Source organism: Pseudoalteromonas sp. Xi13 (assembly GCF_003952205.1).
Lineage (GTDB): Bacteria > Pseudomonadota > Gammaproteobacteria > Enterobacterales > Alteromonadaceae > Pseudoalteromonas > Pseudoalteromonas atlantica.
The window spans coordinates 2,042,053-2,503,425 of sequence record NZ_CP034439.1 but is presented as its reverse complement, the minus strand read 5'-3'; the positions used below and the strand labels follow the sequence as shown (position 1 = coordinate 2,503,425).

General features: G+C 41.0%; 378 protein-coding genes, 31 tRNA genes, 1 other RNA gene, 6 pseudogenes and 2 riboswitches (2 of these 418 cut by a window edge). Of the genes and pseudogenes, 242 read left to right on the top strand and 174 right to left on the bottom strand.

Annotation, left to right across the window (positions count from 1 at the left end; all coding sequences use genetic code 11):
* From EJ103_RS11295 to EJ103_RS11280, 4 genes are all read left to right on the top strand, one after another.
* Window positions 1-266, top strand: the 3' portion of a protein-coding gene (locus EJ103_RS11295; RefSeq protein ID WP_126007703.1) for a TIGR01620 family protein. The gene continues 763 nt to the left of window position 1, outside the view; the window shows 266 of its 1,029 coding nt (coding positions 764-1,029); its start codon lies beyond the left edge, outside the window; the stop codon is at window positions 264-266.
* A gap of 145 nt (window positions 267-411) precedes the next feature.
* Complete coding sequence (megL, locus tag EJ103_RS11290; protein ID WP_126007701.1) at window positions 412-1,593, top strand: methionine gamma-lyase; 1,182 nt, start codon at window positions 412-414, stop codon at window positions 1,591-1,593.
* Window positions 1,594-1,830: 237 nt separating this feature from the next.
* Window positions 1,831-2,628, top strand: coding sequence for a phenylalanine 4-monooxygenase (gene phhA, locus EJ103_RS11285; RefSeq protein ID WP_126007699.1), 798 nt, complete (start codon window positions 1,831-1,833; stop codon window positions 2,626-2,628).
* Between the two features lie 38 nt (window positions 2,629-2,666).
* The gene (locus tag EJ103_RS11280) at window positions 2,667-3,011 is read left to right on the top strand and encodes a 4a-hydroxytetrahydrobiopterin dehydratase (RefSeq protein ID WP_004586913.1); all 345 of its coding nucleotides are present in this window, start codon (window positions 2,667-2,669) and stop codon (window positions 3,009-3,011) included.
* Between the two features lie 87 nt (window positions 3,012-3,098).
* Here EJ103_RS11280 and EJ103_RS11275 read toward each other — a convergent pair whose 3' ends face one another.
* The 4 genes from EJ103_RS11275 to map all read right to left on the bottom strand — a co-directional run bounded on the left by EJ103_RS11275 (window position 3,099) and on the right by map (window position 9,998).
* Entirely contained in the window at window positions 3,099-5,129 is a 2,031-nt protein-coding gene (locus tag EJ103_RS11275) for a BCCT family transporter (protein ID WP_126007697.1), read from the bottom strand.
* Window positions 5,130-5,457: 328 nt separating this feature from the next.
* Window positions 5,458-6,285 (bottom strand): 2,3,4,5-tetrahydropyridine-2,6-dicarboxylate N-succinyltransferase, encoded by an 828-nt coding sequence (dapD, locus tag EJ103_RS11270; RefSeq protein WP_126007695.1) that lies wholly within the window; start codon window positions 6,283-6,285, stop codon window positions 5,458-5,460.
* 9 nt (window positions 6,286-6,294) lie between these two features.
* Window positions 6,295-8,913 (bottom strand): [protein-PII] uridylyltransferase, encoded by a 2,619-nt coding sequence (gene glnD / locus EJ103_RS11265; protein ID WP_126007693.1) that lies wholly within the window; start codon window positions 8,911-8,913, stop codon window positions 6,295-6,297.
* A 266-nt stretch (window positions 8,914-9,179) separates the two neighbouring features.
* Window positions 9,180-9,998, bottom strand: coding sequence for a type I methionyl aminopeptidase (gene map, locus EJ103_RS11260; protein WP_223230592.1), 819 nt, complete (start codon window positions 9,996-9,998; stop codon window positions 9,180-9,182).
* 238 nt (window positions 9,999-10,236) lie between these two features.
* Between map and rpsB the strand changes: the two genes are divergently transcribed.
* From rpsB to EJ103_RS11190, 14 genes are all read left to right on the top strand, one after another.
* Window positions 10,237-10,965, top strand: a complete 729-nt coding sequence (gene rpsB / locus EJ103_RS11255) for a 30S ribosomal protein S2 (protein ID WP_004586918.1) — start codon at window positions 10,237-10,239, stop codon at window positions 10,963-10,965.
* A 105-nt stretch (window positions 10,966-11,070) separates the two neighbouring features.
* Window positions 11,071-11,922 carry a translation elongation factor Ts gene (gene tsf / locus EJ103_RS11250; RefSeq protein ID WP_126007691.1) on the top strand — a complete coding sequence of 284 codons (852 nt, stop codon included), beginning with the start codon at window positions 11,071-11,073 and terminating at the stop codon, window positions 11,920-11,922.
* Between the two features lie 159 nt (window positions 11,923-12,081).
* A complete protein-coding gene (gene pyrH, locus EJ103_RS11245) occupies window positions 12,082-12,831 on the top strand; it encodes a UMP kinase (RefSeq protein ID WP_039972186.1) in 750 nt (249 codons plus the stop codon).
* Window positions 12,832-12,844: 13 nt separating this feature from the next.
* A complete protein-coding gene (gene frr / locus EJ103_RS11240; RefSeq protein ID WP_004586921.1) occupies window positions 12,845-13,402 on the top strand; it encodes a ribosome recycling factor in 558 nt (185 codons plus the stop codon).
* A gap of 81 nt (window positions 13,403-13,483) precedes the next feature.
* The gene (locus EJ103_RS11235) at window positions 13,484-14,263 is read left to right on the top strand and encodes an isoprenyl transferase (RefSeq protein WP_004586922.1); all 780 of its coding nucleotides are present in this window, start codon (window positions 13,484-13,486) and stop codon (window positions 14,261-14,263) included.
* Window positions 14,264-14,284: 21 nt separating this feature from the next.
* On the top strand, window positions 14,285-15,151 hold the full coding sequence (locus EJ103_RS11230; protein WP_126007689.1) for a phosphatidate cytidylyltransferase: 867 nt from the start codon (window positions 14,285-14,287) through the stop codon (window positions 15,149-15,151).
* Window positions 15,148-16,353, top strand: a complete 1,206-nt coding sequence (gene ispC / locus EJ103_RS11225) for a 1-deoxy-D-xylulose-5-phosphate reductoisomerase (protein WP_126008767.1) — start codon at window positions 15,148-15,150, stop codon at window positions 16,351-16,353. The genes EJ103_RS11230 and ispC overlap by 4 nt, the downstream gene beginning before the upstream one ends.
* A gap of 1 nt (window position 16,354) precedes the next feature.
* Window positions 16,355-17,707 carry a sigma E protease regulator RseP gene (gene rseP, locus EJ103_RS11220; protein ID WP_004586925.1) on the top strand — a complete coding sequence of 451 codons (1,353 nt, stop codon included), beginning with the start codon at window positions 16,355-16,357 and terminating at the stop codon, window positions 17,705-17,707.
* 102 nt (window positions 17,708-17,809) lie between these two features.
* On the top strand, window positions 17,810-20,281 hold the full coding sequence (gene bamA, locus EJ103_RS11215; protein ID WP_024033814.1) for an outer membrane protein assembly factor BamA: 2,472 nt from the start codon (window positions 17,810-17,812) through the stop codon (window positions 20,279-20,281).
* Window positions 20,282-20,292: 11 nt separating this feature from the next.
* Complete coding sequence (locus tag EJ103_RS11210; protein ID WP_024033815.1) at window positions 20,293-20,811, top strand: OmpH family outer membrane protein; 519 nt, start codon at window positions 20,293-20,295, stop codon at window positions 20,809-20,811.
* A 7-nt stretch (window positions 20,812-20,818) separates the two neighbouring features.
* Complete coding sequence (gene lpxD, locus EJ103_RS11205; protein ID WP_024033816.1) at window positions 20,819-21,841, top strand: UDP-3-O-(3-hydroxymyristoyl)glucosamine N-acyltransferase; 1,023 nt, start codon at window positions 20,819-20,821, stop codon at window positions 21,839-21,841.
* A 26-nt stretch (window positions 21,842-21,867) separates the two neighbouring features.
* Window positions 21,868-22,320: a 3-hydroxyacyl-ACP dehydratase FabZ gene (gene fabZ / locus EJ103_RS11200; protein ID WP_055253107.1), complete on the top strand. Its 453-nt coding sequence runs from the start codon at window positions 21,868-21,870 to the stop codon at window positions 22,318-22,320.
* Window positions 22,321-22,322: 2 nt separating this feature from the next.
* On the top strand, window positions 22,323-23,093 hold the full coding sequence (gene lpxA / locus EJ103_RS11195) for an acyl-ACP--UDP-N-acetylglucosamine O-acyltransferase (protein WP_029773689.1): 771 nt from the start codon (window positions 22,323-22,325) through the stop codon (window positions 23,091-23,093).
* A gap of 138 nt (window positions 23,094-23,231) precedes the next feature.
* Window positions 23,232-23,618 carry a septal ring lytic transglycosylase RlpA family protein gene (locus tag EJ103_RS11190; protein WP_126007687.1) on the top strand — a complete coding sequence of 129 codons (387 nt, stop codon included), beginning with the start codon at window positions 23,232-23,234 and terminating at the stop codon, window positions 23,616-23,618.
* A gap of 196 nt (window positions 23,619-23,814) precedes the next feature.
* Here the strand turns inward: EJ103_RS11190 and cydC are convergent, their stop codons facing one another.
* Genes cydC through EJ103_RS11165 form a run of 5 tightly spaced genes read right to left on the bottom strand, consistent with a single transcriptional unit; the run spans window position 23,815 to window position 30,208 of the window.
* On the bottom strand, window positions 23,815-25,557 hold the full coding sequence (cydC, locus tag EJ103_RS11185) for a thiol reductant ABC exporter subunit CydC (RefSeq protein WP_126007685.1): 1,743 nt from the start codon (window positions 25,555-25,557) through the stop codon (window positions 23,815-23,817).
* Window positions 25,550-27,322, bottom strand: coding sequence for a thiol reductant ABC exporter subunit CydD (gene cydD / locus EJ103_RS11180; RefSeq protein ID WP_126007683.1), 1,773 nt, complete (start codon window positions 27,320-27,322; stop codon window positions 25,550-25,552). Before cydD ends, cydC begins: the two co-directional genes overlap by 8 nt.
* Window positions 27,312-27,476, bottom strand: coding sequence for a cytochrome bd-I oxidase subunit CydX (gene cydX / locus EJ103_RS11175; RefSeq protein ID WP_004586934.1), 165 nt, complete (start codon window positions 27,474-27,476; stop codon window positions 27,312-27,314). Before cydX ends, cydD begins: the two co-directional genes overlap by 11 nt.
* A gap of 12 nt (window positions 27,477-27,488) precedes the next feature.
* Window positions 27,489-28,628, bottom strand: a complete 1,140-nt coding sequence (cydB, locus tag EJ103_RS11170; RefSeq protein WP_024033821.1) for a cytochrome d ubiquinol oxidase subunit II — start codon at window positions 28,626-28,628, stop codon at window positions 27,489-27,491.
* Complete coding sequence (locus EJ103_RS11165) at window positions 28,625-30,208, bottom strand: cytochrome ubiquinol oxidase subunit I (protein ID WP_126007681.1); 1,584 nt, start codon at window positions 30,206-30,208, stop codon at window positions 28,625-28,627. Before EJ103_RS11165 ends, cydB begins: the two co-directional genes overlap by 4 nt.
* Before the next feature lie 291 nt (window positions 30,209-30,499).
* On the opposite strand from EJ103_RS11165, the gene lpxB reads away from it, so the two are divergent.
* The 6 genes from lpxB (at window position 30,500) to EJ103_RS11135 (ending at window position 38,452) form a co-directional block, all read left to right on the top strand.
* Window positions 30,500-31,657, top strand: coding sequence for a lipid-A-disaccharide synthase (gene lpxB / locus EJ103_RS11160; protein ID WP_054983468.1), 1,158 nt, complete (start codon window positions 30,500-30,502; stop codon window positions 31,655-31,657).
* Complete coding sequence (rnhB, locus tag EJ103_RS11155; RefSeq protein WP_126007679.1) at window positions 31,647-32,249, top strand: ribonuclease HII; 603 nt, start codon at window positions 31,647-31,649, stop codon at window positions 32,247-32,249. The genes lpxB and rnhB overlap by 11 nt, the downstream gene beginning before the upstream one ends.
* A gap of 3 nt (window positions 32,250-32,252) precedes the next feature.
* Window positions 32,253-35,744, top strand: a complete 3,492-nt coding sequence (gene dnaE / locus EJ103_RS11150) for a DNA polymerase III subunit alpha (RefSeq protein ID WP_054983466.1) — start codon at window positions 32,253-32,255, stop codon at window positions 35,742-35,744.
* Between the two features lie 16 nt (window positions 35,745-35,760).
* Window positions 35,761-36,717, top strand: coding sequence for an acetyl-CoA carboxylase carboxyl transferase subunit alpha (gene accA, locus EJ103_RS11145; protein WP_004586940.1), 957 nt, complete (start codon window positions 35,761-35,763; stop codon window positions 36,715-36,717).
* A 91-nt stretch (window positions 36,718-36,808) separates the two neighbouring features.
* Window positions 36,809-38,113, top strand: coding sequence for a tRNA lysidine(34) synthetase TilS (tilS, locus tag EJ103_RS11140; protein ID WP_126007677.1), 1,305 nt, complete (start codon window positions 36,809-36,811; stop codon window positions 38,111-38,113).
* On the top strand, window positions 38,114-38,452 hold the full coding sequence (locus tag EJ103_RS11135) for a hypothetical protein (protein WP_004586942.1): 339 nt from the start codon (window positions 38,114-38,116) through the stop codon (window positions 38,450-38,452).
* A gap of 67 nt (window positions 38,453-38,519) precedes the next feature.
* Here the strand turns inward: EJ103_RS11135 and EJ103_RS11130 are convergent, their stop codons facing one another.
* The gene (locus EJ103_RS11130; RefSeq protein ID WP_054983464.1) at window positions 38,520-39,416 is read right to left on the bottom strand and encodes a GGDEF domain-containing protein; all 897 of its coding nucleotides are present in this window, start codon (window positions 39,414-39,416) and stop codon (window positions 38,520-38,522) included.
* A gap of 133 nt (window positions 39,417-39,549) precedes the next feature.
* Between EJ103_RS11130 and EJ103_RS11125 the strand changes: the two genes are divergently transcribed.
* Window positions 39,550-41,523, top strand: coding sequence for a monovalent cation:proton antiporter-2 (CPA2) family protein (locus EJ103_RS11125; RefSeq protein ID WP_126007675.1), 1,974 nt, complete (start codon window positions 39,550-39,552; stop codon window positions 41,521-41,523).
* A gap of 128 nt (window positions 41,524-41,651) precedes the next feature.
* Here EJ103_RS11125 and EJ103_RS11120 read toward each other — a convergent pair whose 3' ends face one another.
* The gene (locus EJ103_RS11120) at window positions 41,652-42,797 is read right to left on the bottom strand and encodes a patatin-like phospholipase family protein (RefSeq protein ID WP_126007673.1); all 1,146 of its coding nucleotides are present in this window, start codon (window positions 42,795-42,797) and stop codon (window positions 41,652-41,654) included.
* A 222-nt stretch (window positions 42,798-43,019) separates the two neighbouring features.
* Here EJ103_RS11120 and EJ103_RS11115 point away from each other — a divergent pair, with 222 nt between their 5' ends.
* The 3 genes from EJ103_RS11115 to EJ103_RS11105 all read left to right on the top strand — a co-directional run bounded on the left by EJ103_RS11115 (window position 43,020) and on the right by EJ103_RS11105 (window position 47,450).
* Window positions 43,020-43,895 carry a DUF3014 domain-containing protein gene (locus tag EJ103_RS11115; protein ID WP_126007671.1) on the top strand — a complete coding sequence of 292 codons (876 nt, stop codon included), beginning with the start codon at window positions 43,020-43,022 and terminating at the stop codon, window positions 43,893-43,895.
* Between the two features lie 138 nt (window positions 43,896-44,033).
* Window positions 44,034-44,130, top strand: an RNA gene (ffs, locus tag EJ103_RS11110) — signal recognition particle sRNA small type.
* Window positions 44,131-44,690: 560 nt separating this feature from the next.
* Window positions 44,691-47,450, top strand: a complete 2,760-nt coding sequence (locus tag EJ103_RS11105) for a response regulator (RefSeq protein ID WP_126007669.1) — start codon at window positions 44,691-44,693, stop codon at window positions 47,448-47,450.
* A gap of 26 nt (window positions 47,451-47,476) precedes the next feature.
* On the opposite strand, the gene EJ103_RS11100 is transcribed toward EJ103_RS11105, so the two are convergent.
* Entirely contained in the window at window positions 47,477-48,166 is a 690-nt protein-coding gene (locus tag EJ103_RS11100; RefSeq protein WP_126007667.1) for a DUF1826 domain-containing protein, read from the bottom strand.
* On the bottom strand, window positions 48,166-49,365 hold the full coding sequence (gene zigA / locus EJ103_RS11095) for a zinc metallochaperone GTPase ZigA (RefSeq protein WP_126007665.1): 1,200 nt from the start codon (window positions 49,363-49,365) through the stop codon (window positions 48,166-48,168). The genes EJ103_RS11100 and zigA overlap by 1 nt, the downstream gene beginning before the upstream one ends.
* 216 nt (window positions 49,366-49,581) lie before the next feature.
* Between zigA and EJ103_RS11090 the strand changes: the two genes are divergently transcribed.
* The 7 genes and pseudogenes from EJ103_RS11090 (at window position 49,582) to EJ103_RS11060 (ending at window position 54,411) form a co-directional block, all read left to right on the top strand.
* Window positions 49,582-50,667, top strand: coding sequence for an alkene reductase (locus EJ103_RS11090; protein ID WP_126007663.1), 1,086 nt, complete (start codon window positions 49,582-49,584; stop codon window positions 50,665-50,667).
* A gap of 186 nt (window positions 50,668-50,853) precedes the next feature.
* Window positions 50,854-51,936, top strand: a pseudogene (locus EJ103_RS11085) (RDD family protein).
* Window positions 51,937-52,019: 83 nt separating this feature from the next.
* Window positions 52,020-52,271 (top strand): type II toxin-antitoxin system Phd/YefM family antitoxin, encoded by a 252-nt coding sequence (locus EJ103_RS11080; RefSeq protein ID WP_004586953.1) that lies wholly within the window; start codon window positions 52,020-52,022, stop codon window positions 52,269-52,271.
* Complete coding sequence (locus EJ103_RS11075) at window positions 52,261-52,551, top strand: type II toxin-antitoxin system RelE/ParE family toxin (protein ID WP_029772622.1); 291 nt, start codon at window positions 52,261-52,263, stop codon at window positions 52,549-52,551. Before EJ103_RS11080 ends, EJ103_RS11075 begins: the two co-directional genes overlap by 11 nt.
* Before the next feature lie 82 nt (window positions 52,552-52,633).
* A complete protein-coding gene (locus tag EJ103_RS11070; protein WP_126007661.1) occupies window positions 52,634-53,485 on the top strand; it encodes an alpha/beta hydrolase-fold protein in 852 nt (283 codons plus the stop codon).
* Between the two features lie 196 nt (window positions 53,486-53,681).
* On the top strand, window positions 53,682-54,023 hold the full coding sequence (locus tag EJ103_RS11065) for an ATPase (RefSeq protein WP_241232270.1): 342 nt from the start codon (window positions 53,682-53,684) through the stop codon (window positions 54,021-54,023).
* A gap of 43 nt (window positions 54,024-54,066) precedes the next feature.
* Window positions 54,067-54,411 (top strand): 2OG-Fe(II) oxygenase, encoded by a 345-nt coding sequence (locus EJ103_RS11060; RefSeq protein WP_126007659.1) that lies wholly within the window; start codon window positions 54,067-54,069, stop codon window positions 54,409-54,411.
* 89 nt (window positions 54,412-54,500) lie between these two features.
* Here the strand turns inward: EJ103_RS11060 and lnt are convergent, their stop codons facing one another.
* Genes lnt through miaB form a run of 5 tightly spaced genes read right to left on the bottom strand, consistent with a single transcriptional unit; the run spans window position 54,501 to window position 59,966 of the window.
* Window positions 54,501-56,051 (bottom strand): apolipoprotein N-acyltransferase, encoded by a 1,551-nt coding sequence (gene lnt, locus EJ103_RS11055; RefSeq protein WP_206435482.1) that lies wholly within the window; start codon window positions 56,049-56,051, stop codon window positions 54,501-54,503.
* Entirely contained in the window at window positions 56,032-56,916 is an 885-nt protein-coding gene (gene corC, locus EJ103_RS11050; RefSeq protein WP_004589463.1) for a CNNM family magnesium/cobalt transport protein CorC, read from the bottom strand. The genes lnt and corC overlap by 20 nt, the downstream gene beginning before the upstream one ends.
* Before the next feature lie 22 nt (window positions 56,917-56,938).
* Window positions 56,939-57,397, bottom strand: coding sequence for an rRNA maturation RNase YbeY (ybeY, locus tag EJ103_RS11045; protein ID WP_024033864.1), 459 nt, complete (start codon window positions 57,395-57,397; stop codon window positions 56,939-56,941).
* A 4-nt stretch (window positions 57,398-57,401) separates the two neighbouring features.
* Window positions 57,402-58,460 (bottom strand): PhoH family protein, encoded by a 1,059-nt coding sequence (locus tag EJ103_RS11040; protein WP_004589461.1) that lies wholly within the window; start codon window positions 58,458-58,460, stop codon window positions 57,402-57,404.
* Between the two features lie 57 nt (window positions 58,461-58,517).
* Window positions 58,518-59,966, bottom strand: coding sequence for a tRNA (N6-isopentenyl adenosine(37)-C2)-methylthiotransferase MiaB (gene miaB, locus EJ103_RS11035; protein WP_029774570.1), 1,449 nt, complete (start codon window positions 59,964-59,966; stop codon window positions 58,518-58,520).
* A gap of 244 nt (window positions 59,967-60,210) precedes the next feature.
* On the opposite strand from miaB, the gene EJ103_RS11030 reads away from it, so the two are divergent.
* A complete protein-coding gene (locus EJ103_RS11030) occupies window positions 60,211-61,392 on the top strand; it encodes an FAD-dependent monooxygenase (protein WP_206435499.1) in 1,182 nt (393 codons plus the stop codon).
* Between the two features lie 155 nt (window positions 61,393-61,547).
* Complete coding sequence (locus EJ103_RS11025; protein ID WP_126007652.1) at window positions 61,548-63,137, top strand: bifunctional diguanylate cyclase/phosphodiesterase; 1,590 nt, start codon at window positions 61,548-61,550, stop codon at window positions 63,135-63,137.
* A 4-nt stretch (window positions 63,138-63,141) separates the two neighbouring features.
* Here EJ103_RS11025 and EJ103_RS11020 read toward each other — a convergent pair.
* The 16 genes from EJ103_RS11020 to lolB all read right to left on the bottom strand — a co-directional run bounded on the left by EJ103_RS11020 (window position 63,142) and on the right by lolB (window position 70,225).
* Window positions 63,142-63,216, bottom strand: a tRNA-Gln gene (locus tag EJ103_RS11020).
* Window positions 63,217-63,255: 39 nt separating this feature from the next.
* A tRNA-Leu gene (locus tag EJ103_RS11015) sits at window positions 63,256-63,340 on the bottom strand.
* A 123-nt stretch (window positions 63,341-63,463) separates the two neighbouring features.
* Window positions 63,464-63,538, bottom strand: a tRNA-Gln gene (locus EJ103_RS11010).
* A gap of 40 nt (window positions 63,539-63,578) precedes the next feature.
* Window positions 63,579-63,663: transfer RNA gene (locus EJ103_RS11005), tRNA-Leu, on the bottom strand.
* Window positions 63,664-63,786: 123 nt separating this feature from the next.
* Window positions 63,787-63,861: transfer RNA gene (locus EJ103_RS11000), tRNA-Gln, on the bottom strand.
* Between the two features lie 40 nt (window positions 63,862-63,901).
* Window positions 63,902-63,986, bottom strand: a tRNA-Leu gene (locus tag EJ103_RS10995).
* A 93-nt stretch (window positions 63,987-64,079) separates the two neighbouring features.
* A tRNA-Met gene (locus EJ103_RS10990) sits at window positions 64,080-64,156 on the bottom strand.
* 5 nt (window positions 64,157-64,161) lie between these two features.
* Window positions 64,162-64,236 (bottom strand) — tRNA-Gln (locus EJ103_RS10985).
* A gap of 37 nt (window positions 64,237-64,273) precedes the next feature.
* A tRNA-Leu gene (locus EJ103_RS10980) sits at window positions 64,274-64,358 on the bottom strand.
* Window positions 64,359-64,425: 67 nt separating this feature from the next.
* Window positions 64,426-64,502 (bottom strand) — tRNA-Met (locus tag EJ103_RS10975).
* Window positions 64,503-65,245: 743 nt separating this feature from the next.
* A complete protein-coding gene (ychF, locus tag EJ103_RS10970; protein WP_004588829.1) occupies window positions 65,246-66,337 on the bottom strand; it encodes a redox-regulated ATPase YchF in 1,092 nt (363 codons plus the stop codon).
* A 33-nt stretch (window positions 66,338-66,370) separates the two neighbouring features.
* The gene (pth, locus tag EJ103_RS10965) at window positions 66,371-66,955 is read right to left on the bottom strand and encodes an aminoacyl-tRNA hydrolase (RefSeq protein WP_024033868.1); all 585 of its coding nucleotides are present in this window, start codon (window positions 66,953-66,955) and stop codon (window positions 66,371-66,373) included.
* 18 nt (window positions 66,956-66,973) lie between these two features.
* Window positions 66,974-67,588, bottom strand: coding sequence for a 50S ribosomal protein L25/general stress protein Ctc (locus EJ103_RS10960; RefSeq protein ID WP_004588831.1), 615 nt, complete (start codon window positions 67,586-67,588; stop codon window positions 66,974-66,976).
* A 151-nt stretch (window positions 67,589-67,739) separates the two neighbouring features.
* On the bottom strand, window positions 67,740-68,687 hold the full coding sequence (locus EJ103_RS10955) for a ribose-phosphate pyrophosphokinase (protein ID WP_004588832.1): 948 nt from the start codon (window positions 68,685-68,687) through the stop codon (window positions 67,740-67,742).
* A gap of 90 nt (window positions 68,688-68,777) precedes the next feature.
* Window positions 68,778-69,635, bottom strand: coding sequence for a 4-(cytidine 5'-diphospho)-2-C-methyl-D-erythritol kinase (gene ispE / locus EJ103_RS10950; protein WP_004588833.1), 858 nt, complete (start codon window positions 69,633-69,635; stop codon window positions 68,778-68,780).
* 2 nt (window positions 69,636-69,637) lie between these two features.
* A complete protein-coding gene (lolB, locus tag EJ103_RS10945) occupies window positions 69,638-70,225 on the bottom strand; it encodes a lipoprotein insertase outer membrane protein LolB (protein WP_126007650.1) in 588 nt (195 codons plus the stop codon).
* 83 nt (window positions 70,226-70,308) lie between these two features.
* Between lolB and hemA the strand changes: the two genes are divergently transcribed.
* From hemA to EJ103_RS10875, 14 genes and pseudogenes are all read left to right on the top strand, one after another.
* Complete coding sequence (gene hemA / locus EJ103_RS10940) at window positions 70,309-71,565, top strand: glutamyl-tRNA reductase (protein ID WP_004588835.1); 1,257 nt, start codon at window positions 70,309-70,311, stop codon at window positions 71,563-71,565.
* Between the two features lie 7 nt (window positions 71,566-71,572).
* Complete coding sequence (prfA, locus tag EJ103_RS10935) at window positions 71,573-72,658, top strand: peptide chain release factor 1 (protein WP_004588836.1); 1,086 nt, start codon at window positions 71,573-71,575, stop codon at window positions 72,656-72,658.
* A 2-nt stretch (window positions 72,659-72,660) separates the two neighbouring features.
* Complete coding sequence (prmC, locus tag EJ103_RS10930) at window positions 72,661-73,500, top strand: peptide chain release factor N(5)-glutamine methyltransferase (RefSeq protein WP_126007648.1); 840 nt, start codon at window positions 72,661-72,663, stop codon at window positions 73,498-73,500.
* 57 nt (window positions 73,501-73,557) lie between these two features.
* Window positions 73,558-74,493 (top strand): annotated as a pseudogene (locus EJ103_RS10925) (DUF3369 domain-containing protein); the annotation flags it as partial.
* Window positions 74,494-74,811: 318 nt separating this feature from the next.
* Window positions 74,812-75,186, top strand: a complete 375-nt coding sequence (locus EJ103_RS10920) for a SirB2 family protein (RefSeq protein ID WP_064384853.1) — start codon at window positions 74,812-74,814, stop codon at window positions 75,184-75,186.
* 283 nt (window positions 75,187-75,469) lie between these two features.
* Window positions 75,470-76,297 (top strand): tetratricopeptide repeat protein, encoded by an 828-nt coding sequence (locus tag EJ103_RS10915; protein WP_126007646.1) that lies wholly within the window; start codon window positions 75,470-75,472, stop codon window positions 76,295-76,297.
* Between the two features lie 14 nt (window positions 76,298-76,311).
* Window positions 76,312-77,565 carry a DUF819 family protein gene (locus EJ103_RS10910; RefSeq protein WP_126007644.1) on the top strand — a complete coding sequence of 418 codons (1,254 nt, stop codon included), beginning with the start codon at window positions 76,312-76,314 and terminating at the stop codon, window positions 77,563-77,565.
* Window positions 77,566-77,574: 9 nt separating this feature from the next.
* On the top strand, window positions 77,575-78,429 hold the full coding sequence (kdsA, locus tag EJ103_RS10905; RefSeq protein ID WP_054983446.1) for a 3-deoxy-8-phosphooctulonate synthase: 855 nt from the start codon (window positions 77,575-77,577) through the stop codon (window positions 78,427-78,429).
* A gap of 128 nt (window positions 78,430-78,557) precedes the next feature.
* Window positions 78,558-79,454 carry a transcriptional regulator GcvA gene (locus EJ103_RS10900; protein ID WP_004588843.1) on the top strand — a complete coding sequence of 299 codons (897 nt, stop codon included), beginning with the start codon at window positions 78,558-78,560 and terminating at the stop codon, window positions 79,452-79,454.
* A gap of 2 nt (window positions 79,455-79,456) precedes the next feature.
* Window positions 79,457-80,092, top strand: coding sequence for an alpha/beta family hydrolase (locus EJ103_RS10895; RefSeq protein ID WP_126007642.1), 636 nt, complete (start codon window positions 79,457-79,459; stop codon window positions 80,090-80,092).
* The gene (locus EJ103_RS10890) at window positions 80,089-80,457 is read left to right on the top strand and encodes a DUF423 domain-containing protein (protein ID WP_024034182.1); all 369 of its coding nucleotides are present in this window, start codon (window positions 80,089-80,091) and stop codon (window positions 80,455-80,457) included. The genes EJ103_RS10895 and EJ103_RS10890 overlap by 4 nt, the downstream gene beginning before the upstream one ends.
* Before the next feature lie 17 nt (window positions 80,458-80,474).
* On the top strand, window positions 80,475-81,560 hold the full coding sequence (gene rlmM, locus EJ103_RS10885) for a 23S rRNA (cytidine(2498)-2'-O)-methyltransferase RlmM (protein ID WP_004588846.1): 1,086 nt from the start codon (window positions 80,475-80,477) through the stop codon (window positions 81,558-81,560).
* A 17-nt stretch (window positions 81,561-81,577) separates the two neighbouring features.
* A complete protein-coding gene (locus EJ103_RS10880; RefSeq protein WP_126007640.1) occupies window positions 81,578-84,892 on the top strand; it encodes an Ig-like domain-containing protein in 3,315 nt (1,104 codons plus the stop codon).
* The gene (locus tag EJ103_RS10875; protein ID WP_126007638.1) at window positions 84,893-85,432 is read left to right on the top strand and encodes a hypothetical protein; all 540 of its coding nucleotides are present in this window, start codon (window positions 84,893-84,895) and stop codon (window positions 85,430-85,432) included. It begins immediately after the preceding gene.
* Window positions 85,433-85,481: 49 nt separating this feature from the next.
* Here EJ103_RS10875 and cysZ read toward each other — a convergent pair whose 3' ends face one another.
* Complete coding sequence (gene cysZ / locus EJ103_RS10870) at window positions 85,482-86,213, bottom strand: sulfate transporter CysZ (RefSeq protein ID WP_024034179.1); 732 nt, start codon at window positions 86,211-86,213, stop codon at window positions 85,482-85,484.
* Window positions 86,214-86,581: 368 nt separating this feature from the next.
* On the opposite strand from cysZ, the gene EJ103_RS10865 reads away from it, so the two are divergent.
* The 4 genes from EJ103_RS10865 to EJ103_RS10850 all read left to right on the top strand — a co-directional run bounded on the left by EJ103_RS10865 (window position 86,582) and on the right by EJ103_RS10850 (window position 91,066).
* On the top strand, window positions 86,582-88,846 hold the full coding sequence (locus tag EJ103_RS10865) for an EAL domain-containing protein (RefSeq protein ID WP_126007636.1): 2,265 nt from the start codon (window positions 86,582-86,584) through the stop codon (window positions 88,844-88,846).
* 158 nt (window positions 88,847-89,004) lie between these two features.
* Window positions 89,005-89,475 carry a GNAT family N-acetyltransferase gene (locus EJ103_RS10860; protein WP_004588851.1) on the top strand — a complete coding sequence of 157 codons (471 nt, stop codon included), beginning with the start codon at window positions 89,005-89,007 and terminating at the stop codon, window positions 89,473-89,475.
* A gap of 268 nt (window positions 89,476-89,743) precedes the next feature.
* Complete coding sequence (locus EJ103_RS10855) at window positions 89,744-90,613, top strand: MYG1 family protein (protein ID WP_054983440.1); 870 nt, start codon at window positions 89,744-89,746, stop codon at window positions 90,611-90,613.
* A 120-nt stretch (window positions 90,614-90,733) separates the two neighbouring features.
* Window positions 90,734-91,066, top strand: a complete 333-nt coding sequence (locus EJ103_RS10850) for a YnfA family protein (protein ID WP_029772735.1) — start codon at window positions 90,734-90,736, stop codon at window positions 91,064-91,066.
* A gap of 44 nt (window positions 91,067-91,110) precedes the next feature.
* Here the strand turns inward: EJ103_RS10850 and EJ103_RS10845 are convergent, their stop codons facing one another.
* Both EJ103_RS10845 and EJ103_RS10840 read right to left on the bottom strand, forming a co-directional pair.
* Complete coding sequence (locus EJ103_RS10845; RefSeq protein ID WP_126007634.1) at window positions 91,111-91,716, bottom strand: TetR/AcrR family transcriptional regulator; 606 nt, start codon at window positions 91,714-91,716, stop codon at window positions 91,111-91,113.
* Between the two features lie 2 nt (window positions 91,717-91,718).
* A complete protein-coding gene (locus tag EJ103_RS10840) occupies window positions 91,719-92,582 on the bottom strand; it encodes an alpha/beta fold hydrolase (RefSeq protein ID WP_126007632.1) in 864 nt (287 codons plus the stop codon).
* 252 nt (window positions 92,583-92,834) lie between these two features.
* Between EJ103_RS10840 and speA the strand changes: the two genes are divergently transcribed.
* Entirely contained in the window at window positions 92,835-94,748 is a 1,914-nt protein-coding gene (speA, locus tag EJ103_RS10835) for a biosynthetic arginine decarboxylase (RefSeq protein WP_126007630.1), read from the top strand.
* A gap of 3 nt (window positions 94,749-94,751) precedes the next feature.
* A complete protein-coding gene (gene speB, locus EJ103_RS10830) occupies window positions 94,752-95,675 on the top strand; it encodes an agmatinase (protein WP_126007628.1) in 924 nt (307 codons plus the stop codon).
* A 53-nt stretch (window positions 95,676-95,728) separates the two neighbouring features.
* Here the strand turns inward: speB and EJ103_RS10825 are convergent, their stop codons facing one another.
* The 3 genes from EJ103_RS10825 to EJ103_RS10815 are packed head-to-tail and all read right to left on the bottom strand — an operon-like array spanning window position 95,729 to window position 98,255.
* Complete coding sequence (locus tag EJ103_RS10825) at window positions 95,729-96,127, bottom strand: DoxX-like family protein (protein ID WP_126007626.1); 399 nt, start codon at window positions 96,125-96,127, stop codon at window positions 95,729-95,731.
* Window positions 96,114-97,136 (bottom strand): M48 family metallopeptidase, encoded by a 1,023-nt coding sequence (locus EJ103_RS10820; protein WP_126007624.1) that lies wholly within the window; start codon window positions 97,134-97,136, stop codon window positions 96,114-96,116. Before EJ103_RS10820 ends, EJ103_RS10825 begins: the two co-directional genes overlap by 14 nt.
* Window positions 97,137-97,145: 9 nt before the next feature.
* Window positions 97,146-98,255 (bottom strand): YjgN family protein, encoded by a 1,110-nt coding sequence (locus EJ103_RS10815; RefSeq protein WP_126007622.1) that lies wholly within the window; start codon window positions 98,253-98,255, stop codon window positions 97,146-97,148.
* A 162-nt stretch (window positions 98,256-98,417) separates the two neighbouring features.
* Here EJ103_RS10815 and EJ103_RS10810 point away from each other — a divergent pair, with 162 nt between their 5' ends.
* The 7 genes from EJ103_RS10810 to msrB all read left to right on the top strand — a co-directional run bounded on the left by EJ103_RS10810 (window position 98,418) and on the right by msrB (window position 107,234).
* Window positions 98,418-99,149 (top strand): RNA methyltransferase, encoded by a 732-nt coding sequence (locus tag EJ103_RS10810; protein WP_126007620.1) that lies wholly within the window; start codon window positions 98,418-98,420, stop codon window positions 99,147-99,149.
* Between the two features lie 67 nt (window positions 99,150-99,216).
* Window positions 99,217-102,612: an AAA family ATPase gene (locus tag EJ103_RS10805; RefSeq protein ID WP_126007618.1), complete on the top strand. Its 3,396-nt coding sequence runs from the start codon at window positions 99,217-99,219 to the stop codon at window positions 102,610-102,612.
* A gap of 72 nt (window positions 102,613-102,684) precedes the next feature.
* Window positions 102,685-103,440 carry a cell division protein ZipA gene (zipA, locus tag EJ103_RS10800; RefSeq protein ID WP_126007616.1) on the top strand — a complete coding sequence of 252 codons (756 nt, stop codon included), beginning with the start codon at window positions 102,685-102,687 and terminating at the stop codon, window positions 103,438-103,440.
* A 72-nt stretch (window positions 103,441-103,512) separates the two neighbouring features.
* Window positions 103,513-105,531, top strand: a complete 2,019-nt coding sequence (gene ligA / locus EJ103_RS10795; protein ID WP_126007614.1) for an NAD-dependent DNA ligase LigA — start codon at window positions 103,513-103,515, stop codon at window positions 105,529-105,531.
* 9 nt (window positions 105,532-105,540) lie between these two features.
* On the top strand, window positions 105,541-106,047 hold the full coding sequence (locus EJ103_RS10790; RefSeq protein WP_004588866.1) for a DUF2919 domain-containing protein: 507 nt from the start codon (window positions 105,541-105,543) through the stop codon (window positions 106,045-106,047).
* 11 nt (window positions 106,048-106,058) lie between these two features.
* On the top strand, window positions 106,059-106,499 hold the full coding sequence (locus EJ103_RS10785) for a hypothetical protein (RefSeq protein WP_024034163.1): 441 nt from the start codon (window positions 106,059-106,061) through the stop codon (window positions 106,497-106,499).
* Between the two features lie 294 nt (window positions 106,500-106,793).
* Window positions 106,794-107,234: a peptide-methionine (R)-S-oxide reductase MsrB gene (gene msrB / locus EJ103_RS10780; protein WP_004588868.1), complete on the top strand. Its 441-nt coding sequence runs from the start codon at window positions 106,794-106,796 to the stop codon at window positions 107,232-107,234.
* Between the two features lie 55 nt (window positions 107,235-107,289).
* Here msrB and EJ103_RS10775 read toward each other — a convergent pair whose 3' ends face one another.
* The 8 genes from EJ103_RS10775 to EJ103_RS10740 all read right to left on the bottom strand — a co-directional run bounded on the left by EJ103_RS10775 (window position 107,290) and on the right by EJ103_RS10740 (window position 110,266).
* Window positions 107,290-108,930, bottom strand: coding sequence for a response regulator (locus tag EJ103_RS10775; protein WP_126007612.1), 1,641 nt, complete (start codon window positions 108,928-108,930; stop codon window positions 107,290-107,292).
* Window positions 108,931-109,263: 333 nt separating this feature from the next.
* A tRNA-Val gene (locus EJ103_RS10770) sits at window positions 109,264-109,339 on the bottom strand.
* 45 nt (window positions 109,340-109,384) lie between these two features.
* Window positions 109,385-109,460 (bottom strand) — tRNA-Val (locus EJ103_RS10765).
* A gap of 33 nt (window positions 109,461-109,493) precedes the next feature.
* Window positions 109,494-109,569 (bottom strand) — tRNA-Val (locus tag EJ103_RS10760).
* 49 nt (window positions 109,570-109,618) lie between these two features.
* Window positions 109,619-109,694: transfer RNA gene (locus EJ103_RS10755), tRNA-Val, on the bottom strand.
* Between the two features lie 149 nt (window positions 109,695-109,843).
* A tRNA-Val gene (locus EJ103_RS10750) sits at window positions 109,844-109,919 on the bottom strand.
* A 50-nt stretch (window positions 109,920-109,969) separates the two neighbouring features.
* Window positions 109,970-110,045: transfer RNA gene (locus tag EJ103_RS10745), tRNA-Val, on the bottom strand.
* Between the two features lie 145 nt (window positions 110,046-110,190).
* Window positions 110,191-110,266, bottom strand: a tRNA-Val gene (locus EJ103_RS10740).
* Window positions 110,267-111,218: 952 nt separating this feature from the next.
* Between EJ103_RS10740 and EJ103_RS10735 the strand changes: the two genes are divergently transcribed.
* The 9 genes from EJ103_RS10735 (at window position 111,219) to EJ103_RS10695 (ending at window position 113,376) form a co-directional block, all read left to right on the top strand.
* Window positions 111,219-111,294 (top strand) — tRNA-Ala (locus tag EJ103_RS10735).
* 36 nt (window positions 111,295-111,330) lie between these two features.
* Window positions 111,331-111,406: transfer RNA gene (locus EJ103_RS10730), tRNA-Glu, on the top strand.
* A gap of 141 nt (window positions 111,407-111,547) precedes the next feature.
* A tRNA-Glu gene (locus tag EJ103_RS10725) sits at window positions 111,548-111,623 on the top strand.
* Between the two features lie 85 nt (window positions 111,624-111,708).
* Window positions 111,709-111,784 (top strand) — tRNA-Glu (locus EJ103_RS10720).
* Between the two features lie 85 nt (window positions 111,785-111,869).
* A tRNA-Glu gene (locus EJ103_RS10715) sits at window positions 111,870-111,945 on the top strand.
* 174 nt (window positions 111,946-112,119) lie between these two features.
* Window positions 112,120-112,195: transfer RNA gene (locus EJ103_RS10710), tRNA-Glu, on the top strand.
* A gap of 85 nt (window positions 112,196-112,280) precedes the next feature.
* Window positions 112,281-112,356, top strand: a tRNA-Glu gene (locus EJ103_RS10705).
* A 173-nt stretch (window positions 112,357-112,529) separates the two neighbouring features.
* A tRNA-Glu gene (locus tag EJ103_RS10700) sits at window positions 112,530-112,605 on the top strand.
* Window positions 112,606-113,109: 504 nt separating this feature from the next.
* A complete protein-coding gene (locus EJ103_RS10695) occupies window positions 113,110-113,376 on the top strand; it encodes a DksA/TraR family C4-type zinc finger protein (RefSeq protein ID WP_024034161.1) in 267 nt (88 codons plus the stop codon).
* 37 nt (window positions 113,377-113,413) lie between these two features.
* On the opposite strand, the gene gloA is transcribed toward EJ103_RS10695, so the two are convergent.
* Window positions 113,414-113,812, bottom strand: coding sequence for a lactoylglutathione lyase (gene gloA / locus EJ103_RS10690; protein ID WP_126007610.1), 399 nt, complete (start codon window positions 113,810-113,812; stop codon window positions 113,414-113,416).
* Window positions 113,813-114,751: 939 nt separating this feature from the next.
* Here gloA and EJ103_RS10685 point away from each other — a divergent pair.
* The 12 genes from EJ103_RS10685 to EJ103_RS10630 all read left to right on the top strand — a co-directional run bounded on the left by EJ103_RS10685 (window position 114,752) and on the right by EJ103_RS10630 (window position 135,597).
* Window positions 114,752-115,630 (top strand): NAD(P)-dependent oxidoreductase, encoded by an 879-nt coding sequence (locus EJ103_RS10685; protein ID WP_024034160.1) that lies wholly within the window; start codon window positions 114,752-114,754, stop codon window positions 115,628-115,630.
* A gap of 146 nt (window positions 115,631-115,776) precedes the next feature.
* On the top strand, window positions 115,777-118,035 hold the full coding sequence (locus EJ103_RS10680; protein WP_126007608.1) for a chondroitinase-B domain-containing protein: 2,259 nt from the start codon (window positions 115,777-115,779) through the stop codon (window positions 118,033-118,035).
* Between the two features lie 5 nt (window positions 118,036-118,040).
* Window positions 118,041-120,257 (top strand): heparinase II/III family protein, encoded by a 2,217-nt coding sequence (locus EJ103_RS10675; RefSeq protein WP_126008765.1) that lies wholly within the window; start codon window positions 118,041-118,043, stop codon window positions 120,255-120,257.
* 5 nt (window positions 120,258-120,262) lie between these two features.
* Window positions 120,263-120,607: a cupin domain-containing protein gene (locus EJ103_RS10670; protein WP_004589273.1), complete on the top strand. Its 345-nt coding sequence runs from the start codon at window positions 120,263-120,265 to the stop codon at window positions 120,605-120,607.
* 3 nt (window positions 120,608-120,610) lie between these two features.
* Window positions 120,611-121,918, top strand: a complete 1,308-nt coding sequence (locus EJ103_RS10665; protein WP_126007606.1) for an MFS transporter — start codon at window positions 120,611-120,613, stop codon at window positions 121,916-121,918.
* Between the two features lie 58 nt (window positions 121,919-121,976).
* Window positions 121,977-122,909 carry a sugar kinase gene (locus EJ103_RS10660; RefSeq protein WP_126007604.1) on the top strand — a complete coding sequence of 311 codons (933 nt, stop codon included), beginning with the start codon at window positions 121,977-121,979 and terminating at the stop codon, window positions 122,907-122,909.
* Between the two features lie 65 nt (window positions 122,910-122,974).
* Window positions 122,975-123,592, top strand: a complete 618-nt coding sequence (eda, locus tag EJ103_RS10655; RefSeq protein ID WP_024034155.1) for a bifunctional 4-hydroxy-2-oxoglutarate aldolase/2-dehydro-3-deoxy-phosphogluconate aldolase — start codon at window positions 122,975-122,977, stop codon at window positions 123,590-123,592.
* 13 nt (window positions 123,593-123,605) lie between these two features.
* The gene (gene fbaA, locus EJ103_RS10650) at window positions 123,606-124,688 is read left to right on the top strand and encodes a class II fructose-bisphosphate aldolase (RefSeq protein WP_126007602.1); all 1,083 of its coding nucleotides are present in this window, start codon (window positions 123,606-123,608) and stop codon (window positions 124,686-124,688) included.
* The gene (locus EJ103_RS10645) at window positions 124,685-125,647 is read left to right on the top strand and encodes a class 1 fructose-bisphosphatase (protein ID WP_029772406.1); all 963 of its coding nucleotides are present in this window, start codon (window positions 124,685-124,687) and stop codon (window positions 125,645-125,647) included. Before fbaA ends, EJ103_RS10645 begins: the two co-directional genes overlap by 4 nt.
* Before the next feature lie 525 nt (window positions 125,648-126,172).
* Window positions 126,173-128,908, top strand: a complete 2,736-nt coding sequence (locus EJ103_RS10640; RefSeq protein ID WP_126008763.1) for a poly(beta-D-mannuronate) lyase — start codon at window positions 126,173-126,175, stop codon at window positions 128,906-128,908.
* A gap of 78 nt (window positions 128,909-128,986) precedes the next feature.
* On the top strand, window positions 128,987-132,034 hold the full coding sequence (locus tag EJ103_RS10635; protein ID WP_126007600.1) for a TonB-dependent receptor: 3,048 nt from the start codon (window positions 128,987-128,989) through the stop codon (window positions 132,032-132,034).
* Window positions 132,035-132,639: 605 nt separating this feature from the next.
* Window positions 132,640-135,597 carry a TonB-dependent receptor gene (locus EJ103_RS10630; RefSeq protein WP_126007599.1) on the top strand — a complete coding sequence of 986 codons (2,958 nt, stop codon included), beginning with the start codon at window positions 132,640-132,642 and terminating at the stop codon, window positions 135,595-135,597.
* A 537-nt stretch (window positions 135,598-136,134) separates the two neighbouring features.
* On the opposite strand, the gene EJ103_RS10625 is transcribed toward EJ103_RS10630, so the two are convergent.
* Both EJ103_RS10625 and EJ103_RS10620 read right to left on the bottom strand, forming a co-directional pair.
* Window positions 136,135-136,692: an alpha/beta fold hydrolase gene (locus EJ103_RS10625; protein ID WP_241232269.1), complete on the bottom strand. Its 558-nt coding sequence runs from the start codon at window positions 136,690-136,692 to the stop codon at window positions 136,135-136,137.
* A 103-nt stretch (window positions 136,693-136,795) separates the two neighbouring features.
* Window positions 136,796-137,743: an SDR family oxidoreductase gene (locus EJ103_RS10620; RefSeq protein WP_164521623.1), complete on the bottom strand. Its 948-nt coding sequence runs from the start codon at window positions 137,741-137,743 to the stop codon at window positions 136,796-136,798.
* Window positions 137,744-137,952: 209 nt separating this feature from the next.
* On the opposite strand from EJ103_RS10620, the gene EJ103_RS10615 reads away from it, so the two are divergent.
* The gene (locus tag EJ103_RS10615) at window positions 137,953-138,918 is read left to right on the top strand and encodes an AraC family transcriptional regulator (protein ID WP_126007595.1); all 966 of its coding nucleotides are present in this window, start codon (window positions 137,953-137,955) and stop codon (window positions 138,916-138,918) included.
* 2 nt (window positions 138,919-138,920) lie between these two features.
* A complete protein-coding gene (locus EJ103_RS10610) occupies window positions 138,921-139,286 on the top strand; it encodes a hypothetical protein (RefSeq protein ID WP_126007593.1) in 366 nt (121 codons plus the stop codon).
* 87 nt (window positions 139,287-139,373) lie between these two features.
* Here the strand turns inward: EJ103_RS10610 and EJ103_RS10605 are convergent, their stop codons facing one another.
* Window positions 139,374-139,877, bottom strand: a complete 504-nt coding sequence (locus EJ103_RS10605; RefSeq protein WP_126007591.1) for a hypothetical protein — start codon at window positions 139,875-139,877, stop codon at window positions 139,374-139,376.
* A 500-nt stretch (window positions 139,878-140,377) separates the two neighbouring features.
* Here EJ103_RS10605 and EJ103_RS10600 point away from each other — a divergent pair, with 500 nt between their 5' ends.
* Together EJ103_RS10600 and EJ103_RS10595 are read left to right on the top strand one after the other, a co-directional pair.
* Window positions 140,378-140,884, top strand: coding sequence for a sigma-70 family RNA polymerase sigma factor (locus EJ103_RS10600; RefSeq protein ID WP_126007588.1), 507 nt, complete (start codon window positions 140,378-140,380; stop codon window positions 140,882-140,884).
* Window position 140,885: 1 nt separating this feature from the next.
* Window positions 140,886-141,545 (top strand): hypothetical protein, encoded by a 660-nt coding sequence (locus EJ103_RS10595; protein WP_126007586.1) that lies wholly within the window; start codon window positions 140,886-140,888, stop codon window positions 141,543-141,545.
* 49 nt (window positions 141,546-141,594) lie between these two features.
* On the opposite strand, the gene nth is transcribed toward EJ103_RS10595, so the two are convergent.
* The 12 genes from nth to EJ103_RS10535 all read right to left on the bottom strand — a co-directional run bounded on the left by nth (window position 141,595) and on the right by EJ103_RS10535 (window position 150,866).
* A complete protein-coding gene (nth, locus tag EJ103_RS10590) occupies window positions 141,595-142,227 on the bottom strand; it encodes an endonuclease III (RefSeq protein ID WP_055255647.1) in 633 nt (210 codons plus the stop codon).
* A gap of 44 nt (window positions 142,228-142,271) precedes the next feature.
* On the bottom strand, window positions 142,272-142,970 hold the full coding sequence (locus tag EJ103_RS10585) for an electron transport complex subunit E (RefSeq protein ID WP_004589483.1): 699 nt from the start codon (window positions 142,968-142,970) through the stop codon (window positions 142,272-142,274).
* Window positions 142,967-143,605: an electron transport complex subunit RsxG gene (gene rsxG / locus EJ103_RS10580; RefSeq protein ID WP_004589482.1), complete on the bottom strand. Its 639-nt coding sequence runs from the start codon at window positions 143,603-143,605 to the stop codon at window positions 142,967-142,969. The genes EJ103_RS10585 and rsxG overlap by 4 nt, the downstream gene beginning before the upstream one ends.
* Window positions 143,602-144,660, bottom strand: a complete 1,059-nt coding sequence (gene rsxD, locus EJ103_RS10575) for an electron transport complex subunit RsxD (RefSeq protein WP_004589481.1) — start codon at window positions 144,658-144,660, stop codon at window positions 143,602-143,604. The genes rsxG and rsxD overlap by 4 nt, the downstream gene beginning before the upstream one ends.
* Window positions 144,657-147,038, bottom strand: a complete 2,382-nt coding sequence (gene rsxC / locus EJ103_RS10570) for an electron transport complex subunit RsxC (protein ID WP_126007584.1) — start codon at window positions 147,036-147,038, stop codon at window positions 144,657-144,659. The genes rsxD and rsxC overlap by 4 nt, the downstream gene beginning before the upstream one ends.
* 8 nt (window positions 147,039-147,046) lie before the next feature.
* Entirely contained in the window at window positions 147,047-147,601 is a 555-nt protein-coding gene (gene rsxB / locus EJ103_RS10565) for an electron transport complex subunit RsxB (protein WP_004589479.1), read from the bottom strand.
* A 1-nt stretch (window position 147,602) separates the two neighbouring features.
* Window positions 147,603-148,184: an electron transport complex subunit RsxA gene (gene rsxA, locus EJ103_RS10560; RefSeq protein ID WP_004589478.1), complete on the bottom strand. Its 582-nt coding sequence runs from the start codon at window positions 148,182-148,184 to the stop codon at window positions 147,603-147,605.
* 214 nt (window positions 148,185-148,398) lie between these two features.
* Window positions 148,399-150,342 (bottom strand): GGDEF domain-containing protein, encoded by a 1,944-nt coding sequence (locus EJ103_RS10555; protein WP_126007582.1) that lies wholly within the window; start codon window positions 150,340-150,342, stop codon window positions 148,399-148,401.
* Between the two features lie 148 nt (window positions 150,343-150,490).
* Window positions 150,491-150,567, bottom strand: a tRNA-Asn gene (locus EJ103_RS10550).
* Window positions 150,568-150,593: 26 nt separating this feature from the next.
* Window positions 150,594-150,670 (bottom strand) — tRNA-Asn (locus tag EJ103_RS10545).
* A 21-nt stretch (window positions 150,671-150,691) separates the two neighbouring features.
* A tRNA-Asn gene (locus tag EJ103_RS10540) sits at window positions 150,692-150,768 on the bottom strand.
* Between the two features lie 21 nt (window positions 150,769-150,789).
* Window positions 150,790-150,866: transfer RNA gene (locus EJ103_RS10535), tRNA-Asn, on the bottom strand.
* Window positions 150,867-151,928: 1,062 nt separating this feature from the next.
* Between EJ103_RS10535 and EJ103_RS10530 the strand changes: the two genes are divergently transcribed.
* The 5 genes from EJ103_RS10530 (at window position 151,929) to EJ103_RS10510 (ending at window position 158,211) form a co-directional block, all read left to right on the top strand.
* Window positions 151,929-153,299, top strand: a complete 1,371-nt coding sequence (locus EJ103_RS10530; RefSeq protein WP_126007580.1) for an MATE family efflux transporter — start codon at window positions 151,929-151,931, stop codon at window positions 153,297-153,299.
* Window positions 153,300-153,303: 4 nt separating this feature from the next.
* On the top strand, window positions 153,304-155,298 hold the full coding sequence (gene uvrB, locus EJ103_RS10525; RefSeq protein WP_126007578.1) for an excinuclease ABC subunit UvrB: 1,995 nt from the start codon (window positions 153,304-153,306) through the stop codon (window positions 155,296-155,298).
* Window positions 155,299-156,252, top strand: a complete 954-nt coding sequence (locus EJ103_RS10520) for a class I SAM-dependent methyltransferase (RefSeq protein WP_064386656.1) — start codon at window positions 155,299-155,301, stop codon at window positions 156,250-156,252.
* A gap of 148 nt (window positions 156,253-156,400) precedes the next feature.
* Complete coding sequence (locus EJ103_RS10515; RefSeq protein ID WP_126007576.1) at window positions 156,401-157,072, top strand: tRNA (adenine(22)-N(1))-methyltransferase TrmK; 672 nt, start codon at window positions 156,401-156,403, stop codon at window positions 157,070-157,072.
* A gap of 101 nt (window positions 157,073-157,173) precedes the next feature.
* Window positions 157,174-158,211 carry a hypothetical protein gene (locus EJ103_RS10510; RefSeq protein WP_126007574.1) on the top strand — a complete coding sequence of 346 codons (1,038 nt, stop codon included), beginning with the start codon at window positions 157,174-157,176 and terminating at the stop codon, window positions 158,209-158,211.
* Here EJ103_RS10510 and EJ103_RS10505 read toward each other — a convergent pair.
* Window positions 158,208-158,450: a hypothetical protein gene (locus EJ103_RS10505; protein WP_024034198.1), complete on the bottom strand. Its 243-nt coding sequence runs from the start codon at window positions 158,448-158,450 to the stop codon at window positions 158,208-158,210. The two genes, EJ103_RS10510 and EJ103_RS10505, sit on opposite strands and share 4 nt — an antisense overlap.
* A 344-nt stretch (window positions 158,451-158,794) precedes the next feature.
* On the opposite strand from EJ103_RS10505, the gene EJ103_RS10500 reads away from it, so the two are divergent.
* Window positions 158,795-159,244 (top strand): isoprenylcysteine carboxylmethyltransferase family protein, encoded by a 450-nt coding sequence (locus EJ103_RS10500; RefSeq protein ID WP_126007572.1) that lies wholly within the window; start codon window positions 158,795-158,797, stop codon window positions 159,242-159,244.
* A gap of 100 nt (window positions 159,245-159,344) precedes the next feature.
* Here EJ103_RS10500 and queC read toward each other — a convergent pair whose 3' ends face one another.
* Window positions 159,345-160,001, bottom strand: a complete 657-nt coding sequence (gene queC, locus EJ103_RS10495; RefSeq protein WP_126007570.1) for a 7-cyano-7-deazaguanine synthase QueC — start codon at window positions 159,999-160,001, stop codon at window positions 159,345-159,347.
* Window positions 160,002-160,146: 145 nt separating this feature from the next.
* Between queC and queE the strand changes: the two genes are divergently transcribed.
* The 4 genes and pseudogenes from queE to EJ103_RS10475 all read left to right on the top strand — a co-directional run bounded on the left by queE (window position 160,147) and on the right by EJ103_RS10475 (window position 163,114).
* Window positions 160,147-160,812 (top strand): 7-carboxy-7-deazaguanine synthase QueE, encoded by a 666-nt coding sequence (gene queE, locus EJ103_RS10490; protein WP_004589468.1) that lies wholly within the window; start codon window positions 160,147-160,149, stop codon window positions 160,810-160,812.
* A 969-nt stretch (window positions 160,813-161,781) separates the two neighbouring features.
* Window positions 161,782-162,315 carry a GNAT family N-acetyltransferase gene (locus EJ103_RS10480; protein WP_126007566.1) on the top strand — a complete coding sequence of 178 codons (534 nt, stop codon included), beginning with the start codon at window positions 161,782-161,784 and terminating at the stop codon, window positions 162,313-162,315.
* A 142-nt stretch (window positions 162,316-162,457) separates the two neighbouring features.
* Window positions 162,458-162,538: pseudogene (locus EJ103_RS20335) on the top strand (twin-arginine translocation signal domain-containing protein); the annotation flags it as partial.
* A gap of 78 nt (window positions 162,539-162,616) precedes the next feature.
* Window positions 162,617-163,114: a lactoylglutathione lyase family protein gene (locus tag EJ103_RS10475; protein ID WP_039972524.1), complete on the top strand. Its 498-nt coding sequence runs from the start codon at window positions 162,617-162,619 to the stop codon at window positions 163,112-163,114.
* Window positions 163,115-163,265: 151 nt separating this feature from the next.
* Here EJ103_RS10475 and bcp read toward each other — a convergent pair whose 3' ends face one another.
* Window positions 163,266-163,745 carry a thioredoxin-dependent thiol peroxidase gene (bcp, locus tag EJ103_RS10470; RefSeq protein WP_029774548.1) on the bottom strand — a complete coding sequence of 160 codons (480 nt, stop codon included), beginning with the start codon at window positions 163,743-163,745 and terminating at the stop codon, window positions 163,266-163,268.
* Window positions 163,746-163,755: 10 nt separating this feature from the next.
* Window positions 163,756-164,292, bottom strand: coding sequence for an ACT domain-containing protein (locus EJ103_RS10465; protein ID WP_029774547.1), 537 nt, complete (start codon window positions 164,290-164,292; stop codon window positions 163,756-163,758).
* Window positions 164,293-164,652: 360 nt separating this feature from the next.
* On the opposite strand from EJ103_RS10465, the gene bamC reads away from it, so the two are divergent.
* A complete protein-coding gene (bamC, locus tag EJ103_RS10460) occupies window positions 164,653-165,711 on the top strand; it encodes an outer membrane protein assembly factor BamC (protein ID WP_029772477.1) in 1,059 nt (352 codons plus the stop codon).
* Between the two features lie 70 nt (window positions 165,712-165,781).
* On the top strand, window positions 165,782-167,152 hold the full coding sequence (locus EJ103_RS10455; protein ID WP_126007562.1) for a YjiH family protein: 1,371 nt from the start codon (window positions 165,782-165,784) through the stop codon (window positions 167,150-167,152).
* Between the two features lie 120 nt (window positions 167,153-167,272).
* On the opposite strand, the gene EJ103_RS10450 is transcribed toward EJ103_RS10455, so the two are convergent.
* Window positions 167,273-167,809 (bottom strand): acyloxyacyl hydrolase, encoded by a 537-nt coding sequence (locus EJ103_RS10450; RefSeq protein ID WP_126007560.1) that lies wholly within the window; start codon window positions 167,807-167,809, stop codon window positions 167,273-167,275.
* Window positions 167,810-168,055: 246 nt separating this feature from the next.
* Between EJ103_RS10450 and EJ103_RS10445 the strand changes: the two genes are divergently transcribed.
* Together EJ103_RS10445 and EJ103_RS10440 are read left to right on the top strand one after the other, a co-directional pair.
* Window positions 168,056-168,649 (top strand): ABC transporter substrate-binding protein, encoded by a 594-nt coding sequence (locus tag EJ103_RS10445; RefSeq protein ID WP_004589167.1) that lies wholly within the window; start codon window positions 168,056-168,058, stop codon window positions 168,647-168,649.
* A 210-nt stretch (window positions 168,650-168,859) separates the two neighbouring features.
* Complete coding sequence (locus EJ103_RS10440; protein WP_004589168.1) at window positions 168,860-170,197, top strand: ankyrin repeat domain-containing protein; 1,338 nt, start codon at window positions 168,860-168,862, stop codon at window positions 170,195-170,197.
* 308 nt (window positions 170,198-170,505) lie between these two features.
* Here EJ103_RS10440 and EJ103_RS10430 read toward each other — a convergent pair whose 3' ends face one another.
* The 5 genes from EJ103_RS10430 to EJ103_RS10410 are packed head-to-tail and all read right to left on the bottom strand — an operon-like array spanning window position 170,506 to window position 174,026.
* Window positions 170,506-170,949, bottom strand: a complete 444-nt coding sequence (locus EJ103_RS10430; RefSeq protein WP_024034209.1) for a DUF2069 domain-containing protein — start codon at window positions 170,947-170,949, stop codon at window positions 170,506-170,508.
* A complete protein-coding gene (wrbA, locus tag EJ103_RS10425) occupies window positions 170,946-171,500 on the bottom strand; it encodes an NAD(P)H:quinone oxidoreductase (protein WP_004589170.1) in 555 nt (184 codons plus the stop codon). Before wrbA ends, EJ103_RS10430 begins: the two co-directional genes overlap by 4 nt.
* On the bottom strand, window positions 171,500-171,847 hold the full coding sequence (gene arsC, locus EJ103_RS10420; RefSeq protein ID WP_029772483.1) for an arsenate reductase (glutaredoxin): 348 nt from the start codon (window positions 171,845-171,847) through the stop codon (window positions 171,500-171,502). The genes wrbA and arsC overlap by 1 nt, the downstream gene beginning before the upstream one ends.
* Window positions 171,848-171,901: 54 nt before the next feature.
* On the bottom strand, window positions 171,902-173,359 hold the full coding sequence (locus EJ103_RS10415) for a M48 family metalloprotease (protein WP_024034211.1): 1,458 nt from the start codon (window positions 173,357-173,359) through the stop codon (window positions 171,902-171,904).
* 1 nt (window position 173,360) lies between these two features.
* Window positions 173,361-174,026: a hypothetical protein gene (locus tag EJ103_RS10410; protein WP_126007556.1), complete on the bottom strand. Its 666-nt coding sequence runs from the start codon at window positions 174,024-174,026 to the stop codon at window positions 173,361-173,363.
* A gap of 147 nt (window positions 174,027-174,173) precedes the next feature.
* On the opposite strand from EJ103_RS10410, the gene EJ103_RS20225 reads away from it, so the two are divergent.
* The 13 genes and pseudogenes from EJ103_RS20225 (at window position 174,174) to EJ103_RS10345 (ending at window position 190,119) form a co-directional block, all read left to right on the top strand.
* The gene (locus EJ103_RS20225; RefSeq protein WP_004589174.1) at window positions 174,174-174,392 is read left to right on the top strand and encodes a hypothetical protein; all 219 of its coding nucleotides are present in this window, start codon (window positions 174,174-174,176) and stop codon (window positions 174,390-174,392) included.
* A complete protein-coding gene (locus EJ103_RS10400; protein WP_096041482.1) occupies window positions 174,385-175,461 on the top strand; it encodes an AI-2E family transporter in 1,077 nt (358 codons plus the stop codon). The genes EJ103_RS20225 and EJ103_RS10400 overlap by 8 nt, the downstream gene beginning before the upstream one ends.
* 126 nt (window positions 175,462-175,587) lie before the next feature.
* Entirely contained in the window at window positions 175,588-177,813 is a 2,226-nt protein-coding gene (locus EJ103_RS10395) for an aminotransferase class V-fold PLP-dependent enzyme (RefSeq protein ID WP_126007554.1), read from the top strand.
* Between the two features lie 516 nt (window positions 177,814-178,329).
* The gene (gene pgi / locus EJ103_RS10390; protein ID WP_126007552.1) at window positions 178,330-179,976 is read left to right on the top strand and encodes a glucose-6-phosphate isomerase; all 1,647 of its coding nucleotides are present in this window, start codon (window positions 178,330-178,332) and stop codon (window positions 179,974-179,976) included.
* Between the two features lie 268 nt (window positions 179,977-180,244).
* Window positions 180,245-181,717 (top strand): glucose-6-phosphate dehydrogenase, encoded by a 1,473-nt coding sequence (zwf, locus tag EJ103_RS10385; RefSeq protein ID WP_126007550.1) that lies wholly within the window; start codon window positions 180,245-180,247, stop codon window positions 181,715-181,717.
* A 3-nt stretch (window positions 181,718-181,720) separates the two neighbouring features.
* Complete coding sequence (gene pgl / locus EJ103_RS10380; RefSeq protein ID WP_126007548.1) at window positions 181,721-182,431, top strand: 6-phosphogluconolactonase; 711 nt, start codon at window positions 181,721-181,723, stop codon at window positions 182,429-182,431.
* A 338-nt stretch (window positions 182,432-182,769) separates the two neighbouring features.
* Complete coding sequence (locus EJ103_RS10375; protein ID WP_004589180.1) at window positions 182,770-183,477, top strand: SapC family protein; 708 nt, start codon at window positions 182,770-182,772, stop codon at window positions 183,475-183,477.
* A gap of 241 nt (window positions 183,478-183,718) precedes the next feature.
* Window positions 183,719-184,399 (top strand): annotated as a pseudogene (locus EJ103_RS10370) (isoaspartyl peptidase/L-asparaginase); the annotation flags it as partial.
* 191 nt (window positions 184,400-184,590) lie between these two features.
* Window positions 184,591-184,893, top strand: coding sequence for a hypothetical protein (locus EJ103_RS10365; RefSeq protein ID WP_206435481.1), 303 nt, complete (start codon window positions 184,591-184,593; stop codon window positions 184,891-184,893).
* Window positions 184,894-185,018: 125 nt separating this feature from the next.
* A pseudogene (locus EJ103_RS10360) lies at window positions 185,019-185,375 on the top strand (isoaspartyl peptidase/L-asparaginase); the annotation flags it as partial.
* Between the two features lie 95 nt (window positions 185,376-185,470).
* A complete protein-coding gene (gene hrpA / locus EJ103_RS10355) occupies window positions 185,471-189,358 on the top strand; it encodes an ATP-dependent RNA helicase HrpA (RefSeq protein WP_126007546.1) in 3,888 nt (1,295 codons plus the stop codon).
* A gap of 74 nt (window positions 189,359-189,432) precedes the next feature.
* On the top strand, window positions 189,433-189,813 hold the full coding sequence (locus EJ103_RS10350; protein ID WP_126007544.1) for a response regulator: 381 nt from the start codon (window positions 189,433-189,435) through the stop codon (window positions 189,811-189,813).
* 9 nt (window positions 189,814-189,822) lie between these two features.
* Window positions 189,823-190,119, top strand: coding sequence for a PilZ domain-containing protein (locus EJ103_RS10345; protein WP_004589184.1), 297 nt, complete (start codon window positions 189,823-189,825; stop codon window positions 190,117-190,119).
* Window positions 190,120-190,215: 96 nt separating this feature from the next.
* Here the strand turns inward: EJ103_RS10345 and EJ103_RS10340 are convergent, their stop codons facing one another.
* Window positions 190,216-191,406, bottom strand: a complete 1,191-nt coding sequence (locus EJ103_RS10340; protein WP_126007542.1) for a class I SAM-dependent methyltransferase — start codon at window positions 191,404-191,406, stop codon at window positions 190,216-190,218.
* 140 nt (window positions 191,407-191,546) lie between these two features.
* On the opposite strand from EJ103_RS10340, the gene EJ103_RS10335 reads away from it, so the two are divergent.
* Complete coding sequence (locus tag EJ103_RS10335) at window positions 191,547-192,203, top strand: HD domain-containing protein (protein ID WP_126007540.1); 657 nt, start codon at window positions 191,547-191,549, stop codon at window positions 192,201-192,203.
* A 1-nt stretch (window position 192,204) separates the two neighbouring features.
* The gene (locus EJ103_RS10330) at window positions 192,205-192,633 is read left to right on the top strand and encodes a VOC family protein (RefSeq protein ID WP_126007538.1); all 429 of its coding nucleotides are present in this window, start codon (window positions 192,205-192,207) and stop codon (window positions 192,631-192,633) included.
* Here the strand turns inward: EJ103_RS10330 and EJ103_RS10325 are convergent.
* Window positions 192,630-193,625 (bottom strand): two-component system response regulator, encoded by a 996-nt coding sequence (locus EJ103_RS10325; RefSeq protein WP_126007537.1) that lies wholly within the window; start codon window positions 193,623-193,625, stop codon window positions 192,630-192,632. The two genes, EJ103_RS10330 and EJ103_RS10325, sit on opposite strands and share 4 nt — an antisense overlap.
* A 9-nt stretch (window positions 193,626-193,634) precedes the next feature.
* On the bottom strand, window positions 193,635-196,967 hold the full coding sequence (locus EJ103_RS10320) for an MHYT domain-containing protein (protein WP_126007535.1): 3,333 nt from the start codon (window positions 196,965-196,967) through the stop codon (window positions 193,635-193,637).
* Between the two features lie 309 nt (window positions 196,968-197,276).
* On the opposite strand from EJ103_RS10320, the gene EJ103_RS10315 reads away from it, so the two are divergent.
* The gene (locus EJ103_RS10315; RefSeq protein WP_126007533.1) at window positions 197,277-197,927 is read left to right on the top strand and encodes a SprT family zinc-dependent metalloprotease; all 651 of its coding nucleotides are present in this window, start codon (window positions 197,277-197,279) and stop codon (window positions 197,925-197,927) included.
* Between the two features lie 63 nt (window positions 197,928-197,990).
* Here the strand turns inward: EJ103_RS10315 and EJ103_RS10310 are convergent.
* Both EJ103_RS10310 and EJ103_RS10305 read right to left on the bottom strand, forming a co-directional pair.
* Window positions 197,991-198,075 (bottom strand) — tRNA-Tyr (locus tag EJ103_RS10310).
* Window positions 198,076-198,123: 48 nt separating this feature from the next.
* Window positions 198,124-198,208: transfer RNA gene (locus EJ103_RS10305), tRNA-Tyr, on the bottom strand.
* Window positions 198,209-198,320: 112 nt separating this feature from the next.
* Between EJ103_RS10305 and EJ103_RS10300 the strand changes: the two genes are divergently transcribed.
* Window positions 198,321-198,848, top strand: a complete 528-nt coding sequence (locus EJ103_RS10300) for a VC2046/SO_2500 family protein (RefSeq protein WP_064386673.1) — start codon at window positions 198,321-198,323, stop codon at window positions 198,846-198,848.
* 190 nt (window positions 198,849-199,038) lie between these two features.
* Complete coding sequence (locus tag EJ103_RS10295) at window positions 199,039-199,341, top strand: DUF6172 family protein (protein ID WP_004589192.1); 303 nt, start codon at window positions 199,039-199,041, stop codon at window positions 199,339-199,341.
* 129 nt (window positions 199,342-199,470) lie between these two features.
* On the opposite strand, the gene EJ103_RS10290 is transcribed toward EJ103_RS10295, so the two are convergent.
* From EJ103_RS10290 to EJ103_RS10280, 3 genes are all read right to left on the bottom strand, one after another.
* Window positions 199,471-199,950: a YchJ family metal-binding protein gene (locus EJ103_RS10290; protein ID WP_004589193.1), complete on the bottom strand. Its 480-nt coding sequence runs from the start codon at window positions 199,948-199,950 to the stop codon at window positions 199,471-199,473.
* Window positions 199,951-199,992: 42 nt separating this feature from the next.
* Window positions 199,993-200,427: a SulA-like leucine-rich domain-containing protein gene (locus tag EJ103_RS10285; RefSeq protein ID WP_121637664.1), complete on the bottom strand. Its 435-nt coding sequence runs from the start codon at window positions 200,425-200,427 to the stop codon at window positions 199,993-199,995.
* A 283-nt stretch (window positions 200,428-200,710) separates the two neighbouring features.
* Window positions 200,711-201,166 carry a sel1 repeat family protein gene (locus EJ103_RS10280; protein ID WP_024032355.1) on the bottom strand — a complete coding sequence of 152 codons (456 nt, stop codon included), beginning with the start codon at window positions 201,164-201,166 and terminating at the stop codon, window positions 200,711-200,713.
* A gap of 117 nt (window positions 201,167-201,283) precedes the next feature.
* Here EJ103_RS10280 and EJ103_RS10275 point away from each other — a divergent pair, with 117 nt between their 5' ends.
* Window positions 201,284-202,576, top strand: coding sequence for an NCS2 family permease (locus EJ103_RS10275; protein WP_004589400.1), 1,293 nt, complete (start codon window positions 201,284-201,286; stop codon window positions 202,574-202,576).
* A 253-nt stretch (window positions 202,577-202,829) separates the two neighbouring features.
* On the opposite strand, the gene EJ103_RS10270 is transcribed toward EJ103_RS10275, so the two are convergent.
* Window positions 202,830-203,588 (bottom strand): hypothetical protein, encoded by a 759-nt coding sequence (locus EJ103_RS10270; RefSeq protein ID WP_126007531.1) that lies wholly within the window; start codon window positions 203,586-203,588, stop codon window positions 202,830-202,832.
* A 293-nt stretch (window positions 203,589-203,881) separates the two neighbouring features.
* Here EJ103_RS10270 and cysB point away from each other — a divergent pair, with 293 nt between their 5' ends.
* Complete coding sequence (gene cysB, locus EJ103_RS10265; protein ID WP_024032357.1) at window positions 203,882-204,859, top strand: HTH-type transcriptional regulator CysB; 978 nt, start codon at window positions 203,882-203,884, stop codon at window positions 204,857-204,859.
* Window positions 204,860-204,930: 71 nt separating this feature from the next.
* On the opposite strand, the gene EJ103_RS10260 is transcribed toward cysB, so the two are convergent.
* From EJ103_RS10260 to pabB, 3 genes are all read right to left on the bottom strand, one after another.
* Entirely contained in the window at window positions 204,931-206,307 is a 1,377-nt protein-coding gene (locus EJ103_RS10260; RefSeq protein WP_004589403.1) for an L-serine ammonia-lyase, read from the bottom strand.
* A gap of 102 nt (window positions 206,308-206,409) precedes the next feature.
* A complete protein-coding gene (locus EJ103_RS10255; RefSeq protein WP_039972509.1) occupies window positions 206,410-206,985 on the bottom strand; it encodes a CoA pyrophosphatase in 576 nt (191 codons plus the stop codon).
* Window positions 206,986-206,991: 6 nt separating this feature from the next.
* On the bottom strand, window positions 206,992-208,338 hold the full coding sequence (gene pabB / locus EJ103_RS10250; RefSeq protein WP_126007529.1) for an aminodeoxychorismate synthase component I: 1,347 nt from the start codon (window positions 208,336-208,338) through the stop codon (window positions 206,992-206,994).
* A gap of 169 nt (window positions 208,339-208,507) precedes the next feature.
* Between pabB and EJ103_RS10245 the strand changes: the two genes are divergently transcribed.
* The 6 genes from EJ103_RS10245 to EJ103_RS10220 all read left to right on the top strand — a co-directional run bounded on the left by EJ103_RS10245 (window position 208,508) and on the right by EJ103_RS10220 (window position 219,719).
* Window positions 208,508-210,034, top strand: coding sequence for a fumarate hydratase (locus tag EJ103_RS10245; protein ID WP_004589406.1), 1,527 nt, complete (start codon window positions 208,508-208,510; stop codon window positions 210,032-210,034).
* A gap of 450 nt (window positions 210,035-210,484) precedes the next feature.
* Entirely contained in the window at window positions 210,485-211,525 is a 1,041-nt protein-coding gene (locus EJ103_RS10240; protein WP_004588149.1) for a Glu/Leu/Phe/Val dehydrogenase, read from the top strand.
* Between the two features lie 154 nt (window positions 211,526-211,679).
* On the top strand, window positions 211,680-212,318 hold the full coding sequence (locus tag EJ103_RS10235) for a CatA-like O-acetyltransferase (RefSeq protein WP_083901813.1): 639 nt from the start codon (window positions 211,680-211,682) through the stop codon (window positions 212,316-212,318).
* Window positions 212,319-212,673: 355 nt separating this feature from the next.
* A complete protein-coding gene (locus EJ103_RS10230; RefSeq protein WP_232423999.1) occupies window positions 212,674-215,562 on the top strand; it encodes a two-component regulator propeller domain-containing protein in 2,889 nt (962 codons plus the stop codon).
* Between the two features lie 58 nt (window positions 215,563-215,620).
* A complete protein-coding gene (locus tag EJ103_RS10225) occupies window positions 215,621-216,445 on the top strand; it encodes a M90 family metallopeptidase (protein ID WP_004588146.1) in 825 nt (274 codons plus the stop codon).
* Between the two features lie 97 nt (window positions 216,446-216,542).
* The gene (locus tag EJ103_RS10220) at window positions 216,543-219,719 is read left to right on the top strand and encodes an amidohydrolase family protein (protein ID WP_126007527.1); all 3,177 of its coding nucleotides are present in this window, start codon (window positions 216,543-216,545) and stop codon (window positions 219,717-219,719) included.
* A 140-nt stretch (window positions 219,720-219,859) separates the two neighbouring features.
* Here the strand turns inward: EJ103_RS10220 and EJ103_RS10215 are convergent, their stop codons facing one another.
* Complete coding sequence (locus EJ103_RS10215) at window positions 219,860-220,228, bottom strand: hypothetical protein (RefSeq protein ID WP_126007525.1); 369 nt, start codon at window positions 220,226-220,228, stop codon at window positions 219,860-219,862.
* A 150-nt stretch (window positions 220,229-220,378) separates the two neighbouring features.
* On the opposite strand from EJ103_RS10215, the gene EJ103_RS10210 reads away from it, so the two are divergent.
* Window positions 220,379-221,131: a Nif3-like dinuclear metal center hexameric protein gene (locus EJ103_RS10210; RefSeq protein WP_029772134.1), complete on the top strand. Its 753-nt coding sequence runs from the start codon at window positions 220,379-220,381 to the stop codon at window positions 221,129-221,131.
* Window positions 221,132-221,144: 13 nt separating this feature from the next.
* Here EJ103_RS10210 and EJ103_RS10205 read toward each other — a convergent pair whose 3' ends face one another.
* From EJ103_RS10205 to EJ103_RS10195, 3 genes are all read right to left on the bottom strand, one after another.
* Complete coding sequence (locus EJ103_RS10205; protein WP_241232268.1) at window positions 221,145-221,909, bottom strand: ElyC/SanA/YdcF family protein; 765 nt, start codon at window positions 221,907-221,909, stop codon at window positions 221,145-221,147.
* Between the two features lie 51 nt (window positions 221,910-221,960).
* Window positions 221,961-222,848, bottom strand: coding sequence for a LysR substrate-binding domain-containing protein (locus EJ103_RS10200; RefSeq protein WP_004588141.1), 888 nt, complete (start codon window positions 222,846-222,848; stop codon window positions 221,961-221,963).
* Window positions 222,849-223,303: 455 nt separating this feature from the next.
* Window positions 223,304-225,673, bottom strand: a complete 2,370-nt coding sequence (locus EJ103_RS10195; protein ID WP_126007521.1) for a GGDEF domain-containing protein — start codon at window positions 225,671-225,673, stop codon at window positions 223,304-223,306.
* A 214-nt stretch (window positions 225,674-225,887) separates the two neighbouring features.
* Here EJ103_RS10195 and pyrC point away from each other — a divergent pair, with 214 nt between their 5' ends.
* From pyrC to EJ103_RS10150, 9 genes are all read left to right on the top strand, one after another.
* On the top strand, window positions 225,888-226,937 hold the full coding sequence (gene pyrC / locus EJ103_RS10190; protein ID WP_126007519.1) for a dihydroorotase: 1,050 nt from the start codon (window positions 225,888-225,890) through the stop codon (window positions 226,935-226,937).
* Window positions 226,938-227,401: 464 nt separating this feature from the next.
* On the top strand, window positions 227,402-227,605 hold the full coding sequence (locus tag EJ103_RS10185; protein WP_004588138.1) for a cold-shock protein: 204 nt from the start codon (window positions 227,402-227,404) through the stop codon (window positions 227,603-227,605).
* A gap of 885 nt (window positions 227,606-228,490) precedes the next feature.
* Window positions 228,491-229,261, top strand: a complete 771-nt coding sequence (locus EJ103_RS10180; RefSeq protein ID WP_004588137.1) for a DUF3450 domain-containing protein — start codon at window positions 228,491-228,493, stop codon at window positions 229,259-229,261.
* Window positions 229,262-229,268: 7 nt separating this feature from the next.
* Window positions 229,269-230,633: a MotA/TolQ/ExbB proton channel family protein gene (locus EJ103_RS10175; RefSeq protein ID WP_004588136.1), complete on the top strand. Its 1,365-nt coding sequence runs from the start codon at window positions 229,269-229,271 to the stop codon at window positions 230,631-230,633.
* A complete protein-coding gene (locus EJ103_RS10170; protein WP_004588135.1) occupies window positions 230,633-231,157 on the top strand; it encodes a MotA/TolQ/ExbB proton channel family protein in 525 nt (174 codons plus the stop codon). Before EJ103_RS10175 ends, EJ103_RS10170 begins: the two co-directional genes overlap by 1 nt.
* Window positions 231,158-231,171: 14 nt before the next feature.
* The gene (locus tag EJ103_RS10165; protein WP_004588134.1) at window positions 231,172-231,576 is read left to right on the top strand and encodes a biopolymer transporter ExbD; all 405 of its coding nucleotides are present in this window, start codon (window positions 231,172-231,174) and stop codon (window positions 231,574-231,576) included.
* A complete protein-coding gene (locus EJ103_RS10160) occupies window positions 231,576-232,190 on the top strand; it encodes an energy transducer TonB (RefSeq protein ID WP_126007517.1) in 615 nt (204 codons plus the stop codon). The genes EJ103_RS10165 and EJ103_RS10160 overlap by 1 nt, the downstream gene beginning before the upstream one ends.
* An 11-nt stretch (window positions 232,191-232,201) precedes the next feature.
* Window positions 232,202-233,461, top strand: coding sequence for a hypothetical protein (locus EJ103_RS10155; RefSeq protein ID WP_004588132.1), 1,260 nt, complete (start codon window positions 232,202-232,204; stop codon window positions 233,459-233,461).
* Window positions 233,462-233,524: 63 nt separating this feature from the next.
* On the top strand, window positions 233,525-234,568 hold the full coding sequence (locus tag EJ103_RS10150) for a hypothetical protein (RefSeq protein WP_126007515.1): 1,044 nt from the start codon (window positions 233,525-233,527) through the stop codon (window positions 234,566-234,568).
* Between the two features lie 4 nt (window positions 234,569-234,572).
* Here the strand turns inward: EJ103_RS10150 and EJ103_RS10145 are convergent, their stop codons facing one another.
* Both EJ103_RS10145 and EJ103_RS10140 read right to left on the bottom strand, forming a co-directional pair.
* Window positions 234,573-234,905 (bottom strand): hypothetical protein, encoded by a 333-nt coding sequence (locus EJ103_RS10145; RefSeq protein WP_004588130.1) that lies wholly within the window; start codon window positions 234,903-234,905, stop codon window positions 234,573-234,575.
* Window positions 234,906-234,962: 57 nt separating this feature from the next.
* Window positions 234,963-235,943, bottom strand: coding sequence for a tRNA-dihydrouridine synthase (locus EJ103_RS10140; protein ID WP_054983096.1), 981 nt, complete (start codon window positions 235,941-235,943; stop codon window positions 234,963-234,965).
* 227 nt (window positions 235,944-236,170) lie between these two features.
* Here EJ103_RS10140 and EJ103_RS10135 point away from each other — a divergent pair, with 227 nt between their 5' ends.
* From EJ103_RS10135 to adk, 11 genes are all read left to right on the top strand, one after another.
* Window positions 236,171-236,605, top strand: a complete 435-nt coding sequence (locus EJ103_RS10135; protein WP_126007513.1) for a hypothetical protein — start codon at window positions 236,171-236,173, stop codon at window positions 236,603-236,605.
* Window positions 236,606-236,718: 113 nt separating this feature from the next.
* Window positions 236,719-237,546 (top strand): DUF692 domain-containing protein, encoded by an 828-nt coding sequence (locus EJ103_RS10130; RefSeq protein ID WP_095206655.1) that lies wholly within the window; start codon window positions 236,719-236,721, stop codon window positions 237,544-237,546.
* A 10-nt stretch (window positions 237,547-237,556) separates the two neighbouring features.
* Window positions 237,557-238,309, top strand: coding sequence for a putative DNA-binding domain-containing protein (locus EJ103_RS10125; protein ID WP_126007511.1), 753 nt, complete (start codon window positions 237,557-237,559; stop codon window positions 238,307-238,309).
* A 72-nt stretch (window positions 238,310-238,381) separates the two neighbouring features.
* Window positions 238,382-238,504 (top strand): hypothetical protein, encoded by a 123-nt coding sequence (locus EJ103_RS20330; protein ID WP_004588125.1) that lies wholly within the window; start codon window positions 238,382-238,384, stop codon window positions 238,502-238,504.
* Window positions 238,505-238,676: 172 nt separating this feature from the next.
* The gene (gene apt / locus EJ103_RS10120; RefSeq protein WP_004588124.1) at window positions 238,677-239,222 is read left to right on the top strand and encodes an adenine phosphoribosyltransferase; all 546 of its coding nucleotides are present in this window, start codon (window positions 238,677-238,679) and stop codon (window positions 239,220-239,222) included.
* A gap of 3 nt (window positions 239,223-239,225) precedes the next feature.
* A complete protein-coding gene (gene dnaX / locus EJ103_RS10115) occupies window positions 239,226-241,694 on the top strand; it encodes a DNA polymerase III subunit gamma/tau (RefSeq protein WP_126007509.1) in 2,469 nt (822 codons plus the stop codon).
* Window positions 241,695-241,753: 59 nt separating this feature from the next.
* Window positions 241,754-242,080, top strand: coding sequence for a YbaB/EbfC family nucleoid-associated protein (locus EJ103_RS10110; protein ID WP_004588122.1), 327 nt, complete (start codon window positions 241,754-241,756; stop codon window positions 242,078-242,080).
* Window positions 242,081-242,086: 6 nt separating this feature from the next.
* Complete coding sequence (recR, locus tag EJ103_RS10105; protein WP_126007507.1) at window positions 242,087-242,695, top strand: recombination mediator RecR; 609 nt, start codon at window positions 242,087-242,089, stop codon at window positions 242,693-242,695.
* Window positions 242,696-242,961: 266 nt separating this feature from the next.
* The gene (locus EJ103_RS10100; protein WP_126007505.1) at window positions 242,962-244,866 is read left to right on the top strand and encodes an MFS transporter; all 1,905 of its coding nucleotides are present in this window, start codon (window positions 242,962-242,964) and stop codon (window positions 244,864-244,866) included.
* 145 nt (window positions 244,867-245,011) lie between these two features.
* Window positions 245,012-246,925, top strand: coding sequence for a molecular chaperone HtpG (htpG, locus tag EJ103_RS10095; RefSeq protein ID WP_024033368.1), 1,914 nt, complete (start codon window positions 245,012-245,014; stop codon window positions 246,923-246,925).
* Between the two features lie 182 nt (window positions 246,926-247,107).
* Window positions 247,108-247,752: an adenylate kinase gene (adk, locus tag EJ103_RS10090; protein WP_004588118.1), complete on the top strand. Its 645-nt coding sequence runs from the start codon at window positions 247,108-247,110 to the stop codon at window positions 247,750-247,752.
* Window positions 247,753-247,865: 113 nt separating this feature from the next.
* Here adk and tpx read toward each other — a convergent pair whose 3' ends face one another.
* Window positions 247,866-248,453 (bottom strand): thiol peroxidase, encoded by a 588-nt coding sequence (tpx, locus tag EJ103_RS10085; protein ID WP_004588117.1) that lies wholly within the window; start codon window positions 248,451-248,453, stop codon window positions 247,866-247,868.
* A 216-nt stretch (window positions 248,454-248,669) separates the two neighbouring features.
* On the opposite strand from tpx, the gene EJ103_RS10080 reads away from it, so the two are divergent.
* Both EJ103_RS10080 and EJ103_RS10075 read left to right on the top strand, forming a co-directional pair.
* Entirely contained in the window at window positions 248,670-249,674 is a 1,005-nt protein-coding gene (locus EJ103_RS10080) for a response regulator (RefSeq protein WP_004588116.1), read from the top strand.
* A 3-nt stretch (window positions 249,675-249,677) separates the two neighbouring features.
* Complete coding sequence (locus EJ103_RS10075; RefSeq protein WP_126007503.1) at window positions 249,678-250,649, top strand: diguanylate cyclase; 972 nt, start codon at window positions 249,678-249,680, stop codon at window positions 250,647-250,649.
* A gap of 152 nt (window positions 250,650-250,801) precedes the next feature.
* Here EJ103_RS10075 and EJ103_RS10070 read toward each other — a convergent pair whose 3' ends face one another.
* The 4 genes from EJ103_RS10070 to EJ103_RS10055 form a co-directional block, all read right to left on the bottom strand.
* The gene (locus tag EJ103_RS10070; protein ID WP_126007501.1) at window positions 250,802-252,316 is read right to left on the bottom strand and encodes a SpoVR family protein; all 1,515 of its coding nucleotides are present in this window, start codon (window positions 252,314-252,316) and stop codon (window positions 250,802-250,804) included.
* Window positions 252,317-252,333: 17 nt separating this feature from the next.
* Window positions 252,334-253,617: a YeaH/YhbH family protein gene (locus EJ103_RS10065; protein WP_096041504.1), complete on the bottom strand. Its 1,284-nt coding sequence runs from the start codon at window positions 253,615-253,617 to the stop codon at window positions 252,334-252,336.
* Between the two features lie 26 nt (window positions 253,618-253,643).
* On the bottom strand, window positions 253,644-255,566 hold the full coding sequence (locus EJ103_RS10060; protein ID WP_004588112.1) for a PrkA family serine protein kinase: 1,923 nt from the start codon (window positions 255,564-255,566) through the stop codon (window positions 253,644-253,646).
* Window positions 255,567-255,775: 209 nt separating this feature from the next.
* The gene (locus EJ103_RS10055; RefSeq protein ID WP_004588111.1) at window positions 255,776-256,357 is read right to left on the bottom strand and encodes a Fe-Mn family superoxide dismutase; all 582 of its coding nucleotides are present in this window, start codon (window positions 256,355-256,357) and stop codon (window positions 255,776-255,778) included.
* Window positions 256,358-256,624: 267 nt separating this feature from the next.
* Here EJ103_RS10055 and EJ103_RS10050 point away from each other — a divergent pair, with 267 nt between their 5' ends.
* The 4 genes from EJ103_RS10050 (at window position 256,625) to EJ103_RS10035 (ending at window position 264,934) form a co-directional block, all read left to right on the top strand.
* Window positions 256,625-256,963 (top strand): Grx4 family monothiol glutaredoxin, encoded by a 339-nt coding sequence (locus EJ103_RS10050; protein WP_004588110.1) that lies wholly within the window; start codon window positions 256,625-256,627, stop codon window positions 256,961-256,963.
* A gap of 848 nt (window positions 256,964-257,811) precedes the next feature.
* Window positions 257,812-262,269 (top strand): glutamate synthase large subunit, encoded by a 4,458-nt coding sequence (gene gltB, locus EJ103_RS10045; protein WP_126007499.1) that lies wholly within the window; start codon window positions 257,812-257,814, stop codon window positions 262,267-262,269.
* A 9-nt stretch (window positions 262,270-262,278) separates the two neighbouring features.
* Window positions 262,279-263,694 carry an FAD-dependent oxidoreductase gene (locus EJ103_RS10040; RefSeq protein ID WP_126007497.1) on the top strand — a complete coding sequence of 472 codons (1,416 nt, stop codon included), beginning with the start codon at window positions 262,279-262,281 and terminating at the stop codon, window positions 263,692-263,694.
* 220 nt (window positions 263,695-263,914) lie between these two features.
* A complete protein-coding gene (locus EJ103_RS10035; protein ID WP_241232267.1) occupies window positions 263,915-264,934 on the top strand; it encodes a GGDEF domain-containing protein in 1,020 nt (339 codons plus the stop codon).
* A 12-nt stretch (window positions 264,935-264,946) separates the two neighbouring features.
* On the opposite strand, the gene EJ103_RS10030 is transcribed toward EJ103_RS10035, so the two are convergent.
* The 4 genes from EJ103_RS10030 to nadK all read right to left on the bottom strand — a co-directional run bounded on the left by EJ103_RS10030 (window position 264,947) and on the right by nadK (window position 268,571).
* A complete protein-coding gene (locus EJ103_RS10030) occupies window positions 264,947-265,258 on the bottom strand; it encodes a hypothetical protein (protein ID WP_004588106.1) in 312 nt (103 codons plus the stop codon).
* A gap of 37 nt (window positions 265,259-265,295) precedes the next feature.
* The gene (gene recN, locus EJ103_RS10025) at window positions 265,296-266,969 is read right to left on the bottom strand and encodes a DNA repair protein RecN (RefSeq protein WP_126007495.1); all 1,674 of its coding nucleotides are present in this window, start codon (window positions 266,967-266,969) and stop codon (window positions 265,296-265,298) included.
* A gap of 75 nt (window positions 266,970-267,044) precedes the next feature.
* Window positions 267,045-267,611: a hypothetical protein gene (locus EJ103_RS10020; protein WP_126007493.1), complete on the bottom strand. Its 567-nt coding sequence runs from the start codon at window positions 267,609-267,611 to the stop codon at window positions 267,045-267,047.
* A 75-nt stretch (window positions 267,612-267,686) separates the two neighbouring features.
* Complete coding sequence (gene nadK, locus EJ103_RS10015; protein ID WP_004588103.1) at window positions 267,687-268,571, bottom strand: NAD(+) kinase; 885 nt, start codon at window positions 268,569-268,571, stop codon at window positions 267,687-267,689.
* A gap of 284 nt (window positions 268,572-268,855) precedes the next feature.
* Here nadK and EJ103_RS10010 point away from each other — a divergent pair, with 284 nt between their 5' ends.
* Together EJ103_RS10010 and grpE are read left to right on the top strand one after the other, a co-directional pair.
* Window positions 268,856-269,821, top strand: a complete 966-nt coding sequence (locus EJ103_RS10010) for an HrcA family transcriptional regulator (protein ID WP_031289855.1) — start codon at window positions 268,856-268,858, stop codon at window positions 269,819-269,821.
* A 58-nt stretch (window positions 269,822-269,879) separates the two neighbouring features.
* Window positions 269,880-270,494 carry a nucleotide exchange factor GrpE gene (gene grpE, locus EJ103_RS10005; RefSeq protein ID WP_024033377.1) on the top strand — a complete coding sequence of 205 codons (615 nt, stop codon included), beginning with the start codon at window positions 269,880-269,882 and terminating at the stop codon, window positions 270,492-270,494.
* A gap of 28 nt (window positions 270,495-270,522) precedes the next feature.
* Here grpE and EJ103_RS10000 read toward each other — a convergent pair.
* Window positions 270,523-271,619 (bottom strand): annotated as a pseudogene (locus EJ103_RS10000) (Bcr/CflA family efflux MFS transporter).
* A 295-nt stretch (window positions 271,620-271,914) separates the two neighbouring features.
* Between EJ103_RS10000 and EJ103_RS09995 the strand changes: the two are divergent.
* The gene (locus EJ103_RS09995; RefSeq protein WP_004588099.1) at window positions 271,915-272,712 is read left to right on the top strand and encodes a M48 family metallopeptidase; all 798 of its coding nucleotides are present in this window, start codon (window positions 271,915-271,917) and stop codon (window positions 272,710-272,712) included.
* 71 nt (window positions 272,713-272,783) lie between these two features.
* Here EJ103_RS09995 and EJ103_RS09990 read toward each other — a convergent pair whose 3' ends face one another.
* The 3 genes from EJ103_RS09990 to EJ103_RS09980 form a co-directional block, all read right to left on the bottom strand.
* Window positions 272,784-273,797 (bottom strand): alpha/beta hydrolase, encoded by a 1,014-nt coding sequence (locus EJ103_RS09990; protein ID WP_126007491.1) that lies wholly within the window; start codon window positions 273,795-273,797, stop codon window positions 272,784-272,786.
* A 161-nt stretch (window positions 273,798-273,958) separates the two neighbouring features.
* Window positions 273,959-274,747: a nucleoside-binding protein gene (locus EJ103_RS09985; RefSeq protein WP_096739431.1), complete on the bottom strand. Its 789-nt coding sequence runs from the start codon at window positions 274,745-274,747 to the stop codon at window positions 273,959-273,961.
* A gap of 134 nt (window positions 274,748-274,881) precedes the next feature.
* The gene (locus EJ103_RS09980) at window positions 274,882-276,195 is read right to left on the bottom strand and encodes a Na+/H+ antiporter NhaC family protein (protein ID WP_004588096.1); all 1,314 of its coding nucleotides are present in this window, start codon (window positions 276,193-276,195) and stop codon (window positions 274,882-274,884) included.
* Between the two features lie 339 nt (window positions 276,196-276,534).
* On the opposite strand from EJ103_RS09980, the gene dapB reads away from it, so the two are divergent.
* The 10 genes from dapB (at window position 276,535) to EJ103_RS09930 (ending at window position 288,614) form a co-directional block, all read left to right on the top strand.
* Window positions 276,535-277,332: a 4-hydroxy-tetrahydrodipicolinate reductase gene (dapB, locus tag EJ103_RS09975; protein WP_126007489.1), complete on the top strand. Its 798-nt coding sequence runs from the start codon at window positions 276,535-276,537 to the stop codon at window positions 277,330-277,332.
* Window positions 277,333-277,696: 364 nt separating this feature from the next.
* Window positions 277,697-278,833, top strand: coding sequence for a glutamine-hydrolyzing carbamoyl-phosphate synthase small subunit (gene carA / locus EJ103_RS09970; protein ID WP_004588094.1), 1,137 nt, complete (start codon window positions 277,697-277,699; stop codon window positions 278,831-278,833).
* Window positions 278,834-278,849: 16 nt separating this feature from the next.
* Window positions 278,850-282,068 (top strand): carbamoyl-phosphate synthase large subunit, encoded by a 3,219-nt coding sequence (gene carB, locus EJ103_RS09965; RefSeq protein ID WP_024033384.1) that lies wholly within the window; start codon window positions 278,850-278,852, stop codon window positions 282,066-282,068.
* Between the two features lie 46 nt (window positions 282,069-282,114).
* Complete coding sequence (gene greA / locus EJ103_RS09960; RefSeq protein ID WP_126007487.1) at window positions 282,115-282,591, top strand: transcription elongation factor GreA; 477 nt, start codon at window positions 282,115-282,117, stop codon at window positions 282,589-282,591.
* A gap of 354 nt (window positions 282,592-282,945) precedes the next feature.
* Window positions 282,946-284,004: a S66 peptidase family protein gene (locus EJ103_RS09955; RefSeq protein ID WP_126007485.1), complete on the top strand. Its 1,059-nt coding sequence runs from the start codon at window positions 282,946-282,948 to the stop codon at window positions 284,002-284,004.
* Between the two features lie 67 nt (window positions 284,005-284,071).
* Window positions 284,072-284,253: riboswitch (FMN riboswitch) on the top strand.
* Window positions 284,254-284,477: 224 nt separating this feature from the next.
* Entirely contained in the window at window positions 284,478-285,131 is a 654-nt protein-coding gene (ribB, locus tag EJ103_RS09950) for a 3,4-dihydroxy-2-butanone-4-phosphate synthase (protein WP_126007483.1), read from the top strand.
* A gap of 189 nt (window positions 285,132-285,320) precedes the next feature.
* Window positions 285,321-285,812: a cupin domain-containing protein gene (locus EJ103_RS09945; protein WP_029774290.1), complete on the top strand. Its 492-nt coding sequence runs from the start codon at window positions 285,321-285,323 to the stop codon at window positions 285,810-285,812.
* Between the two features lie 8 nt (window positions 285,813-285,820).
* Window positions 285,821-286,954, top strand: coding sequence for an L-dopachrome tautomerase-related protein (locus EJ103_RS09940; RefSeq protein WP_126007481.1), 1,134 nt, complete (start codon window positions 285,821-285,823; stop codon window positions 286,952-286,954).
* Window positions 286,955-287,132: 178 nt separating this feature from the next.
* Window positions 287,133-287,765, top strand: a complete 633-nt coding sequence (grxB, locus tag EJ103_RS09935) for a glutaredoxin 2 (protein ID WP_126007479.1) — start codon at window positions 287,133-287,135, stop codon at window positions 287,763-287,765.
* Window positions 287,766-288,029: 264 nt separating this feature from the next.
* Entirely contained in the window at window positions 288,030-288,614 is a 585-nt protein-coding gene (locus EJ103_RS09930; RefSeq protein ID WP_126007477.1) for a class I SAM-dependent methyltransferase, read from the top strand.
* A gap of 52 nt (window positions 288,615-288,666) precedes the next feature.
* Here the strand turns inward: EJ103_RS09930 and EJ103_RS09925 are convergent, their stop codons facing one another.
* From EJ103_RS09925 to EJ103_RS09910, 4 genes are all read right to left on the bottom strand, one after another.
* The gene (locus tag EJ103_RS09925; RefSeq protein WP_054983121.1) at window positions 288,667-289,320 is read right to left on the bottom strand and encodes a nitroreductase family protein; all 654 of its coding nucleotides are present in this window, start codon (window positions 289,318-289,320) and stop codon (window positions 288,667-288,669) included.
* Window positions 289,321-289,395: 75 nt separating this feature from the next.
* Complete coding sequence (locus EJ103_RS09920) at window positions 289,396-290,187, bottom strand: glycine betaine ABC transporter substrate-binding protein (protein WP_126007475.1); 792 nt, start codon at window positions 290,185-290,187, stop codon at window positions 289,396-289,398.
* Entirely contained in the window at window positions 290,184-290,738 is a 555-nt protein-coding gene (locus EJ103_RS09915) for a thioredoxin family protein (RefSeq protein ID WP_126007473.1), read from the bottom strand. Before EJ103_RS09915 ends, EJ103_RS09920 begins: the two co-directional genes overlap by 4 nt.
* Before the next feature lie 52 nt (window positions 290,739-290,790).
* Entirely contained in the window at window positions 290,791-291,897 is a 1,107-nt protein-coding gene (locus EJ103_RS09910) for an L-dopachrome tautomerase-related protein (protein WP_126007471.1), read from the bottom strand.
* A 456-nt stretch (window positions 291,898-292,353) separates the two neighbouring features.
* On the opposite strand from EJ103_RS09910, the gene EJ103_RS09905 reads away from it, so the two are divergent.
* The gene (locus EJ103_RS09905) at window positions 292,354-293,289 is read left to right on the top strand and encodes a LysR family transcriptional regulator (RefSeq protein ID WP_054983125.1); all 936 of its coding nucleotides are present in this window, start codon (window positions 292,354-292,356) and stop codon (window positions 293,287-293,289) included.
* Between the two features lie 13 nt (window positions 293,290-293,302).
* Window positions 293,303-293,647 carry a lactoylglutathione lyase gene (locus tag EJ103_RS09900; RefSeq protein ID WP_126007469.1) on the top strand — a complete coding sequence of 115 codons (345 nt, stop codon included), beginning with the start codon at window positions 293,303-293,305 and terminating at the stop codon, window positions 293,645-293,647.
* A 46-nt stretch (window positions 293,648-293,693) separates the two neighbouring features.
* Here EJ103_RS09900 and EJ103_RS09895 read toward each other — a convergent pair whose 3' ends face one another.
* The 5 genes from EJ103_RS09895 to EJ103_RS09875 all read right to left on the bottom strand — a co-directional run bounded on the left by EJ103_RS09895 (window position 293,694) and on the right by EJ103_RS09875 (window position 302,438).
* Window positions 293,694-294,584 (bottom strand): dienelactone hydrolase family protein, encoded by an 891-nt coding sequence (locus EJ103_RS09895; RefSeq protein ID WP_126007467.1) that lies wholly within the window; start codon window positions 294,582-294,584, stop codon window positions 293,694-293,696.
* A 103-nt stretch (window positions 294,585-294,687) separates the two neighbouring features.
* Window positions 294,688-295,644: an alpha/beta hydrolase gene (locus tag EJ103_RS09890; RefSeq protein WP_126007465.1), complete on the bottom strand. Its 957-nt coding sequence runs from the start codon at window positions 295,642-295,644 to the stop codon at window positions 294,688-294,690.
* Window positions 295,645-295,983: 339 nt separating this feature from the next.
* Window positions 295,984-297,780 (bottom strand): SulP family inorganic anion transporter, encoded by a 1,797-nt coding sequence (locus tag EJ103_RS09885; RefSeq protein WP_054983127.1) that lies wholly within the window; start codon window positions 297,778-297,780, stop codon window positions 295,984-295,986.
* Between the two features lie 330 nt (window positions 297,781-298,110).
* Window positions 298,111-301,260 carry an efflux RND transporter permease subunit gene (locus tag EJ103_RS09880; RefSeq protein ID WP_126007463.1) on the bottom strand — a complete coding sequence of 1,050 codons (3,150 nt, stop codon included), beginning with the start codon at window positions 301,258-301,260 and terminating at the stop codon, window positions 298,111-298,113.
* On the bottom strand, window positions 301,257-302,438 hold the full coding sequence (locus tag EJ103_RS09875; RefSeq protein WP_126007461.1) for an efflux RND transporter periplasmic adaptor subunit: 1,182 nt from the start codon (window positions 302,436-302,438) through the stop codon (window positions 301,257-301,259). Before EJ103_RS09875 ends, EJ103_RS09880 begins: the two co-directional genes overlap by 4 nt.
* Before the next feature lie 169 nt (window positions 302,439-302,607).
* On the opposite strand from EJ103_RS09875, the gene EJ103_RS09870 reads away from it, so the two are divergent.
* Window positions 302,608-302,871 carry a YkgJ family cysteine cluster protein gene (locus tag EJ103_RS09870; RefSeq protein WP_126007459.1) on the top strand — a complete coding sequence of 88 codons (264 nt, stop codon included), beginning with the start codon at window positions 302,608-302,610 and terminating at the stop codon, window positions 302,869-302,871.
* Between the two features lie 1,033 nt (window positions 302,872-303,904).
* On the opposite strand, the gene EJ103_RS09865 is transcribed toward EJ103_RS09870, so the two are convergent.
* The gene (locus tag EJ103_RS09865) at window positions 303,905-305,758 is read right to left on the bottom strand and encodes a TonB-dependent receptor (RefSeq protein WP_126007457.1); all 1,854 of its coding nucleotides are present in this window, start codon (window positions 305,756-305,758) and stop codon (window positions 303,905-303,907) included.
* 176 nt (window positions 305,759-305,934) lie between these two features.
* On the opposite strand from EJ103_RS09865, the gene EJ103_RS09860 reads away from it, so the two are divergent.
* On the top strand, window positions 305,935-306,426 hold the full coding sequence (locus tag EJ103_RS09860; RefSeq protein WP_126007455.1) for a peptide-methionine (S)-S-oxide reductase: 492 nt from the start codon (window positions 305,935-305,937) through the stop codon (window positions 306,424-306,426).
* A 6-nt stretch (window positions 306,427-306,432) separates the two neighbouring features.
* On the opposite strand, the gene EJ103_RS09855 is transcribed toward EJ103_RS09860, so the two are convergent.
* The 5 genes from EJ103_RS09855 to EJ103_RS09830 all read right to left on the bottom strand — a co-directional run bounded on the left by EJ103_RS09855 (window position 306,433) and on the right by EJ103_RS09830 (window position 312,729).
* Window positions 306,433-306,798, bottom strand: coding sequence for a hypothetical protein (locus EJ103_RS09855; protein WP_126007453.1), 366 nt, complete (start codon window positions 306,796-306,798; stop codon window positions 306,433-306,435).
* Between the two features lie 673 nt (window positions 306,799-307,471).
* Complete coding sequence (locus EJ103_RS09845) at window positions 307,472-308,023, bottom strand: DUF4136 domain-containing protein (protein WP_126007449.1); 552 nt, start codon at window positions 308,021-308,023, stop codon at window positions 307,472-307,474.
* 108 nt (window positions 308,024-308,131) lie between these two features.
* Window positions 308,132-310,909: an ATPase gene (locus EJ103_RS09840; protein WP_126007447.1), complete on the bottom strand. Its 2,778-nt coding sequence runs from the start codon at window positions 310,907-310,909 to the stop codon at window positions 308,132-308,134.
* The gene (locus tag EJ103_RS09835; RefSeq protein ID WP_024033404.1) at window positions 310,906-311,454 is read right to left on the bottom strand and encodes a hypothetical protein; all 549 of its coding nucleotides are present in this window, start codon (window positions 311,452-311,454) and stop codon (window positions 310,906-310,908) included. The genes EJ103_RS09840 and EJ103_RS09835 overlap by 4 nt, the downstream gene beginning before the upstream one ends.
* A gap of 3 nt (window positions 311,455-311,457) precedes the next feature.
* Window positions 311,458-312,729 carry a hypothetical protein gene (locus EJ103_RS09830; protein ID WP_126007445.1) on the bottom strand — a complete coding sequence of 424 codons (1,272 nt, stop codon included), beginning with the start codon at window positions 312,727-312,729 and terminating at the stop codon, window positions 311,458-311,460.
* 290 nt (window positions 312,730-313,019) lie between these two features.
* Window positions 313,020-313,192, top strand: a riboswitch (Lysine riboswitch).
* A gap of 76 nt (window positions 313,193-313,268) precedes the next feature.
* On the opposite strand from EJ103_RS09830, the gene lysC reads away from it, so the two are divergent.
* Window positions 313,269-314,654, top strand: coding sequence for a lysine-sensitive aspartokinase 3 (lysC, locus tag EJ103_RS09825; RefSeq protein WP_126007443.1), 1,386 nt, complete (start codon window positions 313,269-313,271; stop codon window positions 314,652-314,654).
* Between the two features lie 18 nt (window positions 314,655-314,672).
* Here the strand turns inward: lysC and EJ103_RS09820 are convergent, their stop codons facing one another.
* Window positions 314,673-315,416, bottom strand: coding sequence for a 4'-phosphopantetheinyl transferase superfamily protein (locus EJ103_RS09820; protein ID WP_126007441.1), 744 nt, complete (start codon window positions 315,414-315,416; stop codon window positions 314,673-314,675).
* A gap of 138 nt (window positions 315,417-315,554) precedes the next feature.
* On the opposite strand from EJ103_RS09820, the gene EJ103_RS09815 reads away from it, so the two are divergent.
* A complete protein-coding gene (locus EJ103_RS09815; RefSeq protein ID WP_004587706.1) occupies window positions 315,555-316,877 on the top strand; it encodes a sodium-dependent transporter in 1,323 nt (440 codons plus the stop codon).
* A gap of 67 nt (window positions 316,878-316,944) precedes the next feature.
* Here the strand turns inward: EJ103_RS09815 and EJ103_RS09810 are convergent, their stop codons facing one another.
* Window positions 316,945-317,925 carry a 2-hydroxyacid dehydrogenase gene (locus tag EJ103_RS09810; protein ID WP_126007440.1) on the bottom strand — a complete coding sequence of 327 codons (981 nt, stop codon included), beginning with the start codon at window positions 317,923-317,925 and terminating at the stop codon, window positions 316,945-316,947.
* Between the two features lie 303 nt (window positions 317,926-318,228).
* A complete protein-coding gene (locus EJ103_RS09805; protein ID WP_004587708.1) occupies window positions 318,229-318,780 on the bottom strand; it encodes a glutathione peroxidase in 552 nt (183 codons plus the stop codon).
* A 116-nt stretch (window positions 318,781-318,896) separates the two neighbouring features.
* Between EJ103_RS09805 and EJ103_RS09800 the strand changes: the two genes are divergently transcribed.
* A complete protein-coding gene (locus EJ103_RS09800; RefSeq protein WP_126007438.1) occupies window positions 318,897-319,778 on the top strand; it encodes an NAD(P)-dependent oxidoreductase in 882 nt (293 codons plus the stop codon).
* A gap of 529 nt (window positions 319,779-320,307) precedes the next feature.
* Here EJ103_RS09800 and sbcB read toward each other — a convergent pair.
* The 6 genes from sbcB to EJ103_RS09770 all read right to left on the bottom strand — a co-directional run bounded on the left by sbcB (window position 320,308) and on the right by EJ103_RS09770 (window position 327,496).
* Complete coding sequence (gene sbcB, locus EJ103_RS09795; protein ID WP_126007436.1) at window positions 320,308-321,753, bottom strand: exodeoxyribonuclease I; 1,446 nt, start codon at window positions 321,751-321,753, stop codon at window positions 320,308-320,310.
* A gap of 592 nt (window positions 321,754-322,345) precedes the next feature.
* The gene (locus EJ103_RS09790) at window positions 322,346-323,299 is read right to left on the bottom strand and encodes an alcohol dehydrogenase catalytic domain-containing protein (protein WP_126007434.1); all 954 of its coding nucleotides are present in this window, start codon (window positions 323,297-323,299) and stop codon (window positions 322,346-322,348) included.
* A 1-nt stretch (window position 323,300) separates the two neighbouring features.
* Window positions 323,301-324,119: a 2,5-didehydrogluconate reductase DkgB gene (gene dkgB / locus EJ103_RS09785; protein WP_126007432.1), complete on the bottom strand. Its 819-nt coding sequence runs from the start codon at window positions 324,117-324,119 to the stop codon at window positions 323,301-323,303.
* A gap of 10 nt (window positions 324,120-324,129) precedes the next feature.
* Complete coding sequence (locus tag EJ103_RS09780) at window positions 324,130-325,044, bottom strand: TIGR03571 family LLM class oxidoreductase (RefSeq protein ID WP_126007430.1); 915 nt, start codon at window positions 325,042-325,044, stop codon at window positions 324,130-324,132.
* 37 nt (window positions 325,045-325,081) lie between these two features.
* Window positions 325,082-326,257 (bottom strand): MFS transporter, encoded by a 1,176-nt coding sequence (locus EJ103_RS09775; RefSeq protein WP_126007428.1) that lies wholly within the window; start codon window positions 326,255-326,257, stop codon window positions 325,082-325,084.
* A gap of 297 nt (window positions 326,258-326,554) precedes the next feature.
* The gene (locus EJ103_RS09770; RefSeq protein ID WP_016899548.1) at window positions 326,555-327,496 is read right to left on the bottom strand and encodes a cyclase family protein; all 942 of its coding nucleotides are present in this window, start codon (window positions 327,494-327,496) and stop codon (window positions 326,555-326,557) included.
* 342 nt (window positions 327,497-327,838) lie between these two features.
* On the opposite strand from EJ103_RS09770, the gene EJ103_RS09765 reads away from it, so the two are divergent.
* Together EJ103_RS09765 and EJ103_RS09760 are read left to right on the top strand one after the other, a co-directional pair.
* Entirely contained in the window at window positions 327,839-328,945 is a 1,107-nt protein-coding gene (locus EJ103_RS09765; RefSeq protein WP_126007427.1) for an L-dopachrome tautomerase-related protein, read from the top strand.
* Window positions 328,946-329,062: 117 nt separating this feature from the next.
* Window positions 329,063-330,232 carry a DcaP family trimeric outer membrane transporter gene (locus EJ103_RS09760; protein WP_126007425.1) on the top strand — a complete coding sequence of 390 codons (1,170 nt, stop codon included), beginning with the start codon at window positions 329,063-329,065 and terminating at the stop codon, window positions 330,230-330,232.
* 27 nt (window positions 330,233-330,259) lie between these two features.
* Here EJ103_RS09760 and EJ103_RS09755 read toward each other — a convergent pair whose 3' ends face one another.
* Complete coding sequence (locus EJ103_RS09755) at window positions 330,260-331,147, bottom strand: LysR family transcriptional regulator (RefSeq protein WP_126007423.1); 888 nt, start codon at window positions 331,145-331,147, stop codon at window positions 330,260-330,262.
* Between the two features lie 371 nt (window positions 331,148-331,518).
* Between EJ103_RS09755 and EJ103_RS09750 the strand changes: the two genes are divergently transcribed.
* From EJ103_RS09750 to EJ103_RS09725, 6 genes are all read left to right on the top strand, one after another.
* Complete coding sequence (locus EJ103_RS09750; RefSeq protein WP_126007421.1) at window positions 331,519-331,926, top strand: hypothetical protein; 408 nt, start codon at window positions 331,519-331,521, stop codon at window positions 331,924-331,926.
* Between the two features lie 152 nt (window positions 331,927-332,078).
* Window positions 332,079-333,335: a sodium:proton antiporter gene (locus EJ103_RS09745; RefSeq protein WP_126007419.1), complete on the top strand. Its 1,257-nt coding sequence runs from the start codon at window positions 332,079-332,081 to the stop codon at window positions 333,333-333,335.
* A 270-nt stretch (window positions 333,336-333,605) separates the two neighbouring features.
* Window positions 333,606-334,013, top strand: coding sequence for a hypothetical protein (locus tag EJ103_RS09740; protein ID WP_004587203.1), 408 nt, complete (start codon window positions 333,606-333,608; stop codon window positions 334,011-334,013).
* A 436-nt stretch (window positions 334,014-334,449) separates the two neighbouring features.
* The gene (locus EJ103_RS09735; protein ID WP_004587206.1) at window positions 334,450-334,719 is read left to right on the top strand and encodes a YrhK family protein; all 270 of its coding nucleotides are present in this window, start codon (window positions 334,450-334,452) and stop codon (window positions 334,717-334,719) included.
* Window positions 334,720-334,747: 28 nt separating this feature from the next.
* A complete protein-coding gene (locus EJ103_RS09730; RefSeq protein WP_241232266.1) occupies window positions 334,748-335,290 on the top strand; it encodes a M23 family metallopeptidase in 543 nt (180 codons plus the stop codon).
* A gap of 238 nt (window positions 335,291-335,528) precedes the next feature.
* A complete protein-coding gene (locus tag EJ103_RS09725; protein ID WP_004587208.1) occupies window positions 335,529-335,939 on the top strand; it encodes a hypothetical protein in 411 nt (136 codons plus the stop codon).
* Window positions 335,940-336,015: 76 nt separating this feature from the next.
* Here the strand turns inward: EJ103_RS09725 and EJ103_RS09720 are convergent, their stop codons facing one another.
* Window positions 336,016-337,329: a S41 family peptidase gene (locus EJ103_RS09720; RefSeq protein ID WP_164521621.1), complete on the bottom strand. Its 1,314-nt coding sequence runs from the start codon at window positions 337,327-337,329 to the stop codon at window positions 336,016-336,018.
* A 272-nt stretch (window positions 337,330-337,601) separates the two neighbouring features.
* Between EJ103_RS09720 and EJ103_RS09715 the strand changes: the two genes are divergently transcribed.
* The 8 genes from EJ103_RS09715 (at window position 337,602) to EJ103_RS09680 (ending at window position 346,113) form a co-directional block, all read left to right on the top strand.
* On the top strand, window positions 337,602-338,012 hold the full coding sequence (locus EJ103_RS09715; protein ID WP_004587208.1) for a hypothetical protein: 411 nt from the start codon (window positions 337,602-337,604) through the stop codon (window positions 338,010-338,012).
* A 475-nt stretch (window positions 338,013-338,487) separates the two neighbouring features.
* A complete protein-coding gene (locus tag EJ103_RS09710; RefSeq protein ID WP_126007413.1) occupies window positions 338,488-341,634 on the top strand; it encodes a PilC/PilY family type IV pilus protein in 3,147 nt (1,048 codons plus the stop codon).
* 519 nt (window positions 341,635-342,153) lie between these two features.
* Window positions 342,154-342,810, top strand: a complete 657-nt coding sequence (locus EJ103_RS09705; RefSeq protein ID WP_164521620.1) for a hypothetical protein — start codon at window positions 342,154-342,156, stop codon at window positions 342,808-342,810.
* Window positions 342,807-343,493 carry a Crp/Fnr family transcriptional regulator gene (locus tag EJ103_RS09700; RefSeq protein WP_024033419.1) on the top strand — a complete coding sequence of 229 codons (687 nt, stop codon included), beginning with the start codon at window positions 342,807-342,809 and terminating at the stop codon, window positions 343,491-343,493. The genes EJ103_RS09705 and EJ103_RS09700 overlap by 4 nt, the downstream gene beginning before the upstream one ends.
* Before the next feature lie 73 nt (window positions 343,494-343,566).
* On the top strand, window positions 343,567-344,070 hold the full coding sequence (locus EJ103_RS09695; RefSeq protein WP_126007411.1) for an Mpo1-like protein: 504 nt from the start codon (window positions 343,567-343,569) through the stop codon (window positions 344,068-344,070).
* A gap of 115 nt (window positions 344,071-344,185) precedes the next feature.
* Window positions 344,186-344,977, top strand: a complete 792-nt coding sequence (locus EJ103_RS09690) for an SDR family oxidoreductase (RefSeq protein ID WP_126007409.1) — start codon at window positions 344,186-344,188, stop codon at window positions 344,975-344,977.
* Between the two features lie 61 nt (window positions 344,978-345,038).
* Window positions 345,039-345,629 (top strand): DUF2238 domain-containing protein, encoded by a 591-nt coding sequence (locus EJ103_RS09685; RefSeq protein WP_029772243.1) that lies wholly within the window; start codon window positions 345,039-345,041, stop codon window positions 345,627-345,629.
* A 31-nt stretch (window positions 345,630-345,660) separates the two neighbouring features.
* Window positions 345,661-346,113, top strand: a complete 453-nt coding sequence (locus tag EJ103_RS09680) for a GNAT family N-acetyltransferase (RefSeq protein WP_126007407.1) — start codon at window positions 345,661-345,663, stop codon at window positions 346,111-346,113.
* A gap of 391 nt (window positions 346,114-346,504) precedes the next feature.
* Here the strand turns inward: EJ103_RS09680 and EJ103_RS09675 are convergent, their stop codons facing one another.
* The 4 genes from EJ103_RS09675 to EJ103_RS09660 all read right to left on the bottom strand — a co-directional run bounded on the left by EJ103_RS09675 (window position 346,505) and on the right by EJ103_RS09660 (window position 350,227).
* Window positions 346,505-347,062 carry a hypothetical protein gene (locus tag EJ103_RS09675; protein WP_004587216.1) on the bottom strand — a complete coding sequence of 186 codons (558 nt, stop codon included), beginning with the start codon at window positions 347,060-347,062 and terminating at the stop codon, window positions 346,505-346,507.
* A gap of 137 nt (window positions 347,063-347,199) precedes the next feature.
* The gene (locus EJ103_RS09670) at window positions 347,200-347,889 is read right to left on the bottom strand and encodes a hypothetical protein (protein ID WP_126007405.1); all 690 of its coding nucleotides are present in this window, start codon (window positions 347,887-347,889) and stop codon (window positions 347,200-347,202) included.
* A 586-nt stretch (window positions 347,890-348,475) separates the two neighbouring features.
* Window positions 348,476-348,673, bottom strand: coding sequence for a DUF6435 family protein (locus tag EJ103_RS09665; RefSeq protein ID WP_024033426.1), 198 nt, complete (start codon window positions 348,671-348,673; stop codon window positions 348,476-348,478).
* Window positions 348,674-349,126: 453 nt separating this feature from the next.
* Window positions 349,127-350,227: a PQQ-dependent sugar dehydrogenase gene (locus EJ103_RS09660; RefSeq protein ID WP_241232309.1), complete on the bottom strand. Its 1,101-nt coding sequence runs from the start codon at window positions 350,225-350,227 to the stop codon at window positions 349,127-349,129.
* A 400-nt stretch (window positions 350,228-350,627) separates the two neighbouring features.
* Between EJ103_RS09660 and EJ103_RS09655 the strand changes: the two genes are divergently transcribed.
* From EJ103_RS09655 to EJ103_RS09645, 3 genes are all read left to right on the top strand, one after another.
* Entirely contained in the window at window positions 350,628-351,671 is a 1,044-nt protein-coding gene (locus EJ103_RS09655) for an iron-sulfur cluster-binding domain-containing protein (RefSeq protein ID WP_126008755.1), read from the top strand.
* Window positions 351,668-352,720 (top strand): acyl-CoA desaturase, encoded by a 1,053-nt coding sequence (locus EJ103_RS09650; protein WP_126007401.1) that lies wholly within the window; start codon window positions 351,668-351,670, stop codon window positions 352,718-352,720. The genes EJ103_RS09655 and EJ103_RS09650 overlap by 4 nt, the downstream gene beginning before the upstream one ends.
* A gap of 150 nt (window positions 352,721-352,870) precedes the next feature.
* A complete protein-coding gene (locus EJ103_RS09645) occupies window positions 352,871-353,914 on the top strand; it encodes a branched-chain amino acid aminotransferase (protein ID WP_126007399.1) in 1,044 nt (347 codons plus the stop codon).
* Window positions 353,915-353,994: 80 nt separating this feature from the next.
* Here the strand turns inward: EJ103_RS09645 and EJ103_RS09640 are convergent, their stop codons facing one another.
* From EJ103_RS09640 to EJ103_RS09630, 3 genes are all read right to left on the bottom strand, one after another.
* Window positions 353,995-356,562 (bottom strand): TonB-dependent receptor, encoded by a 2,568-nt coding sequence (locus EJ103_RS09640; RefSeq protein ID WP_126007397.1) that lies wholly within the window; start codon window positions 356,560-356,562, stop codon window positions 353,995-353,997.
* Between the two features lie 446 nt (window positions 356,563-357,008).
* Window positions 357,009-357,320: a DUF962 domain-containing protein gene (locus EJ103_RS09635; RefSeq protein WP_126007395.1), complete on the bottom strand. Its 312-nt coding sequence runs from the start codon at window positions 357,318-357,320 to the stop codon at window positions 357,009-357,011.
* A gap of 216 nt (window positions 357,321-357,536) precedes the next feature.
* Window positions 357,537-358,829: an anti-phage deoxyguanosine triphosphatase gene (locus tag EJ103_RS09630; protein ID WP_126007393.1), complete on the bottom strand. Its 1,293-nt coding sequence runs from the start codon at window positions 358,827-358,829 to the stop codon at window positions 357,537-357,539.
* 265 nt (window positions 358,830-359,094) lie between these two features.
* On the opposite strand from EJ103_RS09630, the gene EJ103_RS09625 reads away from it, so the two are divergent.
* Window positions 359,095-359,904, top strand: a complete 810-nt coding sequence (locus tag EJ103_RS09625; protein WP_029772709.1) for a glucosaminidase domain-containing protein — start codon at window positions 359,095-359,097, stop codon at window positions 359,902-359,904.
* Window positions 359,897-360,562, top strand: a complete 666-nt coding sequence (locus tag EJ103_RS09620; protein WP_164521619.1) for a DUF2987 domain-containing protein — start codon at window positions 359,897-359,899, stop codon at window positions 360,560-360,562. Before EJ103_RS09625 ends, EJ103_RS09620 begins: the two co-directional genes overlap by 8 nt.
* Before the next feature lie 53 nt (window positions 360,563-360,615).
* Here EJ103_RS09620 and EJ103_RS09615 read toward each other — a convergent pair whose 3' ends face one another.
* The 3 genes from EJ103_RS09615 to EJ103_RS09605 form a co-directional block, all read right to left on the bottom strand.
* Window positions 360,616-361,620, bottom strand: a complete 1,005-nt coding sequence (locus EJ103_RS09615; RefSeq protein WP_126007391.1) for a LacI family DNA-binding transcriptional regulator — start codon at window positions 361,618-361,620, stop codon at window positions 360,616-360,618.
* Between the two features lie 63 nt (window positions 361,621-361,683).
* Complete coding sequence (locus EJ103_RS09610; protein WP_054982646.1) at window positions 361,684-363,012, bottom strand: MFS transporter; 1,329 nt, start codon at window positions 363,010-363,012, stop codon at window positions 361,684-361,686.
* Window positions 363,013-363,072: 60 nt separating this feature from the next.
* Complete coding sequence (locus tag EJ103_RS09605) at window positions 363,073-364,404, bottom strand: GH1 family beta-glucosidase (protein WP_126007389.1); 1,332 nt, start codon at window positions 364,402-364,404, stop codon at window positions 363,073-363,075.
* Window positions 364,405-364,662: 258 nt separating this feature from the next.
* On the opposite strand from EJ103_RS09605, the gene EJ103_RS09600 reads away from it, so the two are divergent.
* Window positions 364,663-365,937 (top strand): sugar MFS transporter, encoded by a 1,275-nt coding sequence (locus EJ103_RS09600; protein ID WP_126007387.1) that lies wholly within the window; start codon window positions 364,663-364,665, stop codon window positions 365,935-365,937.
* Entirely contained in the window at window positions 365,937-368,489 is a 2,553-nt protein-coding gene (locus EJ103_RS09595) for a glycoside hydrolase family 3 N-terminal domain-containing protein (protein ID WP_126007385.1), read from the top strand. The genes EJ103_RS09600 and EJ103_RS09595 overlap by 1 nt, the downstream gene beginning before the upstream one ends.
* A gap of 50 nt (window positions 368,490-368,539) precedes the next feature.
* Here the strand turns inward: EJ103_RS09595 and EJ103_RS09590 are convergent, their stop codons facing one another.
* Entirely contained in the window at window positions 368,540-369,715 is a 1,176-nt protein-coding gene (locus EJ103_RS09590; protein ID WP_126007383.1) for a GGDEF domain-containing protein, read from the bottom strand.
* Window positions 369,716-369,845: 130 nt separating this feature from the next.
* Window positions 369,846-370,739 carry a TIGR01777 family oxidoreductase gene (locus EJ103_RS09585; RefSeq protein WP_126007381.1) on the bottom strand — a complete coding sequence of 298 codons (894 nt, stop codon included), beginning with the start codon at window positions 370,737-370,739 and terminating at the stop codon, window positions 369,846-369,848.
* 170 nt (window positions 370,740-370,909) lie between these two features.
* Here EJ103_RS09585 and EJ103_RS09580 point away from each other — a divergent pair, with 170 nt between their 5' ends.
* Entirely contained in the window at window positions 370,910-371,944 is a 1,035-nt protein-coding gene (locus tag EJ103_RS09580; protein WP_024033443.1) for an AI-2E family transporter, read from the top strand.
* Window positions 371,945-372,054: 110 nt separating this feature from the next.
* Here the strand turns inward: EJ103_RS09580 and EJ103_RS09575 are convergent, their stop codons facing one another.
* The 5 genes from EJ103_RS09575 to EJ103_RS09555 all read right to left on the bottom strand — a co-directional run bounded on the left by EJ103_RS09575 (window position 372,055) and on the right by EJ103_RS09555 (window position 375,176).
* Complete coding sequence (locus EJ103_RS09575; RefSeq protein ID WP_126007379.1) at window positions 372,055-372,459, bottom strand: hypothetical protein; 405 nt, start codon at window positions 372,457-372,459, stop codon at window positions 372,055-372,057.
* Window positions 372,446-373,783, bottom strand: a complete 1,338-nt coding sequence (locus EJ103_RS09570) for an ATP-binding protein (RefSeq protein ID WP_004586805.1) — start codon at window positions 373,781-373,783, stop codon at window positions 372,446-372,448. The genes EJ103_RS09575 and EJ103_RS09570 overlap by 14 nt, the downstream gene beginning before the upstream one ends.
* Window positions 373,777-374,451 carry a response regulator transcription factor gene (locus EJ103_RS09565; protein ID WP_004586804.1) on the bottom strand — a complete coding sequence of 225 codons (675 nt, stop codon included), beginning with the start codon at window positions 374,449-374,451 and terminating at the stop codon, window positions 373,777-373,779. Before EJ103_RS09565 ends, EJ103_RS09570 begins: the two co-directional genes overlap by 7 nt.
* A gap of 3 nt (window positions 374,452-374,454) precedes the next feature.
* A complete protein-coding gene (locus tag EJ103_RS09560) occupies window positions 374,455-374,718 on the bottom strand; it encodes a PepSY domain-containing protein (protein WP_121637587.1) in 264 nt (87 codons plus the stop codon).
* Window positions 374,719-374,873: 155 nt separating this feature from the next.
* On the bottom strand, window positions 374,874-375,176 hold the full coding sequence (locus tag EJ103_RS09555) for a YciI family protein (RefSeq protein ID WP_126007377.1): 303 nt from the start codon (window positions 375,174-375,176) through the stop codon (window positions 374,874-374,876).
* Between the two features lie 186 nt (window positions 375,177-375,362).
* Here EJ103_RS09555 and EJ103_RS09550 point away from each other — a divergent pair, with 186 nt between their 5' ends.
* Window positions 375,363-376,787, top strand: coding sequence for a sodium-dependent transporter (locus EJ103_RS09550; RefSeq protein WP_126007375.1), 1,425 nt, complete (start codon window positions 375,363-375,365; stop codon window positions 376,785-376,787).
* Between the two features lie 70 nt (window positions 376,788-376,857).
* Here the strand turns inward: EJ103_RS09550 and EJ103_RS09545 are convergent, their stop codons facing one another.
* Complete coding sequence (locus EJ103_RS09545) at window positions 376,858-377,499, bottom strand: CPBP family intramembrane glutamic endopeptidase (RefSeq protein ID WP_024033448.1); 642 nt, start codon at window positions 377,497-377,499, stop codon at window positions 376,858-376,860.
* A 66-nt stretch (window positions 377,500-377,565) separates the two neighbouring features.
* Entirely contained in the window at window positions 377,566-378,141 is a 576-nt protein-coding gene (ispZ, locus tag EJ103_RS09540; RefSeq protein WP_126007373.1) for a septation protein IspZ, read from the bottom strand.
* Window positions 378,142-378,313: 172 nt separating this feature from the next.
* Between ispZ and EJ103_RS09535 the strand changes: the two genes are divergently transcribed.
* Both EJ103_RS09535 and EJ103_RS09530 read left to right on the top strand, forming a co-directional pair.
* The gene (locus EJ103_RS09535) at window positions 378,314-378,583 is read left to right on the top strand and encodes an HU family DNA-binding protein (RefSeq protein ID WP_004586798.1); all 270 of its coding nucleotides are present in this window, start codon (window positions 378,314-378,316) and stop codon (window positions 378,581-378,583) included.
* A 400-nt stretch (window positions 378,584-378,983) separates the two neighbouring features.
* Window positions 378,984-379,562 (top strand): type 1 glutamine amidotransferase domain-containing protein, encoded by a 579-nt coding sequence (locus tag EJ103_RS09530; protein ID WP_126007371.1) that lies wholly within the window; start codon window positions 378,984-378,986, stop codon window positions 379,560-379,562.
* A 63-nt stretch (window positions 379,563-379,625) separates the two neighbouring features.
* Here the strand turns inward: EJ103_RS09530 and trpA are convergent, their stop codons facing one another.
* The 6 genes from trpA to EJ103_RS09500 are packed head-to-tail and all read right to left on the bottom strand — an operon-like array spanning window position 379,626 to window position 386,214.
* Window positions 379,626-380,447 carry a tryptophan synthase subunit alpha gene (trpA, locus tag EJ103_RS09525; RefSeq protein ID WP_126007369.1) on the bottom strand — a complete coding sequence of 274 codons (822 nt, stop codon included), beginning with the start codon at window positions 380,445-380,447 and terminating at the stop codon, window positions 379,626-379,628.
* Complete coding sequence (gene trpB, locus EJ103_RS09520) at window positions 380,444-381,628, bottom strand: tryptophan synthase subunit beta (RefSeq protein WP_004586795.1); 1,185 nt, start codon at window positions 381,626-381,628, stop codon at window positions 380,444-380,446. Before trpB ends, trpA begins: the two co-directional genes overlap by 4 nt.
* Before the next feature lie 7 nt (window positions 381,629-381,635).
* Window positions 381,636-383,000: a bifunctional indole-3-glycerol-phosphate synthase TrpC/phosphoribosylanthranilate isomerase TrpF gene (trpCF, locus tag EJ103_RS09515; RefSeq protein WP_126007367.1), complete on the bottom strand. Its 1,365-nt coding sequence runs from the start codon at window positions 382,998-383,000 to the stop codon at window positions 381,636-381,638.
* Complete coding sequence (gene trpD / locus EJ103_RS09510; protein WP_126007365.1) at window positions 382,993-384,030, bottom strand: anthranilate phosphoribosyltransferase; 1,038 nt, start codon at window positions 384,028-384,030, stop codon at window positions 382,993-382,995. The genes trpCF and trpD overlap by 8 nt, the downstream gene beginning before the upstream one ends.
* An 11-nt stretch (window positions 384,031-384,041) precedes the next feature.
* Window positions 384,042-384,644 carry an aminodeoxychorismate/anthranilate synthase component II gene (locus tag EJ103_RS09505; RefSeq protein ID WP_004586792.1) on the bottom strand — a complete coding sequence of 201 codons (603 nt, stop codon included), beginning with the start codon at window positions 384,642-384,644 and terminating at the stop codon, window positions 384,042-384,044.
* A gap of 1 nt (window position 384,645) precedes the next feature.
* Window positions 384,646-386,214, bottom strand: coding sequence for an anthranilate synthase component 1 (locus EJ103_RS09500; RefSeq protein WP_004586791.1), 1,569 nt, complete (start codon window positions 386,212-386,214; stop codon window positions 384,646-384,648).
* A 449-nt stretch (window positions 386,215-386,663) separates the two neighbouring features.
* Between EJ103_RS09500 and EJ103_RS09495 the strand changes: the two genes are divergently transcribed.
* The 5 genes from EJ103_RS09495 to EJ103_RS09475 all read left to right on the top strand — a co-directional run bounded on the left by EJ103_RS09495 (window position 386,664) and on the right by EJ103_RS09475 (window position 390,226).
* Window positions 386,664-387,518 carry a PHP domain-containing protein gene (locus EJ103_RS09495; protein WP_004586790.1) on the top strand — a complete coding sequence of 285 codons (855 nt, stop codon included), beginning with the start codon at window positions 386,664-386,666 and terminating at the stop codon, window positions 387,516-387,518.
* Entirely contained in the window at window positions 387,515-388,135 is a 621-nt protein-coding gene (locus tag EJ103_RS09490) for an L-threonylcarbamoyladenylate synthase (RefSeq protein ID WP_126007363.1), read from the top strand. Before EJ103_RS09495 ends, EJ103_RS09490 begins: the two co-directional genes overlap by 4 nt.
* Window positions 388,136-388,140: 5 nt before the next feature.
* Entirely contained in the window at window positions 388,141-388,980 is an 840-nt protein-coding gene (locus EJ103_RS09485) for a ScpA family protein (protein ID WP_126007361.1), read from the top strand.
* 120 nt (window positions 388,981-389,100) lie between these two features.
* Window positions 389,101-389,649, top strand: coding sequence for a cytochrome b (locus tag EJ103_RS09480; protein ID WP_054982631.1), 549 nt, complete (start codon window positions 389,101-389,103; stop codon window positions 389,647-389,649).
* Between the two features lies 1 nt (window position 389,650).
* The gene (locus EJ103_RS09475; protein WP_126007359.1) at window positions 389,651-390,226 is read left to right on the top strand and encodes a YceI family protein; all 576 of its coding nucleotides are present in this window, start codon (window positions 389,651-389,653) and stop codon (window positions 390,224-390,226) included.
* Between the two features lie 29 nt (window positions 390,227-390,255).
* Here the strand turns inward: EJ103_RS09475 and EJ103_RS09470 are convergent, their stop codons facing one another.
* Together EJ103_RS09470 and EJ103_RS20150 are read right to left on the bottom strand one after the other, a co-directional pair.
* Complete coding sequence (locus EJ103_RS09470; protein WP_126007357.1) at window positions 390,256-391,116, bottom strand: transporter substrate-binding domain-containing protein; 861 nt, start codon at window positions 391,114-391,116, stop codon at window positions 390,256-390,258.
* Between the two features lie 131 nt (window positions 391,117-391,247).
* Window positions 391,248-391,415: a hypothetical protein gene (locus EJ103_RS20150; protein ID WP_024033460.1), complete on the bottom strand. Its 168-nt coding sequence runs from the start codon at window positions 391,413-391,415 to the stop codon at window positions 391,248-391,250.
* A gap of 368 nt (window positions 391,416-391,783) precedes the next feature.
* On the opposite strand from EJ103_RS20150, the gene EJ103_RS09465 reads away from it, so the two are divergent.
* Window positions 391,784-392,329 (top strand): dienelactone hydrolase family protein, encoded by a 546-nt coding sequence (locus EJ103_RS09465; RefSeq protein ID WP_126007355.1) that lies wholly within the window; start codon window positions 391,784-391,786, stop codon window positions 392,327-392,329.
* Here the strand turns inward: EJ103_RS09465 and EJ103_RS09460 are convergent.
* Window positions 392,326-393,129 carry a hypothetical protein gene (locus tag EJ103_RS09460; protein WP_126007353.1) on the bottom strand — a complete coding sequence of 268 codons (804 nt, stop codon included), beginning with the start codon at window positions 393,127-393,129 and terminating at the stop codon, window positions 392,326-392,328. The two genes, EJ103_RS09465 and EJ103_RS09460, sit on opposite strands and share 4 nt — an antisense overlap.
* Before the next feature lie 167 nt (window positions 393,130-393,296).
* Here EJ103_RS09460 and icd point away from each other — a divergent pair, with 167 nt between their 5' ends.
* Window positions 393,297-394,547 carry an NADP-dependent isocitrate dehydrogenase gene (gene icd, locus EJ103_RS09455; RefSeq protein ID WP_126007351.1) on the top strand — a complete coding sequence of 417 codons (1,251 nt, stop codon included), beginning with the start codon at window positions 393,297-393,299 and terminating at the stop codon, window positions 394,545-394,547.
* 12 nt (window positions 394,548-394,559) lie between these two features.
* On the opposite strand, the gene EJ103_RS09450 is transcribed toward icd, so the two are convergent.
* Complete coding sequence (locus tag EJ103_RS09450; protein ID WP_004586781.1) at window positions 394,560-394,991, bottom strand: hypothetical protein; 432 nt, start codon at window positions 394,989-394,991, stop codon at window positions 394,560-394,562.
* A 1,096-nt stretch (window positions 394,992-396,087) separates the two neighbouring features.
* The gene (locus EJ103_RS09440) at window positions 396,088-397,035 is read right to left on the bottom strand and encodes a LysR family transcriptional regulator (protein WP_064385020.1); all 948 of its coding nucleotides are present in this window, start codon (window positions 397,033-397,035) and stop codon (window positions 396,088-396,090) included.
* A 117-nt stretch (window positions 397,036-397,152) separates the two neighbouring features.
* Between EJ103_RS09440 and aceK the strand changes: the two genes are divergently transcribed.
* The 4 genes from aceK (at window position 397,153) to lepB (ending at window position 401,356) form a co-directional block, all read left to right on the top strand.
* The gene (gene aceK / locus EJ103_RS09435) at window positions 397,153-398,928 is read left to right on the top strand and encodes a bifunctional isocitrate dehydrogenase kinase/phosphatase (protein WP_126007347.1); all 1,776 of its coding nucleotides are present in this window, start codon (window positions 397,153-397,155) and stop codon (window positions 398,926-398,928) included.
* Between the two features lie 318 nt (window positions 398,929-399,246).
* Complete coding sequence (locus tag EJ103_RS09430; protein WP_126007345.1) at window positions 399,247-400,209, top strand: zinc-binding dehydrogenase; 963 nt, start codon at window positions 399,247-399,249, stop codon at window positions 400,207-400,209.
* A 103-nt stretch (window positions 400,210-400,312) separates the two neighbouring features.
* Window positions 400,313-400,567, top strand: coding sequence for a DUF2999 family protein (locus EJ103_RS09425; RefSeq protein WP_004586776.1), 255 nt, complete (start codon window positions 400,313-400,315; stop codon window positions 400,565-400,567).
* A 138-nt stretch (window positions 400,568-400,705) separates the two neighbouring features.
* Window positions 400,706-401,356, top strand: a complete 651-nt coding sequence (gene lepB / locus EJ103_RS09420; RefSeq protein WP_004586775.1) for a signal peptidase I — start codon at window positions 400,706-400,708, stop codon at window positions 401,354-401,356.
* Window positions 401,357-401,388: 32 nt separating this feature from the next.
* On the opposite strand, the gene EJ103_RS09415 is transcribed toward lepB, so the two are convergent.
* From EJ103_RS09415 to EJ103_RS09380, 7 genes are all read right to left on the bottom strand, one after another.
* Window positions 401,389-402,642 (bottom strand): nitrate regulatory protein, encoded by a 1,254-nt coding sequence (locus EJ103_RS09415; protein WP_029771678.1) that lies wholly within the window; start codon window positions 402,640-402,642, stop codon window positions 401,389-401,391.
* A 269-nt stretch (window positions 402,643-402,911) separates the two neighbouring features.
* Window positions 402,912-403,778 (bottom strand): uroporphyrinogen-III C-methyltransferase, encoded by an 867-nt coding sequence (gene cobA / locus EJ103_RS09405; protein ID WP_126007340.1) that lies wholly within the window; start codon window positions 403,776-403,778, stop codon window positions 402,912-402,914.
* An 11-nt stretch (window positions 403,779-403,789) separates the two neighbouring features.
* Window positions 403,790-404,143, bottom strand: a complete 354-nt coding sequence (gene nirD, locus EJ103_RS09400; protein WP_024033472.1) for a nitrite reductase small subunit NirD — start codon at window positions 404,141-404,143, stop codon at window positions 403,790-403,792.
* Window positions 404,130-406,706, bottom strand: coding sequence for a nitrite reductase large subunit NirB (gene nirB, locus EJ103_RS09395; RefSeq protein WP_126007338.1), 2,577 nt, complete (start codon window positions 406,704-406,706; stop codon window positions 404,130-404,132). Before nirB ends, nirD begins: the two co-directional genes overlap by 14 nt.
* Before the next feature lie 419 nt (window positions 406,707-407,125).
* Window positions 407,126-407,782 (bottom strand): carbonic anhydrase, encoded by a 657-nt coding sequence (locus tag EJ103_RS09390; RefSeq protein ID WP_055255729.1) that lies wholly within the window; start codon window positions 407,780-407,782, stop codon window positions 407,126-407,128.
* Window positions 407,783-408,029: 247 nt separating this feature from the next.
* Window positions 408,030-409,676 carry a diguanylate cyclase gene (locus EJ103_RS09385; protein WP_241232264.1) on the bottom strand — a complete coding sequence of 549 codons (1,647 nt, stop codon included), beginning with the start codon at window positions 409,674-409,676 and terminating at the stop codon, window positions 408,030-408,032.
* A gap of 461 nt (window positions 409,677-410,137) precedes the next feature.
* Window positions 410,138-413,308 carry an FG-GAP-like repeat-containing protein gene (locus EJ103_RS09380; protein ID WP_126007336.1) on the bottom strand — a complete coding sequence of 1,057 codons (3,171 nt, stop codon included), beginning with the start codon at window positions 413,306-413,308 and terminating at the stop codon, window positions 410,138-410,140.
* Between the two features lie 212 nt (window positions 413,309-413,520).
* Here EJ103_RS09380 and EJ103_RS09375 point away from each other — a divergent pair, with 212 nt between their 5' ends.
* The 10 genes from EJ103_RS09375 (at window position 413,521) to EJ103_RS09330 (ending at window position 425,887) form a co-directional block, all read left to right on the top strand.
* On the top strand, window positions 413,521-414,858 hold the full coding sequence (locus tag EJ103_RS09375) for an RICIN domain-containing protein (protein ID WP_126007335.1): 1,338 nt from the start codon (window positions 413,521-413,523) through the stop codon (window positions 414,856-414,858).
* Window positions 414,859-414,999: 141 nt separating this feature from the next.
* Window positions 415,000-417,321 (top strand): agarase, encoded by a 2,322-nt coding sequence (locus tag EJ103_RS09370; protein WP_126007333.1) that lies wholly within the window; start codon window positions 415,000-415,002, stop codon window positions 417,319-417,321.
* Window positions 417,308-418,297, top strand: coding sequence for an SMP-30/gluconolactonase/LRE family protein (locus EJ103_RS09365; RefSeq protein ID WP_126007331.1), 990 nt, complete (start codon window positions 417,308-417,310; stop codon window positions 418,295-418,297). The genes EJ103_RS09370 and EJ103_RS09365 overlap by 14 nt, the downstream gene beginning before the upstream one ends.
* 192 nt (window positions 418,298-418,489) lie before the next feature.
* Window positions 418,490-419,602: a mandelate racemase/muconate lactonizing enzyme family protein gene (locus EJ103_RS09360; protein WP_126007328.1), complete on the top strand. Its 1,113-nt coding sequence runs from the start codon at window positions 418,490-418,492 to the stop codon at window positions 419,600-419,602.
* A gap of 9 nt (window positions 419,603-419,611) precedes the next feature.
* A complete protein-coding gene (locus tag EJ103_RS09355; protein WP_126007327.1) occupies window positions 419,612-420,634 on the top strand; it encodes an alcohol dehydrogenase catalytic domain-containing protein in 1,023 nt (340 codons plus the stop codon).
* An 11-nt stretch (window positions 420,635-420,645) separates the two neighbouring features.
* Window positions 420,646-421,410: an SDR family oxidoreductase gene (locus EJ103_RS09350; protein WP_126007325.1), complete on the top strand. Its 765-nt coding sequence runs from the start codon at window positions 420,646-420,648 to the stop codon at window positions 421,408-421,410.
* 3 nt (window positions 421,411-421,413) lie between these two features.
* Window positions 421,414-422,862, top strand: a complete 1,449-nt coding sequence (aldA, locus tag EJ103_RS09345; RefSeq protein ID WP_126007323.1) for an aldehyde dehydrogenase — start codon at window positions 421,414-421,416, stop codon at window positions 422,860-422,862.
* A 199-nt stretch (window positions 422,863-423,061) separates the two neighbouring features.
* Window positions 423,062-424,234 carry a cytochrome P450 gene (locus EJ103_RS09340; protein ID WP_126007321.1) on the top strand — a complete coding sequence of 391 codons (1,173 nt, stop codon included), beginning with the start codon at window positions 423,062-423,064 and terminating at the stop codon, window positions 424,232-424,234.
* Between the two features lie 56 nt (window positions 424,235-424,290).
* A complete protein-coding gene (locus EJ103_RS09335; protein WP_126007319.1) occupies window positions 424,291-424,599 on the top strand; it encodes a 2Fe-2S iron-sulfur cluster-binding protein in 309 nt (102 codons plus the stop codon).
* 13 nt (window positions 424,600-424,612) lie between these two features.
* Window positions 424,613-425,887 (top strand): FAD-dependent oxidoreductase, encoded by a 1,275-nt coding sequence (locus EJ103_RS09330; protein ID WP_126007317.1) that lies wholly within the window; start codon window positions 424,613-424,615, stop codon window positions 425,885-425,887.
* Between the two features lie 9 nt (window positions 425,888-425,896).
* Here the strand turns inward: EJ103_RS09330 and EJ103_RS09325 are convergent, their stop codons facing one another.
* On the bottom strand, window positions 425,897-426,745 hold the full coding sequence (locus EJ103_RS09325; protein WP_241232263.1) for an AraC family transcriptional regulator: 849 nt from the start codon (window positions 426,743-426,745) through the stop codon (window positions 425,897-425,899).
* A 104-nt stretch (window positions 426,746-426,849) separates the two neighbouring features.
* On the opposite strand from EJ103_RS09325, the gene EJ103_RS09320 reads away from it, so the two are divergent.
* Window positions 426,850-427,668 (top strand): sugar phosphate isomerase/epimerase, encoded by an 819-nt coding sequence (locus EJ103_RS09320; RefSeq protein ID WP_126007315.1) that lies wholly within the window; start codon window positions 426,850-426,852, stop codon window positions 427,666-427,668.
* A gap of 58 nt (window positions 427,669-427,726) precedes the next feature.
* On the opposite strand, the gene EJ103_RS09315 is transcribed toward EJ103_RS09320, so the two are convergent.
* The 3 genes from EJ103_RS09315 to EJ103_RS09305 form a co-directional block, all read right to left on the bottom strand.
* Entirely contained in the window at window positions 427,727-430,081 is a 2,355-nt protein-coding gene (locus EJ103_RS09315; RefSeq protein WP_126007313.1) for an agarase, read from the bottom strand.
* A gap of 86 nt (window positions 430,082-430,167) precedes the next feature.
* Window positions 430,168-431,277, bottom strand: coding sequence for a 6-bladed beta-propeller (locus tag EJ103_RS09310; RefSeq protein ID WP_126007311.1), 1,110 nt, complete (start codon window positions 431,275-431,277; stop codon window positions 430,168-430,170).
* 76 nt (window positions 431,278-431,353) lie between these two features.
* A complete protein-coding gene (locus tag EJ103_RS09305) occupies window positions 431,354-432,115 on the bottom strand; it encodes a phytanoyl-CoA dioxygenase family protein (RefSeq protein ID WP_126007309.1) in 762 nt (253 codons plus the stop codon).
* A 235-nt stretch (window positions 432,116-432,350) separates the two neighbouring features.
* Here EJ103_RS09305 and EJ103_RS09300 point away from each other — a divergent pair, with 235 nt between their 5' ends.
* From EJ103_RS09300 to EJ103_RS09280, 5 genes are all read left to right on the top strand, one after another.
* The gene (locus EJ103_RS09300; protein WP_126007307.1) at window positions 432,351-433,115 is read left to right on the top strand and encodes a helix-turn-helix domain-containing protein; all 765 of its coding nucleotides are present in this window, start codon (window positions 432,351-432,353) and stop codon (window positions 433,113-433,115) included.
* Between the two features lie 429 nt (window positions 433,116-433,544).
* Window positions 433,545-436,316, top strand: coding sequence for a TonB-dependent receptor (locus tag EJ103_RS09295; RefSeq protein WP_126007305.1), 2,772 nt, complete (start codon window positions 433,545-433,547; stop codon window positions 436,314-436,316).
* Window positions 436,317-436,391: 75 nt separating this feature from the next.
* Complete coding sequence (locus EJ103_RS09290; protein ID WP_126007303.1) at window positions 436,392-437,960, top strand: tryptophan halogenase family protein; 1,569 nt, start codon at window positions 436,392-436,394, stop codon at window positions 437,958-437,960.
* Window positions 437,961-437,993: 33 nt separating this feature from the next.
* Window positions 437,994-438,713 carry a SapC family protein gene (locus EJ103_RS09285; RefSeq protein ID WP_126007301.1) on the top strand — a complete coding sequence of 240 codons (720 nt, stop codon included), beginning with the start codon at window positions 437,994-437,996 and terminating at the stop codon, window positions 438,711-438,713.
* Between the two features lie 102 nt (window positions 438,714-438,815).
* A complete protein-coding gene (locus tag EJ103_RS09280) occupies window positions 438,816-439,826 on the top strand; it encodes a Gfo/Idh/MocA family oxidoreductase (protein ID WP_126007299.1) in 1,011 nt (336 codons plus the stop codon).
* Window positions 439,827-440,062: 236 nt separating this feature from the next.
* On the opposite strand, the gene EJ103_RS09275 is transcribed toward EJ103_RS09280, so the two are convergent.
* Both EJ103_RS09275 and EJ103_RS09270 read right to left on the bottom strand, forming a co-directional pair.
* On the bottom strand, window positions 440,063-440,677 hold the full coding sequence (locus tag EJ103_RS09275; protein ID WP_096041592.1) for a GntR family transcriptional regulator: 615 nt from the start codon (window positions 440,675-440,677) through the stop codon (window positions 440,063-440,065).
* Window positions 440,678-440,782: 105 nt separating this feature from the next.
* Entirely contained in the window at window positions 440,783-443,119 is a 2,337-nt protein-coding gene (locus EJ103_RS09270) for a beta-galactosidase (protein WP_126007297.1), read from the bottom strand.
* A gap of 322 nt (window positions 443,120-443,441) precedes the next feature.
* Here EJ103_RS09270 and EJ103_RS09265 point away from each other — a divergent pair, with 322 nt between their 5' ends.
* The 12 genes from EJ103_RS09265 to EJ103_RS09210 form a co-directional block, all read left to right on the top strand.
* Window positions 443,442-445,037, top strand: a complete 1,596-nt coding sequence (locus tag EJ103_RS09265) for an MFS transporter (RefSeq protein ID WP_126007295.1) — start codon at window positions 443,442-443,444, stop codon at window positions 445,035-445,037.
* Window positions 445,034-445,972: a sugar kinase gene (locus EJ103_RS09260; RefSeq protein ID WP_126007293.1), complete on the top strand. Its 939-nt coding sequence runs from the start codon at window positions 445,034-445,036 to the stop codon at window positions 445,970-445,972. The genes EJ103_RS09265 and EJ103_RS09260 overlap by 4 nt, the downstream gene beginning before the upstream one ends.
* A gap of 9 nt (window positions 445,973-445,981) precedes the next feature.
* Window positions 445,982-447,070: a family 43 glycosylhydrolase gene (locus EJ103_RS09255; RefSeq protein ID WP_126007291.1), complete on the top strand. Its 1,089-nt coding sequence runs from the start codon at window positions 445,982-445,984 to the stop codon at window positions 447,068-447,070.
* 11 nt (window positions 447,071-447,081) lie between these two features.
* Window positions 447,082-448,137, top strand: coding sequence for a UDP-glucose--hexose-1-phosphate uridylyltransferase (locus EJ103_RS09250; RefSeq protein ID WP_126007289.1), 1,056 nt, complete (start codon window positions 447,082-447,084; stop codon window positions 448,135-448,137).
* Window positions 448,134-449,288, top strand: a complete 1,155-nt coding sequence (gene galK, locus EJ103_RS09245) for a galactokinase (RefSeq protein ID WP_126007287.1) — start codon at window positions 448,134-448,136, stop codon at window positions 449,286-449,288. Before EJ103_RS09250 ends, galK begins: the two co-directional genes overlap by 4 nt.
* A 10-nt stretch (window positions 449,289-449,298) precedes the next feature.
* The gene (galE, locus tag EJ103_RS09240) at window positions 449,299-450,327 is read left to right on the top strand and encodes a UDP-glucose 4-epimerase GalE (protein ID WP_126007285.1); all 1,029 of its coding nucleotides are present in this window, start codon (window positions 449,299-449,301) and stop codon (window positions 450,325-450,327) included.
* Between the two features lie 67 nt (window positions 450,328-450,394).
* The gene (locus EJ103_RS09235) at window positions 450,395-452,740 is read left to right on the top strand and encodes an alkaline phosphatase D family protein (protein ID WP_126007283.1); all 2,346 of its coding nucleotides are present in this window, start codon (window positions 450,395-450,397) and stop codon (window positions 452,738-452,740) included.
* A gap of 210 nt (window positions 452,741-452,950) precedes the next feature.
* A complete protein-coding gene (locus EJ103_RS09230) occupies window positions 452,951-456,415 on the top strand; it encodes a TonB-dependent receptor (protein WP_126007281.1) in 3,465 nt (1,154 codons plus the stop codon).
* A gap of 73 nt (window positions 456,416-456,488) precedes the next feature.
* A complete protein-coding gene (locus EJ103_RS09225) occupies window positions 456,489-458,369 on the top strand; it encodes a TonB-dependent receptor (RefSeq protein WP_126007279.1) in 1,881 nt (626 codons plus the stop codon).
* Window positions 458,370-458,392: 23 nt separating this feature from the next.
* Complete coding sequence (locus EJ103_RS09220; RefSeq protein WP_126007277.1) at window positions 458,393-459,721, top strand: cytochrome c; 1,329 nt, start codon at window positions 458,393-458,395, stop codon at window positions 459,719-459,721.
* A 7-nt stretch (window positions 459,722-459,728) separates the two neighbouring features.
* A complete protein-coding gene (locus EJ103_RS09215; RefSeq protein WP_126007275.1) occupies window positions 459,729-461,180 on the top strand; it encodes a hypothetical protein in 1,452 nt (483 codons plus the stop codon).
* 7 nt (window positions 461,181-461,187) lie between these two features.
* Window positions 461,188-461,373: the 5' portion of a ThuA domain-containing protein gene (locus EJ103_RS09210; RefSeq protein WP_126007273.1), read on the top strand. 720 nt of this gene lie beyond the right edge of the window; the window shows 186 of its 906 coding nt (coding positions 1-186); it begins with the start codon at window positions 461,188-461,190; its stop codon lies off the right edge, out of view.

Below are 461,373 nucleotides of genomic sequence, written 5' to 3'. Positions count from 1 at the left end.
TAAAACAAGTTATGTTTGTAGGCAGTGCTGAGCTTGTATCTGATTTAGCAGCCACAGCACTCAGTGCTGAGCTTTTAGGTAAGCTTTCGGGGCGTGCAGCGCAAGGTGTAAGCGCCGGTATTTTTACAGCACGTATTGGTTACAAAGCAATGGAGCTTAGCCGCCCATTACCACGGCTTGAAAACAAACGCAGCTTGTTAAAAGGCACAGTGCAAAGTATTGCCAGCAAAATCATGAGCCGTAAAAAGGCCGAGCCAACGTCCTAAAGTAGCAGTGGCAATATTTGTGTACAAAACCGCGCTGAGCGGTTTTTGCACAAATAGCCATCTGAGCATCCGGCATGCTTGTGATTTAAACTGCGGTGCGTTTTATTTATGTAATTGACACACATAATAAAAACGAGATCACACAATGAGCAAGCAGCATATTAATACCCAATGTATTCATGGCCCGCAAAAAGCAAACGATCCGCACGGCGCACTCACGTCGCCTTTGTATCAAACCTCTACCTTTCATTTTGAAAATGCAGCACAAGGTGCCGCGCGTTTTGCAGGCGATGAGCCCGGTTATATTTACACCCGCCTAGGTAACCCAACCACCACCGAACTTGAGCAAAAAGTAGCACAGTTAGAGGGCTGCGAAGCTGCAGCGGCTACCGCCACAGGTATGGGCGCTGTATCGGCGTCGGTATTAAGCTTTTTATCGCAGGGCGATCATTTAATTGCATCAAGTGCATTATATGGATGTACTTTTGCGTTTTTTGCTCACATGTTACCGCGCTGGGGAATAGAAGTTACTTTTGTTGATATGACCAACGAGGGCGAGCTTCGCGCTGCTATAAAACCTAATTCAAAAATGATATTTGTAGAAACGCCCCTCAACCCCACAATGGCAGTCATTGATTTAGCCTTAATTGGCGCGCTCGCTAAGCAACATAATTTAATTAGTGTGGTCGACAACACCTTTTTAACGCCACTGCTGCAATCACCTAAGCAGTACGGCATAGATATTATTGTGCACAGTGCCACTAAGTACTTAAACGGCCATGGCGATGTAGTAGCGGGGCTTGTGTGTGGAACGCATGAGCACATTACCTTAATAAAAATGACGGTACTTAAAGATATTGGTGCCACCATAAGCCCGCACGACGCATGGCTTATTAATCGCGGATTAAAAACTTTAGCTATACGCATGGAGCGCCATTGCCAAAGCGCGCAAACGGTTGCCGAATATTTAGAGGCGCACCCACAGGTTAATATTGTTTATTACCCTGGGCTTAAATCGCACCCTGGCAACAAATATATAGGCAAGCAAATGAAAGCCGCAGGCGGCGTTATTGCATTTGAAATTAAAGGCAGCCTTGCTCAAGGAGCGCAGTTTATAGATAGCATGAAGCTTTGCACACTTGCTGTAAGTTTAGGTGATGCCGAAACGCTTATTCAGCACCCCGCATCAATGACGCATTCTCCTTACACACCCGAGGAGCGAGCAGCCGCAGGCATAAGTGATGGCTTGATAAGACTCTCTGTAGGGCTTGAAGATGTTAACGATATTATTGACGACTTAAACCAAGCTTTTACATTAATTTGTTAGGCGTATTTATTTATGTACAGTTAAATTCACCTTAAACACCTTCTTTTTAGTGGTTGTATAATATTAATTCCGGTGGTGTAATTTTAACTATACACTTCAGGGGATCGTGCTAAATGTAGATATCCGCCTAACTATTAAACTTTTCTTCACTTTTGCATAGTATGGCTGCATTAGATATTCACTCATCTTGAGTATCACACTGACACACATTTAGGGCTTAACCCCAAGAAGGTTATTATGGCTAAAGCAAGTAAATACACCTCTAAAACACCTGATGAAAACGGTGTTATTCATTGGAGCGAAGAAGAAAACAAAATTTGGTCTGAGCTTGTTACGCGCCAACTTGCGTGCATAGAAGGCAAAGCTTGTGATGAGTACATGGAGGGCCTTAAAAAAATAAACCTACCACACGATCGTATTCCGCAGTTAAGCGAACTTAACGAAGTGCTTCTTGCCACCACCGGTTGGCAAGTAGCGCCTGTACCTGCGCTTATCGATTTTGATGAATTTTTTAGGTTATTGGCAAACAAACAATTTCCGGTAGCGACGTTTATTCGTAGTCGAGAAGAGTTTGACTACCTGCAAGAGCCTGACATTTTCCATGAAATATTTGGCCACTGCGCTATGCTAACAAACCCTGACTTTGCCGAATTCACACACAAATACGGCCAATTAGGGTATGCAGCGCAGAAAAAAGATCGTGTATACCTTGCACGTATGTATTGGTTTACGGTTGAATTTGGTTTAATGCAAACCGAAAACGGCCTGCGTATATACGGCGGTGGTATATTATCAAGCCCAGGTGAAACCCAGTACGTGTATTCAGATACACCAGAGATAACGCCTATGAGCGTAATTGATGTGCTGCGTACGCCGTACCGCATTGATATTATGCAACCACAGTACTACACCATAAATTCGATTCATGATCTGTTTGATATATCGCAAATGGATATTATGACTTTGGTTGAGCAAGCTAAAGCGCTTGGTTTGCACGACCCAAAATTTCCACCTAAAGAAAAATTAGCCGGTTAACTTTAATTTAAAAAGAAACGCTAAAGTAAGGATTTAAAATGTCTTCATTAAGTGAACAAAAATGCGAAGCCTGTCACGTAGATGCGCCAAAGGTATCTGAGGAAGAGCTTGCCCAACTTATTACCAAAATTCCAGACTGGGTACCAGAGGTACGCGACGGCATTATGCAACTTGAGCGTGTTTATAAGTTTAAAAACTTTAAGCAAGCTATGGCGTTTACCAATAAAGTAGGTGATATGGCAGAGGATGAAGGCCATCACCCAGGTTTATTAACCGAGTGGGGAAAAGTAACCGTAACGTGGTGGAGCCATTCAATTAAAGGCCTGCACAAAAACGATTTTATTTGCGCAGCTAAAACAGACGACGTATTTAACGCGCTGTAATTAAAAAATTAATTGAGCAGACTAAAAAGGCACTTTTCAGTGCCTTTTTTATTGCATCAAAATTGCGCTGTTAAATAAAGCGCTTATTTAAGGTTTGTCGCTATTTAACATGTCATCGTGTTCGGCCATATCCCACGGAAGTTCCCCGGGGCTGTTACCTAAAAAGTGCAAGTAATTCTCAAATTGATCAAGAATGTCCTTCACAATATCATCTTCACTGTAGCCATATACATCGTAAGATAACCCACCGCGGCGTAAGAAAACATCTGCCTTGTAATACATCTCGGAGTTATCAGCATCCGGTTTTAGCTCTGTATAGGCAAAGCTTGGCATTGGGTGCTCAGTAAGGCGAATATCATACACAAAATCAACATGTTCATGGCGTAGTACGGTTAAATGGGCGCGGCCTAAGTCAGTATCAAAATCTACCTCGGCATGCCACTGGCGCGCTTTTAATTCTGCTTGAACAGCTTGCATTGCTTTTACCACCACACTACTAATGAAGGTATGCACTTTTTCCTTATTGGGATAATTAACCATAGCGGCTAACCGGCGCTTCCAATGAGATAGGTTAACATTACGGCTATTGAGCGCATGTGCTTGTAAGCTCGTATCGCGATGGCCTTCAATGGTAAGTGCGCGCCAAAGTCCCGCGGTTGCAATAAGCATAATAACAGCAAAGGGTAGGGCACTAGCTATTGTCATAGTTTGTAGTGCACTTAGCCCACCTGCTACTAATAAAACAGCAGCCACAGCGCCTTCAAGCACAGCCCAAAACACCCGTTGCCATGCCGGCGTATCAATACTCCCGCCAGAGGCGAGGGAGTCAATAACTAACGAGCCCGAGTCAGATGAGGTTACAAAAAAGGTAATGATTAAAATAACCGTCAGTAGCGAAATAATAAACGATAACGGTAGCACTTCAAATAATTGAAATAGCGCAACGGCATGGTTTGCTTGAACATCGGTTATTAAAGTATTAAACCCTTCATTCATTATTAAATTTAGCGCGGTATCACCAAATACAGAAAACCATAAAAAGGTAAAAATAGTCGGAACTAGCATCACGCCCACAACAAATTGCCTAATGGTTCTGCCGCGGCTAATTTTAGCGATAAACATACCAACAAAGGGTGCCCACGCTATAGTCCAGCCAAATATAAATAGAGTCCAGTTACCAATCCAATCGCTACGGCTATAGGCTTGTAAATTAAAAGTACGCTCAACAATACCGCTAAGGTAGCTGCCTGTATTTTGTAAAAACGATTCAAGAATATGAATAGTCGGGCCAATAAAAAACACAAAGGCCATTAATGATACGGCGAGTGTCATGTTTATTATAGATAAACGCTTCACGCCTTTATCCATACCTGCCACCACAGAAAACGTTGCCGCTGCGGTAATAATAACAATAGCGGTAATTTGTACCGTGTTATTAATAGGGATGCTTGGCCATAAGTAGTGCAGCCCGGCATTAATTTGAGTAACCGAAAGCCCTAATGTTGTGGCAATACCAAATAGCGTGCCTAATATGGCAAACACATCAACAGTGTGCCCAATAGGGCCATATATTTTATCACCAATAAGTGGATACAAGGCTGAGCGAATAGACAGCGGAAGACCGTGGCGAAATGCAAAGTAAGCAAGCACTAAACCAACAATCCCATAAATTGCCCATATATGAAAACCCCAATGAAAAAATGCAATTTGCATAGCCTGCTTAGCGGCATTAACGGTTTCTGCGGCGCCTGCCGGCGGAGATGCATAATGGAGCACGGGTTCTGCTACACCAAAATAAAGTAATGCGACTCCGTAACCGGCCGAAAATAGCATGGCAAACCACTCGCCAAAGCTGTATTGCGGTTGCGCATGATCAGGCCCCAGCTTGATATTTCCCCAGCTGGAGGCGGCAACACAAACGATGAAAACTAAGAAGATGGCAACTGATAACATATAAAACCAGCCAAAGGTTTCTGTTATCCACTTGAGGGCGACACTGAATGCTTGCCCTGCCAGTTCAGGGTTGCTACTTGTACCAATGACCAAAAGCAGAATAATAAATACCGCGGGCAAAAATACCGGTAGCAAAATAGTTGAGCGTAAAGCAGTTTTTGTCATATTAATCCTTAATATTAATTGCTAACTTTCAAGTATGCTTTACTACCTTATTATATCTTGGGTGTGTTGGCTAATTCAGTCGTTTATTTGTATACGTATATTGCTTTGAATTAAGGTTGAGTTGAGCACAGAGAAACCCAACGGTTTAGCTATTTAAGAGATAAACTCTAATCTAAACAAAAAAGCTCTAAACCCAAAGGGCTTAGAGCTTTCTAAATTTAGCTAAAACACTAAGCTTTAATGTGTCGTTGGGTTTCGTTTCACTCAACCCAACCTACGTTTAACACCAATCAGCTTAGGGCTTACAGCTAAAAGCTTATCGCTTATTTTAATCATCAATTGAGCGTAGTAGGGCGTTGATGCCTACCTTTTCACGTGTTTGTTGATCAACTTTTTTCACGATAATTGCCGCGTACAGGCTGTGGGTGCCATCTTTTGATGGTAATGCGCCTGGCACAACTACAGCACCTGCTGGTACACGGCCGTAATGAATTTCGCCGGTTTCACGGTCATAAATACGAGTGCTTTGGCTAATGTAAACGCCCATTGAAATAACAGCGCCTTCCTCTACTACTACACCTTCAACAATTTCAGAGCGTGCGCCAACAAAGCAGTTGTCTTCAATGATGGTAGGGTTAGCTTGTAGTGGCTCTAAAACGCCGCCTATGCCCACGCCGCCCGATAAGTGTACGTTCTTACCAATTTGTGCACACGAGCCAACAGTTGCCCATGTATCAACCATGGTGCCTTCATCTACAAATGCCCCAATGTTCACATACGATGGCATAAGTACGACGTTTTTACCTACAAAGCTGCCTTTACGTGCTACAGCATTTGGTACTACGCGCATGCCACCTTGCTGAAATTGCTCCGGTGTGTAGTCGCTAAATTTAAGCGGTACTTTATCGTAAAACTGGTTTACGCCGTCGTTCATTGGTTGGTTATCGCGAATACGAAATGATAGTAAAACGGCTTTTTTAAGCCATTGGTGTACGACCCATTCGCCTGATATTTTTTCAGCAACACGGGCTGCACCGCTATCAAGAAGCTCTAGTGCGTCAATAATCGCTTGTTTTACATCGCTAGATACACTGCTTGGGCTAATGCTATCGCGGTTGTCCCAGGCGTTTTCTATCATGGTTTTTAAATCTGACATGGTGTGTCCTTATTCTGTTTCGGCGTTGAATTTTTTACGTAATGCCTGATGAATTTTGGCTTGCTCTTCATCAGTCAGCGCTTGGTATTCGTTATTTGATACGACAAAGAAATCCTCTGCACGTTCACCTACCGTTGTAATACGGGCTGCGTGAATGTGTAATAAATGCGCTTGGAAAACTTCGGCAATTTTAGTAAGTAAACCGGGTATATCAACAGCTTGAATTTCTATTAGGCTGCGATCTTTACGTGCATGAGGGCGCAGCACTATTTTGGGTTTAATATTAAAGTCTTTAAATCGTTGCGAGCGATTCTTTTTAAAGCGTATTTTTTTACGTGGTTCGCTAAGTGCTTGCTCAAGCCCACGTTTAATTGACTGAGCACGGCTACTTGCAATAGGGTCGCCGCTCACTTCAAGTATTACAAAGTTAAATAGGGCGTAGCCATCTTTGGTAGTAAGCACTTGAGCGTGTTGTATTTGCGCTTTTTTAGAGCCAATTACGCTAACTAAGCGAGCGAATAACGGCCCAGAATATGGGCTATAAGCAAACACTTGCGTGCCGCCATGCATTGCTTTATCAGAAACAATAACACTGGGTAGGCTTAAGTCTGCGCATTTTAATAGGTGCTCGGTTTGCCATGATATTTGCTGCTCGCTAAAGGCAGTAAAGTAATTGGCTTTAAAGCGGCTCCAAATTAAATCAATTTGGTTTTCTAGGTAGCCCAAATTAAGTAAGCGCTGTTTAGCTTGGTGTTTTTTATCGCGTATTTGGTCGCGTTGATCCATTGGGTTTTCAAGCCCTAGGCGTAATGCACGCTGAGTATGCAAGTATAATTCGCGTAGTAGGGTGTTTTTCCAATCATTCCATAAGTTGTCGTTGGTTGCGCGTATATCGGCAACGGTTAAACAATAGAGGTAATCGAGTTGGCGCTCTGTTTTTACGCGCGAAGCAAAGTCTTTAATAACACCTGGGTCATTTATGTCTTTACGCTGCGCAGTAACCGACATAAGTAAATGGTTACCAACTAGCCACGATATAAGCTTGCCATCAGATGATGGGAAGCCATGTAATTTAGAAAAAGCAATGGCATCAACCGAGCCTAGCTCTGAGTGATCGCCGCCACGCCCTTTAGCAATATCATGAAAAATACCTGCTAAATAAAGCAGCTCAGGCTTATCCATACGGGTTACTATTTCACTACAAATAGGAAACTCGCTCACTTTAGATTTATCAAAATATTGGTAAATATTATTGATTAATTTATGGGTGTGCTCATCTACTGTGTAGGCATGAAATAAGTCAAATTGCATCTGCCCAAATATATTACGCCATTGTGGTAAATACGCGGCCAGCATGCCGTGTTTGTGCATGAGCGTGAATGCGCGGCCCATGCCGTTAGGGTGTTTTACAATACGCATGAATGCCTCGCGACACGCTGCGTAATCTTGTAAGTCACCTAATAGACGCCTGCGTACTTGCCTAATGGTGCGAATAGTACTTGGGTAAATATGGGTAATTTCGGGGTTGTCGGCAATATGCTCAAACAAAACAAAAAGTTGATCGCGTCTAAAAAATACCGATGGGTTTTTAACCCTAATTTGGTGCCCAACGCGTTCAAAGTCTTTGTCTAACTCAATCACTGGCGCTTCGCTGCTCTCTGGCATAATACTGTCTTCAAAGTACGATAGCAGCATTTGGTTAAGCTCGCGTACGCGGCTCATAATTCTAAATAAGCGTTTCATCATGCGCTCAACCGAGGCTTTACCATCGCTACCAAAGCCAAGTATTTCAGCTGTGTGTGGTTGATGGTCAAACAACAAACGGTTTTCTGAGCGCCCAGCGGCTAAATGCAGTGCAAAGCGAATATTCCAAAGGTTCTCTAGACACTCCGAAAGCTCCTGAAACTCTTCATGCGTTAAGTAGCCGTGGCTAATTAGCTCTTGTAGGGTTTCGGCTCTAAAGTGCTTTTTAGCAACCCAAATAATGGTTTGTAAATCGCGAAGGCCACCGGGGTTTTCTTTTATGTTTGGCTCTAGGTTGTAAGCAGTACCGTGGCACTTTTTATGGCGTAGGTTTTGCTCTTGCACTTTGGCTACAAAAAACTCGCCTGAGCGCCAAACGGGGGTTTCTATAATATGCGTTTTGAGTTTTTCAAACTCAATGTGATTACCAAAAATGAGCCTGCTTTCGAGCAAGCTGGTGGCAAAGGTAACGTCTTCACGTTTTTGCTCAATGGCTTGCTCAATGGTACGCACACTGTGGCCTATCTCTAAATTGAGATCCCATAGCATGGTAACAAACTGGCCTATTTTTTCGCATATTTGCTCGCTAGGCGGCTGCGTAACAAGCAATAAAAAGTCAATATCGGAGTAGGGGTGTAGCTCGCCACGGCCGTACCCGCCCACGGCAATAAGGGCAAGATCAGGCTCGTGAGCTAAATCGTAAACATGAAACAGTTTAATTAGCAGGCGGTCTATAAACTCAGCCCGGGCATTAATTAAATTACCAACTGGTTGCTTAGAAAATTCGTTATGTAACCACTTATAAAAATAGCTAGAACAATCGCGATAATCGCTCAGTTGCTCAGCATCGCTAAGCAACTTTTTTACTTTGTTGGGTAATGCCACGTGGGCTGGCTCCTTATTGAACCGTAAGCATTGATAAATAACCTGAACGTTAAGTAATAAGTCTATCCCAAGCGGCTATTTTTAGTGTTAACAGTGTTGAATCCACTTGCAAATAGGCTCGCTATTTGGCGCGTCAATTCGATTTGTTTTCACTGAAAATCTCCGGTTTGGGAAAAATAAATCAAATATTACATATAATTCAGTATGTTATTAAGTATTAACCATGTTAGAGGTTAAATACTTTTTATCAAGCGGCTCGGTTTTTATTAGTGTTCGATAATCCTGTCGATAGTATCATCTGATCGCAGCGTTAAAATTTCAACACCATTTTCAGTCACTAATAGGGTGTGTTCCCACTGTGCAGACAAACTACGGTCGCGTGTAACTACAGTCCACTCATCTTTTAAAAGTTTACACTGGCGCTTACCTGCGTTAACCATTGGCTCTATTGTTAAACACATACCGGCTTTAAGTGTTTCGCCAGTACCTGCTTTACCGTAGTGCATTACTTGAGGCTCTTCATGAAATTCGCTACCAATACCGTGGCCGCAGTATTCACGTACAATTGAGTAGTTAAAGCTCTCTGCGTATTTTTGAATTGCTTCACCAATATCGCCTAAACGCACACCTGGTTTTACCATTTTAATGGCAAGGTATAAGCTTTCTTGCGTTACTTGTGCAAGGCGTTTACCTTGAATGTTAGGCGTACCTACATGAAACATCTTTGAGGTGTCGCCGTGGTAACCATCTTTAATTACAGTTACATCAATGTTGACGCTATCGCCATCTTTTAGCGGTTTGTCATTTGGAATACCGTGGCAAATTACATGATTTACAGAGGTACATACCGACTTAGGAAAACCGTGGTAATTTAGTGGCGCAGGGATAGCATCTTGCACATTTACAATATAATCATGACAAATTGTATTTAGCTCATCAGTAGTCACACCTGGCACTACATGTGGTTCAATCATTTCAAGTACGTCTGCCGCTAAACGCCCGGCTACACGCATTTTTTCAATTTCTTCAGGGGTCTTGATCACAGCGCTCATTGAGGCTCCAAAGTTGCGTTTTTTAACATTTATCGTCGCACAAATTTTGCACGCGACGTTGAGTATTTAATTTTAATATGGTATAAAGCGCGCCGTCTTTTTACAAATAAATTCTTAAATGATTTTTTGTATTTAAGGCAAACACAATTTTATTTTAACACACACACGTATCGTCACATACACTTGGGTGCATTTGAAGTTTAAATACTTCGGTGTTGGTGCTATGGGATATGTGGAGGCCTAACCCTAAACTACATAGAGGATTTACAAAATGGCAAACGTTTCAATGCGCGATATGCTTCAAGCTGGTGTTCACTTTGGTCACCAAGCACGTTACTGGAACCCTAAGATGAAGCCTTTCATCTTCGGCGCACGTAACCGTGTACATATCATCAACCTTGAGCAAACAGTACCAATGTTCAACGACGCACTTAAGTTTTTATCAAGTGCTGCTGCAAACAAAGGTAAAGTTCTTTTCGTTGGTACTAAGCGCGCAGCAAGCGAAGCAGTTAAAGAAGCTGCTTTACAAAGCGACCAGTTCTTCGTTAACCACCGCTGGTTAGGTGGTATGTTAACTAACTGGAAAACAGTTCGTCAGTCAATCAAGCGTCTTAAAGACCTTGAAGCTCAAAGCCAAGACGGTACTTTCGAGAAGTTAACTAAGAAAGAAGCGTTAATGCTTACTCGCGAAATGGAAAAGCTTGAAAAGAGCCTTGGCGGTATCAAAAACATGGGTGGCCTTCCAGACGCTATCTTCGTTATCGATGCTGATCACGAGCACATTGCTATCCGTGAAGCAAACAACCTAGGTATTCCAGTTGTTGCAATCGTTGATACTAACTCTAACCCAGACGGTGTTGATTACATCGTACCTGGTAACGATGATGCTATCCGTGCAATTAACCTTTACACTAGCTCTGTTGCAGCTGCTATCACTGAAGGTCGTGAGAACAACATCGTTGCTCAAGCTGAGAAAGACGACTTTGTAGAAGCTGAGTAATTAGCTGTCATCAAGTCTTCATCTTTTTAAGGTGAAGACTTGCTATTCTTGTAGAGCGGTTTACCCGCTTATCTAATACCTGATTTCAGATTTGAGGATTTACTAATGGCTGTAACTACTGCCCTAGTTAAAGAATTACGCGAGCGTACTGGCGCTGGCATGATGGATTGTAAAAAAGCGTTAACTGAAACTGATGGCGACATCGAGTTAGCGATTGAAAACATGCGTAAGAGCGGTGCTGCAAAGGCTGCTAAGAAAGCAGGTAACATTGCTGCTGAAGGTACTATCATCATCAAGCAAAACGATGGTGTTGCAGTACTAGTAGAAGTTAACTGTCAAACTGACTTCGTAGCAAAAGACGAAAGCTTCTTAGCGTTTGCTAACAAAGTTGCTGACGCTGCTATCGCTGAAACAATCACTATCGAAGACTTACAAGCTAAGTTTGAAGAAGACCGTGTTGAGCTAGTAACTAAAATTGGTGAAAACATCAACGTACGTCGTCTTCAGTACATCACTGGTGAAACACTTGTTGAATACCGTCACGGTGATCGTATTGGTGTTGTTGTTGCAGGTGTTGCTGATGAAGAAACACTTAAGCACATTGCAATGCACGTTGCTGCTTCAAACCCAGAGTACTTAACGCCTGAAGATGTACCTGCTGACGTTGTAGAAAAAGAAAAGCAAGTTCAAATCGACATCGCGATGAACGAAGGCAAGCCTGCTGAAATCGCTGAAAAAATGGTTGTTGGCCGCATGAAGAAATTTACTGGTGAGGTTTCTCTTACTGGTCAAGCTTTCATCATGGAGCCTAAAAAATCTGTTGGCGAAATTCTTAAAGAGAAAAACGCAACAGTTACTAGCTTCGCACGTGTAGAAGTTGGTGAAGGTATCGAGAAGAAAGAAGAAGATTTTGCTGCTGAAGTTGCTGCTCAAATTGCAGCTGCAAAAGGCGAGTAAGATTAACTATTTGTGATGCATAAGGAAATTAGATGCCATTAAAGTACTATTTGCTTTTGCGTCACGCTTAGAAATTCTTTAAAATAACCGCGCTTTTATGTTTATCATAAGCGCGGTTATTTTTTACCCATAATTTAATAAAAAGTTGGCCCCAATACTATGACTATCAATCGTAAACCTATTTTTAGACGTGTTCTTCTCAAATTAAGTGGTGAAGCTTTAATGGGAGACGAAGGCTTCGGCATCGACCCAAAAGTGCTAGATCGTATGGCCCAAGAAATTAAAGAGCTGGTAGAACTCGACGTAGAAGTGGGTTTGGTTATCGGCGGTGGTAACTTTTTACGTGGCGGATCACTAGCAGAAGCTGGCATGAACCGCGTAGTTGGTGACCACATGGGTATGCTTGCAACCGTAATGAACGGCCTTGCAATGCGTGATGCACTTCACCGTGCATTTGTTAATTGTCGTTTAATGTCGGCAATCCCTCTAAACGGTGTATGTGATGCATACAACTGGGCTGAGGCAATTAGCTTATTAAAATCTGGCCGCGTTGTTATTTTTGCAGCAGGTACGGGTAACCCGTTCTTCACTACCGATTCTGCTGCGTGTTTACGCGGTATTGAAATTGAAGCCGACACTGTAATTAAAGCGACTAAGGTTGATGGCGTATTTAGTGATGATCCGGTTAAAAACCCAGAAGCCACGCTTTACCGTCACTTAAGCTACAATGAGATTATTGATAAAGAACTAAAAGTAATGGATTTAGCGGCGTTTACACTCGCTCGCGATCATAATATGCCACTGAGCGTATTTAACATGAATAAATCAGGCGCCTTAAAACGCGTAATTATGGGTGAAGAAGAAGGCACACTTATCTCTTCACAAGCCTCAGATGAAGTAATCAAATAATTAGGATTAAACCGTGATTAACGATATTCAAAAAGATGCGCAAGAGCGCATGCAAAAAAGTGTAGCAGCACTAGGTAGTCAACTATCAAAAATTCGTACAGGTCGTGCTCACCCAGCAATTTTAGACGGCATTATGGTATCGTACTACGGTGCTGATACACCGCTTAACCAAGTGGCTAATGTAACGATTGAAGACTCTCGTACGCTGGCTATCGGCGTATTCGACAAGTCTTTAGCGCAAGCTGTAGAAAAAGCAATTATGGCGTCTGACTTAGGTTTAAACCCTATGTCTGCTGGTACCGTAATTCGCGTACCACTTCCTCCGCTTACAGAAGAGCGCCGTAAAGATTTAATTAAAATTGTACGTGGCGAAGTAGAAAGCGGCCGTGTGGCTGTGCGTAACATTCGTCGTGACGCTAATGGCGATGTAAAATCTTTATTAAAAGATAAAGAAATTTCTGAAGATGAAGCGCGTCAAGCAGAAGATACAATTCAAAAGCTTACAGATAAATTTATCAAAGAAATGGATGCACAACTAACAGCGAAAGAAGCTGAGTTGATGGAAATCTAAACAGCTAAATAACCTCAATGCAGGTTATGAAATATATTAGTTTTGAAACGCCGTCTAGGGTATACTAGGCGGCGTTTTTTTATGGAATACTCAATATTTATGGTTCTAGACGCTGATACAATTTCACAGCAATGTTTACCTAAACATGTTGCCATCATCATGGATGGTAACGGGCGTTGGGCGCAAGCTAGAAATAGACCTCGTGTGTTCGGGCATAAAAAAGGCGTGGACGCAGTTCGTCAATCTGTTCAGTTTTGTACTAAATTAGGGATACAATCGTTAACCTTATTTGCTTTTAGTAGTGAAAACTGGCGCCGCCCCGAAGACGAAGTAAACACTTTAATGGAGCTTTTTTTGTTTGTTTTAACAAAGGAAGTAAAAAAGCTTCATAAAAATAATGTAAAACTGACCATTATTGGAGATTTATCACGATTCTCTGAAAGTTTACGTAGCAAAGTAAACGCTGCGCATGAGCTAACAGCAGATAACACCGGTTTGCATTTAAACGTGGCCGCTAATTATGGCGGTAGATGGGATATGGCAAATGCAGCAAAGCAACTAGCACTACAAGTTGCAAACGGACAACTCAAGGCAGAGGATGTTACAGAAGAGCGCTTAGCACAGCATATGAGCATGGCAGACCAAGCGGAGCCGGATTTACTAATTCGCACGGGTGGTGATGTTCGTATTAGTAACTTTTTACTATGGCAAGCTGCTTATGCGGAACTTTACTTTACCGAAACTCTTTGGCCTGATTTTAATGAAGCAGCATTTGCTGAGGCCATTGCGTGTTACGTTGCCAGAGAGCGACGTTTTGGTTGTACGGGCGAACAAATAAAACAATTACTCGCTCAAACCTAAAATAGAATAAGGGTCACTATTTTGTTAAAACAACGAATTTTAACCTCGGTTGTATTAGCGCCGTTAGCGCTAGCCTTGGTTTTTTATACTCCACTAACATTGTTTAGTTATTTTGCCGGTATTATTGTTTTACTTGGCGCGTGGGAGTGGTCTGCTTTTATGGGCCTATGCACAAAATTAAAACGGGGTGCGTTTGTGGTGTTAATTGGCGCGTTATTGGCGCTACTAAATTTACATTGGCCGATTGAATCACTGTGGCAAAACGGCCAGCTGGTCGGGGATGCAAATTACTTATTTACGCTCTCGTTTGCTTGGTGGATTGTGGCCAGTTATTTAATTTGGCGCTACCCTGCCATGGCCAAAGCATGGAACGAAGGCTTGGTAATGCGCGGCATTGCCGGGTTGCTTACTTTAATCCCACTTTGGCTTGCACTCAATACCTTACGTAGCGCGCAATACGCTGAATCTACGCACTTTGGCTCGGTACTGATTTTAGTGGTATTTGGTATTGTGTGGAGCGCCGATGTAGGGGCTTACTTTACAGGCAAAAGTTTTGGTAAGCACAAGCTTATGCCAAAGGTGAGCCCTAACAAAACCATCGAAGGCCTAGCAGGCGGTGTGGTTGCATCAATTATATTTGTTTTAGCTTTTTGTCATTTTACCGGTGTGGATTTTGCTGTATGGCCTATTTATGCCGTAATGACCGCCTTTATAGCCTTGTTTTCGGCTGTTGGTGATTTACTCGAAAGCATGTTTAAACGTGAAGCCGGCCTAAAAGACAGTGGTCGCTGTTTACCCGGCCACGGCGGTATTTTAGATAGAATTGACAGCTTAACCGCAGCAGCCCCTATGTTTGTAATGTGCTATGCATGGACCTTGAGTTTATGAGCCAACAGCAACAACTTGTTATTTTAGGCGCTACAGGTTCAATTGGGTTAAGTACATTAGATGTTATAGCGCGAAATAAAGCGCTATTTAACGTGTTTGCCCTCACTGCAGGCCACAATGCAAAAAAAATGGCTGAGCTATGTATTGAGCACGAACCGTTATATGCGGTTATGGCCACACAAAGCGCTGCAGAGCAATTATCATCGTATTTAAATAATACGCCATGCCAAACCTTAGTAATGCATTCACAGCAGGCTATGAGCGATTTATGTGCGCATCCCGATGTCGATACCGTCATGTCAGCTATTGTTGGCGCTGCCGGCTTACTGCCCACACTAAGCGCCGTTGAAGCAGGTAAAAAAGTACTGCTTGCCAATAAAGAATCGTTGGTTATGTCAGGGCAGTTGTTTATTGATAAAGTAAAACAGCATAAAGCCACGTTGTTACCTATTGATAGCGAGCACAACGCTATTTTTCAGTGCTTACCGCATTCACTTCAAAACGCAAACGCTGATCAAAATTTACAAGAGCATGGCGTAAGTAAAATATTGCTTACCGGCTCTGGTGGACCATTTTTAACGCGCGATATAAATACCTTAAAAGAGGTAACGGTTAGTGAAGCCGTCGCTCACCCTAATTGGTCTATGGGGCAAAAAATATCGGTAGATTCAGCCACCATGATGAACAAAGGGCTTGAATTTATTGAAGCTAAATGGCTGTTTAATTGTGACACCAGCGATATTGATGTGGTGATCCACCCGCAAAGTATTATTCATTCTATGGTGCAATACCACGATGGCTCCATTTTAGCGCAAATGGGTAACCCCGATATGCGCACACCTATTGCACACGCACTCGCTTACCCAGATCGAATTAACGCGGGTGTAAAACCACTCAACTTTTCGGATATTTGTGATTTTTCGTTCACAAAACCTGATTTTGCGCGTTATCCAAATTTACAACTTGCTATTGATGCGTGCAGCGCAGGGCAAGGCGCAACCACAACGGTAAATGCAGCAAACGAAATAGCGGTTGCGGCATTTTTAAAAGGCCAAATTGGCTTTACTGACATTTATAAAATTAATTTACAAACGCTTGATGCGGCCACATTCACTAACGTACAAAGCCTAGATGAAATATTAGCGTGTGACCAACAAGCCCGCCAACGTGCAGCGGATTTAATAACAAAAGTGACTCATTAATATGTTAGATTTTTTTTGGAATCTTGGCTCGTTTATTTTAGCGCTGGGCATTTTAGTTGCTATTCATGAATATGGGCACTTTTGGGTGGCCCGTAAAATGGGTGTTAAAGTGCTGCGCTTTTCGATTGGTTTTGGTAAACCGCTTTTAAAGTGGCACGATAAATACAATACAGAATACGTAATTGCCGCTATTCCGCTGGGTGGCTACGTTAAAATGCTTGATGAACGCGTGGATGAAGTGCCAGAAAATGAGCGCCATTTGTCATTTAACGCTAAATCGGTTCAGGCCCGTATAGCCATAGTGGCAGCCGGCCCGCTGGCTAATTTTTTATTTGCTATTGTGGCGTTGGCGGCTATGTACATGGTGGGCGTGCAATCGGTAAAACCTGTGGTCGGGAGTATTACCGAAGGTAGCAGAGCTGAGCAGGCGGGCATTATGCCCTCTGAACAAATTATTAAAATTGGTGATGACACGATTGCCACCTGGCAAGATGCAACTTTTGCACTTATGTCGAGCTTAGGTGAGCAAAGCGTGCCCGTAGTAGTGCGTAACGAAAACTACCAAGAGCAAACAAAAATGCTTAACGTAGAGGGTTGGAAGCTCGATCAGCAAGACGTGCCGCCACTGAGTTCGTTGGGTATTGTACCGTTTAGACCCCAAGCCACATTAACCATTGCGGCTATTACTAAAAATTCAGCAGCCGAACTGGCTAATTTGCAGGTTAACGATACGATTATCGCTGTAAATGGTGAAACAATAAGCGATTGGCAGCAATTAGTTAATCTTATTACGCAATCGGCTAACAAATCTTTACAATTTAGTGTAAAAAGACAAGATAGTATAAATAGCGTAACAGTAACGCCTAAATCGCGCATTAATGAGCACGGTATTGAACAAGGGTTTTTAGGTGTTGCGCCGGTTGTTCAACCTTGGCCTGAGGGCTATGTTGAAACCCGAAGCTTTGGTCCGCTTGATAGTATTGCTCGTGGTACCCAAGAGACCTGGCGCCTTATAACGCTTAGCTTTGACATGATTGGTAATTTAATTACAGGTCAGGTTTCGGTTAAAAATTTAAGTGGCCCTGTGGGCATTGCAGTTGGTGCAGGAACTAGCGTAAGCTACGGGCTAGTCGCCTTTTTAAGCTTTTTAGCGCTAATAAGCGTTAACTTGGGTGTATTTAATTTATTACCTCTGCCAGTGCTTGATGGTGGACACTTAATGTATTACATAATTGAACTTTTCCGTAAAAAGCCGGTCTCTGAAAAGACACAAGAATTTGGTTTTAAAGTGGGCGCCTTGCTGCTCATATTTTTAACATGTTTCGCTTTGTTCAATGATGTATCGCGTTTGTAGTTACAGCGTGACAATTACTAATTAGAACACGATTGTAAGCATCACTAATTATTAGTTTTGATGTTAAGCGGTAATACAGTTGTAAAGGATAAAGATAATAAAATGGCTATAAAAAAACATTTGGCAGTTTCAAGTTTATTGGGTGCAAGTTTTGCAGCCCTGGGCCAAAACTCCTTTATTGTTGAAGATTTAAAAATTGAAGGTTTGCAACGTGTAGCACTTGGTGCAGCACTAACGCATGTTCCTATCAATGTGGGCGATAACGTTGATGACTATACGATTTCAAAAACAATAAAGTCACTTTATCGTTCAGGTCACTTTGACAACATCAAAGCGTTACGCGATGGTAATAACGTTATTTTTAAAGTGACTGAGCGTCCTACTATTAGCTTTATTGAGTTTGAAGGCAATAAAGATATAAAAGACGAGCAGCTTAACGAATCACTCGATCAGCAAGATATTCGCCAAGGTGAACCGCTTGATAAAACTGTTATCGATAATATCGAAAAAGGGTTGGTTGAGTTTTTCCACAGTATTGGTAAATACAATGCCACCGTTGATATTAGCGTAACTAAGCTGCCACGTAACCGTGTAAAGCTTAAGCTAGAATTTGACGAAGGCGAAGCCGCCTCTATTCGTCAAATCAACTTAGTTGGTAACGAATTATTCTCTAACGAAGAGCTTTTAAAGCTTGCTGAATCGCAACAAGATTTACCGTGGTGGCAGTTTATGGGTAGCGACCGTTACCAAAAACAAACCATTGAAGGCGATTTAGAAAAAATTCGCAGCTTTTACTTAGACCGCGGTTACTTACGTTTTAATATCGATTCTACGCAAGTATCAGTAAGTCCTGAGCGCGAATCTGTGTATGTAACTGCTAACTTAACAGAAGGTGTTAAGTACACAGTTAAAGGTTTTGACTTTATCGGTGATTTACTTGGCCGAGAAGAGCTAATCAAAAGCGTTATCCCACTTCGCGCCGGCGAGCTTTACAATGGCTCAGTGGTGACCTCATCTGAAGAATTTATCAAAAGCTACTTAGCGCGCTTTGGTTATGCCAATGCCGAAGTACGCACAATTCCAGAAATTGATGATGAAAAACAAGAAGTGCAACTTACGCTGTCGGTAAATCCGGGCAAGCGTGTGTACGTACGTCGTATCATCGTTGGTGGTAACCAAAATACTGCTGATGAAGTACTTCGCCGCGAAATGACACAACTTGAAGGTGCGTGGTTATCTAATCAAAATCTTGAGCGCTCAAAGCTGCAAATTCAACGTTTACCGTACATGGAAACTGTTGATTTTAACGTAGTACCAGTACCGGGTGTAGATGACCAAGTAGACGTAGACTTTACAGTAAAAGAGCAATCGGCCGGTAGCTTTAACGCGGGCTTAGCGTATGGCTCATACGCAGGGCTTCAGTTTAATATTGGTGTGACCGAATCTAACTTTTTAGGTACGGGTAATCAAATTGGATTAAACTTAAATACCTCTACTGGTTCTGAAAGCATTAGCTTGTCGTACACCGACCCTTACTTTACGCCAGATGGTGTATCGCAAGGCAGCAGTATTTTTTACAACAACTACGATGCCAGTAAATTTAGCTTAGTAGATTATAAATCAACAAGTTACGGTATTGGTACCAATATTGGTTTCCCAATTGATGCGGTAAACCGTGTTAACTTTGGCGTACGTTGGATTCAAGAAGAACTTTCAGAGATTGCCGAGTACGAACAAACACGTGTACTACGCGAAACCTTCTTAGATGAAGAAAACCCAGATGCTGGCTTTGACTTTACTAAATATGAGCTAAGCGTTGGTTGGTCGCGTATCACAGTTAACCGTGGTTTATTCCCAACAGCGGGTTCGCGCCAAACATTAAATTTAACAGCCACAACGCCTAACTCTGATCTTCAGTATTTTAAACTGAACTACGATTCGCGTTTTTACTGGCCAATATCTAATGACCACCGTTGGGTGTTCTCAACACGTGCAGCGCTTGGTTACGGTAATGGTTATGGGTCAACCAATGGTTATGAACAAACCCTGCCATTCCAAGAGTTCTTCCGTATAACGGAAATGGAGCTACGTGGCTTTGACCGTAATACTATACTGCCGCGTGCTGTATCACGTGTTCCTTTATCAATCCCTGGTACGCCAGGTGCTGATGGTACTACAACCGGTAGCATTGGTGGCTCTGATGAGTTTGATATTTTAGTACCACAAGGGCGTATTGGTGGTAATGCAAAAGCGGTTGCAGGTATGGAGCTCATTGTACCTACGCCGTTCTTAGATGAAGAAAACACCAGTTCTGTACGTACCAGTTTCTTTGTAGATGCTGCCAACGTATGGGATACTGAATTTAACGTTGACCGTTTCCAAAACTTAGCGCCAGATGAGCGTGCTAAGTTAGATGATTACTCTGATCCAATGCGCTTTAGGGTATCAACCGGTTTATCTTTACAATGGATCTCTCCAATGGGTCCAATGCTGATTAGTTTTGCGTATCCATTGCAAAAAGAAGAAGATGACGATACAAAGACCATCAGCTTTAATATTAGTAACACTTTCTAAAGGAGTTTTTTGTGAAAAAATTATTTAAATCAACAGCAGTAGCCGTGTTAGCAACATTGATGATGGGCACCTCTGCAAGTGCATTTGCCCACAAAGTAGGCATTGTTGATATGCAAGAGATCTACAAGCAAATTCCTCAAATGGCTAAAATTGAGCAGTCTTTACAAACTGAGTTTGCTGAGCGTCGTCAAGAGCTTGAAAAACTACAAGGCGACATTCGCTTTGAAGCAGAAAAATTTAAGCGTGAAAGCACTACAATGAGCCAAGCTCAAAAAGATGCACTACGTGATAAAATTCAAGGCATGCAACAAAACCTTGCTGAAAAAGGTCGTCCTTTAGAGCAAGAAATCAAAGCACGTCAAAACCAAGAGCTTGCTAAAGTTCAGGGTTTAATTGTTAAAACAATTGAAGAAATTGCTAAAGATGGCGACTTCGATGAAGTTAAAGTTAAAGACACTACTATTTACTTTAACCCTAAAGAAGTAACTGATCTTTCAAGCAAAGTTGTATCAGCAGTTAGTAAGAAATAATCACTCTATGCAAAATTATACGCTTTCGCACATTGCGGAACTTCTAGGCGCCGAACTTCAAGGTGATGGCGCTTTAGAAATTACAAAAATAGCTACACTTGCAAATGCCCGTTCTGGGCATATTGCATTTTTAGCGAACTCAAAATATCGTACGCAGCTTGAAACCACACAAGCCAGCGCAGTGATTCTTAGCGAAGCCGATGCACCGTATTTTAGTGGCGCAAAAATCATTGTTGGAAATCCGTATGTGAGCTACGCAAAGCTTGCACAATTTATGGATACAACCCCGCAAGCGGCGCAGCAAGGTATACACGCTAGTGCGACTATTCACCCAAGTGCAACAGTTAGCACAAGTGCTGCTATTGGCGCAAATGTAGTTATAGAAGCCGGTGCTGTAATTGGTGATAACGCACAAATTGGTCCGAACAGTTTCATCGGTGAACGTGTTAAAATAGGTTCTGGCACAAAGCTTTGGCCGAGTGTGACTATTTATCACGATGTTGAAATTGGCGCTGATTGTTTATTTCAAGCAAACAGTGTGGTTGGCAGTGACGGATTTGGCTATGCAAACGAGCGCGGGCAGTGGGTTAAAATTCCTCAGCTAGGCTCTGTGATTATCGGCGACAAGGTTGAAGTGGGCGCAAGCACTACAATTGACCGTGGCGCACTCGATAACACGATTATTCATAGTAATGTGATCATCGATAACCAATGTCAAATAGCACACAACGTTGAAGTTAACTCGGGTACTGCAATTGCAGGCTGTACTGTACTAGCAGGTAGTGTAACCATTGGTAAAAACTGCCAAATAGGTGGCATGACCGCAATTAATGGTCACATGTCAGTATGTGATGGTGTTATAATTACCGGCATGAGTATGGTGACTAAATCGATCACCGAGCCGGGTATTTACTCATCTGGTATGCCCCATACAACTAATAAAGAATGGCGTAAATCAATTGCCCACTTGCGTAATCTTTCAGACATGAAATCACGTCTTAAAGCGCTTGAAGCATTGGCTAAGTCATAACGTTGAACACTAATAAGGATGCTATTTTGGCAAACGAATTAAATAGCCTTGATATTCAAGAAATTTTAAGTTTATTACCACACCGATACCCGATGCTTTTAATTGATCGTGTAATTGACTTTACGCCTGGCGAGTCACTGCATGCAATTAAAAATGTATCGGTTAACGAGCCTATTTTTACTGGCCACTTTCCAAATCAGCCAATTTTCCCTGGTGTGCTAATATTAGAAGCCATGGCGCAAGCCACCGGTTTATTAGGATTTAAAACAGTAGAAAACCGTAGCGATAACGAGCTTTACTTATTTGCTGCAGTCGATAACGCACGTTTTAAACAGCCAGTTATACCGGGCGATACACTGCATTTGCATGTAGAGTTTTTAAAAGAGCGTCGCAATATATGGAAATTTGCCGCTGAAGCAAGAGTCGACGGCAAGGTTGTATGTAGTGCCGAAATTATGTGTGCGAGAAGAGAGTTTTAATAGTGATCCATTCTACAGCAATAATCGAACCTGGCGCTAAACTAGGCAACAATGTCTCAGTTGGTCCATATAGCTATATTGGCAATGATGTTGTGATCGGTGATGACTGTATTATTGAGTCTCACGTTGTTATTAAAGGGCCATCTACTATTGGCTCTGGCAATCATATTTTTCAATTTGCGTCAGTAGGCGAAGCCTGCCAAGACAAAAAATATAACAACGAACCAACCACCCTTATTATGGGCGATAACAACGTTATACGTGAGTGTGCAACCATTCACCGTGGTACTATTCAAGACCAAGGTGTTACTAAAATTGGTAGCAATAACTTATTTATGGCGTATACCCACGTTGCTCACGATGCCGTAATTGGTAATAACGTTATATTTGCTAATAACGCAAGTGTTGCAGGCCACGTGCATGTAGGCGATTGGGTTATTTTAGGTGGTAACTCAGGTGTGCATCAATTTTGTAAAATTGGTGATCACGCATTTATTGGCATGTACTCAGGCGTTAATAAAGACGTACCGCCATTTGTAACCACCATTGGTATGCCAGCAGGCCCTGCTGCGACCAATAAAGAAGGTATGAAGCGTCGTGGCTTTGAAAGCGACGAAATTATGGCTGTTCGCCGTGCTTATAAAGCGTTTTACCGTAAGAGCTTAAGTGTAGACGAAGCGATTGCCTCACTAAGTGAAGATGCTGCTAAGTATCCTGCAGTACAAACCATGATTGATTTTGTGAAAAGCTCTGAGCGCGGTATCGTAAGATAAGCGCTTTATGCTTTTAAAAAAAACCACCTAAGAGTAATCGACGGTGGTTTTTTATTGCCTATAAAATATTTTAATTCAGTACACACTCAGCCACGTAAGGTTAACCTTTGCGCGAATTTTTATAATTAAAGCGCATCTATGTCTTTTACTAAGTTAATTTTTACCCTCAGTTTTTTATCAATTTTAGCTGCGTGTAGCAGCCAACCTCTAGTTACCTCTGCTAATGGCGAGCGTACTCAGTTAGGTAAAGCCTCTTATTACGCTAATAAATACCATGGTCGCACAACTGCAAACGGCGAAACATTTAGCCAAAACGCATCCACTGCTGCGCATTTAGAATTACCCTTTGGTACAAAAGTGAAGGTTACAAACTTGGCAAATAACAAATCGGTGATCGTGAGAATAAACGATAGAGGCCCTTACGTTAGAGGGCGGGTTATTGATTTATCGTTAGGTATGTTTAAAAAAATTGCCGACCCTAAAGTCGGCGTTATAGATGTATCAATCAGCGTTTTAAATGATTAACTTGATCTCTGGATAATATATCTATCTCAAGCAGCTATTTTTAGCGCTAACTGAGTTGAATTTTCTTGCAATAGGCTAGCTATTGACGCGTAAATTCGCCTTGTTTCCACTTAAAATTTCTAGCTAGAGAAAAACAGAATTAAGTTTCATTAATATTCGGTTGGTTAGTAAATCTCTTAACCAGAGTTCAAGTTATTTAAAACCGAGTAGTTAAGGCAACATAATCGGAATATGTTTCACTAAGCTCTTTATGAGTGCCTTGTGCTACAAGGCTGCCATTTTCTAGCCAGATAATGTTATCCATTTGTGCTAAAAGAGCAGGGTCGTGGGTAATGGTAAGTACGCTTGCCTTACTCATTACCTGCATAATAGCGTTCATTACCGTTTGCTTAGATTGGTTATCAAGTCCTTCAGTAGGCTCATCAAGTACTAAAATAGCTGGGTTTTGTAATAAAGCTTGCGCAATAGCTATGCGCCTTGATTGGCCTTGAGAAACACTTCTCCCCCCTGTGCCTAAACGGGTTTTTAAACCATCTTGTAGCTCATTAAACCAAGGTTTTAGCTGTGCAAGGTTAATGGCTTCAAGCATTTCTTCTTTTGTGGCGCTTGGCTTTGCATAGCGTAAGTTTTCACTTAATGTGCCATCAAAAATATGATGCTGCTGCGCAAGTATATTAATAATGCTTGCGCGGGTGTGGCTGCTTAGTGCGTGGAGTTCTTCTGCGTTATTTTCATCGCTTAGCCTAATACTGCCTTGCTGCACAGGCCATAACCCGGTGAGTAAATTAACCAAGGTGCTTTTACCACTGCCGCTTCTGCCTACAATCGCTACTTTTTGCTGTGCTTCAAGGGTAAAGCTGATATTAGCTAAAGCACTGTGCCCTTGGTATTTATAGCCAATGTTATTAAGCGCCAAAGTTGTATTGTTTTTATCAAACTGCATCTCAATTAACTCTGCGCTATTAGCTTCTTGCGCTGTGACTTTATCTTCCAGTGTAAATAGTCGCTCAGCGGCTTTGAGTACAGTGGGCAGCTCTATAAATGCATTAGGCAACAGCAATACAGTTTCAAAGCTTGCTAATACAAATAGGCTTAACATAGCAAGCTCAACATTGACCATAGCACCGCTGTAAACCAAAGGTACAATAGTGACTATGGCGCCAAGCATAGCTAGCTGCACAACCAGCAAACTTAAACCGTCGCTATTTGCGAGTGCTTTATGGCGACTATAAAGTTGTTGGTTATATTGCTCGTTTAGTTCATTACATTTTGAAATTTGCCCAGCACGTGCCTGATAAATACTCAGCTCTCTAAGGCCGGTTAGGGTGTCAGAAAGTTCTGCTCTAAGTTGTGCACTGAGCTGTGTTTCTTTATGGCTATTTTTATTTAATTTAGCACTTAACAGCGCAGGTAAAACAACACCAATTAAAACAATGCCTATAAAGCAAATAAGCGCAACATTGGCGTTATAAGCCGCCATAAACACCATAATTATGGGCACACTCAACAGCGCTACCAGCATAGGTAGTAATATGTTTAAGTAAAACTTATCAAGCGCATCCACATCATTTTGTAAGCGGTTAACTAAATCGGCGCTGCGGCTCATTGCTAAATCTACATTGTTTAGCTTACTTAGCGTGGCAAACATATTAACGCGTATTTCACTAAGCAATAAAAACGTCGCGTTATGTGTTACTAAGCGCTCACCATAGCGTGATGCAGTTCGTACAATCGCTAAAAATCGAATGGTTCCTGCAGGTGTAAAGTAATTCATTTGTAAGCCTGCAATACCCGCTGCCGCCATTGAGGCTAAAAACCACCCCGATATAGCTAATAAGCCCACGTTTGCAAGTACTGTTAACGTGGCTAAAAAAGTACCCAGTAACATGGCTTTATAATGCGGTCGGCAAAGCTTTAATAGCCTAATAAAATTAGTCATTGTTTGCTCCTTGCGCTTGTGAATTAAGGAGTGATTTAAATGCGCCTTGCTGGTGCTCAAGTTGGCTGTAAGTACCTTGCTGTGCTATTTCGCCATTTTGCATAACCAGGATATTGCTTGCGTTTTTCACTGTATTTAGCCGGTGGGCAATGACCAACACTAAGTGGTTTTTAGCGTAATTATTTATAGCCTGCTGAATAAGCTGCTCGGTTTGGCTATCAAGGTGGGCTGTCGGTTCGTCAAGCACTAAAATAGGTGCTTGTTTTAAAAACGCCCGTGCAAGAGCTATACGCTGCTTTTGACCGCCAGAGAGCCCTTCACCTTGCTCACCTATCAGGGTGTCGAACCCATTCTCTAACGTGTTTATAAAATCTAAGGCGCCCGCTTGGTGCGCGGCTTGCTCAAGCTCTAGTTGCGTAGCGGCTGGCTTGGCTATTTTTATGTTATCGCTAATGCTTTGATAAAAAAGCGTTGGGGTTTGTGGGATCCACGCAATTGCGTTTTGTAATGTACTCATGCTTGTAGCATCAAGTGGTTTATTATTAATGCTTATTTGTTCAATCACCTGCGGGTGAAATCCTAATAAACAATCAAATAAAGTACTTTTACCTGAGCCACTAGCACCTACTACTGCCACTAGCCCTTTAGCGGGTAGCGTAAGGTTTATATTTTTTATGCCTTCGTTACTGTTTGGGTAGGTAAAGTTTAAGTTGTTTATATTTATTGAGCTTATTTGCTCCTCAAACTTTGCTGAATGTTGCTGTGACTGCTCAGGAAGTGGGGCATTTAAAATAGTGACCATATCGGCCGCTGCGCTTATACCTTGCAAACGGGCATGGTAGTGGCTGCCTAATTGGCGAAGTGGTAAGTAAAATTCTGGGGCAAGTAGTAAAACAACAAAGCCGGTTGCAAAATCAAGCGTGCCAAAAAACAGTCTAAAACCAATGATTACCGCCACCAGTGCCACACTAATTGTGGCTAAAAATTCCAGCGCAAATGATGATAAAAAGGCAATTTTTAAAACACCGAGTGTAGCGTGCCTAAAGTCATCAGAAATTTTGGCTATTTGTTTTAGCTCTTTTTGTGTTGCGTTAAATAATTTAAGTTGTGTTAAACCTTGTACGCGGTCAAAAAAGTAATTACCTAGTACGGCCAGTTGCTGCCACCTTTTTTGATTTAACGCCTCGGCCTTTGAGCCCACCAAAATCATAAAAAACGGAATAAGCGGGGCGGTTAATAAAAATATTAAGCCTGCTTTATAGTCGGTTGGAAAAATAACCATCAATATTGCCAGCGGAATAAGCGCGCTATAAGCAACGCCAGGCAAGTATTTAGCGTAGTAGTCGTGCAGTGCTTCAACGCCATCGTGCACGGTGTTGAGCGTTGCTCCTTGGCCGTGTTGTTCAATATAACTTGGGCCAAGTTGCGTTAATTTGGTCAATAAGGTTTGGCGCATAGCCGACTTTATTTTAAGTGCCGCATAAGCACTGAGCCTTTCACTGATAGCTAAAAACAGGGCTCTGAGTAAAATAATACCCGCAAGTGGCCAAAGTAAATGGGTTACTTGGTTAAGGCTTGCACCTTCAAACATCACATTATGAATAGTTTGTGCCAGTAAATAGGCGCCTGCAATCATTAAAATAGCGTTAAATGTGCCCAGTGCAATACTTAACTTTAACCATGCACCCGCAGGCTTACTTTGCCGTTTTAAAAAAGCGCGCAGAGATTGCTGCTGCGCGCGATTTGGTCGGGGATTAGTCGTCATCTTTAGTGTTGTTAGCTTCGTTTAGTAAATCGTGCATCGGTTGTTCATCATCAGCTATGCTGTTTTTATTTTGATGAAACTCGTACCACATTACATTTATAACACCTAAGGTACAGGCTAAAAGTACACCTAAAATCCAAGCGAAATACCACATAATTTAGTCTCCTTAGTAGCTACCGTGCGTGTTGTTTTCAATTTCGTCTACCGTTACTCTGCGCCACATTTTTACGTAACACCAGGTGGTGTAGGCCAAAATTAACGGAATAAATATAACAACAGCAACAAACATAATATTAAGCGTTCTGTGGCTCGACACCGCATCCCAAATAGTTAAGCTAATATCTGGGTTATTAACAGATGGCATAATAAATGGGAACAGCGACACACCCGCCGTCATAATAACGCCAATTAACATAATGCTGGTTGAAATAAGCCCTAGCGCTGGCTTGTTTAGTTTAGAGAACAGTAAAGCACTGAGTGCCATAACAAAGCCTAAAATAGGGAAGGTCATTGTCCATGGGCGCTCGCTGTAATTATTAAGCCACGCACCTTGCGCTGTGCTTACAACTTTTGCCAACGGATCTGCATGGCTTTGCGTATCAGGCATAGAAACAATTTGGTAGCCATTTATGTTTGCTACCCAAAAACCCGCAGCCGCAAACAGTACAATAAATACCACTAATGCGTAGCGGCCATATTGCGCTGAGCGCTCTGCTACGGCATCTGCTGTGCGCAGTTGTAGCCACATGCCTGCATGGGCAATTAACATGGTGATACTAATTAAACCTGCCAGTAGGCCAAATGGGTTGAGTAAGCCAAAAAACGAGCCTTGGTAACTTACACGCAGTAAGTTATCAATGTTAAACGGTACACCTAAAAATAAATTACCAAATGCCACACCAAATACTAAAGCCGGAATGGCGCTGCCTGCAAATAAGCCCCAATCCCAGTTATTACGCCAGCGTTTAGAGTCTATTTTTGAGCGGTAATCAAAACCTAAAGGTCTAAAAAATAGCGCAAACAATACCAGCATCATGGCAAAGTAAAAGCCCGAAAATGCAGCGGCATACACCATAGGCCACGCTGCAAATAAAGCGCCGCCTGCGGTAATAAACCATACTTGGTTACCGTCCCAGTGGGCGCCAATGGTGTTAATTACCGTGCGGCGCTCTGAGTCTGTTTTACCAACTAGGCGAAGCAGCATCGCTACGCCCATATCCATGCCATCGGTAATTGCAAAGCCTATTAGCAGTACGCCAATGAGCAACCACCACAGCATTTTTAATGTTTCATAATCAAAAATCATAATTGCTCTCCTGCGTCTTTATCTGTTTTGTTTGGTAACTCAAAGTGATACTTACCTGTATGTAACGAGCTTGGTCCTTGTTTAATAAAGCGCACCATTAACCAACCTTCTACAATGGCAAGGCCAGTGTAAAAAATAATAAACCCAGTTAAGCTAATTAAAATATCGTTTACCGTCAGTGACGAGGTGGCTAAAAAGGTCGGTAATATTTCTGATATAGCCCAAGGCTGGCGACCATATTCAGCAACGATCCAGCCAAATTCTATTGCAATCCATGGTAGTGGAATACTTAATACTGCAGCCCACAGTAGCCAACGTTTTTGCTCAATAATACGGTGTGCGTTGTAATAAAATGCCAATACAAACACGGCCAGCATAGCTACACCACAGGCCACCATTATCCTAAACGACCAAAACATAGGGCCTACTTTAGGGAACGAGTCTTTAACTGCCATTTGAATGTGCTCTTCTGTGGCATCTACCACATTGGGGGTATAGCGCTTAAGCAGCAAGCCATAACCTAAATCGGCTTTAAGAGAATCAAATTTAGCTATGTTTTCTTCGCTGTCATCGCCATTTCTTAGCTTTTGGAGGTATTCGTACGCTATCATGCCGTTACGAATGCGTACCTCGTGTTTTTTCTCTAAATCAGAAATACCAATAACTTGCTCATCTAAAGAGCGGGTAGCAATAATACCCAGTGCGTAAGGTATTTTTACTGCTGCATGAGTTACCTGCTCATCTGAGTCAGGAAAACCAAGCGCGGTAAACGCAGCGGGTGCTTCTTCGGTATGCCACTCAGCTTCTATGGTGGCAAGTTTTACTTTTTGAACTTCGCCTACTTCGTAGCCTGATTCGTCACCTAATAAAATGACACACAATATGGATGCTAAACCAAAGCCCGATGCAACCGAGAACGAGCGCTTAGCAAAGGCTAAATCGCGACCTTTCAATATGTACCAACTACTAATGCCCAGTACAAACATAGAAGCGGCTACGTAACCTGCCGATACCGTATGAATAAACTTAACCTGCGCCACAGGGTTAAATACAAGCTCTGCAAAGCTGGTCATTTCCATGCGCATGGTTTGATAATTAAACTCTGCCCCTACTGGGTTTTGCATCCACCCGTTAGCTATTAATATCCACAGCGCCGACATATTAGTACCTAGCGCCATTAAAAATGTAGCGCCCAAATGTTGGCGTTTAGTTAACCTATCCCAGCCTAAAAAGAACATACCCACAAAGGTCGACTCTAAAAAGAACGCCATTAAGCCTTCAATAGCGAGCGGGGCGCCAAATACATCGCCTACGTAATGCGAGTAATAAGACCAGTTAGTACCAAACTCAAACTCCATGGTCAGGCCCGTTGCCACCCCAATAGCAAAGTTAATACCAAACAATTTTCCCCAAAACTTAGTCATATCACGATAAATTTCGCGACCGGTCATAACATAAACCGATTCCATAATAACTAAAATCCAGGTCATACCTATGGTTAAAGGCACGAATAAGAAATGGAAGAGTGCGGTAACAGCAAACTGCAATCGCGATAGATCCACAAAGGTTTCATCTATCATTTTTGGCTCCTTGAGGGTGACGGGTTAACAAGGCAATTAATAATTGGCAAAGTTAAAATTAATGAACTTTCAGTAATTACTGAAAGTTTGGAATATTATTTACGTTTGCACAATTTTTGTCAATAAACATATTAGAAAAAGTTAATATATATTCACCATGCTACATCAGTATGAAATACAAACAATCGTTTGGTACTAAATTAGTTACAAATAATCGTTAATTTAAAGCGTTTAACCAAACATTAAAACACGGTAAACTAACCGCTATGAACGCCTGATAAATAAAGTCGAATGAATAAAGAGAAAAAACAACTACGTATTGGTATTGTGGCAGGTGAGCTGTCGGGCGATATTTTAGGCGAAGGCTTAATTAAAGCACTTAAAACGCACTTTCCAGATGCTATTTTTGAAGGCATTGCAGGGCCAAAAATGCAGGCGCAAGGCTGTAAAACGCTTTACGACATGGACGAGCTCTCGGTAATGGGGCTGGTTGAAGTATTAGGGCGTTTGCCGCGTTTACTTAAAATACGTAAGCAGCTGGTGCAGCACTTTAAAGATAACCCACCCGATGTATTTATCGGTATTGATGCGCCCGATTTTAACCTACGCGTAGAAAAGCCTTTAAAAGATGCCGGTATTAAAACAATTCAATACGTAAGCCCGTCGGTTTGGGCATGGCGCGAAAAACGTATTCATACCATTAGTGCTGCCACAAATTTAGTGCTTGCTCTGCTGCCGTTTGAAAAAGAATTTTACGATAAGCACCAAGTACCGTGTACATTTGTAGGGCACACCTTAGCTGACGATATAGCGCTTGAGCACGACGATAGCCAAGCCCGCCAAGAACTTGGCCTAAATACCGACGACAAAGTACTGGCTTTACTGCCAGGTAGCCGTGGCTCAGAAGTAGGCTTGCTCAGCGAAACCTATATAAATACAGCTGCGCAGTTACAAGCGCAAAACCCAGACCTTAAAATAGTGGTGCCGCTGGTTAACGAAAAACGCAAAGCGCAATTTAGTGAAATTTTAAATGCCACTGCACCAAATTTAAATGTAAACCTACTCGATGGTCAGTCAAAACTAGCCATGCAAGCAGCCGATGCCATTTTACTTGCATCAGGCACAGCAACGCTCGAAGGCATGCTGTATAAAAAGCCTATGGTGGTGGGTTATAAAATTAAGCCAATGAGTTATTGGATTTTTAAAACCTTGTTTACCTTTAATATTAAATATTTTTCACTGCCAAACTTATTAGCCGATGAAGAGCTAGTGCCGGAGTTTTTACAAAGTGAATGTAACGTGGCTAATTTAACGGGCGCACTTACGCCTATGCTAAATACCGATAATAAAGAACTAAAAGCACGCTTTTTAGCCATCCACGAAAAAATTAGATTAAATGCCAGCAAACAAGCAGCTAATGCTGTGGCGGAGTTAATAAATGCAAATTGAACGACCCAACGTAACCTTAATTGCCGGTGTAGATGAAGTAGGGCGTGGCCCGCTTGTCGGCGATGTTGTTACCGCTGCGGTAATACTTGACCCAGCGAATCCTATTGCAGGTTTAGCTGACTCTAAAAAGCTAACCGACAAAAAGCGCCAATCACTGGCTATAGAAATAAAACAAAAAGCGCTGTGTTATGCTATTGGTCGTTGTAGCCCAACAGAAATTGACGAATTAAACATTTTGCATGCAACTATGCTTGCAATGACGCGTGCAGTTGAGGGCTTAAGTACACAACCAGAGTTTGTATTTGTAGATGGTAACCGCTTACCTAAATTAGCTATGCCGGCTCAAGCGGTTGTTAAAGGCGACAGTTTAGTGGCTGAAATTTCAGCAGCCTCTATTTTAGCCAAAGTAGCGCGTGATGATGAAATGCTTGAGCTTGATACACGCTACCCGCAATACGGGTTTGCAGGGCACAAAGGGTACCCAACTAAAGCACATTTTGCTGCGCTTGAGCAATACGGTGCTATTGATGAGCACCGTAAAAGCTTTAAGCCGGTACAACGTGTGCTAATGCAAGCAAAGGGCGAGGCATAAATAATGGCCGCTCCAGATTTTGTACATTTACGGGTTCACTCAGACTTTTCAATGGTCGATGGCTTAGCTAAAACCAAGCCTATTGTTGCTAAAGCGCAAGAGCTTGAAATGCCCGCGCTGGCAATTACCGATCAAATGAACTTTTGTGGTTTAGTGCGTTTTTATGGCGCAACCCACAGTGCCGGTATTAAACCCATAGTGGGAGCCGATTTTTGGCTGCGCAGCCCAGAGTTTCCAGATGAGCCAAGCCGTATTACGTTGCTAGCTAAAAATAACGACGGTTATAAAAACATTACCTTATTAATATCTGAAGCTTACCAACGCGGGCATATATTTCATCGCCCAGTGATTGACCGAGAATGGCTAGTTAAGCACAAAGAAGGGCTTATTATTCTCTCAGGCGCAAAAGATGGTGATTTAGGTAAAGCCTTATTAAAAAATAACCCAGGCGTTATTGAATCTGTAGTGAGCTTTTATAAGCAGCATTTTAGCGATCATTACTATTTAGAGCTTATTCGCACCGACCGTCCGCTTGAAGAAGACTACCTGCATATGGCGGTAGAGCTTGCAGCAAAAGAGCAGCTGCCCGTTGTTGCCACAAACGAAGTGGTTTTTTTAAAGCCCGAAAATTTTGAAGCGCACGAAATTCGTGTGGCTATTTTTGACGGTTACACCCTTGATGACAAACGCCGCCCTAAACGATTCTCACAAGAGCAATACCTAAAAACGCCTGAGCAAATGGCAGAGCTATTTAGCGATATCCCTGAAGCGCTGCAAAATACGGTAGAAATAGCCAAACGCTGTAATGTAACGGTGCAATTAGGCACTTACTTTTTGCCTGATTACCCAACCGGCTCGTTAAAAATTGAAGACTTTTTAGTTAAAGTTTCAGAAGACGGCCTTGAAGAGCGACTACAGTTTTTATTCCCCGATGAACAAGAGCGACAAGAAAAACGAGGCGAATACGACGAGCGCTTAAAAGTAGAACTTGGTGTAATTAACCAAATGGGTTTTCCGGGTTACTTCTTAATCGTAATGGAGTTCATTCAGTGGAGTAAAGATAACAATATACCGGTAGGCCCTGGGCGTGGTTCAGGTGCAGGCTCGTTAGTAGCATACGCACTTAAAATTACCGACCTCGACCCGCTTGAATTTGATTTACTCTTTGAGCGATTTCTAAACCCTGAACGTGTATCAATGCCCGATTTCGATGTCGATTTTTGTATGGACAGGCGTGATGAGGTAATTGACCATGTATCGGCATTGTATGGGCGGGACGCGGTATCACAAATTATTACCTTTGGTACCATGGCTGCAAAAGCAGTAATACGGGATGTAGGGCGTGTACTTGGCCACCCTTATGGTTTTGTTGATCGAATTTCTAAGCTGATCCCAGGGGATCCCGGGATGACGCTTGCCAAAGCGTTTGAGGTAGAGCCGCGTTTGCAAGAAGCCTACGATGGCGACTCAGAGGTAAAAGATTTAATCGATATGTGTCGCATCCTCGAAGGGTGTACACGTAATGCCGGTAAACACGCCGGTGGTGTTGTAATATCGCCGACGACCATTACCGACTTTGCTGCACTTTATTGCGATGACGAAGGTAAGTTTCCGGTAACACAGTTTGATAAAAACGATGTAGAAACCGCAGGCCTAGTTAAGTTCGATTTCTTGGGCTTACGTACCTTGACCATTTTGCAGTGGGCTGTGGATATGACCAACGAGCGCATGAAGCGCGAAGGCAAAGCGCCCGTTGATATAAATACCATTCCACTGGATGATAAAAAAAGTATAGAGCTATTACTGCGCGCCGAAACAACCGCGGTATTCCAGCTAGAATCGCGCGGCATGAAAGACCTCGTACGCCGATTAAAGCCCGATTGCTTTGAAGATATGATTGCATTGGTAGCCTTGTTCCGCCCAGGCCCACTGCAATCAGGCATGGTAGATAACTTCATCGACCGTAAGCTTGGCCGAGAAGAAATTTCATACCCAGATGCCCAATACCAACACGAAAGCTTAAAGCCCATACTTGAGCCTACTTACGGCATTATTTTGTACCAAGAACAAGTAATGCAAATTGCCCAAGTACTAGCAGGCTATACGCTTGGTGGCGCCGACATGCTACGTCGTGCAATGGGTAAGAAAAAACCCGAAGAAATGGCCAAGCAGCGTTCAACCTTTGAAGAAGGTGCACGCAATAATGGTATAGACGGCGAACTGGCGATTAAAATTTTCGACCTGGTAGAAAAATTCGCAGGTTATGGTTTTAATAAATCTCACTCGGCAGCGTATGCACTGGTTTCGTACCAAACGCTGTGGATGAAAACGCACCATCCGGCAGAATTTATGGCTGCGGTAATGTCGGCCGATATGGATAACACCGACAAAATAGTAATCTTGGTGGATGAATGTGAAAACATGAAGCTCACCTTATTACCGCCTGATGTAAATGCCGGAGAATTTAAGTTTACGGTAAACCTGCAAGGTGAAATTGTTTACGGTATTGGTGCTATTAAAGGTGTAGGTGAAGCGCCGGTAGAGGCCATTTTAGAAGCGCGCGCAAAAGGCGGCCCATTTAAAGATTTATTTGATTTTTGTGCCCGTGTAGATTTAAAACGCTTAAATAAACGTGTAACCGAAAAATTAATTTACGCCGGTGCACTTGATCAACTCGGGCCAGAGAAAACCCAAGCAGGGCGTGCAACATTACTGGCAAGTTTAAAAGATGCCATGCGCGCTGCCGATCAGCACAACAAAGCTGAGCAACTTGGGCAAAGCGATTTATTTGGCTTACTGGCCACCGAGCCTGATGAAGTTGAGCAAGCCTTTATTAAAGCCACGCCGCTTACTGATAACCAATGGCTTGATGGCGAAAAAGACACGCTAGGCCTTTATTTAACAGGGCATCCGATAAATCAGTATCGTCGTGAACTTAGACATTACACAAGCGGCAAGCTGGTGGATTTACAGCCAACAAATCGTGATGTACTCTCTACGGCGGCGGGTTTAGTTATTTCAGCGCGGACCTTAATTAATAAAAAAGGAAATCGTTGGGGCTTAATAACTTTAGATGACAAGAGCGCCCGTATTGATGTACGCTTGTTTCCTGAACAGTTCGAAATGTACCAAGAAATGCTTCAAGTAAACAATATCTTGGTAATATCTGGACAGGTCAGCTTTGATAACTTCTCCGGTGGCATTACAATGACCGCCAGAGAAATAAACACCATTGCTCAAGCGCGTGAAAAACGCATTAAAGCGATTAAAATGACGCTGAACATGGTGCAAATCGAGGCAGGTTTCTTCGATAAATTACAAAAAGTACTCGAACCTTATAAAATGGGAACGTGTCCGATCAAGGTTTATTACCAGCGCCCCGATGCGTTGGCTCAATTAACCCTAGGGATCGAATGGTGTGTTACGCCGAGCGACGACTTAATTCATAAGTTATCACTCATGGCGGCACAAGATGTAGAACTAGAATTTAACTGATTAGGTAGTTTAGAGCATGAGCCTCAATTATCTTGATTTTGAGCTTCCGATTGCAGAATTAGAAGCAAAAATTGAAGAATTACAAAGCATAAGCCGCGCTGGCGAATTAGACCTTGAGTTAGAAGAGGAAGTCAGCAAATTAAAAGAAAAAAGCGCTAAGCAAAAAGAGGAAATATTCTCAAATTTAGGCGCTTGGCAAGTATCGCAGTTAGCGCGTCATCCGTTGCGTCCTTACACTCGAGATTATATCGAGCGCATTTTCACGGAATTTGACGAGTTTGCAGGCGATCGTACTTTTGCTAACGATCCGGCTATTTTAGGCGGTGTTGCACGTTTAGATGGCGAACCAGTAATGGTGATTGGCCAGCAAAAAGGGCGTGATACAGCTGAAAAAATTAAACGTAACTTTGGTATGCCAAAACCAGAAGGCTACCGCAAAGCGCTACGTTTAATGGAAATGGCCGAGCGTTTTAAAATGCCAATTATGACCTTTATCGACACCCCAGGGGCATACCCAGGTGTGGGCGCTGAAGAGCGCGGTCAGTCTGAGGCAATTGCACGTAACCTAAAAGTAATGGCGGCACTTAAAGTACCCACAATTTGTACGGTTATTGGCGAAGGCGGCTCTGGTGGTGCATTAGCCATTGGTGTTGGCGACAGAGTTAACATGTTGCAATACAGCACGTACTCAGTAATTTCGCCAGAAGGCTGTGCTTCAATTTTATGGAAAAGCGCCGATAAAGCACCACTTGCCGCAGAGGCAATGGGTGTAACTGCAGAGCGCGTTAAAGAGCTTGATTTAATTAATAACTTAGTTGAAGAGCCTTTAGGGGGCGCACACCGCAATTACGATGCAATGGCACGTAACTTGAAAACACGTTTAAAACGTGACCTTGCTGACTTACAAGCGCTATCGCTTGAAGACATGCTAGATCAACGCTACAAACGTTTAATGTCGTTTGGTTACTGCTAATTAGCTAACCAACACATTTATTGTTAAAAAAGGCCGCTTATGCGGCTTTTTTGTTTTAAAATACTGCAAACATTAAATTTATAGCGTATCCATGCAAGCATCACCTATTTATCAGCACGTTAAACACGCCCTTGAGCACTTTTTTAAGCACCAGCAGTATAACTTTACGGTGGCGCTTTCGGGTGGCGTGGATTCGGTGGTATTGCTTCATATAATGCACTTATTAAAACAAGCGCAACCAAAGCTAAACGTAAACGCGATTTATGTTAATCATGGTTTAAGCCAATACGCGAATGACTGGCAGCGCTTTTGCCAAAACTTGTGCGCTGAGCTAAATGTACCGTTTAATGCCGCGCAGGTAACAATAAACCCAAAAACACGAGCAAGCCTCGAAGCGCAGGCACGTGAGGCGCGTTACAAAGCACTTGATGAGCTAAGCCCCGCGAGCAGCGTTATTTTGCTGGGTCAGCATTTAAACGATCAAATAGAAACGTTTTTACTGCGGTTAAAGCGCGGATCTGGCTTAAAAGGGTTAGGCGCAATGCAAAAAATGCGTGAACTACAAAGCGGGCGAATATGCTACAGGCCGCTTTTAAACATAACGCGCAGTGATATAGAGCACTTTGCCATAGAGTTTAATATTACGCACATTACTGATGACTCAAATACCGATGAGCGTTTTGATCGTAACTTTTTACGTGCACGTGTAGTGCCTTTACTTGCAAAGCGCTTTAAAGGTTTTGAGCACTGTGCTGGGCGCAGCATTGAGTTACTACAGCAACAACAAGCGCTACTTGATGAGTACACTGAACTTGATTTAAAACAAAGCGTAAACGCCCATCAAGCACTGAGCGTTAGCCAGCTAACCACCTACAGCGACGTGCGCATAACCAATGTGGTTCGTGCATGGCTTAGCTTATTTACCCAAGTAATGCCCTCACAAAAGCAGCTTTTGCAAATAATTAACCAAGCCATAAATGCGCAGGCTGATGCGCAAATGCAAGTTGATTTAAGCGAGGGGCAAATACGACGCCATCAAGGGTATTTGTATTTTGTTACACCACACACGCTATTAACCGATGAAACGCTAACGAGCAATGAGCTTGCACTTAATGATGGGCGCGTATTAATAAAGCAACACGGTAAAGGCCTACGTGCCCCACTGCCAAACGAGCAAGTCACCGTGCGCTTTAATCGTAATAGTGCGCGTATAAAGCCGTTAAAAAAGCCAGGCAGCAATACGCTTAAACACTGGTTTAAAGATGCAAAAGTAGCCCCGTGGTTAAGAGAGCGCGTGCCTTTAATATTTTATAACGATGAGCTTGTGCAAGTTGTTGGTTATTTTGTAAGTGAAAAACACCAAGACGTAAACGGCATTTTTTGGGAGTGTAAATAAATGAAAGATCAGCCACATGTAGGCTTATCGCTAGTTAGCAAAGCGCCGATGGGTATGTTAATAACAGCGTTAGTTGCTGTTATTGCCAATGTATTACTAGAGCTTAATATTATTACATTAGGTTATGCCGTTGTGGGCGGGGTGGTATCGGCGGTATTACTGCTTGCCTACTGGTTAGGTAAAGGCGGGTTATTTTTTATTTTAGGCGTAAGCTTACCATTGGTTTTAGTGTTATTTACCCCGCTTGCAAGCATAACAGCATTGCTTAATTTAGTGAGCGGCTTCTTTTTTGGCTTTTGTGCAGCCTTGTTTGTTTATAAATTACTGGCTAATAAATAATTAAACAGTAATAAAAAAGCTCAGCGGGGGAAGCTAAGCTTTTATAAATAATACAGTTATATAAATACTAATATGCTTTTGCACAGTTGCGCCCAGAGGCCTTTGCCTTATATAAGCCTTTATCGGCTCTAGCAAATATTGCTGTTTCGCAATCTTGGCTATTGGCTAGGGTAAAGCCAATGCTGGTGGTTACTTTGTATTTAGACATTAAACTTGAGTTTCTGACTAAGTGCATAATGCGCTCAGCAACCACTTTGTTTGTTGTAAACTCGGGGTCTTCAATAATCAGCGAAAACTCATCGCCACCAAATCTAAACACGGAGTCGGTGCCGCGTATACTGCTACAAAGTACCTGCGAAAATTCTTTTAAAACATCGTCACCTACTTTATGGCCATAGTTGTCGTTTACTTGCTTAAAGTTATCTAAATCAAGCAGCATTAAACTAAAAGGGCGCTGGTAACGGCGGCAGTTTTCGAGCTTTTGCGATAACATGTCATTAAATTGGCTACGGTTATTTAACCCAGTGAGCGCATCTTTTGTGGCAAGTTTTAACACTCGGCTGTACATCATTGCGTTACGTAGTGGGTACACAAGGGCGCTGTGCAAAGCACGTAATTTGTTTTCAATCGCTTTACTAATAGGGTATTGGCTAAAGTAAATTAGCTGTCCTAAGTGCTCGCGACCAATAGCTAAATCGTAAGAATACGGGCTAGTGTTCGTGTTGCTATCTGAGGTTTGTGCAGTGCCGAGCGTTGATTGAAACTGCAGCCCTGAAAAGTTAAGTAGCTGTTTGGCAAATTTTGCATAAATAGCCAACACATCTTCTATTACTAGGCTTGTTTGTAGCTCGGTAACTAAATCGTGCGTTGCCGCTGTTTCGTTTGTGTGTGTTTGCTCTGCTGAAAACGGCAAAAAATCGCCGCGCCCAGACACGCGTTGTGTCAAAATATGGACATTTTCCATTAAAATCTTCCCCCAGGGTGTTACTTTGCAATAACTAAGCTATTTTTATGCCATATTTTAAAATTGCTTGATAAACATATGGTTGCTATATTTAAAGTTCATTCCGTAGTTTAATTGACGCTGGAGGCCGAATTTGCAAAGTATAAACGCTCAAATTTTTGGCTTGTTAGTGGCGGCGGTGCTTTTTGTATGGTTTTTTAAGCGCATTGGTTTGCCGCCTATTTTGGCGTATTTAGCAACAGGCGTTTTAGCGGGCAGCCATGGCATTGGTTGGCTTGCTCAATCTCACGAAATTGAGTTTATTGCTGAGCTGGGCATCGTATTTTTATTGTTTAGTTTAGGGCTCGAATTTTCTATATCGCGGCTAATGGCCATGCGCAATATTGTGTTTGGACTGGGCTCGTTACAAGTTGGTGTTACCAGCTTGCTCTTCATTATTATTTTATATTGCTTAAATTTTAGCTTACTCACTAGCTTTACCATTGGCACAATTATGGCGCTTTCTTCAACCGCGGTGGTGGTTAAGCTATTAAAAGAAACTGGCGAACTAAACCAGCGCCGTGGGCAGCTGGCGGTGGGCGTATTACTGTTTCAAGATATTGCCGTTGTGCCCCTACTTATTATTTTGCCATTGTTTGCCTCAAGCGATTCGCAAAGTATTAGTTGGGCGCTGGCATTTGCGCTTACAAAAGGCGCGTTTGTGTGCTTATTACTGTGGGCAATTGGTAAATGGGTGCTGCCTAAGGTATTTAAAGAAATAGCGCAGGTACGAACCGATGAGCTGTTTGTACTTACCACAATTTTGGTGGCGTTATTTGCCGGCTTTTTAACTTACATGTTTGGTTTATCAATGGCGCTTGGGGCATTTTTAGCTGGCATGATGTTAGGAGAGAGCCATTACCGCCATCAGCTAGAGGCTGATATTAGGCCATTTCGCGATATTTTAATGGGGCTGTTTTTTGTAACTGTGGGGATGCAGCTCGATATTTTATTTGTGCTTTCACATGGTTTTGTAATTATTGGCGCGTTATTTGGCTTGTTAATATTAAAAATTACCGTGCTGGCATTCAGTGCCAGATTAATGCATGAGCGTAATCAAGACTCGTTAGCCTGCGGCGTTATGCTGTGGCAAATGGGAGAATTTGGGTTTGTGCTTATTGCTTTGGCAAGTCAGCATGAGTTACTCAATTCCGAGCAGGCGTCGTTTTTAATTGCCTTGGGGGTGCTATCGATGGCGCTAACCCCGTTTTTAATTGATAAAACCCCACTAATTTTAAAGCAATTAGGTATTTTAGATCACCCCAGTATGGCGAGGGAGAGCGAGCCTAAAAGTAGCACCTTATATAACGATCACGTGGTTATTTGTGGCTTTTCACGCGTAGGACAAACTATAGCGCGATTTTTAAAACCCGAAGCCATAGATTACGTTGCCATAGAAAGTAACCCTATTTTAGTACAAGAGGGCAAAGCCGCAGGTGAGCCAGTAATATTTGGCTATGTAAAACAAAAAGATATTTTAAAGTGCGCAGGGGTAGAGCGAGCACGCTTAGTGATTATTACTTTTACAGAGCTTGAACATGCACACGTGGTAATAGACGCCATAAAGCAGCTTGCACCCAACGTTAAAATACTAATAAGAACCCGCGACGACAGCCAATTAAACAACTTAAAAGAGCTGGGGGTTACTGAGGTGGTGCCTGAGTCGTTAGAGGCAAGCTTAATGTTGGTTTCGCATGTGTTGTCGATGTCGGGTGTACCGATGACACGCATTGTACGCCGTGTTAGTAAAGAGCGCCGTAATCGCTACCCGCTTATGCAAAGTTTTTACGCCGGTTACTTTAAAGACAATGAAGAAACCTCCTCTGAGCGCTTAGAATATTTGCACGTAGTTGCGTTGCCAGATCAAGCCTATGCGGTGGATAAAACAATAGATGAGCTTAACTTACCTAAACGCCGCGTGACTGTAAAAGCTTTGCGCCGAGAGGGGCAAGAAATAGACGACCCATCAACCAGCACCACATTGTGCGCAAACGATGTACTGGTATTGCAAGGTAAGCCTAGGCGGGTAGAGCGAGTAGAGCATTACCTACTCGATGGGCTTGAATAAAAAATGCATTTGATGTTTTTTACTGACATAGATGCAAGTTATTAAAATAACACAGAGGTAGTTATCCAGCTCAGTTGGTTTCAAAGCTTGCTCTGCGATTAAATAACAGGTTTCAAGGCCAACATTAGCTAGTCGAGCTCTAAAAATTGGCGTATTTCGGGTAGTTTTTTCATGCCATCTTCATAGCCAATTTGAATTAGGTGCTGAGTGTAGCGTTTTTCAAACAATAAATAGCTGGTTAAACTCGATTGCGAGTGCTTTTTTACCCCAATTGTGCGCAGCAGCAACTTAATTGCCCACGGCATATCGCTGTAGTATTGCGCGGCAATATCGTTAAAGTTTTTTGATGGGTTAATAATACAGGTTTCTATTTGTTTCAGCTCTTGGTGTTTGTCGCGCGCCGGAAGCAGCCCTAAAGTGCGATTTACACGCTCAAGGCGCTCAAGGTCGGCTTGCATGGTGTCGCTAAATACACTATCGAGTAAATGCCCTGCAACCGCAGAAAGCCCAGGGTAGTGGGGCGAGTAACCCGCTGGGTGCGACTCTTTTGGTTGCTCTACCCCTATAATAAATATTTTTTCGGCCCCTAAATGAATAGACGGGCTAAGCGGTGAAAGCTGGTGAATAGAGCCATCGCCAAAATAGTGGTTAAATACATTAACACTCGGAAACACCATAGGAATAGCACTTGATGCCATTAAATGCTCAACGTTAATGCGCATAGGGCGACCTTCGCGTTTGGCGCGTTGCCAAGGTGTTTGTGTGTTTGACTGAAAAAACGCAACAGAGTCACCGGTTGTATAGCTTGAAGCGGTAATAGAAATCGCTTCTAAATAATTGCGATGTAAATTACGTTCAATGCGGTGTAGGTCTAAAATTTCGTTTAATAAACCGCGCAAAGGGCGGTTATTTAGCAAACTGCCGGGTGGGTGGTTTATGTGTTCAGACTGAAAACTGGTTAAAATATTGCGCGCAATATGGCCAAACACACTTAAAAAGTCGCTTTTGTAGACCATAGACGTTGAAAAGTTTTTCCAAACAGACTCAAGCTTACGCACGGCCAAATGCGCACACGAGGCATAACAGGCCAAAGCTGCAGAATTAATCGCGCCTGCAGAAGTGCCGTTAATAATTCTAAATGGCAAAGGCGCAGTGCGAGGCATACTATGAGCAAGCGCTTTAAGCACGCCCACTTGATAAGCAGCGCGAGCGCCACCACCTGTAAGTAATAGGGCTATTTTAGGTTTATGTGGGTCAACTTGCTGGATTTTCATAGTGGTTTTTGAACTGCTTAACGTCTTTTCTTTATTTATCAACTTTAAGTCTTTAAGCTAGAAGAATCAAAGAATAACTGAGTTACTATGGCTCGTTGTTCTAATTAGTAAGTGTAGGTTTATGTTGTAAAGCCTATATTTAAAGTAATAGTGATTACCGATAGTGAATTTTTTCCACTCAGCGTACTCTGAGTAATATGCATTTAAATTTATGGAGTTTGTATGTCAGATAAACCAGAAGCGTCAGATGTTCAAAAACGTCCGCCTAAAAACAATTTTTTATTCGCCGTTATTATTTTAATTATTTTAGTGTGTGCCGCTGCGTTCGTTCTGCTATCGCCCACTGACGAGCAAGAAACTCGCACAGAGGTAGAGCAAACACCAAAAGAACAGCCAGTGATGGAGCTAAAGCCAGAAAACGACCCTGTGGTAGATGCGCCATCAGTTAAGCCTGAAAAGCCAGCAGAGCTAAGCGTGCCTGCCCAGCGCCCAGCTGAGCCAGAGCCGATTGTAGAGCCATTACCAACGCTTGATGAAAGCGACACCGTAGTGGTTGCCAAAATGGATGAATACTTAAGCGACTCGGTAATGAGCCTAATGGTAACCGACGATGTAATTCGCCGTGGCGTCGTATTTATAGACAACATAGCCAAAGGCAAAATTGCTAAAAAGCATACGCCAGTGGTTAAACCTGAAGAAGAATTTAGCGTAAACGAAGGAGACATTTTAACAATTGACCCTAATAGCTACGAGCGCTATACACCGTATGTAAAAGTATTTACGAGCATGAGCGCCGCCCAAGCTGTGCGTATGTACGAGCAGTACAAGCCATTAATCAACAACGCGTACAGTGAAATTGGTTACGGTGATGATGAATTTAATCAAACGCTAGAAGATGCTATTGAGTTATTACTTGATACACCGGAGCCAGAAGGCGAGTTACCGCTACTGCGTGACTCGGTTACTTATCAGTATGCGTTTTCTGAATGGGAGCAATTACCAGCTGCACAAAAACAGCTGTTACGTATGGGCCCAGAAAACATGAAAAAAGTAAAAGCAGCACTGCGTAAAATTAAAGCCGAGTTAGAGCGTAATTAATAGGCATTAAAGGCTGTTTTTAGCTGCGATTGTATATGAAGTATGCAATCGCACTTTCTTTTTTGATTATCCCTTGAATAACACACCAAAAGTAGAGATAATCCTTCCCGCGCCAACCAAGGCCCTCAATGGTAGTCTTATTGGTCCTCTCGCAACACTAGCAGGCGAACCTGGTCAGGCCCGGAAGGGAGCAGCCACAGTTTGTGACGTGTGTGCCGAGATGTGGCTGGTAAGACTGCCACCCAAATTCCTCATTTGGGTGAAAATATATTCCTTTTAAATTATTCCTTAGTAACACCGTTAAATATTTAATATCACGAGTGTCGATTTTCCACTATTACCGCTCTACCTCATTTTTACATTCACACAGTTTTTATTACTGTCGTTTACTGCACTAGCAGATGAAACATTCACTATTTATGTAAAAAATCAAATCACTTATTTAGCAACGCCAAAGCAAAACTCACATCTACTGAGCTTGGCAATAAATTACTGTCACTCAATGTTTCAACAGTAATACTTATTGTAGATTATTGCGCAGCTCCAGAAGCGTTAGCTAATGCCTATTTAGCAATCGCAAATGCTAAGCCTATGCTTAAGGATATTAAGTTAAATTTAAGTGACAGTCATAAAAAGAGTAAGTGTAAAAACATATAACACGCTTTTTGACAGGGGGTAATGTTTATCTGTTCCTGTTTTATTGCTGCTAGACAACCCTTGCCTTGTACGTAATAATGTAAAAATTACATTAATTTTAACATGTAAAGTGTTAACAAAGTGCCCCAAGGTTGATTAATGCCGCAAAGAAGTAAGTGGACACTCGCTGTTTTATTAGGGTTATTAGGCGGGTTAGTAAATCTCTCGCCATTGTATTTTTTCGACAGCTCCGAATTTTTGTTTGGGCAATTGTTTGTTTTATGCAGCTTAGTATTTACTGGGCTGCGTTACGCGTGCCTAAGCCTTGCCATTGTTTCTGGTTTTTTACTTTATAGGTGGGGCCATTGTTGGCCGAGTATTGTGTATTTACTCGAGCTTTGTTGGCTTTATGCTTTTTGCTTACGCCGCTCTAAACCTATTCTTCCTCTGGGTAGCGTATTTTGGCTATGTATTGGTTTACCCTTTGTATGGGTTATAGGCCAATTTGTTATTGGCTTGGCCTGGTTAACGCTAATAGTAGCGATATCAAAGTACTTAATTAACGCGCTAATAAGTTTGGCGGTGGTTGATTTAGTTAGTGTATTTGTACCTTACGCTAGCCGTGCGTATCAGGGGAGGCCACTGGCAAAAATTTTAAGCTATGTGGTTAGTGTCATTATTATTTTAGTGGTATTGCTAACCAGTGTAATTTTAGTAAACGATCATCATGCGCGCTTAGAGTATGAAGTAAACGCTCAACTAAAAGAAAAAGCCGAGTCTATTAGCACGCAATTAAATGATTATTTAGCATTTCATAAAAACGCCATTGTTATGAGTAGCGACGCAATAAGTGCGGGCACTGCAAGCGATGTGCAGCTCAAACGATTAATGTCGTTATTTCCAGGCTTTACCACCAGCTTGTATGCAAACCCAGATGGCTTTGTAGAGCTTAGCTCGCCCAGCGATTTAATAGAGGGGCTTAGCCTTGCGCAGCGTAGTGTTAAAGACCGAGCATACTTTACCCAAGCTCAGCAGTTCCCTCTGGGCTATACCAGTGGCGTGTTTCAAGGTCGCGGCCTAGGTAACGAGGCCATTGTGGCGCTGTCGGCACCTATATACCGTAACAATACGTTTTATGGTGTGGTAGAGGGCTCGTTAAAGTTAGACCGCTTAGAGCGGTTTATACCTAACTTATTTGAGTACACGGGCGATTTAGTGGTGCTAGATGCGCAGCAAAAAGTGGTATTTAGCTCCCTTGATGAATTTAAAATTCTGAGCCATTTTAACGGTGAGGGCTTTAATACCAGTAATTTAGGAGATAAAAACCTATTTCGCTCAAGCAAAAACGAGGTGTACCACAGCTCTAGGTACATTGACCCACAAAACCACTGGCAAGTTATTACCTTTTATAATCGTAAACATTTAAGTATGGCGGTGGCAAAAGCTTGGCTACCCACTATTTTGTTAAGTGCGCTATTGATGCTTATGGTGGTTATTTTTATACACCAACTTGCTAATTTATTAGTGCAGCCAATCACTAGCTTAACGACGCTAATGCAAAGCTTTGGTAAAACCAAAACACATAAGTTTAATACAGACTCAAGCTGGCATGAGGTATTGCAACTGCAACAGCAATTTGAATTACTAGCTAATGCGCTGCAGCTTTCAATAGAAAACCTACAAGCCTCTAATATCAGAAACCAAGGGTTAAATACCCAGCTGAGCGAATTTAATCAGCAGCTAGAGGGCAAAGTAGCAGAGCAAACCACCGAGCTTAAAAAAGCGGTAAATAGGGCTAATTTAGCCAATGTTGCTAAGTCGCAATTTTTAGCCAATATGAGCCACGAGCTACGCACCCCTATGAACGGTATTTTAGGTATGGGTGAGGTTTTATTGCGCGATAATTCATTAACCGATGAGCATCGGGAGCTGTTAAATACGCAGCAAAAAAGTGCACAAAATTTACTGAAAATTTTAAACGATATTTTAGATTTTTCTAAAATAGAAGCCAACGCCATGGAAATTAGCCCTCGGGCGACTAACCTTGCGCCGTTTATTGCCAATATAAAGTCGTTGTTTTCTCCCATTGTAAGTTCTGATCACGTCGAGTTTATTGTTAGTCAAAGCGACAGGCTGCCAGATTGCGTAAAAGTAGACGACCTACGTTTAAACCAAGTCATTATTAACTTGCTCTCTAATGCGTATAAGTTTACCGAGCGTGGTTTTGTGCGCTTATCGTTTGATTACGAAAACGAGCAACTTTTAATAAGCGTAGCCGATAGCGGTATTGGTATTGAAAAAGATCAGCAGTCGTTGTTATTTAGTGAGTTTACGCAAGCAGATGTAGGTGTGGCACGTAAGTATGGTGGCACAGGGTTAGGTTTAGCAATTAGCCAAGGGTTAATTAAAAAAATGCAGGGTGAAATTACCCTCAACAGCGAACCAGGCAAAGGCAGCGTACTTAAATTTTACGTAAGTGCACCTAAAGCACAGTCCAACAAACCAGAGCCCGTTAAACAGGCGAAGTCGTTGCCTAATTTAAGCGATAAAACACTTTTACTGGTTGAAGATAACCCCATTAACCGCCAAGTAATTGCAAAAATGCTAGAGCCTACAAAGGTAAACTTAGTGATGGCAACCGATGGCATAGAAGCGCTAAAAGTACTTGAAGGTAATCGCTTTGATTTAATTTTAATGGATTGCCAAATGCCTAATATGGATGGCTACGAGTGCACCCAAACAATACGGGCTAACGAGGTAAACACAAAGGCACATGTGCCCATTGTTGCTATTACCGCAAACGCCTATGAAGATGATAAGCAGCGCTGTTTAAGTGTAGGCATGGATGACTTTGTTTCTAAACCGGTAAATACACAAGGGTTGTACGAAGTAATCGTGAGGGTGATAAACGCCCATTAGTGCAGCGTTTATCACCATAACAAATTTTAAATAAAATCGAGGGTGAGCAACAAGCGTTGTTCGTTTTCAGCCACCGGTGGCGAGCGATGTACAAGCCCTGCGCCTTCGTTTTCATCCCAGTACTCACCTTTAAGCAGGGCAACATCCCCTTGATTTAGCTGATTAATATTATTTAGGCTTTTAAATAAGCCAGACTCTTCATCGGGCTTACCTAAATTACCAGTTCCAAGCTTTGAGCGGTCTACATCGCTGTGATTTAACCACTGCGTTGCAACGCCTTGGTAAGTAGTCACTAATCGGCACGGAATTTTGTCTACATGAAAACGCGGGCACATAGGTTTATCTAATATTTTTAGCCTTAAACCGGCGCGTTTTAAATCAAATAGGCAGCAAAACATTTCAACTAATAATGCTATGTCTTTACACAGCGCATGAGTTTCATCGCGGTTATTATCATCTGGTTTAAGTGCAGTAACTAACTTATCAAGCGCATCATCGGGTGATACCGCAAGCTCAAGTGGTTTTATGGCATTAGTGCTAATGAGTGTATTAACGGCATTTGTTAATGCTTGTTCAAGGTCTCTTTGCCAAATAACGATGTTAGTGTTTTGGTCATAAATGTGTGGCAATATATTGGCGTTACTGTCTTTAGCTGCTCTTCGGTGGAGTTGCTCAGTGGGTTTTATTTGTGCCGTTATTGGAGCTAGGGCATTCATTACACTTCCTCCCAAATAGGAAACGGGTCGTTATAGGTTTTCCAAAAAACTTTACCTTTAAGCACGGCTTCTTCTGGCAGTAGGCAGTCATCAAGCGCCTCAATCATGGCTTGTTTATTTAACGACTGACCAATAAATACAAGTTCTTGACGCATATCACCAAAGGGCTCTACCCATTTACTGTTTATATCAGCAAGTAGCTCGGGATCTGTGGGCCAGTCTTTTTTAGGAATTGCTTTATAAAACATGCCAGCAAACCCGTAATGAGCTATACCGCCGGCTTGGCTCCACTGCGCGCAAAATAAAGGGCGCGTTGCGAGCCAAAAATACCCTTTAGAGCGAATGAGCTTGCCAAATTGCTCGGTGTTGTGCAAAAAGTGATAAAACTTTTCAGGGTTAAATGGGCGGCGCGCCGTATAATTAAAGCTGCTAATACCATACTCTTCGGTCTCGGGAATGTGTTCACCACGCATTTCTTTAAGCCAACCTGGTGCTTGTTGGGCGCGTGCGAAATTAAATAAGCCCGTGTTGAGCACTTCGTTAATATTAATATTGCCGTTTGATATAGGAATGATTTTAGCTTGAGTATTAAGCGTATTTAAAATAGCAATAAGCTTATTGAGCTGTTCATTGGTGACTAAATCAGTTTTGCTAATTAAAATAACGTCGGCAAATTCAACTTGAACAACAAGTAGGTCAGCCACGCTTCGCTCGTCGTCTTCTCCTAACGATTCGCCAGTATCTTGTAAATCGTTTGCTTGTTCGTAGTCGGTTAAAAAGTTAACCGCATCAACCACGGTTACCATGGTATCGAGGGTGGCAACATCACCAAGAGAAACACCGTTTTCGTCGGCAAAGGTAAATGTTTCGGCAACCGGTAGGGGTTCTGAAATGCCTGTTGATTCAATGACGAGATAATCAAAACGGCCATCTTTGGCAAGTTTGCCCACTTCAACAAGTAAATCTTCTCGTAGTGTGCAGCAAATACAGCCGTTGCTCATTTCGACGAGTTTTTCGTTGCTGTGATTGAGCGACACATCGTTTTTATTTGTGGCTGCATCTATGTTTATCTCGCTCATATCGTTGACAATAACAGCCACTTTTTTTCCTAGTCGGTTATTAAGAATATGGCTAAGTACGGTTGTTTTACCAGCGCCTAAAAAGCCTGATAACACTGTGACGGGCAGTTTATTGATCATTTAATTTTACTAACTAATAGGTATTTATCGGTATGTTATATTGTATCAATTAAATTTTCTAGCACTAGCATGACTTTTTAAATGGTTTGTATGTAATGCTTAGCAGAAGAATAAGTAGACACTTTTGCAAATACAACAAAGCTATTTTGTGTTTTTTGCTATTTTTGAATTTATATAGCTGCGCTATTATGAGCGCCATCAAACTTAGGAGGCATTATGACGTTACTTTTCTCACCCATAGAACTTGCAGGTAAAACTTTAAAAAACCGTATTGTTATGCCACCAATGACTCGCTCGCGCTCAACGCAGCCTGGCGACATTGCCAATGATTTAATGGCCACTTATTATGCGCAGCGAGCAAGTGCTGGGTTAATAGTAAGCGAAGGCACACAAATAAGTGAGCTGGGTAAAGGCTATGCCTGGACACCAGGTATTTACACAAACGAGCAAGTAGCAGGTTGGCGCACGGTGACCAACAAAGTGCATGAAGCTGGTGGCGTTATGTTTGCGCAGCTTTGGCATGTAGGGCGCGTAACTCACAGCGATAACACAGGCGGTGTGCAGCCAATATCGGCATCGGCCATTGCTGCAAAAGACGTAAAAGTATTTGTAGATACTAACGGCGAGCCTGGCTTTGTTGAGACTCAGTTACCGCGTGAAATGAGCAAGCAAGATATTGAAAATGTACTAGGCGAATTTCGCCAAGCGGCTAAAAATGCAGTAGACGCAGGCTTTGATGGCATAGAGCTACACGCCGCTAATGGGTATTTAATTAACCAATTTTTAGACTCGCAATCAAATGCCCGTACTGATGAATATGGCGGCAGTGTGCAAAATCGTTTGCGTTTTTTAACAGAGGTCGTAAATGCAGTAAGCGATGAAATTGGTAGTCAAAAAGTAGGTGTAAGGCTTGCACCACTTACCACGCTTAACGGCACGGTTGATGATAACCCAGAGCAAACATATTTAGCCGTTGCTCAAGCACTAAACGACGCTGGCGTGGGCTACATGCACATTGCTGAAGCCGATTGGGATGATGCCCCTTTAATGAGTGTTGAATTTAAGCAGGCTATTCGTAAAGCGTACAGCGGCGTATTAATTTATGCAGGTAAGTACACTAAAGAACGTGCCGATGAAGCCCTAGCACAAGGCTGGGCCGACATGATTGGCTTTGGTCGCCCGTTTGTGTCTAACCCAGATTTACCTGCACGTTTAGAGCAAGGTAAACCGCTAAATAGCCACAACCCCGACACCTTATTTGGTGGCGCAGAGCAAGGCTATACCGATTACCCAACCGCTTAATTATTTATAAATAAAGTATTTTAAGGGCTGCATGTATGCAGCCCTTTTTTTATGCTGGTAAATCAATACTTTTAACTTGAGCTAATACCAATCAGCAAAATAGATCACTTAATTAAGCGGATTGATATAACAATAAAAAGCGCGTAAGTTAAATAGCTTACCCATTTTAAAAACATAAAAATAAAAATGAAAACCAAAGAGATAGAGCAACTCGCGTTATCAGACTCTGAAACCAAAGACGTGATCACCCCGTATGCCTTTAAAATTGACCAAGCGTTATTAGGTATTCCATTAGCTAGCCCAATTAAACGTGCAATGGCGATGACTATTGATGTTACTTTAATATTTATGGCCGCTAAGCTAAGCGCCACTTTAATTGCCTTTGTGGCTGCCATGGCTTTTTATAAAGGCACTGCGCAGCAATATCTTCCAAAAATGTCGTCGTTTTGGCGCAGAGCCTTAAAGCTTTTTGCCGCGAGTTTTTTATTTGTAAGTTCATTAACCGTACTCTCGTTAGCAATTGATTTTTTTGAAGGCGATACCGTTATTCAAACACCTCAACTAGAAAAAACATAGCAAAACGATGAGCTAAGCGAGCATGATAAAGCAATAATACGCACCTATTTAACGCAAACAGAAGACGATAAAAACTGTGATGATGCTTGCCAAAGCGTTGCTCGAGCTAATTTAATTGGCCAATTACCAGCGCTTGCTGAAATGCAAAACGTAGGAGGGATTGAAGTTACGCGCACATTATTGCACTTAATGGCTATATCTGATGATGAGCCCGTTGCGGCAGATGATTTTAAAAATAATGAGACAGAGCGAGAAAGCATTTCGGGCGAAATAACTCATAAAAGCAATATCACTGAAAAAGCTGAAACTAAAAGCGAGCAAACCAAACCTGTCACCAGCATTTTGCAGTGGGGTAAAGGCATTATTCAAGACCTAGGCCTTGGTTTTGGCTGGGCGGCCGTATACTTTACGTTGTTCTCGTTATTATGGCGCGGACAAACCCCAGGTAAAAAAGTATGTAATATTCGGGTGGTCTCACTAAATGGCGAGCCACTAGGTATGCTTGATTGTTTTGGCAGATACGGTGGATACGGCGCCGGTTTTGCAACAGGTTTATTAGGCTTTTTACAAGTGTACTGGGACCCAAACAGGCAAGCTATTCAAGATAAAATATCAGCCACGGTGGTTATTCAGGGCAGTGTGAATCAGGTTGTAAATGCACAAAGGGTACAAGAGACTTTAAAAACTACTTAGAAAATAAGCAATTATAAAATATATAGCTTTAGATAAAAAAAGGGCTAAAATAAGGTCTTAATTTAGTTCTTTATAGGTGTTATATGAGACAGGTTTTAGCTGATTGTTCGGCAAGTATTTCAGAACTTAAAAAAAACCCAACCGCGCTTTTAAATGAAGCTGATGGCGCTGCAATAGCCATATTAAATCATAATAAGCCTGCAGCTTACTTGGTGCCTGCACAAATGTATGAGCAACTTATGGAACAATTGGATGATTATGAACTAACTAAAGTTGTTGAGAGCCGCAGAGGCGATTTATCTCAAGCGGTTGAAGTTAGTATAGATGACTTATAAGTTAAAGTTTTTACCAGCAGCCTTAAAAGAGTGGGAAAAACTTGCGCCACCACTTAAAAGCCAGTTTAAAAAGAAACTTGCTGAGCGCTTAGATAATCCGCATGTCCCAGCCTCTAAATTACGCGGCTTTGATAATGTTTATAAAATAAAATTGCGTACGGCAGGGTATCGCCTTGCTTACGAAGTTATTGATGACGAAGTTGTGGTGTATGTACTCGCAATTGGTAAACGCGATAAAGATGCAATATATAAAAAGTTAGCCTCAAGAACTAAGGAATAGCTTAGCAATAAAAGCGGTGTTTTGATTGTTGAAAGAAGGGCGCTTCTTCTTGGTTTGCTATTAATTTAATACAAGGATATGTATGAAAGTCTTATCAATAATATTTTTATATTTATTTTTTACAATAAATATAAATGCCTCAGAGCCTATGACTTTAGCCAAAACCTATCAACTTAAGTCTGTTATTTTAAATGAACAACGCAGTTTTAGCGTTTATTTACCGCCAAGCTACAATGAAAACCCCAATCAGTCATACCCAGTTATTTACTTGCTCGATGGTGACCAAACACATCTAAAAGCCGTAGCCGGGCTAGTAGAGGCACTTAGTACTCAGCGGCTAGAGCAGCAAATACAACAAGCAATTATAGTAGCCATTCCTAATAGTAAAAATGCGATAAGAGAGCGGGATTTTACCCCAACCAATGTTGATTGGACATTTAACGGTAAACTTCTAGAAAAGTTTGAAAATATTGGCAACGCCGCAAATTACAGTGCCTTTTTTGAAAAAGAACTTATTCCTCTCATTAATAAAAATTACCGAACATCAACTAAACGCGTATTAATAGGTGAATCCTTCGGTGGCTTGTTTGCCAGTTATGTATTACTCAGCAACCATGCGCTATTTACAGATTACTTAATAATTGATGCAACCTACCTGTGGGATAATAACTACCTAAACCGTTATTATGATGAGAAACAACTTATAAATAAGCCACTTAATGGCAATGTATATTTTACCTTTGCAAATAATGACGAAGCGTTTGGCGAAATTGGTAAAACAAATTACCAATGGGGTGTAGCCTTTGCTAAAAAGTTAAAAGCGCACCCAAGCAATAATCTAATTATTAATCAACGTTACTTTAAAGATGAAACTCATGGCACAGTCGCTGCGCTTAGTTGGTATTATGGGTTAAAAAGCTTATTAAAAAGGTAAACCTTAACTTATAAACTTGGTAAGAAAAAAGAGTTGCTTTGGGTATATTATTTACTAAATTCAGTGGGAAAATTAAAAGGGAATTAAATGAGTAATAATTTTAATGAGATTATAAAGGGTTTTTTTTGGGGGAGCAGGGTTTGTAATAGCAACTCTAGGTGGCATTAGTGTATACGCGCTCACAATAGCTGCTGAGGTGGAGAGTGGATTTAAAGAGCAGGTTTCTAATAAAGTATTAGATAGCACATCTGATTTAAGTAATGATTACAAACTTACTCTCTCTGATATTTTTAAAGAAAATGGGCGTGTAAGAATAACTGCAGAGTTAAAAAACACCTCTAACGAAAGCATATATGCTGGTGGTGTTATTGCATCTACATTTGACGAAAGTGGCAAGTTTGTTGGTAATTGCTTAGGCAAAAGCGATGACATATTTATAGAACCAAGTAAGAGTAGCTATATTGATATTCACTGCAATCTACTAAGACCACAGGCGAGCAGAGTACACTCTGCCAAACTGAAATTTAAGTGGTTTTGATATTCTTTCTAAGGGATTTTCAGAACAAGTGAAAGTGTAGTTTATGGCAAATAAATTATTTAGTTGGCAACGTGGGCGACAAAAGTCGGGTTACGATAAAATGTTATTGTGCTACATGCTTTTCCCTTTTAAATTGGATGCATACTTAATTAAATTCCCGCAGGGCAGTGAAATAAAGCCACATACCGATGAAGTTAAAACTGGCAGGCACTTTAGGCTTAATGTTGTATTGAAGCATGCCGCTAGGGGAGGTGAGTTTATGTGTGAAAACCCGATTATAAATTACAGTCGAATTAAACTTTTCAGGCCCGATATTGAGCGGCATCAAGTATTAAAAATAGAGCAAGGTACTCGCTATATTTTAAGCATAGGTTGGATCAAAAAGTAATTATTGTAGGTTGGGTAGAGCGAAGCGAAACCCAACAAAAAACACCTTTCTTTTTAATAGTTGTTTTTTACACAGCTACCAACCCTATTTTATTTCCTAAACCTAACCCCAAATCCACCAACTCCCAGCAGCAACACAACCCCCCACACAAAGATGTTTCCGTATTGACTGTACACACTGTCGCCTTGTATAAGCTTTATATCGGCTTTCATGGTCGCGGCTTCAAACTGTGGCATGGTTTGCTGAGTGTGGCTTAGTGGGTCGTATACGGCGCTTACGCCATTGTTGGTAACACGTACCAGCGGGCGTTGTAATTCTAATGCGCGCATGCGGGCTATTTGCATGTGTTGTAATGGCCCAATTGAATCGCCAAACCACGCGTCGTTACTTACGGTAAATAGTAGGTCTGAGTCGCTTTGGTAATTACCGCGTACTAAATCGGAAAATACTATTTCGTAGCAAATGGCAGGTAGCAGGTTAAAGCCATTGGCGCGTAGGTTGTTTTGCACTCTATCGCCACGGGTAAACGATGACATAGGTAAATCAAACAATGGCGCTATAGGGCGCAATATATCCTGAAATGGTACAAATTCGCCGATAGGTAACAACTGGTGCTTACGGTAGCGGTTTTTGTCTAGGTAGCGATAATGGCCGTGCTCGTCGTTGTGCTCTTTATTACCTACCACAATAAGGGTGTTGTAAATGGTTTTGGTGTCGAGCTGGTAGTCAACAATACCGGTAACTAATGCGGTTTTATTAAACGAGGCCGCGCTGTCTAAATTGGCTAAGTACGTGTCGGCAAGGGCTTCTATTTCGGGCACGGCGGCTTCGGGCCATACCACTAGGTCGGCATCCCAATGTGGGCGTGTTAGGTCCTGGTACTTGCTCATGGTGGTCCAAAACTCACTGGGTTCAAAGCGCAGGTGTTGTTTAATATTACCTTGTACCAATAAGGTCGACATTTCTTTGCCAGAGTAGTGATTATTACCGGTATTTAATGCGCCAATAACAAGTAACGCTAAAGCGGCTGCGCTTATTAATGGGGTTTTAAAATCTTTTTGGGTGAGCCTGAAAAGGGCAAAACCAATGCCAACACAGGTAAGCGTTAAGCCAAATTCGCCAATATAAGGGGCAAGCAGCCTAAGCGGGCCATCTGTTTGTGTATAGCCAAAACTTAGCCATGGAAAGCCGGTCAGTAAGTGACCACGTAAGTATTCACTAATGGCTATAGTGGCAATTAGAAGTGCACCCATGCTTTTAGGGCCACTTGCAAAGCGAGTTGCAGCCCAAAACGCAAGTGCTGGAAACAGGGCTAAATATGAGCACAGTAAAGCCATTAACGAGAGCGATGCTATAAGCGGCATGCCGCCAAAGGTGGCAATAGATACATGCACCCAGCTAATACCCGCGCCAAACCAGCCTAAGCCAAATATAAAGCCATATTTAGCAGCGCTTTTTGCGTGCGCTTTGCCTGTGTTGTTTGGGTTAATACAAAAAATAATGGCGGCAATACTAAAAAATGCGATGGGCCAAATTTGGTAAGGGGCGTAGCCAAAAGTTAAAATAAGGCCCGCAACCAGTGCGAGCCATGCTTTTTTATCTTTTACTAACAGGGTGAGTTTAGTTAGTAGTTTCTTCACTGTCGTTTTCATCAACCTTAGGAACGGTGACTTGCAGTTGTAAAATACGACGGTTATCAGAATTAGTTACTTTAAACTGATAGTCGTCTATTTCAATTGTTTCGCCGCGACTTGGCATATGGCCAAATGCGTGTAGTACCGTGCCGCCAATGGTATCGGCTTCATCGGTGCTGTAACCTGTTTTAAAGTACTCGTTAAAGTCATCTACAGGGGTGAGCGCTTGTACTACGTATACATGCTTAGCAAGTTGGCGAATATCTTGTTGATCTTCTTCTTCGTCGTGTTCATCTTCGATTTCGCCGACAATTATTTCAAGAATATCTTCAATGGTGACAAGGCCCGATACACCGCCGTATTCGTCAATGACGATAGCCATGTGGTAGCGTTGTTGACGAAATTCATTTAGTAGGGTGTCTACGCGCTTGCTTTCTGGCACTACCATGGCTGGGCGTAAATATTCGCGCAGTGAGGGTAGGTGCTCATCTTTATTTAAAATAAGCGGCAGCAAGTCTTTTGCGAGCAAAATACCTTCAACGTGATCTTTGTCTTCACACACCACCGGAAAACGCGAGTGGGTGGAGTCGACCATCATGGGGATCAAATCTTCAAGGGGGCTGTCGACCTCAAGTGTGACCATTTGTGAGCGCGGGATCATTATATCGCGCACTTTAAGCTTGGATACACCAAGCACACCTTCAATCATTTCTTTGGTTTCTGGGTCGATTACGTCACGCTCTTGCGCGTCGGCAATTACTTCAACCAGCTCTTCTCTATTCTGGGGTTCCCCTTGCAACATTTGGGCTATGCGGCCCATCCACGTTTTGCCAGAAGAACCCTGGCTAGATTGCGAGTTATCGTCGCTCATTGCGTCTAAATGCTCCGTTAAATTAAATTTCGTCCCGGTATGGGTCAGCTATGTTTAGCTCTGCAAGTAATTGCTTTTCTATGCTTTCCATCTCAAAAGCGTCTTCACTCTTTATATGGTCAAATCCAAGTAAATGCAAGCATCCATGAATAACCATATGGGCAAAGTGGTCATGAAATGACTTTTCTTGCTCGATTGCCTCGGCCAATACAATGGCTGGGCAAATTATTAAATCACCTACTAATGGCAAATCAATGCCTGGCGGTGCTTCAAATTCGAACGACAACACGTTGGTTGGTTTATTTTTACCACGGTAGTCGTTGTTTAATTGTTGTGATTGCGCTTCATCGCTTATAACGATGCTCAGCTCCGACTCATCACGAAACTTGCTCAGGGCTTTATCGGCCCACAGTGCAAATTGTTCTTCGCTTGGAAGGTTGTCAAACTCACACGCTATTTGTAAATCTAATTCGGTGCTCACGGTATTACTCTTTAGTAGAAGGCGGCTGTTGAGCGGCAAGTTGCTCTTTGGCTTTTTGTTTTTCTATACGTTTTAGTCGCTCGCTTTCGTCATTGCGCTCGTAGGCTTCGACAATACGGCCAACAACAGGGTGGCGAACAATGTCGTGCGATTGGAAAAAGTTAAAGCTAATTTCTTCAACATCGCTAAGTACTTCTATTGCATGACGAAGGCCTGAGCGCGCACCGCGTGGTAAATCAACTTGTGTTATATCGCCCGTTATTACTGCTTTAGAGTTAAAGCCTATACGGGTTAAAAACATTTTCATTTGCTCGGCGGTGGTATTTTGGCTTTCATCTAAAATAATAAACGCATCATTTAGTGTACGGCCACGCATGTAAGCAAGTGGGGCAATTTCAATAATGTGTTTTTCAATAAGCTTTTCTACTTTTTCAAAGCCAAGCATTTCAAATAGCGCGTCGTAAAGAGGGCGCAGGTATGGGTCTACCTTTTGGCTTAAATCGCCTGGTAAAAAACCCAGTTTTTCGCCGGCTTCTACCGCTGGGCGGGTAAGTAATATACGACGAATTTCTTGGCGCTCTAGGGCATCTACTGCGGCTGCAACTGCTAGGTAGGTTTTACCTGTACCGGCAGGGCCAATCCCAAAGGTAATGTCGTGATGCAAAATATTAGCAACATACAAACCTTGGTTATCGTTACGCGGTTTAATTACGCCACGGCGGGTTTTAATAAACATTTCTTTGCCGTACGCACTTTGCGGCACTTCTTGTTCTAGGGCTTTTGATTCGGTAATGGCTAAATGTACGTTGTCGGGCTCTATTTCACCAATTTCGCCACGAACAGGTTGAGTATCAACATAAAGGTTTTTTAAAATGTCTACGGCCGCGGCACTTGAGTGCAGTTTACCTGTTACTTTAAAAAAGTTGTCGCGGTGGATTATTTCAACACCTAGGCGGCGTTCAATTTGTTTGATGTTTTCGTCAAACGGGCCACATAAAGAAGAAAGGCGTTTGTTGTCGGCAGGTTCTAAATAAATCTCTAATGTTTTTAACTGATTACTCAAAATTACTTCCTATTCGGGTGCGCCAGTAAGGGTTACTGGCGCAATGAATTTATACAACTACGGTACGAAAGTAGCTACGCCAATTTCGTTGGTTGTATCGATTTTTGGCTCAACGCTTGCAGCTTTTGTTAAAATAGCTGAAGGAGCAATATCACGACGTAAGTTCATTTCTGATTCTGTACGAATTAAATCGCCACGTAAAGAGTTTGGTAACGCTTCGGTAATACGTACATCAACAAACTGGCCGATCACTGTGTGTGGACCAACAAAGTTAACTACACGGTTGTTTTCGGTGCGGCCACGTAATTCCATTGGGTTCTTTTTCGAAGGCCCCTCAACTAAAATACGTTGCTCTGTATCAAACATTTGGCGGCTAATTTGTTGTGCCATTTGTGTAATACGGTTTTGTAGTAAGTATAAGCGCTCTTTTTTCTCTTGCTCTGATACGTCATCAGGTAAGTCGGCGGCAGGCGTACCTGGACGCGCACTGTAAATAAAGCTAAAGCTCATATCAAAGCCAATGTCGTTAATTAGGTTCATTGTGGCTTCAAAGTCTGTTTTGCTTTCACCTGGGAAACCAATAATGAAGTCTGACGACATGCTTAAGTTAGGGCGAATTTTACGCAGCTTACGTATTGTTGATTTGTACTCAAGCGCTGTATGGCCGCGTTTCATTAAATTAAGAATACGGTCTGAACCACTTTGCACAGGTAGGTGTAAGTGATCAACAAGTTCTGGTACATCAGCGTACGCATCAATAATATCTGGCGTAAACTCTACTGGGTGCGAGGTGGTGTAACGAATACGGTCAATGCCATCAATCGCTGCTACATAACGGATTAAATCTGAGAAGTAACAAATTTCGCCATCGTGTGTTTCACCGCGGTATGCATTTACATTTTGACCAAGCAGGTTTACTTCACGTACGCCTTGCTCGGCAAGTTGTGCAACTTCTAATAATACGTCATCTAATGGGCGGCTAACTTCTTCACCACGGGTATAAGGTACAACACAAAAAGTACAGTACTTAGAACAACCTTCCATTATTGATACAAATGCAGACGGGCCTTCTGCTTTTGGCTCTGGTAAACGGTCAAACTTTTCAATTTCTGGGAACGAAATATCAACCACCGATGAGCCTTTGTCGCCTTGCACTTGTTTAATCATTTCTGGTAAACGGTGCAATGTTTGTGGGCCAAAAATAACATCAACAAACGGTGCGCGCTGGCGAATAGAGTCACCTTCTTGAGAGGCAACACAACCACCTACACCAATAATTAAATCTGGCTTGTCGTCTTTTAATAACTTCCAGCGACCTAATTGGTGAAATACTTTTTCTTGCGCTTTTTCACGAATTGAACAGGTGTTAAGTAAAATAACGTCGGCGTCTGCTGCTTCTTCCGTTAGCTGGTAGCCGTTGGTTGCATCTAAAAGATCAGCCATCTTCTGAGAGTCGTACTCGTTCATCTGACAACCCCAAGTTTTGATATGCAGCTTTTTGCTCATTGAAATATAGCCTCGTGTTCAATTCGGTAGTGGCACAAAAATGTGCTTAAAACGGGATTAAGGAGCAAGGTTGCTCACTTAAAGGACGCGTATTTTAGCTGGATACCCGCCCAGATCCAAGTATAGTTTTCATGTTTGTGATCTCAAATCAATACACAGGCAGTTTAATAGCGTGATAGTTATATACTCTCGCACTAATGCGGCGAGTTACGGTACAATCAAAACAGTTTTACGTATTAACCAAATGATGAAAAACATGACTCAAAACAAAGTGATTGTTGTAGGCGCTGGGATGGTCGGTGCGGCCATGGCCATAAAGCTTGCACAGCAAGGAAAATCAGTACAAATAATAGAAAAAAAACTGATTAACGCCGACGCCATTTTAGCAAGTGATCAGGTAGATATACGGGTATCGGCTATTAACCGTTTTTCAGAAAACCTGCTGGACGAGCTAGGGGCTATGCCTATTTTAAGGCAAAATCGATTAGCACCTTACACGCAGTTAGAAGCATTTGAGCGCGGTGGCGACAACCTATTATTTGATTGCGCCGATATTAATACTTCGCACTTAGGTCATTTAATTGAAAACAATTTAATACAAGCAAGCCTTTGGCAGCAGTTTGCACATTATAATATTGAGGTTATTGAACAGTCAGCACCTTTAAGCGCTATTGAGCAAGACATAACGTCAATCACCCTCATTTATGGCGATACCCGTTACACTGCTGATTTAGTTATTGCAGCCGATGGCGGGCAATCGCAGCTACGTGCCAAGGCAAATATTGGTGTAACAGGGTGGCAGTATCAGCAGCACTGCATGGGCGTACTAATAAAGCTAGATGCGCCGCAGCAAGTAAAAACATGGCAACAATTTACCCCTACAGGCCCGTTAGCCTTTTTACCTATGCAGGCGCCATACGCTAATTTAATTTGGTACGACAGCGCCAATACCTTACAAAACTTTAAAGGGTTAACGGCTGATCAAATAAAAGCGCATGTTTTAAATAAGTTTCCGCTTCTTGCAGGGGGTTTTGAGGTGCAAAGCCATGCGGTATTTCCGCTTACCCGTCAGCATGCAAATAATTACTCTAATGGGCGTTTGGTGTTAGTGGGCGATGCGGCTCACACAATTAACCCACTGGCCGGGCAAGGCGTTAATTTAGGCTTTCAAGATGTGGTGGCACTCGCACAGGCGCTTGAAGACGCTGATGATATTGGTTGTCCGCTAAAACTAAAAGAATACGAGCGAAGCCGCCGTAAAGCCAACCTATTAATGATGAGCATGATGGATGCGTGTTACTTTGGTTTTTCTAATCAAATTACGCCACTAAAATGGGCACGCAGCCAGTTTTTAAAAATGGCTAACAATACCGGTCCGTTAAAAAACTGGGTATTAAAATACGCCATTAGTGGGGAGCTTAATTAAATCCGCTTAAGTGATTGGCTAAATTAATAAATGCACGGCCAATCACTCCCTTTCTTATGCCACTTGGCACCTGCATAGTTGTCACTATTAATTTATTCCGTTATTGCGTTTTTTTGCCATACTCAAACTACTAACCAATTAAAAGTTGTGTGTTTGTGGATAATTTTTTTATTTTTATACTCATTGTCGGCGCTTTGCTATTAACGCTGAGCATTGTGCCAACAATAAAAATTTGTAAAAAAACTAACCGTGTTTCGTGGATTTTGCTACTGGCGCTTATTTTTAGCTTTATAGTGGGTTATTGGTATGTACTTTATTATTTTGTAAATAACGATATAGCCGGATTTATTGCTATGAGCGTATCGCTAATTTTATTTGGCGGGGGCGCTTTTGTTTATTTAGTTATTCAGCTCAGTTATAAAAGTATTTTAAAAATAGACAGCTATGCAAAACGTCAACGAACCCTTGCCGAAAACGACAGCTTAACTGGCCTCCCTAATCGAAAAAAGTTTTTTCAGGTGCTTAACAAACAAGTTAAGTACGAGCCTTCGTTTTATTTAATGCTTATAGATTTAAACCGCTTTAAATCGATTAATGACTCATACGGCAATAAAGTAGGGGATATGCTGTTAAGCATTTTTTCAAAAACACTCAACCATAATATTGTGGGAATAGCCAAGCTGTACCGTTTAGGCGGCGATGAATTTGCACTTATTGTTGATAGCTCAGCCAATGAGGCAATTAATTTATGTATTGAAGCAATAAAAAAATCAACCAAACACCCATTTCATATTTACGAACATAGCTTACGTGTACACGTGACTGTGGGAATAACAACCTTTGCGAATCACTCGTCGCACGCTAACGAGCTATTAAAGCAAGCAGACTTAGCACTACATGAGGCTAAAGACACACAGCAACTGTATGTACATTACTTTGAGGCGCTGAGCACCCGAGCAAATGAGCTTTCAAATATGACCTCACGTATTAAGCACGCCATTAAAAACCACGAATTTGAGCTTTATTTACAGCCTATTTTTGATGCCAGAGCCGATGAAGTACATGGTGCAGAGGCATTAATACGCTGGCCGCAAAGTGATGGCTCTTTTATTAGCCCCGAGGTATTTATTGGCATTGCTGAGCAAAGTGGGTTGATATTAAATATTTCTAAATGGGTGCTACTAGAAACAATAAAGCATTTAAAGGTGTTAAAAGCAGCTGGGTTTATAGGTTCGTTGCATGTAAACCTTTCTACTAAAGATTTAGAAAGCCCGGAGTTTTATGAGTTTGTTGAAGAACTAGTAAAGCATGACCCAACGTTAAGCGACGCAATTATTTTTGAAATAACCGAATGCGCCATGATGACAAACCTAGAAGCCGCCCGCACAATGATGCAAAAACTAAATAGCAGAGGGTTTGAATTTAGTGTAGATGATTTTGGTACGGGTTTTTCTTCTTTGGTATTACTGCGAGAATTACCTATAAGCCAAATAAAAATAGATCAGTCATTTATAAAAGACATGCTGACTCAAATAGCAGATTACGCGATTGTTGAATCGACATTGTTTTTAGCGACGCGACTTAATTGTAAAGTGGTGGCAGAGGGAATAGAAGATAACGATCTTAAACAAACGTTAACGCTAATGGATTGTGATTATTTGCAAGGGTATTATTTTAGCAAGCCAGTAAACATTAATGAGTTTATACACAAATATGCTAATGAGGAAGAGTACAGGATAATATAGAAATTGGCTGGGATACCAGGATTTGAACCTGGGAATGCCAGGATCAAAACCTGGTGCCTTACCGCTTGGCGATATCCCAACGCTAAATTTGGAATAGTTTTAGTTCTAGATAAGAACATGGTGCGGAAGGAGAGACTTGAACTCTCACATCCTAAGATACTGGAACCTAAATCCAGCGCGTCTACCAATTCCGCCACTCCCGCATTTTACATACACAGGTGTTAATGTATAGGAACCTAAATCCAGCGTCTAATTCAAGACAAATGCTAATTCCGATACTCCCGCATATGGTCATTCTTTATAGCAATTTCTTTGGTAGAAGAAATTGGCTGGGATACCAGGATTTGAACCTGGGAATGCCAGGATCAAAACCTGGTGCCTTACCGCTTGGCGATATCCCAACAAAGAATTAGCTGATTATTTTAGTTCTTATCGAGAACATGGTGCGGAAGGAGAGACTTGAACTCTCACAACCTAAGTTACTGGAACCTAAATCCAGCGCGTCTACCAATTCCGCCACTCCCGCATTTAACATACACAGGTGTTAATGTATTGGAACCTAAATCCAGCGTCTAATTCAAGACTACTGACAATTCCGATACTCCCGCATATTGTCATTCTTTATAGCAATTTCTTTGGTAGAAGAAATTGGCTGGGATACCAGGATTTGAACCTGGGAATGCCAGGATCAAAACCTGGTGCCTTACCGCTTGGCGATATCCCAACAAAGAATTAGCTGATTATTTTAGTTCTTATCGAGAACATGGTGCGGAAGGAGAGACTTGAACTCTCACATCCTAAGATACTGGAACCTAAATCCAGCGCGTCTACCAATTCCGCCACTCCCGCATTTTTACTTTGAATAATCAAAGAAAGGTAGTTATTTTAAACTCTTCATTGAGCTGCAATTTAACTCTTGCAGAGCCACTTCTAAAAAAGAAATGGTGGCTAAGACGGGATTTGAACCTGTGACCCCATCATTATGAGTGATGTGCTCTAACCAGCTGAGCTACTTAGCCATTGTTGGCTGGGATACCAGGATTTGAACCTGGGAATGCCAGGATCAAAACCTGGTGCCTTACCGCTTGGCGATATCCCAACAGAAAACAATTGATAGTTTAGTTCATATCAGAACATGGTGCGGAAGGAGAGACTTGAACTCTCACATCCTAAGATACTGGAACCTAAATCCAGCGCGTCTACCAATTCCGCCACTCCCGCATTTTCACTTTGAATAATCAAAGGAAGGTAGTTATTTTAAACTCTTCATTGAGCAACAAAAGAAAAATGGTGGCTAAGACGGGATTTGAACCTGTGACCCCATCATTATGAGTGATGTGCTCTAACCAGCTGAGCTACTTAGCCATCTCTTTTGTTATCACTTCATCGCTGAGTGCGGGGCGTATTATGCTGATATGACCCAAATCCGTCAACACCTTTTTTGCAAAAAAACACTTAACAGGGTTTGTTTGCAGGAAAATTAAGCTAAGAGGCTAAATTTTAATAAATTTGCTGTTTTTTTAACTGTAAATCAACTGTCAAAGTACACTAAGTAATAACAACTTAAAACCGTTAATATAAAAACTGCTGAGTATTTCAGCAGTCGCTTTGCGATCAAGTTGTATTAAAGCCGAGTTTATTGGGTATTTTAGCTATTGAATGAAGTTATGATACTTAACAACCAGGCTATTCAGTCATTTTAAGTAGGCATAACTTGCACTAGTTGCGTTAAAAATACATATTAATCACCGCGCGGGGGGAGTTGGTAGGGCAATTTGCTTACTACTGATGCGTATTTCTTACGTTAAATAAAGTATTTAACTTAGCTCGTTAGTATAATACCAATCCGTAATAAGACTTATATCATTTTTAGGGACTAAACGTGTCGCTATCTGTGTTAATAAATTATTTTAGAACAACTAAATAGCGAATTTTCCTAGCTATCAACAGGTTTTTCTATCTTCAAAATAGATCGCTTAATTATGCTAATTACTATAAAAAGCCAAAAATGATTAAGGCCATTTGTCTTTTGGATAAAAATTATTTGGGTAAAGGCATAAAAAAACCCGCATTAAGCGGGCTTTTATAAACAGATTGTTTAGGCGTAATTATACGTTGAACAAGAAGTTCATTACATCGCCATCTTTAACAATGTACTCTTTACCTTCTTGACGCATTTTACCGGCTTCTTTAGCGCCACCTTCGCCATTAAAGGCAATGTAGTCGTCATAAGCAATGGTTTGTGCGCGAATAAAGCCACGTTCAAAGTCGGTGTGAATTTTACCAGCCGCTTGCGGCGCAGTTGCACCTACTGGAATAGTCCACGCGCGTACTTCTTTTACACCTGCAGTGAAGTAGGTTTGTAAATGTAATAGCTCGTAACCACCGCGAATAACACGGTTTAGGCCTGGTTCTTCTAAACCTAGGTCTGCCATAAATTCAAGCTTGTCTTCTTCATCTAGTTCAGAAAGCTCAGATTCGATTGCAGCACACACCGGAATTACTACAGCATCTTCAGACTCTGCAATAGCACGTACACGGTCAAGGTGTGGGTTATTTTCAAAGCCATCTTCAGCTACGTTAGCAATGTACATAGTAGGCTTAATAGTTAAGAAGTTAATTGAGCTAATTGCTGCTTTTTCTTCTTTAGTAAGCTCTAAAGAGCGAAGTGTTAACCCTTCGTCTAAGTGTACTTTAACTTTTTCAAGTACTGCATTTTGCTCTTTAGCGTCTTTATCGCCGCCTTTCGCTTTTTTAGCGTTACGGAAAATTGCTTTATCAGCGCTGTCCATATCGGCAAGTACTAATTCGGTATTGATAACGTCAATATCGTCAGCAGGGTCAATAGTACCTGCAACGTGAATTACGTTTTCGTCTTCAAAACAGCGAACTACATGGCCAATTGCATCCGTTTCACGAATGTTTGCTAAAAATTGGTTTCCTAAACCTTCACCTTTTGATGCGCCTTTTACTAAACCAGCAATATCAACAAATTCCATACTAGTAGGTAGAATACGTTGAGGATTTACAATTTTTGCTAGCTCGTCTAAGCGAGGATCGGGTACCGGTACTACACCTGTGTTAGGTTCGATGGTACAAAAAGGAAAGTTAGCGGCTTCAATACCCGCTTTAGTTAGTGCATTAAAAAGCGTTGATTTACCAACATTAGGCAAGCCAACGATGCCACATTTAAAACCCATAGTAAGATACCTTGTTAAGATTCGTTTAAACGATTATGGTTTAAAAGAATGTAGTCTGTTTTGTGCTTTTAACACACCATCTTTTGCAAGTATTTCCATACAACGAACTGCTTCATCAACCGCTGCATCCATTTTTTCTTGGTCTTCTTTGGCTGCTTTTCCAAGCACCCAACCGGTAACCATTTCACGATGCCCTGGATGACCGATACCTATGCGTAAACGCATAAAATCTTTTTGGTTTGCCATTTTTGCAATAATGTCTTTTAAGCCATTATGACCGCCATGACCGCCACCTTTTTTAAGTTTGGCAACGCCTGGGTCTAAATCCATTTCGTCATGGGCAACAAGTATGTTTTCCACGGGGATTTTGAAAAAATTGGCTAAACTACCGACCGCTTTACCACTTAAGTTCATGTAGGTGGTGGGGATCAATAATTTGAATTCTTGGCCTTGGATGATCACTTTGCCTGTTAGGCCGTGATATTTAGGATCGTGTTTGAGCGTGCAGTTGTAGCGTGCTGCGAGTTCTTCAATGAACCAAGCACCTGCATTGTGGCGTGTGTTTGCGTATTCGGGGCCTGGATTAGCCAGGCCCACAAGCATTTGAATAGAATTCAAGGTGCAAGACCTTAAATATTATTCAGCAGCGTCTGAAGCTTCTTCTTCAGTAGGAGCTGCTTTGTTAGCTTTGATTGTAACTACTGACAGGTCGTGGCCTTCGCCTTTACCTAGTTCAACAGACTGAACACCTGAAGGAAGTTCAAGGTCAGAAATGTGAACTGAATCACCAACTACTAAATTAGAAACGTTAACTTCAACGAATTCTGGAAGTGCTTTAGGAAGACAAGAAATCTCAACTTCAGTTAACTGGTGAACAACAGTTGCGCCAGCTTTAGTAACTGCTTCTTCACCGATGAAGTGAAGAGGAACTTTAGTTACTAATTTGTGAGTTGCATCTACACGTTGGAAATCAAGGTGAGTGATTTTTGGCTTGAATGGGTGACGTTGAATATCTTTTAAGATAGCTTCAACAGACTCGCCGCCAACATTTAGCGTAAGAATGTGCGTGTAAAAACCTTCGCTTTCTTGTGCTTTGATCATGTCTTTATGAGCAAGAGTAAGCGATACCGCTTCTTTATCTGCACCGTAAAGGATAGCAGGTACTTTGTCTTCGCGACGTAGGCGGCGGCTCGCACCAGTACCAGTTTCTACGCGAAGTTCAGCGTTGTAAGTATAAGTTTCGTTAGACATAATGTCTCCAATAATTAAAAGTGTTAGGGCCTTTGCGACCAAGGTCCCTACCCAAAAGGCGCGCTATCATAACACCGCCCCCCGATAAAATAAACAACACATACAAAAAAAGCGCCAAAAGGCGCTTATATGTTCCAACGAATGTGTGATTTTAGTGTTCAAACATCGCTGAAATAGATTCTTCATTGCTGATGCGACGAATTGTTTCGGCTAACATGTCAGCAAGAGTCAGTACTTTTACTTTATCAAGCGCTTTTAATTCATCAGATAACGGAATTGAGTCAGTTACAATTACTTCATCAATTACTGAGTTACGAATGTTCTCTGCAGCTTTGCCAGATAAAATAGGGTGCGTTGCATAGGCAAATACGCGTTTAGCACCGTGTTCTTTAAGTGCTTCTGCGGCTTTACATAAAGTACCACCGGTATCAATCATATCATCTACGATAATACAGTCGCGGCCTTCAACATCACCAATAATATGCATTACTTGAGAAACGTTTGCTTGAGGGCGACGTTTATCAATAATAGCAAGGTCTGTGTCGTGAAGTAGTTTTGCAATAGCACGGGCACGTACTACACCACCAATATCTGGTGATACTACAACAACGTCTTCAAACTCACGCTCTTCCATATCTTCAAGTAATACAGGGCTACCAAATACGTTATCTACTGGTACGTCAAAGAAACCTTGTATTTGCTCAGCGTGTAAATCAACCGTAAGAACGCGGTCAACACCTACACTTGATAAGAAATCGGCAACAACTTTAGCGGTAATTGGAACGCGCGCAGAACGTACTCGACGGTCTTGACGTGCATAACCAAAATAAGGAATGACGGCAGTAATACGACCTGCTGATGCACGACGTAGAGCATCAACCATAACGATAAGTTCCATTAGGTTATCGTTAGTAGGGGCACAGGTTGATTGCAAGATAAAAACATCCGAGCCACGAACATTTTCATTTATTTGAACACTGATCTCACCGTCGCTAAAACGGCCAACAACAGCATCGCCTAATTCAATATACAAACGTTTTGCAACTTTTTGAGCTAACTCAGGTGTTGCGTTACCAGCGAAGAGCTTCATGTCAGGCACGGTAGGGTTCCTCAGGCACTGAATTTTTGGACTAACGGGTAAATAGGTAAAACCCACTACGCGTTAACTTATGATTACTTGTACGTTACTTCATTGATCGAATATGGCGGCAAGCTCCGTATGAGCAGGTGAGACATTTGCGCTAGAAGCAACAAAACCCTGCCAAGTATGGGGGAGGTTATCAAGTACATCTTGTGCTTGAACTTGGCTAGCAAATTCGACAAAACAACATGAACCTGTTCCGGTCATCTTCGACGGGGCGTATTTTAGCAACCACTGCAGGGTTTTTTCAACCTCGGGGCAGAGCTTTTTAACTAAAGGCTCACAATCGTTGGTTAATTTATGGGTTCGCCAATCACCTGAAATTTTTGGTGTATCGCGTTTTAAATCTGGGTGAGTGAATATTTTAGCGGTACTGACATGCTGATTAGGGTGCACAACGCAATACCATTTTTGTTCAAGCTCTACGTCAACCAATTGTTCGCCAATACCGTGTGCTATGGCGCTTTTACCACGAATAAATACCGGCACGTCGGCGCCTAATTGCAGGCCTAAGTTTGCTAATTCATCAATATTTAGTTGTGTATTCCACATTTTATTAAGTGCAAGTAACGTGGTGGCTGCATCGGATGAACCGCCTCCCACACCGCCACCCATAGGTAAACGTTTAGTGAGATTTATTTTTACACCTGATGAAATGCCACAGTGATTTTTAAGCAATAACGCGGCTTTATAGATGAGATTATCGCAATCTGCTATGCCTTTCGTATCACCTGTTATTAAAATAGTAGGGGCTTCGTTAACTGAAAAGTCGAGTGTGTCGCCAAAATTTAAAAAGGTAAATAAGGTTTCTAGTTCGTGATAACCGTCATCACGGCGCGCATTGATGTGTAAAAATAAGTTAAGTTTTGCCGGTGCAATGACCGAAAAAGCTGTTTTAGTATTCATACTTAATTAAATTGCCAATTGTAGAGTTGAATTTTGATTTTAATTTGCTGATGTTTTAGCGTGACATTGCCAGGAACCCAAAAGCCACCTTGCTGTTTATAGTTTGAATACGTTATTTGCCACTTTTTATTGCTGTTATCGTACCAAATAACTTGTTGTGCACGGCCAAGTTCGTCTACTTTTAATGTTTGCGACATTAACGTGCCTTTTAACCAGTTATCAGCGTTATCAACTGGAAGGTCAAAACCGGTTAAGCGTTTTAATAATAACGCGGCGTTAGTATCTGTGTATGTTTTATCGTCGTAATCAAGTACCGCACCTGTGCGGGTTTGTTTAAGCGACAATATACGAGTACCAATAAACGTAGTGAGCACTAAGTTGTTTTGTTTTTCGTCTTGTTGCCAATTTAAGTTTGCAGATTGGCGCTCATCAGGGCTTATAAACGCTAATTTACCTTGTGCTTGCCAGGTTTTTTGCGCTGCTAAGCGTGGTTTCCAATCATCGTAAAGCGTTGTTTTTGTATCAATTTGGTGGGCGCAGCCCGCTAAAAACAAAAAAAGAGTGAATAAAATTAAATAATGTCTAATCAAATGTTGTTCCTTACTTTCCATATTCTGCTGATTTTTGGTAAAATTGCCGCCTTTAAAGTAGGGCGCAGCAATATTTGGCAAATATGACCATCATAGCACTTGGTATAAATCACAAAACCGCATCCGTAGAATTACGTGAAAAAGTGGCTTTTTCGCCTGAGCAAATGTCTGAGGCGCTCCAGCAATTAAGCGGTCATGCCGACTTTAACGAAGCCGTTATTGTATCTACCTGTAACCGTACCGAAATCTATTGTAGCCTTGAGCAGTCAAATTCCCAAGCACTGCTAGCCTGGCTTGCCAGTTTCCATGGTTTGGATGAACACGAACTGAGCAAAAATATATATTGCCACCAAGGTGATGCAGCCATTAATCATTTAATGCGTGTTGCGTGCGGCTTAGATTCGTTGGTATTGGGCGAGCCGCAAATTTTAGGGCAAATTAAGCAAGCTTATCATAGCGCCAAAACACACGATGCCGTAGGCGTTAAGTTTGACAGGTTGTTTCAAAAAACCTTTTCGGTAGCTAAGCAGGTCCGTACCGACACCGATATTGGTGCCAGTGCTGTGTCGGTGGCGTTTGCTGCGGTTAATTTAGCAAAACATATTTATGGCAAGCTTGATAAAACCAATGTGTTATTAATTGGTGCCGGCGAAACAATAGAGCTTGTAGCTAAACATTTATATCAAAATGAGCCGCAACAAATTACGGTTGCCAATAGAACCATTGAGCGTGCACGCGGTTTAGCGCAGGAAGTGTCGGCCGATGTGATTGCGCTGGCACAACTACCTGAGCGTTTACACAAAGCCGATATTGTTATTAGCTCAACCGCCAGTACGTTACCAATAATAGGTAAAGGGGTGGTGGAGCAAGCATTAAAACAGCGCCGCCATAAACCTATGCTGTTTATTGATATTGCCGTACCACGTGATATAGAAAGCCAAGTAGGCGAGCTTGACGCAGCCTATTTATATTCCGTTGATGACTTACAAGCCATTGTAAGCGAGAATATGGCCGCGCGTGAACAGGCGGCAGAACAAGCACAATTAATAATAAGCGAGCGCGTAAAAGAATTTGAAATGTGGGTTCGCTCTCTCGATTCGGTTGATTTAATTCGCCACTACCGAAACGACGTGCAAACCATTAAGTCAGAACTTGTTGAGCGGGCGGTTAGTCAGCTAAATACAGGTAAAGACGCAGAAAAAATTATATTAGAGTTGGCCAATAAATTAACCAACCGCTTAATGCACGCGCCTACCCGTGCAATTCAAGATGCGGCTAAAAAAGGTGAAGTGGCACAACTAACTCAGTTGAAAAAAATGTTAGGTATTGATCAGGAATAACAGTTAAATGAAAGAGTCTGTATATCGTAAATTAGAAACCTTAGTAGAGCGCTACGAAGAAGTACAAGCGCTACTGAGCGATCCGTCGGTCATTAGTGATCAAAACCGCTTTCGTGCTCTTTCAAAAGAATACTCTGAGCTTGAAGAAATTGTAAAAACATTTTTAGCATACCAACAAGCGCAAGACGATGTAGCGACTGCTGAAGAAATGTTAAAAGATTCAGACCCAGATATGCGTGAAATGGCGCAAGAAGAATATAAAGAAGCTAAAGCGCAAATTTTATCATTAGAAGATGAGCTACAAGTGCTTATGCTTCCTAAAGATCCTAAAGATAACAACAATGTATTTTTAGAAGTACGTGCGGGTACCGGTGGTGACGAAGCGGCTATTTTTGCAGGCGATTTATTTAGAATGTACAGCCGTTACGCCGAAACACAAAAATGGAAAGTTGAAGTGGTGAGCACCAACGAAGGTGAACACGGCGGCTACAAAGAAGTTATCGCAAACATTAGCGGTGAAGGTGTGTACGGTAAGCTTAAGTTTGAATCGGGCGCTCACCGTGTACAACGTGTACCAGAGACTGAGTCGCAAGGGCGTGTACATACCTCTGCGTGTACGGTCGCAGTAATGGCCGAAATTCCAGAAGCTGAAGCCATTGAAATAAACACCGCCGATATAAAAGTAGATACCTTTAGAGCCTCGGGCGCCGGTGGTCAGCACGTAAATAAAACCGACTCGGCAATTCGTATTACTCATATTCCAACGGGTGTTGTGGTTGAGTGTCAGGATGAGCGTTCGCAACATAAAAACCGTGCTAAAGCGATGTCGGTACTTGCCGCGCGTTTACAGCAAGCCGAAGATGAAAAACGTCATGCGGCTGAGGCCTCTGAGCGCCGTAACTTAGTGGGCAGTGGCGATCGCTCTGAGCGTATTCGTACATACAACTACCCGCAAGGGCGTATTACCGATCACCGTATTAATTTAACGCTTTATCGCTTAAACGAAGTGGTAACTGGTGATTTAGGCGCAATTATCGATCCATTAATGCAAGAGCATCAGGCTGATTTACTTGCTGCAATGGGCGATGAGTAATTGTGAACCACACGCTTGAGCAGGCAATAGCGGTTGGTGCAACTAAACTTGCACCAACTAGCGACAGCGCTAAATTAGACGCACAAGTACTGCTATTACATATTCTTCAAAAACCCCGCAGTTACTTATTTACCTGGCCAGATAACCTACTTAGCAGCGAGGAGCAGCGCCAATATGATGAATTTTGTGAACGGCGTTTAAATGGTGAACCCGTAGCGCATATTATTGGCCAGCGCGAATTTTGGAGCTTAGCGCTCGAGGTGAATGCCACGACGCTTATTCCTAGGCCTGATACCGAAACACTCGTTGAGCAAGCTTTAGCACTTACCGTGCCTGAGCAAGCAAAAGTGCTTGATTTAGGCACTGGCACCGGCGCTATTGCACTTGCACTTGGTAGTGAAATGCCAACATGGCAAATTACAGCAGTCGACAAAGTAGCAGATGCGGTGGCCTTAGCGACTCGGAATCAGCAGCGTTTAGCCATTAATAATGTGCAAGTTAAGCAAAGTAACTGGTTTAGCGCGCTGAAAAATGAGCAGTTTAATTTAATTGTGACCAACCCCCCGTACATTGAACACGACGATAAACATTTAAAAGAAGGGGATGTGCGCTTTGAACCTCTTTCTGCGTTAGTGGCCGATGAGGCAGGAATGGCTGATATAAAACAAATAATTACACAATCACGTGACTATTTGCTCCCTAGTGGCTATCTTTTAATAGAACATGGTTTTGAACAGGGTGAAGCTGTTCGGCATTTGTTTAAGCAAATGGCGTATATAAATATTAAAACAGTAAAAGACTTGGGAAATAACGATCGTGTAACGCTCGCACAGTGGCCTTAATTTGATAATAAACAGCCATGATTGTGTGTTCTATAAATGCATTAAGGAACCTTTAATATGATGGGTGATTTTTTATTTTCAGATGAGCCAGATGAGTTAGAAAGTGAAGTAGAGCTTGGCACTTGGAAAGTATTAATCGTTGATGACGAACCTGAAGTTCATGCTGTTACAAAGCTTGCGTTGAGTGATTTTGAATTTCAGAATAAACGTTTAGAATTTTTAAGCGCATACTCGGGCGCTGAAGCAAAAGAATTAATAAATGCGCACCCAGATGCCGCTATTGTACTGCTAGATGTGGTAATGGAAACAGATGACGCTGGGTTACAGGTTGCTAAATTTATTCGCGAAGAAGCTAATAATAATCATATTCGCATTATTTTAAGAACCGGTCAGCCTGGGCAGGCGCCTGAACGCCAAGTTATTATTAATTACGATATTAACGACTATAAATCGAAAACAGAGCTGACAGCGCAAAAGCTCTTTACTGTGATTATGTCGAGCTTACGCTCGTATCGCGATATTATTTCTATAGAGCAATCTCGCGAAGGGCTTGAAAAAATTATTGTTGCCTCGCGCGATATATTTGCCACACGTTCAATAGAGCAGTTTATTGAAGGGGTGATGCAGCAACTTACCTCGTTATTAGGCATTGCTGATCAAGCGGTGTATGCCACTACGTTAGTGGCGCAAAATACGCAAGAAAATAGTAACGATAAGCTAATAGTACGCTCTGGTACCGGTGAGTTTGAGCAAAGCGAGGGTAAAGAGTTAGATGCGGTGCTGCAAAACGAGCAACTAGAGGCGTGTCATCAAGCACTTAAAGATAAAAGCATAATTTATAAAGATAACTACTTATTTGCTTATTGTAGTAGCGAATACAATCACAATTCGATGTTATTTATATCGGGGATCCCTAAAAATATAACCGATACGCAACGTAATTTAATTGAGATTTTTTCGCAAAATGTACAACTAGCATTTGAGAACGTGCAACGACAACAACGTTAATCGTTACTATAAATTTAAAAAGCACATAGCCTTGCGACTATGTGCTTTTTAGTTTGTGAGGCATAATAGCCAAAGCAGTGCGTAGGGCTTGGTATTATACAAGCCGCGATAATACTTAATCATGTTGAGGGGCTAAACATGTTGCTATCAGCGTTAAAAAATTCTTATTTAGAACAACTAAATAGCAAATTTTTTGCCTAGCTATCAACACGTTTTTCCATCCTCAAAATAGATCACTTAATTAAGCGGAATGGTATTAAACGCACTTAACTAAATTTAACAAAACAAAAAGTACTGAGGCTTATGGATTATTTAGCAGTAAAACACTCACACATGGCAATTGCTATGCTAAGCGTTATCTTATTTTACATCCGCTCTTTTTCGCGTATGGGCAGTGGCAAGCTTGCCAAAAATAAACTGGTTTTTATTGGCAGTCACAGCATTGACACTTTATTACTTATTTCTGCAATAACATTGGTGTTCATGGCAAAAATAAACCCCTTTGAGCAACTATGGTTATTAGAAAAAATAGTGCTTGTAGTGATTTATATTGCGATAGGTATTATTAGTGCTAAACAAACTAATACGCTGCCAAAAATTATGTATGTGGTAGTTAACACGGTTGTGATTTTAGCGATAGGGTATTTGGCAACGGCAAAATCGCCGCTACTTTTATAATACCTACTCTGTTGCAAGTTAAGTGTCGGTGCGTGTATATGCTTTTTAAACACGCACGATACTTATAAGTATGGGACTTAAACCCCCAAGGAACTTGAGTAACAGTTAATACACCTTTGCCCGTCTCATAGCCTTCACCATTTTTCAGCCAGGCTGGCCTACTCCTTTTACTATAAAGCACACCTTTGGGGTATAATTACGGGTGGGAGCTTCGCTGTATTGGTAACTATCCGCAAAATTAGGTAAACTACGCCTTCGTTTTTTAATAAATGTTGTAGTATTGATGACCACCCTCGGGTATGACGAACACGACGAATCTTATTTAGATGATGCATATGATGAATTTACTCCACCGCCACTTTATCGGTGTATTAATGCAGAGTCGAAATGGGACCCTCAAATAGATTTAGCGCCAACTTTTTCTGTATTAACTGACTTTGAGCAGCAGATCACTGCTATGTGCGCAAAGCAAAAAGACCCACACGATAGATTAGAAGTCCTTCTTGATATTTTTTATAGCAAATGGCTATTTAGCGCCTCTGGGCTAAAGGTGCCAGAGCATAAAATAAATAGCTTAAGCTATACACTCACTATGCGCAGCGGCTCTATAACCACATTAGGTATTTTATTGAGCCATTTGCTTGAGCAAGCGCAATTAGATGCCAGTGTGTGTATTAACCAGGGTGATATAAGCGTGCATGTCGCGATAAGTGATGAAGAAGGCTACATTATTGAGCCTAGCAGTGGGCAACAAAGCTGGTACATCATTCCTGAAAATGCGGATGAAGAAAATGGCCAAGAGCAAGAGCCACTTGAACTTATTTATAACGATGAAGTTTATAAATTGTTTTTAGCGCAGCAAAAATGGTCGTTTATTAGCGAAAATAAATTTGGCCACGCGCTGGTATGTGTTGAGTTGCTAATGGAGCTATTAGGCGATGACCCGTACGAGAGACGCGACAGAGGTTACTTACTCAATCAGTTAGATTGTCCTAAAATGGCACGCGATGATTTACAGTTTTTTATTGATGAGTGCCCGGACGATCCGGCAATTGAAATTATTCAGCATCAACTAGAAGAACTTGAAGATAATAATAAAACACACCATTAAGAATAGGAACAAATATGGCTGATACTCACACTGCATTAATTACTAACGATGCTGTTGTACTGGGTTTGCTTGCTATAATTTTAGGGTTCATTTTTAAAACCTCTAGCAGCGAAAACCCCAAACTAAAAGCATTTTATAAATATGTACCAGCATTATTGCTGTGTTACTTTTTACCTTCTTTACTCAATACGTTTGGCATTGTAGATGGGCATAGTTCAAATGTTTACTATGTTGCTTCGCGCTATTTGCTGCCAGCATGTTTAATCTTACTTACCATTAGTATTGATTTAAAAGCGATTATTAATTTAGGCCCCAAAGCGCTAATTATGTTTTTAGTGGGCACGCTGGGTATTGTGATTGGTGGGCCTTTATCTATTTTAGTGGTTAGTGTATTTAGCCCTGATTTAGTAGGCGGCCACGGCCCAGATGCTGTTTGGCGTGGTATGACAACGGTTGCCGGCAGCTGGATTGGCGGCGGCGCTAACCAAGCTTCAATGAAAGAAATGTTTGAAGTGGGCGGCGATATATTCTCGGTTATGGTGACCGTTGATGTGATTGTGGCGAATATTTGGATGGCTGTTTTATTACTAATGGCCGCAAACCATAAAAAAATTGATGCCGCAACAGGGGCTGATACAACCGCCATAGAAGATTTAAAAAACCGTGTTGAGCAATACCATGCAGAGCATGCCCGCATGCCGACACTCAATGACTACATGACCATTATTGCCATAGCATTTGGTATAACGGGGCTAGCTCATTTTTGTGCCGACTTTTTAGGGCCGTTTTTTGCAAACAATTATGCGTGGGCTAAAGAGTACAGCTTAAACAGTAAATTCTTTTGGCTAATTGTTATTTCAACCACTATTGGTATTAGTTTATCATTTACTAAAGTAAGGCAAATAGAAGCGTTTGGCGCATCAAAAGTTGCTTCAAGCTTTTTATATATTTTAGTGGCATCAATTGGCTTACATATGAACGTAACCGCTATATTTAGTAACCCTGGGTTATTTTTAATTGGGGCTATTTGGATGCTAACACACGCAAGTTTAATGCTGATTGTAGCCAAAGTAATAAAAGCCCCGTTATTTTATATGGCGGTGGGCTCGCAAGCTAACGTTGGCGGCGCTGCGTCGGCGCCTGTGGTGGCTTCTGCGTTTCACCCTTCGCTTGCGCCAGTGGGCGTTTTATTAGCTGTACTAGGGTATGGTGTAGGTACATATATGGCCTACATTTGTGGATTAATGATGCAAGCAGTTGCACCTTAAGGAATTTAAATGAACAACCAAGTAATTAATATTAATAACATTGAGCTGGCAAACGACAAACCATTTGTATTATTCGGTGGTATGAATGTTTTAGAGTCGCGCGATTTAGCAATGCGTATTGCAGAGCACTATGTAGAAGTAACGTCTAAATTAAATATTCCTTATGTATTTAAAGCCTCGTTTGATAAAGCGAATCGCTCATCAATAAATTCTTACCGCGGCCCAGGTATGGAAGAAGGCTTAAAAATATTTGAAGAGATTAAAAACACCTTTAATATTCCGCTTATAACCGACGTGCACGAACCACACCAAGCAGCGCCTGTTGCTGAAGTGGTTGATGTAATTCAGTTACCTGCATTTTTAGCACGCCAAACCGATTTAGTGGTAGCTATGGCTAAAACGGGTGCCATTATTAATGTGAAAAAACCACAGTTTTTAGCGCCGCACGAAATGCGCCATATCATTACTAAATTTAATGAAGCAGGTAATGATAATGTGGCACTGTGTGAGCGCGGCTCAAGCTTTGGCTACAACAACTTAGTTGTTGATATGCTAGGTATGGATGACATGAAAGCCATGGCACCGGTTATTTTTGATGCCACCCATGCACTACAGCGCCCAGGTGGGCGAGCTGACTCTGCTGATGGACGCCGTGCACAAGCTGCCGAGCTTGCTCGCAGCGGCATGGCACTGGGCATTGCGGGCTTATTTATTGAAGCGCACCCTAACCCTAATGAAGCAAAGTGTGATGGTCCATGTGCATTGGCACTTAGCAAGCTTGAAGGGTACTTATCGCAAATGAAAGCGGTAGATGATTTAATTAAAAGCTTTGCACCACTTGATACAAGCGCAAGCGATTTATAATTTAACACCTATTTAGGTAATAGTTAAAAAGCGACTTAGGTCGCTTTTTTTATTCCATTAATATACACACACAACGATGCTGTATATAATCTTACGCATAAGAAAAACTAATTCTAAGCTTGGTTACTATGTCAAGACGAGTCCCCCCATTAAACGCACTTAAAGCTTTTGAAGCCGCGGCACGCCATTTAAGCTTTACTAAAGCAGCAGAAGAGCTGTATGTAACGCAAGCGGCAGTGAGCCATCAAATTAAAACCCTTGAAGAGCATTTAGGCTTAAAATTGTTTTTACGTAAAAATCGCTCGTTATTATTAACCGAAGAAGGCCAAGGCTACTTTTTAGATATTAAAGAAATTTTTACCCAGCTGATAGATGCCACCGAAAAGCTACTTGCTCGCGGTGCAAAAGGCTCGCTTACCGTAAGTTTAACCCCGAGTTTTGCAATTCAGTGGTTGGTACCTCGATTAAGTTTATTTAACGAACTCCACCCCGAAATAGATGTGCGTATAAAAGCGCAAGACCAAGACGAAAACTCGTTAACCGATGATGTAGATATTGCTATTTACTACGGCCGAGGCCACTGGAGTGGGGTTCAAACTTACAAATTGCACACCGAGTATTTAGTGCCTTTATGTAGCCCACTGTTATTAAGCGGGCATAAACCGCTTAATCAACCGAGTGACTTAGCCCAGCACACCTTGTTACACGATACCACGCGCCGTAACTGGAAAACCTGGATGAAAACGGCGGGTGTACGTAATGTACAAGTGAATCAAGGCCCTATATTTAGCCACTCATCAATGGTGCTCCAAGCCGCGGTGCACGGTCAAGGTGTAGCAATAGGCAATAGTGTGCTTGCCAAACCCGATATTGACGCGGGACGTTTAGTGATCCCATTTAGCCACAGCTTAGAGAGTAAAAACGCGTATTACTTAGTGATTAGAGAGTCGCAAACAGAGCTGGGTAAAATAGTCTCGTTTAAAGATTGGATGCTGAGCTTAGTTGAACAAGAACAAGAGTATTAATAATGATTGAATGGTTTAAAAGCGCAACGCAGCCGGCTATTGCACAGTTTATATTTGCGCATGGTGCCGGAGCTGGATCAGATTCTGATTTTATGCAGCATATGGCTAAACTCATTAGTGCGCAGGGTATTGATGTAGGTTTATTTGATTTTGAATACATGCAAATTGCTAAACAAACACAAAAACGTAGACCGCCAGAGCGAGCCCCTAAACTGTTAGCTTATTACGAGCAAGTACTAACAAATGCGCAACCTAATTTACCGTTATTTATTGGCGGCAAGTCGATGGGCGGGCGTATGGCGTCTATGCTTGCTTGTAGCTCTACACAACCGATTGCAGGTGTATTAGCGTTTGGCTATCCGTTTCATCCGCCCGGTAAGCCAGAAAAGCTACGCACCGATCATTTTGCAGACATACCTTGCCCGTTTTTAGTCTTACAAGGCGAGCGAGATACCTTTGGCACCCGTGAAGAGCTTAAAACACTTTCTATGCCAAAACAGCCAAGTTATGTGTGGCTTAGCGATGGCGACCATTCACTCAAACCACGCAAAAAAAGTGGTGTGAGCGAGCTGCAAAATCGTGAAACTGCAGCGCTTGAAGCAGGGAAATTTATAGCCAATAGAGTGGAGCAATTATGATTAAATTATTTTTACTCACAGGCAGCTTTTTTTGCATGCTGTCGGTTATGTTAGGGGCATTTGCCGCGCATGGCTTAAAAAGCCGTTTAACTGAGTATTCACTCGGGGTATTTAAAACCGCAGCTGAGTATCAAATGGTGCATGGTTTAGCGCTTATAGCCGTGGCGATTCTTATTAAGTGGGGTATTAATTTAACCGTGGCGGGAGGTTTTTTTATTGCCGGTACACTGCTTTTTAGTGGCAGTTTATATTTATTAGCCCTAAGCGGCATGAAGTGGTTAGGCCCAATAACCCCATTAGGTGGGTTATGTTTTATAATTGGTTGGGTTGTTATTTTAGTGCAAGTTGCACGATTTAAGTTTTAAAGAGTTTAAGGGTTAATATGTCTAGTGTTGTGATTTATTGTCGTAGTGGTTTTGAAAACGATGCGGCTGCTGAAATAACGTTTCATGCTGCCGAGCAAGGTTTTGCCGGCTATGTAAAAGCCAAACCAAATACCGGCTACGTGATTTATGAATGTTTTGAAGCGCAACACAGCGACGAAATAATCAAAAAGGTTGACTTTAAAAATATGGTATTTGCGCGCCAGTGGTTTGCTGGCACGTTAATCGAAAATATGCCGGTAGAAGATAGGGTCACTGCATTAAAAGAAGCCGCAAAGGATTTTCCTTTGTGTAGTGAATTGCGCGTAGAAACCCCCGATACTAACGAAGGCAAAGAGCTGCTTACCTTTTGTAAAAAAATATCAACGCCGTTAAAAAAAGCACTCGAAAAACAAAACACGGTATTACGTGAGCCAAAGGCAAACCGCCCGGTAATGCATGTACTATTTTTAGCAAACAATGCCGCGTATGTAGGGTATTCGTATAGTTATAATAATTCGCCGTTTTTTATGGGCATTTTACGTTTACGTATGCCAAGTGACGGACCGAGCCGCTCAACGTTAAAACTTGACGAAGCCTTTAATGTTTTTATCCCTGAAAAAGAGCGAGAAGCGCGAGTACAACCAGGCATGCGAGGGGTTGATTTAGGCGCTTGCCCAGGCGGTTGGACCTATCAATTAGTACGCAGAGGCATGTTTGTTAGCGCAATAGATAATGGCCCAATGAACGATAGTTTGATGGAAACAGGCCAAGTTAAACACTTTAGAGCCGATGGTTTTAAATACCGCCCAGAAAAAAGAAATATTAACTGGTTAGTGTGCGATATGGTGGAAAAACCAACCAAAGTGACTAATCTAATGATTGACTGGGCAGTAAACGCATACGCCAAAGAGCTGATATTTAATTTAAAGCTGCCTATGAAAAAACGCTTTGATAGTGTTTATGAATGCCTAACGATGATCAAAGAAGAGCTTACTAAGTACGGTATAACCTATGAGTTGCAAGCTAAGCATTTGTATCATGATCGTGAGGAAATCACCGTTCATTTAAACGTTGTTAAGGTGCCCCAAAATTTGTATAGCTAAATCATAGAGGCATAAAAGTGGTATTAAATAATGTTTATAAATGGCTAGGATTACTTTTTTTATCACTTTTAATAGCCGGTTGCGGCGGCGGTGGCAGCGATAGTGACGCCACCGATAGTGGCTCAACTGGCAATACCGCCCCTACTGTGAGTGTTGATGTAAGCAGCAGCGTTATTGTTGCTAACCAAACCTTTACTATTACGGCTCAGGCAAGCGATAGTGACGGGCAGGTGTCTAGTTATCAATGGCAGCAGCTGTCGGGGCCTGAATTTACCTTTACTGCCAATGGCAACATACTCACAGCAACGGCCCCCAGTGTAGAAAGCGACACTGATTTTAGTTTTTCGGTGCTAGTAACCGATAATGACGGCGCAACTACAGAGCAAGTGTTTTCTGGGACTATCACGGTTCAAAATACCCCTCCCACAGTTAATATCACAGGCCCAAGCAGTGCACTGGCTAATACCCAAGTTAGTTTAATTGCTAATGCACAAGACATAGATGGCACAATTAGCGCCATAGTGTGGGTACAATCTGCTGGCTCCTCCATCGAATTTAGCCAAACTGAAGGTGAATTAAGCTTTACCGCCCCAAATGTAAGTGAAAATGAAACACTTGGTTTTAGTGTTACTGTAACCGACAATGCCGGGGGCACTGTACAAAGCAGTGCCACGGTACTTATTACGCAATTAAATAGCGCACCTAGTGTTACCTTAGCTGGGCCTGACGAGGCAATGCAAAATGAGTCAGTGACAATAACAGCTACAGCGCAGGACAGCGATGGCACCATTAGCGAGCTAAGCTGGCAACAAACAAACGGCCCCGTGGTCGAATTTACGCAAACCGACTCCAGCATTACGTTTAATGCTCCAACAGTTGCTCAAAATACCAATATTACCTTTTTAGCCACCGTTAGAGATAACGACGATGCAACTAATAGCGCCCAAAAAACGGTGATTGTGGTGCCGCCTAACAATCCGCCTGTGGCAGATGATGTAACCGTTGAGGTGCAATATAACTTAAGTGCTGAATTTAATTTGACGGTAAATGATGCCGATGGCGATACGGTACAAATTACTTTTCCAAATGACCTAGAAGGGGCGCAGGTGAGTGTTATTGATGCCCAAGCGCTGCGCTTTAGCTATACACCGCCTGTAAATAGTATTTCTGCAAAAAGCTACACACTGACTGCTAGTGATGGTGAAGACAGCACCAACTTTTTGCTTAATACGACAATTATTGATACCAGCGCTGCAACGGTGACAGAAATAACGCCTAATGGGGCAGATGAACCGGTATTGGTTGACACCCCCATCAGCATTACGTTTTCTGATGTGATGCTGAGCAGTTCGTTAACCGTAAATAGTAGCGCGGGGAGCTGTGAAGGCAGTGTTCAGGTATCAAGTGATGATTTTGCAAGCTGCGTTGCACTTAATGTAGAGAGCGTATCTGGTGCGCCTGATGAGACGAGTGACTATTTTAAAAACGTTAACTTAAGCGCTGATTTTTCAGAAAACACGCTTTACAAAGTGCGTGTAAATGACCAATTAGTTAATTTTTCTGGTACTGCTGCGACAGCAGGCCAAGTGAGTGAATTTACCACCTCAACCCAAGATTTAAAAATAACCGAACTCATATCGGTGCAATTTACTAATGATACGCCCTGGGTAGAGATTTATAACGGCACTGGAGAGGCTGTTAATTTACAAAACTATTCATTAAAAACGCGCGCAATTAATATGCTTGATAGCTCAGTGAGCGCAGAGCAAGTATTTACATTACCCAACAAAGTATTAGAAAACGGCAGTTATATTTTACTGCAAAGTCGTTTTGGTGATGAGTTTTTAGCAAGTGCGGCACTTAATAACCCTAAAATTGTGCTGGTGGGTAACCAAAGCGATGCGCTACGTCCTTACTGGTATATAAATGGCTTTGCAGAGTTATTAAATAGCGCCGCCACACAAACAATCGACTTTGTTAAATTTGGTAATTCTACCCAGCAACCGGTTAGTGCCACGCAATGGCAAGGCGATAACGCACCACAAATGCAGGCCGAACAAGGGTCAAGCTTAAAACGTGCGCTTAATGCAACAGATACTAATCAAGCAAGTGATTGGGTTTACTCAGTGTTTAATACGCCGGCAGGGCAAAATGATATTAGCTGTGATACCGATACAGATTTAGATGGGATCCCTGATTGCAGTGAGCAAGAAGGCACAACATTTGGCGGGCTGCCTTTATATGAATGGGGCGCACGGGAAAATCAAAAAGATATATTTATAGAAATTGATTATATGGACAGTACCGATATAGGTATTACGCCACAGCGTACAGCATTAGAAAAAGTAGTGAGCGTATTTGCAAGTAACGGCTACACAGTGCATTTTGATGTAGGCGATTTGTTTGACCAAAGCACGGGTATTTCCACCGCTAACTTTGATTTAGGAGGCGGTACAACCGTACCGTTTAACAGCTACACGCCCTTTGAATATGACCAAGGTACTGCTAATTTATTTGCCTATAAAATGGAATATGCCGATACAACGCGCCGCCCAATTTTTCATTATTTATTAATGGCAAACAGTGGTAACGAAGATGGCAGCATTAGTGGCTCAGGTATTGCCGAAATAAATGGTAATGACCTAATGCTGACTATGGGCGGATGGGGGTTATCCGTTGATGATCAAACATCACAAAATGTGACGAATAATTACCAAGCGTCTACTATTTTTCATGAGTTGGGGCATAATTTAGGGCTTTATCATGGCGGCGACGAAGAAGTGAACTTTAAGCCAAATCATTTAAGCTCAATGAATTATCTATATCAATTAACGGGGCTTGCAAGCATAGGTAATAACGAAGGTGATCGTTATTACGACCGGTTTTATACCAACAACATTAACTGCGACCTTGTGCCAAATACCAATAATCAAACAGGATCAACGGATGATTTTATCATTGATTATTCAAACGGCAGCGCTGCAAATATAAATGAAAGTGCTATTGATGAAAGCGCAGGATTAAACAGGCCTGGCTCTGAGGCGGTCGATTATAATTGTAATGCAATTTTAGGCGATACATTAACTAACTTTGATGCAAACCAAGACTCGCAAATTACTGTATTAACGGATACCGATGAGTGGAGCATGATTAACTTACAGTTTTACTCACAAAGTGCAGGTAACCGATTTGGTGTGGCAAATACTATGAGCCATAAGCTGTATCAACAACAGCGTGTTCAAGCTGTTTCTACTTCATTGCCTAGCTATATAAAAGAAGCAGCGCCAAGCGAGGCTATAATTAACCAAATTAAAGCAATTAAAGAGCGCTAAATGAGCTACCGATTTATAAAAGCTGCACTTTTACAAGGAGCTATTATTTGTTTAGTTGCTGCCTGTAGCCAAGGCGCTATTAATAAAGCCAGTAGTAGCCATAGTAGTGAATGGTTACTAACTGATGCACTTTATTATAATAACAAGCCAGTAAATTGGCAGCAAAGGCGTGTAAACGGGTGCAGCACGTGTTTAATACAAAACGACTCTGTACTACAGCCCGAGGGCATAACGCGTTTTAATACGCTTTATAAAGATGGGGCGTGGATTGCAGTACAGGAGCAAAGCAGTTTAAATGTTATAAGGTTAAAACTGCCTTTGCACACCCCCTATTTGTATGTTGAGCAATTAGGAAACGGTGAACTTAAATTGTTTAATCAGCAACACACTTATAAAACTAAAATAGGCGAAGTCATTAACATTACTTTTAAAAAGCAGTTATTCTCGATAGTGATCACAGCGTTTACTTTACAAGATGAAAAAAATGCAGCACTGCCAAGGCGCGCAAGACTAAATTACACTGCACTTAAGTTGAGATAGATAAAATAAAAGCACCAAAAGGTGCTTTTATTATTTACCGTAGTGTTATTTAGCCCGCTCGGTATTTAGAGCGATAATTATCTACCCACAAACGAGTAGCGCCACACACAGCAACGGGCATAACAATTAGGTTAATAAATGGGATTGCAGTGAGCAGCATAACAGCAAAGCCAAAGCCATAAGATAAACCTTGTTTAGACTTTAAATCGTCTTTCATTTGCTTAAAGCCTACTTTATGGTTATCAAAGGCAAAATCTTTGTATTGCACAGCATACATCCAACATGTAAATAAAACCCATAACACTTGTCCAATAACGGGTAAAATCCACAACAAAATAAAAAAGCCAATAGCGCGGGGTAAGTAATAGCAAAGCTTTGTCCACTCTCTGCCTACCATGCGTGGAATGTCTTTTACTAAATCAGCAAAACCGTCGTCATTTATTTTTTGACCCGTTAAATAAAGCTCTACTTTTTCGCTGAGTAGTCCGTTAAAAGGGGCCGCAATAAAGTTGGTTATTACCGTAAATAGCATGCTGTAACTAAATAGCACCACAAGCACCGCAATGGGCCACATTAACCATTCAAGCCAGCTTAGCCACTCAGGTAACATGTTGTTTATATAATTAAAGCTGTCGCTTAACCAACCAAATAAAAAGAATAATGAACTACCAAACAATAAAATATTAAGTAAAAGTGGAATAAGCACAAAGCGCTTAAGGCCTTTTTGGCTAATTAATTTAAAGCCTGAAAAAAAATATTCCATACCTTGTATGATCTGCACAGTAACCTCAAAAAAGACTCATATCTGCATGCAGTATAATTAGACTGATAATTTTGAACAGCCTTTTTAAGTAACAAAGTGTTAAACCTGCAAAATTTAAAAAAAGTTTTAGAGTGTGTTGGCTGGATTGTTTTTGTTATAGATGTTTATTTTTTGTTGCAAAATAATATAGGCTTAACGCATACTAAAGTTGTTTTTTAGCTATTTTATTAAAAAACAATTTCCATAATCGTAATAATAAAACTCGTGCTGTAAGTTTATTAACTATACTCATTTTAAATATATGAACTAAGAGCAGGAATTTGTTGATGCACTGCACTTTTTTAAAGTGCGTAGCAACATAAAAGTACCTAGATGCATGGTGAAGTATGAATACTGCAAAACTAAAACAATTGTTATCTCACCAGCAGGATATATTATCTAAAATCGCGTTAGGCATTGCCTTAGACGATATTTTACAAGATATTTGTTTAGCTATAGAGCAAGTTATTGAAGACAGCTCTGCAAGATGCTCAATACTGTCTTTAACAGGTAATCAGTTATTTCATCGTGCTGCCCCAAATATTGACGATGAATATTTAAAGGCCATTAATGGTGTGTTTATAGGCCCTAATGTAGGGTCTTGTGGCACCGCGGCTTATAAAAATGAGCGAGTTATTGTGCAAAATATTGACCTATCGCCCTTGTGGGAAGGTTACAAAGATTTAGCGCACAGCTACGGTTTATATTCTTGTTGGTCAACCCCGATTATTTCAACCACCAGTGAAATATTAGGCACTTTTGCTATTTACCACGGCGCCCCTAAAGCACCTACACAGCAAGATTTAGAACTCATTGACTATTTTGTACACTTTTCTAGCATAGCACTAGAAAAAAGCGCAGAGTCGCTCAAAGCTAGGCAGCTAGTGGCAGACCTGCAAAAAAGTAATGAAAAATTTAAAGCATTTACGCAAGTGATGCCCGATCTTATTTTGATTTTGAACGAAGAGGGCGTCTATACCGATATTTACGGTACCTCGAGTGACTTATTACTTGAATCGCCTACCGACTTAATTGGTCAAAATGTGCAAGACTTGTTCCCAGTTAAAGATGCCGACATGATCATGGGGATTATTAAAAAAACCATTCGCACCAATGAAATGCAAATATTTGAGTACGATTTAGCCGTGCCCAAAGGCCACATAACCTTTGAAGGAAGAGCGGCTGCACTTACTAACTATCAGCCAGAAAAACCAGAACTTAAGCACATAGTGTGGATGGCAAGAGATGTGACCCTTCGCAAAAAAGCCGAGCAAGAGGTTCAACGGCTTGCGTTTTTTGATCCACTAACAGGGCTCCCTAATAGACGAATGCTCAGCGACAGCCTAGCAAAGTGTGTAGAGCGTATTAAACGCACCAAAAAAACGGGCGCATTGCTGTTTTTAGATGTTGATAACTTTAAAAGAATAAACGATTCATTAGGCCACGGCGCCGGAGATCAAGTATTAATAGAATTAGCAAAACGCTTAGGTGGCGTAATACGATCATCTGATACTTTAGCTAGAGTGGGCGGTGACGAATTTATTATTTTACTCGAATACATTGGCGAGCATAACCACCAAGCCTGTATTGAATCCGAAATAGTCGCTAAAAAAGTACAAGGCGTGTTTAATGATAAGTTTGCAATAGGGGAGCTGGCATTTCAAGTTAGCTGCAGTATAGGTATTTGCTTAATTAACGAAGAGCACACAGCCACCGATAACATATTAAAATTTGCAGATACCGCCATGTACCGCTCTAAGGCAAAAGGTGGCAATAGCTGCAGCTTTTATGACCCTAAACTGCAAACTTTACTCGAAAACCAAGCCGAATTAGAAACGGATATTGTAAGAGCAATCGCAAATAACGAATTTTGTGCGTATTTTCAGCCGCAAATTAGTATGCAAGGGAAGATAGTAGGTGCAGAAGCTCTGATAAGGTGGATACACCCTAATAAAGGGGTTATTGCGCCTAATCAGTTTATTCCTATTGCAGAGCAATATGGTCTGATTCAAAAACTGCAAAACATAGTGCTTCGCAATATATGCAGCCTTATTAATCAACTTAATGAAAAAAACATGATAGATGAGCACTTTAGCGTATCTATAAATATTAGTCATATACAGTTTAATTCTGCGCAGCTTACCCGTGAGCTCTGCTCTACAATTAAAGAGTTCAACATAAAACCGCAGCATATTAAACTTGAGATCACCGAAACCATGCTATCGGGCGATATTGACAGCACAATAAAGCAAATGACGGAGCTACAAGAACAAGGTTTTGTGTTTTCTATAGACGACTTTGGCACGGGGTATTCCTGTTTAGCCCATTTAAATGCGTTCCCCGTACAGGAAATAAAAATTGATAAAAGCTTTATCGATAAGATTTTAGATAAAGGCAAAGGCTTTAATATTGTTAATACGATTATAAGCCTGGGCAAAAGTTTAGACATTACTGTTGTTGCTGAAGGTGTAGAGCAAGAGGCGCAATTTGAGTTACTAAACTTGCTCAATGCAGATTGTATACAAGGCTATTTAGTCGCAAAACCTATGAATGCCAGTAACTATATTAAGTGGCATGCCCATCAATTAAAAAAGCAAAGCCTAAGTGCTTAGCAGGCTGTGCGTAGTTTTTGTAAATTAAGCTAACGTTTTAATAAAGCTATTTTTACCTTATTAAAACATTTTGTTTAAACAACACTAGGAACACGCGTATTAAGTATATATTATGAAGTCACTATAACGATTCAAAATAATAAAATGGACGACAAGAGATGCAGTTAGTCGAATTAACCCCTAAGGATCCTGATGTAGTTAATGTGTTTGCAGATATAGATAGACTGATAAACTCCTTATACCCCGTGGCTACAGCCCAATCTCTCAAATTAGAAGAATTAAGCAAAGACAACGTTTACGCAATTGGTTTAAAAAACGAAGATGGCATTATTGCCTGTGGCGCTATTGTTAAGCAAAATGACGGCGCGCTATATGGCGAAATAAGGCGTTTATACGTAAAACCAAGTTACCGTGGTAGAGGTTTTTCAAGACGCATAATGCAAAACCTACTGCATTACGCCGGCGAAACAAAAATTCCACTTATCCGATTAGAAACAGGCCCAAAGCAAACCGAATCAATTAGTTTATATGAAGATTTAGGTTTTGCGCGCTGTGCAAGCTTTGGCTCGTATCAAGATAACCCACAAAGTGTATTTATGGAGCTTGCCCTGAGCCCTGAGCCAGAATAAATAAGCTATTTACTACTGTGTGCCTATAGCTGACTCTGTAGGCGCAAAAAATACTTCACTGTTTTTCACTGCTATCTTCGTATAAAATTCGCCACCTATATTTAATACCTGTGCACAGTAATACTTAATGATTTTAAGAGGCAAAACCTGGCTATAAACAAGCTTTTTTGCTTCAAAATAAATTACTTGATTAAGCAAACGGGTATAAACCTTTATTTAGCACTTCATAAGTGAGAATTTTATCTTTTTTAAAAGTAGCCCAAAACCAATGAGCGATTTAACAGTAGTAACCCACAGTGGTAATTTCCATGCCGATGACGTGTTTAGTATTGCGGTACTTAAGCATGTATTGCCTGCCTTTAACTTGGTACGAACCCGCGATAAAGCAGTAATAGAAAGTGCCGATATTGTTGTTGATGTAGGTGGTGAATACAACCCTGACACAGGACGCTTTGATCACCACCAACGCGGCGGCGCAGGCGAGCGCGAAAATGGCACGCCATACTCGTCATTTGGCTTAATTTGGAAAAAGTATGGTTTAGCACTGTGTGATAATAACCAAGCGGTGGCTGATAGAGTTGACGCTGGTTTAGTCTCTACAATTGATGCCATAGATTGTGGTTACGTTAAGGGTGTGGTTGAGGGCATAACGCTTAGCCAAACGCTTTCTATGTTTAATCCAACATGGGAAGAGGAAGGCAACTTTGATGAATGCTTTGATGAAGCCGTTGAGTTTGCAGCGCGTTTATTAACCCGTTTTATTGCCTCAGCAAAAGGAAGCATTAACGCCAAAGATATTGTTGCAAAAGCAATAGAAGAGGCAAAAGATCCCCGCGTGATTATTTTAGAAAAATACACACCATGGAAAAAAACAGTACACCATTTATCAAGCGACGCCTTATTTATGGTTTACCCTTCGCAAAACGGCCAATGGATTATTCAAACTGTACCAGTAGAGCCTGGTTCGTTTGAAGACAGAAAGTCACTGCCTAAAGCGTGGGCTGGTTTATCTGATGAAGAGTTTCAAGCTGAAACAGGCTTAGACGACGCTGTATTTTGCCACAATGGTTTATTTATAGCCGGTACTAAATCGTTCGAAAGTACAATGAAGCTGGCCGACGCGGCCCTAGCTGAGTAACCTGTTTTACTTAAATATGGGTAAAATTTTTTTACCCAAATTAGTACTATTTAGCTAAGTAACTAGTTTGCAGTTACTTAGCTTTATTATGTTCTTGTTATTTAAATCACGTGAGGTTTTATGTTTGAAGTAAAAACTATCGCGCTATTTATTATTACCGCACTGGCAGAAATTATTGGCTGTTACTTACCTTATCTTTGGCTTAAAGAAGATAAATCCATATTCCTTTTAATACCTGCAGCAATCAGTTTAGCGCTATTCGCGTGGTTGCTTACGTTACACCCAGCAGCCGCTGGACGGGTGTATGCCGCGTATGGCGGTGTGTACATATGCGTGGCTTTACTGTGGTTATGGGCAGTTGATGGCGTAAAGCTTACAATGTGGGATGTAGTGGGCGGGGCGGTTGCCTTACTGGGCATGGCTATTATTATTTTTGCACCTAAAAGCGCTTAAAAAGTACGACATATTAAAGGTAAAAAACGCCTTACAGGCCACTGTTAACGCATATATCGCGCAATTAAATTGCCAACTACTTTTTTATAAGTAAGCGATAAAGCTGGATTATCTATTAAGCTTGTTTGTACAACATGCCCGGTATATAAGCCATAAAACTCATACGCAAAAATGCTCGGCTCTTTGTCTTGGCTAAAGTAGCCTTGTGCTTGGCAGTTAACTGCAAGTTTAGTGAGGTAGTTAATCATTTTTAAGTGTTGGTCTTGCATAAACTGCCTTACCAAACAGTTCGGGCTTGCTTTAAACTCTACCGATGCTTTAATGAGCGGGCAACTTGCCTGCTTACCAGGCGATACCGTATCTAAAAAATTGAGCCACTCAAGCCAGCGTTGCTGAAAATTATTTAAATGAATTAACGCATCTTCATCAACAGATATATCAACAACCTGTTTTCTAAACTCTTCTTCGGTGTAGGCCAAAATAGCCACTTGCATATCTTCTTTATTGGCAAAGTGTGAGATCACCCCAGTACGCGACATGTTAGTCACTGCCGCTATTTTTCCTATCGACAAGCTATATAAACCATGTGCAGCCGCATAGGCCATTCCTTTGTGCAAAATATTGCGTTTTGTGCTCTCACTTTTTTTCATCGTTAATCCATAAAGCGTGTTATTTGGTCGTACACGTATTGGCTTTTTAAAATGCGCACGTGCCCCAGCTCTTGTGTGGCCACAAGTGTTGCGGGTGTGTTCTCAGTTAATAATTTTATTGCCTCAAAGCTTGCTACTGAGTCATTTTTATCATGAATAAACAACATGTTTTCGTTAATTTTATTTTTAGAATGATCAGGGTGAAGGTTTTGCCAGCTAATACCATATTTGTCCGACACTCTATTAAGCATATTTTCTAGCATGAGCTCAGAAATACCCACTTGCCTGACCTTAGCAAACATGGCTTCAAATATTTGTGCAGGGGCAGAGATCATCACAATTTTTTTATTCTCTAAATAATGAGGCGCTAAGTTTAACAAAGCAACACCGCCCATAGAGTGTGTAACGACTCTATTAATTGTAATATTTTGCCCATTAAAGTACTCAAAAGCCGCTGTTAGGCCCTGCATATACCCGTATAAGTGCGAGGTATTGCCGTGCGAATAGCCATGGCCTATGTGATCAATTGAGTAAACATTAAAGCCTTTTTCAAGTAGTTCATCTATTAAAGCAGTAAACCGATTAGTGCTATCGGCCCAGCCATGAGATAAAAATACCGTTTTAGTGTTTTCGGCTAGGCTAAAATAGTACAGGTTTACAGCGCCAAGCTCGGTAGTAAGTTTAATATTAATTGGCTGTATACATGTTCTAAATTCGTATTGGCGTCGGCTATGCGGATTACAAAATACCTTCATGGCAAGGCGGGCACTGAGTTTAGGAAATGTTTTGGTCAGACCAAAAGTGGCAGCCTTTGTTATTTTAGAAAATTTAGGTGGCTTGTTTTGATTAAAATAAATTTGTTTCATGTTTATACCAAATAAGTACAGTTGTTCTATTTTATCTTAAAAAAGTACAGCTGTACTTATTTTTTTAGCCGCATAACCAGCTTGCTTTACTAAAGGCGGTTAGCTGTAAAAGCTAAGGTGTAGGTGTTTTTTCTCTCAACACTAAAAATCACTTGTTACGAGTAAAAATACTTGTTGGACTTAAAAGTCTATTTTTCTTTTAATGCGCGCACTTGGCCGAACCGGCATTCATTAAATAAAAGAGAAAGATAAATGAAAGAGACAACATCACTAGAACAAGCTCGCACGAGTTACAATGTTCGTCATTGGAGCCAAGGTTTTTTTGGTATTAATGATCAAGGTGATGTGTATGTTGCCCCAAAGGCTCACGCCCCAGAGCAAACTATTGCACTTACAGATATTGCAAAACAACTTCAAGAAAAAGGCTTAAGCTTACCGGCTTTAGTGCGCTTTCCACAAATTTTACATCATCGTGTGCACAGTTTATGTGGCGCGTTTAATACCGCGATTGAAAACTATGGTTATCCAAAAGATTACCTATTAGTTTACCCAATTAAAGTAAACCAACAACGCGAAGTGGTTGAAGAAATAGTAGCAAGCCAAGCCGAATTAGAAAAAAAACAATTAGGCCTTGAGGCGGGCAGCAAGCCAGAGCTATTAACTGTTTTGGCAATGGCAGAAAAAACCAGTGCAGTGATTGTATGTAATGGCTACAAAGACAAAGAATATGTGCGCTTAGCACTTATTGGCGAAAAGCTAGGCCACAAAGTATACATAGTGCTTGAAAAACTCTCTGAGCTCGACATGGTACTTAGCCAAGCAAAAGCGCTAAATGTTAAACCACGTATTGGTATTCGCGTTCGTTTAGCATCGCAAGGCAAAGGAAAATGGCAAGCAAGTGGCGGCGAAAAATCTAAATTTGGTTTATCTGCGTCGCAAGTTTTACATGTAGTAAACCGTTTAAAAGACGCAGGCCAGCTTGATTTAATGCAACTTGTGCATTTTCACTTAGGCTCGCAAATGGCAAACATTCGTGATGTGCGTTTAGGTGTAAGTGAGGCCGCGCGTTTTTACTGTGAGCTACGCAAATTAGGTGCAAGCATTGAGTGCTTAGATGTAGGGGGCGGTTTAGCTATTGATTACGATGGTACCCGCAGCCAATCGCATAACTCAATGAACTACAGCTTAGCTGAGTATGCAAATAATATTGTGTACACCATAGGTGATACATGTAAGCAATACGCGCAGCCTATGCCGACGATTATTTCTGAGTCGGGGCGTGCACTAACGGCGCACCATGCGGTGCTTATTTCTAATGTTATTGGTACTGAAAGTTACACGCCAGAAGAGTTAGTAGCGCCAGCAGCAGATGCACCGCTTTTATTAAATAATATGTGGGCCTCGTTTGTGCAGTTAACCGATTTAACGGATGACCGTGCACTGATTGAAATTTACCACGACAGCCAAGGGGATTTAGCTGAGGCGCATAACCAGTTTGCACTTGGGCTTTTAGATTTAACGCAGCGGGCGTGGGCAGAGCAAGTTAACTTACGTATTTGTTATGAGCTTAACAAACACATGGATAACAAAAACCGTTTTCATCGTCCGATTATTGACGAGTTGAACGCACGTTTAGCCGATAAGTTTTTTGTAAACTTTTCGCTTTTTCAATCGCTTCCTGATGCGTGGGGGATTGATCAAGTGTTTCCGGTATTGCCATTAAGTGGCTTAACCGAAGCACCAAAAAAACGTGCTGTATTACTTGATATTACCTGTGATTCAGACGGCGCGCTTGAGCACTATGTTGATGGCCAAGGTATTGAAAGCACATTACCCGTACCTGAGTACAGTGCTGATAAACCTTACTTAATGGGCTTTTTCTTAGTGGGTGCGTACCAAGAAATTTTAGGTGATATGCACAATTTATTTGGCGATACGCACAGCGCTATTATCAATATGGATGAGCAAGGCGTTGCCAGTATTAGTGAGATAAACCAAGGCGATACCGTAGCCGATATGATGCGCTATGTACATTTAGATGTTGAGAGCTTTCAGCAGTCGTACGCGCAGTTAGTGTCTGCAAAAATAGATAAAAATGAACAGCAAAGCGTTTTAGACGAGTTGCAAAGCGGCCTTAATGGCTACACTTATTTAGAAGAGTTATAAGCAATGTCTAGCTTGTTTGGTCATGTTGACCACTCATTGTATTCAAACGGGATGACGTTTTTACGTCGTCCTATGGTGCAAAACATTAATGCCATTGATGCAGATGTCGTTGTACTAGGCTTACCCTTTGATTTAGCAACATCGGGTCGCCCCGGTGCTCGCTTAGGGCCCGATGCCATTCGCAGAGCGTCGGTACATTTAGCATGGGAAGACACTAAATACCCGTGGACATTTCCTTTGTTTGAGCGTTTAACGGTTGCTGATGCGGGGGACTTTACTTATCCGGTAGGCGATCCTGAGTATTTTACGGCACAGCTAGAAATGGCTGCAGAGCAAATACTTCGCCAAGGGGCAACGATGTTAGGCCTTGGTGGCGATCACTTTGTAACGCTTCCGCTATTGCGCGCGCATGCAAAGATACATGGCAAAATGGCACTGGTTCATTTTGATGCGCACACTGATACATACAGCAATGGCTCGCGTTTTGATCACGGCACTATGTTTTATCATGCACCCATGGAAGGGCTGATTGATGTAGAGCACAGTATCCAAATTGGTATTCGTACCGACTTTGACCAATCAAAGCATGAGTTTGCAGTGATTGATGCAATGCAAGCTAACGATTTGCACGCTAATGAAATAGCAGCGCAAATACGTGAGCGAGTAGGCGACTTACCCGTTTACCTAACGTTTGATATAGATTGTTTAGACCCAGCATTTGCACCAGGTACAGGCACACCTGTATTCGGTGGTTTAACATCTGATAAAGTGCTTAAAATACTGCGCGCACTAAAAGGCATAAATATGGTGGGTATGGATGTGGTAGAGGTATCCCCTTCGTACGACCAAAGTGAGCTTACCGCTATTGCCGCAGCAACAATTGCCAGTGAATTATTGCACCTGTGGACACATAAAAATAAGTATTAACGCTATAAGTTAAACACTACAAAAAAGGTATGCGCAGGCATACCTTTTTTATTTTAGAGGTGTCGATTATTTTGCAGCTTAATTTCTTTTAACCAAATAAAACTTAAGCCAATCAGCGGCAGGTTAGTGGTTACCGGGTTAAAGGCTTCAATGAGTAATTGTGGCTGCATTACTACAACCGCTAACAAAAGCCCTACAAGGGCTAAAACATTTAAAATAACGATGTGCTTATTTTTATAAAACACTAATAAGCACACGCCAAATATAATTTCGCCAATACCCGCCGAACGTGTAATTAAGTCAGACACTTCTGCTGAAAAACCCGCACTACCAGTCATTAGTTTTTCAAGCGGGGCAATATGATAAAGCTTTGGAAAAAAGCCGTGGTATATCCAACTCAGCCCCACAATATAGCGAGCAATTTGTATATAACCGGGGTTATTTCCTCGCATTGTCTATTCGCTCTTGTGCGCTTGGGTGGCTAGATAAATATTCGAGCAAATTATTTACCTTTTCAAGGTGTTCGTTTTCGCTGGTGTGCGCGCCTTGTAATGCTTCAATGGCATCGGCAAAGTCGTTGCTTGAATACCCTAAATGCTCAAGTTGAATGAGTGCATAGCTATCTGCCTCGCGCTCCATATCACGAGAAAACCCTTGCTGTGCAAAAGATGCCCCCGTACCAAGTACCACTTCTGCTATGCCTTCTAAATCGCCAAATATAACTGCAAGTACAATGGTACTGGCTGCCGATTGCGCAGTCATGCGTACGCTATGCTGGTGGACTACGTGGCCAATTTCGTGAAGTAATACGGCTTTTAGTGCGTTGGGTTTATCGGCTAATAAATTTGCTAACTCATCGGTTACGACAATACGCCCGTGGGGCATTGCAAATGCATTCGCTCCAAAGGCCTCTGATTTATAAAACGATAACCTATAAACCGATGGCTCAAGCGAGAGCGCATTAAGCATGGTATTAAAGTGTTGTTGTACTTTAGTTTGTTGCTCATTAGGCAGCTCACTGTCATCAAGCGCGAGCTTTTCAATTATGGTAAAGCTTTGTTCACCCATTTGCTCTACTACACTGCGCGGCAGAGTATCAACACTGTAAACAGCAATAGCGGGCACAACTTTATAAAGCATTAACCACATAAAAAGCGGTGTAAAAATAACGGCCGCGATAATAGCCCATTTACTTTTTTCAAGGCGCTCTAGTAGGTCATGCTTATTTGCTTTAAAAGGCCAGCGATAATTTACATCAGTAGGGATAAAGCGGCTGCCATCATTAAAATTTAGTTCATCAGCAAGCCCAGCTAGGCCAGAGGTGAGTGTTATATCGCTTATTGCATGGCTTGAAATAAGCTGGTCATCGTAGCTAATCTCAACACAGGTGTCGCGAATGTTAGCGACACCTTGCTGGTAATTGCTTGATGCCTTGGGGAAGTAATGTCCCTGTACGTGCATAATAAGCTCTTAGGTTAGCGATAGGTCAATATCAAATACATTGGCTGCTTCTTCAGCAAACGATGACTGCTCTTGTTGCGCGGTATCCACTAAATTTAGCGCACTAGGGTAAATATTAACGGTTGTAACCTCGGCAAGCATTCTCGATGTACGCACTTTGGTCCACGGGTAGGCAAGCCCTAAAGAAAACACGATTGCCAGCATATTGGTTAATAGTAATATGGCAAAAGGAATAGGCTTAAGCTCTGATTTAAATGATGCTACATCTTCAAATTGACTGTTATCAAAAATATGGTTACGAATAGCCGCAGCCCACACAGCGGTTACTATCGCAATCATAAATACGTAAGCAATCATTAATCCACCAAACATAACGCCCATTTTGGCTGGATCTTGTGCAGCTTGTTGATTTTCTACATTCATTAAATCAAGCCCAAATAAGCCTAATACAGCCATAAATATCACCATAGTGATAGAGCTCACCACAAAGCAAATAAGGGCGGTTAAGTAGTAGGTTTCACCTTTAAGGTTTACGGTTAATGGCGTATCGCCGTAACTAATATTGCTATGTATGTACGTGTCGATACGTTTTAAAACATACGGCATTAATAAATAAAGGGTAAAAATACTGGCAATAGGTAAAAGAATAAAGTTAATGAAGGCTTCGCCGTAATCGCCTTTAAATGCAAAGCGTACATTTCGATGACGGGTCATACGCATATTAAAGCGCAGGCCTTGGTTAATAATCCATGGCATTAAAAAGATAAAAGCAACCGCAAATAGTAAGCCTACAAGAGGAAAAAAGCTGCTACCAAAGGAGTAAATTAAAAATACAATAACCGCTAAAATACGGCCTTTTAAAATTTGCATCGGGGTGGCTAAGTAGTCAAAGCTGTGTCCGTCAATGCGGGTGTGGCCATAAAAGTATCGCATTGTGCGCACTTTTGCCCAAGCCGAGTAAATACCTAAAGTAAGTACGCTCAGTAAAATATTGACTATCCAAATACCAAAAAACTCACCGCCTTTACCGCTAAACTGTACTTTACCGCTAAAAATAGGGGCAGCAGGTTCACTTACTGCAGGGGTGGTTTCTGGGGGAGTAGGGTGTATTGATTCCATTAAAATTATATCCATGTTGTTTTTTTGTTAATTTACCTAAATTTGGTGCAAAGCTCAATCTTTAATAGCCTTACAGCCTACAATGGCGCTGCTTTTAATATATGTGGTGCTGCACTTTAAATCATCTCTGGTATACTAGGGCGATAATTTTATGGGGCTGTTATGATTTCAAAAAACCAACTCAAGCTTATTCGCCAACTTGGCCAAAAAAAGTACCGAAAGCAATATAATCAATACCTTGTACAAGGTGAAAAAAACGTACTTGAGTTGTTAAACAGCCCATTAAAGGCGGTTGATATATTTGCAACACAGGCGTTTATAAATACTCACCAAAACCAGTTTCCAGAAGTAGATTTTACGCCAGCAGAAGAAGAGTCGCTGACTAAAGTCAGTACCTTAGTGAGTAATAACGCGGCCATTGCAGTGGTTGATATGCCAAAGGCTGATTTACCTAATAATACCGGCTTAATATTGGCGCTTGATGGGGTTTCTGATCCGGGCAATTTAGGCACTATTATCAGAGTTGCCGATTGGTATGGCATTAAACATATAGTAACAAGTACCGACAGCGCCGATGCTTACAACCCTAAAACAATTAGCGCTACCATGGGTTCGTTTGTCAGAGTGTCGGTAAGCCAAGTAGAGCTACCTGAATACTTACGAACATTAAATATGCCTATTTATGGGGCTTTTTTAGATGGGCAAAGCGTACATACAACGGATTTTAGCGCAAAGGGTGTATTGCTTATGGGCAGTGAGTCGCATGGCATACGCGAGCAGTGTGCAAAATTAGTAAGCGACAAAATAACCATACCGGCTTTTGGTGAGGCAGAGTCACTTAATGTGGCAATGGCCACAGGTATTATTTTAGATAACTTTAAACGCCAAGCTTAACTTTTTAACTGTTTATGAGTTAAATTGTTTGTAAGTAATAACAATAATAATCGGTAATAACAATAAGATGCGCTTAAGCACTATTAAATTAGCGGGCTTTAAATCGTTTGTAGAGCCCACTAAAATTCCATTTCCTGATCAAATGACGTGTGTTGTTGGGCCTAACGGCTGTGGCAAATCAAACGTGATTGACGCTGTGCGATGGGTGCTTGGTGAAAGCTCAGCTAAAAACTTGCGTGGCGATGCCATGACCGATGTTATTTTTAATGGCTCAACTAATCGTAAACCTATCTCGCAAGCCTCAGTAGAGCTTATTTTTGATAACACTCAAGGTGATTTACCTAATACATTTGCCGACAGAAACCAAATAGCGATTAAGCGTTTAGTAACACGCGATGGCCAATCGTTGTACTTTTTAAATGGGAGCAAATGTCGTAAGCGCGATATTACCGATATATTTTTAGGCACCGGGCTTGGCCCGCGTAGCTACGCAATTATAGAGCAAGGGATGATCTCGCGTTTAATCGAGAGCAAACCTCAAGAGCTACGCGTATTTTTAGAAGAAGCCGCGGGTGTGTCTAAATACAAAGAACGCCGCCGCGAAACGCAAACCCGAATTAAAAGTACCCGCGAAAACCTTGAGCGTTTACTTGATGTGCGTAAAGAATTACAAGCGCAACTAGATAAACTGGCTGTGCAGTCGGTTGATGCGAAAAAATACCGCGATTTAAAAGCGCAAGAGCGTACCTTAAAAGGCCAAGTGGCTGTATTGAAATGGCAAAAGCTGCATCAACAACAGCTTGAAAAAAGTGAGCAAATCAAAAAGCTTAATGAGCAAATCGCCTTTTTTAAAACAGCTCACTCAGGCCACGACGATGTGCTTGCAAGCCTAGAGGCTCAAGTAAATGCAGAGCAAGATGCGCTTAACGATGCGCAGCATCAGCAACACGTTACCCACACAGAACTGACCCGCGCCGAACAACAACACATTAATATTAAACAGCAAACGCAAACACTTAAACAAAGTGTGGTTAAGCTTGAGCAGCGAAAGCTGCAAAGTGAAGCGCTAAAAACACAGCAACAAAATGTGTGTGAGCAGTTATCTGTGAGCCACCAAGAGATAAGCGAGTACAGTTTAGAGTGCAGCGAACAAGTTGAAGAGCTTACCCTTACACTTGCAGATTTAGCAGATGAAAAAAATAAGCACACAAACGCGTGGCAAAGCCTTAATCAACAACAACACGCGCTTAATAATAAAGTACAGGCGCAGCAAAGTAGTGTTAAGCAAACAGAGCAAGCCTTAACCCATGTAAACACACAGCTAAGCCAACTAAATAGCCAAATTGACGATATTAAAAGTAGCCAATTAGAGCAGCAACTAGCCGAGCAACAAAAATACAAACAAACCCTTACTCAAGAGCTTGCCAGTAAGCAAACGGCGCAAACACACTGCACCGCAGCGCTTAAAGAGCAAACCGATTTAGTAAATGACGCTGAGCAACAACATCAGCAAAGCTTACAGCACGTTAATGAGCTAAAAGCTCGCATTGCTGGGCTTAAAAGCAGTTTAGGGATTGAAGATGATAATAAGCAGCACACTTTATTTAATCAATTACAGGTAAAACCAGGGTTTGAACATATAGTTGAACAGGCACTGCAAACGCTTGAGCACCTAAATGTAGCCGATGTGCAAAGCAACAATAGTGTGTGGCCGCATAAGAGTGAAATACCAGTCAATAGCGTTGCGGCGTTGATTACTGAGGGTGTTTATCCAGATTTACTGACCCGTATTGCGTACAGCGAAAACGCCGAACTCGCTGTGTTAAATGATACGTTTTATATTGCGGTTATGGATAAAAGCGGTGCTTTACATGCTCGAAACTGGCACCGTGGCGCAGACAAAAACGCCGAAAACTCACAACTTTTAAAACACACACAGTTAAAGCAAAAAACAGCGAGCTTAGTAGAGGCCGAAAATACCCTCGCAAGGGATTTTGAGAATCTTAATGCGCTAAAAACACAGCAGCAAAAGCTGAGTGATGAGTTAGCGGTACTTAAAAACGCAATTCATCAATTAGCACAAAACATTGCCGTGGCCACTACGCGCAGCGACATGTTAAAAGAGCAAGTAGCACAATTTTTACAGCAACTAGAAAAGTACCAGCAACAAAAGCGTGCATTAACCACTGAGCAATCACAATTTTTAAAAACGCGCGATGAGCACAATAGTGCGCTTGAAGTGTTACATCAACAGCAACGTAATTTAGCTGACGAACTGGCAAGCGCCGACGCCGCTTGCACACGCAGTAATACTGCATACAGCCAAGCTGCAGCTACACTTGAGCAATATAAAACACAAGCGCATCAGGCCACGTTAAAAGAGCAAAAAGCACACAGTGAGTGGCAGCTTAGTCAAACAAAGCTTAATCATGCTGAGCAAGAACTCATGAGTGCGCAAGAAGAAGCAAAAGAGCTGCAAGCGCAAATGGAAGCGTTGCTTATACCCGAGCAAGAGCTCACTGAGCAAATAGCACAGCTTTTAATAAAGCATCAGCAGGGCGAAGCTAGCTTGGTTGCGTTACAAAAAAAGCTTAACGAGGCAAAGCAAACACTTATAAGTAAACAAGCCAGCCTTAAGCACTCTCAAGGTGAGCTGACAGGTTTGCAAGAACAACATCAAAAGCTAAGTATTGAAGAGCAAAGCCTAATTATAAAAGCACAGGCAGCACTTGAGCCGCTTGAAGAATTAAAGCAAAGTTTAAAAAGTGTTTTAGATACACTGCCTGATTCACTGAGTTTAAATGCAGCGCAAAATCAGATCAGTGGGCTTGTGCATCAATTAGATAAGCTAGGTCCAGTTAATTTAGCCGCAATAGATGAGTTTGAACAAGCTAAAGAGCGCAGTGATTACCTGAATAATCAACTTGAGGATTTAACCAAAGCGCTAAATACGCTTGAAGGGGCGATTCGTAAAATTGACAGCGAAACCAAAACACGCTTTAAAGCTACCTTCGATCAAGTGAACAACGACTTTGCCGAGCTATTTCCAAAAGTATTTGGCGGTGGTAGCGCGTATTTAGAATTAACCAGTGACGATTTACTCGAAAGTGGTGTTAGTATAATGGCACAGCCGCCAGGCAAGAAAAATTCGACAATTCATCTGTTAAGTGGTGGAGAAAAAGCGCTGAGCGCATTATCATTGGTGTTTTCTATATTCAGGCTCAATCCAGCTCCATTCTGTATGCTGGATGAAGTAGATGCGCCGCTTGATGATGCTAACGTGGTACGCTTTTGCCGTTTGGTTGAAGAAATGTCACAATCGGTGCAGTTTATTTATATTAGTCATAATAAAATTGCGATGGAAATGGCAGGGCGTTTAACTGGCGTTACTATGGCAGAGCCAGGCGTATCACGCATGGTAGCAGTAGATATAGAACAAGCAGTGCAACTTGCACACACATAACAGTTTATTTTAAGCGTATTAGTGTTAATTAATACACGGGTTTAGGCATAACAAATAATAAAAGGTGAGGGGATGGCCGAAGAACTAAGATTGGTTTTAATTGTGATCAGTGTACTTGTCATAGGTGGCTTATTAGTACATGGGTTATGGTCAGTTAGAAAAAAAGACAGCCCAGAGGTAGCGCCTTCAGAGCGGGTTGAACCAATGCAAGATACACCTTCGCATACACCAGTTGAACCTAAAGAGCCGGTTGTTGCCCAACGAGATGAGCCGCAATTTGGTGAGTTAAACTTTGATGCAAACGAGCCGCAAATAGGTACTAGCGTGGCGCAAACACCCATTGAAGACGACCTGCAAGTAGTTCAAGAGCCAGAGCTAGAACCAGATCCAGAGAGCGAAAAAGAAGCGCCAGCAGATGTGTCTGACTTTGTTATTGTGCATATTCAAATGCCTGAAGGGCTAAGCATGCAAGGCAGTAAGTTATTGCCTGCAGTAAATACCTTAGGATTTAAATATTCAGAAGAAGGCTTTTTTAATCGCCACATAGACCCTGCAGGGCAAGGTCCAGTGTTATTTAGATTAGTAAATATGTATAACCCAGGTACGTTTGATATTGATAATATGGAACAGTTTAGTACCGCAGGGGTTAGCTTATTTATGACTTTACCTTGTGAAGGCGATGGGCTAGCTGCTTTTAATATGTTACATAGCGCAGCTAAGAAAATTGCCGATGAATTTGGTGCACAAATTTTAGATGCCGAGCGTGAAGAAATGACCGTTGAGCGCGTTCGTCAATATGTTGAGCAGGTTCGTGCATTTTCTGCGTAATTTATACGCACACATTATTTTTATTAAGCCACTTACCTAAAAGTGGCTTTTTTTATGTTTTTTGAGGTTTAAATGTCTAGCAGCATTAGTGAGCAAATTAATCATCTTCGTAGTACGTTAGAGCAACACAACTACAATTATTATGTCCTTGATACACCCAGTATTCCTGATGCAGAATACGACAGACTATTGCGCGAGTTAAGCGCCCTTGAAAGAGAAAACCCAGAATTTTTAACGCCAGACTCACCCACTCAAAAGGTAGGAGGCGCTGCGCTGAGTAAATTTGAACAAGTTGCTCACCAAGTGCCTATGTTATCGCTTGATAACGCCTTTAGTGAAGAAGAATTTAGCGCCTTTAACCGCCGTATTAAAGAGCGTTTAATGAGCCAAGATGAGCTCACTTTTTGTTGTGAGCCTAAGTTAGATGGCTTGGCTGTGTCGATTATTTACCGTGACGGCGTGCTTATGCAGGCCGCAACTCGTGGCGATGGTTTTACAGGCGAGAACATTACACAAAATGTAAAAACAATCCGCAATGTGCCCCTTAAGCTGCGTGGCGATTACCCCGCAGAGCTTGAAGTACGTGGCGAAGTATTTATGGATAGCGCAGGGTTCGAAAAACTAAACAGCGAAGCCGAAAAACGTGGCGAAAAAGTATTTGTAAATCCTCGAAATGCAGCCGCAGGTAGTCTACGCCAGCTTGATTCAAAAATTACCGCTAAGCGCCCGCTAATGTTTTATGCGTATAGCACAGGGCTGGTGGCCGATGGCACAATCCCTGAGGATCACTACCAACAATTGGCAAAATTAACTGATTGGGGTTTACCGCTGTGCCCAGAAACAAAGTTAGTTGAAGGTACGCAAGCGGCTTTAGATTACTACACTGATATTTTAACGCGCAGAAGCGAGCTTAAATATGAAATTGATGGCGTAGTAATTAAAATAAACCAAAAAGCCTTACAAGAGCGTTTAGGGTTTGTTGCACGTGCACCGCGCTGGGCAATTGCTTATAAGTTTCCTGCGCAAGAAGAAATAACCCAGTTACTTGATGTAGAATTTCAGGTTGGCCGCACAGGCGCTATAACGCCGGTAGCGCGTTTAGAGCCTGTATTTGTAGGCGGTGTTACGGTATCAAACGCAACGCTGCACAATGGCGATGAAATAGCCCGCTTAGGCGTAAAGGTGGGCGATACAGTAATTATACGCCGCGCCGGCGATGTTATTCCGCAAATTACACAAGTAGTACTTGAGCGCCGCCCAGATGATGCACGCGACATTGTATTTCCTGCCAGTTGCCCCATTTGTGACTCACACGTTGAAAAAGTAGAAGGCGAGGCCGTGGCTCGTTGTACCGGTGGCTTAGTGTGCCAAGCTCAGCGTAAACAAGCGATAAAGCATTTCGCATCACGCAAAGCGCTTGATATAGATGGCTTAGGCGACAAAATAGTTGATCAGCTGGTTGATAGAGAGCTGGTAAAAACCCCCGCAGATTTATTTATATTAAAACAAGGTCACTTTGAGTCACTTGAGCGTATGGGCCCTAAGTCGGCTAAAAACTTAGTGGATGCGCTTGAAGTTGCAAAAACAACTACGCTTGCAAAGTTTTTATATTCGCTGGGTATTCGTGAGGTAGGCGAGGCCACAGCGCAAAACTTAGCAAATCATTTTTTAACACTTGAAAAGGTAACCCAAGCAAGTATTGAAAGCCTTACACAAGTGAGCGATGTAGGCGTTATTGTAGCAACTCATGTTCGAGGCTTTTTTGATGAGCAACATAATGTAGATGTGGTTAATGCTTTAATTGAACAAGATATTAATTGGCCAGCGCTAACGCCGCCTTCAGAGGATGAGCAACCCTTAGCTGGGCTAACCTATGTATTAACTGGCACTCTTAATACTTTAAACCGAAACGATGCTAAAGCACGCTTACAACAGTTAGGTGCAAAAGTAGCCGGTAGTGTGTCGGCTAAAACAGATGCATTGGTGGCGGGCGAAAAAGCCGGCTCTAAATTAACTAAAGCACAAGATTTAGGCATAGACATACTTAGCGAAGGCGACTTAATTGCACTGTTTGATAAGTACAATGCTTAGGGTAGTAAAATGAGCCGATATGGACCCGAGTACTGGGATAAATACGGAAGCTACCGTACGCCAATTGCATTTCATCTAAGTTTATTGGTGTTACTACGTGCGTATTTTATTTGGGTTATAGCGGCGCTGAGTCGTCGCCCTGAGCTTGATTTAATGTCGCTATTTTTTAAATCTAAAAACGATTTTTTTATCGCAATTTCGATTGGCGCTATTGCGATAGTGCCCACTTTTTTATTTTGCTTAAGACGCCCGCGCGACTCTCATCAGCAAAGTGCGCGTTTAGCGATGGTGTGGCGCTACATGCGCTGGCCGTTACTGGTGTGTGCAATAACCGACTTAAGCTGGTTAACAATACAAGCTGCACATAGTCATTACAGGTTTTCACTGTTTTTAGCTGTGCAAATGGTGATTGTGTTTTGGGTAATGTGGTACTTGGCAAAGAGTCGTTATTTGCAGGTGTTTTTTAACGATTGGCCAGAGCCTACTGAAAAAGCAGATGATAAAAACGCTAAATAAAAGGGAGCTAAATGGATAACATTAATAAAAAAATTGCCATTGTAGTGCTTGGTATTGGCATTATCTTAGGCGCTTTGGTGTTGTTTACATCGCTAACTGATCATATTTGGTTTTCTGCCGTAATAGGATTATGGTTATTTGTGTTTTGTTCGTGTTGTTACAGGCTGACACCCGCCTTTAAAAAGCGCAATACGCTTGATAATTTTATTCAGCGCGATGCACAGCACTTAATGTTATTTAGCTTGGCAGGTTTTTTTGATAAAAAATTTGGCCCGCAATGGCTTGTTATTGGCAACATTGAACATATAGAAAGTAAGAACGATGAGCTTATTATTCATAGCAATAACGAGCGACAATTTAGTGTAAGTTTACCCGCACAAAAAAATGACATAGACGCCTACATGAAGCGCATACTTTCAGATCACGAAAAGCAAACTATTCGCTTTAGTTAGGGGCTGTTGAACTTTGCGGATTAAAGTTTGTTCAAACTAGGGGCTATTTAATCGCGGCGCGAAGTTTGTAACCTAGTGGGCTAAGTAAAAGCTGAGCAACAAAGAGTAAATAGCCCCTAGGAAGAACCCGTTGGGCAGCGCCTGTTTGGCATTAATGCTACGTTATCGCCCAATTATGGGGAATAACCACACTGCATAGGCTCTGCCTTGCCTAAATACCAAACAGGCTGCTGCAAATTTAACCTTAAAAGATCAACAGACCCTAATCACTTATTAATACCGAAGGAGGCTATTATGCTTACTTGGAATGATGTTATAAATTTTGCCAATAATGGCAATCCTACGCCACGCGAAAAGGTTGTAAAAACAGACGCGCAATGGCAGGCAATGCTAAGTGATGAGCAATACTATGTGACACGTAAAAAGGGCACAGAACGCCCTCACAGCTCACAAAGTTGCACATTACTAGAACCGGGTAAATACGCGTGTGTATGCTGCGATAATTTACTTTTTGATGCCGATGAAAAGTTTGATAGCGGCACAGGCTGGCCATCATTCACGCAGCCTGCAACTGTCGATGCAATTGGTTATGTGAACGATTTAAGCCATGGTATGCAGCGCGTTGAAGTGGTGTGTAATGTGTGTGATGCACACTTAGGGCATATTTTTCCTGATGGGCCAGCACCGTCGGGTTTGCGCTATTGTGTAAATGCCGCTGCAATGAAAAAGCTTTAATTATATAGTTAGCTTTCAATCAAGATAAACAGCTATTTCTAGCCGCTAGTTAGCGCTAGGGGGATTGAATATCGAGTTTCATTTCTTTTGCCATATGCAAAATTTTATCTAAACGCTGCGACTGATCTGGCTGCAGTGTAGAGTTACTCAAAAGGGCGTAACACTTTTTAGCAATAACCAAGTTAAAAGTGCCGCCTTTTTGTTTTGTCGAATCAAACAAACACTGTAATAAATTAAGCGCAATGCTTGGGTTACGCGGCATTACTCTAAATGCTTGCGTAAACGCCTCTAACGCCGTATTTAATTGCCCTCTATTAAATTGAGTTACTGCATGGTTGTTAAGCTCTTTAGGGCCCATTTTAATATCGCGACGCTCACTTTGCTGCTGTTGAATGTAACGCAGGTAAGTTGTATCACTCATATTGGGGTGGCGCTTACAATGGCTAATTATTTGGTTAAATAATGTTTGTGCTTTTTGATGAAAACCCAGCTCGTGAAACGCTTTTGCTTTATCAAGTGCCCCATCTACAGAGCGTATTAACGTATCGTCGTCATCAAGTTGCTCTATCAAGCGCTTGGCTTTTTGGTGCTCGTCTTTTAAATAGTGCAAACGCGCATTAAGTACATCAATTTGAGATTGGTTTGCGTTGTTAGGAAACTGCTTTTTTAAATCATTTATGTATTTATTAGTTTGACGCGAAATACGTTGTATTTGGTCTGTTTGATCTGTGGTTAAAGCAAAGTCTATACCGGCACGGGCAGCATTGAGATAGATGTCGGGGCTGTCATGAATAGAATGACGCGCATAGCTGGCTATGTCTTTTTGGGTTAAATAGCTTTTTTCGTAATCGTGGTTTATTAACGAAACATTGCTTAACGATTTTTGCCTTTGGATGTTACGTGGCGCGATATCGACTGCTTGGCTTAAAAAATCTTGCGCCAATTCAAATTGGTTTAGTTTTATTTCTAATCGGCCGAGTAAATCCAGTGCAACTAAACGTGTTTCATGGCGCTCAAGCATGGTTTTTAACATGCGTTGAGCAAGAATATGCTCATTATTAGCAATCAGCGCTTCTACTAAACCAACTTTGGCCCAGGCAAATTTTTGTATGTCTAGCACCGAGGTAAAAAAGTCTTTAGCTTCTTCACTGCGGTTTAGCCTAAGCAATGCATCTCCTTTTAAGCGAAGGAGGATAGGGCTGTATATATTGTTTTTTTTATTTAAAGCGGCATCGATTACTTTTATTGCTTTAGAGTCGTTGCCATCATCTACTAATGTATAAATGCTCTGAAGTTCATTTTTACGTTTTAGAATACGCTCAATCCGCGTTTTTAACTCTTGTACCGTAAATGGCTTTACCAAAAAGTCGTCGGGTTGAAGCTCTAAAACGCTATGCACTAGCGCACCACTGGTTTCTGCAGAAATAAAAATAAACGCGGTGGAGTTTTTTATCAGTTGCTTAACACGGAGTTCTTCGTAGAGTTGGTAGCCGTCTTGGTGTTTGCTTAAATTAAACGAACATACAATTAAATCGAATTGCTCAGCCAAACATTGCTCTTTTGCTGCAATTGCATGATCGGCAAAGTGCAACTGCCGAAAGCCAAGCCTTTCTAGCGACTGTTTCATATAGCTTTGAGCGAGGGGCTGCTCTTCCACTATCAGTATTTTGGCTTTGGCGTAGATCTTAGTTGGCATTGGCTTACATGTTGTTTGATTTATCACAGACTATAATCAACAGTTTAGCTGCTTACAAGGGAATTTAACTATTAGCCGAGGTTATTAGAAGATTAAGTTATTTTAATACGTTTAGATGGCTTCATATTATCCTGGCCTTAGCGATTTAAAATCAATGCTTAATTAATAGGTAAAAAGGTGCTCTAAATGAGCGATTAACTATATGTTTGCTCATGGCGCAGTTTATAACCCATATAGAACTTTACATGTTACAGATTAATCGTTTTGCAAAAGACAAATTAAGAGTGATATTTTTGGAAGTTTTTAACTTAGGTATTTTGAAGTGTTTATATGTGGTGGGTGATACTGGACTTGAACCAGTGACCCTCGCCTTGTAAGGGCGATGCTCTCCCAACTGAGCTAATCACCCACATATAATAGGTATGACTTTATCAATTTAACGTTTAGTATAATTTGGTGGGTGATACTGGACTTGAACCAGTGACCCTCGCCTTGTAAGGGCGATGCTCTCCCAACTGAGCTAATCACCCAAATTATATATTTAATATGCACCATTCTAAGAATGGTGGGTCGTACTGGACTTGAACCAGTGACCCTCGCCTTGTAAGGGCGATGCTCTCCCAACTGAGCTAACGACCCATATTAAATTTTAAAACGCGACTATTAATATAATAATAGGCTTTATATGTGGTGGGTGATACTGGACTTGAACCAGTGACCCTCGCCTTGTAAGGGCGATGCTCTCCCAACTGAGCTAATCACCCACATATAAATTAAAACGCTACTATTAAAATAAATAGTACTGGACTTTAACCAGTGAACCTGGCCGTTACTTGGAAGTAGCGGTAATGCTCTCTTTTTCTAGCTGAGTAATGACCCATTTAGATTTGTGTAATATGCGCCATTCTAAGAATGGTGGGTCGTACTGGACTTGAACCAGTGACCCTCGCCTTGTAAGGGCGATGCTCTCCCAACTGAGCTAACGACCCATATTACAATTTTAAAACGCAACTATTAATATAATAATAGGCTTTATATGTGGTGGGTGATACTGGACTTGAACCAGTGACCCTCGCCTTGTAAGGGCGATGCTCTCCCAACTGAGCTAATCACCCACATATAAATTAAAACGCTACTATTAATAATAGTACTGGACTTTAACCAGTGAACCTCACCCTCTTTTACTAAAAACAGTGACGCTCTCTTTTCTAACTGAGTTAACAACTCATATAGAATTTTAGATGTGTACACTTAATAAAGTGGTGGGTGATACTGGACTTGAACCAGTGACCCTCGCCTTGTAAGGGCGATGCTCTCCCAACTGAGCTAATCACCCACATCTAAACAACATTACATTGCTGCGTTGTTGTGGGGCGCTATTATAGATAGAGTTGCAAATGTGTCAACACTTGAATGATAAAAATGTGCTGAATGAAGGTTTTATAAACAGTGGAGGGTGGTTGGCGTTTACTTTATCATCAAATTTAAGTTGTTAGGGTAAATTAACAGCTGAATCTGAGCTAAGTGACTGCCTTATTTTTACTTGCAATAAAAAGCATTGCTTAAATAAGCTAATAAAAGGCGATGTTGAAATTGATACAGTAAGTGTGGCGTTTTATCAAAAAGAAGATTTATGACTATATAAGATAAGGTTTTAAATTATTGAACTGGTATACGGTACTTTTTAAAAGGTAAGGGCATAAGCAGTTATCTGTATTGCCATTAGTGCGAATAAACTTTAATTAACGCCATGGGTTTTGGCACAATGACAACAAAATAGAGCCTATTACCCAAACTGGAACATAGTGTTTAAAAACAGCACGAATTATTTGCTAGCACTTTTAACGACGGCCTAATTCACTTCAATTTTTATATGTTTGTACAAGCAACTTAAAAAGGTATGGGTTGAGCATTTAATAATAAGGTTATCGAATAGAGCCCTCGCATTTTAATAACACACTTAAATGCGGGGTTTAGCCTTGGTTTTAGTACTTTTTTAACCCCAACTCAATTTGCATATAAATGTATACCTTTTATGTTAAACATTATTACTTCATCAACGAGGTATAAATAGATAATTAACCTGTTTATAGTACTGTGAGATGAAGTACAGGCCAAATTTTGTCGAAATTGTATTTTTTGCATGTCTGATAGCCAGTTTGTTGAAAATTAAACCATTTAAATAAAGTGGCATAAAAAACTGTTGACTTTATTTTGGGGGGTGCATAGAATGCGCCCCGCACTCAGCGATACACAACGTGTTAAACACGTTGGGTATTAAAAGGTTTGGGGCTATAGCTCAGCTGGGAGAGCGCTTCGCTGGCAGCGAAGAGGTCTGCGGTTCGATCCCGCATAGCTCCACCAAATCTTTGTGCATGTCCTAGGGTAGCAGTTTTCTGTGTCCCCATCGTCTAGAGGCCTAGGACACCGCCCTTTCACGGCGGTAACAGGGGTTCGAATCCCCTTGGGGACGCCATCTAACAAATAGTTAGGCGTGGTTTTACCAAGAGAATAGCGTAGCACTTAAAGCTCGAGTCTTTATGTGTATTAAACGTATTACCTTAGCACCTCATGATATGAGTTAAACTTATCAATTGTCCTAGTAACACTTTTTAGTGTCCCCATCGTCTAGAGGCCTAGGACACCGCCCTTTCACGGCGGTAACAGGGGTTCGAATCCCCTTGGGGACGCCACTTACTATTTATAGTAGGGTAGTGTTATTAAAAACTCGTCTGAAACGAGTCAAACCATTCAGTTGTCCTAGTGACACTTTTTAGTGTCCCCATCGTCTAGAGGCCTAGGACACCGCCCTTTCACGGCGGTAACAGGGGTTCGAATCCCCTTGGGGACGCCACTTACTATTTATAGTAGGGTAGTGTTATTAAAAACTCGCCTGAAACGAGTCAAACCATTCAGTTGTCCTAGTGACACTTTTTAGTGTCCCCATCGTCTAGAGGCCTAGGACACCGCCCTTTCACGGCGGTAACAGGGGTTCGAATCCCCTTGGGGACGCCACTTACTATTTATAGTAGGGTAGTGTTATTAAAAACTCGTCTGAAACGAGTCAAACCATTCAGTTGTCCTAGTGACACAGAAAACGTTTTTGAGAAGATAATGCCATTCGCCTCGCAGGCTCGGTCTCATCTTACTTAGAAATAGCAAATCAGTGATTTGCAAAGCAATTTCTGCGTCCCCATCGTCTAGAGGCCTAGGACACCGCCCTTTCACGGCGGTAACAGGGGTTCGAATCCCCTTGGGGACGCCACTTACTATTTATAGTAGGGTAGTGTTATTAAAAACTCGTCTGAAACGAGTCAAACCATTCAGTTGTCCTAGTGACACTTTTTAGTGTCCCCATCGTCTAGAGGCCTAGGACACCGCCCTTTCACGGCGGTAACAGGGGTTCGAATCCCCTTGGGGACGCCACTTACTATTTATAGTAGGGTAGTGTTATTAAAAACTCGCCTGAAACGAGTCAAACCATTCAGTTGTCCTAGTGACACAGAAAAGTTTTTAAGAAGATAATGCCATTCGCCTCGCAGGCTCGGCCTCATCTTACTTAGAAATAGCAAATCAGTGATTTGCAAAGCAATTTCTGCGTCCCCATCGTCTAGAGGCCTAGGACACCGCCCTTTCACGGCGGTAACAGGGGTTCGAATCCCCTTGGGGACGCCACTTACTATTTTAGGTGATGTATAAAGCAGTGTGACACCGCACTCTCTATGCACGACGTTATCGAGAGTACTAATCTATTGAGACGCCACTTACTATTTTAGTAGTGTATAAAGCTATTACTTCCTCAGCGCTATCCAGCGCATTAACTTCTACCGTTTATCCGTTAAAGTTTTAGTTTTACACTTTTAATTTTCTTCAATATCTAAAAAACTATCTATTTAATTAATAACCACCTACGTATAACTTCTTAGGTTTTCAAGAGCGATCCGCAATAATAATTATTCAGTTACAGTGATAAATTTTTGCTAGCTGCGTTAAAAATACATACTTATAACTGCATGTGTAGATAAAATGGATAGCACAACTAAATTTCAAATTACTCTTAACCATATTTATTCATCCTTTAAATAGCTCAATCAATAAAGCCTGTACAAAATATTCAGCATTTATAAAGCGCTGTGCTGCTAACCTTTTAGCTTAATTTCTTATTATTAGGAGTTAATTATGGCAAGTGGTTGGGCGCGTGATGGCGCAATTCAAGATCAAATCGATGCAAGTGTTAACGACGCAGTGCAATATGCAAGGCAAAATTTAATCTCAGGCGCGAGTGCTGAATTCTGTGATGAGTGTGATTGTGAAATACCACAGGCACGCAGGTTAGCGCTGCCAGGTGTTAGGCACTGTGTGGCGTGTCAAAGTGAGCTTGAGGCTAAAGGCAAAGGCGTTGCTGGCGTAAACCGCCGAGCAAGTAAAGATAGCCAACTAAGGTAAAGGTGCGGCTAGGCACCTTTTTGATAAATTTTATTGCCTAGTGAGCTTTGTTCTTCTTTTTCTGAATAAGCTCAATTGAATAGCCATCAGGGTCTTTCACAAAAGCAATTTCTGTTGTGCCGCCTTTTACTGGCCCCGGCTCTCGACTGACGTTTCCACCAGCGGCCTTTATGTCGTCACATGCCTTGTATATATCGTCAAATTCAATAGCTATATGGCCATACGCATTACCAAGATCGTAGCTATTTTCATCCCAATTATAAGTAAGCTCTAATACAGTATTACTATCCTCTTCACCATACCCTACAAAAGCTAATGTATAACGATACTCTTCGTTGTCAGAACAGCGTAATTCTTTCATTCCTAAAATCTGTGTATAAAAAGAAAGTGACTTTTCTAAGTCGGCTACACGCAACATTGTGTGTAATAAACGCATTTAGGTTACCTCTGTGAGTTTAAATTTAAATAGGTGTGGAACATAGCGTCTTTATGGAGTATTCATAACCGCATTGCAAAGGCCAGAGCCTGCCATATACCTAGAGGCTTATTTTACCTCAACTTTGAATAATAAGTTTATATTAACCAGCTATTTGCGCACTCATTGCGTCAAATTTACTTGCAATAAGCCCAGCTATTGCCGCGCAAGTGGCTTTGTCTTCACTGAAAACCTCGGCTTGTGAAATAAATTAAAATATCAGTACGATTTAATACGTAAGTAAACTTCTTAACCTGAGTTCGGGCAATTTAAGCTAAATGTGGACAAGGCTCGGCATTTACAACCACGCATGGCCATAATATTAGCACACTAAATTAGTGGTATTACCAACAATGGGTTAGTACAAAATGTAATTATAGCCATGCTATTTATACGAGTTTATAAAGTTGTTGCACTTATTGGTCAACCTATTTTTTATTAAGCTCTAACCAAAGAAGGGAAAAGTGCGTGGAATTAGTTTGATTTCCATACTACCTATAACTAATTGTTTATTATTGTTATTTTGTTGATTTGAAATAAATTGGAAATTACCTTGGTTTACAAAGTTAACTTATTGGTTGACAAGATTGGTGTATGGTAATACAGTTTTTACATACCAATTGGTAAGTTGCTTGGTTTTAGCTTCTCCAAGGTATTAATAAATAATCAAAGCAATGCTAAGCATAACGAAATAAATACGTAACCGGTCAATAATATACAGCGTGTAATCACTCTGTTTTTATTCGCTCAAATGGTAATAACGCGGCGGGTTACCTATTCAAACGAACATGCTCAGGGTTACTTTAGCAAATTGAATTAAACGACACAGCGTACCTATTTATGGGGTAAATCATTACTCGTACTCATAAAAGCACGCGCCATCATATTTAGGAGTTATTCATGTCTAAACCAGTAATAGGTTTTATCGGCCTTGGCTTAATGGGCGGCAATATGGCCGAAAACTTACAGAACAAAGGCTATGAGCTTATTGTTATGGATTTAAACAAAGATGCGGTTGCTGCATGCGTTAGCAGAGGCGCAAAAACAGCAAGCACTGCAAAAGAGCTTGCACAAGGTGCAGACATAATTATGTTTTGTTTAACAACATCAGCAGTTGTTGAAAAAATTGTCTACGCAGAAGATGGCATTTTAGCGGGTATTAAAGAAGGCGCGGTATTAATTGATTTTGGTACATCAATTCCTTCGTCTACTAAAAAAATTGGTGCTGATCTAGCCGCTAAAGGCGCAGGCATGATTGACGCACCACTAGGGCGTACTCCAGCCCATGCTAAAGACGGCCTATTAAATATTATGGCAGCGGGCGATATTGACACCTTCAATAAAGTTAAACCTGTACTTGAAGATCAAGGCGAAAACGTATTTCACCTAGGTGAGCTAGGCGCAGGGCATACAACTAAGTTAATCAATAACTTTATGGGTATGACCACAGTATGTGCTATGTCACAAGCGTTTGCTGTAGCAGACAAAGCCGGTGTAGACCGCCAGCAACTATTTGACATTATGTCGACAGGGCCTTCTAGCTCTCCATTTATGCAATTTTGTAAAAACTACGCGGTAGACAACGTAAGCGACCTTGGATTTTCAATTGCCAATGCAAACAAAGATTTAGGCTACTTCCTACAAATGGTTTCAGACCTTGGGACTGAATCAAAAATTGCTGAAGGGTCATCTGCTAACTTACAAGCGGCATTTGATGCAGGTATGGGGCAAGGCAACGTACCAGAAATTTTTGATTACTTTAAAACTCTAGAAAAGTAATACCGACAACATTGGGTGCTTTAACGTAGTTAAAGCACCAAAACACACACAACATCAATTGGCTAGATTTAACCTGCTTTGTGCAATGAGTGCAGCATTACTATTGATAAGGCATTACTTCCGGTCACACTGAAAAAGAGTTATCTATGCGTTTAATTAATATAATAAAGCTTAGCCTAGTTCTTATTGGGTGCACATCCACACAATTGGCAGCCAAAGATTATTTTGTAGACACTAAACAAGCTTTTCAAGAAATCTCTGACAAACTCGTTGCCGGCGATAAAGTAACTCTCAAAGACGGTACGTGGTCTAATTTCGAAATTTTATTACAAGGCCAAGGAACCAAAAACGCCCCAATAAAGCTTACAGCGCAAACCAAGGGTAACGTTATTTTATCAGGGCAATCTAATTTAAGACTGGCGGGTTCGTATTTAGAAGTGTCAGGACTTGTATTTAAAAATGGTTATACGCCTAGCTCAGCCGTTATAGAATTTCGTAAAAATAAAGATGAGCTTGCTACTCACTCCCGCGTAACACAAGTTGTTATCGATAACTACAATAACCCCGATAAACGAGAATCAGACTATTGGGTGGCTCTATATGGTAAACACAATCGTTTTGATCACAGCCACTTAGTAGGTAAACGTAACAAAGGCGTTACGGTTGCAGTAAGGCTTAATAGTGAGCAAAGCCAACAAAACCACCATCAAATTGATCATAACTTCTTTGGCTATCGTCCTACTTTTGGATCTAACGGCGGTGAAACACTTCGCATTGGTACTAGCCACTATTCATTAAGTGATTCATTTACCGTAGTTGAAAACAACTACTTTGAACGTACTAACGGCGAAGTAGAAATAATCTCTGTTAAATCAGGGAAAAACCAAATCCGCAATAATGTGTTTTTTGAATCTCGTGGCACACTAACGTTGCGCCATGGTAATGGCAATATTATAGAAGAGAACGTTTTTTTTGGTAACGGTGTAGATCACACAGGTGGCATTCGCATAATTAATAAAAACCAAACAGTAAAAAATAACTACTTAGAAGGTTTAACAGGCTACCGTTTTGGGAGTGGTTTTACGGTTATGAACGGCGTACCTAACTCACCAATAAATCGCTACCATCAGGTAGAAAACGCGACAATTGAAAACAATACCTATGTAAATGTGCGTCATATACAACTTGGCGCAGGTAGCGATAGCGAGCGTAGCGCTGCACCAATTAATAGCGTAATGAAAAATAACCTTATTATTAATCAAAATGGCGAGCAGCCTTTTACAACCTTTGATGATGTAAGCGGTATTAAATTTAGTGAAAATGTAGCTAATACCCAGGTATTAAAAGCGTTAAATTACGGTGTTAAACAGCAAAATGTAACACTAACCAGAGCTAGTAACGGTTTACTGTATCCTGAATCAAGCAAAATTAGTGCAGGTGCTAAACGCGGTTTAAAGGTGCTAAAAAAGGCCGATACCGGCGTTAGCTGGTATCCAAAAACAGAGCAAGTTGTGGCATTTGATACGGGTAAAACTCACCAGGTTAAAGCAACTGCAGATGCCTTACTTAACGCAATCAATGCAGCCCAAACGGGTGATGTATTAGAGCTTGCAGATGGTCAATACGATGTATCTAAACTCGTTAAAATAACAAAAGTGCTTACCCTTAAGGCTAAACATACTGGCAAAGCTAAGCTGACCTACCAACGCTCCACCTTATTCGAAATTCATGATGGCGGTAGCTTAAAGATAGATGGTTTAGTTATCTCGGGTGAAAACGCACCTGATGCCATTAATAATAGTGTGGTACGTACTAAAAAGTGGGGCATGGTTGATAACTATCGCTTTGAAATACACAACTCACAATTAACTAATCTTGATATTAATCACTCATTTCACTTTTTTGTAACGGGTAAAGGGGCGATGGCAGATGAAATCACGTTAGTAAATAATACCTTTAAAAATGTAACTGGCGATATTTTACGTCTCAATACCGAAATAGAAGACTTAGGTATTTATAACGCAGAGTATGTAACACTTAAAAACAATACCTTTAATGAGGTAGCCGGTGGTGTCGTTAAGTTATACCGAGGGGGGAGTGATGAAAGCACCTTTGGTCCGCATTTATTAATGACCAATAACACCCTAACTAAAGTAGGTTTAGGTAAGCGCAACAAGGCGCAAGCGAGTGTGTATGCGCACGGTGTACAAGTAACAAATATTGCAAGCAACGTATTTGAAAAATCGGCACCGATTAAAATTGAGCACACGGTTGGTGAGCCAATAACAGCCATTACAGATAACACCTTCGATGCAACTCAAGCGCCAAGCGTAAAAGAGTTACGTGTAGTAGGCCCGCACACGGCAACAATTAAAAATAACAACGTTTTAAATAAGGTGAACTAACAATGATGAATTTAACTCAAAATAAGTCATTATTTAAAACGCTGGGTGTTACTGTAAGTGCCTTAGTTTTATCGATAAACGCCTACGCAGCGCATCCAAATTTGGTAATAACCAATGATGATGTACAGCAAATGCGCCAAGCAATTAGCAACAATGAACAGGGCAAGTTTGCCAACGCATTTGCAGCGCTTAAAGCACAAGTAGATGAGCAAATTAAAAGCCCTATAACAGTGCCTGTACCAAAAGACGGTGGGGGAGGGTATACCCACGAACGTCACAAAAAAAATTATCAGCTTATGTATAACGCCGGTGTTATTTATCAGCTAAGCCAAGATGATAAATACGCTCATTACGTACGTGATATGTTGCTTGAGTATGCCAAATTATACCCAACACTTGATGTACACCCTAAGCGCAAAGTTAAGTCGCAAAACCCAGGTAAACTATTTTGGCAAAGCCTTAATGAGGCCATGTGGCTTGTTTATACCATTCAAGCATACGATTTAGTGCATGATGCGTTAAGTGCCGCTAATATTAAAACCATTGAAAATGACTTACTGCGTCCAGTATCGTTATTTTTATCACAAGGCCAGCCATCAACCTTTAACAAGGTACATAACCATGGTACGTGGGCTACAGCCGGTGTAGGCATGGCAGGGTATGTGTTAGATGAATCTGAGTGGGTCGAAAAGTCTCTTTACGATTTAGATAAATCGGGCGAGGGTGGCTTTATTAAGCAGCTAGACATGCTGTTTTCGCCACAGGGCTATTACAACGAAGGTCCTTATTATCAACGCTTTGCACTACTTCCGTTTGTTACCTTTGCTAAAGCAATTGAAAACAACGAACCGCAGCGAGACATTTTTGAATATCGCGATGGCATATTACTTAAAGCGATTGATACCACTATTCAGCTAAGCTATAACGGTTTGTTTTTCCCGATAAATGATGCAATTAAAAGTAAAGGTATAGACACAATAGAGCTGGTACACGGTGTAACAGCCGCTTATGGTTTAACACACGATACTGGTTACTTAGATATAGCTAAAAAGCAAAATCAAATAATACTCTCTGGCGATGGCCTAAAAGTGGCTCAAGCGCTGGATAAAAATAAGCAAACTCCTTATGTATTTAAATCGGTAGCGTTTGGCGATGGTAACGATGGCGAGCAAGGGGCGTTGGTAGTAATGCGTACGCAAACTGGCGGCGACCAAGCACTTTTATTTAAACCTGCTGCACAGGGGTTAGGACATGGACATTTTGATAAATTAACATGGCAGTTTTACGATCATGGCAATGAAATTGTATCTGATTATGGCGCTGCACGTTTTTTAAATGTTGAGGCTAAATACGGCGGTCGTTACCTACCAGAAAACGAAACTTACGCAAAACATACCGTGGCACACAATACGGTTGTGATTGATGAAACCTCGCATTTTAATGCAAATGTTAAAGTGGGTAATAACAATCATCCTACGCTTAATTTCTTTGAAACAAACCAATACGGAACGGTGTCAAGTGGGCAAATAAGCACCGCTTACAAAGGTGTTGAGCTTGAACGCACGTTAGCGTTAATTAATTTACCTATGCTTGAAAGCACGCTTGCAGTTGATATTTTTAATGTGACTGCAGATTCCTCCCATAAAATTGATTTACCACTGCATTACAAAGGCCAATTAATTGATACCAGCTTTGAGTTACTTGGTAACACCAAAAGCTTAGCTGCGCTGGGTGATAAAAATGGTTATCAACATTTATGGTTAAAAGCACAGGCACAACCAGATGAAGGCCTAGCAAAGGTAACGTGGTTAAACGACAACGGCCGTTTTTATACACAAACAAGCCTAGTAAAAGGGGATGAGTCTTTCTTATTTACGCAAATAGGGGCAAACGATCCACTCTTTAATCTTCGTAACGAAAATGGCTACATTCGCCGTGTAGAAGGTAAAAAACAGCATAAATTTATTTCAGTACTTGAGCCTCACGGTGAATACAACCCAAGTAAAGAATATACCCTAGAGGCTGTTAGCCGTGTATCGTCACTTAAGTATGACGCGCAAGAGCCCTTAGACCTAATTGAAGTTAAAGTAAAAAATAATACCTATTTGGTTGCTATCAACAAAGCCGATAAAGCAGCTAAACACACATTCACATATCAAAATAAAGCATTCACCTTAAATGGCCGCCTTGGCGTTTATGCGATGAAGAATAATCAGGAGTAAACAGGATGCAAAAGCAAAGTGCACACTTTTCATTTGGTAACGAAACCGAGATTGAAGATTTAGGTAATGGCTTAAAACGCCAAATGCTTGGCTATAACGAAGAGCTAATGGCCGTGAAAATTTGGTTCTCAGAAGGGGCTATTGGTTATAACCATGCGCACAGGCATTCGCAAGTAACGTATGTGGTTGAGGGTGAATTTCACTTTAACATTGATGGCGTAACTAAAATCTTAAAAGCGGGTGATAGCTGTTTTATTCCTCCTTTTGCTGATCACGGTGCAACGTGCCCAACTGGCGGTATACTGATTGATACCTTTAGCCCAGCTCGCGAAGACTTTCTTGAGGAATAACCTATGAAAATTCAAGGCTTACGCTGGTGGGTTATAGTGCTAATTGCACTTGCTACCATTATTAACTACATAGACCGTCAAGCGCTTAGCGTTTTATGGCCAGACATTGTGGAAGAAATGTTCCCTGATGAATCTGCTTTAGAGCGTAAACAAATTTACGCTAATATTTCTATAGTATTCGTATTTGCTTATGCATTTGGCCAAGCTATTTTTGGCAAAATTTTTGACTGGGTTGGCACGCGTTTAGGTTTTGTGCTTTCAATTGGTGTGTGGTCATTAGCCACTGTTGCCCATGCTTTTGCACAAGGGGTGCTTAGTTTAAGTATTTTCCGTGCAATTTTAGGTGTAGCCGAAGCTGGTAACTGGCCCGGTGCAGCTAAAGGTAATGCCGAGTGGTTTCCAACAAAAGAGCGTGCTTTAGCGCAAGGTATATTTAATTCTGGCGCAGCCATTGGTGGCATTATTGCTATCCCGCTTATTGCTTATTTAACCGTGTATTTTAGCTGGCAAATGGTGTTTATATTTGTTGGTGCCTTAGGTTTTTTATGGTTAGTTCCTTGGATTATATTGGTAAAAGCGCCTCCAGGCTCTCACCCTTGGATAAGTGAAGAAGAGCGTGAGTACATTCTTACCGGACAAAGACGCGTTGATGATAACGGTGATGTAACAAGCGATGACGAAGAAGAATATAACCCGTCTACAGGCGAGTTACTCTCTCGTAAGCAAAGCTGGGGCGTAATTATAGCCTCTGCAGCTATCGACCCTATTTGGTGGTTATTTGTTTTTTGGATACCAATTTACTTAAACGAAGTGTATGGCATGGATGTTAAAGCGATTGGTATTTATGGCTGGGTTCCGTATGTAGGCGCTATGTTTGGCGCTTGGTTTGGTGGCTTACTTGCCCAAAACCGCCTTAAAGCTGGCTGGAATACCGATAAAACGCGTAAGCTGACCATCACATTAGGGTGTTTAATTATGTTGCCGGCGCTGCTTGCAATGGCAAACCCAGGCGAGCCGGTAATTGCGGTACTTATTATGGCTGTTATTTTATTTGGTTTTCAAACCGCCATTGGTAACGTGCAAACCTTACCAAGCGACTTACTCGGTAAAAAAGCGGTAGGTACGTTGTCGGGCTTCTCTGGCATGGCCGCTAAATTAGGTGCTGTAGGCCTTACGTCATTGGTACCTATTTTAACAGCGGATGGTAATTATACACCGGCGTTTGTGATAGGCGCGTCTTTAGCGATTATTGCAATGGCAGCTGTATGGATCTTAATTCCAAAAATTGAACCATTGAAAAAGCCTAACTAATTTGTTGGCAATGGCTGTGTTTCTCACAGCCATTTACTACCTAAGGTAAGTGATAATAATGAAAAATATTTACTTTATTGGCGAGTGCATGATTGAGTTAAGAGCGACTGTTCCCTCTACATTGCATCAGTCATTTGCAGGTGACGTATACAATTCGGCAGTTTACTTAAAGCGTTGTTTCCCACAAATCACCACCTCAGTTATTACCGCTTTAGGGGAAGATAACTTAAGTAAAAAAATGCGTGAGCGTTTTACAAGTGAGCAATTAAATACAGATTATGTATTTGCTCATAGCAGTAAAGTCCCAGGTATGTATTACATAGAAACGGACGAGCAAGGCGAGCGCAGTTTTATTTATTGGCGTGATGATTCCGCAGCCAAAAAGGTGGTTGAATTTATCAGCCCTGAGCTTGTTAAGCAGCTGTCATCGGGTGATATGTTTTTCTTTTCGGGTATTTCTTTAGCCGTAATAGAAGAGCAAGCAAGAGCGCAGTTTTGGGACATAGTGAAGCAACTTAAAGCCGCGGGTGTAAAAATAGTATTTGACCCAAATTACCGTGCGCGACTTTGGGATAACGTTGAGCAAACTAAAGCGCAATACCATAGTGCATTTAGCTTAGCCGATATTACGTTACCCGGCGTTGAAGACTTAGAAACGCTTTACAACGTGCAAAGTGTAGAAGCGGTAATTGATTATTTGGCTCCGTACAACATTAACGAAATTATAGTAAAAAACGGCCCCGATTCGGTCATTACAAAAGAGGCTAATACAGTGCAAAGCCACAGTATTACGCCGGTTAAAAACGTTATCGATACAACCTCCGCAGGCGATGCCTTTAACGGCGTGTACTTAGGAGCGCGTTTAGATGGGCGCCCAATTAGCGAAGCGGTTAAGCTGGGCGCGCAGGCTGCCGGCGCTGTTATTCAGCAACCCGGTGCTATTGCACCAAAAGATGTTTTTCAACAAGCCATGGCTAAATCAGGTCTCTAACTGGCTAATTTACTCAATTTATAACACTAAGTAGCACGATTATTTAAAAATAAGGGAAATAACGCATGACTCGCTTTTCTGAACTAATGGCAGGGCAAACTCTGCTACCTATAATTCAAGCAGACACGCCAGAGCAAGGTGTAAACATTGCTAAAGCAATGGCAGAGGCAGGCCTAACTTTGGTAGAAGTTGTTCTTAGAACAGATGCATCAATTGATGCGCTTAAAGCCATTAAAGAACAGGTTCCACAGCTAAAAGTGGGCGCAGGCACCGTTATTAACGAAACAATTTTAAAGCAAGCGCTAGAAGCAGGCTCAGATTTTATAGTTACTCCCGCTGTATCGCCTACACTATTAAGTGAGCTGGTTAAGTGTAACGTGCCAGTATTGCCAGGTGTATCAAATACCGGCGATATATTAATGGCGCTTGAATATGGTTTTGAAGAGCAAAAACTCTTTCCAGCTTCACTTGCTGGTGGTGCGCCGTTTGTCTCTGCTGTCTCATCTGTATTTCGTGCAGTGAGCTTTTGCCCGACCGGCGGCGTAAGCGAAAAAAATAAAATGGATTACTTGTCGTTAAACAATGTATTTGCAGTAGGCGGTACCTGGGTTGCTAAAAAAGAATGGGTAACGCAGGGTAATTGGCAAGCCATTACAGACTCTTGTATCGAGGCTTTAAAATAGCAAGGAGCAAAAAATGAATTATTTAGCCCCAACCATTGCACAAGGCGTTGTTGTTGGCGATGAAGTAAGCGAGGTGTATAAACACGCACGAACGCATCAGTATGCATTGCCTGCTGTAAACGTGGTGAGCACATCGTCAATTAACGCCACCTTAGAGGCCGCAAAAAAAATGAAGTCGCCGGTCATTATTCAACTATCTAATGGGGGAGCGCAGTTTTTTTGTGGTAAAGGTTTAGCACTAGAGGGCCAGCAATCTGCCGTTGTTGGGGCAATAAGTGCTGCACAGTATGTGCATAACGTGGCGAAGCACTATGGCGTTGCTGTCATGCTGCACACAGATCACGCAGCAAAAAAACTACTGCCCTGGATTGATGGTTTATTAGATGAAGGCGAAAAGTATTTTGCACAAACAGGCAAGCCGCTTTTTTCATCGCACATGATAGACCTGTCAGAAGAGCCACTGGAAGAAAATATAGAAATTTGTGAGCGTTATTTAGCGCGCATGGCAAAAATAGGCATGACACTTGAAATAGAGCTCGGGTGTACCGGCGGAGAAGAAGACGGGGTTGATAACTCGCACCTCGACAGCTCTGCGCTTTACACTCAACCAGAAGATGTAGCCTACGCCTATGAGCGACTTAGTAAAATAAGCCCTAATTTTATCATTGCTGCTTCGTTTGGTAACGTCCACGGCGTATACAAGCCTGGCAATGTGGTATTAACTCCTACCATATTACGCGACTCGCAAGCCTATGTAGCTGAAAAATTTAATTTAGAGCATAACGCTATTAATTTTGTATTTCACGGTGGGAGTGGCTCTGAGCACAGTAAAATTGCTGAGTCGCTAACCTACGGGGTGGTAAAAATGAACATTGATACCGACACCCAATGGGCGAGTTGGAACGGGGTATTAAACTACTACCAAGAAAAACAAGGCTACTTGCAAGGCCAAATTGGTAACCCTGATGGCGAAGATAAACCCAATAAAAAATACTATGATCCACGTGTGTGGTTACGTCAGTCGGAGCAGCATATGGTGGCTCGCCTGATCCAATGTTTTGACGACCTTAATTGTGTGAACAGGTATAGCGCATGAAAAGACTGAATAAAGTATTAAAGCAAGATGGGGTTGAAACCGACCTTATCATGTTAATTCGCACGCTATTAGCAACCACAAAAGAAATAGCGTTTAGAGTAAGCCAAGGTGAGCTTGCGGGTGTTTTAGGCTCTACCCTTAACGAAAACATCCAGGGCGAAGTGCAAAAAAAATTAGATGTCATTGCCAATCAGCTGTTAAAAGATACCTTAATTGATGATGATCTTGTAAAAACAGTGGCATCTGAAGAAGAAGATAATGCAGTAGGCGCCCACCCTGATGGCAAATATATTGTGGCTTTTGATCCGCTTGATGGGTCATCGAACATTGATGTTAACGGGCAAATAGGCACTATTTTTACCATTTACCCTGCAAAAGCAGATGTGCCTTACGATAGTGATGAGCAATTTAATCAACCCGGTACTAATCAGGTTTGTGCAGGCTACGTGCTGTATGGGCCATCGTCGTTACTAGTAATGAGCACAGGCGGGCCAACCCGCTGTTATACACACGATTTAACCCACGGTGGCTTTTTGCTTACAAAACCAGAGCTTGCAGTACCGAGTAAAAGCCGTGAGTTCTCGGTTAATATGGCAAATTACCGATACTGGGATGAAGCAACACAAGTTTACTTTGATAAATTACTGTATACATCAGAAGAGTTTGCTAAAAGCTCAATTCGCTATAATGCAGCCATGGTTGGCGATGTGCACCGAATTTTATGCCGTGGCGGGGTATTTATGTACCCGCAAGATACGCGCGCAGGTAATGAAAACGGTAAAATACGCTTACTATACGAAGCTAACCCACTGGCAATGCTTACTGAAAACGCAGGCGGTATAGCCACCTCTAAAGGTATGCGTATTTTAGATATTCAGCCCGATGAGCTGCATCAGCGTGTGCCTGTTATTTTAGGCTCTAGTGAACCTGTGACTTATTTTAATTCTACGGTTTATTAAACCTGACTAAGGCCTCAGTACAAAAGGGCAGTTACTGTATCCTTACGCCTTTTAAATAAAACGTAAGCCACTGCTGACTAATAGTGAGTTAAACGCAGTGGCTACGTTATTTTATATACACATCAAAAATTCATATCTATAGGCTATTACAGTTAAAGCCTTCACGCCTGTATTTTCCACCCCCTATTCTTTATGTGCTTATCGCGCTACGTACTAATACAGAGCAATTCTTTCGGTAAAACCAATTGTTCATAAAGGTTGTTTGTTTATCTATTCGTGAAATTAATATTGGTAATAACGCTGCGTTATTAGGTATAGACGTAAGTTAACTTTCAGTTAATAAAATATGATGAATTTTGAACGAATATAGTGGTAAAAGTGTTTTTATTATGCTTATATTACCAAGTTGGTTAACAATGAAGCGTAAAAATAAAATAATTTGGTAATAACACACTGGGTATTTGGTAAATCACACATAACACCTGCTAAATACTAAACCACACAATTAAGGAGAATAGAGCCATGATGAAATTAAAACATTTTGCATTATGTGCTGTTGCAGCTGCCATTATAGGTTGTGACACGGATTCAAATAATAATAACAACACATTGGGCTCTATTGCTCTATCAGGCACAGCGTTAACGGGCGAAACATTGTCGACCAGCGTAAATGATGCCGATGGTATTTCTGGTGAAGTAAGCTACTACTGGTACGCCGACGGACAAGTTATAAGTGGCGCTAATGACGCAACTTTTACATTAACAGATGAGCAAATTGGTTTTGCAATTACAGCACAAGCACTTTATACAGATGACAGCGGTGTTAATGAGTCACATTTAAGTGAACCCACCGATGAAGTGTCAGCTATTCCTTTTGCTGCCACGGTAGAAATTAACGGTGATGCAATTATAGGTAATGAACTAAGTGCTAATGTAGCGGATGAAAATGGTTTTGATCCGGCGCTTGTAGCATATACATGGTTTGCAGATGATGTTGAAATTGCCGATGGAACCTTAGCAACCTACACTATTACCGAATCGCAACTAGGTAAAGTTATAACTGTAAATGCAGCATTTGAAGATAACAGAGGCTTTGCAGAGTCAGCTACATCAACTGCCACAGCGCCAGTAGAGCGTGCAAATTCAGAAGGGTCGGTGGCTATTGTTGGCACACCTACGGTGGGTAATACACTTACAGCCGAAATAACAGATGAAGATGGCGCAAGCGGCACAATTACTTACCAGTGGTTTGCTGATGAGGTTGCAATTAGTGGTGCCACGCAAAGCACTTACGTTGTAGATGAGTCATTATTAGGGCAATTTATTACCGTGCAGGTTACCTACACGGACGATCACGGTTTTACCGAAGACAACCTTTCTGAGGCAACCATTGCTGTTTCTGCAGAGGCTGTAGATGAAGCGGGTAGTATCACCATTTCAGGGGCTACGCCATATTTAGTGACTAGCGAATTAACCGCTGAAATTAGCGATAACAATGGGGTAGATGAGCAAAACGTTACCTACACTTGGCTTGCTGATGGCGTAGCAATTGCCGATACCAACAGCAGAACATTTACGCCAACTAATCAAGCTGGCGCGATTATATCGGTCACTGCGAGTTATACCGATAACGATGGCTTTTCAAGCACAATTACCGGTGCCGCCGATACAGTAGTGTACACGCAAGTGATAAGCGATGCGGGTGCGCTATTAGGTGCTATTAATGCAGGGCTTGGTGATGGCGATGTGCTTGGTTTAAATACCGGTGTATACGCCGATCTTGATGCCATTATGCTAACCAGCGCAGCAACACTTAAAGCTGTTGAAGGACAAAGCCCGGTAATTAGTGGCGAGCTTTGTATTCATGTAGCCAGTGGGGTTGATGGCGCGGGTATTGAAGGACTTACATTTAAAAATATTGATACTAAAACGGGTGGCTTTTGTGAAACCGAAGAAGATGCCGTTATTTATTCTGAGGGTGACAACTTCACATTTACACAAAATACTATCGATGGTGAAGCAGAGACGTTAAATAACTCTACCTACCATTGGTTAATGCTTAAAGGCGACGCCGCAATGGTTGAGCGTAATACCTTTGCCAACCGCGATAAAGCAGAAAATGGTTCGGTGATAAAAATGTCTTCATCGAGCACTAACCACGTTATTCAATATAACCTTTTCACAGGTACCAGCAGCAACCCAAATTTTGGTAACTCTAGCCTGCACTTAATTAACGCAGGTAGTACAACAGGTACAGGCTCGGCTGATGATGCAAACTTTACTATTCAATATAACCGAGTAGAAAACTTTGTTACAGGCCGACGTTTAATGCGCGTACAAACCTCTGGCGCGACGATTAAAGGCAATACCATTTTAAATCCTAATGGCGGTATTTCGCTTGAAGATGGTGGATTTAATACGGTATCAGACAACATTATTATTCGTACCACTGATATTGCAAGTTCAAGCGATCGCCCTGCCGGCGTGCTAGTTACGCCTTTAGGCCACACTGTAAGCAATAACTACATCGCTGGTATTCGTTCTGGTAATAAAGAAGCCGGTGGTATTGTATTTACCGCTAACCCATTTTCACAAGCTGATGGCGGGGTGCCAAATGGAGGTAACCAAGCTGTGCTTGATGGCGCAGGCGACTTTACCCTTAATGTGACTAATAATACGGTACTTAACTCACAGCAACCATTTGTATTTAGTACAGAAATAGGTTCAAACGCACCTGTTGGAGATTGTGATGAGCTTACCGCAGAAAATGCACCTGTACTGTATGGTTTAACTAAAAATGCGTTTGAAATTAACTTCAACGGTAATTTAAATGCTAATGGGGTTGGCGATCAAACTGATGAAGACACCATTGAAAGCAGCGCGCTTGTTTATGGTTTCTTTTACCCTAACGAGCTGTCGAGCGATCACTCTTTTGAATACGACTGTGACCTAATTAACCATACTGAATCACTGTTCTCTAACAGCTTTGGCTTTAGTGACAGTTATGAGTCGGGCGATGCGAGCGACCTTTGGGTTGATATTAGAAACGTAAATGGCAATGGTGAATACGACACCGATGGCGCTATTGACCAAAACCCAGAAGCAAATGGTAAAGAAATCCCAGAGTTTGTCACTGCTACAAGTACGCTGCTTGAGACTGACTCAAATGGAGCACAAGCCTTAGCAGGTGCAAGAAACTTATACTACATCCAAAGCACTGATGTAGGTGCAGGCTCTACGTGGGTGGCACAAGATGAATAAGCCCACACTGCACATTATTAATACTTATAAAAATAGCAAACTACGCACAACACACACAATGATAAAGGAGAACGCGGCATGTCGTTAAAAATGGATCGAAGACGTCAACATTCTACAAACAGCTCTGTTTGTAATCATTTTGCACTTTCACCTGCTGCTAAGTTAATTAGAGCAAGTTTACTTGCAGGTATGGCAGGTTCATTGTCATTTAATGCTTTTGCTCAGCAAGAAGCCCAAGAAAAAGTGACTGAAGTAGAGCAAGATGTAGAAATCATCAGCGTTACAGGTACTCGTAGAACCATACAAGATCAAATTGCAATTAAACGTGAGGCAACAACGGTTGTCGATGGTTTATCTGCAGAAGATATTGGTGATTTACCCGCGCTGTCAATTGGTGAAGCGCTTGAGTCGATTACCGGTGCCGCATCTCATCGTGAAAACGGGGGCGCTACCGAAATCACCATTCGTGGTTTAGGCCCATTTTTAAGCGCAACCCATATTAATGGCCGTGAAGCTACTAATGGTAGTGGTGATCGCTCGGTTAACTTTTCGCAGTTTCCATCAGAGCTTGTAAAAAAGGTCGCTATTTACAAAACCCAAGATGCTTCAATGATTGAAGGTGGCGTAGCCGGTGTGATAGCACTTGAAACGATTGCCCCGCTAGATTACGGCAAACAACGCGTACAAGGCGAAGTAAAACTAAATTACAACCCAGATGAAAGTAATGTAGAAAACTCACTGCAAAGTGATACAGGCTATCGTGGTACGTTTAGTTATGTTGACCAATTTGAGTTTGCCGATGGCCAAGCAGTGGGTGTGTCTTTTGGTGTGCAGCGCCAAGATATTAGCCAACCAGAAGCAGAGTACAGAAGCTCAAGCCCATCGGGCTCTTCACTTTGGGCATGTTTAAATGACCCAACTAATACGAATGAAGGGTTTTACAGAAGCAGCGCAGGTGATTGTGAAGACCAAGTAAATGGCAGTAACAATCAAGGTTATCAAACAAACATCGACCCAGAAACAGGCAAAGCCGAAAGCGATGGCACTCCATACGCATGGACAGGCAGTAGCCGCAGCTATCGTCAAAATGAAACCTCAGATGAGCGTGATGCAGTATTTATTGCAATGCAATACCAGCCGTCGTCTGAGTGGGATGTTAACTTTGATGCACAAATCTCTGACAGAATACAAAGAGAAGCACGCCACGATTTAATTTTTTTACAAAAACGCGCAACACCTGGTTTAACAGGCCCAACGCTTGTTACTAACGATGTAGGCGGAATTTTACATTGGGAAGGTGAAGAACGTATTGAATCGGCGGGCGAGCAATTCTCACGTGAAGAAAACTACCAAGGTTATGGCATTAATATTGAGCACACGGTAACCGACCGCCTTACTGTAAATCTTGATTTAGCGTATTCAAAAACTGAGCGTGAAGAGCTACAAATTTCTAACCGTGGTAGAACCGCAGACCGTAATTTGTTTAGCTGGGATATGGGCGATGAAATTCCTCACTTCACGTTAACGGACTTTGATGTAACTGATATTTCTAACTTTACAGATAGCTTACGTACACGTTTAGACCGTGAAAACGTTCGCGAAAACGTAGTTAAATCGGCGCGTATTGATTTTGACTACGCGTTAGAGGGCGATATATTTACCAGTATTGAAGGGGGTATTAGAGCCTCAGAACTAAGCTTTATACAGTTTGGTGGTAGCCAAGGTAATGGGTCTCGTACTGAGTACACGATAGGCGATGACTCAGCATTAGAGATACTTCAGGGCTGTCAAATTGACTTCCCAGAATCTGATTTTTTATCTAGCGTATCGGATGGCAACTTAGTAACAAATGTAGATAGTAGCGGTAATGTAATAAGCTCTGGAACAGGTTCTTCGTGGGCGACTTACGATAACGTATGTTTCTCTCAAGCTGTAGCGGCTACAGACGCTGATTATACAGGTGAATTTGGTTACCCTGATGTTGAGTACGAAAATGCCGGTACCATAGATGTTACTGAAAAAACCACCTCAGTTTACTTAATGGCAAACTACGACACCGAAGTATTTGGTAAGTTTATTCGTGGTAACTTCGGCCTGCGTATTGTTGATACTGATGTAACCTCGGTAGGCTTTAGAACAAATTACACTGTAGATGTAGATGAAACTACAGGCGCTGTAACCCTCGATGTAGGGGATTCACTAGAAAGAACCGAAAGCGGCGGTGGTTATACCAAATACTTACCAAGCTTTAACTTAGTAGTTGATTACAGTGAAGACATTTTACTGCGTGCGGGTATTTACCGTGGTATGTCACGTGCTGACCCATCTGATTTAGGCTATGATCGCGACTTTGTAACAGACGATCAATCTGTTGCGCTATCGCTTTCTGACTTATTAACCGTAGATGGTTCAGGTAACCCTGATACTCAACCATTAATGTCATGGAACTACGACTTAGCCTTTGAATGGTACCCTAATGAAGATTCTATTTTAGCGCTAAGCCTATACTACAAACAGTTCCAAGGTGGCTTCCAGCAACAAACTGTGATTGAAGACTATGTGGTTGGCGGTGAAACAGTATCACTACCAGTGACAAATTCGGTAACAACCGATAATGATAGCGATATACTGGGTTTAGAAGCATCGTTCTCGTACCGCTGGGATAATGGTATTGGTGTAAAATTTGGCTATAACTTTGCAGATACTGACTTTGAGTTTGAAGATAGCTTATATGGCGATACATACGTTACCGACCTAGATGGCAATACTACTCAATTAACTGCCGGTATTATTGAACCAGGTTCGGTGCCAGGCTTCTCAGAGCATGTATTTAGTAGCCAACTGTATTACCAAATTGGTGACTTTGATACGGCCATTATTTATAAATACCGTAGTGAATACTTCCAACCTTATACCAGTAATGGTACCCGCTTACGTTATGTTGATGCCGTAGGTGTATGGGAAATGCGCGCATCGTATAAAATTAACGAGCACTTTAGAGTTAAAGCTGAAGCCATTAATTTGTTTAGCGCACCTAAGTCACAAGACTTCTTTGTGGAAGATAACCTAGGTGAAGTAAACGATTACGGTCCACGTTTATTCTTAGGAATGAGCTTTAAGCTATAACACAATAACCAGTGATCCCCACTTTTAAACCCAATTAGCGTATGCCGCTAATTGGGTTTTTTTGTATGTGCGTGTGGGCTATTAACCCTAACCTTTTTGAATTGCGGCGCACTCTCTTAACTAAATCTTGGTTAAACCTTTTTACCTAAAGCGCAGCATTACTAAACTCGGTGTTAGTAACGCTGCGTTATTGGCAAGCAAATTAGTTAGCCAAAAGTCTACTATCTTTATCTTGGTTGACCAATTAATTCGGTAAAAGCGGCTAAATATAAAAATAACGCGGTATATATAAAAAAAATATATCGAGGAGATTGAGGGGGGGGGTAATCTGTTTTTGTGTGTTATTTAACCTTAATTGAGATTTAAAAGCACATTAAATACAAGTGGTTATATTGTGGTCAGTAATAAAAGTATTTTTGTCATGCCGAATTGGCTTTTATTGGTAAAGACTGTTTTTGCTTTTTTTACAAAAAATGGTTTACCAATAGGTTGACCTTTGGTGCTTTTGCTGTAAATATTAAGTTAACCATTTAGATAAATGGTAAGGCGTTTAATAAAAAATATATAGCGAGTTACACATAGCACTGACACACACAGGAAAAACTATGAATCACAAGTTATCAAAAATTACGCTAGCAGTTATATCTGCCACAGCATTAAACCTTTCTATGTCCACACACGCACAGGAAGCCAAGCCAATTGCAGAAGATGATGTAGAGATCATCGAAGTATCTGGCATTCGTCAATCACTTACTAATGCACTTGCTGAAAAACGCTCTGCAGATAGCCTAGTTGAAATTATTCAGTCAGAAGATATTGGTAAATTACCCGATCAAAACCTCGCTGAAGTATTAGAAAACGTAACGGGTATTCAAATTACACGCCAAGCGGGTGTAGGCACAGGTGTACAAATTCGTGGTACCGATGCTAACCGTACCGAAATTAACGGTGTATCAACGGTGGGCTCAGGCTCTGGTCGAAGTGGTATTAGCTTTGAAGATGTATCAGCGTCAATTATTTCAAGCTTAGAGGTAATAAAGTCGCCTGAAGCGAAAACGATAGAGGGGTCTGTAGGCGGTACTATTAACCTTAAAACGATTCGCCCACTGCATTTAGGTGAGCAGCTAGCCACTATTAGAGTGCAAGGTGAGCACAGTAGCTTAAGCACTGATAGCGGTTTACAACCACGTTTTTCGGGAACTTTTGCTGATAACTGGGAAGGTGATTACGGTAAATTTGGTGTGTTAGTGAGCGGCAGCTACGCAGAGCAAGATGTAACGGCGTTTCGCCCACGTGCAGATAGAGATAACATTATCACTGCAGATAGCGGTGTAGCCAGCGCTCAGTCTTTTGACTTTTTACCAATTCAATTTTTTGTACAAGATTACGATAACTACGAATACGAAACTAAAAACTTTGTAGGTACCATTGAATGGGCGCCTAACGACAACACAAAGTTTTATTTTGATGCTGTGGTTAACGATCAAGAACGTCGCCAAGAAAGTTCTCGTGTACAGGCTTCTGGTGTAAGTGCGCTTAATGATATTTCGGTTCCTGATGAATTTGAAACCGTAAACTTAGGCTCACTTGGCGGTACCAACCTTGGGTCTATTCAAGCGGCCTTACGCGGTGTCATTCCGGTTAATTTAGAAAACGATGATGACGATCCTAACCTTCGTTTTTCAAGTGATACAAACTCGCGTGTTACCGACAGTAATATTTTTAGACTCGGTGGCGAATGGCAAGGCGATAAGTGGTTTGTTAGTGCTGAAATTGCTTCGTCATCTTCAGATACAACTACGCCTAGCTTTAATACAACGCTTAACTTTATTAACCCTAATGTGCCGTTAGATGCTGGTGGCGGTAATGATAATAGTGTGCCGTTTGAGTATGACTTATCAGGTGGCGCATTGGCATTTGGTATTGCAGAGGGGGCAGAGTACGCGCCAACGGTTGAACAACTACTAGACCCTGCAAATGTAGTGCTACGTGATGTAAATATTGGTCAAGATACGGTTGAAAACTCTGAAGATGCGTTCCGTATTGATTCAACCTATTACACAGACTCAATTGTAACCTCTATTGATTTTGGTTACCGCTACAGTAAATCACAAAGCAAACAAAACGAAATTACCTCAAGCATTGGTTTAAGAACCATGGCTGATAGCCCAACAGGTGATTTATTTGCCGACTTATTAGTGGCAGGCCCAGATAACTTTAACGAAGCTGATGGCCGCTCGTTATACATAGGCGACTTTTTATTAATTGATCCAGAGCTTGTGGCGTCAGACCCTGATGCGGTACTTGCCACATTACAAGCAGCGATGACTGCGCATGGTTCAAGCAAAACATTAAATGCACCTACTTCAAGTTCTGCAGGTTTTTTTGATATAGAAGAAATCACCCATGCGCTATATGCACAAGCTAACTTTGAGTACAAAATGGTACGCGGTAATATTGGCGTACGTTACATTCAAACAGACGTAGAGTCTACGGGTAACTCAGTTACTCAAGATGGTAGTGGTAATGAACTGGTAACGCGTATTACCAATGAATCTGACTATGACTTTATTTTACCTCGTTTAAACCTTGTCGCTGATGTATCGGAAGATGTACTTGTGCGATTTGGTGTAGGTAAAGATATTCGTCGCCCTGATTATAACGACCTATCAACGTCTATTACTTACAGCACAAGTCCAAATGACGAAGTTGGATTTGGTAACCCAGCACTGAAACCTGAAGAAGTACTGTCTTACGATTTATCGGCAGAGTGGTATTTTGCAGAGGCAAGTGTATTTAGCGTAGGTATTTTTCATAAAACCCGTAAAGACTTACACGTAAATCAGTTAACCTCGCCAGTTGAAGACCCTGTAACAGGGTACCGCGACTTAACAGACCCATGTGAAGGTGGCGGTATATTTAACCCCATTGCAGATATAAACGTATTTGGTCCTGAGAATGGCCGTGGCGTATGTGTTGGTACAGAAACAAAAGTAAACGATAGTGGTGAAACTACCCAAAAAGGGATTGAGTTTGCCTTTCAATATGACCTATCAGGCTTTGAAAAAGACCTAGGGTGGGCATCTGGCTTTGGTGTATTAGCTAACTATACAATTCAAGAGTTCTCAGGTGGTGAAACAGAAAATTCAGCAACCTCAAGAGCAAGTAATGTATTTGCAGCAACCACCGGTACGCCAGGTATTGAAGTAAGTGAAATTCAAGGCTTACTTAACCTTTCTGAAAACGCGTATAACTTTACGCTGTACTACGAAAAATTTGGCCTATCAGCACGTATGCGTTACACGTGGCGTGAAGGGTATCGTTCAAATGACTTTGGTAGTACGTCTAGCTTCCCTTGGGGTTTCCCAGTGGTACAAGAAGACCGTGGCCAGCTTAATGCAAGTATTAGCTACGATGTGAACGAGCAACTTAATATTGGTTTAGAGGCTGTAAATATTACTGAATCTGAAATTAGCCAATCATGTATAAACGAAAGCGCACTATTGTGTTTCCAAGGTCTAACTGACCGTCGTATTACATTGGGTGCAAGTTACCGTTTTTAAAAAGTATGTTGAGAGTGTGTAGCCTTTGAACGGGCACTCAAAAGCAAGCCACATGGCTTGCTTTTTTTTACCTAAAATTAGCCGCAGTTAGGTGGTTAATAAAGGGCCGTGGTTCTTTGTGTTGGGGGTAAAAATGCACCTGTTTGCAAAAAATAAAGTGTGTGTTGTATTACTTGTTGGTTGTAGCGCATTCCCGTGTGGCTTACATCAAGGGTAATAAAATCACGCATATTAGTAGGGCGTGTTGGTATTTGATGGTTGAATTTGCAGCAGTGTGTTTGGTTTTTAGGCAAGGCAGAGCCTGTGAAGTGTGGTTATTCCCCATAAATAGGCGATAACGCTGCATAAATGCCAAACATGCGCTGCCCTTTGGGTTCTGCCTAGGGGCGATAAACTCTTTGTTGCCTACATGGATGTAGGTAAGGGGCGTGAGCAGGACGCGGAAGCTTTACTTGGTTTTTACTTAGCCCACTAGGTTACAAACCTCGCGCCGCGATTTAATCGCCCCTAGATTGAACAAATTTCAATCCGCAAAAATCAACACGCCCTCAGCTTGGTTGATTCTACAGACACCAAGCCATCGTTTTTACCTTTAAAATAATGCTGTGTCAGGGGGGATGCTTTAGTACCGGCTATTACGCCTAAATTAATGTCCAGCTCATTTATAGTGTTGCCCAAACTCTTACTGCCTGTAATTAAAGATTGGCTTACACCGCCGGCTATATGCATTAACCATGAACCATTTAAATTATTAGCTAATTCGCTGCCATTGTTGGGCGTGCCAATTAACACGACATTTCCAAGTGTACTACCATTAAAACCCCGGAGGTTATTCTGTAAGTAGGCTCTAATAACTAAGCCACCTAGGGAGTGGCCTACAAAATGTACTTTACTCGCGTTAGCAATACAGGCATTAATTTGTGTGGTTGTTTGCGTAAATACAGCCTCAACACTTTGCCCTAAAGAGGCGTAATTTAGGCTGCATACTTTATAATGAGCACGTTTAAGCTGCTGGGCAAAATAACGCATTGCCCAATCGCTTCTGCCTAACCCATGGGCAAGTACTACCAGCTCATCATTAGGTTTATACTGCACAGGGGGATTATTGGTACTTTTACAGCCGGTTAGGGAAAGTAAAAGTATTAGGCCGATTACTAATGGTTTTTTTATTACTTTTACACCCTACACACGTTCGCTATTAGCAATTATATTGTCCATTTAAAAGCAGTGTGCTGCTCAGTAACTTGCTTAGCACAGGCTGATCTAAAGCAAACGGCTCAAGTTTGCATATTCCTACGGGGCCGCTCCAATTCCATCTACCTGATGGGCCATAATACGCACGTTGTTTTAGGTTATGCTCGGTGGCACACATAACCTCAGGGTATGCACCTTGCTCTGCCGATTGTGCTAAGCCCATTTTTACTATTAATGACCAGGTAAATCGGGTTGCAAAGTTAACATTATCACCAATAAGAGAGGTATTAGCTGCACCTGGGTGACACACAAACACCTGCACATTTTTATTAGCGGCGGCTATTTTATTTTGCAGCTCATAAGCAAACATCATTTGTGCAAGTTTACTGTGGCAGTAGGTTTTATTTGGGTGGTAGTTTTTATTCCAATTCATGTCATCAAATTGAATCGTTTTTAGCCCCATTTTGTAACCTTCACTGGCCACTACAACAATACGCCCGCTAGATTGCTCTATTTTGTTAAAAAGTAAACCACACAGTAAAAAGTGCCCATAGTGGTTAACCCCTAACTGACTTTCAAAGCCGTCTTTAGTAAATTGCTGAGTCGCGACCTGTGCAATAGCACCGTTACAAATAAGTGCATCTATGTGTGACACAGTTTGTAATATCTCGTTGGCTGCATGGCGTACTGATGCAAGCTCTGCTAGGTCCATTTTTATAAAGCTCACATCGGTATTATTGCCAAACTCCTGTTTTAACTTAGCAATAGCTTCATCTGATTTTAAAGGGTTACGATTGAGCATAACTACTTTTGCGCCTTTAGCGAGTAATAGTCGGGTTGCTTCAAAGCCTGCGCCTGTATTTGCTCCCGTTATTAGATAGCATTTATCAACTAAAGAACTGAGTTGGTCGGGAGTCCAGCCAGAAGGGCCAAATGGGTTAGTTGCGCTCATTAGTTAAATTCCTATCAATAGTTAAGTATAAATATGCAGTACAGGGCTATGCGCATTGTTCCACATTGCTTGTTAGGCAATATAACTCTCGCTACCAGGTGTAACTAGGCGATATCCTCTTTAAAATATGCCTATTTGTATCGCTGGAATGAGAATGTGTATTTACGGTGCTAGATTAGAATTATTCACTATTTAAAGGGAATGGGTGAATGAGCAAACACCACATTAAGCAACTTATACAAAACAACCTGTCTTTTAACGAGGTAAAAAGCGATAAAAATTATACCCAAGGGCTAATAGAAACGGGTATAAAAGGTGTTCAGTTGTTTAAAGTAACGCAGGCTATGCGCTGTTCACCTGCGGTATACGAGCCGTGTATTGTTGCTATAGTCAGTGGCGTTAAAGAAGCCATACTCGATGGTAAGCATTTTATATACGATGAAAATAATTATATGTGCTGCCCTATGTCTATGCCGGTAGAAGCGGGTACACCCACGGCTTCACCTGAGAACCCCTTGTTAGGCGTTATTGTATCGCTAGATACAAAAGTGATGACCGAATTATCTATTACCATGGCTGCACAAGGTGTAAAAAAACACGCATCAGGCCCCAAAACGCAAGGGATTACACTCGCAGCGTGGGATGACTCATTTACCGATTCATTACTACGATTGCTGCAACTTGTAGGCAACCCTGTAGATATTGCGGTTTTAGGCGAAGGGCGACTGCGAGAATTATATTACGCCATATTAAACGGACAGGCAGGTAGTAGTGTGCACCAAGCCTTTGGCGTAGGAAACGACATAGCACGCTCAATTGATTATTTGGCATCTCGATTAGATGAAACCATAACCATAGACGATATGGCAGCAAAAATTGGCGTAAGTAGGGCTGTTTTGCATCGAAAATTTAAGGATGCGACCAGTATGTCGCCGATTCAATTTGTTAAATCTATGCGCTTAAATACCGCCGCGATGAAAATTGCAGCGGGTATGAACGTAAGTTCGGCGGCTATGTCTGTAGGCTATGTTAGCTCATCACAATTTAGCCGAGAATTTAAACGTATGTATGGGCAATCGCCAAAGCAGTGGAGCCAAGCAAAGGAGTTACCTCAGGAGCTTGTTGAGCAATCGATTGTTCAAACAGTTGATCAATCAACCAGCCTGAGGGATTGATCATGGATAATATAGTCATTTTTAGGGTTGTTGGTGCGGTATTAATTATTTTTGGCATAGTGTTAGCTGTCAACCCTGAGCTGATAAGCAATAAGCCAGTTCCTAATGATTTTTTTAAGGCCGTAGAGCGCAGAATTTGGTGGGGGTTATTTATTGGTTTTGGCTTATTAGTGCAATTTCATTTTCAGCTTGTACCTTGGCAAGCTAGCATAGCGGCAACACTGTCCTCGTTACTCGTAGGGCTATTAATTGCAAGGCTTATTGGCATTATGTTAGATGGCTCGGTAGCAAAACAGTGGCTAAATGTGGGTATTGAAATAGTGATACTGGCGCCTCTAATTTGGTGGTATTTAAAAGTACGCACTTAGTATCAGAGTTAAACCGCTATAAATCTTAGTATCGTCTTAGAGTGCAACGCTTAATACCTTTAAGGCATGATAAGCAAACAAAGGCGTTTACCCATGTACTTTACTTTGAGTTAGCGCCATTTCTTCAGACCAAGGTACATAGAGTGCGGGAGTTAAGTTTTTATTATCGGCCAAAATTACTTTCGCGATTGGCCGTCCGAAATATTCAGTTGGCTCAAATGAGCAAATATCTTTTAGATTAATTGAAATATAACAATTTGCTTTTTTGATTAATAAAGCTGATTCATCCACACGTGCATGAACTGTTATTTGTAAGTTCATGTAAGGAACCATAGATACTATGTGTTCACCTAAGTGAAATCTATCTCGCTTTATCTCATCTCCTATTGCTTTTAAATAGTTAATATATGCTTTCCAACGCTTTAAAATTAATAAGGTTAAAAATGAAATAAAACAAATTAGGCTTAAAAGAATCGAATGAAATACAGAAAATTGACCCAAATAATAAAATGCACCCGCCAGTATAAGCACAACAGCTAAATTTAATAATGACCACTTATTTGGCTGAAATTTTGAATGATTACTTTGCAAAATACATCCTTGAAGTTATGTGGTTTCTTACAGCGCTAACGCAGAAACCTCCTTAAATTATTATTCACTATTAATAGCAGGTTGTATGTTTTTTTACCACCTTTAGCCTGAGTCGTATTTGATAACCAGAGATACAATTATATTAACTATTGCTATATTAAAAAAATCTTTTAACTAGGAGTCCCCTTTTAATAGCAAAGCAGAAAAAAAAGCTAACTCCTCGCTTTGCTCTTTTACTTAGCTTATTACTCCCTCCAATAATTATTTTTTTAAATAATTGTGATTATTTCAGCGAGACTGCGAATAACAAGATAAGGCGATTATGTGAGTACTATCGTGCAGCTAAAATATTTATATAAATGTGTACAGGCTATGTTGCATTAGCCAAAGCGCCGCACTTTATTACTTTTAAAAACAGATGCATTAGAAATTAAACACATTGAAACTGTGATGAGCCAACTACTTGATGAGATTAATTTAGATGATGGATTTATGCGTAAATGAACACCAATAAAAAAGCACTGTTTGCTCAAACAATGGAGCAGCATAAAGGCATTATTTATAAAGTTGTTAACTCTTACTGTGAAAACCAACACGACAGGCAAGACCTAGCGCAAGAAATACTCACCACCATGTGGCTTGCTTATGATAATTACGACAAAGACTATAAGTTTTCTACGTGGATGTACCGAATAGCACTGAATGTGGCGATTTCCTATTACCGCAAAGACAGTAAACGAGAAGATAAAGCCAATGAAAGTGAGCAGTGCATTGTGCACATAGCCGACCTATCAGCGCACAATGATAAAAGCGAAGAGGTTAAGCAGCTTTATGAGTTTATAGCAAAGCTCGATAAGTTAAATAAAGCCATAGTATTGCTGCATTTAGAAGGCGAACCCCATCAAAGCATAGCGACGAGTTTAGGCATAAGTAAAACCAACGTCGCTACGCGAATTGGGCGCATTAAAGAAACACTAAAAAATCAATTTGAAAAACAGGGGGCTTAATATGAATTTAGATAACATTAAAAACACATGGCAGCAGCAAAATAGTGTTAACGAATCGGCCATTACAATAAACCAATCACTGCTGAGCGAAACAAAAGTGAATAAACAAATGAAAGAGCTTAATGCTATGAAGTGGGCACGTATTATTGAAAGCGCAGCCTTCTTTTTTATTATTGTTTTATTGGGGCAGTATATTGCAAATAACTTTAGTGTTTCAGCGCCTTCAATATCTGCGTTGATACTGAGTGTATTTTCCATTGCTGGCCTTGCAGGTAATATTGGCCAAATAGTGCATATTGCTAACATTGATTATGCAAAGCCAATTAGCCAACTTCAAAAAGACGTTTACCGCCTTTGCTCACATAAATTACAATTAACTAAGTTGTTACTTATGTCTGCACCTTTTTATATGGCTTATGTTTTTATTGGCTTTGACGTGCTATTTGAAATTGACTTGTTTGCACACCTAGAGCAACACATGGTTTGGTTTTACAGCGTGTCATCGCTTCTACTTTTAATAATTACAAGCTGCGTATTAGCTAAATTAAACTACACAAATATTAAAGCGCCTTGGGTTAAACGCACCATTGCATTTATTGTCGGTGAGCGTTTAGTAAATATGGCGCAATTTATAAATAATATAGACTCGACAGACAGCTAAATATTTAGCTGTCTTACTTTCAAAATAACCAAAATAAAGTTATTCGAGGTTATTCTGTTTTTTCTTTAAACTCACACAAGTCTTCAATAATACAGCTGCCGCATTTAGGTTTACGTGCTACGCAGGTGTAGCGCCCGTGTAGTATTAACCAGTGGTGTACGTCTACTTTAAATTCTTTAGGAACAACCTTTTCAAGTTTTTGCTCAACGGCGACTACATCTTTGCCCATAGCAAATTTGGTGCGGTTTGAAACACGAAAAATATGCGTGTCTACGGCAATGGTCGGCCAGCCGAAAGCTGTGTTGAGTACGACATTTGCGGTTTTTCTGCCAACACCGGGTAGGGCTTCGAGGGCTTCGCGGTTCTCGGGAACAATACCGTTATGTTGATCAACCAATATTTGGCACATTTTGTACACGTTTGCGGCTTTTGAATTAAATAAGCCAATGGTTTTTATATAATCGCGAAGCGCATCGTGGCCAATATCTAAAATGGCTTGTGGTGTATTAGCAACCGGAAATAATTTTCGAGTGGCTTTATTTACCCCTACATCGGTGGCTTGTGCAGAGAGCGTAACGGCTACTAGTAGCTCAAATGGGCTTGAATATTCAAGCTCGGTTTCTGGATGCGGGTTTTGCTCGCGCAAGCGCGAGAGTATTTGGTGACGTTTTTCTTTATTCATGCAACTTAAAACGCATTAGCTAATAGCGTTAATGCGTTTTCCCCTTAAGTTAAGCTAGTAACACGTGCGCGAGGGCCTTTTTCGGCTTCTGGCGGCGTTACTTGTTTTGATTTTATTTGTGCGTCAATAACATTTTTTGCTGCTATTAGCAGCCCAAGCCCTAAAAAGGCGCCGGGTGGTAAAATAGCGAGTAAAAACTGGCTATCGAAACTAAATATTTCCAAGCGTAGGCTTTGTGCCCATGGCCCTAGGAGCAAATCGGCCCCATCAAATAATGTACCTTGGCCTATCAGTTCGCGCATTGCACCTAGTACTAACAGTACGGCCATAAAGCCTAAGCCCATCATTAGGCCATCGAATGCAGACAGGTGAACAGGATTTTTAGAGGCATACGCCTCTGCACGGCCAATAATGGCGCAGTTAGTTACTATTAGTGGAATAAATATGCCTAATGATTGATACAAGCCAAAGGTGTACGCATTCATAAGTAGCTGAACTATGGTCACAAAGCCTGCAATAATCATGACAAATACCGGAATACGAATGTCTTTAGGTACCCAATTACGCACAACAGAAACAGTAATATTAGAGCCTACTAAAACTAATAAAGTGGCTAACCCTAGGCCAAGCGCGTTGGTTACAGTTGATGTTACAGCTAAAAGCGGGCATAAACCGAGTAGCTGCACTAGCGCGGGGTTATTAGCCCATACGCCTTCTTTGTATAAGGTTTTTAACTCACTCATTGTGTTACCTCTTGGCAAGCATTAGGCTGTTTAAAAATGGCGTCAAAGTTAGTTTTTGCAAATAATACGGCATTTTTTACCGAGCCTACCACGGCGCGAGGGGTAATTGTTGCACCGGTAAATTGGTCAAACTGGCCGCCATCCTTTTTTACCGCCCAACGGGCATCGTCTTCACTTTGAACCGTTAAATCGTTAAATGTAGTGATCCATAGCGACTTTTTAACTTCTACTTTGTCGCCTAAGCCGGGCGTTTCTTCGTGCTTAGTAGTGCGAACGCCGGCAATGGTGCCATCAGCAAGTACGGCGGTTAATAAGTTAATATCGCCACTGTAACCACTAGGTGTTATGTGTCTTATTACAAGTGCAACAGGTTGCTGATTTTTATAAGCGCGGTAAATAACTTGCTCGGGGTAAGGACCAAGTTGTTCGTCGCTCATAATTACGCAATTTGTATTGAGCTGATTATCGTAGCTGCTTGGGTTTAATACCTCTTGTAATTGTGAGGTTAATTGCAGGCGTTCTTGCTCGGCAATTTTATCGGCGGTAAAGGCATCAATTGAGGCAACTAAGCCTGTTGTTATCAGTGCAAAGGCGGTTAATATCGCGCCATTTTTAGCCATTGATGAAATAATCATTTTACTGCTCCGTGGCCATAAGTGCGTGGTTGGGTGTAGTAATCAATCAGCGGTACAGCAATATTAATTAATAATACACTAAAGGCTACCGCGTCAGGGAAGCCACCAAAGGTGCGAATTAAATACACCAACAAGCCAATTAACGCGCCATAAATTAAGCGCCCTTTATTGGTAGTTGCAGCCGAAACAGGATCGGTGGCGATAAAAAATGCGCCCATCATGGTTGCGCCACTTAATAGGTGAAATACCATACCCGGCTCGGTACCCGGCGCGGCAATATAGCCAATGGCACTGCAAAGCGCTAGTGAGCCTATAAAGCTTACTGGAATATGCCAGTTTATAATTTTAGCTTTTAAAAGGTATAAACCACCGGCTAAAAAGCCTAGGTTAACCCATAGCCAACCAAGCCCAGCCCATTGAGAAAAAATCGGTTTTTGCATACTTTCGCTAACGGTTAGACCATGTGCTACATCGGTTTTAACTGTATCAAGCGGGGTGGCCATGGTGAGGCCATCAACGCCGGCACGGACTTGATCAACACTAAAGCCCAGAGCGGTAAAATCAGTAAATATAAGGCGTAATTGGTCAATAAAGCCAATTGGGGCATTAAGTAAATCGGTAACGGGTAACCAAGCGGTCATTTGCACCGGAAACGAGACTAAAAGTAGTACGTATGCGGCCATTGCTGGGTTAAATAAGTTAAACCCAAGCCCACCATAAAGTTGCTTTACAATTACAATGGCAAATAAACAGCCAATAATAATGACCCACCAAGGCGCCAGCGGCGGAATACTCAGTGCTAACAGCACACCAGTAAGCCAAGCACTACCATCACTCAATGCAGGCCAAACAGGGCGTTTACGCATTAACATAATGGCTGCTTCAAATACGCTCACAGCAACAAGTGCCAGTACTAACTGAATAAGTACGCCAGTCCCAAAAAATACCACTTGCGCTATTAGCCCAGGAATACACGCAGCAATTACGGTTAGCATTAATCGCGTTAACGACTTATGGCTATGGTTGTGCGGCGAACTGGCCATGGTTAATTTCATGACTGATCATTTCCTTCTTTTTGTAACTTTTTAGCTTTGGCGCGCGCTATTGCGGCGGCCACGGCGGCTTTTTTCTTCTCTGCTGCAGTTTGCTCAGAGGCCGTTTTCTCAGAGTCTGAACCGCTGCTGGTTTGTGGCTCATTGCTGTGTTCACTTGCTGCTGATTGCTCTGCTTCTTTAGCGGCTTTTTTAGCTTTAGCGCGGGCAATAGCAGCAGCTACCGCAGCTTTTTTGTCATCAGCTGGGGCGGGCGCTTCATCGCTTTGTGGCTCTGCACTTTGCTCAGCTTGCGCCGCTTTTTTCGCTTTAGCACGGGCAATGGCAGCAGCTACCGCTGCTTTTTTATCATCAGCTGGGGCGGTTGCTTCATCACTTTGTGGCTCAGCATTTTTCTCAGCTTGCGCCGCTTTTTTCGCTTTAGCACGGGCAATAGCAGCAGCTACCGCAGCTTTTTTGTCATCAGCTGGGGCGGGAGCTTCATCGCTTTGTGGCTCAGCGCTTTGCTCAGCTTGCGCCGCTTTTTTCGCTTTAGCACGGGCAATAGCAGCAGCTACGGCTGCTTTTTTATCATCAGGTGCGGCGGTTGCTTCATCGCTTTGTGGCTCTGCACTTTGCTCAGCTTGCGCCGCTTTTTTAGCTTTAGCGCGGGCAATAGCAGCGGCTACGGCTGACTTTTTATCATCAGGTGCTGATGATGACTCGCTCTCAGCTGCTTTTTGTTCTTTATATTTACGTGCCTTTTCTTTACGTAGTGCGCGCTCTTTAGCTACTTCACTGTTATCTGGCTCTAGCTCTTCACCTTGCTGTTTTTTCGCTTTGGCGCGGGCAATTGCAGCGGCTACAGCAGATTTTTCATCGCCATTCGATGATTTGCTCTTAACGCGGGCAAGGGCATCCGCTACTTTTTGTTTTTCATCTGATGTTTTTGCCGCTGGTTTACGTTTATGGCGGTTTTGACGTTCTTGTTGCTCGCGCTCTAGGCGTTCTTTACGGGCGTCAAAGCGCTCTTTTGCTCTATCGGCTTTAATTTTTTCGGCTTGCTGCTCTTTTATTTCTACTTTTGCTACGCGGTAATACTGCACCAATGGAATTTCGCTTGGGCATACATACGCACACGCGCCACATTCAATACAATCAAATAAGTTGTGCTCTTGTAATTTGTCGTATTCTTTTGATTTTGCAAACCATTGTAATTGCTGGGGTAATAACGAAGCAGGGCAGGCATCTGCACAGGCACTACAACGTATACAGGCTTTTTCAGGCCCTGGCTCTGCAAGCTCTTTATGATCGGGGGCTAAAATACAGTTGGTGGTTTTAATTACCCCAATACGCACAGTCGGTAAGGTAAAGCCCATCATCGGCCCGCCCATAACAACGCGCTGCTGGGGTACGGGTGAAAAACCTTGGCAATCAAGCAGGTGCTTAACTTCGGTGCCTAATAATGCCCATACATTACCTGCATTATGAATGGTGTTACCTGTTACTGTAACAACGCGCTCTATAAGCGGTTTACCTTCGTACACCGCTTGTTGCACAGCAAACAAAGTTCCTGTGTTGTGTACTAAAATACCAATATCGGCAGGAATACCGCCACTGGGTACTTCACGGTTTGTAAGTAATTTAATTAATTGTTTTTCGCCACCCGATGGATAAACAGTAGGCACCGTTTGAATAACAATATTGGCGTTGTGCTCTGCGGCACTTTTCATAGCCGCTATGGCTTCGGGCTTATTATCTTCAATGCCAACAATACACAGTGTCGGATTTAAAATTTGTTGCATTAACTCAATGCCTTGCACTACTTGCTTGGCATGTTCACGCATTAACACATCGTCGGCTGTTATGTATGGTTCACACTCAACAGCATTAACAATTAAAAACTCAATAGGTTGTTTTATATCGGCTTTTACATAAGTAGGAAAGCCTGCTCCACCCATACCACTTATACCTGCTTGATGAATTATATCGACTAATTCATCGTGGCTAAGCTCACTTGGGTTAGGTGTTGGGGTTAGTTCGCACCATTGATCTTTGCCATCAGGCTCAATAATAATACTTAGCTCAGGTAAAGCCGATGGATGCGCCGAAGGCATAGAAGCAATATCTGTTATCGTGCCAGAGCTGGGCGCATGTACAGGCACAGACCAATTCGCAACGGGCACGGTTAGTGCTTGGCCTTTTAATACCTGTTGGCCTTTTTCTACAATTAATTTACCGTTAGCACCAATGTGCTGTTTAATTGGTACAACTAATTTATCAGGTAGAGGAAGCCTAGCAATACGCGCACTGTTAGAGAGTGTTTTTTGTTGTGGTGGATGCACGCCGCCCGGGAATGCCCAAACAGTGCCTTTTTTAATTTGTTCAAGTAACTTTTCCACTCAAACCTCTAATCTATTTGCGTGACAGGAATAGCATCAAGTTGCCATTTCCAGTTTTGTTTTGTTTCGGCTACAGGCAGCATATCAATGCAATCTACAGGGCAGGGCTCTACACATAAATCGCAGCCGGTACATTCTTCTATTAGTACAGTGTGCATTTGGCGTGTAGCACCGACAATGGCATCCACAGGGCATGCCTGAATACACTTAGTACAGCCTATGCACTCGTCTTCGCGAATATAGGCCACTGTTTTTATCGGCTCTGCTTGTTCGCCACCGGCAAGCGGTTTAGGCTCTACGCCCATTAAATCGGCCAGCTTTTTAACCGTTGCTTCACCGCCTGGTGGGCATTTATTAATTTCATCCCCGTTGGCAATTGCCTCAGCGTAGGGGCGACAGCCCGGATAGCCACACTGGCCACACTGGGTTTGCGGTAAAATGGTATCTATTTGCTCAACAATTGGGTCACCTTCTACACGAAAGCGAATAGCTGCAAAGCCTAAAATAAGTCCAAAAACAAGCGCTAGCGAGCCAAGCGCTATCAAGGCATACATTAAGGTCATATTAAAACTTCACTAATCCGGTAAAACCCATAAACGCCATCGACATTAAGCCGGCGGTGATCATGGCTATTGAGGCGCCTTTAAACGGGGTAGGAACATCTGCAGCAGCAAGGCGTTCGCGCAGCGCTGCAAATAATACAAGTACTAATGAAAAGCCAACGGCTGCGCCAAAACCATACACGGCCGATTGTAAAAATGTGTGATCTTCTTTTATATTAAGAAGCGCAACACCTAATACCGCACAGTTAGTGGTGATCAGCGGTAAAAATATACCCAGTAAACGGTATAAAGTCGGGCTAGTTTTACGCACAACCATTTCGGTAAATTGCACCACAACGGCAATCACTAAAATAAAGCTCATGGTGCGTAAAAATTCGATATCTAGCGGCGCTAAAATATATTGATTAACTAAATAGCTTGTAACAGAGGCAAGAGTAAGCACAAACGTGGTTGCTAAAGACATACCAATAGCGGTATCAAGCTTGCCTGATACACCCATAAATGGACATAAGCCTAAAAATTGTACTAATACAAAGTTATTAACTAGAACGGTTCCAATCAATAACAAGACATATTCTGTCATGTGTGCCTCGCGCTATTAAAATCCTGTGTATTATCCTTTTTTCTGCCCCGATAAACAACATATGCGAGTCGTTATCAGTTAAATAAACACAGTAAAATCATTAAGCGATCACAAAGCTGTAAAATTTATGTGATTTTAAAGTAAGCGAAAAATTAAACAGTTAAACGCAAAAAAGAGCACATGTGCTCTTTTTTGCTTTAATTAAGGGTAGTTGCTAAATATCTTTAGGTTTTTCTATGTAATAACCTTGTACGCCGTCTAGGCAAAGCGTTTCTACAATGTGTTTTTCTTCTTGGCTTTCAACGCCCTCTGCAAACACACTCACACCAATGCGGTGGGCTAAATCAACCATTAGGCGCATAAAGTATTGATTGTTTTTATCATCTTCTAGGCCGCGGGTGTAACTTGCATCCATTTTAATAAAGTCTGGTTTTAAATCACGGAAAAACTTAAACGACGTTAGCCCTACACCAAAGCGTTCAACCGTTACGCGGGCACCTACGCGATGCACCATATCAATAAAGCGTTTACTGGCTTTAATATTTTGCTGCAGGCCAAACTCACTTACTTCAAATACTAATTTAGAGGCTATATGTGTATCTTTTAATAAGCGGCGCTCTAACCAAATAACAAATTGATCGTTATGTGCACTTGATGCGGTCACATTCAGGCCAAAAAACTTTTCAGAGAGGTTACGGCTTTTAATTTTTTCAAGTGATGAGTCAATAATTAAGCGGTCAATTTCTATGGCCATATCGAGTTTTTCAGCCATGGCTAAAAACGAGGCCGTAGGAAGCACTTGGTTATCTTCGGTTTTAAAGCGCACTTGTATCTCTGCATACGCCTTAATGCTTTTACCCAGCGGCATAATATTTTGCATTACTAAGTGAACGCGTTTTGATTCAATCACTTCGTTAATCACTTTACGCCAGTTTTGGTTACCAAACCCAGCACTAACATTATTAACTAAATCGGTTTCGCGCTGCACATGCCATGCATTTACTTGCTTAGATTGCGCCATGCTCATTGCGTTATCGACAACCGATAATAGCTCACCCAGCGGTTTGCCTTTTTCGTAGCCCACAATACCTGTGTTAGCCACAGAGCTGAGCTCTTGGTTTTGTTGATATTGAGTAAAGCGCGATTGCAGGTTTTCACCAAAACGCTCTGCTTCTTTAAGTGGGGTATTAGGAAGTACAATGGCAAAGTCTGAGCTATTTAGCCTAAATACTTGGCTGCCGGTGTAAGTGCCACTTATATGCTTAATTATATCCGCCACACCTTTAACGTAGTCATCACCTTTTTGGTAGCCACGGCTTTGATTTATAGTTTGCAGCTCACTACAGCGTACAAGCGCTAACGATCCAAACGTACTGCGTTCACTGTTTTCGATGTGTTTTTCGTAATATTCAACAAACATATTACGGTTACCTAATTCGGTAATTACATCTTTATAGGCTTCTTGTTTGATACTTAGGGCAGCGTTTTGAATATCATCATTTTTATTTTTTAAAAAATGCGAAAGGCGATTAAAGCTCGGGACTAAATCTTTACCTAGCTTTTTCATTTTACTGGCATCAAGTGCGGTGTCTAAGTCGTCGCCAATTTGATTTTGGTTAATGTAAATGTCTATTACATCGGCAACGGTCATGCTGATATTTTTATTTAAGCTATGAAAAATAGACTTCATTAATATGATAGGAATAATCACTAAAAAGGCAGAAATAAATATAACTATAAATAACGAGGTTTGTAACTGCTGCGCTAAACGTTCAATGTTGAGGGTAAATTCTACTTTTATATCTGCAGCGTCGTTAACGGCAAACTGTGGGCGAACCGAATTAAAGCTAGATTGAATAAATTCAGCAAACATGGGTAGCTGGGTAGGGGAGTTAACTGAAAATACTTCAGCCCCTTGGTAGTCTCTTAGTATAAAGCTTGAAAACGTTTTACCATCGCCAATCGCTTTTTTTATACTTTCAGGCGAAAGGTCATCACTTGTTAAGCTGTTAATGTAACGTGTTACACTGGTTTGTGCTGAAGTTTGTGCTTCACTTACTGCATTATTAAAGCTTACAGATATGAAGTAGCTTCCAGCCGCAACACATACAAGCCAAGACAGGATTTGTATAAAAATAAGTTTTTTAAAGCCAGCCATGTTATCAATCTTTTAATAGTTCAAAAGGAAAGGAATCAGGTCCTTGATCATTCAACTAATAGCAACACATTAGAATAGATATTATGTTTTAGTTATAAAGCAGAAGAGTAGTGGAAAATTACTGAAATGTCTATGAAATTCTTATGATTGGCTCCCCCTCCCCGACTCGAACGGGGGACCTGCGGATTAACAGTCCGTCGCTCTAACCAACTGAGCTAAGGGGGAACAAATAGAGATGTCATTTTATGATTTGGCTCCCCCTCCCCGACTCGAACGGGGGACCTGCGGATTAACAGTCCGTCGCTCTAACCAACTGAGCTAAGGGGGAACTACATCATAAACATAAACTTGGCTCCCCCTCCCCGACTCGAACGGGGGACCTGCGGATTAACAGTCCGTCGCTCTAACCAACTGAGCTAAGGGGGAATCGTTTATGATTGAAAAACTTGGCTCCCCCTCCCCGACTCGAACGGGGGACCTGCGGATTAACAGTCCGTCGCTCTAACCAACTGAGCTAAGGGGGAAGCGTCATGCCTTTCAACGGGGCGAAATATTAATGATGGAGCCGCAAAGTGTCAACATATAAAAGTCATAAATTTAAAAAAGAAGTTTATTCGTTGTTTTTATGTTCGATCTGCGCATTTTATAACTCTATTTATGCAAAACACGGCGGTAAATCTCTATTTAGACTCACACCAATGTGAAAAAAACAGCGCCCATAAAATAGCCATTGTTTAATTTATGTGTAAAAAATCCCGCTGAGACAAAATTTATCGCGGCAAATCAGTAAATTTGTATTTAACCTGGTTGTCATAAAACCGAGTATAAATTTAGCTAGCAGATCTTTTTAAAAAATCTAGCAGGGTAGTTTTTTCGTATTACGGTATTTAAGAGGGGTTAAACTAATAAAGCCGTGGCTGGAAACTTTATTTTAAAAAGCTGTACAAAAACATAACAATCAATAAGTTGCTAAATATTTGCGTAAACTAATTAAGTCACTTATAGCTGTATTAGGCACAAAGATTTGGCTTAGCTTAATTTTTTGTTTGCAAGCATTGATAAGTTTTTAACTTTAACTTTGAGCAAAGGTTGGACCTGAGCTGAATTTTAGCCAGCGCGCAAGCCTTTATAAATGCGGGCTCAGCTGAGTTATCCACGGTTTCTGTGGATAACTCTGTTTATGAAACTTTAAGAACACTGTCCCGACCAGAGTTTTAGGGCGCTACAACGATTTCAAGCTTTTAAAACGATTTTTTTATTACCATAAAAAACATAGGGTTATAAATGCATGCTGAATTACCATGCAACGATGAGTAAATTAATTCGTTACGATAAAGATTAATACCGCGCTGTGTAAAAATTCAGCGAATTTGCAGGGTTAAATGTTAAAAAAGTAATAAAAATGTTCACTTATTGTTTTTTGGCGCTCTAAGGGCGTATTTGTGCACAAATGCTTAAAAATTCAACTTTAGCTATTTTTTTAATTGTTGCTTTATTATTAGTATGAAATCCATTGATAAATCCGTGGCTTGAATTGCTATGATGCTTTAAAATGGCTCGCTCAGTAAAAGAGGCTTATTTATTCCATGCGCGAAACTTCACATTCTCAATCACGCCCAGATTTACTTAACGATCCCATCTTGCCTACATTGAAAAAAATGACCATCCCGATGATATTTGGCATGGTCACGCTAATGATGTTCAATATAGTCGATACATTTTTTATCAGTATGTTGGGCACAGAGCCCCTTGCGGCGGTAAGCTTTACGTTTCCGGTAACCTTTACGGTAATAAGCCTAGCCATAGGTTTAGGTATTGGCACATCAGCGGTGATAGCGAAAGCCTTAGGCAGTAATAAAATAGAAGAGGCGCGTTTTGATGCCAGTGTGTCGCTTATTGTGGCGCTACTATTAGTTATTTTACTTTCGTTTGTTGGATATTTACTAATCGACCCAATATTCACTTTATTAGGGGCCGGACAATTAGTGCTGCCACTTATTCATGAGTATATGAATATTTGGTTTATTGGCAGCGTATTTTTAATTACCCCCATGATAGGTAATTCGGTATTGCGAGCCAGTGGCGATACTAAAACACCCAGCATAGTAATGGGTGGGGCAGGGCTTATTAATGCCATACTCGATCCTATTTTGATATTTGGCTGGGGCCCAGTACCGGCATTAGGCATTCAAGGTGCCGCTATTGCCAGTGTTATTGCCTGGGGCGTAGCGGTTATTATTATATTATATGTGCTGGGCGTTAAAAAGCGGCTATTAAGCTTAAAAGCCGGTAATCAAACTGCGGCCAGTGCAATTAAAAAAGTACTTAAAATAGGTTTACCCGCAGCGGGGGCTAACATGCTTACCCCAGTAGCAATGGCAGTGATGACCGCACTCGTTGCCAATCATGGACCCGAAGCGGTTGCCGCTTTTGGTGTGGGCAGCCGTATTGAATCAATTGCCAGTATTTTAGTGCTGGCTTTGTCGATGACATTGCCTCCTTTTGTTAGCCAAAACTTTGGGGCGGGTAAATTAGGCCGCGTAAAAGAGGCGTACATTGGTACGCTTAAATTTGTGATGTTATGGCAATTTGCTATTTATATTTTACTCATTGCGCTGTCAGGGGTAATAAGCCAATTATTTGGTAAAGAACAAGCTGTAATCGATGTTATTAAGCTCTTTATATACACCATACCGCTAAGTTATGGTTTTCAAGGGGTGATCATTTTATCAAATTCATCGTTTAATGCTTTACACAAACCTATGAATGCATTGTTTTTAAGTATTATTCGTTTGTTTGTTTTTTATCTGCCTTTTGCTTATGTAGGCAGTATGCTAGGTGGCTTGATTGGTTTATTTATTGGCGCTGCAATCGGTAATGTATTCACAGGGTTAGTCGCGTACAAATGGTTTGTAAAAGAGCTAGATGCAATATGTAGTAACACGGTAACGGAGTAAATGAATGAGTGATCACTTTGAGCTAAAGTCACAATTTAAACCCGCGGGCGATCAACCCACAGCGATTAAACAGCTTGAAGAAGGCTTAGAAGCCGGGCTTGCGCATCAAACCTTACTCGGTGCTACAGGTACAGGTAAAACATTTACCATGGCCAATATTATTAGCGATTTAAATCGCCCAACAATAATAATGGCGCATAATAAAACACTAGCCGCGCAGTTATATGGAGAAATGAAAGAGTTTTTTCCTAATAATGCAGTTGAGTATTTTGTATCTTACTACGATTACTACCAGCCAGAAGCCTACGTGGTTGCCAGCGATACGTTTATAGAAAAAGACGCCTCTATTAATGAGCACATAGAGCAAATGCGTTTAAGTGCTACTAAGGCATTGCTTGAACGCCGCGATACCATAATAGTGGCCTCTGTGTCGGCTATTTATGGTTTGGGCGACCCCGACTCATACATGAAAATGATGCTGCTTTTAAAAGTAGGCGAACAGGTCGACCAACGCGATATGCTGCGCCGTTTAGCTGAGCTGCAATATACTCGTAACGACATTGACTTTAGCCGTGGTACTTACCGTGTACGTGGCGAAGTTGTTGATATATTTCCTGCCGAGTCAGACACCTATGCAGTACGTGTAGAAATGTTTGATGACGAAATAGAGCGCCTTAGTATTTTTGATCCCCTTACTGGTGCGGTAGAAAAACACATAGTACGTGCCACTATTTACCCTAAAACGCACTATGTAACGCCACGCGAAAAAATTCTTGATGCCATAGAAAAAATAAAAGCTGAGCTTAAAGAACGCAGAGCACAATTATTAAGTGCCAATAAATTAGTAGAAGAGCAGCGCATAGCGCAGCGAACACAATACGACATAGAAATGATGACCGAGCTTGGTTATTGCTCGGGCATAGAAAACTACAGCCGTTATTTGTCGGGGCGTACACCGGGCGATCCGCCACCCACATTACTCGATTATCTTCCTGATGATGCATTGATGATCATCGATGAATCGCACGTAACCGTATCGCAAATAGGTGCCATGTATAAAGGCGATAGAAGCCGTAAAGAAAACCTAGTTGAATATGGCTTTAGAATGCCATCGGCGATGGATAACCGCCCATTGCGCTTTGAAGAATTTGAAGCCATAGCACCGCAAACGATTTATGTATCGGCAACGCCGGGTGATTTTGAGTTAGAGCGCAGCGCAGGCGAAGTCGCAGAGCAAGTTATACGCCCAACGGGCCTGTTAGACCCAGAAATAGAAATACGCCCTGTAGGCACTCAAGTAGATGATTTACTATCAGAAATTTATAAATGTGTAGAAAAAGGTGAGCGAGTACTGGTTACTACGCTTACCAAGCGCATGTCTGAGGATTTAACCGATTACTTAAGCGAGCACAATGTAAAAGTACGTTACCTGCACTCAGACATAGACACAGTAGAACGCGTTGAAATAATTCGTGATTTACGCGCCGGTGTGTTTGATGTGTTAGTGGGTATAAACTTATTACGAGAAGGCTTAGATATGCCAGAAGTGGCGCTAGTTGCCATTTTAGATGCCGATAAAGAAGGCTTTTTACGCTCAGCACGTTCGCTTATTCAAACCATTGGTCGTGCTGCACGTCACCTCGACGGGCGCGCCATTTTATACGCCGATAAAGTAACTAAATCGATGGACAAAGCGATTAGCGAAACACAGCGCCGCCGCGAAATACAACACGCCTTTAATATAGAGCACGGCATTGAGCCGCAAGCCTTGGTTAAAAAGATCACCGATATTATGGATGTGGGCGAAGAAGCAGCACCAAAAGATAACCTTAAGCTGGTGCGTAAAGAGTCTAAAAAAATACTCAGTGCGAAAGAAATTGCCACACAAATTAAACAGCTTGAAAGCAAAATGCATGCTTATGCCAGCGACCTTGAATTTGAAAAAGCCGCGTCTGTACGCGACGAAATACACGAACTACAACAACAGTTGATTAACTAAATGACACCCGATTTTTCACCCCTGATAAGCGCGCTTGAAGATGCGCCATTACTACAAAACGAACTATGCCGCGTATTTCATGGCCGCGGCCATAGCGTGGCATCGCTAAGCCATATTAATTTAGACTTTTATCCGCCAAGCTTGTTTTTAATTTCGTACGATGAAATTGACGAAGCCACGTTAAATACACTGACCAGTACCCTTTGGGCGTGGGCGCAGCAGCATCATCCTGAATTAATATCTGCATTGGTGTATCAACAGCGCGCGGGAGTACAAAGCAGCAATCGTTTAGTGCATGGTAATCTTCCCTCGCCACATGTGGTAAAAGAAAACGGCATTGGTTTTTTAGTGGATTTAACAAGCCGCCAAAACACCGGAATATTCCCCGATATGCGAAGTGGACGTGAGTTTGTCTCTGCCAATAGTAAACATGCAAAAGTACTTAATTTGTTTTCATACACGTGTGGTTTTTCGCTTGCGGCAATGCAAGGCGGGGCAGATCATGTTATGAACATGGATATGAGCAAAGGCGTACTTAAAGTAGGTAAGCAAAACCACCAACTTAATGGTTTTGAGCGCGGAGTGAGTTTTTTACCGCACGATATTTTAAAGTCGTTTGGTAAATTAAAAAAAGCAGCGCCGTTTGATTTGATTATTGTAGACCCGCCAAGCTTTCAAAAGGGCAGCTTTATTCTAACTAAAGATTATCAAAAGGTGCTGCGCAGATTGCCCGAACTACTGTGCGATACCACACAGCTTTTATTATGCGCTAATAGCCCAGAGCTTAGCGAAGATGCGTTTAAAGCTTTAATAAACGAGCACACTCAAGGAGCAATAGAATTTGTTGAGCGCCTTGCACCAACGGCCCGTTTTGTAGAAGTAGACAGCAATAAAAGCTTAAAAGCGTTAGTGTATAAAACGGCGCATACCGCAACTTATACCAATTCGCAATAATACTTAATCATTTAAAGGGGCTAAACGTGTCGCTATCTGTGTTAAAAAACTCTCATTTAGAACAACTAAATAGCGATTTTTTTGCCTAGCTATCAACACGTTTTTCCAGCCTCAAAATAGATCACTTAATTAAGCTAATTGGTATTAAATGAAACTGAGTAAGCGTTTAAACGCAATTAATGCGTTAATTACTGACCCCGTTGATGTTATTTGGGATTGCTGCTGCGATCATGGTTACCTAGGCATTGCACTATTAAAGCGCCGCGCTGCAAAACAGGTTAATTTTGTAGATGTGGTAGATAAAATAATGACCGAGCTGAGCGAGCACCTTACAAATATTAGCCAAACACTGCCAAGTGATGCGCAATATAAAGTACATTGCCAAGATGTAAGAGAAATAAAGCTCGTTCCAAAAGCGTTAAATACTGTAGTTATTGCAGGTGTTGGCGGCGAGCTGTTACTAAAACTTGTTACTGGCATTATTAAAAACAATTGCGCTGCATCTGTAGCAAGCACCCGCTTTATAGTTTGCCCTATACACCATACTTATCATTTGCGCAGTGGTTTAGCCAAATTAGGCTTTGGCCTTGAAAGCGAGCAATTAATCACTGAGAACAACCGCTATTATGAGCTTATAGAGGTAAGTCAACGTAGCACAGCGTTGCTCACATCTACCGGTAACAGCATGTGGGATTTAAATAATGCATCGCACAAGCAATACCTTAAACAGTTACTCACTCATTATAATAAAATGCTTAATAAAGATGAGCCTTATTATCAAAAAGTTATAACAGATTATAAAAAACTCAGCGACGCTTAAAAATGGCTTATTTAGCGCTAATAGTGTGATCTAATGCAAGGCGCAAAAACGTAACATCAACATAGATTATATCGCCTTGCGCGAGTTTATTTGGTTTATGTATGTCAGATAAAAAAAGTCGTATTGAGCCGCTGCTCAGTGCAGAGCAAAAATGGCAAAACAGTTACGAGCAACCAATTTCGTATGCTCCATTAGTGCAACTTGCTAATAACAGCTGGATAGTTCCACAGCACTTTTTACGCTATAAACACACCTTACAAAGCGTTAATCAAGTACTAGAAAATATTAATTTTTCAGCGCACTTTAGAGTGCTTGCTGCACAAAAAGATCAGCAACTTTATTTACAAGTTGCCGAACTAAGCCCCGATAATTACAAAACCAGTAGTTACGCGGGTGAGGGCATAGCAAAAAAATTACTGTTTGGCAGACGCTGGATAGTAGAGGAAAACTTACCAACCTCCGAGCTTATTCAAACAGCGTTTTTAGCGCTTAAAATAGCGCGAGAGCACGAGGTAAGAGAGCTGTTTCAACTTACTCACAGCAATAATACAACTAGCACGCCATTTAATAATCATCATGATTTACCGGTTATGGCACAAAATGCAGAGCTTGTTATTGCACACGCGGCGCAGGGCAATGAGCAACATTGTACTATTGAGCAGTTATTAAAACGGGTAGTATTTGCAGGTGATAAGGTATCGCTAAGTGCTTTGCAGCAACTAAGCTCGCAGCAGTGGTTATACACCTTAAAATTACACTGCAATACTTGCCAGCTTACAGAATTTAATAATAAAACCTTTTCATTTTTAACCAGTGATAGCAGCGCAAATAACTTTTTACATGGCCTTATTAATGCCCTGGTTGATATTAGTAATGAGTATGTGAGTGAGCAATTTAAATACCAAGGGTTTGCCCGATTTAGTAAACACAATTGCGTAGAAAAAATAGGTGCACTTAGTGTGGCAATGCGCTCGCCAAAAGTGTTGGGGCTGTGCTCACTTGGCAAGCAACATGCAAATAAGCTTAACTTTGAAATTGATAGTTCGCGTGCGCCACAAGGTTGCGGCCAAGCTATAGATGGGTTTTTAGCTGCCCACGGCATAGAGCAGCCAGAAAATGCACATTTATATCGTTTTTAAAGGCGGTTAATTTCTTCTTTTGTGGTGTAGCTTGAGTCTGTCACTATGGCCTCAAGCGTTTGCACGCGCTCTTTTAAAGCAACCACTTGGGCACTTACCTCGGCCAGTTGTTTATTTGCATCTTGGTTGCTATCTTGCATTTTGTGTTTAAATTCAAGGTGTTTTTTGTACATATCGTAAATAACCCCAGAGCCAACCGATATAAGCACAATAAGTACTATCATTGTAGTGCCTGACATAACCACTTCCTTTTTATAGTTTTAACTGTTGCATAAAGTATAACCATATTTAGCAGCGGTTAAACCTGACAATTGTAACTTTATTTGTCGATTGCTGCGTGGAGTTATGTTCATCATTGATACACCTGCGTTATTGTTTAATAACTAATGGCGTAATTAATAAGTCTATTTGAGATTAAACCGTGTGACTTTAAAGCCAACGTTTTTATTGTGTTGCTTTAATCTGCAGTTTTAACGCGCTCTATGCCAGCGTTAACCTTGTATTTAATTGTGTATTAATGCAAACGGGTATAGTGTTTACAGACTTATAGGTCCTTATTTTATAATCAATACAGTGAGTTGCTATGTTAAATAATAAAATACCTCCGGTTATTGTCGTGCTCGTTTTTGCAGGCATTATGGCGTTAATAGCCCATTACAGTGTGATTGATTTTACAGCGTTTATTGCCTACTTAGCAGCGAGCTTAGTCATTATAGGGTGCGCATTTTGTATAGCCGGAGTGGTAAGCTTTAAACTTGCACGCACCACAGTTAATCCAAATAAGCCCGAGCAAGCATCAAAGTTGGTAACCAGTGGCGTATATAAAATTTCACGTAACCCTATGTATGTGGGCTTTGCGTTTATTTTAGCTGGCTGGGGTATTTGGCTTAGTTCGCTGTGGGCACTTTTATGTGTTGTTGGGTTTATTGCTTATTTAACGTTTTTTCAAATAATTCCTGAGGAGCGGGCGCTTAGCAAATTATTTGGCCAAGAATTCACAGAGTATAAAAACAAAGTAAAACGCTGGTTGTAATTTTCAAGCAAATACTAAAAAGGCTATCGAGATGATAGCCTTTTTGCGTTTAGCGCTAATAAACTAACCGTGCTTTCACTGAAAACCCCGTAACTAGCGGTTATTCGTATTCGATTGGATCAGTGACGTTATTAAGCGAAAATGCCTCTAAACGTTCTTGGCAGGCGCCACATTTACCACAGGCTTTTTCGCGTCCGTTATAACAAGTCCATGTTTGGCTGTAGTCTAAGCCCATTTTTATGCCATCGGTTAAAATATCAATTTTGGTGTTATTTAAGTACGGGCTAAAAATTTCTACAGCGTCGTAGTTAGCAATACGACATACATCATCCATTTTTTGCACAAACTCAGGACGGCAATCAGGGTAAATAGCATGATCCCCCGAATGCGCGCCATAATATACTTTGCTCGCTTTTAAAGACACAGCGTAACCAACCGCAAGCGAAAGCAAAATCATATTACGATTAGGCACTATGGTGCTTTTCATGCTTTCTTCTTCGTAATGACCTTCTGGTACATCAATATCATCAGTCAGTGATGAGCCACCAATAAGCTGGTTAATAGCTGATATATCTACAATTTTATGCGGAACATTAAGCTTTTCACACACGTTTTCAGCCACTTCAAGCTCTTTAACATGACGCTGACCATAGTCAAATGAAAGGGCATAAACATCATGGCCTTGTTGTAAGGCTTTATTTAATACGGTAAACGAATCCATACCGCCGGAATAAATAACAACTACTTTTTGCGTCATATCTGGATTGCTCTTTAGTTTTAATAGAGGTTTATATCAGGGCGCGATATACTACACGGCCGCAGCTTAAATAACAATTTTTGGGCAGCGCTTTTTCGTCTTTTATAGTAGCAATTTTGCAGCTAGGCAGTAAGTGAGATCTCTTTTGTACAAAATTAATGAAGTGTTTGAAACCATCCAAGGTGAAGCAAGTTTTACCGGCACACCCTCAATATTTTTGCGTTTGCAAGGCTGCCCAGTGGGCTGCGCATGGTGTGATACTAAACAAACTTGGGAAGTCGATAACGTGTACAAAGTATCGCTTGATGAAACGGTAGAAAAAAAAGCCGATTCAGATCATTGGGCCGATGCCAGCGCCGAGCAAGTACTTGAGCTGTTTAAATCGCGTGGCTATACAGCAAAGCATGTTGTAATTACCGGCGGCGAGCCGTGTATGTACGATTTAAACCCAGTGTGTAAGCTATTGCACGATAACGGCTTTACAACACAAATAGAAACCAGCGGCACCTTTGAAATACTTGCCCCTGAGCAAACCTGGGTTACCGTATCGCCTAAAATTAACATGCGCGGCGGCTACGAAGTACTTACCAGCGCCATGAAGCGCGCCAACGAGATAAAGCACCCAGTAGCGATGCAAAAGCACGTAGAAGAGCTTGAAGCGCTATTTGCCAAAACAGGTGTTAACCCGAAGCTTGTATACTTACAGCCAATAAGCCAAAAAGTGTCAGCCACCAAATTAGCCATTGACACTTGTATTGCCAAAAACTGGCGCTTATCGGTGCAAGTACATAAGTATTTAGGGATTAGCTAAAGCGAAAGAGCAGCTGTAAGTGCTTAGCTGTAAGCGATAAGCTGCTCGGCGTTAATTCGTAGGTTGGGTTGAGTGAAACGAAACCCAACGAACCTCCAATACCCACACCCCAATAATCCCGTATTATATATTTGAAAACGTAGGCCGGATAAGCGAAGCGCCATCCGACACAGTAACTTATTTAAGTTTCGACAAACATAAATAGTTAATTAATTATGATGTATGAAGTCAAGATTTGACCCTTCTGGTTCTCTGAGCCCTCAGGTTCTCTTGTAGGTTGGGTTGAGTGAAACGAAACCCAACACCACAACTTCATTGCTCACTCTTTATATAAACCACCACACCAGCTTATTTAAACGCGTAGGTCGGATAAGCGAAGCGCCATCCGACACCGTAACTTATTTAAGTTTCGGCGAATATCAATAGCTAATTAATTTATGATGTATGAAGTCAAGATTTGACCCTTCTGGTTCTCTAGTAGGTTGGGTTGAGTGAAACGAAACCCAACACCGCAACTCCATTACTCACTCTTTATATAAACCACCACACCAGCTTATTTAAACGCGTAGGTCGGATAAGCAAAGGGCCATCCGAAAAGGCTAATTAATTTCTTCCCCGCAGTGATAGCATTTATTTTTTGGCAGGCGATAGCTAGTAGCTGATTGCATTACCTGGTTTTTCTTACAATTTGGGCAAAAGTAATTAATAACATTCATAATCAGCGCGATTGCAAAAATAAAACTGCCAATATAAAACGGGTTTGTATAAAACTGGCTACTCGCTGGTGAAAACATAAAGCCAATAACACATATAATCAATGCGGCTAAATACACTCTAAACTTGATTGCCTTACTCAAAATTAAATTCTCCTTTTTTATCTTTTTATCAAATAGATTGGAAATTAGCCACTTAAAGTTTATTTTGGGTATTTTAAAGTGTAATTAAGGATATACGGAGATCAAAAGTTAAATGGAAAAGTATTTACATATAAAAATATCAAAAGACATAAAGCTCTCACCTTTATTAGAAAGTGATGCTCCTGATGTTTTAAGATTAGTTAATGAAAACCGTATTAATTTAGCAAAATATCTTTACTGGGTTAAAGATGTGTCAGACATAGCGTCGGCCCATAAATATATTTTTGAACGAGTAAATAGCGGAAAAAGTGGTTCACGATGGTTCAAAATAAACTTTAAAGGTAAGTTTTGTGGTGTATTTGCCATTAAATCAATATGTCCCGATTCGGCAGTTGCTGAATTAGGCTATTGGCTAGCTCAAAACGCGCATGGTAACGGGATTATTAGTCAAATCATTTCAAAAGCTACGCAGCTACTCACGAGCACTCATGTTAAATTTATCGAATTTAGGTGCCTAGAGAGAAACGAGGCAAGTATAAAGGTTGCGTTGAAATCAGGCGCTTTGCTCGTAGATGTTATACCTAATTTTTTAGTTGCAGATAATGTATTACAAAGCCTAAATATTTATAGAACCCCAGTAAAATAATAAAAATATTACAGCTCTCACCATCACAAAACGTAATCATTAATATCATATTTGATAATTTTTTGTCCTCACTACAATCATTTATCATGGCTAATTAATTCCTTTAATTACATTTAACGCCTTTGCCGTTAAGGAACATGCCATGAGTAAAAAAGAGTTAAACCGCAGAGACTTTATGAAGTTATCGGCTGCTGGGTTGGGTGCTGCCGCGCTGCCTATGCTGTTTACAAGTCTAAATGCTAATGCCAACCTGCAAGCAGCTGATAAAGGCGAGCAAGCAAATGGCTTAGCTGATTCGCCAATGCCTTATCCGCGCACGTTTTCGCATATTGGTGTGTCAGTGCCAAGCCTAGAAAAAGCCGTCAAGTTTTATACTGAGGTGCTGGGCTGGTATTTAATTATGAAACCCACACAAATAACAGAAGATAAATCACCGATTGGTGAGATGTGTACTGATGTATTTGGTGCTGGGTGGGGCAGTTTTAAAATAGCCCATTTATCAACAGGGGATAGGGTGGGGGTTGAGCTATTTGAATTTAAAAATCAGCAAAACCCAAAAAATAATTTTGAGTATTGGAAAACGGGAATATTTCATTTATGCGTACAAGACCCTGATGTAGAAGGACTCGCTGATAAAATAGTGGCCGCGGGCGGAAAAAAGCGTATGAAAGCGCCGCGCTATTATTACCCAGGGGAAAAACCATATCGCATGATTTACATGGAAGACCCGTTTGGCAATATTTTAGAAATTTATAGCCACAGTTACGAGCTTATATATTCAAGTGGCGCTTATGGTTAATTTATTATGTAACGAGTCACTGTACTTTATTCAATAAACGCTAATAAAAAAGCGTTGCCCTAGAGCAACGCTTTTGTATATTTTTTACAGCTTACAGCTTACAGCTTACAGCTTACAGCTTACAGCTTACAGCTTACAGCTTACAGCTAACTTATTCCGCCGCTAAGTAATCCAACACCACTTGGTGGTGATCTTTGGTTTTAAACTTATCAAATAAGTGTTTAATTTTACCGTCTTGGCCTACTAAAAAGGTTAAGCGGTGAATACCATCGTATTCTTTACCCATAAACTTTTTGTAGCCCCATACGCCAAATGCTTCAGCAATGGCGTGATCTTCATCGGCGAGTAAATCAAAGTTAAGCTCTTTTTTAGTTTCAAAGTTTTTAAGGCGCTTAATAGGGTCTGGGCTAATACCTACAACGCGGGTGTTAAATTGAGCAAGCTGCGCTTGTTGGTCACGTAAGTTTTCGGCTTGAACCGTACAACCCGGTGTAGAGGCTTTAGGGTAAAAGTACACCAGTACTTGTTGCTCTTTTAACAGCTCACTTAAGGTGACTGTTTCGTCGTTTTGATTTTGTAAGCTAAATTCTGGTGCTGTATCACCGGCTTGTAATGGACTAATTTTGTTCATGCTGTGCTCCTTAGCGAATACGTTTAAAAATATAATCTACGTTAAGACTGTGCGAAAGGTTTTCAAAGGTCACTTTAAATTGGTCTATATCAACCTCTACTGGGATATTAAACTCAATTTCGCAGCGCATTTTAGTGTCGGTTTCTTCATCGTAGGTGTCTGACTTTAATGAGCAGATACTAATGTGGTGATCGGCAAAAAAACGCGTTACTTTACTCAGTGTACCTGGGGTGTCTATCCCTGTGTATTCAAGGGTATAGCCTGCGCAAAATTCACTTTCGGTGTGGCGAGTGGTGCTGCGCTTCATCATGGTGAGTAGGCCTAGCTCCATGCCTTTAGTAGGCAAGGTGTGCTCTATGCGGCTAATGGCCGACATATCGCCGCTTAGCAGCATGGTAAAAGTAAATTCGCTGCCTAAAATGGCTATTCGGCTATCTATAATGTTGCAATGACAATCACTTACAAGCTGTGTAAGTTCACTTACAATTCCCGGTCTATCTTCGCCAATAGCGGTTAAAACAATTTGATGATTTGAAAATGCAGTCATGAAGTTTAATACCTACGTTTTTTGAAATATAACAACCGAGTTGGTATAGCCCGCTGCGCATACACTACGTTGCACGGCGGCGAAGTTTAACACAAAAAGCGCCCTAAACTACATAGGCGCTTAATTAAAGGCGCTTTAAAGCGTTGTGTTCCTTGTTTTTACTGGCACAGGAAAGTACCATAGCTAAAATTTGTCTTTTTGTTGTGATTGATTTTATAACACTTAGGTGTGAACTTTATTGCAATTAGACAGCCAAATAATAAATGTAAAGTTAATGTTGATTTTACACTGAACCAAATTCGGTATTACCCACTCATATACGTGTAAAACAATTAAAGGGTATGCTAAGGAGAAATATCTGTGCAGTATTGGATCCCAAAAGCACTTGCAGTGAGTGTATTGGTAAGTTTATCAGGGTGTAATGTTTTTATTAATGAAGCGCACAACGAACGCAATTATCGTACGCATGAAGGTGTTAAAACCCCGCCATCGTTATCTCAACCAGCGCAAGATCCGGTTTATAAAATGGATGTGGGCCAATACGATAACAACCCTGAGGCAACAAACTATCGTCCACCAGCACAGGTTTTAACTGTTGCTAAAGGTAGCTGGGTAGAAGAGGGCGATAAACAAGCGCGTATTTACTTTGATAAAAACGATGGCATTGTTGATTTAGATGAATTTGTTTGGGACTCAATTAAAGCGGTTATTGCCGAAAATAATGCAACAACCACAAAAGAAGATAAGCTACTTGGTATTATCGAAACTGACTGGTACTCAATAATTAAAGCTGAAGAGAGCTGGTTATGGGGCGATGAGGTAAGCGAAAACCAAGAGCGTTTTAGATTCACAATTGAAGAAAAATCGCATCAGCGTACTGCTTCGTTACGCGCTGAACTTATTGACTTTAAAGGTGATGACACGTTAACCGATTTACTTAAGCAGCAATTAGAAGTACGCGCGCTTAACCAAGTTGTGGCTGAATTTGATTATCGCTATCGTCAGTTAGAAGTAGAAAACCGCAAGCGCCAAGGTATTATTTCTTTAGAAATGGGCTTTGATAACAAAGGCAATGCTGCACTTGTTACTGAGCAATCATACGATGCAGTATTCGACCGCTTCTCGGGCTTTTTAGAGCGCCTATCGTTTACTATTGTTGAGATTAAAACCGATACCGGCTTAATAACTGCCGACTACAACAAGCCAGAAAGCAGTGTATGGGATTCTATTTGGGGCGACGAAGTTGCGCAGCTTCCAATTGAAGAAGGCCAATACCAAATTTTAGTGAGCAAAACTAAAGAAGGCGGTACAAGCTTAACCTGGATGGATGACAAAGGCGAAACACTCGAACCTGGCACCATGAATGGTTTACAACAAGCGTTAGAAGCAGCACTTATTCAGCGCGGCATCAAAATTTAATAATTAATAATAAGTTTTTACTACAAAAAGAGCGCTTTGCTCTTTTTGTAGTTTTTATGGATTAAAAAATATGTCTCAGTTACCTCCTCGCGGGCACTATACGTGGCGCACTTGGTTTACTTTTTTAGTACCGTCGTTAATTGGTGTGTTTTTATTTATGACACCCATTCCTACCGCAGACGGGATGACCATTCCTATTGCGTTAATGGCTAAAGGCGTGCAAGCGTTGATGTCTGGCTCTGCGCAAGCAATTGTTACCCTTATTATTTGTATTACTGGTGTTATGTCGGTGGTCACCAAAGTATTTAAACCCGCCGCTATTTGCCAATCACCCCTGTTAAAGCATTTATTTGATGTAAGTGTAGTGTGGTTAGTGGTGCGTTTATTCGGTATGGCGTTTGTGCTAATGACCCATTTAGGGTTAGGTAGCGAGGCAATCACCTCTGCAAACACAGGCGCTTTGGTATTAAACGACTTATTACCTGTTTTGTTCTCGGTATTTATACTAGCCGGTTTATTACTGCCTTTACTAATTAACTTTGGGTTATTAGAGCTTGCAGGCACTATGCTAACCAAGGTAATGCGCCCTGTATTTGGCGTACCTGGGCGAAGTGCAGTTGACTGTACTGCGTCGTGGTTAGGTGATGGCAGTGTTGGTATTTTAATGACCGCAAGGCAGTACGACCAAAAGCACTACACGCAGCGCGAAGCTGCCATTATTGGTACTACGTTTTCGGCGGTTTCTATTACGTTTAGCTTAGTGGTTTTAGGCCAAGTGAAATTAGAGCACTTATTTGCCCCATTTTATGCCACCGTATGTTTAGCCGGTGTTGTTGCTGCTATTATTGTGCCGCGTTTACCGCCACTTCGCTTTAAAAAAGATTTGCTTATTGATGGCAGTGAGCCAAATCGCGATGCTGAGGCTATCCCAACGGGTAAAAGCTTAGTAGGGCACTCACTTGATGTAGCATTAGCAAAAGCCAATAACTCGTCGGGCTTTAAAGGTACCTTAAAAGAGGGTGTACATAATGCGCTTGATATGGTCTTTGGTGTACTGCCTGTTGTAATGGCCGTAGGAACATTCGCACTTATTATTGCTGAGCACACGCCGGTATTTCAATATTTAGGTATGCCGTTTGTGCCATTTTTAGAGTGGTTACAAGTACCCGAAGCACAGGCCGCGGCACAAACTATTATGGTGGGATTTGCCGATATGTTTATTCCGTCAATTTTAGCTGCGGGCACCATTGAAAGTGATGTAACTCGCTTTATTATTGCCGCAATGAGCGTAACTCAGCTAATTTACATGTCTGAGGTTGGCGCACTTTTACTGGGCAGTAAAATACCGGTAAACATTGTTGAGCTGTTCGTTATATTTATTTTACGTACACTTATTACGCTGCCGGTTATTGCCTTAATGGCGCATTGGTTAGTTGGCTAGTAGTGTATTTTAATTATAAAAAGCCCTGATTTATCAGGGCTTTTTTGTGGCTAGTTATTTCAATTTAACCTAAAACTTAACCCTTTTAAGTGGCAAATTGATACTAAATACGAATGAAGATTAAAAACGCCTTGCCACTGAAAGAGTTAAAAAGTTTAAACCTGGGTTAGGCTCTTTAAATCCGGCGTTTGAGTAATGAATAACCCGAAGCGCTACGTTAGTGTGGCCAAAGTCTGCAACTAGGCCAATACGGTCTTCAAATTGGTAGTGAGTACTAATATTTTTGCCCGCAAATTTAGTTTCATCAATAAGCGATACGCCAATACCTGCTTCAATATAAAACGGGGTATTATGAAAACTAAAAGCAGGAAACTGCAGCACGGGCGACATAGCCAAAACAAGATTAGATTGCGAGTTGTCACCATGGCGGTATTCCCACATATTAACGCTGGTTTCAAAATAAAAGCGCGCATCGCCCACTAAGTTTTGTAAGCTAGGGGCATGATATTGATAAGCCATCTTAACGCCATTCACGTTGCCTTCGCCCTTGAGAACATCTACGGCGTAACCATGATTAGACTGCGCAAGCGCCGTGTTACCCCATACAGAAATAACTAAAAATAAAATAAGTGTAAAAGTTTTATATACCGTTTTCATAACTGCCAAATTGGTGTGTGAGTCGAATTAGTAAATAAATGATAAGGGCGGGCCATTCACATTTTCAATGAGGACAAAATGCCGCTTGTTTATGGGCTGTTAACAGTGAAGGCTTAACTAATTGAAAATAAATAGTTTATTTAATTGGTGCTATTTTGGCATTAATAAGGTGCATTTTTGTGTCTGTTTTTGTGGCTTAAAATCGCGTAATTTAGCCACCTCTTAATCACACACATGGTCACGCTCATGAAACTTTTTAACACTATTTTTATTGCTGCTGCCTTTTTTAGCAGCGCGTTATTTGCGCAAACGGCGCAGTCGCCTCAACATATGCTTGAAGGCGTTGCCGATACGCTTTTTAGCGATATTGCAAAAGTAAATGCACAAGGCGATGCAAGCAAAGCCGATATGGCGCGCATTGTAGAGACGCGTTTAATGCCAAACATAGATATTAAGTTTGTGTCGTTTAAATTGCTTGGTAAGCACATTAAAGGCATTGAGCGTGAGCAAGCTGTACGTTTTATTGATGCGGTAGAGCATTATTTAACAGGTACTTACGCAGGTGCGCTAATGAAGTACACCGGCCAGCAAGTAGTATTTGAACAAGATACCGCTAAAAGCGACTCTGAGTACGCTACGGTTAAAACGCAAATTATTGAGCCAAATGCGCCCGTGATTGATCTGCATTTTAAGCTGCGCCAAGGTAAAGACCAGCAATGGAAAGTATACGACATTGTTGCCGAAGGTATTTCGCTTTTAAGCGCTAAGCAAAAAGAGATCATTCAACGCATTTCTGATGTAGGCTTAGAGCAAGTAATTACTGAACTAAAAAATAAATAGTTCACTTCCTGATTAAGACCCTCTCCAACCACAAAAGCAGCCGCACTAAAGTGTATTGGCTGCTTTTATATTTTCTTAATATTCATCTACTTTAAGCTCGCAGCAAAAAAAAGGTGTGATAGAATATCAGCACGTCGATTAAGCGTGGTGTCAGCTAAAAACTGCTATAACTGACGCCTCATCAAGCTACACTGGAGTTGTGCTGTTTTAATGGAAAATGTACTGATTTGGCCAAAGGAATACCCATTACTTATTAAAGGACTTGTAGAACAAAACGGTGCCTTTATTTTAGATGCTTTAGAAGCTTGGCCTGCATGTCGTTCTACTATTGAAGATGACGGTGTATGCACCACTGTGCTACCGCCCATTTACTATTTGATATGGTTAACCCCGCTTGAACCCTTTGAAGAGTGTTATTTTCAGCATATTAGTGAATATGACGAAGATGCGCACGCTTACATTGCTGCTGTTAAAAATCATTATTTAGATAACGAATACACCAGCGAATCAATGGCGCTAATGCTGTGCCAGCGCTTAGAAAAATACGCCAGTGTGGCGGCGCAAAACGCACTTGATACGCCGCTTTCGTTGTTTAGCTTATTATTTAGTAAACGCTATTTTTCGTTAATTGAACATGCTCTAAATAGTGGCAGCAAATTAAGTGCACACGATACGCTAGCACTGTGGCAAGAAGTTGATTTTAGAGAGCGTTTAAGTGCTTTTTTACCTGAATCGGTTGCTGATTTAAACGAACTTACAGAGCTTGCCAGTCAAAAAGTAGCAAACGGTAAAGACTATTTTACGCTGTTAACGCAAGTATCGCCTGATGTTGATTCTATTGTATTGCTTGAAAAAGCATTACTTGCTCATTTAAGCCAAAAAAGCGCAAAGCAAACCATGGCGATGCGTTTTATAGAGCAAGGTGCCACTGGTACATTGGCTGATGAAAACAATAAAACAGCGTTTATGTGGGCAGCCGAAAAAGGCTATGTAAATGTGATAGAAACCCTGTTGGCTAAACAGGATCAAAAAGCGCAAGACACCTTAGGCAATACCGCACTGCATTATGCAGTGTTAGCTAAAAACGAAACCCTTATGGTGCTATTACTAAAAGCAGGTTATGACTTTAGAGCACGTAATAACGAGGGCTTAAGCTGTTACCGGTTAGCAGTAAGTATTAAAGCAAGCAATTTAGTTAAATGCCTTGAGCGCGATTTTGGTATAAAAGAGCTTTCGCCAGAAGGGCAGTTTAACCGCATTAAAAAGGTTCACGCCTTGCACGCAATTGTCACTATTTTATTGCCATTGCAGCTCTATTTCTTTTTTGATGAAAGCATTGCTATAAAAAGTGAGCTGACTTTAATTTTTACATTGATTGCGTCGGTGTGTTTTTTCTTTGCGGCGAGTTTAAAGCGCTGTGCGCTCTATCCACATATAAAGCACCCGTGGGGATTATTTGTGTTGCGTGTTTTTTCGTTGTTAAGCTTAATAGCTCAGCTTGGATTAGCCAGCATAGTTGCACTGGCTGCACTGAGCGAATTAGTGTAGCGGCCGCCATGGCAAACTAAAAGCCTAAAAAAACGCGCTCACATTGTTATGTTAAGCGCGTTTTTTGTATGTATAAGCTATTATACCAATCCGCAATAATATCTAATCATTTTGCGGGGCTAAACGTGTCGCTATCTGCGTTAAAAAACTCTCATTTAGAACAACTAAGCAGCGAATTTTTTGCCTTGCTATCAACACGTTTTTCCATCCTCAAAATAGATCACTTACTTATGCGGATTGGTATTATTTCAACTTTCAACTTTCAACTTTCAGCTTTCAGCTTAAATAATTTATTTTGCGAATTAGTATTATTTATTGTATTCGTTAGCGGCTTTTTCCTCTGCGAGCTCTTCTTTAAGCTTACGTATTTTTAAGCCTTGCTCTTGCCCACGGTGCCTTGCGTAATATGTGCAGCCAATAAACATGGCAGAGGCAAACACAAGCTCTAATAACACCCATATCAGCTCATCAGGTGCAGCCCATAACATGGTTAAGCCGTGTATAAAGTACAACATAACAACAAAGTTAGCCCAGGCGTAAGTGTAAGTGTTGTCTTTAATAAAGCCTCTTAAGGGCAACAGTAAAGGGATTATAGGCACAAACAAGGATACAACACTTGCGTTGCCATTTAGCGGAGGTACAAAGTACATCCAAAGAGGAAATAAAAGTAATAAACCCACATAGCCAAAAATAGCGGTGCGCTGAAATTTTACAGTAATTGGCTTTTTTGCAGGGGTGTCAGCGGTATTCATTGAAGTTTTCTCGCAATGTGAGTGAGGCGTTTACCAACGCTTTGGCATATTTTGATTTCGTCTTTACTTAAAGTATTCGTATTACTACTGCCGGCTACATGTGTTGCCCCGTAAGGTGTGCCGCCGGTTTGCGTAGCTAGTAACTCTGGTACTTCGTAAGGTACCCCTAATAACATCATGCCGTGGTGTAGTAGTGGCAATGATAAATTAAGTAAGGTGGCTTCATTTCCGCCATGCATACTGCTTGACGATGAAAACACACAGGCTGGTTTATCTATTAACTGGCCTTTTAGCCAGAGATCGCTGGTGGTTTCCCAAAACGTTTTTGCTTGCGATGCCATCATGCCAAATCGGGTAGGTGTGCCAAACGCAAGGCCGTCGCAATTTATTAAATCATCTTTTGTAATTACTATATCGTGCGGATTTTTAGCAACAAAGGTACGCAATACGGCTGTGGCACCCTGTTGCTCTATAGATTCGGCTATTTCGTGCGCCATAGCCTCAACCGAGCCATGGCTTGAGTGATACAGTACAACAATGCGAGTCGTCATTATAATACGCTTAATACGTTTTCTGGCGGACGGCCAAGGGCTGCTTTACCGTTGTTTTGTACAATAGGGCGTTCAATAAGTTTAGGGTTGTCTACCATGGCGTTTATTAGCGCTGACTCGTTGGTTTCTTCTTTTAGGTTAAGCGCTTTGTATGCATCTTCTTTTGTGCGCATTAGCTGGCGAGCTGAGCTAAAGCCTAATTGTTCTAAAAGTTGGCTTATTTGCTCATGGTTAAGCGGTGTTTTTAAATACTCTACTACGCTTGGTGTTACGTTGTTTTGCTCTAGTAATGCGAGGGTTTCACGCGATTTAGAACAACGTGGATTATGATAAATAGTAACTGACATACAATTAGTTCCAAAATGTAATTTGCCGCTATTTTAGGGCAAGCGCTGACAGACTTAAAGCCTTGCCAGCTCTTTTTGTAAACGGCGATACTGAGTAAGCAAGGCTTTTAGGCGTTGCTGTTTAACCAGCTCTGTGGGTTCTACGAAGTTAAGCGCTTTTTGGATTTCGTCTGCCGCTTTAATATACGCGCCATATTGCGATAACACATCAGCATTGGCCTCGTGATAAGCGGCAAGCTTGTCTTGCTTTTTATAGGCATCGGCTAATAGCTGTTTGCCTAAGTTGTGGTCGGGTTTTTCAAGTAAAAAGCTTTTTAAAATGTTTTCAGCTAATTCAAACTGCTCAGCCTCTAATGCTGCATTTGCATAGTTTAAAGTTATAACTTGGTTGTTAGGGCGATAGTTGTTTAGTTCAGCCAAAAATTTTACCGCTTCGTCGGCTTTTTTTTGCGCTATTAGTAAATCGGTATGGGTATCGATATAAAATAAATTTTTAGGACTTTGCGCTAATAGCGGCTCTAAAATTTCGGCGGCTTCATCTAGTTTATCTTGATCAAGTAAGCTTATGCCCAAGCCGTATTTAAGCGCGGTGTTGTTGTAACTGTTTTCGCGCATTAATTTTTTAAATAACGCTTCGGCATTTTCGGGCTTATTGGCATAACGAGCAAGTACTCGGCTTTTTGCTAAATTAAACTCAAGGCTTGGGTTTAAATGGCGCACAGGGAATTGCTCTGCACGTAGGCGTACGTCAGACACGCGGCTCTCTGGCAATGGGTGAGTCAGTAAAAAAGCGGGTGGTTTGTACTTATATCTTATTTGCGCTGAAAGTTTAGTTAAAAATTCACTTGATGCACGGGCGTCAAAACCGGCGTTATTAAGGGTTTGCATACCAATTCTGTCGGCTTCTTGCTCGGCAGCACGGCTGTGAGTGAGTTGGCTAAACGCGGCTTGGGTTTGGTTAGCCGAAATAATAGCAATACCTGCGTCGGGAGCAACCACGGTGGCTAATATACCGGCTATCATGCCTGCAATAGTCAGTGCGCTGTTGTCTTGTTGTTGCTGAATACGACGAGCTAAATGGCGCTGAGTTACGTGCGCTATTTCGTGCCCAAGTACAGAGGCAAATTGGCTTTCGTTATCTGATTGCGCAATAAGCCCAGTATGCACACCAACATGCCCGCCGTAAAAAGCAAAGGCGTTAATTTCGTTGTTATTTACCCAAAAAAACGAAAAAGGAAAACGCACGTCGTTTGCATTAGCCACAAGTTTTCGGCCAAGTGTGGTTAAGTATTCGTCTAAAACGGGGTCGTTTACCACCGGTGATGAGCCTCTTATTTGCATCATCATCACTTCGCCAATGGCTTGTTCTTTTTCAAGTGGCAAAACTTGTAGCGCTGACGTGCCTAAATCGGGTAGCGTAAAGTTTGTTTGTGCCTTTAACGGCTCACTAACCAGTAGGCTAAAGGTAAGCGCGGCACTGCATAAAGTGATAAAGGCTGATTTTAGCTGCATTTTATTCCTTGTTAATTTGTTCACCAATGGCAATTTTTGCTATGTCAATTTCATCGCTGTTTGCACGGCTGTCTTTTTCGCACAATTGGTAGAGTTCTTTTATTGTGACTCCATCAAGCTTTACAACGTTCAATTCCTGCTGCAAAAATTTAATAATTTTATGTACTACCTTATGTGCATGTAAAATAATGGCTTTATCGGCCTTGTCGCCGCGCTCAAAATAAAAGCCAATAAACTTATGGAGCTGATTTATGCGGATCAGGTTTTTCATTGAATGCGGATCCCATACTTTAAATTCCATAAAGCGGTTATCTTTAACGTATTGATCAATAATTATGTCTTTAGCATAAGGTTGCGCCCAGAGCTCAAAGCCTCGGTCGGTAAATACTTGGTGTAGCGCTATACGCGGCTTATGCTTGGTGTGTATTTCACCAAAATCATCTTCATAGCCATCAAGTAAGTCTAAGTTCCAATTGCGTTTATTGATCAGGCTTTTTACAGCATTATCAAATCCGTGCTCCAATATTCCTTCAGATTCGCTGACCGAAGAAGCAACAAGATGATAAAAAGGCGGGAGCTCTCCCCAGTTTATCTGCTTTTTATACCAATTAATCTCTTTGAGAGTTGGATTACTAGGTAGTTGCGCTTTATTATGCGTGCCAGGCATTAACTTATCCTTACTGCTAATTATGTTATAAGGATAAACCATTGCTGGAATGGTTTTAAGAAAAAGTTACTGCTGTTCACATTTTATAAATAGAATGACCGACAATATGCGACTTATTATTCATTTTACTTAGCGAGTAAAGTAGTTATGTTAGAGTGCGATTTAAAAAAATTTAAATGCCCACAACAGTTTGTACAATTTAAATTAGCGCTTCGTAATGCGCAGTCATCTAATAAGGCAATAACGTTTAGTATAAATAACGACGAAAGCGCAGATGATATTACGCGTTTTTTAAGCAAAAATGCATATACATATAAATTTGATCAACACCTAGGACTATTACTAGTGGAGCCATTGCATGTTTGAATACGTTAAAACATGGTACGAAAGAAAGTTCTCAGATCCTCATTCAGTCACCTTACTTTTTTTACTCATTGCCTCTGTGGCATTACTGTACTTTTTTGGCTCGTTAATTGTTCCTGTGTTAGTGGCATTGGTGATTGCTTATTTACTTGATTGGCCGGTTGTACACTTAGAGCGCTTTGGGTTAAAACGCTTTAGCGCTACAGTCATTGTAATGCTTATTTTTACCGGAGTTATGCTTACCCTTATTTTGGTTATTGGCCCCGTACTTTGGAAGCAAACCAGTAATTTAGTACAAGAAACCCCACACATGGTAGAGCAAGGTAAGTCATTTTTAATGGCCTTACCACAGCAATACCCCAGTTTAATTAATGCCGAGCAGGTCCAAGCTATTGTGGCAAGTGTAGAGGCAAAGGCGCTCGAATTTGGCCAAGTTATTGTCTCGTTTTCACTTACTTCGTTAAAAGATGTTGTGGCATGGCTTATTTATTTGGTGCTTGTACCCTTACTTGTATTTTTTATGCTTAAAGACAAGCTTGAGCTTACAAGCAGTGCCGCTACGCTTATTCCGCAGCAGAGACGGTTAATTTTGCAAGTGTGGCACGAAATGAACCAGCAAATAATGAATTATATTCGAGGCAAAGTATTCGAAATTTTAATTGTGGGTGGCACCTCGTTTATTGCCTTTACTGTACTTGATTTACGTTATGCAGCTTTACTTGGCGTGTTGGTTGGGTTTTCGGTGTTAATTCCGTTTGTGGGTGCGGCATTGGTTACCATACCGGTTGCGGCCGTGGCGCTGTTTCAATTTGGTATCGAAACGCAGTTTTGGACCATATTAATAATTTACGGGATCATTCAGGCGCTCGATGGCAATGTATTAGTGCCCTTGTTGTTTTCTGAGGCCGTTGATTTAAATCCCGTATTTATTATTGTTGCAGTGCTATTTTTTGGTGGCTTATGGGGATTTTGGGGCGTGTTTTTTGCCATTCCGCTCGCATCGCTTGTAAAAGCGCTAATAAATGCCTGGTCATCAACGCATGGAGAAATAACAAAAGAGCGGGCAGAGTAACGTACTTTTAGTTTAAAAAAGCATAGTAAACGCACCTAAGTTACTAATTGATTATTACCCAATGAGAACAAACTTATGTACTATTGGGTATAAGATATATTTTTTAGTAATAAAGGTGCGTTTTTAATGTCTGAGTTTTTATTGCACGATGAACAAGCAGCCCAAGTTTATCTTGATGCAAACGCTACAACACCTGTTTTACCCTGTATTGCCGACGTGGTGTCGCACACCATGCAAATTTGTTTTGGTAACCCTTCAAGCCCCCATATTAGCGGTATACAAGCTAAGTATTTATTAGAACAAACAAGGCAAAATGCACGCCATGTTATTGGTGCGCCCGATGGCGATATTCTTTTTACCTCAGGCGCAACAGAGGGCATACAAACAGCCATTGTTTCTACGCTCATTCATGCTAAAAATCATACGATTAAAAACCCTGTATTATTGTACGGGGCAACTGAGCACAAAGCGGTGCCTAACACGTTAAAACATTGGAATAGCGTTTTAGGCATTAACGCCCAATTACTGGCTATTCCTGTTGATAGTAAAGGGATTTTAGATTTAGCGTTTATTAGTGAGCACATTAATAACGCGCTAATGATTTGCACCATGGCGGTTAATAACGAAACCGGTGTTTATCAAGACTTAAATGCTATTGAGCATACTATTCGCAGCCGTAATAAATCAGTGTCTTGGATGGTTGATTGTGTACAAGCTCTAGGTAAACAAGCGCTAGCGCTTAGTAGTACCAGCATAGATTATGCCCCGTTTTCGGGCCATAAACTCTATGCACCAAAAGGTATTGGTTTTTTATACATTAAAAATGGCAGTGCCTATACGCCATTTATTGCGGGGGGCGGGCAAGAAAGCGGCATGCGCTCTGGCACCGAAAACCTACCAGGCATAGCAGGGCTTAATAAACTGTTTAACTTGCTGCTAGATAAAAACGACGCCACGTTTAAGTCGGTTGAGGTATTAAATAGCTACAGAGCGCAACTGCTTAATGCGCTGCAAAGTACCTTTGGCGATATAACCTTTAATCACGATTTTTCACATTCTGTACCTACCACCCTTAATTTTGCTGTCGATACGCTTACCTCCAAAGAGGTTATTGATTTATTTGATGCAGCAGGCATTAGAGTGAGCGGTGGCTCGGCATGTAGTACAGGGGCAACGCGCAGTTTTGTGCTTGATGCAATGGGGGCAACAGATTGGCAAAGTGAAAACGCCATTAGGCTGTCTTTTGGGCCTGCTGCAACCGAGCAGCAAATTAGCCAAGCATGTAAGCGTATATGCTCGTTAAAGGCGGTATTAGAGGCCAATTGCTTAATTGTTTCTGACAGTGCCTCGCCAAAGCAAGAAGTATGCGCGCTAGGATTAACACAATTTAGGCATAAAGGGGCGTGTAGCTGGCTGTATGTTAGTGATGACAACAGCGCTGTTATTATTGACCCCGTATTAGAGCTTATTCCGCGCTTTGAAAAAATAGTGAGCACACAACAGCTCAACGTAAAAGCAATTTTAGATACCCACCAGCACCAAGACCGTCCAAGCGCAGTGGCTTTGTTAAATGAAGTACTGGGCACAACGCATGCGATGCAAAATAGCATTGAGCTTGGTACAAAAACGTTAACAATAAAGCCAACCCCAGGGCACAGCAAAGACAGCGTTAGTTATTTATTAAAAGAGCGCACCACAGGCCATATTGATTATTGTTTTTGCGGTGATTTAATTTTACCTGCAGGACTTGGTAATACCTCGCTTGAAGGGGGCAGTGCAACGCAAATGGCACACTCACTTATTACCCTTGCTGAGCAAATATGTGACGATACGGTTATTTGTTCGGGGCATGACTATCAGCAATGCTTTGCCATTAACTGGCGTACTGTACGTGCACAAACGCCTTTGCTTAGCCCGTTATTAAATGGAGAACTAAGTACGGCGCAATTTGCACAGCTAAAAGCACAACACGATCAGCTACATATGCAAACCAGTAACCAACTGTGTGGCTATGTACAGGCGGCGGTGCAAACAGACACTAAGCAGCTAGACTTTACGCAAGCTAAAGCGTTACTAACGCAAAAAAATGTGTATTTAATTGATACCCGTGAGCCGTATGAACATGGCGCAATTAATGTGGCGGAGCTTTTTGCCGCGCCTTTAGCGAATACGCTTAATATTTCACTTAGCCGTATGGCTAACGCCATAGTACAAAATCAATTAAACCCGCAGCACACCTATATATTACTGTGTAGAAGCGGCAATCGTTCTAAAGTTGCAGCGGCAAATTTACAGCAATTAGGCTTTGCGAATATTTATAACGTAGCGGGTGGCTTGGCGTTGGTGAGCTAATTATGGGCCTAGCTTTGAGGATGTTTTAACCACCTATAAAGCTAGGCGAGTGCATACGATGCATTTTATGCTTTGGGCCTATAATGTTTCGAAGTTTAATTTGCAGCAGTGTTTGGTATTTTTACATGGATGTAAGCCAGTAGCGTAACGCAGGAGCCGTTACTGAACCCATTAGGGAACAAACCTCGCGCCAAAATTAAATTGTTCCTAGTTTGTACAAATTTTAATCCTAAAAGGTCAACAGGCCCTAATTCATGAATATTTAATAAATGTTGTTTAAACTATTAAATGCTTAAAATTTGTGGGTAATTAATTCATAAAATTTTTATGATACCGGTGTCAAAAGTAAAAAATTGCGTTATTATCTGCATCATAAATTATAAAAACAGCATTTTTATTGCTTTTTTCGTTATACTAAGCGCTTGCTTTTTTACTAGCACTACGCGCAATTAGCGAAGTCTTTTTACCTAAAACTGTTTTTAAATCATTAATTTAAATATTTTAGAGGATATTTACATGTCTAATCGTTCGCAATTAGCAAGTTGGCAAGCACTGCAAAATAGTGCCGCGCAGATGAAACAAACCCATCTAAAAACGTTATTTGCACAAGATGATACACGATTTGATGCATTCTCTACTCAAATTCCGGGTGTGTTGTTTGATTATTCAAAGCAACGTATTGATAAAGCTATTTTTGCACAACTCATCGAACTTGCTAAAGAGTGTGACATTGCCTCTTGGCGCGACAAGATGTTTAGCGGTGAAAAAATCAATATTACAGAAGAGCGTGCTGTTCTTCATACTGCTTTACGTAATCGTGCCCATACACCTTTAGTTGTTGACGGCGAAGACGTAACACAAGCGGTTGATAACGAATTAGCTAAAATTAAAACCTTTGTAGAAAAAGTACGCAGTGGGCAATGGGTAGGCTACACAGGTAAAGCAGTAAAAGATGTGGTAAGCATTGGTGTAGGTGGTTCAAACCTAGGCCCGCAAATGGCAACCGAAGCGCTAAAAGCACTTGCTGATGACACTTTAAATGTTCATTACGTATCTAATGCTGACGGTGTTCAAATTGCCTCTGTGTTAAAAGCAATTGACCCAGAAACAACCTTGTTTGTTATTTCATCGAAAACATTTACCACATCAGAAACCATGACCAACGCCAAAACGGCCGTTGATTGGTTTTTACAAACAGCAAAAGATGACAGCGCCATTGCTAAGCATTTTGTTGCTGTGAGCACAAACTTAGAAAAAACCGCAGCCTTTGGTATTAGCGATGAAAACGTATTCACTATGTGGGATTGGGTAGGGGGTCGCTTTTCACTTTGGAGTGCGATAGGCTTACCTATTGCGTTATACCTAGGTTATGACGCGTTTGAAGCTATTTTAGAAGGCGCATTTGAAGTAGATGAGCACTTTAAAGCAGCCCCATTTGAGCAAAATATTCCGCTTATAATGGCACTACTTAGTGTATGGAATACCAGCTTTTTAGGCTTTACGTCGCAAGCTATTTTACCGTACGATCAAGCGCTTCATATGTTACCTGCGTATTTACAGCAAGGTGAGATGGAAAGTAACGGTAAACACGTAAACTTTGCAGGCGAAACCGTACCTTATACAACGGTTCCTATTATTTGGGGTATGACCGGTATTAACGGCCAACATGCGTTTTATCAGTGCTTACACCAAGGTAATGTAATTGTACCTGCTGATTTTATAGCCTCAGTTAAGCCGCAGGTAGCCGTAGATAAGCATCACGATATTTTATTATCTAACTTTTTAGCGCAAACAGAAGCAATGATGAGCGGTGTAGATGCACAGCAAGTCACAGAAGATTTAGCCGCTAAAGGTAAAACACAAGCGCAAATTGATGAGTTACTAAATCATAAAATTCATCAGGGGAATCGCCCTACAACATCTATACTGCTAGATACAGTTGATGCAAAAACAGTAGGACGCTTAATTGCCCTGTACGAACATAAAATTTTCTGCCAAGGCATAATTTTAGAAATTTGCTCATTTGATCAATGGGGTGTAGAGCTTGGTAAAGGCCTTGCCTCTAAAATTGAAAGCGAACTAACCGATGACAGCGTAAAACACGCCCACGATAGTTCAACAAATGGCTTAATCGCGTACTACAAGCAACACCGTACGCAGTAATATATTCGCTTATGTAAATAAGCAAACCGAGTACCTTTGAACGGGTAGCGCTGGAGTTCTTAGGGCCTGTATTTTTGTGAGAGGATTTACAGGACTCCTAAGGCTCATTTAATTGTGCGAACAGTCAAATAATAAATAAAACGCCATAGCGTAAAACATTCAATAGGCTTTTATTAACACTAAGAGCCACTGTCATTCAAGCACTAAACCTGCATACCAAGCGGCTTATGGAAGTCGCTTTTAGGTATTACAAACGTAGAGAGTAACTATGCTTAATCCTTTTGATATTATAATTTTTGGGGGCGGTGGTGATCTTGCGTTACGCAAATTGCTACCTGCAATGTACAGAGCATATCAAGAAGGCAACTTACCAGAAGGCTCGCGTATTCTGCCTACAGTGCGTGAAGAAAGTAAGCGTGCTGACTACATAGAAACAGCACACAACGCACTGAAAGAGTTTTTAAGTAAAGGCGAATTTAACGCTAAAGATTGGCAAGCGTTTTCTACTTACTTAGTGCCTGTAGTAAGCAACGTAACTGAAGCTGACGACAACTGGGATGTACTTAAAGGCATTTTAGATGAGCACGACAGCAATAAATCTCGCGTATTTTATTTATCACTTCCGCCTGCTGTTTACGGCACATGTTGTGAAATTTTATCAACGAAAGGTTTAATCACACCCACTTCACGTGTGGTTGTTGAAAAGCCAATTGGTTACTGCGGCGAATCAGCTGAGGCTATCAATGGTAAAATTGCAGAGTTTTTTGACGAAGAGCAAATTTTCCGTATTGACCACTACTTAGGTAAAGAGACAGTACAAAACCTAATGGCACTGCGTTTTTCAAATTCACTGTTTGAAAACATGTGGGATGCTAAATCTATTGATAATATTCAAATTAGTTTATCTGAAACGGTAGGCCTTGAAAGCCGTGCTGGTTTTTACGATAAAGCCGGTGCATTGCGCGACATGGTGCAAAACCACCTATTACAGTTATTGTGCTTAGTGGCAATGGAATCACCAAATAAACTAAACGCAAATAGCATCCGTACTGAAAAACTTAAAGTATTAGAAGCACTTCGTCCGTTACTTGAAGGTGACGTAGATGAAAATATCGTTCGTGGTCAATACGTACCAGGGGATTTAAACGGTAAAATTGTACCAGGTTACTTAGAAGAGCTTAACGAAGGTTCAAGTAAAACAGAAACCTTTGTGGCTATTCGTGCACACATTGATAACTGGCGCTGGGCGGGGGTACCTTTTTACCTTCGTACTGGTAAGCGTATGGCTAAACGTTGTGCAGAAATTGTGGTTGAGTACAAAAAAGTATCGCACAATATTTATGAAGAAAACGTGGGTAATATTGAGCCAAACCGCCTTGTTATTCGTTTGCAGCCTGAAGAGACGATTCAATTAACGCTTATGTCTAAGCGCCTTGATAATCTTGAAATGCAATTAGAGCCGGTAACGATGAATATTGAGCTTTCTCAAGCATACAGCAACGGTTTCCATTCTGATGCGTACAAACGCTTAATGCTTGATGCTGCAGCTAATAACCCATCGTTATTTATACACCGTGACGAAGTTCGTCAAGCGTGGAAATGGATAGATCCAATTATTGAGCGCTGGCAAACCAAAGGCAAACCTGCACTTTATCGTGCTGGTAGCTGGGGACCGGATGATGCTGATGAATTATTAGCTGAAAACAACCACGTGTGGTTTAACACAGGCGATAAGGCGTAAGGTATGGCAACACTTGTTGAAAAATTTTTTGACTCAAAAGATGAGTTAACCGCTGAGCTATCACACACGCTTGAGCAATCTTTACGTGATGGCATAAAAAGTGATGGCCGTGCTGTGCTAATGGTATCGGGCGGTTCGTCTCCGGCGCCAGCGTACAAGCACTTATCAACGCTTGATTTAGATTGGCAAAATGTAGATGTTGCCATGGTTGATGAGCGCTGGGTTGAGCCAAGCCACGAAAAAAGTAACGAAGCGTTTATAAAAAGCACCTTGTTACAAAATTACGGCAGTGCCGCTAATTTTATTACCATGAAAAACGATGCAGCAACGGCCGAGCAGGGCGCACAAGTATGTGAAGCCGCTTATAGCGCTTTAAAAGCACCGTATGATGTAACAATTTTAGGCATGGGTCCAGATGGCCATACAGCGTCTTTGTTCCCACATGCGCAGGGTCTTGAGCATGGTTTAACAACACAGCAAACTGTGTGCGCTATTAATGCAATAGAAAGTGACGTGACAGGCAGCATTACAGAGCGCATGACACTGACTTTAAATGCAATAGCAAACTCTAAAGTGGTTAAACTCCTGATCAGTGGTGAAGAAAAGCTAGCGGTTTACAAGCAAGCTAAAGCGGGTGGCGATGTAAACGATATGCCACTTCGCGCTGTGCTAAACCACCCAAGCATAAATATTGAAGTGTATTGGGCGCCTTAATTTAGCCGCTCATTTACAGTTTAAAAAGGCAGCTTAATTAAGCTGCCTTTTTATTTGGCTAAATAACGTGCTAAACCTATTAAAAAAATACCGCCAAACTGTTAACCAATGTTAATGGTTTTTATGGCGCTGTATTAAAATCACCCGTTATTTGTACTGTTTTTGAGCGTATTAGTTGCGTTTTTATTGTCTGTTTTTTAGCAACGCCCAGATTTAGTTAAACTTTATTTTTTCATGACGGTTGTCATAAAACTTTCCCTTCCTTTTTTCGTTCAAAAGCATTAGCCTAAAGGCATTAACAATGAAACATATATATTAAAAATAAACGGAGCAGTAACATGGCGGAGCAACAAGTACAGCCTTTACATAACGAAAAGCATGCCAACACTAAAATTCAAAACGGCATCAACGTTGAATTTATGAAAACTCAACATTTAGTGCCAGTAGTTGCACATGAGTTTGCACGCGTAGCAAATGAATTCCCAATGTCTTTTGTTAAAAACAACGAAAGCGGTACTTTCCAAGCAGTTGCAATGTTTGGCCTAGAGCCAGGCGAAAACCTGTTTGTAGAAGATGGTAAATGGACAGCAGCTTTTGCGCCTATGGCATCAACGCGTTACCCATTAGGTCTAGTAAAGCACCCTGAGCAAGATCAGTACGGTATTGTGATTGACGAAGCAAGCTCGCTTGTAGGTGAAGAAGAAGGCAACGCATTATTTGAAAACGGTGAAGAAACTGACTACTTAAAGCGTCGTAAAGAGTCTTTAGTGTCTTTCATTGAGTTTTCTCAAGTAACAGAAGCCTTCACTAAATATTTAGCTGATAAAGAGCTACTCGTAGCGCAAACGCTAACTGTAGACATTAAAGGCGAGAAAAAAGACATCAACGGTATTTACCTTATCGATGAGAAAAAACTTAACTCGCTTAGCGATGAAGAATTTTTAGAGCTTCGTAAGCGCGGTTACTTAGCACCTATTTATTCGTTCTTAACATCTACTCACCAAGTAGCACGTTTAGCACGTTTAAAAGCTAAGCAAGACGCGTAATTACATACACGTTTAGCTAAAAAGCGCCTGATGGCGCTTTTTTTGTGCCATTAAACTTACTCTATGCCAATTTTTAAAAATAGGCCAGAGGGGAAAATCACACCCTCGTATTTCGCATTATTATTAGGCTGTTTATTAAGTGCTTAAATAAAGTGCTAACTTAATACCGTTGATATTAGTTGAAAAAATACGTGTAACCATTCAAAGTAAATTCAATACTAAATTTAAAAAAGAGCGCACTATGAAAAAAACATTCTTATTGTCAGTTTTAGCCAGCGGCTGCTTAACACTAAGCACGCAAGCATTAAGTGAACAAGCTCCGTTTGCTATAGCGATTCATGGTGGAGCAGGCACAATTGAAAAAGCAAAATTTACCCCAGAGCAAGAAAAAGCCTACCGAGCAAAACTAGCCGAAGCTGTTGAAGCGGGTTATACCGTACTTGAAAAGGGCGGCGAAAGTTTAGATGCAATCACCACTGCTATTGAAGTATTAGAGCAGTCGCCTTACTTTAATGCTGGGCGCGGTGCAGTGTACACCTATGATGGCAGCCATGAACTTGATGCCTCAATAATGGATGGGCGAAACCGTCAAGCGGGTGCGGTCGCTGGCGTAAAGCACATAGAAAGCCCAATTCAATTAGCCCGCTTAGTAATGGATAACTCAGTACACGTAATGCTTAGTGGTCAAGGCGCTGAAGAATTTGCAAAAGAGCAGGGCGTTGCGCTGATAGAAAATAATATATTTGATACTAAGCACCGTTATGAAGCACTTTTAAAAGCAAAGCAAAAATTAGAAAAAGAAAAAGCAACCAGCAAAAACTACCAAGCTGCGCATAAGGCCCTGCCAACAAATTATAAAATGGGCACCGTAGGCGCAGTGGCACTTGATAAAAACGGCAATTTAGCCGCAGGTACATCTACTGATGTCAGATTTAGCTAAACATAGCCATTCAGGTTTATTAAAATAAATTGTTTTAAGTTCAATCTTCAGCTACAAAAGTAAATTTTTTGATTGTAGAATCCTTCCCCCTAAGAAATTTCATTCAAAATAACTCAATCACACTTAATTAAGATCTATACGGGTTAAATATGCGGAAAGAACTTAAGAGAGGTATGAACCTCGCAAAATTGTTACGTAAATACCATGCTGACTTCCCTCCTAATGGGTTGGCTATTTTTATCGAGGTAAGTAGTTCAGAGGGTATTAGCTCTTCAGAGTTAGTAGAAAAGCTTTGTATGCCTAAGGCTACAGTTAGCCGTAATTTACGTATGTTAAGTGACAGGGCCTCCCCTACCAAAGAGGGTATGTATCTGGTTACTTTAAGGCATGATCCTAATGATTATAGAGTAAGACGAGCTTACTTGACCGACAAAGGAAGGGGTTTTTTATTAGAGCTCCTTAAAGCTTTGGATTAAGTGACACTGTGGGATTTTGAAACTCGTAAGGGTTTTCTTTGGCATACATTGGAGCTTCAGGTTCCCATACTCAGTAGATATTTTAATTTAGCAAGCTTTAGTTTAGCTGTATGTACACAGCACCTACAGGTGGCATGACCGCAAAACGCTTTGGCCGCATTGGCGATTCCCCTGTTATTGGCGCGGGTACATTTGCTGAAAACGATTCGTGTGCGGTGTCGGCCACCGGTCACGGCGACTATTTTATTCGTTACAGTGTTGCCAGTGATATTTGCGCACGCGTTAAATATCAAAATAAAACCATTGAACAAGCTGGGGATGAGGTTATTAACCAAGTACTTGCGCCTATAGGTGGTACAGGTGGGGTTATTATTGTGGATGCTAAAGGTCATATTAGTATGCCATTTAATACCTCGGGCATGTACCGAGCGAGCAAATCGAACACGCAAGCAACCTTTGTGGGCATTTTTAAAAACCAATAGCGTGATATATAAGCCTTATAGGGATTGTAGGATTAACGCTGCGCGTTTATTTTGATACTATTAGCCCTCATTTATTAAATTTATAAGGTGTGCGGGTGGTAAACCTAGGTCAGTTGTTTGGCGAGCTTAAAACGTGCTTAAAAAAAGATCAGTTTATATTTAAAAAACGCTTACATGGCGTAAAAAAAATACAAGACGAGACTAAGCAGGCCAATGCCCTTGAAAAAATAGCGGCTGATATTACCCGCAGCCAGCAGCTACGTGAAAAACGTTTAGCTGAGCTGCCCGCTGTAACGTACCCTGAGCAATTACCGGTAAGTCAAAAAAAGGACGTCATTAAAGACGCCATTGCGAATAATCAAGTGGTGATTATTGCCGGTGAAACAGGCTCAGGTAAAACCACGCAAATACCAAAAATGTGTTTAGAGCTTGGCCGTGGGGTTGATGGCTTTATTGGCCATACCCAGCCAAGACGTTTAGCCGCGCGCAGTGTAGCTAACCGTATTGCTGAGGAAATGAAATGTGAGCTTGGCCAACAAATCGGTTTTAAAATACGCTTTAGTGATCAGGTTTCTACTAATACGTATGTAAAACTGATGACCGACGGTATTTTGCTCGCCGAAATACAACAAGACCGCTTTTTAAATCAGTACGACACCATCATTATTGATGAAGCCCATGAGCGCAGCTTAAATATCGATTTTATTTTAGGGTATTTAAAAAACTTACTGCCAAAGCGCCCCGACTTAAAAGTTATTATTACCTCGGCGACCATTGATCCTGAACGTTTTTCAAAGCACTTTGATGATGCGCCAATTATTGAAGTGTCGGGACGTACATTCCCCGTTGAGGTGCGCTATAACCCTATAAGCGATATAAATAAAGACGCTATGGAAGCCGAAGGCGACCAACTGCAAGGTATTTTTGATGCGGTAGATGAGCTGTGCGCTGAAGGGCCCGGGGACATTCTCATATTTTTAAATGGCGAGCGCGAAATTCGCGATACCGCAGAGGCGCTCTCTAAACGTAATTTAAAACACACCGACGTATTACCACTTTACTCGCGCTTATCTAACGCAGAGCAAAACCGTATATTTGCCCCGCATTCGCGCCGCCATATCATTTTATCAACCAACGTAGCCGAAACTTCATTAACGGTGCCGGGTATTCGTTATGTAATAGACCCAGGTACAGCGCGTATTAGCCGTTACAGCTATCGCACTAAAGTACAGCGTTTACCTATTGAGCCAATTTCTCAGGCAAGTGCGAACCAACGTATGGGACGCTGTGGCCGTGTTGAAGCGGGTATTTGTATACGTTTATACTCGCAAGATGACTTTATATCTCGCCCTGAATTTACAGACCCAGAAATACTGCGCACTAATTTAGCCTCTGTTATTTTGCAAATGTTGGCATTAGGGCTTGGCGATATGAGCGAGTTTCCGTTTGTGCAAGCGCCAGATAGCCGCAATATTAACGATGGTTTAACCCTACTTGAAGAGCTTCAGGCGATTAAGCCGAGTAAAAAGCGCCATCAAACGAGTTTAACGCAATCAGGGCGTGAGCTTAGCCGCTTACCGGTCGACCCGCGCTTAGCTAAAATGGTGTTGACGGCTAATAAGCTCGGTGCACTACGAGAAGTTATTATTATTGTGGCAGCGCTGTCGATTCAAGACCCCCGAGAGCGCCCGCAAGAAAAACGCGCAGCAGCGAACGAAAAGCACAGCCGCTTTGATGATCCTGACTCGGATTTTATTGCTTTTTTAAATCTTTGGAATTACCTAGAAGAGCAGCAAAGTGAGCTGACAAATAGCCAGTTTAGAAAGTTGTGCCAAAAAGACTTTTTAGCTTATATGCGTATTCGTGAGTGGCAAGACATTGTTTATCAAATAAGCACTGTGTGCAACGAAATGAAAATTAAAGCCACCACGCAAGTGGCTGACTCTGAGCTAATTCACAAAGCGTTACTGAGCGGCATGTTAAGTCACATAGGCTTTAAAGACGAAAAGCAAATATATAAAGGCGCTCGCAATAGCCAGTTTCATATTTTTCCGGGTTCTGGATTATTTAAAAAGAGCCCCAAATGGATTATGTCGGCAGAGCTGGTAGAGACCAGTAAACTATACGCACGCATTAATGCCAAAATAGATATTAATTGGGTAGAGCCCCTTGCACAGCACTTAGTAAAACGAAGCTATTCTGAGCCGCATTGGGAGAAAAAACCAGGCGCTGTTATCGCGTTCGAGCAACAAACCTTGTACGGCTTATTGGTGGTTAATAAACGCCGCTGTGTGTATAGCAATATAGACCTTAAAGTTAGCCGTGAGCTGTTTGTACGCACCGCCCTTGTAGAGCAAGAGCTTGGCTTAAATGAGCAGTTTTTAGCGTACAACCGCGAGCTAATAGAAGATATTCAGGTACTTGAGCATAAATCGCGACGTCGCGATATTTTGGTTGATGAGCAAACGTTATTTGAATTTTACGATAAAAAAATACCTAAAGAAATCAACAACCGTGCAGCCTTTATTAAGTGGTATAAAACTCAAAAGCAAAAAGACAAACGCTACCTATACATGACCCGTGAAGAGCTTATGCAGCACGGTGCAAGTAATATTACTGAGTTTGATTACCCTGATACATGGCAGCAAGATAATATTATTTTGCCGCTGAGCTATCATTTTGATCCAGGACAAGCTGTTGATGGGGTGGCTGTACAAATACCGGTAGCACTTTTAAACCAAGTGCAAGAAACCGGGTTTGATTGGCATATACCTGCCTTTAGGCATGAGCTAATAAGTGGTTTAATTAAATCGTTACCTAAGTCGTTACGTCGTAACTTTGTACCTGCCCCCAATTACGCTGATGCTGTACTGGCAGCCATTGAGCCTATGCAAGGCAGCTTACTTGATGCACTTACTACACGCTTACTAAGAATGACAGGCGTAAAAGTAGATATAGAAGCGTGGGATTTAAACGCACTGGCGCCTCATTTAAGATTGCAGTTTGAGGTGCGTGATGAGCACGATAAATTGCTTGCACGCGGACTAGATTTAGCAAAACTAAAAACACAGCTGCAAGGCAAAGTAACCGATACGCTATCAAAGGTGGCCGATAAAGGCATTGAAAAAGCCGATTTAACACAATGGGACTTTGGCGCTTTGCCTGCCTCGTACGTTAAAAAGCAAGGCCAATACGAAATAAAAGCTTACCCAGCGCTGGTAGATAAAAAATCCACAGCGGCAATTGAGCTCTTTGATAGTGAAGAAAAAGCCCAGCAAGCGCATCAGCAAGGTTTACGTCGTTTAGTATTGTTAAATGTGCCGTCGCCAATAAAGTACCTTCAGCAAAACTTACCTAATAAAGCCAAACTGGGCTTGTACTTTAATCCGTTTGGGAAAATTGCAGATTTAATTGATGATTGTATTGCCGCCGGCGTAGACAGCTTATTAATAAAGCATGGCGATATACGCGATGAAAACGCTTTTGATAAAGTTAAAGAGCAAATTAGGGGCGAACTAGGCGATGCTGTGGTCGAAATTGCCACCCAGGTTGAACAAGTTTTAAGCATTGCTCATGCGTTACATAAAAAAATGAAAGGGCGTGTCGATTTAACTATGATAACTGCCCATGGCGATATAAAATCGCAGCTTGAGTCACTTATCTTCAAAGGGTTTGTGAGCGCTCACGGTGCGAATAAAATGCCCGACCTAATTCGTTATTTAAAAGCGATTCAAAAACGTTTAGAAAAACTGCCTGTTGATCCTAACCGCGATAGACTGTGTGTTTTAGAACTTGAAAAAGTAGCGCAAGAGTACAAAAAGCTCGTAAATAAAATTCCAAAAGGCTTGCCTATTCCGCAACAGGTAAACGCTATTTTTTGGATGCAGCAGGAGCTTAGAGTGTCACTGTTTGCGCAAACCTTAGGTACCCCATATCCTATTTCTGCAAAACGCGTTATGAATGCGATAAAAGAGATAGAATAAAACTTGCATTTTCTATTAAGCTTAGTACCTTAATAGAAGGATTTATTTTTGGTTGAGAAGGAAGCGACATACCTATGTCCTCATCGGTTGAACATAAGATTAAGCGATTGTTAGTTGTAGATGACGAGTATTTTAATTATGAAATGCTTAAATCTGCCCTGACTTCAAAATTTGATGTTAGTTATGCTGACTCGGGGGAAAGCTGTTTGGCGTCTGCCATTGCTAACCCGCCGGATATTATTTTGCTTGATGTATGTATGCCTGGCCTCGATGGGTATGATACATGTCGGATGCTTAAGCACACGCCTGAGACTAAAAATATACCTGTTGTTATGGTTTCGGGCTTAGAGTCGCCCTCGGAAAAGCAAGCTGGCTTTGATGCAGGGTGTGATGCCTATGTAGTAAAACCGTTTTCGATGGGTACTTTATTTGAGCAAATAAACACGGTTGTTTGAAGGTGATGCATGTTTACTGAAGATAAGCGCAATTTTAGACGTATGCAGGTTAATACCCCTGCTCAATTAACAACAATAGAGCCTGTTGCTGGGCTAAATTATACCGCAGAATGTGTTGATTTAAGTGCCACTGGGTTATCACTTCATTTAGATGACTTGCTTGAGCTCGATACTTTGCTACAGGTTAATATAGAGTCGACTCACCCAAGTATTGCCTCTTTAAATGCAACGGCTAAAGTTATACGTGCTAGCAAAGAAGACGATGGCACCATTACCGCAGGATTAGAAATAGTTCAGTTTAATTAAATTGAATAAACACCAAGCCGCTGGCTTTTGCAATTGCGGGTGTAAAATAACGTTCGATTTTATTACCTACGTCCTTGTAGGTAATAACAATAATTTTTAGTAAACCTTACAAATCAAGCCTTTTAAGTAAAAGCCTTCAGGGTAACTGCCAGCAATAGGGTGATCGGCCGCTTGATTTAAACGCTCCATAATCAATAGCTCTTTACCTGCATCTAGCGCAGCGTCTGCTACCACTTTTTGAAACAAGTTTTGCTCCATTAATCCAGAGCACGAGAAGGTAAGTAATGTACCGCCTGGTTTTAATATTTGCATAGCAATCATGTTTATATCTTTATAACCACGACACGCACCGGTTAGCTGCGCTTTGTTGTCTGCAAATTTTGGTGGGTCCATCACAATAGTGTCAAACTGTTTGCCTTCCTCACGGTATTGGCGTAATAGCTTAAACACATCTTGTTTTACAAAATCGACTTTATTTAAATCTAAGTTATTGTGCTCTACGTTACGCTTAGCGGTATCCAGTGCTGGTTGTGATACATCAACATTAGTGACGTGTTTACAGCCACCACGTAGTGCGTAAAGTGAGAAAGTACCTGTGTAGCTAAAGCAATTTAATACGGTTTTATCTTTTGAAAAGCGCTCAAGTGCTGCGCGGCTATCACGCTGATCCAGGTAAAAGCCTGTTTTATGACCTTCTAAAATGTCTACTTCAAGCTTTAAGCCATTTTCTTCAATAACCACAGGCTCTGAAGGTTCGTTGCCCCACAGTACACCTTTAATAGGTTCTAAGCCTTCTTTGGTGCGCACGTCTACATCTGAGCGCTCATAAATATTCGCGCCAGGAAAAATAGCCATTAACGCGCCTACAATTTCACCTTTATGGCGCTCAGCGCCGGCACTTAGTAATTGGCAAACTAAGGTGTTATCAAACTTATCAATGGTTACACCTGGCAAGTAGTCAGACTCAGCAGCACACAACCTAAAGCCAGTTAAACCGCCTTCGGTTATTGCATGCTCGCGGGCATGTAAAGCACGGCGTAAGCGACGCTCAAAAAAGTGTTGGTCTATTACTTCTTTTTCATCAAAGCTCCACACACGCGCTCTTATTTGTGAGTGAGGGCTATAAGCAGCGGTGGCTAAAAATTTACCTTCGCTGTCGTGAATGGTAACCGTATCACCTAGGCCTGGTTTACCTTTAATTTTTTTGATGGCTTTTGAAAATAACCAAGGGTGTTTTCTTTTTAATGATTTTTCGCGACCAGCTTGTAGGTAAACGGCAGATGACATAAGGCTTCTCAGTTGTAATAAATAAGCGCTGTATTTTAGTCAAGCATAGGGCAACATACAATGAATGTTTTGCAAGGGAGGTGTAAAGCACGTTAAAGTACGGATAATTCTCATATAAATTAGTTTTTTGGAACATCACTGTGGACAACACTGCTTTAAGCCCTGAGTTACAACAGCTTGATTCTCAATGTCGCTCATTTATTACTTCGTTAATACATGCCGATGTAGCACACGACATAACGCATATTGAACGCGTAGTGCGTGTTGCCATTCAATTATGTCACGCCGAGCAAGCCAATATGAATATTGTTTTGCCGGCGGCGTGGATGCACGATTGTGTTGCGGTGGCAAAAAACCATCCCGATAGAGCAAAAGCATCTACCATGGCGGCAGATAAAGCCATTGCGTTTTTAAAATCAATTAACTACGACGCATGTTTGTTTGATGATATTCATCATGCTATCGCTGCCCATAGCTTTAGCGCCAATATAGCGGTTAAAACTGTAGAAGCGCAAATCGTGCAAGATGCCGATAGAATGGATGCACTCGGTGCAATAGGCGTTAGCCGCTGTATGAAAGTAGGGGGCTCTATTAGCCGCTTACTGTATAACCCTGATGACCCATTTTGTGTTAACCGCGAAGCAGATGATAAAACCTATACCCTTGATCATTTTTTTATTAAATTGCTTCATATTGCTAAGAGCATGAATACGCCCTCAGCTAAAGCCGAGGCAGAGCGACGCACAGAGTATATGTATGCGTTTTTAGAGCAGCTAAAATCAGAAATTGGTCAATAATATGAGCGCGCCTTTATTATCGGGCATTGATCATTGCCATCTTAATGTTGAAAACATCCAAGAAGCGCTAAAGTGGTACAAGCAGGTACTAGGCTTTAGCGTAGTTGAAGAGCTTGCCTTTTGGGATGAAAATGGCAAGGGGCCACTCACACTTGAAGATAGCGCAAAAACAACGCGTTTAGCATTATTTGAAGGACAAGGGCGAAGCAAAGGTATTGCGTTTGCAGCAACCGGTGCACAGTTTATTGGTTGGGTTGATTATTTAAATGGCTTAAACATAAAAACTGTACTGGCCGATCACAGTGTAACGTTTTCGCTTTATTTTAAAGATAACAGTGGGAATAGCCACGAAATAACCTCTCATGATTACCCGCACATAAAAGCGGTATATGGTGATGTAAAACAAGGCTCACGCACGCGCAATACTTAGTGTTGCTCTTGATATGCGTTTTTAATTGCGATTATAGCATCTAGCTTATTTACAAATAAATTGATGAGGTGGGGGTCAAAGTGTTTACCCGCTTGTGCTTGCATATGCTCAAGCGCCTCTTCTACACCCCAAGCCTCTTTATACGGGCGTTTTGAGGTAAGGGCATCAAATACATCTGCAATAGCCACAATACGTCCTTCAACCGATATTTGTTCGCCTTTTAAACCATTAGGGTAGCCACTGCCATCCCACTTTTCGTGGTGCTCTATAGCCAGTTTATGGGCAAGTTGTAATAGCGGTGATGAGGAGTTTGCTAAAATTTGTGCGCCAATAGCCGCATGCTGTTTCATGTGGTCAAATTCGTCAGGGGTTAATCGCCCAGGTTTTAATAAAATAGCATCCGGAATACCTATTTTACCTACATCGTGCATAGGGGCTGCTTGGCGAAGTAGCTCTGCTTGTTGCTCACCCATGCCAAATTCTAATGCTAATAATTTACTGTATTGGCTCATCCTAGCAATGTGTTCGCCAGTGTCTGTGTCTTTATACTCTGCAGCGCGGCCTAACCGATGTACTAAATCAACATGGGCTTGCTTTAATTGCTCGGCTTGTACGAGCGATAAATGCGTTTTAACACGTGCGCGCACAATCGCGGGGCTAATAGGTTTAGTAATGTAATCAACAGCGCCAAGTTCAAAGCCTTTAAACTCATCGCTTTCATCGCCCAAAGCCGTTACAAAAATAGTTGGGATATGCGAAAGCGCGGGTGTGCTTTTAAGTATTTCGCAGACCTCAAAGCCATTCATATCGGGCATCATGATATCGAGTAATATAAGTTTAGGCTGTTCTTTTTCAAGTAGCGCAAGTGCTGCAGCGCCCGATTTAGCAAAAGACATACGGTATTGATTACCTAATACTTCTCGCATGACTTTTAAGTTAGCAGGTTCATCGTCAACGATTAATATACGTGGTTTGTCGTTGCTAAAATCCATTCAATATTCTCATTCTTGGGTAAACTCTTTAATTAGACCGTCTAGCACGTGTTGCGCCTGATCAAAGTCAAATTCATCAAATGCGTTTACAACCTCATTTATTTGAGTTTGTAAGTGTGCAGGGGCGTTATTTTCAAGCTGCGCTAGCAAATCATCGTTGAGCTCGGCGCTTTGCGCTTCATGGTGCAGCGTTTCACACAGTGACTTTAATTCAGCCGTGTTTAGCGTGCTTTTTTGCTCAGTATTTTCACTCTCAGCAGGCGTGATTTGTGCGCACTCATCGCCTGATATTAATTGCGTTATTGTCTCTAACTCGTCTTTTATTTGTGTTACTAACGCTTTAGATTGCTCAGAAGTTTGCTCGCGCTCTAAATTGGCTAATAAAGTCATTAATGTTGTTAGGCCTAAATTACCGGCGACCCCTTTAAGGGTATGTATCAGGCTATTGGCGTCTTTAATCTCAGATAACTTACTGTTAAATAAAATGTCAAATCGTTTATTGCTGTCATTTATAAATTTGGCAATTTCGGTTAACTGCTTGCATTTATTACCCCAAAGCATCACACCTTTTTCAAAGTCGATGTGTTTAGCCTCAGGGTCTGATTGGCTAATAACCATATCTTTAGCAATACCTAAGCCAAGCACCTGGGCTATTTCTTGGTTAAGCTGATTTATATCTATCGGCTTATTAGCAAAGCCGTTCATGCCAGCACGTTTAGCTGTGAGTTTATCTTGCTGTAGAACGCTTGCCGTTAACGCAATAATGGGGGTAAATTTAAGCTGCCTTTGCTTTTCTATGGCTCTAATTTTTGTGGTTGCTTCTATGCCATCACACTCAGGCATATGAATATCCATTAAGATGACATCAAAATCTTGCTTCTCGAATATTGCAATAGCCTCTAAACCGTTGCTTGCTTTGCTTACCAAATGTTGATCTTTAGAAAGTAATAACGAAAGCAGCTCGGTGTTTTGCTCAATATCATCCACCACAAGTACCCTTAGCGATGGTAATTGAGTGTGCAGGCCTTCGAAATGGTCTATTTTTTCTGCATCGCCTTGTATAAGCGGTAAAGAGAAGTAAAAGCAGGTGCCTTTGTTTTCTTCACTGACTAGATTTATGGTGCCGCCCATCAGCTCTACTAATTGTTTACTAATGGTTGTTCCAAGGCCTGTACCGCCAAAGCGACGAGTAGTGGTGCCATCGGCCTGAACAAACGGCTGAAATATAGCTTTAACGCGGTCTTTGGCAATACCTATACCGGTATCTTGGACTTCAAAAAAGAGCTGATCGGTTTGCGTAGTACTTACAGTGAGCTCAACCGAACCTTGTTCGGTAAATTTAATGGCGTTACCGATGAGGTTAGTTAAAATTTGCCTTAACCTATCTGGGTCGCCATAGTAAGTTGTGGCAACAGAGTTTTTAATATTCAATTTTAAACGCAAGTCTTTCTTTTTTGCTTCAAGCCAAAATGTCGAAATAATGCTATCGAGTACTTGTTTTAAACTAAAGTGAACGGGTTCAATAGTTAGCTTTCCGCGCTCAAGTTTTGCAGTATCAAGCACTTCGTTAAGTAACCTTAATAATGAACGCGCCGCATTATTAACTGTAACCAAGTGCTTTTGCTGTTCTTGGTTTAGCGGAGTGTCCATCAGTAGGTCGCTAAAACCGATAATAGAATTCATCGGCGTGCGGATCTCATGGCTCATATTAGCCATAAAAGATTGCTTAGCGTGCGCTGCTTCTTCAGCTTGCAACTTTGCCTGCTCAAGTTTGTCTTCGTATTCCTTTTGTTCTGTAATATCAACCAATACCCCATCTATCCACTGCGGATTATTATCTTTATCAAGGGTAATACTGCCTTTATCTAATACCCAGGCAACTTTGCCGTTACGGTGGCGAATACGATACTCTACCGAGTACTTTAAACTTGAGGTCATGGCTTGCGCTACGGCTTCGTTTACCGTTGGCTGATCTGTTTTCAAAATAAGGTCGTTAAGTTCAATGCAGCTTTCTGTGAACTCTTCTGGCGTGTACCCTGTTAGTTCAGCCACTGTTGGGCTGATAAATAACATGCTCCAGTTTTCGTCGTACTTACAGCGAAAAGCAGCGCCAGGCATATTATCCATTAAAGAGCGGTACTTTTGCTCTTTTTCAATAAGGCTTTGCTGCATAGCGCGTTGTTCGGTTAAATCGGTGATAAAGCCAACATATAACGGCATATGGCCTGGCTGATTAACTTCCCCTATACCTAAGCGAATAGGAAAAAGGTGGCCATCTTTGTGTTTGGCAGACACATCCCTATTTATACCAATTACTTTACCTAGATCTACATTTTTGGCGTGAGACAAATAGCCATCATGGTGGCGAGCGATTTCATCGGCCATCAGCATTTTTACATTATGACCTTGGACTTCGTTTTCTCGCCAACCAAAAATTTTGCTGGCCGCTTCGTTAAAGCTCAAAATAATGCCGGTGTGATCTATAGTCACAATGCCATCAATAGCAGTGCCTAAAATAGCATTTAGTCGAGATTCATCCGCCGATTTTTCCTCAAGCAGTAAGCGGTATCTAACCATGCCATTTATAACTGCAATAACACAGGTTATAGCAACAGTCGCGGTAGCTACGGCAATAGCCACAAAAGCAAGTTCAGTGGTTGACTCTTGATAATCGGGTAAAAGCGGTGTGGTTGCAACAAAGCGGGTAGCGGCCATACCCATATAGTGCATACCTGCCACCGCTGAGCCTAAAATAACAGCGGTAATAGCGCGCGCTTGCAGTTGTGATAAATTAGGTAGCAAACGCGTTAAATGATAACGCGTAAAAAGGGCTATAAACGATAAACCAACAGCGACCACAATTGATAAAGCAAATATGATTGCATCGTAACGTAGTAACGGGGCCAGCTCCATTGCTGCCATGCCGCTGTAGTGCATTGTACCAATGCCTGAGCCTAGTAAAATAGAGCAAATAATAAGGTTTTTATACGACCCTTGCGATTTTACTAATATCGAAAAAGCATACTGACATGAAATAAACGCCGGTAAAAAAGACAACACGGTAATGAGTGGATCATAGCTAATGTTTGTACACAACGAAAAGGCCAGCATACCTATAAAATGCATGCTCCAAATTCCGGCCGATAAAACCGTGGCACCGGTCACATTGGCTAAGCGTTTATAGTTTTCGAATTGCGTTTGCTTTGCTACATCAACCAACCAGATCGTAAAAAAGGCAGCAAAAATAGCGGTAATGACCGATAAACTAACCAGTATAGGGTTATATGCACCGTTGATAATGAGGCTCGGATCGTGGTCGGTTATAAAAAATGCAGACAGCATAGTGGCTCAAATTAGTATCTTTATTGAACTAGTTTAATAGATTTAATATATAAATAAACTGTTAATCTAATAATTTATATTATAAATCAGTGAGGTTACTTTTTAGCATTAAAATATTAACATGCGTAGCGTGCTTTATTAATAAGACGTGATTTTGCGTAAATAAAAATAATAATAAACACTGAGCCCATTTATTTATCGCTAAATAACTGCATTGATTAAATAAGGCTTTATAATACGCTTTTATTTATATTTAGAGCATACACCTTGTTTGAGTATCAGCTAAAACGCAGTGCAAGGCGTAAAACAGTGGCAATAAAAGTTAGCCAAAAATTAGTTACTGTTTATGCGCCTACACACGTGCCAAAACTACAAATAGAACAATGGCTGTTTAGTAAAAAAGAGTGGGTAACTGCGCAATTACATAAACAACTTAATGCCATTGATACTCAACAACACCCGTTTAAAAACCAGCAAATAATGATTTTTGCTAAGCCATATACCATTACTTTTGCAAAAGGGACACGCTCGCATGTTCAGCAATCCGATAGCGTATTTACTATTTATACTTCTAATCGAGTAAAAAAACAGCCTGAAAAACGCAAGCAGTTACTTTGCCTTGCCCTTGAAGAAATGCTAACAAACTACATTGAAATGCGTTTAGCTTATTATTGCCAACAGATGTCAGAAGCATTACCGACTAAATTGACGATTGGAAGTTATAAACGTAAGTGGGGGAGTTGTAATTCTCGGCGAGAGCTAACCTTTAGCCTTAACCTTGTTGGGGCGCCTCATCATATAATTGATTATGTTATTGTGCACGAATTGGCTCATTTAAAGTATTTGAACCACAGCAGCGCTTTTTGGAAGCGCGTAGCTAATTTTTATCCCGATTATAAATCTGCATCAGCATGGCTTAAAAACCACGGGGCAACATTACAGTGGGTATTTGATAATTAGTCTAAAAATGAAGTTTTAAATAGTGATGAAAAAGATGTAGAAAAGGGTACTGAAGATAAGAAGTGGTGGAGGGAGCTGGATTCGAACCAGCGAAGGCTGAGCCGTCAGATTTACAGTCTGATCCCTTTGGCCGCTCGGGAACCCCTCCACACTATTTTGTTACATTTGACCCCACTTAACTTAGCGGTAAGAAAAGTGGTGGAGGGAGCTGGATTCGAACCAGCGAAGGCTGAGCCGTCAGATTTACAGTCTGATCCCTTTGGCCGCTCGGGAACCCCTCCAATGCAACGGCGCTGATAATAGCAAACTGCGTATTTAAGTAAAGAAAAAAGCTAAAGAAATTTGAAATAAAGCCGATAAATATCTATCAGTTATCATAATCGGCTAAAGACTATGCAAATCGATGGTTTGTTAATCACAGAGAGTCAACTAAAGACCAGGCTAAATAAAAGTGTGCATGAAAATCGCAGAGGCGAATTCTCACTTTTATTAGCGATGCTATCGCACGATGCGCTGGATTTTAGTCAATTTCACTTGCCAAAAAGTGAAACGCATAGTGCTTATGTAGACGAAGAACAGTTAAGGGAGCGCTTTGGTGCTGGACCAAAGCAATTATTAGCTCCCGAAAAATTTGATATGACCATAGGGCAAGAGCACGCGTCGGTGATTGTTCAACAAGGCGAGCAAGCAGGCATGAAAGCAATAAAATTAAGCCACTGCTTAAACCCTGAGCCACTAGCGATTAGAGATGACAAGTTACATATTCCTTTAACAGTAATCGATAATTGTGAACTATCAGTACGCAGGCGCTTAAATGACACGCACACCGCGCTTGCAAGTCCACAAATGGACGCCGCAGCATTTTATGACGATTTAACTAATGAGGCTATACATAAGCCATTGCTTGTTGCTAACGCATAAAAATAATTTAACACTTGTGCGTTTTAAAAGCCTAAAACACCTTCTATTTAATAACCGGTTATGCAATAAAATAGAACAATTCTTTTTTTGTTTAAAAAAAGCATCCACAAATTAAATGCAATTGCTATAATGGCTGCAAATGGTATGACTTGAGTGCCATTATCATTAAATCAAGGTAATTAGGAACGTAATGAAGAAAACATTCACGCTAAATCATGAGAAAATCAAATACCCTCGTATGGTTGATGCTGCAAAGCATGAAGTGAAAAAATATTTGAAAAGAGAGCGCAATAAAACGCTACCTGTTGAAGCTGATTACTGGGCGTTTGACTGTAAGTTTGGCACAAGTGCCGATGATGCCGAAGTCGTTCACGTAGCTGAAATTAACAACAAGATCAGCGAAATCGAAAAGCAGGCGCTTACTTCATTCTATGTTGAGATTTTAGCTAGACCTGCGCAGCGTGAATCGTTCGATCTAGATGATGATGAATAACCAATAGCAATATTGTAGAAAATGGACCTAGATGGTCCATTTTTTGTTTATGGCAGTTATTAACATGTTTAGTGGTATAGAGTAGCACTTAAATAAAAAGCTATTTTTATGCTAAGTGTTTAGCATTTTTTATACACTGTGACACTTTTTATATTTTTTACCGCTTGCACATGGGCAGAGGTCGTTTCTGGCAACTTTTATATCGGCGACCGGATTAATAATACCCTCTAAATAACGCCATTCACCGTCCTCTTTTATAAAGTCTGATTTCTCATCCAACTCACAATATAAGTTTTGGTAAAAATAATACGCGTTAAAGGCAACATAACCTCGCTCATCACTTTGCTGCGTATCGCGCACAACTAATTTTACAAAGCGGCAGCTATTGGCAAAGTCAGCAATTTCATTTACTGGGTTTTGTGCTTGTTTTTCTTTGGCGTAAGTTTTAAATACATAAGATGCATTTTTTAATGCATAAGCACTAAAGCGCGAACGCATTAGTTGCTCAGGTGTTGCTGGGGTTTTTATATCAAGATGATAAGGCTGGCAACAGTCACCATAATTAAGCTGACTGTTGCATAAGCAAGCGCTAGTACTGGTTACACTCATAAAATACTAATTAACATAAATTAAAAATGTATTTTACCAAGCTTATTGAGTAAGTGATATTGCTGTAGTGCTGGTTTTTTTAGTAAAGCAAAATAGCTTAGCGCTTCTTTTGTCTAAATTAAGCGATAAATTAACAAGCTGCTGCTCACTTACTATATCTGTCCACGTAATAATGGCTGCAAAGTTTCCATTATGAAGTGCTGAATTAAGTACATACTCTAAATTTACTAAATGCTTTTGTCTTATTACAAGCAGTTTGCTGGTATCTATAGAGCAGCTATCTAGCAAGGCTTTACTAGGCACATGGTCGGGCGCAATCAGTAAGGTCCACGCGTTAGAGCTATTGTATTGGTGCAACACTTTTAGCATCTCAAACGTAGCAGAAATTTCATCTTCTACTTTTATTAAGTTTACCGACTCACTTTCATTATGTTGTTGGTAGCTTTTAACGGTTCTTACGGTAATTGGCTGTAGCATAGGTCTCACTCACTGGGTTTATATACAGTACATGTATACAGTAGTTTATACAGTTGTTGTGTGCAAGCGTTTTTTGTTATTTTTTATACAGTTAATGGTTTTAAAAAATAAACAATGAAAATAATGCTTTAAAAACAGTTGGTTACAGTTTGTGCTGTGCAAGTGAAAGCTGAGGGTGTTTGCAGTACTGTATAAAGTGTAGCAGCGTTATACAGTACTTAAGGGATGGCTATACAGTTATTTTAGTGTGTTTTACAGTGCTTAGCTGTTAGCTATAAAGTAGTTAGTCATTTTTTGGGATTAAGTGGGCAAACTGAATTTGGTGGATTTGCTCATACAAACTGGCTGCATAGCATTGAGCGTCTTTAAGACGTTTGGTGTCGATATATTTTCTTAAATCATTTAAAGCAGCGGTTGCCGGTTCGTAGCCTTGGCTGCTGGCTAAACTCAGCCATGCTGCTGCGTGAAATACGCTTTTTGGTACGCCTTGGCCTTTGACAAAAAATAACCCTAAATAAAACTGGGCGCGATGATTTCCGGCCATTGCGGCAAGGCGCATCCACTTAGCTGCCAACGGTGCTTGGTTATGCTTTAAATAATACAGTGCTTTGTTAAGTGTTGTTTGCTCACTTACATCACTATTGTTTTCAGCGCTGTGGTTTGTAGGCTGTGTTACAAAATCTAAAATATTGTTTAATTGCTGCTCTAAGTCTTGTCCGCTAGGCTGAGTCTTATTCATATATTTTCTTTTTTATAGTTTCTACGTCAACAGTTTAGTATATCGCAAGGTAAAATGTCCTGTTTATACTTAATTTTATGGTAAAATCACGTCACTTTTTACTATCACAAGTCTATTATGCTCGAAGCTCTATTTAAACTCCGCGAAAATAACTCCAATGTGCGACGCGAAAGCATTGCTGGAATCACTACTTTCATTACTATGGTTTACATTGTATTTGTAAACCCTGCAATGCTTGCGGAAGCAGGCATGGATCAAGGTGCTGCATTTGTTGCTACCTGTATTGCGGCTGCTATTGGCTGTTTTATTATGGGATTGTGGGCTAATTACCCTTTAGCACTTGCGCCGGGCATGGGTTTAAACGCATTTTTTACTTACGGTGTTGTACTGGGCATGGGTTATAGCTGGCAAGCTGCATTAGGTGCGGTATTTATGTCTGGTTGTATATTTTTAATATTAAGTTTGTTTAAGGTCAGAGAGTGGATAATTAATGCTATCCCTCTGGTTTTAAAGCAGGCTATTGCCACTGGTATTGGTGCGTTTTTAGCGTTAATTGCGCTTAAAAATGCAGGCATTATTGTTTCAAGCCCAGCTACATTAGTACAGCTTGGCGATATTACTTCGGCAGGTCCTTTATTAGCTATTTTAAGCTTTTTTGTCATTGCTGCTTTGCTTTATCGTGATATAAAAAGCGGCGTACTTATTAGCATTTTGCTAGTAACGGGCATTGCGTTAAGCCTCGACTTAGTTGAGTACCACGGCGTAATGTCAATGCCACCGTCTATTTTACCTACCTTCATGCAACTTGATTTTGCAGCAGCCTTTGAGCTTTCTATGCTGAGTGTAATCTTTGCGTTTTTGTTTGTTGATTTATTTGATACATCAGGCACGTTAGTTGCTGTAACTCAAAAAGCAGGCTTAGCCGATGAAAAAGGTAATATGCCACGTTTAGGGCGTGCTTTAAGTGCCGATAGTACAGCTACTATTGCGGGTGCAATGTTAGGTACTTCTACCACTACTTCTTATATTGAGTCTGTGGCCGGTGTATCGGTTGGTGGGCGTACTGGCTTAACAGCTGTTGTTGTGGGTATATGCTTTTTACTAATGATGTTTTTTGCGCCGCTTGCGCAAATGGTACCGGCTTATGCAACAGCGGGTGCTATTTTATACGTTGCGGTATTAATGCTGCAAAACCTTAAGTTTGTAAACTGGGATGACATGAGCGATGCAATTCCGGTAAGTGTGGTACTACTTATGACGCCGCTTACATTCTCTATTGCGCACGGTATTGCTCTTGGTTTTATATCGTACACTGCGGTTAAAGTACTGTGTGGTAAACGCGATCAGGTTAGTATTAGCGTGTGGATTTTAACAGCGTTATTTATTATCAAGTTTGCATTTTTATCGTAATAGCTAATATCCATTCTTTTAGCTAAGAGGCTTAGTTTGAGGGTGGGTAAACATTTATTATTTAGTGTCTATCGCTCATTGCCACTGCATTGTTATACCTTGCGTATCTATGTTGTGGTAAATGAGCGTTTATAACGTAGTTAGCGCTAGGTAGTGCCTCAAATACGTTAGTATTTACCCATTGGTAAAAATAGCTTAACAGATACAAAAAAGCCCATACATTATGTATGGGCTTTCTTTTGGGTATTTAAAATTACCATTTCTTTTTAGGTGCAAATAATACGTCCAAGTCATCTTGCTCTGCTTCTGCTTTTTTCTTCAGGGCAGTGGCGTTTGATGCTTTTAGTTCGGTGCTTATTTCTTCTAAATAGGCTTCAACTTCTTGGCGTTTTGCGTTTACGTATTCATCAGAATAGGTAACGGCACTAAGTGTGGCATAGGCTTTTTCAAAATATTGCCTAGCAGAGCCCACCATGCTCGCTGAACGAGCAGATAAACCGCGTTTAATTTGGCTTTCTATGTTAATTCTGAGTTGTAACTTTTCAAGGCGCTTATCTTCTGCTGCAAATATTTGGCTATCTACACGGCCTTTACTGTGCTCAGAGCGCATAATAACTCTAAGCTTTTTTATGCCCTGAATTAATGAGACTAACTGCTTATCGTTACTTGGTAACGATAAATTGTCGCTGCTATTACCTTGAACTGCACCACTTAGCTTTTCTTTAGCTTCGTTCATTCTGCTTTTTAATGCTTTAGAATTAGGTGAATGGTTCACCATAGCGTTAAGTGCTTCGTAACATCTACGTTGTAAAACGCGTATAATGTTTTCAGAAAGCGGAATATTAGCGCTATTCATAAGTGCTTCTTCGGTTTCTTCAATTATCGCTTTTTGTTTTGTTAATTCTTTGCGACGTTCAATTTCTTGCTTTTCTTTATGCTGCTGCACAGCGCTTACCCACAGTGCAATCACTATCAGTGCCACTATAAGCACAATTATAATCGAAACGATCATGGCTTAATTCTCGGATTCATAATCTATTTTTTTATATTACATCAAATATATGCTTTGAGGGTAGCTTTGCGCTGATTAACTTAAAAATATGTTAAAAATTAGATATAAGAATAATGTATTATAAGTTGAACCTGAATAAACATCGCTATCTGCAGCGGGTTTATTATGCTAGCCTTAATGCTTAAATAATGAAAATATACGTGCTTACTTTGCCAAGTTTTAACTAAATTAAACTTGGTTTTGCTTAGTATTACCATCATATAAGCTTAATAATAACGTTAAAAACTGCAACCATGAAATTACAACAACTTAGATACATCGTAGAAGTTCAAAACCATAAGCTAAACGTATCAGCAACTGCTGAGAGTTTATTTACCTCACAGCCTGGTATATCTAAACAAGTGCGCATGCTTGAAGATGAGCTAGGTGTACAAATTTTTGGCCGCAGTGGTAAGCATTTAACGCATGTTACAGGTGCCGGCGAAGAAATAATTAACATTTCTCGCGAAATTTTATCTAAAGTCGAAGGTATAAAAGCGGTTGCTAATGAGCACACGCTGCCTGATCAGGGTAAACTAAATATAGCCACAACACATACGCAAGCACGTTATGCTTTGCCAAGTGTTATTCAGGGCTTTATGAAAAAATACCCAGCTGTTTCGCTGCATATGCATCAAGGTACACCACAACAGATTTCTGATGCAGCAGCGCGCGGTGATGCAGATTTTGCCATTGCAACTGAAGCACTTCATTTATACTCAGATTTAGTTATGCTGCCTTGCTATCATTGGAACCGCAGCATTGTGGTGGCAAAAGATCATCCTCTAGCACAAAAGGCCGACAATTTAACCGTTGCCGATATAGCGCAGTATCCGCTTATTACGTATGTATTTGGGTTTACTGGGCGCTCTGAGCTTGATAAAGCATTTAACGCGCACGGCCTTGAGCCGCACATTGTGTTTACTGCAACCGATGCCGATGTAATTAAAACTTATGTAAGGTTAGGGCTAGGTGTAGGTGTAGTCGCTTCAATGGCCGTTGATCAATTAAGTGACACAGATTTAGTGTGTATTGATGCCAGCCATTTATTTGAAGCTAGCACAACTAAAATTGGCTTTAGAAAGGGCAGTTTTTTACGTACTTATATGTATGACTTTATTGAGCGTTTTGCCCCGCATTTAACTAAAGAGCGAGTGGAGCGAGCAAGCTTATTACGTAATCAAGAAGATGTTGATGCGTTATTTGCCGACATAGAACTGCCAGTAAAATAGTAAGACTTTAATTATATAAATACTAAAAAACCGCGTATTGCTAAAATCCGCGGTTTTTTGTTTTTATACGCTTAACATTCAATAATGTTTACCGCTAATCCACCGCGTGCGGTTTCTTTATATTTGGTTTTCATGTCGTTACCAGTATCGAGCATGGTTTTAATCACTTTATCAAGCGACACCTTTTGCTCGCCACTGCCACGTATTGCTAGGCGAGAGGCATTAATTGCTTTAATGGCGCCCATGGCATTGCGCTCAATACACGGTACTTGTACCAATCCGCCTACAGGGTCGCAGGTTAGGCCTAAATTATGCTCCATGCCTATTTCGGCGGCGTTTTCAACATGTACTACATTACCTCCAACAATTTCGGTGAGTGCGCCGGCAGCCATTGAACAGGCAACACCTACTTCACCTTGGCAGCCTACTTCTGCGCCCGAAATAGAGGCATTTTTTTTGTATAAAATACCAATCGCCGCTGCGGTTAATAAATAGCGTGTGGCTATGTCGCGGTCCACTTCTTTAATAAATGTGTGGTAGTACATTAAAACGGCCGGCAATATACCCGCAGCACCATTTGTTGGCGCCGTGACTACGCGCCCACCTGCGGCATTTTCTTCATTTACGGCTAAGGCGAATAAATCCACCCAATCCATTGCTCTGAGTGGGTCATTACTCACTTCTACATTTAGCTTTAAATACAAACTAGGTGCACGGCGTTTAACTTTTAAACCACCTGGTAAAATTCCCTCGGTGCGCATACCACGTTCAATACAGGCTTTCATTACTTGCCAAATATTAAACAACTCGTCTTTAATATCGTCTTCTTTGCGCAGCGTTTTTTCGTTATGCATCATTAAAGTAGATACACTAAAGCCTGACTCTTTACACAGCTCTAGTAAATCTTTTGCACTTTCGAACGGGTAAGGAGCCGGGTTTTGCTCGCGTATATCAAGGGCTGCTTGTTTTTCGTTTTCAAATTCTTCATCGGTAACAATAAAGCCGCCGCCAATAGAATAGTACACTTTGCTATATACTTTTTCGCCATTATTTGAGGCAATAATTTCCATTGCATTAGAGTGCTTAGGTAAGGTTTTGCGGCGATGAAAAACAATAGCCCCTTGCTTAGGAAAGTTCGCTTTATGGGTTTGGTTGAGGTATATCACTTGCTCTTTTTCAATAGTGGCAAGGATATCGTCAACTAAATCGGCATCTATTGTTTCTGGGTCATAGCCGGCAAGCCCTAATATAACGGCTTTACCAGAGCCATGGCCTACGCCGGTTTGACCCAGTGAGCCATAAAGCTCTACCTTTATATCGGTAACAGAGGTTAAAAGTTGCTGCTCTTGTAGGTCATTAACAAATAAGCGCGAGGCACGCATTGGGCCAACGGTATGTGACGACGATGGGCCAATACCAATGCTAAACATATCAAATGCACTGATCATACTATGGGTCTCTACTTTATTTACTCAGCCCGAAAGCTGTTCTTTGAACGGTCGAGTATCATAACGTTAATTCTATATTATGTAACTATTTGGCCGTAAGTTTTACACTGGTAGGGCAAGCTGTTTTGTAAAGTTTTTTATAATGCTAGCCGTTGCTCCCCACAGTAATCCGTGCGGTGTACTAAACCCTTGCAAGGTGATGGTTTTGCCAAAACGTTGAAAAGGAATAGGCTGCCAATTGGCCTCGTTTGAAAGCTGGGTAAGCGACAGTAAAAAGCTAGCTTGCACTTCATTATAATCGTTCTCCCATACTGTGTGTTCATCAAGTAAACCCACAAATGGGCTAATGCTAAAGCCTGTTAGGGTAGAGTATTGTGGCAGCTGCCCGAGCACTTTAACATTACTTGGCGCTATATTAAGCTCTTCGTGTAGTTCTCGAAGCGCTGTGGTGCGCAGGTGTTTATCGCTTTGCTCAAACTTACCGCCGGGTAAACAAATTTCCCCAGGGTGATGATGTAAATAAGTAGGGCGTTTGCACAATAAAATATGCGCGTGGTTATCAACATCAATAATAGGCAGCATAACCGCACTGGCACGCTTTTTACGGGTATCTTTTATTTGATTTGGCGCAGCAGTAGGGCTTAGCTGAAACCGCGCCATAATATGTTCACTATTCAAAGCGTTCTACTGTTTTAATAAAGGAAGTATTTTATTCACTTTATCGTATGTTTCTTGGTATTCCAATTCGACTTTAGAATCAGCGACAATACCACCACCGGCCCAGCAATAAATGTGTTCTTTATGACAAACCAATGTACGGATTGTAATACTGGTGTCCATATTACCGCAGGCGCTTAAATACCCTATAGAGCCACAGTAAATACTACGCCTATGAGGCTCTAGCTCTTCAATTATCTCCATAGCTCTAATTTTAGGCGCGCCGGTGATTGACCCACCGGGAAATGCTGCTTCAAGCTGATCAACACACGTTTTACTTTCATCTAGCTCTGCCGTTACGGTACTCACTAAGTGATGCACTGCCGGAAAGCTCTCAATAGCAAAAAGTGAGGGCACCTTTACAGAGCCAGGTTTTGCAACTTTACCTAAATCGTTACGCAGTAAATCAACAATCATTACGTTTTCTGCGCGGTCTTTGGTTGAGTTTTCAAGGGCTCTGGCTTGCTGTTGGTCGGCGATTGCATCTGCCATGCGTGGCAAAGTGCCTTTGATAGGTTTTGTTTCAACTATATTGTCGTGAACTGCAATAAAGCGCTCTGGCGATATTGATAAAATGGCGCCACGTGGGTGATTAATAAAGCTAGAAAATGGCGCTTTATTAGCCTCACGCAATACTTTGTAGGCTTGGAAAGGGTCGCCTTTAAAACCGGCACTAAAGCGCTGGGCTAGGTTGATTTGATAGCAATCACCACTTTTTAAATAATCTTGTATTTGCGCAAATTTGTCAGCGTATTCATGTTCACTCATATTTGAGCGCCAATCGCTGGTTAGCGAAAACTGTGCTGGTACTATATCGTTTGCTAAATATTGCTGGTAAAGCGCTAAACGGTTCACCTCAGGTTGAGAAACGTAAAACCAGCTTTGCTGGTGTTTATCAAATATAAGCGCATCTAAATAAAGGCCAATGGCCATTTGTGGCAACGTTATATCGTGTTTTGCCGTGCGTGGCATGTGCTCAATAATACGCCCTAAATCGTAACCAAAATAACCAAGCCAACCGCCGTTAAAAGGCAGGTTATTAGCGGCTTTTTGCGCACTAAGTTTACTTAGCTCATCGTTCATTATTGTAAAGGGGCTACGCGAGTCAAGCTGCTGATTAAATACGCTTTGATTGTTGTTTACTTCTAAAATAGCATGAGGCTCTATCGCAATAATATCAAAGCGACTATTTATGTGCTCGCTATTGGCTGAGTCTAGTAATACGGCATAGGGTAAATGCGCAAAATGCGCGAAAACATCAATGCAGTTTTGTGTTATGGCTAATTTTACACAATTTTTTTCATTGTTTAGCATTTACTGCCCCTTTAAGAACTGGCTCGAAACGGGCTGGGAGGGTATCATAAGTCAAATTTTTTTGGCAGCGTTTAGTATCAAATCTACGTTGTAATTAAAACAGTGCAAACCACCGTCACCGGTTTGGTATAGATTACGCTTAAGCGTAACGCTAACTTAAGGAACCACTATGAGTACAATCCGTCAGCAAGACTTTATTGATAGCATTGAAGATGCGTTGCAATATATCTCTTTTTATCACCCCCTTGATTTTGTTCAAGCGCTAGAAAAAGCCTACAACAAAGAACAAAGCAAGGCTGCAAAAGATGCAATCGCGCAAATTTTAATTAACTCGCGTATGTCGGCTGAAGGCAAGCGTCCATTGTGTCAAGACACGGGTATTATTACCTGTTTTGTAAAAGTAGGGATGGATGTTAAGTGGGATAAAACAGATTTAACCGTACAACAAATGGTTGATGAAGGCACACGTCGCGCATATTTAAATCCAGATAATCCACTACGAGCGTCTATTGTAGCTGACCCTGCTGGCACACGTAAAAACACTAAAGATAATACCCCTTCAGTTGTACACATTGATTTAGTGGCGGGCGGCGAAGTAGAAGTAATGGTTGCAGCGAAAGGCGGCGGCTCAGAGAACAAAAGTAAAATGGTTATGCTAAACCCATCTGACGATGTAGCTGCATGGGTAGAAAAAACGCTACCGACAATGGGCGCTGGTTGGTGCCCGCCAGGCATGCTAGGTATAGGCATTGGTGGAACCGCCGAAAAAGCAGCGGTAATGGCAAAAGAGTCGTTAATGGACCCGGTTGATATTCATGAGCTTATGGAGCGCGGGGCAGAAACAACGGAAGAAAAACTGCGTTTAGAAATTTTTGAACGTGCTAACAAACTAGGTATTGGCGCACAAGGTTTAGGTGGTTTAACCACGGTTGTTGATATTAAAGTAAAAACAGCGCCTACGCATGCGGCATCAAAACCTGTTGTGATGATCCCTAACTGTGCAGCTACGCGCCACGTACACTTTACACTAGACGGCTCAGGCCCTGCAGATTTAAAAGCGCCTAAGCTAGAAGACTGGCCAGAAGTGACATTTGAAGTAGGTGAAGGAACTCGCCGTGTTAATTTAGATACGTTAACTAAAGAAGACACCCGCGAGTGGAAAATGGGAGAAACTGTTTTACTCTCAGGCACTATTTTAACAGGCCGTGATGCTGCTCATAAACGCTTACAAGATATGATCAATTCAGGTGAAGGTTTACCTGAGGGCGTTGATTTTGATAATAAGTTTATTTATTACGTTGGTCCAGTTGATGCTGTAGGTGATGAAGCTGTAGGCCCTGCAGGCCCTACAACCGCAACACGTATGGATAAATTTACCGATATGATGCTAGAAAAAACCGGCATTGTAGGCATGATAGGCAAAGCTGAGCGTGGTCCTGCTACAGTTGAGTCGATTAAAGAGCATAAATCGGTTTATTTAATGGCTGTAGGTGGTGCGGCATACTTAGTATCTAAAGCAATTAAAAAAGCACGCGTGGTTGCCTTTGAAGATTTAGGTATGGAAGCAATCTACGAATTTGAAGTAGAAGATATGCCAGTTACGGTTGCTGTAGACAGCGAAGGTGCTAACGCACACACGCAAGGCCCTGCAATTTGGAAAGCTAAAATTGAAGAGCTAGACGGTAAGCTTAAATAAAGGTTTACGTAATCTAATAAAAAAGCGAGCTTAGGCTCGCTTTTTTTGTATTTGTTTTATGAAATATTAAAAAAGCGCAAATTGCCCCTTCAAATAAACACCTCAGACCAGTTGTAGTAAATCTGCTTTTTTCTTCATAAACCTATACACTGTGCGACTTTGCTGGGAGGGGAACTGTGTAATACAAGGTTTACACTTGGTGTTACCTTTACGTTCACGTAAATGTGAAGGCGCTTTTTAACGGTGTTGTTAGCTTTAAATTTAATTTATATGCCTTTTTTTGAATTTTATATCCGTATTTTGTTGTTATTTAGATTTATTAATTCACAAGGCTGGCTTTTTACGGGTTTAACTTCTCATTATGTGGCACCCTTAAAAATGAAGTGGTAAAGTTTCGTCAATTTCCAGCGCTCATCCCTCTCACGGGTAAACTATTTTGGAGTAATTACAGTGGCTGTGTTTAATCAAGCTGAATTTGATAACCACGAACAAGTGGTTTTTTGTTCTGACGAAGCGTCAGGTTTAAAAGCAATTATTGCCGTACATAATACTAACCTTGGCCCTGCTGTTGGTGGTTGTAGAATGTGGGAATATGCCAACGATGAAGATGCCGTTTACGATGTTTTACGTCTCTCTAAAGGGATGACCTATAAAAATGCGGTTGCTCGCCTGCCATTTGGTGGTGGTAAATCAGTTATAATTGGCAATGCAAAAGAGATTAAGTCAGAGCAGTTATTTCGAGCTTTTGGTCGCCAATTAGAGCGATTAAATGGCCGTTACTATTCTGCCGAAGATGTAAACATTACATGTGATGACGTTGCATTAATGAATAAAGAAACGAATTATGTGCTGGGCTTGGAAGGGAAAAGCGGTAATCCGTCACCTTTTACAGCTTACGGTACGTTTTTAGGAATTAAAGCGGCATTACAGCACCAACGTGGGCATCAAGATTTTGCGGGCATTAAAGTGGCGGTACAAGGTTTAGGTGCAGTCGCCTATGGTTTATGTAAGCATTTAGCCCAAGCTGGTGCAAAATTATTTGTAACAGATATCAATCAAGATGCTGTAGAGCGGGTAGTAAATGACTTTGGTGCTACGGCGGTGGGTATTGATGAAATTTACGACCTTGATGTTGATGTATACGCACCTTGTGCATTAGGTGCCACCATTAATGATGAAACCATTGTACGTATTAAGGCAACCATTATTGCTGGGTGTGCTAATAATCAGCTAGCGCAGTCTCGTCACGGTGAAGTACTTCGTGAAAAAGGTATTTTGTATGCACCCGATTACGTTATTAACGCTGGTGGCATTATTAATGTATATTACGAAACTGCACCACAAGGCTACAGTGAGGCGGCGTCTAATAAGCATGTTGAAGGTATTTTTGATACCTTAACCGAAATATTCACCCGTAGTGAAAAAGAGCAAAAATCAACGCATTTGATTGCCGATGAGTTAGCGCAAGAGATAATTCAAAACGGCCTGTAAATTTACCCCGTTTATTTAAACTAAGGCGTACAGTGGTACGCCTTTTTTGTTTATACTCTATGGCGTGGTAATTTTGTGGCCAAGACCCTTAAGGCAATGCGGCCTAATCGTTAACGACAAGCTTATGGATATTATGACTGATACAAATGCCTTAATGGAGCCCATCGACCTTGATACATGGCCTCGCCAACAACACTTCGAATTATTTAAAAACTTTACCCAGCCATATTTTAATGTGTGCGTAACACTTAACGCCAAGCCTTTATTTGAATATTGTAAACAAAATAAACTGTCTTTTTTTCAAGCATATGTGCATGCCACATTAAAAGCTTGCCACGCTTATAACCCGATTATGCTAAGAATTATAAATGAATGCCCATGGCGCTTAAAGCAAGTAAGAGCCAGTGTGGTAGAGCTTGCTAGTGATGATTCGTTTATATTTAGTTACTTTAATTATTCGCCTTGCCTTGAAGAATTTGCTCAGCACGCCACAGCTATAAGCGCCAATGCTAAATCTCAACCGTTATTTTCTCAGGCGTTTAATCAAACCGAAGGGCAGGCCGATTTGATACATATATCGGTTTTACCTTGGCTGAACTTTAGTAGTTTTTCGCATGCCTTTAGTGAAGGGAAAAGTTTAGGTATTCCTAAATTTGTGTTTGGTCAATACGATAAAACCACGGGCCTAATGCCGTTTTCGATTGATGTGCATCATTCGCTAATGGACGGTTTACACGTCGCAGCGTTTATAAACGTATTACAAAACAATATTGACGACTTTTGTAAAGATTAATTGAATTTAGTTAATGCAATGTATTTATTTGCTATGGTAGTATTTTTAGTTAGATAGGCGATATAAGTTAATTTGTAACGATTAGCTGATACGTTTACGACATTAAGTTTTAGCGACTTATTTAAGGTGCTTTTTAGCACGTATTATTAGTTGTTTACGCTATTGTTTAGTTTTAATTAACGCGCTTTTAGCGCTTAAACAAACCCTAGTGTATTCACCCAATGCGTATAGGGATTTTAACGCTTTGTTGGAGCGCACAATTTTGGTGTGCTCAGTGCCAAGTAAATTCTTTCCTACTCCTTTTAAATAACGATAAAACGCTTACACACAAGTAAAAGAATAACTAAGGCAGTTGATGATGAGACAATTAAGCATTATATGTTCTTTTTTCGTCATGTTTTTATGTGAAGCCCAAGAGCAAACCCGTTTACCGTTAAGTGATTATTTTTCTGAAACATGGAATACCCGTTCTGGATTGCCACACAACAGTATTAATAGCGTTACGCAAACCCAAGATGGCTACTTATGGGTTGCTACATGGGAAGGTTTGGCACGTTTTAATGGCCAAGAGTTTACAATATTAACCCGTGCTCATATTAATAACTTACCCGACTCGGGTTTAAGGGCACTCACTCCCACAAATAGTGGTGGGTTATACATAGCGGGGTCGCGCGGAGGAATTAGCTTATATCAACATAGGCAGTGGGATACCAAGCGATCAGCATCAACCATGGTTAATCATTTAATTGAAAGTGCTGATCAAAGCCTATGGTTAGCCCTTGAAAACGACGGCGTGTTTTATCGTGAACATAACAGCGATACCGACCTTGCAATTATTAAAAATGTGAGTGCTTATCGGGTTATAGAAGATCACGATGGGGTTATTTGGGCAGCAACCAGTGCAGGCCTTTATAAAATACACAACAAAATACCGACCTTAATGACACCACACTTTGGTTTACCAAATGCACCTGTCTATAACTTATTAATTACCCGTGGTGGCTCGCTTATTGTGGGAAGCGAAAAAGGCGCGTGGATCAAAACCAAGGCGCAGTTTCAGCCAATACATGAAAAGCTTAGCAATGAATCTATTTCTAGCTTACTAGAGGATAACCATGGAGACTTATGGTTTGGCACAATTAATAAAGGGGTATTTAGGTTATCGCCCGATGGCGTAGAGCAGTTAGATGCCAATAACGGATTACCCGCCAACCGTATTTTATCTTTGTTACAAGATAGAGAAAACAGTATTTGGATTGGCACAAACGCCGGATTGTTTCGCCTGCGTGAGTCGCCGTTTTCATCGTGGACCCAAAAAAGAGGTTTAGCGGGGGATTATACCCGCACAGTGCTTTCTCACTCCGATGGCAGTTTATGGGTGGGGGGAAGCTCTGGCTTAAATATAATAAAAAATAATCGCGCTACCTTGGTTTCAGGCTCTAAACAAAGCAGTCCTTATTCTGTGCTCAGTTTACACGAAGCACCCGACGGTAGTGTGTGGGCAGGGACGTATACCTCAGGTGTTTTAAAAATAGTTAATAATACCTTTACGCCGTTTATTAATCGTAGCACTGGCCTTGGAAGTAACGAAGTAAGGGCTTTATTATTTGATTCTAAAAACCGTTTGTGGATAGGCTCTGCTATGGGGCTGACGCGCATCAATGAAGATGGCAGCTTAAATCAATTTACAAATAAAAAAGACTTACCAAGTGGGTTTGTACTTGCACTTAGTGAAGATAACGCGGGCAATATTTGGGTAGGTACCGGCAATGGGGTGGTGGTATTTGATATTGTTAGTGAGCAATTTACAACGGTTGAATTCCCTCGTGAGTTTTCTGCGCAATATGCGTTTGGGTTTTATATTGATGTTACCTATACCTGGATGGCCACAGATAGAGGCTTAGTGCGCTATGAGCTAACAAGCGGAAAAATGGCAATGCTTGGCTTAGAACAAGGTTTACCTATCGATAAACTATTTCAAGTGGTGCCGCACAATGGCTCATTTTGGCTCTCGAGCAACCGCGGGATTATTCAAATCGATAAAAATCATATACAGCAAATCCTCGATGCTCCCGCGAGCGCTAAAGCACCCGTGCTTAACTATCAACTGTATGATGAAGGCGATGGGATGTTAAGTGCGCAGGCTAATGGAGGTTCAACCCCTTCGGCTGTAACGCATAACGATGGGAGTATTTGGTTTGCAACCGCAAAGGGGGTGAGTACTGTAAAACCTGCGCGCTTACAAGCATCGACGCAAATTGCGCTGCCGACCATTATTGAAAATATTTTTGTAGATGGTAAGCCTATTGCGCTTCCGCTTGAAGGAGAGTCGGTATTTTTGCCACCGGGGGTATCGCGTTTATCGTTTCATTATGCAGGGCTGAGCTTTATTATGCCGCAGCGATTAAATTTTCAAACCCAATTAAAGGGCTTTAACGATAAATGGGTTAATCGCCAACATATGACCGGTGCTGAGTACACTAACTTACCGCCTGGGGAATATACCTTTATGGTACGAGCAAGTTACCCTAACGCACAGTGGCAAGATAATCAGCAAGCTGTAAATATTGTAATTCAGTCATTTTTTTGGCAAAAACCGCAATTTAAGTTTGCAGTATTTGTATTATTTTTAATGGTTATTTTTGCTATATACAAATACCGTTTATACCACTACAAAAAAATAGAAATAGAGCTGACTAATCGCGTAGAAAAACAAACCCAAGACCTACAAACGCAAGCCAATGCGTTTGCGTACCAAGCAACGCACGACCAACTTACCGACATGCCTAACAGGCGTGCTTTTGATAGCTGGCTTGCCCATAACTTTGCCACTTACAAACAGCAAAACCGGCCGCTAGCCATAGCTATACTGGATATTGATCACTTTAAGCGGATTAACGATAACTGGTCGCATATTATTGGTGACAAAGTGATTTGTACTATTGCAGAGCTGCTTAAAAATGGCTGCCAAGAAAACCAGCATATAGCACGGTGGGGCGGTGAAGAGTTTACAATTGTTTTTGCAGATAAAACCGCCGGCGAAGCAAAAATCATATGCGAAGCACTGCGCGAGAGCATTGCACAGCATGACTTTTCGGCCATTGGTGAGGGGTTAAGTGTAACAGCCAGTTTTGGCTTGTCTGACTCAACCAACGTCGGTGATTACGACCGCCTTTTATCGCGGGCAGATCAAGCATTATACAAAGCTAAAAATAGCGGACGAAATTGCACAGAAATTATCTGATTGAAAATGAGTGCATGCGCACATATTAATAAGAGACTAACTTATTTTGGATGTCCCCATGATAAACGGGCTACTCATTTTTGCTTTGGCTATTTTTGTTGTAATTTATTGGCGCTGGCAGGCACTACAAAACTGGCTTTGGAATAAAAAATATAAAAACGCGGTTTTAAACTCTCAACAAAAAGAAATACTCCTTCGTTGCATGCCTATCTATAAAAAGATGACGGATAACGACAGAGCCAAGCTTGAGCGCCACATAATATGGTTTTTAAATGAAAAGCGCTTTTTAGGCCGAGACGGACTAAAGCTAACCCCCGCCATGAAGCTGATAGTTGCTGCCGATGCCTGTGTGTTAGTGCTTAATAAACCGTGGCCACTTTATAAAAACGTAAAAGAAATTTTACTCTACCCCAGTGCGTATTATGCGCCGCAATCTACACGAGATAGTGCTGGGCTGGTTAGTTACCACAACGCGGTACGCTTAGGTGAGTCGTGGCCTGGTGGCACGTTAGTGCTAAGTTGGCATGATGTACTTGAAGGGAATCGTTTACCAAGCGATGGCCATAATTTAGTGTTTCATGAATTTGCCCACCAGTTAGACCAAGAAACCGGAAAAACCACTGGCACTCCATTATTAAAAACCCCCAATGCTTATAAAGAATGGGCTCGAGTGTTTAGCCGTGCCTTTGTGCAGTTAAAAAGTCATGTTGCTTATAACATGCCTCACGTTATTCATAGTTATGGGGCCACCAACGAGGCTGAGTTTTTTGCAGTACTCACAGAGACCTTTTTAGAAAAGCCGGCGCAGCTTAGGCAGCACGACCCTGAAATTTATAGAATGCTGGTGGATTACTACCAATTTGACCCCATAGTTTGGCATTAATTTTTGGTACTTGGTCTGATAACGCTGGCAAGTTAGCGCTGTTTTTGTTGCAATCGTGTTAGAGAGTTTAACTGCAATAATAACAAGCGAGAAATGCATGAAAAAAATGCTTCACACTGCACTGGCTTTATCAGTCGCCCTTGCAATAGGTCAGCCGCACGCAAACGAAGAGCAAGAAAAGTGGCAGGTAGACTCACCAAAAGGTGAGTTTGTAGATGCAACCATTAGCACAGAGCAAGGCACATGGATGAACATTGATGTTAGTCCTGATGGCAACACGCTGGTGTTTGATTTACTTGGCGACATTTACACTATGCCTATAAGCGGAGGTGAAGCAACTAAACTCACCTCAGATATTGCTTGGCAAATGCAGCCTAGCTTTAGCCCCGATGGGAAACACATTGCGTTTACCTCAGATCAAGGCGGTGGTGATAATATTTGGGTTATGGATGTTGATGGTAGCAATCAACACGCTGTGACTAACGAAACCTTTAGACTTTTAAACAGCCCCGCATGGAGCCCTGATGGCGATTACCTTGTCGCACGCAAACACTTTACCGCTAGTCGCTCACTAGGGGCTGGAGAAGTGTGGCTCTATCACAAAGCGGGTGGTAAAGGTGTTCAGCTTACTAAACGTGAGAACGACCAAAAAGACTTAGGTGAGCCAATGTTCTCACCAGATGGGCGCTATGTTTATTTTTCTCATGACGCGACACCAGGTAAAACCTTTCACTACTCTAAAGATTCTGTTGCCGGTATTTATAAAATTAAGCGCTACGATAGAGAAACAGGCGAAATAGAAACCATAATACAAGGCATGGGCGGTGCGATAAGACCCACACCTTCACCTGATGGTAAAAAGCTTGCCTATATAAGACGTGATGACTTTCAAACAAGCTTGTACTTATACGACCTAACCAGTGGTGAGCACACCAAGCTTTATGACAAGCTTGAACGCGATATGCAAGAAACCTGGGCTATTCATGGTGTGTATCCGACAATTGCGTGGACCCCAGATAACGAAGAACTGGTGTTTTGGGCTTCCGGTTCAATACATAAAATTGCTGTTGATGATAAAGCTGTTGCGCGTGTTCCCTTTAAAGTAAACACCAGTAAAAAAATACAAACCGCGGTACGCTTTACTCAAAATTTAGATACCGATGAGTTTGATGTAAAAATGTTGCGCAACGTGCAGGTTAGCCCCGATGGTGAAACTGCGATTTTTGAAGCATTAGGTTATATTTATAAACGCGATTTAAACTCTGGTAAAATTAAGCGCTTAACCAAACAAACTGATCATTATGAGCTGTTCCCGCAGTACTCCCGCGATGGGAAAAAAATTGTTTACACCACCTGGAGTGATACTAAGCAAGGCACTGTTCGCGTTGTCTCTGCTCGTAGCGGGCGCGGCGAGGCGATAACCCGCGAGCCGGGTAAATACGTTGAGCCTACTTTTAGTCCTGACGGCAAAACAATCGTTTATCGTAAAACCACCGGCGGAAGTATTTTAAATCCTAAGTGGTCACTCAACCCAGGTATTTATAAAGTAAGCGCAAAAGGGGGAGAGAGCGAGCTTATTTCTAAAAGTGGTTATCAACCTCAGTTTGGTAGTGCCAATGACCGTGTATTTATCATGAGCCCTTGGCCTAAGCCTACCTTAAGTGTTGTGGAGCTTGAAACTAAAAACGTTCGTAAACTTTACGAATCAGAGCATGCGACTGAATTTCGAGTCTCACCAGATGGTAAATACTTAGCGTTTGCTGAGCGCTTTAAAGTATTTGTTACCCCGCTGGTAGAAAGCGGCTCACCTATCACAATAAGCCCTAAAGATAACCAGTTTCCTATTGAGCAGTTGTCTGTGCGTGCGGGTGAAAATATAAGTTGGAGTGCTCAAAGTAACACTCTCTACTGGAGCTTAGGGCCCGAGCTATATCATGCAAGCCTTGATGGTATGTTTGCTATTGATAAAGCCGATGATGCCGACTTTAAAGTAAAAAGCGGTGAGAATATTAGCTTTAGTAAAAAAATGGCTGCACCAAAGGGCATGATTGCGCTAAAGGGCGCCAACATTATTACCATGAAGGGTGAGCAAGTCATTGAAAATGGTGTCATTATCACAGACGGTAAACGCATAAAAGCGATTGGTACTGCTGATGAGGTAACGATCCCCAAAGGGGCTGAAATTATCGATGTAACAGGTAAAACAATTATGCCTGGGATTGTTGATGCGCATGCCCATGGCTCACAAGCCAGCGATGAAATTATTCCTCAGCAAAACTGGAAAAACTATGCTGGTTTAGCGTTAGGTGTCACAACAATTCATGATCCATCAAACGATACCTCTGAAATATTTACCGCCAGTGAAATGCAAAAAGCCGGCATGATTGTCGGGCCACGTATTTTTTCTACCGGCACCATTTTATATGGAGCAAATATGCCTGGTTACACCTCGCATATTGATTCGCTAGATGATGCTAAATTTCATTTAGAGCGTCTTAAAAAGGTTGGGGCGTTTAGTGTTAAATCTTATAACCAGCCACGCCGTGAGCAGCGCCAACAAGTTATTGAAGCAGGGCGTGAGCTTGAGATGATGGTTGTGCCAGAGGGCGGCTCACTGCTACAACATAACTTAAGTATGGTTGTTGATGGGCATACGGGCATTGAACACTCAATTCCGGTTGAGCATATTTACGATGATATAAAACAATTATGGTCGCAAAGTGATGTTGGTTATACCCCAACGCTTGTTGTCGCCTATGGCGGAATTTGGGGAGAAAACTACTGGTACGATAAAACGGACGTGTGGAATCACCCGCGTTTAAGTAAGTTTGTGCCTAAAAATCAGCTGTTGCCACGTGCTATGCGCCGAGTAAAAGCGCCCGATCATCACTATAACCACTTTAATAACGCCCGCGTTGCTAAAGAGCTGCAAGATTTAGGTGTACTGGTAAATTTAGGTGCTCACGGACAACGCGAGGGCTTAGGTGCACATTGGGAAATGTGGATGTTTGCTCAAGGCGGTATGAGTTCACTTGAAGCAATTAGAGCCTCTACGCTTGACCCTGCTAAATACTTGGGGCTTGATAAAAATATAGGCTCGCTAGAAGTAGGTAAGCTTGCCGATTTAATTGTTATTGATGGCGATCCGCTGAAAAATATTCGCGATTCAGATAAAGTCGATTACACCATGATAAATGGGCGCTTATATGATGCAAGCACAATGAACGAAGTGGGTAAAAAGCAGCGAAAACCACTTTATTTTGAAAAGCTATAATTGTAATACACGTTTAAAAAGCGGCTATTAGCCGCTTTTTTTAGCTCAAAATAAATTATTTAATAAAGCGAATTGATAGAAGGTGATAAACAGGCACAAAAAAACCGCTTAACGCGGCTTTTTTATTAATCACATGTTGTTTAAACAGCACCGCGTGGTAAGCGACAGTCGTGATCTTTACTTGCAAGCTCAACAATCCAAAGCTCTTCAGCTGTGTAGCCGTCTTCGCTTTGTGTTACAACAGTAAACGGCGCTGTTTTTTGTGCTTTAACAGGCGCAGCAGCTTTAGTTTTAGTTTTTTTCGCAGGCGCTTTTTGCTCAGCTTGTGCAGGCGATTTGCCAGAGCTTAGTTCTTTCGTTAGCTCTGCTACATCAGCTAGGCGTAAGTTTTTGCCACCATCGATGCTGTACCAGCCAGGTTTTGTAGTAATTTCAGGTTTTTTACCATTGGCAGCTTCATATGCAGCTTCAAAGGCAGATAAAACTTCTGTTTTGTCTAGTTTGCTCATCAGAGACCCTATACGTTGTGAACACAGATAAAGAAGCCGTATTTATACCTATTTTCCAACTGTTTTTCAATTTTTTGCGATTTTCCTTCCATTTTAGCCCCATAAACGCCAAAATTTGCACTAAATTCAGTGCTGAGTAAGGTAATAAGTATGCAACGTAGAGAATTTAACCAACTGTTAAACGACATTTTAAAGCCTCACACAATTAAAGATTTTTGTCCTAACGGGCTGCAAGTCGAAGGTAAAAATGAAATCAGAACGATTGTTACGGGGGTGACTGCAAGCCAAGCACTCATTGATGCAGCGATAGAAAAAAAAGCCGATGCTGTTTTGGTTCACCATGGTTATTTTTGGAAAGGTGAATCGCAACCTATTACAGGCATGAAAAAACGCCGTATTGGGGCTTTGTTAGCGCACGATATTAATTTATTTGCCTATCATTTACCGCTTGATATTCACCCTGTTATAGGTAACAACGCCCAACTTGCTAATTTACTCGATATTGAAATAGAGACAGGGCTTGAACCCGTTACTAATAGCGTTGCTATGAAAGGACGGTTAAAAACTCCGCTCACAGGTAGCGAGTTTGCAAATAAAATAGCCAAAGTTTTAAACCGCGAACCTTTAAGTAGTGTTGTACGCGATGAAAAAATTAACACCGTTGCCCTGTGTACAGGAGGCGGGCAAGGTTATATCGATTTAGCAGCAGAGCAGGGGATTGATGCATACCTAACGGGTGAAGCCTCAGAGCAAACTATTCACAGCTCGCGAGAGCAAAATATAGACTTTTTTGCAGCAGGGCATCATGCAACCGAGCGTTACGGAATTAAAGCCCTTGGTGAACTACTTGCTAAAGAACATGGTTTTGATGTGAGCTTTATAGATATAGATAACCCAGTATAAATTTATATATACTCTACAGCGCCTCTGGGTTTATCCAGCGGCGCATACTTATCCAAGCATTCCCAATCACTTCATGGGCATATTGTGTTACTACACGTAATGCCTCAGCATTTGGTATAAATTGTTTATACAAAGGTAAAGCCGCAAAATTGTGATAATCCGTAGCGGCAGGAATTACCTCAATGCCCTGGGCATTAAACAGGTTTATTGAGCGCGGCATGTGTAGCACAGACGTAACCAGTGCAACCTTAAAATCAACGAGCTTAGGCGCGAGGAGTTTAGCTTCTGCGGCTGTATCCATCGCCTGTGGGTTTTGTTTTATGCGGTTTTTACTTACCCCTAAATTTATTGCTGTTTGGCTCATTAACGCGCTATTTGTTATTTTGTTATAGCCACCGCCAGATACGATCAGCGTTGCATTAGGGTATTTTTTTGCAAGCTTAACCCCTTCTACCAAGCGAGTAAGCGCACAATTTCCTAGCTGATTATTAGCGCTTAAAGCGGGGTTAGGGTTTATGTCGCAACCCAGCACAACAATTTTATCAAGGGTTGGGTGTTTTAGTGCATTAAAGGCCAATGACACGGGCTCATTGTTTTTAATCAGTTGATGCGCAGCAAACGGCGTACTTAATACTAAAAGCGCCAATATACTTAAACTTGCGATTACTAAAGCAGACCTACGTGCACGAAACGCCAAAACTAGCATTACAAAAGCAAGTAAACCAAATAGCGGTAACGGCATTATTAAGCCACCTAATAATTTTTTTAATTCAAACATAACAAGCAACATAAAACACAATAGGCCTTATGTTACTTATTCGTTTGTGATTTATCGACCGTTATTTTGCTTACAGGTATTTAAAAAATGGCGATAAACGGGGTTGTCTTTCATGTCTTTTTTCATTGCTAGGTACATAGGGCGGGTTAGCCCTAGTGCACCAAGCGGGATAGATTTAATTAAACCTTGGCTTTCGTAAGGTGTTACCAACCAATCAGGCAGCGCTGCTACACCCATTCCTGCACTCACTAGCTGAAAAATTAATAAGCCTTGGTCTACATTTTTTAAGGTGCCGTCAAAGCGGGCATTTTGAATAAAGTGTTTAAATATATCTTGTCGCTCGCGCGGAATAGGATACGAAATAATGGTTTCGTTTTTTAAATCAAGCGCCGTTACATATGCTTTTTTAGCTAGGTCGTGATCAGGGGCGACGATAAGCTTTAATTTAAAATCAAATAAGTGAGCGTATTCAAGTTTATCAGGATCGCGTATATCTGAGGTCAATACTAAGTCGAGCTCATCGTTGAGTAAATCTGGTATAGCGTCGTAGCTAAAGCCGCGTTCGTAGTCAATTTTAATATCTGGCCAAAAATTATTAAATTCTTTAATAGTAGGCAGCAGCCAATGAAAACACGCATGGCATTCAACACTTAAGCGCAGTTGGGAAATAGGTTGATTAAGGCTTTCTTTTAAACGGCACTTAGTAGCTTCTACTTTAGGTAAAACTTCGTTGGCAAGTTCGAGTAATAGCATTCCTTGTGGCGTAAAGCGCACAGGTTGCGTTTTTCTTTCAAATAATTGGCAGTCTAATTTGTTTTCTAAGTCTTTAATTTGATGAGATAAAGCTGATTGCGTTAAAAATAATTCGCGGGCTGTATTAACTAACGATCCGGTGTCTTTTAATGTCGCAATAGTTTTAAGGTGTTTTATATCAATCATCTTTAATAATTCTCAAGGGAAAAGTGAGTTTGGCTCAGATTGGCTACATACTACGCCTTTACAAAAAACGTTTCAACGTCTAGATGGCTAAAATAATCTATTAATTACTAAAATAACCCCTTAAAGTTAAATTAACTAATGTGGGTACTTTGGTTGCTACTGGTTTGATGAGTTTGGCATGAGTTTAGCTCAAGTTGTTTTGTTGGGTTATAAAGCGGCTTTGTAAAGCGCGGTATGGGCAGGGCAGCTCAATAAATGGCACTGGTATTTAAAAGGGATAAGTAATTATCACAACGCGCAATCATAGGTATGTTTTTAATGGGCTAAAGCTTAAACAGTAATAATATGTTTTTATTGCTTTAAAACTTGAGCGCTTAAATAAACGAATGGGTATTACGGGGCTTACTTTTTACACCTTTTTGGTTGTGAAAAAGTAAGCCTTTTGATACCAGCTACTACAGCGGTTTGTGGATAAGCTTAATGGCGTGTTGTGCTGTAACTGGTTTTGACTTTAAAAAGCCTTGCCCGTAATTACATTGAGTGGCTTGTAAAATATTTAGTTGCTCTTGGGTTTCGATTCCCTCAGCCACAACTTCAAAGTTTAGTGATTGCGCTAATGAGAGAATGGCCTCTACTAACGGGTTATTGGTTTTGTTGAGGTGATCGATAAAGCTTTTATCTATTTTTAAAATATGAATAGGTAATTGGTGTAAGTAACCAAGTGCTGAGTATCCAGTACCAAAGTCATCCAAGCATAACTTCACTTTAAGTGGGGCAAGCCCTTCTATTATTTGAGTTGCTAAATCAAGGTTAGCAATAAGCCCTGATTCAGTGATTTCTAAACACAACGACCCTAAAGGCAGTTGGTATTTATTATATAATGCGTGAACTTGGGCAACAAAGTCGAGGCTGGCAAAATGACGCGATGACACATTGACCGTTACTTTTAAAAAGCGATGCCCCAATGTATGCCAGTGCGCAATATGTTGTGCAGCAAGGTCAAGCAAGTGCAAATCGAGGTTAATAATTTGCCCGGTGGTTTCGGCTATCGGAATAAACTCATTTGGTGGCACAAACCCTTTTTTAGGATGGTGCCATCTCACTAATGCCTCAAAGCCGACAACTTCGCTTGTCGCTATAGTAAAAATAGGTTGGAAATAAAGCTCAAATTCGTTGTGTTCAATGCCGTGTTGTAAGTCGTTTTCTATATCGGCATGTGTTTTGAGCTTTTTACGCATGGTGTTATTAAAAAACTTAACTTGGCCACGCCCGCTTGATTTAGCTTCGTACATGGCTGCATCGGCTTGCTGTAATAGCAAATAGGCTTTATCGTCGCTGCTTTCACTAAAGGCGATGCCAATGCTGGTTGATGCTTGCAATAAATGACTATCCACATTAAGTGGCTTAGCAAGGGCTGTGTTTATTCGTTTTAGCGCTTCGCTAACCTGGTTTCTGTGCGTGATGTTTTCCATAAAAATAGCAAATTCGTCGCCACCAAGGCGTGCAAACGTATCGGTGTTTCTGACGGTGCCTTTTATTAGCTCACAAATTTTAATTAAAAAGTGATCGCCAACCTCATGGCCAAGCGAATCATTGATACTTTTAAATCGATCAAAATCTAAATAAAGCAAGGCATGGCTCGTGCCTTTTTTAACACGCGATAAACGCAAAATTGCATGTTTAATACGCTCAATAAGTAACGAGCGATTAGCGAGGCCTGTTAGCTCATCATGCAATGCTTTGTGTTCAAGCTCTTGCCTTGCAAGCTGCCTATCTATGGCCATACTAATTTGCCTACTTACGTAGGTTAAAAGGGCGCTGTCGTGTTCACTATAATGCAGCTTTTTATCGTAACTTTGAACAACAATTACACCGCTTATTCTATCATTTGCTTTAAAAGGCACACCTAGCCAGGATTCAGAAAGACGGCCAACAAGTTTAAAGTCGCCGTTATTTATATGTTGCTGATAATCGTTTTGATTTAATAGCAGTACACGGTCTGATTTTAGTAAGTAATACGAAGCTGTATCTTTTAATTGCTCTTTTGATATTTTTTTGTGGGCGTGCGTTTGAATGCCTTCTTCAACGATGTAAACCAAATCGAGTATGTCTACTTGCTTATCGTAAAGGGCAATAAAAAAGTTATCTGCAGGAAGTAAGCTATTTATTATGCTGTGAAGAGATTCAAAAAAGGTATCTAGGTTACTGGCTTTATAGGTTAAGTTAGCTATTTGCAGTAAGCTGTTTTCAAGCTTTTGCGCATCATTTAACTGTTTTACTGTGTGCTTCAAGCTATTGACCGTGTTTACTTGGTTTAGCTTAGCACTTAATAAGTGCGCAACCGTGGTTAATATTTCTAAATGCGCGTTTGTGAAGTAGTTTTTTATTGGATGTTCACAATCAATAACCCCTAAAACATGATCCTTGTATATAAGTGGCACACATAACTCTGATTGAGCAGGGCGCTCATCAGCAATGTAGCGAGGGTCTTGCGTTACATCGCCAATAATAATAGCTGTGCCTGTGCGGGCGACATAACCGGTTATACCTTCGTTAAAGCCAATAATTTTACGCTCTGCTTGGTATTCGTCTCTGGCGTGGGTTATGCCCATAGAAGCGACTTGATTTAGCTGTAAACGTGTTTCATCAGCCAGGTAAATAACACAATCAACAAACCCTAGGCGGTTTACTACTTGAGTGGTTACATACTCAAATAACTCTTCTAGGGTATCGAGTTGTAATAAGCTTGAGGAAAACTGATTTATTATGCTCAGCTGTTCAGTTTTAACTTCGAGCGCTTTATAGGTATCGATATGATTCGACATAGGGTAATTTTATTCTTTTTATTTGTATTAGCACCGATAAGTTAACCCAAATTTAAAGCATGTTCAAAATAAAACGCTTAAACGGGTGTAATCGTCGTTAAACTTAAACTCAATAGTATTTTGCAGCACTCATAGAGGGCAATAGTTTAGATAACACTTTACTAGGTCTTTCCATATGCCTATGATCGGATAAATTCAGCCGTGGAAAAAAGTAATGAGCATTAATACCGATTCAAAAAACACATTAACCATAACTCGTCCTGATGATTGGCATGTCCATTTACGTGATGGTGAGCAACTTAAAGATACAGTACGCGATATTAGCCGCTACATGGGCCGCGCCATCATAATGCCAAACCTTGTACCGCCAGCAACGAGCACTGATTTAGCGCTAGCTTATCGAGAGCGAATTATGGCAGCGGGGCCGCAGGGCAACTTTGAACCCTTAATGGTGCTTTACCTAACAGATAAAACCACACCTGAAGAAATTAAAAAAGCCAAAGCAACGGGTAAAATTGTTGCTGCCAAGCTTTACCCAGCTGGAGCAACCACTAACTCAGACTCTGGGGTTACATCAGTAAAGAATATTTACCCTGTTCTAGAAGCGATGCAAGACGTGGGTATGCTGTTATTAGTGCATGGTGAAGTGACTGATTCATCAATAGATATTTTTGACCGTGAAAAAGTATTTTTAGAGACGATTTTAGGCGATGTTGTAGCGGATTTTCCAAATCTGAAAATAGTGCTAGAACACATTACGACAAAAGACGCCGTTGATTTTGTAACAGCTGCGCCGCAAAATGTGGCGGCAACTATTACCGCGCATCACTTATTGTACAATCGTAATCACATGTTAGCTGGTGGCATACGTCCGCATTATTACTGTTTACCTATTTTAAAGCGCAATATTCACCAACAAGCGTTAATGGCGGCAGCTATAAGCGGAAATAAAAAGTTCTTTTTAGGGACTGACTCAGCACCACATTATAAAGATAAAAAGGAAGCTGCATGCGGTTGTGCCGGCGCCTATACAGCACATGCTGCGATTGAACTTTACGCCGAAGCCTTTGAAGAGGCGGGCGCACTGGATAAACTAGAAGGCTTTGCAAGCCATTTTGGGCCTGACTTTTACGGACTTGCCCGTAACACCGATACAATTATCCTAGAGAAAAGCCCTTGGCAAGTCCCCGCAAGTTACACGCTTGGTGACTCACAAGTTGTGCCTATTAAAGCAGAAGCTACGATTGACTGGCAGGTTAAGTAAACTGCTTTAAATTAGCATTGTATTAAAGCCGTATAGCTTGCTGTACGGCTTTTTATTTGCTTGAAATTCAATCTTTACGCGAGTTTTAACGCTCTTTACGAGGGGCTTTATTTATAAAGCTAAGCTGTTATACATGTTTTGTTACAATTACGAGCAACAAAGCTGCCGTTTTTTGTTCAATTTTAGCTTTAAAAATAACCACTTACACATAATGCTTTATTTATTTTTGTTCTGAGTAAATAAATCTTAATTAATAGAGCCAAAAAAAAATTAATGTGTTAACCTTAACTTGCTTTGAGTTTTTGCGTATTGAATTTACGGATATTGTGCTGCGTTTAAGGTTACCGGTTAGGTTAAAACTTGTTCCTGTACTATACCTCCAGAATTTTGGGCACTGACTCAGGGAGGATATAGCCATAATAATATGGCTGAATTTTAATTATTGACTTACAGGAAAATTTAGTATGTCGGTTACTGGTAAAGTAAAATTTTTCAACGAAGCTAAAGGCTTTGGTTTCATTGAACAAGAAAATGGTCCTGACGTGTTTGTACATTTCAGCGCAATCACTGGTTCTGGTTTTCGCACTCTTAGCGAAGGTCAAGCAGTGACTTTCAGCATCAAACAAGGTCAAAAAGGCCCTGAAGCTGAGAACGTAGAAGTAGCATAATTTTAATTATGTGAACCTTAGTTCATCTTGGTGAAGCAGTTTTCTGTTTCACCATAATTCCTCAAAATCTTCCCCGTTGTTTATACATTCCCTAATATTGTTTTACGCTCCCTAATATTTTTTCTACACTCCTTAATACAGTCAAACGTTTAAATTTAATTTCTTGCTATAGCTTCAAACACGCTTAACATATTTCCCATCTTGCTAGTTAATATCCCCGTTAAAAAGCAACGCCGCTTTAATACATTAACAGCTCACAATCTATATACTTTCACTAAGCTTAAGCAATATATTTACCACACGCATAGTGTGTATTAAAAAACCGTGTAATTAACTGAGTGTTTTATGGCTTTAATAAGGCTTAACTTGGGCTTAGCAAAGTTAAAGCCATTAACTTAAATGCAGTAATATTTATACATCATTTCAAAACCACTTTCGAATTGTTGTATTTTTATACGATGAAGCGCGGGATTTTCAAGTTAAGATGTGCTTTTAGCCTAATTTAACCAAATCTAGTTCATCAATTTGTCACATTTTTATTATTTTTGTTTTTTTTTAAGGTGCAATTCAGTTTTGTTTAGATGTTGCATTTTTGTTTCATGTAAGTGTCTAATTTTTAACTAGTGTTTAATTTTAAAGGGGCTATATAATGCTAAAACGCCTTAATGCTGGTTGCATTTATGTTAACAGTATTTTTTGTAATACTTTAGTTTTAGCTTTTTCAAGGTATTTATTTACTTAGAATAGCTAACATCAAGTTGACAGGGCGTATTGCATTTAGCATTATTGGAGGGTTGATATCTATTAAAAGATATCAGGGTTGTCATCCTTAATAAGGTTGATAATTAAATTATAAAAGTAACATTACTTAATTGGTTGGGAACTATGTCTGTTAAAATCAGAAAGAGTCTTGTAGCATCTGCGTTGGTTGGCGCTTTTGCATTTGCAAGCAGCAATGTGATTGCAGATCCTTTGAATGACGTGCAAAAAGCAGGTCAGCAAATTCAAAAGGCTGCTGTTAAGTCTCAAACTAAAATTGACAACGTATACGGTCAAACTCAAGAGCTAATCGCTGAGTACCGTAGTATTGTTGATGAGACTGAACTTATGAAAGTGTACAACGATCACGTAGCACGTTTGGTCGCTGACCAAAATGCGTCAATCGAATCGTTTGACCGTCAAATCGCTACTATCGACAACACTAAACAAAACGTTGTGCCTTTGATGTATCGCATGATCGATACGCTTGAGCAATTCATCAAAGCGGACGTTCCGTTCAATCTTGATTCTCGTCTAGCTCGTGTAGAAAGACTTCGTGAAATCATGGCTTCTGCGTCTGTAACGACGTCTGAGAAATTCCGCCAAGTTCTTGAAGCATACACAGTTGAAACTGCTTACAGCTCGGCTGTAACTGCTTCTCAAGGTACTTTAGAAGTTGATGGTAAAAACATTAACGTTGATATCGGTCGTTTAGGTCGTATCACTTACGTAGCACAATCTTTTGACTTAAAACACGCTTGGGTGTGGGACAACAACACTAAAGAGTGGAAAGAATTAGGTGAAGAATACCTAAAACCAGTTAAAGAAGTGATTCGTATGGCGCGTAAGCAAGCGACACTAGAACTTGTTAAACTACCAATCTTTGGCGCGGAGTAATCGAATAATGAAGAAACTATTTAAAGGTTTTGCTGTTGCAGCAGTACTATCTGTTTCTGCAGGTACCGCGCTTAATGCACATGCAAATACTGATGCTTTAGATAAAATTCTTGAGCAAGTAAAGCAAGAACGTATCTCTGAAGGTAAAATCAATAAGCAACGTGAGCAAGAGTTCTTATCAGAACGTGCTGACAAGCAAGCATTACTTAACAAAGCAAAAAGCCAATTAGCGTCTGAAAAAGCACGCGGTGACAGCTTAGCTAAGCAATATGCACAAAACGAAAATACATTAGCTGAAAAAGAGCAAGCGCTTCAAAACGCACAAGGTACTCTTGGTGAAATGTTTGGTGTTGTACGTCGTGCAGCGCAAGACGCTATCGGTTCTATCGAAGCTTCACTAGTAAGTGCTGAAAAGCCAGGCCGTGCAGAAGTACTTCGTTCATTAGCAGCTGCTAAAGAGCTTCCAACAGTTCGTGAACTTGAAGAACTTTGGATTGCACTTCAAACAGAAATGACTGAGTCAGCAAAAGTTTCTACTTTTGAAACTGAAGTGTCAGGTCTTGACGGCAACTCTACAGTTAAGCAAGTAACACGTATTGGTAACTTTAACTTAGTTACTGACGAAGGTTACTTAATCTACTCGCCAGAGACAAAATCTATTCAGCCTTTAGGTAAACAACCTGATAGCTACATTTTAGATGGTATCTCTGCTCTTGAAGGTACTTCTTCTGACAATTACGCTGGCGTATACATTGACCCGACTCGTGGTGCAATCTTACGTATCAACACGCAGAAGAAAACGCTTATGGAATACTACGAGCAAGGTGCTGAAGTTGGTTACATCATCACAGTTTTATTAGCTGTTGGTCTACTAATCTTCTTAGTACGTTTCGTTGACTTAGCGCTTACTACTTCTAAGATCAAGTCTCAGCTTAAAAACTTGTCTACACCGAATACAAACAACCCACTGGGTCGTATTCTTAAAGTGTACCATGACAACAAGAGCCAAGACGTTGAAAACCTTGAGCTTAAACTTGATGAAGCTATCTTACGTGAAACGCCACGTGTTGAAGCTGGTATTAACATCATCAAGATTCTTGCTGCAATCGCACCGTTACTTGGTCTACTAGGTACAGTAATCGGTATGATCTTAACGTTCCAAACAATCACATTGTTCGGTACGGGCGATCCGAAGATCATGGCTGGTAACATCTCTCTAGCTCTTGTAACTACAGCGCTAGGTCTAATTGCTGCACTACCACTTATCCTACTTCATTCAATTGTTGCAGGTCGTAGTAAGTCAGTATTACATATCCTTGATGAGCAAAGCGCAGGTATCGTTGCTACTCACGCGGAGAAGGAGAAAGCCTAATGCTAGTCCTGATGGAGATATGGGAATCTATCAGGGATTTTGTTGGCACAGGCGGCCAGGTATTATACGTGGTCGCGATAGCACTCTTTCTTATGTGGGTTTTAATGATTGAGCGCTATTGGTTCCTACTTGCTGAATTTCCTCGTTTAACGAAGGATATTGTAGCAAAGTGGGATGCCCGCCAAGACACTACGTCTTGGTACGCACACAGAATCCGTGAAGCATGGATTTCTGAAGCGTCTGAAAAATTAGATCAGCGTATGTTGTTGATTAAAACATTAGTAGCTGTTTGTCCTTTAATAGGCTTACTTGGAACTGTAACGGGTATGATCGCGGTTTTCGAAACCATGGCAACCCAAGGTACTGGTAATGCACGTTTAATGGCATCAGGTATTTCAATGGCAACAATCCCAACAATGGCTGGAATGGTTGCGGCACTATCTGGAGTTTTCTTTAGCTCACGCCTTGAGGCAAGAGCGAGAATGGTGAAAGCCAAACTTGTAGATAGCATGCCTCATCACTAGAGAGAGAATTAAATATGGCACGTAAACAACGTTTTCGTGAAGAAGAAGAAGCAGCGGTAGATATGACGCCAATGCTTGACATCGTATTTATCATGCTTATTTTCTTTATCGTAACTACATCGTTCGTTAAAGAGGCTGGTATCGAGGTCAATAAACCTAAAGCGGCCCAAGCTACGAAGCAAAAAAATGCTAACATTTTTGTTGCTATTCGCAGTGATGGTGCTATCTGGATTGATAAACAGCAAGTTGATGTTGAACGTGTTTCAGCAAAAATCGAAAGTTTATTAGCAGAACAACCTACTGATGTTGTGATTTTGCAAGCTGATAAAGAAGCAAAGCACGGCGTAGTGGTTAAAGTTATGGACCAGATCAAAGCGACAGGTGACAACCTGAGAATTTCAATAGCTGGAGATCAGTAATGATTCGTTTTCTGTTTTCACTGATTGCAGGTGGGGCAGTTACTTTCGGCTTGTTCTACTTCATGGCTTACCTCATCTCTGGTGGGGCTGACCGTAATACTGAACAAAAAGAGCAGATCATAGTCGAAATAATGACGAATCCGCCTGAATCTAAGGTGCAGGAGAGGAAGCGTGTTCCGCCTCCGCCTCCGCCACCGCCAAAGCAGCCGCCTAAACCGCAGCCGCCACAGCCGGAGAATAACAATCCTAATCCTGGTGCTATGTCATTTAACATGGGTAGCATTGATGTAGGAAGTTCGGCTGGTGGACTAAGTGGTCCAGGTGCATTTGGACGAGATGGTGATGCGACACCTATCGTTCGTATTGAACCAAAATATCCAACGCAAGCAGCGCGTGATGGTAAAGAAGGTTGGGTACAACTTTCGTTCACAATTGATGAGTTAGGTGGCGTGACTGACGTTGAAGTTATTGACGCAGAACCAAAACGTATCTTTGACCGTGAAGCTAAACGTGCATTACGCAAGTGGAAATACCGTCCTAAAATTATTGACGGTAAACCACAGAAACAAGTTGGTTTACAAGTTCAACTAGACTTTAAACTTAACCAAGGCTAAGGAGGCGAGTAATGAGAAATTTATCTAAAGTAACTGCTCTTGCAATTCTTATGTCTGTGTCAGGTGCAGCTATAACTGCACCTGTATTAGCAGCGCCGGATTACGCTAAAATTGAAGAGCGTAAAAAAGCCAAGACTAAAATCATGGGCGAGCGTACTGGTAAAAAGGTAATTAAAGCGTTTGACTTGTACAATGAAGACAAAATTGATGAAGCAATTGCCTTGTTAAAAGAGATTGACGCATCTAACGACTTCGATAAAGCGACTGTAAATCGTTACTTAGGTAGCATGTACGCGCAAAAAGAGAAGTACGATGAAGCGATTAAATACTCTAGACAAGCTGTTGCCCCTGATATTTTAAACTTCGCAGATCACGAGCAAACTTTAAAGCTATTAGGTGATTTATACGCAGGTACTGAAAAGTTCCAAGAAGCCAAAAAAGCTTATACAGCTTGGATGGACTTCACCGGCGAAGAAGACCCTAAAGTGTATACTCGTATCGCGCAAGCTAACTATCAGTTAGGTCAGTTTCGTGATGTTTTTAAACCTGCCGACAAGGCAATCTCTTTACAAAAGGAGCCTAACAAGGCCCCTTACCAATTAAAATTAGGTTCTTACTTTGAACTTAAAGATTACGCCAACATGGTGAAAATTGGTGAAGAGATTGTACGTGTTTGGCCAGATGACAAAAAAGCCTGGGTTAGTTTAGGTAAATACTACCTACAAACCGAAGACTACTCTAAAGGTCTAGCGACCATGGAAGTAGCATTCAAAAATGGCTATTTTGAAGCGGAAGTAGATTACAAAGTACTTTCTAACTTTTACTCTTTAAACGAAATTCCATTTAAAGCGGCTAAAACCCTTGAAAATGCGATTAAAGAAGATAAAGTTAAGCGTACTAAGCAAAATGTTAACGCAATTGCTAGTAACTACCACCGTTCTAAAGACATCGAAAAAGCTGCTAAGTACTACGAAGAAGCTGCTAAATTTGACGACGATGCAGAGCTTTACCGCAAAGCAGGATCGTTACTTTTACAATCTGAGAACTTTAGTGCTGCTGTTGTTCGTTTGAACAAAGCGTTAGAGCTTGGCTCTGACAAAAAAGGCACCATTTATTCAGATTTAGCTGAAGCGTACTACTACCAAGCTAAATACAAGCAAGCTTATGCTGCTATTACTAAAGCAATGGACGACCCACGCACACGTAAGTTTGCTAAAGGTTGGTCTACATTTATTAAAGATAAAGCCGCTCGCAACGGTGTTAAAATTTAACTTTAATTTGTTTTAGCAATTATATAAAAAGCCCCTATGGGGCTTTTTTTATTGGAATTTATAATGAATAAAACGCATCTTTTGTCTGTCCTATTTAGTCTGTTTTTGGTTGCTTGTTCAAAACAACCACTGCCTTTTGAATCTTATGATGCTGCGCAGCAGAGTATTAAAAGTTTAAACACGGCGCTAAAGCCTGCGGGCACTGCAAGTGTATCCAATGAACAAGTACTGCCTTTTTCCTCAGCGTATTTATCGCTTCGTCATCAGATGTATCAGCGCCTACAAACAATGACTCTTTCAAACGCGCAAACACAGCAGCTAAATTACTTAATTATTGCTGAGCGTTTTCCTGAGCGCTTTTTCAGCTGGCCTGCACAGGTGAATGTGTTAGAGAACTTATTATCAGCGCAAATTCAAAGTACTAAGGCTAACGAGGTAATTGAGTGGCTTAAGTTCACTCAAGATCAATTAGATAGTGCGCTGCAAAGCAATTTGAGATTAAACAAGGTTGAATTAAACCTCCTGCAGGGTTACTTACAAAGGTCACAATTAAAACAATCTAGCGTAAACGATTTAAAAGCCCAGATTGCAGAGTTTAATGATTACTTGGCCCAGTACAAACCAAGGGGAAGCATTGGCTTACGTGGTCTTGCTAATGGCAGTGAATGGTATCAAAGTAAACTAAATTACTTCAGTGGGGCAGTTAAGTCGCCTTTGCAATGGGTTGATACTATCAATCATCATCTTCAAATGAACTCGCACACTGCACCTAATTTGAGCTATAACGAGCATCATAGTACTTCGTTTATTAGCCAATATTTAAGCAAGGCGCCAAAAGTAAAAGGGATTGATTGGCAAACTGATTACATGCTGTTGCCAGCTATGGCTAAAAACAGCCAGCTGAGCCCAGAAGATAAAAGGCTAATGCTTGCGCTAATGGAAACTGATGTAGGTATACACTACCATGCATGGACTTTATCTCAGGCAAAAGTGAACTTAGTAAAACGATTAGCTATTTCACAGCGCGATGCGCAGTATTTAGTTGAAGATAGTGTGCTTTACCCAGGCCAGGCTTTTAGTTTTGCCGAGCAACTATTAACACTTTAAACGCTTATGTGCGCTTAGCGCACATTTCACAACGCTGTGTTGCAGGGTCTTTTTTAAGTAACCGCTCAGAAATTGCTTCTTCACAATCGCAGCAATAGCCGTATTGACCAATATCAATTTGGCTTATTGCCGCTTCTAATTCTGTCAGCCTATTAACTAAAGTTTGATATTCAGGACCTAAGTGGTAGGTGGCAGTGTCAAGCCATTCGTTATGCTGGCTAGTTAATATAACGTCACGTAGCTTAAGATGGGCAGGGTGTGCTGATTGGCTCAGCATCGCTAATATTACTGATTTAACGTGTGCTATTTCACTGTGCAGTTGTTGCTGATAAAGCATATTGGTATAACCTTCATTTAGCGTTTCGTTATACCGGTATTATCTGAGCTGCGCTGCTTATACGCTATGATTTGAATCAAGTTGCGGAGACTTAGCGTATTTTTTTAAAACCTGTGCTACATCACCTTTTACTTTAAGACGTCTTATTTCATCAAATAGTGCATTAGCTTGTGGGTATTGGCGTTTTAGATAACCCAGCCATTGTTTAGTACGAGAGGCAAAATATTTTTCATCTTGTGTGGGGTCTTGATGAATAGCAGAGTGAATCAAATGATAAATTATATGTTCCCACTCTAGGCCATTATATTGTTCATTATTAACATGAGCTTTAATTTTTTTCGCTAAATCAGGGTGAGAAAGCGCACCGCGCCCTAGCATTAAATCGCTACACTGGCTTCGAGTTTGGCAAAGTAGGGCATCTTCCACTTGCCAAATTTCACCGTTGGCAACCACGGCTATGTTTTTACCTTTTATTAGCGGGGGGATTTTTTCCCAATAAGCAGGTGGGTTATAACCGTCACGCTTAGTACGGGCATGTATTGCAATACTATCTGCACCTGCGCTTACAACGGCATCTACAATTTCTTGGCTATTGCTATCATCATCAAAGCCCAAGCGTATTTTAGCACTTACTTGATGTTTACTATCTACTGCATCCCTTACCGCTTTGATTATGTCATACATATGGTCAGGGTCTTTTAGCAGAACAGCACCCCCGCGGCTTTTATTTACCGTTTTTGCAGGGCAGCCAAAATTAAGATCTATACCGTGAGAGCCTAATTCGATAGCTCTAACCGCATTTTCTGCTAATACGTCGGCCACTTGCCCTAATAACTGTACGCGCACAGGAGTACCGGCTTTGGTTAAACCGTTATTATTGAGCTCAGGGCAATAGCGATGAAACACTTTAGCCGGTAAACATTTATCAATTACTCTAACAAATTCTGTTACGCATAGGTCAAAGCCACCAATATTGGTAAGAAGTTGGCGCATTTTAAAATCAACAACACCTTCCATAGGCGCTAAAACAAGTTTCATAGAGTATTTTTATTGAAAAAACGGGTGCGTAGTGTACCTGCAAAGTATGGTTTGATAAAACTTAAATTACTGCCCATATTTGTTTGTATAAATTTAAAAGTAAAAAAAATGAAAATAAATGAAAGTTTTTATTTGATAGCGGGTCTATTTAATTATACAAGCAACGCATAATTGACAATAATTAGTTTGCGTTATCTTAATACACACTTATATAAGAGAGTCATACAATGAATACAGTAAAGAAAAACTCAATCGCGTTAACCTTAGGTGCAGTAGTTGTTGGCTCTGCAAGTTTTGCCTCTGCAGATGCACAAGCAAACCCATTTGAATTTCAACAGCTAGTAACCGGATACCAGCTTGATGCGGCAGAAGGTAAGTGCGGTGAAGGCAAATGTGGCGGCGACGCAAAAGGTAAAAAAGAAGGTAAGTGCGGCGAAGGCAAATGTGGCGGTGACGCAAAAGGTAAAAAAGAAGGTAAGTGCGGCGAAGGCAAATGTGGTGGCGACGCTAAAGGCAAAAAAGAAGGTAAATGCGGCGAAGGCAAATGTGGTGGCGACGCAAAAGGCAAAAAAGAAGGTAAGTGCGGCGAAGGTAAATGTGGCGGCGACGCAAAAGGTAAAAAAGAAGGTAAATGCGGCGAAGGCAAATGTGGCGGCCAATAACAGGCTGATTTAAGTACCTGATTTACTCAGATATACGTTATGCTAAAAGGGCCAAAAGGCCCTTTTTGTTTTAGGAGATAATGATGAGAGAAACACAAAACTCAGCATTTGGGATGGTGGGCTTAGGTCTTCGTCGAGAGATGCTTGATGAATTACTAGCGCATACACCAAAGCAAATTGATTTTATGGAAGTAGCGCCTGAAAACTGGCTTAAGCTGGGAGGGCGCTTTAAAAAACAATTTAAAACCTTAACTGACGCCAATAATTTTGTTTGCCATGGTTTATCGCTTTCTATCGGCTCGCCTGAACCTCTTGATATTGAATTTGTTAAATCGCTAAAAACGTTTTTTGATCAGCACAACATTAAACTATTCAGTGAGCACCTAAGTTACTGCTCTGGCAAAGGGCATATGTACGATTTAATGCCAATCCCTTTTACTGAAGATGCCATTGCACACGTTGTACCTCGCATCAAACAAGTGCAAGATATTTTAGAGCGCCAAATAGCCATCGAAAATGTCTCTTATTATGCGGCGCCTGGCCAGCAGTTATCTGAGCTTGAATTTACAAACACGATTTTAGAGCAAGCCGATTGTAAACTACTTCTTGATGTAAATAATATTTATGTAAATTCAATTAATCATGGTTACAACGCCGAAGCGTTTTTACTAGGGCTACCTTCAAAACGCATTGCATATGGGCACGTAGCTGGGCACTACAATGAAGCCGATGATTTAATTGTTGATACCCACGGCGCTGATGTTATTGACCCCGTATGGGACTTGCTTGATAAAGCGTACCAAGCGCATGGGGTGTTTCCTACCTTATTGGAGCGTGATTTTAATATTCCAAGTATAAATACACTTACAAAAGAGCTTGATATTATTCACGATTTACAAAATAAGCAGTTATGCGCATCGCCTACTCAGCAATTAGCATAAAGGAAGAAATATGAGCTTTATTGACAGCCAAAATGAGTTTATGGCGCACATACGTGAGCCTGAGCATAACCCAAAGCCTAACGATATTGAAGATAGACGCATGGCGATTTACCGTGACTTATTTTTTAATAATATTGCAGGGTTCATCTCATCTGGTTTTCCGGTGCTTAAAACTTTATATACACAGCAGCAATGGCAAAAATTAGTAAGGGCATTTTTTAGCGAGCATGACTGTAAGTCGCCTTATTTTTTAGACATAGCGGGGGAATTTATTAATTACTTGTCTAGCAGCTATACCCTGCAAGAGTACGATTATGCATTTATGCTGGAGCTGGCACATTATGAGTGGATAGAACTTGATGTTTCCGTGGCTAATGAAGATACCAACGAGCAACGCCTAAAAAGCACTGAACTAACCAGTTCTGCACTTTACTTATCGAGTGTAGCGCGTAATTTAAGCTACCAATATGCGGTGCAAAATATCAGCACAGAGTATAAACCCAGCACGCCATCTGAGCAGCCTAATTACTTTGTTGTATACAGAGATGATAACGACGACGTACAGTTTTTAGCTACAAATGCAATGACCGCCTTGCTACTTTCAATAATAGAATCCAATGCGGGCATTGACTTTGAGAGTGTATGCCAGCAGGTTTTAGTCCACGCGCCTAATTTTAGCGAACAACAAATTGCGCATGGTGCGTTAAGTACGCTTAATGCAATGTCCGAGCGCGGTATTATCGTGACAAAAAATCAACATTAAGGTCTTTATAGATGTTTTTACTTCGTCTATCATGGCAGCCTTATTTGTCGTGCTTAAAAAAAGGTTATACCAATGTCAGATGATAAAGACTTTAAAGATCCGTTTAACGCTACTTACTTTATTGCTTTTTTAGCAGTTTTTGTAGGTATTGGCTGTTTAAATGCGATTTTAGGCTGGATCACAAGCCTAACTTAAAGCTCCTTGCTCTATTAAGGCTGTTGTTTATATCAGCCTTAAGCTTCTTTTCTTCCTCCACTCTTATAATTTTCAAACCACCTTGGTATTAATAACAGCAAACTCGCATTTTAACGTCAGTTAAGGTTATAATCAGCTGCTTTGAAATATAAACTATTGAGCAATTAAACTTATGACTCAAGTAACACCCGCTATTATTAAAAACAGTATCGCAACCATTGCCGACTATCCTAAACCAGGCATTATGTTTCGTGATGTAACAACACTAATGGCAAATCCAGAAGCCTTTAAAGCAACAATCGATGCTTTTATAAACGAATATAAAAACCAAGGCTTTACAAAAATTATTGGTACAGAATCTCGCGGCTTTATTTTTGGTGCACCGCTATCTTACGCGTTAGGGATCCCTTTTATTCCTGTTCGTAAGCCAGGCAAGCTACCACGCGAAGTGATTCGCCAAGATTACCTACTTGAATACGGTGAAGACACATTAGAGCTTCATGTTGATGCTATTGTCCCAGGCGACAAAGTATTATTAGTTGACGATTTATTAGCTACCGGTGGCACAATTGAAGCCACAGCAAAGCTAGTTGCAAAATTAGGCGGCACAGCCACTGATGCAGCGTTTGTTGTTTCATTACCTGAGCTTGGTGGTGAGCAGCGTATAGAAAAAATGGGTATTAAAATCTTAAAACTGGTTGAGTTTGAAGGCGAGTAATTGATGAGTTATCAGGTTCTAGCGAGAAAATGGCGTCCGCAAACCTTTCATGAATTGGTTGGCCAGTCTCATGTAAAGCAAGCGCTTGTTAATGCGCTAACGCAAAATAGACTGCATCACGCTTATTTATTTACTGGAACCCGTGGTGTGGGTAAAACGACCATTGCGCGTATTTTTGCTAAAAGCTTAAATTGTGATGAGGGTATATCGGCATCTCCATGTGGGCAATGTAGCAGTTGTACTGACATAGAAGCAGGGCGATACATTGACTTACTTGAAATCGATGCCGCTTCTCGCACCAAAGTAGAAGATACTCGTGAAATTCTTGATAACGTTCAATATGCCCCCACTCGTGGACGTTACAAAGTATACCTAATAGATGAAGTACACATGCTCTCTAAGCATAGCTTTAACGCGTTATTAAAAACGTTGGAAGAGCCGCCAGAGCATGTGAAATTTTTACTAGCAACCACTGATCCGCAAAAGTTACCAGTTACCATTTTATCGCGCTGTTTACAGTTTAACTTAAATGCACTTTCGCAAAGCGAAATTAAAACTCAGCTTGAGCATGTCCTTACTCAAGAGGAATTAAACTTTGATAAAGATGCGCTAAGTATTATTGCAAAAGCCGCCGATGGCAGTATGCGTGACGCGTTGAGCTTAACAGATCAAGCTATTGCGCAAACCAACGGCGACATAAACAATCAAGCCGTACAAGCTATGCTTGGTTTAATGGACACACATTACAGCCAAAGTTTGCTTGCTGCTTTGTTAGCACAAGATGGTGGCGCACTGATGGACGAAATAGCCCAAGTTGCGAGCCGTAATCCTAACTATATTGCACTACTTGATGATTTAATTGCATTAACTCATCTTATTCAATTAACTCAGCTTGTCCCGCAAGCAGCGCAACTTGATGATAAAAATGCCGATTATATTAGCCATGTTGCTCAACACACCCAGGCTCAACAAATACAGGTTTATTACCAGTTACTATTAAACGGTAAAAAAGACTTACAATGGGCGCCAGAGCCTCGTTTAGGTTTTGAAATGATAATGCTGCGTTTATTAGCATTTGAGTCTGCAGGTACAACGCCTGCTCAATCGCTTCCTGAGCCTAGTGACGCACCAAGTGCAGCAATGCCTGCGCCTACCAGTAGTAAAGGCCGTGCCGATGCGCTGCGTGATATATTAAATAAAAATAAAACACCATCGCAAGACGAAACCTCTGCTCCGCAAGTAATGGTTGAGAAAAGCCAAAACCAAAGCACAGCGCAAAACCAAACAATTGATGAACCAGTAGAGCAACCGCCCACAGAGCAGCTAACACGCTCGCCAAGTGAGCAAAACAGCAATAGCGTATCACCTGCGGCTCAAAGCCTGCAAAACGATATACAGAGCCCTGTGCAGCAAAGTGAGCACATAGCTAAGAGTGACGATGCTGCTGAGCGCCAAAGTGAAGACGATGCTTATCTGCAACACAGTAATATGGAGCAAAGCTTAGCTGCACAATTTGATGATGTTATGAGCAGTGCGGTAGATCAAGGTTATAACCCTGCACCTATAGCGCAACACACACAACCCGCGCCTGAAAACGCCGATGCTAAAGATAGCAGTGTGCGTGAACAAGAAGCTCAAGCACAATCAGCAATTGCGCGAATTTTACGGGATAGAAATATATCGGGTGCTGGCAGGCTTTCAGGGGGGAGTGTAAATACCTCTGAGCAAGCGCAAACACCAAAAACACCTGCCCAAGCTACGCCTAACAGCGAAGCAAAGCCACATAATACAAGCCCGCAAGCGAGTGAGTCACAAAACGATTCACCGCCATGGCATGACCATGCGCAAGGCGATAGCGAAAAAAAGCCAACGCTCCCAGTAACAGGGAGCCAAACGCCAGCTGAGCCAGTTACGCAAAGCCAGCCAGCGCGTAAGGTTGATTTTAAAGAAAAGCATCAAACAATTACTGAAAACTTAGCGCCTGAGCTGCTTGAGCAAATTAACCCGCAAAAAAAGCCTGAGGTAATAGAGCAAGAGCCCGCTATACCGGTTCCTGATGATTTTCAAAGCCCAATTAGCGAGATTAAATTTGCGCATCAGCAAGATGAGTGGGCTTATTTAATTAAGCGTATGGGGCTTGGTGGGCGAATGCGCCAATTTGCATTACACTCGATTTTTACCAAGCAAGGCGACAGTTTACATATTGACGTGGATGAATCGCAAAAACACTTAGATACGCCCATGCTTAGGCAAAAGCTCGATGCGGCGTTATCAAGCATTTACGGGCATAACGTATCGCTGAGTATTAACTTTGCAAAAGGGGTGATTGACTCGCCTTATTTAATTCAGCAAAAAATAGATGCAGGGCGACACCAGCAAGCAATTGATGTGATCACATCTGATGAAAACATAGTACAATTTCAGCAGCTATTTAGCGCCGAAATTGACGAAAACAGTATTCAGGCATTGTAATTAAATACAATCGCCCTTATCTTCATGACAACTAGAGTTTAAAAGAAAGAGAGAAAATTATGTTTAAAGGTGGAATGGGTAACATGATGAAGCAAGCGCAGCAAATGCAAGAGCGCATGCAAAAAGCCCAAGACGAAATCGCGACAATGGAAGTTGTTGGCGAAGCCGGCGCAGGCCTTGTAAAAGTAACCATGCTTGGTAATCATAATGTGCGTCGTGTTGAGCTTGATGAAAGCCTTATGGAAGACGACAAAGACATGATTGAAGATTTACTTGCTGCAGCATGTAACGATGCTGTTCGCCGCGTTGCTGACGAAACGCAAGAGCGTATGGGCAAAGTAACTGGCGGTATGCAATTACCACCAGGTATGAAAATGCCGTTTTAAGCAAATATGCAACTTTCAGATAGTTTAACGCAGCTTATAGAAGCGCTACGTTGCCAACCGGGTATTGGTCCTAAGTCGGCTCAGCGCATTGCGTTTCATTTATTAGAGCGCGATCGTAAAGGCGGTACTCAACTTGGTAACGCATTGACCAAAGCCATGGGCGCGGTTGGGCATTGTCAGTCGTGCCGCACTTTTACTGAGCAAGTGCAGTGTGATATATGCTTAAGTACAAAACGCCAAGACAGTGGTGTGCTGTGTGTTGTTGAATCGCCTACCGATGTGTTGGCAATAGAGCAAACAGGCCAATACCTTGGTTTATATTTTGTACTTATGGGGCATTTATCGCCAATTGACGGTATTGGCCCTAAAGAAATTGGCCTTGATATACTTGAACAAAAGCTCTCGCACGGCGGTATTAACGAAGTAATTTTAGCTACCAACCCCACGGTTGAGGGCGAAACCACTGCACATTATATTGCCCAGCTTTGCCATAAATATAAAGTAGGGGCCTCGCGTATAGCGCATGGTATACCTGTTGGTGGCGAGCTTGATTTAGTAGATGGCACAACGTTAATGCATGCATTTAGTGGCCGCCGAGCGGTTATGCAGGACTAACACAACTATCCGAAATCGTTTTAAAAGCCTACATAGTAAAATATGTGGGCTTTTTTGTGTTTGCTATTTAATTACCGTATAACGTGTGTGAGTTTGCCGGTAATCATATTAAATTAATAAATGAGTTAAACTTGGCGACGTTGTGTTATAAATTATTGACTAACAACAACTAAATAACGTGATAGTTGCACGGCTCACGCGCCTTAAAAATATCGCTCAAGTTGGTATAAAAACATCAGGAATTTATCTGATTAGTAAGGAGTACTATGCAAAATAATAAACACGACAATAAAGGCGGCTTACTCAGCAGTAAGCGCTTTTTACCGCTATTTGTAACGCAGTTTTTGTCGGCTATGAATGATAATGTGTATAAGCAATCCGTGCTTATATTGTTAGTGTTTCAAGCTGCAACCCTTGGCGATGGTGCGCTGTATTCAAACCTTGCAGCGGGCTTATTTATATTACCGTTTTTTTTATTTTCAGGAATTGCGGGGCAACTAGCCGAAAAAACAGAAAAATCAAAGCTGATCCGGCTTGTTAAATTTTGCGAAATACCGATTATGGTTATTGGCGCAGCCTCTATTTTTACGCAATATGTGTGGCTAATGCTGACCACCGTGTTTTTTATGGGCTTGCAGAGTACTTTTTTTGGCCCGCTTAAGTATTCAATATTACCGCAGCATGTGGCGTCTAACGAATTAACAAAAGCCAATGGTTTGGTTGAGTCTGCCACTTTTGTCGCTATTTTAATTGGTACTATTTTTGGCACCTATTACATTACTCAAACAACAGGTCCAACAATTATTAGTATTGCCGTGCTTATACTTGCGGTACTTGGCTTTTTCAGCAGCCGCTTTATTCCTATAAGCCAAGCCAATAATCCTAATTTGCACTTTACCTATAATATTTTTTCATCCACTAAAAATGTATTTAAAGCGCTTAATGCTCAAACAGAATCGGTTGGTAAATCGGTGTTGGGTATAAGCTGGTTTTGGCTAATAGGCGCGGTTATTTTAACGGCATTACCTAATTACGTTAAGCATGTAATGGGTGGCGATGAACTCGTTGTAACCAGTGCGCTGGTGGTGTTTTCGCTAAGCATTGCCGTGGGGTCTTTGTTGTGCGAAAAGCTCTCGCGCTCACGTATTGAGCTGGGCATTGTACCTTTTGGCGCTATTTTAATTACGCTATTTTTGTATTTACTAAGCCAAGAGCCGGCTATTAGTAAATATATCGCGCCCTCTGAAAATTTATTAACACTTAAACAAGTGCTTAATACAGGCGACATGGTATGGCATTTTGTTTGGATGGCAGGTATTGGTATTGCATCCGGTTTTTATACTGTGCCGCTGTATGCGCTTATTCAACAGCGTACCGAGGAGGCAAGTCGTTCACGGGTGATTGCTGCTAATAATGTGCTTAATGCGCTCTTTATGGTTGGCAGTGCCATATTAAGTATTGTAACGCTCTCTGTTTTAGAGTGGCATATTTCGTCGTTACTATTGCTTTTGGCGGGGCTTAATTTGCTTATCTCTATTTATATTTACACTAAGGTACCGGAATTTTTCTTGCGCTTTGTTATCTATATTTTAGCCATATGCATGTATCGCGTGCGCACAAAAGGGCATGAAAATATTCCAAGTGAAGGCGCAGCCGTTATTGTAGCTAACCATGTAAGCTTTGTAGATTGGATGTTTATTTTAGCCACTTCGCCTAGGCCTATACGCTTTATGGTGTTTGCCCCCATTTATTACTCAAAAGCGCTGCATTGGCTATTTAAAATGGCAAAAGCTATTCCAATTGATAGCGAAAAAGCCAACCCAAAGGCGTTTGCAAAAGCATTTGATGAGGTTGCCGCAGCGCTTGAACGCGGTGAGTTAGTTGGTATTTTTCCTGAAGGAAAGCTAACAAGTAATGGTGAAATGGACATGTTTAGGCGGGGCATTGAGCGCATTATAGCGCGCACACCTGTGCCTGTTGTGCCCGTTCACTTAGGTGGCTTGTGGGGCAGTATGTTTAGCCGTAAAGCCAAGTGGCAACTACCACGCCTTAAATGGTCGTTAGTATCGGTGAGTGTGGGAGAGCCGATTGAAGCTGAGCAGGTAAGTGCTAATTATTTGCACGAACAAGTCAGCGCTTTAAAAGCCCAGCACGCTAAAAATACACCGTAATTTAACTCTAAAAGCCACATTTTTATGTGGCTTTTTATTTATGTCAGCGCAAAAGCTGCTTTTTTAAATTTTTCCCTTGAAGTTACTCCACCTCACCCCATATTAAGTGCATAACGCAGACACTTTGCTAATTGGAGATACATAAATGACTGCAGCACAAAAAGAAACATTAGGCTTTCAAACAGAAGTAAAACAACTATTAAACTTAATGATTCATTCGTTATATTCGAATAAAGAAATATTTTTACGTGAGCTTGTATCAAATGCATCAGATGCCGCCGATAAGCTACGCTTTTTAGCGCTTTCAAATGGCGACCTTTACCAAGGTGATGCCGATTTACGTGTACGTATTAGCGCAGATAAAGAAGCAAACACTATTACCATTTCTGATAATGGTATTGGTATGACGCGTGAAGAAGTGATTAGCTCTTTAGGAACTATTGCTAAGTCGGGTACTGCTGAGTTTTTCAAAAACTTAACCGGTGACCAAAGTAAAGACTCGCAATTAATTGGTCAATTTGGTGTTGGTTTTTACTCGGCATTTATTGTGGCTGATGAAGTGACAGTGCGCACGCGTAAAGCGGGTGAAACACAAGCGTACGAGTGGCAATCACAAGGTGAAGGGGAGTACACGTTACAAGAAATTGAAAAAGAAGGCCGTGGTACGGATATCATTTTACACCTGCGTGAAGAAGAAAAAGAATACGCGGATGAATACCGTTTACGTAGCATTGTTACTAAATACTCAGATCATATTTCTACGCCTGTACAAATGTATAAAGCAGAAGTGCCTGAGTCTGAAGGCGAAGACGGCGAAAAAATCCCAGCAGTTCCAGGTGAGTGGGAAAGCATTAACCGTGCAACCGCTTTATGGACACGTGATAAGTCAGAGGTTTCTGATGAAGAATACAAAGAGTTTTACAAGCATGTAAGCCATGATTGGGAAGAGCCGCTAAACTGGGCGCACAATAAAGTAGAAGGTAAAACTGAGTACACAAGCTTATTGTATATCCCTAAAAAAGCGCCGTTCGATTTATGGAACCGTGAGCGCCAAAGTGGCTTAAAACTGTATGTTCAACGTGTCTTTATTATGGATGACGCTGAGCAATTTATGCCAAGCTACCTGCGCTTTGTAAAAGGCTTACTTGATTCAAACGATTTACCACTAAATGTATCGCGCGAAATTTTACAAGATAACAAAGTAACGCAAGCGATTCGTAAAGGGTGTACGTCTCGTATCTTAAAAATGCTAGAGCGCATGGCTAAAAACAAAGCCGAAGACTACCAAACATTTTGGAACGAGTTTGGCCAAGTAATCAAAGAAGGCCCAGCAGAAGATACAGCGAATAAAGAAGCCATTGCTAAATTGTTACGCTTTTCATCTACGCATACCGACTCAGAAACACAAGATGTATCGCTTGAGCAATACATTGAGCGTATGAACGATGAGCAAGATAAAATTTACTACGTGGTTGCTGATTCGTTTACAGCGGCTAAAAACTCGCCGCACTTAGAAATCTTCCGCAAAAAAGGCATCGAAGTATTATTACTAAGTGACCGTGTTGATGAGTGGATGATGAGCCACTTAACTGAGTTTAACGAAAAATCATTCCAGTCAATTACACGTGGCGACCTTGATTTAGGTAAGCTTGACGACGAAGAAACAAAAAAAGCACAAGAAGAGTCTGAAAAAGAAGTAGAAGGCTTAATTGAGCGCATTAAAACAGCGCTAGGCGAAGAAGTTAAGGAAGTACGCTTTACGCATCGCTTGACAGACTCTCCTGCCTGTGTTGTTAGCGATGAGAACGACATGAGCTCGCAAATGCAAAAGCTTATGGAGTCAGTAGGGCAACCTGTACCAGAGGCTAAGCCAGTGTTTGAGCTTAACCCTGAGCATCAGTTAGTTAAGCACTTAAACGATGAGCAAGACGAAGATAAGTTTGCACAGTGGTCTCATGTATTACTAGACCAAGCTTTACTTGCTGAACGCGGTACATTAAAAGATCCTACCGGGTTCGTAACACGTTTAAACAAGTTAATGCTTGATTTAAATAAGTAAGGCTAACTGGCTCTTTTAATTGCTAAAAGAGCCTAAAATATAACCATAATTATAAAGGAAGCGTATGCTTCCTTTTTTTATGCGCTCTAAAGTAGGCAATTAGTATAAGTTGCTTGAGTATCTGCAGCGCTTGTGGAAGAATTCAGGCTTTAAAATAAATATCCATACTAGGGGACAATGATATGCGCATTATTCTTTTGGGCGCGCCAGGTGCTGGTAAAGGTACTCAAGCTCAGTTTTTAATGGACAAATACGGTATTCCACAAATTTCTACCGGTGATATGCTTCGTGCAGCCATTAAAGAAGGTACACCACTTGGCTTAGAAGCGAAAAAAGTAATGGATGCAGGTCAATTAATTTCTGACGATATCATCATTGGTTTAGTGAAAGAGCGTATTGCTAAACCAGACTGCGAACAAGGCTTTTTACTTGATGGCTTCCCACGTACTATTCCACAAGCAGATGCTATGAAAGAAAATGGCGTTGTGGTTGATCACGTTATTGAGTTTGACGTTGCTGATGAAGTAATTGTTGAGCGTATGGGTGGACGTCGCGTACATCCTGGCTCTGGCCGTGTTTATCACGTTGTTTACAACCCACCAAAAGTGGAAGGTAAAGACGATGAAACAGGCGAAGAGCTTATTATTCGTGCCGATGACACGGAAGAAACAGTTCGTAAACGTTTAGCTATTTACCATGAGCAAACTATGCCATTGGTTGATTACTACCAAGCTGAAGCGCAAGCAGGTAACACGCAGTACCATAAAATTGATGGTACGCAAGCTGTTGAAACAGTAAGCCAGCAACTAGCAGAGCTTTTAGGTTAATATAATCTAAACACAGCTTAGGTATTAAAAAACCGCCCTCGGGCGGTTTTTTTGTATTTAGTAGCTTTTAACAATTTAGAATTAAACCACCAAAGGTCAACACGCCCTGTTACCTACAACGTTTTTAGCTTTTCTATTACTGGGTCGTAGTTTGGCTCGGTAGATAAATTAGACACGAGCTGTTTGTATATCACTGTATGGCTTTTATCTAAAATAAGCACAGCGCGAGTTAGTAGCCCCATATCTTTTATAATTAAGCCATATTTTTGGCCAAAGTCTCGCCATACAGAGTCAGAAAGAGCTGTTACTTTGTCGATGTTTTCAGCATTACAAAAGCGTTTTTGAGCAAAAGGTAAATCAGCACTGATGGTTAGTATTGCGATAGCAGGAAATTGCGTCGCTACTTTTTCATTAAAATGTTTGGTTTGTAAGCTACAAATGCCAGTATCTAAACTTGGCACCACGCTGATTAATACAGCTTGCCCTTTATAATCATTAAGATTTACAGGGGCAAAACCACCATCAACCACTTTAAAATTTGGCGCATTATCACCTACACTTACACCTTTACCTAACAAAGTGACAGGCTTACCCTGAGCAGAGACCTTGCCTGCATCAAGCGTGTTTTCTGGGTACTGTGATGCGTGCCCAACTGAGCTTAAAGCCAGTGTGCTTAGTGCAAAAATAAGAGAGCGTACCATAGGTTATTTCCTTTTAAATTAACGCAATAGGTTTGACTGTATTATACTCAATATCACTGACCAAGCGATTAAATATCACTGTAAAAGTAATAATAAGTTCTGTGATATATAAATTGTAAACTGCATGAACTTTTATTAACATGTAGTTACAAAATGTATCTTTAATAAAGTCATAAGGCCTATTGACAACATTGGGTTAAATAATAGAGAGATAGTATGTCAACATCCGTATTAATATGTGACGACTCAAAATTAGCGAGGCGCCAGCTAGCCCGCTCTTTACCAGATGACTGGGATATTAAAGTAGAGTTTGCTCAAGATGGTGTTGATTGCATCAAAAAACTAAAAATAATCGAGCCCGAAATCCTTTTTCTTGATTTAAACATGCCTGAAATGGACGGTTACGAAGTCCTTATGGCCATGAAAGAGCAAGGCCTTAATATTCTAACCGTGGTTGTATCTGGCGATATTCAGCCAAATGCGCACCAACGCGTACTTGAATTAGGCGCCATTGATTTTATCCAAAAACCTTGCTCACCTGAAAAACTTGCCGATATTATCGAGCATCATGGCATTAAAGATAAAGCCATGCGCGAGCGTCTTGCTCATTCTTTAGGTGAACAAGTAGACCCAGATGTGCGCGATATATACCAAGAGCTTACAAATGTCGCTATGGGCCAAGCAGGCGATTTGCTTGCACGGCTTTTGAATGTGTTTGTAGAGCTGCCAATTCCGAATGTGAATGTGCTTGAAGTTAATGAACTGGATATGGCGCTGCAGTCAATTGACAATAATGCTGCCACATCAGGGGTGTGCCAAGGGTTTATTGGCGGTGGCGTATCGGGCGAGGCATTACTTTTATTAAACGACTCAAGCTTTAAAGAAATTGCGTCACTAATGAATTACGACGGTGAGCTGAACGACAAAGTTGAGCTTGAGCTACTTATGGATATTAGTAATATTTTAATAGGCTCAATTTTAACGGGGCTTTCTAAACAGTTAGATATGTCTTTTAGCCAAGGTCATCCCATTGTACTTGGCCAACATCGCGACGTATCTGAATTGGTTAAATCAAATAAATCTCGTTGGCAAAGAACCTTAGCGATAGAAATAAGCTACGGCATCGAAAACCACGATATTAACTGCGATCTTATGCTGTTATTTACCGAAGATTCACTTAAAACTTTGAAATACAAAGTTGCTTACCTATTAGAAGACTAAGTTATGGCCGCTGATTTAGAAATGAATGAGATCCATTGGTTAATGGATATGTTTAACACGGTTGATGTGGGCCTGGTTGTACTGGATAGAAATTATAAAGTGTGTGTGTGGAATGGCTTTATGGAAAACCATTCTGGGCTATTGCCAAGTGCTGTAAAAGACAAAGACCTATTTGATTTATTTCCTTCAATTGATGAAAAATGGTTTAGAAGCAAGTCAGAGTCTGTATTTGTACTTAAAAACCGCTCTTTTACAATCTGGGAGCAGCAACCTTACATCTTTCGTTTTAAAAACTACCGTCCCATTACCGGTAAAGCGGATTACATGTACCAAAATGCGACCTTTATTCCACTTACCAACACACTGGGTGAGGTCAGTCATATTTGTATCATTATTTATGATGTTACCGATGTGGCAGTCAATAAAAAAGAATTAGAAGATTTAAATAAGCGTTTAGAGCAAGTAAGCCAAACTGACAGCTTAACGCAGCTGTTTAACCGTGGGCATTGGGAAAGCACACTGCACCAAGAGTTTTTGCGTGTTAAGCGCAGCGGTGGCAGCAGCACATTATTGATGTTTGATATCGATCATTTTAAAAAAATTAATGATGAGCATGGCCATAGTTGTGGCGATGAAGCGCTACGCCACCTTTCAGAACTGTTACGAACGACGCTTCGCGAAACCGATATAGCAGGGCGTTATGGTGGGGAGGAGTTTGTTGTTACTTTACTCGATACCGACAAGCAAGGCGCAGCAATATTTGCCGAGCGCATAAGAGCGTTAATAGAAGCCAACCCTTTTGTTTATAAAAACACAAAAATAGAGATGACTGTGAGTGTTGGTTTTGCAGGAAATAGCCCTGACTTTGCAAAACATGAGCGGTGGATTGAAGCCGCTGACAAAGCCCTGTATCACTCAAAAGAGCATGGCCGTAACAGAGTAACCGATTTTGAGGGTATAAAAAATGACGCATAAGCGTCTTTTTTATGCGCTGCTAAAATTAAGGCAGCGGTAATATTACTGCTAAATTAAAGTAACCAAGGATGCATCTAATTGCCCCGCAAGCTTTGGCAGTAAATACTTAACAAGGGCTTGATTAAAATGCCATTTTTTATCAGGCATTTTATTTACTCTGTAGTATGGCGAGTATCATCTGCTGGGCATTGGCCAAGAGTAGACACATCGCCTGTACTGGTCTCTTGCTGTAATTGAACCTTGAATCCCCATAACCTGTACAGGTGTTTTAGCACTTCTTTATGCGAGTCAGCAAGGGGGATGTTATTGTGAGGAACATAACGCAACGTTAAAGAACGATCGCCTCTAACATCAACATTATATACTTGAATGTTAGGTTCGTGATTACTCAAATTATATTGCGCTGAAAGCGCTTCGCGTACAGCCTGATAACCGCTATCATCATGTATTGCGCCTACCTCTAGATGTGGATTACGGCTGTGATCGACAATAGTAAATAGCTTAAAATCACGAATTAACTTAGGTGATAAAAATTGGCTTATGAAGCTTTCATCTTTAAAGTTTTCCATTGCAAAATGTAGTGTGTCTAGCCAATTAGTGCCTGCATATTCAGGAAACCAGCGTCTATCCTCATCTGTTGGGTTTTCGCAAATACGGCGAATATCCACCATCATATTAAAACCCAATGCATACGGGTTTATACCTGAATAGTAATTGCTGTTATAAGGTGGCTGATAAACCACGTTGGTATGGCTTTGCAAAAACTCCATCATAAAGGAGTCGGTTAATTTACCTTCATCATATAAGTGGTTCAAAATGGTGTAGTGCCAAAAGGTAGCCCAGCCTTCGTTCATCACTTGGGTTTGTTTTTGCGGATAAAAATATTGCGATATCTTTCGTACAATACGTATTATTTCTCGCTGCCAAGACTCTAATAAAGGCGCGTTTTTCTCAATAAAGTATAGAATGTTTTCTTGTGGCTCTTGCGGAAAATGCCTTTCTTGCTTTTTAGCTTCTTGCTGTTGAGCGGGGATAGTGCGCCATAGCTCGTTTACTTGAGATTGCATGTAGTCTTCACGCTCTTTTTGGCGTTTTTGCTCTTCAAAAAGGGAAATTTGCTGCGGGCGTTTATATCTATCTACGCCGTAATTCATCAATGCGTGACACGAATCAATTAAGCTTTCTACTTGTGTAATACCGTATTTTTCTTCGCAGCGGCTAATATAATTTTTAGCAAACACTAAGTAATCTATGATGGAGTCGGCGTCAGTCCATGTTTTAAATAAGTAGTTTCCTTTAAAAAATGAGTTATGGCCATAACAGGCATGCGCCATAACCAGTGCCTGCATAGGGAGTGTGTTTTCTTCCATTAAATAAGCAATACAGGGGTTTGAATTAATCACAATTTCGTAAGCCAGCCCCATTTGCCCACGCTTATAATTTTGTTCGGTTTGTATAAATTTTTTACCATATGACCAATGGCTGTAGCCTATAGGCATGCCTACGCTTGAATAAGCATCCATCATTTGCTCGGCTGTTATTACCTCAATTTGGTTAGGGTAAGTGTCTAACCGGTAATGCGCTGCAACACGGGCTATTTCAGTTTGGTATTGCTCAAGCAGCTCAAAGGTCCAATCTGGGCCATCGCTAATTCGTTCAGTGCTCATAGTAAACCTCGCTTAGGCTAAGCAGCCCCTTGTTGTTGACGATTTTTTTTAAATAGCTCCCTAAACATAGGGTAAATGTCTTCAACACTTTGAATATGTTGTATTGCAAAGTTGCTATGGGTTTGGGTGATGTTTTGATATTCGCGCCATAAGCTTTGGTGCGCACGCGTGGTAATTTCTATATAGGCAAAGTAGCGTACCGCATTAAGTAGCTTATTACGTAATATTTCACCGCAGTGTGGGGTATCGTCTGCCCAGTTATCGCCATCGGATGCTTGCGCTGCGTATATATTCCATTGCTCTGAATCATAGCGCTCTTTTATTATTTCGTTCATTAATTTAAGGGCACTGGAGACAATAGTGCCGCCAGTTTCTTGAGAATAAAAAAACTCTTGTTCGTCGACCTCTTTAGCTTGTGTGTGGTGGCGTATATACACCACCTCAATGTCTTTATAACTTCGGGTCAAAAATTGATACAGCAAAATATAAAAACGCTTTGCCATGTCTTTTGTGGCCTGATCCATCGAGCCTGATACATCCATGATACAAAACATAACGGCTTTGCTGGTGGGGTGGGGGCGTTTTTCATAATTACGAAAACGTAAGTCGTAATTATCAATAAATGGTACGGCTTTTATTTGCTGTTTAAGTTGCTCAATTTCCTCTTGTAATAACGCAATGATGGCTTGGTCGCTGTCGGCTTGCTCACGCTCCATCGCAAGTTGACCTTCAAGCTCTGCTAGGCGTCTTTTTTTACCCGCACTCATGGCGACTCTTCTGGCGAGTGAGCCCTGTAATGAGCGTACTATATCAATATTACTGGGCATACCATCGCTACAAAAACCAGCCCGATGAGTTTTCATTTGTACAAGCTTATCTAGCTGGTTTTCTTGTAAGTTGGGCAGCTCTAGGTCTTCAAAGAGTAAATCAAGGTATTCATCCTTAGAAATAGAAAACACAAAGTCATCTTGGCCTTCGCCTGAATCACTTGCATCGCCATCGCCTGCGCCACCACCTTGGCCGCCTTTAGGGCGCTCAATTTTGTCACCTGTTGAAAATTGATCGTTGCCAGGGTGAATTTGTTCTCTGTCGCCCCCTTTACCTTGGTGAAAAATGGGCTCGCTAATATCTCGTTGCGGGATAGATATACTCTCCCCTGAACTAGAGTCGGTAACGCTGCGTTTATTAACCGCATCAGACACTGCTTCTTTTATTTGCTTTTTATAGCGCCTAATAAAGCGCTGACGATTAAGCGTGCTTTTGTTTTTACCATTTAAGCGTCTATCTATAAAATGCGCCATACTGTTCCCCCTAAACTACATGAAGGTTACTGCGATTTTCTAACCCGTAAATACCACTCAGAAAGTAAACGCACTTGTTTTTGCGTGTAGCCTTTTTCAACCATGCGGTTAACAAAGTCCTCGTGTTTTTGTTGATCCTCAGCGGAGGTTTTTGTATTAAAGGAAATAACAGGGAGTAGATCTTCGGTATTTGAGAACATTTTTTTCTCAATCACAGTGCGTAGTTTTTCGTAGCTTGTCCATAACGGGTTTTTACCATTATTGTGAGCGCGTGCACGTAATACAAAGTTAACTATTTCGTTCCTAAAATCTTTGGGATTAGAAATGCCGGCGGGTTTTTCTATTTTTTCAAGTTCTGCATTTAACGAGGCGCGGTCAAATAACTGTCCTGTATCTGGGTCTCTGTATTCTTGATCTTGTATCCAAAAATCAGCATAAATCACATAGCGGTCAAAAATATTTTGGCCATATTCAGAGTATGACTCTAAATACGCGGTTTGTAGTTCTTTACCAATAAACTCAACATATTGCGGAATTAAATAGCCTTTTAAAAAACTTAAATAGCGCTCTTCTACTTCGGCGCTAAATTGTTCACGCTCTATTTGTTGCTCCAAAACATAAAATAAATGCACCGGATTAGCTGCAACCTCGGTGGTATCAAAATTAAATACGCGCGACAAAATCTTAAAAGCAAAACGAGTGGAAAGGCCGGTCATGCCTTCATCTACCCCTGCGTAATCTCGATACTCCTGATAAGACTTTGCTTTAGGGTCGGTATCTTTTAGGGTTTCACCATCATAGACCCGCATTTTTGAGTAAATACTAGAGTTTTCTGGCTCTTTTAATCGAGATAAGGTAGTAAATTGCGCTAACGCTTTAAGCGTACCTGGTGCACACGGTGCACTGGCAAGTTCACTATGTTGAATAAGTTTGTCGTAGATTTTTATTTCTTCGGTCACACGCAGGCAATAAGGGACCTTTACAATATAAACACGATCTAAAAACGCTTCATTGTTTTTATTATTTTTAAATGTTTGCCATTCTGACTCATTTGAGTGGGCTAAAATCATGCCGTTAAAGGGCAGAGCGCTAATACCTTCGGTACCGTTGTAGTTACCCTCTTGCGTTGCGGTAAGGAGTGGATGCAGCACCTTGATAGGGGCTTTAAACATTTCTACAAACTCCATTAAACCTTGGTTGGCTAAACATAAAGAGCCTGAGTAAGCGTAGGCATCGGGGTCGTTTTGTGCAAAATGCTCAAGCTGGCGAATATCTACTTTGCCCACCAATGCAGAAATATCTTGATTATTTTCATCACCGGGTTCGGTTTTGGCTATACCTATTTGATTTAAAATAGAGGGGTAGCGTTTGACGACTCTAAATTGGCTAATATCGCCGTTAAATTCTTTTAATCGTTTACCAGCCCATGGCGACATAATCGTTTTTAAATAACGTGGTTTAATACCGTATTCTTTTTCGAGAACGTTGGCATCTTCTACTGGGTCAAACAAACTGAGAGGGTGATCGTTTACCGGAGAGCCTTTAATTGAATAGATAGGCACTTGCTGCATTAAATATTTTAGTTTTTCTGCAATTGAAGATTTACCTCCCCCAACTGGGCCGAGTAAATAAAGGACTTGTTTGCATTCTTCTAGGCCTTGAGCCGCATGCTTTAGATAGGAGACAATTTGTTCTATGGCATCTTCCATGCCGTAAAAGTCTGCAAAGGCAGGGTAGCGTGCAACCACTCTATTAGAAAATAACCGGCTTAAACGTGCATCGGTTGCAGTATCAACCATTTGCGGCTCGCCTATTGCCATAAGTAAACGCTCAGGGGCGCTGGCATAAGCTGATTTGTCATTTTTACAAATTTCTAGAAATTCGCTAATGCTGTATTCTTCTTCTTGTGCTGCTTCGTATCGTGCTTGGTAGTGCTCAAAAATAGTCATAATAACCTCCGAAACCCGCTTTAAAAAGGTGCTTACTTTTTAAAGTTTAGTCAGAGATTGATATTTTTGTGCAATAAAATTAAAAATTTAAGTGAAAAAAGATCATGTGGCTAAATTAGCAATTTAGCGCGTATAAAGGCGATTTTAATTTTATATAGGCATAAAAAAAGACGCCGAGGCGTCCTTTTAAATCAGCGTATAATAGCTAATTAAGCGAAGTTAGCGTTCGCGAATTCCCAGTTAACAAGCGCCCAAAAACCTTTAAGGTAATCAGGACGAACGTTACGGTAATCAATGTAGTAAGCGTGTTCCCATAAATCCACAGTTAGGATTGGTGTAACACCTTCGTCTGTAAGCGGCGTTGCTGCGTTAGACGTGTTTACGATATCTAATGAACCGTCAGCTAGTTTAACTAACCATGTCCAGCTAGAACCAAAGTTATTAACCGCTTTGTCGTTTAATGCATCTTTAAACGCGTCAAAAGAGCCCCATTTAGCGTTAATAGCGTCAGCGATAGCACCTGTTGGCTCGCCGCCGCCATTTGGAGATAGACAGTTCCAGTAGAAAGTGTGGTTCCAAATTTGTGCAGCGTTGTTAAATACGCCACCTTCAGATGAACAAACAATCTCTTCTAAAGATTTATTTTCAAATTCAGTACCTGGAATTAAACCGTTTAATTTAACAACGTAAGTGTTGTGGTGCTTACCGTGGTGATACTCAAGAGTTTCTTGTGAAATATGAGGCTCAAGTGCATCAATTGCATATGGTAGTGACGGTAGTTCAAATGCCATTTTTTTATCTCCATCTTCTTTTGGTTGATAACTCGCTTGATAGTACGTAATGCCTGATAGAACAGAGCACTTACCTATACCAAACGAAAATATAGTGTTACTATAATTGTTGAGTATTTTACTCAAGTTTAAGCAAACAGCAATGCTATTGCTAAAGACTATTTCAATTGCGGCTTTATTTGCCCATTTTAAGTTATATATCTGTGGCCACAATGATTTATTTTCAAGCCCTAGGTATATCAAGCTATCGTCATTTTGAGGTTGTAGATGGAAACCATTGATAAAATTAAACAGCAGATTTCAGAAAACCCAATTATCCTTTACATGAAAGGGTCGCCTAAATTACCAAATTGTGGTTTTTCTTCACAAGCGTCACAAGCTCTAATGTCATGTGGCGAACCATTTGCCTATGTTGATATTTTACTTAATCCAGATATTCGCGCTGAGTTACCAGCATACGCAAATTGGCCTACTTTCCCACAGCTTTGGGTTGAGGGCGAATTAGTAGGTGGTTGTGACATTATCATTGAAATGTTTCAACGTGGTGAATTACAGCCACTGATCACTGAAACAGCAGCTAAGTATAAAGAAGCTGACGCAGAGTAATTGCTACTTTGCTAGATTATTAAAGCCACGTTTTACGTGGCTTTTTTGTGCCTATATATAACTTTATTACGTCTTAATCTCTTGATCAGTCCATCAGTGGGTGATTATAACCATTAATTTGTGCTCAATAGTTAGCAAACTCAGCCCTCGTTCCTCGTTTAGGTGCTCCTAGTCAGGATAAGTAAGCAACAAAGCTACTTATATAAGCGCGAATTTTAATTAAAATATGAGTTTTATATCAATGCGCAATAAGACGTAATCAATTTACGGGGCTAAATGTGTCGCTATCTGCGTTAAATAATTCTTTTTTAGAACAACCAAATAGCGAGTTTTTTGCCCAGCTATCAACACGTTTTTCCAGCCTTACAATAGTTCGCTCAATCAAGCGAATTGGTATTAAATAAAAATTCACTACATCTGCACTAAAAACGACACCACAATTAATAACTATACTAATGAACGCTAAAAAAGCGTGATCCTAAACCTCTAATTTATTTAAAACGCATTAAACTATCTAAATGTTAACTGAACCTGTGGGAAATTAGTGAATACTTATTCATTGCTTTGGTGCTTTACGTTTACGTAAAGGGCATTGCTTTAACGCCTTTGTTTTTACAAAATGTTAAAATTGACACCAGTGTCATGAAAAAATAACGCGCAAATAAGCGCTAAATGTTAAAACTTATGGGTAAAAAAGAAATCTTGCCTTGAAGTGAGAAATATTCAAGAATGTGAATATGTATTCAAAATAATATTGACTCTATTTACTATAGAGGCTAGTTTTGTGCGTCTGTTAGCAAATCGTCGAGCAGTTCATTCACGTTAACAGTGCAGCAAGGGAGGGGTCTATGTTATACGACTCAACATTAGAAAAAGATAATTGTGGCTTTGGCTTAATAGCCCAAGTAAATGGTCAAGCTAGTCATCGGCTTATTCGTACAGCTATTACTGGACTTGATCGCATGCAGCACCGCGGTGGTATTTCTGCCGATGGTAAAACAGGTGACGGCTGTGGTTTATTACTACAAAAACCTGACAGTTTTTTCCGTGCTATTGCGAGTGAGCATAATTGGCACTTAGGTAAAAATTACGCCGTAGGCATGGTTTTCTTAAATTCAGATCCCGTTTTAGCACAAGCTGCAAAACAGGTTTTATGTGAAGAATTAGAACAAGAAACACTTAAAATACTCGGTTGGCGTGAAGTGCCTACTGACCCTTCAATGCTAGGGCCAATTGCTACACAGCAATTACCTGGTTTTGAGCAAATTTTTGTTAGTGCGCCTGAAGGATGGCGTTCTAAAGATTTAGAGCGACGTTTATATGTAGCACGTCGCCGTGCAGAAAAGCGTTTAGCAGAGGATGAGTCGTTTTATATTGCGAGTTTATCGGGGTTAGTGACTATCTACAAAGGCCTTATGATGCCTGCAGATTTACCTAACTTTTATTTAGACTTAGCTGATATTCGTATGACCAGCGCTATTTGTGTATTCCATCAGCGTTTTTCTACTAATACTCAGCCCCGTTGGCCTTTAGCACAACCGTTTAGGTATTTAGCGCATAATGGTGAAATTAATACCATTGAAGGTAACCGCCAATGGGCTCGTGCACGTTCGTATAAGTTTTCATCGCCACTTATTCCTGATTTACAAAGTGCAGCGCCGTTTGTAAACGAAACCGGCTCTGACTCTTCAAGCTTAGATAACATGCTGGAGCTGTTTTTAGCAGGTGGCATGGATTTATTCCGTGCTATGCGTATGCTTGTGCCACCTGCATGGCAGAAGAACCGTGCTATGGATGATGACTTACGCGCATTTTACGACTTTAACTCTATGCACATGGAACCGTGGGATGGCCCTGCGGGCATTGTTATGTCTGATGGGCGTTTTGCAGCCTGTAACCTTGACAGAAATGGCCTGCGTCCAGCGCGCTATGTTATTACTCAAGATGGCTTTATTACACTTGCCTCTGAGGTAGGGATTTGGGATTACACTGCAGATGAAGTGGTCGAAAAAGGCCGTGTAGGACCAGGTGAGCTTTTAGTAATTGATACTAAATTAGGCAAAATTTGGCACTCAGACGAAATCGACCAAGATTTAAAATCGCGTCATCCTTATAAGTCATGGCTTGAAGAAAACGTTAAACGTTTAACCCCGTTTGAAGAGCTTACCGAGCAAGATGCGGGTAATCGCTCATTTGATGACGAAACACTTGTTAAATACCAAAAAATGTTTGGTTACACTAACGAAGAGCTCGATAGTGTTATTCGCGTAATGGGTGAAAACGGCCAAGAAGCAACAGGCTCTATGGGTGATGACACGCCATTTGCAGTACTTAGCGAAGGGCATCGTTCATTGTACGATTACTTCCGCCAAAAGTTTGCACAAGTGACTAACCCGCCAATAGACCCGCTGCGTGAAAACCACGTAATGTCACTGGCAACGTGTATTGGTAGTGAGCAAAATGTATTTAATGAAACCACAGGCCACGCTAAGCGCCTACAGTTTGATACGCCAATTTTAATGTATGCAGACATGCAGCAGCTACTAAATGCCGATGACGAGCATTACAGCTACTGTAAAATTGATATTACATACACAGCAGAGGAAGGTTTAGAAAAAGCGGTTGCACGTATTTGCGACGCTGCACAAGAAAAAGCAGCAGCCGGCTGTGTAATGCTTATTTTATCTGACCGTAACTTTAGCGAAACCGAATTACCAATTCCTGCTGCTATGGCGGTAGGTGCTGTACAAAAACGTCTAGTAGATAATAACTTACGTTGTGAGTCTAATATTATTATTGAAACGGGTAGCGTACGCGATGCACACCAATTTGCCGTATTACTTGGTTTTGGTGCAACCGCAATTTACCCATACCTTGCATACGAGTCACTGGTTGCGATGAGCGACAGTAAAGTGATTGATAAATCGTACTGCGAAGTGACGCTTTCGTACCGAAAAGCCATTAATAAAGGCTTGTACAAAATTATGTCTAAGATGGGCATAAGCACAATTGCATCGTACCGTTGTTCAATGCTTTTTGAAGCGGTTGGTCTATCTGATGCTATGGTAGACATGTGCTTTAAAGGTGTGGCAAGTCGTATTAAAGGCGCCTGTTTTAGCGATTTTGATATTGATCAGCAAAAACTACATAAACTTGCTTTTAGTAAGCGTAAATTACTGAGCCATGGCGGTTTATTAAAATACGTTCACGGTGGTGAATACCACGCTTACAACCCAGATGTTATTCAAACGCTACAAAAGGCCGTACGTTCAGGCGATTATAAAGACTACGCAGCCTATGCTGATTTAGTTAATAACCGTCCTATTGCAACGCTGCGCGATATGTTAGCGCTTAAATTACCTGAAAAAGGCATTAGCATTGATGATGTTGAGCCGGCTGAATTTTTATACCAGCGCTTTGACTCTGCAGCTATGAGTATTGGTGCACTTTCGCCTGAGGCGCATGAAGCGCTTGCCATTGCAATGAACCGCTTAGGCGGGTGTTCAAATTCTGGTGAAGGCGGCGAAGATAAGCTGCGCTACAACACCGAGAAAAATTCACGTATTAAACAAGTTGCCTCGGGTCGTTTTGGTGTAACGCCGCACTACCTTCGTAATGCGGATGTAATTCAAATTAAAGTGGCGCAGGGTGCTAAACCTGGCGAAGGCGGGCAATTACCAGGCGAAAAAGTAACGCCGTATATTGCAAAACTTCGTTATTCGGTACCCGGTGTAACATTAATTTCACCACCACCGCATCACGATATTTACTCAATTGAAGATTTAGCCCAGCTAATATTCGATTTAAAACAAGTAAACCCAGAAGCGATGATATCGGTGAAGTTAGTATCTGAGCCGGGTGTAGGCACAATTGCCACAGGTGTAGCTAAAGCGTACGCCGACTTAATTACTATCTCAGGTTACGATGGTGGTACAGGGGCAAGCCCATTAACGTCAGTTAAATACGCGGGTAGCCCGTGGGAGCTTGGCCTTGCAGAAACCCAGCAAGCGCTTGTTGAAAATGGTCTTCGTCACCGTATTCGCCTGCAAACAGATGGTGGTTTAAAAACAGGTTTAGATATCATTAAAGCCGCTATTTTAGGTGCAGAGAGCTTTGGCTTTGGTACGGGCCCAATGGTGGCGCTGGGTTGTAAATACTTACGTATTTGTCATTTAAATAACTGTGCGACCGGTGTTGCAACGCAAGATGAAACACTTCGTCAAAAGCATTACCACGGCTTACCAGAAATGGCGATGAACTACTTTAAGTTTATAGCCCAAGAAGCACGTGAAATTATGGCAAGCTTAGGTATTGCTAATCTAACTGACTTAATTGGCCGTTTAGACTTATTAGAAGCGATTGAAGGTAAAACAGCGAAGCAAAAGAAAATAGATTTATCGTCTGTAATTGCTCAGCCAAATAACCCAACGGGCGAAACCTTATTTTGTAGCGCACCAAATAGCTCGCACTATTTAGGCGAACTTAACGAAACGTTACTAGGTAAAGCGCAACAAGCGATTGATACCTCTTCGGGTATTTCGCTAGTAAGCCGCATATGTAATACAGACCGTTCAGTGGGCGCAATGCTGTCGGGTTACATAGCCTCTAAGCACGGCAATCAAGGTATGGCAGCAGATCCAGTATCTATTGAGCTACATGGTACAGCAGGGCAATCATTTGGTGTTTGGAATGCCGGTGGCCTTGAAATGACCCTTATTGGCGATGCAAACGACTACGTGGGTAAAGGCATGGCTGGTGGTAAGCTTGTTATACGGCCACCACTGGGATCATCGTTTGAAAGTCATAAAGCGACTATTGCTGGTAACACATGTTTGTACGGTGCTACGGGTGGTAAGTTATTTGCCGCAGGCTGTGCTGGTGAGCGTTTTGCAGTACGTAACTCTGGCGTGCAAGCCGTTGTTGAAGGCGTAGGTGATAACGGCTGTGAATACATGACTGGCGGCGTTGTATGCGTGCTAGGTAATGTAGGCGTTAACTTTGGTGCGGGTATGACAGGTGGTTTTGCTTATATTTTAGATGAGCGAAGTGACTTTGAAAAACGCATTAATCCAGAGCTTGTAGAAGTAGTAACACTTGATGATTTAAGTTCGCACCAAGAGCATTTGCGTGGCCTAATTGCCGAGCATTTAGAGCTTACGGGTTCATGTCGAGCAGAAACCATTTTAGCTAATTTTGAACTGTACTTACCTATGTTCAAACTAGTTAAACCAAAATCAAGTGATGTAAAAAGTTTACTCGGGCACCGCGCTCGCAGTAGCGCAGAACTTCGTGTTCAAGCGCAATAAGGGGGCAGTATGAGCGAAAATGTATATCAATTTATAGACGTGCAGCGTGTTGATCCGCGCAAAAAACCAATCTCGTCGCGTAAAAAATCTTTCGTGGAAATTTACGAACCCTTTTCTGAGAATCAGGTAAATTCACAAGCTGACCGTTGTTTAGACTGTGGTAACCCTTACTGTGAATGGAAATGTCCAGTGCATAACTACATTCCACAATGGTTAAAACTAATTAGAACTGGCCGTATTTTAGAAGCGGCTGAGCTTTCTCATCGTACAAACAGTTTACCTGAAGTGTGTGGACGCGTTTGTCCACAAGACAGACTGTGTGAAGGTTCATGTACGCTTGATGAAGAGTTTGGCGCAGTAACGATAGGTAATATTGAAAAATACATTACCGATACCGCATTTAAAATGGGCTGGAAACCAGACATGTCATACGTGACATGGACGGATAAAAAAGTAGCTATTATTGGTGCGGGTCCGGCTGGTTTAGGGTGCGCAGATATTTTAGTGCGTAACGGTGTAAAGCCAGTGGTTTTTGACCGTCACCCAGAAATTGGTGGATTACTTACTTTTGGTATCCCTTCTTTTAAACTTGAAAAAGAAGTAATGCAAAAGCGCCGTGAAATTTTCACCGAAATGGGTGTGGAATTTAAGCTAAACGTTGAAGTGGGTGTAGATATCACTATGGACGAAATTTTAGCTGACTACGACGCGGTATTTTTAGGTGTAGGTACGTATCAGAGTATGCGTGCTGGTCTTGAAAACGAAGACGCGCCAGGCGTACACGACGCACTGCCATTTTTAATTGGTAACACAAATCGCGTTATGGGTTACGATGAAAAAAACCAAGCGTGCATTGATATGGCCAATCAAAAGGTTGTGGTACTTGGCGGTGGTGATACCGCGATGGACTGTGTGCGAACGTCTATTCGCCAAAATGCAGCTAAAGTAACTTGTGCTTATCGTCGTGATGAAGAAAATATGCCTGGCTCTAAGCGTGAAGTTAAAAACGCTAAAGAAGAAGGTGTAAACTTTACCTTTAATGTACAGCCAACGGGTATTGTACTTGATGATAATGGCCATGTTGCAGGCGTTAAAATGGTTAAAACGCAACTGGGTGAGCCTGATGAAAACGGCCGTAGCCGAGCAGAAGTTATACCAGGCTCTGAGCACGTACTTGAGGCAGACCAGGTTATTATGGCGTTTGGCTTTAAACCACACAAAATGGACTGGTTAGAAAAGTATGATGTAGAAATTAACCACTGGGGCGGCATTAACGCACCAGAGCAAGGTGAATTTACTCATCAAACAACTAATCCGAAAATATTTGCAGGTGGCGATATAGTGCGAGGCTCTGATTTAGTGGTAACGGCTATTTTTGAAGGGCGTAACGCTGCTGAAGGTATTATGGATTATTTAGAGGTTTAATTATCTCGTTAAGTTTTAAATATAATAAAGGCAAGCCAACTGGCTTGCTTTTTTTTGCTTTTTTTCAAATGAAAAAGTATTAAAAAATTGTCATTAACCAATAATTAACGTGTAAATCTTGCTTAAAGTACTATTTCAGTACAAACTTGCTGCTAACTTCTTTTTTTAAATCCTCGGAAAATGAGCTTTTAAAGCTCGCTTGCAAATAAAAAATAATAATATGAATGCATACTCAGACAACAGAGAAAGAAAGCTAATTGTTCGCTTTTTTTCGACCATCGGATTTATAGCTACCTTCGCTATGGCGTGTAATGCATTGTCTAATGCTGATGTAGTGCTTGGTATTATGCTGCTAGTTTCAGCTGGTTTTTATGCGTGGGCTTTTAGTCTTTACCGCGCAGTCGAAAAATCAGCGACCACCATTTTATATAACCTTTACTGTTTAATGCTGTACTTAGTGATCTCGGGCGGAGCTGAAGGTACTGGGCCAATTTGGATATTTATTGTATCACCGGTGACTTACTCTATTAGAGGCCTTAAAAAAGGAACATTTGATATTGTTGCCTTTTTATTTGCCGTGATCGCCGGCTTTATTATTACAGATAACTTTAATATTTATGATTATCAGCCTGAAGCACTTCCACTAAGGGTGGTCATATCTTTTATTATTGTTGCTTTATTAAGTGGTTTTTATGAGCGCTCACGCGAAAAATACAATGAGAAAATAGTCGCGCTGAGTCAAAAAAATGAGCGCCTTGCCACAATAGATCACTTAACTGATTTACCTAACAGACGTTTTATGATGAAAGAACTTGCTGAGCTTAAACATCTTCATAAAAAAACTAAGCAGCCGTATGTAATTTTGCTAGCTGATGTTGATAATTTCAAAAACATTAATGATAACTACGGCCACGACTTTGGTGATGAAGCGTTAACCCAACTTGCCAATATTTTAAAAAAGAGCATGCCAAAGCAAGGTATTGCATCTCGGTGGGGCGGTGAAGAGTTTTTAATTGCACTACCAAACAGCGACAAAGATCAGGGGCAAAGTATTGCAGAAAAAATTCATGCAGAATTACAAAAAAATCCAGTGCGCATGAATGGAAAATCGGTGGTATTAACTATAAGTATGGGGCTTGTGCAAAGCCAGTTAGATACAACCATAGCCCAAGACATAAAGCTGGCCGACGAACGATTATACAAAGCAAAAGAGCAAGGTAAAAATAGAACTTGCTCTTAACGCTTGTGTTAGTTAATCCATAGAAAAACTATCAAGGTTGGGGCGGCTTTTACTTTTTCGCCGCTGTAAACTTAAATAGCACATTGCACTGCACAGTATCTGTGCTAATAAAAGTAACCATTGATTATTAGCCACTATGTTGCCAATAATAAACCACTGCCAAACACTTACCGTTACTTGATAAACCAATATAAGTTTTAAAAAGCTAAAGAGTTTTAGCTTAAATTCTGCGTGCTTAAACTTACTAAACCCGATAAGTAAAAAGCTTAAAACAACAAGTAGCCACCCAGTAACATGGCAAAAATTTATCAGCATGCTTTGCATTTAAAACGTCTCTCCACTGTTGTAGCAAAAGTATAACTTAGGCGTGCGCCATAATAAGCTCTTTAGCATTTGCTTTAGCGGTTTTACTTATATTATCGCCACCAAGTAAGCGTGCAATTTCATTAATACGGCCATCTTTATTTAGGCTGAGCATTTGAGTAAAGGTCTCGCCTTGTGCTATTTCTTTTGCTACAAAAAACTGCTGATGCGCACTACTTGCAACCTGGGGTAAATGGGTTACACAAATAACCTGTGTTGATTTTCCTAGTTGGCGTAATAACTTCCCTACAGAGGAGGCGGTAGGACCTGATATACCTACATCCACTTCGTCAAAAATAAGCGTTGGTGTTGTCACTTTTTGGGCAATGATCACCTGTATGGCAAGGCTAATACGCGACAGCTCACCACCCGAGGCAACTTTAGCTAAAGGTTGCAATGGCTGCCCTGGGTTAGTAGAGACCAAAAACGAGACGCTATCAAAACCTAATGCATTGGGTTGGCGCTCAGCTTCTTGGGTAAGCTGAATTTCAAAGACCCCATTTTCCATCGATAAATTAGCCATGCTTTCACTAATTAATTGATTTAATGTATTAGCATATTTATGGCGACTTTCGCTTAGCTGATCACTGGCGTGCTGGTATGCACTTAGCGCATTACTTATTTCATCGTCTAATTGCGCCAAACGTGAGCTATTGTTACTAATTGACTCTAGCTCTTGTGTTAAACCTAGATGAAACTCAACCAGCTCTTGAGGCTTTATATGATGCTTACGGGCTAAGTCCATCGCGCCACTTAAGCGCGCTTCTACTTCTGTTAATCGAGCAGGGTCTAAGTCGGCTTGCTCTGCGTAGTTTCTTACTTCTCTGCTTGCTTCTTCAACTTGCACTGCGGCTTCATCTAATAATGCTGCTACACTTGCTAAGCTTTCGTCATAATTTGCAAGCTCGGCAAATTGCTGAGCGCTGTGTTGCAGCATTGAACAGGCATTTTGCTCATCACTTTCGTATAAATGTTGAAGTTCGCGCTGGCAGGCTTCTAAAATGGTTTGGCTATTACTCAGCTTGTAATGTTCGGCTTCTATTTGTTCAAACTCGCCGTCTTGTAAGGCAAACTCATCTAATTCGGCAACTTGGTATTCGAGTAATTGTTTTTGAGCAGCTTGTTGTAATTGCTGTTGCTCAAGCTGTTTAAATTCTTTTTGCAGGTTTGCATATAATTTAAAGCTTTGGCTAACCGCTTTTACAAGCTGGTTATGGCCTGCGTAGGCATCTAGCAGTTGCAGCTGGTGTTCAGCTTTTAAAAGGTGCTGATGAGCGTGCTGTCCGTGTATAGAAATTAAATACTGTCCCAGCTCTTTAAGTTGAGCTGCTGTAACAGCGCTGCCATTAATATAGCTTTTGCTACGGCCATTTTTACATACAACGCGTCTAAGTAGGCATTCGTTGTCGTTACTCGTTAGCATGTGTTGTTCTAAAAATGCTTTAGCAAGAGGAAGGGCAGTTAAATCAAATTGTGCGCACACTTCTGCTTTATCTGTGCCAGGGCGAACCGCCGACGCTTCAGCGCGCTCGCCTAAACACAGTGAAAGTGCATCTATGGCAATCGATTTACCCGCGCCGGTTTCACCCGTGATCGCCGTCATGCCGTTATGCCACTCAGTGCTTAAGTTACTTACAATTGCAAAATTTTTAATTTCTAAACCAATTAACATACTGTTCATCCATCCAGTGAATTAACTGTTAATTTATACAGTGTTTAGGTTTTTTGCAAATTAATTTTTTACTTTTTAAGCAACACTCGCATTTTGAGAAAACTGACTATCAGAGTCAGTACTTTCATCAGAAGGGGTTTCGTCAGTATTTTCAATGCTTTCGCTTGGGTTTTCAGGTATGTCAGTTTTAATTTGTACAATCAATGAGGGTAAAATTTCATGATAAAACGCTTTATTATATAGTATGCCTTGCTGGGGTAACTCACTCACAAAGTACTGTATATTATCTTGAAGCGCTTGGGCGTTTTCACTTTGCAGTGCTTTTTGAAGCTCAATCGAAAGCGTGCTCACTAAGCTGTCGCTAATATCTTCTAAATGTTGCAGGTTTTCATCAGTATGGGGCTGAACCACAAAAAAATTGGCCACAATTGCCTGAATTTGCGCTACATACTTAGGTCTTATTATTTTGGCTTCTAATAAATTGTTTAGCTTGGTTTTGAGGCGAGTGTTTACTTGGGCAATACGTTCGTTAAATTGTTTTTTCTTGGTTTCTAACGCTTTTTTTCTATTGTTTTCAACTCTAATATAAGCGCCAAGCAAAGTGATAAGTAATAACAGAGCAAAGATAACAACATAAGTCATTGCTAGATATTCCTAGTTTGATTAATTTTTATTTGTCTTGTATTTTGCGCTAAAGCACTACGCTTGGCAATAAAATTAGTATAAACGGCTGCCCCAATTAAGTTTAGTACGTAAAACGTTGTAGTAAGAGTAGTTTTTTGGGTGAATTAAGCGCAGTTTTCTGTCGGCTTTTTTAATAACCACTTCATCGCCGGGTAAAACGGCAAGCACTACATGGCTGTCGCAACTGACTTGTAAGCTGTCAGTGTTCTCAAGGCTTAACTTTAAGCGTACCTCGTTATCGGCATCAACCACTAAGGGTCTGCTTGATAATGTATGCGGAAACATAGGCACTAACGAAATTGCATTAAGCTCAGGTGTTAAAATGGGCCCGCCACCCGATAAAGAATAAGCTGTAGAGCCGGTAGGGGTTGATACAATTAAGCCATCAGAGCGCTGAGAAAACACAAAATCATTATTAATAAAAGCTTCAAACTCGATCATGTGGGCAACTTTGTCGGCGTGTAGCACCGCTTCGTTAACGGCTGAATTCGCACTTTTAAGTTCGTTATGGCGGTATACTTCCACCTCGAGCAAAAAGCGTTTTTCTTCTAAATATTCGCCGCTTAACACTTGCTCTAGGCTACCTTCAAAGCCCTCTGGGTTTAAATCGGTTAAAAACCCTAAATTACCTCTGTTTACGCCTATTACAGCTACGTCAAAGCGTGCCAGTACGCGAGCAGCACCAAGCATATTGCCATCACCCCCTACAACAATAGCAAGGTCGGCTTGCTCGCCTAAGCTAACAAGGTCAACTTGATGAGTATCAGGGACATCCGATAACTGCCCACCGGTGCGCTTTTCTACAATCACGGTAAAGCCAAGAGCCGATAAAAAAGTATGTAAACGCTGTAACGTAGCCGCAGCTTTAGGGTGGTTTGGTTTACCTATAAGGCCAATAGTTTTAAACGGTGAGTGCATAACGGCTGCAATAAAAAGTAATAATATTTTTGTAGGGTAACTCAAAACAGAAGTGTTTGAAAACACAGATTTACCAATATGATAATGATTCAATTACGCCTGTATATTGCCAAGCTCACCTAAGAGCTGATTATTGGCTCAACAGATTAAATTACCCCTTTAATTTTTGTATTTAATGCTTAAAAATAGTTGCAGCAGTGTTTTATTGTAATGCATGCAACAACATATTCACTTAAAGCGTGCTTTAGGCTTGAATTTGTTTTAACTGCCCCGATATCTCTTTCATGCAACAAGATGTAGATAACATGAATATAAACCCGCGAGATCAACAAATTTTTTCAGCAGTGATGAGCCTTTATTGTAATGGTGAAGGGTTGCCCGTTCCATCAACAAAAATAGCGAAGCAAAAAGGCATGGCGGTTTGTTCTGCCACGGTACGAAATGCTATGGCGCGACTTGAAAAAGTAGGCTTGTTATATTCCCCTCATACTTCGGCAGGGCGTGTGCCTACAAACCAAGGGTTTGATTATTGGTTTGATGAGTTTTTTCCGTTAGCTGAAATAGCTAATTATTGGCAGCCAAAACAAGCACAACTTGTGGAGCTGGCCCATGGATTAAGTAAAAAGTATCAAGTATGTTGTTGTGTAGGCTTACCTCAAGCAAGCTCGCAACAAGTGTTTAGAGTAGAAGTACTTGAGTTTGATTCTAACGATTGGCTTGTACTGCTAATAGATAGAGCAGGGCAAAGCCACAATATTTGTATCAACAAACCTGATGATTCCTCAGATGCCGTGCGTTATCAATTTGCAACTTGGTTAAACACAGTATTTAGCCAACAAACCTTAATGGAAGGTTTGTACAGAATGCAAGCAATGGCAAACACCGCACCGCGTAATTGCCATGACTCACTGACACAGTGGACGCGCCAGCTTAGTCATAAGCTTGGATCAGATAACAGTATTGTAGTAGGCGAAAACTATTTATATAAAAAGGTCGATTGCGAACAAAGCTTAAATATTGGCGTTTCATTTTTAAATTTTGTCGAAGATAAACTCGCATTTAAAAACGGGGTATCAGTTTTAAACACTGAAAACTTACCGTTTACAGAGTGCAATGAGCTGATAGTAATTAGTGTGCCGTACTTTCAAAATCAAGAGTATCAAAGCCGCTTTTGCGTAATTTGCCCTAAATCGGCGCAAATTGAACAATTAATCCAAGAATTTAAATTATTAGAGCCATCTAACTCTTGAATCTTTTTATTCAATCCCCATAATTACCGCAGTTGTAAAGAATTGGAGCACGTATTTTATGTCTGAGCAGACACAAAACCCAGAGCAAGAAGTAGAACTAAACGAAGAAGTAGCTCAAATGGAAGCTGATGTTGAAGCAGCAGTAGAAGCCGCAGAGCAACACGAAGCAGACCAAGAGCAAAGCCCTGAAGCTGAAATTGCAATGCTATACGCAGAGCTTGAAGCCGCTAAGCAAACCATTGCGGATCAAAAAGACAGCGTTGTACGCGCCGCCGCAGATGTAGATAACATTCGTCGTCGTGCTGCACAAGATGTAGAAAAAGCACATAAATTTGCGCTGGAAAAGTTTGCTAACGAATTACTTCCAGTAATCGATAACCTAGAGCGTGCTATTGAGTTTTCTGATAAAGAAAACGAAACCCTAAAGCCATTGCTTGAAGGTATTGATATGACAGTTAAAAGCTTTAACGATGCGGTTGCAAAGTTTGGCGTTGAAATTGTTAACCCACAAGGTGAGCAATTTAATCCAGAATTCCACCAAGCAATGTCTATCCAACCAAGTAACGATGTTTCACCAAACACGGTACTTGCAGTAATGCAAAAAGGATACACATTAAATGGCCGTTTATTACGCCCTGCAATGGTTATGGTATCTAAAGCAGCAGACGCTTAATTAGTCACTGTTTGTAAAAAATGCCTCATTATGAGGCATTTTTTTTGTCTATTTTATAGTGGATTAACTGCACCAGCATAGTTAATAGCACGGCGCTAAACATTAAGCTTGAAAACGGCACAGCACTTTTTGCATGCACCACCGCAAGCAATGGGCCAACGAGCGCGCCACTGCCAAAGCGCAGCGTTCCAATAACAGCGGTGGCGGTACCGGTGTTTTTTTCAAACTTCATTAATATTAATGAATCAGCATTACTCGCCGTTACCCCTAGGCTCATCATTAAAGGCGCAATGGCCGCTACAATGTAATATAAAGAAAGCTGCAACAAGCTAAACGTAAGCAGTGCCAGCCCAGAGGCAAAGCCACATACAAGCCCTATGTACAGCATTTTTCGAGAGCCAATTCTTGGTACAATTCGGGTATTTAAAAAGTTACCACACATAAGTGCCATGACATTAAATGCGAATAAAATACCAAATAATTGCTCAGATACATTATATAAATCTAGGTATACAAAAGGCACTGAGGTAAAAAGCAAAAAAAGCCAAACGAGACAAACATAGAGCTTAATATGTCTGCACGTGCATCTTTATTACTAAGTACCGTTTTATAGCTGTCGAAAAACAAGGCTAGGCCTTTTTTCTCATTTTTATGAATGGGGATATCAATTAAATACACTTGTACAAACGCTAAAATTAAAAAGCTATAGGCAGCAAGAACCAAAAATATGGTTGACCATACCGAGAACCCTAAAATAAACGAGCCCACAGAGGGGGCAACTAAAGGCGCTACCATCATAATCATAGATACATACGACATGCCTTTAGCGGTGTTTTTTTGATAAATATGCCTAATTACGCCAGGCACAACCACCGTGGCTGCCGCGCCGGTGAATGCTTGCACGGCTCTAAGTACCCAAAAGGTGTGTATTTCGGTGGTAAAAGCCAGCGCAAATGAGCTTGCACCAAATAAGGTTAAGCCAATACGGGCTAGTTTTCGTCGACCGAGTTGATCGGCAATGGGGCCAAAAAATAACATGCCTAGCGAGTAGCCAGCCAAATAAATACTTAGCGAAATTTGTACATTTGGCATAGTGGTTTGTAAATCGTTCGCAATAACCAACATGGCCGGTAAGTACATGTCTATAGCCAGCGGCGTAATAGCAACAATACTGGCTAACAAGGGTAACAAAATTCGGGTATTAAAAGACGAGGCCGAGGCGTCCATGTAGTCACTCAACATTCACTAAAACAAGGCTTATAGTGTAACAGGGCTATGCAAGGGTATAAACTTAGTTTGTCTGGCAAGGTCATTTATTTATTAAAAATAAAAAGTGGCGTTATAAAGAGCAAAGATTCTAAACTGGCACTGTGTTTGCTATTCTACAACTAATAAAAATTAAAGACTTGAAGGAAACACCATGAAAAAACTAGCCCTTGCCTTACTCGCAACCGCAGTTTTAGCCGGCTGTAAAACATCGCCTACGGGGCGTACTCAAATAGCCCTGTATTCAGATCAACAAATGAGTGAAATGGGCACCGCAAGTTTTGCTCAAATGAAGGAATCACAGCCAATCAATAAAGATGCAAAAACCAATGCGTATGTAAATTGTATTGCTGAAAAGGTCGTGGCTGTTTTACCAAAAGAATACGCCTCACAAAATTGGGAAGTCGTGGTATTTGAAGATGAGTCGGCAAATGCCTTTGCATTACCAGGTGGCTATATAGGTGTTCATACGGGGTTATTAAAAATAGCCACCAATCAAGATCAGCTTGCAACCGTACTAGGGCACGAAGTGGGCCACGTTATAGCAGAGCATTCAAATGAGCGTGTATCGCAAAGCTCAATTTTAGATACCGGTATGCAATTAGGCAGCGCTGCGCTTGAAATGGGCAACGTACAATACCGCAACGAAATTATGCAAGGTTTAGGCTTAGGGGCGCAGTACGGCGTAGTTTTACCGTTTAGCCGTTCACACGAATCAGAGGCCGATACCATTGGCTTAGATTTAATGGCGCAGGCTGGCTTTAACCCACAAGAGTCGGTAACGCTTTGGCAAAATATGAGCGCAGCAGGCAGTGGTAGCACACCTGAGTTTTTATCTACTCACCCTGCACCGAGCAATCGAATTAATAATCTACAAGCGCAAATGAGCGAAGCTCTTAGCGAGCAAAGTACGGCTAAATCGCAGGGTAAAAACCCGCAATGTACGCTGTAAATTAGTTTTATATAAAAAGCCCCTGTAAGCAGTTTACTTACAGGGGCTTTATTTTATTAAGCATCAAGCTATTACTCACTTAGTGCTTGTTTAAACACTGCCTTAAATCGCTCAAAATCTTCTACTTGCGGTAAATGACCTAAATTATCAAGTTCAAACAGTTGCGCATCAGGAATAAGCGCAGCAGCGTGTTTCCCTAATTTGTCGTAACGCCCCAGCTGATAATCTATCCCGTCTTTTTTCCAGTTTCGGCCAGGGCCTGTTCTGTCACGCGTACCAATAATTAATTTAACGGGCACCGTTAAGTCTTTAAATTCAGTGATCACCGGTTGGGTAAAAATCATATCGTAGGTTTTAGCGTTAACCCAGGCAATTTGCTCTTTATCTGGGCCTTGTATTTGCCCTGTAATAAAGTCGGTTAATGCTGAATACTGGGTATTCCATTGACCATCGTAATAGTTTTTTTGCTGGTATTTTTTAACACCTTCGGGCGTTTTGTTAAGCTCATTTTTATAAAAAAAGTTGGTGTCTTTGTATTTTACATAGTGTAAGTAGTTTTCAAGCCCTATTGGATTAAGCAAAATCAGTTTAGTGGTTGTATCTGGGTACATTAATGCAAAACGGCTCGCTAGCATTCCCCCCATAGAGTGGCCAACAACAATCGACTTTTCAAGATTTAGCGAGTCCATTAATGCATGTGTATGATGCGCAAGCGCCGCAAATGAATATTGATAGTTAGTGGGCTTTGAAGACTTACCAAAACCAATTTGATCGGGGATCAGCACCCCAAACCCAAGCGACTGTAAGTAACGGGCTGTGGGGCTCCAGTAGTCGGCATTAAAGTTTTTACCGTGCATTAGCGTCACTGTTGGCATATTTTTTTGCGTGGGTTTTAAATAAATATACGCCATTTTTAGCGATTGCTTTTGTGAAGCAATATCAAAATAATTTACTTTAAAATCATACTGGTAATTTGTTAAAAGTGCATCGTAAGAGAGGGTTTTAGAGGGTTCTGTACTTCTGGCAAATGCATTATTAGTAAAGGCTAATAATGCAGACAAACAAATAACTTTAATCGCTGGCATTTCCTTACTCCTATTAAAGGCAAGCACACGGCTTTAATTAAAGTAAGACAATAACTAAGTATTAAAGGGTGTTCAATTAAATAGTTTTCATGGCAAAAAAAGAGCACTGTTTAAGTGCTCCGTTTAAAAGTAATGTTGACTCTGTTTTACACTGTATGGACTTAAAAAGTCCACTCAACGTGTATTTGTGGAACCGATTCAGTGACCTCAGTGCCTAGCTTATTATGCCAGTATTGCAGTTCCATACCCAGTAATAGGGTGTTTTCTTTCATTTCTAACGCGTGGCCCATATCCCATACTAAAATAGGCTGTGCAAGTATCCACGCTTCTACGTCGTTACCAAACTCATCTTCGCGCTCTGCAATGTACTCAGCGTGTCCTTTAAAGCTAAATTTTTGCGAGCCTACGGTAAACGGGTATTCAAAGGCTACATCAAACATCCAGCTGTTAGTTTCAATAGGGGCACCGCCTTTTGCTACGCCTTCACTGTCATCAATATAGGCAGTGACAAGTGTTTGAAAAAAGTTGAACCCAGGTACATCCCAGCTTAATTTAACACCCGGTAGGTATTTCATCATTTTGGCATCGCCGGCAACGTTAATTCCGCCAGTAAGGCCTACATCTAATAATGCACCAGCGCCAATTTTCTCACCGCTAATAGCCGATAAGCTTAGCGTTGAATACCATTCGCCGTAAAAGTCGCTATCTTGGTAGCCGTCGGTTGTATCGTCTTTACTGTAATCAATAAAGAAAAAGTTATCACCGTAATCATAGCCCGATGCATGTTGCAGCGAGTAAACAGTAGTGTCTGATTCTTGCTTGGTAAATGGGTTTTTTTGGTCGCCATTATTAACATGTAATGCGGTACTGCTCCAATTAGCAGCAAGGGCAGAAGATGATAAAGCGATTGACGTAAGGGTAACGAGGGGAAGTATTTTTTTAAATTTCATAATCTATATTTAACTATAACTTTAGTGACACGCGAAAGCGCGCATTATAGCACAAGGTATTGATTTGTAGATTATTATTTTAACATATGTTGCAGCTTATTTATTAAGCTGCAACATATGGTTTTGCACAAAATTCAGGCTTTATTGCGGCGCAAACAAATAACGGCAATGGCAGTAAAGGCTAAAATAAAGCAGTAGTAAGATGACGTTGATACTTCCCACGGGCTAATTTTAAACGTAGCACCTAACAGTAATGCTTGAGCACCATAGGGCAGTGAGCCTTGCGTAACACAAGCAAAAATATCGAGTAAACTTGCAGAGCGTTTACCACTTATTTCGCCATCATCAGCAAGTTTTTTAGCAATAGGGCCTGCAACAATAATGGATACCGTGTTATTGGCTATACACACGTTACTGGTTAATACCAACGCAGCTATACCTAGCTGATCAGCTACTTTGCGGTGCCACTTGGCAATCACTTTTGTAATGGCTTGAATTTTTTGTGCCAGAAAATCAAGGCCGCCGTTAATACGAATGAATTCAGATAAGCCACCAATAAACATAGAAAGTAAAAATATTTCCTGCATATCGGTAAAGCCTTTGTAAATATCTTTTACAAAGCTTGCGCCTTCGTAGCTGCCGGTAAAGCCCATTAGCGCAGCAAATACAATACCGCTAAATAGCACCACAAACACGTTCATACCGGCTACAGCCAATACTAAAATAAAGGCATAAGGCAGCACTAATAATAAATCAAAATCTTTAGTTTCTACAGCTTGTGGAGCAGGTGTTAAATAAAGCAGCAAAGCAATGGTTAATACGGCAGCAGGAACCGCTATTTTTAAGTTTTCTTTAAACTTGTCTTTCATTTCACAGCCTTGCGTACGCGTTGCAGCAATGGTTGTGTCTGAAATAATAGAAAGGTTATCACCAAACATTGCGCCCGATACTATAGTACCGGCCATTAGGGCAGGGTCGATGCCTGTTTTAACGGATACCGCATAAGCAATTGGCCCTATAGCACCAATGGTACCCATTGATGTACCCATTGCAGTAGAGACAACCGCAGCAATTAAAAATAGCCCAGGTAATAACAGCGACGGGGGAATAAGTGACAAGCCAGCGTTTACAACCGCATCCACACCACCGGTGGCACTTGCTACTGCCGAAAATGCACCAGCAAGTAAATAAATTAAACACATGGTAATAATGTTGTTGTGTCCTGCGCCTTTAATAAAGGTTTCAACACATTGGTTTACAGTGCCTTTGTTTAAAATAAAGGCAAGCATAATAGCGGGTAGTATAGCAACCGGCGCTGGGAGCTGGTAAAAAGCGTAATCAACCCCTTGCGATTGTAAATATAAACCTGAGCCTAAAAAAAGGGCTACAAAGGTAAGAAGGGGAAGCAAAGATAGAATTGCTTTGTTTTTATTAAATGTTGGCTGCATTTTATTCCTCATAACCAGTTAATATGACCACAGCCAAAACTCCTCTTTTAGCTGAATTTAGTAGATCACTCTTTAATTGAAAAGTAGATGACCACAGCGCCCGCAAGCCAAAGACCAAATCGACGCGAAAGAGAAGTTTAAATGTATAGATGGCTAAAGTAAACTGGTATTGTTATTATTATTTAATTAAGGGCTTACCTGACTATTGCACGACTTTTAGATAATATCTACCGGTGTGCGATTATATGTGGCTAATAATTGCTCAAAGCAAGTTTAGGTCGGCAAATTAGTCAGGGTACGCAACAACAGATCCAACTAAATCAGATTAAGGCAATAACAATGAATCGAATAGGTGTTTTTGGTGCTAACGGCAGAATGGGCTTAGCCCTATTAGAAGCCGCGACAATTAAAGAGCAAACACAACTTGGTGGTGCGTATGTTCGCAGCAGCTCATCGTTATTGGGTATTAATGTAAATCAAGTAAACAGTGCAGCCGACAAAGCCATTAGCTTTAGCGACGAGAGCAAGGTTGCTGATGTTGATGTACTTATCGACTTTACGTTACCTGCAGGTATGCGCAATCACTTAAAAACAGCGATGGATAAAAAACTGCCTATGGTTATAGGCACCACAGGTTTAACTAGCGAAGACATGGCATTATTAGAAAATGCTGCTAAACATATTCCTATTGTGTTTGCGCGTAACTACAGCGTTGGCGTTAATGTGCTACTTAACCTAGTGCAAACAGCAGCCACTAAATTTGGTGACGACCTAGATATAGAAGTTTTTGAAGCGCATCATCGTCATAAAATAGATGCGCCATCGGGCACAGCATTAGCCATTGGTGAATCTATTGCACAGGCTAAAGGGTGGGATCACGATGAAGTAGCGGTATACGACCGCAGCCAAGTAGAAACCGCAAAATCGCAAAATGAAATTGGCTATTCAGTACTAAGAGGCGGGGACATAGTAGGTGAACACACCGCCTATTTCGCAACTATGGGCGAAAGGCTTGAATTAACCCATAAAGCAAGTTCGCGAATGACCTTTGCATTAGGAGCTATAAGGGCTGCGCAGTGGTTACAAAATAAACCAGCAGGACTTTATGATATGCAAGATGTGCTAGATCTGAAGTAGTTTAGTTACTTTTTTAGCTGTTTGGGTCTATTTTTGCCTAAAGCGACTTATTTGTAGTATTTATCTAAATAACGTTAGACCTAAATAGCATCTTCATGTAGAATGCAGCCAATTTGCCAAAAATTACTAAATGCGTGTTTCCAATTATACCCAAGTGGCTAGTAAAACCAGGGGTTTCAGTGGGAATGAAAAGAGTTTTAGGCAAGAAAAATGATTGAAGGTTTAGCGTTTTATATCGGCATCATTTAAGACTGCGTAAAACAATTTAAGCTCACAAAAAAATCTGGTTTTGACGATCCCTCTGGGTATTGGCGGGGTGTTAAGCATTTGCTTACTCCCGTTTTTTACTGTTAGGAGGTTTAACTTGACTAAATCCGCTCTGTTAGTCCTAGAAGACGGCACAGTGTTTCGCGGTACTGCAATCGGCGCTGACGGCATGTCAGTCGGTGAAGTAGTATTCAATACGTCTATGACTGGTTATCAAGAAATTTTGACTGATCCATCATACGCGGAACAAATCGTAACTTTGACGTACCCACATATCGGCAATACGGGTACCAACAGCGAAGACGAAGAAGCGAATCAAATTTGGGCTAAAGGCCTAGTGATCCGTGATTTGCCACTGCTAGCAAGTAACTTTCGTAACGAGCAATCGTTAGATGATTACTTAAAACAACGTAATATTTTAGGTATTGCGGACATCGACACCAGAAAGCTTACCCGTATTTTGCGCGACAAAGGCGCACAAAACGGCTGTATTATTGCCGGTGACGAGTTAGACGAAAACAAAGCGTTACAAGCCGCGCAAACCTTCCCAGGTTTAAAAGGTATGGATTTAGCAAAAGTTGTCTCAACCAAGGAAAATTTTGAGTGGCGCGAATCAAGCTGGACATTAGGCCAAGGATTTAAAACCCTTAGCAGCGATGATGAAAAGTTTCATGTAGTAGCCTACGACTTCGGTGTTAAACGTAATATTTTACGTATGCTAGTTGATCGCGGTTGTAAATTAACCGTTGTACCAGCGCAAACCTCAGCCGCCGATGTACTTGCTTTAAACCCAGATGGTATCTTCTTATCTAATGGTCCTGGCGATCCCGAGCCATGTACTTACGCTATTGATGCAATTAAAACCTTTTTAGAAACCGACACACCAATTTTTGGTATTTGTTTAGGGCATCAATTATTAGCACTGGCCTCAGGTGCTAAAACAGTAAAAATGAAATTTGGCCACCACGGTGGTAACCACCCAGTAAAAGACTTAGACCGCGATGTAGTTATGATCACCGCACAAAACCACGGTTTTGCTGCCGATGAAGACACACTACCAAGTAACTTACGTGCCACGCACAAATCGTTATTTGATGGAACACTACAAGGTATTCATCGTACTGATAAGCCAGCGTTTAGCTTCCAAGGTCACCCAGAAGCAAGCCCAGGCCCGCACGATGCAGCCCCATTATTTGACCACTTCATCGACCTGATGCAAGCGCGTAATAACTAATTTAACTGGAGTAAAAATGCCAAAACGTACCGATTTAAAAAGCATTCTTATCTTAGGCGCAGGCCCAATTGTAATTGGTCAAGCTTGTGAATTTGATTACTCTGGTGCTCAAGCGTGTAAAGCACTTAGAGAAGAAGGCTTTAGAGTTATATTAGTTAACTCAAACCCAGCGACTATCATGACTGACCCAGAAATGGCCGATGCAACGTACATCGAGCCTATTCATTGGGAAGTGGTAGAAAAAATTATTGAAAAAGAAAAGCCAGATGCAGTACTACCAACAATGGGTGGTCAAACGGCATTAAACTGTGCACTTGATTTAGATAAGCACGGCGTACTGGCTAAACACGGCGTTGAGCTTATTGGCGCAACCGCCGATGCAATCGACAAAGCAGAGAACCGTGAACGTTTTGACGTAGCCATGAAAAACATTGGCCTTGAATGTCCACGTGCTGAAATTGCTCACTCTATGGATGAAGCACACGATACGCTAACACGTATTGGTTTTCCGTGTATTATTCGTCCTTCTTTCACTATGGGCGGCACCGGTGGCGGTGTGGCTTACAACATGGAAGAATTTAACGAAATCTGTGAGCGCGGCCTAGATTTATCACCAACAAGTGAGTTGTTGATTGATGAATCACTGATTGGCTGGAAAGAATATGAAATGGAAGTTGTTCGCGACAAAAAAGACAACTGTATCATTGTATGTTCTATCGAAAACTTTGACCCAATGGGTGTACACACTGGTGATTCAATCACCGTTGCACCAGCACAAACTTTAACCGACAAAGAATACCAATTAATGCGTAATGCCTCTATGGCGGTACTGCGTGAAATTGGTGTTGAAACCGGTGGTTCAAACGTACAGTTTGGTGTAAACCCTGATGATGGCCGTATGGTTATCATTGAGATGAACCCACGTGTATCTCGCTCATCAGCACTGGCATCTAAAGCAACGGGTTTCCCTATTGCTAAAATTGCCGCTAAGTTAGCAATTGGTTACACGTTAGATGAACTTCAAAACGACATTACAGGTGGTAAAACACCAGCGTCATTTGAGCCATCAATCGACTACGTAGTAACAAAAATTCCTCGCTTTAACTTTGAAAAATTTGCTGGCGCGAACGACCGCTTAACAACGCAAATGAAATCAGTGGGCGAAGTAATGGCGATTGGTCGTAACCAGCAAGAATCGTTACACAAAGCATTACGCGGTCTTGAAGTAGGCGCAACGGGCTTTAACCCAATTGTGGCACTTGATGACCCGAAAGCGCGCGAAAAAATCATCCGTGAACTACGCGAGCCAGGCGCTGAGCGTATTTGGTACATTGCCGATGCAATGCGCCACGGGATGAGCGTAGAAGAAGTATTTGAACTTACCAAAGTTGACCCTTGGTACTTAGTACAAATAGAAGACATTTTAAAAGACGAAGCTAAAATCGCTGAAGGTGGCATGGCCGGCTTAAATGCAGAGTTTTTACGTAAACTTAAGCGTAAAGGCTTCGCCGACCCACGTATTGCTGAAATTGCTGGTGTATCTGAAGCCGAAATTCGCAAAAAGCGTCATCAGTTAAACATTGTACCTGTGTACAAGCGTGTTGATACCTGTGCTGCCGAATTTAGCTCAGACACAGCTTACATGTACTCAACGTACGATGAAGAGTGTGAAGCGAACCCGTCAGACAAAGACAAAATCATGGTTATTGGCGGCGGTCCTAACCGTATCGGCCAAGGCATTGAGTTTGACTACTGTTGTGTACACGCAGCCCTTGCATTACGTGAAGACGGCTATGAGACCATCATGGTTAACTGTAACCCTGAAACGGTTTCTACAGATTACGATACCTCTGACCGTCTATTCTTTGAACCAATTACACTTGAAGACGTATTAGAAATTGTACGTGTTGAAAAACCAAAAGGTGTGATTGTACAGTACGGTGGCCAAACACCACTTAAACTAGCACGTGAACTTGAAGCGAATGGTGTGCCAGTAATTGGTACTTCACCAGATGCGATTGACCGCGCAGAAGACCGTGAGCGTTTCCAACAGTTAGTAGAGCGTCTTGATTTACTACAACCAGAAAACGCAACAGTTACATCAACTGAAGAAGCATTACTTAAATCAGGTGAAATTGGCTTCCCACTGGTTGTGCGTCCATCGTACGTACTGGGTGGCCGTGCAATGGAAATTGTTTACGATGAGCAAGACTTACGTCGTTACATGACCGAAGCGGTACAAGCTTCAAATGAAGCGCCGGTACTACTTGATCACTTCTTAGATAACGCAATCGAAGTGGACGTTGATGCAATTTGTGACGGCGAGCAAGTAATTATTGGCGGCATAATGGAGCACATTGAGCAAGCGGGTGTTCACTCGGGTGACTCAGCGTGTTCATTACCTGCACACTCTTTATCACAAGAAGTGCAAGATGTTATGCGCAAACAAGTAACCGATATGGCGCTTGAGCTTGGCGTAGTGGGCTTAATGAATACACAATTTGCTGTAAAAGATGGCAAAGTGTACTTAATTGAAGTGAATCCACGTGCGGCGCGTACTGTACCGTTTGTATCTAAAGCGACCGGTATTGCACTTGCAAAAGTAGCCGCGCGTTGTATGGCGGGTCAGTCTTTAGCAAGCCAAGGCATTACTAAAGAAGTAATTCCACCGTATTACAGCGTTAAAGAAGTTGTTTTACCGTTTGCTAAGTTCCAAGGTGTGGATCCTATCCGTGGCCCAGAGATGCGCTCTACAGGTGAAGTGATGGGTGTTGGCGATACTTTCGCCGAAGCGTTCGCAAAAGCACAATTAGGTGCAAGCAACACTTTACCACGCGGTGGTCGCGCGTTACTATCTGTACGTAACAGCGATAAGTCTCGTGTTGTAGAACTTGCTAAAACCATGACAGACCTTGGTTTTGAAATTGATGCAACAGGTGGCACAGCAGAGGCTTTAAAAGAGGCCGGTATTGAAGTACGCCGTGTAAACAAAGTATATGAAGGCCGCCCGCATATTCTTGATAACATCAAGAATAAAGAGTACAGCTATATCGTAAATACCACCGAAGGTCGCCAAGCGATCGAAGATTCGAAGGTGTTGCGTCGTGGTGCATTGCAAAACAAAACCAACTACACGACAACCTTGAACGCGGCATTTGCTAACTGTACTGCTAACCAAGCGGACGACCGTAGTAAAGTGACGTCAGTTCAAGAGCTACACCAGCGATTGAACTAAGGAAATGTACCAAGGCCACTAGGCCTTGGTGTTAAGTGAGAAAAGTATGCAATCAATTCCGATGACAGTTCGTGGCGCAGAGTTACTGCGCGAAGAGCTTAACGAATTAAAAACAGTTACCCGTCCTAAAATCGTAAATGATATTGCGATTGCACGTGAACATGGTGACTTAAAAGAAAACGCTGAATACCACGCTGCGCGTGAGCAACAGGGTTTTTGTGAAGGCCGTATTCAAGAAATTGAAGCTAAGCTTTCAAATGTGCAAATTATTGACGTAACTAAAATGCCTAATACAGGTAAAGTTATTTTTGGTACTACTGTCACTATTGTAAATGTAGAAACAGATGCCGAAGTGACCTACCGTATTGTGGGTGATGACGAAGCAGATATTAAAAGTAACTTAATTTCTGTTAACTCACCGATTGCGCGCGGTTTAATTGGTAAACAAACAGATGATGCTGTGACCATTAAAACGCCTAAAGGCGACGTTGAGTACGAAATCATTGACGTTGAGTATCTTTAATATTTAGCTCACAGTAATGTACTAGCAAAAACCGATGCAATTGCATCGGTTTTTTTATGCCTAAAAACTAGCTAATGCCAACTTACCCTCATAAACCGCATATATAACACCACCCCTCAAAATAGATTATTTAATTAAACGGATTGGCATTAGTAGATTGCTATAAAAAGCGCGCGCCATTACCCGTTAAAAAATTTATAAATAAAATGGTGACTGCATAAATGCTAAACACACTCTACGCTTATTCATATTGCATAAAGACTGTGCGTGTTGATATAGGTACATTCATATAGGTAATGTGTAAATGCATAACGGCTTTTACACAGTGGAATCACTTTATTAAAAGGAACATTCATGGCTAATATACTTTATCCAGCGCCTTTAAAAGTAGGCTCTAAAATTGCTATTTGCTCGCTTTCGTCGGGCTTAAAAGAAAAATACCATGCACGATTAGATAGAGTGATAGACGGTTTAAAACACCGTGGTTACGAGGTAGTAGAAGGGGAGTTTTTACGCCAAAATAAACCCCGCGATGAATTAGATGCAAAAGCGCATGCTAAGCAATTAATGGGCTTTTTGCTAGACGATGAGGTTGCCGCCATTATGCCGCCAATGGGCGGAGAGCTGGCAATGGAAATTTTGCCACTGCTCGATTTTAACGCCATAAAAGAGGCCAAACCTAAATGGCTGGTGGGCTTTTCTGATGTGAGCACAATTGCCTGTGCACTTACGGCTAAGTGCCAATGGGCAACACTTCATAGTGCCAACCTAATGCAGCTTCACCCTGATGAAACAAACCCCTACAGCTTACAAATTTTTGAAACCATTACCTACGAGTCGGGAAGTAAATTTGAGCAAGGACCTTCTGCTTATTATCAAAAAAATAAACCCAATTACGCACAAAACCCCGATGAGCTGCTAGCGCCAAGCGAGCCTACCCAGTGGCAGTGCCTCAATTACACCGATGAGCGCACAATAGAGATGTCTGGGCGCTTATTTGGCGGTTGCCTTGATACGGTAGGATTATTGCTGGATTCGCCATTTTTAGCATTGCACGACTTTAAAAAACACAGTGCGAACGAAGGGCTAATTTTATACCTAGAAAATTCAGAGCTTACCCCTACAACCGTGGCACGATTTTTACTGTCGCTCAAACTTGCCGGTGTATTTGATGATATTAACGGCCTTATTTTAGGGCGCAGCGAAATAACACAAAGTCATCACGATGCATTTGATTACCGCCATGCGCTAGATGTGGCATTGGGTGGGTGTTTATTCCCGGTAATAATAGATGCTGATATTGGCCATGTGCAGCCAAATTTAAACTTAGTTAATGGCGCAAAATGCTCACTCACGGCCGATATTAACCAAGGTAACGTACTCAATGCCTCACTAAACACTGAACTTATTTAACGTTTATTTTTGAATAACGTATAAATACACGCGTATAATGCGCAGGCCGTGAACAGATAAGTTCACGGTACATTCTCAGGGCGGGGTGAAATTCCCCACCGGCGGTATGTTTTACTCATTAGTTTTTGAATAAAACGAGCCCGCGAGCGCTTTATTTAATAATCGTTTTTTAATGTATTAAATAAAGGTCAAGCAGATCTGGTGAGATGCCAGAGCCGACGGTTATAGTCCGGATGAAAGAGAATATAGCTTGTAGCGTATGCAAACACGTGGCCTGTGGCTGCGTGTTTAATACCAATTCGCAATAATACTTAATCATTTTGAGCGACACGTTTTTCCAACCTCAAAATAAATCACTTAATTAAGCGGATTGGTATAAGCTGTTTAGTGGCAAAAAGTGCGCAATTTAGTTTGTGTGTTTTGCCATGCCTTTCAGTGTCCTGAATCTATTTATTTTTATGTGGAATATAATAATGATTCAGTCTTTACTTAGCCAATTTGGCGAAAGCCACACCCGCGTAGAAAGCGCCATAGCTGCTTTGCAGCAAGGCCAAGGCGTACTTGTTGTTGATGACGAGAACCGCGAAAACGAAGGTGATTTTGTTTTTTCTGCCGAGCATTTAACCACCCAACAAATGGCGGAAATGATCCGCGAAGGCAGCGGTATTGTGTGCCTGTGTATGGGCGATGAGCGTATTAAGCAGCTCGAGCTACCGCAAATGGTAACTCACAACACCAGCCAAAATAATACAGCCTACACAGTCACAATAGAGGCTAAACACGGTGTTACAACCGGCGTATCGGCAGCCGATCGAGTAACAACGATTAAAGCCGCCACAGCCGATAGCGCCAAACCCAGTGATTTATCGCGCCCAGGCCATGTATTTGGCTTAAAAGCACAAACAGGTGGGGTTTTAGTTCGCCGCGGCCACACCGAGGCATCTGTTGATTTAATGCAGCTGGCTGGTTTAAAACCGTTTGGGGTTATTTGTGAACTCACTAATCCTGATGGCACCATGGCGCGTTTACCACAGGTAAGTGATTATGCTAATAAACACAGCATGACAGTGGTAACGATTGAAGACTTAGTACAGTACATACAAATGCAAGAATTAAAGGTCAGTTAAGCGTTTTTAAGCATTACCTAAGTAAAACTCAGCTTTATTGCTGGGTTTTTATTTTGTAATAAGTAATTAATTACTCGTTTTTATTTGAAAATGTTTCTTACCTAGGCGGCTTTTTCAAAAATCCTAAGCCTGTAAACTTTGCCTAAATAGTCAGTGCAACCGCACACAGTTTATTATTTAGGTGAAACTATGAAAATTAACACGCTTTTACTAGCAACTGCTTTAACAAGCAGTGGCGTATGGGCAGCGCAAAGTAAACTTGAACAGCAAATAACGCCTGCACCCCAAATGGGCATAATGGATAGTTATAATCAGCACATTACCAACGCCCCTTTTTTACTTAATCTCGACAGCCAACCCAAAGAGCAAATGGGTCCATATTTAACACGTCAATATTTTCATGGTACGCAATCTACGTTTGTAAAATGGGTGGCTAAAAAAGGCGGCAAAGTACCGCTTCATAAACACCCGAATGAACAAGTGACGTGGATCATGTCAGGCGAGGCTAAAGTGTTTTCTGGTGGTAAACAATATCTTATGAAAGCGGGTGACATGATGGTGATACCGGCCAATGTACCGCACGAATTTCACTTTACCCAAGATACGGTAGATATTGATTTTTTTGCCCCAGCTCGACAAGACTGGATAGACGGCACAGCTAATTACATTAAGCAAAAGTAGGGCAAATTATGTTTTTAAATAAATCTAAATTAGGGCTAAGCGCTATAGCCTTGCTAATAAGTGCCTCGGCTTTTGCAAATGACACGGTACCCGCTGAGGTTTACGCACAAACCGACGGTGCTGTGGGCGGTATTACGTATACACAAAACAAGCGCTTTATTTTTAGTTATCACCCCTTTTATAACCCAAAAGTAAAGGTGGGGGAGCTTTTAAAAAGTGGTGAGGTAGTGCCATTTCCTAATGCGCAAATACAAACTCCTTATAAAAGTGATGGCAGCTTAAAAAATCCCGCTAACTATTTAAATTGGGTATTAGGGGTAAGGGCTGATGACAGAGGTAACGTTTGGATACTCGACTCAGGCCAGGCGCAGCCGCGTATTACGCCAAAGCTGATAGCATGGGATGCGCTAAACAATAAACTTAATAAAATTATTTATTTACCTAGCCCTATATCGGTTGCTCAATCTCAACTTAATGATTTAGCTATATCGAGCAAATACAATACATTGGTGATTGCTGATGAAGGTATTGCAGATGGCGGAAATGGCAAGCAAGCCGCCCTTATTATCGTTAATACTAAAACAGGTAAGAGCCGGCGAGTACTGCAAGGTCACGAAAGTGCATTACCCGATTACACAATGCCAATAATGATTGATGAAGGGACTGATAACCAAAAGCAACTTAATGCCTTTATTGGGGCCGATGGCATTGTGCTTGATAACGCGCAGCAATGGCTTTACTTTGCTCCGCTTAATAAAAAGTATGTTTACCGTATTAAAATGGCCGACATTGCTAACGAGCAATTAACCGATAAACAACTAGGCGAACGTGTAGAGCAATACGCACAAAAACCAGTAAACGGTGGTTTAAGTATTGATGCTGATGATAATTTATATTTAACCATAGTGGGTGAGCGTACTGTGGGTGTTATTGATGCCAAAACACGTACGTACCGTGATTACACGTACGATAAAAACATGATTTGGCCTGATGGTGTAAGCATTGGACCAGAGGGTTACATGTACACCGGCGCTGCGCAATTGCCGCTTTCGGCACAACTTAATAACGGCAATGCTCAAAATAAAGCACCTTATTATATATTTAGATTTAAACCTTTAGCTGAGGGCGTAATAGGGCGCTAACTATAATGTGTAAATTAAGCACGCCTTTATGGCGTGTTTTTTTATTTTATTTACTTTTTAAAGCGTGATTATCAATTTTTACAAGATAAAGTTTCAACCTAAATGCGGTTTTTCTGCGCTGACTATTTGGGTATCTTACGGGCATAGGTACTTACCCCGCTTTAGGCTTTAATTAATTATGAAACTATACAGTTACTCTCATTGTCCTTTTTGTGCGCGTGTTAAATATGTAGCAGGTAAATTAGGCATTAAGCTTGATGACGTTGTACTTGATTACGACGACACTGAAACACCAACAAAACTAATTGGTAAAAAAATGGTACCTATTCTTGAAAAAGATGACGGCACTGTTATGGGTGAAAGTAACGAAATTATTAGCCTGTTTATTGAACTTGCTGGCTCTAGCGAATCAAACAAGCCAACGCAAGGGGCTATTGAGTGGCAAGGTGGCTCGTTTGCGCCTTTATTGCAAATTGGTTTGCCGCGCTGGCCATTACTTGATTTAAAAGAGTTTAAAACAGAATCTAGCCGCATAGCGTGGGAAGATAACAAGCAATTAACAGAGCTTAACTTTGTAAACCTAATAGCATCAACTCCTGAGATCGTTTTACAAGTAAATGAATTTTTAATTGGCACCGAAAAACAGCTCAATATTAATAATGGTAAAACGTCATTAAGCTTGCTTGATAGCGCTATTTATTTTTCTATATTACGCGGTTTATATTGCGAGCCAACCATTACCTGGCCAGAGCAATTAAACCAATGGATGAACTATCAGGCATTAGAATCTCATGTGCCGTTATTAAGATAGCGAATACTGAAAAAGTTTTAACAGCCAGTACGACTCCCTTCGTATTGCCTTCTTTTGGCCGGTGACCTCGTCACTGGCTTTTTTTATTTAGCTCTGAAAATCACCCCTTTTAATCCAGCACTTAGCAGTGTGCGTGAGCATGGCTGCGTAGTATATTAATAACATTAAAAAATTAGTTACCTATTTACACTACATATTATTAGTGGAATTATTAAGCAGGCTTATTCAACGCTATGAATACGCAAAATAATACCAGGAGCTATTATGTGGGATGAAAGGTATAACACTCAGCAATACGCTTATGGCAAACAGCCAAACGATTTTTTAGCCGAGCACTATAAGCAATTACCTAAAGGCAATGTTATTAGCTTAGCCGAAGGTGAGGGGCGAAATGCGGTATTTTTAGCAAAAATGGGTTACAGCGTTACCGCGGTTGATGGCTCAAAAGTAGGGCTTGAAAAAGCGGCAAAGCTTGCCAAAGAGCACAACGTAAACATTGAGCTTGTACACGCCGATTTAGCGAAGTTTGATTTCGAAAAAGAAAAATGGGATGCAGTAGTGTCTATTTATTGCCCTTTACCAAGTGCCTTGCGTTCAGCGGTATATAAGCGCGCTGTTAAAGGTTTAAAGCCAGGTGGGGTGTTTTTACTTGAGGCCTATACGCCTGAGCAAGTAAATTATAATACCGGAGGCGGCCCAAGTGTCGATACTAAAACCTCAAAAAGCGACTTACAAGATGACTTAACCGAGCTTAGCTTTATACATTTAGAAGAGCTAAAGCGAGAAGTGTTTGAAGGCACATACCACACAGGTTTAGCGTCGGTACTGCAAGCTATTGCTAAAAAATAAAATGAATATAAAAGCTTAGCACTCATTAGCGCTAAGCTTTTTTAATAGGTTTTTATAAAACCTGAATAACTTGCTCTTTTGCTAAGCGAGATTTAGGTAACTTAGCGTTATAATCTTCAGTGTCATCGTGGTAGCCAAGTACCAATGCTACATCACAAATATAGCCATCGAGCTCTTGTTCAAACACTTCACCAATAAGCTGTGCATCTACACCTTCCATAGGTGTTGAATCAACGCCTAAGCGTGCTGCGGCGTGCATTGTGTTGCCCAGGGCAATGTAAGTTTGCGCTTTGGTCCACATTGCATTGTTGCCTTGCTCATCGGTATTCATATCAACAAAAGCAAACGCACCAAATGCTTGTTCGCGGTTTTCACTTTGAGTACGGCCATTTTTAATGTCTGCATCAATGACTTGTGCGTAGTCATCACGTTTATATTTAGGGTTGTAAGCAAATAAAATAACGTGCGATGCAGTTTTAATATGAGGCTGATTAAATTGAAATTTATTAGCAAACGTAGAGTGCATACGCTCTTTAGCTTCGTCTGATTCAATAACAATAAATTTCCACGGCTGCGAGTTAATAGATGAAGGAGAAAGACGCATAGCTTCGTAAATTACATCTAGATCATCTTGAGGAATACGCTTGGTTGTGTAGCGTTTAGTTGTATAACGTTTTTCTAAATCATTAATAATTGGATGGGTCATGGTTATCTCCGTTAAGTGGCTATTTTAGCCAAGTAGTGTCTATATTGAGCCTTTTTTAAAAAAACAAAGCACAAATTACTTTTTAATTGGATTGTTATTAAGCCAATTACGCGTTACGTCATCGAGTGGTTGTAAGTTTTTGCATACTTTATAGTCAAGCTCGGCAATGATCTCATTTGAAAAGCGTAATTTATCAAGGGTGTTTAACTGTGCTTGGTTAAACAGCGCTTGTTTATCTTCACGTAGGAGTAAAACAGCTCTATCAACAACGCCAAGTAACCCTTGTGGTTCTTTAAGCTCACGTATTGTGTGCTTGTAATGCAAAAATTGTGGCTTCCATAACGGTACTACGCACCAGGTTTGGGTGGCGACGGCGTTTTCAAACGCGCTAAAACAGTCATGCTCTGTGCCGGTTAAAAACTCATACCCTGCGCTCGTCAGCCCATATTCTTTCATCATATTAATAGAAAAACGGGTAATACCAGCACCGGCATTAATGCCCTGAATTGTTTTTTGCATTTTTAAAAGCACGTCTGGTTTTAACAAATCACTAATTTCGTTCACTGCACTTTGCGGTACGTAATCTGGTACGCCCCAGTGTGCATAAGGCTCATAATGTAAGCCAAGCTCAACGAGTGGCATAACTTGTTCAACATCGGCTTTATAAATACCGTGGCTTGAAGGTAGCCATGCTGAGGCGAGTAAATCTACTTCACCAGATTTAAGGTTTTTAAAGTTATCTTGATGCGGCGCATAAATACGCTCAACGTTAAAGCCCATATCAGTTAAAACATGGCTCACTAAAGAGGCCGTTACATGATGAAACGATAAATCGGTTACGCCCAATTTTAAATGTACTGTACTCATAATGAATTACTCCATTTTATAGAGCAGCCCATGCTGGGTGTTTGCTGCTCAGGACCTTTGCCTGTGGCCGCAATTTGGCGCATGGCATTAACTAACTCAGGAGTGCGATGTGCATCGTTATTCATTTTTGCATCGTCTAAGCGGCCACGGTATTGCAGTGCCCCATGTTTATTGAAACCAAAAAAATCAGGCGTGCAAACCGCGCCATACTGTTTGCCTACGCGTTGGTTTTCATCAACAAGGTAGGGAAACAAAAAGCCGTGCTGCTTAGCAAATTTTTCCATATTAGCTGGGGAGTCAGCAGGGACGCTTTTATAGTCGTTCGACATAATAGCTAACACATTTATACCTTCGTTTATTAATAACGCGGTATCTTCGCTTAAGCGCCTTGCAATACGTTGCACATAAGGGCAATGGTTACAAATAAACACGATTAACAAGGCGTTTTCGCCTAGGTTGTCGGCTAAGGTAAAAGGCTCGCCTTGCGGGGTTTTTAACGTAAAGTTGGGCGCTTGCCAGCCAAAGTCACAAATAGGGGTGTCGAGTAGCATAACTTAACTCCTAAAAAGCCAGCGGGTATGGCTGGCTTATAAAAATAATTAATTATTTTTGATTAAAGCGAAAACGCGTTAATACGTAAGGTGGTTTTGCATTACCAAAGCCTTGGCTAAATGCAGGGTGCTGGTGGAGCTGATCTTGTGTTACATAAATCCAACCATTGCTCACTGCTAGGCTATCAGGCCATGATAATCGTTTGTCTTGAACAATTATTTCGTAGTGGCCTTTAGTTGTTAAGCCAATGGCATTGTTTTCAAGGTCGGTTACTAAAATACCGCCGCCTGGCGCGTAGGTCATGCCATCGCTTGGGTTTTTAGGGCCAAACACTTCAATGCTTTTTGCTTTTTTAGCATCTGAATACGTACTATTAGCAAGTGTTTTTGCTGGAATGCGATACACGCTAGTGCCTGTAAATGCGCCAAAGTATACCCATTCGTTTTTATCATCAATAGTAATTGGGTTTAAACCAAAACGTAGGTTTGTTGTTTCACCTTTTGCTGATTTAGACGCAACAGGAGAGGCTTCGATGACAATATCGCGCTCCTCTGGCATTAGCTTTGCATTGCCCTCAAGTACACGCGTTGATTCGCCGGTTTTTAAATCAACAACAATAAACGCAGGTTTAGTGGCGCCCATAAAGTTACCGAAAGACATATCGGCAATGTAAATTTTGTCGTTACGTTCATCAATAACAAAGTCTTGTAAAAACGAGTTATCAAGAACAGCGTCTTTATTTAATTCAATGGTATTAACTAAGGTGTTGGCAACGCTGTCCCAGGCAATTAGTTTTGGAGCTACTTGCTCGCTGCCCATGTCTAGAATCCACACCACACCTTTGCTGTCGCTATGTACGCCAATTACGGCTGCAAGGCCTACTTTGCCAAGCTCGGGGCCGTCAGCCCAATCTTCGTTAGGGAAAGGTTGTTGAGCACCGTTTGCCATAATTTCAACTACTCGCGTTTTTGGTGCATCAAGCGGATGCATGCTTACAATCATTCGCCCTGCAGGTGTTATAGTTATACCTGCGCCGCGATATTTATTAAAAGTAGTCACCGTTTCAAGGGGGCCAACGTCTGCTGCATAGGCGCTTGAAAAAGCACTTGCGGCTAATGACAGGGTTGCTATTGCTAAGGTGGTTTTTAATCGTTTCATACTGTGATACCCGTTATGCTAAAAATTAGAGTAAAGCGATTTTAATAGCCTAAATGACTTCGCTTGCGATGAGGTGAATAATAGGTGAGAATTTTTATGTAATAAACAGGGTAATAATTGAATCTTTATCAAATAATATTAGTTAATTAAAAGGGTGAGCGCTCGCTTTAAACAAATTTGCTTTTTAAACATACTATTAATGCCCAAAAGCTGGGTTTACTAATAAACGCCCTAAAGATTGTCCTAATTTAATAAATAGTGGTTAGTGACTAGCTGTTGGGTACAGTGTAATATTAGCCTTTATATTGATAAACCGCGCAATAGATAAGCATTGTCAAATATAAATAGACAAAAAATCACTTTTTGATTGCTCAATACACTGTAAGCAAACCTAAAGCGCTTAATTTTGCCAAAAATAATAATTAAATTATTAAGTTGATAATGGATTAATACACAATGCTTTTAGAAGACTTACAGGTAATTTTAAAAGTGGCAGAGTTTAAAAGTATTACTGCTGCAGCATCAAATTTAGATATGCGCACCGCCACAGCAAGTGCTGCTGTTAAAAGGGTAGAGCAGGCTTTAGGTTTTGAACTATTTATACGCACCACTCGCCATTTAAGGCTTTCTGCAGCCGGCGAGCGTTACATTCCGCAATGCCAGCAAGCAATGGCAATGCTTGAACAAGCCAAAAATACACTTAAAAGCGATGACGATATAATTGATGGCGAGCTGCGTATTGCGCTTTCTTCTGATTTAGGGCGCAACATTGTGATCCCCTGGCTTGACGAGTTCATGCAAACCCACACTCAGCTCAGCTTGCGCGCCAATATAAGCGACAGTAATATCGACTTTTATCGTGACTCGGTCGACATTGCACTGCGTTATGGTAAACCTAACGATGCCAGCATGTACGGTTTTAAAATCTGCGACGTACCGCGTATTTTATGCGCAGCACAAAGCTACCTTGATACACATGGCACGCCTGCTCATCCACATGATTTAACTGAACATAAAGGGCTGTTTTATCAACTGCAAGATATAATTAAAGATGTATGGGTATTTAGCGATGCAAGCGAAGAGTTTAAAGTAAAATTGCACGGTGGCCATGCGGCTAACGATGGCGATTTAGTAAGGCGCTGGTGTGTGTCGGGCAAGGGGCTGGCGGTTAAATCGTGCTTAGATATGTCTAATGACTTACTTGCCGGTAATGTCATAAGTGTTATGCCAAACTTTAAACCCACGCCTACAGAGCTTTGGTTGGTGTGCCCAAGTAGGCAGTCAATCACTCCGGCAGTGCGCTTACTTCGCGATGCCTTTAGAGAAAAAAGCGCCGGTATTTTAAAAGCCCTTATTGCAAAAGGGATTATTGATAAAAGCGTGCTTGGCTAATGAAGGACTGATAATGCAAGTTGATGATATTAGAGTGTTTGTACCGTGTAAAAATTATCAGGAATCGCGCGACTTTTATCAGGCGCTTGGCTTTACTATTGAGCCTGCATCAGCTGATTTAAGCATAGCAACATCAGGTGAATGTAGTTTGTTTTTACAACGTTACTACAACCAAGAATTTGCTGAAAATTTAATGCTGCAAGTGTGCGTATTAAACATAAACGAAGCCTTTAACACCATTAGTAAGTTAACTCACTTTGATATTCGCTTTGAAGGGATAAAACAAGAGCCGTGGGGTAAAGTGATTTATTTATGGGGACCATCTGGTGAGCTTTTACACATTACAGAGCTAAATTAACTAAAAAAAATGCCACCCATTTCAAGCTGGTGGCATTACCTTATTGTTAACTTAGTTTTTCATTAAAAAACGCTAAGGTACGCTGCCAAGCAAGTTCTGCTTTTTGCTCATCATAACGCCCAGTAGAGTCGTTATGGAAACCATGATTAGCGCCTTCGTACATGTGCATAATGTACTCAACATTGTTAGCTTTTAAGCTTTTTTCATAATCAGGCCATGTAGCGTTAACGCGTTTATCAAGCTCACCTAATTGAATCATTAAAGGCGCTTTTATATTTTTGTGCAGTGACTCACTGGCAGGTGTGCCATAAAAAGGCACGCCCGCGCTCAGTAAGCCACTCTCAACCGCCGCTAAGTAATTAACAATATAACCACCAAAACAAAAGCCTACAGCTCCCAGTTTGCCGTTACTATTAGAATGATTTTTTAAAAAGTGAGCCCCAGCTACAAAATCGTTTTGAATTTTAGCTCTGTCCATGGTTTTTTGCATGGCGCGGCCTTCATCGTCATTGCCCGGGTAGCCACCAAGCGCAAAGAGTGCGTCGGGTGCAAAGGCAATAAAGCCTTTTTTGGCTAAGCGCCTTGCTACATCTTTAATATATGGGTTTAAACCACGGTTTTCGTGAATAACTAATACAACCGGTAGTTTACCTTCAATTTTGCTAGGTACTGCTAAGTAGCCTTTGCCTTTACCATGCCCGTTTGGCGAATCAAATTCTTCGTAGGTGGCTTTAATATCATCATCGTTAAATGATACTTGCTCTGCAAACGCATAATTAGGTAACAGGGCACTGGTTAGTACGCTCATTGAAAAACCAAGTGCAGCTAACCCACCTAGTTTTTTCATAAATGTACGTCGGTCCATTAAACCGTGGGCGTATTCGTCGTACCAATCAAAGGCTTCTTGCGGGATATGATCTGATTGCGGGGTATTCATGGCTGCTCCTTAACTTTACTATGTATATTTATTATTTAAATACCATAACGTATTAGGGATAAAAAACGAGCAATATTTTTCTCAATTATTAGGACTGTTGAAGTTATCCGTCAAGCAAGCAAAGGAGCACATTCCTTTGCTGTGTGGAAATTAAAGAAACCATTTCAATGTGATTTAAATCTTTTACCTCATACATGCTCACTTTTGAGTTGTTAAGAGTAAGCAACCTATTATATGGACTCACTTTGTCTGTATTACTTGAAAAGATGTAAGTTTGCCTAGCATGCGGGGTCTTATTTAGATTATTTAATATATCGAGTTTAGTAAGAGGTACTTCACTTTTTTCAATTATCTTAGCCGCGACTTCGCTTAAATAATCATCGCCTAATAGTTTGCTATAAATAGGGTGTGATAAGTTAGCAATTGTGTTTAGTGCGGCCTCAAAATTAATCATTGGGGCATAAAGTATATGCTTACTAATGTTCAGCTTAGATGCCAACTCAACTCCCGCAATTGCGCCCATTGAGTAACTAATTAAGGAAATATCAGTGTAGTTTTCTTTATTTACATAATTGACTAGCACATCAAGCGAGTTTAAACCAAATCTAAACTTCTCGTATTGATTACTTGCAGGCATCACTATCACATTTTTTCCAGTGACATGGCTAAGCCATCTTGCTTGCATGGTGTAAATCAAGCTGTCTACGCCATACCCCGGAAAGATGATTAAAAGCCCGCTATTATGGTTGTTTGGTAAATTATCTGAAGTAAGTTGGTATTCAAAAACCTCATCTTCAGTGCTTCCTTCAACAATCAAACTTAACGAAAGTGTATTACCATCGAGTAGGTAGCTTTCGATATCCTTAGGTGAGATAAACCTAAAATCAAGACAATCTACTTCGCTGCTACAGTAATGGGTTTGTACTCCAGATAAAGCGATAGAGCTCTCAAATTCTTTAGGGAGAACTTTCTGCGGAGGCTTAGTTATTTGATAAGCAATATAGCTCTGGCACCCGCTTAAAAAAATAACTAAAGAAATAATCAGTATGTATAAGCGCATTAAAGTCCCTTTAATTTTCAAGCTAAAATTTTTTGATTAATTAATGCCTGACTTCCTTTCATCTTCGCCTATCAAAAAGTCGAGCCCTACAAATGTGAACGATATAGCAATGAAGCCAAATAGCATTAAGTTACGGTTATTCTTTTTAAACCAAGTGTGGTTAACACAGCAAAAACAATAAATAGAATAAGTTGTAAAAGTGGCATAGTTACATCCTTTTATGCGTGGGTGTCCATATACGTGCTTAACTTACCAGCTTAAAATAATTTAAACAATTGACTTAAAAATAAAAAGCTCGGGAAATTCCGAGCTTTTTTAGTGAGTTACCTAAGAGATGTGTTACGCCATAGCGTCGTTGGCTACAGGGTATTTAGGGTCTTCAACAATGTTAACCTCAACTAAATCACCGGCTTTTTGTAATAACTTGGCAGACTCTGGGCTCAAATGGCGCAAACACAACGTTTTATCTAATGCTTTATAACGCTCACTTAAACCATGTATGGCTTCAATACCTGATTGGTCGCACACTCTGGCATTGGCAAAATCTATACACACTTTTTGTGGGTCGTTATATGGATTAAATCCTTCTTTAAACGAGGTTATTGAGCCAAAAAATAGATTACCCGTTACTTGATAGGTTTTTTCGCTTTGCGATTCATCACTACATTGAATACGGATTTCTTTTGCAGAGTTCCATGCATAAACCAAGGCAGAAATAACAATACCTATGCCTACGGCTACGGCTAAATCGAGCAATACGGTAACGGTAGATACCACAATAATGATAAATATTTCAGACTTTGGAACACGGCCAAATAAGCGCAAAGATGACCACTCAAACGTAGCAATAACCACCATAAACATAACGCCAATTAAAGATGCCACCGGTATCATTTCAATTAAGCTTGGAAAAAACAAAATAAATACCAGCATAAATAAAGCGGTAGCAATACCTGCAGCACGCCCTCGTCCGCCTGAGTTTAAACAGACCATGCTTTGGCCAATCATGGCGCAGCCACACATGCCACCAAATAAACCGCTTAAAATATTGCCCGAGCCTTGCGCTACGGACTCACGATTACCTTGCCCGCGGGTTTGTGTTATTTCATCAATAAGCGAAAGCGTCATAAGGGTTTCTATTAGCCCCACAGATGACAAAATAAGCGCAAGCATGAGCACGGTAATAAGTGCATCGAGCGATTCGCTATTGGTTAAATCCCAACTAATTTGCGGAAAGTGAAAACTCGGTAATGCACCTTTTAAACTGCCATCAAGTGGGTCGATGGTGTCTTTTAAGCCCTCAGCTACTTTTTGCGCTTCGTTTTCTTGCCATTTAGCCGTAATTTGGGCATCTGTTGGGCGCTCAAGCGCAATATTTTGCGCCACTTCGCTGTATTGCCCATGAGGTACTTGATTTTTTATAGCTGCAAAGTTTTCAGTAATGATCTCTTTTTCAATCATTGAAGTACGCTGCGTGTGCACAACATCGCTAACAAGTTTTGACTCAAGTGGCGTAAAGGTGACCAGCGCTGTACATACTGCTATTGCAGCAAGAGGGGCAGGAATTGCTTTAGTATAGCGCGGTAAAAAATACACAATTGCCATGGTTAACGCAATTAGCCCCATCATGGTAAGCATAGCTGGGCTGGTTAGTTGCATCCAATCGCCTGCGTAGGTAAACATATCGTGTTGCTTATCGTAAACTACGCGAACGTTTTCTTTAAATTGGCCAAATTGCGCCATACCAATCACAATAGCTAAGCCATTTACAAAGCCAAGCATTACAGGGTGAGGTAACAGCCTAATAAATTTGCCCATTTTAAAAGCGCCAAACACAACTTGTAGCACACCGGTTAATACCACGGCGGCCAGCAAGTACTCTAGCCCAAACATAATAATAAAGGCGGTGGTGACTACAGCCATAGAGCCAGCAGCACCCGAAATCATACCTGGGCGGCCGCCAAACACGGCGGTAATAAAGCCAACAAAAAACGAGCCATAAAGCCCCATCATTGGGTCAATTCCCGCTACAAAGGTAAACGCAACAGCTTCGGGAATGAGCGTAAGCACAGCGGTTAAGCCGGCTAATACATCATTTTTTAAATTAGCGCTGCGTTTGCTTATTAAATCAAACATAGGGTTCCTTAGGGTGCATAAATAAACTAGATGCCATAGCGCTTTAAGCGGATAGCAGTATGTTTAGGTGTTTTAAATTAATTATTAGAGCTAAGTGGAGGGCACTTAACTGACAAGCGGCTCAAAACCATTGCGGTGTGAGCTTAATGCTAAGCAATAAAATTATAATGCGTTAGCGATGCTTTAAATTGAGGGCGCATAATACGCTGATATAATTAAAATAATTACCCATAATTTATTTGAAACACTTTATAAAAACTATTAATAATGCAGGCAATAAAAAGCTCGGCGTATTAGGCCGAGCTTTAATGGTTGGGAGAGAAACTTTAATTATTTGGCAGTGGGTGCCGGTTGAATACTTATAGGTTGCGATTTACCAAGTAGCTTACGGGTAAGGCGCTTAGCGTCTTCTAGTGCTACGTATTGGCAAGGTATAAGTATTAAAGTAATTACCGTGGCAAATAGCACACCAAAGGCCAGCGATACCGCCATAGGAATAACTATTTTAGCCTGTAAGCTGGTTTCCATAATAATTGGCATTACACCAATAAATGTAGTGATTGAGGTAAGCAATATAGCTCTAAAGCGCTTTGCACCGGCCTGCATAACGGCCTGTTTTACGGCCATGCCTTCTGCGCGTGCTTTGTTTACAAAATCAACCATTACGAGTGAGTCGTTTACGACTATGCCCGCTACCGCAATAATGCCAAACATAGACAGCCCGCTCATGGTCATACCTAATATTACGTGACCAAACATTGCACCTACTACACCAAATGGAATAACCGACATAATAATAAGCGGCTGCGAGTAAGAGCGAAGCGGAATGGCCAATAAGGCAAATATAATCATCAGCGATATAGCAAAGTCGCGTAACTGCTCATCGGCGCTGTCCATTTCTTCTTGTACGCGCCCAGCCACATTACTTTTAACGCCTGGGTAGCTTTTAAGCAGTGAAGGTAAATAGGTATCGCGAATTTCTTGTGCAATAGCAAATGGCTCAACTTGGTCAGTATTTACTGCTGCCCACACATTAACAGTACGGTTTGAGTTTTCACGGCGAATACGGTTTACACCATCTACTAGCCTAACTTCGGCTACTTCGCTTAACGGTACTTCTGCGCCGGTTGGGGTAATAATACGCGCACTTTGAATGTTGCTAATTGAGTTACGCTCGTTTTCTGGGTAGCGTATCATTACTTTAATTTCTTCGCCTTCGCGTAAAATACGCTGTGCTTCTAATCCGTAGTAACTAAAGCTTACTTGCGATGCAACATCGGCAAGTGTAAGTCCCATGCTGTAGGCCAGTGGTTTTAAATCAAGCTGTACTTCTTCGGTGGCACTTTGCAGTGAGTCGTTTACATCGCCTACACCTTCCATGCTTTGTAGTTTAGCTTTTAATTTACCGGCTACTTCTTTTAGCTCATCGGCATCTTTGCCTTGTAGCCTAAAACTTACGTCGCCGTCATCACGTCCGCCGCTAAAAATATTATCTTGAATATTAAGCGTTTTAACACCTGGAAGCGGGGGCATTTGTTCGCGCCACAGGGTGCTTAATGCAAAGGTGTCGATAGGGCGCAAGTGTGGCTCTACTAAAATAGCCATAATGTTTGCTTGAGTACGCCCACGTAAGCTTACCGATAAATCGCGGATCATGCTTTGGCCGTATTGCTCTTCAAGCTCTTTATCTACTTTGAGTAAAACATCTTCTATTTTACGGGCCGTTTCAAGGGTGGCTTGCTCCGAAGAGGCCAGGTTCATTTCAAGCGTAATACGTGGAAAATCATGCGGTATTTTAGGGTTAGGCACAAACTTAACTAAGCCGCCTGCAAACATACCTGCACTGACTATTAATATACATAAAAAGCCAATAATTACGGTATAACGATAATGTATACAGTGACCTATAAAAGGCGTGTAATAGTTTTGTACAAAGTGTTTTAAGCCACTATCAACCACATTACGCAGTTTATGTAATGGGTTTTTAGGGTTAGGTTTACGTGGGTTCATGGCTGCAATATGCGCAGGTAATATTAGCTTTGATTCAATCAGCGAGAAAATCAAACACAATATAATAACCACACCAATGGCTTTAGAAAACGCAGCGCCTGGGCCCGATGCCATAGCTTGCGGTAAAAACGCCGCGATAGTGGTTAAAACCCCAAAAGTGGCAGGCATTGCAACGCGCTTAACTCCGCGAATAACATTATCAAGGCTATGACCGTGTTTTTCTATTTCGGCACTGGCAGACTCACCCACGACTATGGCATCGTCGACCACAATGCCAAGTACAATAATAAAGGCAAATAACGACACCATGTTTATGGTGATGTCTAAAAAGCCAATTGGCATAAACAAAAAGGCACCTAGAAAAGACACCGGTAAGCCCATCATTACCCAAAAAGCTAAACGCAGCGGTAAAAACAGTGCCAGCACTATCATTACTAAAATACCGCCCCATACCATGTTGTCGATCATCATATCGAGTCGACCTTCAAGGTAGTAAGTTAAATCAACAATAGGGGAGAGCTTTACGCCTTGTGGAAGTTTCGATTGTTTTTCTGCCATGTAGCCTTTAAGAATTTTAGCTACATCGGTAATGTCTTGATCTTTTGAGGCATCTACTTCAAACGTGAGTGAGTTTTTACCGTTATATTTAGAGTAAAGTAAGCCTTCTTCAAAGCCATCATTAATCGTCGCTACATCGCCTAAGTTAATCTGTGCGCCATCGGCAAGCGTTATAAGCGGAAGCTTTGCAAATTCACCACCACGGTAGGCTTGTTTTTCAACACGCATTGAAATATAGCCAGTGTCAGAGCGAATTTGCCCTGCCGACATATTGGTAGAAAAATTTTGCACCGCACTTGAAACATCTCTAAAAGTTAGGCCATATTCACGTAGTTTGTCGGGGCTTATCTCTATGCCTATTTCGTAATCTAGGCCACTGTAAAAGTCGACTAAATTAACGCCAGGCAAGGCGAGTAGTTCATCTTTTATGTCGTTACCTAGCTCTTTAAGCTGGTAGTAACTCATGTCGCCATAAAGCGCGAGGATCATCACCTCTTGCTGAAATTTTTCACGCTGAATAACAGGGCGCTCCATTCCTGCCGGAAAGGTATTGATAGAATCAACTTGCGCTTTTATTTCGTCTAGGGCTTCTTGTAGGTCGTATTTTTCTTCTATTTCTACCCACGCTTGCGCATAACCTCGGTTAGAGTAAGTGATTAAACGCTTTATACCCTCGGTACCCTCAAGGTTTTCTTCAATTTTTATCGTTATACCTTCTTCAACCTCTTGCGGGGCTGCGCCTGGGTATACCGCTTCAATACTCACCCAGTTACTTTCAAATTGCGGAAATGCCTGTTTACGAATTGTCAGCGCTGTTAAAAGCCCGCCAATAAGTATAAAAATCATGATGAGGTTTGCCGCCACTGGGTTACGTGCAAACCATGCAATTAAGCCTTTTTCTGAGGTACTCATGGTGTATCCTCTTTAAGTGCTAATTGAGTCACATCGCTTTTAGGCTCAGTGCCTTCTAGCTTAACCGCCATGCCTTCTGTTGGGTATTCAAGGGCAGAGGTAATAAGTTGCTCACCACTGTTTAAGCCTTGGTTCGCAATCACCATACCGTTTTGTTCACGTACAATATTAAGCGTTTTAAAACTTAGGGTGTGATCGTCGTTTAAAATAGCAATTTTGTTATTTTTAACTAAATGGTGCGGCACTATAATCGCGTTATCAAGCGCGCGGCCTTTTATGGTGGCATTTATATAAGAGCCAAAACGCAGTGGTTTGGTGTTATCAGCGTACGGAGTTGGTAACTGAGCAACTAAATAGCTCATACGGCTGGTTTGATCAACCACACCTTCGCTTCGTACAATCTTGGCTTGCCATGTTGTTTGTTTGCCGGCAAATTCAGCATTAAGTGTAACCAATGCGCCAATACCGCCGTTATCTAGGTATTGCAGCTCTTTATCTGCAACCGGTAAACGCACCTCTGCAACCGAGGTAGCGCTTAGCTCGCCAAACTTGCTACCCGCACTAACCACTGAGCCTAAGCTAATGGTGCGTTGGTTTATTATAGCGTCGTAAGGGGCTTTGATGTACGTGCGTTCTAAATTACGTTTAGTGCGTTTTACACGGGCTTGGGCAGAGCGAAAGTTTGCCATTTTTTCTGCAAGTTGTGGTTTACGTAAATAAAGCTCCGATGCAATTGCATCGCTTGAGTCTGATTTAATACGTTCCCATTCGGCTTTAGCTACGTGAGCTTGCGCGCGTTCTATTTCAAGCGCTGAACTTGCTTGGGCAAGGCCTGCTTCGGCCTCAATTAAATCGGCCTCGTAATCATTTGGATCAATTCGTGCTAAAATATCGCCTTGCTTAACAAACGCGCCTTCAACAAATTGTTCGGCTACTGAAATAACTTGCCCGCTTACTTGTGCAACCAGCTCTGTACGGTCTTTAGGTTTTACTACGCCGTACGATTTAACATCGAGCGTTATTGCATCAATGTTTACGTTTTGCGCAGCAACAAGTGGGCGAGTGTCTTGCTCTGGTTTTTCTTCTGGTGGTGTTTTCATGGCTGAAAGGCCAAAAGCGAGTGCAATCCCGGCTGCTAAAACCGCGACTGGTAATAAAATTTGTTTTTTAGTAGCCACAAGGCATTCCTTCATATATTTGGTGACAAGGCAATAATACGCAATAAAGTGTTTACAAGGCGTTTTAAGATGTAACAAAGCATTACATATGTGTATTACAGATAAATAATGGGCTAGGCAGGGTGTTAATTTAAATACAGAGGCCTGGCTTTAACTAACAGAGGTATTTATGAAAACAGTGCCTATGGCATGTCGCTTAGGCTGCGGCGCATGTTGCATTGCCCCAAGTATTAGCTCCCCAATCCCAGGAATGCCAAACGGTAAAAAAGCCGGAGAGCGTTGTATTCAGCTTGATGAGAACAACTTATGTAAACTATTTGGTGATGAAAGCCGCCCTAAAGTATGTAGCGATTTTAGCGCCACATTTGATGTATGTGGGTCAACTAATGCAGAGGCTCTAGCGCTTATTACCGAACTTGAGCAGTTAACCTAGCTTACGAAGTTAATACACATATATTTACATTTATCTATTTCTGAGTAATTTTTTAAGTAATTAAAAGCTGCGCTTTTCACGCGAGCAAGCTCTGCGTCTACCGCAAATGTGCAGATATATGGATGTTTTGTAGACGTAAAGCTTGCTTACGTTACAGGCAAAGCCTGTAAAAATGGTTTATTTACAAAGAGGTTAAGGGGCGCTGCACTTTTTGAGGAAGAGATTAACTTTAAGCAATAGTTGGTTTGTGTTTTCTCATTTACTACTCATTCGCTTCTCTTTGTGCTGCTTTTACTGGCTTAAGGCCATAAAGTGAATAACTCACAAAGAGGGCAAGAGGCGCGGCGCTTTTATAGGAAGAGATTAATTTTAATTAATAGTTGGTTTGTATTTTCTCATTTACTGCCTATTCGTTTCTTTTTGTGCAACTTTTTAGCTTTGCTTTATATAAAAACGCGCTGCTTTTACTGGCTTAAGGCCATAAAGTGAGTAACTCACAAAGAGGGCAAGAGGCGCTGCGCTTTTAGAGGAAGAGATTAACTTTAAGTAATAGTTGGTTTGTGTTTTCTCATTTACTACTCATTCGCTTCTCTTTGTGCAACTTTTTAGCTTTGCTTTATATAAAAACGTGCTGCTTTTGCTGGCTTAAGGCCATAAAGTGAATAACTCACAAAGAGGGCAAGAGGCGCGGGGCTTTTAGAGGAAGAGATTAACTTTAAGCAATAGTTGGTTTGTGTTTTCTCATTTACTACTCATTCGCTTCTCTTTGTGCAACTTTTTAGCTTTGCTTTATATAAAAACGCGCTGCTTTTACTGGCTTAAGGCCATAAAGTGAGTAACTCACAAAGAGGGCAAGAGGCGCGGGGCTTTTAGAGGAAGAGATTAACTTTAAGTAATAGTTGGTTTGTGTTTTCTCATTTACTGCTCATTCGCTTCTCTTTGTGCAATATTTTTTTCTAAAATAGCGCTTTTATAAAAAACACAGCGTCTACAAACCAAAGTTTAAATTGAGTTTGTAAACGCTGCTTTAATTTTACCAACTATACGTTGCGCTTAACGTATATTGTTCACCGCGCCCTGGTGTACCAGGTATTTCTTCAAACGACTCATCCCATACGTTATCTGCCGCTAAAGTAATAAATAAATTGCTTAACTGAGGCGGGGTTATTTTAAGCGTGAGTTGGGTAAAAAGCGCGTTGTCGTCGCCGTTTCTAAGGGCGTTTTTGTGCTGTGTACGCCATTCGTTATCTATTCTAAATTCTAAAATATCAGTTGGGTTATACACAGCGCCAAGTGTTAAACGGTGATCGGGGAAGTTTAACGCGTAAAAACTGGCATCAATATCGGCTGCGCCGTAGTTTTCTGATTTATGTAAATAGGTGTAGCTAGCAATAAGTTTTGCTGTATCAAAGTGCTTAGTCGCTAAAAATTCAACCCCTGCAGTATCAATATCAACCGGGTTTGCAAAGCGCGCCGAGGTAGAATCAAAATTAAAGGTCCAATCGGTTAAGTTATTATCTTTTCGATAAAAAATAGCCGAGTTTAACTGCCAGCTTTGCTCTTCAAGTAATAAACCTAGCTCTAAGTTTGAAGTGGTTTCGCGCTCAAGGTTGTAGTTACTTCTAAATAATCCACCAGAATCGCTGCCGCCAATAGCTGTATAGCCTGCAACTTGGCTCGCCTGCGCGTACGATAAATAAAGGCTTTGCGCTGTGCCGTCATTATTTTGGGTATTTAAGGTTATATCACCAATGGCAGATACCTCAGCGTCATCACGGTTTGTATCGTCATACGCAGCCCCTAAACGAAATATAAGCTGTTGATTAGCCTTTAGCGCCATTGTGTATTGGGGCAATACGCTCAGCTTATAATATTTTCGTGAGGTAAAGTTGTTTTCAAGTGTGGTTGATTCAATCGAGTCATCAATAAATTGTGCTGAGTAATTGATTGCAAATGCATTGCTTTGTGCATGGCGGCCCGAAAGAGCAAGCGACTTAACCTCGCTTTTATGAAACGCTTCAAATGCACTTGGGTTTTCGCGCGAGTAAATATAGTGATCGTCATGGGTGCGGTAATACGCCGATACTTCAAAATTACTGTTCTCAGCGTAATTTTTTTTGTGATTAAGCATCCAAAGGCGGGTTTCTAAATCTTCAGTTTCGTTAACGCCAAAAGGGGTATACAAGTTAGGCCAGCCAAAAAACTTATCTTGCGAGCCATAAAATAAATCGGTTTGGCTATTCTTACTTGCCAATTGCACGCGAGCTGAGGCGCGCGAAAAGTCATGGTCACCATTATCAATAGTGCCATCACTTTGCGAGTGAGAATATTCACCTTCAAAACCTAAGGTATAGTCAGCTAAGCTATCAAGTTGTGTGTTTTTAGCAGCGTGAATACTTTGAAGATTAAAGTCGTTCGTACCAGTACCAAGCGATACACTACCGCCAGTAATAATCGGTTTCCAACCAAACGAAACCGTACCTACAGAGCTGTTCATACCGTATAGTGCGTTATCGGCACCGGTTAAAACGGCTGGGCCGCTTAGCATTTGCGGTGCAATGGGAATTTCAGCAAAATAATGACCAGATTGCGGGTCAAGCAGGGTAGCACTGCCTACTCTAAAGCCGGTGTTTTCAAAAATACCGCCACGAATAGTTACATCAGCTTGTGCCTCAGCCATATTTCGTGATTGAAGATCTACACGCGGATCGTATTCTAAATTAGAAATAGGCGAGTCAAATGTACCTACAGGCAGTTTATTCGCAGTAGGCGAAGCCTCCACTGTTATTTGCTCGATTGAAGACTCATCAGATAACGTATTAGCATAAACAAATGGGGTAACACTGCATAAAAGTGCAGGCAATATAATGTGTGGTGTGCGGTTCATGTGCTTCTCGTCGTTTTTTATTTGAAGCTGCGGTTACAATAAATTTCAAAGCTTATATTTGAGCATGATAAAATAGACAAATGTAACAGCAGTCATTTTGTGCGCGATTGTACATTAATTTGTTAATATCTGCATTTGATAACCATTCACACTTTTCTCATTAGGTAACATTTATAATGGATATTAAAGAACACAATACTATTTACTTTGCTGGTGGGTGCCTATGGGGCGTACAAGAGTTTATGAAACACTTACCAGGTGTTGTTAGCACACAGGCAGGGCGCGCGAATGGTTCAAGTAAAACTACAGATGGCGACTACGATGGTTACGCAGAATGCGTAAAGGTAATTTTTGACCTAAACGCCGTTAGCCTAAATAAGCTATTTGACTACTTTTTTGAAATAATTGACCCATATAGCATTAATAAACAAGGGGATGACGTAGGCCCTAAATACCGCACTGCTATTTACAGCAAACACCAAGGCCATTTAGACGCAGCAAACAATTATATAAATAAGCGCAGTGATGCAGAAAAAGTTGTAGTCGGCGTTGAGCGGCTAACTAATTACGTACCAAGCGATCCTGAGCATCAAGACCGTTTAACTAACCACCCAGATGACTATTGTCATATACCTTTTGAGTTATTGCATAAATACAGAACGAGTTAATAAAAACTATTGTTTATTTTTTCTTTGAGCTTTTTTGCTTAGTTTTTTCTCTTTTTTACGCGGAAACATGTCTCTACTTAGGTACGGTATAGCCAAAAAAAAGATCCCACACCCTAAGTAAAAAAGAAGGTTAAAAAGATAAGCAAATGGAGAGGTAGAGAAAAAATAAACCTCAGATTCAACTCGATAATCTGTTGGTGTATGAACATAACCGTCGTATATAGATTTTACTGCGATTATGATAGATAAGGAGCCTATAGCTAAAAAAGACAAGGAGAATGCTATTTGATTTAATAACATTCTGGTATTACTAATATTAGCGTGTTTGATTTTAGGCTTCTTTTTTGTTTTTTTATTATTTGGTTGCTTCATGTTTACCAAAAAAAGTAATAATCATAACTATAAATATACCGACAAAGCCTACGGTTGAGAAAACTAAACTATATTCACTTTGAATACTGAAAATATTTAGCAGGCTAGTTATTAATAAAAGTGATATTCCAAGTGTTTTTAACACTTCTAGTGTTTTATTCAAACGTATCCATGTTTGACAATATGGGCACTCGACTTCAAAAAATATCCCTTTTTTATTAGTGTTTTTTATTTCCGTACTTTTGATCTTATTATGGCAACTAGGGCATGTAGGTTTCATTTTAATCCTTTATTTAACCTTTTTAATTTCTCTTAGTACTTTAAAATCAATATAGCTTGATCAGCGGTTTACTGTAAATACCAGTCTTTGGAAGTGGTGTAAGTGTTTTCTGCTAAAAACTATTTACAAAGATATTACTGTCAACGCTACTCTAGGTAGGCTCAACACTTAAATTATATTAGAAAAATTATACATAATTTAAAGCTTCACTTTCTTGCTCAAATAATTAGTCCCTATAACTTAAATTTAGCTCGGAATAGTTGTAGACGTGCAGCTTGCTGACGTGACGAGCGCAGCTCGTAATTATTTAAATCTGAAGTCCCAAAAATAAAAACCCACAAAAAAGCTCACATACTGTGAGCTTTTTAAAACTTATTTAACGCTAATTTTAACTTACTGCTGCTTTTGCGGCGGGAAGTTGCTTAAAATATTAGCGACTGTTTCTTTAATTGATGCTTCGCGTTGCTCAGGCGATTGTTTTTTCTTTAATCGACCTTCTTTTGCGCCGCGCCATACAAGTTGGTTTGATTCGCGGTCAATAATATCAATTACTAACGTACCCACTTCGTATTCGCGGGCGCTAATGTCGCGTTGAAAACCCGTACCCCAGTACCCCCAACGCGCGCCGTAGCCTACGTTAAAGCTGTCTACTTCTAGCTCTTTATCTACCGATGCATGGTAGTTAACTAGTACGTCAGCTTGGGCTGGGTCTACTAAGCTCATACCTAATGTTTGGCTAAGCTCATTATTAACGGCAGTACGTACACGTTTTTCCATTAAGCCGTTAATTTGGTAGTTTGTGGTGTCTTTGGTTAGGCTCGCGTTTTCTACCCAAGCAAATGTTTTAAAATTACTAAAGTTGGCTGATTTGTCGTAATCCCAGTCAGGGGTTTGCGTACAGGCTGTAAGTAATGTCAGCGCTGCAACAATAAGTATATTTTTCATTACCTTTGCTCCAATAAAATGCGTTAATTTAAAATAACACACATCGTTTAAATGTGTATTAGTTTAACGTCCTATATTTTAGTTTAGTTGGTTTGCCTTAACGGCCAATTAATTGTGTTCAACTTCAATCCAGTCTTTTTCGTCTACCCAGTTTTGGGCGCCATCTTTTACTGAACGAATAGGTACAATGTAATCACAGCTTACCTGCGGTTTAACCGAGGCAAAAATTGGCACAAAGCCAAAGCTCAGTGCCGTTTCTATGATTGCTTTTTGGTTTTGCGGGTCAATGTCGGCCGCTTCATCAATATAAATAGGTATACGGTAAAGGTTTTGTTCCTGATCGCTTAATAAGTAACGAATAAACAACATGCCACATAATAACTTAATAGTAATACGGGTCCCGTTTGAGCCAGCTGAGTCTATTTTTTCAAAGTGTTCTGTTTCACCTGCGCGGTTAACCACTTCAAAACGAATATCAAATAAGTCAGTTAATGTAAGGCCTGCTTTGTCGGAGGCAAGTTTTATTAGGTGATCTTTTGCTTCGTTTACCGCGCTTTCGCTGTAAGGTTCTTGGCTTAATAAATCAAGGGTGTCGCCTTGTTCAAACTGATGCGACGTGCTGATAATGGTATCAATACTATCAACCAGCATTTTGCGCGGTATTACGTTAATTTTAAACGCTTGAAGGTTAGAAATACGGTGCTGGCTTATGCCTTTATTAAAGCTGTTCATTTCGCGGCGAAGTCGGTCTAAGTCTTCACGCAAGCCTTTAATTGTGGCGGCTACTTCGGTCAGGGCTACGCGGCCTTGGCGCTCAACGGCATCGCGTTCGTTATCGAGGTTATGAAACGCGCTAATCAACTTTTGGTATTTAGTAAATTCGTCGTTTTCGTTATCGAACTTAGTAATACCCGCGTTATATACATGCAAATAGGTATTACGCACGTTTATGTCAAAGTTGCGCAGCTCTTGGCAGTCTTTATTAAAGTGATGTACTAGGTCGCTTAAGTTATCAAAGTCGACTGTTATATCAATCATATACGGGGTTACTTTACCGCTGTATAAATCAAGCGTGTGGTCAATTCGCTCGCTTTTAACTTGGCGTAGGCGCTCGGTTTGGCGATTAATTTGCTCTTGCTTAGATTTAATTAACGAGCGCCTGTCTGCAATTGAGCCACTATTTTTTTGAATGTCTTGCAGGTAGTCGTCAACTTGTTCGCGCTCTGCTAATAACTGCTCTTTTAGCATGGATTGCGCTTCTACCGATTGCTGCATTACCTCAAATTGCTCTAAGCGTTTTAGGGCGCTCTCTGCGCTCATTAGCTCATCGTAAAGTGCATCTTTTTCTTTTTGTTTATCGGCCACGTTAGCGGCTACTTCGCGCTGTTGTTTAAACTCTTTTAACGAGCGTTCCAGCGCGTCTAGCTGAGCGCTAAGTTGGGCTTTGTTTTCGCCGCTTTGCATTTGCACTGGCGACAGTTTTTTAAGTTTAATGCTTGCACCTGGAAGCGTTAGTACACCGCCTTTGACGTTTTCGCTTAATAGCGATAAAAATTCCCCAAATGCGTCTTCATCATCAATGGTTATATCGCCATTGCTGGTGGTGGCAAACGAGAGTATATCGGGGTTTAAAATGCGCGATATTTCTTCTACTTCTTTAAGTGATAGGTCTTCGCGCATTCGAGTAAACAAATTAAACTCAAGGTTTTTAAGCTGCAGTTTTAAGCTTTTAATTTGCTTTTGCGTTTCGCTAATGCGGTAATCAAGCGTGTGTAGGCTTTGCCCTTGTGCGCTGGTAATCGAGTGCGAAAGCGACTCGTAGTCTTGCTTAAGTTGGCCAAGGTTGGTTTTAAGGGTGGCTTTATTTACCAGTTCAAATTCACTTTTAAGAGCGCTGTAATCTAAAAACCATTGCTCTATTTGGGTTTGCCTGCGCTCTATATCGCGCGATTGCTGTACGTATAAGCTTTGCTTTTGCTCAAACTCGTGTTTTTCGTGCTCTATGTCTTCAAGGGCAATGGCTAGTTCGCTTAGTTGCTCTTCTTGGTAGGTATCAAAGTCTATTAATGCTTGATCAATTTTAGGCGCGTAGGCTGCTAACTTACCTTTAAGCACGGTTTGGTTTTCAAGCATTGATTCAAGCGCCGTTATTGGCTCTTGCATTGATTCAAGCGCTTTTAATTCGCGTTTAGCACGATTTACTTTATCAAACGAGCGACGCCATACTTCGTAAAAGTCCACTTTAGAGTTAGACATATGGCGTTCAAACACACGTAGCATAAAGCGTTTAACATCGCTTGCACCCAATTTGTGTAAGTTAAGAATACGCCTAAAAATTTCTTTATAAATGGCGGAGTCTTGCACGTTATTAAGCGGGATCATTTTTAAATTAATGTCGCCGTCAAAAGGTGTTGCGCCGCCGGTAAGCAGGGCGTTTAGCTCTTGTGCTTTAAGCTCTATAGGGTTGTAACCTTGCGTTTTTAAATGATTAAACAGCTTGGTAAACTTAATAATGGTATTACCTTGCGTGTACTGCGCTAAATCAAGTTTGCCTTGATAACAAAAGTACTGATGCGCGTAACCGGCTATTTTACCAAGGCCTGCTACACCAATAACCACCGAGCCATGGGGGAGGTTGGCTTCAAGCAAAATGTACGACTGATCTGATGAAAAATAAAATTTACGGGTTTCATCTAAATCGTGCCCGTCCCATTCGGTTAGGCGCAAATCGTTTATTAGCGGAAATTGCAGGGCGTTAATAACCGAGCTTTTACCGGTATTGTTTGGTGCACAAATAGAGCTACTTTTATCAAGAGGAATAACACACTTTGCATAGCCTGCGGTATTAAGTAGGGCGAGTTTACTTAGTCCGTATAAGTTTTTCATTGCTCGTCCTCTGTAATGTAGGTTTCTTCGTTTACTTCCATAAGTGCATCAATATAGCGGTGAATAGGCGCTTGTAGCATAAAGCCGCCTTCTACTTCGCGGGCAAGGCCTAAACGTACCATACGCAGGTATACATCTTTTCGTAAATCTGAGCCCGAAAATATCTCAAGCTGATCAAACAAGTGTTTATTAATTTGCACTAAGGTTTGCATCAGTTCTAAATCGTTTACTTCATCAAATAGGGCACGCATTGGGTCTTTACCCGTATTGGCAAAGTGCTCAATTAAAATGTAAATAGTCAGTGCAATAGCACGGGATATTTTACCCATGTTTGGCGTGCTTTCGTCGCTGGCAAAGTAGTAAAAGCCGCGGCTGTCGTGTTTTAAATCGTGGCCAAGGGCGCTAAATAAGGCGCTATAAGATTCTATGTGCTGGTCAAGCTCTTGCCACATTACGTTGTCTTGTTCGCAAATATGGTAACCCGCACCTAATTTTTTATTAATGGCTTGTAGGTGCGTAAGCTCGTCTAAGTTTATATGTGTCATGTGTTACTCGTCTGCCTGTGTATCTGGCTGAGGCGCAGAATTAAATGGGTATAACGAAAAATGCTGGCCGGCAATTTTTACGCGTGTTTTTTCATCGCTTTGGCTAATGTGAATTTCACTGTCGCTGACTAGTTTTTGATATAAAAATAGCATTTCGTCGGCGTCTAATTCTGGGTAGCTTTCATCTAAAAATTGCAGCAATGGCTGGGGCTTTTTACGTTTTTTATTAAAGCGTTTTGCAAAGCTTGTTTTAACATCGTGGTAATCAGGAATGTTTGGCGTGACAAATGCCGGCACGTCTTGTTGCTCTGGGAGCTGGTATTCTTCGTGTTCAAATTCTACCAAGCTTGCCATATAGGCAACTATATGACGCTGCTGGCCAAGCGAATAACGCTGCGCATCGCTTACAAAGTTTGGTTGTACCGCGCTTAGCATGTTGTCTACGCCATTTTTACGCACAAGGCCAAGCACTTTTGCTGCCTGGCGGGTAATTAGGTTATTACGGCGTAACTCTTCGCGCAGTGGCATAAGCATATCGGCACTTTTGCGTAAGCTTTCGCGGCCAACTAAATGCATTTCGAGTATCCGAGTACGCAATTGCTCAAGCATACGTTTGTCGCTGTAGGCTTTGCCTGAGCGTTCAATGTGCTCTATTTGCTTACTTATTTGCTGCTCAATCAATGTAAAACAGGCATGAAAGTCACCGCGAATATCGACCATTTCAAGCATCGGCTCTATGTATTCGTCAAAGGCTTCTATTACCGCTTTGTAGCGCTTTTGCAAAGATTGCACCGCGTGATCAGATTTAGCTTGCTCAACAATGTTTAAAATAGCGTTTTCGTTGTGCGCGTAAAGCTTCATTATTTTACGCACCCGATCATCCATAATGCGGCTATAGCGGCGTAAATCGTCAAAGTCTTCTATTTCACCGGCATTATCTAATCGGTTTCCTAGGCGTGCTAAATCATCAACCAAAACGCTAATTTCTTGTGCTAAACCTAGGTGTTCTTCTTGTAATAAAAAGGTCGCAAAATCGGCAATGGCGCGGTTTATTTCAAGCTGGGATGATTTAGCCAATGGAATAAGTATGTCTTGATTGAGCAAACGATTTGTTTCTTTGTATATGCGCTCGTTTGTCCACGTGGGGTGTTTTTGCTTAATGGCGTTTTGCACGTCTTTGAGGCTAAAGTCGGCCATTTTAAAACGTTTAAATAATAGCTCTAAAACACCCCAGTGTTCGCTAAGGGTGTTAAGCAGCTTTTTAGCTGGGATCATAATGCGGTGATACATCCTAGTAATGAGTTAACTACACTTAAAGCAGAGCGTAGTTTTTATATTTTTATAATAAAAAGTACTCGTTATTAACTGGCTTAATTTACACATTTTTTTAGCTGGCGTACAGGTGAGTTACATTAAGCGCTGTAAAAGTAGCCAGCAATGTAAACCTTGGCTAAATTATTCGCGTTATATTAGCTAAAACACCTTGACAGCTAGACGTCTAAACGATAACTTTCAAAGCCCCGCTACACAGTGGGGTTTTGTTTTATTAGCCACAGGTTAATACAACATTCAGAAGAGGTGCGATACTTAGGTATTTAATGGTAGGTGACGAACGCCCATAACCATTAAAGAGGGAAGTACTCGCCGAGGAAAACAAGGTTACGTCAACCGTGTTTTTCGGTTTATGGGGCTGAATCCCCAAAACTGTCACCAACTTAGGTGGAGAGCTTCTGGCAGCGGACACATCTTATTTGCATTCCTTTGCCAAGTTCTTCTTGTTTTTTAGCGGTTTGGATACCGCGAAAGGAGACGAAATGACTACCCAATCAGTGCCACAAACAGTATCAGGCGCAAAATCAGATTACATCGTTGCCAAATTTGGCGGAACCAGTGTTGCAAACTTTGAAGCGATGAGTCGCTGCAGCGAAATTATTGTTGCAGATAAAAGCGTACGTATTGTAGCTGTGAGCGCCAGTGCCGGCGTAACTAACCACTTAGTTGCACTGTGCAAACCCGACCTTAGTAAAGAGCAGCGCCAAGCACACATAGATGGCGTATTGGCTATTCAACAGGCTATTTTAGATGAGTTGTCGCTTGAGGCCGATTTAGCCGTAGGTTTTAACGAGACGTTAAAAGCGTTTCAAACGTTAGCACTTGAAACACTCACTACTGATCAACAACACGATGAGCTGCTTAGCTTTGGCGAGCGTTTATCGTCTTATTTATTTGCTCAAGTGCTGCGCTTAAAAGGCTTAAATGCAGATAGGTTTGATGTACGCAAAGTGCTTAAAACCGACAGCCAATTTGGTAAAGCAACGCCCGATGTTGCGGCCACTGCACAAGCCGCTAAAGATCTGTTAATTCCGTTATTAGATGAGCAAGTAATAGTTACACAAGGGTTTATTGGTAGTGATGAATTTGGCCAAACCACAACGCTTGGTCGTGGTGGCTCTGACTACAGTGCGGCGTTATTAGCAGAGGCTATTAACGCTAAAAGTGTACACATTTGGACCGATGTAGTGGGTATTTTTAGCACCGACCCGCGTTTATGCGCTAAGGCAACGCCAATTGCCCGTTTAAGCTTTGATGAAGCCGCAGAAATGGCGACATTTGGCGCAAAAGTATTGCACCCTGCAACTATTTTACCAGCAAGCCGTAGCCATATTAATGTATTTGTAGGCTCTAGCCGCGAGCCAGAGCGCGGAGGAACGTGGATTGAGCGTGAAAAATCGCAGCAGCCAGGTATTCGTGCCGTTACGCAGCGTAAAAACCAAATATTGCTAACGCTTAAAAGCCCAGAAATGTTATTAGCAAGTGGCTTTTTGGCCCGTGTATTTACTATTTTAAGTGAATTTAACATATCGGTAGATTTAGTTACTACCTCAGAAATTAGTGTTGCCATTACGCTCGATAACGCGCCTAATGCCTCGCGACCTGAGCTTGAGCAAGCGTGTTTAGATAAATTGGCCGAATTTTGTCATGTATCGGTTGAAAACAACTTAACCTTAGTGGCGCTTATAGGCTCTGAAATACAGCTACGCCAGCACGAAATGAACCTAATGAACGTACTAAAAGAGTTTAATATTCGATTAATTTGTCATGGTGCAAGTAAGCACAACTTATGCTTTTTAGTAGAGCAAAGCGAATCAGATACCGTGGTACAAGCAATACACAGCCGCTTATTAGAAAGCGCTGCTTAAGCTTTTAAAGCCAAGTTATTAAGTATCCAAGTTATTTAGTATAAAGCACCGCCAGTCGGTGCTTTTTTTATGCGCCACGCTTATATCAAACTCCTCATTGGCAACCGTTATGCTGTTACTCGATGCTGTAAGGTTTAACAAAGAAAATTCATCAAATACATTTGGGCTAAGCAATTGCGCTATTGGGCGGCTAGTTGCTTTAGCGAGTGCTTCTTTTAAGGTCCAAATTCTAAAAAAGCTCTGAGCTTGCTCTTTTATAGCCAAAGGGGCGGTAATTAAGGCAATTTCAGCCTTATTATAAAAATGCTTAGCGAGCTTTTCGAATGGGCGTTTTAAGTTTATTTTTTCAATATCAAAGCCAAACTCCGCCTTAGTAACATTAAGTGCAACGCCAACTAAGCCATGCGAGTGCGAAATACAGGTATTTATAACGGTGTGGTTTATATGGAGCTGTAGTTTTGAGCATTCTTCATTAAAGTGGGTGCTCATTTTATTAAGCGGTATGTGTGCGTATTGGGGCTGAGTATGCTTTGCAAGTTGCTTTAGTAATATACGCGATGCTAGATATTCTTGCTTTGCTTGCATTCGTTTACGGCGATTTATAACGCTTAGCTCAAATGGGCTTAGGTATTGGGTTAAATCAAGGTGTTCTAAATTAAGTGTGTTGGCATTAAACACTAAAATAGTATTGTTGCTAGGGGATAAATCGCTATAAAAAGAGGGAGCAATACTTAGGGTGTTTTTAAAAAAGTGGTTAGTCATACGCGCTTAAAATAAGTGAGTGCTGTAATTATGAGCGGTTAACAGCGCTTATTTATGCCAAAAGCAATTTTATTACTCAGTTGGCATTAAATATGGTTTAATTCACAATAATCAAAGAATAACAGAATTTGTAGATGTATGGCACAAGTGCGTGATGGATTTCAAAGCCGTTTTGGTTTTGTTTTAGCCGCTGCAGGCGCAGCAGTGGGTTTAGGTAATATTTGGGGTTTTCCTACGCAGGCGGCCAACCATGGTGGCGGTGCATTTTTATTGGTTTACTTTGTAGTTATATTTTTACTTGCGCTACCTGCGCTTTATACCGAACTTTATTTAGGCCACCAAGCGCAAGCAAACCCAGTAAAAGCATTGGGTAATGCGTGGCAAAATACCAACAAAAAAGTAGGTGCTGCCGCAGGATATATTGGCCTTGCGGGCGCTGTGGTTATGCTTAGCTTTTATTCCATTGTAGCTGGGTGGATGCTCTCTTACGCCATAGAGCCTATTACTACATTTTTTGGTTTTACCGCCGCAAGCGAATTTTTACACAGCGACTCTATGGTGCGTAATTTTATATTTACGCCGCTTATGCTTATTTTAACCGCCAGTATTATTTTAAAAGGGGTTAAATCTGGGATTGAAACCTGGTCACGCCGTTTAATGCCATTGTTATTGGTGCTACTAATTGGCTTAATTTTTTATATAGCCAGTTTAGAAGGCGCCAGCGAAGGGTTTGCTGCTTATTTAATTCCTAATTTTAGCCAAGTGCTTGACCCAAATTTAATCATTGCTGCAATGGGGCAGGCTTTTTTCTCGCTCTCATTAGGGGTTGGCTGCATGATGATTTATGGCTCGTACCTGCAGCCAGATGCAAACCTGCCAAAACTAACTGCAAGCGTTGCACTACTTGATACCAGCGTGGCATTTTTAGCAGGTTTACTGATAGTGCCTGCAATTTATGTAGCGCAGCATAACGGGGTAGAGGTGTTTAGCGGCGGAAAACTTATAGGTGAAGGGCAGCTTATATTTGCTATTTTGCCAGAGCTTTTTAGTACCATGGGCGAAATTGGCTTACTAATTGGGTTACTGTTTTTTGTACTTATGTCGATTGCATCGGTTACATCTACTATTTCTACCACAGAAATACCGGTAGCGTTTTTAGTAGAAAACCACCGCGTAGATCGTACTAAAGCAACGTGGGCCGTTAGCCTAGTGGTGTTAATATGCGCTAGTGCAATAATATTAAACTTTGAGTGGTTATTTGGTTTAGTAATCATGCTATTTACTCAGTACCAACTTCCACTTATGGGGCTATTTTATTTCATAACCGCAGGTTGGATGTGGAAACGCGGTAATAAGCTTCATAAAGCCAGCACCGGCACGCATTACTGGTTTGCTCAATACATTCGTTTTGTGTGCCCAGTATTAATGACTCTTGTTTTTGCAAACGTTGCGTTTGGCTAAAGTATTTTAAGCTTTACCCGTTATGTGAATAGCAAAACGGGTAAAGCTAAATTAATGGGCCGCGGCTTTATAAAACCTCATTGGTTAAAGGTCTCTGTTCATTAATTTCTATTGCGTTTTGTATGGTGGTATTGGCAATCTCGCTAAGGGCTTCTTGAGTAAAAAAGCCTTGGTGGCCAGTTATTAATACGTTTTTAAAACTAACTAAGCGCGAGAATATATCGTCTTGGTTTATCTCGTCGCTGTGGTTTTTAAAAAATAGCTCTGACTCCTGCTCGTACACATCAAGCCCTAAATACCCTAGCTTTTTAGTTTTAAGCGCATTTATACACGCTTTGCTATTAAGTAGCGCACCGCGCGAAGTGTTAATTAGCATTACCCCAGGTTTCATTTTATTAAATGCATCGGCGTTTATTAAATGGTGTGTTTGCTCATTCAGTGGGCAGTGCAGTGAAATTATATCGCTTTGAGTAAGCAGCGAATCTAAATCGGTGATGGTGTAATTGCCAGGTGTTGCATAAGGGTCGCACACTAAAACATCCGCGCCAAAGCCATTTAAAATATTACAAAGGGCAAGGCCAATTTTACCACAGCCTATAATGCCAACTGTTTTGTTGTGTAAGTTAAAGCCTAATAAACCGTTTAAATCAAAGTTGTCTTCGCGTACGCGGTTATAGGCTTTATGTGTTTTACGGCTAAGGGTAAGCATAAGTGCAACACAGTGCTCAGCTACGGCTTCTGGGCTGTATGCGGGTACTCGTAATACCTTAATGTTGTGTGCTTTGGCGGCTACTAAATCAACATTATTAAACCCTGCGCAGCGAAGTAAAATAGTATTAATTCCTTGCTCAGCAAGGTGCTCAATAACGAGGGCGTTAACTGTGTCGTTTACAAATACACACACAGCATCAAACCCTTTAGCAAGCAGGGCTGTTTGCTCGTTCAGTGCTTGCTCAAAGTAACAAATCTCTATTTGAGGGTGTTTGCTAATACTGCGCTCAAAAAAAGGCTGCTCGTATTTTTGCGTACTAAAAAAAGCAATGTTCATGTTATTTACTCCAAAGCCTAGCTGTTATAGCAATCCGTATAATCAAGTGATCTATTTTGAGGATGGAAAAACGCGTTGATAGTAAGGCAAAAAATTCGCTATTTAGTTGTTCTCGGCAATTGCTCCTGCATTGCTCTACCTTCTGCATCCATGCAGTCGTAAATGAGAGTTTTTTAACGCAGAGAGCGACACGTTTAGCCCCTAAAAATGATTAAGTATTATTGCTGATTGGTATTATACGTAACCTTAAACTAGTTTAATAAAGCATGCTTGAGTAACCACCCGTTTATTGATTTAGAATAATTAAGCGCCTTTTAATGCATTAAAGTTGGGTATTATTTTTGCGTTATTTAAGTTATTAGCGTTTAGTGCGCTAGGTAAGTTTGCCTCAATGACCTGTTTAAGCGTTTCGGGCTTGGTGCGCGGCGCATAACGTGCAACGAGCTGACCTTGTGGGTTAATTAAAAACTTGGTGAAGTTCCACTTTACTGCGCGGTTTTGCGAAATACCACGGGTATGCGACTTTAAGTAATTAAACAGCGGATGCGCCTCGGGCCCATTTACCATTACCTTACCAAACACTTTGAACGACACGTCAAATTGTCCTTGATAAAAGTCTTTAATTGCGAGGTTATCAAGCGGCTCGTTTTGGCCAAATTGATGACACGGAAACGCTAAAATAGTGAAACCGCTATTTTTATATTCTTGATAGAGCTTTTCTAGCGAACTTAATTGCACCGAAAAATTACACTTACTTGCTGTATTAACAATAAGTACTGTTTTGCCTTTTAGCTGGCTAAGCGCAAAGCTTTCGCTGTTGTATAAAGGGGCACTAAATTGATAAATACTATCCATGGTTACCTACTTATTTCCTTACGTTGGAAATTTATAAAGACTTAATTCGCTTTTTAAGCAGCCGATTGACATAATCGGGCATAGTTTCTAAGTTAGCAGGAAAATAAGGCACTTTTATGTCAATCAATGTTGCATTTATAGGTTTAGGGGTAATGGGTTACCCAATGGCAGGGCATTTAGCAAAAGCGGGCTTTAATGTGTGTGTATATAACCGCACTCAAGCAAAGGCGCAAAGCTGGGTAGATGAGTATGCAGGAGGTTTTGCTACCACGCCGCGAGAAGCTGCTAATAATGCTGATATTGTATTTATGTGTGTAGGTAATGATGATGACTTACGTGCGGTTGTTTATGGTGAAAATGGTGTTTTAGCGGGGATGGCCGTTAATAGCATTTTGGTTGACCATACAACGACATCGGCCGAAGTAGCCCGTGAAGTAGCAGAAAAAGCAGCCTTGCAAAGTATCGATTTTATAGACGCGCCCGTATCAGGCGGACAAGCAGGTGCTGAAAACGGCGTGCTTACAGTCATGGCTGGCGGTAACGAAGCTGTTTTCACTAAAGTGCAACCCGTAATGGCAGCATATAGCCGTTTTAGCCAGTTATTAGGCGATGTGGGCGCAGGGCAGTTATGTAAAATGGTTAATCAAATTTGTATTGCCGGCGTAGTGCAAGGCTTAGCCGAGGGCTTACACTTTGCTAAACAAGCAGGGCTTGATGGTGAAAAGGTAATTGAAACCATTTCAAAAGGGGCTGCGGGTTCGTGGCAAATGGAAAACCGCTACAAAACAATGTGGGCAGGTGAGTACGAGTTTGGTTTTGCCGTAGATTGGATGCGCAAAGATTTAGGCATCGCGCTTGATGAAGCTAAAAACAACGGCGCTACGTTACCGATGACTGCAACGGTTGATCAATATTACGCCGACGTACAAGCGCTTGGTGGCGGCCGATACGATACATCAAGCTTACTAGCACGCATTGAAGCACTGCACAAAAAATAACTTTTTGAGTATACCGCTGTAGATGCGCAGCTTGCGTGACGGGCAAAGCCCGTAAAGTGATTTATTCACAAAGAGGATAAGAGGCGCTGCGCTTTAGAGGAATAGATAGATCTAAAAAGGTTTATTTTTTTTGCCCTCTCATTTACTCCTCATTCGCTTCTCTTTGTGAGTCGTGTTTTATTTAAGCATTTAAAAGCTGCGCTTTTCACGTGAGCAAGCTCTACCTCTACCACGCTGGTGTAGATATGGGTTTTACTTGTAGATGCGAAGCTTGCTTACGTGACGGGCAAAGCCCGTAAAGTAATTTATTCACAAAGAGGATAAGAGGCGCTTTGCTTTTAGAGGCAGTGATAGTTCTAAAAAGATTGTTGTTGGCCTTTATGTTTTCTCATTTACTTCTCATTCGTTTCTCTTTGTGCAAAAAATTTTGGCTTTGATTGTAGTAGTAAAGTTATATAAAACAAAAAACGCGACACTTTATTGCTAAAGTGTCGCGTTTTAAAAGTGTTCTACACAAACTTAAACTAAATTACATGCTTTGCGCGTAGTTATACAAAGCCTTTAAAATGGTTAGGTTTTTTTCGCTGTCGTCGTGCTCATGGGCCAAGTTTTCAAGGGTGATCATAAAATCTTGTGCACTAATTGAGGGTTGATCTTCTCCGTGCATTAACTTGTTTTGGCAATACTGACGCCATTGGTCAAGCTCTTGCTGGTTGAGCGTTTCAGGCCAGTTTCGCGCGCGGTATCTAAACAGTAATGTATTGAACTTTTTATCTTCAAAATCTAAATTTAAGCCCGCTAGCTCGTCTGGTTTAGCATCGCGAATAATCGCAAATTTAGCTTTGTCGGCATGGCTTGTAAAGCCATCGTAAAGTAAGTAATCAACGTTAGTGGTTGCGCTGTAATCGCCTTTTTCATTAAACACTTCGGTTACTTTATCGCGAAGCTCGGTATTGGCTTTTAAAATAGCTAAATTAGCGAGGCATTGCTCGCGGTCAATGCCTAAACGGGCTGCATTTTCAGGTAATAACGTTTTAGCAGGCGCTAAAATAGGGCACTTGTTTAAATGCACCAGTTTTAAACCAACGGGTAAGTCACCCTCGGCTAAATCTACACGTTTGGTGTATAAACGTTTACGTAACTCTTCTACGTTTAAATCAAGCAATACTTGCGGGCTTTGGGTTAAATCAAAACAAATAACCGCGTTTTTATTTACCGGATGAAAGCTCATAGGCGCCACCCACGTAGTACAGCCCTGCGTTGCAGGAACACGCGATGATGTGTGTACCAGCGGCGTCATGTTAAATACATCAACTAACTCGCCAAGTGCTTTTTTATTACGCAGCCCAAAAAAGAAGTTATAAAGCTTTGGTTGTTTTTCTTTTATAAGTTTAGCCAGTGCAATAGTGGCGGTTACATCGCTTAGTGCATCGTGCGCAGCGGCGTGTTCAATGCCATTAGCTACCGTTAAATGTTCAAGCTTAAAGCTCGGGCTGCCGTCTTCTTTTAACGGCCATTCAATACCCTCTGGGCGCAGCGCATAACACGCACGTACTAAATCAATAATATCCCAGCGGCTGTTATTGTTTTTATATTCGCGCTCGTACGGGTCGTAAAAGTTACGATAAAAGCTATAACGGCTTACTTCGTCATCAAAGCGAATACTGTTATAACCAGCAACACAGGTGTTTGGCGCACTAAATTCAGCGTGAATTTTGGCTATAAACTCAGCCTCAACCAAACCTTTTTGCATCGCCACTTGTGGCGTAATACCCGTAATTAAACATGCCTCAGGGTGAGGCAAGTAATCCGCTTGCGGCTTACAATATTCAATAAGCGGCTCGCCAATTATATTTAAATCAAGATCGGTACGAATTCCCGCAAACTGGCTCGGCTTATCTTTTTGAGGGCTCGCCCCCCAGGTTTCATAATCGTGCCAGTAGATTGTTGCTTGATTTTGCTCTTGATATGCCATGCTGAAAACCCTGAGTAGTTAACTTAAAAACGCTTAAATACACGCCAAGTTACTAAAATAATGAATTATTTAGATTATGGCATATGGGCGAGGGAGTTTATAGTTTTGGGTGATAAATGTGTTCGCGGAACTTTGGAATAAGATCCACGGCTAGAGCTTAAGCTTATGCGATACAATGACGGGTATTGCAGTAAAGTGGTTAGATAAAAAGTACCTGACATAAAAAACTAAACCTTATACACAAATCAAGTCAGAAAATAGATTGTTCCAATTCTAAATGATTGGTTTTAATTTCATCTCGTTAGGGTTCTCAGTATGAGTAAGGAATATCATAAGCTGTTAACGCAATTTTATTTTAGCAAATGGGGCACGTTCGCTTAACACAGTTGTTAAAGGTTTTATGGCAGCTTTAAATATGATTGCTTATTAAAAGTTGCTCTGCTTATAAGGATCAGTTACCCATAGAGTATGAAAACTTTCTAAGATAAGGTGTCCAGCTAGAGTGCAGCAGTTCAATTTGATATCACAGCTTATGACAGAGCCAAATCACCCGCCCCATGATAGGCTGGTGATTTTCTGTGTAGTGTTAGTATTAAGTTCCACTGCCAGTAACTACGGTTTTAGCTTTTGATTGCTCACTAAAAATAAGTGCCTCATTAAGTTTTTCAAATGAAAATACTTTAGGTGGATCAGTGATTAGGGTTTGGTTATCTAACTGGTTTATTAATGCCTCGCCCTCTTTTATGAGTTCAACCCAGCCTTGCTCATCGCCATAGTTGTGCAACGCGCCAAAAGCAACTTCATGATAAGAGATTGAGTTGGTAAATGCAGGAAACAGCGGTTCCTCAATTCTATCTTGAATACAGACTAAGTGGCCGTTAGCTTTGAGGTAGCTTGCAAGTTTAGTAGCACTCTGCTGGCCTTTAGCATCAAATACGGCGTGGTATTGTTGCTGGCATTGGCTTTGCTCCCCCAGCACTTTATTTACACCAAGTGATAAGGCCTCTGTTTTATTCGCACTTGGGCTGAGTAAATCGATTTTAACGCCATTTTTATGAAGCAGCTGTATAAGGATTTTGGTGACTGCACCAAAGCCAGAAACCAACACCTTTTTATTTTGCATGCTTGGCACTTTATTAAATGCCTGTATTGCTGTGAGCATGGGGCACGGTAAGCTTGCAGCCATAGATAAAGAAAAGTTTTGTGGGAGTCTCATTACTCGTTGAAATTTTAACACTGTGTATGTTGCAAAACTGCCAGGTAAAAGCAGCGATTGATGATAACAAACCGAGCTGCCTATAAACTCTTTAGGTACGCTTGCGCCTGTTTGAATAACAATTCCTGCGCCATCCACACCGGGTGTAAAACCGGGCGGCCAAGCTAGGGGATTGGCTTTTATAAATTTCCAATCAACAGGGTTTATACCCATTGCTTTATTTAAAACAACAATTTCATTTTCGTTTATGTTTAAAGGTGGCGCAATTGAAGATAGAAGCAGGGGTGAGCCTGCCTCTTCAAACTGCCACGCTAAATCGCAGCTGTTCATTTTAGTTATCCCACTGTGGAGAAAAGTCAGGTGATGCTTGGCGATCGTTTTTATTTAATTGATCAATCGCGGCTATTTCTTTAGCACTAAGTGTTAAATCAGGGCCAGCTAAATTTGTAATCAGATTACTTCTTTTAGTTGATGAAGGAATCGTTGTTAATCCATTCGCAAGTGCCCACGCAATAACAACCTCAGAAGGCGCCTTATTATGACTCTTGGCAATATCAATAATGGTTTCATCTTTGAGAACTTTACCAACAGCAAATGGCATATAACCTGTCACATGAATGTTATTTTCACTGCAAAACTCGCGTAATGACTCGTTTGTTAAGTAAGGGTGTACTTCTACTTGGTTAGTAAAAATTTCACCGTTAGGCAAAATAGCCATAGCCTGTTTAAGCAAATCAATAGTGAAATTTGATACGCCAATATTTTTAGCAAGGCCTAGCTCTTTAGCTTTAACTAGCTCACCTAAATATTCTTCCATCGGTTCATCGTTCTCTGGAGATGGCCAGTGTATCAATAACAAATCTACATAATCAGTTTGCAGTTTACTTAGGCTTTCTTTAACACTATCAATGAATGATGCTTTATTTAAGTTAGCATTCCATACTTTTGTAGTAATAAAAATATCGGCTCTAGGTATGCCGCTGTCGCTAATAGCTTGGCCTACTTGCGCTTCGTTGCCATAAATTTGTGCAGTATCTATATGCTTATACCCAACTTCTAACGCCATTTTTACAGAGTTGTAAGCCACTTCGTCTTCTAAGCGAAAAGTACCCATACCTAATTTTGGCATTGTGTTTAAATTTATGTTCATTAGTTGTCCTTTATTTATGAAAAACGGGTAAGACATTTTTTGCTATGTCTTCCATGCTTTGTTCGATATTTATTTCATTGCGTCTAAAGTGAAGGCCAATATGATCTACGCCAGCAGCCTTCATACTGTTTAGCTCTTTTATTAAGCCATTGACTCCGGTTCTAACCCCAAAGTGGTGTCTTTCAATGGGTGCGTCTGGGTTGTCTACAAAATCTAAATGAATAAAGCTTACATAAGGTTTGTCACCTGCAACGCTTCGCCATAGAGCTACACGTTTTACATGATCGTCAGGTGTACCTGGATACGCTAACCATCCATCGAGGTTTTCACCTATAAATTGCGGCGATTGTTGTGCAAGGCCTGCGGCGTAAATAGGGTATTGCGCTACTTGAGGGTATATTTTTTGCCCTGGTTGTAATTTAGAGTCAGACTCATCCTTTAATACCTCAATAGCTTCTCTAAAAAGCTGGCCACGAGCGGCGTAATCAACATTAAATAAAGGATATTCTGAGGGTCTATCACCACTTGCTACACCTAAAATTAAGCGGTTGTTGCTTAGCTCAGCCACTGTGTTCGCTGATTTTTTCACAAGCCAAGGCTGTCTTAATGGCAGAACAACAGCCGCAGTACCTAGTAAAATATTGTTTGTAATACCCGCTAAGTAGCCTAAGTATGTAAACGCTTCAAATACTTGTGCAGCATCGCCAAAGTTAGGGTCGTACAGTGGCACGTCTCTTACCCATGCAGTACTAAAGCCAAGCTCATCAGCTAATATAATGCGCTCTTTATGCTGTGACATATCAGGCACACCAAAAGGCTTGCCTTCTTTAATACGTTTTTTTTGGCCATCTCTTGACCAGTCATTGTCTAGTGGCAGTTCAACACCAATTGAAAAGCCCAAGTTTTTTAATTTATCAATAGTCATAATCAGTCTCTTTCGAAGAAAAAATTCGGGATTAAATTTAAATAGCTTTCACTTGTTCGCGTGAATCTAGAAAACCCGATAGTCGTGTTAATAAAATGGCAAATATAACAATTGATGCGCCCACCCAAGGGGTGTCCATTAACTCCATGTCTTCTACAACAACACCGCCAATGATTGAGCCAATTGCAATACCGACATTAAAGGCCGCTATATTTAAACCTGATGCAACATCTACAGCATTAGGCGTATGTTTTTGTGCTAGCTGCACAACATAGACTTGCAGACCTGGTACGTTACCAAAAGCGAAGGCGCCCCAAATAAGTAGTGTTAAAACAGCGCCAATTTGACTGCCAGCTGTAAATGTAAATACAAAAAGAATGATAGCGAGTGCGCTAAAAATACCTGTTAACGCTTTTACTGGTCCCATGCGGTCAGCTAGTATTCCACCCCAAATATTGCCTATTGCTACTGAAATTCCGTAAACAAGCATAATTAAGCCAATAGAACTGGATTCAAAACCAGAAACCTGCTCTAAAATTGGGGCTAAATAGGTAAAGGCCACAAACGTGCCGCCGTAGCCGACAGCTGTAATGGCGTACACTAAAAGTAATCTAGGTTGTGTTAGCACTTTTAGTTGCTCTGAGATTTTTGCGGGTACCGCTTTTTTTAAGTTTGATGGTACAAGAATTGCGCTACCAATAAGTGCGATTAAGCCCAATATAGAAACGATTAAAAATGTTGCTCTCCAGCCCAGCTCTTGCCCAATCCACGTACCTAAAGGTACACCGGTCACTAAGGCTACGGTTAAGCCCGTAAACATGATTGCGATTGCGCTGGCTTCTTTTTCTTTGGCAACTAAGCTCGTTGCAATGGTTGAACCAATAGAGAAAAACACGCCATGAGCCAACCCTGTTAGGATTCGAGCCACTATCAAGGTTTCATAACTTGGGGCTTGCCAAGCAAGTAGGTTACCTGCGACAAATAAAGCCATTAAAACCAATAAAACAGATTTACGATTCCAACGACCCGTTAATGCTGTTAGCACTGGCGCACCAATAGCTACACCGAGTGCATATAAGCTGACTAATAAGCCTGCTGATGGTAGTGAAACACCTAAGTCTGCTGCAATAGTTGGTACTAGACCAACAATTACAAACTCAGTTGTTCCTATAGCGAATGCGCTTAGTGTAAGCGCCAATAATGCTAAAGGCATTTGTAGTTCCTCAAATAATTAATGTGGGGTAATTTTCATCTAATTTAAGGAGAAGAAACACAGCGTATTTCTCAAAACAATTTTGTTAAAAATGCAAAAGTAAAAATGTTGGCTTGTTATTTTTAATAAAATAAGGGGACCAGTAGTGGGTTTAATAAAGCTGTTAAAACGGCAGGTTTTATGCGGGTTCAGAGTATGGTGTGTTGGCTAGTATAAAGGGAGGGAAGCCACAAAAAAACGGCAAACAAGGTGTGGTTGCACTTCGTTTGCCGTTAAATAACTATGTCTAAATGGGTTTTACAAAATAGCGACAGGGTTAATTTGCACCTGAGTAGAGCCTTCGTATAGAGGGTGGCCAAGAACGAACATAAACTCCCATGCTTGATCTTTTGCTAGGTCGTCACACAAAATGTTTTCAAGCACGTGCACGCCGTAATTAGTGGCCATCATTTGGTTTACAGGAAATGAAAGGCTAGGGTCTTCATGCGGAACTGCTTCAGATGACCAGTTATCGGCCCCCACTGCAATAACGCCTTTTTCGGCAAGGTACTTACCGCCTTCAACGCCAATACCTGGGCCGCCTGCAAGGTAACGTTCGTTATCTTTACCCATTAAGTCAGACCAGCCGGTGCAAAATAAAACAACATCGCCTTTTTGAATATCTACGCCTTGCTGTTTGGCTACTGCGTCAATTTCTTTTTTATTAAAGGTGGTGCCTTCGCTCACAATATCTTGGTTAAAATAAGGTCGCATATCTAATAATACACCACGAGAAACCATTGGTGGGACCTTCTCTAGGCCGAGTTTTTTAACGCCTGTTACAGTCATAAAATCAGATACTTTATGGCCATTATAATGAACGTTGTCGCGACCATAGTGCGCCAGGCCATTAATTTGAGAGCCTACACCGGTCCAGCCAATAATTTGGTCATCAACATAAGTAAATTTATTTGTACCAAACGTTTTAGGTTCAGGCTGCGACGTATGAACTTCAAAGTAACGGTGACGAAACGCTGGGGTATCTTTATTTACCGCCATACCTAAACCATACACTTTACCTTGCTTTATCAATTTTGATGCCGTTAATACTGAGCTTGGAGTAATGTAATTCATTGCGCCAATTTCATCATCAGCCCCCCACTTTGAGGTAGGTACTTGATCGGCCGCGTTAACACCAGCAGAAAGTGTAAGTACTGCACTTAGAGCAGTGGCTATTTTCAATTTTTTATGTGCTTTCATATTGCTATTACCTTGTATTTAATTTTAGAGGTGCAAAGCATATTTGCTATGACGTGACCTACTATATTTAAAACAACGTGAATAATTGATAGTTGAAAGCACAAAACTCTTTTTCACTTTTTGCAATTAACGAGCATATTAAAATAATAGTGAATACACCTAATTAAAGCTTGTTCAATCACTATAAGTAAGAATTGGTTTAATTTTATTATTTCATTTTTAACAAAATAGATTTAACAGCAATAGCGTTTTTAACATTTAGAAACCCTTACATAATCTCCCTGCTTTAAAAAAGAGGGCTCACTATAGAGCTTTCTAAATAATTAATTTAGGAGATATACAATGAAAATGAAAAAACACGTACTTGCTATTGCTGCAATCGTTTCAGCCTCACTTAGCTCTGCATCTGTAATGGCAGCTGATTTAGAGTTAGTTGCTAAATTTGAAGACGCTCGCCCAGGTAACCCAACACTTACTGTAGATGGCAAATTAATAGTGACCATGTCTGCACTAGTGAACCCAGATATACATGTGCGAGAAGTGCTGGCTGATGGCTCAACCAAACCCTACCCAAATTTAGAATGGGCCGGAAAAGCGGGCGAGCATGGTAAAGGCATCGCATCTACTATAGGTATAAAAGCCGATACAAATGGTATTTTGTGGGTACTAGATATGGGCAACAAGCTACATACACCAAAATTAATAGGATGGGATACGTATGCCAATAAGCTACATCGTTCTATTGTTTTTCCAAGTGGTGTAGTAGATAAACACTCGTTTATTCAAGATATTGCTATAGATACTAAACGTAATCGTGCTTATTTGGCCGATATGACACTTGATAAAAAAACGGGCACTACACCAGCTCCCGCTATTTTAGTCGTGGACCTAGAAACAGGTGAAGTGCGTCGCACATTAGAAAACCATGAGTCTTTCCAATCAGATGGCAAACCTATTTTTGTAGAGGGCAGAATTGTTGCTCATTCAGATAGTAAAGGTGACGCTGTTTATCATCAATACGGCTTAAACCCTATTGCTATCGACCCTCAACAAGAGTGGGTATATTTTGGCCCAATGGGTGGCACCACTATTCACCGTATTCCGGCTGATGCCTTGGCTGATGACTCACTAAACTACGATCAACTCAGTGGCTTTATTGAATTTTATAGAAATAAACCACGTACAGACGGCTTTACTGTTGATGCGCATGGTGATGTTTACGTCACTGACGTTGAAAATAGCGCCATTGGTGTTGTAAAAGAAGATGGCTATCACGTGGTGGTACAAGATGAAAAGCTTTCGTGGCCTGATGGCGTTGCCTTAAGCCAAGATGGTTGGTTATATGTAGTAGCTAACCAACTTCATAATTTACCGGGCTTAAACCAAGGGAAAGACGCGAGTAAGCCTCCGTTTACTATTTACAAAATCAATGTAAATGACGTTGAGTAAATACGCTTCAACCGTCGATTAATCAATTCACCCCTTTTATTAATTATCAGCGCTTAACCTAAGCGCTGTCCTTATTAACGACAAAGTCACTTAATAAGTCTCTTTGTCGCGGTATTTATGAACTATTTAAAAATCAAACCAACACTGTTAGCTACACTTACTGCATTAGTTACATCAAATGCTTATGCGTCATCACTTAACCAAACAGACATTACGATTGGTGGTTATATAAAAGCAGATTTAATGCTTAGTCATTATAGTAATGGCGCGCCAGATACTAATTCGATTTCTAGGCAATCTTATATTCCAGGCACCATTTCAGGTGATTCAAACAATGGTAAAAATGTTCTAGATTTTCATGCTAGAGAAAGTCGTTTCAATATCGCAGCGCAGAATGATATTGATGGCGTAAAAGTCAGCGGCTTTATAGAGCTCGATTTTATGACGCACTTTGATGGAAGTGAAAGAATTGATAATGGCTACTCTCCACGTCTGAGGCTCGCTTATTTAAATTATGATAAATGGACCATAGGGCAAAATTGGTCAACGTTCCAAAATCCATCAGTTTTGCCTGATAATTTAGATTTTTCTAGCGCAGCAGATGGCTCGCCATTTATACGCCAAGGGCAAATACGTTATACCAATGGTAAGTTTCAAGTGTCATTAGAAAACCCTGAAAGCACATTCACGAGTGTAGAGACTGAATCAAGGGTAACATCGGGCTCTGGCTGGTTACCTGATGTTGTATTGAGATACAATTTTCTTAATGAAAATAATGCTCAACTTAACCTATCATCTGTTCTTAGAAGAGTTTCTTTGGACTCTAAAGTTAACCAAGACAAAATTAAAGCAGATGAATTCGGTTTTGGGGTGAGTTTGGCCGGTAAGTTACCCATAGGCAATATGGATGACTTTCGATTTACTATTACAGCGGGTGAAGGGTTAGGTCGCTACGCAGCATTAAATTACATTAATGCGGCAACATTAAACGCAGAAGGGGATACCAAACGCATTAGAACGGTGTCTGGTTTTATGGCTTATAGGCATTTTTGGAATGAGAAACTACGCTCTAGTTTAACTTTATCGGGTATTACGGCAGATAATCCAACGATGATTTCTAATAAAGCGATTAATAAATCAAGTTATTCTGGTTATGTAAATTTACTTTATTCACCGACTGTAAGTACAACCTTTGGCGTGGAGTTAATGCATGCAAACAATAAACAAGAAAATGGGTCTGATGTAGAGCTGACTCGATTAATGTTTTCGGCTAAATACAGTTTTTAATAGTAAAATGGGGCAAAGCCCCATTTTTTATAGGCTTATTTTTGTAGAGAAAAAATCAATAAAAGCGCTGATTCTGGATGAGAGAACTGAGTTTTTATTATAAACAGCATGTACATCTTCTCGGGGGTTAGGGCTTAAAATAGAATTAGGCAGTATTTCAACTAAAACTTGTTTTTCAATATCTTTTTTAACCATAAAATCTGACAACACTGCTATACCATTTCCATTTATACACAGTTGCCTAATTGCTTCTCCACTACTGGCAGTAATTGAAGGTTTTAAACTAATAGTATCTTTTAAGAACCAGTTATTCAGTTTTGGGGAATCTGCAAAGCCAATAATTTGGTGTTCTTTTAAATCATCAATACAAGTAGGGGCCCCTTTTTTGTTCAAGTAGCGAGGGCTTGCAACAATACGAAGTTTACTTAGTCCGAGCTTTTTAGCGTACAGGTTAGAATCACTGAGTTTTCCTATTCTAATCGCTATATCTGTCTTTTTTTCGATGAGATCAACAATACTTTCATTAGACAATAGCTCAAGTGTAATACCAGGATAAGCTAGTTGAAAATCTTCTATATACGGAATAAGCTGGTGATATAAAAATGGGCTTGCGGCATCGACCCTCAACTTACCAGCGGGGTTACTTTGTAAGTTATTAAGAGCTTCTTCCCCTCTACTAATTATGTCCAACCCTTCTGTTACATATTCTAAAAACAGCTGTCCTTCTTCAGTTAAGTCAATTCGCCGAGTACTTCGATTAAATAAAGTGACCTTTAAATCACACTCTAACCGTGTAATGGCACGAGAAACTTTTGCGACTTGTGTATCTAACTGATTGGCTGCACTTGTAAAGCTACCTGTATTAGCAATAGTGATAAATGTTTCAAGATCTTCGTTTTTTGATTTGATAAGCATAATTAACATACAAAAATGTAAACATTTGGCTAGTTTAGTTTACTGATTCATTAATAAATAGAGGTTATTATTGTTGTTTTTACAAAACAGTTTTGTAATTTTTGTGCTCGATAATGTCTTAATTCATGCTATGTGTATTAGCAATATTTACTGCACGTTAGGTGCAACTTAATGCGGGTTTAAGAGTTTATTTAGCCAATGTACTACTAAAGATTTATTAACCCTGTAGGTATAGTTGCGTATTAGACTAAAGTCTATAAGTTAATTTTCTTCACTTATTGGTTTTGTTTTAATCGTTTGTCGGTTTTGTGTTAATTCTCTAAAGTTGAATTGTCGGCAACAAGCACGACTTACTCAACAGGAATATAATCATGAAAAGCTCACTTATTAAAACCATCGCTCTTGGCTCTTTATTAACTTGCTCAGCTGCTGTAATGGCTGATACAAGTGACTACAAATTAATGGTTATCGAACAAGCGACTGCACCGCAGCCAATTGAGCAGTCATTTAATAGTTGCGCACTTAATGTTAAGTCAAAAAACTATGCCGAGGCTGAAGCAATTTGTACAAAAGCAATTGCACTTTTAAAAGATGCAGACGGCCCTAAATCTAAAGTACGCCAACTTACGTCATTCGCGTTAAGCAACCGTGGTGTTGCGCGCTTAAAATCAAATAATGACACAGCAGCCATTGCTGATTTGTACGAGGCAGCGCAAATGTCTAACAGTACAATGGTATCGCATAATTTAACACTTGCTAAAGAAGAGCTTGCGCTATAAAAAAGCACTAAACATGCTTTAATTAAGCCAGTGTATAAAAAGCCCATGTTAGGTTTATTCTTAACATGGGCTTTTTGCGTTGCACGGTTAAAAAGTGCAAATCATAAAAGTGGAAACTACCTATTAGGCTTTAAATTTAAGAGAGCTAGATTATGGATGTCACCAGTACGTTGAGTATATTTGAAATTAGCGCGATTTTTTTATCTATAACCGCATTACTTGCTTATATAAATCATCGGTTTATAGGCCTGCCAACCACCATTGGGGTGATGGTTATTTCGCTTTTAGTGTCTATTGCGGCCATATTTTTGGGCTTTTTAGGGTTTGATGAACTTATTGATTACGAAGTAAGCCTACTTGATCAACTCAATTTTACTCATGTATTGCTCGACGGCATGCTCTCAATGCTGCTTTTTGCTGGGGCGCTGCACGTTAATGTAAGTGACTTAAGACGTTATAAATTACCCATAGGTATTTTAGCGTGTGTGGGTACGCTGGTTTCAACAGTGATTATTGCTACAGCGTTATATGTAGTAGTGCCTTTATTGGGATTTAATTTATCGTTTATATGGTGTTTATTATTTGGTGCGTTGATTTCGCCAACCGATCCGATAGCGGTAATGGGTATTTTACGCTCTGCTGGCGCGCCTAAAAGTATTGAAACCGTAATAGCGGGGGAGTCGCTATTTAATGATGGTATAGGTGTGGTGGTATTTGCGCTTTTATTAGGAATTTTAACCAGTGGTGATATGCCAACTACATACTCAGTGGCTCATACACTCGCTGTTGAAGCGGGGGGCGGAATAATATTTGGTTTAATATTGGGCGCTGCTTTAAATTATTTATTAAAGGCAATAGATAGCTACCAAGAAGAAGTATTACTTACGCTAGCGGGTGTTATAGGCGGTTATGCATTGGCGAGTCACTGGCACTTATCGGGGCCACTTGCGATGGTTATGGTGGGATTAATGGTGGGTAATCATGGACGTAATTTAGCCATGAGTGATAAAACACGCCACTATGTTGATTTGTTTTGGGAGCTAATTGATGAAATTTTAAATGCCATTTTATTTGTGCTAATTGGCCTTGAAGTGGTAATGATTGTGTACTCAGCTAATTTGCTGGTGGCGGGCGTTTTAACCATTTTAATTGCGCTATGCGCACGCCTTATTGTGGTTGGCCTAACAACAACTATTTTTAATAAACAGCTCGAGCTGCCCAGCGGTGCATGGAAAGTGTTAACCTGGGGAGGATTACGTGGCGGTATTTCGGTGGCACTAGTATTGCAGCTACCTGATGGAGCGCAGCGTAATATATTATTGGCTTTAACTTATGCAGTGGTGGTTTTTTCAATTTTAGTGCAAGGCTTGAGCGTAGGAAAAGTCGCGAAAAGCATAAAAACAAAATAAATTTTAAAGACTGATTTTTGTACAGTTTGCTGGCTTGTATGCGTAACTACTGCATAACACTCGTTTTAAAACCTTTTTCAAAACAAGCAGTAATTACGCTGGTTTACACGCTGTTAAACATTTAAATTTGTACGTATATTAGACTAAAGTCTATAGGTTAATTTTCTTCACTTATTGAGTTTGTTTTTATCGTTTGTCGGCGCTGAGCTATTACTCTAAAGTTCAGTTGTCGGCAACAAGCGCGACTAACTTAATTAGGAAAGACAAACCATGAAACGTACACTTTTAAAAACCATCGCTCTTGGCTCATTACTAACTTGCTCAGCAGCTGTAATGGCTGATTCAAGTGACTACAAACTAATGGTTATCAAAACCGCTACTGCACCATTGCCACTTGAAGAGTCATTCAATAGCTGTGCACTTAACGTTAAATCTAAAAATTACGCTCAAGCTGAAGAAATTTGTACTAAAGCCATTGCACTTTTAAAAGATGCACAAGGCCCTAAATTTAAAGTACGCCAGCTTACATCGTACGCTTTAAGCAACCGTGGTGTTGCACGTTTAAAAGCGCATAACGATACAGCAGCATTAGCTGATTTATACGAAGCAGTACAAATCTCTGAAAACACATTAGTGTCTCATAATTTAACTCGCGCTAAAGAAGAGCTTGCCTTATAAAGCAATTTAATTAGCGAGAGTCACAAAAAAGCCCCTACCGATTTATATTAGGTAGGGGCTTTTTTGTGCGTGTAATAAAATTTTTTATAAAGCTCTCATGTAAATTTAAAAGTGAGAAAGCCCGTTTTAGAAAGCTTTATTTTTGGAATTATTATTAGCGGCAGATGCGGCTTTAAGTCTTAAAAAACGTTTAGAAAAAGACCAAAAATAAACAATTAAATATACAAGCAATAGTGAGTTTTTAGTTATAAAGACTCTACACCAATAAAAACGCTGGCTGATATATCAGGCAGCGTTTTTTATTGTGTGTTTTTTGCTATTGTATTATGCAGATAAGCCTATACCAATTCGCAATAATACTTAATTAAGCGAATTGGTATTAGATGCTAGTGAAAACAGTTTTTTAATTACATAGTAAAAAGAGTGAGTAGTATTGATGGGCTCCAGCAAAAATCAGCTTAATTTAGACTTAGGACAAGAGCATATTACTATCCAACGCCGTTATGAAGCATTAGGCGCAGTTAACGATTTTTTAATTGCGGTGTGGTTTTTAATTGGTAGCTTTTTCTTTTTAAATGAGTCATTAGTTGAAAGCGGTACCTGGCTTTTTATAGCTGGCAGTGCGCAATTAATAATAAAACCTGTATTAAAATTAATGAGTTTAGTTCACGTTAAAAAAGTGTTTCGTTCTAACAATACTCACTAGGCGTTCAGGTATTGTAATTAATAATTTAATGACTATTCACAGCAAAGGTAATGCATTGAAACTACTAAAGTGGACTTTGGGCGCAGTTATAATTTTATTAATAGTGGGTTTACTCATTCCCGAGAAGCTAGTAATTCCTGTGCAAGGCGCTACAAGTAAGGATTGGAACCACAATACGTTTTGGTATGAGCCTTGGGGGCGCTCGGGTGTGCATAAAGGAATTGATATTTTTGGCGCTAAAAACACGCCTGTGGTTGCTGCAACAAGCGGTATTGTTATTTTTTCAGGTGAACTAAACCGAGGTGGCAAAGTGGTTGCGGTATTAGGTGCAAAATGGCGAGTGCATTATTTTGCACATTTAAATGACTACAATGTAAGTGCAGGGGATGTAGTTAGCATAAACAGTCAAATTGGCTTACTGGGTGATACCGGTAATGCCGCAGGAAAGCAACCTCATGTGCATTATTCTATATTATCGCTTATGCCTATGCCGTGGCTTTTCACAACGCAAAGCCAAGGGTGGAAAAAGATGTTTTTTTTAAACCCACATAAAAAGTTAACTGCTAACTAACTCAGTTTTATGTATGGATGGGCCTTTACTGATTAGCTGCCAACGTTGTTAACTCACTTGTTTTTGCTGTATTTTTTGAGAGTGAAAGAAACGTTATTCAAAGTAGGTATTAGACTAAAGTCTATAAGTTAGATTTTCTCACTTATTAGGTTTGTTTTTATCGTTTGTCGGGGCAAGAGGATTTATCTAAAGTTAAGTTGTCGGCAACAAGCACGACTAACCAAACAGGAAGATAATCATGAAACGTACACTTTTAAAAACCATCGCTCTTGGCTCATTATTAACTTGCTCAGCTGCTGCAATGGCTGATCAAAGTGACTACAAATTAATGGTTATTGAAGATTCTGTAACAGCCGCACCAGAGTTTGAACAGCCATTTAATAGCTGTGCACTTAATGTAGAATCTAAAAACTACACAGAAGCTGAAGCCATTTGTACACAAGCAATTGCCTTATTAAAAGAAAGCCGTGGCCCACGTTTAAAAGTACGCGAACTTACATCGTTTGCATTAAGTAACCGTGGTGTAGCCCGCATGATGGCCAAAAAAGACACCGCAGGCCTTTCAGATTTATACGAAGCGTATCAAATCTCTAAAAACTCACTGGTATCTCATAATTTAACGCGTGCTAAAGAAGATTTATCGTTATAAAAACGTTTTATAACGCGATAAAAAAGCCGATGAAGGGATAATCCTGTATCGGCTTTTTTGTATACAATTGAAAGTGTTATATCGTGTTTTTATCGAATAGACCAAAATTGTTATAAAGCGATTTTTGTTTAGGTAACTGGCTTGTTTGAGTTGTTGAGCAACTGTTATTAGCTAATAAGTATAGAGCCTCGTTTACAAGAGGATCTTTGGTATCGCCCCAATCTGAATTAATGGTATCTTCGGCGTAACAATCTGCAGGTAAACCATCAAAGTAATCACTATACCCAGCTGAATTAGCTATCTTAAAGTTTATAGCAAACACAACGTGGTCACAAAGTTCATTAACATCCATACCAACAGGTTTTCCTCCTGTGCTTGTGCCAACCACTTGAACCTCAATGTAGGGTTCTAGCGCATTAATCACCAATTCACTAGCAGACAATGTTTGTTCAGTGGTGAGCACTACAACTCGAGGCAAATTCAGGCGAGGGTTGCTGCTGCTTAGCTCAAAATTTGTGCTTTTAGATTTACGGTTTTGATTATATTCGTAACTATACATCGGTTTACCTAGCACTTGATCTGCGGCAATTTGACTTGCTAGTTGCTTCGCTATAGATAGGTAACCGCCGCCGTTATAGCGTAAATCAAGTACTAGCTCTGAAACGCCCTCTTGCTCGAATAACGAAAATGCGTCATCTAAGTCTGGGGCACTGCGTTCAATAAAGCTATTAAAGGCCAGGTAGCCAACCTTACCTGTGTTAGATTCTAATATGCGGGCGTCTAGAATAGTGTTTGTGCTAACCGTTGCGCGTGCCATAGTGCCGGTTTGTTCTTCACCGTTTAAATCTATCCAGGTTACGTCTACTGAATAGCCTTCTTCTTCAGGCCCCAATAAGGCATCGTAGTCAAACGTATTGTTGGTTATTGCTTCTTCAATATTTACGCCATTCATTTTGGTGATTAATGAGCCTCTGGTTAACCCCATAACTGCTGCATTACCATCGTCAAATACATACTTTACAAGAAGACCGTTAGATTCTATTTTGTTTGCTAAACCATAACCAAAATAGCTCGCGTTAAGGTATCGGTCTTCATATTCTTGCGCAGTGACTACATAACTGTATTTATCTAATTCTACTTGGGATTTAACTTCGCTCATTAAATCGCTTAATGAGTCAAATGTAGATGGGTTTGTTGAGGTATTTAGCTGCTCACTCCAAAGATAATCTGTTTGAAGGTAGTCCCAAAGGGCTTCGTTTTGTGCTGTTTGGCTAGCACATACTGCAGGGTCGGAACTTATAATATCGCCTTCGTTTTCTGAGGAGCCGCCACATGCACATAGTAATAAAATTGAGCTAGATAAAATTATATTTTTTGTTTTTTTAATCATGACAATCCTTGTAAATATTGGGTTAATTAACAAAGTTACAATACTAATGCTTTTTTGGCAATAGGTAACCATTGTGTAAATTGTTGAGTTTATTTAAGTTTATTTATAGCTTTCAGTCGGCCAATCTTCTGCTGTAAAAGGAGGGTAGGCTAAGTCTATAAGTTAGTATTTCTCATTTATTAGGTTTGTTTTTATCGTTTGTCGCTGCGCTCAGAATTATCTAAAGTTGAGTTGTCGCCAATAAGTACGACTAACCAAACAGGAAGATAATCATGAAACGTACACTTTTAAAAACCATCGCTCTTGGCTCATTATTAACTTGCTCAGCTGCTGCAATGGCTGATCAAAGTGACTACAAATTAATGGTTATTGAAGATTCTGTAACAGCCGCACCAGAGTTTGAACAGCCATTTAATAGCTGTGCACTTAATGTAGAATCTAAAAACTACACAGAAGCTGAAGCCATTTGTACACAAGCAATTGCCTTATTAAAAGAAAGCCGTGGCCCACGTTTAAAAGTACGCGAACTTACATCGTTTGCATTAAGTAACCGTGGTGTAGCCCGCATGATGGCCAAAAAAGACACCGCAGGCCTTTCAGATTTATACGAAGCGTATCAAATCTCTAAAAACTCACTGGTATCTCATAATTTAACGCGTGCTAAAGAAGATTTGTCGTTATAAATTTATTACTTAACACTTAAAAAGCCCCTGCGAGTTTATAACTCGCGGGGGCTTTTTAGTTTTTATTTTTGAAATTAACCAATGCGAGTTGTTAATTTTTAAGCGGGTTAAACGTGTGTTCTCACTTAAATACCTATTTTAATAGGGGGTTTTAAACTTAAAATATGGTAATTACATCATTGCGTGTAAGGTTAACCGAGAATTGCAGGGTTAATTGTTTTTAAAAGCGGGATATTTTACTAATGGCGATGCGTATATAAAATGCTCTAAGGGTATTAAATTTCTTTATATTTTCGCCTATTTTCATTAAAGTACTTAAATATAGTAAATTCAGTTAATATTAATCTTTGTAAATAAGTTTATGTTTAATGGCATTTAGCTGTTTTGTGCATTTTTCTAATTAAAACTAAAAATAAATAAGTAACTGCACTTTTAATGGAACTGCGTGATTTTAGCGCAGATAAAAGGATTTAAAATGAAACTTACCTTCAATCGCATTGTTGCATCTTTTTTTGCAGCAACTGTTAGCCTCTCTGTAACCGCCGAAGATATAGAGCTATACGTAAACCATAACGTAGAAACCGATGAAAACCCCCGTGTTGTGATTATTTTTGATACCTCCGGAAGTATGGGAAGTAAGCTTCCTTACAACGGACCTAAAAAAATAGATGCAGCTAAAGATGCCATGACCCAACTGGTTAATGATAATAGCGCCATTGACTTTGGTTTAATGCGTTTTAATGGTAACAACGGTGGTTATATTATGGCTGGTTTAGGCTCATCACATGACACTATTTTAGGCCAAATTGAAAAGCTACCTGCTAGCGGAAACACCCCCGTTACAGAAACCTTATGGGAAGCCTACCTTTATATGACAGGCCAAACCGTTTGGTATGGACAAAATACCAATCAACGTGACTTTAGTGTAGAGACCAACGACAACCCTTTAACGCCCCCTGATTATATATCGCCGTTTAGACAGGCATATGGTTCGCAAGAGCGCTGTGATAATTCTATAAATTTAATATTAATGACCGACGGCGACCCTACTCAGGATAATAACCGTAATGACGATATTAAAGATTTATACAAGCAAAAATTTGGTTATAACCCAAGTAAAACAAGTAACAGTTATTTAGCGGTATTAGCGCAAATAATTCATGGAACACAAGACGTTGAAATAGATCTTTACGAAGACACACCGGAAGTAGCAGACACAGGCCGCGTATTTACTATTGGTTTTGGTAGTGGCATGAGTAGCAAAGGTAAAACGCTTCTTGAAAAAACTGCTGAACTAGGTGGTGGCGAGTACCTTCACGCAGATACCTCAGCAGAGCTCTCTGAAGCATTAAATAATACTATTTCTAGAATACGCGAAGTAAACGATAGCTTTTCATCGCCTACGGTTGCCAGTAATAACGTTGACCAAACCCGCAGCCGAGAAGCAATCTATTTTGCTATGTTCTACCCAGAGACCGGGGCTCGTTGGGGCGGCAATTTAAAAAAATTAGTTATGTCGGGCTCTAACATAGTTGACTCCACAGGCCGTGAGGCAATAGGTGACGACGGCTTAATTAAAGAAGACGCTCGCACGTTTTGGCTACCTTCAAATAAACCGGCTGATGGTAATTTAGTCGCACAAGGGGGCGTAAACTACTTACTTTCAAGCTTAGACTCACAAAGCCGCAAACTGTATATAGATTCGGACGGTAGTATTGTTGATTTTACCTTTGATAGAGTTAAAGAAATTTTAAATATAGTGTCAGAAGCCATAGGTGGCATCATACCGGGTACTGATATTGCTATCTCGCGCAATGATATTAATTGGGCAAGAGGCATGGATGTAGATAACGAAGATAGCGATAGCTCATCAGTAGATCAGCGTGCCAATATTTTTGGTGATCCTTTGCATTCTAAGCCGGTATCTATTGATTATGGTGATGGCAACATACGTATTTTAGTGGGCACTAATGCTGGCTTTTTACACATGTTTAACGATAAAGGTAACAGCATTGAAGAGGAGTGGGCGTTTATGCCTGCTGAGCTGTTAAAAAACATACCTGCACTTCGTACAAATCAAGCCAATACTAAAGTATATGGTATGGATGGGCCTATTAGTGTGTTTTTTAACAATAAAAGTTTAAACAGTGACGGCTTAAATGACGGAGTAATAGATGCCACTAAAGGTGATGAAGTATGGGCATTTGCTGGTATGCGCCGTGGGGGTAAAAACTATTATGCACTTGATATTAGCTCACCAGATAAACCAAAACAGCTTTGGAGTAAGCCTATTGTAGGCGGCTCAGATGGGTTTGAATACCTAGCTCAAACCTGGTCAAAACCACAAATAGCCTATATTAAAGCGTTTGGAGATGAGCCTTTACTGGTATTTGGTGGCGGATACGATACAAACAAAGACAATGCGATTCGTAGCGAGGATAAATCAGGCACGGGAATTTACATTGTTAAGGCTAAAACTGGCGAAAGAGTATGGGCGTTAACGCCTGAGGATAATAATTTTCAAGGTAAGCACAGTATAGCTGCCGATATAGCAACGCTTGACTCAGATTATGATGGTTACATTGACCGTTTATATGCCACCGATACGGGGGGTAATATTTGGCGTGTGGATATGCCTGGCTCAGACAAAAATAGTTTTTCTCATTACAAATTAGCAGAGCTTGGCAGTTCATTAGCAACGCAAGACCGACGCTTTTTTTACAAGCCACTAGTGGCACGTACTATGTTTAGTAAAGTGAGCAAAACGAGCTATGGCGGTGAAGAAATAACCACACGATTAGATACGCCTTACGATGCCATCGTGATAGGCAGTGGTAATCGCTCAAATCCGCTTGCAACCAATGAGCAAGATCACCTTTACATGATTCGCGATGAACAAACCGTAACTAAAACCTTCGATTCACAAAATACGCCAGAGCCCATAGTGCCAAGTGATTTAATGCTTATGAATGACGACCCATTTGGCAATGCACTAGATAATGTAGATGAGTTTGTAGAACTTGAAGCTGATTTAGCAGGCTTTAAAGGGTGGCGATATGAGCTAAGTAATGGTGAAAAATCATTGGCTGCAGCCACCGTAGTAGGAGGCGTAGCTTATTATACATCGTTTACACCTGCACTAGAGTCTGATAAAAATCAGTGCTCTTTAACAGGGGGCGGTGGTGCAATGTATGCTTTTCATTTGCACTATGGCACAAAAGTGTACGACCAACTTAAATTTACTACCAGCTACGATGTACCCGATACCGCTCAGTTGTATTTTGGTGAAGGCGACTCATGTATAGATGCTAATAATAATGGATTATGTGATGTGCCAACACCTGATGATGGTGACCCAGATGACGGTACCCCAGGCGGTGGCTACGAGTACGAAGAAACAATACCTGTTAGCCAAGTAAGCCAGTTTTATTTAATCGGCCCGAGCCTTACTGGTGAAGGCGCAGTAAACCCTATCAAACCGCCTGAAATTAACGGCCCAGGGCTAACTGTTGTTGATGGTAAAGTTAAACTTGTAAATGACAGTGATACATTAGGCTTTGGCTTTAAAACGCAGCAAACCTACATATATAAACGTGAAGAAAACGATTCTTCATCTGATTAGGTTAGCCTTAGCTCAGGAGTCGCAGCGCTTTATTATTTACCGCGCATGCCTTTAAAAGGCATGCGCTAACTTTTCTAGCTAATACTATAGAACCCAAAGCAAACCTTGCTACGTTAAAGTGTTCTGCTAAAGAAAGCTCAACAATGTAATTTTTGCCTAAAATTTAACGCGCCTCCTACCTAAAATAGATTACCTAACCAAGCGAATTTGTACTAATAAAAGCCAACATTGCTTTACGCTAAGCCAACATTTATTCGCAATTATTATGTTTAGCCATTATAAAAAGAGGACTTATTGTCCCTATATTGAAAATAGACATACGGGTAATAATTGGTTTATGAATTGTTCGTAAATAAACCAATCAATGTGTAAATAAACATTAAATAAGTCACTAAATAGTAAAGCAATATTTGCATAACATGGTTAAAAAAAAGAATTATAAAACTTACCATTTTAAATGGTTGCTAGTGCTTAATTTTGCCGCTATTTTAAGGTTAAGTTGTATTAGATGGAATTAGTATGAGTTTCAAATTGATCTCTTTTTGCTATTGTATTCCCGTACTCTTTTTAAATGGTTGCGATGAGGAAGTGAGTTTATTTAGTAGCAGTAAAACGCCGTTAGTGGCTAAAAACGAAAACGCTAATTTACCGGCAACTGCTATTAAGCAAAAGCACCTTGTTGTAGAAGGCCTAATAGAGGGAATTGTACCAAGTCACTGTAAACGTGGTGAAACAGCGTATATAAATGCAAAAATGCAAAAGGTTATACGCAACCCAACCGCAAAAGTGACTTATACACTAAAGCCCACTGATAATATTTTGTCTGTGTGTGTGGCCAATGATAACTCAGCTATTACTTATCGTTATGGCACTGAGCATAAAATTGGCCTAGAGTATACGGCCACTGCCGCGCAGCCATTTGGTAGCTACTATCGTCAAATAGGGAAAGTAGGCGAAAGTATTTTGTTTTTTAACAAAGGCAATTACTATTACTACATTATTAATGCTGGTGGTATGGGCAGTGGTGTTTCAGTGAACGTATATAAAAATAAAACGCTTATTGCGGAGTTTTTCTCTGGTAATGAGGCGTATAACGACTTTGTTATTGCCAGTAATTTAGACTTGCCTAAGTCGTTGGCAATAGAGCTTCAACCACATATAAACACAATGCAATGAATGGATTAAGTAAAGCACATTGTAACATTATTGAACAAGGGCAGTGGTTTTCTAAGCGCGATGCACACTTAAAACAGTTTTTACTAAGCCACGCAAAAACTTTAAGCCTTAGTGCGCACCAATCTCTTTTTTTACGAGGTGATAAACACGACGGTATTTATGCTGTATTAAGTGGTGTGGTGCGTATTAGTGGGGTAAGTAATAATGGTAAAGAAGCTGTTTTAAGCTTTGTTGACGCCTCGCTGTGGTTTGGCGAAGTCACTTTATTTGACCGCGGAATGCGCACGCACGATGTTTATGCGCAAACCGATGTAACACTGTGTTTTATTGGGCAACGCGCACTTGAGCAACTGTTAAAACAATACCCGCATTATTGGCAAGACTTTGGGTTACTCCTTGCCCAAAAATTGCGAGTTATGTTTACTAGCATGGAAGATCATGCACTATTAAGTGCCGAGCAGCGCGTTGCAAAACGCTTACTTATATTGTGCGCGCATTTAGCGCATAGTAATGGCCATACGTTTACGTTATCTCAGCAGCAATTGGCTGATATGACTTACCTTACACGGCAAACCGCCAATCAAATTCTAAAAAAATTAGCAAAGCAGCAACTTATTGAGGTCGGCTATAACAAAGTGACCATTTTAAACCAATCTGCTTTAGAGCTACTTTGTAATCAGTAAATGTCGGCTCCCCGACAGAGTGATATTTTAAAAGCCTGATATAGTGTAAAAAAACACAATAAAAGGCACACACATGAAAACTCTACAGCAACAGCTTGGTACATACGGTTTGTACCATCGCTCTAAACGCAATGTTTTAACTCATTTTTTTGGTATTCCACTTATTGTATTTGCGGTGCTTTGCTTGTTAGCGCGTATTCAAATACCCATTGGCAGCCTGCTTATTGATGGCGCGCAGCTTTTTGTTTTTGCAAGCGTGGTGTATTACTTAATGCTGAGCGTGTCGCTTGGCTTAATAATGGGTGTACTGTTTACCTTATTGCTTTTAGCAGCCCAGCCAATCGCTGCTATGGCTTTTTGGCCTTGGTTAAGTATTGGTGTGGGCGTGTTTGTATTTGGCTGGGTGCAGCAGTTTATTGGCCATTACTATGAGGGTAAAAAGCCTGCGTTTGTAGATGATTTAATTGGCTTAATTATTGGCCCGTTGTATGTAACCGTTGAGTTTTTATTTTTAATGGGGTTTTATAAAACATTAGAAGGCGAAGTTAACGCCATAGCAGGCCCCGCCAAGGCATAATGCTAAGCGGCTTAAATATTTAGTTATTCGAGTGTGCTAAATAAAGCGTTATAAACGTTTATAACTTAACACGATTGCTATTAGCAGCGGATAAAATAATAAAGGCAAATAACCCATGCAATACAACAATAAAACCGTATGGATCACCGGCGCATCATCAGGTATTGGCAAAGAGCTCGCAATACAGTTTGCAGCACTGGGTGCCAAGGTTATTTTATCAGCCAGAAGCGTTGATAAACTTAACGAACTAAAACAGAGCTTACATGGCGATAGCCACATTATTGTGCCTCTTGATTTGTCATCACCTGAAGCTGTTTTAGCTCAAGTTACTGATTTAACGAGTACATTACCTGCTATCGATATTTTAATTAATAACGGCGGGGTGTCGCAGCGCAGCCTATTTTTAGAAAACGAATTTAATGTTTACCGCCAGTTGATGGAAGTTAACTACTTTGGCCTCATTGCACTTACCAAAGCGGTAGCGCCTAGTATGGTAGCAAGACAAAGCGGTTCAATCGTCTCTATTAGTAGCGTTGCGGGTAAAGTAGGCTCTAAATTTAGAACGGGCTATTCAGGCTCTAAATATGCGGTAGTGGGCTTTATGGATTGCCTGCGTGCTGAGCTTGCAGAGCATAATATTCATTGCTTAACTATTTGCCCCGGCTCTATTAAAACCGCCATTGCACATAATTCGTTAAACGAGCAAGGCATAGCGCAAAACAAGCCAGAGCACTCAATAGAAAATGGCATGGATGTAAGCGTAGCCGCTAAAAAAATGATCCTCGCAATTCATAATAAAAAAGACGAAGTGATTGTTGGCAAAGGCCTAAGTGGCTGGGCACCGACCATTAAACGGTTTTTTCCTCGTGTATTTAATCGATTAACCGCTAAAACAAACTATCGGTAGCATCGGGCGATTTAGAGATATAAAATGCTGTAAATTCAATCAATTTAGACAAGGATTCTAAATGAAGTATTTATGGCTTGGCCTGTTTTTTATTGTATTAATTTGGTCCGGAATTAACCCAAAAGATCAGTTTACTTGGCTGCTTGAAGTAATCCCCGCAATAATTGGTTTAGTGCTTATGGCAAGCAGCTATAAGCATTTTAAACTCACCCCCATTTTATATGGCTTTATATTAGCGCATTGTATTGTGCTAATGGTTGGCGGGCATTACACCTACGCCGAAGTCCCTTGGTTTGATAACTTATTTGGCAGTGAGCGTAACAACTACGACAAAGTAGGGCACTTTTTTCAAGGGTTTGTGCCTGCATTATTAGCGCGTGAAATATTACTACGTAAAAACGTAGTCAATGGTAAAGGCTGGCTAAATGTGTTTGTTGTATCGATATGTTTAGCGTTTAGTGCTTTTTACGAACTAATAGAGTGGTGGGTTGCAGTGTTAAGCGGTGAAAACGCAGAAGCATTTTTAGGTACGCAAGGGTACGTATGGGATACTCAATCTGATATGGGAATTGCCTTACTTGGGGCTATTTGCTCGATATTGCTGCTTTCAAAAGTACACGATAAACAGTTAAAAAATGTTAAAGATTATTGATTCAAATTTTATTATTAAAAGACAATAAATTATGACTGTAAATACCCATAATTTCACGATAAGCACAGATAAAAGCAAGCTTAACTTTAACGTTATTTATAACTTTATTGCTAATAGCTATTGGGCTAAAGGAATACCTAAAAGCATTATGCAAAAAGCGATTGATAACTCAATGTGCTTTGGTGTTTACAGCGCTGATAACGAGCAAGTGGGTTTTGCCCGCGTAGTAACCGACAACGCTACCTTTGCCTATTTGGCTGATGTATTTATTACCCCAGATTTACAAGGTAATGGTCTGAGCAAGTTACTGGTTAAAACGATAGTAGAGCACCCTGAGCTGCAAGGGCTAAGGCGCTTTTTATTAGCGACATCGGATGCCCATGGCCTTTATGCGCAATACGGGTTTAAACCGATAGATAACCCAGCATTGCTAATGCAAATAAACCCTAAAAATGTGTATGAGGGAAATACTAGAGAGGTATAGTAAATTGGGGAAGGGTAATGTCCATGTAAGCGAGTTGTATGGATAATACAAAAAACTAATAAGCCATTGACATTAAAACTGATTTTACTTATTAGGTTGAGTTGTGATGCTTTTTAAAGGTGTATGATTTCCTAGTGCAGACATATTTGTATTCATCCATTTAAGAGCGTTGGATTGTGATTGATAATAAATAACAACTGCTAATTTCTGATCTGTACAGCACTGACTTAATAATTTATTCTCAAATTCACACTCATTAAATTTCGACTCGCATAACCTCATTCATACACATAATGCCTCATTCAGAGGCAAATAATTGTTGGCTAAAATAGCGAGGCGAAGCAAAAGCCAACTGTAATTTGACCTGCTGAAATGACTTGTTATAAGCCATTTACACCGATGTACAAATCTGTTTTTTAATATCATTGACACCGTTACTTAATAATTTATTTAAAAACTCTTGATCAGGGTAAGTTACAGGGAAAGTTGAATATTTACCCTTAGTAGAGGATTGATAGCTCTTGGTTGAGCCAGCAAAGTCGAAAGAGGCGTTAATTACTAGAACAACTTCATTTTCCATTGTAGATGAGCTAGTTAAATAGTAATTAAACTTTATATCTGATTGTGCTTTTTCTTTACCTGTTTCAGGGTAAATATCAATCAATTGGTTCTTTAGGTCTGGAGCAGAGTCCTGAGTTAGAATGTAATTGAAATCTGCACGCTTAACATTACTCATTGAAATGAACGAGCCTCCAGAAGCTACATTAGCATTAACAATATCTTCAAATTTAAATACATTCTCACCTTTTTTTGGAGAGTTTATTTCAAGGCTTGATACTGGGATTTGGCATGATGCGCTATTGGTTTGAAGTGAACTGTATTCAATATCTTTAGTTATTTGGCAACCTGCCAATAATACAGAAAAGGGTAATATAAACTTAAAATTCAAAACCGAACTCCTTTTTGGGTTATAACGCCTCAACTTTGGGGCACAAATATATGGGCTAAAATTACGAGCGAAGCGAGGGTGCCCATGTATTTGTGTCCCAGCGAACGCAGTGAGTGACAACAGTTGTTTGTTAGCCGTCATATCTCATTCAGCTCTAGCTTCATTTGCTCCTTTAAAGCATTATGACAGTTTTGTACGTCCTGCCCGAATATGGTCGCTTTTTCCTGATATGGAGTGATCAAAGTTTGATCTGCCCTGAACTCTTGCGTTGACATAAATCTAAGCATTTCGGTAGAAGCGTCGGTTGCATTCTTTACCGCAATTTCTAGCTTATCCAGTAACGCGTCAACTTCCTTCGAAGCTATCAACCGAATACTATTTTGTTCAGTTTTAACTTTAAGATGTTCCTCGTTTAACTCAAATACAAGCGATTGAACGTCTTGATTATATTTAACAATTCCTTTATTTTTGGCTGCCTCATCATCTTGTAAACAAGTAGTTAAAAATTCAGCCATAATTGGCTGAAACTTCTCTACAAAGATTGAATTACACTTTCCGTGGAACTCATCAAGTAGAGAAAAGTATTTTGAGAATTGAAGCCTTTTATCCTCATATTGATATTTTCTCTTTTCAATATCTAAAGAGTGCTGTTTTTTAATTTTTTCTGTTTCGGCGCGATACTTAGCAACAATCTTCTGTTTGTCTTCTTCAAGCTGGCGATTATCTTCAATTAGTGCTCGGTTTTTACCCTTGACCTTTAAATACGCGGTCAGGTAAATCGAAAGAGCACCAAGGGCAAAGCAAAAAATATTAAATAACACTTCCATGCTCGATATAAACTCCATGACGGCTAACAACTTTATCAAAGGACACTTTCCTCTTTTTATGAGCGATGTATGTCCTCTTAATTATTTTTAATATTAATAACAAATCTTGTAACACATTGCGAATATTAAACTTTAAGGCTGGGTGTTCTTTTTATGGCAGGTGGAAAAGAGGAAAGAGTCCTCATTTTCTGACTTAGGAGGAAAAACGCCAGCGAAGTAAGCAAATACAGCGCTAAAGATTTAAAATGACATCCAAACCCCTTTTTCAATCATTTAACCGCCACTAAAAACTGCATCGAAAATATAAGTAACCGCTTTAAGTACATTTGTTTATGCAAGCCTATTATAAAAGGTGGTTTTTGGCTGGTGGAGGCTATAAAACGAGGTGATGAATTATTTACTAAACGCGTCTTTCTACTTTTAAAACAGTACAGACACGATATTTATACCAATCGACTTAAATATTTAGCCTTTCTCGCGTGCTAAATAAAGCGTTAACTGCGTTATAAATTTCTCATGTAGAAAACTACATGTCGAAATTTATGCCTTGTTATCACTCTATTTATCCGTCGCTATAAATGTCTAATTACTTAACACGATTGGTATTATCTGGCTTTTTAGCTTCTAGCGCTTCTATTTCACTCCAGATTTTTTCGGCTTCTGCGCTTAACATGGCGTAGCTTTTAATATCGCCTTTACGCTGTGCTTGCATGCCTTGCTCAAGCTTTGCATCGTACTCTTTGCGTAGTTTTTTTGTCGGGTCTGATTTAAATAGTGAAAACATGTGGCTCCTTAGTTTTATAAAAGTATTAGGGCGTGTTGATCTTTGCGGATTGAAATTTGTTCAATCTAGGGGCGATTAAATCGCGGCGCGAGGTTTGTAACCTAGTGGGCTAAGTAAAAACCGAGCAAAGCTTCCGCGTCCTGCTCACGCCCCTTACCTACATCCATGTAGGCAACAAAGAGTTTATCCCCCTAGGCAGAACCCGAAGGGCAGCGCATGTTTGGCATTTATGCTGCGTTATCGCCTATTTATGGGGAGTAACCACACTTCATAGGCTCTGCCTTGCCTAAAAACCAAACATACTGCTGCAAATTCAACCATCAAAGATCAACACGCCCTAGCATTACCATACGCTACAAAGAGCTAAATAGTTCTTTTAGCCGTAGGGCGTTTACCTTATTATATAAAAACAAGGTAAACGCATTATTTGCTATGCTGCGGTTACAAACGGTTTTATTGCTCAGGCTCAAGGCGTTTAATTCCTTCTCCGTCAATACCTAAGTAAATATAGCCATCACTGCCTTGTGCTAAGCTGCGGACGCGGCCTATTCCTTCTAAAATTTTATATTGCTTTGAAACACCTTTGTTAGATATTTCCAGTGCACTTAAAAACGAAAATTTCATAGACGATAGCAAAAGCTTGCCTTTTAATTGCGGGTACTTATCGCTGCTAACCAATAACATGTCAGAAGGGGCAATGGAGGGGGTCCAATGCAGTACGGGCGATTGCATGCCGTCTTTTTCTTGTATGTCGGTAAACGACGTACCGCTGTAATTAACTCCATAACTAACCACCGGCCAGCCATAATTAGCGCCCGCTTTAATTATGTTTAGCTCATCGCCGCCACGTGGGCCGTGCTCATGAGACCATAACGTTCGTGTTGTTTTATCAAACCACATGCCTTGCGGGTTACGGTGTCCGTATGACCAAATAGCGTGTTTAGCGCTTTTTTGATTTACAAACGGGTTATCTTTAGGAATACGGCCATCGGCGTGTAAGCGATAAATTTTACCGCCATCACGGGTTAAGTCTTGCGGGTTTTTATCGCGCGAGCCGCGATCGCCAATCGAAAAGTAAACATACCCTTGGTTATCAAACACAATACGGCTTCCGTAGTGCTGGCCTTTTGTGCTGTTATGCTCACCTTTATAGAGTAATTGTGTGCTTAAAAGCTCAGTGCGATCGTCACTAAGCTTGGCGCGCATTAGGGCTGTATTACTGCCACTTTTAGCGCCTTGGGTACTTGAGTAAGTTATGTAAAGCCATTGATTATCGTTTGCGTCGCTATGTAGGGCTAAATCAAGTAAACCGCCTTGCCCGTTTGCATCAATTTGTGGCAAACCCGAGAGCTTAGTTAAGTTAGATGAGTTTTTAGGCAGTAAATAAAGTGCGCCGCTGCGCTCGGTTATAAGTAAATCACCGTTACTTAACGGCTCAATAGCCCAGGGGATAGTTACCCTTTTAGTCACACTGACGGCCTTTACATTGAGCGGTAATACATCAAGGGTTTTGTAATCTACAGCTGCCACCGGCGTTGAAACGAGTACAGCTATGAACGCTGTTGATAATGTTTTAGCAATCGTTTTTGTTGGTAAAAACACAGTTGTTGTCCTGTCCAATAAATAAGCAAGTAATACCTACATTAGCATGCTGCTGCAGATTTTGCTAAATGTAGCGCTTTAATAAAAACCATATATATTTCAATCATAAAGAGTTTACCCGCAGTGCTGTATGGCTGGTTTTAATATTTTAAACAGCTATTTATTACACCTTAATTGAGGCTTTAGTACAGCGCTTTAAATTAGAGAGCTGCATAAAAATTGCGCTAAAAAACTGAATATTTACTCTAATACTATTGAAATTAATTTTTTTGGGCGTACACTTGTGCGCTGAAGTTTGAGCGTACACATGTAAGTTCAAATTCAATATTTAATATCCAAGAGATTAATAGTGATGATTACTAAAGTATTAGACCAATTTTCGAAGTGGTTTTTACACCATCAAAGCTTTGCAGGCTACATTGAGCCCATAATGCAAATGGTTAAGCCTGCGTGGCGTGCTGGTCTTTATAGAGCAAAAATAGAAGAGCTGACGCAGCACAATGGTGATTTTTTAAGTATTACCTTAAAGCCAACTCAGCACTGGCAGGCACACATTGCTGGCCAACATATTAGTTTAACGGTAGAAATAAACGGGCGTTTATTAACTCGTGTGTTTACGGTTGCCTCAAGCCCTGAGCAATTTAAAACTACGGGCTTGGTGCGTTTATTAATTAAAACTGATGAGCAAGGGCGTTTTACAAGCCTTTTAAGCAGTGCTTTACGAGTCGGTGAGTGGTGCAATATTTCAGCGCCTAGTGGCGACTTTGTTTATAAAAACACCCAAAACAATGCAACGTTTATAGCGGGCGGCTCGGGTATTACACCTATGCTTGCCATGATTAGTGAGCATTTAAAACATACAACACAAAAAGTATCGCTGATTTATTATGCCAAAGCCGCAGCGCACCAATGTGTAGACGAGCTAAGCGCATTAGCAAACCAGTTTTCGCATTTTTCGTTTTTACTGCTCACACGCGAGCAATCAGATGATATTACTCGCCATGTAAATGTATGGGAAAACCCAGACATATACTGCTGTGGGCCTGCAAACTTTATGAAAACGGTGTGTGACTTTGCTAAAAAACACCATTTAAATTACTACCAAGAGGCATTTGGTTTAACGCTGCCAAGCCAAAATGACGACAGTCTGTTTAACGTACAGATTAATAGCAGCGCTCATGTCGTAAATGCTAATAACGCATTGTTAGCACAGTTTGAGGAAAAACAATTACCGGTTAAACGCGGGTGTGGCATTGGTATTTGCCACCAGTGCCAGTGCATTAAAAAGTCAGGCGTGGTGCGTAATTTAAAAACTGGTGAGTTGAGTGATAACGGCGAGCAGTTAATTCAACTGTGTGTAAGTCAACCTGTTAGCGACTTGGAGTTACAGCTATGAAAAACATAAACTTTGATCAGTTAGCCAACGATTTAGATAGCATAAAAATGGATACGCTAGGCAAAGTAGGGCAACAAGATGCAAACTACATTCGCTCGGTTGTTAAAAAGCAGCGGCTATGTGAGTGGAGTGGCCGTATTTTACTTATGCTGGGCTTTATTCAGCCACTTTTATGGGTTGCGGGTGTACTGTTATTAGCGCTGGCAAAAATTTTAGACAACATGGAAATTGGCCACAATGTTATGCACGGCCAATACGATTGGATGAACGACAAGCAGCTTAACTCGCAGCATTATGAATGGGATATTGCTTGCGATGGGCAAAGTTGGCATCGCGTTCATAACTTTGAACACCACACCTACACTAATATTATTGGTAAAGACCGCGACTTTGGTTATGGCTTATTGCGTTTAAGCAATGATTTTAAATGGCGCTTAAAAAATGTATGGCAGTTTATTACGTATATTAATTTAAGTGTGCTGTTTCAGTGGGGGGTGTCGTATCACGAACTGGCAGCGGAGCGTGTGTTTATAGGTAAAAAGAAAGAAAACCGCGAAGGGGGTGTATCGCATTCTACCCTAAAACAGCGCTTTTTTAGTAAAGGTGCGCGCCAATTAATAAAAGATTATGTGATATTTCCTTTATTGGCAGGCCCTTTGTTTTTATGGGTATTAGCAGGCAACTTACTGGCAAATTTAATCCGTAATTTATGGACCTCAACCATAATATTTTGTGGGCACTTTACCGAGGACACCGAAACCTTTAAAGAAGAAGACTGCATAAACGAAACGCAAGGGCAGTGGTATTATCGCCAGGTATTGGGCTCATCTAATATTACAGGCCCGCATTGGTTTCATGTTTTAACTGGGCATCTAAGTTGCCAAATTGAGCATCACTTATTTCCTGATATGCCGTCCTCTCGCTATCAAGAAGTGGCCCCGCAAGTGCAAGCCGTTATGCAAAAACACGGCATTGATTATCATACAGGTGGTTTTTTTAAGCAGTATAGCTCGGTATTAAAACGTATTATAAGGTACTCGTTTAAATAAATAATGTGCCTTTAAAAAGCCGATTAATGAAGGTGCATTAATCGGCTTTTTTGTATGTGCTTAGCAATATGGCCAATTTATAAACAGCAGTTGCAAAAATTTCTTTTTGATAATTAAAAAAGCCTCAGTTTTGCTATGGTTAAATGATGCATGAATGTCATACAATGGAGAAAAATAGACCACACAAGAGAGATTAAAATGGCCGCATTCGGTACCGTGTTTATGCCGCAGATGATTCAAGCTCGTTTTTCTGATAACCAATGGAGCGAAAGCTCAATCGTCCCTTCCGATAAACTTGAACTTCATGCGGGCGCGCACGTCCTTCATTATTCAAGCACGTGTTTTGAAGGCTTAAAAGCTTTTCGCCACGAAGATGGCTCTATTTATATTTTTAGAATAGATGCAAACATTGCGCGTATGCAGCAAAGCTCTGCATTATTAAGCTTACCAAGCTTTGACGGTCAAATGCTAAAAGACATGATTATCGAGATTGTTAAAGAGTATGCTGATGAAACGCCATTACCACCAGGCTCTATGTACATTCGCCCAACTCACATAGGAACAGAGGCTGCCATTGGTAAAGCGGCTGCGCCGTCAATGAGCTCGTTGTTATATACACTTTTATCGCCAGTTGGCGATTACTTTACAGGCGGCGCTACTGCACTGCGTGTATTACTTGAAGAAGATGGCATGCGCTGTGCCCCGCACATGGGCATGGTAAAAAGTGGCGGTAACTACGCCAGTGCACTTGCACCAATTAGCGCAGCGCGCGAAAAATACCAAGCCGATCAAATCTTGTTTTGCCCAGGTGGCGACGTACAAGAAACAGGTGCTGCTAACTTTATTCTTATTGACGGTAACGAAATTATTACCAAAGCGCTTGATAGCACGTTTTTACATGGCGTAACCCGTAATAGCATTTTAACCATTGCAAAAGATTTAGGCATGACAGTAAGCGAGCGTAACTTTAGCGTTACCGAGCTTTTAGAGCGTGCTGCAAAGCCAGGTACAGAAGCTGCGCTTTCAGGCACTGCTGCGGTGTTAACGCCGGTAGGCACGTTTATTCATAACGATAAAGAATACAAAGTAGGCAGTGGCGAGCCAGGCCCTGCAACAGCGCGATTACGCCAAGCATTGAACGATATTCAATGGGGTAAAAGTGAAGACAAACACGGCTGGTTAACTAAAATCTAATTGATTTGAGCAGTTCGCACTAAAAAGCCACCGACTAGGTGGCTTTTGTGTTTTTGAGTACTTTTTGAAATGTTTAGCGCTTAAAACTTCATTTCTATTTTGCCGTACACGTAACGGCCATTAAATCCGTAGGGCGAAAAGCTCGAATAAGCAAACAAGCGAGAAAAAGTAGAGACTTCTTCTACATTTTCGCGGGTAGGATCTGGGTATACATCAAAAATGTTATTGGCACCTAAACTAAGCGTTAGGTTATCGGTAGCGGCATAGGCTACATCTAAATCAGTGATCCACTTAGGTTTTAATACCTCGTTTAGCTCAGGCGTTGATGAAGGGTCTTGGGTTTCACCATAACGCGTAGTTCTAAGTGTGGTACGCAGCGCATCATGGGTCCATGTAGCACTTAAATTATATTTATTGCGCGGGGTGCTTACTTCAAAGCGGCGCAGCTCTGTACCTGAGAACAAGTTGTCTTGATCAAACCCAGCACCTTGCAGCTCAGCGGGCGGGTCAATAATATCAGTGACTTCATTTTTGCCGTAGTTATACCCTAAGTTAAAGGCAATATCGCCATAGCCATCGGTGATTAAGTTGTACGAGGCAACCACATCAACACCACGCGTTTTACTATCTATAGCGTTTAAGAAAAAGCGGCCTTGGTTAGCGCCCGTGCCTGCTAGTAGCTCTTCTATTGCTGCGCCCGATAAATTGTTAGATAAAACAATACGGTCATCAATTAGTATTTGATAGTAATCAACCGATAAGCTGAAATTAAAGTCGGTAGACCAGGTAAAGCCAACCCCGTAGTTAGTGGCTTCTTCGGCATCAAGGCCCGGTGAGCCAAGCGCTTTGGCTACATCGCTGCTTGGTGCAAAGGTGCCGGTTTCGGTCGGAACGCTATCAACAAATACGGTAGCAACCGAGGTAAAATATTGCTGTTGTAATGAAGGTGCTCTAAATCCTGTTGAGGCTGAAGCGCGTATGGCTAAATCTTCGGTTAATGAATAGCGCGTTGCAATTTTGCCGTTAAGTGTATCGCCAAAATCTGAGTAATCCTCATAACGGGCTGCCACAGCTAAGTTCCAATCATCTGTTAGGTAGGTTTCTAAATCTATGTAAAAGCTTACATTGTGGCGGCTGTTGTCACCTTCTGATTCAGGTGTAAAGCCTGGAAATACTTGTGCACCTGCTGCACCAAATGGGCCATCTTCGCCTGTGACTACGCCACCTGGGCCAAATGAGCCTTGTGCGTATGAGGCTTCTTCGCCAGCTTCTATTTGATAGCCTTCTGTGCGGTACTCAGCGCCAATGGCAACACTTACCGCGCTTTCTAAAAAGCTGACATCCACTTCGCGGCTTAAATCAACATTTAAAGTAAGTTGATCGTATGTAAGCGTACCTGCATCAAAGCGTGTTTGGCTAGTGGGGCCGTATGACGTATTTAAACTATTGGTTACACCAAATTCGAACGCATCTTCACCATACACAGCCGATACATCGTAGTTCCAATCACTTATAAAGCCTTTAACACCTAACGCGAGTGAGTAGTCGTTTATATCTGAGGTGATCACAGGTAAAAAACCGTCGGGGTATATTTCTTCTATATTACGGCTATCGCTTGCGCGTCTATAAAAACCAGCGCCTTCACCTTCACGTTTAGAGTAAGAGCCAAATGAATACAAATCTGCATCGTTAGCTAGTTGATACCCTGCATTATAAAAAACCGATAGGTCTTCTACATCCCCATTACCAAAGTTATGGTTATAGCGGTTAACTGTAAACTCGCGAGGGTCGAGTGAGCCATCTTCTAATCGGTCGTAGTTTTCGCGTTGATCGTAATCGGCACGGTTAGTAGAGTGGCGGTCGCGGTATTCAGTCGAAATGTTTAAAAAGCCATTATCACCAAGCTCTAAACCAATATTACCTTGCAAAGTAAGCGTTTGCCCATCGGTTAAAGAGCGATCGCCGCCTTCGGTAAATGCTAGGTTGCCATCGCTACCCTCAGATACCGATTCAAGCTGAGGTACGCCATCCATTTCGGTGATATTAGCCCCATAAATAGCAGCAAGGGAGCCGCCACTGCTTGCGCTTTTAAGTACAATGTTAATCACACCCGCTATAGCATCAGAGCCGTATTGCGCCGCAGCGCCATCGCGTAAAACTTCAATGCGTTCAATTGCATTAGCTGGTATTGCATTTAAATCTACAGAAGATGAGCCACGCCCCGTTGAACCATTTAAATTAAGCAGTGCGCTACTATGACGACGCTTCCCATTAACCAGCACTAAGGTATGATCGGGTGCTAAACCTCGAAGTTGTGCAGGGCGTACATGATCACTGCCATCGGTAAGCGATGCCTGTGGAAAGTTAAAACTTGGTAACAAATTGCTCAGTAGCGCGTTTGTTTCCGTAAGGCCTGAACTGGTAAGCGCCTCAGCGCCAATAATATCAATAGGTACGGCGCTGTCTTCAACTGTGCGCCCTAAACGGCGTGAGCCAATTACGCTAATTTGCTCTATATCTTCTTGTACTTGAGGTGTTTGCTGTGCCGCGTGTGCAGAAAACGCACCAAATAGCGAAAGCGATGCACCCACAGCCACTGCTGTACTCACTTTTAAGTTATTTAACCTAAACGGTAGGCTTTTATTCATGTTGTTAATCCTCATCTGATCACCCATTGATTTAAAAATTTTTGTTTTTATAGCCGCTACTTTTTAGTGGAGCTGCTTTGAGAACATAAACCGTATTAACAAAATGAGTCAATTGAATAACATTCAATTAAAATTAAAGGGTATATAGTTACAAGGTTTAATTAATAAGACTAAATGAGGTAAAAGCTATAAATAGGCTAGAGTTTGTAAGTAACTGATGAAGCTTAAAATAATTGGCAGTCGTGAGGTTTACTTTTAATTAACAGGTAAGAGCAGTGTGCACACCTTTAATAATGGCTGTTACTCAGTATTTTTTTTAATTAAGTGTATAACCCATTTTTTATATGTTAAATAAATTAACATATAAAGAGCAGGTTATTTAAGTAGAAATTTGTATAGCGTTTAAAAAGGTTGCAAGTGATTTTTATAATAAAATAATATAAAAATTAAAATTTTATTTTACCGGTAAGTATATCTTTAAACATGACCCAATCTCCCCATAAGCTATAAAGAGGGTGCTTAAAAGTGGCGGGGCGGTTTTTTTCAAAAAAGAAATGCCCAAACCAAGCAAATCCGTAGCCAATAACCGGTAATAACCACAGCAAGCTATATTGCTGCTTGATTAATGCAATAAAGATGACAGCAAGTACTAGCGTGCTGCCAATAAAGTGAAGCCTTCTGCAGGTTACATTGCGGTGCTCTTTTAAGTAATACGGGTAAAACGCTTTAAAGGAGTTAAAAGTGTGTGGTGTGTTCATAGTCAATGCTCTTATTTTTATAGTTTATTAAATATACAAGGGCCTGCTAAATTTTGCAGGAAAAATTTTTGCAAACAAGAGGTTATTTAACTGCGGCGCAAGGTTTGTAACCGAGTGGGCTCAATAACGGCTTTTGCTCACGCCTATTTATTTGCAATAACCCCTTACACAGACTCTTCCTTTAACCAAACGCTTAGTAAGATGTGCTCGTGGCTTTTATTGTACTGGTGAGAATAAACGCTGATAGGTTTTATAGGCGTACTCATCGCTCATGCCGCTTAGGTAGTCGCATATTATGCGCATCCCTTGGTTTTGTTTTTCAGCGTCTAGATAAAGCGCTTGCGTTGTTTCGGGTAATAAACGCAGAGGGTCACTGGCAAAAGCGGTAAATAATTCAATCAGTAAGTTTTGACCTTTAAACTCTATTTGCTGCATTTCAGGGTCGCGTATTAAGCGATTAAATACAAAATGTTTGAGTATTTGTAAAACACGCTCGTACTGTGGGTCTAGCTTTGCAGTGTACTTTAAAATAGGGCACTCAAAATCACCATGCTGAACATCTAAATGAATATGAGTAATAAACATATTTACCAGCTCGCCAATGGCGTCTTTACGCTCAAAATCGTTTTTTGAAAATAAGCGTTGGGTAAGCGAGTCTAATTTAGTGTTTAACCAATCGTAATTAAGCGCGTTTAAGTGGGGTAATGCGTGTGTTTGCCAATCATCTAGTGTCAGCACTTTAGTGGCTATGGCATCTTCTAGGTCGTGCACTGCATATGCTATGTCATCGGCATGTTCCATTATGGCGCTATCTAACGATTTATAACGGGTTTTTGCACGGAACTGATCTATTGGCGTATGGCTTGTTAATAGCGCTTTGTCGTTGTCGCTTAAAGGGGCAATGATCCATTCAAATATTTGTGCATCGTCTTTGTATAAGCCTTTAGCGGGGCGCCAATCATCTGCTTTTATAAATGAACGTGTGTTATTTACCTTCGGAATGGTGTGCCATAAATCGTCTACAAATGCGGGATATTTAATAAAGCCAAGCAACGTGCGGCGCGTTAGGTTCATGCCGTGGCCGTTAGAGTATGGCTCAAGTTTAGCGACTATACGCAATGTTTGTGCGTTGCCTTCAAATCCACCGTGCTCACGCATCATATAATTTAAGGCAATTTCGCCGCCATGGCCAAACGGGGGATGGCCTATATCGTGGGCTAAACATAAGGTTTCTAATAAACCGGTAGAGGGGAAGTGTTCAAAATCGCTGTGCTGTGCTTTTAAATGCCGCAATATGCCGGTACCAATTTGCGATACTTCCAAAGAATGCGTTAAGCGTGTGCGATAAAAGTCGTTTAAGCCTATCCCCATAATTTGGGTTTTTGCTTGTAAGCGCCTAAAAGCTGCGGCATGAATTATACGAGAGCGGTCTACCTGGCAGGGGGAGCGATTATCGTTAGGGCGATTTTTATACTGTTCTATTATTCGGCTTTGCCATTGCTTATCCATACTGCTTACTCACAAAACGTTGTTATACACGGTATAAGCTCAGTATACCCATGCCCTAATAAATTGCGAATGAACAAGTACATAACCTGAGCTGGTGGATAGTATATTTATCGCAAGCAGCCACTTTAGCATTTTTTAGCAAAGCGCGGCCCTTAAAGGGTTACACACAGGGTGTTATTCGCGTTTATATAGTGGCTTAGGTATAATGGAGTTTCGTATGTGTGTGTATTACCCATGCATAATTGTTGTTTGAAAGAGAGACTACATGCTAAAAACCATTTTAAAGCTGTTACTAAGCGTATTTTTTTTATGGGCGCTTGCATATCCGTTTATGCAAAGTAATGAGCAAGAGGTTGAAGAACAAACCACAGGTGAACAACCTAAAAAAGTAAAGAAAAAAGAAAAACCTCTGCACAATGTTACCTTACCTAAATTTTCTGAATTTGCTGATGTAAAAGAGAAAAAACAGGCATTTTTTGATTTTATTCGCCCACATGTTGAGGCTGAAAATAAAAAAATATTACAGCAACGCGCTAAGTTAGAAATTGCGCGTATGATGCTTGAATACAACGAACCGCTCGAGAAAAAACAACAGCGCGACATCGTTAATATTTTAAAAGCCTATGGCTTACCTGAAACAGTAAACACCCTAATTTTAAGCCAAGCGCTGCGCCGTGTTGATATTATTCCTAAAGAGCTTGCGCTAATGCAAGCGGCGAATGAGTCGGCGTGGGGTACATCGCGCTTTGCACGCATAGGGCTTAACTTTTTTGGCCAATGGTGCTATTCAAAAGGCTGCGGTATGGTGCCAAGGCGCCGCAATAGCGGAGCGGCGCACGAAGTTGCTGCATTTAAGTCGGTACGCGCAGCAGTAAGCTCGTATTTTAGAAATATTAACACGCATAATGCCTACAAAGATTTACGCCTGATACGCGAAGATTTACGACAACAGCAAAAGCCCATTGCGGCAACGGCACTAACGCATGGTTTAATGTCGTACTCAGAGCGCGGCGAGGCCTACATAGAAGAGCTAAACACCATGATTAACCAAAACAGAGCTTATTTTGATGAATAAAAAACGACTCATAAATATTAACGCCATACTCATTTTATTAAGTTTGGCGGCAAGTACCGTCAATGCCAAAGAGTTTGTTATGTCGTACGATGGCTTTTACGATAGATTAAAAGTGGTTAACAAGGGCGACTTTCAGTATGCACGAGTTAACTTTTACATTAGCGATATTGCCACAAACGAGGCATGCGCTATTAAAAGCGGCACAATTTTAACTGAAAATAACGAATACCCGCTCAACTTTACCGATAAAGCACAGTTACTTTTACCGTTTGATAAGCAGCTCGATACGGATAAAGCCGTTATTGTTGTAGAGCCACAAAATCCTGATCACGATTGTCAGTTAAAATTGCAAATTGAGGCCAGCGAATTTGAAGGGCTTAGCTTAACTAAAGATTCGTTGTACACAATTAATAACGAGTTAGATGAACTTTTAACCGATTTATCGGGCTTTTTTGTTAGTAAACTCATGTGGTTTTTATTGCCTGAGCAAAAAGGCGTTGCTGTGACATTTAAAGAGCCTGTGACCTTTAATAACCCACATATACAGTGCGAAAAATCAATCTGCTACTTTGCTGTACAGGATAACTGGGAAGATGACGTAAATCTGCTCGGTGATATAGAAAACGTAATTAAAGTAACCCCCTGGATAGCAAAATAAGTTACTGGGGGTTAATAAAAACGGCGCTTAATTTAGCGCCGTTTTTTTATGCGTTATTTTGGCAGTGGTTGTGTTGAATCACGCTTTATAAGGGTGGGTTCAAACACGCGGTTTATGTGTAAGTTTTTATACTGATACACATCTTGTAGCACCATTTTTGCAGCCATTTCACCCATTTCTTCTACTGGGTTATCTATGGTGGTAAGTGTAGGGTAAAGATAATTGGCAAATATAACGTTATCAAAGCCAATCACCGACAAATCGTTTGGTAAATTAAAGCCATGCTCACGGGCGTATTTCATAGCACCTGATGCCATTTCATCGTTGGCACACACTAAAGCACTAAACGGAATACGCGTGTTGAGTAGTTTTTCAAGGCCTTTGCTGCCACCAATTTCGTTAAAATCACCTTCGTAAAACAGCGCCTCATTAAAGGGGATGTTTTTTTCGTGCAGCGCTTTTTTATGTCCTTTTAAACGGTTTCTGGCATCGGCTTTAACTTGCGGCCCCGCGATATAAGCTATATTTGTGTGGCCTTGTTCAACAATAGATTTACTGGCTAAGTAGCCGCCGAGTTCGTTATCTAGGCTAATGCAGTTACTTTCAAGTGAATGTACGTATCGGTTAATAAGGTAAATAGGGGTTTTACCTTTACTTAGCTCAATTAGGTAGTCATCACTGACTGACTCTACATGTAAAATTAGCGCATCGCATTTGCGGCTAATTAAAAATTCAATGCCGTCTTTTTCTTTATCGTCCTCACTGTGACCGGTGGTAATAATAACGTGCTTACCTGCAGCGCGCAGGGCTGACTCTATGCCTGCCATCATTTGAGCAAAGAAAGGACCATGAAGCTCTGAGACCAAAATACCCACGCTGTTGGTTCTGTTTGAGGCAAGCGATTGCGCAATAGAGTTGGGTTTATAGCCCAGCTGCTGCATTGCATCGAGTACTTTTTTAGTGGTTTTTTCACTTACGCGGGTGTTTTTATTCATTACCCGTGACACTGTAGCTAACGATACGCCAGCAAGCTCCGACACTTCATAAATTGTGGCCATGTTATTGTTAACTCACTTATATCCTTTATTTTGGCGGGCAAATAATACCGTACCCACCAAATGTTAACTAGCACTAGTTTTTAGCGATGCCTGTATAGAGGCTAACTGTGCGTTATTGAGCGTGTATTTACGCATAATAAAAGCAACAAACAAAGAGCCAAACGCCGGTATAATAGTAAACGATAATAAAATACCCTGCTGCGTATCAAGGCTCTGCATTGTTTGCGCTTGGTAATTATAAAAAGACAGCAGCCAGCCTGCAATTGCACCGCCTAACGCCACACCCATTTTTATAAAAAATATAACGCCCGAATATACAAGGCCAGTAATTCTTACCCCAGTTTTGTGGTGCCCGTAGTCTATGGTGTCGGCCATTTTTGCCCATAGTAGCGGGGTGGCCATATCTAAAAAAAACTTCCACAGAATAAAGGCGGCAAATGCCAAGGTAATGTTATCAGGGGAGATAAAATAGCTCGCAATACATATGCCCGCAGCGATTAACTGCAAACTAATATAGGCTTTTATTTTACAAAATCGCTTAGCCAACGGCTGAGCACACGCACACCCAACCATACTGGCAACCACTCCTAGGGTCATGAAGGAGGTAATTAAATCTTCTTGCCCTAAATAGTATTTAACGTAATAAACACCTAAGGTTAAACGTAATACTTGGCCAGTGAGTAAAAATAGCGCGGCAGCGCACAGGACTCGCCATTGATCGTTTTTAATTAAGGTTTTTAGACTTTTAAACAACGACAGGTTTTGCTCAGGCGGTTGCTCTACGCGCTCTTTAGTACCAAAAAAACACAGTAAAAATAACACTAAGCCAAGCAAGCTCATTGCCGTCATGGTGTATTGGTAGCCTTTGGCATTATCTCCTTGGCCGAAGTATTCAACCATTGGCATTGTACAGCCCGCAACAATAACGCCGCCTAACATACCAAACACAAAACGATACGATTGCACGCTAACACGCTCTTTTACATCGTTAGTGAGCACGCCACCTAATGCACAATAAGGAATATTTATGGCGGTATACGCCACCATAAGCAAGGTGTAGGTAGTAAAGGCGTAAATAATTTTATCGGTGCCTTCAAGCTCTGGCGTGGTAAAAGCTAAAATACTAATAAGCGCAAAGGGCAGGGCAAGCCACAATAAATAGGGCCTAAAATGGCCAAAGCGTGACTGGGTTTTATCGGCTAAGTTGCCCATAACTGGGTCGGTGATGGCATCAAACAACCTAACCACTAAAAACATGGTGCCTACCACCGCAGGAGAAAGCCCTACTACATCTGTGTAGTAAAGCATTAAAAACATCATAACTGTTTGAAAAATAATATTACTTGCCGTATCGCCAAGGCCATAGGCTATTTTTTCTTTTACACTTATCATGATGTTAGGTTCTCGCTTTTTGATTTTTATTTATGCGATTAGTCGAATAGCTTTTATTGGCTATTTACGGCTTTGTATCAAGCTTTTATAAGCTTGGCCACTGGCTTTTATAGTACGTTGCTGAGTTTTATAATCAACGTAAACAATACCAAAGCGTTTTAAGTAGCCCTCAGCCCATTCAAAATTATCCATTAAGCTCCACGCAAAGTAACCAATAATATTAACTCCTTGCGCTGTGGCATCGTGCACGGCATTTAAGTGGCTATGATAATAGTTTAGGCGATCTACATCGTTTACCTCGCCATTTTTAATGGTGTCGGGCATAGCTGCGCCGTTCTCGGTAATATAAATAGGCGGTAAGGTGTAGGTATTATTAAGCGTTACAAGTAAGTCGGTAAACGACTGCGGGTAAATTTCCCAGCCCATGTCAGTTAAAGGGCCTTGTGGAGCAAGTGGCTCGTATATATCGCTAGGGTGCGCTTTGTATACTTGGCGCGTATAAAAATTAATGCCTAAGTAATCAATAGATTGTGAAATTATGTCCATATCGCCTGGGTGGATTTCAGGCTGCTGATTGCTAGGAAGCTGTTTTATAATTTCTGGGTATTGGCCATCCATTATTGGTTTCATATACCATTGATTTAAATAATCATCGGCGTAGCGAGCTGCGTTTATATCCTCTGCTGACTGCGTTAAGGGGTAGCAAGGTGTAAAATTAAGCACAATACCATTTTGAGTATTAGGTGAAGTTTGCTTTAACACATCCATTGCCAAACCATGTGCAAGCAATAAATGGTGCGCCGCTTTTTTACCGTACTCTTTGCCCACTAAACCTGGGGCATGTATGCCTACTTCGTAGCCTAAAAAGGCACTGCAAAATGGCTCATTTAGGGTCGCGTACGAAAATACCCGCTCGCCAAATGCTTGGCTAATAAGCTTTACATACCGAGCAAATTCATAAGCTGTATCGCGATTTAACCAGCCGCCTTTATCTTCTAAATGTTGAGGTAAATCCCAGTGATATAGCGTTACAAACGCTTTAATGTTGCGCTTATTAAGCTCATCAAGAATATTAGTATAAAACTTTACGCCCTCAGGGTTTAGCTCGCCCGATAAGGTAATAACTCGCGGCCAAGAGATAGAAAGTCGATACGCATCTACGCCAAGCGAGTCTATTAATTCAATGTCGTTTTGCCACTGGTTGTAATGATCGCAGGCAACATGCCCATTTGAGCTGTCGGCTATTTTGTTGGGTGTATCGCAAAAGGTATCCCATATACAGGGCAGGCGATGCTCATACCCGCCTTCAATTTGAAATGATGCCGTAGCCACACCATAAACAAAGTTTTTTGTTAATAGAGGTGAATGAGATGGTAACGATAATTTTGTCATTAGTAACAAACCTTTTTAAACCTTAAATGCATAAATAGCCACTGTATTTACTGCGATGAAGCGTAAGGGCGCGTTTATAAAAAAATAAAACTTGTTGAAATATGTTACATGTTCGTATTTAATTACACGTGAAAGCGCTTACATTTTTAGATTAGTGTTAATTGATACGAAGGTCAACTCTTTAATGTTGCTGGGTTACACGGCAATTTTTAATCACGACTTTTGCATTAATTTATAATAATAAATTGCGGAGAGCCCATGGCCAGTTCAGCACCACTGACGACACACACACAGTCGCAAAACTTCCAAGATAAAAACTATGGTTTTGCATTAACTTCTTTAACTACTTTATTTTTTATGTGGGGATTTATTACCTGCTTAAACGATATTTTAATCCCGCATTTAAAAGCGGTGTTTAACCTAACTTATGTTCAGGCAATGCTGGTTCAGTTTTGTTTTTTTGGCGCTTATTTTTTAATGTCACTGCCAAGTGGCTATATAGTTAAAAAATTAGGGTATAAAAAAGGCATTGTAGTGGGGTTACTTATAGCGGCATGTGGTTGTGTACTTTTTTACCCAGCCGCGGCGCTACATAATTACCCAGTATTTCTGTTTGCTTTATTTGTTCTGGCAAGCGGTATTACCTTGTTGCAGGTTTCTGCAAACCCTTATGTAAGTTTATTGGGCGCCCCTAAAACAGCGTCTTCTCGCCTTACCTTAACGCAAGCATTTAATGCGCTAGGCACTACGGTTGCCCCTACATTTGGTGCATTTTTGATTCTTGATTCTGCTTCTGAAGCGTTTTTAACACCGGCACAAAATGCAGAGTCGGTACAACTTCCTTATTTACTATTAGCAGGCATGCTTATTTTATTAGCCGGTATTTTTGCGTGGCTTAAATTGCCAGACATAATGAATGAGCAAAAAGAAGCCGCTGAAAAGTCAGAGACAATTGAAGGTAGTGCATGGCAGTACCGCCACCTAACACTCGGTGCTGTGGGTATATTTATGTATGTAGGTGCAGAGGTTGCGATTGGCAGTTTTTTAGTTAGCTTTTTAGCACAAGAAAATATTGCCGGATTAAAAGAGCATGTTGCCGCTCACTACATCACATATTATTTTGGTGGAGCTATGGTGGGGCGTTTTATTGGTGCCGCGGTAATGCAAAAATTACCCGCTGGTAAAGTACTTGGCTTTAACGCAAGTATGGCTATTATTTTGGTGGTTATTGCCATGAGCACGTCGGGTCAATTAGCAATGTGGTCAATACTATTGGTTGGTTTATTCAATTCTATTATGTTCCCAACTATTTTTAGTTTAGCGTTAAATGGCCTTGGTAAGCATACCGCGCAGGGCTCTGGTATTTTGTGCTTGGCGATTGTAGGGGGGGCAATAGTGCCACTTTTACAAGGTGCACTTGCTGATAGTGTGGGTGTTCAACTTTCGTATGTTTTACCTATTTTTTGTTACTTATTTATCGCGTTTTATGGTTTAAGCGGAAGCAAACCAGTTCAAGCTCAGGAGACTCTATAATGAAAACCCCTTTTTCACTTAATAAAATAGCACGTGCCTCATTAATTGCATCACTAGGCATTTTAGCGGCATGCTCAAATGACGCGACAACCACTCCTGAAGCTAATAATGCGTTGTCTAAAACAGAGAAAATTTGGCCAAAACTTAATATTGCCGTAAAACAAGACCCAGAAATTGAAGCCAAAATAGCCGATTATTTAAAAACGATGACACTTGAGCAAAAAGTAGCTCAAATGATTCAACCAGAAATTCGTGATATTACCGTTGAAGATATGCGCAAATATGGCTTTGGCTCATACCTAAATGGGGGCGGTGCGTTTCCTAATGGTGATAAACACGCAACACCAATGGACTGGGTAAAATTGGCTGAAGATTTTTATCAGGCGTCGGTAGATGACTCTATCGATGGCAGTAAAATACCCACAATGTGGGGCACTGATGCGGTACATGGTCACAATAATGTAATTGGCGCGACCTTATTTCCGCATAATATTGGCTTAGGTGCGGCAAACAACCCTGCATTGATTGAGCAAATAGCAGCTATCACTGCGGTTGAAGTAATGGCAACGGGTATTGATTGGGTATTTGCACCTACAGTGGCTGTTGTGCGCGATGACCGCTGGGGCAGAACCTATGAAGGTTATTCAGAAGACCCTCGCATTGTACGTGATTATTCTGCTGCCATTGTAAATGGTTTACAGGGCAAAGCCGATGGCGACTTTTTAAGTGATAAACGTGTTATTAGTACCGTTAAGCACTTTTTAGGTGATGGCGGCACAGTCAATGGCGATGACCAAGGTAATAATATCGACAGTGAGCAAGATTTGTTTGATATACATGCCCAAGGTTATGTAGGCGGCTTATCGGCGGGAAGTCAGTCGGTTATGGCATCGTTTAATAGCTGGCATGGAGTTAAAAACCACGGCAACAAATATCTGTTAACCGATGTGCTTAAAACCCGCATGGGCTTTGATGGTTTTGTTGTAGGGGATTGGAACGGCCACGGTCAAATTGAAGGCTGTACAAACGAAAGCTGTGCACAGGCTGTTAACGCGGGACTTGATATTTTTATGGTGCCAACGGGCGCTTGGAAGCCGCTGTACGAAAACACCATAGCGCAAGTAAAAGCTGGCGAAATCAGCATGTCGCGCATTGATGATGCAGTAAGTAGAATTTTACGCGTTAAATTGCGTGCCGGTTTATTTGATAAACCAAGCCCAGCTAAGCGTCAGTTTTCGGGTAAAACTGAGCTAATTGGTGCGCAGCAGCACCGCGAAGTTGCGCGTCAAGCAGTACGCGAATCACTTGTTTTACTTAAAAACAAAAACAATATTTTGCCTCTTGATGCAAACCAAACAGTACTTATTGCCGGCGATGGAGCCGATAACATAGGTAAGCAGTCGGGTGGCTGGAGTATTACTTGGCAAGGGACGAATAACAAAAATGCTGATTTTCCTGGTGCCACGTCTATTTACGCAGGTCTTGAAAAACAAATTACTATGGCGGGTGGTCGTGCCATTTTAAGTGTGGATGGCTCATATGAGCAGCGCCCAGATGTAGCCGTTGTGGTATTTGGTGAAGAGCCTTATGCAGAAGGCCATGGCGATAGAGATAACCTTGAATTTGAGCGCGGTAATAAAAAATCGCTCGCGTTATTAAAGTCGTTAAAAGAGCAGGGTATTGCGGTTGTATCGGTATTTATTTCGGGTCGCCCTATGTGGGTTAACAGTGAATTAAATGCCTCAGATGCATTTGTTGCAGCATGGCTGCCAGGTACAGAGGGCGGCGGTATTGCCGATGTTATTTTAAAAGCCAAAGATGGCAGTATTCAACATGACTTTAGCGGCAAGCTTTCGTTTTCATGGCCTAAGACAGCAGTACAAGCAACGGTTAATAAAGGCGATGACGATTACAGCCCATTATTACCGTACGGCTTTGGTTTAACTTACGGCGATAAAAATGTATTGGCTGATAATTTAGACGAAGACTCTAAATTAGATAACTCAGCACTCACTAGTATGGATATTTTAGTTGGCGCACCGGTTGCTCCGTGGCGTTTATTACTTAAATCTGGCGATGAGCTATTAGATGTATCAAGCAGTACTCATCAACTGGGTGCACTTAAATACCGTACTGAGGATAAAACAGTTCAAGAAGACGCGCGCCAATTTAATTTTAGCGGCGAGCAAAAGGCAAGTGCTGAAATAGTCACAAGCTTTGCAGAAGATACCATTACGTATTTAGAGGCTAATGGCGTTATTAGTTTTGATATTAAACTCAATGAGCCACTAACCGATGACGTAAACCTTGCTATGACTTGTTCAGGTGAGTGTGGTGGTGCGATTGCTTTGAGTAAAATGGTTGATCAATCAATCAAAAATAAATGGCAGTCGGTGTCGGTAGACTTACGTTGTTTTGCTAACCAAGGCGTAGACTTTGCAAGCCTTACAAGCCCGTTTAGTTTACATGCAAGCAGTAAAACCTCAGTGTCGGTAGCAAACATTCAGTTTGTGCCTAATAAGGCAGACTCTGCTGGGCTTAAATGTCAGTAATCATTTTGTTTTAGTGTGTATGTCAAAGCCCTTCAATTGAAGGGCTTTTTTTATGTGCAAACCGGTTTGTTATTTATAAAAGGGTTTTGTGCAGATTCATATATAACTTTGTCGCGTCCTGTGGTTTTAGCAATATACAAGCGCTTATCTGCCGCACTAAGTAGCGATTTAAAAGAGCTTGTTTGAGTATCGCTGCATGCCACTCCTGCGCTTATTCTTAAATAAATGGTGTTGCCGTAATAGCTAAAAGGCTTGTTTTTAATGTTTTTTCTGAGGGTGTTTGCCGCGCACTGTGCCTCATTTAAAGTGCAGTGGTTAAGTAAAATTGCAAACTCTTCGCCGCCAACACGCGAGGTCACCGCGCTGTTAGAAAAAAGCGCGGCAATATGTTGCGAAACCCATTTAATTGCCTCATCACCTGCATCGTGTCCATATTCATCGTTAACGCGCTTAAAAAAGTCTATATCGACCATAATAATGCTAAGGGGATGCTCGGCATTATTTTTATTAAATAACGTATTGGCCACTGCATTTAAACCGCGTTTATTTAATAGCTGGGTTAATGGGTCACGATTAGCAAGGGAGTTGAGCGTATGCTCTGTATTGGCAAACACTAAAAAAGGCAGCAATAGGGCGGCGCTAGTGGCAAGTATTAAGTGTACAGCCAAAGTAAATTGCAAAACAGAGGCAAAATTAAAGTTGAGCGCAGTAAAAAATGGCAACAGTAATAAAACTCCCTGTATTAGCATAACGAGTGCGTGCAGTAATAGGCAAAGCAATAGCATACGTTGTTGTAATTTTGCTATAAAGCGGGTGCTTAAAACAATATACGAAGCATACAAAAATAACCCTGCCACAGTTAAACTAACCAATACTTGCTCTAAAGCGGTGTTGTAAACTACGAGCAAAAAAACCGCAGCCACGAATAGTAAATAGCTAACTTGCTTGCATATGCTTTTATTTAAAGGGCTGAGTGCTTTTAATCCCATAATTAAAAAAAGTGGGCAAGCAATAATAAATAAACTGGTAAAGTAATGGGTAATAAACGGCCATGCAATGATCATGCGTAAGCTTGCGCATAGTATGGCGAATGTAAAGGTGGTACAAGCTAGGCCAAAATATAAAAAACTAGTTTGTTTTTTATATTGATAAATAGAGATAAAATACAGCCCAATTATAAGGTTTAAAATAAAAGAAAGGCTTATAACGGTTGGTAAGTGCAGCATAGAAAGGTTCTTTTATTATAAAACGACTATTTTAATGGAGACTAGATACTAAAGCTTATATTAATTACAGTAACCTAGCTTAAAGTAGTATTTTTATAACCTTTAGTAGGTGTATCTATGCTGAATACACCTACTTTATTAAACTTCTCAGAGCCGAATCTATATCCGTAAAATGAAAACGGTAATTATGCGCTAACGCTTTTTTGGGTATTACATATTGCCCAGTAGTGAGCAAATCAGACATTTCACCCATTAACACCTTTAACACAGGGCTTGGCATGGTTAGGGCCGCAGGGCGTGACAATGCTTTACCTAAACTTTTGCTAAATACTTTATTACTAACAGGGGTGGGTGCAGTGGCGTTAATTGGCCCGCAGAGCGACGTGTGTTTTATAATAAATAAAATCAGTTGAATCATGTCATCAATATGAATCCACGACATACCTTGCTCCCCATCACCAATGGGGCCACCTGCAAAAAATTTAAAAGCAGGTAGCATTTTACTTAAAGCGCCGCCGTTTTTGCTAAGTACAATTCCCGTGCGTAATAAGCACACTCGTGTTTTATCACTTTGCGCTTTTAGTGCCGCGTGCTCCCACTCTTTACATAGCTGATGGCTAAATTCATCATTTACATCGTCGGTGTCTTCATCTACAGGGGTATCGCCTTGGCGGCCATAATAGCCAATGGCACTACCAGATATAAATGTAGCAGGGGGCGTGCTGCAATTTAAAATAGCATCGCTGATTTGCGTAGTAAGGTTTATTCTGCTGTTTTTAATTGTTTGTTTTTGTGCCTGCGTCCAGCGTTTGTTGACGATAGGTTCGCCGGCTAAATTAATCACAGTATCAACATGGTTAAAATTAACCTCATCAACGGTGCTTACTACATCAATATTATGACCAAGCAATACATGGGCTTTGGTTTTATTTCGGCTCAGTACGGTTACTTTATGATGATGTAGCAAAAAAGGCGTTAAGTGCTTACCTATTAGGCCTGTTGCGCCTGTAAAAAAAATATGCATAAAAATCTTACCAATTTTAAGTGTACGATTTGTTTAAAATGTATACTATTTAAACTATCTTAATGCAAATTATTACGTTAACTAAAAAACAACGATCACTTTGTAAATATTTCATTTAATTAGTTTTTGCCTTACACTAAAGCGAATTTCATAAGAAAAGGATTGGCGCGTTGGCAAGTTTAACTGGCGTAAATAAAAGCTTAATAATATTTGCAGCCCTGGTGGTTGTATTAGCCGGTATTAAGGCCGCAAGTGTTATTATTATTCCCTTTATTTTGGCGGCGTTTATTGCCATTGTATGCAACCCGCTGATCACATTTTTTGGTCGCTATCGGATCCCTAAAGGGGTTTCTGTTGTTATTGTGGTGCTTATCATTGTGGGCTTAGGTGTTAGCTTAGGCGGCCTTGTAGGGCAATCCGTAAACGACTTTTCTCAGCAACTTCCTGAATATAAAGCCCAATTACAAGAAGAGTTTGTGTGGCTGGTCGATCTTGCATCGCAATACAATATCTTAATCGATAGAGATCAAATTCTCTCTATGTTTGACCCAGGTAAAATGGTTGATGTAGCCACGAATATGCTTACCGGCTTAGGTGGCGTAATGGCAAACATGTTTTTAATAATTTTAACTGTGGTGTTTATGCTTTTTGAAGGGCCTGCATTAAGCAAAAAAATTCATATGGCACTTGCCGACCCAGACAGAAAAATGGAGCAAATTGACCGCTTTTTGGTTTCTATTAATTCGTATTTGGCAATTAAAACATTAGTGAGTTTAGCCACCGGTATTATTGCAGCATTTTATTTATGGATTTTAGATGTTGACTACTTTGTGCTGTGGGGCGTGTTGGCCTTTATGTTTAATTATATTCCTAATATAGGTTCTATTATTGCCGCAGTACCAGCTGTATTGTTAGCACTGATCACACAAGGACCATTAACAGCCGGGCTTGTAGGTGCAGGGTATTTAATTATTAATACGGTAATGGGTAACATTGTAGAGCCTAAATTTATGGGTAAAGGGCTTGGGCTTTCTACCTTGGTGGTGTTTTTGTCGTTAATATTTTGGGGTTGGTTATTAGGCACTGTAGGCATGTTGCTATCGGTACCGCTTACCATGATTGTTAAAATAGCCCTAGAGGCAAGTGATGAAGGGCGTTGGGTTGCCACGCTACTTGGTACTGGTGAGTCGATAGACGATAAATAATATCAATTGGTTTTCATAGCTTAAAATTGCGTATTTGATTAAATAATTGATACAAAAAAAGCGATTAATACACAGTATTAATCGCTTTTTTTATGGGTGTTAATCCCCGTTTAAAGTGGCTTTTTAAGCACTTGAGTAAACTGTTCAATAAGTGCAAGTTCACATAATTTGTAATCAATAGCAGCTTGGCTGGCATTTGGCAGTTTTAATATATAGCGCCATTGGCAGCTTGCTTCAATATACTTTTGGTGGTTGTCGACGCTGCGCTTAAACAACATGAGTATTTGCGTATTTCCGCTTTGCTCTTCTAATTTAGTGAGTTCATATTTACGTTTTTGAACCCAAGTACCCTGATTGTATTTAGCCTGATTTATTTGGGTGTCTAAACACTGCGTATAGCGTTTAGTTTGGCTTGGCGTTGCGTTTTGCTCAAGCGTACACTGTGCTTGCGCACTGACATTAGTACTTAGTGCTAATAGGCTCGCAAGTGTGATTAAAAGGCTATTTTTTATCATTGTAATTAAACTCTAAAATAAATTGTGCGCCGCCCAAGGTGTCCGACTTATTAATCGTTAAGTGTCCGTTATAAGATTTAACCAAGTCAGAGACTATCGCCATGCCAACACCGTGGCCGCTTTCGTAAGTATCAAGGCGGGTACCACGGGTTAATAAAGACTCGCGTTTATCCTCGGGTACACCGGGCCCATCGTCACTAATGCCTATGCACAGTGTTTTACTTTGAATGACCTGTATTTCTACTTGCGAGCGACACGCTTTACAGGCGTTATCAATTAAATTACCCAGTAACTCCATTAAATCTGTTTGGTCACCTAAAAAGTAATCTTTATCGGTCACGGTACAATTAAATATAATGTCTTTATCGCGGTATACCTTGGCCATTGCACTTAAAATAGAATCAACCACAGGTTTAACTGGAGTTTGCTTTTTCCATGTGTCTGATGCGCCAGTAGCTGCACGCTTTAACTGATGCTCGATCATCACATTTATTCTATCAAGTTGCTCTTGGGCATCAGCATCATTAGCAAGCGGGCTTGATTTTAATACCGCAAGGGGCGTTTTTAATGCATGTGCTAGGTCACTTAAAGAGGCTCTGTAGCGCTCTTTTTGACGTTGCTGCGACTCTAGTAATAAGTTTAGGTCTGATTTAATTGTTTGCAGCTCTACAGGGTATAAGCCTTTAATTTCTTGAATATCGCCCGACTCAATGGCTTTTATTTCTTTATCAAGACGTTGTAACGGCCGGCCGCTCCAAATAAATCCAATTGCCATTAAACCGGCAATCGCAATACCCATTATAAACATCCAATCGACTAAGGTTTGCTTAAAGCCATCCATTAACCTTAGCAATGCATCGTTTCGTTTGAGTAATATAAAACGTGCCTGCTCAGATTGGTCAATATTATTTAATATGACCGTTAGGCTTAATTGCCAGTAAACCGCATTGTTGTAAACCACACGTCTAAAGTCGGCCGCACCTGCTTTAGGCTCTATGTACTCGGGTTTAAAGTTTACGTTTACTGCCGACTCTGAGTGCCACACAGGTACATCATCGCGGTAAATCATGGCGTAGGTATCTGAATTTAAGTTATTAAGCTCAGGCGTTAAAATTGTGCTGGGCATAATAATGCCGCGCTCAGTAAAGTCGACTTCAGAAATAAGGGAGTATAAGTGGGCTTCTAGATTTTTTTCGGTGGTTTCGACTAATGAGGCGTAATACGCTTTACCAATCGAGTAAAACAAAATGGGCAGTGCCACCAATAAAACAAAGACAAGGATAAATCCTTGCCTTATTTTAAGCGATATTTGCGATGCTACCACTGACTTTTAAGCCTGTAACCACGCCCACGTAGTGTTTCTACTGGGTTTAATGTGCCTTCAGGGTCTAATTTTTTACGCAGACGAAGTACAAATACTTCGATAACGTTAGAATCAAGATCGAAATCTTGGTCGTAAATGTGCTCAGTAAGTTCTGATTTAGAAATTACTTTTTGCGGGTTAACCATTAAATACTCAAGTACTTTGTACTCATAAGCAGTAAGGCTAAGTTCTTTGTCGTTAACCCAAACTTGTTGCGAGCGAGTATGAATTTTAATTGGACCCGCTGTCATTTCTGGGTTTGCTTTACCCGCACTGCGGCGAATAAGTGCGTTACAACGCGCAATTAATTCTTCAACATGAAACGGCTTGGTTAAGTAGTCGTCGGCACCTGCGTCTAGGCCTTCAACTTTGTCTTGCCAGCGGTCGCGCGCCGTTAAGATTAAAATAGGGATCGTCACGCCTTGTGCACGTGCTTTATTGATTAGCTCAATACCGTCAATTTTTGGTAAGCCTAAATCAACCACCGCCATATCTAGCGGGTACTCTGTAATATGGAATAGGCCAGCTTCGCCATCGTGACATAAATCAACACTGTAACGTTCTTTTTCTAAAGCATTACGTAGGTTGTCTGCTAAGTGTAAATCATCTTCTATAACTAAAATTCGCATTTGCTAATCCTTTTTCACTTCGCCGGTTTTTTTATTTATATGTAAATCAACGACGTGGCCGTCAGATTTGAGTATACGTACAGTATAAAATTTTGCTTGTTCTGTAATTTTTAAGGTTTTACCGTCAGTTTCTTCTTTTGCAAGTATTACGGCTTTCTTTTTGCTGATCTCAGTTTTTTTAACTGCTTTGGTAACAGTCGTACTTGCGTGTACGGCGCCACTGACGCTAATACAGGCAATTAAACCAAGGGTTAATAATACACGCATGACGGGAACTCCTAGATCAAACCCAGCTATTCTAATTAACTAAGCTACTAAAACTCAAGTAAAAACGTCCAATATGCGCTTTTACGTTCGCCAGCTTAATTAATTAGCAGTGAACCAACCCTGAATTAAATAACGTTTTAAATTCAGGGTGTTCGTTACGCTGGTAATACTTTTTTATATGGTTTTACAACGGTGTTTGCGTAAACGCCGGCTGCAACGTATGGATCAGCTGCTGCCCATTCACGTGCTTTTTCAAGTGAATCAAATTCGGCAATGACTAATGAACCTGTAAATCCAGCATCTTGCGGGTCTTCACTGTCGATTGCTGGCAGTGGGCCGGCAACAAGTAAACGGTTTTGAGATTCAAGTTCGCTTAAACGTGCTAAGTGGGCGGGGCGGGCTTCTTTTCTAAGCGGTAAGCTGTTTTCAACGTCGGTTGAATAAATCATGTACAACATAGTAATTCTCAAAAAAATGTTAAGTTTAATAACGCAAATACTAGCACAACGTTGATAGTTGGTGAACAAATTACCGTTAAAGCTAGGTTTACAGTTATTAATTATTTTTAGTGTGTAATTGCTTGAAAAGCGCGGCACAACACTGGTAGAGTCGCTTGAATAACTTAAAAATAACAAGGTTAATACATGAGCAATAATAGAGAGCATTTTAGCTCCCGTCTTGGCTTTATACTGGCTGCAGCAGGTTCGGCAGTGGGTATTGGCAACTTAGTAGGTTTTCCTGTGTCGGCAACTAAAAATGGTGGTGGTGCATTTTTACTTGTATACGCTTTGTTTGTTGCTTTTATTTGTTTACCGGTAATGATGGCTGAAATGGCCATGGGTCGTAACGCGCAAAAAGATCCACTTGGTTCGTACAAAGCGCTGGCAAATAACGACAAAAAATGGAAGTTTGCAGGCTTTTTGGCTGTATTAACGCCGTTTATGATTGCCGTATTTTACATGGTTATTACCGTGTGGATTTTTGGTTACTTAAGCCAAACCGCCATGGGTAATTTAGATGCATTGGCAGATCCGAGCCATTTTGGCAGCTTTATAAATAGTTACACTGTTTTTGGCTACATGGCTGTGGTAGTTATTATTGTTAACCTTATTTTATTGGGTGGGGTTAAACAAGGCATAGAAAAAGCCGCTAAGTTTTTAATGCCGGCTTTATTTGTTATGTTGCTCGCCCTTGTAGCGTATGTATTAACGCTTGATAACGCCATGGCTGGTGTTAAATATTATGTTATTCCTGATTTTTCTAAAATGAGCGCCAGTGTGCTTAATGGTGCACTAAGCCAAGCGTTTTTCTCACTATCGCTAGGTATGGGCATTTTAATGACGTACGCCTCTTACATATCTAAAAAAGATGACATTGTTGGCAGTGCAAAGATGGTGGCTATTACCGACTCATTAGTGGCATTTGTTGCCGGTTTAATGGTTTTACCGGCAATATTTAGTTTTGATCCTAATACCGACCCCGCCGCGCTTTCTGACTCGTCTGTATCGATGATATTTGTATACTTACCTAAAATTTTATTAGCACTACAAAATGATATTGGTTACTTTGGCGCGTCTGCAGTGGCGTTTTCGTTCTTTTTATTAGTGTTTTTTGCAGCGATTACTTCGCTTGTATCAATTGTAGAAGTACCTACAGCGACCCTTAGCGACCGCAAAGGGATCAGCCGTAAAAAAGCCTTAGGTATTTTAACGCTAGCCACAGGTGTGTTAACTATATTATGTACTATGTCGTTTGGTATGGTTGATAGCCTAACGTCGTTTACTAGTTACGGCAGCGGTAATAAAAGCTTTTTTGATATTGTTTATGATGTATTTTACGACACTATATTGCCACTGAATGGTTTAATGGTGTGTTTATTTGTTATGTACCGCTGGAAAAAAGCGCGACTAACAGATGAGCTAAGCCAAGGCTCGCCTAAATACGCTGGTAGCTTTATGGAAAAATACGTTAACTTTTCACTTTCTACGTTTATTCCGGTTATTTTATTAGCCATATTTATAAACACAGTAGCGACTAAGTTTTTTGCCTTTAAGTTATTTGGTTTTTAGACTAAAAGAAAGTTGCCAAAAGCCGCGTATTAACGCGGCTTTTTTGTGTTTAATTTGCAGCCAAACGTTGTTAGCTGATAGCTCCTGAGTCTAATGAACTGCCAATCCCCAGTGTAAACATCCACAATCCCCATAAGCTATGTTCTATTACACACACTATGGTTGAGCGGCTTTGCGCGTAGGTAAACGAAAATAATAACCCGCCTAAAAATGCTAAGCCTACAGCCACCCAATTGGCATACACAATATGGGCAAGGGCAAACACCGTTGCGCTTACCACTATACGCACTCTTTTTTTGGGCATAATGCGTTTATAACGATGAAAAAAGTAGGTCCTGAAAATTAGCTCTTGTGGTAATACCGACAGCAGCGGGTATAGAAGCAGTAAAAGTAACCAGTTATAAAATGAGTGCAGCGGCATACTAAACCAGTTTTCTTGGTGAATAATGCCGTAAAACACGCCTGAAAAAAGCGCTCCTAAAAAAAAGAAACTAAATAAACGGCGCTTTACCGCAGAAAACTGCCCCAGGCTTGTAAGTCTAAATCGCTTAAAGTGAGGGTCGTTCAGTAGTAACATGCAGCACACACTCATTAAAACAATCAGTGCGGGTATTAGCCAGTTAGCTAGGTAACTGCGAAGGGTAAAGCCTATTAAAGGCAATAAAACAAATATTAGGGTAAATTCAAACCAGCGGTATTGATTGGCGTTCAAGGTCGTCTCTGATTGATTTTTTTTACACGCTATCAAGCAAAGACGACATTTTTATGACGAAGGTGTTTACTTTGCGGGTTCTTCTTCATCAGGGAAGTATTTATACAAAGCAAAAATAGTGATCAAAATACTCACAAAGGTAATGGCCATTAAGCCAAACACTTTAAAGTTAACCCAAAAATCGAGTGAGAAATTATACGCAATGTAAATATTCAGCACTGCAATACCTGCGGTAATACCAACCCACATTAAGTTAAGCTTATTCCACACCGGCTCAGGTACTTCAATCGCCTGTTTAGAATCGTTGGCGTTTTCAAGGATTGAGCTAAGGGCTTTTTTAACAAGATTTTTATTCAGCACGTAGCGGCTAATTAATAAGGTAAGGCTTAAGCCGGCGTAAATTAACGTGGCTTTCCATTTTATATACTGCTCATCGTGGAGTACTAAGGTTAATGTGCCAAACACCGCTGCAATAGCAAAAAATAGCCACTGGCGGGCAGGTACATGGCCGTGCTTAAAGTAGCTATACGCAACTTGAATAAGCGTAGTGACCATTAAAAGGCCTGTTGCCCAGTAAATATCAACTAATTTAAATACCGCAAAAAATAATATTAGCGGGATGTATTCAATCAATGCGTGCATATACTACCTAAATTATACAAAAAGAAGTCAGGGAAGTTTTTACCACATAACACTAGGCAACTACAAGGTTGACTTGTTGCCCTGTAAGCCTTAGCCTGCGTGGCTTTAATTATCCATCATCATATTCCCACACTTAACCAACACTGATTAAGTGTGTATTTAGGAGCCTACAATGAACAAAGCACAACTTGTTGCCCAAATAGCCAAACGCAGTGAACTAACAAAAAAAGACACACAAGCAGCCCTTACTAGCTTACAAAAAGTAATTACTAAATCGCTGTCTGAAGGCGACCAAGTGCAAATTAATGGATTTGGTACATTCGCTTTAAGCTACTACCCAGCGCGCACTGGGCGTAACCCGCAAACAGGCGAAAGCATTGAAATAGAAGGCGCTAACAAACCCGTATTTAAACCTGCCAAAGCATTAAAAGATCTCCTTTAAATAGCAACTTGCATTGACCGGTACCAGTGATCAGTACCAGCGACTAGTTCCTGCAACCAATACTTGCTAATAGCCCGGTTACCTTTTTAGGTTTAGTTAGCGCTATTAATCACAAAATTATAGTTTTGCGCACCCGGCTAAAAGGGTGCGTCTAGAAAATAAATCCCCAGCTTTTAGTTAATGCCTAACTACTTCATCTTGTAAGCAAAGCTTGTGTGCTGGTTTTTAATAAGCACTTTAAATTAAGCTATGTAGATTGTTCAAACCCTCTAAATGATTTACATAGCTTTGATAGCTTTAATTTATATTCATCTTTATTTTCAATAGGTTAAATTTGGCATCAGTTATGCTTTTAATAGGGTGATTGAAACATTTTATTAAACGCAATAAGGAGATCTATATGTCTACATTACAAACAAGCACTCGTTTAGAAGGTAAAAAAATTGCTATTTTAGCCACCGATGGCTTTGAGCAAAGTGAGCTATTATCTCCACGTGATGCTTTACTTAATGCCGGCGCCGATATTGATATTGTGTCGGTAAAAGAGGGCGAAATCACCGGTTGGGATGAAGATAAATGGGGCGACAAAGTAAGCGTAGATAAACTTGTTACAAATGCCAGTGCCAGCGATTACGATGCGCTTATGCTGCCAGGTGGCTTATTTAACCCAGATACGTTACGCCAAGATAAGCACGCAAAAGCGTTTATAGACGGTTTTTTTGGCGCCGAGAAAAACAAACCTGTCGCAGCTATTTGCCATGCTCCTTGGTTACTTGCCGAAATTAATAAATTACGCGACCGTACCGTTACATCATTCCCAAGCATTAAAAGTGATTTGATCAATGCTGGTGCCAATTGGGTTGATGAAGAGGTGAGCGTAGACCAAGGTTTAGTAACAAGCCGCAGTCCTGCAGATTTAGAAGCATTTAATGCAAAATTTATTGAAGAAATTTTAGAAGGTAAGCATCAAGCTCATTAAGTTTAGAGCTTAATAAAAAAGGGCATTGAAAATGCCCTTTTTTAATGCGTAAATTTTAATTTTTTACAGTGCGGTGGCCGCTTTCATATCAGCTACAAACGCTATTAACTGCGTTGTCATTGCGTCTAAATCATTTAGGTTGGCTTCAATAATTTTAACAACGGCCGAGCCTGAAATAGCACCAGCTGCGCCGGCATTTAGGGCGGCTTTTACATCATCGGGAGTAGAAATACCAAAGCCTAATAAAGCAGGGGCTGCATGGTATTCTTTTAGCTTAGTTACTATGTTACCCGCTGGCATTTGCGCTTTAGTATCAGTGCCGGTAACACCCGCACGCGATAATAAATACGTGTAGCCACGGCCGTAAGATGCACATTGGCGCAGAGTATCGTCATCGGCATTGGGTGTGGCAATAAATATTGGGTCTACACCGTTTGCCATGGCTGCTTTTCTAAACATTTTAGACTCATGCAGTGGTACATCAGCAACTAAAATAGAGTCTACGCCCGCCGCTTTTGCATCTTTATAAAATGTTTCTAAACCGCGTTTAAACACAAGGTTTGAATACAATAATAAGCCAATTGGAATATCTGCATTGTAATCGCGTATTTCTTTAATAATATCAAAGCAATCTTGCGTGTTAATGTTTACATCGAGAGCACGAATATTCGCCGCTTGAATAACGGGGCCATCGGCGATTGGGTCCGAAAACGGAATACCTAGCTCCAGTGCATCCGCGCCGCCATCAATTAAGCTTTTAATAATGGCAATACTTTGCTCTTTACCTGGGTCGCCAATGGTAACAAATGGCACAAATGCACCTTGTTTTTGCTCATTAAGTGCAGCAAAGGTTTTACCGTAACGATCTGTATTTAACTGGCTCATAGCTGACCTCCTTGTGATAAAACGCTGTGTACGTGGGTTAAATCTTTATCGCCACGGCCACTTAAGTTAACCACTAAAATGCTTTCTTCTGTTTGCTCTTCGGCGTATTTAAGTGCATAAGCAAGGGCATGGCTTGATTCAAGAGCTGGAATAATGCCTTCGTTTTTAGCCAGTGCTTGGAACGCGTCAAGGGCTTCTGTATCGGTAATACCGACATATTGAGCACGGCCTGTTTCGTGTAAAAACGCGTGCTGTGGTCCAACTGCAGGGTAATCAAGACCGGCAGATACTGAGTATGACTCTTCAATTTGGCCATCGTCATTTTGCATAATGTACGTATAGGTACCGTGCAATATACCTTTTGTACCTTTACAAATTGTAGCGCCGTGCTCGTGGGTATCTAGGCCTTTACCTGCAGGCTCCACACCAATAAGTTTTACACTTGGCTCGTCAATAAAGTCAGTAAACATACCAATGGCATTAGAGCCACCGCCAACACAGGCTAGTACGGCATCTGGTAAGCGTCCTTCTGCTTTGAGTACTTGTTGTTTAGCTTCTTCACCAATGATTTTTTGATACTCTCGTACAATTGTTGGGAATGGGTGAGGACCCGCTGCGGTACCAAGTAAGTAGTGAGCGTCTTGGTAGTTTGCAGACCAGTCGCGGAGCGCTTCGTTTACCGCATCTTTTAATGTGCCAGAGCCGGCTGTTACCGGAATAACCTCTGCGCCCATTAATTTCATTCTAAATACGTTAGGCTGTTGGCGCTCAACGTCTTTAGCACCCATATAAATGCGGCATTTTAAGCCAAGTAATGCACAGGCTAGGGCTGTTGCCACCCCGTGTTGGCCCGCACCAGTTTCGGCAATAACTTCTTTTTTACCCATACGTTTAGTTAGCAACGCTTGACCAAGTACTTGGTTGGTTTTGTGTGCGCCGCCGTGCAGTAAATCTTCACGTTTTAGGTAAAGTTTTACTTTAGGATTTTTAATTAAATTACGCGTTAAAGTAAGCGGCGTAGGGCGACCGGCATACTCGTTTAATAATTTTGTAAACTCAGCCTGAAACTCAGGGTCTTTTTGTGCTTTGTTAAATTCGTTCTCTAACTGCTTAAGCGCAGGGACAAGTAGCTCAGGTACAAACATACCGCCAAACTCGCCAAAATAAGCTGGATTTTGCATTATAACCTCAATAATTTCTGATGCTTGTAAAAGCATTTTGTAATTTGATAGGGCACTTTTTACCCGCAGATTCTTCAACGCCTGAATTTAAATCAAGGCCTAGGGCACCTTGAAACAGCGCGTCTTTTATATTGTCTGGATTTAAGCCACCCGCTAGCATAAAGGGGCTTGTTGCGTCGCGCAGTACTGCCCAATCAAATGCTTTACCTGTACCACCGGCTTGTGTATCGCTGTGGGTATCATAAAGATGGCGGTCTACGCCCGTAGCTGGGGTTGGCAATGTATCTTTAATTGCCTGTGCTTTCCAAATTTCACAACCTTTAGGTAACTGTGTACGTAATGCGGCAATGTAATCGTCACTTTCTTGACCGTGTAATTGTACTGCGGCAAGTTTTAGTTCGTGCGCGTATTGTACCACTTGCTGCGGGCTTGCATTAACAAAAACACCGACAAATTTAAGTGGCGCACTTTGGCTCAGCTCAATCGCACAATCTAAATCAACATAACGAGGCGATTTAGGGTAAAAAATGAGTCCACCGTACACTGCGCCGTTGTTGTAAGCGGCCTGTACGTCTTGTGCTCGGGTTAAGCCGCACACTTTGTTATCACCTAAAATCACTTTTTTGCAGGCTTGTTCTAAATCGCGCTCAGCCATTAAAGAACTGCCAATTAAAAAGCCATCACATAATGGCGCTAGGCGTTTAACATCTTGATGAGTGTAAATACCTGACTCTGAGATAACCACTTTATCTTGTGGGATAAGCGTACGTAGCTTTTCGGTGGTGGCTAAATCAGTGCTTAAATCGCGAAGGTCACGGTTATTAATACCAATAATTTGTGCATCAAGTGCAAGGGCGCGGTGCACTTCTTCTTCGTTACTTACTTCGGTTAATACCGACATGTTAAGCGAGTCGGCAACTGCATGTAGCGCTTTATATTGCTCATCATCAAGTACTGAAAGCATTAGTAATATAGCATCGCCGCCATAAATACGTGCCATGTAAACTTGGTACTCATCAATAAAAAAGTCTTTACAAATAAGTGGTTGCTCTACTTGGCTACGTACAAACTCTAAATAATCAAAGCTACCTTGAAAGTATTTAGTATCTGTAAGTACGCTCATGCAGCTAGCATATTTTTTATAAACAGAGGTGATCTCGGTTAAATCAAACGGCTCTCTTATTAGTCCTTTTGAAGGAGATGCTTTTTTACATTCTAAAATAAACTGCGTACCCGGCTTTGCTAACGCTTTATAAAAGCTGCGGCTAGTTGGCACTGCTAAGTGTTTAAAGCTCTCTAGTGGGCGCGCGGCTTTACGCTCTATTAGCTCTTGTTTTTTATCAGCAACAATTTTGTCTAATACATTAGCCATGACTTACCTCAATAATTGCATTTAATGTGTTCATGGCTTTGCCTGAACTTAGTAATGTTTGTACCTGTTGTGCGCCTTCTTTTAATGACTGTACTTTACCGCTTAGGTATAAAAGTGCAGCCACATTGACCACGATTGCAGCATTGTGCGCATCACTGCCTTTACCTTGTAAAATAGCAAGGCTCGCATTTGCGTTGTATTGTGGGCCTTCACCGGCTAGTTGTTCAAGTGAATAGTTTGCAAGGTCAAAGTCGCTTGGGTTTAATGTGTACTGCGTTATTTCGCCATTGTTTAGCTCAACTACGTTAGTTGGGCCGTGCAGGGCTATTTCGTCAGTGCCAGAACCATGCACTATCATCGCGCGCTTAGTGCCTAAAGTTTTAAGTGTTTGCGCCATTGGCATACATAAAGACTCATCGTAAACACCCAGTAATTGCACGTGTGGTGCAGCAGGGTTAGCAAGCGGGCCTAAAATATTAAAAATGGTACGTGTTTTAAGCGCAGTACGTACGCCCATCGCGTGGCGTACACCACTGTGATAATGCGGTGCAAACAAAAAGGTAAAATGGGTTTGCTCAAGGCAATGTGCAGCCTGTGCTGGGCTCATATCAATATTAATGCCCAGTGCTTTTAATAAATCAGCAGAGCCCGAATTACTCGATACACTGCGATTACCATGTTTTACCATATTAATACCCGCGGCAGCTGCAACAATCGCCGCGGTAGTACTAATATTAATCGTGTTTGAGCCATCGCCCCCGGTGCCGCAGCTATCGGCAAGTTGCGTGCTAGCGGTTGTAAAGGCAACGGCGTTTTCTCGCATTGACGCTGCAGCGCCGGCAATTTCATCACTTACTTCGCCTTTTATTTTAAGGCTGATTAGCAATGCAGTGAGCTCTATTTCGCTCATGTTACCTTGCATTATTTGGTTAAATAATGCGTTTGATTGGGCATAGTTTAACGACTTGCCTTGAATAAGTTGCTCAATAGCGTATTGAACATTTATGGTCTCTTTTGCTTGGGTACTCATAATGTCCTCTATTAGTTGGTGCGCGTTAAGTACGCAACACTTTGTTGAAGTAGCATTGCACCATTTGGCGTAAGTATTGACTCGGGATGAAATTGATAACCTAACGCTTTATCGTCGTGGTGATATATGGCCATAGGAATATCGTCAAATTGTGCAATTACCTCAATATTTTCAGGTACCTTGGTTGCCATTAATGAATGGTAACGGGCTACGGGCATGGTGTTGCCCATTCCTTCAAACACCGGGTGCGGGTTTAAATTAATGATTGATGACTTACCATGTACGGTTTCGCCAGCGTGGCCGATTACTCCGCCATAACTTTGTGTAAGTGCTTGTTGCCCTAGGCAAATGCCCAGCATGGGGAAGTGACCTTTAGCCAGTTCGATTAATTCCATTAAGCAACCTGCATCACTGGGTGCACCAGGTCCTGGCGAAAGCACTAATAATACTTGCCCAGGCTCTTGGCGCATTTTATTAAAAATAACCTCTGCGCTTATGTTATTTCTGTATACCACAAGCTCACAGCCCAGCATGGTTAGTTCATCAACAAGGTTGTAGCTAAACGAATCAAAGTTATCTAAAAAGTATATTTTCATTGGGTTTGCTGTGCTCATTTTATACCGCCTCATAAGTCGATTTTATGGCGGTGATCACCGCTTGGGCTTTTGCGCGGGTTTCGTTAGCTTCGGCTTGTGGATCAGAATCGTAAACGACACCTGCACCTGCTTGCACATACGCGGTATTATTTTTAACAAACGCTGAGCGAATAACAATGCAGCTATCCATTGCACCATCGCCGGTTAAATAGCCTACTGCGCCACCGTAGCTGCCACGGCGTTTGCCTTCGGTTTGGCGTACAAGTTCGGCAGCGCGTACTTTCGGAGCGCCTACCAGCGTGCCCATGTTCATACACGCTTGGTAAGCGTGTAGTGCATCAAGCTCAGGCTTTAATGTGCCCACCACGCGGGAAACCAAGTGCATTACTTGCGAGTAGCGGTCTACTTTTAATAGCTCTTTTGCATGGCGCGTGCCGGCTACACTAATGCGTGCCACATCGTTACGAGCTAAATCAACGAGCATTAAATGCTCAGCACGCTCTTTTTGATCGTTTCTAAGTTCAAGCTCAATACGGCTGTCTAAATCTGGGTTGATTGCGCCATTGGCAAATTTTCCACGTGGGCGAGTACCGGCAATAGGGTAAACTTCAACTTGTTTGCTTTGCACTTCGTATTTAAGCGCAGACTCAGGTGAGGCGCCAAATAAAGCAAATTCTTCATCGCGCATATAAAACATATAAGGGCTTGGGTTTTGCTTTTTAAGCTGGCTATATGCGTGCAATGAATCAGGGCAGGGCAGTGAAAACGTGCGCGAAGGCACAACCTGAAAAATATCACCATCAACGATGTTCTTTTTAAGCTTAACCACTTGCTCGCAGTAAGTTTCATCGCTTATATCAACACTTACATCGCAAGTACCTGTTTGCATAGGCGCACTAAACTCTTCTGCTTTGTCGCATAGGGCATTTAATCGTTCTAGCTCTTTACCTACCTCAAAACAATTAGCGTGTACGTCTGGGCCATTAAACACATTACCAATAAGCTCGGTGGTTTGTTTTTGATGATCGATAACCACTAAGGTTTCGGCTAAGTAAAATACGTAGTCTGGGCAGGTGTTTTCGCCATCGGGTACGTCGCTTAGCTGCTCAAAATTAGCCACCATGTCGTAGGCAAATACACCGCCTAAAAATACCGAAAACGGGTTTTCGGTGGTGCTTTTGATACTGTTTATACAGGTGCGTAGTGCGCTAAATGCATTATCGGCAACCAGTTTACTTGCCTCGTCAATGTCATTAGAACCGCCTTTATAAACAAGAGTTAGGCTTGTGTCGGTTAAGGTTGCATCGCAGCTTTGTACATTGGCTCTTAAATACGGCAGTAACTGTTTACCGTTATTAGATTGTGCGCTTACCGTGACGGTTTTACCTTGGCAAACAATGCGCAGCGCGCAGTCAACTAAAATTAAGCTTTTGACACTGTCTTTAGAATCAATTTCGGCTGATTCAAGCAGTAGCGAATTAGGCTTATCAAGTGCTGCATAAAGTGCAAGTGGGCTACTAATGTAGTCGCGCACTTGCGTTATGCTAGTAACTTCGCCTGGTGTGGTAGTTATATGACTAAAAATCAAACCTCATTCCCTCAAAAAATAAAACCCCGCAATGCTTTTGCAATGCGGGGTTTGAATAACGATATCTAAATTACAAACAGATCATTACCGTCCCGCTATATCAGGCGCCACCACCAACGATGTGTAAGAGTAAGACCGTTATTCATGTTTTTTTGCCTCAAAATAAAAAATTAAATACGTAAAATTTAGTTATAAAAAAACCCGCATAGTTGCGGGTTTTGAATATTTGCTAGACACGACAATTCATCACCCAAAAATTATGAGTGCCACCACCAAATAGTGTGTTGAATTGAATTGATCATTTTTATTAATTCTTAATGTGTCTTAAAGTGGCTACAGTAAAACGTATTTAGCGCTTTTGTGTCAAGTGTTTATTTAAAACAATTTAGTCAAAAAAGTTGTTATACTTATATAAACATCTATTACCCTTAAATTTAAGCAGTTTTCTTTTGATAAAATACGATTTACACAGCCATACAACGCATTCAGACGGACATTTAACAGTTGAGCAATTATTAAACCGCGCCGTAGAAAAAAACATTGATGTGTTTGCGATAACCGATCACGACACTGTGGCTGCTATTACGCCGGCAAAAGCGTTTATCGAAACAGAAAACCTACCGCTTAAGCTTATATCTGGCGTAGAAATTTCTACCAAGTGGGAAAGCTTTGAAATACATATTGTTGGGCTAAATATTGATATAAACAACAATGCCCTTACATCATTGTTATCGGCGCAGCAGCAAAAGCGTGATGAACGCGCCATTGAAATTGGCAAAAGGCTGGCAAAAAACGGTTTTGATGGCATTTACGAGCAAGCCAAGGCGCTGGCAGAAAACGCCCAAATTACCCGTGCACATTTTGCGCGTGCATTGATTGAAAGAGGCGTAGCTAAAAATTTTCCTGGGGTATTTAAAAAATACTTAGGGCGCAGCAAAACAGGTTATGTTCCAAGCAATTGGTGTGATATGCAAACAGCCATTAGCGCCATTCATGCTGCAGGCGGGGTTGCGGTACTTGCACACCCAGGGCGTTATCAAATGTCTAATAAATGGTTACGTAAGTTACTTGTGCAATACAAAAGTGACGGTGGCGATGCCATGGAAGTTGCGCAGCCACAACAAGCGCCTACTGAACGCCAATTTTTAGGGCAATTGAGCCAAGAGTACGGTTTACTGTGCTCGCAAGGTTCTGACTTTCATTTTCCAACTAGTTATTTAGAGCTAGGTAAAAACTTATACTTACCCAAAGACTGCCAAGGGGTTTGGCAAGTGTGGGAAGGGCAAGAAGGAGCATTATCATGAGTCAATTAATTCATATTCACCCAGCAAACCCACAGCCACGACTTATTAGCCAAGCGGTTGATATTATTAAACAGGGCGGGGTTGTTGTATACCCAACAGATTCGGGCTACGCGATAGGGTGTAACCTCGGTAATAAGCAAGCAAAAGAGCGCATTGAGCGTATTCGTGGAATTGAAAAACACCATAACTTTACGCTTGTATGCCGTGATTTATCCGAGCTGGCAACTTATGCCCGCGTAGATAACCAAATGTTTAGGCTTATTAAAAATAATACGCCAGGGCCATACACATTTATTTTTAAAGGCACAAAAGAGGTGCCAAAGCGTTTACTAAACGATAAGAAAAAAACCATTGGTATGCGCGTTATAGAGCATCCAATTGCATGTGCATTACTTGCAGAGCTTGGGGAGCCGTTAATGTCGTGTTCGTTAATTTTACCTGGAGAAGAGTTTACAGAATCAGATCCAGATGAAATTTTAGCGCGTTTAGATAAACACGTAGATTTAATTATTGACGGCGGACACCTTGCAGAGCAAGCAACCACGGTTATTGACCTATCAGAAGACGATATTCACATTTTACGTGTAGGGTGTGGCGATACCAGCCCGTTTGAGTAACCTTGGTGAGTGATTCAACACAGGGCGAAAAAAAGACTCAAAGTGAGCCAGTGCAGCAAAAGCTGCCACTGGCTTTTTTGCATGGCAAAGCCGTTGTAGATAAACCTGAAGATTTATACATTCCGCCCGATGCACTTGAAATTATTTTGGAAACCTTTGAAGGACCGCTTGATTTACTGCTGTATTTAATAAAAAAGCACAAGTTAGATGTGCTCGAACTCTCTATTTTTAGCATTACTGAGCAATATGTCAGTTATGTAGAAATGATGAGTAAGTTTCAGTTAGAGCTTGCCGGTGAGTACTTAGTAATGGCAGCGTTATTGGCACAAATAAAATCGCGTCTGTTATTGCCTGTGCACGAGGAGCTCGAAGAAGAGGAAGACCCCCGCGCAGAACTGATCAAGCGTTTACAAGAATACGAGCAGTTTAAAAAAGCAGCCGAAAATATAGATGCCATCCCCCGTGTAGGCCGTGATATTTTCGTAGCACATGCAACTATGCCGGTTATTGAAAATACCGCTCAAAACCTGCCAGAGCTTGAGTTAAAAGATTTAATGTTAGCACTGAGCGACGTGATGGCGCGCGCCAAAACATTTGAGCATCACCAAGTGACAGCAGAAATCCTCTCTACCCGTGAGCGGATGAGCCAAATTTTAGCCCAGCTGAGTAACGCAAAAAAAGCGCTGCCGTTTAACGATTTATTCACCCTTAGTGAAGGGCGAAGCGGTGTAGTGGTTAGCTTTATTGCTATGCTTGAGCTTATAAAAGAAGGCTTAATTAGCTGTTTGCAAGTCTCACCTGATAGCTTAATTTACATAAACCTTACCGACACGCCTAATAGCTAACTAGCAAAGACCTGTAGCTCAAGTTGTATGTGCGTATATGCACAGATGCTGTTTGTATACGCTATTTTAGTTTTTCTTCACCCTCTATATTCTTAAATTATCGAATTTAGAGGAACCCACATGTTTAAAAATACGCCCACATCTTATGGCCTTATTGCCATTATTTTACACTGGTTGATGGCTTTTACCGTGTTTGGTTTATTTGGCTTGGGCTTATACATGGTTGAGCTAACCTATTACGACAGCTGGTATAAAGGCTCACTGGATTTACATAAAAGTATAGGTATAACGCTAGCCGCAGTGCTTATTTTTAGAATTTTGTGGCGCGTATTCAGCCCCAAACCTCGCCCCCTTAGTCAAAATAAAACAGTAAACCACATTGCACATACCGCGCATATTGTTATGTACCTAATTTTAGCAGTCATTGTAGTGGCGGGTTATTTGATTTCTACCGCCGATGGCAGAGCAATCGCCGTTTTTTCGATATTTAATGTACCAGCTCTGGATTATAACTTTGATGGACAAGCCGATATTGCCGGAAAAATACATTACTACGGTGCGTGTACATTAATTGGCTTGGCTGTTTTGCATGCACTGGGGGCATTAAAGCACCACTTTATTGATAAAGATAAAACCTTAACGAGAATGATCAAACCAAAGGAATACTAACATGAAAAAACGACTATTAAGTGCAGCTCTATCGGGTGTAATGATGTTATCGGCCACTGCAAATGCAGCAGATTATGTAATTGATACGCAAGGGGCGCATGCATTTGTTACCTTTAAAATTAAGCATTTAGGCTACAGCTGGCTGCACGGGCGATTTAACCGTTTTGATGGCAGCTTTAGTTACGACGCTAAAACGCAAACAGGGTCTAATATTTTAGTAAATATAGATACAGCAAGTTTAGACTCTAACCATGCTGAGCGTGATAAACACTTACGCGGTAAAGACTTTTTAAATGTGGATAAATACCCAACAGCAACATTTAAAAGCACCAATGTGAAATTTACCGATGATGATACAGCCACAGTAACGGGTGACTTTACTTTACATGGCGTAACTAAACGCATTACGTTTGAAATGGATAAAGTAGGTGAAGGGCAAGACCCTTGGGGTGGCTACCGTGCTGGTTTTGAGGGCGAAACCAGTTTAAAACTCACCGATTACGGCATTGATTATAATTTAGGCCCAGCGTCTACTCATGTTGATATTGGGCTGTCTATTGAAGGTGTGCGTAAATAATAAAGCGTAGATTAAATTAAAGCGCCACTTTAGTTAGTGGCGTTTTTGTTTTTTGTGGCGTGAATTCTTGATTCTAATAAGGGTTTTAAATGTGGGGGTAACCAGCGTAACATTACTTGATGGTATTGCTCGGTTTGCTTAATTTTTTTTAATTGCTCATCTAATAGTTGAATATTTTTAGCTCCTTGCTCATTTTTAGTGCAGCCAATATAGCCATAACTTAACGGTGGCGCTTCAACAATCGCTCGCTGAGTTAGGTTTTCTTCAAAGTACATAGATTTAGCTAAGTAATGGTGCTCACTTGGGTAACCTAATAAAATATCTAAGCGCTTTAAATTAAGCATATAGGTAAGGCTGGCTAAACTATTGCGCGTTGGCCGAATAACAATATCAACATCGGGGGTGTTATTTATTACACTGTCGAGTTGCTCGCCGTATGAGCGGTTCATAGATACACCTAACGTGAGTTTTTTTTCTGCTAGTAAATCCTGCAACGACACTGGCTCTGAGTTAGGCACTTCTAGTGAATGCGCCAAACCTTTATGCATAGCAATGGAAGGTGAAAGGCCCGTGGTTGAGCTTTGCTCGCTAAAGTGAATAAACTTTTCTCTAAATGCATTTTTATAAAGTGATAGGGCACAATGTGTGGCCGATTTGTTGGCCAGTTCTTGCGTAACTTTGCCAGAGGGGATAACAAGGCGATTAAACGTGATGTGCGCAAGTTGTTGCTCGAGTAAGGTTATAACGCTTTCATCACGCCCCTGGTGTTGGTATTTTCCATTTAAAATGTAATAGGGCGCAAAGTCGTGTGTTAGCCAGTTAATCGTATTGGCGTAACTGACTGAAGAAATGCTTAAATATAAGGTGATACACAAAAATGCACGGAGCATTACTACAATTACCTAAAACAATGAAAGTATCGCTATTGTAGTCAATTAAGTGCAACAAAGTAAAATGCCAGCTACAAAGCTGGCACATTTTATTAACATTAACTGCTTAAGCAGTTAATTGCTCGCAATGATTAGTTGGCTTTTAACCATTTTACAAATTCGCGCGCTTCGCTTGCTTTTTGAAACATTGCGTTTTTCAAACCTTGTGTATCACTAAAAATAACACGTTGTTTGTTTACAGAAATTGATTGCACCGGATGGGCAATTTGGATCATAGATCCATTGTATTTATAAGACATAATAAAACTCACTTTATTCTTGTTATTTACTCTGCGCTATTTTTATAGCCAAATGCAGTTAATAAATTAACGATGTTGTGTTTAGCTTCATTACAGTGTTGACGATCTTTATGACACTTTTGCGATGATATTAAAAAAATCATCAAGGTATTAATAGGGGTTCTCGCCGTACAATAACTTAGCTTTAAAATATACGTTTTGCGGGGCTTACTGGATCAGGGTAAAAAGGTTAACCGCGGTGGTTTTTAAAACCAGAGAAGAAAGGTAACCTAAATAAAAAATGTGTGCAAGCTATTTATTTAAAAATTATTTATACTTAATTTTATCAACTGCTTAAACGCATGGATTTTAACCTTAAAAAGGTAAGTATGAATTACATAATAGTCAGCGATATTTATGGTGTAACAGCACCTTTAGTGAGGTTGTTAGATATTATGCAAGGCAATACAGAGGTTATAGACCCCTACAAAGGAGAACTGCAACCCCTTGATAGTGAAAAGTATTATTATAATAAATTTATAAATTCCTGTGGCCATGACAATTATGTAGCTAAGCTCTTAAATGTATTTAATAACCTTACAGAGCCAACAGCCTGTATAGGGTTTAGTGCAGGCGCAAGTGCCGCGTGGCGCGCACAGTTATTAACAGGCAATCCACACCTAAAAAAGCTCATTGGCTTTTACCCTTCACAAATTAGAAATCATTTAGATATTGCGGCAAAAGTACCTTGTACGTTTATTTTTCCACATACCGAAATGCATTTTAATGTAGATGAAGTGATAAGTGCTTTAGCCAGTAAAAGCCAAGTTACGTGTAACAAAACACCGTTTTTACATGGTTTTATGAATGCTTACTCTACTAATTACAATGTAAAAGCATATGATGAGTATTGCGCACTTATTAAAAGTACTTAAAGTGTATTTAACTGCGTTTTAGTAATAACAGGAAAGTCAGTGCGCGTATTATATTGCGCGTACAAGGTAGTAAAAATACTACTGCGTGAGAGCTTATCTAGCTCTTTTATGAGCGTTTTAGCACTTGTGCGCGCAGCTCTGCAGCATAGTTGGTATTGCTTTATTATAGCGGCAACGCTTTTACCTTGTTTTTGAAGGGCTAGATCGGCTTCTACAAAAAATGCAGCTCCTGTCCAATAAACCCGCTGTTGTGCACGTTGCTTCCACATATCACTTGAAAGTTTATTAAGTGGCTGTTGCTTTGTTTTAGTTTGTAAGCGTGCTCGATCAAACCCTGCGTTTAGGCGCTGAACAAATTGCGCTTGGCTAATGACACCGCTGTTGCGCATTATTACGTTTTGCATGTAACTGGCAAACCCCTCGCTTAACCAAAAGCCAGAGTAAGGCAGTAGTGGCAAATATAAATGTGAAAGCTCATGGTAAAGCGTCCAATCTTTTGTAAATGCATTTAAACTTGCGTAGCGGTCAATATGCAGCTCTAATCCATCGGGATTATTTCGTTTTATGCTAGCCCATGGCACGGGTTCAAAAGCAAAATATTGTGGCTTTAAATAAATAGGGAGGGTGCTTTGTTGTAATGGGCCTAAGGTATTTTGTGTTTTTTTAAGGCTTTGATTTACCCAAGTAACTACCGTTTTTTGACCCTTAGTAGTCAGTGCGTCTAAATTATGAATAACCACATCAACAGCTGAGGCTTTTAAAGAGCACATTAATAGCAATAACAGCCAAAATAATTTCATTTATACCTCCTAAATACGCGCTTGATACTAGACCCACTATTTACGTAATTAAGCACATGTTATTCGTTATTTTTTTAACTAATATCAATTATAAAAAGCAAATTGCATACATGCTCAATCAAGCATGATTTAATCAGGTAACACTATTTTTAGTATAGGTATTAACCATGGCTTATCAGCATATTAAAATCCCTGAGCACGGACAAAATATTACTATTGATGCCAAAGGCCAATGGCATGTGCCTGTAAATCCTATTATTGCTTATATTAATGGTGACGGGGTTGGGCAAGAGGTCACACCGGCCATGCAGCATGTGGTGAATAATGCCATTACACACTGTTATGCAAAGGAGCGAAAAATTCACTGGATGCAAGTATATAACGGCGAGCAAGCTGCAAAGTTATATGATGGCGATTGGTTCCCAGAGGAGACGATTAACGCAGTACGTGCGTGTAAAATAGCAATTAAAGGGCCGCTAACTACACCTCTTGGCGGCGGTTTTCGCTCATTAAATGTGGCGCTAAGGCACGAAATGGATTTATTTGTAAATATGCGCACTGTTAAAGGGCTAAGTGCGTTGCCATCGCCGTTAAAAAATCCATTTTTAACTAACATAACAGTGCTGCGTGATAGCAGCGAAGACGTATATTCAGGAATAGAGTGGCAAGCTGGCAGCGTAGAGAGCGAGAAAATGCTCGACTTTTTATGTGAAGAAATGGGAGTAACGCGCCTAAGGTTTTCTCAAGAGTGTGGCATAGGTATAAAAAATATATCTAAAGAAGGCTCCGAGCGCCTAGTACGCTATGCAATTAATTACGCCCTTAAAAATAACAGCGAATCGTTAACGCTTGTGCATAAAGGGAATGTACTTAAATTTACCGATGGTGCCTTTAAACGTTGGGGGTTTGCCTTAGCCCAAAATGAGTTTAACGCTACCCCACACGAAAACGGGCGCTGGCTTGAAATAGCATGCGCTAATAAATCGCCTTTAATTATTAAAGAAGTGATAGCCGATAACATGCTGCAACAATGTTTAATGAACCCAGAGCAATTTGATGTGGTAGCAACCACAAACCAAAATGGCGACTTTTTAGCTGATATGCTCAGCGCACAAGTTGGCGGAGTGGGCATTATGCCGGCTGCTAATTTAAATAACGATGTGGCATTTTTTGAGCCAACCCATGGCACGTTTGAGAGAATAGCAGGGCAAAACAAAGCAAACCCAAGTAGCAGTATTTTAAGTGCCGTTTTAATGCTTAAGTTTATGGGCTGGGATGAGGCAGCAACGCTGATTGAACAAGCGCTCGAACAAGCACTCAAAAGCGGTAATGTAACCTTTGATTTAACGCAAAATATTAATAACTCGACAACCCTAAGCTGCAGTGACTTTGCACAAAAGGTTATCGAGTATTTTTAAGCAACTCCATTATTAGGCCGCTGTGGCTGTTTTTGCCTTGTGTACACATGGGCGATTAGTAAGCTGTGCAGCGCGGTGGTAAATATCGTGTGCATTAGGTTCATCGCACTGAGTACCGCTAAGCGTATCCATTAATGCAACTACAATAATAGCCGGTACTTGGCAGCAGTATTCATCAAGTACTGCCTCGGTTGTTTGTGCATCTACATGGCAAAGCGGGTGGTTTTTACGCTGGTACGCATGCAGTAGCGTATCTACTTCTAAAATGTCATCGGGTTGGTGCTTTGTTTTACGGCACTTACAACCAAACTCATCAACCAAGGTAGCAAGTGCTTGGTATGTCTCAGCGGCATTGGTTTTAGTGCATAACTGCTGGGTAATAAACTGATGTAAATTAGCATCAATAAATAACCCGTCTTGTTGTGTGAAGCTTGATGTTGTCATAATTATTACTCTTAGTTTGTTGGCTTAACTTCACTTTAGCGCTAAGTGTATTATTAATGAAATTGTTGTTTTCAATAACTGACATTGATTTTATCAATAGTAAATGACAACAAACCAAAAACCACTTAGCATGTTTAATTAAAGTGGTGCAAAAACCTATAAAAATGCACAAAACTGGGACACACTAAATAATAATTAAAAGCATAATTTAATTAGATGTTTGATTTTAAATGTTTTTTATTTTTGTGGTGGGTTGGCATCAAGGTTGCTAAATATAAAGGGTAGGGTTCACTCTTATTTCTACGATTTCAAAAGCGCCATGGTATTTTCCCAAAGTTGAATACCATGGCGCTTTTTTATTTTTAAAAGAGCAATGCGAATATAATAGTTGTGATAAAAACGACAAAATAAAGTTTATGATGCCAGTTTTTCTTATGATTTTTACGATACTGTTTGATCATAATATCAACATCTTCTTTAGAAAAAACATGTTCACACCGATAGCAAACGTGCATTCCTTTTTTAATAAAAGCGCCACATTTTATACATCTATAAATATAGCTAAGGCGGCTTTCGCATAGGTAAGGATATTCTTTTTTATTTTTCATAATTGTTATTTTTGAGCGCTTTTTTTTGTTTTACTATCGTTTCTATACCGTGCGCGACGGTTATACACCCTAAGTCTATTGCACCAAAAATAATAAAATAGAATTTTTTTGGGCTCGATTCGATAGAAGCAATTACCCGTTCCCCTCCTTTATTATGTATAACGCCATCATTATAAGTAAAGTAGCTCCATAGAATGAAAAACAAGCCTAGTAAAATAGTTACGTATGCTTTGGTTTCTTTCTTTGAGTTTTGCTCTGTTATTTCTAATTGCTTTATAACCTTAGGATCCACTCTCTTTGGGTTGTTTAGCTCTTCTATTAGGTGTTTGTATCTTTGCGGGTATTTGTTTGCATCAATAGTTTCAAGTGCTTCATGTAATTCTTTAAGTGAATAATTAGAGTAATCAATGTTGATAGTGATTTTCCTTAAATCTTTTTTAATACATTTTGAGCTGTAATCAGAATTTTAAATTAAAGAAAATTACTAACTACCTATCAGCAATTGTTTTAGCAAACTCAAGCAACTCACGGCGTAACCACTGGTGTGCGGGAGCATGGTGAAGTAGTGGGCTCCATATCATTTTTACCTCAATAGGGACTATTTGAAACGGTACTGGGCTAATGACTAAATCGGTATGCGTGGTTAATAATTTAGCCTGCCTGCGCGGTAAAGTAGCAATAAGTTGCTCTGATTGGCATAGCAAACTTGCAATCATGTAGTGGCGTGTAAACACCCGTATTTTACGCGTTTGTTCTAGCTGCCACAGTGCTTCATCTACCCAACCTAGTTTTTGCTTGCCTGATTTATTGGTAACGGCGGCTTCTGGCCCCCAGCCAGCACGGTTTACCCAGACATGTTCTTTTTGTAGGTAATCATCAAGGCTTGAATGTTGTAAAAAGGTATTTTTAGGGTGGGTTAAACAGCAGTAATTATCGCGCCAAACACTGGCCTGATGAAACGAGCGAGGCAAGCCATTAAAACGGTTTATGGCTAAATCAATAGTGCCTTTTTCCATATCTTGCAGGTTTACATCGCTTGGACTCAGTACATCAAAATTAACCCCTGGGTTTTTAGTTAACTGCTCAGTAATAAAGGGGGCAATTAAGGTCGACTCCATGTAGTCGTTTGCCATTATTCTAAAAGTCACCTCTGCCGTTGCTGGGTTAAATTGCTCACTGGGCTGAGTAATCGCCTCTGCCATTTTTAAAAGAGACTCTATTTCAGGCTTTAAGCTAAGTGCTTTGCTGGTGGGGGTCATAGAGCCTGCGGCACGTACAAGTAATGGGTCGTCAAATAAATCACGTAATCGTTTAAGTGCGTTACTCATGGCAGGTTGTGTTAGTGCGAGTTTATTAGCCGCTTTTGAGACACTTTTTTCATCAATGAGCACATTTAAGTACACTAATAAGTTGAGATCGACGTTACGTATATTCATATGATCAATTTTATTTATATGCTTTATTAATTATCTAAATTAAAGCCTGCTTGCTAAGGTGTAAACAATTAATAAAAAATAACCGCTATAAGTGGTAAAAATAAAAGTGCTGCAATCATGTCAAAATCGTTAACTAATCAATCCAATAATGCGCTACAGCAAGTTATTGCTACTAAGTTGGCCCGCGCTGTTTTTGCAGGCTTTGAAGCAATGTTTGCGCAGTTTTTAAATATTACGCTAGGTGCGCAAAGCCGGTTTGAACAACAAAAATATCACGATGTGCAAACTGCCATGCGCGAACGCTTACAAGTGTACGAACGGGAAGTAAAAAATGTCAGTGAAGCTGTGAGAGTAATTGCTTACGCTGAACTGTCTTGCCCGCAAACATGGCAACTAGCTAAAAATATATACGGCGATATGGTGCAAAATCATGAAAATAAACCCATAGCGCATACCTTTTTTAATTCTACCTTTGGTGCAATTTGGGACGATAAAAAAATTCGTACCGTACATTTGTTTGTATTAAAAGCAAAATACAGAAGCGAGCCGCGCTCGTATGAAAATTTAGTAAGCAGAATATCGTTTAAAGATGGGTTTAACCATGCTGTAAAAACGCTCATAACCCGCCAAGCATTTAGAGTACCTTTTAGTCAATTAAACGCAGATTTACAGGCATTGCAAACAACGTTAATGGCCGGTGCAAAGCAGCAGTGTAAACAAGTGTATGAGCTTATAAATTTAAACGACGGGTTTATAGAATACGCAAATTCATTATTTTTTAGAAACAAAGCCTGCTACTTAATAGGGCGCTGTATTGCTAAAAATGGCGATAATATGCCTTTTGCTATCGCCATATTAAATACTAATAAAGGGTTAAAGCTTGATGCCGTAATGATGGGCGCCGATCAGTTAAGTTTACTGTTTGGTTTTGCTCGTACCTATTTTATGGTTGATACCGACCAACCCGCGCGCTATGTAGATTACTTAAGCGTGCTGATGCCTCATAAAAAACGCTTTGAGTTATTTAACGCCATTGGCTTTATTAAGCACGCTAAAACAGAGTTTTATCGTTACAAAGTTGATACCACTAAAAATAGCCCTACTAATTTTAAATACGTGACAGCCCCAGGTACACCGGGCATGGTTATGTTGGTATTTACCATTGAAGGGCTAGACTACGTTTATAAAGTAATAAAAGATAAATTTAGTGCACCAAAAACAGCCACCAAAGCGCAAGTAAAAGCTAAGTACAACTTTGTAAAGCAAGCCGACCGCGTAGGGCGCTTAGTAGATACACACGAATTTAGGTATTTAGCGTTCGACCTCAGCCGCTTTAGCGACGAGTTACTTAAGCAAATGAAGGCACAAATTGGCAGCAGCATGGTTATATCGGGTAAGGCGCTTATTTTAAAGCATGTGTATGTTGAGCGAAAAATGACGCCGCTTAATTTATACATTAATCACTGCTCTAACAAAGCATTACAACAGGTTATGACCGACTACGGTAAAGCGATTAAAGACTTAGCCGGCGCAAATATATTCCCAGGCGATATGCTAATGAAAAACTTTGGCGTAACCCGTTGGGGGCGCGTTGTTTTTTACGACTTTGATGAAATTTGCCCATTGACTGATTGCCACTTTAGAGATGTACCTAGCGCACAAAACGACCTAGAGGAGCTAAGCGCAAACAGTTATTTTGATATAGCAGAAAACGATATTTTCCCCAGTCAGTTTAAGGTGTTTTTTAGCGCAAACGAAACGGCATTTAACTATTTTAACGGCGAACATAACGATCTGTTTTTAGCTGATTTTTGGCAAGCTTGCCAACAACAAATTAAATCAGGCTTTTTACCTGACGTATACCCGTATAAACAAAGCTGGCGGTTTAAATAAAAATAACTAACCCCATGTCTAGCTAGGGCCTGTTTATCTTTCGAGGTTAAATTTGCAGCCGTCTGTTTGGTAATTAGGCAAGGCAGAGCCTATGTAGTGCGGTTGTTCCCCATAAATAGGCGATAACGTAGCATAAATGCCAAACAGGCGCTGCCCGAAGGGTTTCTGCCTAGGGGCCATTTACTCTTTGTTGCTCGGTTTTTACTTAGCCCACTAGGTTACAAACCTCGCGCCGCGATTAAATGGCCCCTAGATTGAACAAATTTTAATCCTGAAAGGTTAACAGGCCCTAATTAAAAGGCTAAATACGGAGCATTAATGAAATATATTTCTCATGAGGGTGGAACCCTTGCATTTAGTGAAACCGATAAACCGGTTTTAAAAAGCCACGAAGTGCTAGTAAAAGTGTCTGCTATAGGTGTAAATCGCGCTGATTGCATGCAGCGCCAAGGTAAATACCCAGCACCAACTGGGGATAGCCCCATTTTAGGTTTAGAGTGCGCAGGCACAGTGGTTGAGCTTGGTTTTGATGTTGATAAAAGCTGGCTTAATAAACGTATTTTTAGCTTGTGCGCAGGCGGGGCTTACAGCGAGTACGTTGCCATAGATGCTAAACAATTAATGGTATTGCCAGATGATTTAACCATGGTTGAAGGTGCAGCTATTAGCGAAGTGTACCTCACAGCATTTGGTGCGCTTTTTGAACTTGGTAAATTACAACAAGGCCAAACAGCGCTTATTCATGCAGGGGCAAGTGGTGTAGGCGGTGCGGCTATTCAAATGGCTAAAAGTGCAGGTGCAACGGTGGTTATTACTGCCGGCTCAGATGAAAAATGCGAGCATGCAAAAGCCCTTGGCGCCGATCATGCCATTAATTACAAAACAACTGACTTTGTAGAATATATGCAAGCAAATGAGCTTTTAGCAAATGCAATTGTAGATCCTGTTTCGGGCAGTTATTTAAATAAAAATGCGGCTATTGCTGCCATGGATTGCCAAATTATTATGCTCGCTTTTTTAGATGGGCGTTTTGCTGAGGTTGATTTTGCAGCGCTATTACGCAAACGTATTTCGTTTCATGCATCAACACTTAGAAACCGTAGCATTGAGTTTAAACGCCAATTACGCGATGACTTAGTCGCGCGTTTTTACAATGATATTGCTACTAAAAAGTACGAATTTAACGTGTATAAAACACTACCGTGGAGCGATGCTAACGAAGCGCATGCTATTTTAGAGCGTAATGAAAATGCCGGTAAAGTGGTATTACTTGTAGAATAACCACCCAATGTAACACTGAGGCGTGTGTTGGCGTTGTTAATGCATGGCTCAGCTAATATAATTTAGTAAATATAAAATACGTACAAAACACACAAGGTTAAAAATGAACCCAATACTAGCAATACTTAAAGAGCACAATGTAAGCGACGAAAAAGTAAAAGCATTGTTCGAGGCCTTTACACAAAACCCAATGATGGCAATGGCATTAGTACAAGAACTTGGTATTCCGCCTGAAAAACTACAGCAGTTAATGGCCGTGGTGATGACTCAGCCGCACTTAATTAAAGAAGCCACCGACGAACTCGGCCTAGACTTTGAAAAAGTAAAAGAAGCGAAAGACAAGCTAAACCAACAATAAGCTTCACAAATTACTCCTTACCAAGGCATAAGCCTTGGTAATTCTACCTAAAATCACCACACTTTTTGTTACATTATTCATTGAACTGCTTGGTATTAAGCTAGTCATACTATTACTTATGATAGGTAGGGACTAGGTATGAAGCCACTTTATAAATTTTGGAAAAATAACCGTTCGTTAATTTTATTTATTGCGCTGATGAGCGTGTTTAGAAGCGCAGTTGCCGATTGGTATGAAGTACCGACAGGCTCGATGAAACCCACCATATTAGAAGGCGACAGAATCTTAACCGATAAAATGGCTTATGATATACGCATCCCTTTTACGCATATTCCTTTAGTTAAATTGGCCGACCCACAAACAGGCGATATTATTGTATTTGACTCACAAGCTGCTGATAACCGGTTAATTAAACGCGTAATTGGTGTGCCAGGCGATACGGTAGCGCTTTATAACAACGAGCTAGAAATTAATGGCGTTAAACTTAAATACAATAACTTGCAAAGCAATATTGATTCTTTAGATAAAATAGAAGATTTAAATGGCCACAAACACACGATTCGTGTTGCGCATACGCCTTCGCAGCTATCGGGTTTTAATAAAATAACTATTCCTGAAGATTATTATTTAGCAATGGGCGATAACCGCGACCACAGTGCTGACTCGCGTGTTATTGGTTTAATCCCCCGCAGCGAACTACTTGGCAAAGCAGAGCGTATTATTGTGTCGCTTGATTACGACGATTATTACTTACCTCGTAAAAACCGCTTTTTAAAACCCTTACTTTAAGGCGGTTTTGGGCGCTAACCACACGCCCGATTTTAATCGCTTAGCTCTACAATTTTTTGCGCAATATTATAAAGCGAGCAGTGCGAGTCCATTGCTTGCTTTTGCAACTTTTTATGAGCTTGCTCTTCGCTAAGGCTTAGCTGCTCTATTAAAATATACTTTGCCTGATGTATTATTTTTTGTTCTGTTATTACCCGTTTAGCATCAACTAAAGCCTGGTTTATTTGCTTAATATGTTGGCTTTGCTCCATGATTAAGTCGTACATGCTTTTATTACTATTGAGTTTATTAGCAGCGGTATTTTGGGGGGTATTTTGTTTAAACGCGAGTTGGCCGTCGGTCATTGGCATGTATTGTTCTTCAAGGCTGCTTATAACCTGTTTATTTGAATTTAAAGTGCGCTGCGCCTGAGCAATTTGCATTGCTGCAGAGTCAATAAGGTAGTCACTGAGGTTTTGCTCAATTTTGTGCATAATATCGATACGCGTTGTTGTTACCTCGTACCACACCTCACTAAGCTGAGAAAGCGGCTGCGCATTTTCGTCATCTAAATTTTGTAAAAGCCCCCGTAGCTGATCCACTTGCTTATTTACGGGGTGATCAGTTAACGAGCGATAGCATTTTAATACGTGTTCGTCGGCGTATTCGTTAAAAAACGTAAAGCTGTGATGCTGTTGTTGAACAAAATGAGCAAGCTGTTGTTTTTGCTCCACGGTAAACTTACTTGACGCAAACGCTTGCGCGCCACAGGCACGTTCTTGTCCGGCGTATTCTTTACCTTGCATAAAATTAAAATAAGCCACTAGCAATCGTGTAACGCGCGGGTCGCTTGCGCCATCGGCGGCTTCTAAAATTATATTTAGCAAACACGAAATAAGCTGCGTGTACGATTGAGTTGCATGCACAGGGGTAATTTTTTGATTTGCTATTTGTTGTCGCAGCTCTGGCAGCGCCTCTAACGATTGTAAACTATGGGTAATTAAATTGTACAAACGGGTGTGGCCCGTGTCGGCGTTATCGGTAATAAAGGTCGTTTTAATTGAGTGGTAAAACTGCGTTTGCGTTTGCTCTGTTAAGCTAATTTGTTGTTTTAACTGCGAAGCAAAACGTTTGCGGTTAGAGGCTAAGTAAATATTGCTCATGCCACGCTCTTTTTGTAACTGGTGTATAAAATCGCCCAGTTTAGTAAGCGATGCACAGCTTTTTTGAAGCTGTTTTAAGGCATGAATTTCTTGGTATTTTGCTGCTAATAAAAACTGTTTTGTGAGAGGATTGCTCGATAACATAGGACTTGTTCCACACTTTTTTGTATATAAAGTGCAACCACTGTTCCAATCATTTAAAAAATTTTCGATTGAATTTAAAATTAAATTAAAACAGCTGCTTAAAGCCATACTTGTTATTTGTTCCCATTTTAACTTATCTGTCCTTATTACAGGAATAAACCTTTTTGGTGCAAAAATAGTTGTTTTTGCACTCGATTGCGCCTTTCATGAATTAGGGGAAAAAAGTGTTTACTCTGTAAACTGCACAGAGCAAACACCAGAGGGGGAATTTATGCGTTACTACATTGCAGCAGCGCTGGGCTGATAGCCATTTGATGATTTATTACCTCGCCAACCATAATTAGCGTAGGGCCCGTTAATGTGTGCACCGCACTCTCGCTAGTAATTTCCTCAAGCGTGCTGGTTATTATTTTTTGCTTGTTGGTGGTGGCATTTTCTATCAATGCGATAGGGGTTGTTTTAGGCCAGCCAACCGATTGCAAACCAGTACTTAATGCGTTTAAACGTCCTAATCCCATATAGACGACTAGCGTGGGGTTGTTAGAGCCTTGTAAATAGGTGTAGTTGTGCCAATTAGGGAGTTTATTAGGATCGGCAAATTGCGCCGTTAAAAATGTAACACTTCGGGCCACATCGCGAGCAGTAAGCGGTATACCAGTATAAGCCGAGGCTGCACACGCGGTGGTAACGCCTGGGACAATAGCAAAATTAATATTGTGCTCTGATAGGGCGTTGGCTTCTTCATTAATGCGCGCAAAAATACTCGGATCGCCACCTTTTAAACGAACAACTTTAAACCCTTGTTGTGCGTATTTTACTAATAAGGCACTAATGGCAGCTTGTGGCATGGAGTGCTTGCCTGCGCGTTTACCTACATACACTCGCTGCGTATGTTTAGGCAGTGTATTTAAAAGCGCTTCACTAACTAGGCTGTCGTACAATACCACGTCGGCTGCTGCAATCAGGCGCTGCGCTTTCACCGTTATAAGCTCAGCATCGCCCGGGCCTGCCCCTATTAAATACACGTGGCCGTTTTTTTGATGTTTAGCTTTGTGCTTTGTATCTTGAGTGAGTTTATTAACAAACTTGTTTAGCCATGGGCTTTCAATTCCCGAAAAATACGAAATAACACTCATTTTATTACTCCTTATGCTAACGCTGTAATGGCTTTTGGCTCAGCGCTAACAAAGACATTGCCATTGTCTATTTTGGCTTCAAATACGGGGAGCTGTATTGCCTCTGCTTCTAGGCATTCGCCAGTATTTAAACAAAAATGTTGCTTATACAAAGGGGAGGCCACTACTAATTTTCCATCAATAGAGCCAATAATGCCGCGCGATAGTACATTGGCTTTGCCTATCGGGTCGTAGTTGCTAATGGCTAACACAGGCTCACTATTTTGTGGAACATAAAATATGGCCACTTGCTGGTTGTTTACTAATGCGCATACGCCACTATTAGCAACTAGGTCGTCGGTTGTTCCAATTTTATGCCAATACATCAGCTTGCTCCTGCTCAATTTCCATTACGGGGATACGGTTTGTCGAATTTTGCTGGTTACGTTTTTCAGACTCAGTTGCAGGGCGAATTTGGTTGCGCTCTTGTACAAATAAAATATTGCTATCAGCATCTGGGCTATTAATAAATTGGCGGAACCGTTTTGAAGCCTCTGGACTTTCGACTGCTTTTTTCCATTCGCAGGCGTAAGTTTTAGTTATAAGCGCCATTTGGGTTTCAAGCTCATGGCAAATACCTAGGCTGTCGTCTATTACTACGCTTTTTAAATAATCTAACCCGCCCTCTAAATTTTCCATCCACACTGAGGTGCGCTGCAGTTTATCGGCGGTTTTAATGTAAAACATGATCACGCGGTCAATGTATTTAATGAGTGTTTCGGTATCTAAATCGGTAGCAAATAAATCAGCATGGCGCGGGCGCATACCGCCATTTCCACATACGTATAAGTTCCAGCCATTTTCGGTTGCTATTACGCCTATATCTTTGCTTTGTGCCTCAGCGCATTCGCGGGTACAACCCGATACGGCCATTTTAAATTTATGCGGGGCGCGTAAACCTTTGTAGCGGTTTTCAATCGCAATCGCGTGGCCAACACTGTCTTGTACTCCATAGCGACACCACGTACTGCCAACACACGATTTAACGGTTCTGAGCGATTTACCATAAGCATGACCGGTCTCAAAACCGGCTGCAATAAGTCTTTCCCAAATAATAGGGAGCTCTTCAAGGCGTGCGCCAAATAAGTCGATACGCTGTCCACCGGTTACTTTACAGTACAGGTTAAAGTCTTTAGCAACTTGGCCAATAACAATAAGTTTGTCGGGGGTAATTTCGCCACCCGCTATTCGGGGAACGACAGAGTAAGAGCCATCTTTTTGCATATTTGCAAGGTAAGCGTCGTTGGTGTCTTGCAGGCCAACATGAGCGGGTTCTAAAATAAACTCATTCCACGTTGAAGCTAAAATAGAGGCCACGGCAGGTTTGCATATTTCGCAGCCGTGATGACCGCTGCCATGTTTAGCGAGCAAATCATCAAAAGTTTTAATGCTTTCTACTTTTACTAAATGCAGTAACTCTTGGCGCGAAAAAGCAAAGTGTTCACACACATGGTTGTTAACTTCAACCCCACGGCTTTGAAGTTCACTGTCGACTACCGATTTTAATAATGCGGCACAGCCACCACAGCCGCTGGCGGCTTTGGTACAAGCTTTAACTGCAGATAAATCGCATGAGCCGCCATCAATTGCACCCACAATGTCGCCTTTGCTTACATTGTGACACGAACAAATAGTGGCAGTATCGGGCAGGGCATTTCCCGCTAAAACAGGTGCTCCTTCGCTATCAGGTAAAATGAGGCACTCAGGGTGTGCGGGTAATTCCATGTCGTTTAACATGTACTGCAACAGTGTGTCGTAATCGCTAGTATCGCCAACAAGTACTGCGCCTAATAACTTGTTGCCTACCTCATTTAAAATAATTTTTTTATAACAATCACGAATAGGATCTTGATAAATTAACTCTTTGCAATCGGGGGTTTTAGCGTGGGCATCGCCAATTGAGCCTACCTCTACCCCGAGTAGTTTTAATTTTGTGCTCATATCGGCGCCTAAAAACTCAAGTTCGCCGCCTGTAAGTTGGCTTGCAACCACGCGAGCCATGTTATAACCCGGAGCGACTAGGCCAAAAAGCTTTTTGTCCCACAAGGCACATTCGCCAATAGCATATATATCTGGGTTTGATGTTTGGCATTGGTTATTTATTACAATGCCGCCACGTTGCCCTAATTCAAGTTCGGCTACTTTGCCAAGCTCATCGTATGGGCGAATACCGGCCGAGAACAAAATTAAGTCGGTTTCTAAAAACGTGTCATCTGAAAAATTTAATCTGTAACGGCTCGTTTCGCCTTTTACTATTTCGCTGGTGGCTTTAGCGGTATGCACGCTTACGCCCAATTTTTCAATTTTGTTTTTTAACAGCGTACCACCTTGTTCATCAAGTTGTACCGCCATAAGTTGGGGTGCAAACTCAACTACATGAGTATCAAGCCCAAGTTGCTTAATTGCATTGGCTGCTTCAAGCCCTAATAAGCCGCCACCTATCACTACGCCACTTTTACTTTGTGCAGCGCTTGCTTTTATTTGCTCTAAATCCTCTAGGGTACGGTAAACCAAGCAATGGGGTTGGTCATTCCCTTTAATTGGCGGCACAAACGGGTACGACCCTGTTGCTAAAATAAGTTTATCGTAACTAAATTTATCACCGGTTTGAGTGCTAACTACCTTGTTTGTTTTATCTATTTCATTAACCCACTGGTTAGTATGCACATTTATATTTAACTGCTGATAATTATCAAAAGTGGTTAGGGCTAAATCGGCGGCTGTTTTACCATCAAACACGCTTGATAAGTAAACACGGTCATAAGCTAAATTTGCTTCTCCACACAGTACGGTAATGTGCGCGTCAGCGTCGCTTTGGCGCATTTGCTCTACAAAATGGTGCCCAACCATCCCATTACCAATAATGAGTATTTTTGTTGGTGTTTGCATTGGTATCCCCTCAATGACGGTTTAATTTAAAAACAAAAAAGCCCGCCACAGTTACAAATTAATGCAACTGCGAGCGGGCTTCTTTGCCTGTGGTCATAACAACCTAAATGTGTGTTGTTTTAATAACGAACGGTATGGTTATCATATAAGCAAAAACACGGCCATTTTTATAAGTGCTTGTTTTTAATAGCTATATTGCTTTTAAATGGTTTTACTTACGCATATTTGAGTTGTTTTGGTGCGGTGCTATCACTATGGGAGTGCACAAAATGAGGCTACAATGTGCTGCTTAGTCAGCAAAAGTGCATTTGTGCCGTTAACTAATAACGAGGGGTAAGCGTTTAGGCTATGAATAAAAAATGCGCTTTGTTATTTTGAAATAAAAATAACAGTAAGCGCATTAATTCTGTAAAGCGGCTTTACTTGCTTTGTTTTGCTAGGGTTTCTACATCGGTATCTTCAACAGGTTTAAAGCTGCCCGTTGCTTCATCGTAGGTTTTAATTTCTGCAGATTCTATATCATATACCCAGCCGTGTAGCTTAACTTGACCGGTTGCAATTTTTGCAGCCACAGCAGGGTGTGTTTTTATATGCTGTAGTTGTTGTACTACGTTTTCTTCAATTACTAAGCCTAGGTGGTCGTTATTGTTTAGCTCTGCGCAACCGCATTTTTCTTTTACAACTTCAGTTGCTACGCGGCTGTGGCCAAGCCACTCTTTAACGTGCGGTAAGCTTGATAAACCTTCAGTATTTATAGCGCCTTTCATTGCGCCACAATCCGAGTGTCCACAAATAATAATGTGCGATACGCCCAGTGCAGCCACCGCAAATTCAATTGAGGCTGTCATACCGCCGGTTTGATTACTATGTGGCGGGATAATATTGCCCGCGTTACGACAAATAAATAATTCACCGGGTTCAGTTTGAGTCACTAAGTTAGGATCGATACGCGAGTCGGCACAGGTGATAAATAACACTTCTGGGTTTTGACCATTGGCTAGTTTTTGAAACGCTGCTTTTTTTGATGGGTAAACTTCTTTTTGAAACTTAGCCACGCCCGAAATAATATGTTCCATGTACAACTCCTATTGGTGTAATTTAATCGTGTTATTTATAGCTTTATTCGCCTGACAAATTAGCGCCATTATAACTTTGTTCTTGTTTGTTTTGTACTATTACACTGTTTAATAAATTTCATACTCGCGAACAAAGGGCGACACACATGCATGCAGTGATTGGCGTATACATAAGCGTACCTAGCAGAGACTTCGAGTAAAATAAAAGGGTAAGTGGCGAAAAAAGGTGGTTGAGGAGGTTAGTAGCTTAACTTGCTTTAAGTTTATGGGCTGATTTTAAGTTATACATGCGCTGATCCGCTAAGGTTAAACACTCGGTATGGCTTTGGCACTCATCGCTAGATGCTATGCCATAACTAATACCAGATTGCGGCCATTGCTGTTGAATAGTGCGATGTAATGCGGTGAGCTTCTGGGTAAGTGTGGTTTTTAGTTGGGGAAGGTGTGATTTGTTTTTGACTTTACATAACCAAATAAATTCATCGCCCCCGGTTCTAAATACGGTGCCGTCTTGCGCTAGATGCTGTGTCATTAATTTTGCTGCATTTATTAAAAAAGCATCACCTTTAGCGTGCCCAAGCGCATCGTTTATTTTTTTTATTCCATCACAATCTATAAACACAATGATGTAAGCACTGTGTGCAAGTTTAATCAGCTCATCATTTAATAGAAGTCGGTTGCCTACTTGGGTTAGAGGATCAAAGCGAGATTCATGTAACAAGGTACTAAATTCGTGCTGTTTTAACTTTAGCCACTCAGACAAAGACAGCACAATACACACACAATCTATTGCTAAGGCTAGCAGCACAAGTATTTCTGATGAGGTCGCATTTATTAAATCAAAATGAAATGCAACGAATACTACTAATGACAGGCTATAGAGCATATTTCCAAATAAAAAATACTTGGCTCTAAAATCGTTCAGGCTAAGCATGGCAAACCCGGTGGTTAAGCTAAGAATAACCCATACGGCTGCTAAAAAGTGCGCGATATAAAACACTAAATAAAAGGGCATAAATAGGCTGCAGATACCGCATAAAAATGCGCTAACGGTAAAGTATTTTAAAGCACTCCCAAGCTTATTGGCTTTTTCTTTATCGAAGTTAAACAGGTAGTAGGTAAATGCTGCTGCGCAACTCACAGCAAAGGCAAATAAATAAATACCTAAGTAATGTTTATTAAAAGAGGGGCTGGCATAAATTGTATTTACAGCGCCCGAAGCAAACGCCCAGCCAAGACCGTGCAAACCGACATACCCAGCACAAAACAAGGCCACTTTTTGCTTTACTCTTAAAAACATTACAAAGGCCATCATTGCTACAGTAAGCATGGCAGAAATAGCAATAAGGCTTAATGAATTTATATAAAACTGATGATGCAAAAATGCACCTTCGCTTAAAATACTTAAATCAACCGGCGTTGGATAGTGCTTGGCTTCTAAATATATCCATAAATAGCCACTGCTTGGCGCATAAAAGGGCAATTTAAATGCTTGTCCATGCATTAAAATAGCCGGTTGATTAACGTGTGACTGCGAAAAATCAGCAAGCTTAACTATATCCCCCTGTTCGGTTTGCCAATAGGCTAAACCAACGTCGATAAAGTTGGCTTGCGGCAGCACATACCAATCTCCAGTGGTGGGGTTATTTAGCGCAATTTTTGTTACTACAGCGCCACTTTTACCGAGCAGGTTACTCGTTTCACTAGCGTTTTTATAAGATGTAATTACTTGCTGTGCAGAAGGAGGCGCATTGAATGCTGTGACAGGGCGCCACAGGTTATCATCCTCTAGGGTAATGTTGTTATTAAGTGTATAAGCATATGTTAGCGGGCTAAACAAAGCACAGAAAAAGAATACTGTTAATATACCAACCCGCACCATACCTAAACTCACTTTAAAAACCCACTAAGCGATTATAATCAAATTGTAAACAAATAGTATATAAATCAAACAAAATTATCGCCTTTAAGTAATGGCTTAATTTGGCTTTAAATAACAAACTGCATTAATAAATAAGTAATACGAGGGCGTTTTTGTTTAAACGAATTTATAAACACCGCGGGTGTTTGTAGTATTAGTTAGGATTTAAGGTGGGTAGTGCGCTAACCAACTGAGTTGAAGTCGTACAGTTAATATTTTAATTACTTTTAGTGGGAAAAATACTTTTCGATTTAACTACTTATTAAGAAATTTTTTGTGGAAGGGTTCAGTAATACAATTAGTTTTCTAAAGAGCAAACTATGCGATAAATCAGGCGCCCTTTGCAATTTACCCGCCTATATATATTTCTTATAAATCATGTTCAGTGTTTTAAAGGCTACAGCACTGAACATAATGTGTTTTAGTTGTTATAGTCAGTGATGGGATTCGCTAATATTCAAAGGATAAATATTAACATCGTTCATTGTGCCATCACTGGATACAAACGAAGCACGCAATAAGTAAAAATGTCCTTCAGGAAGTTCTGCGCTTGGGGTTACTCCATCAAGGGAAAAAGTCATTGAAGCTTGTCCAGATTGCGTATTTAAAACGCTTTTATCTGTTAGCACGGTATCTTTTACTGGGATCCACTTTGATTTGAAGTGCCTTAGCCAAAAACGAATTCCACCTTCATCTGAGGCTATAACCTGGTTATTGCTACCCGCATGGTAATCAACGCGAACCGTTATATCATCATCGACCGTTAAGCTGTTTAACGCTGATTGGTTGGTAATGGTTATATATGGTTTGATCACGGGCTTTATTACAAGTGTATGACTACCCATTACTTGATTGTTACGGCCGCCAATCGCTGATAGGGTTACTGTGCCAGACTCTAAAGCTTTTACTTGCACCTTGTCATTTATAAAGGCAATCGCAGGCTTACTACTTTGCCATGTAATTTGTTGGTTATCAGCTATATCAGGTGTTAGCTTGGCGCTAAGCTGTAACGATTGGCCAACAAACAATTCATGGGGTAGTGAGCTTTTAGCGTTATTATGATCAGCAGTAATTGAGATATGTCTAAGTGGGGCAGGTACAAACTCGCTAATATGCAGGATTTTCTCAGCAACTAATTGGTTAGCTTTGCTGGTGACACGAATGGTCGCATACTCAGTGGGTTTACCCACGGCTTTTACTTGGCCAGCTTGGTTTACAGTTAATATAGCTTCATTAGATGACGACCAGTGTAATGTTTGATTACTTTGCTTGGGTAAAAATTGCGGTATTAATGTCATTTTTGTGCCAGCGCGAATACTCTCATGAGCGGCTTTGAAAGTAATAGCAGTGGGATCAAGGCGAGATGTTGAGTACACTTTGTTCGGGACTTTATCACTAAACTCGACGGTTTCACCATTTCGCCATCTTACGGTTATTTTTTTGATGGTATTTTCTTTAGCTAGACCAAAATGAACAGTGTTAAGTAAGCTTTGTGAAAATACAGCACCCGCTGAGCCAACCCGTTTATGAAAGGTTTGTCTGGCGGTTTCAACGGTTACTAATGCCGATGTAGCATCAATATGATTTTTTGGTGAGTAGCCAACGTTAATAAGTACATAATTATTTTCAGATGCTTTGTTTTGGCTATTTGCATATAAATACCACTGGCCGCCTTCACTCCCGTTAAGAAGATCAATGTCGCCATCTAAATCAAAATCAAAAGCCTGGCCCATATCACCGTTGCCACGATCGCCCGATGCATTTGCTCCATGTGCTGTAACAGCATGAAACTGTCCATTACCATCATTAACTAACATCAAATCCGCAATGCGTTTTTCAATATCTCCCCAACGATAAATAAACAAATCTTGGTGTGTATCATTATTAAAGTCACCGCGTGTTACTCCCATTGAATTACCCCCTAAAGGGATATTCCATTGCTTAGATACGTCAGTGAATGTGCCATTATCATTACGTAATAATATATCTGCCATGTTGCGGTTTTCAGGGGTAAACGCGGTTTGCACGTTATCAACTCCTTTAAGGCTGAATTTATAACCCCAAAAAATATCATCATTACGTACCAATACAGCTTGCCATTGGCCGTTACCTATATGGCCAAAATAAACCCCATTTTCTGACATATCATCTGTAATGCCTTGTGCCTGCTCTTTAGTAAATGTCAGTTCTTCACCACTTTTAAGCATAACCGGTGTTTTTTTGTGACCTAAAAATATAGGGTAGTCTTTGCCCCTAAATGTGCCCTGGGCCAGAAAATAGTAGTTATGAAGCTTTATTTGATTGTCAGCAGTAAAGGTAAATTTATCGATGCCCTTGTAACCTCGGGGCTTAATTGAAAATGTTTTATCAAGGGGGTTGTGATCAACAAACGGTGCCTCACCTTTGCCGGCTTCAAACTCTTTCCCCCTCGCTAGGTATAAATCAAGATCGCCGTCGTTATCTATATCAATATCAGTCACGGCCATGATGCTATGAGTATCAGTAATTTTTGGAAACTGCGCGGTAACATTTGTATAAGTAAAATCACCATTACCTTGCCATACAGATAAAGGCCCATACAGAATTATATCGTCTATGTGATCATTATTTATATCGGTTATTAGTGCGCGCGAGGGGTGTTGATCTTCAATACCCTTTACTCTTTTACGAACAAAACCATTTTTTCCGGTGTTCTCATAAAAATAATGTTGTGGTTTAGTGCCTGCTAAGCTGGCTTCATTTATAAGTATTAAATCTAAGTCGCCATCTAAATCCATATCAGACCATTTTGCGCCGCGTCCACGGCCGCCTTTATCAATATTGACATCACCAGTTGTTAGCACCAAGGTGCCATTGTTATTAGTATAAAAGTTAGCTTTAGAGGGATTTTTGCCATTACCGCCACCTTGTGTTACCACTAAATCAAGATCGCCGTCATTGTCATAATCACCTACTGCGGTGCCGTGTAAATCATGCATAAACCAACGGGCTAAGTTTTTATCATGTTTTGTTACGGTTCCATCACCATTGTTCCAATAAAGTTTACTGCTTTCTTGGTTATGATTATTTACGATAAAATCATAATCACCATCGTTATCTAAGTCAGCTATGGTCGGCCCACCGTATTTAATTGAGTTCACGCTATCAAGTCCTGCCGCTTGGGTAATGTCTCTATAGGTGGGTAATGTTAAACCTGCAATATCAGTAAATGAGACACTGTGAACCGTGATATCGGTATTGTTGACTTTGAGGGTGAGGATAGTGTCACCATGTTGAGGAAACTCCACTAATGCATTAAACGTGTGTTTACCAGTGCGAGCTATGTTGAGGTTCTCAAATAATAAAACATCGTTTGCATACAAATCTAAGGTGGCATAATTGCTAGGATTAGTGATGGTTAAGTTTAATTGCTTGAGCAAACTACCCGTTACTAGGTAGTCAATGTGCAGTGGCTTATTTGTTTTGATAAAGCTCGTCGTTAAGGCTTGAGGAGAGGTTATTTTGACAGTATTTTTCGTACCGTTGCACCCCGTTATCAGTAACGCGCTTAAAATAAGCATTATAAACCGCAGTTTTTCTGTGATCATTAAATTATTGAATACCATAAGATCCCTTGCATTATTGTTATTTAATTTCGGATTGAGGCGCGTGTAATAAATAAGTAAAACACGTCCTGGTGCAAAGTTGAGCATAACTTGGTTTGGTTATTGTTGAAAGTATTTTGTTAACAATGTGTTTGTTTTGTTTCTTATTTGTACTAGTCTGTATTGGTCACAGTTTGTGACCAAAATGACAACATTAATTTAAAGAGGCAAAAATGAACAAAACAACATTGTTTATCGGCTGTTTACTCACTACTACCAACTTGTTTGCAAATGATTGGGACTCAATTCCTTTACCGGTTACTCCCGGTGATGGCAAAGTCTGGCAGCTACAAGAAACATACTCAGACTCATTTAATTACACAGGTAAACCTGCTGCATTTACCAGTAAATGGAATGATACTTACTTTAATAGTTGGACAGGTCCAGGTTTGACCTATTGGCAGCAAGATGAGTCATGGGTTTCAGACGGCAACCTTATAATCAGTGCTTCGCGTCGTGCTGGTACAGATAAAGTTAATGCAGGGGTGATCACCTCGAAAACAAAAGTTAGCTTTCCAATCTTTTTAGAGGCAAACATTAAGGTAAGTAATCTGGAATTATCTTCAAATTTTTGGCTGCTAAGTGACAATGACGAACGAGAGATAGATGTGCTCGAGGTATACGGTGGGGCACGTGATGATTGGTTTGCTAAAAATATGTCGACGAACTTTCATGTGTTTATTCGTGATCAACAATCTAACCAAATAATTAGTGATTACAATGATCAAACGCATAATACGCCTAGTTGGGGAACGTATTGGCGTGAAGGTTTTCATCGTTTTGGCGTGTATTGGAAAAGCCCAACAGAAGTCACATTTTACATTGATGGCCAGCAAACGCCTGATGGTTCATGGGCGCAGGTGGTGATGAAAGATAAAGACTATACCGGTGCGACGTTAAACAAGAACACACATAATATGGATCAATCTGCTTATATTATTATTGATACAGAAGATCACGATTGGCGTTCAGAGGCGGGAAATATTGCTACAGATGCCGATTTGGCTGACGGTAGTAAAAATAAAATGTATGTCGATTGGGTGCGAGTTTATAAACCTGTTAATGCGTCCAATACAAACAGTGTTAGTAATGGTGCACAGATCAAAGCTAAGCATAGTCAAAAGTGTATTGATATAACAGCTGGCGCTATGAGTAATGGCTCTTATTATCAGCAATGGGATTGTGGCTCTGATAATACTAACCAACAATTTAACCTTGTTGAGTTAAGTAATAATGAATATGCAATTAGCTCGCAGTTAAGTGGTTTGTGCATGCAGATTGAAAACGCCAGTACAAGTAATGGCGCTAAGTTGGAGCAGTGGGTTTGTGATCATGCAAAAGCCAGTCAACGCTTTACTCTCAATAGCACGGGTGACGGCTACTTTGAGCTTAAATCAAGTTTAAGTAATAAATGTGTAGATATCGCAGGTAAATTGCAAACAAATGGTGCTGATATTGTACAGTGGCAGTGTTATAACGGCGACAATCAACGTTTTCAACTTATTGAATAATACGATTAGTAAAGTTTTTTACACTAATTTAAATTGTTAACAATTAATTGTTATTTATTTTGTGTTGTGTAATTATTCAACATAGTACCTAACCGCTTTTTTACAAAAGCGGTTCTTTAATAATAAAAGAATAGGCTTGCTATGAAACACACACATAAAACCATTTATATCCCAATAGCTCTATTGTTAGGCACTGGGCTTATCGGCTGTACTAATAATCAACCAGAACAAAGCACACAGCTTAGTAATACTACACAAAAAGAACACATGCTGTGGGATTTTGAAAAAGCTGACTATCAGCCTTTTTTAAAAAGTCACAATGCCACTACAAGTCTAATTGAACAGCAAGGCAACCATAAATTAAAGGTTACATTTGCTGCAAAAACGCATCACGAAAGTGATATTGAATTTGTAAATAACCAAACTTGGAATTGGCAAGCTTTAGGTAATTTCGCTTTTGCTTTAGATATTGAAAACCCTGATAAAGTGTCTACCCAGTTATATATAAAAACAATTGATAAAACTGGCAAAGCGCAAAGCCGCAGTGTAGTGGTACCCAGCGAATCAACCAATACTTATTATATTGAATTAAAAGGCGCTGATTTAAATATAGAGTCGGGTATACGCTCAAACCCTCCAAGTTGGCAAAGCAACTACACACCGGTATTGTATCGAGGTGGTGCAAAAAATATTGATGTTAGCCGAGTAACCAAAGTAAGCTTTGGCACAAAGGGCTTATTAGAAGACAAACACTTACTCATTGATAATGTAAGGCTAATAAAACCGACAGACTTTGATACCGAATACCTAGCAGGCTTAATGGATAAGTTTGGCCAAAACGCCAAGCGTGATTTTGCTAATAAAGTATTTTCAACTGAGCAGTTAATTGCAGTTTCAAAACAAGAGCAAGCGAACCTTAGCAAAGTCCCTTTAGCTGGTCGCTCTAAGTTTGGTGGATGGCAGCAGGGGCCAAAACTTCAGGCTACAGGCTACTTTAGGACCGAAAAGTACAATGGAAAATGGAGCCTAGTTGACCCACAAGGCTATTTATTTTTTTCAACCGGTATCGCCAATGTGCGCTTAGCCAATACCACTACCATTACAGGTTACGATTTTGATCAAAAATACATAGTACAAAGAGAGCCCGGCGATTTAACCCCTGAAGATTCGATTGGTTTAAACCCTGCACCGAAATCGGCATGGCCATCACGTTATATTAGCTCAGAATTAAGAGCAAATATGTTTAATTGGCTACCCGCTGTTGATGATCCGCTCGCAGATAATTATGGATATCGTCGTGAGGTTCACAGTGGTGCGTTAAAAAAAGGCGAAACATTCAGTTTTTATAGAGCTAATTTACAACGCAAATATGAAACCCAAAACGAACAGGTATTGATGCAAAAATGGCGAGATACCACCATTGACCGTATGCTCACTTGGGGTTTTACCTCGTTCGGTAACTGGATTGATGAGGGTTTTTACCAAGAAGACCGCATACCCTATTTTGCGAATGCGTGGATCATTGGTAACTTTAAAACCGTTAGCAGTGGCAACGATTACTGGAACCCACTACCAGACCCCTTTGATCCCGCCTTTATTAAACGTGCTGATGTGACGTTAGCAACGTTAGCCGCACAAGTTAAAAATAACCCATGGTGTGTTGGTGTTTTTATAGATAACGAAAAGAGCTGGGGCATGATGGGCTCAGTTAATTCACAATATGGTTTAGTGATCAACACATTAACAGTCAATGCAAAACAAAGCCCGACAAAAGCTGAGTTTGTGTCACTGATGAAAGAAAAGTACAAAGACATATCAGCATTAAATGTAAACTGGAAAACTAATATTTTATCATGGCAGAAATTTGCCTCAGGGGTGGTTATCCATGATATCAACGAGGCAGTACAAGCTGATTTTTCAGTGATGTTATACCACTACGCAAAACAATACTTTGCCGTTGTTGAGCAAGCGACAGCCAAGCACTTGCCTAATCATCTATACATGGGCGCCCGATTTGCTGATTGGGGCATGACACCAGAAATTCGCCAAGCTGCGAGCGAGTACGCAGATGTAATGAGTTATAATTATTACCGTGAAGGCTTAAATGATGATTTTTGGGATTTTTTAGCCGCACTTGATAAGCCCAGTATTATTGGAGAGTTTCATAATGGGGCGTTAGATTCAGGGCTATTAAACCCAGGCCTTATTCATACTCAGTCACAACATGAGCGTGGCGTTAAATATCAACAATACATGAAGAGTGTGATCGATAACCCATACTTTGTTGGCGCACATTGGTTTCAATATATAGATTCGCCGTTAACTGGGCGCGCTTATGATGGTGAAAACTATAATGTTGGCTTTGTTAATGTCGCAGACATTCCGTATCAGCCGCTTGTCAACGCCGCGAAAGAAGTTAATCAGCAACTATATCAACGCAGGTTTAGTCATGAAGATAACTAAAAACTTGGCCTTTAGCTTATTTTTAGTGATTACCTTATCTGTGTATGCAGAGCAACACGAGGTTAAGCCACTTATAACGCAAGGCCCCTATGAGATATACAATAAAAAAGCGTTACAGGTTTTAGATTTAGATGCAACGATTGAGACACTCGCATCAGGCTTTGATTGGTTAGAAGGGCCTGTGTGGGTGAATGATGGCCAGTACTTATTGTTTTCAGATATTCCCACGCACCGTGTGTATCGGTATCAAGAAGGCGAAGGAGTGCAGCTATATTTAGCACACAGTGGTTATTCAAATGGTCTATTGCTGAATCAGCAGAACGAGCTGGTGTTGTTGCAATCCCGCTCACGTCAAGTAGTTAAAATGGTCGCGCCATTAACGTCAGCTAAGGCAAACTATCAACAACTTGTTAGCAAATATAAAGGCCAGCGGTTAAATAGCCCTAATGACGGCATATTTAATCGCCAAGGCCAGTTGTTTTTTACCGACCCTCCTTATGGTTTAGCCAAGCAATTGGACGATCCCGCTAAAGAGCTAAACTTTCAAGGTGTATATAGCCTAACAACGACAGGGCAGTTAGAGCTGTTAGACAAGACACTGATTTACCCAAATGGCATTGCGTTATCAAAGGATGAAAGCACCTTGTATGTAGCCGCATCCAATCCGCAAAAGCCTGCATGGTATCAATACAAATTGCATAAAGACGAGACGGTAATAAATAAAACGTTACTGTATCAATTGCCTGCTGTTACATCAGATAGTCATGGTTTGCCAGATGGCTTAAAAATACACGCAGCTAGCGGGATTATTTTTGCAACTGGGCCTAATGGACTTTGGCTATTTGATGAACAAGGCACGTTATTGGCACGGGTAAGGCTGCCTCACATCAGTGCCAATTTAGCCTTTAATGCTCAGCAAAATCGGGTGTATATCACTGCACATCAACACTTGCTGGCGCTCTCATTAAAGAATTAAGCTAGTAAGGTTCACCATTACAACTCATCGAGCAAGTCAAATCAGTTGATTAACTTGCTCGCGCTTTACTTCAAAGCAAATTTCCGCGTTAAGTTATTTTCATTTTATTAACTATATATCCTTTACAATAAATTTGCATTGTTGTAGATTGTTAACAATAGACAGTATCATGTAAACTAATTTGGTGGCTAGATGAGAAATTCATTACTAAAAATAAAAAGCGTAAAGGTGGAGTATTATCAAATTCCTCTGGCTGAGGTGTTAAGTGATGCTAAACATGGAGATCATACCCATTTTGAAGTGATTGCTGTGCGCATCATGACAAACGACGGCTATGAAGGCATGGGTTATACCTACACCGGTGGCAAAGGTGGCCGTGCTATTTATTCATTATTAAATGATGAAATTAAACCAGGCTTAATTGGCGCCGACTCATCAGCCATCATGTCAATTTGGGATAAATTACAGTGGGATCTGCATTATGTTGGTCGCGGTGGTTTATTAAGCTTTGCTATTTCTGCAGTTGATATTGCGCTGTGGGATATCAAATGTAAGCGGTTATCAGCACCACTGTGGCAAGTCGCTGGTGGTCATAGCGATAAAACAGCGTGCTACGCTGGCGGAATCGACCTTAATTTTGATGAGAAAAAACTGCTGGCGAATATTCAAGGCTATCTAGATCGTGGCTTCAACGCCGTTAAAATTAAAGTTGGTAAAGCAGACTATAGAGAAGACGTTGCTCGTGTTGAAGCTGTCAGGCAGTTGATTGGTGATGACAGAATATTAATGGTCGATGCTAATTACTCAATGAACGTAGAGCATGCAATTCGTTTTGCCAAAGCGATTGAAAAATTTGATATTACGTGGTTTGAAGAACCAACTATCCCTGATGACTACAAAGGTTTTGCTCGCATAGCACAGGCGACATCTATTCCTTTAGCGATGGGCGAAAACCTGCACACTTTACATGAATTTGGCTATGCAATTGATCAAGCCAAATTAGGCTTTTTACAACCTGATGCCTCTAACATTGGCGGTATCACTGGTTGGCTGAACGTAGCAAGCCAAGCTTATACCCACAACTTACCTATTTGTAGCCATGGTATGCATGAATTACATGTATCGCTTCTGGCTTCACAACCTCATGCGGGGTTTTTAGAAGTTCACTCGTTCCCGATTGATGAATACACAACGCGACCGTTACAACTTGATGATAACGGTATAGCCTGCGCCCCAGATATTATCGGTACTGGCGTAGAGTTTGACGCGCAATTAGTTAAACCACATTTAGTAAAACAATCATAAGGTATCACTATGCAAGCAGCAGAATATATTGGTAATAAATCGTTTCGTATCGTTGCAGGTCAAGCGATAAAGCCACAAGCAGATGAAGTTCGTTTAGATGTTGGTTTTGTTGGTATTTGTGGTACCGACATGCACATTTACCACGGTGTAATGGATCAACGTGTAAACCCACCACACACTATAGGACATGAGATTTCAGGTGTTGTCGCCGAGCTTGGCAGTAATGTTACTAACCTACAAGTAGGTGATCGTGTTGTTGTACGTCCACTTGATTATTGTGGTGACTGCCCAGCTTGTAATGCAGGCCATAGCCACGTGTGCCATAACCTTAAATTTATGGGGATTGATTCAGTTGGCGCATTCCAAAACTCATGGACCGTAAAAGCCCGCACTATCCATAAACTACCAGATAACGTATCACTTGAGCAGGGTGCACTGATTGAACCGTTATCGGTTGCATGCCACGATATTTCTCGTTCTCGTTTAAAAGCAGGCGAAAAAGCCGTAGTGATTGGGGGTGGCCCAATTGGTCAGCTTGTCGCATTAGTGGCAAAAAGTGTGGGTGCAGAGGTATTGATCTCAGAGGTTAATAACGAACGACGTAAATTTTCGGCACGCTACGATATTGAAACAATTAATCCACTGGAACAAGATTTACAAGAATATGTGTCTAAATGGAGCGATGGGAAAGGCGCTGATGTCGTGTTTGAAGTATCTGGTGTGCAGCCAGCAGTTGAAGCCATGACCCAAATTGCAGCTGTGCGTGGCCGCATCTGTATGGTTGCTATCCACTCACAAAAACCGCCGGTCGATTTATTTCAGTTTTTCTGGCGTGAGTTAGAGCTGGTTGGTGCACGTGTATACGAAGACGCTGACTTTGAAATGGCAATTGATTTGGTAGCCAGTGGCAAGATTGACTTAGCACCATTTATTACTTCTGTGAGTGAACTTGCTGATATTAGCTCTGCATTTGCCAGTATGGATAACAATCCAACAGGTATGAAAGCACTTGTCTCTTGCCAAACTAAGTAATGGAACAAATTATGTTAGATAAATTTAGCCTAAAAGGTAAAACAGCGTTAGTCACAGGGTGTAGTCGTGGTATTGGTAAAGCAATGGCACTGGCATTAGCAGAAGCGGGCGCCGATATCATCGGCGTATCAGCAAGCCTAGCAAAGTCTGGCTCAGATGTTGAAACCCAAGTCTTGGAGTGCGGTCAGCTGTTCCATGCTTATCAATGTGACTTTTCATCACGAGAAAGCTTGTATACTTTTATTGAGCAAGTGAAAAGTGATCACCCTAAAATAGATATTTTAGTGAATAACGCTGGCTCAATCTTGCGCGATCCAGCGGTTGAGCATAGCGATGAATATTGGGATAAAATCATTGAGATTAACTTAAACTCACAATTTATCTTAAGTCGCGAACTAGGAAAAGAAATGGTCTCGCGTGGCCAAGGTAAAATTATCTTTACTGCGTCATTGTTAACCTTTCAGGGCGGGATCACCGTACCTGGCTATGCGGCAAGTAAAGGGGCAATAGGCCAATTAACTAAAGCACTTGCCAATGAGTGGGCGAGTAAAGGTGTTAATGTAAACGCTATTGCACCGGGTTACATTGCAACAGATAATACCGAAGCACTCAGAAATGACCCTGAGCGTGCAAATTCGATTTTAGAGCGTATTCCGCAAGGTCGTTGGGGAACACCGGATGACTTTAAAGGGCCAACTGTATTTTTAGCATCAGACGCCTCAAACTACATGAACGGCAGTGTATTGCTAGTTGATGGCGGCTGGATGGGACGATAAAAAATGACAATTAAAAATAACGTAAACTTTATCAATGGTGAGTATGTAAGCTCATCAAATAGTGACACCATCAGCGTGCTCTCGCCAAGTACCGGCGAGCAGGTGGGTGTTATTCCTAAGGGCAGTGTTGAAGATGCACAAACAGCCCTTGAAACAGCGACGGTTGCACAAACTGCATGGGCACAAAAAACGCCACGTGAACGTGCCACAATCCTACGCCGTTTTGCACAAGGTATTCGTGATAATAATGAGCGTCTAGCTGAGTTATTAGTACAAGAGCAGGGCAAGCTGATTGATGTGGCTCGTATGGAAGCCAATGTCACAGCAACGTTTATTGAATATGCATGTGATAATGCCTTAACAATCAAAGGGGATATCATTCCTTCTGATCACGAAAACGAAAAAATCTATATTCATAAAGTGCCACGTGGTGTGGTTGTGGCAATCACAGCGTGGAATTTTCCGCTGGCGTTAGCTGGTCGTAAAATTGGCCCTGCATTAATTACCGGTAACTCTATCGTTATTAAGCCAACGCAAGAAACGCCATTAGCAACTATGGAACTCGGTGAAATTGCTAACCAAGCGGGTGTTCCTGCTGGCGTACTTAACATTGTTAATGGTACCGGCTCTGTGGTGGGTCAACATTTATGTGAAAGCCCGCTGACAAAACTGATCACCATGACTGGAAGTACCCGTGCAGGGCAAATTATTCATCAAGCCAGCGGTAAGCATTTAACTCCTGTTATGCTTGAGCTTGGCGGCAAAGCACCGTTTATCGTAATGGAAGATGCAGATCTAGATAAAGCAGTTGACGATGCTGTTACAGCACGCTTTGCAAACTGTGGTCAAGTGTGCACTTGTGCAGAGCGTTTATATGTGCACAGTGATGTATACGACAGCTTTATAGAAAAGTTCATCCCTAAGGTTAAAGCCTTAAAAGTGGGGGATCCGATGGATCCAACATCAGAGATGGGTCCTAAAGTAAACCAGAGTGAAATTAATAATATTCACTCAATTGTTGAAAAAGGCATTGCTCAAGGCGCGAAACTTGCCACTGGCGGCAAAGTTGCCACAGTAGCAGGATTTGAAGGCGGTAACTGGTATGAGCCAACGGTACTGGTTGATGTTGAACAAGACAATATCTTGGTTCATGAAGAAACGTTTGGACCGGTACTGCCAATCATTAAAATCAACAGTATTGATGAAGCGATTGCATACACGAATGACAGTGAATACGGTTTATCAGCTTATTTATACACAAAAACCTTGGATTACATTCACCGCTCTATTGCTGAAATGGAAGTAGGCGAAGTGTATGTAAACCGTGGTTTAGGTGAGCAGCATCAAGGTTTTCACAATGGTTGGAAACTAAGCGGTATGGGCGGTGAAGACGGCCAGTACGGGTTAGAGCAATACCTTGAGAAGAAAACAGTGTATTTAAATGAGAAGTAATTAGGCAAGGTGGATTCTCTCACATTTGCCCACCTAAAGCCGATGCAGTGCATCGGCTTTTTTGTGCTTGTGTGTTTTTTAACAAAAAACAAATAGGACATGAAATTACCATTTTTAAGCGTTAGTTGTGTATTTTGAGCAAAAATAACGGACTAGTATGGTTCATCAAATTTATATTTTACGGTTAAGGTATTAAGTCATGACAACAAAAAACACAACGGTGAGTGAATTTGCCGATGCATTTAAAGGGCAACGTACCGCAACAGGCATAAGCCAAATGGATGACCAAAATGATCCCGTAAAGATGATATTAGGTTTAAAAGAGGTAAGAAAAGCCGCGCATAATTGTACCGTGTTTCAATCAGGTGCCAAACCTGGCCGCATTGTTATCCCTTCTGAAGTTGCAATTAGAGAAACCCGGCAAATTCCCTTTGAAGTTGACCCACCAGAGCATGGCGGTTTTCGTGAGTTACTAAACCCGTGGTTCAAACGCCCGTTAGAAGAGCAATACCAAGCGCGCTTACAACAAATCATAGATGACACTATTGAACATGCTCTGAATACCGAGACGATTGAAATTGTCAGTGAATTTGCACTGCCACTGCAATCGAAGGCACTGACATTGTTACTTAATACCCCAATGGATACAGCACAAACGTGGATTGATTGGGGAACACATGTATTTCGCAGTGAAGACAGTAATCTAGATGGTGATAAAGCCAACATTCTGTACGACTACATAGATCAACAAATTGATAAAGCAGTGGCGCAACCTAGTGATGATTTGTACTCAGTATTACTGGCAGCCAAGGTTAATGGTCAAACCATGACCAAGGAGCAAGTCAAAGGGGTTATGATCCTAACTTTTGCAGGCGGCCGCGATACCGTGATCAATGCTATCACCAACTCAATGGCTTACTTTAGCGAACACAGTAGCGATTTACAGCGTATTTGCAATGAACCAGAAATCCTTAATCGTGCGGTGGAGGAGCTGCTTCGTTATTTTTCACCCTTAACGCATATGGGGCGAGTAGCCACACAAGATACACAGGTTTGTGAGCATGCGATAAAAGCTGATAGTCGTATCTCTTTGTGCTGGGCATCAGCAAACCGTGATGAAAACATCTTTAAAAATCCAAACCATGTAGATTTTGACCGTAAAGTAAACCCCCACGTCAGTTTTGGCTTTAGTCACCATACCTGTTTAGGAGCCACTCATGCGCGACAAATATTACGTCAATTGGTGTTATCTCTGGCTAAAAAAGTTGCCAGCATAGAGACAGTTAAAGCCAACGAAAATATTGAACAGCTTGGTGAATTTTCAAGAAAAGTCGGCTTTAACAGTCTTCACGTTCGTTTAACCGCTAAATAATTAATCGATAACAAAGCGCACTGTAGCAAGTGTCAGTAAAAAGTAGAGGAATAATCATGGCTAAAGTAATTTTTATGACCCAAAGCAATGGCGCAATTGCAGTGGAAGGAAACGGTGGTTCGTTAATGGAACTTGCGGTGGCAAATGGTGTATCAGGCATTGATGGTGATTGTGGCGGTGTGTGCTCTTGTGCAACCTGTCATGTTTATGTTGCCCCTGAAGATTTTGCGAAAGTAGGAGCCGCGGATGAAATTGAAAGCGACATGCTCGAACTTGACGATAACGTGACTGAGTATAGTCGGTTATGTTGTCAAATTGAGGTATCTGATGACATAGATGGCATGACATTTGTGGTGGCAAATTAATCGGTAAATTCTTATGCAACATATAAATACAGAGCAAAACGACATTGATTTAAATGTAGTCGTCATAGGTGCCAGCCACGCAGGTGTTAACTTTGCGTTTAATTTACGCCAACAGGGCTGGCTTGGCGCTATTACACTGATTGATAGCGACCCTGAATTACCTTATCACAGACCGCCGTTATCAAAAAAAACCTTGCAAGCAAGTGACACAATTGCCAGCCCATTGAAAGCAGAAAAAGCTTATAAAGATAACAATTTATCGCTGTATTTAGGGCAAACGGTTACAGCCATCAACAGTGAAACAAAAACAATTACATTAGCATGTGGGCGGTTAATTACCTTTGACAAACTTGTTATTGCCACGGGCTGCTCGGCGTTTATTCCTGCGATTAAAGGCTTAAATGAGACTGTTGATGCTCAAGGAAGTCGTCAGTATTTTGCTATGCGAACCTTTGCTGATACAAAGGCGATAAAAGCTGCGCTTAATAACAGTCGCGATAAACAAGTCGTGATTATTGGCGGCGGGTATATTGGGCTTGAGTCAGCATCGTCATTTGTTGCATTAGGTGCCAATGTCACTGTGATTGAAAAGCAAGACAAAATATTATCCCGGGTGACCTCTGCGGTGATGTCTGACTTTTTAACTGATTTACATCAAAACAAAGGGGTAAATTTACAAACCAGCAAGGATGTAGTCGAAATAAAACACCAAAGCAATAAACACATCGTGGTATGCAGCGACGGCAGTCAATACCCCGCTGATTTTATTCTAGTGGGTGTGGGTGTAAAGCTAAATACCCAATTGGCAAGTGCTGCAGGGATAGAGGCCGAGCAGGGAATTAAAGTAAATGAGACTTGCCAAACATCCCATCCTGATATATTTGCTATCGGTGATTGTACTCGTCATTTTAGCAAAATTTATCAGCGATGGATCCGTTTAGAATCAGTCCAAAATGCGGTTGAACAAGCCAAATCGGCGGCCATGTTTATTGCTAAGCAACAATACACGCCCGCGGCTGTGCCTTGGTTTTGGTCTGATCAATATCAATACAAGTTACAAATTGTGGGCTTAGCAAATGGATATAATGAGCTAATAGTTCACAAAGAAACACCAGAGCAGTTTTCTGTTTGGTATTTTCATGATGACACCTTGTTATGTGTTGAAGCCGTTAATAGTAGCAAAGCTTATGTACTAGGGACGCAAGCGATAAAACAAGGGCTATCAGTCAATAAGGCGTTATTAAGCATCACAAGAGCATTAAGTAAAACCTTATTACAGAGCACATAATTGCGCTTATTAGCGCAGTTGTTGACGATACTGTAGCGGCGTGACTTTGAAGTGAAACTTAAACTGTTTAATGAAGTAAGAAGGACTGGAAAAGCCTAAATCATAAGCAATATCTGTGACTGATATATCAGTTTGACCCAATAATCGCGCAGCGTTATATAACTTATGTTGAATAAGGTAATCGGAGTAGGGAACACGAAAGTGCTTTTTAAAAACCCGAGAAAAATACGACGGCGATAAATGACACATATCAGCGGCTTGCTCTAACGAAACGTTAATACCGTTATGGGTCTTCAATTGTTCAATAATCGGCGTTAACTTTTTAAAGCTTGCTAAGCCAGAGCGCGGTTTATTGAGCGTTGCCGCGCCATTTTTACCGTACTCACAAACGAGTGTTATAAGGCTATTAAACAACTGCTTACAGGTTTTGCTTTTAGGGTTTTGGTTGTATTCGCTTAGTATCCAGGCTAATAAGCAGTGCAGCCTTTGTTGTATTTCGACACAGAAACTAAGATGCATACCCGATTTAAGCAGCTCGGTAAATTCCTTTAAAGCCGGGTCATTTAGTTGCTCAGGCATAAATTGCACTATATACCAAGATTTAGACCGCGGGTTTAACTCAAAGTCATGGGTTTCCATTGCTGGTGTAAATACGGCCTCATAATCAGATAGCTTTGACTCGCCCTGATGATAGAAATAAGTGCCATCGATGTGCTCAAAAAAGATGAATTCATGGACCTGATGAAAGTGCATAAAACAGGAATAAGCATCGTGCTGCAAGTAACTGACATGATGAATTTCAAAATCGTAGCCATCCTTTATGGTAAATGGCTCGCAATAGATTGCAGGCTTAGACATATGGTTTATTGTTAACAAAACTTAGTTAAAGTGTATCGCGCCTTATTAAAAGCTGCAATGTCTGATAAGCCAAATTGAATATTAGATACCCTGAAGGAGAAAATATGGAATTAAAGTTTTTATGCCCTTACTGGGGTTGTGAAGGAATAGCCGCAGAGCAGTTTGTAGCCCGCGTACTCGCTGCGGGTTTTGATGGGGCTGAAATTAACTTCCCTGATGACGATGAGTTTATTGCAACCATTAAACGTGCGGCTCGTGAAGATAACTTTGTTGTGGTTGCTCAACAGTGGCTGGCCGCTAAAGCAGAATCGTTCGCACAGTACCGAGCTAGGTTTAATGCGCGACTACGCTTTCTTGCTACTCTTAGCCCTGTGTTTATAAATTCACATACAGGGAAAGACTTTTATAGTTTTGCGCAAAACTGTACTTTGCTCGAAGATGCGTTAGCGTTAGAACGTACTTTAGCAGTGACCATTACGCACGAGACTCACCGAGGGCGCTTTAACTATGCAGCTTTTGCTACTGAGCCTTACCTCCAACAATTTCCAGAGCTAAAATTAAATGCTGACTTATCCCATTGGACTAATGTAAGTGAAAGCTTGCTTGAAGAGCAACAAGATGCCCTATTAGCAGCGCAACGGCAGAGCTACTATATTCACGCAAGAGTCGGGCATACTCAATCCGCGCAAGTAAATGATCCCTTTAGTAGCCAATGCCGTGAAACATTAAATCTGTATGTACAATGGTGGCAAACGATCATCGACTTAGCAAAAGCTCGAGGTCAGCAAACATTTTATATTTGCCCCGAGTTTGGTCCTTGGCCTTATATGCCGAATGAACTCAATTCTAATAAACCAATAACTGAACAATGGCAACTGAATGTTGCTATGAAAGATTACCTAAAACAGCACTTGGTTGTGTAACTAGAGGGGATATTTTATAACCGGCTTTAATTTAAAAAAGCCGGTTATATCAGCGTTTTTACTGTTTACCGTAGCGTTTTTCGTACATGGTCGATGTGACGTCTTTTACCGCCTCAATCATTTTAGGGTAAGGAATATCGGTGCCCGTGACAAAGCCGATATTGGCATTTTCACCATCAAAGGCTCGACCAGATACCGGTTCATCAACATACTGAAACCAATGCGCGCCTACCATATAAGGTTTTTCGAGAACGCTTTGCATGTATTTTTTATACATGGCTGCACGGTCAGTTTGATTCGCTGCATGGACAATGCCTGGGTTGAACAAGCCAGAGTCGGTTGCAGTTCCGATATGAAACTCGCCAATAACAACGGGTAAATCAACATCTTCTAAAAATTGCCAATAATGATCTTGCATGCCTTCTTCGTAAATATTAAAGCTTAAAACATCTGAGTATTTTACAGAGGCTTTAATAATTTCATCGGGCATACCCCAATTAGCCATACGAGCGCCCATATATAAGTGATTAGGGAGCTTTTTAGCTAAGGTGCCATTAACCACTTTAAAGTATTGCTCGCCGAGCATTTCTAGCATTTTAGAAATATCAGCTATTTGAGCATCGCTGTAAGTGGTAAATGTAACGCCCTTATCGAGCTCATTCCAGTTAGCGATATCACTTTGCCATGCTTTATTTAATGCAGTAATTGAGCTGTATTTTTGTTTAAGGTGCGTAGTAAAAGCATGCTTAGCAGGGCTATTTGCTGCATTTTTAGAAAGTGCATCGAGTATGATCCCATAACGCTTTTCAACACTGCCTTCACGCTCGCCCCAGCTTTTCTCGTTATCTATAAAAATACCGATACACCAAGGCGATGCTTTAATTTTTTGTGCTATTGCATCGATTGTTATTTCGGCGCGTTTTTTAAATTCAGGGTCGTATACGTCAGGCATTAAACCCCAGTGGTTGGTGTGGCCAGAAAGGGTTTTAAAATCACCAATAATCCAACCGTTAGCAAAATAAGGCACCGATTCTTTATCATAAAAAGCCGGATCGACCCAGTTACCAAACGATGTAAACCCCCAATCCTTCATGCGGTCAAGTGTTACATCATGCCATTTATCTATGTACGATTTAGGTGATGTTTCGCCGTAGCGACGTTGTAAATTTGCACGATAAAAGCTATATGTTTCGCCATGTGCCACAGGGCCTTTATGGGTTGAGCGTCGGTAGCTATAATGCTCGCTCAGTGGCTCATCGTAATCCGGCAACCATTGGAACATATTATGACGCAGCTCAGAAGTAATAAAGCGGCTCTGGCGAGCTTGCTCTGAGACTTTAACAATGCCCATAGAATCTTCGGGGGTGATTTCATCACTGCTGCGATTACGTACTGAGTCGTCTTTAAAGTCTACCCCGGTAATTGTTGTTAGGTTAGCCATACGGACATTCGCGGGACCATGAGAGAAAAATAAATACCCTTCAGGGTCGACCATCCACCATTTACCGTCTACTTTTTCTGTTCTGAAATAGCCTGTAGCCTCTAACTTAGGACCGTTGGCGTAACCACCAAATCGTGAGCGGTCGCTCATGCCTTTGGATTTTGCAAGTTCAGCTAGTTCACTATCAGCCAAACGTTTAAGCTGCTCATCTGAGGTGATTGTCAGTGCATTGGTTTGTTTACTGTATTGACCATATTTGTCGATGATATTAACCATCCAATTTGGATCAGACGGTGGGTTTTCTCTTAGTTTTATGTCACCAATCAATACCGACTTATCTTCTAAAATGCCAATGGTAAATAAGTTCATTGCGCTAATTTTAGTAAAGTCGCCACCATCATCACGCCAAGAGCGCCACACCATTAAGCGATCTTTTGTTTGCCAAGGTGGCACATCTCCCCACATACCGGCATTTGTTTGTGCTTCTTTGCCAGCTAAAGGAAAATACACCGTCCCTTGGTAATTAGCAGGTAAACTCACTGAGCGGCTTTGTAGATGACCATGTGGGTTTTCTAATGACAAGTAAATATGTATAGACTCTGAGCTAGTGTTTTGTACATCAAATGCTAAATTATAGTTATTATATGCCGACACATCCCACGGGCTCGGTGGAGCTATTTTTAGCTCAGAAATATTTCCCTCAGCTGAAAAATTTAACACTAATTGTTTATTATTTGCTGACTCAATCAGTTGATGAGATGTATGACTATCAAAAAGCCAACTTTGCTGTTGTTGATCTGAAAAATCAACCAGCTTGGTCAGTGTTTCTACCTCAGTAAATGGGTCTGCTTGTGAGTTAACTGATGGCTCTTGCACAGGCGCTTTATGTTTATCGCTGCAACCATTGGCAAACACACAGGCTAAGCTTAGCGCAATTAAATTAAGTGTCATTGAAGGGCGAGGTGTTGTCATTATAGTTTGGTCCTGTTGTAAACTAGAATGAATAACATACGATCATTGTTAACAATAAACAATGATCGTATTCATATTTATCACTTTTAATTCTGTTTTATTAACTTCATTGGGTAGCTGTTGGACGAATTCCATTGGCCAACATATAAATTGTCATCTTGATCTACACAAATACAGTGCACATGATTAAATACTTGCCAATCAGTTTGCATCGGTTGTAGTTGACCATCTTGATAAACAGGTTGTGGTGCACCCACGTTAGCGATGATTTTATTTGTTTCGTCAAAAATACTAATAAAACCTGAATCATCGGCATTGCGATTATCAACGTGTGACCAACACACCGGCGCATAAAAAACGGATCCCTTGAATACGGGACCACCAATGTAAGCGCCATTAGCACTGATTGTTTTAAGGTATTGGCCATCTAAAGAAAATACTTTTAAACATTGCTCAAACCGAGAGCTTACAAGCAAAGTCGGGTTATTTTCATCACGTAAGTCAATTTCAATCCCGTGCGTATTTTGTAAGTTGTAGTGACTATCGCTGTTATCGTGTCCTCCCCAGTGTTTTATATAGCGGCCTTGTTTATCAAAATGAAGTAAAAAATCGCTACCGTAGCCGTCGGTTACATACAAATCGCCATCCGGGGCAATGGCGATATCAGTGGGGCGAAAAGGTTGCTCAGGTGAATAAGCGCCATAAGTTTGTGGGTGGCCAATTGTGTAAATTAGCTTGCCGTCTAGGGTCATTTTGGCAATAAAACCAGCTTGTGGTATTACATTGTTGGTAGGGCTGTCCCATTGTTCTTTGCTGTGACCATCCCAATGTCGGTTTACGACCCAGCCACTATCGACAACATATAAATACTCTTGCTCGCCTTCTTGCACAATTTTAATGGCATGGCCACCTGGGAACAGGGTACCAAATGCATCCAGTAACTCACCTTGTTGCGAGTAAACTAAAATGTTATTGCGCGTGTTATCAGTGATCATAAAAATACGCCCTTGCGAGTCCATCACCATGGCGTGACAACTTTCGATGGGGTAGACTTCGGGGTCTAATTTACCCCAGTGCGCATCTATCTTGTATTGGTAGTTACCATGACCCACTATTTTGCCATGCGGGTCTTGTCCGTTTTTTGGTATTGCGTGAGCAATTTGTTGTTTTTGTTGTAAAGTTAACTGTTGGAGCATTGTAATTTCCAAATAAAAAAACCAACTCAAAGTAAGGGCTAACACTCTTTGAGTTGGTTTGGCTAGAAAAGGGTGGCTATCCTGGGTGATTTAAAATCGCATCATCATCAACCCGATCGAGAGGATAGTAAATCGCTTCATTTTCTTTAAATGATTGATTGCTGACGGCGTTATAGGCACAAATCATTGACCAACGTGGCTCTGACGCTCTATTTTGATTAGATTTATGTAGCAAATTACAGTGGAAAAACAGCACATCGCCAGGCTCAAGCTCAACGTTAACCAGCTCATGATATTTCATAGCCTCTTCGACAAACTCTAAGCACGCGCCTTTTTGATCGCCAGTTTTGCTGTGATCTAAACGGCCTAAATGATGAGAGCCTTTTAAAACTTGTAAGCAGCCATTTTCAATCGTTGCTTTATTAATCGCCACCATACAACTGATTGCTTTAGGGTAAAGCATATAGTTATCACGATGCCAGTAACCAAAGTCTTGGTGCCATTCCCAAGCACCGCCTACAAAGGGTTCTTTCATCATAATTTTGGTGCTGGTATGGTAAACCTCTTCGCCGATAAGGGTTTCACAGACATCTACTAAACGACGGCCACGGGAAAACATACTGTAAAAGTCATCTCCCGTTTTTTGCCATAAACACACTTTACTTACTGCACCATCGGCATCTTTTTTATGCCATGCTCGCTCGTATAACGAATCGTCGTTAAAGGCGGTTTGTTGTAAGCGCGCAATTTCTTGCTCATTATAATAGCCTTTTGCAATAACGTAGCCGTCTCTATGAAAGTCAGCAATTTGTTGTGGTGTGAGTTGTCTGTTGTTCATAACTGGGTGTCCTGTTAGTGACTATTTGTTGTAAATTGTTGACAATGATGTATCGGTTTATTTAACCGGTCAAGCTGTAATTTATATAAAAAATATGGTATTCATATATGAATAATAGTGGTATTAATTAACTAATTGTTTCTGCAAAAATTCATTGTAAATACGGTAGAAAAATTATTTTTTAATTCATATATGAAGATGAAAAATTGATTAATTTTTGCGCTGATGGTGGTTTATGAACACAAAAGTAAAAAATAAATACGCAGTACCCGCGTTAGATAAAGGTCTCGATATCCTTGAGTATTTGGCGCATAAGGGCAGTGCATGTTCACAAAGTGAAATAGCGGCTGGGCTTAATCGCAGTCCCAATGAAATTTATCGGGTGTTGGTAGGTTTAGAGTCTAGAGGTTATTTAATTCGGGATGAGTTTTCTGGCCGGTATAGTTTATCGCTAAAGCTTTTCAATTTATCCCGCTCTATTTCGCCGGTGGATCAAGTACGCCAATGTGCCATTCCTTATATGGAAGATTTAGCGGTAAATTTAGGGCAGTCATGTTACTTAACTATGCTGTATCAAAGCCAAGCCATGACAGTAGCTCAAGCACGTAGCCACAGTGAAATGCATTTAAGCATTGCTGAGGGATCACTATTTAAGTTGTGTCAATCAACACCTGGCAAACTGCTGTTAGCAAATAGTAATAGTGCAGTACGAGAGATGCTTATTGATCATGATGACGTTTACAGGGAATACAAAAAGCAAAATGAAATCTTAAACGATTTAAATATAATCCAAGAACAAGGATACATAATACAACGCAACCCACTTATTAATGGTGTTAACGACTACAGCTTTTTAATAGGGAAGCCTGAAGCAACGTTAATAGCAGCACTCACAATATCGTCATTCGAAACCCCCTTTCACGATGCGCTTAACCAGCAAAGTATTATTACTGAGCTAAAAGCGGCCGCTAATAGCATTACTTCTATATTAATAAGATAAAGCGATTAACTTATATCACACCTTTTGTGATAAGCAGTTTGGCAAAGTTATTTCATTACTTATTGTATAACAATAAAACATAAGCATTAAGCACCCATGCTCTATAAAGAGTATTTGTTACTCAATTAAAAAATCCTAGCTTATATCTCTAATTTTTAGCGCTATTAATATTACTGGGCGCTCAACTTCTTATTTTTATACCTCCAGTCCCCGTATTTGCTCAATAAGGCACTTTCTGTATTTGCTCTTAATTCACGATGATTAAAAAACGCCCATAAATTGTAAAATAAATACGCAATTTATTTGACTTATGTAGCAAAGTTACTTTACTGTAAAGTTAATTGTTAACAATATTATGGTAACAATAAGGCATCTCGTTAAATATTAAACAACAATTACACTCTACAAACACATTATTTAGGTGCAAAAATGACTCACACACAATTTAAATTAAATGCGATTTGCGCAGCTATGCTACTCACATCCACATTGGCTAATGCTGAGCAACAAAACGATACATCAGCGCAAAATGATTTAGAAGTTATTCAAGTAACCGGTATCACAAGTGCTCTTAGTAAATCTGCATCAATCAAACAAACTTCATCGGGTGTGGTTGATGCCATTTCGGCAGAGGATATCGGTAAATTACCTGATACTAATTTAGCAGAATCATTACAGCGTATTAGCGGCGTATCTATTGATAGAGCCAATAACGAAGGTAACCAAGTAACAGTGCGTGGCTTTGGTCCTAGCTTTAACTTAGTGACTTTAAATGGCCGCCAAATGCCAAATTCGTCGGTATTACAAGAAGCCGGTGTGTCACGTAGTTTTAATTTTAGAGAAATTGCAGCTGAAAGTGTCTCTGGTGTAACTGTTTATAAAACAGGTAAAGCGAATGTCGCATCGGGTGGTATTGGTGCAACCATTGATATTAATACCGCCAAACCATTTGATTACGACGGCTTTAAAGCGTTCGCGAATGTTAAAGCGATAAAAGACACCAGTTCAGAAAAATCCAATGTTACACCTGAAATATCCGGCATGATCAGCCAAACATTTGCTGATGATATGTTTGGGGTATTGTTGTCAGTTTCTCACTCAGAGCGTGAAAGTGGTCGTGAACGGGTTGGTACGTCGCAGGGGTGGGTTAAAAATCGCGCTAACCCAGATGGTGTAGATAGCAGCGCTATTGATACATCAGCAAACCCCACAGGGACCTATTGGGTGCCTTGGACCCCAGAAATGGAGCGCTTTGAAACGGAGCGTACCCGTGATAACGCTCAATTAGTATTACAATTTGCCCCTACAGATAATATAACTGCTACGTTTGACTACACTTTATCGCGTTTTGAAGAGATCAGTGAAACCAACAAAATGTCGTTTTGGTTTGATAATCCAGGCGGTACAGCAGATCAAAATGGTACTTTAGTGGATATCACCAATGCCAATGATGAGCTTAACTTTTGGGCATGGGAGCTTTACGAGAAAAAAGAAAACGACTCTTTTGGTTTAAACTTAGCGTGGCAAGCATCTGATTCGCTTAAATTAAGCTTCGATGCCCATGATTCAACCTCTCATTCTAACCCTGACGGTACAACGGCCGAAACAATTGCAAATTTAAAAAATGTGCCTGGCTCTGTTGATTTGATTGGTGCTAACTTCGCAACTGAAGTGCCCAGTATTACTATTGATGACTCATCATTACCGGGCGGTGCTTATAATCCTGATAATATCGTATCGGATCTGTATCAGCGCCGCGGCTACGAGATGAAAAATAACATCAAGCAATATCACGCCAGTGGTATGTGGGTAAACTTAAACAGCGGTGCAATTTCAGCGATTCATTTTGGTGCTATGTACACTGATTATCAAATTGATACTTATTTATCCGAGCAATTTTCATTTGTAGATATTCCGTTAGATAGCTTAGGGCTGACGTTTGATGACGCAGCAGGTTTTGCTGATGGTTTTTCAGGCTCTGATCAGTTGTTCCCTTATATGCCAAGATACAGTGCCCATGACTTTGTGGATATTGTTAAAAACGAAGGTCTATTTATAGAGCCTAATGTTTCTACTAATGGTGTACAAGAACAAACAATGGCGTTTTATGTGTCATTAGATGTAAGTACCGAGTTTAATGATATTCCAATTGATATGAATGTTGGGGTACGTTACGAAAGCACGGATGTAACCGGTTATTCAGTGAAACCAGCTATCATCGCGCTTAACTATCGCCATGCTGAAGAGCTACGTCCTGTGTATGCAGATGAAGCCACACCTCAAGAGCTAGAAGGTGAATACACGCGTATTTTACCAAACCTTGATTTAAGTGCTGATCTCGATAACGGCTATAAAGCACGTTTCTCATACAGTAGAACGCTAGCTCGTGCAGGGATTGATGCTATGTTCCCATCTACCACAATTAATGCACGTCCTGAAGGCCCATTTGATGCCTCACAGGGTAATCCAAATCTATTACCGATTACCTCAGATAACTTTGACTTCTCGTTTGAGTGGTATGGTGATGATGGCAGCTATGCATCTGTAGGTTACTTTAAAAAGTTTGTTGAAAACTTCATAGGTGCAGGGGTGGTACAAGGCACACTTGATGACATTAACGGTGAGCCGCTGCGCGACCCAAGTGTAAACCCACGTCCTGGCTGCCCTGACAGCAGCGATGAGCCTAACCCAGACTGTTTGAGCCAACCGTCTGATCCGGTTGTTACCTTTGATATCTCAACACCTGATAACCTACAAAATCGTGAAGTAGATGGTTGGGAATTAAACGGTCAGTACATGATTGAAGATACTGGTTTTGGTGTTGTTGCTAACTATACCATAGTTAATAGTGATGAAGAGTTTGAACCGTATAACTTTGATCAAACTATTGCACTGGCAGGCTTGAGTGACTCTGGTAATCTTGTTGGTTTTTATGAGAATGACGATTTCCAAGTGCGTCTTGCTTATAACTGGCGCGACGAGTTTCTACTTTCGCTAGGCACAGAGCCTACTTTTACTGAAGCTTATGGTCAGCTAGACTTTAACTTTAATTACACCATTAATGAATCGTACTCAGTTAACTTTGATGCGTTGAACTTGACTGACGAAACCGTTCGTCGCCATGGTCGCTTTAGCGAGCAGTTGATCTCTGCTGAGCAATATGGTCCACGTTATAGCATAGGTTTCACTGCTAAGTGGTAATAAGCTAAATTTAAAGAGCAAGGCACTGCTAGTCTTGCTCTTTTTATTGGCTATATAGCAATAATAGAGGTTGCTATGAATGATACATTAAAATCAATTGTAATAGTCGGTGGTGGAACCGCTGGTTGGTTAAGTGCGGGGATTATTGCAGCCTATTTAAAAAAACATCACAGTCTTAATTATCACATTACATTAGTTGAATCAGCTGATATAGCAACGGTTGGCGTCGGTGAGGGAACATGGCCGACCATGCGCAGAACGTTACAAAATATGGGGGTTGATGAAGCGCAGTTTATTAATCAATGTAATGTATCGTTTAAACAAGGTGCCAAATTTGCTAACTGGCATAGCACAAAAGAAAACGACTTTTACTACCACCCGTTAATGATGCCACAAGGGTTTGCAGATAATGATTTAGCCACAGCTTGGCTTCGCCAAAACACTGACTCAGCAGCACCGCATAACCATTTTGCAAATTTTGTTTGCCCCCAACACGCATTGTGTGAGCACAACCTAGCGCCTAAAGCCCTAACAACTCCACAATACAGTGGTGTGGCAAATTACGCATATCATTTAGATGCTGGCCTATTTGCCACATTTTTAAAAAATCATTGCATCAACCACTTAAATGTAACACATGTAGTGGCCAGTGTTTTATCGGTAAATAATAACGCTAATGGCGATATACACTCCTTAAGTTTGGATAATAACACGGCGCTTTGCGGCGATTTATTTATAGATTGCTCAGGGTTGAAATCTTTACTGTTAGGTGAGAATTTAAAAATCGGCTTTAAATCATGCAAAGACATTTTGTTTGCTGATAGCGCATTAGCAGTACACATGCCGTATGACGATGAAACTCAGGTGATTAGTTCACACACCATCTCTACAGCACAAACAGCAGGTTGGATATGGGATATTGGCCTGCAGACACGTCGTGGAGTAGGGCACGTTTACTCAAGCCGCCATATCAGTGAGCAAGAGGCCAAAGAGCAGCTTTTTGATTACTTAAACATCTCGCCCGCTAAGCGGGCTGACTTTAATGTGAAAAAAATTAGTTTTGAACCAGGACACAGAGAAAAGTTTTGGCACAAAAACTGTGTGGCAATTGGTTTGTCGGCTGGATTTTTAGAGCCATTAGAGGCGTCGGCCTTATTGCTGGTGGAAATATCCGCTAACTTTATAGCAGAGCAATTACCAGCTAACCGGCAAGTCATGGATATAACTGCCGCACGATTTAATCGCACCTTTAGCTATCGTTGGCAGCGTATTATCGATTTTTTAAAGCTGCACTACATGTTAAGTGAGCGAACCGATAGCCTTTTTTGGCAGCAACATTGCGCTGAGCAAAGTATCCCGCAAAGCTTACAAGATAACCTAGCGTTATGGCGAACACATATCCCTAATGACAACCACTTTGATTATTCTGTCGAGGTATTTCCGGCAGCAAGCTACCAATACGTACTGTATGGCATGGGCTTTAAAACGGCGACGACCCATTATGGAAATCATCCTCGCGCGATTAAAAAAGCGCACAATCTAGCAGCTAAAAATACCAAAGACACGGCTGAATTAGTGAGTAAATTACCGGATAACCGCACATTATTAAAACAAATCAAGCAGTATGGTTTACAAAAAATTTAGCTAAATCACCGCATTTAAATGAGCAACTTTACGATGACAAACGCAACATTATTAGATAAAAAAACACACGCAAACTTATACATAAACAATGCGCCAAGTGCTGAATTTGGTGACAATATCAATTACATTCCCATAGTGGCTGATGAGCTAAAACAATTGGTGCTAGATTACCCTGTGTATTTTATGAAAAACCCACAGACAGGCCAGTTTGAACTGTTTGTTTTAACCGGCTTTACAGCGGGAGAGAACCTATTTTTGCAGCAAGGACATTGGCGAGCACAACACATTCCGCTGCACATCAAGCGCCAGCCGTTCAAACTAGGTCTACGTGGTGCCACTATAACCGAGCCTACGGATAACGATTTAGCGGTGCTTATTCACCAAGATCACCCACGGGTTAATGAAAACACAGGAGAGCGGATTTTTGATCAGCAAGGAGATCCCACAGCTTACTTGAATGCTGTTTGTGAGCAGTTAATGACATTAATGCACGGTAATAAGCGCACTAGCGCGTTTATTACAACCTTGCTAGAGCATGAGTTGCTAGAAGCCGTACAACTGAGCCTCACTCAACATGGCGAAAAGCAAACGTATAATGGCTTATACGCCATTAACGAACAAGCATTGGCGCAGCTTGACGCACATGCGCTTCAGTCATTACACGAAATGGGCTATCTGCAAGCTTGTTATATGATTATCTCTTCAACAGGGCATATACAAAAGTTAATAGGCTGGCTTAACGAAACACCTTAAAACAACCGAGCATATAGTGGTGAAAACTCAATAGGTGGCTTGTTAAATCAATTGAAGTACTTGAGGCTATTAATAATCTATAGCTAAAGGCAATAGGACTAGATGAATAAAATTAAAACAGTGCGATGGGGAATTGCCGGGCTTGGTAGTATTGCGCAGCGTTTTGCTTTCGATTTAAAAAATAATGTAAATAATGCAGAGTTATATGCTGTGTCATCGCGCTCTCAAGAAAGAGCGGATAAATTTGCCAATGAGTTCGCTTGCCAGACTGCGTATGGTGATTATAAATCGCTTGCAGAAAATCCACACGTCGATGTTGTTTATGTGGCGACTATTCATCCATGCCACAAAGAGTTAGTAGCTTTATTTTTAGCTCATAATAAGCATGTTTTTGTAGAGAAGCCAGCCTTTACTAATGTCAAAGATTGGGATGAAATGCTCAATTTAGCAAAGAGTAAAAACCTTTTGCTTATTGAGGCAATGAAATCAGTTACTTTTCCTGCTTATCGTGAACTGCTTAAATTTATTAAAAGTCATAATCTGGCAATTACTTGTATTGAGGCTTCATTTGGTACTAAGAATGAGTTTAATAATACTAATCGTCTATTTGATCCAAAACAGTGTGGAGGTGCCACATTAGACGTTGGGGTATATCCTCTATGGCTATATGTCGATATTTGTCGTCAGTTAAATATTCCTCTACAGAAACCCTTAGTAAATATTACGCGAGATAATCCAATATCAGCCGTTGATGAAATGGTCTACTTTGTATTTAACACCAAGGTACAAGGTAATCTATCAGCTTCAATAACCAGAAACTTACCAAGTAAAGCTGTTTTATCAGGCCCAAATGTTGAGATTATCATCCATGAAAAATGGTGGAACCCCCAAATTATTGAGATCACGCACTATGGAGCCAAACAAAAAATTGAAATTGATAGTACAGGGGAAAGCTTTGAGTTTGAGATAGAGCATATTTCAACGCTTATCTTAACGAACAAGTTAGAATCTGATGTGATACCTCATGCTAACAGTCGCGCAGTCATTGAGATAATGGAGCAAGCGTTGATAGCCAATGGTTATCAGCATTTGGTTACTGCTCAGAATGTTTGACGCTACTTAGCTTTGAGCGAAACGATAAATCAATATTATGAGATTTAGGTTTTATTGGCGGATGCTATAACCATGAGTAGTGACGGCGAATGAATTATATGGTGGGTTTAAATGTCTTCTCTTAAGCGCAGCGCCTCATAATCTCTTTGTGAATAATAACTAAAAGGGGTTTTATTGGCTTTAAAACTAAAAAAGCCACTTTGCAGCGGCTTTAATTCAGCATAAAATTTATTTCATTACTTGATATTGTGTTTAATCGCTTTGATTGCAGTGGCGCTATCTTGGGCTTTTAGGGCTTCAAGAATTGCGCGGTGTTCGTTAACACACTCAGAACTTGAGGTAATACGTTTGTAATTTAAACGCATACGCATGACATACGGATACCAAATATTAACCAGTTCTTCACCACCAGCTTGGTAAATTAAATATTGGTGAAACGAGATATCGATTTTTGTGACTTCAGTGTAATCTTCACGCTCCAAGGCATCTTGCAACGAAGCTAAGATATCTTCTAAATCTGCAAAGTGTTGCTCATTTAAACTGCCGTTTAACTCGGTTACGGCATATTCTTCGATACTGCGGCGAAGTTTGATCATTAACTTTTGCAGTTTAGGGTCGAGTACACTGTTTACTGATGCGCCACAGTTATTACGTGAAATCAATAAACCTTCTTTCGTTAATTGCAGTATAACATCGCGGATAGGGCCACGAGATAGGCCAAATCGTTCTGCTAATTCTTTTTCATTTAATTTAGTTTGTGGGGGCATCTCACCAGAAATAATATCTGAACGTAGCTGCTCAGCTATCTGATCTTTTACAGATAAAATTTTTGTTGGTTTAGTTGCGGCCATATTTTTTCCTACGTTTATTTTATGCTTTGTTTTTCTTTACTTAGTGTATATAAAAAAAAGCGAATGGTCTATTGTCAACACATTACAATAGACCACTATTTAAGCTTATTTTTTAAATCGACGCTCGTACATTTCGTTGTTTATAGTTTTTGCCGCTTCGACCATTTCAGTATAGGGGCGATCTGTGACTGTAATAAAGCCAACGTTATAGTTTTCTCCATCATAAGCTCGTCCTGTAATAGGTGAGTCTATGTATTGGAACCAGTGAGCACCAATAAAGTATGGATTATCAATCACTGAACGCATGTAATCTTTGTACATTTTAGCACGGTCTTGTTGATTTGACGCATGGATAAGACCAGGGTGAAATAGGCCAGAATCTGATGCGCCTACATGGAACTCACCAATAATAGTTGGCTTGTCGAATTCGCTTAAGAATTCCCATTTTTTAGGTTTAATGCCTTCTTTGTATGCATTAAAGCTTATCACATCAACATGCTTTGCTGATGCTCTAACGACTTCAATGGGCATTCCCCAATCAGGAAAACGTGCGCCTAAGTACAAGTGATTAGGTAAGTATTTATCCATAGCTGCATCAACAACGCTAAAATATTTATCGGCGTAAGCGCTTAGCATAATTGAAAAGTCAGCCAGTTGGTCGTTGTTTTTAACATCCACTTTCACGCCTTTATCAAACTCTTGCCATGAGGCTAAATTTAAATGCCACACTTTATTGAGTTCGTTTATGTCAGTGTATTTTTGTTTCATTAAACGTGAGAATTCAGCTTTAGTTGGCACTGTGGCGGCGTCTCTGCCTAGGGTGTTGATCACGATACCATAATGGCTTTGCACTGAATCAGGGCGACCAAAGCTTTTTTCGTTATCAATAAACACGCCTACTGCCCAAGGAGAGTTTTTAACCTCTTTAGCCACATTTTCTACTGTAATATTGGCACGCTCTGTAAAATGCGGGTCGAATACGTCAGGCATTGCACCCCAAAAGTCATTACCGCTTGAAACGGTTTTAAAGTCGCCGATGATCCAGCCATTGGCAAAGTAGGGAACTTGCTGATTATCGTAGTAGCTTGGATCTGTCCAGTTACCTAGTGAAGTAAAGCCCCATGTGATCATGCGTTTTAAGGTTACTTCACGCCATTTTTGCATATAGTCGCTATTGTTTTGACCATATTTACGCTCTAGGTTGGAAGAATAAAAGCTGTAAGTTTCACCATGAGCGAGTGGACCAGAGTGAGCACTCTTACGGTAACCATAGTGTTTACCCATTGGCTCATCGTAGCTGGGCAACCATTCAAACAGGTCTTTACGTACTTGTGATGCGACAAAGCGACTTGCTAGGGCTTCTTTATTCACTTGGTTTAAGCCTTTAGAATCTTCCGGTGTTAAACCTGATTCATTGGCACTTTTGAATAGGGATTGGTCAAAATCATAGCCAGTTAAGGTAGTGGAATTGGCAAGACGAATAATATCTAAACCCGTTGCCAAATAAAGGTAACCGTCTGGGTCAACCAGCGACCATTTACCCTTGTATTTTGCTGTTCTAAAGTAGCCTGTTCCTTCAAGTTTTGGCCCTTGTGCCCAACCGCCAAAGCGTGAGCGATCTGCTGGACGCTGTGATAGCAGCTGTTGCGCTTCTTGTTTTTTATCTGCGATTAATTCGGCTTCAGAGTCTACTTTGTAGGCAAAGTCTTGTTTTGCATTTTGGCCAAACTTATCAACAATGTGGGTTAAAAATTCAGTATCGAATTCAGGGTTGCTACGTAAATCGATTGATTTTATCTGTAATGCTTTATCATGTAATGCGCTTTGTACACTCAAAGAAATCTTAGTGATCCCTTTTAGGTTTAAATTCTTTTTGCCCCACATAGAGATAAACTGAGTTTCATCGGATTGCCATGTTGCAGGATTAGAGCGTAAGCCTGAGGTAAAGTTAAGCTCTACATTTTCTTCTCCCTCAGGAGTGGCTAAATCATGGCCATCAAGTTTGGCATAATAAGTATTAAAGCCACCGATAGGTACATTCACTGTGCGGGTATAATTAGCACCATCAATATCTGAGATATCTAAGTAAATTTGTACTGAATGTTGGCCTGGGTTTGCAAGCTCAAAGGCAATATTGAAATCTTTAAATTGGCTCCAATCCCATGGGGTATCCGGGGTTAATGTGATACCTGAATAGAGGTTTTGCTCTGAATCAAATGCAACATTAATCACACCAGCATCATTAGTGACTCTTGCGCCGCTGGTTTTTATTTGTACAGCGGTGTTAGCTGTATGTTGGTCATCATCTAACAGCTGCAGCAGGGTTTTGCTGGTGTTTGTTGCTTGTGATGCCACGGGTTCTGACACACTGTTTGTCTGCTGATTACATCCTGTGAGAGCGAGTAGGAGTGCGGTTACAGCTAGATTTTTTTTATGTTTCATTGTTGTCCAACCTTATTTAAGTATTTAACACACCATACACGAAAAATCATATATTGAAAATTGTTAACAAAGTGCAATTAATTTGGTTTTACCTGAATTCATCTAATTTATTGATTTTTAATAATTAAAAAGTTTAAAAAAATTATAAGTACAAATCTAATTTGCTAGTTTTTTTAAAATATATGTTGCATACGAGTTAATTATGAAATAACCTCAAATGAATCGCTCATGGTTAATTGTTAACAATATCCAGAGCGGCATGCACTGATTATTAATTTCTCAATTAACACACAACGATAACAACAAAATTGGATAAAGATGTATGAATGGTAGCAACCGTAATGTGTTCTTTTTCGCTTTGGTGGTCGCCTTTGGCGGTTTTATTTTTGGCTTAGATGCTGCTTTGATCTCAGGAACGGTTCGTTTTGTTTCTGCTGAGTTTAATTTAACTGATATACAAATAGGCACTGTGGTAAGCGCTCCTGGTTTTGGCGTGTTATTCGCCTTATTGATCACCGGGTATATATGTAACGTATTTGGTCGTAAAAATACACTGATTGGCATTGCATTCATTTATATATTTTCAGCTATTTCTTCGGTATTAGCGCAAAGTTACGAAGCGTTAGTGATTGCACGTTTTATTGGTGGATTGGCATTTACGTCTTTATCAGTGGCTGCAATGTATATTGGCGAAGTAGCCCCAGCTAAGTACCGTGGCAAGTTGGTTTCTATGATCCAAATAAATATTGTTGTCGGTTTATCTGCAGCCTATTTCGCAAATTATTTACTCGTTGAGCTATCACAAAGTAGTTATCAATGGGTCAGTACTTATGCAATGCAAGATAACTTATGGCGTTGGATGCTGGGTGTTGAAGTTATTCCTGCTGTTATTTGGTTTTTATTGTTATTTACTATTCCGCAAAGCCCTCGCTGGTTAGTTATGAAAAGCAACGAAACACGTGCAAAAGCGGTGTTATTACGCTTAACCAAATGTAGTACGCTGGCCGCTGAACAACTGCAATCCATAAAGTCGAGTTTAACCGACTACTCAGATAGCGGAAGCTACTTAGCTTCATTCAAACAGTTACTTGATAGTCGTGTTCGTGCTGCTGTGATTATTGCGTTAACAATAGCATTGGTACAGCAAGTCACTGGGATTAACGCCATTATGTTTTATGCGCCAACGGTGTTTGAGCAGTTGGGTGTGGGGACTGATGCGGCCTTTTTAAATGCGGTGTTAATTGGTTTGGTTAGTATTGTGTTTACAGTGGTGGCTATTGTTTTGATTGATAAGCTTGGCCGTCGACCTTTAGTGATTGGCGGTTTAGCAACGGCAACGTTGAGCTTATTTATGTGTTATATCGGCTTTAGTCAAGCCGAGTATAGTCTATCAGCAGAGCATATTGCTGAATTTTCGAACTTAAATACAGTGACTGGGTTAGAGCAATTAATTGGTCAGGTATATCACAGTGATGTTGAGTTTAAACGTGCTTTGGCCACGGTGTTCTCTGCAACCCAATTACAAGGTTTTGAAAGTGATTTAATACAACGTGCGGCAACAATTAATGCCCCACTTATTTCACTCGGTATTGCAGGTTTTATTGCCGCATTTCATTTTTCAATCGGGCCTATAATGTGGGTTATTTTTTCTGAAATATTCCCAACCCGTATCCGTGGTGTTGCCATTCCAACGTTTGCCTTTATTGCAAGTGTTGTGAGCTACTTAGTTCAGCAATTTTTCCCTTGGCAATTAAATAATTTTGGTGCGGCGAATATCTTTTTGTTTTATAGCATTAGTGGCGTGATTGGTTTTGTCTTACTTTATAAAATTATGCCAGAGACGAAAAACAAGTCGATTGAAGAGATTGAAGCGCAATTAGCCGGTGTATCAGCTAAAAAAGTATTGGAGGGTGTGTGAGTACTTTATTAGCGATAGGCGAATGTATGGTGGAGCTGGTTCCTCAAGGGATCAGTGAATGCAAGCAATCGTTTGCCGGAGATACGTATAACGCTTTAGTTTACGCCAAGCGTTTTGCACAGCAGCTAAATTGTGAATTATTTACAGCGGTTGGTGAAGACGTATTAAGTGTCAACATGCTGAAAAAATGGCAACAAGAAGGCATTAGCGCTCAGCAAGTAATAAAAACGGCTACGCATAATGTAGGGATCTACGCGATTTCAACAGATCAACAAGGTGAGCGTAGTTTTGATTATTGGCGTAATCAATCTGCTGCTAAACATATGATGCAACTGTTTGCTGCCAAGCCATTTGATTTAGGTTTAGGCGCAAGTGATTGGGTGTTTTTTAGTGGTATCAGTTTAGCCATTCTTGATAATGAATCTAAACAAGCATTACTTGATTTATTAGCCAGTTTAAAACGACAAGGCTGCACCATTGCGTTTGACCCTAATTACCGTGCCCGTATGTGGCAATCAAAAGAGCATGCAATTGACTGGTTAGAGCGCGCATACCAAATCAGTGATCTCGTATTGCCTGGGCTTGATGACCACCAGACCTTATTTGGCCACACGGATATTGGCGAAATAGTCCAGTATTGCCAACAATTTGCTGTTAATGAAGTGATAGTAAAAGCCGGTAATAAAGGCATGCAGGTGTTTTGCCAAAATAGCTTAACGGCGCAGTGCTCATTTAATCCTGCGCCACAGCAAGTTGACAGCACCGCGGCAGGCGACTCTTTTGCGGGCACTTACTTAGCGGCCAGAATGACTCATCATGAACCACAAACCGCATTACACATGGCTGATAAAGTTGCCTCACACGTTGTGCAGCATCAAGGCGCCATTTTACCTTTTGACGTTTACCAAGCGCTTAAATTAAACAGTGCAAAGTAAGGAATAGACATGTCTGATAATCAACAAAAATTAAGTTTAGCGAGCCGCCGAGCAATCGAAAGAGGCTATGACAGCCGAGGTCCTCAATGGTTAACAGAGTTTGATGTAGCGCCTTTAAAAGGTGATTTTGCTTATCAAGAAGGGGTTATTCGCCGTGATCCGTCATCAGTTTTATATATAGATGGGCTTTACCACTGTTGGTACACCAAAGGCGAAGGCGAAACGTTAGGTTTTAATGCAAATGATCCCGAGGCAAAAGTATTTCCGTGGGATTTAACACAAGTGTGGCATGCCACATCGAAAGACAGTATTACGTGGCAAGAGCAAGGCGTTGCTATTGCACGTGGTAAAGCCGGTGAATATGATGACCGTGCCGTATTTACACCTGAAGTATTTGCTCATCTAGGTAAGTATTATTTGGTTTATCAAACAGTTGAAACACCTTATACCAACCGTCAATACGAGCATATTGCCATTGCTCTGGCCGATTCTCCTTTTGGCCCATGGCACAAGTCAGCTGCGCCAATCGTTAGCCCAAGTAAAGATGGTGTGTGGTCTGGGGATGAAGACAACCGCTTTGCCGTTAGTAAAAAAGGCAGTTTTGATAGCCATAAAGTACACGATCCATGTTTAGTGTTTTTCCAAAATAAATTTTACTTGTATTACAAAGGTGAAACGCAAGGAGAGGGGATGAACTTTGGCGGGCGTGAAATCAAACATGGGGTTGCAATTGCTGATGACGTAATGGGCCCGTATGTAAAATCAGAGTTTAACCCTATCTCTAACAGTGGTCATGAAGTGGTGGTGTGGAACTTCAGAGGCGGAATTGCCAGCCTGCTGACAACGGACGGCCCTGAAAAAAATACCATTCAATTTGCAAAAGACGGTATTAACTTTGAAATAATGGCGCATATTAAAGGCGGGCCTGAAGCCATAGGTTTATACCGCCCAAGCAAAGGCTTTGATGAAAACCCTGCGCCAGGTCTTAGTTGGGGGCTGTGTCATAAATATGATGCTAGTTGGAATTGGAATTATATTTGCCGTTTTACACCGCGTAAGCAAGTGCTTGATGCCGGCACATTTCAAAATAGTAATTAAGGCTTTCAGTAATGAATAATCAAAACAGCCAATTTGACCCTACTGAACACCCACATCGCCGATTTAACCCTTTATTAGGGGAATCCGTATTGGTCTCACCGCATAGAGCTAAGCGCCCTTGGCAGGGCCAAGAAGAGAGTGTCGATCATGAAATCAAACCAGCCTATGACGAAAACTGTTTTTTATGTAAAGGCAATACTCGGATCAATGGTGAAGTAAACCCTGATTATGAAGGGACGTTTGTTTTTACCAATGACTTTGCTGCACTGCGTGAAGATGTACCTGATGTTGCGTTTGATGATCCATTATTTAGTATGCAAACTGAGCGCGGTACTGCACGAGTAATCTGCTTTTCGCCGGATCATTCGAAAACCTTGCCTGAATTGTCTTTGGCTGAAATTACCAATGTGGTGGCAACGTGGCAGCAGCAATGTAAAGAGCTATCACAGACCTACCGCTGGGTACAAGTGTTTGAAAACAAAGGCGCTGTAATGGGTTGCTCTAATCCGCACCCGCATGGCCAAATTTGGGCGCAACACCAGCTACCTAGCTTAGTCGAGCGCAAGCAGGTTAACTTACAACAATACACCGATCAGCATGGGTCAAACTTATTGCTTGATTATGCCAAACGAGAAGTGGAATTACAGGAGCGCGTTGTCTGTATCAATGATGACTGGCTAGTGGTTGTGCCTTATTGGGCTGCGTGGCCATTTGAAACGCTTCTATTACCGCGCTTTGCGATAACCAGAATGACTGATTTAACAACAGTCCAGCAAGCGAGTTTAGCTGAGGTGATCAAACTAATCACAGTCAAATACGACAATTTATTTCAATGTTCATTTTCTTATTCAATGGGGTGGCATGGTGCGCCATATGATGACCAAGATGACTCATATTGGCAATTACACGGCCAGTTCTTCCCGCCACTGTTACGCTCTGCAACTGTTAAAAAGTTTATGGTGGGTTATGAAATGATGGCTGAAGCGCAGCGCGATATAACCCCAGAGCAAGCCGCAACTATATTAAAAAAACAATCACTCACTCATTATAAAGAGAACAAGAAATGAATGTTGAGCATAGCGTACGTTTAGCTTTTATTAATCACTATGGACGCGAAGCAGACTTTATAGTTAAAGCTCCTGGGCGTGTCAATTTAATTGGTGAACATACAGATTATAATGACGGGTTTGTACTACCTTGCGCTATTGAATACGCCACTTTTATTGCGGTGTCGGCGCGAGATGACGATAAAGTAAATGTACTTGCACTTGATTGTAATAATCAAACAGATTCGTTTTTTATTAATACTGAGCTTAATAGCCACAGCACTCAAACGTGGAGTAACTACGTGCGCGGTGTAGTAAATGAATTACAAAAAAGCGGCTATACACTAAGTGGTAGCGATATCTGTATCAGCGGTAATGTACCCCAGGGCGCAGGCCTTAGTTCTTCGGCCTCCCTTGAGGTGGGTATTGCCTATGCGTTTAATCATTTATGTGATTTGTCTATTGAGCGAAAAGAGGTAGCCAAAATTGCGCAAGCTGCAGAAAACAATTTTGTGGGATGCAACTGCGGGATAATGGATCAGCTTATTTCAGCATGTGGTAAGCAGGGGCAAGCACTGGGTATTGATTGCCGCTCACTTGATTTAATTGAAGTGGGTATTGACCCAAGCATGAGCATTTTGATGATTAACTCTAACGTTAAGCGTGGCTTGCTAGATAGCGAATACAACTTACGCCGCGAGCAGTGTTATGAAGGTGCTGAGGCCTTAGCTAAATCAAGCTTACGTGAGGTTAGTATTGAGGAGTTTGAGGCGCAAAAGCATACCTTAAAAGCAGATGTTGCAAAACGTGTTGAGCATATAGTGTATGAAAATGCGCGAACTCTAGAGGCGATGCACGCGTTTAGTAATAACGACACCACAGCATTAAGCAAACTGATGATGCAAAGCCATGAATCCATGCGTGATTTGTTCGAAATCACGACACCAGAAATTGATTTTCTTGTGGATATTATTGCAAATGTAATTAATACACATGGCGGCGTAAGAATGACGGGCGGTGGTTTTGGTGGCTGTGTGGTTGCATTTGTTCCTAAGGTTTTAGTAAAGGATGTAATTTACGCTATTGAATCGCAGTACGAGCAGCAAACTGGATTAAAAGAAACAATATACACAAGCGTACCTTCAACAGGTGTATCACTTATTAGTGCATAAGGAGAGCCAAATGGACAAAGTACTGGTAACAGGTGGGGCGGGCTATATTGGCAGCCACACTGTTTTAAGCTTATTAAGAGATGGTTTTGATGTAGTTGTAATAGATGATTTAAGTAACTCAAGTCGTGAAGCGCTAACTCGTGTAGAGGCCTTAGCAAAGCGCAAAGTAGAATTTATTCATGCCAGTTTACTCGATACTGACAAGTTATCTGCCACGTTTTGCGAGCACAAGTTTGATTCTGTTATTCACTTTGCTGGCTTAAAAGCGGTTGGCGAATCAATAAAAAAACCACTTGAATATTACTATACCAACTTGGTATCTACCTTAAACTTATGCCAGTGCATGCTTAAATATAACGTTAATAAGCTAGTTTTTAGCTCTTCAGCTACGGTTTATGGTCAAGGTGCTTCAGTCCCTTATACCGAAGACTTACCGCTTGGACGCGCTGCAAGCCCATATGGGCAAACCAAAGTAATGATCGAACAAATTTTGCAAGAAATCGTTGCCTCTAACACAGCTCTCCAAGTGGCAAGTTTGCGATATTTTAATCCTATAGGAGCAGATGTTAGCGGCCAAATAGGAGAAGACCCATTAGGTATTCCTAATAACTTAATGCCTTTTATTGCTCAGGTAGCTGTAGGTAAACGTGACAAACTCGCTATTTTTGGTGGTGACTATCCTACAGAAGATGGCACGTGTGAGCGTGACTATATACATGTGAGCGACTTAGCCGAAGGACATATAAAAGCGCTTGTATGGCTAGGTGAGCAAAAGCATAGCCTTTATGAGGCATTTAACTTAGGTACAGGCACGCCTTATTCTGTGCTTGGCATAGTAAAAGCATTTATTCGCCATACGGGGGTTGATATTAAGTTTAACATAGTCAAAAGACGCGATGGCGACCTTGCCGCGTTTTGGGCTGACTCTACGAAAGCGAAGACTGTTTTAGGTTGGCACTGCAAATATACTCTCGAAGATATGATGAAAGATACATGGCGTTGGCAAAGCAATAATCCTAATGGCTATTTAGGTGTATAACTCCCTTTTGTATAAACACTTTTTATACAACGCAGTTTAACTCACACACAATAATACAGGTGATTAAATGAAGCGTAGAAGTTTTTTAAAACTCAGTGCCGGCTTAATTGGCTCAAGTATGTTAAATGGCTGTGCTGGGCTATTTGCCTCCTACAGAGGAGATTTAGCATCAACAGCACCTATAGATAACACCATGCTGAGTAAGCAAGTATGGTTAGGAGCGCATTTTTGGGGAAACAGACTTCAAGATTGGCAGCGCGAAGGGAATGAGCTCATATGTATACGAGAAGGTAAAAGCTTTGAAGCACGCACCGTCTCGTTATTAACTAGGCAGCTCAATAGCTCTTTACAAAGCGCTCGCCTAAAAACCACCGTACGTAATTTAACCCCGGGTGAAAATGGGTTCTGTGGATTTTTACTTGGCGTTGGAAAAGGGGAGTTAACCGCTAAAGGGGCTGCACTGGCTCAGCGAGCGGGAGGAGTCAATGGCGGGATAATTGCAGCATTTGAAAGCAGTGGTAAGCTTTCGTTTCGACGCTTTGATGATGAAAATAAACCACTTAAATTTGAGACAATTAATAGAGACCTGTTCACCTTAAAGCAGTATCAAGATGGAAAGAAAATAACGCTTGATTGCCATATAGATCCCATAGAAAGCGAGTATTTTGATATACGTTTAGTGGCTACTGATGCAGAGAGTGGTCAAGAGCTTGGTTTTGCTTTACTTCACAAAGTACCAAGCGAGCAATTACAAGGCGGCATTTCTTTATTAAGCTCCTCTGAACCACTAGGAGATGGCGCGCGTTGGAGTTTTAGTGAGATTCAAACTGGTGGAGCAAAAATAACTAAAAATATTAGTAATACATTAGGACCCGTTGTAGGTTGCATGTATACAGTAAATAAGGAGGTACTAAAGTTAACGTGCCAATTAATGCCGCTTGATACACAGGCTTTGCCATCCGTAAGCTTAGAATATAAAACGCAAGGTGATAAAAATTGGCGATTAGCTGCCAATGCAAAGATTGAAGATGGCTACGTAGCGCGCTTTAGAGTCACTGGCTGGGATTATTTACACACTCACTCATACCGTATAGTTGACCCAAATAATGCGCGCGATAGTTTATACCACGGCACCGTGGCGAAGGACCCTCAAAATAGTAAAGAGTTTGCTATTGCACTGTATTCTTGCATTATACCTACATCGAAAAGCCTTGATAATACCTATTACACTAAGCTCATCGCCACAGAGCGAGAACTTGGACGCTACACTAAAGACAATATTTTATTTCCCCATACTGAACTGATAGAAAATACTGCTTATCATAATCCCGATATGTATGTCTTTTGTGGTGACCAATACTATGAAACTTACCCAACTCGATATGGCCGCCACACACCTGATGCCAAGCTAGATACCCTATATAAATGGTATTTATGGTATTGGGCGTTTGCCGACAGCATAAAAGACAAACCAACCATCATCCTTGCTGATGACCACGACGTATTGCAAGGTAACTTGTGGGGAGATGGTGGTGAAAACTCAGATAAACCAAAAGAAGAAGATGGTGGCTTTAAATGGGATAAAGATTTGATCAGAATGGTTTATCGCATTCAACATGGGCATAACCCGGATCCGTACGACCCTACACCAATTAAATATGGCATTCCAGTGGCTTACGCCACATTTGAATATGGTGGAATTAGTTTTGCCATTGTAGAGGATCGTAAATTTAAATCTCCGCCGGATTATAAAGCAGACAAACTTGCAACAACGGGTGAGCTATTAGGTCAACGCCAAGAGTCATTTTTAAAAGCTTGGCAAAGTATGCACCCAGGTAAACCTAAAATTTGTATTACGGCATCAATATGGGGATCACCACAGACAGATGAAAAAGGGAATGCACTCATTGACTTTGATTCAAATGGTTACCCAGCGGATGGTAGAACCCAGGCAGTTAAGTTGGTCAGTGAAGCCAATGCGTTGGTTATTGCCGGTGATCAGCATTTAGGCTTGTTAGCTTATCAAGGGATTGAGGATTACGATGATGGTAGTTTATTTTTTGCCGGACCTGCCAGTGCCGCATTTTGGCAGCGCTGGTTTGAGCCTAAACCAGCGCTCTCTAATCAACGCAATAACGATAGAAATACGGGAGAATTTATTGATACCTTTGGTAATAAAATGCGTGTATTAGCGGTGGCCAATCCAAAAATTAGCCACCAAGAGTTTGCTAAACAAAATAACAGCTGGGGTAAATTTTTGGCCGACCGAGAGCTCAAAAGTGAAGGCTATGGCATTATCAAGGTTAATCACCAGCAGCAACACTATCAATTAGAGTGTTGGGAGTGGCGCACCGACCCTGCAACGGGTAAACAATTTGCAGGTTGGCCTTATGTTAAAAAATTTAACAAATAATTTAACTGACTTTTATAAATAACGTTGAATCCCTTTAATTTAGCGAAACCGTGATAACGAGTGCGAAGTAAGCGTGAAAGCAGCTTCGCTTTTTTTAGAATTAATTTAATATTGTTAACAAAATACAGTTGACAATGAATTGCTACTCATACTATGTTTACAAAATAACAATCTGACAACATAATAAAACCTTCAACAGGGAACACACACATGACGACAATAAAGAAGACATTTAAACTCAGCGCATTGACAGCAGCGCTATTTGCTTCGAATTTGATTTATGCACAACAACAAGAAGATGAAAAAACAAAAGCTGAAGATGATATTGAAATTATTGAAGTAAGTGGATTAGCTGCAAGTGTAAAAAAATCAATTAATGATAAACGTTTTGCTGAAAACGTAGTTGATTCAATTAACGCTGAGGATATTGGTAAATCGACAGACCAAAACATTGCCGATGCACTCTCACGTGTAACGGGTGTGTCAGTGCAGACAGTAGATGGTGAAGGCGCACGAGTGACTGTTCGTGGTGCTAACTCTCAGCAAAATAATATTAGTATGAATGGTGTACAGCTCGGCTCAACGGGCTATAGCCAAGGTGTCGATTTATCTCAGTACTCATCAGATATCTTATCAAAAATCGAAGTCGTAAAGACCCCAAGTGCAGATCATGAAGAAGGTGCATTAGGTGCGAATATTAATTTGACCACAACCAAGCCGCTCGATTTAAATTATGAAATAAACACCATGACGCTTGAAGGTCGTTATAACGACTTATCAGAAGAAGATAACTATAAAGTCTCGGGCACGTTTTCAAGAAAATTCTTTGACGATACTTTTGGTTTTGTTTTTACGGCTGTCAAAGAAACTAATGCGTATCGTAAAGATCAATACTCTGCAACAGAGTGGTATGCAATTGAGTCACCTTTAGCAAGAGATACTGAGGGTAATATAGTTGAAAATGCAGTCGGTATTACACCGCGTAATGTGCAGTATCAATATCATGAAAGTCAAAATGATCGTATTAACTTTAATTTAGGCCTGCAATGGCGCGCCTCAGAGGACACCGAGTTTAACTTTAATGCTATTATTGGTAAGCAAGATATTAATAACTCAATGCACGGTATTAATACCCGCTCAGTGGAGACCAAAAACTTAGTTGAAGGTGAAGATCCTGGATTAGCGGGTGTTATCGCGGGTTACACCGATCCAGAAGAAGATTGGCGTACCATTGATTTAGAAACCAATACATTCACTAAATACGTTAACCGTTTCGGTAGTGGTGGTTTAGTACAATCTGAAGGCGATTTTGAAAATAAAAATCAAATATTCTCTTTAGATATGAAGCATAATTTTAGTGATTCACTGACTATGGATGCGGGTATTGGTTACTCTAAAACAGAGCAAATTCCAAATAACTCTGTGTATGTGGCATTACAAAACTTTGCCAATATTAGTGCATGGAGTTTGGCAACGGTGCCTCCAGAAGATATGGAGCCTGTGGGTTATGATTGTAGCAATGGTGGGCAATGTAATTTAGTAACCGGAACGGGCTTAATTGACTATGGCGAAAATGATACTTTTGGTGATCCTAACAGCCTTTGGGATAATTACAGCACCACGGGTTTTAATCCGGACGAATTAGATGCTCAGCATCTATCTTACATGGGCAGAACATTAAACACTGTAGAAGATGAGCAAAAGTCTTTGTTTGTCGACTTTGACTACGTGCTTGATTCCGATAACTTTCGCTCAATTGAGTTTGGCGCTAAGTGGTCAAATCGCACTAAGTATGTTGATGCGCAACAAGGTACTTTTAATAATGTAGGTGAAGGAGTTGTAGTAACAAACCCAAACACTGGATTGCCAGCGGTCCTGGGCAGTGGCCTGCGTGATATTACCGGTGAAATGATAACCGATGGTGGAGAATTCCCTGTTGATGACTTTATGGCGGGCCTTGGATATGGTCGCGATGCTGTGACAGATGGTTGGAGTAGTTTCTCTGCATTCAAAGCGTTTGAAGTAGCATTAGGTAGCCCCGAAGTAGCATTTAATACGGATGATTCGAATACCCGAAATACAGAATTAGATAATCTAGCATTTTACACAAAGCTTAACTTTGACCTGCAGGATGGCCGTATCACTGGTGATGTAGGTATTCGTTATGTAAAAACAACGGTTGAAGTGCAAGGCGCCTCTGGTGTGCAATTTGCTTATGACCCCTCAAATAATGCCCGCTTAATGGACCCTTTCAAGCTTGCTGAGCTGCGCGACCCAAGCTTACCACTTTGTGCTGCGACGCCGTTCTATGGCACCGATTATAATGAAGAAATTCGTTGGTCTAGAACAGATGGCTTGGGTTATGACACCTTAGGAACCAATGATAAGACTGATGATGTTAAGATACCAGATCAAGGTCCGTGCCATGATCCTAATGCAATACAAGGTAGTGAGTTTGAATCAGAATGGTATTTATGGCGTCACGCTGATGTGTCTACAGAGAAGCATTGGATATACGGTGAACGAGTTTATGATGAAGCAGGTAACTTATTACCAACGGAAGATAGAAGCTTACGTTCTTTTGCCGTTACAGATGAGCACGAATATGATTTATTTTTACCGAGCTTAAATGTCAATTACTTATACAGTGAAGACACAATTATTCGGTTCGCGGCATCAAAAACAATGGCACGCCCACAGATTGATTCGCTTCGCCCTGGCTTTAAAGTAAAGGAAACACAATGGGGCGGCGAAAATCGTAATAACACCATTACTTTGACGAATCCTAAGCTAGATCCTTTGGAGTCAGTTAATCTCGATTTATCCTATGAGTGGTATTTTAATGAATCAGGTTTATTAGCAGCTACTTTATTTTATAAAGACATGACTAACTTTGAAGAATCAGAAACCATCGTTACCTATATGGATGATTTACGTGATGTTGGTTTAACTGAGGGGGAAACATATGATCCAAATGATCTCGTACTGATTGCTGGTGAAGATAGCTTAGAGGGGTGTATGCCTAAGCGTTTTCAAGGCGGCCAAGATTACGAGCTAGATTGGATGTATTCAGGTGATTTAGAGCAAATGTGTGCCAAGTTTAATACAACACAGATTAAAAATGGTAAAGGTGCATCAATTAAAGGTCTTGAATTACAGTACATGCAAACGTATGACTCACTCCCTGGGATCTGGTCTGGTTTAGGCTTGCAGGCAAATTATACCTACCAAGATTCAAAATATGATCAAGAAGTATCTTCAATTGATAGCGATGTGAAAGTACCTTCTCTTGCTGTGGCGTATACCCCTGAGCATAGCTATAACTTGACCGGCTTTTGGGAGAAAAACGGTCACCAGTTACGTTTATCGTATCAAGGTACAACTGATCAGTTAGTTCAACGCTCATGGGAGAATGGTTCGCTTTGGGAAGAAGGTCGGCAAACGCTTGATTTCTCAGCAAGTTATAAAGTGAATGATAATATCAGTGTTTCTTTTCAAGTCGCTAACCTAACAGATGAAGGCGTTAGACAATATTTCACTAGCCGTTTCTTACAAGCGGGTGGTGTAACCTTTGATGAAGGCAGCCCACTTGAAGGTGAAGCCACTAAATCACGTACGGTTTATCAATATCATACCGGACGAACATTTAGACTTAATACCCGTATTAATTTCTAACTATTTTGCCTAAGTACGTAGCCCGCAGTATTGCTGCGGGTTTTTTGGTTTAGTTATAAAAAATAGGGTTGTAATGTTTTATCAAATGAAATTAATGATGCGTGCGACAATAATGTCATTTTTCTTTGTCGCGTCGGTTAACGCGCAGATTGAGCAGCTGCAAGTTTACGGTAATTACTATCCCGTAAAAGCAAATCAAATACCGAGTTCACTATTCGTACTCGAAAAGAGCCAAATAGACACTATCGCAGGGTTGTCGGCACTCGATATATTAACCTTGGTGCCAGGAATTCGAGTACAAAAATCAGGTGTAAGCCAAGAAATTTTTTTACGTGGTGCTGAAACAAACTTCGTTATTGTTCAGATAGATGGGGTGCAAATAAATAACCCATTGGACAGTCGTGGCGGCAGTTTTGATTTAGGTACGCTATCGAAAGACTTGATTCAACGTGTAGAAGTGATTAAAGGCGCACAATCGTCAATTTATGGTTCTGATGCCATTGCTGGTGTGATCAATTTTATTACCTATGATGCTGATGCCAGTAACACCTTGGTTTCGGCCGGTGCCTTTGATAATGGTTCACAAACCGCGACGGCGACAGTCGCGTTCGATAGCGCAGAAATAGGTTTAACGGCAATCAATAGTGACGACTCGGCTACTGGTGATGAGCAAGAATCTATTGAACTGAATGCACACAGTGTCATTAGATATAATAACGACAGTGAGACTAAGCTGAGTGTTCGTTTCAGCGATTATCAACAAAAAGCGCTTGCAGACCAAAGTGGCGGCATTTTATATGCTCAAGACTCGATAAAAGATGACAAACAAGGCCAAGTATATTCAGGTAGTGTACGTCATAATCAAGTGATTTCACAAAGTCATCAGTTAGCATTGCAGGCAGAAGTTTTCAGCTCGTCAGATAGTTTAAAATCCCCAGGTATAGCACCTTATTTTTCAGCGCCACCAAGCTACTCTGAGAACGACTACTCGTACTACAAATTACGATTTTTAAATAGGTTGCAGTTTAACCATGCACTGGTCACTGTGGGTATTGATTTTAAATCAGAGTCGGGTGAAACCAATGGCAGTACGCAAATGCATACCTTTACAGATATGGGACAAATGGTTGTGTTTGATCTGCCTAGCGAATATGACATAGACAGAGAAAATCTAGCAGGCTTTGTAGATGCCAAGTGGCAAGTGGATAGATTAACGGTTTTCTCAGGTATTAGATACGACAGCACCAAAGATTTTGGCAATCAAACGACGTGGAAATTAGGCGTAAATTATCAATTTAATGAACAAGTGCGAGTGTTTGCCAATACTGGCACCGCTTTTAAATTGCCAAGTTTATATGCACTGAGTAATAACTTGATTGGTAACCCTAATTTGAACCCTGAGGAAGCAACAAACCAAGACATTGGTGTTGAGTTTATATTAGAACAAACCAACGTTAGCTTGTCAGTGTTTAACTATGAATATACCGATCTTGTTGATTTTGATTTCGCCACATTTTCACTGGTAAACCGCTCAAAAATCATTAGCTCAGGTATCGAGCTAATTGTGCAAGGACAGCTGAACGATGATTTTTCATATAATTTCGACCTTACTTACATTGACCTTCAAAGTAGCGAAAATGAAATTCTAACTGGGCGTCCTGATTGGCAGGGCGGCTTAGGAATTCAATACCAAGTGAATGACAATGTGACCACTTCGCTAAATATGGATTATGTTGGAGAGACCCTTGGAACAAGCCAACATACTGGCGAAAATAGCGTTTACGACTTGGGCGCTTACAATAAAATTGGTATCACGACACAGTGGCAAATTCGTTCAGACATTAGATTAAACGTCTATGTACAAAACCTTTTTGATAAAAGCTATCAAGTGGCCGTTGGTGTTCCAGGCCAAGAGCTTGGGTTTGGTGCAAACGTTCAATGGACGATTGATTAGTCTTGATTGTGGAGTGTATTGATATGATTAAAGGATTTTTTATTGTTGCTCTAATGCTGTTTACAGCTGTTGAGGTTAATTCTGAGGAGCTAGATGAAACACTGATCCAAAGCAGTACTAATCCTGTTGTGTTGCAACATGGGAAAGTACTGTTTGAGCAGGTTTGTGCGTCTTGTCACAACAAAGATTTGAGCGGCGCAAGTGGATTTAATTTAAAAGATGGCGAATGGGTTCACGGAAAACGACCCTCAGAAATATTAAACAATGTAAAAAACGGTTTTATGAGTGCCGGAATGCCTGGGTTTGCTGATGTCTTTTCTGAAGAACAGCTTCGCTCAATTGTTTCATATGTGTTGTCAAAGCGAGAAGGGTGGGATGATCTTCAATATAAGCTCTATCAATTAGACAATGAACATGATCAGGTTGTGAGGGAAGACAAATTGATCAAGTCTGGGCAACTTGCAAAGAACCTTGCTGACTTTGCGATACCTGAGGTACAAGATTATTTTATTGAGTTTGAAGGCGATTTTTACGCGCCTAAGGATAAAGATGCTCAGCTTTGGTTAGAGTGGGGCGCACCTCATGAAATGGAAGTATTTATAAATGGCAAGCAGGTTCAAAGAGGCGGAACGCCGTGGTTTCCAACCTGGCGACTTAAGCGAGGCAAACAGCGTTTAAAGCTTACTTACCGCTCTGGAAAGAGTAAACCTGGGCAAAGAAACTTAACCGTTATCGCTACTAATTTAGACATGACCATTAAGTTATTTGCAGTTTCGAGCCGCGCTAAAGTGATCATGGACGGCAAAAAATTTGAAATCAAAGCGACGTCAGACACCATAGTTCTAAGAAAACGCATCCATAAGCTTCCGCCTTTGAGCATATCTGTAGGAATGCCAACCAAGTTGAACTATGCATTCAATAGCAAAACTTGTTCTATTAATGGGCTATGGCAAGGAGATTTGCTCAATATAGGGCCAAATATATCAGGTCGCGGTGAAGATCCAAGTTTACCGTTGGGTGAGTGGATATTTAAGTCGCCTCAAGGCATAAAGCACGTAACCGACGCTCAGCAGGTGTGCAGTTATAAAGGCTATCAACTGGTTAATTCAAACCCTATTTTCAACTATGCAATTGGGGATATTAATTTTAGTGTCACTGCAATTGCTAAACACAGCAACAAAATAAGCTTTTTGTTCAACTCAAACAACGAAAATAAAACAGTCACTTTACGTTTGCCCACCTCTGAGAACTTAATTTGGTCGTCCGAGAATGGCAAAATCACTGCGGATAAAGCAGTCATTACTACTAACAGCAAAGGCTCGTTTGAATTGACAGCCTCAATAGAGAAGTGAAACTAGTATGAAAATAATAACTAATTTTTTATCATCGATAATAATGCTGTCCGTTGCTTTGTCGATTAATGCACAACAAGCGCCACAACATGAATATAAACCTGATGGGTATAAAATAATCACTGTGGAAACACCAAAAGATGTTCGTTTTCATGTTACTGGGTTAGACAGTGATAGTGCTGGCATTATTTGGGTTGCCACTCGTTTTGGTGAGGTTTGGTATCTTAAGCAAGGGCAATGGTCAAAGTTTGCTGAAGGCCTACATGAGCCAACGGGGTTAATGGTTGACGACGATGGCTCAATTTTAGTTGCGCAAAAACCAGAACTGACGCGATTAATTGATACTAATAATGATAATAAAGCAGATGCTTATATACCCGTGGCAAATGATTGGGAGTTTCACGACAATTATCATGAGTTTACCTTTGGGCCTGTAAAAGACATTGCGGGCAATTTATTTGGCACTCTTAATTTGAGCCACAATAACCCCGATGCTTTCACTATGGGCGCGATGGGAAGCGCTGGTGGAAATCGCGGTTTTGCCTTTAAAGTAGATGAAAATGGTCGCTACTCTCCTTATGCGTTCGGCTTACGTTCTCCTGCCGGGATCGGTGCTAGCCCTAGTGGCGAAATATTTTTTACCGATAACCAAGGGGATTGGGTACCAACCTCAAAGATGCATTTGTTACAGAAAGATAAGTTTTACGGCCACCCTGTATCTTTGATTGAAATGGATGGTTTTACTAAAGAAAAAATAAAAAATTTATCGTTAGACACCTTGGCAGCAATGAGTGAAAAACCAGTGGTTTGGATACCACATGTAGAAGTCGCCAACTCACCCGGCAACCCCGAATGGAATACCACGAAAGGAAAATTCGGACCATTTGAGGGGCAGATTTTTATAGGCGACCAAACGCAATCAAACGTTTTCCGTGTTTTATTGGACCAAGTGAACGGCAAATACCAAGGTGCGGTTATTAACTTCATGAATAGGTTTCAAAGTGGCAATGTGCGTGCAGAATTTGACGTTAACGGCCAACTTTGGATTGGACAAACTGCAAGAGGTTGGGGGGCACAAGGTGGCAAACCATTCGGTTTAGAAAAAGTGGTTTGGGATGGAACCAATCCATTTGAATTATTAGACATTAAACTCACCAAAACAGGCTTCAGATTAACATATACGGATGAGTTGGACGCAGCGTCTGTGAAATTGGACAGTTTGTCGGCGCAATCTTGGCATTATCATTATTCAGGCAATTATGGTTCGCCGAAAAAAGACTTAACTCAGTTATCAGTCAGTCACATAACGCTAAGCAAAGACAAAAAGTCGATTGATATTGAACTGCCATTAATGGCAGATAAAATTGTGCAAATTGACTTTGCTGGTCTCAAAGATATCAATGGCCGAAGTGTTAGCGTAGAGAAAGTCTATTACACATTAAATGAGCTTATTGAATAGGAATTTCATGATCAAATTACTCATCACGTTATTAATAGTGCTTTTGTGCGGTTGTACATCACTATTTGCCAGTACTTCATCAATAAAAGTGTTGCTAGTAGACGGTCAAAATAACCATTCTGTTTGGCCGAAAACATCGAACATGGTGAAAACATTTCTTGAGCAAACAGGTCAGTTTGAGGTTGATATTTAT

What these genes read in the sequence shown, in the direction of transcription:
- EJ103_RS09925 (WP_054983121.1), bottom strand. Translation starts at nt 289,320, where the DNA reads ATGACCCATCCAATTATTAATGATTTAGAAAAACGTTATACAACTAAA.
- EJ103_RS09735 (WP_004587206.1), top strand. Translation starts at nt 334,450, where the DNA reads ATGGGCTCCAGCAAAAATCAGCTTAATTTAGACTTAGGACAAGAGCAT.
- trpD (WP_126007365.1), bottom strand. Translation starts at nt 384,030, where the DNA reads ATGAGTACCCAAGCAAAAGAGACCATAAATGTTCAATACGCTATTGAG.
- EJ103_RS09585 (WP_126007381.1), bottom strand. Translation starts at nt 370,739, where the DNA reads ATGCATATTTTTTTTACAGGCGCAACAGGCCTAATAGGTAAGCACTTA.
- EJ103_RS10230 (WP_232423999.1), top strand. Translation starts at nt 212,674, where the DNA reads ATGATGAGACAATTAAGCATTATATGTTCTTTTTTCGTCATGTTTTTA.
- EJ103_RS09360 (WP_126007328.1), top strand. Translation starts at nt 418,490, where the DNA reads ATGAGAAATTCATTACTAAAAATAAAAAGCGTAAAGGTGGAGTATTAT.
- EJ103_RS10070 (WP_126007501.1), bottom strand. Translation starts at nt 252,316, where the DNA reads ATGAGCACTGAACGAATTAGCGATGGCCCAGATTGGACCTTTGAGCTG.
- ligA (WP_126007614.1), top strand. Translation starts at nt 103,513, where the DNA reads ATGTCTAGCAGCATTAGTGAGCAAATTAATCATCTTCGTAGTACGTTA.
- EJ103_RS09215 (WP_126007275.1), top strand. Translation starts at nt 459,729, where the DNA reads ATGAAAATAATAACTAATTTTTTATCATCGATAATAATGCTGTCCGTT.
- EJ103_RS09370 (WP_126007333.1), top strand. Translation starts at nt 415,000, where the DNA reads ATGAAACACACACATAAAACCATTTATATCCCAATAGCTCTATTGTTA.
- cydB (WP_024033821.1), bottom strand. Translation starts at nt 28,628, where the DNA reads ATGATTTTTGATTATGAAACATTAAAAATGCTGTGGTGGTTGCTCATT.
- EJ103_RS09465 (WP_126007355.1), top strand. Translation starts at nt 391,784, where the DNA reads ATGAATTACATAATAGTCAGCGATATTTATGGTGTAACAGCACCTTTA.
- EJ103_RS10010 (WP_031289855.1), top strand. Translation starts at nt 268,856, where the DNA reads ATGCAACAAGATGTAGATAACATGAATATAAACCCGCGAGATCAACAA.
- EJ103_RS09330 (WP_126007317.1), top strand. Translation starts at nt 424,613, where the DNA reads ATGCAACATATAAATACAGAGCAAAACGACATTGATTTAAATGTAGTC.
- EJ103_RS09475 (WP_126007359.1), top strand. Translation starts at nt 389,651, where the DNA reads ATGAAAAAACGACTATTAAGTGCAGCTCTATCGGGTGTAATGATGTTA.
- EJ103_RS09350 (WP_126007325.1), top strand. Translation starts at nt 420,646, where the DNA reads ATGTTAGATAAATTTAGCCTAAAAGGTAAAACAGCGTTAGTCACAGGG.
- EJ103_RS10630 (WP_126007599.1), top strand. Translation starts at nt 132,640, where the DNA reads ATGAATCACAAGTTATCAAAAATTACGCTAGCAGTTATATCTGCCACA.
- EJ103_RS09440 (WP_064385020.1), bottom strand. Translation starts at nt 397,035, where the DNA reads ATGAATATACGTAACGTCGATCTCAACTTATTAGTGTACTTAAATGTG.
- EJ103_RS09230 (WP_126007281.1), top strand. Translation starts at nt 452,951, where the DNA reads ATGACGACAATAAAGAAGACATTTAAACTCAGCGCATTGACAGCAGCG.
- bamA (WP_024033814.1), top strand. Translation starts at nt 17,810, where the DNA reads ATGGCTATAAAAAAACATTTGGCAGTTTCAAGTTTATTGGGTGCAAGT.
- EJ103_RS09865 (WP_126007457.1), bottom strand. Translation starts at nt 305,758, where the DNA reads ATGAACCGCACACCACACATTATATTGCCTGCACTTTTATGCAGTGTT.
- EJ103_RS09335 (WP_126007319.1), top strand. Translation starts at nt 424,291, where the DNA reads ATGGCTAAAGTAATTTTTATGACCCAAAGCAATGGCGCAATTGCAGTG.
- EJ103_RS10080 (WP_004588116.1), top strand. Translation starts at nt 248,670, where the DNA reads ATGTCAACATCCGTATTAATATGTGACGACTCAAAATTAGCGAGGCGC.
- EJ103_RS09640 (WP_126007397.1), bottom strand. Translation starts at nt 356,562, where the DNA reads ATGAATAAAAGCCTACCGTTTAGGTTAAATAACTTAAAAGTGAGTACA.
- speB (WP_126007628.1), top strand. Translation starts at nt 94,752, where the DNA reads ATGTCTAGCTTGTTTGGTCATGTTGACCACTCATTGTATTCAAACGGG.
- EJ103_RS10920 (WP_064384853.1), top strand. Translation starts at nt 74,812, where the DNA reads ATGGATTATTTAGCAGTAAAACACTCACACATGGCAATTGCTATGCTA.
- EJ103_RS09295 (WP_126007305.1), top strand. Translation starts at nt 433,545, where the DNA reads ATGACTCACACACAATTTAAATTAAATGCGATTTGCGCAGCTATGCTA.
- EJ103_RS10180 (WP_004588137.1), top strand. Translation starts at nt 228,491, where the DNA reads ATGTCTGTTAAAATCAGAAAGAGTCTTGTAGCATCTGCGTTGGTTGGC.
- EJ103_RS10030 (WP_004588106.1), bottom strand. Translation starts at nt 265,258, where the DNA reads ATGCAAAGCATGCTGATAAATTTTTGCCATGTTACTGGGTGGCTACTT.
- EJ103_RS09730 (WP_241232266.1), top strand. Translation starts at nt 334,748, where the DNA reads ATGACTATTCACAGCAAAGGTAATGCATTGAAACTACTAAAGTGGACT.
- EJ103_RS10915 (WP_126007646.1), top strand. Translation starts at nt 75,470, where the DNA reads ATGACCACCCTCGGGTATGACGAACACGACGAATCTTATTTAGATGAT.
- EJ103_RS09415 (WP_029771678.1), bottom strand. Translation starts at nt 402,642, where the DNA reads ATGTTATCGAGCAATCCTCTCACAAAACAGTTTTTATTAGCAGCAAAA.
- EJ103_RS09450 (WP_004586781.1), bottom strand. Translation starts at nt 394,991, where the DNA reads ATGACAACATCAAGCTTCACACAACAAGACGGGTTATTTATTGATGCT.
- ispC (WP_126008767.1), top strand. Translation starts at nt 15,148, where the DNA reads ATGAGCCAACAGCAACAACTTGTTATTTTAGGCGCTACAGGTTCAATT.
- EJ103_RS09375 (WP_126007335.1), top strand. Translation starts at nt 413,521, where the DNA reads ATGAACAAAACAACATTGTTTATCGGCTGTTTACTCACTACTACCAAC.
- dapD (WP_126007695.1), bottom strand. Translation starts at nt 6,285, where the DNA reads ATGTCAGATTTAAAAACCATGATAGAAAACGCCTGGGACAACCGCGAT.
- EJ103_RS10675 (WP_126008765.1), top strand. Translation starts at nt 118,041, where the DNA reads ATGAATTTAACTCAAAATAAGTCATTATTTAAAACGCTGGGTGTTACT.
- EJ103_RS10840 (WP_126007632.1), bottom strand. Translation starts at nt 92,582, where the DNA reads ATGAAACAAATTTATTTTAATCAAAACAAGCCACCTAAATTTTCTAAA.
- cysB (WP_024032357.1), top strand. Translation starts at nt 203,882, where the DNA reads ATGAAATTACAACAACTTAGATACATCGTAGAAGTTCAAAACCATAAG.
- cydC (WP_126007685.1), bottom strand. Translation starts at nt 25,557, where the DNA reads ATGACTAATTTTATTAGGCTATTAAAGCTTTGCCGACCGCATTATAAA.
- EJ103_RS09880 (WP_126007463.1), bottom strand. Translation starts at nt 301,260, where the DNA reads ATGAGTACCTCAGAAAAAGGCTTAATTGCATGGTTTGCACGTAACCCA.
- EJ103_RS10350 (WP_126007544.1), top strand. Translation starts at nt 189,433, where the DNA reads ATGTCCTCATCGGTTGAACATAAGATTAAGCGATTGTTAGTTGTAGAT.
- EJ103_RS09745 (WP_126007419.1), top strand. Translation starts at nt 332,079, where the DNA reads ATGGATGTCACCAGTACGTTGAGTATATTTGAAATTAGCGCGATTTTT.
- gltB (WP_126007499.1), top strand. Translation starts at nt 257,812, where the DNA reads ATGTTATACGACTCAACATTAGAAAAAGATAATTGTGGCTTTGGCTTA.
- EJ103_RS10060 (WP_004588112.1), bottom strand. Translation starts at nt 255,566, where the DNA reads ATGACTATTTTTGAGCACTACCAAGCACGATACGAAGCAGCACAAGAA.
- EJ103_RS10430 (WP_024034209.1), bottom strand. Translation starts at nt 170,949, where the DNA reads ATGAATACCGCTGACACCCCTGCAAAAAAGCCAATTACTGTAAAATTT.
- EJ103_RS09650 (WP_126007401.1), top strand. Translation starts at nt 351,668, where the DNA reads ATGAAAAACATAAACTTTGATCAGTTAGCCAACGATTTAGATAGCATA.
- EJ103_RS09315 (WP_126007313.1), bottom strand. Translation starts at nt 430,081, where the DNA reads ATGACAACACCTCGCCCTTCAATGACACTTAATTTAATTGCGCTAAGC.
- EJ103_RS09595 (WP_126007385.1), top strand. Translation starts at nt 365,937, where the DNA reads ATGAAAACCCCTTTTTCACTTAATAAAATAGCACGTGCCTCATTAATT.
- EJ103_RS11165 (WP_126007681.1), bottom strand. Translation starts at nt 30,208, where the DNA reads ATGATAGATGAAACCTTTGTGGATCTATCGCGATTGCAGTTTGCTGTT.
- EJ103_RS09905 (WP_054983125.1), top strand. Translation starts at nt 292,354, where the DNA reads ATGCTTTTAGAAGACTTACAGGTAATTTTAAAAGTGGCAGAGTTTAAA.
- EJ103_RS10110 (WP_004588122.1), top strand. Translation starts at nt 241,754, where the DNA reads ATGTTTAAAGGTGGAATGGGTAACATGATGAAGCAAGCGCAGCAAATG.
- EJ103_RS09680 (WP_126007407.1), top strand. Translation starts at nt 345,661, where the DNA reads ATGACTGTAAATACCCATAATTTCACGATAAGCACAGATAAAAGCAAG.
- speA (WP_126007630.1), top strand. Translation starts at nt 92,835, where the DNA reads ATGAAAGAGACAACATCACTAGAACAAGCTCGCACGAGTTACAATGTT.
- EJ103_RS09840 (WP_126007447.1), bottom strand. Translation starts at nt 310,909, where the DNA reads ATGAAAAACTTATACGGACTAAGTAAACTCGCCCTACTTAATACCGCA.
- EJ103_RS10165 (WP_004588134.1), top strand. Translation starts at nt 231,172, where the DNA reads ATGGCACGTAAACAACGTTTTCGTGAAGAAGAAGAAGCAGCGGTAGAT.
- EJ103_RS09255 (WP_126007291.1), top strand. Translation starts at nt 445,982, where the DNA reads ATGTCTGATAATCAACAAAAATTAAGTTTAGCGAGCCGCCGAGCAATC.
- EJ103_RS09560 (WP_121637587.1), bottom strand. Translation starts at nt 374,718, where the DNA reads ATGCGTGTATTATTAACCCTTGGTTTAATTGCCTGTATTAGCGTCAGT.
- EJ103_RS11280 (WP_004586913.1), top strand. Translation starts at nt 2,667, where the DNA reads ATGTCTTCATTAAGTGAACAAAAATGCGAAGCCTGTCACGTAGATGCG.
- EJ103_RS10635 (WP_126007600.1), top strand. Translation starts at nt 128,987, where the DNA reads ATGTCGTTAAAAATGGATCGAAGACGTCAACATTCTACAAACAGCTCT.
- EJ103_RS10400 (WP_096041482.1), top strand. Translation starts at nt 174,385, where the DNA reads ATGTTTGAATACGTTAAAACATGGTACGAAAGAAAGTTCTCAGATCCT.
- cydD (WP_126007683.1), bottom strand. Translation starts at nt 27,322, where the DNA reads ATGACGACTAATCCCCGACCAAATCGCGCGCAGCAGCAATCTCTGCGC.
- EJ103_RS09550 (WP_126007375.1), top strand. Translation starts at nt 375,363, where the DNA reads ATGAGCAATAATAGAGAGCATTTTAGCTCCCGTCTTGGCTTTATACTG.
- EJ103_RS10810 (WP_126007620.1), top strand. Translation starts at nt 98,418, where the DNA reads ATGATTTCAAAAAACCAACTCAAGCTTATTCGCCAACTTGGCCAAAAA.
- EJ103_RS09470 (WP_126007357.1), bottom strand. Translation starts at nt 391,116, where the DNA reads ATGCTCCGTGCATTTTTGTGTATCACCTTATATTTAAGCATTTCTTCA.
- EJ103_RS10595 (WP_126007586.1), top strand. Translation starts at nt 140,886, where the DNA reads ATGAATTTAGATAACATTAAAAACACATGGCAGCAGCAAAATAGTGTT.
- trpB (WP_004586795.1), bottom strand. Translation starts at nt 381,628, where the DNA reads ATGCAAAATCCAGCTTATTTTGGCGAGTTTGGCGGTATGTTTGTACCT.
- EJ103_RS10035 (WP_241232267.1), top strand. Translation starts at nt 263,915, where the DNA reads ATGAATGCATACTCAGACAACAGAGAAAGAAAGCTAATTGTTCGCTTT.
- ychF (WP_004588829.1), bottom strand. Translation starts at nt 66,337, where the DNA reads ATGGGTTTTAAATGTGGCATCGTTGGCTTGCCTAATGTTGGTAAATCA.
- EJ103_RS10910 (WP_126007644.1), top strand. Translation starts at nt 76,312, where the DNA reads ATGGCTGATACTCACACTGCATTAATTACTAACGATGCTGTTGTACTG.
- fbaA (WP_126007602.1), top strand. Translation starts at nt 123,606, where the DNA reads ATGAATTATTTAGCCCCAACCATTGCACAAGGCGTTGTTGTTGGCGAT.
- megL (WP_126007701.1), top strand. Translation starts at nt 412, where the DNA reads ATGAGCAAGCAGCATATTAATACCCAATGTATTCATGGCCCGCAAAAA.
- EJ103_RS11060 (WP_126007659.1), top strand. Translation starts at nt 54,067, where the DNA reads ATGGCAAATAAATTATTTAGTTGGCAACGTGGGCGACAAAAGTCGGGT.
- EJ103_RS09810 (WP_126007440.1), bottom strand. Translation starts at nt 317,925, where the DNA reads ATGAACATTGCTTTTTTTAGTACGCAAAAATACGAGCAGCCTTTTTTT.
- EJ103_RS10620 (WP_164521623.1), bottom strand. Translation starts at nt 137,743, where the DNA reads ATGAGCGCAACTAACCCATTTGGCCCTTCTGGCTGGACTCCCGACCAA.
- EJ103_RS09460 (WP_126007353.1), bottom strand. Translation starts at nt 393,129, where the DNA reads ATGAAATTATTTTGGCTGTTATTGCTATTAATGTGCTCTTTAAAAGCC.
- EJ103_RS09285 (WP_126007301.1), top strand. Translation starts at nt 437,994, where the DNA reads ATGACAAACGCAACATTATTAGATAAAAAAACACACGCAAACTTATAC.
- lpxB (WP_054983468.1), top strand. Translation starts at nt 30,500, where the DNA reads ATGAATAAAGAGAAAAAACAACTACGTATTGGTATTGTGGCAGGTGAG.
- EJ103_RS09565 (WP_004586804.1), bottom strand. Translation starts at nt 374,451, where the DNA reads ATGCGAATTTTAGTTATAGAAGATGATTTACACTTAGCAGACAACCTA.
- EJ103_RS20330 (WP_004588125.1), top strand. Translation starts at nt 238,382, where the DNA reads ATGTCAGATGATAAAGACTTTAAAGATCCGTTTAACGCTACTTACTTT.
- EJ103_RS09815 (WP_004587706.1), top strand. Translation starts at nt 315,555, where the DNA reads ATGGCACAAGTGCGTGATGGATTTCAAAGCCGTTTTGGTTTTGTTTTA.
- EJ103_RS09955 (WP_126007485.1), top strand. Translation starts at nt 282,946, where the DNA reads ATGGCTAATATACTTTATCCAGCGCCTTTAAAAGTAGGCTCTAAAATT.
- bcp (WP_029774548.1), bottom strand. Translation starts at nt 163,745, where the DNA reads ATGAACAAAATTAGTCCATTACAAGCCGGTGATACAGCACCAGAATTT.
- msrB (WP_004588868.1), top strand. Translation starts at nt 106,794, where the DNA reads ATGCTTACTTGGAATGATGTTATAAATTTTGCCAATAATGGCAATCCT.
- EJ103_RS10200 (WP_004588141.1), bottom strand. Translation starts at nt 222,848, where the DNA reads ATGATTGATATAAAACACCTTAAAACTATTGCGACATTAAAAGACACC.
- EJ103_RS09985 (WP_096739431.1), bottom strand. Translation starts at nt 274,747, where the DNA reads ATGAAATTTAAAAAAATACTTCCCCTCGTTACCCTTACGTCAATCGCT.
- tsf (WP_126007691.1), top strand. Translation starts at nt 11,071, where the DNA reads ATGGCTGTAACTACTGCCCTAGTTAAAGAATTACGCGAGCGTACTGGC.
- EJ103_RS09300 (WP_126007307.1), top strand. Translation starts at nt 432,351, where the DNA reads ATGAACACAAAAGTAAAAAATAAATACGCAGTACCCGCGTTAGATAAA.
- EJ103_RS09625 (WP_029772709.1), top strand. Translation starts at nt 359,095, where the DNA reads ATGCTAAAAACCATTTTAAAGCTGTTACTAAGCGTATTTTTTTTATGG.
- rsxG (WP_004589482.1), bottom strand. Translation starts at nt 143,605, where the DNA reads ATGATTATTTCATCAATGGCTAAAAATGGCGCGATATTAACCGCCTTT.
- EJ103_RS10040 (WP_126007497.1), top strand. Translation starts at nt 262,279, where the DNA reads ATGAGCGAAAATGTATATCAATTTATAGACGTGCAGCGTGTTGATCCG.
- EJ103_RS09775 (WP_126007428.1), bottom strand. Translation starts at nt 326,257, where the DNA reads ATGCCTTTAGCATTATTGGCGCTTACACTAAGCGCATTCGCTATAGGA.
- EJ103_RS10815 (WP_126007622.1), bottom strand. Translation starts at nt 98,255, where the DNA reads ATGGAATCAATACACCCTACTCCCCCAGAAACCACCCCTGCAGTAAGT.
- ispZ (WP_126007373.1), bottom strand. Translation starts at nt 378,141, where the DNA reads ATGCACGCATTGATTGAATACATCCCGCTAATATTATTTTTTGCGGTA.
- sbcB (WP_126007436.1), bottom strand. Translation starts at nt 321,753, where the DNA reads ATGGCATATCAAGAGCAAAATCAAGCAACAATCTACTGGCACGATTAT.
- EJ103_RS10530 (WP_126007580.1), top strand. Translation starts at nt 151,929, where the DNA reads ATGCGCGAAACTTCACATTCTCAATCACGCCCAGATTTACTTAACGAT.
- EJ103_RS10670 (WP_004589273.1), top strand. Translation starts at nt 120,263, where the DNA reads ATGCAAAAGCAAAGTGCACACTTTTCATTTGGTAACGAAACCGAGATT.
- EJ103_RS10805 (WP_126007618.1), top strand. Translation starts at nt 99,217, where the DNA reads ATGCGCTTAAGCACTATTAAATTAGCGGGCTTTAAATCGTTTGTAGAG.
- EJ103_RS10465 (WP_029774547.1), bottom strand. Translation starts at nt 164,292, where the DNA reads ATGACTGCATTTTCAAATCATCAAATTGTTTTAACCGCTATTGGCGAA.
- dapB (WP_126007489.1), top strand. Translation starts at nt 276,535, where the DNA reads ATGAATCGAATAGGTGTTTTTGGTGCTAACGGCAGAATGGGCTTAGCC.
- EJ103_RS10210 (WP_029772134.1), top strand. Translation starts at nt 220,379, where the DNA reads ATGCAACGTAGAGAATTTAACCAACTGTTAAACGACATTTTAAAGCCT.
- EJ103_RS09250 (WP_126007289.1), top strand. Translation starts at nt 447,082, where the DNA reads ATGAATAATCAAAACAGCCAATTTGACCCTACTGAACACCCACATCGC.
- EJ103_RS10960 (WP_004588831.1), bottom strand. Translation starts at nt 67,588, where the DNA reads ATGTCTAACGAAACTTATACTTACAACGCTGAACTTCGCGTAGAAACT.
- EJ103_RS09910 (WP_126007471.1), bottom strand. Translation starts at nt 291,897, where the DNA reads ATGAAACGATTAAAAACCACCTTAGCAATAGCAACCCTGTCATTAGCC.
- rnhB (WP_126007679.1), top strand. Translation starts at nt 31,647, where the DNA reads ATGCAAATTGAACGACCCAACGTAACCTTAATTGCCGGTGTAGATGAA.
- EJ103_RS10890 (WP_024034182.1), top strand. Translation starts at nt 80,089, where the DNA reads ATGATTAAATTATTTTTACTCACAGGCAGCTTTTTTTGCATGCTGTCG.
- EJ103_RS10555 (WP_126007582.1), bottom strand. Translation starts at nt 150,342, where the DNA reads ATGGCTGGCTTTAAAAAACTTATTTTTATACAAATCCTGTCTTGGCTT.
- galE (WP_126007285.1), top strand. Translation starts at nt 449,299, where the DNA reads ATGGACAAAGTACTGGTAACAGGTGGGGCGGGCTATATTGGCAGCCAC.
- EJ103_RS20150 (WP_024033460.1), bottom strand. Translation starts at nt 391,415, where the DNA reads ATGTCTTATAAATACAATGGATCTATGATCCAAATTGCCCATCCGGTG.
- EJ103_RS09225 (WP_126007279.1), top strand. Translation starts at nt 456,489, where the DNA reads ATGTTTTATCAAATGAAATTAATGATGCGTGCGACAATAATGTCATTT.
- EJ103_RS10245 (WP_004589406.1), top strand. Translation starts at nt 208,508, where the DNA reads ATGAGTACAATCCGTCAGCAAGACTTTATTGATAGCATTGAAGATGCG.
- EJ103_RS10175 (WP_004588136.1), top strand. Translation starts at nt 229,269, where the DNA reads ATGAAGAAACTATTTAAAGGTTTTGCTGTTGCAGCAGTACTATCTGTT.
- EJ103_RS10275 (WP_004589400.1), top strand. Translation starts at nt 201,284, where the DNA reads ATGCTCGAAGCTCTATTTAAACTCCGCGAAAATAACTCCAATGTGCGA.
- EJ103_RS09490 (WP_126007363.1), top strand. Translation starts at nt 387,515, where the DNA reads ATGAGTCAATTAATTCATATTCACCCAGCAAACCCACAGCCACGACTT.
- EJ103_RS09530 (WP_126007371.1), top strand. Translation starts at nt 378,984, where the DNA reads ATGTCTACATTACAAACAAGCACTCGTTTAGAAGGTAAAAAAATTGCT.
- EJ103_RS10290 (WP_004589193.1), bottom strand. Translation starts at nt 199,950, where the DNA reads ATGAGTGTAACCAGTACTAGCGCTTGCTTATGCAACAGTCAGCTTAAT.
- EJ103_RS09770 (WP_016899548.1), bottom strand. Translation starts at nt 327,496, where the DNA reads ATGAAAGCACATAAAAAATTGAAAATAGCCACTGCTCTAAGTGCAGTA.
- EJ103_RS10130 (WP_095206655.1), top strand. Translation starts at nt 236,719, where the DNA reads ATGGTGGGCTTAGGTCTTCGTCGAGAGATGCTTGATGAATTACTAGCG.
- EJ103_RS10600 (WP_126007588.1), top strand. Translation starts at nt 140,378, where the DNA reads ATGAACACCAATAAAAAAGCACTGTTTGCTCAAACAATGGAGCAGCAT.
- EJ103_RS09900 (WP_126007469.1), top strand. Translation starts at nt 293,303, where the DNA reads ATGCAAGTTGATGATATTAGAGTGTTTGTACCGTGTAAAAATTATCAG.
- EJ103_RS09710 (WP_126007413.1), top strand. Translation starts at nt 338,488, where the DNA reads ATGAAACTTACCTTCAATCGCATTGTTGCATCTTTTTTTGCAGCAACT.
- EJ103_RS11235 (WP_004586922.1), top strand. Translation starts at nt 13,484, where the DNA reads ATGGAATACTCAATATTTATGGTTCTAGACGCTGATACAATTTCACAG.
- EJ103_RS11030 (WP_206435499.1), top strand. Translation starts at nt 60,211, where the DNA reads ATGATGAAAAACATGACTCAAAACAAAGTGATTGTTGTAGGCGCTGGG.
- EJ103_RS10510 (WP_126007574.1), top strand. Translation starts at nt 157,174, where the DNA reads ATGTCAGATAAAAAAAGTCGTATTGAGCCGCTGCTCAGTGCAGAGCAA.
- EJ103_RS10665 (WP_126007606.1), top strand. Translation starts at nt 120,611, where the DNA reads ATGAAAATTCAAGGCTTACGCTGGTGGGTTATAGTGCTAATTGCACTT.
- EJ103_RS10185 (WP_004588138.1), top strand. Translation starts at nt 227,402, where the DNA reads ATGTCGGTTACTGGTAAAGTAAAATTTTTCAACGAAGCTAAAGGCTTT.
- EJ103_RS09920 (WP_126007475.1), bottom strand. Translation starts at nt 290,187, where the DNA reads ATGAGTACAGTACATTTAAAATTGGGCGTAACCGATTTATCGTTTCAT.
- EJ103_RS09800 (WP_126007438.1), top strand. Translation starts at nt 318,897, where the DNA reads ATGTCAATCAATGTTGCATTTATAGGTTTAGGGGTAATGGGTTACCCA.
- EJ103_RS09705 (WP_164521620.1), top strand. Translation starts at nt 342,154, where the DNA reads ATGAGTTTCAAATTGATCTCTTTTTGCTATTGTATTCCCGTACTCTTT.
- EJ103_RS09220 (WP_126007277.1), top strand. Translation starts at nt 458,393, where the DNA reads ATGATTAAAGGATTTTTTATTGTTGCTCTAATGCTGTTTACAGCTGTT.
- dnaX (WP_126007509.1), top strand. Translation starts at nt 239,226, where the DNA reads ATGAGTTATCAGGTTCTAGCGAGAAAATGGCGTCCGCAAACCTTTCAT.
- phhA (WP_126007699.1), top strand. Translation starts at nt 1,831, where the DNA reads ATGGCTAAAGCAAGTAAATACACCTCTAAAACACCTGATGAAAACGGT.
- rlmM (WP_004588846.1), top strand. Translation starts at nt 80,475, where the DNA reads ATGTCTAGTGTTGTGATTTATTGTCGTAGTGGTTTTGAAAACGATGCG.
- EJ103_RS09555 (WP_126007377.1), bottom strand. Translation starts at nt 375,176, where the DNA reads ATGTTGTACATGATTTATTCAACCGACGTTGAAAACAGCTTACCGCTT.
- EJ103_RS10330 (WP_126007538.1), top strand. Translation starts at nt 192,205, where the DNA reads ATGAGCGCGCCTTTATTATCGGGCATTGATCATTGCCATCTTAATGTT.
- accA (WP_004586940.1), top strand. Translation starts at nt 35,761, where the DNA reads ATGAGCCTCAATTATCTTGATTTTGAGCTTCCGATTGCAGAATTAGAA.
- EJ103_RS10205 (WP_241232268.1), bottom strand. Translation starts at nt 221,909, where the DNA reads ATGTTTGAATTAAAAAAATTATTAGGTGGCTTAATAATGCCGTTACCG.
- EJ103_RS11115 (WP_126007671.1), top strand. Translation starts at nt 43,020, where the DNA reads ATGTCAGATAAACCAGAAGCGTCAGATGTTCAAAAACGTCCGCCTAAA.
- EJ103_RS09665 (WP_024033426.1), bottom strand. Translation starts at nt 348,673, where the DNA reads ATGTTTTCACTATTTAAATCAGACCCGACAAAAAAACTACGCAAAGAG.
- EJ103_RS09980 (WP_004588096.1), bottom strand. Translation starts at nt 276,195, where the DNA reads ATGCAGCCAACATTTAATAAAAACAAAGCAATTCTATCTTTGCTTCCC.
- cydX (WP_004586934.1), bottom strand. Translation starts at nt 27,476, where the DNA reads ATGTGGTATTTCGCTTGGATTTTAGGTGTACTTTTAGCCTGTACCTTA.
- EJ103_RS10215 (WP_126007525.1), bottom strand. Translation starts at nt 220,228, where the DNA reads ATGAGCAAACTAGACAAAACAGAAGTTTTATCTGCCTTTGAAGCTGCA.
- htpG (WP_024033368.1), top strand. Translation starts at nt 245,012, where the DNA reads ATGACTGCAGCACAAAAAGAAACATTAGGCTTTCAAACAGAAGTAAAA.
- EJ103_RS10645 (WP_029772406.1), top strand. Translation starts at nt 124,685, where the DNA reads ATGAAAAGACTGAATAAAGTATTAAAGCAAGATGGGGTTGAAACCGAC.
- dkgB (WP_126007432.1), bottom strand. Translation starts at nt 324,119, where the DNA reads ATGAACATAAATTTAAACACAATGCCAAAATTAGGTATGGGTACTTTT.
- nth (WP_055255647.1), bottom strand. Translation starts at nt 142,227, where the DNA reads ATGAATAAAGAAAAACGTCACCAAATACTCTCGCGCTTGCGCGAGCAA.
- EJ103_RS10610 (WP_126007593.1), top strand. Translation starts at nt 138,921, where the DNA reads ATGGATAATATAGTCATTTTTAGGGTTGTTGGTGCGGTATTAATTATT.
- EJ103_RS10260 (WP_004589403.1), bottom strand. Translation starts at nt 206,307, where the DNA reads ATGATCAGTGCATTTGATATGTTTAGCATTGGTATTGGCCCATCGTCG.
- EJ103_RS10450 (WP_126007560.1), bottom strand. Translation starts at nt 167,809, where the DNA reads ATGAAAACGGTATATAAAACTTTTACACTTATTTTATTTTTAGTTATT.
- grpE (WP_024033377.1), top strand. Translation starts at nt 269,880, where the DNA reads ATGTCTGAGCAGACACAAAACCCAGAGCAAGAAGTAGAACTAAACGAA.
- EJ103_RS09695 (WP_126007411.1), top strand. Translation starts at nt 343,567, where the DNA reads ATGAAAACTCTACAGCAACAGCTTGGTACATACGGTTTGTACCATCGC.
- trpCF (WP_126007367.1), bottom strand. Translation starts at nt 383,000, where the DNA reads ATGGCTAATGTATTAGACAAAATTGTTGCTGATAAAAAACAAGAGCTA.
- EJ103_RS10065 (WP_096041504.1), bottom strand. Translation starts at nt 253,617, where the DNA reads ATGGCGCATTTTATAGATAGACGCTTAAATGGTAAAAACAAAAGCACG.
- EJ103_RS10520 (WP_064386656.1), top strand. Translation starts at nt 155,299, where the DNA reads ATGACACCCGATTTTTCACCCCTGATAAGCGCGCTTGAAGATGCGCCA.
- uvrB (WP_126007578.1), top strand. Translation starts at nt 153,304, where the DNA reads ATGAGTGATCACTTTGAGCTAAAGTCACAATTTAAACCCGCGGGCGAT.
- EJ103_RS09325 (WP_241232263.1), bottom strand. Translation starts at nt 426,745, where the DNA reads ATGTCTAAGCCTGCAATCTATTGCGAGCCATTTACCATAAAGGATGGC.
- EJ103_RS11190 (WP_126007687.1), top strand. Translation starts at nt 23,232, where the DNA reads ATGTCTTTTACTAAGTTAATTTTTACCCTCAGTTTTTTATCAATTTTA.
- rsxA (WP_004589478.1), bottom strand. Translation starts at nt 148,184, where the DNA reads ATGACAGAATATGTCTTGTTATTGATTGGAACCGTTCTAGTTAATAAC.
- EJ103_RS10345 (WP_004589184.1), top strand. Translation starts at nt 189,823, where the DNA reads ATGTTTACTGAAGATAAGCGCAATTTTAGACGTATGCAGGTTAATACC.
- EJ103_RS11275 (WP_126007697.1), bottom strand. Translation starts at nt 5,129, where the DNA reads ATGACAAAAACTGCTTTACGCTCAACTATTTTGCTACCGGTATTTTTG.
- EJ103_RS10375 (WP_004589180.1), top strand. Translation starts at nt 182,770, where the DNA reads ATGGCGGAGCAACAAGTACAGCCTTTACATAACGAAAAGCATGCCAAC.
- EJ103_RS10895 (WP_126007642.1), top strand. Translation starts at nt 79,457, where the DNA reads ATGATTGAATGGTTTAAAAGCGCAACGCAGCCGGCTATTGCACAGTTT.
- EJ103_RS09480 (WP_054982631.1), top strand. Translation starts at nt 389,101, where the DNA reads ATGTTTAAAAATACGCCCACATCTTATGGCCTTATTGCCATTATTTTA.
- corC (WP_004589463.1), bottom strand. Translation starts at nt 56,916, where the DNA reads ATGAGCGACGATAACTCGCAATCTAGCCAGGGTTCTTCTGGCAAAACG.
- EJ103_RS10280 (WP_024032355.1), bottom strand. Translation starts at nt 201,166, where the DNA reads ATGAATAAGACTCAGCCTAGCGGACAAGACTTAGAGCAGCAATTAAAC.
- grxB (WP_126007479.1), top strand. Translation starts at nt 287,133, where the DNA reads ATGAAACTATACAGTTACTCTCATTGTCCTTTTTGTGCGCGTGTTAAA.
- EJ103_RS09310 (WP_126007311.1), bottom strand. Translation starts at nt 431,277, where the DNA reads ATGCTCCAACAGTTAACTTTACAACAAAAACAACAAATTGCTCACGCA.
- zwf (WP_126007550.1), top strand. Translation starts at nt 180,245, where the DNA reads ATGCTTAATCCTTTTGATATTATAATTTTTGGGGGCGGTGGTGATCTT.
- EJ103_RS09645 (WP_126007399.1), top strand. Translation starts at nt 352,871, where the DNA reads ATGAATGTCATACAATGGAGAAAAATAGACCACACAAGAGAGATTAAA.
- EJ103_RS10140 (WP_054983096.1), bottom strand. Translation starts at nt 235,943, where the DNA reads ATGAAACTTGTTTTAGCGCCTATGGAAGGTGTTGTTGATTTTAAAATG.
- aceK (WP_126007347.1), top strand. Translation starts at nt 397,153, where the DNA reads ATGTCAAAATCGTTAACTAATCAATCCAATAATGCGCTACAGCAAGTT.
- EJ103_RS09740 (WP_004587203.1), top strand. Translation starts at nt 333,606, where the DNA reads ATGAAACGTACACTTTTAAAAACCATCGCTCTTGGCTCATTACTAACT.
- EJ103_RS09940 (WP_126007481.1), top strand. Translation starts at nt 285,821, where the DNA reads ATGTTTTTAAATAAATCTAAATTAGGGCTAAGCGCTATAGCCTTGCTA.
- EJ103_RS09990 (WP_126007491.1), bottom strand. Translation starts at nt 273,797, where the DNA reads ATGCCAGCGATTAAAGTTATTTGTTTGTCTGCATTATTAGCCTTTACT.
- EJ103_RS10775 (WP_126007612.1), bottom strand. Translation starts at nt 108,930, where the DNA reads ATGCCAACTAAGATCTACGCCAAAGCCAAAATACTGATAGTGGAAGAG.
- queC (WP_126007570.1), bottom strand. Translation starts at nt 160,001, where the DNA reads ATGACGCAAAAAGTAGTTGTTATTTATTCCGGCGGTATGGATTCGTTT.
- EJ103_RS10340 (WP_126007542.1), bottom strand. Translation starts at nt 191,406, where the DNA reads ATGTCATCTGCCGTTTACCTACAAGCTGGTCGCGAAAAATCATTAAAA.
- EJ103_RS09280 (WP_126007299.1), top strand. Translation starts at nt 438,816, where the DNA reads ATGAATAAAATTAAAACAGTGCGATGGGGAATTGCCGGGCTTGGTAGT.
- EJ103_RS09505 (WP_004586792.1), bottom strand. Translation starts at nt 384,644, where the DNA reads ATGAGCACAGCAAACCCAATGAAAATATACTTTTTAGATAACTTTGAT.
- tpx (WP_004588117.1), bottom strand. Translation starts at nt 248,453, where the DNA reads ATGGTACGCTCTCTTATTTTTGCACTAAGCACACTGGCTTTAAGCTCA.
- EJ103_RS10320 (WP_126007535.1), bottom strand. Translation starts at nt 196,967, where the DNA reads ATGCTGTCTGCATTTTTTATAACCGACCACGATCCGAGCCTCATTATC.
- EJ103_RS09535 (WP_004586798.1), top strand. Translation starts at nt 378,314, where the DNA reads ATGAACAAAGCACAACTTGTTGCCCAAATAGCCAAACGCAGTGAACTA.
- nirB (WP_126007338.1), bottom strand. Translation starts at nt 406,706, where the DNA reads ATGCAAACACCAACAAAAATACTCATTATTGGTAATGGGATGGTTGGG.
- EJ103_RS09915 (WP_126007473.1), bottom strand. Translation starts at nt 290,738, where the DNA reads ATGCTACTCGACACCCCTATTTGTGACTTTGGCTGGCAAGCGCCCAAC.
- pyrH (WP_039972186.1), top strand. Translation starts at nt 12,082, where the DNA reads ATGACTATCAATCGTAAACCTATTTTTAGACGTGTTCTTCTCAAATTA.
- EJ103_RS09895 (WP_126007467.1), bottom strand. Translation starts at nt 294,584, where the DNA reads ATGAATACCCCGCAATCAGATCATATCCCGCAAGAAGCCTTTGATTGG.
- EJ103_RS09320 (WP_126007315.1), top strand. Translation starts at nt 426,850, where the DNA reads ATGGAATTAAAGTTTTTATGCCCTTACTGGGGTTGTGAAGGAATAGCC.
- EJ103_RS10640 (WP_126008763.1), top strand. Translation starts at nt 126,173, where the DNA reads ATGAAATTAAAACATTTTGCATTATGTGCTGTTGCAGCTGCCATTATA.
- lpxD (WP_024033816.1), top strand. Translation starts at nt 20,819, where the DNA reads ATGCAAAATTATACGCTTTCGCACATTGCGGAACTTCTAGGCGCCGAA.
- carB (WP_024033384.1), top strand. Translation starts at nt 278,850, where the DNA reads ATGCCAAAACGTACCGATTTAAAAAGCATTCTTATCTTAGGCGCAGGC.
- EJ103_RS09715 (WP_004587208.1), top strand. Translation starts at nt 337,602, where the DNA reads ATGAAACGTACACTTTTAAAAACCATCGCTCTTGGCTCATTATTAACT.
- EJ103_RS10790 (WP_004588866.1), top strand. Translation starts at nt 105,541, where the DNA reads ATGAGCCGATATGGACCCGAGTACTGGGATAAATACGGAAGCTACCGT.
- EJ103_RS10295 (WP_004589192.1), top strand. Translation starts at nt 199,039, where the DNA reads ATGAAGAAAACATTCACGCTAAATCATGAGAAAATCAAATACCCTCGT.
- EJ103_RS10440 (WP_004589168.1), top strand. Translation starts at nt 168,860, where the DNA reads ATGGAAAATGTACTGATTTGGCCAAAGGAATACCCATTACTTATTAAA.
- EJ103_RS20225 (WP_004589174.1), top strand. Translation starts at nt 174,174, where the DNA reads ATGTTAGAGTGCGATTTAAAAAAATTTAAATGCCCACAACAGTTTGTA.
- nirD (WP_024033472.1), bottom strand. Translation starts at nt 404,143, where the DNA reads ATGTATTGGCATAAAATTGGAACAACCGACGACCTAGTTGCTAATAGT.
- arsC (WP_029772483.1), bottom strand. Translation starts at nt 171,847, where the DNA reads ATGTCAGTTACTATTTATCATAATCCACGTTGTTCTAAATCGCGTGAA.
- tilS (WP_126007677.1), top strand. Translation starts at nt 36,809, where the DNA reads ATGCAAGCATCACCTATTTATCAGCACGTTAAACACGCCCTTGAGCAC.
- EJ103_RS09630 (WP_126007393.1), bottom strand. Translation starts at nt 358,829, where the DNA reads ATGGATAAGCAATGGCAAAGCCGAATAATAGAACAGTATAAAAATCGC.
- EJ103_RS10685 (WP_024034160.1), top strand. Translation starts at nt 114,752, where the DNA reads ATGTCTAAACCAGTAATAGGTTTTATCGGCCTTGGCTTAATGGGCGGC.
- EJ103_RS10850 (WP_029772735.1), top strand. Translation starts at nt 90,734, where the DNA reads ATGTTTGAAGTAAAAACTATCGCGCTATTTATTATTACCGCACTGGCA.
- EJ103_RS10515 (WP_126007576.1), top strand. Translation starts at nt 156,401, where the DNA reads ATGAAACTGAGTAAGCGTTTAAACGCAATTAATGCGTTAATTACTGAC.
- EJ103_RS09870 (WP_126007459.1), top strand. Translation starts at nt 302,608, where the DNA reads ATGAAAACAGTGCCTATGGCATGTCGCTTAGGCTGCGGCGCATGTTGC.
- EJ103_RS10785 (WP_024034163.1), top strand. Translation starts at nt 106,059, where the DNA reads ATGGATAACATTAATAAAAAAATTGCCATTGTAGTGCTTGGTATTGGC.
- EJ103_RS11070 (WP_126007661.1), top strand. Translation starts at nt 52,634, where the DNA reads ATGAAAGTCTTATCAATAATATTTTTATATTTATTTTTTACAATAAAT.
- EJ103_RS09390 (WP_055255729.1), bottom strand. Translation starts at nt 407,782, where the DNA reads ATGGAACATATTATTTCGGGCGTGGCTAAGTTTCAAAAAGAAGTTTAC.
- EJ103_RS10410 (WP_126007556.1), bottom strand. Translation starts at nt 174,026, where the DNA reads ATGCCTGGCACGCATAATAAAGCGCAACTACCTAGTAATCCAACTCTC.
- EJ103_RS10695 (WP_024034161.1), top strand. Translation starts at nt 113,110, where the DNA reads ATGGCAAGTGGTTGGGCGCGTGATGGCGCAATTCAAGATCAAATCGAT.
- EJ103_RS09820 (WP_126007441.1), bottom strand. Translation starts at nt 315,416, where the DNA reads ATGACTAACCACTTTTTTAAAAACACCCTAAGTATTGCTCCCTCTTTT.
- icd (WP_126007351.1), top strand. Translation starts at nt 393,297, where the DNA reads ATGGCTTATCAGCATATTAAAATCCCTGAGCACGGACAAAATATTACT.
- eda (WP_024034155.1), top strand. Translation starts at nt 122,975, where the DNA reads ATGACTCGCTTTTCTGAACTAATGGCAGGGCAAACTCTGCTACCTATA.
- EJ103_RS09425 (WP_004586776.1), top strand. Translation starts at nt 400,313, where the DNA reads ATGAACCCAATACTAGCAATACTTAAAGAGCACAATGTAAGCGACGAA.
- EJ103_RS10220 (WP_126007527.1), top strand. Translation starts at nt 216,543, where the DNA reads ATGAAAAAAATGCTTCACACTGCACTGGCTTTATCAGTCGCCCTTGCA.
- EJ103_RS10660 (WP_126007604.1), top strand. Translation starts at nt 121,977, where the DNA reads ATGAAAAATATTTACTTTATTGGCGAGTGCATGATTGAGTTAAGAGCG.
- galK (WP_126007287.1), top strand. Translation starts at nt 448,134, where the DNA reads ATGAATGTTGAGCATAGCGTACGTTTAGCTTTTATTAATCACTATGGA.
- zipA (WP_126007616.1), top strand. Translation starts at nt 102,685, where the DNA reads ATGGCCGAAGAACTAAGATTGGTTTTAATTGTGATCAGTGTACTTGTC.
- EJ103_RS10160 (WP_126007517.1), top strand. Translation starts at nt 231,576, where the DNA reads ATGATTCGTTTTCTGTTTTCACTGATTGCAGGTGGGGCAGTTACTTTC.
- EJ103_RS11135 (WP_004586942.1), top strand. Translation starts at nt 38,114, where the DNA reads ATGAAAGATCAGCCACATGTAGGCTTATCGCTAGTTAGCAAAGCGCCG.
- EJ103_RS10615 (WP_126007595.1), top strand. Translation starts at nt 137,953, where the DNA reads ATGAGCAAACACCACATTAAGCAACTTATACAAAACAACCTGTCTTTT.
- EJ103_RS10235 (WP_083901813.1), top strand. Translation starts at nt 211,680, where the DNA reads ATGGAGCCCATCGACCTTGATACATGGCCTCGCCAACAACACTTCGAA.
- EJ103_RS09340 (WP_126007321.1), top strand. Translation starts at nt 423,062, where the DNA reads ATGACAACAAAAAACACAACGGTGAGTGAATTTGCCGATGCATTTAAA.
- EJ103_RS09575 (WP_126007379.1), bottom strand. Translation starts at nt 372,459, where the DNA reads ATGATAAAAAATAGCCTTTTAATCACACTTGCGAGCCTATTAGCACTA.
- EJ103_RS10875 (WP_126007638.1), top strand. Translation starts at nt 84,893, where the DNA reads ATGAGCTACCGATTTATAAAAGCTGCACTTTTACAAGGAGCTATTATT.
- EJ103_RS09365 (WP_126007331.1), top strand. Translation starts at nt 417,308, where the DNA reads ATGAAGATAACTAAAAACTTGGCCTTTAGCTTATTTTTAGTGATTACC.
- lysC (WP_126007443.1), top strand. Translation starts at nt 313,269, where the DNA reads ATGACTACCCAATCAGTGCCACAAACAGTATCAGGCGCAAAATCAGAT.
- EJ103_RS09610 (WP_054982646.1), bottom strand. Translation starts at nt 363,012, where the DNA reads ATGATAAGTGTAAAAGAAAAAATAGCCTATGGCCTTGGCGATACGGCA.
- EJ103_RS09860 (WP_126007455.1), top strand. Translation starts at nt 305,935, where the DNA reads ATGGATATTAAAGAACACAATACTATTTACTTTGCTGGTGGGTGCCTA.
- EJ103_RS09655 (WP_126008755.1), top strand. Translation starts at nt 350,628, where the DNA reads ATGATTACTAAAGTATTAGACCAATTTTCGAAGTGGTTTTTACACCAT.
- EJ103_RS10225 (WP_004588146.1), top strand. Translation starts at nt 215,621, where the DNA reads ATGATAAACGGGCTACTCATTTTTGCTTTGGCTATTTTTGTTGTAATT.
- EJ103_RS11090 (WP_126007663.1), top strand. Translation starts at nt 49,582, where the DNA reads ATGACGTTACTTTTCTCACCCATAGAACTTGCAGGTAAAACTTTAAAA.
- EJ103_RS10865 (WP_126007636.1), top strand. Translation starts at nt 86,582, where the DNA reads ATGAATACTGCAAAACTAAAACAATTGTTATCTCACCAGCAGGATATA.
- EJ103_RS10325 (WP_126007537.1), bottom strand. Translation starts at nt 193,625, where the DNA reads ATGGATTTTAGCAACGACAAACCACGTATATTAATCGTTGACGATGAA.
- EJ103_RS09765 (WP_126007427.1), top strand. Translation starts at nt 327,839, where the DNA reads ATGAAAATGAAAAAACACGTACTTGCTATTGCTGCAATCGTTTCAGCC.
- EJ103_RS09600 (WP_126007387.1), top strand. Translation starts at nt 364,663, where the DNA reads ATGGCCAGTTCAGCACCACTGACGACACACACACAGTCGCAAAACTTC.
- EJ103_RS10100 (WP_126007505.1), top strand. Translation starts at nt 242,962, where the DNA reads ATGCAAAATAATAAACACGACAATAAAGGCGGCTTACTCAGCAGTAAG.
- prfA (WP_004588836.1), top strand. Translation starts at nt 71,573, where the DNA reads ATGAAAGAGTCTGTATATCGTAAATTAGAAACCTTAGTAGAGCGCTAC.
- EJ103_RS09755 (WP_126007423.1), bottom strand. Translation starts at nt 331,147, where the DNA reads ATGCTTATCAAATCAAAAAACGAAGATCTTGAAACATTTATCACTATT.
- EJ103_RS10155 (WP_004588132.1), top strand. Translation starts at nt 232,202, where the DNA reads ATGAGAAATTTATCTAAAGTAACTGCTCTTGCAATTCTTATGTCTGTG.
- EJ103_RS10825 (WP_126007626.1), bottom strand. Translation starts at nt 96,127, where the DNA reads ATGCGAGGAAATAACCCCGGTTATATACAAATTGCTCGCTATATTGTG.
- EJ103_RS09945 (WP_029774290.1), top strand. Translation starts at nt 285,321, where the DNA reads ATGAAAATTAACACGCTTTTACTAGCAACTGCTTTAACAAGCAGTGGC.
- EJ103_RS09270 (WP_126007297.1), bottom strand. Translation starts at nt 443,119, where the DNA reads ATGAAACATAAAAAAAATCTAGCTGTAACCGCACTCCTACTCGCTCTC.
- EJ103_RS09805 (WP_004587708.1), bottom strand. Translation starts at nt 318,780, where the DNA reads ATGGATAGTATTTATCAATTTAGTGCCCCTTTATACAACAGCGAAAGC.
- EJ103_RS09605 (WP_126007389.1), bottom strand. Translation starts at nt 364,404, where the DNA reads ATGACAAAATTATCGTTACCATCTCATTCACCTCTATTAACAAAAAAC.
- ispE (WP_004588833.1), bottom strand. Translation starts at nt 69,635, where the DNA reads ATGAATACTAAAACAGCTTTTTCGGTCATTGCACCGGCAAAACTTAAC.
- EJ103_RS10680 (WP_126007608.1), top strand. Translation starts at nt 115,777, where the DNA reads ATGCGTTTAATTAATATAATAAAGCTTAGCCTAGTTCTTATTGGGTGC.
- ribB (WP_126007483.1), top strand. Translation starts at nt 284,478, where the DNA reads ATGATTCAGTCTTTACTTAGCCAATTTGGCGAAAGCCACACCCGCGTA.
- aldA (WP_126007323.1), top strand. Translation starts at nt 421,414, where the DNA reads ATGACAATTAAAAATAACGTAAACTTTATCAATGGTGAGTATGTAAGC.
- EJ103_RS11105 (WP_126007669.1), top strand. Translation starts at nt 44,691, where the DNA reads ATGCCGCAAAGAAGTAAGTGGACACTCGCTGTTTTATTAGGGTTATTA.
- EJ103_RS11100 (WP_126007667.1), bottom strand. Translation starts at nt 48,166, where the DNA reads ATGAATGCCCTAGCTCCAATAACGGCACAAATAAAACCCACTGAGCAA.
- trpA (WP_126007369.1), bottom strand. Translation starts at nt 380,447, where the DNA reads ATGAGCCAGTTAAATACAGATCGTTACGGTAAAACCTTTGCTGCACTT.
- EJ103_RS09620 (WP_164521619.1), top strand. Translation starts at nt 359,897, where the DNA reads ATGAATAAAAAACGACTCATAAATATTAACGCCATACTCATTTTATTA.
- EJ103_RS10585 (WP_004589483.1), bottom strand. Translation starts at nt 142,970, where the DNA reads ATGAGTGAGTTAAAAACCTTATACAAAGAAGGCGTATGGGCTAATAAC.
- zigA (WP_126007665.1), bottom strand. Translation starts at nt 49,365, where the DNA reads ATGATCAATAAACTGCCCGTCACAGTGTTATCAGGCTTTTTAGGCGCT.
- EJ103_RS10050 (WP_004588110.1), top strand. Translation starts at nt 256,625, where the DNA reads ATGGAAACCATTGATAAAATTAAACAGCAGATTTCAGAAAACCCAATT.
- EJ103_RS10455 (WP_126007562.1), top strand. Translation starts at nt 165,782, where the DNA reads ATGTCTCAGTTACCTCCTCGCGGGCACTATACGTGGCGCACTTGGTTT.
- EJ103_RS10020 (WP_126007493.1), bottom strand. Translation starts at nt 267,611, where the DNA reads ATGACTTATGTTGTTATCTTTGCTCTGTTATTACTTATCACTTTGCTT.
- EJ103_RS10195 (WP_126007521.1), bottom strand. Translation starts at nt 225,673, where the DNA reads ATGTCGAATCATATCGATACCTATAAAGCGCTCGAAGTTAAAACTGAA.
- EJ103_RS10505 (WP_024034198.1), bottom strand. Translation starts at nt 158,450, where the DNA reads ATGTCAGGCACTACAATGATAGTACTTATTGTGCTTATATCGGTTGGC.
- kdsA (WP_054983446.1), top strand. Translation starts at nt 77,575, where the DNA reads ATGAACAACCAAGTAATTAATATTAATAACATTGAGCTGGCAAACGAC.
- EJ103_RS10500 (WP_126007572.1), top strand. Translation starts at nt 158,795, where the DNA reads ATGTTAAATAATAAAATACCTCCGGTTATTGTCGTGCTCGTTTTTGCA.
- EJ103_RS09995 (WP_004588099.1), top strand. Translation starts at nt 271,915, where the DNA reads ATGAAAAAACTAGCCCTTGCCTTACTCGCAACCGCAGTTTTAGCCGGC.
- EJ103_RS09265 (WP_126007295.1), top strand. Translation starts at nt 443,442, where the DNA reads ATGAATGGTAGCAACCGTAATGTGTTCTTTTTCGCTTTGGTGGTCGCC.
- EJ103_RS10075 (WP_126007503.1), top strand. Translation starts at nt 249,678, where the DNA reads ATGGCCGCTGATTTAGAAATGAATGAGATCCATTGGTTAATGGATATG.
- pyrC (WP_126007519.1), top strand. Translation starts at nt 225,888, where the DNA reads ATGAGCATTAATACCGATTCAAAAAACACATTAACCATAACTCGTCCT.
- EJ103_RS09885 (WP_054983127.1), bottom strand. Translation starts at nt 297,780, where the DNA reads ATGTTTGATTTAATAAGCAAACGCAGCGCTAATTTAAAAAATGATGTA.
- EJ103_RS10055 (WP_004588111.1), bottom strand. Translation starts at nt 256,357, where the DNA reads ATGGCATTTGAACTACCGTCACTACCATATGCAATTGATGCACTTGAG.
- EJ103_RS09615 (WP_126007391.1), bottom strand. Translation starts at nt 361,620, where the DNA reads ATGGCCACAATTTATGAAGTGTCGGAGCTTGCTGGCGTATCGTTAGCT.
- EJ103_RS10820 (WP_126007624.1), bottom strand. Translation starts at nt 97,136, where the DNA reads ATGCACGTACAGGGACATTACTTCCCCAAGGCATCAAGCAATTACCAG.
- EJ103_RS09235 (WP_126007283.1), top strand. Translation starts at nt 450,395, where the DNA reads ATGAAGCGTAGAAGTTTTTTAAAACTCAGTGCCGGCTTAATTGGCTCA.
- EJ103_RS09700 (WP_024033419.1), top strand. Translation starts at nt 342,807, where the DNA reads ATGAATGGATTAAGTAAAGCACATTGTAACATTATTGAACAAGGGCAG.
- wrbA (WP_004589170.1), bottom strand. Translation starts at nt 171,500, where the DNA reads ATGACGACTCGCATTGTTGTACTGTATCACTCAAGCCATGGCTCGGTT.
- EJ103_RS11120 (WP_126007673.1), bottom strand. Translation starts at nt 42,797, where the DNA reads ATGAAAATCCAGCAAGTTGACCCACATAAACCTAAAATAGCCCTATTA.
- EJ103_RS10475 (WP_039972524.1), top strand. Translation starts at nt 162,617, where the DNA reads ATGCCTTATCCGCGCACGTTTTCGCATATTGGTGTGTCAGTGCCAAGC.
- pabB (WP_126007529.1), bottom strand. Translation starts at nt 208,338, where the DNA reads ATGCTAAACAATGAAAAAAATTGTGTAAAATTAGCCATAACACAAAAC.
- EJ103_RS09930 (WP_126007477.1), top strand. Translation starts at nt 288,030, where the DNA reads ATGTGGGATGAAAGGTATAACACTCAGCAATACGCTTATGGCAAACAG.
- EJ103_RS10300 (WP_064386673.1), top strand. Translation starts at nt 198,321, where the DNA reads ATGCAAATCGATGGTTTGTTAATCACAGAGAGTCAACTAAAGACCAGG.
- gloA (WP_126007610.1), bottom strand. Translation starts at nt 113,812, where the DNA reads ATGCGTTTATTACACACAATGTTGCGTGTAGCCGACTTAGAAAAGTCA.
- dnaE (WP_054983466.1), top strand. Translation starts at nt 32,253, where the DNA reads ATGGCCGCTCCAGATTTTGTACATTTACGGGTTCACTCAGACTTTTCA.
- EJ103_RS09355 (WP_126007327.1), top strand. Translation starts at nt 419,612, where the DNA reads ATGCAAGCAGCAGAATATATTGGTAATAAATCGTTTCGTATCGTTGCA.
- EJ103_RS09760 (WP_126007425.1), top strand. Translation starts at nt 329,063, where the DNA reads ATGAACTATTTAAAAATCAAACCAACACTGTTAGCTACACTTACTGCA.
- EJ103_RS09780 (WP_126007430.1), bottom strand. Translation starts at nt 325,044, where the DNA reads ATGACTATTGATAAATTAAAAAACTTGGGCTTTTCAATTGGTGTTGAA.
- cobA (WP_126007340.1), bottom strand. Translation starts at nt 403,778, where the DNA reads ATGAGTGTTATTTCGTATTTTTCGGGAATTGAAAGCCCATGGCTAAAC.
- nadK (WP_004588103.1), bottom strand. Translation starts at nt 268,571, where the DNA reads ATGCACTCACCGTTTAAAACTATTGGCCTTATAGGTAAACCAAACCAC.
- EJ103_RS10395 (WP_126007554.1), top strand. Translation starts at nt 175,588, where the DNA reads ATGTCTGAGTTTTTATTGCACGATGAACAAGCAGCCCAAGTTTATCTT.
- pgl (WP_126007548.1), top strand. Translation starts at nt 181,721, where the DNA reads ATGGCAACACTTGTTGAAAAATTTTTTGACTCAAAAGATGAGTTAACC.
- EJ103_RS10900 (WP_004588843.1), top strand. Translation starts at nt 78,558, where the DNA reads ATGTCAAGACGAGTCCCCCCATTAAACGCACTTAAAGCTTTTGAAGCC.
- greA (WP_126007487.1), top strand. Translation starts at nt 282,115, where the DNA reads ATGCAATCAATTCCGATGACAGTTCGTGGCGCAGAGTTACTGCGCGAA.
- EJ103_RS09690 (WP_126007409.1), top strand. Translation starts at nt 344,186, where the DNA reads ATGCAATACAACAATAAAACCGTATGGATCACCGGCGCATCATCAGGT.
- rsxD (WP_004589481.1), bottom strand. Translation starts at nt 144,660, where the DNA reads ATGAAATTAACCATGGCCAGTTCGCCGCACAACCATAGCCATAAGTCG.
- EJ103_RS10845 (WP_126007634.1), bottom strand. Translation starts at nt 91,716, where the DNA reads ATGAAAAAAAGTGAGAGCACAAAACGCAATATTTTGCACAAAGGAATG.
- EJ103_RS11075 (WP_029772622.1), top strand. Translation starts at nt 52,261, where the DNA reads ATGACTTATAAGTTAAAGTTTTTACCAGCAGCCTTAAAAGAGTGGGAA.
- EJ103_RS09845 (WP_126007449.1), bottom strand. Translation starts at nt 308,023, where the DNA reads ATGAAAAATATACTTATTGTTGCAGCGCTGACATTACTTACAGCCTGT.
- EJ103_RS09855 (WP_126007453.1), bottom strand. Translation starts at nt 306,798, where the DNA reads ATGAAGCAACCAAATAATAAAAAAACAAAAAAGAAGCCTAAAATCAAA.
- apt (WP_004588124.1), top strand. Translation starts at nt 238,677, where the DNA reads ATGACTCAAGTAACACCCGCTATTATTAAAAACAGTATCGCAACCATT.
- EJ103_RS09635 (WP_126007395.1), bottom strand. Translation starts at nt 357,320, where the DNA reads ATGAACACACCACACACTTTTAACTCCTTTAAAGCGTTTTACCCGTAT.
- EJ103_RS10365 (WP_206435481.1), top strand. Translation starts at nt 184,591, where the DNA reads ATGAACCTCGCAAAATTGTTACGTAAATACCATGCTGACTTCCCTCCT.
- recR (WP_126007507.1), top strand. Translation starts at nt 242,087, where the DNA reads ATGCAACTTTCAGATAGTTTAACGCAGCTTATAGAAGCGCTACGTTGC.
- EJ103_RS09590 (WP_126007383.1), bottom strand. Translation starts at nt 369,715, where the DNA reads ATGCTGCACTTACCAACCGTTATAAGCCTTTCTTTTATTTTAAACCTT.
- EJ103_RS09750 (WP_126007421.1), top strand. Translation starts at nt 331,519, where the DNA reads ATGAAAAGCTCACTTATTAAAACCATCGCTCTTGGCTCTTTATTAACT.
- EJ103_RS09305 (WP_126007309.1), bottom strand. Translation starts at nt 432,115, where the DNA reads ATGAACAACAGACAACTCACACCACAACAAATTGCTGACTTTCATAGA.
- hemA (WP_004588835.1), top strand. Translation starts at nt 70,309, where the DNA reads ATGACCATCATAGCACTTGGTATAAATCACAAAACCGCATCCGTAGAA.
- EJ103_RS09720 (WP_164521621.1), bottom strand. Translation starts at nt 337,329, where the DNA reads ATGATTAAAAAAACAAAAAATATAATTTTATCTAGCTCAATTTTATTA.
- lepB (WP_004586775.1), top strand. Translation starts at nt 400,706, where the DNA reads ATGAAGCCACTTTATAAATTTTGGAAAAATAACCGTTCGTTAATTTTA.
- adk (WP_004588118.1), top strand. Translation starts at nt 247,108, where the DNA reads ATGCGCATTATTCTTTTGGGCGCGCCAGGTGCTGGTAAAGGTACTCAA.
- EJ103_RS09790 (WP_126007434.1), bottom strand. Translation starts at nt 323,299, where the DNA reads ATGAACAGCTGCGATTTAGCGTGGCAGTTTGAAGAGGCAGGCTCACCC.
- EJ103_RS10285 (WP_121637664.1), bottom strand. Translation starts at nt 200,427, where the DNA reads ATGCTACAGCCAATTACCGTAAGAACCGTTAAAAGCTACCAACAACAT.
- rpsB (WP_004586918.1), top strand. Translation starts at nt 10,237, where the DNA reads ATGGCAAACGTTTCAATGCGCGATATGCTTCAAGCTGGTGTTCACTTT.
- rsxB (WP_004589479.1), bottom strand. Translation starts at nt 147,601, where the DNA reads ATGACCTTAATGTATGCCTTGATAGCGCTTGGCTCGCTAGCGCTTGTT.
- EJ103_RS10170 (WP_004588135.1), top strand. Translation starts at nt 230,633, where the DNA reads ATGCTAGTCCTGATGGAGATATGGGAATCTATCAGGGATTTTGTTGGC.
- EJ103_RS10125 (WP_126007511.1), top strand. Translation starts at nt 237,557, where the DNA reads ATGAGCTTTATTGACAGCCAAAATGAGTTTATGGCGCACATACGTGAG.
- EJ103_RS10145 (WP_004588130.1), bottom strand. Translation starts at nt 234,905, where the DNA reads ATGCTTTATCAGCAACAACTGCACAGTGAAATAGCACACGTTAAATCA.
- EJ103_RS09380 (WP_126007336.1), bottom strand. Translation starts at nt 413,308, where the DNA reads ATGGTATTCAATAATTTAATGATCACAGAAAAACTGCGGTTTATAATG.
- EJ103_RS09725 (WP_004587208.1), top strand. Translation starts at nt 335,529, where the DNA reads ATGAAACGTACACTTTTAAAAACCATCGCTCTTGGCTCATTATTAACT.
- EJ103_RS09890 (WP_126007465.1), bottom strand. Translation starts at nt 295,644, where the DNA reads ATGCGCTTATACATACTGATTATTTCTTTAGTTATTTTTTTAAGCGGG.
- EJ103_RS10445 (WP_004589167.1), top strand. Translation starts at nt 168,056, where the DNA reads ATGAAACTTTTTAACACTATTTTTATTGCTGCTGCCTTTTTTAGCAGC.
- miaB (WP_029774570.1), bottom strand. Translation starts at nt 59,966, where the DNA reads ATGAGCAAAAAGCTGCATATCAAAACTTGGGGTTGTCAGATGAACGAG.
- EJ103_RS09275 (WP_096041592.1), bottom strand. Translation starts at nt 440,677, where the DNA reads ATGGCCGCAACTAAACCAACAAAAATTTTATCTGTAAAAGATCAGATA.
- EJ103_RS09685 (WP_029772243.1), top strand. Translation starts at nt 345,039, where the DNA reads ATGAAGTATTTATGGCTTGGCCTGTTTTTTATTGTATTAATTTGGTCC.
- EJ103_RS10855 (WP_054983440.1), top strand. Translation starts at nt 89,744, where the DNA reads ATGAGCGATTTAACAGTAGTAACCCACAGTGGTAATTTCCATGCCGAT.
- EJ103_RS10480 (WP_126007566.1), top strand. Translation starts at nt 161,782, where the DNA reads ATGGAAAAGTATTTACATATAAAAATATCAAAAGACATAAAGCTCTCA.
- EJ103_RS09670 (WP_126007405.1), bottom strand. Translation starts at nt 347,889, where the DNA reads ATGGAAGTGTTATTTAATATTTTTTGCTTTGCCCTTGGTGCTCTTTCG.
- recN (WP_126007495.1), bottom strand. Translation starts at nt 266,969, where the DNA reads ATGTTAATTGGTTTAGAAATTAAAAATTTTGCAATTGTAAGTAACTTA.
- EJ103_RS10270 (WP_126007531.1), bottom strand. Translation starts at nt 203,588, where the DNA reads ATGATCGTTTCGATTATAATTGTGCTTATAGTGGCACTGATAGTGATT.
- EJ103_RS09830 (WP_126007445.1), bottom strand. Translation starts at nt 312,729, where the DNA reads ATGATCCCAGCTAAAAAGCTGCTTAACACCCTTAGCGAACACTGGGGT.
- EJ103_RS11080 (WP_004586953.1), top strand. Translation starts at nt 52,020, where the DNA reads ATGAGACAGGTTTTAGCTGATTGTTCGGCAAGTATTTCAGAACTTAAA.
- EJ103_RS09290 (WP_126007303.1), top strand. Translation starts at nt 436,392, where the DNA reads ATGAATGATACATTAAAATCAATTGTAATAGTCGGTGGTGGAACCGCT.
- EJ103_RS10150 (WP_126007515.1), top strand. Translation starts at nt 233,525, where the DNA reads ATGAATAAAACGCATCTTTTGTCTGTCCTATTTAGTCTGTTTTTGGTT.
- EJ103_RS10135 (WP_126007513.1), top strand. Translation starts at nt 236,171, where the DNA reads ATGAATACAGTAAAGAAAAACTCAATCGCGTTAACCTTAGGTGCAGTA.
- EJ103_RS10415 (WP_024034211.1), bottom strand. Translation starts at nt 173,359, where the DNA reads ATGCAGCTAAAATCAGCCTTTATCACTTTATGCAGTGCCGCGCTTACC.
- pgi (WP_126007552.1), top strand. Translation starts at nt 178,330, where the DNA reads ATGTCTAATCGTTCGCAATTAGCAAGTTGGCAAGCACTGCAAAATAGT.
- EJ103_RS09430 (WP_126007345.1), top strand. Translation starts at nt 399,247, where the DNA reads ATGAAATATATTTCTCATGAGGGTGGAACCCTTGCATTTAGTGAAACC.
- EJ103_RS10860 (WP_004588851.1), top strand. Translation starts at nt 89,005, where the DNA reads ATGCAGTTAGTCGAATTAACCCCTAAGGATCCTGATGTAGTTAATGTG.
- EJ103_RS09835 (WP_024033404.1), bottom strand. Translation starts at nt 311,454, where the DNA reads ATGACACATATAAACTTAGACGAGCTTACGCACCTACAAGCCATTAAT.
- rseP (WP_004586925.1), top strand. Translation starts at nt 16,355, where the DNA reads ATGTTAGATTTTTTTTGGAATCTTGGCTCGTTTATTTTAGCGCTGGGC.
- EJ103_RS11130 (WP_054983464.1), bottom strand. Translation starts at nt 39,416, where the DNA reads ATGGAAAATGTCCATATTTTGACACAACGCGTGTCTGGGCGCGGCGAT.